General features: G+C 62.0%; 291 protein-coding genes, 1 tRNA gene and 2 pseudogenes (1 of these 294 cut by a window edge). 185 read left to right on the top strand and 109 right to left on the bottom strand.

The window, feature by feature from the left end:
* Positions 1 to 200 precede the first annotated feature (200 nt).
* Positions 201 to 761: an acyloxyacyl hydrolase gene (locus tag O3300_RS23380; protein WP_077408864.1), complete on the bottom strand. Its 561-nt coding sequence runs from the start codon at positions 759 to 761 to the stop codon at positions 201 to 203.
* 101 nt (positions 762 to 862) lie between these two features.
* On the opposite strand from O3300_RS23380, the gene O3300_RS23375 reads away from it, so the two are divergent.
* Positions 863 to 1765: an NAD(P)-dependent oxidoreductase gene (locus tag O3300_RS23375; protein WP_369812316.1), complete on the top strand. Its 903-nt coding sequence runs from the start codon at positions 863 to 865 to the stop codon at positions 1763 to 1765.
* A 1-nt stretch (position 1766) separates the two neighbouring features.
* On the opposite strand, the gene O3300_RS23370 is transcribed toward O3300_RS23375, so the two are convergent.
* The gene (locus tag O3300_RS23370) at positions 1767 to 2960 is read right to left on the bottom strand and encodes a M20 aminoacylase family protein (protein ID WP_305054252.1); all 1194 of its coding nucleotides are present in this window, start codon (positions 2958 to 2960) and stop codon (positions 1767 to 1769) included.
* A 206-nt stretch (positions 2961 to 3166) separates the two neighbouring features.
* On the opposite strand from O3300_RS23370, the gene O3300_RS23365 reads away from it, so the two are divergent.
* The 4 genes from O3300_RS23365 to O3300_RS23350 all read left to right on the top strand — a co-directional run bounded on the left by O3300_RS23365 (position 3167) and on the right by O3300_RS23350 (position 9991).
* Positions 3167 to 5242, top strand: a complete 2076-nt coding sequence (locus O3300_RS23365) for a molybdopterin-dependent oxidoreductase (RefSeq protein WP_305054251.1) — start codon at positions 3167 to 3169, stop codon at positions 5240 to 5242.
* A 2-nt stretch (positions 5243 to 5244) separates the two neighbouring features.
* A complete protein-coding gene (locus O3300_RS23360; protein WP_305054250.1) occupies positions 5245 to 6294 on the top strand; it encodes an aminopeptidase in 1050 nt (349 codons plus the stop codon).
* 276 nt (positions 6295 to 6570) lie between these two features.
* Positions 6571 to 8253, top strand: a complete 1683-nt coding sequence (locus tag O3300_RS23355) for a long-chain fatty acid--CoA ligase (protein ID WP_099666194.1) — start codon at positions 6571 to 6573, stop codon at positions 8251 to 8253.
* Positions 8254 to 8308: 55 nt separating this feature from the next.
* A complete protein-coding gene (locus O3300_RS23350) occupies positions 8309 to 9991 on the top strand; it encodes a long-chain fatty acid--CoA ligase (protein WP_305054249.1) in 1683 nt (560 codons plus the stop codon).
* On the opposite strand, the gene O3300_RS23345 is transcribed toward O3300_RS23350, so the two are convergent.
* Positions 9988 to 11160, bottom strand: a complete 1173-nt coding sequence (locus O3300_RS23345; RefSeq protein ID WP_305054248.1) for an acyltransferase family protein — start codon at positions 11158 to 11160, stop codon at positions 9988 to 9990. The two genes, O3300_RS23350 and O3300_RS23345, sit on opposite strands and share 4 nt — an antisense overlap.
* A 158-nt stretch (positions 11161 to 11318) precedes the next feature.
* Between O3300_RS23345 and O3300_RS23340 the strand changes: the two genes are divergently transcribed.
* On the top strand, positions 11319 to 12185 hold the full coding sequence (locus O3300_RS23340) for a LytTR family DNA-binding domain-containing protein (RefSeq protein WP_305054247.1): 867 nt from the start codon (positions 11319 to 11321) through the stop codon (positions 12183 to 12185).
* On the opposite strand, the gene O3300_RS23335 is transcribed toward O3300_RS23340, so the two are convergent.
* The gene (locus O3300_RS23335; RefSeq protein WP_305054246.1) at positions 12182 to 13774 is read right to left on the bottom strand and encodes an alkaline phosphatase; all 1593 of its coding nucleotides are present in this window, start codon (positions 13772 to 13774) and stop codon (positions 12182 to 12184) included. The two genes, O3300_RS23340 and O3300_RS23335, sit on opposite strands and share 4 nt — an antisense overlap.
* A 42-nt stretch (positions 13775 to 13816) precedes the next feature.
* A complete protein-coding gene (locus tag O3300_RS23330; protein ID WP_052139932.1) occupies positions 13817 to 14257 on the bottom strand; it encodes an acyl-CoA thioesterase in 441 nt (146 codons plus the stop codon).
* Positions 14258 to 14318: 61 nt separating this feature from the next.
* Here O3300_RS23330 and O3300_RS23325 point away from each other — a divergent pair, with 61 nt between their 5' ends.
* The 11 genes from O3300_RS23325 (at position 14319) to O3300_RS23275 (ending at position 25462) form a co-directional block, all read left to right on the top strand.
* Entirely contained in the window at positions 14319 to 16169 is a 1851-nt protein-coding gene (locus O3300_RS23325; RefSeq protein WP_305054245.1) for an ABC transporter ATP-binding protein/permease, read from the top strand.
* Positions 16170 to 16364: 195 nt separating this feature from the next.
* Positions 16365 to 17321 carry an amino acid ABC transporter substrate-binding protein gene (locus O3300_RS23320; RefSeq protein WP_099666199.1) on the top strand — a complete coding sequence of 319 codons (957 nt, stop codon included), beginning with the start codon at positions 16365 to 16367 and terminating at the stop codon, positions 17319 to 17321.
* A gap of 99 nt (positions 17322 to 17420) precedes the next feature.
* Complete coding sequence (locus O3300_RS23315) at positions 17421 to 18170, top strand: amino acid ABC transporter permease (protein ID WP_305054244.1); 750 nt, start codon at positions 17421 to 17423, stop codon at positions 18168 to 18170.
* A 1-nt stretch (position 18171) separates the two neighbouring features.
* Complete coding sequence (locus O3300_RS23310; RefSeq protein ID WP_099666200.1) at positions 18172 to 18864, top strand: amino acid ABC transporter permease; 693 nt, start codon at positions 18172 to 18174, stop codon at positions 18862 to 18864.
* A 19-nt stretch (positions 18865 to 18883) separates the two neighbouring features.
* Positions 18884 to 19609, top strand: a complete 726-nt coding sequence (locus O3300_RS23305) for an amino acid ABC transporter ATP-binding protein (protein WP_099666201.1) — start codon at positions 18884 to 18886, stop codon at positions 19607 to 19609.
* A 32-nt stretch (positions 19610 to 19641) separates the two neighbouring features.
* On the top strand, positions 19642 to 21090 hold the full coding sequence (locus O3300_RS23300) for an amidohydrolase family protein (RefSeq protein WP_305054243.1): 1449 nt from the start codon (positions 19642 to 19644) through the stop codon (positions 21088 to 21090).
* Between the two features lie 151 nt (positions 21091 to 21241).
* Positions 21242 to 22294: a dihydroorotase gene (pyrC, locus tag O3300_RS23295; RefSeq protein WP_099666203.1), complete on the top strand. Its 1053-nt coding sequence runs from the start codon at positions 21242 to 21244 to the stop codon at positions 22292 to 22294.
* A 7-nt stretch (positions 22295 to 22301) separates the two neighbouring features.
* Entirely contained in the window at positions 22302 to 23120 is an 819-nt protein-coding gene (locus tag O3300_RS23290; RefSeq protein ID WP_305054242.1) for a DUF3025 domain-containing protein, read from the top strand.
* Between the two features lies 1 nt (position 23121).
* Positions 23122 to 24111, top strand: a complete 990-nt coding sequence (locus tag O3300_RS23285) for a Gfo/Idh/MocA family protein (RefSeq protein ID WP_305054241.1) — start codon at positions 23122 to 23124, stop codon at positions 24109 to 24111.
* 11 nt (positions 24112 to 24122) lie between these two features.
* Positions 24123 to 25337, top strand: a complete 1215-nt coding sequence (locus O3300_RS23280; protein ID WP_305054240.1) for an MFS transporter — start codon at positions 24123 to 24125, stop codon at positions 25335 to 25337.
* The gene (locus O3300_RS23275; protein ID WP_255206293.1) at positions 25337 to 25462 is read left to right on the top strand and encodes a hypothetical protein; all 126 of its coding nucleotides are present in this window, start codon (positions 25337 to 25339) and stop codon (positions 25460 to 25462) included. Before O3300_RS23280 ends, O3300_RS23275 begins: the two co-directional genes overlap by 1 nt.
* A gap of 7 nt (positions 25463 to 25469) precedes the next feature.
* Here O3300_RS23275 and recG read toward each other — a convergent pair whose 3' ends face one another.
* Positions 25470 to 27572: an ATP-dependent DNA helicase RecG gene (gene recG, locus O3300_RS23270; RefSeq protein WP_305054239.1), complete on the bottom strand. Its 2103-nt coding sequence runs from the start codon at positions 27570 to 27572 to the stop codon at positions 25470 to 25472.
* A gap of 177 nt (positions 27573 to 27749) precedes the next feature.
* On the opposite strand from recG, the gene queA reads away from it, so the two are divergent.
* From queA to O3300_RS23210, 12 genes are all read left to right on the top strand, one after another.
* Complete coding sequence (queA, locus tag O3300_RS23265; RefSeq protein ID WP_289900595.1) at positions 27750 to 28805, top strand: tRNA preQ1(34) S-adenosylmethionine ribosyltransferase-isomerase QueA; 1056 nt, start codon at positions 27750 to 27752, stop codon at positions 28803 to 28805.
* A 1-nt stretch (position 28806) separates the two neighbouring features.
* The gene (gene tgt / locus O3300_RS23260; RefSeq protein WP_077408846.1) at positions 28807 to 29946 is read left to right on the top strand and encodes a tRNA guanosine(34) transglycosylase Tgt; all 1140 of its coding nucleotides are present in this window, start codon (positions 28807 to 28809) and stop codon (positions 29944 to 29946) included.
* 196 nt (positions 29947 to 30142) lie between these two features.
* Complete coding sequence (gene yajC, locus O3300_RS23255) at positions 30143 to 30475, top strand: preprotein translocase subunit YajC (RefSeq protein WP_077408845.1); 333 nt, start codon at positions 30143 to 30145, stop codon at positions 30473 to 30475.
* Positions 30476 to 30572: 97 nt separating this feature from the next.
* The gene (gene secD / locus O3300_RS23250; protein WP_099666209.1) at positions 30573 to 32438 is read left to right on the top strand and encodes a protein translocase subunit SecD; all 1866 of its coding nucleotides are present in this window, start codon (positions 30573 to 30575) and stop codon (positions 32436 to 32438) included.
* 90 nt (positions 32439 to 32528) lie between these two features.
* The gene (gene secF, locus O3300_RS23245; RefSeq protein WP_099666210.1) at positions 32529 to 33551 is read left to right on the top strand and encodes a protein translocase subunit SecF; all 1023 of its coding nucleotides are present in this window, start codon (positions 32529 to 32531) and stop codon (positions 33549 to 33551) included.
* A gap of 74 nt (positions 33552 to 33625) precedes the next feature.
* Positions 33626 to 34375: a hypothetical protein gene (locus O3300_RS23240; protein ID WP_305054238.1), complete on the top strand. Its 750-nt coding sequence runs from the start codon at positions 33626 to 33628 to the stop codon at positions 34373 to 34375.
* A complete protein-coding gene (locus O3300_RS23235) occupies positions 34372 to 35073 on the top strand; it encodes a YafY family protein (RefSeq protein ID WP_180278668.1) in 702 nt (233 codons plus the stop codon). The genes O3300_RS23240 and O3300_RS23235 overlap by 4 nt, the downstream gene beginning before the upstream one ends.
* 90 nt (positions 35074 to 35163) lie before the next feature.
* On the top strand, positions 35164 to 35790 hold the full coding sequence (locus tag O3300_RS23230; protein WP_305054237.1) for a glutathione S-transferase family protein: 627 nt from the start codon (positions 35164 to 35166) through the stop codon (positions 35788 to 35790).
* A 196-nt stretch (positions 35791 to 35986) separates the two neighbouring features.
* Positions 35987 to 36151, top strand: a complete 165-nt coding sequence (locus O3300_RS23225; protein ID WP_305054236.1) for a hypothetical protein — start codon at positions 35987 to 35989, stop codon at positions 36149 to 36151.
* 557 nt (positions 36152 to 36708) lie between these two features.
* On the top strand, positions 36709 to 38016 hold the full coding sequence (locus O3300_RS23220) for an HlyD family secretion protein (protein WP_305054235.1): 1308 nt from the start codon (positions 36709 to 36711) through the stop codon (positions 38014 to 38016).
* A gap of 39 nt (positions 38017 to 38055) precedes the next feature.
* Positions 38056 to 40191, top strand: a complete 2136-nt coding sequence (locus tag O3300_RS23215) for a peptidase domain-containing ABC transporter (protein ID WP_305054234.1) — start codon at positions 38056 to 38058, stop codon at positions 40189 to 40191.
* A 429-nt stretch (positions 40192 to 40620) separates the two neighbouring features.
* The gene (locus O3300_RS23210; protein WP_143451431.1) at positions 40621 to 40734 is read left to right on the top strand and encodes a class IIb bacteriocin, lactobin A/cerein 7B family; all 114 of its coding nucleotides are present in this window, start codon (positions 40621 to 40623) and stop codon (positions 40732 to 40734) included.
* Positions 40735 to 41116: 382 nt separating this feature from the next.
* Here the strand turns inward: O3300_RS23210 and O3300_RS23205 are convergent, their stop codons facing one another.
* The 3 genes from O3300_RS23205 to O3300_RS23195 form a co-directional block, all read right to left on the bottom strand.
* Positions 41117 to 41965 (bottom strand): HDOD domain-containing protein, encoded by an 849-nt coding sequence (locus O3300_RS23205; protein WP_046684532.1) that lies wholly within the window; start codon positions 41963 to 41965, stop codon positions 41117 to 41119.
* 291 nt (positions 41966 to 42256) lie between these two features.
* A complete protein-coding gene (locus O3300_RS23200) occupies positions 42257 to 42541 on the bottom strand; it encodes a hypothetical protein (RefSeq protein ID WP_070220679.1) in 285 nt (94 codons plus the stop codon).
* 45 nt (positions 42542 to 42586) lie between these two features.
* Positions 42587 to 43021 (bottom strand): MarR family transcriptional regulator, encoded by a 435-nt coding sequence (locus tag O3300_RS23195; RefSeq protein WP_180278670.1) that lies wholly within the window; start codon positions 43019 to 43021, stop codon positions 42587 to 42589.
* 131 nt (positions 43022 to 43152) lie between these two features.
* On the opposite strand from O3300_RS23195, the gene O3300_RS23190 reads away from it, so the two are divergent.
* From O3300_RS23190 to O3300_RS23145, 10 genes are all read left to right on the top strand, one after another.
* A complete protein-coding gene (locus O3300_RS23190; protein ID WP_099666215.1) occupies positions 43153 to 44097 on the top strand; it encodes a GlxA family transcriptional regulator in 945 nt (314 codons plus the stop codon).
* A gap of 141 nt (positions 44098 to 44238) precedes the next feature.
* On the top strand, positions 44239 to 45480 hold the full coding sequence (gene astC / locus O3300_RS23185) for an acetylornithine/succinylornithine family transaminase (RefSeq protein ID WP_305054233.1): 1242 nt from the start codon (positions 44239 to 44241) through the stop codon (positions 45478 to 45480).
* Between the two features lie 107 nt (positions 45481 to 45587).
* On the top strand, positions 45588 to 46619 hold the full coding sequence (locus tag O3300_RS23180; protein WP_099376231.1) for an arginine N-succinyltransferase: 1032 nt from the start codon (positions 45588 to 45590) through the stop codon (positions 46617 to 46619).
* Positions 46620 to 46632: 13 nt separating this feature from the next.
* Positions 46633 to 47685 (top strand): arginine N-succinyltransferase, encoded by a 1053-nt coding sequence (gene astA, locus O3300_RS23175; protein WP_305054232.1) that lies wholly within the window; start codon positions 46633 to 46635, stop codon positions 47683 to 47685.
* The gene (astD, locus tag O3300_RS23170; RefSeq protein ID WP_305054231.1) at positions 47678 to 49168 is read left to right on the top strand and encodes a succinylglutamate-semialdehyde dehydrogenase; all 1491 of its coding nucleotides are present in this window, start codon (positions 47678 to 47680) and stop codon (positions 49166 to 49168) included. The genes astA and astD overlap by 8 nt, the downstream gene beginning before the upstream one ends.
* Positions 49169 to 49177: 9 nt before the next feature.
* Positions 49178 to 50518 carry an N-succinylarginine dihydrolase gene (gene astB, locus O3300_RS23165; RefSeq protein ID WP_305054230.1) on the top strand — a complete coding sequence of 447 codons (1341 nt, stop codon included), beginning with the start codon at positions 49178 to 49180 and terminating at the stop codon, positions 50516 to 50518.
* 153 nt (positions 50519 to 50671) lie between these two features.
* Positions 50672 to 55399 carry an NAD-glutamate dehydrogenase domain-containing protein gene (locus tag O3300_RS23160; RefSeq protein WP_305054229.1) on the top strand — a complete coding sequence of 1576 codons (4728 nt, stop codon included), beginning with the start codon at positions 50672 to 50674 and terminating at the stop codon, positions 55397 to 55399.
* A complete protein-coding gene (locus O3300_RS23155) occupies positions 55399 to 56430 on the top strand; it encodes a succinylglutamate desuccinylase (RefSeq protein WP_305054228.1) in 1032 nt (343 codons plus the stop codon). The genes O3300_RS23160 and O3300_RS23155 overlap by 1 nt, the downstream gene beginning before the upstream one ends.
* Before the next feature lie 147 nt (positions 56431 to 56577).
* Positions 56578 to 57558 (top strand): DUF2167 domain-containing protein, encoded by a 981-nt coding sequence (locus O3300_RS23150; protein ID WP_305054227.1) that lies wholly within the window; start codon positions 56578 to 56580, stop codon positions 57556 to 57558.
* A gap of 109 nt (positions 57559 to 57667) precedes the next feature.
* Complete coding sequence (locus O3300_RS23145; protein ID WP_305054226.1) at positions 57668 to 58177, top strand: DUF1993 family protein; 510 nt, start codon at positions 57668 to 57670, stop codon at positions 58175 to 58177.
* 109 nt (positions 58178 to 58286) lie between these two features.
* Here O3300_RS23145 and O3300_RS23140 read toward each other — a convergent pair whose 3' ends face one another.
* Positions 58287 to 58859, bottom strand: coding sequence for a glycine zipper 2TM domain-containing protein (locus O3300_RS23140; RefSeq protein ID WP_305054225.1), 573 nt, complete (start codon positions 58857 to 58859; stop codon positions 58287 to 58289).
* A 163-nt stretch (positions 58860 to 59022) separates the two neighbouring features.
* Here O3300_RS23140 and O3300_RS23135 point away from each other — a divergent pair, with 163 nt between their 5' ends.
* From O3300_RS23135 to O3300_RS23110, 6 genes are all read left to right on the top strand, one after another.
* A complete protein-coding gene (locus tag O3300_RS23135; protein ID WP_305054224.1) occupies positions 59023 to 60135 on the top strand; it encodes an NADH:flavin oxidoreductase/NADH oxidase in 1113 nt (370 codons plus the stop codon).
* A 161-nt stretch (positions 60136 to 60296) separates the two neighbouring features.
* The gene (locus tag O3300_RS23130) at positions 60297 to 61880 is read left to right on the top strand and encodes an ATP-binding cassette domain-containing protein (RefSeq protein WP_305054223.1); all 1584 of its coding nucleotides are present in this window, start codon (positions 60297 to 60299) and stop codon (positions 61878 to 61880) included.
* A gap of 254 nt (positions 61881 to 62134) precedes the next feature.
* Entirely contained in the window at positions 62135 to 62593 is a 459-nt protein-coding gene (locus O3300_RS23125; RefSeq protein ID WP_305054222.1) for a RidA family protein, read from the top strand.
* Between the two features lie 116 nt (positions 62594 to 62709).
* On the top strand, positions 62710 to 64140 hold the full coding sequence (locus tag O3300_RS23120; protein ID WP_099666226.1) for an amino acid permease: 1431 nt from the start codon (positions 62710 to 62712) through the stop codon (positions 64138 to 64140).
* A gap of 454 nt (positions 64141 to 64594) precedes the next feature.
* Entirely contained in the window at positions 64595 to 66067 is a 1473-nt protein-coding gene (locus tag O3300_RS23115; RefSeq protein ID WP_099666227.1) for an amino acid permease, read from the top strand.
* A 67-nt stretch (positions 66068 to 66134) separates the two neighbouring features.
* Positions 66135 to 68084, top strand: coding sequence for a S9 family peptidase (locus O3300_RS23110; RefSeq protein ID WP_305054221.1), 1950 nt, complete (start codon positions 66135 to 66137; stop codon positions 68082 to 68084).
* Between the two features lie 11 nt (positions 68085 to 68095).
* Here the strand turns inward: O3300_RS23110 and O3300_RS23105 are convergent, their stop codons facing one another.
* Both O3300_RS23105 and O3300_RS23100 read right to left on the bottom strand, forming a co-directional pair.
* On the bottom strand, positions 68096 to 70246 hold the full coding sequence (locus O3300_RS23105) for an FUSC family membrane protein (protein ID WP_305054220.1): 2151 nt from the start codon (positions 70244 to 70246) through the stop codon (positions 68096 to 68098).
* Positions 70247 to 70336: 90 nt separating this feature from the next.
* On the bottom strand, positions 70337 to 72025 hold the full coding sequence (locus tag O3300_RS23100) for a M14 family zinc carboxypeptidase (RefSeq protein ID WP_305054219.1): 1689 nt from the start codon (positions 72023 to 72025) through the stop codon (positions 70337 to 70339).
* Between the two features lie 148 nt (positions 72026 to 72173).
* On the opposite strand from O3300_RS23100, the gene O3300_RS23095 reads away from it, so the two are divergent.
* Entirely contained in the window at positions 72174 to 72755 is a 582-nt protein-coding gene (locus O3300_RS23095) for a hypothetical protein (protein WP_305054218.1), read from the top strand.
* 68 nt (positions 72756 to 72823) lie between these two features.
* Here O3300_RS23095 and O3300_RS23090 read toward each other — a convergent pair whose 3' ends face one another.
* From O3300_RS23090 to purB, 6 genes are all read right to left on the bottom strand, one after another.
* The gene (locus O3300_RS23090; protein WP_099666231.1) at positions 72824 to 74977 is read right to left on the bottom strand and encodes a S46 family peptidase; all 2154 of its coding nucleotides are present in this window, start codon (positions 74975 to 74977) and stop codon (positions 72824 to 72826) included.
* Between the two features lie 306 nt (positions 74978 to 75283).
* Complete coding sequence (locus O3300_RS23085; protein ID WP_071075198.1) at positions 75284 to 75553, bottom strand: GlsB/YeaQ/YmgE family stress response membrane protein; 270 nt, start codon at positions 75551 to 75553, stop codon at positions 75284 to 75286.
* Positions 75554 to 75726: 173 nt separating this feature from the next.
* Positions 75727 to 76302, bottom strand: a complete 576-nt coding sequence (locus O3300_RS23080) for a YceI family protein (protein WP_077408818.1) — start codon at positions 76300 to 76302, stop codon at positions 75727 to 75729.
* Between the two features lie 142 nt (positions 76303 to 76444).
* Complete coding sequence (locus O3300_RS23075) at positions 76445 to 76999, bottom strand: YceI family protein (protein WP_034778891.1); 555 nt, start codon at positions 76997 to 76999, stop codon at positions 76445 to 76447.
* Between the two features lie 103 nt (positions 77000 to 77102).
* Positions 77103 to 77627 carry a cytochrome b gene (locus O3300_RS23070; protein ID WP_046684510.1) on the bottom strand — a complete coding sequence of 175 codons (525 nt, stop codon included), beginning with the start codon at positions 77625 to 77627 and terminating at the stop codon, positions 77103 to 77105.
* Between the two features lie 186 nt (positions 77628 to 77813).
* Positions 77814 to 79193, bottom strand: coding sequence for an adenylosuccinate lyase (gene purB / locus O3300_RS23065; protein ID WP_128141671.1), 1380 nt, complete (start codon positions 79191 to 79193; stop codon positions 77814 to 77816).
* A gap of 277 nt (positions 79194 to 79470) precedes the next feature.
* Here purB and O3300_RS23060 point away from each other — a divergent pair, with 277 nt between their 5' ends.
* Entirely contained in the window at positions 79471 to 80085 is a 615-nt protein-coding gene (locus O3300_RS23060) for a glutathione S-transferase N-terminal domain-containing protein (protein WP_099666233.1), read from the top strand.
* A 58-nt stretch (positions 80086 to 80143) separates the two neighbouring features.
* Here O3300_RS23060 and bfr read toward each other — a convergent pair whose 3' ends face one another.
* Positions 80144 to 80620: a bacterioferritin gene (gene bfr / locus O3300_RS23055; protein ID WP_034745609.1), complete on the bottom strand. Its 477-nt coding sequence runs from the start codon at positions 80618 to 80620 to the stop codon at positions 80144 to 80146.
* A 204-nt stretch (positions 80621 to 80824) separates the two neighbouring features.
* The gene (locus tag O3300_RS23050) at positions 80825 to 81040 is read right to left on the bottom strand and encodes a hypothetical protein (protein WP_305054217.1); all 216 of its coding nucleotides are present in this window, start codon (positions 81038 to 81040) and stop codon (positions 80825 to 80827) included.
* A gap of 1 nt (position 81041) precedes the next feature.
* Here O3300_RS23050 and O3300_RS23045 point away from each other — a divergent pair, with 1 nt between their 5' ends.
* Positions 81042 to 81722, top strand: a complete 681-nt coding sequence (locus O3300_RS23045; RefSeq protein WP_077408815.1) for a Fe2+-dependent dioxygenase — start codon at positions 81042 to 81044, stop codon at positions 81720 to 81722.
* Between the two features lie 154 nt (positions 81723 to 81876).
* On the opposite strand, the gene O3300_RS23040 is transcribed toward O3300_RS23045, so the two are convergent.
* Both O3300_RS23040 and O3300_RS23035 read right to left on the bottom strand, forming a co-directional pair.
* Positions 81877 to 82578 carry an energy transducer TonB gene (locus O3300_RS23040; RefSeq protein WP_077409313.1) on the bottom strand — a complete coding sequence of 234 codons (702 nt, stop codon included), beginning with the start codon at positions 82576 to 82578 and terminating at the stop codon, positions 81877 to 81879.
* A gap of 17 nt (positions 82579 to 82595) precedes the next feature.
* Complete coding sequence (locus O3300_RS23035; protein ID WP_034745611.1) at positions 82596 to 82811, bottom strand: bacterioferritin-associated ferredoxin; 216 nt, start codon at positions 82809 to 82811, stop codon at positions 82596 to 82598.
* A gap of 412 nt (positions 82812 to 83223) precedes the next feature.
* Between O3300_RS23035 and O3300_RS23030 the strand changes: the two genes are divergently transcribed.
* From O3300_RS23030 to O3300_RS23015, 4 genes are all read left to right on the top strand, one after another.
* Positions 83224 to 83508 (top strand): FeoA family protein, encoded by a 285-nt coding sequence (locus O3300_RS23030; RefSeq protein ID WP_077408814.1) that lies wholly within the window; start codon positions 83224 to 83226, stop codon positions 83506 to 83508.
* 2 nt (positions 83509 to 83510) lie between these two features.
* Complete coding sequence (locus O3300_RS23025; protein WP_251351323.1) at positions 83511 to 85412, top strand: ferrous iron transporter B; 1902 nt, start codon at positions 83511 to 83513, stop codon at positions 85410 to 85412.
* A 9-nt stretch (positions 85413 to 85421) separates the two neighbouring features.
* Positions 85422 to 85697 (top strand): hypothetical protein, encoded by a 276-nt coding sequence (locus O3300_RS23020; protein WP_305054216.1) that lies wholly within the window; start codon positions 85422 to 85424, stop codon positions 85695 to 85697.
* Positions 85698 to 85761: 64 nt separating this feature from the next.
* Entirely contained in the window at positions 85762 to 85923 is a 162-nt protein-coding gene (locus O3300_RS23015) for a hypothetical protein (protein WP_161784184.1), read from the top strand.
* Between the two features lie 35 nt (positions 85924 to 85958).
* Here O3300_RS23015 and O3300_RS23010 read toward each other — a convergent pair whose 3' ends face one another.
* Positions 85959 to 86879 (bottom strand): AraC family transcriptional regulator, encoded by a 921-nt coding sequence (locus O3300_RS23010; RefSeq protein ID WP_305054215.1) that lies wholly within the window; start codon positions 86877 to 86879, stop codon positions 85959 to 85961.
* A gap of 128 nt (positions 86880 to 87007) precedes the next feature.
* Here O3300_RS23010 and O3300_RS23005 point away from each other — a divergent pair, with 128 nt between their 5' ends.
* Positions 87008 to 87997, top strand: a complete 990-nt coding sequence (locus tag O3300_RS23005; RefSeq protein WP_305054214.1) for an oxidoreductase — start codon at positions 87008 to 87010, stop codon at positions 87995 to 87997.
* Positions 87998 to 88041: 44 nt separating this feature from the next.
* On the opposite strand, the gene nagZ is transcribed toward O3300_RS23005, so the two are convergent.
* From nagZ to O3300_RS22985, 4 genes are all read right to left on the bottom strand, one after another.
* Entirely contained in the window at positions 88042 to 89583 is a 1542-nt protein-coding gene (gene nagZ / locus O3300_RS23000) for a beta-N-acetylhexosaminidase (protein ID WP_305054213.1), read from the bottom strand.
* Between the two features lie 181 nt (positions 89584 to 89764).
* Entirely contained in the window at positions 89765 to 91375 is a 1611-nt protein-coding gene (locus O3300_RS22995; RefSeq protein ID WP_289912715.1) for an FMN-binding glutamate synthase family protein, read from the bottom strand.
* Between the two features lie 223 nt (positions 91376 to 91598).
* Positions 91599 to 92612 (bottom strand): M48 family metallopeptidase, encoded by a 1014-nt coding sequence (locus O3300_RS22990; protein WP_305054212.1) that lies wholly within the window; start codon positions 92610 to 92612, stop codon positions 91599 to 91601.
* Between the two features lies 1 nt (position 92613).
* Positions 92614 to 93666: a YjgN family protein gene (locus tag O3300_RS22985; protein ID WP_305054211.1), complete on the bottom strand. Its 1053-nt coding sequence runs from the start codon at positions 93664 to 93666 to the stop codon at positions 92614 to 92616.
* Between the two features lie 163 nt (positions 93667 to 93829).
* Here O3300_RS22985 and O3300_RS22980 point away from each other — a divergent pair, with 163 nt between their 5' ends.
* From O3300_RS22980 to O3300_RS22970, 3 genes are all read left to right on the top strand, one after another.
* Positions 93830 to 94501 (top strand): glutathione S-transferase, encoded by a 672-nt coding sequence (locus O3300_RS22980; protein WP_099666242.1) that lies wholly within the window; start codon positions 93830 to 93832, stop codon positions 94499 to 94501.
* Between the two features lie 71 nt (positions 94502 to 94572).
* Positions 94573 to 95346 (top strand): 5'-3' exonuclease H3TH domain-containing protein, encoded by a 774-nt coding sequence (locus O3300_RS22975; protein WP_305054210.1) that lies wholly within the window; start codon positions 94573 to 94575, stop codon positions 95344 to 95346.
* A 50-nt stretch (positions 95347 to 95396) separates the two neighbouring features.
* Positions 95397 to 95804, top strand: a complete 408-nt coding sequence (locus O3300_RS22970) for a response regulator (protein WP_034779039.1) — start codon at positions 95397 to 95399, stop codon at positions 95802 to 95804.
* Here O3300_RS22970 and mnmA read toward each other — a convergent pair.
* Both mnmA and O3300_RS22960 read right to left on the bottom strand, forming a co-directional pair.
* Entirely contained in the window at positions 95801 to 96922 is a 1122-nt protein-coding gene (gene mnmA / locus O3300_RS22965; protein WP_289907283.1) for a tRNA 2-thiouridine(34) synthase MnmA, read from the bottom strand. The two genes, O3300_RS22970 and mnmA, sit on opposite strands and share 4 nt — an antisense overlap.
* A gap of 41 nt (positions 96923 to 96963) precedes the next feature.
* Positions 96964 to 97443 (bottom strand): NUDIX hydrolase, encoded by a 480-nt coding sequence (locus tag O3300_RS22960; RefSeq protein WP_010401817.1) that lies wholly within the window; start codon positions 97441 to 97443, stop codon positions 96964 to 96966.
* 412 nt (positions 97444 to 97855) lie between these two features.
* Between O3300_RS22960 and O3300_RS22955 the strand changes: the two genes are divergently transcribed.
* Genes O3300_RS22955 through O3300_RS22945 form a run of 3 tightly spaced genes read left to right on the top strand, consistent with a single transcriptional unit; the run spans position 97856 to position 100784 of the window.
* A complete protein-coding gene (locus O3300_RS22955) occupies positions 97856 to 98968 on the top strand; it encodes a Re/Si-specific NAD(P)(+) transhydrogenase subunit alpha (protein WP_099389220.1) in 1113 nt (370 codons plus the stop codon).
* Positions 98969 to 99006: 38 nt separating this feature from the next.
* Positions 99007 to 99321 carry an NAD(P) transhydrogenase subunit alpha gene (locus O3300_RS22950; protein ID WP_034778841.1) on the top strand — a complete coding sequence of 105 codons (315 nt, stop codon included), beginning with the start codon at positions 99007 to 99009 and terminating at the stop codon, positions 99319 to 99321.
* Positions 99322 to 99329: 8 nt separating this feature from the next.
* Complete coding sequence (locus O3300_RS22945) at positions 99330 to 100784, top strand: NAD(P)(+) transhydrogenase (Re/Si-specific) subunit beta (protein WP_099666245.1); 1455 nt, start codon at positions 99330 to 99332, stop codon at positions 100782 to 100784.
* Positions 100785 to 100829: 45 nt separating this feature from the next.
* Here O3300_RS22945 and O3300_RS22940 read toward each other — a convergent pair whose 3' ends face one another.
* The 5 genes from O3300_RS22940 to O3300_RS22920 form a co-directional block, all read right to left on the bottom strand.
* Positions 100830 to 101783 carry a sensor domain-containing diguanylate cyclase gene (locus O3300_RS22940; RefSeq protein ID WP_305054209.1) on the bottom strand — a complete coding sequence of 318 codons (954 nt, stop codon included), beginning with the start codon at positions 101781 to 101783 and terminating at the stop codon, positions 100830 to 100832.
* Positions 101784 to 101898: 115 nt separating this feature from the next.
* A complete protein-coding gene (locus O3300_RS22935) occupies positions 101899 to 103041 on the bottom strand; it encodes an FAD-dependent monooxygenase (protein ID WP_305054208.1) in 1143 nt (380 codons plus the stop codon).
* A gap of 9 nt (positions 103042 to 103050) precedes the next feature.
* Positions 103051 to 104373 carry an aminopeptidase P N-terminal domain-containing protein gene (locus O3300_RS22930; protein ID WP_305054262.1) on the bottom strand — a complete coding sequence of 441 codons (1323 nt, stop codon included), beginning with the start codon at positions 104371 to 104373 and terminating at the stop codon, positions 103051 to 103053.
* On the bottom strand, positions 104373 to 105092 hold the full coding sequence (murU, locus tag O3300_RS22925; protein WP_289907286.1) for an N-acetylmuramate alpha-1-phosphate uridylyltransferase MurU: 720 nt from the start codon (positions 105090 to 105092) through the stop codon (positions 104373 to 104375). Before murU ends, O3300_RS22930 begins: the two co-directional genes overlap by 1 nt.
* Positions 105093 to 105154: 62 nt before the next feature.
* Entirely contained in the window at positions 105155 to 106222 is a 1068-nt protein-coding gene (locus O3300_RS22920; protein WP_289912725.1) for an aminoglycoside phosphotransferase family protein, read from the bottom strand.
* Positions 106223 to 106321: 99 nt separating this feature from the next.
* Here O3300_RS22920 and O3300_RS22915 point away from each other — a divergent pair, with 99 nt between their 5' ends.
* The 4 genes from O3300_RS22915 to rsmA all read left to right on the top strand — a co-directional run bounded on the left by O3300_RS22915 (position 106322) and on the right by rsmA (position 111961).
* The gene (locus tag O3300_RS22915) at positions 106322 to 108568 is read left to right on the top strand and encodes an LPS-assembly protein LptD (protein ID WP_251351310.1); all 2247 of its coding nucleotides are present in this window, start codon (positions 106322 to 106324) and stop codon (positions 108566 to 108568) included.
* A 103-nt stretch (positions 108569 to 108671) separates the two neighbouring features.
* On the top strand, positions 108672 to 110060 hold the full coding sequence (locus tag O3300_RS22910) for a peptidylprolyl isomerase (RefSeq protein ID WP_305054207.1): 1389 nt from the start codon (positions 108672 to 108674) through the stop codon (positions 110058 to 110060).
* Positions 110061 to 110079: 19 nt separating this feature from the next.
* Positions 110080 to 111129 carry a 4-hydroxythreonine-4-phosphate dehydrogenase PdxA gene (pdxA, locus tag O3300_RS22905; protein WP_099666254.1) on the top strand — a complete coding sequence of 350 codons (1050 nt, stop codon included), beginning with the start codon at positions 110080 to 110082 and terminating at the stop codon, positions 111127 to 111129.
* Positions 111130 to 111181: 52 nt separating this feature from the next.
* Positions 111182 to 111961: a 16S rRNA (adenine(1518)-N(6)/adenine(1519)-N(6))-dimethyltransferase RsmA gene (gene rsmA, locus O3300_RS22900; protein ID WP_076573213.1), complete on the top strand. Its 780-nt coding sequence runs from the start codon at positions 111182 to 111184 to the stop codon at positions 111959 to 111961.
* A gap of 14 nt (positions 111962 to 111975) precedes the next feature.
* Here the strand turns inward: rsmA and O3300_RS22895 are convergent, their stop codons facing one another.
* Positions 111976 to 112893, bottom strand: coding sequence for a LysR family transcriptional regulator (locus O3300_RS22895; RefSeq protein WP_070281784.1), 918 nt, complete (start codon positions 112891 to 112893; stop codon positions 111976 to 111978).
* A gap of 226 nt (positions 112894 to 113119) precedes the next feature.
* Between O3300_RS22895 and O3300_RS22890 the strand changes: the two genes are divergently transcribed.
* From O3300_RS22890 to O3300_RS22860, 7 genes are read left to right on the top strand one after another with little or no spacing between them, the layout of a single operon-like run.
* Positions 113120 to 114235: a porin gene (locus O3300_RS22890; RefSeq protein WP_305054206.1), complete on the top strand. Its 1116-nt coding sequence runs from the start codon at positions 113120 to 113122 to the stop codon at positions 114233 to 114235.
* Positions 114236 to 114292: 57 nt separating this feature from the next.
* Complete coding sequence (locus O3300_RS22885; RefSeq protein WP_251351306.1) at positions 114293 to 115315, top strand: ABC transporter substrate-binding protein; 1023 nt, start codon at positions 114293 to 114295, stop codon at positions 115313 to 115315.
* Between the two features lie 21 nt (positions 115316 to 115336).
* Complete coding sequence (locus O3300_RS22880; protein ID WP_099666257.1) at positions 115337 to 116176, top strand: ABC transporter permease; 840 nt, start codon at positions 115337 to 115339, stop codon at positions 116174 to 116176.
* Positions 116173 to 116952, top strand: a complete 780-nt coding sequence (locus O3300_RS22875) for an ABC transporter permease (RefSeq protein ID WP_035822719.1) — start codon at positions 116173 to 116175, stop codon at positions 116950 to 116952. The genes O3300_RS22880 and O3300_RS22875 overlap by 4 nt, the downstream gene beginning before the upstream one ends.
* Before the next feature lie 13 nt (positions 116953 to 116965).
* A complete protein-coding gene (locus O3300_RS22870) occupies positions 116966 to 117997 on the top strand; it encodes an ABC transporter ATP-binding protein (protein ID WP_099666258.1) in 1032 nt (343 codons plus the stop codon).
* A 19-nt stretch (positions 117998 to 118016) separates the two neighbouring features.
* Entirely contained in the window at positions 118017 to 118961 is a 945-nt protein-coding gene (locus tag O3300_RS22865) for a nucleoside hydrolase (RefSeq protein WP_305054205.1), read from the top strand.
* A gap of 28 nt (positions 118962 to 118989) precedes the next feature.
* Positions 118990 to 120060: an adenosine deaminase gene (locus O3300_RS22860; protein WP_305054204.1), complete on the top strand. Its 1071-nt coding sequence runs from the start codon at positions 118990 to 118992 to the stop codon at positions 120058 to 120060.
* A 1-nt stretch (position 120061) separates the two neighbouring features.
* Here O3300_RS22860 and O3300_RS22855 read toward each other — a convergent pair whose 3' ends face one another.
* Positions 120062 to 121444 (bottom strand): short-chain fatty acyl-CoA regulator family protein, encoded by a 1383-nt coding sequence (locus tag O3300_RS22855; protein WP_305054203.1) that lies wholly within the window; start codon positions 121442 to 121444, stop codon positions 120062 to 120064.
* 158 nt (positions 121445 to 121602) lie between these two features.
* On the opposite strand from O3300_RS22855, the gene O3300_RS22850 reads away from it, so the two are divergent.
* From O3300_RS22850 to mmsB, 5 genes and pseudogenes are all read left to right on the top strand, one after another.
* Positions 121603 to 123111 (top strand): CoA-acylating methylmalonate-semialdehyde dehydrogenase, encoded by a 1509-nt coding sequence (locus O3300_RS22850; RefSeq protein WP_251351302.1) that lies wholly within the window; start codon positions 121603 to 121605, stop codon positions 123109 to 123111.
* A gap of 9 nt (positions 123112 to 123120) precedes the next feature.
* Entirely contained in the window at positions 123121 to 124281 is a 1161-nt protein-coding gene (locus O3300_RS22845; protein WP_251351301.1) for an acyl-CoA dehydrogenase family protein, read from the top strand.
* Positions 124278 to 125063 carry an enoyl-CoA hydratase gene (locus O3300_RS22840; protein WP_305054202.1) on the top strand — a complete coding sequence of 262 codons (786 nt, stop codon included), beginning with the start codon at positions 124278 to 124280 and terminating at the stop codon, positions 125061 to 125063. Before O3300_RS22845 ends, O3300_RS22840 begins: the two co-directional genes overlap by 4 nt.
* A complete protein-coding gene (locus tag O3300_RS22835) occupies positions 125056 to 126198 on the top strand; it encodes an enoyl-CoA hydratase/isomerase family protein (RefSeq protein ID WP_305054201.1) in 1143 nt (380 codons plus the stop codon). The genes O3300_RS22840 and O3300_RS22835 overlap by 8 nt, the downstream gene beginning before the upstream one ends.
* A gap of 17 nt (positions 126199 to 126215) precedes the next feature.
* Positions 126216 to 127124 (top strand): annotated as a pseudogene (gene mmsB, locus O3300_RS22830) (3-hydroxyisobutyrate dehydrogenase); the annotation flags it as partial.
* 186 nt (positions 127125 to 127310) lie between these two features.
* On the opposite strand, the gene O3300_RS22825 reads toward mmsB, so the two are convergent.
* Both O3300_RS22825 and O3300_RS22820 read right to left on the bottom strand, forming a co-directional pair.
* A complete protein-coding gene (locus O3300_RS22825; protein ID WP_251351298.1) occupies positions 127311 to 127925 on the bottom strand; it encodes a hypothetical protein in 615 nt (204 codons plus the stop codon).
* 3 nt (positions 127926 to 127928) lie between these two features.
* Positions 127929 to 128528 carry a hypothetical protein gene (locus O3300_RS22820; RefSeq protein WP_305054200.1) on the bottom strand — a complete coding sequence of 200 codons (600 nt, stop codon included), beginning with the start codon at positions 128526 to 128528 and terminating at the stop codon, positions 127929 to 127931.
* A gap of 245 nt (positions 128529 to 128773) precedes the next feature.
* Here O3300_RS22820 and O3300_RS22815 point away from each other — a divergent pair, with 245 nt between their 5' ends.
* Entirely contained in the window at positions 128774 to 129499 is a 726-nt protein-coding gene (locus O3300_RS22815; protein WP_251351296.1) for an HAD family hydrolase, read from the top strand.
* Positions 129500 to 129601: 102 nt separating this feature from the next.
* The gene (gene hrcA / locus O3300_RS22810; protein WP_034745713.1) at positions 129602 to 130618 is read left to right on the top strand and encodes a heat-inducible transcriptional repressor HrcA; all 1017 of its coding nucleotides are present in this window, start codon (positions 129602 to 129604) and stop codon (positions 130616 to 130618) included.
* A 51-nt stretch (positions 130619 to 130669) separates the two neighbouring features.
* Here hrcA and fur read toward each other — a convergent pair whose 3' ends face one another.
* Complete coding sequence (gene fur / locus O3300_RS22805) at positions 130670 to 131101, bottom strand: ferric iron uptake transcriptional regulator (protein ID WP_034778781.1); 432 nt, start codon at positions 131099 to 131101, stop codon at positions 130670 to 130672.
* Positions 131102 to 131297: 196 nt separating this feature from the next.
* Here fur and O3300_RS22800 point away from each other — a divergent pair, with 196 nt between their 5' ends.
* From O3300_RS22800 to O3300_RS22790, 3 genes are read left to right on the top strand one after another with little or no spacing between them, the layout of a single operon-like run.
* Entirely contained in the window at positions 131298 to 131945 is a 648-nt protein-coding gene (locus O3300_RS22800; RefSeq protein WP_305054199.1) for an outer membrane protein assembly factor BamE, read from the top strand.
* A 19-nt stretch (positions 131946 to 131964) separates the two neighbouring features.
* Positions 131965 to 132774, top strand: a complete 810-nt coding sequence (gene dapB / locus O3300_RS22795; protein ID WP_099666270.1) for a 4-hydroxy-tetrahydrodipicolinate reductase — start codon at positions 131965 to 131967, stop codon at positions 132772 to 132774.
* An 8-nt stretch (positions 132775 to 132782) separates the two neighbouring features.
* A complete protein-coding gene (locus tag O3300_RS22790) occupies positions 132783 to 133109 on the top strand; it encodes a barstar family protein (protein ID WP_305054198.1) in 327 nt (108 codons plus the stop codon).
* Between the two features lie 54 nt (positions 133110 to 133163).
* Here the strand turns inward: O3300_RS22790 and O3300_RS22785 are convergent, their stop codons facing one another.
* Together O3300_RS22785 and O3300_RS22780 are read right to left on the bottom strand one after the other, a co-directional pair.
* On the bottom strand, positions 133164 to 134411 hold the full coding sequence (locus O3300_RS22785) for a CaiB/BaiF CoA-transferase family protein (protein WP_305054197.1): 1248 nt from the start codon (positions 134409 to 134411) through the stop codon (positions 133164 to 133166).
* The gene (locus O3300_RS22780) at positions 134411 to 135589 is read right to left on the bottom strand and encodes an acyl-CoA dehydrogenase (RefSeq protein WP_035822683.1); all 1179 of its coding nucleotides are present in this window, start codon (positions 135587 to 135589) and stop codon (positions 134411 to 134413) included. Before O3300_RS22780 ends, O3300_RS22785 begins: the two co-directional genes overlap by 1 nt.
* A 160-nt stretch (positions 135590 to 135749) precedes the next feature.
* On the opposite strand from O3300_RS22780, the gene O3300_RS22775 reads away from it, so the two are divergent.
* Entirely contained in the window at positions 135750 to 136655 is a 906-nt protein-coding gene (locus O3300_RS22775) for a LysR substrate-binding domain-containing protein (RefSeq protein ID WP_305054196.1), read from the top strand.
* Between the two features lie 6 nt (positions 136656 to 136661).
* Here O3300_RS22775 and O3300_RS22770 read toward each other — a convergent pair whose 3' ends face one another.
* Both O3300_RS22770 and O3300_RS22765 read right to left on the bottom strand, forming a co-directional pair.
* Complete coding sequence (locus O3300_RS22770) at positions 136662 to 137027, bottom strand: VOC family protein (RefSeq protein ID WP_305054195.1); 366 nt, start codon at positions 137025 to 137027, stop codon at positions 136662 to 136664.
* A gap of 91 nt (positions 137028 to 137118) precedes the next feature.
* Positions 137119 to 137907: a helix-turn-helix domain-containing protein gene (locus O3300_RS22765; protein WP_305054194.1), complete on the bottom strand. Its 789-nt coding sequence runs from the start codon at positions 137905 to 137907 to the stop codon at positions 137119 to 137121.
* Positions 137908 to 138052: 145 nt separating this feature from the next.
* Between O3300_RS22765 and leuS the strand changes: the two genes are divergently transcribed.
* The 28 genes and pseudogenes from leuS to O3300_RS28435 all read left to right on the top strand — a co-directional run bounded on the left by leuS (position 138053) and on the right by O3300_RS28435 (position 173456).
* Positions 138053 to 140692: a leucine--tRNA ligase gene (gene leuS / locus O3300_RS22760; RefSeq protein WP_099666274.1), complete on the top strand. Its 2640-nt coding sequence runs from the start codon at positions 138053 to 138055 to the stop codon at positions 140690 to 140692.
* Positions 140693 to 140694: 2 nt separating this feature from the next.
* On the top strand, positions 140695 to 141294 hold the full coding sequence (lptE, locus tag O3300_RS22755) for an LPS assembly lipoprotein LptE (RefSeq protein WP_305054193.1): 600 nt from the start codon (positions 140695 to 140697) through the stop codon (positions 141292 to 141294).
* Positions 141295 to 141304: 10 nt separating this feature from the next.
* Entirely contained in the window at positions 141305 to 142321 is a 1017-nt protein-coding gene (gene holA / locus O3300_RS22750) for a DNA polymerase III subunit delta (RefSeq protein WP_305054192.1), read from the top strand.
* 23 nt (positions 142322 to 142344) lie between these two features.
* Positions 142345 to 143616, top strand: a complete 1272-nt coding sequence (locus O3300_RS22745) for a glutamate-5-semialdehyde dehydrogenase (RefSeq protein WP_305054191.1) — start codon at positions 142345 to 142347, stop codon at positions 143614 to 143616.
* Positions 143617 to 143686: 70 nt separating this feature from the next.
* On the top strand, positions 143687 to 144124 hold the full coding sequence (locus tag O3300_RS22740; protein WP_099666278.1) for a CopD family protein: 438 nt from the start codon (positions 143687 to 143689) through the stop codon (positions 144122 to 144124).
* A 10-nt stretch (positions 144125 to 144134) separates the two neighbouring features.
* Positions 144135 to 144749 carry a 2-hydroxychromene-2-carboxylate isomerase gene (locus O3300_RS22735; protein ID WP_251351286.1) on the top strand — a complete coding sequence of 205 codons (615 nt, stop codon included), beginning with the start codon at positions 144135 to 144137 and terminating at the stop codon, positions 144747 to 144749.
* 119 nt (positions 144750 to 144868) lie between these two features.
* Complete coding sequence (locus O3300_RS22730) at positions 144869 to 146038, top strand: class I SAM-dependent RNA methyltransferase (RefSeq protein WP_099666280.1); 1170 nt, start codon at positions 144869 to 144871, stop codon at positions 146036 to 146038.
* Positions 146039 to 146218: 180 nt separating this feature from the next.
* Positions 146219 to 147499 (top strand): multidrug effflux MFS transporter, encoded by a 1281-nt coding sequence (locus O3300_RS22725; protein WP_218965298.1) that lies wholly within the window; start codon positions 146219 to 146221, stop codon positions 147497 to 147499.
* A gap of 202 nt (positions 147500 to 147701) precedes the next feature.
* Positions 147702 to 149855 carry an HDOD domain-containing protein gene (locus O3300_RS22720; RefSeq protein WP_305054190.1) on the top strand — a complete coding sequence of 718 codons (2154 nt, stop codon included), beginning with the start codon at positions 147702 to 147704 and terminating at the stop codon, positions 149853 to 149855.
* A 5-nt stretch (positions 149856 to 149860) separates the two neighbouring features.
* Positions 149861 to 152065, top strand: a complete 2205-nt coding sequence (locus tag O3300_RS22715) for an EAL domain-containing protein (protein WP_099666283.1) — start codon at positions 149861 to 149863, stop codon at positions 152063 to 152065.
* Between the two features lie 2 nt (positions 152066 to 152067).
* Positions 152068 to 153642, top strand: a complete 1575-nt coding sequence (locus tag O3300_RS22710; RefSeq protein ID WP_305054189.1) for an SEL1-like repeat protein — start codon at positions 152068 to 152070, stop codon at positions 153640 to 153642.
* Positions 153643 to 153984: 342 nt separating this feature from the next.
* Complete coding sequence (locus O3300_RS22705) at positions 153985 to 154689, top strand: DUF4197 domain-containing protein (protein ID WP_305054188.1); 705 nt, start codon at positions 153985 to 153987, stop codon at positions 154687 to 154689.
* A gap of 424 nt (positions 154690 to 155113) precedes the next feature.
* The gene (locus O3300_RS22700) at positions 155114 to 158005 is read left to right on the top strand and encodes a YjbH domain-containing protein (RefSeq protein WP_369812315.1); all 2892 of its coding nucleotides are present in this window, start codon (positions 155114 to 155116) and stop codon (positions 158003 to 158005) included.
* 53 nt (positions 158006 to 158058) lie between these two features.
* Positions 158059 to 159987 (top strand): SLBB domain-containing protein, encoded by a 1929-nt coding sequence (locus O3300_RS22695; RefSeq protein WP_305054186.1) that lies wholly within the window; start codon positions 158059 to 158061, stop codon positions 159985 to 159987.
* Between the two features lie 104 nt (positions 159988 to 160091).
* Positions 160092 to 161312, top strand: a complete 1221-nt coding sequence (locus O3300_RS22690; RefSeq protein ID WP_099666288.1) for a GNVR domain-containing protein — start codon at positions 160092 to 160094, stop codon at positions 161310 to 161312.
* A 57-nt stretch (positions 161313 to 161369) separates the two neighbouring features.
* Positions 161370 to 162140, top strand: a complete 771-nt coding sequence (rfbF, locus tag O3300_RS22685; RefSeq protein ID WP_099666289.1) for a glucose-1-phosphate cytidylyltransferase — start codon at positions 161370 to 161372, stop codon at positions 162138 to 162140.
* A complete protein-coding gene (rfbG, locus tag O3300_RS22680; RefSeq protein WP_099666290.1) occupies positions 162140 to 163207 on the top strand; it encodes a CDP-glucose 4,6-dehydratase in 1068 nt (355 codons plus the stop codon). The genes rfbF and rfbG overlap by 1 nt, the downstream gene beginning before the upstream one ends.
* Positions 163208 to 163237: 30 nt before the next feature.
* Positions 163238 to 164563 carry a lipopolysaccharide biosynthesis protein RfbH gene (gene rfbH, locus O3300_RS22675; protein ID WP_077408253.1) on the top strand — a complete coding sequence of 442 codons (1326 nt, stop codon included), beginning with the start codon at positions 163238 to 163240 and terminating at the stop codon, positions 164561 to 164563.
* A gap of 177 nt (positions 164564 to 164740) precedes the next feature.
* Positions 164741 to 165997: a hypothetical protein gene (locus O3300_RS22670; RefSeq protein WP_305054185.1), complete on the top strand. Its 1257-nt coding sequence runs from the start codon at positions 164741 to 164743 to the stop codon at positions 165995 to 165997.
* A gap of 9 nt (positions 165998 to 166006) precedes the next feature.
* Positions 166007 to 167023 carry a glycosyltransferase gene (locus tag O3300_RS22665; RefSeq protein ID WP_289900097.1) on the top strand — a complete coding sequence of 339 codons (1017 nt, stop codon included), beginning with the start codon at positions 166007 to 166009 and terminating at the stop codon, positions 167021 to 167023.
* A 6-nt stretch (positions 167024 to 167029) separates the two neighbouring features.
* Complete coding sequence (locus O3300_RS22660; protein WP_305054261.1) at positions 167030 to 167662, top strand: acyltransferase; 633 nt, start codon at positions 167030 to 167032, stop codon at positions 167660 to 167662.
* Positions 167659 to 168792 (top strand): NAD-dependent epimerase/dehydratase family protein, encoded by a 1134-nt coding sequence (locus O3300_RS22655; protein ID WP_099666293.1) that lies wholly within the window; start codon positions 167659 to 167661, stop codon positions 168790 to 168792. The genes O3300_RS22660 and O3300_RS22655 overlap by 4 nt, the downstream gene beginning before the upstream one ends.
* Positions 168789 to 169670 carry a glycosyltransferase family 2 protein gene (locus O3300_RS22650; protein ID WP_099666294.1) on the top strand — a complete coding sequence of 294 codons (882 nt, stop codon included), beginning with the start codon at positions 168789 to 168791 and terminating at the stop codon, positions 169668 to 169670. The genes O3300_RS22655 and O3300_RS22650 overlap by 4 nt, the downstream gene beginning before the upstream one ends.
* A gap of 190 nt (positions 169671 to 169860) precedes the next feature.
* Positions 169861 to 171204, top strand: a complete 1344-nt coding sequence (locus tag O3300_RS22645) for a hypothetical protein (RefSeq protein ID WP_305054184.1) — start codon at positions 169861 to 169863, stop codon at positions 171202 to 171204.
* A 4-nt stretch (positions 171205 to 171208) separates the two neighbouring features.
* Positions 171209 to 172195: a glycosyltransferase family 1 protein gene (locus O3300_RS22640; protein ID WP_305054183.1), complete on the top strand. Its 987-nt coding sequence runs from the start codon at positions 171209 to 171211 to the stop codon at positions 172193 to 172195.
* Positions 172196 to 172279: 84 nt separating this feature from the next.
* Complete coding sequence (locus tag O3300_RS22635; RefSeq protein ID WP_077408748.1) at positions 172280 to 172861, top strand: SIS domain-containing protein; 582 nt, start codon at positions 172280 to 172282, stop codon at positions 172859 to 172861.
* A 14-nt stretch (positions 172862 to 172875) separates the two neighbouring features.
* Positions 172876 to 173056 (top strand): annotated as a pseudogene (locus O3300_RS22630) (D-glycero-beta-D-manno-heptose-7-phosphate kinase); the annotation flags it as partial.
* A 52-nt stretch (positions 173057 to 173108) separates the two neighbouring features.
* Positions 173109 to 173456, top strand: a complete 348-nt coding sequence (locus O3300_RS28435) for an adenylyltransferase/cytidyltransferase family protein (RefSeq protein ID WP_369812314.1) — start codon at positions 173109 to 173111, stop codon at positions 173454 to 173456.
* A gap of 297 nt (positions 173457 to 173753) precedes the next feature.
* Here the strand turns inward: O3300_RS28435 and O3300_RS22625 are convergent, their stop codons facing one another.
* The 10 genes from O3300_RS22625 to O3300_RS22580 all read right to left on the bottom strand — a co-directional run bounded on the left by O3300_RS22625 (position 173754) and on the right by O3300_RS22580 (position 183998).
* Positions 173754 to 174851 carry a glycosyltransferase family 9 protein gene (locus O3300_RS22625; RefSeq protein WP_305054182.1) on the bottom strand — a complete coding sequence of 366 codons (1098 nt, stop codon included), beginning with the start codon at positions 174849 to 174851 and terminating at the stop codon, positions 173754 to 173756.
* Between the two features lie 122 nt (positions 174852 to 174973).
* Complete coding sequence (locus O3300_RS22620) at positions 174974 to 176062, bottom strand: acyltransferase (protein ID WP_305054181.1); 1089 nt, start codon at positions 176060 to 176062, stop codon at positions 174974 to 174976.
* A 360-nt stretch (positions 176063 to 176422) separates the two neighbouring features.
* Positions 176423 to 177295 (bottom strand): dTDP-4-dehydrorhamnose reductase, encoded by an 873-nt coding sequence (gene rfbD / locus O3300_RS22615; protein ID WP_305054180.1) that lies wholly within the window; start codon positions 177293 to 177295, stop codon positions 176423 to 176425.
* Between the two features lie 41 nt (positions 177296 to 177336).
* Complete coding sequence (gene rfbC / locus O3300_RS22610; RefSeq protein WP_099666301.1) at positions 177337 to 177882, bottom strand: dTDP-4-dehydrorhamnose 3,5-epimerase; 546 nt, start codon at positions 177880 to 177882, stop codon at positions 177337 to 177339.
* A 24-nt stretch (positions 177883 to 177906) separates the two neighbouring features.
* A complete protein-coding gene (rfbA, locus tag O3300_RS22605; RefSeq protein WP_251350080.1) occupies positions 177907 to 178800 on the bottom strand; it encodes a glucose-1-phosphate thymidylyltransferase RfbA in 894 nt (297 codons plus the stop codon).
* Entirely contained in the window at positions 178800 to 179879 is a 1080-nt protein-coding gene (rfbB, locus tag O3300_RS22600) for a dTDP-glucose 4,6-dehydratase (protein WP_099666303.1), read from the bottom strand. The genes rfbA and rfbB overlap by 1 nt, the downstream gene beginning before the upstream one ends.
* Positions 179880 to 179970: 91 nt before the next feature.
* A complete protein-coding gene (gene wbaP, locus O3300_RS22595; protein WP_305054179.1) occupies positions 179971 to 181434 on the bottom strand; it encodes an undecaprenyl-phosphate galactose phosphotransferase WbaP in 1464 nt (487 codons plus the stop codon).
* A gap of 77 nt (positions 181435 to 181511) precedes the next feature.
* Positions 181512 to 182930, bottom strand: a complete 1419-nt coding sequence (locus O3300_RS22590) for a mannose-1-phosphate guanylyltransferase/mannose-6-phosphate isomerase (protein ID WP_305054178.1) — start codon at positions 182928 to 182930, stop codon at positions 181512 to 181514.
* A 152-nt stretch (positions 182931 to 183082) separates the two neighbouring features.
* A complete protein-coding gene (locus tag O3300_RS22585; RefSeq protein ID WP_099668335.1) occupies positions 183083 to 183439 on the bottom strand; it encodes a diacylglycerol kinase in 357 nt (118 codons plus the stop codon).
* A gap of 301 nt (positions 183440 to 183740) precedes the next feature.
* Complete coding sequence (locus O3300_RS22580) at positions 183741 to 183998, bottom strand: hypothetical protein (RefSeq protein ID WP_305054177.1); 258 nt, start codon at positions 183996 to 183998, stop codon at positions 183741 to 183743.
* Between the two features lie 299 nt (positions 183999 to 184297).
* Here O3300_RS22580 and O3300_RS22575 point away from each other — a divergent pair.
* The 3 genes from O3300_RS22575 (at position 184298) to galE (ending at position 186310) form a co-directional block, all read left to right on the top strand.
* Positions 184298 to 184371: transfer RNA gene (locus tag O3300_RS22575), tRNA-Gly, on the top strand.
* 92 nt (positions 184372 to 184463) lie between these two features.
* A complete protein-coding gene (gene trmB / locus O3300_RS22570) occupies positions 184464 to 185144 on the top strand; it encodes a tRNA (guanosine(46)-N7)-methyltransferase TrmB (RefSeq protein ID WP_099394995.1) in 681 nt (226 codons plus the stop codon).
* Positions 185145 to 185290: 146 nt separating this feature from the next.
* Positions 185291 to 186310 carry a UDP-glucose 4-epimerase GalE gene (galE, locus tag O3300_RS22565; RefSeq protein ID WP_305054176.1) on the top strand — a complete coding sequence of 340 codons (1020 nt, stop codon included), beginning with the start codon at positions 185291 to 185293 and terminating at the stop codon, positions 186308 to 186310.
* Between the two features lie 175 nt (positions 186311 to 186485).
* Here galE and O3300_RS22560 read toward each other — a convergent pair whose 3' ends face one another.
* The 7 genes from O3300_RS22560 to O3300_RS22530 all read right to left on the bottom strand — a co-directional run bounded on the left by O3300_RS22560 (position 186486) and on the right by O3300_RS22530 (position 194245).
* Positions 186486 to 187772 carry a Glu/Leu/Phe/Val dehydrogenase gene (locus O3300_RS22560; RefSeq protein ID WP_034785857.1) on the bottom strand — a complete coding sequence of 429 codons (1287 nt, stop codon included), beginning with the start codon at positions 187770 to 187772 and terminating at the stop codon, positions 186486 to 186488.
* Positions 187773 to 187934: 162 nt separating this feature from the next.
* Complete coding sequence (locus O3300_RS22555; RefSeq protein WP_077408735.1) at positions 187935 to 188912, bottom strand: LysR family transcriptional regulator; 978 nt, start codon at positions 188910 to 188912, stop codon at positions 187935 to 187937.
* Between the two features lie 44 nt (positions 188913 to 188956).
* The gene (locus tag O3300_RS22550; protein ID WP_305054175.1) at positions 188957 to 189439 is read right to left on the bottom strand and encodes a hypothetical protein; all 483 of its coding nucleotides are present in this window, start codon (positions 189437 to 189439) and stop codon (positions 188957 to 188959) included.
* Between the two features lie 11 nt (positions 189440 to 189450).
* Positions 189451 to 191274 carry a DNA helicase RecQ gene (recQ, locus tag O3300_RS22545; protein WP_305054174.1) on the bottom strand — a complete coding sequence of 608 codons (1824 nt, stop codon included), beginning with the start codon at positions 191272 to 191274 and terminating at the stop codon, positions 189451 to 189453.
* A gap of 6 nt (positions 191275 to 191280) precedes the next feature.
* On the bottom strand, positions 191281 to 192126 hold the full coding sequence (locus O3300_RS22540) for an undecaprenyl-diphosphate phosphatase (RefSeq protein ID WP_099666310.1): 846 nt from the start codon (positions 192124 to 192126) through the stop codon (positions 191281 to 191283).
* Between the two features lie 167 nt (positions 192127 to 192293).
* Positions 192294 to 193442 carry an MFS transporter gene (locus O3300_RS22535; protein ID WP_305054173.1) on the bottom strand — a complete coding sequence of 383 codons (1149 nt, stop codon included), beginning with the start codon at positions 193440 to 193442 and terminating at the stop codon, positions 192294 to 192296.
* Positions 193443 to 193474: 32 nt separating this feature from the next.
* Complete coding sequence (locus O3300_RS22530) at positions 193475 to 194245, bottom strand: DeoR/GlpR family DNA-binding transcription regulator (RefSeq protein WP_289900110.1); 771 nt, start codon at positions 194243 to 194245, stop codon at positions 193475 to 193477.
* A gap of 145 nt (positions 194246 to 194390) precedes the next feature.
* Between O3300_RS22530 and O3300_RS22525 the strand changes: the two genes are divergently transcribed.
* Positions 194391 to 194627, top strand: coding sequence for a hypothetical protein (locus O3300_RS22525; protein WP_305054172.1), 237 nt, complete (start codon positions 194391 to 194393; stop codon positions 194625 to 194627).
* Positions 194628 to 194663: 36 nt separating this feature from the next.
* On the opposite strand, the gene O3300_RS22520 is transcribed toward O3300_RS22525, so the two are convergent.
* The 4 genes from O3300_RS22520 to O3300_RS22505 all read right to left on the bottom strand — a co-directional run bounded on the left by O3300_RS22520 (position 194664) and on the right by O3300_RS22505 (position 198638).
* Positions 194664 to 194936, bottom strand: coding sequence for a YkgJ family cysteine cluster protein (locus O3300_RS22520; RefSeq protein ID WP_289903266.1), 273 nt, complete (start codon positions 194934 to 194936; stop codon positions 194664 to 194666).
* Between the two features lie 70 nt (positions 194937 to 195006).
* Complete coding sequence (locus O3300_RS22515) at positions 195007 to 195876, bottom strand: head GIN domain-containing protein (RefSeq protein WP_305054171.1); 870 nt, start codon at positions 195874 to 195876, stop codon at positions 195007 to 195009.
* Between the two features lie 181 nt (positions 195877 to 196057).
* The gene (locus tag O3300_RS22510; RefSeq protein WP_305054170.1) at positions 196058 to 197305 is read right to left on the bottom strand and encodes a PAS domain-containing sensor histidine kinase; all 1248 of its coding nucleotides are present in this window, start codon (positions 197303 to 197305) and stop codon (positions 196058 to 196060) included.
* The gene (locus O3300_RS22505; RefSeq protein WP_305054169.1) at positions 197295 to 198638 is read right to left on the bottom strand and encodes a sigma-54 dependent transcriptional regulator; all 1344 of its coding nucleotides are present in this window, start codon (positions 198636 to 198638) and stop codon (positions 197295 to 197297) included. The genes O3300_RS22510 and O3300_RS22505 overlap by 11 nt, the downstream gene beginning before the upstream one ends.
* Positions 198639 to 198895: 257 nt before the next feature.
* On the opposite strand from O3300_RS22505, the gene O3300_RS22500 reads away from it, so the two are divergent.
* The 8 genes from O3300_RS22500 (at position 198896) to O3300_RS22465 (ending at position 209182) form a co-directional block, all read left to right on the top strand.
* Positions 198896 to 200191: an efflux RND transporter periplasmic adaptor subunit gene (locus O3300_RS22500; protein WP_305054168.1), complete on the top strand. Its 1296-nt coding sequence runs from the start codon at positions 198896 to 198898 to the stop codon at positions 200189 to 200191.
* A 32-nt stretch (positions 200192 to 200223) separates the two neighbouring features.
* Positions 200224 to 200904, top strand: a complete 681-nt coding sequence (locus O3300_RS22495) for an ABC transporter ATP-binding protein (RefSeq protein ID WP_099666317.1) — start codon at positions 200224 to 200226, stop codon at positions 200902 to 200904.
* Positions 200901 to 203294, top strand: a complete 2394-nt coding sequence (locus tag O3300_RS22490) for an ABC transporter permease (protein ID WP_305054167.1) — start codon at positions 200901 to 200903, stop codon at positions 203292 to 203294. Before O3300_RS22495 ends, O3300_RS22490 begins: the two co-directional genes overlap by 4 nt.
* 16 nt (positions 203295 to 203310) lie before the next feature.
* Entirely contained in the window at positions 203311 to 205644 is a 2334-nt protein-coding gene (locus O3300_RS22485; RefSeq protein ID WP_305054166.1) for an ABC transporter permease, read from the top strand.
* Positions 205645 to 205892: 248 nt separating this feature from the next.
* Positions 205893 to 206543, top strand: a complete 651-nt coding sequence (locus tag O3300_RS22480; protein ID WP_099666319.1) for a TetR/AcrR family transcriptional regulator — start codon at positions 205893 to 205895, stop codon at positions 206541 to 206543.
* Positions 206544 to 206712: 169 nt separating this feature from the next.
* On the top strand, positions 206713 to 207363 hold the full coding sequence (locus O3300_RS22475) for a protein-L-isoaspartate O-methyltransferase (RefSeq protein ID WP_034788761.1): 651 nt from the start codon (positions 206713 to 206715) through the stop codon (positions 207361 to 207363).
* Between the two features lie 13 nt (positions 207364 to 207376).
* On the top strand, positions 207377 to 207700 hold the full coding sequence (locus O3300_RS22470) for a rhodanese-like domain-containing protein (RefSeq protein ID WP_034745954.1): 324 nt from the start codon (positions 207377 to 207379) through the stop codon (positions 207698 to 207700).
* 141 nt (positions 207701 to 207841) lie between these two features.
* Positions 207842 to 209182 (top strand): TolC family outer membrane protein, encoded by a 1341-nt coding sequence (locus O3300_RS22465; RefSeq protein WP_305054165.1) that lies wholly within the window; start codon positions 207842 to 207844, stop codon positions 209180 to 209182.
* Between the two features lie 68 nt (positions 209183 to 209250).
* On the opposite strand, the gene O3300_RS22460 is transcribed toward O3300_RS22465, so the two are convergent.
* Positions 209251 to 209718 carry a DMT family transporter gene (locus tag O3300_RS22460; RefSeq protein ID WP_305054164.1) on the bottom strand — a complete coding sequence of 156 codons (468 nt, stop codon included), beginning with the start codon at positions 209716 to 209718 and terminating at the stop codon, positions 209251 to 209253.
* A gap of 93 nt (positions 209719 to 209811) precedes the next feature.
* Here O3300_RS22460 and O3300_RS22455 point away from each other — a divergent pair, with 93 nt between their 5' ends.
* The gene (locus O3300_RS22455) at positions 209812 to 210717 is read left to right on the top strand and encodes a LysR substrate-binding domain-containing protein (RefSeq protein ID WP_305054163.1); all 906 of its coding nucleotides are present in this window, start codon (positions 209812 to 209814) and stop codon (positions 210715 to 210717) included.
* Between the two features lie 4 nt (positions 210718 to 210721).
* Here the strand turns inward: O3300_RS22455 and gloA are convergent, their stop codons facing one another.
* The 3 genes from gloA to O3300_RS22440 all read right to left on the bottom strand — a co-directional run bounded on the left by gloA (position 210722) and on the right by O3300_RS22440 (position 212039).
* On the bottom strand, positions 210722 to 211129 hold the full coding sequence (gloA, locus tag O3300_RS22450; protein ID WP_010401713.1) for a lactoylglutathione lyase: 408 nt from the start codon (positions 211127 to 211129) through the stop codon (positions 210722 to 210724).
* A gap of 114 nt (positions 211130 to 211243) precedes the next feature.
* Positions 211244 to 211666, bottom strand: a complete 423-nt coding sequence (locus tag O3300_RS22445; RefSeq protein WP_099666323.1) for an OsmC family protein — start codon at positions 211664 to 211666, stop codon at positions 211244 to 211246.
* Positions 211667 to 211772: 106 nt separating this feature from the next.
* The gene (locus O3300_RS22440; protein ID WP_099666324.1) at positions 211773 to 212039 is read right to left on the bottom strand and encodes a hypothetical protein; all 267 of its coding nucleotides are present in this window, start codon (positions 212037 to 212039) and stop codon (positions 211773 to 211775) included.
* Between the two features lie 262 nt (positions 212040 to 212301).
* Here O3300_RS22440 and O3300_RS22435 point away from each other — a divergent pair, with 262 nt between their 5' ends.
* The 7 genes from O3300_RS22435 (at position 212302) to can (ending at position 221378) form a co-directional block, all read left to right on the top strand.
* Entirely contained in the window at positions 212302 to 213261 is a 960-nt protein-coding gene (locus tag O3300_RS22435; RefSeq protein WP_257218838.1) for an NAD kinase, read from the top strand.
* Positions 213262 to 213308: 47 nt separating this feature from the next.
* Positions 213309 to 214976, top strand: a complete 1668-nt coding sequence (recN, locus tag O3300_RS22430) for a DNA repair protein RecN (protein ID WP_305054162.1) — start codon at positions 213309 to 213311, stop codon at positions 214974 to 214976.
* Positions 214977 to 215248: 272 nt separating this feature from the next.
* Positions 215249 to 216358, top strand: a complete 1110-nt coding sequence (hemH, locus tag O3300_RS22425; RefSeq protein WP_305054161.1) for a ferrochelatase — start codon at positions 215249 to 215251, stop codon at positions 216356 to 216358.
* Positions 216359 to 216701: 343 nt separating this feature from the next.
* The gene (gene grpE / locus O3300_RS22420) at positions 216702 to 217238 is read left to right on the top strand and encodes a nucleotide exchange factor GrpE (RefSeq protein ID WP_251350097.1); all 537 of its coding nucleotides are present in this window, start codon (positions 216702 to 216704) and stop codon (positions 217236 to 217238) included.
* Between the two features lie 91 nt (positions 217239 to 217329).
* On the top strand, positions 217330 to 219273 hold the full coding sequence (gene dnaK, locus O3300_RS22415) for a molecular chaperone DnaK (RefSeq protein ID WP_070290878.1): 1944 nt from the start codon (positions 217330 to 217332) through the stop codon (positions 219271 to 219273).
* Between the two features lie 163 nt (positions 219274 to 219436).
* On the top strand, positions 219437 to 220570 hold the full coding sequence (dnaJ, locus tag O3300_RS22410) for a molecular chaperone DnaJ (RefSeq protein ID WP_034745985.1): 1134 nt from the start codon (positions 219437 to 219439) through the stop codon (positions 220568 to 220570).
* Positions 220571 to 220706: 136 nt separating this feature from the next.
* Positions 220707 to 221378 (top strand): carbonate dehydratase, encoded by a 672-nt coding sequence (can, locus tag O3300_RS22405; protein WP_099666328.1) that lies wholly within the window; start codon positions 220707 to 220709, stop codon positions 221376 to 221378.
* Between the two features lie 21 nt (positions 221379 to 221399).
* Here can and O3300_RS22400 read toward each other — a convergent pair whose 3' ends face one another.
* Positions 221400 to 221885, bottom strand: a complete 486-nt coding sequence (locus O3300_RS22400) for a tetratricopeptide repeat protein (protein WP_305054160.1) — start codon at positions 221883 to 221885, stop codon at positions 221400 to 221402.
* 212 nt (positions 221886 to 222097) lie between these two features.
* Here O3300_RS22400 and O3300_RS22395 point away from each other — a divergent pair, with 212 nt between their 5' ends.
* The 4 genes from O3300_RS22395 to O3300_RS22380 are packed head-to-tail and all read left to right on the top strand — an operon-like array spanning position 222098 to position 225744.
* Positions 222098 to 222982 (top strand): TauD/TfdA family dioxygenase, encoded by an 885-nt coding sequence (locus tag O3300_RS22395; protein WP_099666330.1) that lies wholly within the window; start codon positions 222098 to 222100, stop codon positions 222980 to 222982.
* 32 nt (positions 222983 to 223014) lie between these two features.
* The gene (locus tag O3300_RS22390) at positions 223015 to 224028 is read left to right on the top strand and encodes an ABC transporter substrate-binding protein (protein WP_369812313.1); all 1014 of its coding nucleotides are present in this window, start codon (positions 223015 to 223017) and stop codon (positions 224026 to 224028) included.
* Between the two features lies 1 nt (position 224029).
* On the top strand, positions 224030 to 224875 hold the full coding sequence (locus tag O3300_RS22385; protein ID WP_305054159.1) for an ABC transporter ATP-binding protein: 846 nt from the start codon (positions 224030 to 224032) through the stop codon (positions 224873 to 224875).
* The gene (locus O3300_RS22380) at positions 224872 to 225744 is read left to right on the top strand and encodes an ABC transporter permease (RefSeq protein WP_305054158.1); all 873 of its coding nucleotides are present in this window, start codon (positions 224872 to 224874) and stop codon (positions 225742 to 225744) included. The genes O3300_RS22385 and O3300_RS22380 overlap by 4 nt, the downstream gene beginning before the upstream one ends.
* Here O3300_RS22380 and O3300_RS22375 read toward each other — a convergent pair whose 3' ends face one another.
* Positions 225745 to 226632 carry an HTH-type transcriptional regulator ArgP gene (locus tag O3300_RS22375; protein ID WP_305054157.1) on the bottom strand — a complete coding sequence of 296 codons (888 nt, stop codon included), beginning with the start codon at positions 226630 to 226632 and terminating at the stop codon, positions 225745 to 225747.
* A gap of 144 nt (positions 226633 to 226776) precedes the next feature.
* On the opposite strand from O3300_RS22375, the gene O3300_RS22370 reads away from it, so the two are divergent.
* The 5 genes from O3300_RS22370 (at position 226777) to O3300_RS22350 (ending at position 233209) form a co-directional block, all read left to right on the top strand.
* Entirely contained in the window at positions 226777 to 229239 is a 2463-nt protein-coding gene (locus O3300_RS22370; RefSeq protein ID WP_305054156.1) for a penicillin-binding protein 1A, read from the top strand.
* Positions 229240 to 229243: 4 nt separating this feature from the next.
* Entirely contained in the window at positions 229244 to 229867 is a 624-nt protein-coding gene (locus O3300_RS22365) for a trimeric intracellular cation channel family protein (protein ID WP_099376350.1), read from the top strand.
* A 96-nt stretch (positions 229868 to 229963) separates the two neighbouring features.
* On the top strand, positions 229964 to 231844 hold the full coding sequence (locus tag O3300_RS22360; protein WP_305054155.1) for a beta-propeller domain-containing protein: 1881 nt from the start codon (positions 229964 to 229966) through the stop codon (positions 231842 to 231844).
* A 49-nt stretch (positions 231845 to 231893) separates the two neighbouring features.
* Positions 231894 to 232460 (top strand): sigma-70 family RNA polymerase sigma factor, encoded by a 567-nt coding sequence (locus tag O3300_RS22355; protein ID WP_305054154.1) that lies wholly within the window; start codon positions 231894 to 231896, stop codon positions 232458 to 232460.
* Entirely contained in the window at positions 232457 to 233209 is a 753-nt protein-coding gene (locus O3300_RS22350; protein ID WP_305054153.1) for a hypothetical protein, read from the top strand. Before O3300_RS22355 ends, O3300_RS22350 begins: the two co-directional genes overlap by 4 nt.
* A 6-nt stretch (positions 233210 to 233215) precedes the next feature.
* Here O3300_RS22350 and O3300_RS22345 read toward each other — a convergent pair whose 3' ends face one another.
* On the bottom strand, positions 233216 to 234361 hold the full coding sequence (locus tag O3300_RS22345) for an MFS transporter (RefSeq protein WP_251350105.1): 1146 nt from the start codon (positions 234359 to 234361) through the stop codon (positions 233216 to 233218).
* A 283-nt stretch (positions 234362 to 234644) separates the two neighbouring features.
* Between O3300_RS22345 and O3300_RS22340 the strand changes: the two genes are divergently transcribed.
* From O3300_RS22340 to O3300_RS22310, 7 genes are all read left to right on the top strand, one after another.
* A complete protein-coding gene (locus O3300_RS22340) occupies positions 234645 to 235412 on the top strand; it encodes a gamma-glutamyl-gamma-aminobutyrate hydrolase family protein (RefSeq protein WP_305054152.1) in 768 nt (255 codons plus the stop codon).
* An 80-nt stretch (positions 235413 to 235492) separates the two neighbouring features.
* Positions 235493 to 236863, top strand: coding sequence for a glutamine synthetase family protein (locus tag O3300_RS22335; RefSeq protein ID WP_034788700.1), 1371 nt, complete (start codon positions 235493 to 235495; stop codon positions 236861 to 236863).
* A gap of 12 nt (positions 236864 to 236875) precedes the next feature.
* Positions 236876 to 238336 (top strand): aspartate aminotransferase family protein, encoded by a 1461-nt coding sequence (locus O3300_RS22330; protein ID WP_305054151.1) that lies wholly within the window; start codon positions 236876 to 236878, stop codon positions 238334 to 238336.
* Positions 238337 to 238473: 137 nt separating this feature from the next.
* Positions 238474 to 239622, top strand: a complete 1149-nt coding sequence (locus O3300_RS22325; RefSeq protein WP_305054150.1) for an ABC transporter ATP-binding protein — start codon at positions 238474 to 238476, stop codon at positions 239620 to 239622.
* A 7-nt stretch (positions 239623 to 239629) separates the two neighbouring features.
* On the top strand, positions 239630 to 240571 hold the full coding sequence (locus tag O3300_RS22320) for an ABC transporter permease subunit (protein WP_251350108.1): 942 nt from the start codon (positions 239630 to 239632) through the stop codon (positions 240569 to 240571).
* Positions 240568 to 241413 (top strand): ABC transporter permease, encoded by an 846-nt coding sequence (locus O3300_RS22315; RefSeq protein WP_289900133.1) that lies wholly within the window; start codon positions 240568 to 240570, stop codon positions 241411 to 241413. Before O3300_RS22320 ends, O3300_RS22315 begins: the two co-directional genes overlap by 4 nt.
* Positions 241414 to 241449: 36 nt before the next feature.
* Positions 241450 to 242937, top strand: coding sequence for an aldehyde dehydrogenase (locus O3300_RS22310; RefSeq protein ID WP_305054149.1), 1488 nt, complete (start codon positions 241450 to 241452; stop codon positions 242935 to 242937).
* A 54-nt stretch (positions 242938 to 242991) separates the two neighbouring features.
* On the opposite strand, the gene panB is transcribed toward O3300_RS22310, so the two are convergent.
* The 6 genes from panB to O3300_RS22280 all read right to left on the bottom strand — a co-directional run bounded on the left by panB (position 242992) and on the right by O3300_RS22280 (position 248350).
* Complete coding sequence (panB, locus tag O3300_RS22305) at positions 242992 to 243867, bottom strand: 3-methyl-2-oxobutanoate hydroxymethyltransferase (protein WP_305054148.1); 876 nt, start codon at positions 243865 to 243867, stop codon at positions 242992 to 242994.
* A gap of 120 nt (positions 243868 to 243987) precedes the next feature.
* Positions 243988 to 244476 (bottom strand): 2-amino-4-hydroxy-6-hydroxymethyldihydropteridine diphosphokinase, encoded by a 489-nt coding sequence (gene folK, locus O3300_RS22300; protein WP_099666346.1) that lies wholly within the window; start codon positions 244474 to 244476, stop codon positions 243988 to 243990.
* A gap of 8 nt (positions 244477 to 244484) precedes the next feature.
* Entirely contained in the window at positions 244485 to 245858 is a 1374-nt protein-coding gene (pcnB, locus tag O3300_RS22295) for a polynucleotide adenylyltransferase PcnB (RefSeq protein WP_289900135.1), read from the bottom strand.
* Positions 245851 to 246522, bottom strand: a complete 672-nt coding sequence (locus tag O3300_RS22290; RefSeq protein WP_099668341.1) for an HAD family phosphatase — start codon at positions 246520 to 246522, stop codon at positions 245851 to 245853. The genes pcnB and O3300_RS22290 overlap by 8 nt, the downstream gene beginning before the upstream one ends.
* Positions 246522 to 247190, bottom strand: coding sequence for a DnaA regulatory inactivator Hda (gene hda / locus O3300_RS22285; protein ID WP_058048421.1), 669 nt, complete (start codon positions 247188 to 247190; stop codon positions 246522 to 246524). Before hda ends, O3300_RS22290 begins: the two co-directional genes overlap by 1 nt.
* Positions 247191 to 247267: 77 nt before the next feature.
* Positions 247268 to 248350 carry an AI-2E family transporter gene (locus O3300_RS22280; RefSeq protein WP_305054147.1) on the bottom strand — a complete coding sequence of 361 codons (1083 nt, stop codon included), beginning with the start codon at positions 248348 to 248350 and terminating at the stop codon, positions 247268 to 247270.
* 188 nt (positions 248351 to 248538) lie between these two features.
* Here O3300_RS22280 and purM point away from each other — a divergent pair, with 188 nt between their 5' ends.
* The gene (gene purM / locus O3300_RS22275) at positions 248539 to 249582 is read left to right on the top strand and encodes a phosphoribosylformylglycinamidine cyclo-ligase (protein ID WP_305054146.1); all 1044 of its coding nucleotides are present in this window, start codon (positions 248539 to 248541) and stop codon (positions 249580 to 249582) included.
* Positions 249583 to 249646: 64 nt separating this feature from the next.
* Here purM and O3300_RS22270 read toward each other — a convergent pair whose 3' ends face one another.
* Together O3300_RS22270 and O3300_RS22265 are read right to left on the bottom strand one after the other, a co-directional pair.
* Positions 249647 to 250978 carry an MFS transporter gene (locus O3300_RS22270; protein WP_305054145.1) on the bottom strand — a complete coding sequence of 444 codons (1332 nt, stop codon included), beginning with the start codon at positions 250976 to 250978 and terminating at the stop codon, positions 249647 to 249649.
* A 124-nt stretch (positions 250979 to 251102) separates the two neighbouring features.
* A complete protein-coding gene (locus O3300_RS22265; protein ID WP_305054144.1) occupies positions 251103 to 252719 on the bottom strand; it encodes a GMC family oxidoreductase in 1617 nt (538 codons plus the stop codon).
* A 163-nt stretch (positions 252720 to 252882) separates the two neighbouring features.
* Between O3300_RS22265 and O3300_RS22260 the strand changes: the two genes are divergently transcribed.
* A complete protein-coding gene (locus tag O3300_RS22260; protein WP_251350116.1) occupies positions 252883 to 253719 on the top strand; it encodes an IclR family transcriptional regulator in 837 nt (278 codons plus the stop codon).
* Here the strand turns inward: O3300_RS22260 and O3300_RS22255 are convergent.
* The 6 genes from O3300_RS22255 to O3300_RS22230 all read right to left on the bottom strand — a co-directional run bounded on the left by O3300_RS22255 (position 253716) and on the right by O3300_RS22230 (position 261767).
* Positions 253716 to 254942: a 6-phosphofructokinase gene (locus O3300_RS22255; protein WP_305054143.1), complete on the bottom strand. Its 1227-nt coding sequence runs from the start codon at positions 254940 to 254942 to the stop codon at positions 253716 to 253718. The two genes, O3300_RS22260 and O3300_RS22255, sit on opposite strands and share 4 nt — an antisense overlap.
* A 33-nt stretch (positions 254943 to 254975) precedes the next feature.
* Positions 254976 to 256997: a S9 family peptidase gene (locus tag O3300_RS22250; RefSeq protein WP_305054142.1), complete on the bottom strand. Its 2022-nt coding sequence runs from the start codon at positions 256995 to 256997 to the stop codon at positions 254976 to 254978.
* A 154-nt stretch (positions 256998 to 257151) separates the two neighbouring features.
* Entirely contained in the window at positions 257152 to 259200 is a 2049-nt protein-coding gene (locus tag O3300_RS22245) for a sodium:solute symporter family protein (protein ID WP_305054141.1), read from the bottom strand.
* Positions 259197 to 259511, bottom strand: a complete 315-nt coding sequence (locus O3300_RS22240) for a DUF4212 domain-containing protein (RefSeq protein WP_099666354.1) — start codon at positions 259509 to 259511, stop codon at positions 259197 to 259199. The genes O3300_RS22245 and O3300_RS22240 overlap by 4 nt, the downstream gene beginning before the upstream one ends.
* Positions 259504 to 261036, bottom strand: a complete 1533-nt coding sequence (locus O3300_RS22235) for a sensor histidine kinase (RefSeq protein ID WP_289917589.1) — start codon at positions 261034 to 261036, stop codon at positions 259504 to 259506. The genes O3300_RS22240 and O3300_RS22235 overlap by 8 nt, the downstream gene beginning before the upstream one ends.
* Positions 261033 to 261767, bottom strand: a complete 735-nt coding sequence (locus O3300_RS22230; RefSeq protein WP_034746066.1) for a response regulator transcription factor — start codon at positions 261765 to 261767, stop codon at positions 261033 to 261035. The genes O3300_RS22235 and O3300_RS22230 overlap by 4 nt, the downstream gene beginning before the upstream one ends.
* Positions 261768 to 262007: 240 nt before the next feature.
* On the opposite strand from O3300_RS22230, the gene recA reads away from it, so the two are divergent.
* The 7 genes from recA to O3300_RS22195 all read left to right on the top strand — a co-directional run bounded on the left by recA (position 262008) and on the right by O3300_RS22195 (position 269125).
* Entirely contained in the window at positions 262008 to 263114 is a 1107-nt protein-coding gene (gene recA, locus O3300_RS22225) for a recombinase RecA (protein ID WP_071321836.1), read from the top strand.
* Between the two features lie 138 nt (positions 263115 to 263252).
* Positions 263253 to 263708: a recombination regulator RecX gene (gene recX / locus O3300_RS22220; RefSeq protein ID WP_099666355.1), complete on the top strand. Its 456-nt coding sequence runs from the start codon at positions 263253 to 263255 to the stop codon at positions 263706 to 263708.
* Positions 263709 to 263937: 229 nt separating this feature from the next.
* Positions 263938 to 265476: a class I SAM-dependent methyltransferase gene (locus O3300_RS22215; RefSeq protein WP_099666356.1), complete on the top strand. Its 1539-nt coding sequence runs from the start codon at positions 263938 to 263940 to the stop codon at positions 265474 to 265476.
* A 267-nt stretch (positions 265477 to 265743) separates the two neighbouring features.
* Positions 265744 to 266304, top strand: a complete 561-nt coding sequence (locus O3300_RS22210; RefSeq protein ID WP_077408684.1) for a DUF2889 domain-containing protein — start codon at positions 265744 to 265746, stop codon at positions 266302 to 266304.
* Between the two features lie 78 nt (positions 266305 to 266382).
* A complete protein-coding gene (gene sucC / locus O3300_RS22205) occupies positions 266383 to 267552 on the top strand; it encodes an ADP-forming succinate--CoA ligase subunit beta (protein WP_034788653.1) in 1170 nt (389 codons plus the stop codon).
* A 13-nt stretch (positions 267553 to 267565) separates the two neighbouring features.
* Positions 267566 to 268447, top strand: a complete 882-nt coding sequence (gene sucD / locus O3300_RS22200) for a succinate--CoA ligase subunit alpha (protein ID WP_034746085.1) — start codon at positions 267566 to 267568, stop codon at positions 268445 to 268447.
* Positions 268448 to 268660: 213 nt separating this feature from the next.
* Positions 268661 to 269125, top strand: coding sequence for a pilin (locus O3300_RS22195; RefSeq protein ID WP_092608610.1), 465 nt, complete (start codon positions 268661 to 268663; stop codon positions 269123 to 269125).
* Between the two features lie 20 nt (positions 269126 to 269145).
* Here O3300_RS22195 and O3300_RS22190 read toward each other — a convergent pair whose 3' ends face one another.
* Complete coding sequence (locus O3300_RS22190) at positions 269146 to 269868, bottom strand: flagellar brake protein (RefSeq protein ID WP_305054140.1); 723 nt, start codon at positions 269866 to 269868, stop codon at positions 269146 to 269148.
* A 163-nt stretch (positions 269869 to 270031) separates the two neighbouring features.
* Between O3300_RS22190 and O3300_RS22185 the strand changes: the two genes are divergently transcribed.
* Positions 270032 to 270412 carry a DUF6713 family protein gene (locus O3300_RS22185; protein WP_369812312.1) on the top strand — a complete coding sequence of 127 codons (381 nt, stop codon included), beginning with the start codon at positions 270032 to 270034 and terminating at the stop codon, positions 270410 to 270412.
* Here the strand turns inward: O3300_RS22185 and moaC are convergent, their stop codons facing one another.
* A complete protein-coding gene (gene moaC / locus O3300_RS22180) occupies positions 270413 to 270919 on the bottom strand; it encodes a cyclic pyranopterin monophosphate synthase MoaC (protein WP_305054138.1) in 507 nt (168 codons plus the stop codon).
* Between the two features lie 196 nt (positions 270920 to 271115).
* Between moaC and O3300_RS22175 the strand changes: the two genes are divergently transcribed.
* On the top strand, positions 271116 to 272705 hold the full coding sequence (locus O3300_RS22175; protein ID WP_305054137.1) for a M48 family metalloprotease: 1590 nt from the start codon (positions 271116 to 271118) through the stop codon (positions 272703 to 272705).
* Between the two features lie 3 nt (positions 272706 to 272708).
* On the opposite strand, the gene O3300_RS22170 is transcribed toward O3300_RS22175, so the two are convergent.
* The 4 genes from O3300_RS22170 to O3300_RS22155 all read right to left on the bottom strand — a co-directional run bounded on the left by O3300_RS22170 (position 272709) and on the right by O3300_RS22155 (position 275013).
* Complete coding sequence (locus O3300_RS22170; protein WP_305054136.1) at positions 272709 to 273299, bottom strand: DUF2946 family protein; 591 nt, start codon at positions 273297 to 273299, stop codon at positions 272709 to 272711.
* Positions 273292 to 274317, bottom strand: coding sequence for a YheT family hydrolase (locus O3300_RS22165; RefSeq protein ID WP_305054135.1), 1026 nt, complete (start codon positions 274315 to 274317; stop codon positions 273292 to 273294). Before O3300_RS22165 ends, O3300_RS22170 begins: the two co-directional genes overlap by 8 nt.
* The gene (locus O3300_RS22160; RefSeq protein WP_034780622.1) at positions 274317 to 274742 is read right to left on the bottom strand and encodes a nuclear transport factor 2 family protein; all 426 of its coding nucleotides are present in this window, start codon (positions 274740 to 274742) and stop codon (positions 274317 to 274319) included. Before O3300_RS22160 ends, O3300_RS22165 begins: the two co-directional genes overlap by 1 nt.
* A gap of 76 nt (positions 274743 to 274818) precedes the next feature.
* On the bottom strand, positions 274819 to 275013 hold the full coding sequence (locus tag O3300_RS22155; RefSeq protein WP_034780619.1) for a zinc-finger domain-containing protein: 195 nt from the start codon (positions 275011 to 275013) through the stop codon (positions 274819 to 274821).
* A 258-nt stretch (positions 275014 to 275271) separates the two neighbouring features.
* Between O3300_RS22155 and O3300_RS22150 the strand changes: the two genes are divergently transcribed.
* From O3300_RS22150 to O3300_RS22100, 11 genes are all read left to right on the top strand, one after another.
* A complete protein-coding gene (locus O3300_RS22150; protein WP_289900146.1) occupies positions 275272 to 276006 on the top strand; it encodes an AzlC family ABC transporter permease in 735 nt (244 codons plus the stop codon).
* Positions 275999 to 276349, top strand: coding sequence for an AzlD domain-containing protein (locus tag O3300_RS22145; protein WP_305054134.1), 351 nt, complete (start codon positions 275999 to 276001; stop codon positions 276347 to 276349). Before O3300_RS22150 ends, O3300_RS22145 begins: the two co-directional genes overlap by 8 nt.
* 77 nt (positions 276350 to 276426) lie before the next feature.
* Complete coding sequence (locus tag O3300_RS22140) at positions 276427 to 277638, top strand: phosphoglycerate kinase (RefSeq protein ID WP_305054133.1); 1212 nt, start codon at positions 276427 to 276429, stop codon at positions 277636 to 277638.
* A gap of 113 nt (positions 277639 to 277751) precedes the next feature.
* On the top strand, positions 277752 to 279200 hold the full coding sequence (gene pyk, locus O3300_RS22135) for a pyruvate kinase (protein ID WP_099666366.1): 1449 nt from the start codon (positions 277752 to 277754) through the stop codon (positions 279198 to 279200).
* 171 nt (positions 279201 to 279371) lie between these two features.
* Positions 279372 to 280436 (top strand): class II fructose-bisphosphate aldolase, encoded by a 1065-nt coding sequence (fba, locus tag O3300_RS22130; RefSeq protein WP_010401625.1) that lies wholly within the window; start codon positions 279372 to 279374, stop codon positions 280434 to 280436.
* Positions 280437 to 280540: 104 nt separating this feature from the next.
* Entirely contained in the window at positions 280541 to 281434 is an 894-nt protein-coding gene (locus O3300_RS22125; RefSeq protein ID WP_099666367.1) for a phosphoribosylaminoimidazolesuccinocarboxamide synthase, read from the top strand.
* 1 nt (position 281435) lies between these two features.
* A complete protein-coding gene (purE, locus tag O3300_RS22120; RefSeq protein WP_077408673.1) occupies positions 281436 to 281933 on the top strand; it encodes a 5-(carboxyamino)imidazole ribonucleotide mutase in 498 nt (165 codons plus the stop codon).
* Positions 281934 to 281948: 15 nt separating this feature from the next.
* Positions 281949 to 283145 (top strand): 5-(carboxyamino)imidazole ribonucleotide synthase, encoded by a 1197-nt coding sequence (locus tag O3300_RS22115; protein WP_305054132.1) that lies wholly within the window; start codon positions 281949 to 281951, stop codon positions 283143 to 283145.
* On the top strand, positions 283142 to 284161 hold the full coding sequence (locus O3300_RS22110; protein ID WP_099666369.1) for an L-threonylcarbamoyladenylate synthase: 1020 nt from the start codon (positions 283142 to 283144) through the stop codon (positions 284159 to 284161). The genes O3300_RS22115 and O3300_RS22110 overlap by 4 nt, the downstream gene beginning before the upstream one ends.
* A gap of 241 nt (positions 284162 to 284402) precedes the next feature.
* On the top strand, positions 284403 to 285785 hold the full coding sequence (locus tag O3300_RS22105) for an SGNH/GDSL hydrolase family protein (RefSeq protein WP_305054131.1): 1383 nt from the start codon (positions 284403 to 284405) through the stop codon (positions 285783 to 285785).
* A gap of 99 nt (positions 285786 to 285884) precedes the next feature.
* The gene (locus O3300_RS22100) at positions 285885 to 286571 is read left to right on the top strand and encodes an OmpW family protein (protein WP_180278678.1); all 687 of its coding nucleotides are present in this window, start codon (positions 285885 to 285887) and stop codon (positions 286569 to 286571) included.
* Between the two features lie 38 nt (positions 286572 to 286609).
* Here the strand turns inward: O3300_RS22100 and O3300_RS22095 are convergent, their stop codons facing one another.
* Complete coding sequence (locus O3300_RS22095) at positions 286610 to 287116, bottom strand: flavin reductase family protein (protein ID WP_077408668.1); 507 nt, start codon at positions 287114 to 287116, stop codon at positions 286610 to 286612.
* A gap of 176 nt (positions 287117 to 287292) precedes the next feature.
* On the opposite strand from O3300_RS22095, the gene msrA reads away from it, so the two are divergent.
* A complete protein-coding gene (gene msrA / locus O3300_RS22090) occupies positions 287293 to 287826 on the top strand; it encodes a peptide-methionine (S)-S-oxide reductase MsrA (protein WP_305054130.1) in 534 nt (177 codons plus the stop codon).
* 18 nt (positions 287827 to 287844) lie between these two features.
* Here the strand turns inward: msrA and O3300_RS22085 are convergent, their stop codons facing one another.
* Positions 287845 to 289092, bottom strand: a complete 1248-nt coding sequence (locus O3300_RS22085; protein WP_305054129.1) for a cyclopropane-fatty-acyl-phospholipid synthase family protein — start codon at positions 289090 to 289092, stop codon at positions 287845 to 287847.
* A gap of 127 nt (positions 289093 to 289219) precedes the next feature.
* Positions 289220 to 290440, bottom strand: a complete 1221-nt coding sequence (gene pdxH / locus O3300_RS22080; protein ID WP_305054128.1) for a pyridoxamine 5'-phosphate oxidase — start codon at positions 290438 to 290440, stop codon at positions 289220 to 289222.
* Positions 290441 to 290552: 112 nt separating this feature from the next.
* On the opposite strand from pdxH, the gene tcdA reads away from it, so the two are divergent.
* Complete coding sequence (gene tcdA, locus O3300_RS22075; RefSeq protein WP_305054127.1) at positions 290553 to 291422, top strand: tRNA cyclic N6-threonylcarbamoyladenosine(37) synthase TcdA; 870 nt, start codon at positions 290553 to 290555, stop codon at positions 291420 to 291422.
* Positions 291423 to 291432: 10 nt separating this feature from the next.
* On the opposite strand, the gene thpR is transcribed toward tcdA, so the two are convergent.
* Complete coding sequence (gene thpR, locus O3300_RS22070) at positions 291433 to 291951, bottom strand: RNA 2',3'-cyclic phosphodiesterase (protein WP_305054126.1); 519 nt, start codon at positions 291949 to 291951, stop codon at positions 291433 to 291435.
* Between the two features lie 95 nt (positions 291952 to 292046).
* Here thpR and O3300_RS22065 point away from each other — a divergent pair, with 95 nt between their 5' ends.
* Together O3300_RS22065 and cysK are read left to right on the top strand one after the other, a co-directional pair.
* A complete protein-coding gene (locus O3300_RS22065) occupies positions 292047 to 292511 on the top strand; it encodes an FKBP-type peptidyl-prolyl cis-trans isomerase (protein WP_077408663.1) in 465 nt (154 codons plus the stop codon).
* Positions 292512 to 292700: 189 nt separating this feature from the next.
* Positions 292701 to 293633, top strand: a complete 933-nt coding sequence (gene cysK / locus O3300_RS22060; RefSeq protein ID WP_305054125.1) for a cysteine synthase A — start codon at positions 292701 to 292703, stop codon at positions 293631 to 293633.
* On the opposite strand, the gene O3300_RS22055 is transcribed toward cysK, so the two are convergent.
* Positions 293594 to 294886 (bottom strand): SGNH/GDSL hydrolase family protein, encoded by a 1293-nt coding sequence (locus O3300_RS22055; protein WP_305054124.1) that lies wholly within the window; start codon positions 294884 to 294886, stop codon positions 293594 to 293596. The genes cysK and O3300_RS22055 overlap by 40 nt on opposite strands.
* 99 nt (positions 294887 to 294985) lie before the next feature.
* Here O3300_RS22055 and O3300_RS22050 point away from each other — a divergent pair, with 99 nt between their 5' ends.
* A complete protein-coding gene (locus O3300_RS22050; protein ID WP_305054123.1) occupies positions 294986 to 295891 on the top strand; it encodes a LysR family transcriptional regulator in 906 nt (301 codons plus the stop codon).
* A 100-nt stretch (positions 295892 to 295991) separates the two neighbouring features.
* Entirely contained in the window at positions 295992 to 296393 is a 402-nt protein-coding gene (locus O3300_RS22045) for a DUF2809 domain-containing protein (protein WP_289903329.1), read from the top strand.
* A gap of 2 nt (positions 296394 to 296395) precedes the next feature.
* Here O3300_RS22045 and O3300_RS22040 read toward each other — a convergent pair whose 3' ends face one another.
* From O3300_RS22040 to O3300_RS22030, 3 genes are all read right to left on the bottom strand, one after another.
* On the bottom strand, positions 296396 to 299221 hold the full coding sequence (locus tag O3300_RS22040) for a pitrilysin family protein (protein WP_305054122.1): 2826 nt from the start codon (positions 299219 to 299221) through the stop codon (positions 296396 to 296398).
* A 78-nt stretch (positions 299222 to 299299) separates the two neighbouring features.
* The gene (locus O3300_RS22035) at positions 299300 to 299650 is read right to left on the bottom strand and encodes a hypothetical protein (protein ID WP_305054121.1); all 351 of its coding nucleotides are present in this window, start codon (positions 299648 to 299650) and stop codon (positions 299300 to 299302) included.
* On the bottom strand, positions 299651 to 300379 hold the full coding sequence (locus tag O3300_RS22030) for a hypothetical protein (RefSeq protein WP_077408658.1): 729 nt from the start codon (positions 300377 to 300379) through the stop codon (positions 299651 to 299653).
* A gap of 212 nt (positions 300380 to 300591) precedes the next feature.
* Between O3300_RS22030 and O3300_RS22025 the strand changes: the two genes are divergently transcribed.
* Positions 300592 to 302364: a diguanylate cyclase gene (locus O3300_RS22025; RefSeq protein ID WP_251350145.1), complete on the top strand. Its 1773-nt coding sequence runs from the start codon at positions 300592 to 300594 to the stop codon at positions 302362 to 302364.
* On the opposite strand, the gene O3300_RS22020 is transcribed toward O3300_RS22025, so the two are convergent.
* A complete protein-coding gene (locus O3300_RS22020; protein WP_305054120.1) occupies positions 302354 to 302836 on the bottom strand; it encodes a CinA family protein in 483 nt (160 codons plus the stop codon). The genes O3300_RS22025 and O3300_RS22020 overlap by 11 nt on opposite strands.
* Before the next feature lie 223 nt (positions 302837 to 303059).
* On the opposite strand from O3300_RS22020, the gene O3300_RS22015 reads away from it, so the two are divergent.
* From O3300_RS22015 to O3300_RS22005, 3 genes are read left to right on the top strand one after another with little or no spacing between them, the layout of a single operon-like run.
* The gene (locus O3300_RS22015) at positions 303060 to 303677 is read left to right on the top strand and encodes a YfiR family protein (RefSeq protein WP_180278680.1); all 618 of its coding nucleotides are present in this window, start codon (positions 303060 to 303062) and stop codon (positions 303675 to 303677) included.
* A complete protein-coding gene (locus tag O3300_RS22010; protein ID WP_099666382.1) occupies positions 303678 to 305708 on the top strand; it encodes an ATP-binding protein in 2031 nt (676 codons plus the stop codon).
* The gene (locus O3300_RS22005) at positions 305705 to 308281 is read left to right on the top strand and encodes an EAL domain-containing protein (protein WP_305054119.1); all 2577 of its coding nucleotides are present in this window, start codon (positions 305705 to 305707) and stop codon (positions 308279 to 308281) included. The genes O3300_RS22010 and O3300_RS22005 overlap by 4 nt, the downstream gene beginning before the upstream one ends.
* A gap of 3 nt (positions 308282 to 308284) precedes the next feature.
* On the opposite strand, the gene thiL is transcribed toward O3300_RS22005, so the two are convergent.
* Complete coding sequence (gene thiL / locus O3300_RS22000) at positions 308285 to 309265, bottom strand: thiamine-phosphate kinase (RefSeq protein ID WP_305054118.1); 981 nt, start codon at positions 309263 to 309265, stop codon at positions 308285 to 308287.
* 89 nt (positions 309266 to 309354) lie between these two features.
* Here thiL and O3300_RS21995 point away from each other — a divergent pair, with 89 nt between their 5' ends.
* Entirely contained in the window at positions 309355 to 309948 is a 594-nt protein-coding gene (locus tag O3300_RS21995; RefSeq protein ID WP_305054117.1) for a hypothetical protein, read from the top strand.
* A gap of 2 nt (positions 309949 to 309950) precedes the next feature.
* Here the strand turns inward: O3300_RS21995 and O3300_RS21990 are convergent, their stop codons facing one another.
* Positions 309951 to 310472, bottom strand: coding sequence for a MarR family winged helix-turn-helix transcriptional regulator (locus O3300_RS21990; protein WP_305054116.1), 522 nt, complete (start codon positions 310470 to 310472; stop codon positions 309951 to 309953).
* A 125-nt stretch (positions 310473 to 310597) separates the two neighbouring features.
* On the opposite strand from O3300_RS21990, the gene O3300_RS21985 reads away from it, so the two are divergent.
* The 4 genes from O3300_RS21985 (at position 310598) to O3300_RS21970 (ending at position 315282) form a co-directional block, all read left to right on the top strand.
* Positions 310598 to 311785 carry an MFS transporter gene (locus O3300_RS21985; RefSeq protein WP_305054115.1) on the top strand — a complete coding sequence of 396 codons (1188 nt, stop codon included), beginning with the start codon at positions 310598 to 310600 and terminating at the stop codon, positions 311783 to 311785.
* Positions 311786 to 311825: 40 nt separating this feature from the next.
* The gene (locus O3300_RS21980) at positions 311826 to 312419 is read left to right on the top strand and encodes an SMI1/KNR4 family protein (protein WP_305054113.1); all 594 of its coding nucleotides are present in this window, start codon (positions 311826 to 311828) and stop codon (positions 312417 to 312419) included.
* The gene (locus tag O3300_RS21975; protein ID WP_289903341.1) at positions 312403 to 312771 is read left to right on the top strand and encodes a hypothetical protein; all 369 of its coding nucleotides are present in this window, start codon (positions 312403 to 312405) and stop codon (positions 312769 to 312771) included. The genes O3300_RS21980 and O3300_RS21975 overlap by 17 nt, the downstream gene beginning before the upstream one ends.
* A 192-nt stretch (positions 312772 to 312963) precedes the next feature.
* Positions 312964 to 315282 (top strand): NADP-dependent malic enzyme, encoded by a 2319-nt coding sequence (locus O3300_RS21970; protein ID WP_099666388.1) that lies wholly within the window; start codon positions 312964 to 312966, stop codon positions 315280 to 315282.
* A 53-nt stretch (positions 315283 to 315335) separates the two neighbouring features.
* On the opposite strand, the gene O3300_RS21965 is transcribed toward O3300_RS21970, so the two are convergent.
* The 4 genes from O3300_RS21965 to O3300_RS21950 form a co-directional block, all read right to left on the bottom strand.
* On the bottom strand, positions 315336 to 316205 hold the full coding sequence (locus O3300_RS21965; RefSeq protein WP_305054112.1) for a hypothetical protein: 870 nt from the start codon (positions 316203 to 316205) through the stop codon (positions 315336 to 315338).
* A 69-nt stretch (positions 316206 to 316274) separates the two neighbouring features.
* Entirely contained in the window at positions 316275 to 317111 is an 837-nt protein-coding gene (locus O3300_RS21960) for a universal stress protein (protein WP_305054111.1), read from the bottom strand.
* Positions 317112 to 317423: 312 nt separating this feature from the next.
* On the bottom strand, positions 317424 to 318437 hold the full coding sequence (locus O3300_RS21955) for a two-component system response regulator (RefSeq protein ID WP_305054110.1): 1014 nt from the start codon (positions 318435 to 318437) through the stop codon (positions 317424 to 317426).
* The gene (locus tag O3300_RS21950) at positions 318434 to 321787 is read right to left on the bottom strand and encodes an MHYT domain-containing protein (RefSeq protein WP_305054109.1); all 3354 of its coding nucleotides are present in this window, start codon (positions 321785 to 321787) and stop codon (positions 318434 to 318436) included. Before O3300_RS21950 ends, O3300_RS21955 begins: the two co-directional genes overlap by 4 nt.
* A 297-nt stretch (positions 321788 to 322084) precedes the next feature.
* Here O3300_RS21950 and O3300_RS21945 point away from each other — a divergent pair, with 297 nt between their 5' ends.
* Positions 322085 to 322891: a class I SAM-dependent methyltransferase gene (locus O3300_RS21945; protein ID WP_305054108.1), complete on the top strand. Its 807-nt coding sequence runs from the start codon at positions 322085 to 322087 to the stop codon at positions 322889 to 322891.
* A gap of 3 nt (positions 322892 to 322894) precedes the next feature.
* Here O3300_RS21945 and O3300_RS21940 read toward each other — a convergent pair whose 3' ends face one another.
* From O3300_RS21940 to O3300_RS21930, 3 genes are all read right to left on the bottom strand, one after another.
* Positions 322895 to 323395, bottom strand: a complete 501-nt coding sequence (locus O3300_RS21940) for a hypothetical protein (RefSeq protein WP_034780522.1) — start codon at positions 323393 to 323395, stop codon at positions 322895 to 322897.
* A gap of 64 nt (positions 323396 to 323459) precedes the next feature.
* The gene (locus tag O3300_RS21935) at positions 323460 to 324206 is read right to left on the bottom strand and encodes a M56 family metallopeptidase (RefSeq protein WP_305054107.1); all 747 of its coding nucleotides are present in this window, start codon (positions 324204 to 324206) and stop codon (positions 323460 to 323462) included.
* A gap of 7 nt (positions 324207 to 324213) precedes the next feature.
* Complete coding sequence (locus O3300_RS21930; RefSeq protein ID WP_289917522.1) at positions 324214 to 324630, bottom strand: GNAT family N-acetyltransferase; 417 nt, start codon at positions 324628 to 324630, stop codon at positions 324214 to 324216.
* 147 nt (positions 324631 to 324777) lie between these two features.
* Between O3300_RS21930 and O3300_RS21925 the strand changes: the two genes are divergently transcribed.
* On the top strand, positions 324778 to 325170 hold the full coding sequence (locus O3300_RS21925) for an Imm10 family immunity protein (RefSeq protein WP_077408640.1): 393 nt from the start codon (positions 324778 to 324780) through the stop codon (positions 325168 to 325170).
* Positions 325171 to 325238: 68 nt separating this feature from the next.
* A protein-coding gene (locus tag O3300_RS21920) for an NnrU family protein (protein ID WP_305054106.1) crosses the window boundary here: on the top strand, positions 325239 to 325543 show its 5' portion. It continues 274 nt past the right edge of the window; only the first 305 of its 579 coding nucleotides appear in the window; it begins with the start codon at positions 325239 to 325241; its stop codon lies off the right edge, out of view.

Genomic DNA, 325543 nt, shown 5'->3' with positions numbered 1-325543 from the left:
AACAGGACCGTGAAACAACTTTGCGCCGATGATAGTGCTGCAACCAGTGTGAAAGTAGGTTATCGTCAGGCTTGTTATTCGAAAAAACCCCTTCCGGTGATCCGGTTGGGGTTTTTTTACGTCTGGCGGTTTGGTTTTGTCAGCAGATAGGCGTAAAAAAAGGCACCGCTACGCGGTGCCTTGTTCATTTGTCATAACCATTAAAAATGGTAAGCGACTTTGACATTCATGTAATTGACGCCGCTATTCGGTTTCTTGTAGCCGCCGTTCGAGAAATGCTGGATCTTCGCAGCGACTTCCCATTTGTTATTGAAGATATAGCCAACGCCGATATGGTCGCCGAACTGGAAGTGGGTCGACAGGCGGTTATCGTCGTTATCGTACAGCTTGGACAGCATGTGTACGCCAATGCCGCCTTCCGCATAGAAGCCCAGCTTGTTCGTGTTTTCAAAGCGGAACACGGGGGTAAAGCCCAGGTCCCACAGTTTTTGATGCTGGCCAGGGACATTGCGATAGCTCTTGCCATCCCAGCCGCCAATGCTGGCATCCCAGTAACCGCTCAGTTGTGTGCCATTCGATACGAACCAGGCCTTATCCCAGTTCGAGGTCACGCCGGCGCGTACCATTTGTACCTTCACGCCCTTGGCATATTCGCCGTAGACGGAGTCGATCAGTTTGTCGTCGGCGGCAAAGCCGGCGTTGGCTGCCATCAGCGCGGCAACGGCGGCGATGGATTTGAGGATATTCTTCTTGAAGGACATAGAGGCTTTCATCGTAAAATTGGCCGTAAGGCTCGTCTTGTTTGCGCAGACACCCAGTTTTGCACAGTGTTCCCGCCACCCGTTTGATTTCAGAGGTTCAATTGACATTCTCTACAAAAATCGCATTTCTCGGTATCGGTCTGATGGGGGATCCGATGGTCCGGTGCCTGCTGCGCGCTGGATATTTTGTCACAATTTGGAATCGCACGCACAGCAAGGCCGAAGTCCTGCGTGAGGCAGGTGCGCAGCCCGCCGTTTCCGTGGCTGAGGCGGTCAATGACGCGGACGTCGTCATTTCGATGCTGGAAGCCGGTCCCATCGTGGCGCAGGTGCTGCAAGAGGCGCTGCCAGCCTTGCGTGCAGGGGCGCTCTGGGTTGATATGAGTTCCACCAAGCAAGCAGAAGCCCAGCAATTTCATGCCGCCTTGCACGCGGCAGGCCATGCCTTTATCGATGCGCCCGTGTCGGGTGGAGTCGGCGGGGCACAGGCGGGCACCCTGGCCATCATGGCCGGCGCCAGCACCAGCGATTACGCGCGGGTTGAAGTGATTCTGTCGGCCATGGGGCGCCCGACCCTGGTGGGGCCGGCCGGCAGCGGCCAGGTTGCCAAGCTGTGCAATCAGCTGATCGTCGGCGCCACCCTGAATATCGTGGCGGAAGCGTTATTGCTGGCGCAGGCGGCCGGCGCCGATGCGAGCGCCGTACGGGCAGCGATACGCGGTGGTTTTGCCGAGAGCAAGATTCTGGAGCTGCATGGTCAGCGCATGCTGGAGCGCAATTTTGTTGCCGGTGGACAGGTGAAAAGCCAGATCAAGGACATGCACAACATCCTCGCGGCAGCCGAGGCGGCCCACGTCACCTTGCCGGTGACGCAATTGGTGACGCAGCGCTATGAAACCCTTGCCGCCAGCCACCCGACGGCAGACCACGCGGCGGCCTTGCTGGCCCTGGAAGCGTTGAATCCGGGCCAGCGCCTGGGCACCGGTCCGGATAAGCTGAGCTGATTTACGTGACGGGCAGGCTCGCTTCGGCCAGCTTGACCCAGAAACTGGCGCCGATGGGCAGCAGATTGTCGTTGAAGTCGTAGCTGCCATTGTGCAAGACGCACGGACCCAGGCCGTGGCCGCCATCGCGGTGCTCGCCATCGCCGTTGCCGATGAAGATATAGCAGCCAGCTTTTTCCTGTAGGAAAAACGCGAAGTCTTCCGCGCCCATGGTCGGTTCAACATTCGCGTTGACCTTGTCGGCGCCCACCACGCTTTTCATCACTTCGACGGCAAACGCCGTTTCCTTCGCGTGGTTGACCAGCGGCGGGTAGTTGCGCTTGAAGTGGAAATCGACTTCCGCGCCAAAGGCGGCGGCCGTGTGCACGGCGATGTCGCGCATGCGCTCTTCGATCAGGTCCAGCACGGGCGTGGTGAAGGTGCGCACGGTGCCGACCAGGCTGGCGTCATCGGGAATCACATTGGTGGCGCTGCCCGCATGGATTTGCGTGATCGACAGCACGGCCGTGTCGAGCGGACTCTTGTTGCGCGTGATGACGGTTTGCCAGCTTTGCGCGATTTGCACGGCCACCATGACGGGGTCGATGCCCTTGTGCGGCTGGGCCGCGTGCGCGCCCTTGCCTTTGACGGTGACGTGGAATTCATTGCTGGACGCCATCATTGGCCCTTCCACCACGCTCAGGGTACCCGTTTCCGCGCCTGGCCAGTTGTGCATGCCGTAGATGGCATCCATGGGAAAGCGTGTAAACAAGCCGTCTACGATCATTTCGCGCGCGCCGGCGCCGCCTTCTTCCGCCGGCTGGAAGACGAGGTAGACCGTGCCATCGAAGTTGCGATGTTGCGCCAGGTAATGGGCGGCGCCGAGCAGCATGGCCGTGTGGCCGTCGTGGCCGCAGGCGTGCATCTTGCCCGGATGGCGTGAAGCATGCTCGAAGGTATTCATTTCCTGCATCGGCAAGGCATCCATATCGGCGCGCAAGCCGATGGCGCGCTTGGACGTGCCATGCTGGATGATGCCGACCACGCCAGTGCGGCCCAGGCCGCGTACCACGGGAATGCCCCATTCCGTCAGTTTGGCGGCGACCACGTCCGAAGTGCGCTGTTCTTCGTAGCACAGCTCGGGATGCGCATGCAGGTCGCGGCGGATACCTTGCAGCTCGGATTGAAACGCCAAGATCGGATCAACTAGTTTCATGGGACTCTCCTGTGGATGCTGGCGCGCAGCAATGTATGGCGTGCCGGACCGCGCTTGTTTGATCAAAAACAGACGCGGCTAATAGTGCATTGTAGCCCTTGTCTGCCGGGTAAATCCAGCGCACGGACGTGCTTGCCACGGCGCCAACAGCAAGCGCGCGGAATGGTTTACAGTATCGCCTTCCCCCAACGTTTTTGGATTTCCCCATGACCACCACCCAAGTGCGCGCCGCCTGCCCGCTCGACTGCCCCGATACCTGCGCCTTGCTGGTCACCGTGACCGACGGGGTGGCAACAGCCGTCAAGGGCGATCCCGACCACCCGACCACGGCGGGCGTGCTGTGCACCAAGGTATCGCGCTTCACGGAGCGCACCTACCATGCGGACCGGCTGCTGCATCCGTTGCGCCGCGTGGGCAAGAAGGGGGAAGGCAAGTTCGAGCGCATCAGCTGGGAAGAAGCGCTGCAGACCATCGCGGCCCGCTTGAAACCGATCGCCGCGCGCGATCCGCAGGCGATCTTGCCGTACAGCTACTGCGGCACCATGGGCCTGGTGCAGGGCGAGTCGATGTCGTCGCGTTTCTTCAACCAGCTCGGTGCTTCCTTGCTGGACCGCACCATCTGCGCCTCGGCGGGCGCCACGGGCTACCGCTACACGGTGGGCGCCAGCATCGGCACGGACCTGGAACAGTTCCAGAACGCCAAGTTGATCATCATCTGGGGCGGCAACCCGATCGCCTCGAATTTGCACTTCTGGATGCGCGCGCAGGAAGCCAAGCGCAATGGCGCCACCCTGATCGCCATCGACCCCTACCGTTCGTTGACGGCGGAAAAGTGCCATCAGCACGTCGCCTTGCTGCCGGGGACCGATGCGGCCCTGGCGCTGGGTTTGATGCATGTCTTGATTGTGGAAGATTTGCTCGATCATGATTACATCGAGCGCTACACTGTTGGCTACGAGGCCTTGAAACAGCGGGCCCTGGAATGGCCGCCCGAGCGGGTGGCCGAAGTGTGCGGCATCACGGCCACGGAAGTGGTCGACTTGGCGCGCCTGTACGGCCAGGCCTGCCGCTCCGGCGAGGGCGCCGCCATCCGGGCCAATTACGGCGTGCAGCGCGTGCATGGCGGTGGCATGGCCGTGCGCAATATCGCCTGCCTGCCGGCCCTGACGGGCGCCTGGCGCCATCCGGCCGGCGGCATGCAGCTGTCGAGTTCGGGTTCCTTCCCCATCAACCGCAAGGCCCTGCAGCGCCCCGATTTATTGAAAGGCACGCCGCGCACCATCAATATGAGCACCATCGGCGACGATTTATTGAAAGAAAGTTCCGCCGATTTCGGCCCGCAAGTCGAAGCCGTGATCGTCTACAACTCGAATCCCCTGGCCGTGGCGCCCGATTCCTCGAAAGTGGCGCAGGGCTTTGCCCGCGAAGACTTGTTTACGGTCGTGCTCGAACATTTCCAGACCGATACCGTCGACTACGCCGACATCGTGCTGCCCGCCACCACGCAGCTGGAACACGTCGATACGCATGCCACCTATGGCCACCTGTACATGATGGCCAACAATGCGGCCGTGGCGCCGCTGGGTGAAGCGAAGGCGAATACGGAAATCTTCCGCCTGCTGGCCCAATACATGGGCTTTGATGACCCGTGCTTCCAGGAAAGCGACGATGTGCTGGCGGCCAAGGCATTCGATGCGACGGATGCGCGCGCCGTGCATTTCGACTGGGAATCGCTGAAGCGCACGGGCTGGCAAAAGCTGGCCATGCCGGAAGCGCCATTTGCCGAGGGGCGTTTCCCCACGCCATCGGGCAAGTGCGAGTTGTATTCGGAAGCCATGGCGCTGGCGGGCCTCGATCCCTTGCCCACGTATATCGCGCCGCACGAATCGCTGGCCAGCAATCCCGCGCTGGCGGCCCGCTATCCGCTGGCCATGATTTCCCCGCCGGCGCGCAATTTCCTCAATTCCACCTTTGTGAACGTGAAAAGCCTGCGCGCGGCCGAAGGCGAGCCGCACCTCGATATCCATCCCGACGATGGCGCCGCGCGCGGCATCGTGGCCGGCGACATGGTGCGCATCTTCAATGACCGCGGCAGCTTTGTGGCCAAGGCCAGGGTGACGGACAAGGCGCGACGGGGCCTGGTGGTGGGCTTGTCCGTGTGGTGGAAGAAACTCGCCAGCGACGGCAAGAACGCCAACGAAGTGACCAGCCAGCGCTTGACGGACATGGGCCGCGCGCCGACCTTCTACGATACGCTGGTTGAAGTGGAAAAGGCTGCCTGACCATGGCGCGCTGGCCGGCCCGCTTGCTTGTCGGCACGGTGTGCCTGCTGCTGGGCGGCTGCACGCAGTTGCGCTACTACACGCAAGCGGCGCAGGGGCAATATGCCCTGTGGTCCGGCGCGCGTCCCATCGGCAACTGGCTCGATGACCCCGCCACCGAGCCGCGCCTGAAAGTGCGTCTGGCCAAGGCGCAGCAGATCCGCCGCTTTGCCGTCAGCGAGCTGGACTTGCCAGACAATGGCAGCTACAAGAACTATGCGGCGTTGCGGCGCCCGTTCGTGCTGTGGAACGTGGTAGCCACGCCGGAATTGTCGCTGCAGCCGCTGCAATGGTGTTTTCCCATTGCCGGCTGCGTCAGCTATCGCGGCTATTACAGCAAGGAGGAGGCGCTCGCGTATGCCGACGAGTTGCGGGCCCAGCATTACGACGTGCAGGTGGGCGGCGTGCCCGCATATTCTACCCTGGGCTGGTTCGACGATCCCCTGCTGTCGACCTTTATCAATTACAACGATGCGGAGCTGGCGCGCCTGATCTTTCATGAACTGGCGCACCAGGTGGTGTACGTGCCTGGCGACTCGGCCTTCAACGAGTCGTTTGCCAGTGCCGTGGAAGAGGCCGGCGTGCAGCGCTGGCTGGCGCGCGAGGGCAACGACAGCATGCGCACGGCGTATGCCCAGTATGCTGCGCGGCGCCAGGATTTCCTGGCCTTGCTATTGAAATACCGGGGAGAACTGGAGTCCGTGTATGCGAGCGACGCCAGCGATGCGGACAAGCGCGCGCGCAAGGCGCAGGTATTTGCGGCATTGCAAGAAGCGTATCAGGTCCTGAAGAAAAACTGGGGTGGTTTTGCCGGTTACGACCGCTGGTTCGAGCAGCCGTTGAGCAATGCGCACCTGGCTTCCGTGTCTACCTACAATGAATTTTTGCCTGCCTTCAAAAAATTGCTGGAAGAAAAAAAGAACTTTCGTGCTTTTTATGCTGCAGTGCACACAATGGCCCAGATCAAGAAGCCTGAGCGCAGGCAGGCGCTGGAACAATTGTCCAGCCCGTGACCCGTAAAGATTGTCCCGGACGTCAAGGCGAACGATCCTGCAACAGCGTATTTATCATGTTGCAGTGCAGCACAAAATACCCCTAGAGTTGCCGCTCGAATACTGTTGAAAGCGCTTGCATGGAAGCCCGGCGCCCGATAGCATCGCATTAGTAGCATAGAGCAATTGCTCGTCAGAATGCTCAAACTGACTGCAGGACGACAGAATCCGCAGCAATGATCCGCGCCGGCAGGGTGCGCCGGCTCCCCCACGATTATTCGAGACAAGAGGCACAGGATGGAAAAAATTTGGCTGAAGTCGTATCCTCCCGGCGTCCCCGCCGACATCGATCCTGATCAATATCGTTCGCTGGTGCATTTGCTGGAAGAAGCGTTTCAGAAATATGCGGATCGCAATGCCTATGTCTGCATGGACAAATTCCTCACCTATGCCGAACTCGATACCTATTCGCGCCAGCTGGGCGCCTGGCTGCAAAGCCGCGGCCTGAAGAAGGGGGCGCGCGTCGCCCTGATGATGCCGAACGTGCTCCAGTATCCGGTGGCCATCGCCGCCGTCTTGCGCGCCGGCTACACGGTGGTCAACGTCAACCCTTTATATACGCCGCGCGAACTCGAGCATCAGCTCAATGATTCGGGCAGCGAAGCCATCATCGTGCTGGAAAACTTCGCCCATACCCTGGAACAGGTGCTGGGCAAGACGGCCGTCAAGCATGTCGTCGTCGCCAGCATGGGCGAAATGCTCGGCGGCTTGAAGGGCATGATCGTCAATTTTGTCGTGCGCAATGTCAAGAAGATGGTGCCTGCGTATTCCTTGCCGAACGCCATGCGCTTCAAGCAGGCGCTGGCGCTGGGCAGCCGCATGAAACTCACGCCCGTCGAGCTGAGCGTCCATGACGCTGCCTTCCTGCAATACACGGGCGGCACGACGGGCGTGTCGAAAGGCGCGACCTTGAGCCACCGCAATGTGATTGCCAATGTGCTGCAGAGCGAAGCGTGGTCCGGCGCGGCGCTCGACCAGAACAGCAAGGAACAGATGATCGTCGTCTGCGCCTTGCCGCTGTACCATATCTTTGCGCTGACGGCGTGCGCGATGTGGGGCACGCGCGTGGGTGCCCTGAATATCCTGATCCCGAATCCGCGCGATATTCCGGGCCTGATCAAGGAGCTGGGCAAGTACAAATTCAACCTGCTGCCAGCGGTCAATACCTTGTATAACGCGCTGGTGAACCACCCCGACTTTGCCAAGCTCGATTTCTCGGGCTTGAAGATCGCCAATGGCGGCGGCATGGCGGTGCAGCAAGCCGTCAACGACAAGTGGCTGCAAGTGACGGGCGTGTCCATCATCGAAGGCTATGGCTTGTCGGAAACATCGCCCGTCGCCACCTGCAACCGCGCCGACAGCACGGCGTTTTCCGGCACCATCGGCTTGCCCGTGCCCTCGACTGACATCGCCATCCTCGACGACGACGGCAAGGAAGTGCCGCTGGGCCAGACGGGCGAGATCGCCATCCGTGGGCCGCAAGTGATGAGCGGCTATTGGAACCGTCCCGACGAGACGGCCAAGGTCATGACACCCGATGGCTACTTCAAGTCGGGCGACGTGGGCATCATGGATGAGCGCGGCTACGTGAAGATCGTGGACCGCAAGAAAGACATGATTCTCGTCTCCGGCTTCAATGTGTATCCGAACGAAGTCGAAGCCGTCATCGCGGCCCATCCTGGCGTGCTCGAGTGCGCCTGCGTGGGCGTGCCGGACGAACACTCGGGCGAAGCCGTGAAAGTGTTTGTTGTGCGCAAAGATCCGAACCTGACTCAGGCAGTGCTGGCCGCGTACTGCAAGGAACAATTCACGGGTTATAAGCGGCCGAAATACATCGAGTTCCGCGATGAACTGCCGAAGACCAACGTCGGCAAGATTTTGCGTCGCGCCCTGCGTGACGAAACAAAGATAGCAGCATAAACAGTGTGGGATGCGCCAGGAGGCGCGTCCCTTTTACAGATAAAGATGAGGCGAGATGGACAAGATTTGGTTGAAGTCGTACCCGGACAGCGTTCCCGCAGAGATTGATTGCACGCAATACCGTTCCGTCACGCATTTGCTGGAAGAGTCGTTCCAGAAATATGCGGACCGCAACGCCTTCGTGTGCATGGATAAATTCCTCACCTACCGCGAGCTTGACCAGCTGTCGCAGCAGATGGGTGCCTGGCTGCAAAGCAAGGGCCTGCAACCGGGCGCGCGCGTGGCGATCATGTTGCCGAACGTGTTGCAGTATCCGGTGGCCATGGCGGCGATCTTGCGCGCCGGCTACACCGTGGTGAACGTGAATCCGTTGTACACGCCGCGCGAATTGCAGCACCAGCTGATCGATTCGGGCAGCGAAGCGATCATCGTGCTGGAAAACTTCGCCACCACGGTGGAGCAGGTGCTGCCGCACACCCAGGTCAAGCATGTCATCGTCGCCACCATGGGCGACTTGCTCGGTGGCTTGAAGGGCACCATCGTCAACTTCGTCGTGCGCAAGATCAAAAAAATGGTGCCCGCGTTTTCCTTGCCGGGCGCCATCAGCTTCAACAAGATGCTGGCCGAGGGCTCCCGTTTGACCCTGACGCCGGTGCAGCAGGGACATGACGATATCGTCTTCCTGCAGTACACGGGCGGCACGACGGGCGTGTCGAAAGGCGCGATGTTGTTGCACCGTAACGTGATCGCCAACGTGCTGCAAAATGAGGCGTGGATGTCGCCCGTGATGACCAAGGAAATGCGCGCCACCTCGATGGGTTTCATGTGCGCCTTGCCCCTGTATCACATCTATTCGCTGACGGTCAGTGCCCTGATGGGCATGCGCTTGGGCGGCATGAGCGTGCTGATCCCCAACCCGCGCGATATTCCCGGTTTCGTCAAGGAATTGTCCAAGCACAAGATCGTCGTCTTCCCGGCAGTTAATACTCTGTACAACGCGTTGCTGAACAATGCCGACTTCGCCAAGCTCGATTTTTCCAGCTATAAAGTGTGCAATGGCGGCGGCATGGCCTTGCAGCGCAATGTGGCCGAACGCTGGCTCAAATTGACGGGCTGTCCGCTGATCGAAGGCTATGGCATGTCGGAAACGTCGCCCGTGGTGACGGGCAACCGTGTCGACATCACGGAATTCACGGGCACCATCGGCTTGCCTTTCCCGTCGACGGAAGTGGCGATTTTGAACGACGATGGCGTGGAAGTGCCGCTGGGCGAACCGGGCGAAATCGCCGTGCGCGGCCCGCAAGTGATGGCGGGATACTGGCAGCGTCCGGACGAGACGGCCAAGTCGATGACGGCCGACGGCTATTTCAAGACGGGCGACGTGGGCGTCATGGACGAGCGCGGTTACGTGAAGATCGTGGACCGCAAGAAAGACATGATCATCGTTTCCGGCTTCAATGTGTATCCGAACGAAGTGGAAGACGTGGTTGCGTCGTGCCCGGGCGTGCTGGAATGCGCCTGCATCGGCGTGCCGGATGCCAACTCGGGCGAAGCCGTGAAAGTGTTTGTCGTGCGCAAGGATCCGAACCTGACGGTGGAACAGATCCGCGAGCATTGCAAGCATGAGTTGACGGCGTACAAGAAGCCGAAATACATCGAGTTCCGCGATGAATTGCCGAAAACCAATGTCGGCAAGATCTTGCGCCGTCAGTTGCGCGACGAAAAGAAAGCAGCTTAACTCGCCGCCAGGGCTGTGTCCGCCGCCACGGCTTGCCGTGGCCGGGCGGGCAAGCCGAAGCAGGGACGCAGCCAGCTCACCTTGCTGATCAGCAGCGAGGTGCCCAGCCAGCAGGCAGCCACCGTGCCTGCCAATATCAGCAGCGGCTCGAGCACGGGGCCCAGCTGCAACGGCACCAGCCAGTAGGCCAGCAGTACGATCGCGCTCTGGTGCAAGATGTACCAGGGAAAGACGGCCTGGCACGCCCATGGCAGCCAGGCAAACGGTTTGTTCAGCAAGGTGTGCGACCAGCCCAGGATGGCGCAGATGGCCAGCCACATGTACAGGTTGCGCATGGGCCAGGAACCAAACGAGGCCCTGGTCAGCAGGTTTTCCGAAGCCACCAGGTCAAAACCCAGATACACGGCAAACGCGCCGGGCGCCAGCAGCAGCGCCTGCCAGCGCAAGCGCGCCAGTTCCTGCCACACTCCCTTGTCATTGCCCAGCCACCAGCCATACAGATACATGGTGAAATAGATGGCGTGCGCGTACCAGTCCTTGAGCAGCGCATGGGTTTCCGGATAGCGCAGCTTCAGGAAAGCCGTTGCCGCCAGCGTTGGCAGGGCGGGCAGGACCAGCAGGCGCCAGCCGCGCAGGCCTGTAAACAGCGGTCTTGCCTTGGCCAGCAGCGGCTGCAAGGCCACCAGCACGATGGTGTACAGCAACAGATACACCAGATACCACAGATGGTTCCACGTAAAACTGGTCTTCCAGCCCGTAAATGCGCCGGCCGGCCAGGCGTGGCCGCCAAAGTAATGCAGCAGGAATGGTCCATAGCCAGGCTCGACCAGGCCGTTGCTGACGCCCTCGCAATACGGTTGCACGGGAATCACCACCAGCACGCCAAACAGCAAGGGCAGCAACAGGCGCTTGATCCGGCGCCACAGGAACGCACCGCTGGACGCCTGCGTCATCATGGCGCAGGACACGCCGGAAATAAGGAACACGATTTCCATGCGCCACCGGTTGATAAAGACCATGGGAAAGTTCAATGTTTCCGTCAAGTAAGTACTTTTCATGTGGAAGGCGGCGCCATCCAGGTACAGCATGGCCGTGTGGTAGACGATCAGCAGGCTGAAGACAAGAAAGCGCAAGGCATCGATATCGCAACGGCGGGAATCTGTGGTCATGGTCGTGGGGTCCGTCGGCAAGGGAATGCCCCAGCATAGGCAGGCCGCATGGGGTGAACCAGCGAAAAGTGATCAATTGCGGGCTGTTTGTGACGAGCGGTGGCGCTGGGACGGCTTTGGGACCTTACAATCATGCAACTTATTCACTGTCCGCCACCATGCGCCTATCTTCCACCGATTTGTTGCAACGATATCAACGCTGGCGCCAGATCGCCGAGCCAGCTTTCTGGATCGTCCTGTATCTGCTGCAAACGTCGCTCAACTGCTGGATCAGCTGGGCCGACCGTGTGCGCGCCGGGCTCGATACGCCCTTCTGGGAAGTGGCCGTGTGGGAGTGGAGCAGCAACCTGGTGCTGCTGGCGCTGGTACCGGTGGTGATCCTGGCTAACCAGTTTCGCCCCTTGCACCTGGTTTTCCAGCGCCAGAACCTGCGCTGGCACCTGGCCGCGTCGCTCGTCTACAGCCTCGTGCATGTGCTGGCCATGGTGGCCTTGCGCAAACTGGCTTACTGGAGCGCCGGCAGCGACTACGATTTCGGTAACTGGTGGCGCGAGTTGCCGTATGAATATATCAAGGATGTACGTACTTACTTCTCCATTTTATTGTTCACGGGCTTTTACCAGTTGCTGCTGATGCGCTGGCAAGGCGAGGCGACCCTGCTGGGCGAACCCGACGAAGGGCCTGCCGTGGAACCGGTGCAGCAGCCGGAACGCTTTCTGGTGCGCAAGCTGGGCAAGGATTTTCTGCTGCCGGCCTTTGAGATCGAGTGGATACAGGCGTGGGGCAATTATGTGAACCTGCATGTGCGCGGCCACGACTATCCGCTGCGCTCGACCATGGCCACCATCGAGCGCCGCCTCGACGGCAAGCGCTTCCTGCGCGTGCACCGCAGCTACATCGTCAACCTCGACTTTGTGCGGAGCATCGTGCCGCTGGAATCGGGCGATGCGCGCGCGGTGCTGTCCACGGGCGGCGAAGTGCCCGTCAGCCGGCGCTACCGCGATGCCTTGAAAAGTATAGGCTAGATGCGTTGTACGCCAGCCTTGCCGTCCTGGACGGTGAAACTGGCCAGTGTCGCGATGGCCGACGCGCTGTCGCGCACATTCTCCAGGCCCTGGAACAGGGTCGTGGTTTTCTCTGGCGTGATGTCCAGCAACATATAGCCGCGCTTGTCGCTGCGTCCGTAGCGGATGTGCGGGTTCATCGCCACGTACTGTTCCGTGCGTGCTTGCGGGCGGGAACTCGACGTGATTGAGGTACCGCAAAACTCGGTGGCCAGCACGGGATTATCCTTGCCGGTAGGGCGCATGGCGTTGCGGCTCAGTTCGGTGGCATAAAAGGTGTGCACGTCGCCCGACAGCACCAGCGGGTTGCTGGCCTTGCTGCTGCGCAAGGCGTCGAGCAAGTGCTGGCGCGCCATCGGATAGCCATCCCAGCCATCGGTCCAGATGCGTTCGTCGCCGGGCCGCAGGATGGGCACCTGGCTCGATTGCGCCATCAGGGTTTGCTGGGCCAAAATGTTCCAGCGCGCAGGCGAATTGTCGAGGCCGGCTTGCAGCCAGCGCTGCTGTTCCTCGCCCAGCATCGTGCGGTCGGGCTTGCGCAAGTCGGGACAGTTACGCGTGGTAACGGAATTCGAGCCGCCGCGGCCCGGCTTGGCGCACGCATGGTAGGCGCGGTATTGCCGGTCGTCCAGCACGTGGAAGCGCGCCAGGCGGCCCCAGTCATAGCGCTGGTAGATGCGCATGTCGACAAAACCCCGCCGGCCCAGCGGCAGCAGGCGCAGCGGCATGTGTTCATAGAATGCCTGGTAGGCGGCCGCGCGGCGCTGCAAAAAGGCAGGCGTGAGCAATTCGTCGCGGTCATTGCCGTAATCGTTGGCCACTTCATGGTCATCCCAGGTGACGATCCACGGCGCAGCCAGGTGCGCGCCCTGCAAGTCGCGGTCGCTCTTGTATTGTGCGTAGCGGGCGCGGTAGTCGTCCAGAGTGAAACTTTCATGCGTGCGCACGGCCCGGCTCGGGTGCTGCAGCTGGTATGGACCCCATTCGTAGATGTAGTCGCCAAGGAAGGCCACCAGGTCGGGCGCGGCGGCGGCGATGTGCCGGTGCGCCGCGTAGGCGCCGAATTCCCAGTGCTGGCACGAGGCGACGGCCAGTTTCATCGAGGCGGGCATGGAGCCGGGCTCGGGCGCCGTGCGCGTGCGGCCCACGGGGCTGACGGCGTCGCCCAGCATGAAGCGGTACCAGTACCAGCGTCCGGGCGCCAGGCCTGCCACGTCCACATGCACGCTGTGCCCGAGGGCGGGCGTGGCCGTGGCTTGCCCCTTGGCGGCGATGCGCCGGAACGCCTCGTCGTCCGCCACTTCCCAGCGCACGTTCAGGGCGATGGCGGGCGTGGCGCTGGCATGCAGCGGGTCGTAGCAGATGCGCGTCCACAGCACGACGGCGTCCGGCAAGGGCGAGCCGGAAGCGACGCCGAGCGCAAACGGGTAGCCGGCGCCATTCAGGCGCGTGGCGGCGCTCGCGCTGGAACCGGACAGCACGCTGCCGGCGGCGGCCAGCGCACCGATGCGGGCGGCGCTCTGCAGGAAGATGCGGCGCTGGCTATCCATGCCGTCTGAAAATAAAACGTGGGATTAATGTAGCAGCGACAATCAAGGCGACAGCAAGGTCTCGATCGGCGGCACTTTGCGCGGTTTGCGGTCGGAGTCCGTCGCCACGTAGATCAGGGTGGCTTCCGTGACTTTCACGATGCACGCCTGCAGGCGGTTGCGCTCGGCATACACCTCGACATTGACGGTGATCGAGGTATTGCCAACCTTGACGATGTCGGCGTAGAAGGAGAGTAGATCGCCGACGAAGACAGGGTTTTTGAAGACGAAGGAGTTGACGGCGATGGTGGCGACACGGCCGTTGGCGCGCCGCGTGGCCGGCAGGGAACCGGCGATATCGACCTGCGCCATGATCCAGCCGCCGAAGACGTCGCCGTACACATTGGCGTCGGACGGCGCGGGCATCATGCGCAATTCCGGCATTTTTCCGGCGGGCAGGCCGGAGGCGAGGCAGTTGTCGGGGCGGTCGGGGGAGGTGCTCATCTTTTATTCTCATGAAAGGCTACAATTGCCCCGATTGAACCATAAAAAGCCGACCTTCGCCATGCGCCGTTCCCAGACTACCCCTCCTCCCCGCTCGCCAGCTTCCGCCAGCCACAGCGATTTCGCCACCATCAAGACCTTGCTGCCGTATCTGTGGGTCTACAAATGGCGGGTGCTGCTGGCGCTGCTATGTCTGGTGGGCGCCAAGCTGGCCAACGTGGGCGTGCCCCTGATCCTGAAAAAACTCGTCGACGCCATGACGATCACGGCGGCCCATCCGCAAGCGCTGCTGGTGTTGCCGGTCGGCTTGCTGGTGGCGTATGGCTTGCTGCGCCTGTCGACCACCCTGTTTACGGAGTTGCGCGAATTCCTGTTTGCCCGCGTCACGCAGCGGGCCGTGCGCACCATCGCCCTGCAAGTGTTCCGCCACCTGCATGCCTTGTCCCTGCGCTTTCACTTGAACCGCCAGACGGGCGGCATGACGCGCGACATCGAGCGGGGCACGCGCAGCGTCGGCTCGCTCATTTCCTATACCCTGTTCAACATCCTGCCGACCCTGGTGGAAATCACCCTCGTGCTCGGCTACCTGGTCTTGCATTACGACATCTGGTTCACCGTGATCACGGCGGTGGCGCTGGTGTCCTACATCGCGTTTACCGTGCTGGTGACGAACTGGCGCACGCATTTTCGCCGCACCATGAACGACCTCGATTCCAAGGCGAATACCAAGGCCATCGATTCGCTGATCAACTATGAAACCGTCAAGTATTTCGGCAACGAGGATTACGAGGCGAAGCGCTATGACGAAGGCTTGCAGCGCTATGAATCGGCCGCCGTGAAATCGCAGACTTCCTTGTCCCTGCTCAATACGGGCCAGTCGCTGATCATCGCCACGGCTGTTACCCTGATCCTGTGGCGCGCCACCGTGGGCGTGATCGCCGGCACGATGACCCTGGGCGACCTGGTGCTGGTGAACGCCTTCATGATCCAGCTATACATTCCCCTCAATTTCCTGGGCGTCATCTACCGCGAAATCAAGCAAAGCCTGGCCGACATGGAACGCTTGTTTTCCTTGCTGAACGAGAACCGCGAAATCGCCGATACGCCGGAAGCCAAGCCGCTCGTCACGCGGGGCGCGGCCGTGCGCTTTGCGCATGTGGATTTCAGCTATGAAGCCAAGCGGCAAATCCTGTTCGACGTGGATTTCCAGATTCCCGCCGGCACCACGACGGCCGTGGTGGGGCATAGCGGCTCGGGCAAGTCGACCCTGTCGCGTTTGCTGTTCCGTTTCTATGAAGTCGATGGCGGCGGCATCACCATCGATGGCCAGGACTTGCGCGCCATCACGCAGGATTCCCTGCGCGCGGCCATCGGCATCGTGCCGCAGGATACAGTGCTGTTCAACGACACCATCGAATACAACATCGCCTACGGCAAGCCGGGCGCCAGCAAGGAAGCTATCATGGCGGCGGCGAAAGCGGCGTCGATCCATGATTTTATTGAAAGCTTGCCAGATGGATACAATTCCATGGTGGGCGAGCGAGGGCTAAAACTGTCGGGCGGCGAAAAGCAGCGCGTGGCCATTGCCCGCACCTTGCTGAAAGACCCGGCCATCCTGATCTTCGACGAAGCTACGTCGGCGCTCGATTCCAAGGCCGAGCAGGCGATCCAGTCGCAGCTGAAGGACATCGCCAAAAACCGCACCACCCTGGTCATTGCGCACCGCCTGTCGACGGTGGCGGATGCCCAGCAAATCCTGGTGCTCGATCATGGCCGCATCGTCGAGCGGGGCACGCATCCGCAATTGCTGGCGCTCGATGGCCTGTACGCGCAGATGTGGCAACGCCAGCAGGCAAATATGGACGACGAGGCGCAAGAGGACGAGTTGGCGGGGCTGGCGCCGGCAAAATAAATCGGGAAGGCGAAATCAGTAGGAAAAATGCTACAGCCGCGCCGATTCAGGCGCGCGTATAGCGCCTATTTGCGGGCAATCGCAGAAAACGGCTAGTCCAGCGCTGAAAATGAAATAAAATTAATTCCATTGGTGGCGTCTGCACCACAGTTGTTTCGTTCGGAGTCCATCCGGTTTGTCCGCCCAGGAGAATTTATGAAATTGACCAAAATCATCGCCACGCTGCTCAGCGTCGGTGTCATCAGCAGCATGTCGCCAGTCCAGGCTCAGGAATTGACCGGCACCTTGGCCAAGATCAAGAAAGCCGGTTCCGTCACCCTCGGTGTGCGCGACGGCTCCGTGCCTTTCTCCTATCTCGATGACAAGCAGCAATACCAGGGTTATTCGATCGACCTGTGCATGAAAGTCGTCACGGCCCTGCAAAAGCACCTGGGCCTGAGCGAACTGAAAGTGGTGATGAGCCCCGTCACGTCGGCCAACCGCATCCCGCTGATGGCCAACGGCACCATCGACCTCGAATGCGGCTCGACGACGAACAACCTGGAACGCCAGCAGCAGGTGGCATTCGCCCCTACCATGTTCGTCATCGGCAACCGCGTGCTGTCGAAAAAAACCTCGAATATCAAGACCCTGGAAGACTTGCGCGGCAAGACCCTGGTCGCCACGGCCGGCACGTCGACCATCAAGCAGATGACGATTTTGAACAAGGAAAAAAACCTGGGCATGACGATTGCCGTCGGCAAGGACCACCCTGAATCGTTCCTGATGCTGGAAACGGGCCGCGCGGTGGCCGAAGCCAATGACGATATCCTGCTGGCGTCGCAAGTGGCCAACTCGAAAAACCCGAACGACTACGAAATCACCAAGGAAGCGCTGTCGGTCGAGCCGTACGGCATCATGCTGCGCAAGGGCGATCCAGCCTTCAAGAAAGTGGTCGATGACGCGCTGATCCGCCTGTACAAGAGCGACGATATCAACCGCATCTACGCGAAATGGTTTACCTCGCCGATCCCGCCGAAAAACATCAACCTGAAATTCCCCATGCCGCCGCAATTGAAGGCGGTCTTCACGAATCCGACCGATTCGGGCGACCCGGCTGCGTATGCGGCCGTACCGGAAGCGCAGAAGACCTCGGACAAACGGAAAAAATAACAAGAGTGCGTAACAAATCGGGGGGCGCAAGCCTCCCGTTTTATTTACGGGACGGGTGGCGGACAAGCCGCTTTCCTTGAGCTGCATGGAAGGATGATCATGAATTACAACTGGAATTGGCGCATTTTCTGGGAGATTTCTCCCGATGGCGTGGGCACGTACATGGACACCCTGTGGTCCGGCCTCGTCTGGACCCTGGCCACGGCCGGTGCGGCGTGGATCATGGCGCTGATATTGGGCCTGGTGATCGGTACCATCCGCACCTTGCCGAACAAATGGCTGGTGGGCGTGGCCAATGCCTACGTCGAATTGTTCCGCAACGTGCCGCTGCTGGTGCAGATGTTCCTCTGGTATTTCGTCATGCCGGAGCTGCTGCCGCCTGAGCTGGGCGCCTGGGTCAAGTCGCTGCCGAATGCGCCGTTCGTCACGGCCGTGCTGTGCCTGGGATTCTTTACTTCCTCGCGCGTGGCCGTGCAGGTAACGACGGGCATCGAGGCGCTGCCGCGCGGGCAGAAACTGGCCGGCACGGCGCTGGGCCTGACGCTGCCGCAAACCTACCGCTTCATTTTGCTGCCGATGGCCGCGCGCGTCATCATGCCGCCGCTGACCAGCGAATTTTTGAACATCATCAAGAACAGTTCCGTGGCGCTGACCATCGGCCTGATCGAACTGACGGCCAGCGCGCGCGCCATCCAGGAGTTTTCCTTCCAGGTATTCGAGGCGTTTTCGGCCGCCACCATCATTTACGTCGTCGTCAACCTGCTGGTGGTGGTGCTGATGCACCTGATCGAGAAAAAGGTCGCCATCCCGGGTTTCATCGTCGCCGGCGCCAAGACGGGAGGACATTGACATGTTCGGTAATTTCGACTTCGATGTCATCTCCCGCTCGTGGGTCTACCTGTTCCAGACCGGCATGGTCTTCACCCTGAAACTGACGGCGCTGGCCATGGTCGGCGGCATCGTGCTGGGCACCCTGCTGGCGCTGATGCGCCTGTCCGGCAACCGCATCGTCTCGGGCGTGGCGTCGAGCTACGTCAACCTGATACGCTCGATCCCGCTGGTGCTGGTGATCTTCTGGTTCTACTTCCTGGTGCCGTACATCGCCGCCTGGGTCATCGGCGCGAACGAGCCCGTGAAAGTGGGCGCGTTTCCTTCCGCGCTGATCACTTTCATCATGTTCGAGGCAGCCTACTATTGCGAGATCATGCGCAGCGGCATACAGTCGATTCCGCGTGGCCAGGTGTGGGCCGGCCAGGCGCTGGGCATGAACTACCGGCAAACCATGGGCAGCATCGTGCTGCCGCAAGCGTTCCGCAACATGATCCCCGTGCTGCTGACGCAGACCATCGTGCTGTTCCAGGACGTGTCGCTCGTGTACGTGCTGTCGATTCCCGATTTTGTCGGCGCCGCCTCGAAGATCGCCCAGCGCGACGGCCGCCTGGTGGAGATGTACGTGTTTGTCGCCGTCGTATATTTCGTGCTGTGCTATGCCTTGTCGTTCCTGGTAAAACGCCTGCAGAAACGCGTCGCCATCATTCGCTAACCGAAAAAGAAAGAACAAGATGATTGAACTCAATAACGTCAGCAAATGGTATGGCCAGTTCCAGGTACTCACCGACTGCACCACCAATGTCGCCAAGGGCGACGTGATGGTCATTTGCGGCCCTTCCGGCTCCGGCAAGTCGACCCTGATCAAGACCGTCAACGGCCTTGAGCCGATCCAGCAGGGACAGATCATCGTCGACGGCATCAGCGTCAACGATCCGAAAACGAATTTGTCGAAACTGCGCGCGCGCATCGGCATGGTGTTCCAGAATTTCGAGCTGTTTCCGCATTTGTCGATCCGCGAAAACCTCACCATCGGCCAGATCAAGGTGCTGGGCCGCAGCGCCGACGAAGCCAATGCCAAGGGCTTGAAATACCTGGACCGCGTGGGCCTGCTGTCGCAGCAGGATAAATTCCCGGGCCAGCTGTCGGGCGGCCAGCAGCAGCGCGTGGCGATCGCCCGTGCGCTGTCGATGGATCCGATCGCCATGCTGTTCGACGAACCCACGTCGGCGCTCGATCCGGAAATGATCAACGAAGTGCTCGACGTGATGGTGGGCCTGGCGCAGGAAGGCATGACGATGATGGTCGTCACGCACGAAATGGGCTTTGCCAAGCGCGTGGCCAACCGCATCGTCTTCATGGATCAGGGCAAGATCATCGAAGATTGCAGCAAGGATGACTTCTTCAACACGACGCGCTCGGACCGCGCGCGCGACTTCCTCGCCAAGATCATCCATTAATATTTTTTGGAAGTTGAGTACGAATGCCTGTCATGAAACAAATAGCCGGCGCCATGCTGGCGCTGGGCCTGCTCGCCCATGCCCACGCGGCCGACAAGATCGCCGTTGACATCGCCCTGCGCGACGCCACCCTGATCGACGTTGCTGGCGGTCGCGCCGTCAACGGCAAGACCGTGCTGCTCAAGGGTGACAGCATCGTCGCCGTCGTCGACGACGCGCAGTTGCGCAGCTACGCGCCGAAGCAGACCATCCGCCTGCCCGGCAAATACCTGATGCCGGGCCTGTGGGACACGCATGTGCACTTTGGCGGCGGCCCCGAGCTGATCGACGAGAACAAGCAGTTGCTGCCCCTGTACCTGGCGCACGGCATCACCACGGTGCGCGACTGCTCGGGCGACTTGCCCGACACGGTGCTGGCATGGCGCCGGCAGATCAACGCAGGTCAGTTGCAAGGGCCGACCATCTTCACGTCGGGCGCCAAGCTCGAAGGCATCAAGCCGTTGTGGAAGGGCACCATCGAAGTGGGCACGCCGCAGGAAGTCACGCGCGCGCTCGACGGCCTGCAGGCGCAGCAAGTGGACTTCGTGAAGATCACGGAAAACACGCTGAAGCCTGAGTTGTACCTGGAAGCGCTACGCCAGGCGCGCGAACGGGGCATGCGCACCTCGGGCCATATCCCTGTGCAGCTCACATTGGAGCAGATGGCCGATGCGGGCCTGGGCACGATCGAACATCAATCGTATTTGCTGCGCGCCACCACGCCGCGCGAGCAGGAACTGACGGACAAGGTGGCCGCCGGCGCGATGACGGGCAAGGAAGCCATGCACGCAAGCGTGCGAAGCTACGACGAGCCGACGGCGCGCAAGGCCTTCAGCTACCTGGCCGCGCGCGGCACGGCCATCGTGCCTACCCTGTGGGGTTCGCGCGTGACGGCTTACCTGGACCGCGAAGACCACACGCACGATCCGGCCCTGCAATACATCGGCAAGGGCTTGCGCGCCACCTACGACTGGCGCGTGCAGCGCGCCGCCAAGGATGGCCCGGAAGCCATCGCCCAGCGCCACACGCAGTTCGAGCAATCGGCAAAGCTGCTGCCGATCTTGCAGCAGCAGGGCGTGAGCATCATCGCCGGCACGGATGCGGGCTTTTTGAATTCCTTCGACTACCCGGGCCAGGCCTTGCACGATGAAATCGGCCTGTACGTGCAGTATGGCTTGACGCCGCAGCAGGCCTTGCAGTCTGCCGTCATCAACGGTCCCCGCTTCCTGGGCAAGCTGGATCGCTATGGCAGCGTGGCGGCGGGCAAGGCGGCCGATCTGCTGGTGCTCGACGCGAATCCGCTGCAGGACATCGGCGCCACGCGCCAGATCCGCCTGGTGGTCAGTCGTGGTCGGGTGTACGACCGCGCCGCGCTGGACCGGATGCTGGCCGATATCCGCGCCTGGGTGGCGAAGCAGGAAGAGCCGCAGGCCAAATCCTGATTCGCGTGTACTCTTGATATTGAAAACGGCCGGCGCATACCGGCCGTTTTGTCGTCCGGGAGGCCGCGCATACAGGTGATCCTGGCCGGCGGGTCGGCCCCGTGGCTGGTAAAATGGCGCTATCCGCAATGACCGCCTGAGAGCAGCCGCCATGTCCACACTCGATCACACCCCCGCTTCCATCACCATCACCCGTCCGGATGACTGGCATTTGCACCTGCGCGACGGCGCAGTCATGGCCAGCGTGCTGCCGCACAGCGCGCGCCAGTTCGGCCGTGCCATCGTCATGCCGAACCTGAAGCCGCCCGTCACCACCACGGCCGATGCCGCCGCTTATCGCGAGCGCATCCTGGCCGCCGTGCCGCAAGGCGTGAACTTCGATCCGCTGATGGTGCTGTACCTGACGAACAACACCTCGCCCGACGAAATCCGCCGCGCGCAGGATAGCGGCATCGTGCAGGCTGTCAAATTGTATCCGGCCGGCGCCACGACGAATTCCGACCTGGGCGTGACGGATTTGAAAAATTGCTACAAGGTGCTCGAAGTGATGCAGGAAGTGGGCATGCCCTTCCTCGTGCACGGCGAAGTGACGGATCCGGAAATCGATATTTTCGACCGCGAAGCCGTCTTCATCGAGCGCGTGATGCGTCCGCTGCGCAGCGCCTTCCCGGCCCTGTCCGTCGTGTTCGAACACATCACCACCAAGGATGCGGCGCAGTACGTGGCCGAAGCGGAAGGTCCCATCGCCGCCACCATCACGGCGCACCATTTGCTGTACAACCGCAACGAGATTTTCAAGGGCGGCATCCGTCCCCATTACTACTGCCTGCCGATCCTCAAGCGCGAAGAGCACCGCTTGGCGCTGATGACGGCGGCCGCCAGCGGCGACGAGCGCTTCTTCCTCGGCACCGACTCGGCACCGCATGCGCAAGGCGCCAAGGAAATGGCCTGCGGCTGCGCCGGTTGCTACACGGCCCTGCACGCGATGGAAATGTATGCCGAAGCGTTCGAACGGGCCGGCGCGCTCGACAAGCTGGAAGCGTTCGCCAGCTTCCACGGCCCCGCCTTCTACGGCGTGCCGCGCAACACGGACACCATCACCCTGAAACGCGAAAGCTGGACCTTGCCGGCTTCGCTGCCACTGGGCGACAGCCATGTGATTCCGCTCAATGCGGGCGAGCAGATTAACTGGAAAATGGTGTAATTACTCCATGCTGCCATCGATAGACTGGACCCGTCCCTGGTTTGCCACGGTGCTGCCGGCGCGACGGCAGCTGGACTTGCAGCGCGACACGGTGATCGCCGCGCTGAACGGCCGGGCACGGGCGCTGGACTTGCGCAATCCCTCCGGCCTGCCGCTGGCTTTCGTGCCGCAAGCGGACCTGCCCGATGGCGTCGCCTACGAGGAGTTCATCGGCGCGACGGGCGGCGTGCCCACGCGCGACAATCTGCACGATTTTTTCAACGCGCTCGTGTGGCTCACCTTCCCGCGCATCAAGCGGCAATTGAACGCGCTGCAGGCGGCGCAGATCGCCCTGTCTGGCGTGGGAAAATCGCGTGGTCCCGCACGCGACGGCGCGACGATTTTTGACGAAAATTCCGCCTTGCTGGTGCTGCGCGACAGCGATGCGGGGCGCGCGCTGGATGCGGCGTTGCGCGGGCATGAATGGCGTAGTGCGTTCATTGCGCAGCGCGACAGGTTTGACGCGGGCGGCGACGCCGAGGTCTGGCTGTTCGGCCACGCGCTGATGGAGAAACTGGTGGCGCCGCGCAAGGCCATCACGGCGCATACGCGCGTGATCTTTGCCGGCGATGCCTACTTTGCGCTCGATGATGCGGCACGCCGCGCCTGGCTCGACGAGCGGGTGGCGCAGGACCTGGCGCAGCAAGGCCTCACCACGGCGGACTTCACGCCGCTGCCCGTGCTCGGTTTGCCCGGCTGGTGCGAGGGCCAGGACGACGATTTTTACAATGACGCGGCGGTGTTCCGCCCGAAGCGCAAGGTGGCTGGCGCAGAAAGAGAGCAATAGCATGGAAAATACCGTCCGCTGGGGCATCCTCGGCACCGGCAAGATCGCCCGCGCGATGGCCAATGGCTTGCGCGATGCACCCGGTGCGCAACTGGTGGCGGTAGCTTCGCGCAGTGCTGCCGGCGCGCAGGCCTTCGGCACCGAATTCGGCATCGAGCGTTGCCATGGTTCCTACCAGGCGCTGGCCATGGATCCGGATGTGGATGTGATCTATATCGCCACGCCGCACACCCTGCATGCTGAAAATGCCATGCTGTGCCTGGCCGCCGGCAAGCACGTCGTGTGCGAAAAACCGTTCACCATGAATGCGCGCGAAGCGCAGGCCGTGGTCGACCTGGCGCGCGACAAAAAACTGTTTTTGATGGAAGCCATGTGGAGCCGTTTTCTGCCCGCCGTGCAGGAAGCGCAGCGCATCATCGCCAGCGGCGAAATCGGTGTGCTGCAGCAGGTACAGGCCGACATCGGCTTTGTCGCCAATTTCCCGCCCGAGCACCGCATGTTCAATCCCGAACTCGGCGGCGGCGCGCTGCTCGACGTGGGCATTTATCCGCTGTCGATGGCGGCCTTCTTCCTCGGCCCCGTATCGCAGGTACAGGCGCTGGCCGAGATGGGCGCCACAGGCGTCGATGAGCAGGTCGTGTTCTCGCTGCGGCACGCGGGCGGGGGCACCTCGTCCTGCGCCTGCAGCCTGCGCGCGCAGACGCCGACGGAAATGACCATTTCCGGCTGCCTGGGCCGGATTCGGCTGCCCAACCGTTTTTACAAACCCGACCACCTGATCGTCGAAACGATGGATGGCGAGCGCCGTGTCGTCGCCGCGCCCCATCTGGGCAATGGCTACGCGCACGAGGCGATCGAAGCGATGCGATGCATCCGCGCCGGCTTGCTGGAAAGTCCCGTCATGCCGCATGCGGACAGCGTGGCGCTGATGCACAACCTTGACACCATGCGTGGCCAGATCGGCCTCGTGTACCGAGCCGACCAGGCGTGAACAGGAACCCCATGACATTGCACCCATCCCGTCCCAGCCTGAAAACCGTCCTCATCGCCAGCGGCGTCGTGCTGACCCTGGCGATGGGCGTGCGCCATGGCCTGGGTTTCTGGATGCAGCCGATCTCGCAAGCGAATGGCTGGACGCGCGAAACGTATTCGCTGGCGCTGGCCATGCAAAACCTGATGTGGGGCGTCTTCGGCCCGTTCGCCGGCATGGCGGCCGACCGTTTCGGCACCATGCGCGTCGTCATCGTCGGCGCCATCAGCTACATGGCGGGCCTGGTGTGGATGGCGCTCGTGACGCAGCCCACGCTGTTCATCGTCGGTTCCGGCAGCTTCATCGGCCTGGCGCTGGCCTGCACTGCCTTTGGCGCCATCAGCGGCATCATCGGCCGCAGCGCGCCGCCCGAGCAGCGCTCGTGGGCCTTCGGCATCTCGTCGGCGGCCGGCTCGTTCGGCCAGTTCCTGATGATGCCAGTCGAGCAGCAACTGATTTCCGCCGTGGGCTGGCAAAACGCCTTTTATGTGCTGGCCGCGCTGGTACTGCTGGCCATGATCCCGATGGCCTTCTACTTGCGCGAGCCGCCCGTGTCGCACGCCAGCGGCCCGCAGCAAAGCGTGGGCGCTGCCTTCAGCGAAGCCATCGCCAGCCGTTCGTTCTGGCTGCTGCTGGCAGGGTATTTCGTCTGCGGCTTCCAGCTGGTGTTCATCGGCGTGCACTTGCCGGCCTACCTGAAGGACCAGGGCCTGATGAATCCGAATATCGCCGTCACGGCACTGGCGCTGATCGGCCTGTTCAACATCGTCGGCTCCTACTATGCGGGCAAACTCGGTGGCAAGATCGCCAAGCGCTACCTGCTGTCGGCCATCTACGTGACGCGCGCCGTGGTCATCACCGTGTTCCTGCTGGCGCCTTTGTCGGCGTGGTCCGTGTACCTGTTCGCCGCCGGCATGGGTGTGCTGTGGCTGTCGACCGTGCCGCTGACGAACGGCATCATCGCCGGCATCTTCGGCGTGAAGCATCTGTCGATGCTGGCGGGGATGGTGTTCTTCTCGCACCAGGTGGGCAGTTTCCTTGGCGCGTGGCTGGGCGGCTATCTGTACGAGCACCAGGGCAGTTACCACATCGTGTGGATGATCACCATCGGCCTGGGCCTGCTGGCCGCGCTGATCAACCTGCCCATTGACGAGCGCGCCGTCAAGCGCGTGGCGGTGGCCGCGTAATGGCCAGCTGGCGCACCTGGCTATGGCGCCTGGCTGGCGCCGCGCTGCTGGCTCTCGTCTTCCTGGCCTATCTGCGTCCCGATTTCATGCTGGACCTGGCGAACCGCTTCTGGATGTGCATGTAGGGCGCTCCTAGACTTTCAGGAATTCCTCTTTGCCGCCCAGCCAGCGGGCTAGGTGCGCTTCCACGGTGGTCGCGGCGGCCGTCGTGGTGGCGTGCAGCAGGTCGTGCGCCACGTCGCGCGCCTGGTCGACCAGCCATTGATCCGTTTCCAGGTCGGCGAAGCGCAGCATGGCCTGGCCGGACTGGCGCGCGCCGAGGAATTCGCCGGGGCCGCGGATTTCCAGGTCGCGGCGGGCAATTTCAAAACCGTCCGTCGTTTCGCGCATGGTCATCAAGCGCTGGCGCGCCACGCCGCCCAGGGGGCCCTGGTACAGCAGCAGGCAGACGCTGGCCGCCGATCCTCGCCCCACGCGCCCGCGCAGCTGGTGCAGCTGCGACAAACCGAAGCGCTCGGCATGCTCGATCACCATCAGCGAGGCGTTCGGCACGTCGACGCCCACCTCGATGACGGTGGTGGCCACCAGCACGTGGATATGCCCGGCGATGAAGGCATCCATCACTTCCTGCTTTTCCGCCGGCTTCAGGCGGCCGTGCACGAGGCCCACCTGCAGCGCGGGCAGGGCTTCGGCCAGCATCATGTAGGTGTCGGTGGCCGTTTGCAGCTGCAGCGCTTCCGATTCCTCGATCAGCGGGCAGACCCAGTACACCTGCCGGCCTTCCAGCGCGGCCGCATACACGCGGGCGATGACTTCGTCGCGGCGGTTCTGGTCGATGGCGCGCGTGACGATGGGACTGCGGCCCGGCGGCAGCTCGTCGATCACCGACACTTCCAGGTCGGCGTAATACGTCATGGCCAGGGTGCGCGGAATCGGCGTGGCCGACATCATCAGCTGGTGCGGCACGGCTGCGCTGTCGCCCTTGTTGCGCAGGGTCAGGCGCTGGCCCACGCCGAAGCGGTGCTGCTCGTCGACGATCACCAGGCCCAGTTTGGCAAACAGCACATTGTCCTGGATCAGCGCATGCGTGCCGATCACCAGCTGCGCTTCGCCCGATTCGATCAGGGCCAGCGCCGCCGTCTTTTCTTTTTTCTTCAGGCTGCCCGTCAGCCAGGCCACCTTCACGCCCAGCGGCTCCATCCAGGCGGCGATCTTGCGGAAGTGCTGCTCCGCCAGAATCTCCGTGGGCGCCATCAGCGCGGCCTGGTAGCCGCTGTCGATGGCTTGCGTGGCCGACAGGGCGGCGACGACCGTCTTGCCGCTGCCGACGTCGCCTTGCAGCAGGCGCTGCATCGGATACGGCTGGCGCAGGTCGGCGCGGATTTCCTCGAGCACGCGCGCCTGCGCACCCGTCAGCTTGAAGGGCAGGGCGGCGCCGAAGGCCTTCGATAAAGTCCCGACGACGGGCAGCGAGGCGGCGCCTTTCGAGCGGCGCGCGCGCTGGGCGCGTTTCAGCGACAGCTGCTGCGCCAGCAGTTCATCGAACTTCATGCGCACCCAGGCCGGGTGCGAGCGGTCCATCAGCGCGCTTTCATCGATATCCTGCGGCGGATAGTGCAGCAGGTGCACGGCGGCGCGGAACGGCGACAGCTGCATGTCGCGCAGCAGCTGCTCCGGCAAGGTGTCTTGCCAGTCGATGCGGCGCATGGCGTCGGCGATTTCGCGCCGCAGCACGTGCTGCGACAGGCCTTCGCCGGACGGGTACACGGGCGTCAGGGCCGTGGGCAGCGGCGCGCCTTCGTTGACCACCTTATACGTCGGGTGCACCATCTCGGCGCCGAAAAAGCCGTGTTTGAGTTCGGCGCGCGCGCGTACCCGCGTGCCTTCGGCCAGTTGCTTGACCTGGCTGCCATAAAAATTCATGAAGCGCAGCAACAAATTGCCCGTTTCATCGGCGATCGTCACCAGCAATTGCTTGCGCGGCTTGAAATTGACTTCGCACTTGGTGACGACGCCCTCGACTTGCCACGACTCGCCGCCGCGCAGGCAGGCGTCGCGTATCGTGTAGACCTTGGTTTCGTCCTCGTAGCGCATCGGCAGGTGCAGCACCAGGTCCATATCCGTGCGCAAGCCCAGTTTGGCCAGCCGGCTTTCCGTGCTGACCACTTTTTTGGCGGCTTTCGGCTTCGCGGCGGGTTTGGCTGCGGGAGGAAGATCGGGCTTTGGATCGGACATATGCAAGGTTTTGGTGCCGCTAGCGTAAAATAGAGGGTTGTCCGGCACACCCTGTGCGTACCGCAGTCGTAGTTGTTGCGGCGGATTATTGTAATACCTGTATAGGCGCACAGTATAGTGCCAGATGTTCCATTGCGCACTCCTAATCATTTTTGACGTACTTTTGAAGCAAAACGCATGTATTCGCTTTCCGATTTCGATTTTAATTTGCCGCAAGAAAACATTGCGCAAACTCCGTTGGCCGAGCGCAGCGCCTCGCGCCTGTTGCATCTGGACGGCGACGCCCTGGTTGACCGCAGCTTTGCCGATATCGTCGGGCTGTTGCAGGCGGGCGACCTGCTGGTGATGAACGATACGCGCGTGCTCAAAGCGCGCTTCTTCGGCGTCAAGGAAAGCGGCGGCAAGATTGAGGCGCTCGTCGAGCGCGTGCTGGACGACCGCACCGTGCTGGCCCAGGTGCGCGCCTCGAAGTCGCCGCCGCCCGGCTGCCGCATCCGCCTGGCCGATGCCTTCGACGTGACCGTCGGCCAGCGCGCCGGCGAATTTTTTACGCTGCACTTCGACGCCGACGTGTTCGAGCTGATCGAGGCGCATGGCCGTTTGCCGCTGCCGCCCTATATCGAGCACGATGCGGACGAATTTGACGAAACGCGCTACCAGACCGTGTTCAACAAGGTGCCCGGCGCCGTGGCGGCACCGACGGCCGGCCTGCATTTCGACCAGGCCCTGCTCGACCAGCTGAAAGCGAAGGGCGTCAACTTTGCCTATGTGACCCTGCACGTGGGCGCCGGCACCTTCCAGCCCGTGCGCACGGAGGTGCTGGCCGAACACAAGATGCATACCGAGTGGTACACCATGCCGCAGGAAACCGTCGACGCCGTGCGCGCCGCCCAACTTGCCGGGCGCGACGTGGTGGCCGTCGGCACGACCAGCCTGCGCGCGCTGGAATCGGCCTCGCAAAGCGGCCAGCTGGTGGCGGGCAGCGCCGATACGGCCCTGTTCATCACGCCCGGCTATGCATTTAAAACGGTAACGCGCCTGATCACCAACTTCCATTTGCCGAAATCGACCCTGCTGATGCTGGTGTCGGCCTTTGCCGGTTATGAGCCGATCCGCAGCGCCTACGCGCATGCGATCGCGCAGAATTACCGTTTCTTCAGCTATGGCGACGCGATGCTGCTCACCACGCAATCGCGCGCTGCGCTGAACCTTGATACTCCCGTGAAAGACTGACATGCTGGAATTTAAACTACTCAAGACCGACACGAGCGGCCTGACCAAGGCACGCCGCGGCACCTTGAAACTCAACCATGGCATCGTGCAGACGCCGATCTTCATGCCAGTGGGCACTTACGGTTCCGTGAAGGCCATGTCGCCGCTGGAACTCAACGAGATCGACGCGCAGATCATCCTGGGTAACACGTTTCACCTGTGGTTGCGTCCAGGCAACACCGTCATGGAGAAATTCGGCGGCTTGCACGGTTTCATGGGCTGGAACAAGCCGATCCTGACGGATTCGGGCGGCTTCCAGGTGTTTTCGCTGGGCGCCATGCGCAAGATCACGGAAGAGGGCGTGCATTTCAATTCGCCCATCAATGGCGATAAATTGTTCCTCTCGCCGGAAGTGTCGATGCAGGTGCAGCGCGTCTTGAATTCCGACATCGTCATGCAGTTCGACGAATGCACGCCGTACGAAATCCAGGGCCGTCCGGCCACCATCGAGGAAGCGGCCAAGTCCATGCGCATGTCGCTGCGCTGGGCGCAGCGCTCGAAGGATGAATTCCACCGCGGCGAAAACCCGAATGCGCTGTTTGGCATCGTGCAGGGCGGCATGTTCGAAATGCTGCGCGACGAGTCGCTGGCCAAGCTGGAAGAGATCGATTTCCCCGGTATCGCCATCGGCGGCCTGTCCGTCGGCGAGCCGAAGGAAGACATGATGCGCATGCTGGCCCACGTGGGTCCGCGCTTGCCGGCCAACAAGCCGCATTATCTGATGGGCGTGGGTACGCCGGAAGACCTGGTGGCGGGCGTGTCGAACGGCATCGACATGTTCGACTGCGTCATGCCGACGCGTAACGCCCGCAATGGCTGGCTGTTTACCCGTTTTGGCGACATCAAGATCAAGAACGCCAAGTACAAGGAAGACCAGGCGCCGCTGGACGAGACCTGCAGCTGCTACGCTTGCCGCAATTTTTCGCGCGCGTACCTGCACCATTTGCACCGGTCCAAGGAAATCCTCGGCGCGCGCCTGAACACCATCCACAACCTGCATTACTACCTGGACTTGATGCGCCAGATGCGCGAGGCGCTGGACGAAGACCGTTTCCACGCGTTTACCCTGCAATTCCATGCGGAACGCGCACGCGGAACTTAAGAAAAGCTTAGCTTGAGCCCTGGCTGCGGCATGGCCGGAAGTTTTGTGTATTGGTGCTTGGACTGGGGCGATAAAGCATTGCATAATGCTTTTTTAGCCCCATTTAAAGTTGCCATGCCTGCAATTCGGGTTATGACGTATAGCCAATGCTAGAATACAGCGCTATTTTTTCAAACTGATTAGAACTGGAGTCACCGTGTTTTTCATTTCCAACGCTTATGCGCAAGCCCCAACCGAAGCCCTGGGCCTCGGCGGCAACCTGACCAGCTTCCTGCCGCTGGTATTGATGTTCGTGGTCATGTATTTCCTGATGATCCGCCCACAGCAAAAACGCGCCAAAGAACAACGGGCGATGATGGACGCGCTGGCCAAGGGTGACGAAGTCGTCACCGCCGGCGGCATGCTGGGCCGTGTTTCCAAGGTAGTGGACGCTTACGTCACCATCGAAGTGGCGGCCGGCACCGAAATCACGGTGCAAAAGAGTTCCATCACCACCTTGCTGCCTAAAGGCACCCTGAAGGCGCTGTAATTCCTCGCTGTCATTGCCTTGGCAATGATAGATCCGGGGCGGCTATCGGCCGCCCCTCGCGACGCCTCCGACGCTCAACACTGAACGCTGAATCACTATGAATCGCTATCCTGCCTGGAAATACATCATCATCGTCGTCGCCTTATTGCTGGGCGCACTCTATACGGCGCCCAACTATTTCGGTGAGTCACCGGCGCTGCAAGTAACCAGCGGCAAGTCGACCGTCAAAGTGACGGGCGAGCTGATGACGCAAGTCGAGCAAATATTGACGAAAGAGAACGTCAAGTCGGAAGGTGTCACCATGGATGGCGCCGGCAATCTCGCCTCCGTGCGCGTGCGTTTTGCCGATCCCGATACCCAGTTCAAGGCAAAACTGGTGCTGGAAAAGGATCTGAACCCCGATTCCACCGATCCCGCGTTCATCGTGACGGTCAACCTGCAAGCCAATACACCGATGTGGATGCAAAAATTGCATGCCTTGCCCATGTTCCTGGGCCTGGATTTGCGCGGTGGCGTGCACTTCCTGATGCAGGTCGATGCGAAAGCCGTGCTGAACAAGAAAGTCCAGGGCGTCCAGTCCGCCGCGCGCAGCGTGTTGCGTGACAAAAATATACGCCACGCCGGCATCGAGCGCGTGGGCGACAGCGTGCAAATCAACTTCCGTGACGCCGAGACGCGCCTGAAGGCAAAAAATGTCCTGTCCGACCAGATGACGGAACTGGCGTTCGCCGATGCGGGCGAAGGCAGCGATTTGAAACTGAACATCACCCTGAAACCGGCGGCCCTGAAGGCAACCATCGACGAAGGCGTAAAACAGAATATCTCCACCTTGTCCAAGCGCGTCAACGAGCTGGGCGTGGCCGAGCCGCTGATCCAGCAGCAAGGTCCTGACCGCATCGTGGTGCAATTGCCTGGTGTGCAGGACGTGGCCCGCGCGAAGGCCATCATCGGCCGCACGGCGACTCTGGAAGTGCGCCTGGTCGATGAAACCATCGTGCCTGGCACCGAACTGTCGAGCGCCATCCCGTTCAACTCGGAACTGTTCACCGTCGGCAAGGGCGTCCCTGTCGTGCTGGCGAAAGACGTGATCCTGACGGGCGACTATATCTCCAGCGCCACGGCCAGCTTCGACCAGAATCAGCAAGCGGCCGTGTCGATCGACCTGAATGGCGACGGCGGACGCAAGATGCGCGAAGCGACGCGCGAGCGCGTCGGCAAGCGCATGGCCATCGTGCTGTTTGAAAAAGGCAAGCCGGAAGTGCTGTCGGTTGCGACCATCCAGCAGGAACTCGGTTCGCGCTTCCAGATCACCGGCATGGGCGGCGCGGAAAACGCGAATGAACTGGCGCTGCTGTTGCGCTCGGGCGCTCTATCCGCACCGATGACCGTCATCGAAGAACGCACGATCGGACCGCAGCTGGGCGCGGAAAACATCGCTAAGGGCTTCCACTCGACCCTGTACGGCTTCATTGCCATCGCCATCTTCATGATCGCCTACTACATGCTGTTCGGCGCCTTCAGCGTACTGGCCTTGGCCACCAACCTGCTGCTGCTGGTCGGCTTGCTGTCGATGATACAGGTGACGCTGACCTTGCCAGGTATTGCCGCTATCGCGCTGGCGCTGGGCATGGCGATTGACGCCAACGTGCTGATCAATGAACGTATCCGCGAAGAGCTGCGCGCCGGCAATACGCCGCAAGCGGCGATCGCCGCCGGCTTCGACCGCGCCTGGGCCACGATTCTCGATTCGAACGTGACCACCCTGATCGTCGGCCTGGCGCTGCTGGCCTTCGGCAGCGGCCCGGTGCGCGGCTTTGCCGTCGTACATTGCCTGGGGATCCTGACCTCGATGTTCTCCTCCGTTTTCGTCTCGCGCGGCGTGGTCAACCTCTGGTATGGCCGCAAGAAAAAGCTGACGACCTTGTCGATCGGCACGGTCTGGGTACCGGGCACCAGCAAATAAGCCAGGGTTCCGACTTACCGAATAGCGTCAACAGCGATAGCGTCCTGCGGCCCAGCCGCCGGACGCACAGAATAGAACTCAGAGGATTTCATGGAATTTTTCCGGATCAAAAAAGATATTCCCTTCATGCGCCATGCGTTGATTTTCAACGTCATTTCGGCCGTGACCTTCATTGCCGCCGTCTTCTTCTTGTTCCACAAGGGCTTGCACCTGTCCGTGGAATTCAAGGGCGGCACCCTGATGGAGGTCAAATACCCGAAAGCGGCCAACCTTGAAGGCATACGCGGCACCCTGATCGGCCTCGGCTATGAAGAGCCGGGCGTGACCAGCTTCGATACGGCGCGCGACGTGATGATACGCCTGCCGGTGGAAAAGGGCGTGACTGCCGCGAATACCTCGCAGCGCGTGTTTGAAACGCTGTGCAAGGCCGAGCAAGGCACGACCAAGGGCATCGATACCGTCACCGACAAGGGCGAGCACGTCATCAAGACCGCCTGCGTGGACCCTGCCGGCAACGAAGCGCTGGTGCTGCAGAAAGTCGAATTCGTCGGCCCGCAAGTGGGCGAGGAACTGACGCAGAACGGCTTGAACGCGCTGGTGATGGTTGTCGTGTTTGTGATGATCTACCTGGCCGTGCGCTTCGAATGGAAATACGCCGTGTCGGCGATTATCGCCAACTTGCATGACGTGGTCATCATCCTGGGCTTCTTTGCCTTCTTCCAGTGGGAATTCTCGCTGACGGTGCTGGCGGCCATCCTGGCGGTGCTCGGTTATTCCGTCAACGAATCGGTGGTGATCTTTGACCGTATCCGCGAAAACTTCCGCAAGCAGCGCAAGGCTTCCGTGCATGAAGTGATCGACAACGCGATCACCAGCACCATTTCGCGTACCATCATCACCCACGGTTCGACCCAGATGATGGTGCTGTCGATGCTGGTCTTCGGCGGCCAGACCCTGCACCACTTCGCGCTGGCGCTGACCATCGGTATCTGCTTCGGTATTTACTCCTCCGTGTTCGTCGCGGCCTCGATCGCCATGTGGCTGGGCGTCAAGCGCGAAGACTTGATCAAGCCGGTCAAGGAAAAAGACGAAACCGACGGCGCCGTGGTGTAAGCGCAGGTTTTTTTGCAGGTCGAATGAAGAACGATCACCGTTTGCGGTGGTCGTTTTTTTTATGGCGGATGACGATGAAGCGTTTTTTATGGGTAGGTTTGATGGCGGGCGTGACGGCGCTGGCCGGCGCCGCCGATTTCAGCCGCACTGGCAGCGATAGCATCGCCATGCGCGGCCCGATCGCCGCGGGCGACGTGGCCAAGCTGCAAGGGTTGGCAGCGCCAGGCACCACGCTGTTGCGCGTCAATAGCGATGCAGGCGACCCGCAGGTGGCGATGCAACTGGGCCGCTATCTGCGTCAGCAGCAATGGCGTCTCACCATCGACACCGTCTGCGCGGGCAGCTGCGCCCTGTACGTCTTCCCGGCCGCGCGCCATATGCACATCCCCGCCGGCGCCGTGCTGGCGCTGCAGGAATCGGCGTTCCTGCGCGCGCAGGCCGGCCCGGAGCGCATGCGCCGCAGCCTGATCGAGGCGGGCGTGCCTGCCGATGCGCTTGACCGTGAAACGGCGGCGCTGGCGGCCCAATTGGCAGAGACGGCAGCGCTGGAAACGGCGTTTGCCGCGGAGCTGGGCATTGCGCCCGCCTTTTACCGCGATTTCCGGCAAGTGGCGGCGCAGGCCGAGAGCGTGCGCCAGCGCTTTCCCGACCAGGAGGCGGCCGTCTACTGGTGGCCAGCCGCCGCCCGGCTGCAGCGCTGCTACGGCATCGCCGGCGTGCAAGAGGGGACGCGCGCGGCGCGCCTGGCGTCCGACGGCTATCTGTACGTGCCGGCCCTGTCGGCCCTGGTCATGGGCGACCAGGCTTTGCAGGCCTGTCCATGAGCCGCAGCGGCCGCCTGTTCCTGCTGATGGACGCCATGCGCGCCAGGCGCGTGCCCGTCACGGCGGCCCAGCTGGCGCAGCAGCTGGGCGTTTCCGAGCGCACGATTTATCGCGATATCCAGACCCTGGCCGAATTGGGCGCCCCCCTGCAGGGCGAGGCCGGCATCGGTTATGTGCTGCGCCGTGGCGCCTTCTTGCCGCCGCTGATGTTTGGCGCCGATGAACTGGAGGCGCTGGTGCTGGGCGCGCGCTGGGTGCGCCGGCAGGGCGATGCCGGCCTGGCGCAGGCGGCCAGCAATGCCCTGGCCAAGATCGCGGCCGCCTCGCCGCGCGACTTGCGCGACAGCATGGCCGAGACCAGCTTGTGGGTGCCGCTGGGGCGCCCCGCCGATGGCACGCAGCCGGCCGACCGCTACGTGCAGCCCGTGCGCGAGGCCATCCGCTACGAACAGAAGCTCACCCTGGGCTACCAGGATGAGCATGGCAGCGCCACCTCGCGCACGGTGTGGCCGTTTGCCCTGGCGTTTTTCGAAGGCAAGCGCCTGCTGGCCGCGTGGTGCGAGCTGCGCGGCGATTACCGGCATTTCCGCATCGACCGCATCGCCAGCGTGCAGCAGCATGACGAACGCTATCCCACGCGGCGCCATGTGCTGCTGGATGCCTGGCGCAAGGCGCACGAGATTGATCCGGAAAGCTAGCGCCCCGGAATCCTGACATCCGCTCCTGACAAAAACTGTCAGTGACGGCGACTACGATGGTGGCTTCTTCACTCACCGGAGCCATCTGCCATGCGCCTGTACCACCACCCCATGTCCTCGAATGCCCGCCGTGCCCTGATGACGGCGATCCACCTCGGCCTGCCGCTGGAACTGGCGGAAGTCGACCTGATGAATGCGGATGACCGCCGCCGTCTGTCCGAGCTGAACCCGAACGGCAAGGTCCCCGTGCTGGCCGATGGCGCTTTCCTGCTGTGGGAATCGTGCGCCATCATGCAATACCTGGCCGAGCAGATGCCGGGCCAGACGATTTATCCGCAGGCGCCGCAAGCCCGCGCCGACGTCAACCGGTGGCTGTTCTGGGCCGTGCAGCACTTCGCGCCCGCCATCAGCGTGCTGGCCTGGGAACGCGCCTGGAAGGGCATGACGGGCAATGGTCCGGCGGATCCGCTGGAGGAGGCGCGCGGCGAGCGCGATCTGCATGAATGCGCCGTGGTGCTGGATGCGCATCTGGCGGGACGCGGCTGGCTCAGCGGAGAAGACGTGACCCTGGCCGATTTCGCCGTGGCCGCGCCGCTCATGTACAGCGAGGCCGTGCGGCTACCGCTGGCGCAGTACCAGCATATCCAGACGTGGTTTGCCCGCGTGCGGCAGCTGCGCGCCTGGCAGGAAACGGACGTGCAGCTATCGCCGGGATAATCTGCGCGCTAAGTGTGCCAGCGCACGGAGCTGGCGCGGCGCACGGCATAAGATAGGGCTGTCTCTTTCAGGACATCCCTAGCTTTGGACTTTACCCGCTTTCGAGCGGGTTTTTTTTGTCCGGTGTTTGAGGGTGGCTTGATAATTTGATACTTGCTGCACATGTGGGGCCTCTCCCACTGCCAGCAGGTACGCCATGTTCATGCCACGCCACCCGAAACCCCTGTTGAGTACCAAGGCGGTTGCCACGCAAGTCGTCCAGCAAAAGCAGGGAATGAAGGCCATGGACAAGCATGTGCTGATCGTCGACACGGTCAAGCCGGCAGCAGCACCGCCAGCGGGCAAGAAGCCTGCTGTTTGATGGACGAGCACCTTCAGCAGCGATGGCACCACATCGTCCCATTCTTGATTTTTTCCCGGACCAGGGGGATGGTCCGGGCGCAGCCATGCAGGGATGCGCAATTACCCAATTCGAAACGGAAGTCATTTTTGAACCTGGTGAAGTATTTAAAATAAAATCCTGGTGATTTTTAAATTTACCATTCTGTGATAATTCGATAGATTTCTTTGGTGGGATTAATGTAGAATTTTCTTTTGATTGTCAAATTTTCAAAGATGTTTTTCGTGACATGAAAAAGAGGTAAATTTCAAATGGCCTGAAAATCAGGATATTTTTCGCATATTTTTTTAAAAAGATATGGTTTGCTTATGCATGAGAACTTTCTTGATTTTTGGATTTCATTTTGATAAATTTTAATATTTTATGCCAATGAAAATAATCATCGTATTGCATTCTGAAAGACAGGGGCAGATGGTTTTGGAATGCGAGGTCACGGTCTGATTTGTAAAGTGCAGCACTCTTGCATAACAAGGTTCAGTTTTGGCTGATTAAAACTATTTTTCGAAAAGCAAATCATCTTGCGTGATCAACCCAGCGCCCCGGCTATCGAGACCAGCCCCGTCCAGCCAGTCCAGCAACTGTTCCGCCAGCAAGCCATCGAGCATCTGGGCAATAAACAATACGGCACCGTATTGCTGGCGCGGCCCGTCAGCCATGTATTCCTGACCTGGCTGTTCCTCGCTATCGCGCTAGCCATCGTCGCTTTCTTCATCTTCTTCAGCACCACGCGCAAGGCGCAGTCGCAGGGCGTGCTGCTGCCGACCAGCGGCGTGATCCGCGTCATGCCGGGCCAGGCGGGCGTCATCGCCGGGGTGCGCGTCAAGGAAGGGCAGGCCGTGCGCGCGGGCGAAGTGCTGTTCGTGCTGTCGGGCGAGCGCAGCAGCGCCAATGCGGGGGCGCCCCAGCAAGTTGTCTCGACCCTGCTGAAAAGCCGGCGCGACAGCTATGACGCGGAATTGCAGCAGTCGCACCTGCAATCGCGCCAGCGCATGGCGGCGGGACAGCGCCGTGCCAGCGACCTGGCGGCGGAAATCGCCCGCATGGACGACCAGATCACGCTACAGCAACGCCGCATTACCTTGGCGGAACAGTCCTACCAGCGCTACGGCGACCTGCACGCCACCCATTACATTTCGTCAGCGCAACTGCAGGATAAGCAAGCCGAGCTGCTGGACCAGCACCAGCGCCTGGCGGAATTGCAGCGCATCAAGTCGGCCAGCCAGCGCGACCTGGCCACCACGGAAGCGGACGTGCGCGACTTGCAGGTGCAAGCCCAGCGCGATACGGAAGGCTTGCAGCGCAATGTCTCCGCCATCGAGCAAGATTTGACGGAGAACGAGGCGCGCCGCGAAATCCTCGTGCGCGCGGCGCAGGATGGCATGGTCACGGCCATCACCACCGAACTGGGGCAAACCGTGGCGGCCAACAGCGTGCTCGCCTCCGTGCTGCCGCAAGGCGCCCAGCTGGAGGCGGAAATCTACGCGCCGTCGCGCTCGGTCGGCTTCATCAAGCCGGGCATGACGGTGTTGCTGCGCTACCAGGCGTATCCGTACCAGAAATTCGGCCAGTATCCGGCGCTGGTGCGCGAAGTGGCCAGCACCTCGCTGCGACCCGAAGAGCTGGCGGTGCCGGGCGCCGTCAGCGGCACGAATGGCGAACCCTTGTACCGCATCCGCTTGAGCTTGCAGCGCCAGAGCGTGCAGGCGTATGGCGAAACCCTGCCCCTGAAGTCGGGCATGCTGGTCGATGCCAGCGTGCTGCTGGAACAGCGCCGCCTGTTTGAATGGGTGCTCGAACCCCTGTTCAGCATTTCCGGGCGCCTGTAAGCCCACCCGCTCTCTTTTCACTTTTTACGTCTGCGCCGCATGCATTTTCCTGATCTCGCCCACCTGTCCTTCTGGCGCAGCCAGCGCCTGCCCGTCCTGCTGCAAACGGAAGCGGCCGAATGCGGCCTGGCCTGTTTGTCCATGGTGGCCAGCTACTGGGGCCACCAGACCGACATTTCCAGCATGCGCCGGCGCTTTTCCGTGTCATTGAAAGGCGTGACTTTAAAAGGGCTGATGGCGATGGCGCAGGGCCTAGCCCTGCATACGCGCCCCTTAAAACTCGACATGCAGCATTTGCCCGAGCTGAAACTGCCCGCCATCCTGCATTGGGATTTGAACCATTTTGTCGTGCTCAAGTCCGTCTCCGGCAGCCATGTGGTGATCCACGACCCGGCCGTGGGCGAGCGCCGCCTGCCGCTGGCGGAAGTGGCGAAACATTTTACGGGCGTGGCGCTGGAGCTGACGCCCACCGCCGAGTTCAAGAAGGCCGAGGAAAAGCAGCAGTTTTCCCTGCTCTCGCTGATGGGGCGCGTGGTGGGCCTGAAGCGCGGCTTGCTGCAATTGCTGGTGCTGGGCCTGGCCTTGCAGGTATGCGCGCTGGTGGCGCCGTTCTACATGCAATGGCTGGTCGATGAGGCCTTGCTGGCCGCCGACCGCGACCTGATCACCGTGCTCGGTTGCGGCTTCCTGTTGCTGGTGCTGGTGCAGACGGCCATCGGCGCCGTGCGTTCCTGGATCACCACGGTGCTGGCCACGAATTTGAATCTGCAATGGCTGGGGAATGCCTTTGCCCATCTGCTCAAGTTGCCGCTGCCGTATTTCGAGAAGCGCCACACGGGCGACATCGTTTCTCGCTTCAATTCCATCCAGACCATGCAGCGTAGCCTGACGACGCAATTTGTCGAGGGCGCCATCGATGGCGTGCTGGTGCTGGCCACCCTGGGCATGATGCTGGTCTACAGCCCGCTGCTGGCGGGCGTGGCCTGCATCGCCGTGCTGCTGTATGTGTTGCTGCGCTGGATCTTGTTCAAGGCCATGCGCGAAGCGACGGCCGAACAGATCATCCATGCAGCCCGGCAGCAGACGCACTTCCTGGAATCCGTGCGCGGCATCCAGAGCATCCGCCTGTTCGGCCGCGCCGCGGAGCGCCGCGCCAGCTGGACCAACGCGCTGGCCGACCAGTTCAATGCCGACCTGCGCATCGCCAAGCTGTCCGTGTCTTACCAGACGGCCAATACTTTGCTGTTCAGCGCCGAGCGGGTGATCGTCATCTGGATGGCGGCGCTGGCCGTGCTGGACAACCGCTTCTCGGTGGGCATGCTGTTCGCGTTCATCAGCTACAAGGACCAGTTCAGCCAGCGCATGGCCAGCCTGGTCGATAAATTATTTGAGCTGCGCATGCTGCGCCTGCATGGCGAGCGCGTGGCCGACATCGTCCTGACCGATGCGGAAACCGATGGCAGCGACGTCGAGGTCGACATGGACGATATCTCGCCATCGATCGAGATCCGCAACCTCACCTTCCGCTATGCCGCCAGCGAACCGAATGTCTTGAGCGGCCTCAATCTGAGCATTCCCGCCGGCCAGTGCATCGCCGTCACGGGCCCGTCCGGCTGCGGCAAGACGACGCTCATGAAGTTGTTGCTGGGTTTGCTGGAACCGACGGAAGGCGAAATCCTCATCGGCGGCATCCAGCTGGGCAGCCTGGGCTTGACGAACTACCGGCAATTGCTGGGCACGGTCATGCAGGAAGACACCTTGTTTGCCGGCTCGATCGCCGACAACATCAGCTTTTTTTCCCCGTCGCCGAACGACCAGCAAATCCAGGTCTGCGCGCACCTGGCCGCCGTGCATGCGGAAATCGCCGCCATGCCGATGGCATTCAATACCCTGGTGGGCGACATTGGCAGCGGCCTGTCCGGTGGCCAGAAACAGCGCATCCTGCTGGCGCGCGCCCTGTATAAGAATCCAAAGCTGCTGGTGCTCGACGAAGCGACCAGCCATCTGGACGTGTGGAACGAGCAAGCTGTCAATGCCGCGATCCAGAAAATCCAGCTCACGCGCGTGATCGTTGCACACCGCCCGGAAACCATCGCCATGGCGCAGCGGGTGGTGATATTACAGCAAGGAGTAATCGTTCAGGATGTGATGCAACAGGTTCAAGAAGCTGCATAGCGTACGCTGCCGGATAAAACATGGGACTGGCATTCCATTATAGTCAAGTACAGCTTACGCTATGTATTGGGATGAAACTGATGTATTTGTTGTGTGTCTTGCTTGCAACGTGAATTTTTTATTGAAAAAATAACATATTCATTGAGATTGATGGCTATTTTTCAGGATGCCAGGTGCGCAGCCACTTCAGCATGGCCTGCTGGGTGGGATCGATGAAAGTCTTGGTCAATATGTCTAATTAAAAAATTTCCAATGAGGATTGAGTGGCCAATATCCTCCAATTTTATATTCTACTTTCTAGATTATATTTAAAAAAGAAAAGTTAAATATTTTTTCATCATTGCTTAAAAATATTCTTTTTATGCTACTATTATTCTGCCTTGAGAATACTTCCATGGCATATAACCTTAGACAAAAGGAAATAGAATCATGCAAGAAATGAATATCAGTGAAGTTGAAGCTGTATCTGGTGGCTTGGGTCCTCTTGCTGCATTGGCAGTTGTTTGTGTTGTATTCGCTGTTGCAAAAATGATACTCGATTAATTGGTTTTTTCAAGGGATTCAAGTATGGATCCCTTGAATAGAGAATTTTCTATCCAATAAGTTACATGTTATCCATAGGCTATGGTTTATCTATGGTTCGGATTTTTATATTCAATATCAGATAAGCCACCAAGAATTAACGATGCCAAGAGCTGGTTTGGTAATCTTGTAAAAATGTGATGTGGTAGATGACGCATTGCCAGAGTCATGCATCCCTCATGAAGCAATGAGATGCGCCAGGCGTCGATACGTTCAATGAGCAGGCGTCTACCGTGAGCGCGAGAAATAAGGCTATGCCCGTGAGCTGCATGAGCCAAGTATGGGCAGCCAGATGGGGCAGGAACTCAGCCGGCAGGCATCCGCCATGCCCGCTGAACCATGCCTAGTGCACGAGCACCTTCAGCAGCGACTGCACTTCATCGTCCGATTCTTCCATGATGCTCGACAAGGTCGCATCGTCGCCGATCAGGCAATCGATGCTGCGCGCGGCGCGGGCGGCGCGCACGGCGATGGCGGCCGGGCTTTCGTTGAGGGGCGACGAGACGGGCGCCAGGTCATTCGCCAGCAGCAGGGTATCGCCCAGCGATTCGGGCGGGATGGCGCGCAAGCCTTCCCACAGCGCATCGATGGCGCCCATCACCGCTTCCGGCACCTTCAGTTTAGTCAGGACGCCATGGCCGATCGCTTGTTCGCCATGTTCGACCCAGTCTTCCGGTTCGCCGTCGAGGATGCCGGGGAATTCGGCCGCGCGCGACAGCAGATAAAACCCGCCCACTTCATGCATGATGCCGGCAAACAGGGCCGTATCGGGGTCCACCTTGGTGACGCGGCGGGCCAGTACCTGCGACAGGGCCGCCACGTGGGCCGTATGCTCCCACAACTGGTTGGCCTTCGCTTGCAGCACGGGATCAGTGATGGTGCTGCCCAGCTGGCGCACGATCAGCGATGCCACCACCGACTGCAGGGTACGCACGCCGAGCCGTTGCACGGCGTTGCGCACGCTGGTGATTTCATTGCCGGACCGGTTGAACGCCACGGAATTGGCGATGGCCACCGTGCGCGCGGCCAGCAGCGGGTCAGCCTGCACCAGCTTGGCGGCGGCCTCGATATGGCAGTCGGGATCGGCCAGCGCCTCTTGCAGCTTGAGCGAAGCGTCCACATTGGCAGGAAAGGTCAGCTCGCCACGAGCGGCTTGTGCGGCGATGCTTTTAAAGGCGTCGAGTCTGTTCATTGAAAAAATTATACTCGCAATATTTCCGTACGGAACTTTTTAACCGTGATCTTTTCGCAAACAGCTTGGCAAAAGGCAAGCAAATGCCCCGGAAGCGAAAAAAGGCATGCCCCTGTATCGGTGGCATGCCTTTTTTCTAACGACAGCGTTCGTCACGGCGCTGGACAGGACCATCGCGAGCGGATGGGATTTGTGGCCGAGAAGCGCAACCGTACTTTAGTACGGGGGCGCCGAGCCGGTGAGCATCGCCGGCCGCAAAGCGCACCGCGCAGCAGGTCCTGTTCAGCGCTACTACAGAGCTTCGCTGAAGATGGCGTCACAGCCTTCAACCAGCTCGTCGCTGTCTTCCAGTTCATCCGTCAGGCCCAGGTCGAACAATTCCTCGACGGCGTTCATGAAGCTGTTGTGCTTGGTGGCGCCGATCAGGCGGTAGATTTCGCCGTCTTCGTTGCGCACGCCGATGATCAGTTTTTCCTGGCGCACCAGTTCCGGCGTGCTGGCGTTGAGCAGCAGGTTGCCGATGATGTGTTTATCGAAATGAGCGGGCTTTTTGCCTTCGAGCAGTGTGGTTTTCAACTTGGTTTCCTTTGTCTTGTTTGAATGTCTGTGCTTGGTGTATGGTCAGCCGTGGCCGTTGGCGATGGCGTGCTTCAAGCCCGCCAGGGTGGTTTCCAACCGCATGAAATCGTCTTCGGTATAGCCGTCGAACAGGCGCTGCCCCTGTTTTGTCAGTTTGGGGAACACGTCATGGAACACGTGTTCGCCCTCGCAGCTCAGGCGCACGTAATAGGAACGCTTGTCGCGTGGACAACGTTCGCGGATCACCAGCCCCTTTTGTTCCAGCCGGTCCACCACGCCCGTCAAGGTACCCTTGGTGATCAGGGTTTTCTGGCCCAGTTCCTTGTAGGACATGCCACAGGTGTTGCCGAGCGTGGCGATGATGTCGAATTGCGCATGCGTCAAGCCGTACTGGCGCACGAAGTCGCCAGAAAACCGCTCGAAGCCTTGCATGCATTCGGCCAGCAGCCGGATACTTTTTAAATATCGTTCACCCATGGGGGGGATTATATCCTTCCGCCCCGCTTTTTTCCGCCGCGCCAGGATGTGCCCTTGCATGAGGGGCTCGATGGGGCGGAAGTCCGGTATCATGTGGGCAACTCAGTCCTTGCCCCTGGCCCGCCTCGCCGATGTCCTTCGCTAATCTTTCCCGTATCGGCCTCGACAAACCGCTGCGTTTGCTGCTGGTCCATGCCGGCGATGCCGAGTCGATTACCTGGGCAGGCCTGGTGCAGCCGCTGCGCCTGTGCGCGCGGGCGCTGGGACCGGAAGCCCTGCAGCTGGACGTGCGCACGCCGGAACAGGTGGCCGCGCAGGGCGGCAACTGGCATATCGCACTGCTGGTGGCCGATGAAACGGAGGCGCCGCTGCGCGTCGAGCTGTGCCGGGCCGTGATCGAACGCTGCCGCTCGGCGCCATTCTGGGGCGGCGTGGGCGCTGCCGTGCTGTGGCTGGCCGACGCGGGCGTCATGGATGGCGTGCGCATCGCCTTGCCCTGGGCCTTGTATGCCGATGCGGAAGCGAAGGCCGAAAGGGCCATTTTGACGCCGCATTTGTTCGATATCGACGGTCCGCACGTTACCTGCTGCGGCGGCGCGGCCAGCATTGACTTTTCGCTGACCCTGATCGAGACCATCTTTGGTGCCGACGTGCAGGCGCTCGTCAAGGAGGCGTTGTGCGTGGACAAGGTGCGCGGCAAGGAAGAGCGCCAGCGCGTGGCCCTGCAGGCGCGCTTCGGCGTGCTGCAGCCGAAATTGTCCGAAGCGGTGACCTTGATGGAGGCCAATATCGAAGAACCGCTGTCGACCGACGACATCGCCAGCCTGGTGGGCCTGTCGCGGCGCCAGCTCGAGCGCCTGTTCAAGCAATACCTGGGCAGCCTGCCGTCGCGCTACTACCTGGAGCTGCGCCTGCAGCGCTCGCGGCAATTATTGCTTGATACACATTATTCCATCGTGCAAGTTGGCCTGATGTGCGGCTTTTCCTCCGGTTCGCACTTTTCCACGGCTTTCGGTACCCTGTTTGGCAATACCCCCCGCGAAGAGCGGCAACGCAAGCTGATGCCGCCGGCCTAGCGCCGCGTCAAGGCAGCTGTGATGAATTGTGAAAATCCTTGTCGCAGATTCAAAAGAGTTTTAGCATCCCGCTTTTTATAATGCAGTACACACGTAGCTGTCGTAGCTGCGGAGTACCTAACATATTGATGGGGAAATGCTATGAATGCCAAGCTTGATTCGACCGTAACGGCTCGTCCAGTCACCCGGGAAACCTTTGACCAGGTCCTCGTTCCTACCTACGCCCCTGCTGCCATGGTGCCCGTGCGCGGTTCCGGCCTGGATCTGTGGGACCAGTCAGGCAAGCATTACCTCGATTTCACTTCCGGCATCGCCGTCAACAGCCTGGGTCATTGCCATCCGGCCCTGGTCGACGTGCTGACCAAGCAAATCAATAATTTGTGGCATTTGGGCAACGGCTACACCAACGAGCCTGTCCTGCGCCTGGCGCTGGCCCTGACGGAAGCGACCTTCGCCGACCGCGCCTTCTTCTGCAACTCCGGCGCGGAAGCCAACGAAGCGGCCCTGAAACTGGCGCGCAAGTATGCGCACACCAAGTTTGGCGCGCACAAGTCGCGCATCATCTCGTGCTTCAGCTCCTTCCACGGCCGCACCCTGTTTACGGTCTCCGTCGGCGGCCAGGCCAAGTACACGGAAGGCTTCGAGCCGCTGCCGCCATCGATCGACCACATCGCCTACAACGACATCGAAGCGGCGCGCGCCGCCATCGGCGATGACGTGTGCGCCGTGATCGTCGAGCCGGTACAAGGCGAAGGCGGCGTGGTGCCAGGCAATCCGGAATTCCTCAAGGAGCTGCGCGCCCTGTGCGACAAGACGGGCGCCCTGCTGATTTTCGACGAAGTCCAGAGCGGCATGGGCCGCACTGGCGCGTTGTTCGCCTACATGGGCTACGGCGTCACGCCGGACATCCTGACGGCCGCCAAGGCGCTGGGCAACGGCTACCCGATCGGCGCCATGCTGACCACGAATGAACTGGCGCAAACCCTGGCCGTCGGCACCCACGGCACCACCTACGGCGGCAACCCGCTGGCCGCCACCGTGGCCCTGACCGTGCTGGAAACGATCAACACGCCGGCGTTCCTGGCGCGCGTGAAAGAAGCGAGCGTCAACACCATCGCCATGCTGCAAGGCTTGATCACGGATTACCCGCAAGTGTTCTCCGTCGTGCGCGGCAGCGGTTTGCTGCTGGGCCTGGTAGTCAGCGATGCCTTCAAGGGCCGCGCGAAAGACATCCAGAAAGCGGCCGAAGCGCAAGGCTTGATGGTGCTGATCGCCGGCGTGGACGTGGTGCGCCTGGCACCGGCCCTGATCGTCTCGGACGAACAGATCGCCGAAGCGGGCCGTCTACTGCGCGTCGCCATCGACGGCATGCTGAAAGCCTGAGGCTAGCCTCGCTCCCTGTTTGATCACCGGCCCGCCGCTTTGCTGCGGGCCGGCTTGGTTCTACCCGGGTTTTCAGCCCATGTATCGTCAGCATTGAAGGAGTACCCATGTATGTTGTCCGTCCGGTAGAAATTGCGGATATTGCAGCCCTCGAAGCGCTGGCCGCGGTAACCATGCCGGGTGTCCATACCCTGCCGAAGACGCGCGAAAAAATCGCCGCCTCCGTCGAGCGCTCCATCGCCTCGTTTGCCGCCCATGTCGACATCCCCAGCGAAGAATCGTATCTCTTCGTGCTTGAATCCCTGCTCGACAAGAGCATCGCCGGCACGGCCGCCATCTTTGCCTCGGCCGGCTCGAACGGCACCTATTTTTCCTTTCGCAACGACGTCATCCAGCAAGTCTCGCGCGACCTGAACATCAGCCACAGCGTGCATGCGCTGACCCTGTGCTCGGAGTTGACGGCGTATTCGCAGCTGTCCGGTTTCTATGTGCGCAACATGGAGCAGGCGGGCCTGGAAGCGGCCTTGCTGTCGCGCGCGCGGCTGCTGTTTGCCGTGCTGGCGCCGCACCGTTTCGGCGACCGCTTCTTCGTGCCGCTGGCCGGCATCACGGACGCCAACGGCCAGTCGCCGTTCTGGGATGCGCTGGGCCGCAAATTCTTCCAGATGGATTTCCTCGATGCCGAAAAAGTCATCGGCGGCGCGCGTAACCGCACCCTGATCGTCGAACTGATGCCGCATTACCCCGTGTACGTGCCGCTGCTGCCCGGCGACGCGCAGGCGGCCATGGGCCAGATCCACCCGAGCGGCGAACTGGCTTTCAATTTGCTGACGGAAGAAGGCTTTGAAGCCGACGATTACATCGACATCTTCGATGGCGGCCCGATCCTGCAGGCGCACAAGCATGCGCTGCGCTCGTTTACGGGTTCGCTCACGCGCCGCGTCGTCGCAGGCGTCACGCCCAGCCGCACGGGCCTGAAAGTGCATTACGCGGTCGCATCGGGCGCGGAGCGCAACTTCCGCGCCGTCACCTTTACCTGCGATGCGCTCGAAGCGCAGGACACCGTCGGCTTGCCGCCAGAGCTGCTCGAGGCGCTGGCCGTGGCCGAAGGCGACAGCGTCATTTGCGTGCGCATTTAACCGAGAGAACATTATGCTAGTAGTACGCGCCATCAACGCTTCTGACCTGGACGCCCTGTACGGCTTGGCCAGCCAGGTCGGCACCGGCATGACCACCCTCAAGCCGGACATGAAAATGCTGGGCGACCGCCTGGCCATCGCCTGCGCCTCGTTCGCCGAAACCATCCCGCCCGAAAAGCGCGACTACATGTTCGTCATGGAGGATACGGATACAGGCCGCCTGGCCGGCGTGTGCGCCATCAAGGGCGCCGTGGGCCTGGAAGAACCGTTCTATAACTACCGCATCGGCACCCTGGTCCATTCCAGTCGCGAACTCGACGTGTTTACGCGCATGGAAACCTTGTACCTGTCGAACGACCTGACGGGCAGCACGGAACTGTGCTCGCTGTTTTTGCACCCCGATTACCGCAGCGGCAACAACGGCAAGCTGCTGTCGAAAAGCCGCTTCCTCTTCATCGCCCAGTTCCCGCACCTGTTCACGGAAAAACTGATCGCGGAGATGCGCGGCTACCAGGCGCCGGACGGCAGCTCGCCGTTCTACGAGGGCCTGGGGCGCCACTTCTTCAAGATGGATTTCCACCACGTCGACGACTTGACGAGCCTCGGTAAAAAATCCTTCATCGCCGAGCTGATGCCCCGCCAGCCCATGTACGTGGCCTACCTGCCCGACGAAGCGCAGGAAGTCATCGGCAAGGTGCATCTGAGCACGGCGCCCGCGCGCCGCCTGCTGGAGCAGGAAGGCTTGCACTTCGAAGGCTATGTCGACATTTTCGACGCCGGTCCCGTGCTGCAGGCGCGCGTGTCCGAGTTGCGCGCCATGCGCGACAGCATGCCGGCCGTGCTCGACGCCGAGGCCGCGCCTGAAGTGTGCGGCGACGCCGTCCAGGCCGAGCCTTACCTGGTATCGAACACCGACCTGAAAGATTTCCGCATGATCGTCACCAGCGCCAATCCGCACAGCGGCAAGATCGCGCTGGACAACGATGAACTGCATTTGCTGCGCTGCCATCACGGCGACACCGTGCGCACCTTGTCACTCAACCCGAGGAAGCATTCCCATGTCTAACGTATTTAATTCGTCTACCGCAGCATCGAACTTCATCAACGGCACCTGGCTGCCAGGCACGGGCCGCGAACTGCTCACCATCGACCCGTCGAACGGCAAGCAGACCTGGGCCAGCCTGGAAGCGACGGAAAACGAAGTGGAGCAGGCTTGCCAGGCCGCCCGCGCCGCCTTTGAAGCATGGGCCGATACGCCCGTCGAAGAACGCATCGCCATCTGCGTGCGCTTCCGCGAGCTGCTGAAGGAGCACGCCGAAGCGCTGGCGCTGCTGATCTCGGAAGAAGTGGGCAAACCGCTGTGGGAATCGCGCACGGAAGTGGCCACCATGGCCAACAAGATCGATATCTCGGTGCAGTCGTACAACGCGCGCACGGGCATCACGCAAAGCAAGATCGCCGACGGCGACGCCGTGCTGCGCCACCGTCCGCATGGCGTGTTCGGCGTGTTCGGCCCGTACAATTTCCCCGGCCACCTGCCGAACGGGCACATCGTGCCGGCCCTGATCGCCGGTAACACCATCGTCTTCAAGCCCAGCGAATATGCGCCGCGCACGGCCATCAAAACCGTGCAGCTGTGGCAGCAGGCGGGCTTGCCGGATGGCGTCGTCAACCTCGTCAACGGCGGGCGCGACACGGGCGTGGCCCTGGGTGCCAATGCGCACCTTGACGGTGTGCTGTTTACGGGTTCCTGCCAGACGGGCATCAGCCTGCACCGCCAGTTCGGCGGCCAGCCGGGCAAGATGCTGGCGCTGGAAATGGGCGGCAACAACGCCCTCGTCGTGTGGGACGTGAAGGACGTGGACGCGGCCGTGCACCACGCGATTTTCTCCGCCTTTGTCTCCGCCGGCCAGCGCTGCACCTGCGCGCGCCGCCTGGTGGTGCAGGACAACGCTGCCGGTGCCGCGTTTGTCACGCGCCTGGTGGAAGTGGCCGCGAAACTGGGCATCGGCGCGTCCGACGCCCAGCCGCAGCCCTTCATGGGTCCAGTGGTGTCCAGTGCCGTGGCCGCGCGCCTGGTGCAGGCGCAGGCGGATATGGTCGCCAGGGGCGGCACCACCTTGCTGCAGATGCGCCAGCTCAATCCGCAGGCGGGTTTTGTCACGGCAGGTATCGTCGACGTCACCGATGCCGCCGGCATCCCCGACGAAGAATGGTTCGGTCCACTGCTGCAGGTGATCCGCGTGGCCGATTTCGATGCGGCCCTGAAGGTGGCCAACGCCACCGAATTTGGCCTGGCCGCGGCGCTCTTGTCCGACGATCCGGCCCTGTGGCAAACTTTTCAAACGCGCGCTCGCGCCGGCATCATCAACTGGAACCGTCCCACGACGGGAGCGGCCAGCACGGCGCCGTTCGGCGGCATCGGCAAGTCGGGCAACCACCGTCCGAGCGCGTATTACGCGGCCGATTACTGCGCCTACCCGGTCGCTTCGATCGAGAACAGCGCGCTGGAAATGCCAGCCAAGCTGTCGCCCGGCCTGAATTTTTAAGGAAATCCCATGCACAGCACGCGCGAATACAACTTTGACGGCCTGGTCGGGCCATCGCATAATTATGCCGGACTATCGTTCGGCAACGTGGCCTCGTTCAGCAATGTGAAAAGCGCTTCGAATCCGAAGCAGGCTGCCTTGCAGGGCCTGGCCAAGATGCGCGCCCTTGCCGCGCGTGGCTTTGCGCAAGCCTTGCTGCCGCCGCAGGAGCGGCCGAATTTCCGCCTGTTGCGCTCCATCGGTTTCACGGGCACGGATGCCGAAGTGCTGGCGCGCGCCTACAAGGAGTCGCCCGTCATCCTGGCCTGCGCATATTCCGCCTCGCCCATGTGGACGGCGAATGCCGCCACGGTCAGTCCGTCGGCCGACACGCAGGATGGCCGCGTGCATTTCACGGCCGCCAACCTGAATAACAAGCTGCACCGCGCCTTCGAGCACGCGCAGTCGGCGCGCAGCCTGCGCGCCATTTTCAGCGATGACAAGCACTTCGCCGTGCACGAGGCGCTGCCCTCGACGCCGGCCTTTGGCGACGAGGGCGCGGCCAACCATACGCGTCTGGGCGCAAGCCACGGTGCGCCATCGGTTGAACTGTTTGTGTATGGTCGCGTGGAGTTCGACCCATCGGCGCCGTCGCCGAAGCGCTATCCGGCGCGCCAGACCTTGGAAGCGTCGCAAGCCGTGGCGCGCCTGCATGGCCTGGACACCAAACGCACCGTGTACGTGCAGCAGAATCCTGACGTGATCGACCAGGGCGTGTTCCATAACGACGTCATCGCCGTCGGCAATGGCAATGTGCTGTTCTATCACGAGCAGGCGTTTGCCGATGAAGAGGCAAGCCTGTCGCAGCTGCACCGCGCCGTCGCCGCCACGGGGGCCGATTTGCAGGCGCTGCGCGTGGACACGGGCCAGGTGCCGATCGCGGACGCCGTCAGCAGCTATCTGTTCAACAGCCAGCTATTGACGAAAGAGGGCGGCAAGATGGCGCTGGTGATACCGCAGGAGTGCCAGGAAAACTGCGCCGTGTCGCGCTACCTGGACGGCCTGGTGGCCAGCGGTGGAGCCATCGATGAACTGATACATTTCGATCTGCGCCAGAGCATGCGCAACGGCGGCGGGCCCGCCTGCCTGCGTTTGCGCGTGGCCCTGACGGAAGCCGAGGCGCGCGCCATGCACCAGGGCGTGATCATGACGGAAACGCTGTACCATCGGCTGGTGCAGTGGGTGGAAAAACACTACCGCGACCATCTGGAGCCGGGCGACCTGGCCGATCCGCAGCTGGCGCTGGAAGTGCATGCGGCGCTTGAAGAATTGACGATCATCCTCAACTTACCGGGATTGTACGACTTGTAGGCGATAGAAAATACCCAGAAAAAATCCGAGACAGACTATCCGTAGCACAGACAGAATTGGACGGGCGACCCCCGTCTCTTGACACCGCTGCCGCCCAGCCACAAGCCCGAACGACAGCGTTGGACATTCACATTACCGTAATGGAGATGCAAGATGAATCACACGCCACAAGATTTGCGTACACAAACGCTGGAGTTGATTAACGCGGCTGGCAAGGCAGGCAAGGCGGCAGCGCCTGTCGTGCAACTGGTGCAGGCATGGCTCGACTCGCTCGACGCCGAAGACCTGGCCGACATCGCGCCGGACAGTCTGGCGCCCGTGCTGGTCGACGGCTTCACGCAAGCGGCCAAACGTACCGGCAATGGCTGCCAGATCGCCACCCTGCGCTATGCGGATGGCCGTGGCGGCATGGCGAGCGCCTTGCTGATCCTGAACGAAGACATGCCCTATCTGGTCGACTCCATCGTCATGGCCATGCGCCGCCAGCACCTGGCCGTGCGCGGTGTGATGAACACCGTGCTGCCCGTGCGCCGCGCCGCCGACGGCAGCGTGGAAGCGGTGCGCCAGCCGGGCGACCCGCTCGAATCGTATGTGCTGGTGCTGCTCGACGAAGAGCTGGCGCCGGAAGCTCTGGCCGCGCTGGTCGCCGCCCTGGAGACGGTCGCGCGTGACGCCGCGGTGGTGCGCCGCGATAGCGCCGCCATGAGCGAGCGCCTGGCCGCCGTCGCCACGACTGCCGCCCAGCATGGCGAAGAAGGCGCGGAAGTGGCCGCCTTCCTGGAATGGGCACGTAGCGGCGGCTTTGAAGTGTTCGGCTACGCCTACTACCGCGTCAAGCCGGGCGTGCGCGAACTCGAACGCGACATCCCGAGCCGCGTCGGCGTGCTGCAGGATACGGCGCACCCCGTCTACGGCACCTGCCTGGCGAATATCCCGGGCGACTTCGACACCCTGGCCAAGCGCGACTCGGCGCTGTCCATCGTCAAGGCTGACGTGGCAGGCACTTTGCATCGCGACCAGCAGCTGGACTTCATCGGCGTGCGCGACATGGATGCGCAAGGCGCGATCCTGGGCGAGCATTGCTTCGTCGGCCTGTTCACCCGCGCCGGCAATTCCACTCCGCTGGCGGCACTGCCATTTGCGCGCGGCCGCGTGGCCAAGGTATTGAGCCTGGCCGGCGTGCGCCAGCAAGGCTTCCGTGCCGAGAAATTCCGCGAAATCCTCGAATCCCTGCCGCGCACGGAAGCGCTGGAAGCGGACCTCGACTGGCTGGCGCAAGTGTGCGGCGCCGTCGTCTCGCTGTACAAGCAGCCGCGCACCAAGGTCTTCGCGCGCCGCGACGTGTATGCGCGCCACCTGAACGTGCTGGTCTACCTGCCGCGTGAGCGCTACAGCGCCAGCGTGGCATCGAGCCTGGCAAAAGCCCTGCAAGCAAGTTCCGGCGCCACGCATGTGAGCACGCAGACCCTGGTGGCCGACGGCCCGCTGGCGCGCGTCTACCTGATCGCCCACGCTGCGCGCTACCCGCTGGACCTGGAAACGGATATCGAACAGCCGTTGCTGGGCGTGCTCGATGGCTGGCATAACGGCTTTGCGGCCGTGGCCGACGCCGTGCCCGACGTGGCACTGCGCACCAGCCTGCGTAAACTCTGCGCTACTTTGCCGCTCGATTACGTGGCCGCCACCGCGCCCGCCATCGCCTTCCGCGACCTCGACACCATCCTGCGCAATACCGACCCGGCGCACGTGGCCGTGCGCATCGAGACCGGTGCCGTTACCACCATTCGTTTGTACTCGGCCAACAAGGTGCCGCCGCTGTCGACCATCCTGCCGGCCCTGCATAATGCGGGCGTGGCGATCGACCGCGAACAGGCGTATTCGGTTTCGCTGTCCGACGGCACGCGCTATTTCGTCACCAGCCTGACGGTCGATGCCGCCAGCGCGGCGAAACTGGCGCAGCCATCCGTCGTCGCTGTGGCGCAGGAATTGTTTGCCGCCCTGTTCAACGACACGGCCGAAGATGGCCGCCTGAACGGCCTGGTCATCGAAGGCGGCTTGTCGACGCGTGAAGTGCAACTGGTGCGCGCCTACACCAGCTACTGGCGCCAGACGGGCAGCCGCTTCTCGGTGCGCTACATTGCCGAAAGCCTGCGCAAGCAGCCGGCCCAGGTCAAAGCCCTGGTCGACGCTTTCCTGCAGCGCTTCGATCCTGCGCTGTCCGACGCGCAGCATGCGGCCGCCCTGGAGGCCATCGCTATCATCAAGGCCGGCCTGCCCTCCGTGAACCATGCGGACACCGAGGAAATCCTCGGCGCGCTGGCCGACTTGATCAGCGCCACGCTGCGCACCAGCTACTTCCAGAACAATCAAGCCGGCGACAAGATCATCTTCAAGTTCGACACCAGCAGCCTGGCGCTGGTGCCGGAACCGCGTCCTTACCGCGAGATTTTCGTCTTCTCGCGCCGCTTCGAAGGCGTGCACCTGCGCGGCGGCCCTGTCGCCCGTGGCGGCTTGCGCTGGTCCGACCGCATGGAAGACTACCGCACCGAAGTGCTGGGCCTGGTCAAGGCGCAGATGGTGAAAAACGCCGTCATCGTGCCGGCTGGCGCGAAGGGTGGTTTTGTCTGCAAGATGATGCCGAAGGATGCCGTGCGCGAAACCATCGCGGCCGAAGGCGAAGCCGTCTACCGTCTGTTCATTTCCAGCCTGCTGGAAGTGACGGACAACCGCTCGCTGGGCAATATCGTGCCGCCAGTCGACACCGTGTGCTTCGACGACGCCGACCCGTATCTGGTGGTGGCCGCCGACAAGGGCACGGCCACGTTCTCGGACATCGCCAACGGCATCGCCGTGCAGCGCGGTTTCTGGCTGGGCGACGCGTTCGCTTCGGGCGGTTCGAACGGCTACGACCACAAGAAACTGGGCATCACGGCCAAGGGCGCATTCGAAGCCGTGAAGCGCCACTTCTATGAAATGGACCACGACCTGAATACCACCCCGATCACCATGGTCGGCGTGGGCGACATGTCGGGCGACGTGTTCGGCAATGGCGTGCTGCTGTCGCGCCAGCTGAAGCTGGTGGCCGCGTTCGACCACCGTCACATCTTCCTCGACCCGACACCGGACGTCGCCGTCTCGTTCGATGAACGCGCGCGCCTGTTCGCCTTGCCGCGCTCCTCGTGGGACGACTACAACAAGGACTTGATCTCGGCAGGCGGCGGCGTGTATCCGCGCTCCGCCCGCACGATCGAACTGTCGCCGCAAATCCGCGCCGCACTCGATATCGCCGAAACCTCGCTGCCGCCGGAAGAACTGATGCACCGCATCCTGAAGTCGCCCGTGGACCTGTTCTACAACGGCGGCATCGGTACCTACATCAAGGCTTCCACCGAGACGCACGCACAGGTGAAGGACCGCGCGAATGACCATATCCGCGTCAGCGGCAATGAGCTGCGCGTGAAAGTCGTGGCCGAAGGCGGCAACCTGGGTGCGACGCAGGCCGGCCGCATCGAATTCGCGCTGGCGGGCGGACGCATCTTTACCGATGCGATCGACAACTCGGCCGGCGTGGATTGCTCGGACCATGAAGTGAACGTGAAAATCTGGCTGGACGTGGAAGTCAATGCGGGCAAGCTGACGGAAGCCGACCGCAATCGCGAGCTGTATGCGATGACGGACGACGTCGAGCGCCTGGTCTTGCGCGACAACACGCAGCAGACGCATTTGCTGGTGCGCGAATTGCAGGCGCAAAGCGAAAGCGCCGTGCAGGATGGCTATGCCGCGCTGATCGCCAGCCTGGAAGAAGAGGGCGCCCTGTCGCGCGAACTGGAGCAACTGCCGTCGGTGGCCGAACTGGCGCGTCGCAAGGCCGACGGCCGTGGCTTGACCACGCCGGAACTGGCCGTGGTGATCGCCAACGTGAAGAACCGCTTCAAGCGCATCCTCTCAAGCCTGCCGTTGACCGGTGAAACCTGGGCCGAGCCAGTCCTGAAACCGTACTTCCCATCCTTGCTGGTGGAAACCCGTTCGGCGCTCGACCACCCGCTGGCCAATGCCATCCTGGCGACCGTGCTGGCCAATGAAGTGATCAACCGCTGCGGTCCGCTGATGATCCGCAACCTGGCGGCGGAACACGGCGTGGACGAGTCCAGCGTGATCCTGGCCTGGGGCCAGGCTTGGGTGGCGCTGAACCTGGCGCCCGTGTTCGACGCGCTCGATGCGGACGCGCTGACGATCCCACGCGACGTGTCGATCAAGGTCGACGCGCAAACGCGCGTGCTGCAGCAAACGATGATCGCCGGCGTGCTGTCGGTGCCTGCCGAACAGTTGCGCGGCGCCGGCCTGGCCGAACTCACGCGCCTGTTTGGCGCGGAATCGAAGCGCGACCTGCTGAAAGCCGTCGGCATCAAGTCGGAAGCCGCACTGGTGCCGGGCTTGACACCAGCCTTCGTGCAGGCGTGGGATGCGGTCGATGCGCTGGAAGTCGTCGCCGGCTTCCTGTTCCCGGCCCTGTCCGTGCCGCGTCCTGCCTCGATGGACCTGGCGGCCTTCCTGCAAGTGGGCCTGGCCCTGCGCAGCCAGGCGGGTATCGGCACGCTGGAGCGTGGCTTGAAGCTGGCCGCGCAAGGCAAGTCGCAGGAGCAGTTGCGCAACTACGCGCAGCAAGCCCTGCGCCGCACGCAACAGCGTCTGCTGACGCAGGTGCTGGCGCGCGCCGAGCAAGGCAATGCAGGCCAGGCCGTCGATGCCGTGACGGGCGCGCTGGGCCTGTCGGCTTATGTGGCGGCGACGGAACTGGAGCAAGCCATGCTGGACGTGTGGACCTTGTCGGAAGCCGTGAATAAAATCACGGCGAAACCCACAGCGGAAGCGGCGGTGTAATGACGCAAGCAGTAACGCAGGTAGTAACCCAGGTAGTAGCGGGCGCTGGCGGCTTGCCGCCAGCCGTGCAGGCGCTGGCGCAGGCCGATTTCAGCGGCGTGGCGCAGCTGTTCGCCAACGCCGGTTTCACGGTGGCCTTGCCGGCGCCCGGCATGCTGCAAGTCGTCAAGCCGCAGGCCGATGCGGGGCGCGCCAGCGTGGCCGTCTCGGTGGGCGTGCATGGCGACGAAACGGGGCCGATCGAAGTGCTGGCGCATCTGCTCGACGCACTGTCGCGCGATGCGTCGAAGCTGGCCGTCGACCTGCTCGTTTGCGTGGGCAATGTCGATGCGATCCGGGCCGGCAAGCGTTTCATCGACGCCGACCTGAATCGCATGTTCCGCCCCGTGCGGGGGAGTTTGGCGCAAGCGGCGGAAAGCGCGCGCGCCGATGAAATGATCGCTGCGACAGCAGCGTTCTTTGACGCGGCAGGCCCCGTGCGCTGGCACCTGGATTTGCACACGGCCATCCGGCCTTCCGTGTACCCCACGTTTGCCATCGTGCCCGACCTGGTGGCCGACGACGCCAAGGCACAGCTGATCGACTGGCTGGGCCAGGCGGCCATCGGCGCCATCATCATGAACCCGCAGTCGGCCGGCACCTACAGTTATTACTCGGCCGAGCATTTCGGCGCGGCCGCCAGCACGGTGGAGCTGGGCCGTGTGGGTACCCTGGGGCAGAACGATTTGTCCCTGTTCGACGATGTGTCGCGGGCGCTCGATGGCTTGCTGCGCGGCTTGCCTGCGCAGCCCGTCAAGGCGCAACCGCACGTGTTCAAGGTGGCGCAGGAAATCATCAAGCACAGCGATGAATTCCGCATGGCGTTTGATCGCAGCACGCAGAATTTCACCTCCCTGCCGCAGCACGCCGTGATCGCCAGCGATGGCGACCATGTCTACACGGTGCAGCATGCGGAAGAGCTGGTGGTGTTTCCGAACCCGGACGTGCGCGTGGGCTTGCGCGCGGGCTTGATGGTGGTGCGTACTTCCTGATCTTTCAGTCATGCATAGCATCAGGCGCCAGCCGGGGAAACCCGCCTGGCGCTTTTTTTGCCAAAAAGATGCCGCACAGAAATAATTATCCATTAAGCAACCAATTGGTTTAAAATATTTTCCCTTTTGCAATTTATTGGACCGTTCATGTTGAAACGCCTGCTGACAGCCCTGCTGTGCCTGACCCTCTCCGGCCTGACGGCTGCCGCCCCCGCCGATGAGAAGGCTTCTGCGCCGGAAATGACGGCCGAACAATTCCTCGCCCAGTTGCACCTGCAGCGCGGCAAGATCACCTTGCCTGGCGGCATCGCCACCCTGGACTTGCCCGCCAACTTCCGTTATCTGTCGCCGACGGACGCCGAACGCGTGCTGGTCGATGCCTGGGGCAATCCACCGGGCATGGTATCGCTGGGCATGATCGTGCCCGCCAAGACCAGCGTGCTCGAGCGCGACAGCTGGGGTGTCATCGTCACGTATGAAAAGGAAGGGCATATCAAGGATGACGATGCGGACAGCATCAAGTACGACGAATTGCTCAAGGATATGCAGGCGTCCGTGCTGGAAAACAATGTGGAGCGCAAGAAGCAGGGCTATCCCGGCATCCATTTGATGGGCTGGGCGGAAAAACCCAGCTATGCCAAGGATACGCACAAGCTGTACTGGGCCAAGGACTTGATGGTCGATGGCGGCGAGCACTCGCTCAACTACAACGTGCGCGTGCTGGGCCGCGAAGGCGTGCTGAACCTGAACGCGATCGCCAGCATGCAGCAGATCGAGGCGATCAAGAAAGAGATGCAGCAAGTGACGGCGTTCACGGAATTTACCGAGGGTAACCGCTACACGGATTTCGACAGCAAGACGGACAAGGTGGCCGAATATGGCCTGGCGGCGCTGGTGGCGGGCGGCGTGGCCAGCAAGCTGGGCCTGTTTGGCAAACTGCTGGCGCTGTTGTTGGCCTTCAAGAAAGTGCTGATCCTGGCCGTGGTGGGCGGCGGTGCGGCCATCGTCAAGTTTTTCGGCGGCAAGCGCAAGGATAAGCAGGCGCCGCAGCCGCAGCCAGTACCGCAGCCGGAAGCGGCGGAACAGCCCGGCCATGCGCCGGATGGCAAGGTGAACCTGGACAAGTAATAGCAACTGGGCCGCTTGGTGCGCTGGCGCACAGGAGTGGCGTTGCGCGCGCTGCCGGAAGACGGCGCCTCGGGTACACTGGCTCATCGTTCATTCTCAGGAGTCCGCCATGTCCGTGTCCATGTATCAGGCAACCATTCCCGTCTTCATCCGTGGCTTGCGGGTCGTCTCGGCCTTGCTGGAAAAAGCGCAAGCCCATGTGGAAGAGGATGGCATCGTGCCCGAGATTTTATTGGGCGCGCAGCTGGCGCCCGACATGCTGGATCTGACGGCGCAGGTGCAGCGCGCCAGCGATACGTCGAAGATGTCGGTCGAGCGCCTGAGCGGCGTGCCGGCGCCGAAGTTCGAGGATAACGAAGCGTCGTTCGAGCAGCTGCAGGAACGTATCGCCAACACCATCGCCTTCATCGACAGCGTGAATGCGGGCCAGATGGCGGGCAGTGCGCAAAAGGAAGTGGTGCTGAACTGGACCGACGAGGGCAAGAAATTCTCGGGCGACAATTACCTGCTCAGCTTTGCCTTGCCGAATTTTTATTTCCACGTCTCCATGGTCCACGCCATCCTCAGAAACAATGGCGTGACCGTAGGCAAGCTTGACTATCTTGGCCCTTACGATTGACAGGCCTGAAAAACCGTCGCGAGCGGCGATGATTTGTGGCCGAGAAGCGCAACTGTGCTGAAGCACAGTGAGCATCGCAGGCCGCAAAGCGCGACGCGCAGCAGGTTTTTTAACGCTGTGGCTGCTGTTGGACCTGATTCTGCACCGCATTGCCCAGCATCCCGCCGCCGATCACGCCGGCCACCGTCGCCAGCGCCTTGCCGCGGCCGCCACCGACCTGATTGCCGATCAAGCCGCCGATGACGGCGCCCGTGCCGATGCCCACGTAGTTCGGTTGTGCCGGCGCCGGTGCAGGCACTGGCTGCGGCTGGCGTACGGGTTCGCGGTAAGCCGTGTCGCGGTAGCCATCATTGTTATCGTTGTAGGCAGGACGCGCCTGCGCCACTTGCGTGTGGTGCACGACGCGCTTGTGCACGACGGGAGCCGGGGCTGGTGCCTGGGCGGCTTGCGCCACGACAGGCGCGGCGAGCGGGGCCGTCACGGGCGCTGCCAGGGCCGCGGCGCTGGCCGGCGTCATGGCGGCCACGTCGGCAGGAATGGCTGGCGTGGCAGGCACGTTCGCCCGCGAATTGGGCAGGATGCCGGCGATGGACGCCGCGCCGACCAGGCACAGGACGGTCACGGAAATGGCGGCGCCGGCCATCAAGGGGTGGATGCGGCTGGCGGTAGTCGTCGTGTTCATGTGTTCTCCTGGGTGGCAAGGTGTTGCGCTGTTGTTGATGTGTCCAGATTAACGGTCGCGTCGGCCCAAGGCTAGCCCTTGCGCTGTATCAAACGTAAGCAGGTGTAAGCCGCGCTTTCCAAAGCACAGTAGAATCGGTGCATTCCCTTCTCCGGAGTCCGCCATGAGCCAGTTATTCACGCCATATGCACTGGGGCCGCTGCTCGTGGCCAACCGTATCGCCATCGCACCCATGTGCCAGTACTCGGCCGACAACGGCAACGCCACCGACTGGCACATGATCCACCTGGGCCACCTGGCCCTGTCCGGGGCGGGCTTGCTGATGACGGAAGCGACGGCCGTCTCGCCCGAGGGACGCATCTCGGCCGAAGACCTGGGCCTGTGGTCGGACGCGAACCAGGCGGCGCTGGCCAACGTGGTGCAGGCGATCCGCCGCCACGCGCCGATTCCACTGGTGGTGCAGCTGGGCCACGCGGGACGCAAGGCGTCGAGCCGCGCGCCCTGGCAGGGCGGTGCCTGCGTGCACCTGGCCGAAGGCGGCTGGCAAACGGTGGCGCCATCCGCCATTGCCCACTCTCCCGGTGAAACCGTGCCCATCGCCCTCGATGAGATGGGTTTGTTGCAGATCAAGGGCGCGTTTGTGGCGGCTGCCCAGCGCGTGCATGCGCTCGGCATCGAAGGCATCGAACTGCATGCGGCGCACGGTTATCTGCTGCACCAGTTCCTCTCGCCCCTGTCCAATCACCGTACCGACGTGTATGGCGGCAGCCTGGAAAACCGCATGCGTTTTCCGCTGGAAGTGTATGAAGCCGTGCGCGCCGCCGTGCCCGACAGCGTGGCCGTGGGCGTGCGCCTTTCCGCCACCGACTGGGTCGATGGGGGTTGGGAAATAGAACAAAGCGTGCGCTTCGCGCAGGAACTCAAGCAGCTGGGCGCCGACTTCATCCACGTCTCCAGCGGTGGCATTTCGCCGCAGCAGCAAATTCCCGTGAGTCCCGGCTACCAGGTGGCGTTTGCCGAACGCATCAAGCGCGACAGCGGCTTGCCCACCATCAGCGTGGGCTTGATCACGGAAGCGCAGCAGGCGGAAGACATCGTTGCGCAAGGTCAATCCGACATGGTGGCGCTGGCGCGCGCCATCCTGTTCGACCCGCGCTGGCCCTGGCATGCGGCGGCCCAGCTGGGCGCGCAGGTGCAGGCGCCACCGCAGTACTGGCGCTCGCAGCCGCGCGAATTCAAGCACCTGTTCGGCGACACGACCCTGGGGCAGCGCTAACAGGCTTGCTCTGCTACACTGACGCTTCTTCCCCATTTCTCCAGGACACTTCGACATGCGCCATTGATACTGCCGTGCTGTGCACGGCCTCGCCCTTCCCGCCACAGCGCCTTTGCGCCGCGCGGGTTCGCCAGCCCTGTCTGCACGTACAAGGAGTATCCATGCCCGCATTACTACAACTCGACCGTCTTTCCTTCGTGCTGCCCGATGGCCGCACCCTGTTTTCCGATTTGCAATTCGCGTTTGCCCCGCAACGTATCGGCCTCGTCGGCGATAACGGTGTGGGCAAGAGCGTGCTGGCGCGCCTGCTGGCATGCCAGGCGCAGCCGTCTTCTGGCGCCGTGCGTTGTGACGGCGCCGTGCATTACGTGGCACAGGAACTCGATCCGCAGCGCTATCCCACCGTGGCGGCCCTCGCTGGCGTGAGCAGCTTGCTGGCGGCGCTGGCGCGCATCGCCGAAGGCAGCATCGACGAGGCCGACTACACCCTGGTGGGAGACCGCTGGGATGCCCATGCGCGCTTGCGCCAGGCGCTCGACGCGCTTGATTTATCTCATATCGATGCCGACACGCCGACGGCTGGCCTGAGCGGTGGCGAGCGCCAGCGCATCGCCCTGCAGGGCGCCTGGCTGTCGCAGGCGGACTGGCTGGTCTTCGATGAGCCGAGCAACCACCTTGATGTCCATCAACGTGCCCGCCTGGTGGCGCAGATGGCGCGCTGGCCAGGCGGCTTGCTGCTGATCAGCCATGACCGCGGCTTGCTGCAGCACGTCGATGAAATTGTCGAGCTGTCGCCGCAGGGCTTGCGCAGCTATGGCGGCAATTACGCCATGTTTGCGCAGCAGCGCGCGCTGGAACAGGCTGGCTACGCCGCCGCCCTGCAGGCGGAAAAGGCCGGCGCCAGGCGCGAACAGCGCGAGGCGCAGCAACAGGCAGAACGCCAGCAGAAACGGGTGACGCGCGGTGAGCGCGAGGGCCGCGAAGGCAATCAAAGCAAGCTGCTGCTGGACGCGAAAAAGGAGAAAAGCCAGGATAGCCAGGGCAGGCTGCGTGTGCGCGCGCAAGAGGCGCAGCAGGCGCGCCAGCAAAGGGTGATGGACGCCAGCGCCCGCTGCGCGCCCGAGGCCGAACGGCTGCTGCTGGCGCCCGAGAGTGGCGTGCCGAACGGGAAACTGATCCTGGAGCTGCGCGAATTGGTCTTGCCGCATGGCCAGGCGCACGCCATCAACCTGGTGCTGAGCGGCCCGCGCCGCCTGGCCGTGACGGGAGACAATGGCAGCGGCAAGTCGACCCTGCTGCGCGTGATCGTGGGACAGCTGGCGCCCGCCAGCGGCGCGCTGCGCTGCCATGCGCAGGTGGCGTGGCTGGACCAGCATGCTGGGCTGCAAGACGGCGAGTGGAGCGCCGTGCAACGCTTGCAGGAACGCAACAGCATTGTGCCGGAAGGCGAGCTGCGCACGCGGCTGGCGCTGCTGGGCATTGCCGGCGCGCGCGCCACCATGCCCAGCCGTTTGCTGAGCGGGGGCGAGCGCATGAAGGTGGCGCTGGCGGCCGAACTGTATGCGCAGACGCCGCCGCAATTGCTGCTGCTAGATGAACCCGACAATCATCTGGACCTGGCCAGCCTGCAGGCGCTGGAGCAGATGCTGCTGCAATATCAGGGGGCGTTACTTGTGGTTTCGCACGACCAGGCATTTTTGCAGGCGATAAACCTTGACCCGGAGGGCTTGACATTGCACAAGTGATAATTGAATGAAAAAATACACGCTCGATGCCTGGAGAGCATGCTTCATGAACCGATGCTGAATTTTGTTTGATTGTCGGTATAATCCACTGAATAACCGGGCCTATTTGTGAACTAAAACTGCTGGTTCACCAATATGATGACGTTTAATCTGGCACTGTTGTCGGTCACTGCCGCGCTGCCAGGGCGTCATCCTCCGTGCCCTGCCGTGCATGAATTTTGGTTTCGCTTATATTGTTTTCTTGGAGAAATAGCATGTCGTTTTACGAAAAACTCAAAGCCCTCAACATCGAATTGCCAGTCGTTGCCGCACCAGCTGCCGCTTACGTGATGCATGCCCGCACGGGCAACACCGTCTTCCTGTCCGGCCACCTGGCCAAGAAGGATGGCAAGGTCTGGGTGGGTCAACTAGGCAAGGACGTCACTACGGAAGAAGGCAAGATCGCTGCGCGCGGCATCGCCATCGAACTGATCGCCACATTGCAAGACGCGTGCGGCGGCGACTTGAGCAAGGTCAAGCGCATCGTCAAGGTCATGAGCCTGGTCAATTCCACCTCCACATTCACGGAACAGCACCTGGTGACCAATGGCGCCTCGGAACTGTTCGTCGAAGTCTTCGGCGACAGCGGCAAGCACGCCCGCTCCGCCTTCGGCGTGGCGCAAATCCCGCTGGGCGCTTGCGTCGAGATCGAACTGATCGCCGAACTGGCCTGATCAGCTGAGCATGCCGGCGCCTGTCGCCGGCTCGCCTTTTCCTCCTTTCCAGCAAGAGCGGAACCGCCATTGGGGTGGAGGGATCGGTGTATTCAAGAAAAAAACGGAGACACGTAATGAAAACGAGTGAACAAGGCTTGCACCGCGGCCTGGGCGAGCGGCAGATTCGCCTGATGGCGCTGGGCGCCGCGATTGGCGTGGGCCTGTTTTTGGGTTCCGGCAATGCGATCAAGATGGCCGGTCCCGGCATCATGCTGTCGTACATCATCGGTGGCGCGGTCATCTTCATGATCATGCGCGCGCTGGGCGAAATGGCCGTGCACAATCCCGTGGCAGGTTCCTTCAGCCGCTATGCCCAGGATTACCTGGGTCCCCTGCAAGGCTACCTGACGGGCTGGAACTACTGGTTCCTGTGGCTGGTCACCTGCGTGGCGGAAATTACCGCCGTCGCCATCTACATGGGCATCTGGTTCCCCGATGTGCCGCGCTGGATATGGGCCCTGGCGGCCCTCGGCTCCATGGGTGCGATCAACTTGCTGGCCGTGAAAGCCTACGGCGAATTCGAATTCTGGTTTGCCCTGATCAAGGTGGTCACCATCATCCTGATGATCGTCGGCGGCACGGGCATGATCATCTTCGGTTTCGGCAATGGCGGCGTGGCCATCGGCATTTCCAACCTGTGGACGCATGGCGGCTTCTTCCCGAATGGCGCGCAGGGCGTGCTGATGTCGCTGCAGATGGTGATGTTTGCCTACCTGGGCGTGGAAATGATCGGCCTGACGGCCGGCGAAGCGGCGAACCCGAAGAAATCGATTCCCGACGCCATCAATTCCGTGTTCTGGCGCATCCTGATTTTCTATGTCGGCGCACTGTTCGTCATCCTGTCGATTTACCCATGGAATGAAATCGGCACCACCGGCAGCCCCTTCGTCATGACGTTCGAACGCCTGGGCATCAAGACGGCCGCCGGCATCATCAACTTCGTCGTGCTGACGGCAGCCTTGTCGTCGTGCAATGGCGGTATCTTCAGCACGGGCCGCATGCTGTACAACCTGGCGCTGCAAGGCCAGGCGCCGAAGGCGTTTGCGGAAACGACGGCCAGCGGCGTGCCGCGCCGCGCCATCCTGGTATCCGTGTTTGCGCTGCTGCTGGGCGTGCTGCTGAACTACCTGGTGCCGGAAAAAGTGTTTATCTGGGTTACCTCGATTTCCACCTTCGGCGCCGTCTGGACCTGGGGCGTGATCCTCGTCACGCAAATCCAGTTCCGCAAGACCTTGACGCCGCTGGAAATCAAGAACCTGGCCTTCCGCATGCCGTTCGCGCCCTACGGTTCCTGGATTTCGCTGGCTTTCCTGGCGCTGGTGATCGGCCTGATGGCGTATTTCCCCGATACGCGCATCGCCCTGATGGTGGGACCGGCCTGGCTGATCCTGCTGACGGTGCTGTACTACGCGCTGGGTCTGGCGCCGAAAGACCGCCGCGACGACGTGCCGCAAGGCTACGAAGCGGGCTGGCCGCCGGCCGATGTGCCGCACGGCAAGAAGTAATCCAGCCTAGTTGAGCTGAATCAAAAGCGCGCCCCTGCACTTGCAGCGGCGCGCTTTTTCTTTCATATTGGCCATTTCATGCCGCACTAGCGCCAGTACGCGTTTGATGGCGCACGCCTGGCGTTGTTTCCTTGCATCAAAGTTCTGTTTAGCTGAACCGATGAAAGCCCTATAATCGCTTAGTTTTGAAAATGGACGCGATCTTTCCGGTTTTTTCCAGGTAAGTAATCGCCAGGAAATTATTGTGAATTTATAGCAAACAGAAGTGGATGCGATGCAAGGCGCCCGGCGCGACGCAGTGCGAGCACTGCTAGCGATGGGCAACGCAGCAGCGCGCCACTTATGGAAGCTAGAAAACACAAGAATTTATTGGGGGTTACTTAAGGCCGGAGCGCCGTTTTTAAGTGTTTTTACCTGTCGTGTATACGAATGCATGCCTCATAAAGGAAGTCTAGTGAGCCAAACCCTGGTCCAGAAACTTTGCCGCACCAAGCCGATCGATACCACGGTCGAATATGGTGAAGGCCTCAGCAGCAGTGGCTTGAGCCGGTCCATCGGCCTGTTTTCCCTCACCATGATCGGCGTGGGCGCCACCATCGGCACGGGCATTTTCTTTACCATGGTCGAAGCCGTCCCCAAGGCGGGCCCTTCGGTCGTCCTGTCTTTCCTGATCGCCGCCATCACGGCCGGCCTGACGGCCCTGTGCTATGCGGAGCTGTCGTTCCGCATTCCCGCCTCCGGCTCTTCGTATTCGTTTGCCTACGCCACCGTGGGCGAGTTCCTGGCCTTCATCATGGCCGCCTGTCTGCTGCTCGAATACGGCTTGGCGGGCAGTGCCGTGGCCATCGGCTGGTCGTCCTACCTGAATAATTTCCTGGAAAATGCCTTCGGCTGGCACATTCCCGAGATGCTGCGCACGCCGATGATCGTTTCCGGCCCGCATGGCATGGAGTTTCATGCCGGCCACATCAACCTGCCGCCCATCTTTTTGATCTGCATGTGCGGCTTTTTGCTGCTGCGCGGCGCCAAGGAATCGGCTCTGATGAACGCCATCATGGTCATCATCAAGCTGGCGATCCTCGTGTTTTTCATCGTCATCGCGTTTTCCGGCTTCAATGCCGACAATTTCTTCCCCTTCTTCAATGCCGACAATAGCAAGGGCTTTGCCGGCATGACGGGCGTGACGGCGGCGGCCGGCACCGTCTTCTTCTCCTTCATCGGCCTCGATACGGTGGCGACGGCCGGTGACGAAGTGAAAAATCCCACGCGCAATGTGCCGCGCGGCATTCTTGGCGCCTTGCTCATCGTCACCGTGTTTTATTTGCTGGTGGCCGTGGCCGCCCTCGGCGCGCAGCAGGCGAAATTGTTCGAAGGCCAGGAAGCGGGCCTGGCGGTGATCCTGCAAAACGTCACGGGCAAGACCTGGCCCGCGCTGGTGCTGTCGGCCGGCGCCGTTATTTCCGTCTTCAGCGTGACCCTGGTGACGATCTACGGCCAGACGCGCATCCTGTTTGCCGTCAGCCGCGACGGTCTGATCCCGAAGTCGTTCCAGAAGATCCACCCGCGCACCCTGGTGCCGGTGAGCAATACCATCATCGTTTGTCTGGTGGTGGCCGTGGTGGCCGGTTCCGTCGATGCCACGTACCTGTGGGACATGGTCAGCATCGGTACCTTGACAGCCTTCATGGTGGTGTCGATCGCCGTGCCCGTGCTGCGCCACAAGCAGGGCGCGAACCGCATCGAAGGCTTCAGCGTGCCGTTCGGGCCGTACGTGATTCCTGGCCTCAGCGTGCTCGCTTGCCTGTACATCATGCGCGATTTGCCGCATACGACGTTTGTCGTGTTCAGTGTGTGGATGGCGGTGACGGTGGCCATTTACTTCCTGTACAGCATGCGGCATTCGCATCTGGGCAAGAAGGCCCGCTAATGCAGTCTGTTCCATCCGAAACCGCCGCACTTGCCGGCGGTTTTTTTTATTTCTAACCGGAATTTACATGATGAAAATAACTGATCTGGCCGCTTGCGGCTTGCTGGCAAGCAGCCTTCTGGGCACCCTGGCACAGGCCGCTCCTGCCACCGAACCGGCCTTGCGCGATTACCGTGCCGTCGCCCTGTCGGCCAATGGCCAGCGTATCGCCGCCATCGAATCGAGCAGGGCGGGCGAACAGCCGCAGCGTCCGCACGCGGTCATCGTCGTGCGCGACGCCGCCAACGGCGCCATCGTGCAGCAATTCGATCCGTGCGCCGTGTGTTCCTACGACAAGCCCAGCTGGTCGCCCGATGGCAGGCAGCTGGCTTTTGTCGGCTACGACGCCAAGGCGGGCACGGCGCAGCTGTACCTGGCCACGATGACACAGGCGCAAGCCCAGGTATTGACGAGCATCAAAGGTGTGGCCAGTACGGCGCGCTGGTCGCCGGATGGCAAGCAGCTGGCCCTGCTCGCGACGGTGGGCGCGCGCAAGCTGGCCGGCGCCGTGGAAGCGGGTGCGCGCCAGGTGGGCGAAGTGGGCAGCGAAGACGATGCCCAGCGCATCGCCGTCGTGCCGGTCAGCGGCGGCGAGCCGCGTCTGCTGTCCCCAGGCGACACCTATGTGTATGAATACAGCTGGACGCCCGATGGCCGCGGCTTTGTCGCCACCAGCGCGCAAGGCAATGGCGACAGCAACTGGTGGGTCGCCAAGCTCAGCCATATTGATGCGGCCACGGGCGCCTTGCGCGTGATCGCGTCGCCAGCCATGCAGCTGAACCTGCCATCGGTCTCGCCGGACGGCAAGACGGTGGTCTTCATCGGCGGCCTGATGAGCGATTTCGGCTCCATTGGCGGCGATATCTACACCGTACCGCTGGCCGGCGGCACGCCGCGCAATCTCACGCCAGACTATCGCGGCACGTTCAATGGCGTCGTCTGGCGCGGCGCCGGCTTGCTGGCAACGGCCCTGATCGATTCGCAGCTGGCGCTGGTACCCGTCGATGCGCAAAGCGGCCCGGCCCGGCCTGTGCTGCTCGGTGAGCTCAGCAGCAGCGGCAGCGATGGCCGCCTGTCGTTCAGCGCCGATGGCCGTCACGCCGCTGCCGCCCAGGAAGATTTCACGCACGCCAGCTATCTGGTGGCGGGACCGGTGGGGCAGCTGAAAAAGATTACGCGCGACAATGACGGTTTTGCGCCGCAACTGACGGTGCAGAACGTGGGCTGGAACAACGAGCAATACAAGGTGCAAGGCTGGCTGCTGGGGCCGTTGAAGGCGGACGCAGGCAAGCGCTACCCGATGGTCGTCAATGTGCATGGCGGCCCGGGCGCCGCCGCTTCGCCCCGTTACGTGGGAGCGAGCACCCTGATCCACGAATTGACGCAAAAGGGTTATTTCGTCTTCCTGCCCAATCCGCGCGGCAGCTTTGGCCAGGGCCAGGCCTTTACGCGCGCCAACATGGCCGACTTCGGCGGCGGCGACTGGCGCGACATCCTGGCCGGCATTGATGCCGCGCAAAAAGTGGCGCCCATCGACGGGGAGCGCCTGGGCCTGATCGGCCATTCGTATGGCGGCTTCATGACCATGTGGGGCGTCACGCACAGCGACCGCTTCAAGGCGGCCGTGGCGGGCGCGGGCGTGTCGAACTGGATCAGCTATTACGGCCAGAACGGCATCAACCAGTGGATGATCCCGTTCTTTGGCGCCTCCGCGTATGACAATCCCGCCGTCTACCGCAAGGCTTCACCCATCGAATCGATCAAGGCGGCCAAGACGCCGACCCTGATCTACGTGGGCGAGCGCGACGTGGAGACGCCGGCCGCCCAGTCGCTGGAATTCTGGCACGGCTTGCGCGCCATGGGCGTGCCGTCCAGCCTGTTCATCTACGATGGCGAAGGCCATTCCTTCCGCAAGCCCGAGCATCAGCGCGACTTGCAGAAGCGCACCATCGGCTGGTTTGAGCAGTATCTGAAGTAAGTTGCGCCGGCTTAGCGCGGCGCTACAATATGCACGATCGCCGCGCTATGTATCACGATCTTGTCCGCATCTGCCTGTAGCAAGCGGATGCGGCGCTGCACCAGCGGCCACCCCGACCAGGCCACGTCGCTGACGGGCGGTGCGGCAGGCGCGGCCAGCGGGGCGCTGATGGCGGCCTGGTTGTCGAGCTGTTCCAGTGCGCGCGACAGGGTCAGACACACTTGCGTATGGCTGTGGCTGAGCAAGGCGTTGACGGGCGCGACGGGCAGCTGGCTGGCGTGGCGCCCGAGGATCGAGCGCAGCGCCGCCACGTGGGCGACCAGCAAGTAATTTTGCACGATGAACAGGTTGATGTCTTCCACGGCCCGCTGCTTGCTGGCCGGTTCATCGAGCATGCGCACCAGCGCCGAGCTGAGCGCAGCCAGGCTGTCCATCAATCGCTTGCGCTCGATGCGGTAGGCGAAGTCATCGAAACATTTCCCCTGCAGCAGCGCGAAGCTGGCCTGCATATAACTCACATTCACATTCAGCACCTGGCGCACCAGCCGTGGCAGGCTCTGGTATTCCCAATTTGCCAGCACGAAGCTGAACACGGTCGCCACTGCCGCGCCGATCAGGGTGTCGATCAGGCGCTCGCTGACGAGGTTCGGGTTGCTGGGTGCCACCAGGTGCATTTGCAGCAGAATCATCAGGCTCACGGCGATGGCCGTGTAGCGGTAGCGCAAATAGATGAAGGTGGGCGTGGCCACGATGGAGAGGAACAGGATGGCCATCAGCACGATATTGCTGTGCACGAAGCGGATCACGATGGCCGTGATGATGCAGCCGATGATGGTGCCGATGATGCGGTCGGCGCGGCGCTGGCGCGTCATGCTGAACGTGGGGCGCAGGATGATGACGATTGTCAATACGATCCAGTAGCTGTGCGCCGCATATGGCAGCCAGTGTCCGATCAGCAATCCCACCGAGATGGCCATCGATACGCGCAGGGCGAAGCGGAACACGGGCGAGTCCAGGCGCAGATTCGACAGCAGGGTTTTCAGTTCGTATTTCTGCTGCGACAGGAACGGCGCCATGTCCGCGCCGCTCCAGAACGGCACGTTGTCATACACTTTCTGGCTGGCCAAGTGCAATTCCGCGATCATTTTCAGAATGGCACGGATCTTGTTGCGCTGCGCGCGCAGGGTGGCCAGCGCTTCTTGCGCAGCATCGCCTTTTGCATGCAGACGGGCAATTTCCTCTTCGATATCGGTCCATTCCTTGTCGTAACTGATCTGCGCATACGAGGCGCGCTTGCGCGTGACGGCGTAGGCCACGGCTTCGATGTCGCGCGCCGCCTTGTAGGCCAGGTCGTGCAAGGATTTCAGCACGTCGGAGTCGGCCAGGTGCTGGCGCAGCAGCGCGTAATCCGTGTGCGTGGAGAGTATCAGTTCGTACAGATCCAGCATGCACACGTGCACCTGCACGACGATAGCATCCTTGCTATTCTTGTGGCTGCGCAAAATCAAGTCGCGCGATGCCTGCTGGCGGTCGGCCAGGATGCTTTGATGGCGCACAAGTTTGTTGAACTGTTCCGTCAGGTTAAAACGCGTGTCGTAGAAATCGGCCTTGATGTCGATGTAGGCCGCCAGTTCGAACAGGGCTTCGGCCAGCACTTGCTGCTTGATGCGGTGGCGCAAGACCCAGGCGATGGCCATGGCGTACGCCAGATAGATGAGGCCGCCGAGCATGAACAGGCCCGCATGGTGGAACGATTGCTGCCACGTCATCTGGTGCTCCATCGACATGGTCATGATGAACAGGGCGGCCAGCTGCAAGGGCATGGATTTCTTGCCGTACACCACCATCATGCTGGCGAGGAAACTCACGAGCACGAGCACCGTCATCAACAGCCACTGCACGGGGCCGCACAGGCTGATTAACAAAGTGACGGCGCTGCACAGCAGCACGGAAGCGAGCATCTCGTTGAACTTGTGGCGCAGCGGGCTGGGCATGTCCATCAGGGTCGTGCACAGGGCGCCGATGCACACCGTCATGGCGGTGGCGCTGTCGCTGATTTCCTGGGTCAGCAAGGCCAGGCCGACGAGACCGATGGCCACGCGCAAGCCCAGGTAAAAATAATGACTGTAAATAAAGGTGCGCAGGTTCAGTGCGTAGTGCATGGGATTACCTTGTGGGCAGGGCACAGAAAGAGGCGCCGCACCGGGGTCTCCGATGCGGCGCCAGGATGTTGCAGTCGCTACAGCCTTGATTTACATCAGGGCAATTACGGGATATCTACGCCATTCCGGCTCGGCAAAGCGCTGGCAGTGTGCAAAGATGAAGTTCAGCACGGCTTCCTGATTGCTCAGCAGGGCCGGATTCGCTGCTTTCCACTCGGCAAACTTGGCGGCCAGCGCCGGCTCGTCGCGCAGCAGTTCGGAAGCCATGTCTTCGAACACGTAATCGGAAAACGCTTCTTTCTTCTCCAGCACGCTGTTGAAGAAACCCCAGCGGAAGAAGCTGTCGTGCGCTTGCGGCTCCAGGGTTTCCACGGCGTAGCGGGCGTTGTCCTGGTCCAGGCTGACGACATAATCGCCTGCCTGCACGGTGAACTGGCCCGCGCGCGTTTCCAGTTCCACATTGTCGTGGAACATGTGGCCTTCGTAGGCCGTGGCCCGCGTGCCGACGTCGGTGATATGGTAGTAGCGCGCCGTTAGCGTCTGTTCGGTGGTGATGCGGTGCATTTCGACGCCGTTCCAGCGCAGCCGTTCGATGACTTCGCGCCACGCTTGCGGCACGATATAGGCTTTCGGCGCGGCCACGGTGACGTCCGCATCGAAGCGGTTGTAATACTTGATATCGCGTTCCCACGGCTGCGAGCGGTCATACGACAGGCGCTGGTAGTCGCCCAGCAGACTCGGCGTGTATTGTGCCGCATAGCCCTTGAAGGGGAAGGTCGACGGCTGCTCTTCATTCATGGCCCAGTGGATCGGCCATGCGGCTTGCGTGCGTCCGGCCGCCTTCGCTTGCGCGCGCAGCTGCTTGATCTGTTCGCCATGTTTGACCGTGAACGCCATGGTGATGTCGAGCAGGGCGCGCATGGAAGCGTAGCGGTCGGCAAACGGTTTCAACATGTGCGTTTCCGGCATGAAACCGATGACGTGATGCAAGGCCGCAAAGCCCGTCGAGAAACGGGGCACTTCGAGGAATTCGGCGATGCCGTGGTCGGGGCTATCCTTGACGGGATTCACATACGGGCAGGTGGGCCAGCCGGCCTGTTCCATCTGCGCAAAGATGTGCGGCAGCATGGTGTCTTGCAGGAAGGGGCCGAGGCCATTGCCCAGCTTATCCGTCTGCGTATGGATCAGGGTCATCGTGTACGGGTAGTCGGCGCCGTTCGACGTGTGCGTGTCGACCATCACGTCCGGGTCCCAGCTGGCCAGCAGGCGGTTGAACACCTGCGCATTCAGGCTGTCGCACTTGATGAAATCGCGGTTCAGGTCCAGGTGGCGGCTGTTGCCGCGGAAACCGAATTGCTCCGGGCCATCCTGGTTCACGCGCGACGTGTTGGCGCGGTTCAGGCTGCCATCGACGTTGTAGATCGGAATGAACAGCAATACCGTGCTGCCCAGCGCCGCCAGGCGTTCCGGCTGCGTGCAGAGGTCGCGCACGATGGCCATGCAGGCGTCGATGCCTTCCGGTTCGCCCGGGTGGATGCCGTTATTGTTGAAGAATACGGTGCGGCCTGCGCGCTTGATTTGCTCGCGGTCAAACACGCCATCCGCGCTGACGACGCCAGCGTGGATGGGCACGCCCGAGTCGGACAGGCCGATCTGTTCGAAGTGCAGCACCTGCGGATAGCGTGCGGCAAGATCTTGATAGAAGGTGATGCATTCCAGCCAGGTCGTGGTCTGGTTGTGGTTACCGAGTTCGTAGGTCGTGCGCAAGTCTGGTGGCATAGCGGTCTGAGTCTGGGAGGGGGAAGGCGCGCTGGGTAAGTACGCCCGCTAGGGGCCAATTGTAGCACCGGCTCCTGCCTTGAGGCGCCGCAGGGGCTTGTTGCCATACTTGTGTTATGAATACGTTTCACGCGCAAGGGGAGGCGGCATGGGCAAGGCGGCGATGGCAGCGCTGGCGGCGCTGGTATGGGGGATAGGCCTGGCGGCGCAGGCGGCGCCATTGCGCTTGCCTGCGGGCAAGGAACCGGTGGCGCAGGGCGGGTCCGTCACGGCCGTCGCGCAGGGCGCGTTGATACGCTACCGGGGCTGGCTGCTGGCCATCGATGGCGCCGTGCCGGAAGAGCGGCCTGACATCGTGCTGACGTCGGCGGATGCGCGCCACGCGCCGCTGCTGCAGATCGGCGCCACGCAGCGCACCTTGCCCCTGTGGTCGGCCTTCGAGCTCGTCAAGGGAAGCGCGCGCCTGCGCATCACGGCGCTGCCGGGGCTTGAAGCGCTTCCCACGCTGCTGCTGGACTTTGGCGAGAGCGACTACCGCATCGTGATTCCCGCCGCCCCCATCGAACGGCAAGCCCATCCACTGCTGGCGCAGCGCTTTCCCGGCGCCGACCTGGCCCTGCTGCTGCAGGATGGCCGGCGGGTCATGTTGCCGCTGGGAAGTGGCAGCGCGCAAGTGTTTGGCGCAGAACAAGCCGTACCTTACCGTTTTGCGAAAGTGAAAAAACGTTAGGCGAAAAAAAGCCACTCCCGCAGGAGTGGCTCAGGCTAAAGCGCTCGTTGCCGGGTTATTGCTTTTTGTTATTCAGCGCCCATTTCTTTCAGCAGGTTGTCTGCGTGGTCGATGTGTTTCATGTTCCACAGCATGTAGCGCAGGTCGACCTGGATCGAGCGGGTGTTGGCCTTGTTGTAGTCCCAATCGGAAATGATCGAGTCCAGCGTGCCATCGAAGGCCAGGCCGATGAATTCGCCTTTCGAGTTCAGCGCAGCCGAACCGGAATTGCCGCCGGTGATGTCCAGGGTCGCCAGGTAGTCGACCGGCACGGTTTTCAGCTTCGGATCGACGAATTTACCGAAGTCCTTGGCTTTGATCGCGGCCAGTTGATTTGCCGGTGCATTGAACTCGCCCTGGCCCGTGGCTTTGGCCACCACGCCATTGACGGTGGTGAACGCGGTCCAGGTGGTGCCGTCGGCACCATGGTCACGGCCGGCAACGCGGCCGAAGGTGACGCGCAGGGTGCTGTTGGCGTCAGGATAGACGGCTTGGCCTTTGCTCTTCATGAAGGCAATTTTTGCTTTCATGTAGTTGGCGTAGGCTTGCTGGATCTTGCCTGCCAGTTCTTCGTCTTCCGCTTCGTTTTTCAGCGAATCCGGGTACATGGCGACGGCTGCCTGGATGAAGCTGTCCTTGCTGGCCTGGAATTCGGCTGGCGTGCGTTTCAGCCATGCTGCGCGCTCGGCCTTGTCGGCCAGCTTGCTGCCCGCATACAGTTTGTCCAGGGCGGCGGACAGGTCGGCTGGCGACATGCCGTCCTTGATGCCGATGGCGGCGTCAAAGCTGGCGCGGCGCTGTGCTGCCGGTTGCGCGGCGTACTTGGCCAGGCTGTTCAGTACCAGCGCCTTGTCGACTTTTTCATCGTAGGTGCGTTCGACCGAGGTGATGCCCGCTTCCAGGCGTGGCAAGTCGCGCGACTGGTAGCCGGACTTGCGTTCCGTATCGGCCTTGGTGCTTTCGTTGGACAGGCGGTACAGGCTGCGTGCCGTGTTCAGCAGGCGTGGCTGTGCGTAGCCCAGGAAGAAATCGCGCTTGGTGTCGGCATCGCGCTCGGCGATCAGCTTTTCCACTTGCTCGATGTCGCCGGCAAATTCCGCCTTGCGGGCAGCATTCGCGTTGACCCAGGTTTTCAGGGCTTCATGTTCTGCCGTCTTGCGTGCCAGGAAGTCGCTGCCCGCGTACGAATCGAGCATGCCTTGGCGGTTCTTGTAGTAATTGTTCACGCCAGCCACCTGGCCCGCGTATTTCAGGGCAACATCCTTGTTGTCCTTGGTTTCGCGCGCGATGATGGCCAGGGTTTCGCCCGACGCTTTCACGAAGGCCGGGTAGTTCCAGTCAAACGTGAACGCCACTTCCGATGGCAGGCGGTGACGGTTGGTGCGGCCAGGGTAGCCCAGCGCCATGACGAAATCGCCTTCTTTCAAGCCATCCTTGGCCAGTTTCAGCACGTGTTTTGGCTGGTATGGCACGTTGTCCTTGCTGAAGTCGGCAGCTTTGCCGTCTTTGCTGACGTAGGCGCGGTAGAAACCGTAGTCGCCCGTGTGGCGTGGCCACATCCAGTTGTCGGTGTCGCCGCCGAACTTGCCCACGCCGGCAGGAGGCGCGTGCACCAGGCGCACGTCGCGGATTTCCAGTTGCTTGATCAGGTAGAACTCCAGGCCGCCGTAGTAGCTCGACACGGTGCAGCGGAAACCTGCTTCTTTTTCGCATTCGGCGACCAGTTTCTTCTGGTTTTTCTCGATCGCGTCGATGCGTGCCTTGCCTTGCAGCTTGGCTACGTCGGCGGTGATGATCTTGTCGCTGACATTGGTCACGGCGGAGGTGACGAAGATGCGGCTGCCTGGGGCGGCCGGCAATTCTTCAGCGAACGTCTTGGCCAGGAAGCCGTTGGCCAGCAAATCGCGCTCCTTGGTCGAATTGACCGCTACGCTGTTGTAGACGCAATGGTGGTTGGTGGCAACCAGGCCTTGCGGCGAGACGAACGAGGCTGAGCAACCGCCCAGGCTGACGATGGCGCCCATCGGGAACTCGGTCAGTTTGGTCAGGGTGGTCGGATCGAGTTTCAGTCCGGCCGCTTTCAGTTCCTTGGCTACTTGTGGCAGCTGTTGGGGCATCCACATGCCTTCGTCGGCGTGTGCGAAGTTGCTCAGGATAGCGAGCGCGATTAAAGATTTTTTCATTCGAGTTCTAGTCTTTTACATGAAGGGAAGTCGGAACCAACGTGTACCCAGTGTTTTTTCTCAGCGGGCGACCTAGAGTATCCGCACCGAACTCGCACTAGTCAATCACATTTTCCCGGCGGCATGTTTGTAGTTGCTTGTTTAAATAGCACTATTTTCGACATCACAGGGGGAGAAAGTGGCTGCCAGCGGGCATTTTCCCGTGCCGCGGCTGTGGTATTGTCCATACAATTGTCCTGGCAGCAATAAAAATGGCCGGGCGCCTGCGCGGCCCGGCCATTTGCGGATGTGCTGCTTTTGGTCTGCTTAGCGTATTTTGCCGCGGCGCAAAAGATTCACGATGCCCAGCAGGATCACGGCGCCCAGGAACGAGACGAGCAGCGAAGACAGGCTGAAATTGTCGCTGTTGATGGTACCCGTGCCGAACAGGGGCGCCAGCAGCCAGCCGCCCAGGAAGGCGCCGACGATACCGACGACGATATTGAGGAAGATGCCCTGTTGCGCATCCGTTTTCATGACCATGCTGGCCAGCCAGCCGATGACACCGCCAATAACGATCCAGATAATGAAATTCATGTAATCCTCCGCGCGATGGATGAGTGGTTGTGCCAGAGCGGTGCGGCCTGCACGTCATGGCAAATTGATACTGATGCCGCACGATAGAAAAGTCCAGCGGATTCGCATGGCGCATGCAAAAGCCCGCCTGGCTGCGGGCAGCGAGGCGGGCTTGTCATGCGGCAAGGCAGTGTTTAATCGGCCTTGATGGCTTCCACCTGGATGGCCAGCTTGACTTCCGGCGAGAACGCCGGCATGCCGTAGTTCAAGCCAAAGTCGCTGCGCTTGAATTCTGCAGTGGCATCGGCGCCGCACACTTCACGCTTGTAGCGCGGGTGCATGATGCACTTGAACTTGCTCACGTTCAACTTGACGGGCTTGGTCACGCCCAGCAGGGTCAGTTCGCCATCGACTTCCACCAGCTGCTCGCCGTTGAACTTGAGCGACTTGCTCTTGTAGGTGATTTCAGGGAACTTCTCGACGTTGAACATGTCCGCTTTCTTCGCGTGCGTGTTCATGGCGTCCAGGCCGAAGTCGATCGAATCGGCATCGATGACGAGGTCCAGGCTGCCCGCCTTGGCGGCGCGGTCCAGGGTGACCGTCCCCTTGGTCTTGTTGAACTTGCCGCGCCACACGGACATGCCCATGTGATCGGCTTCGAAGCTGGGGAAGGTGTGCGTCGGGTCGAGGTTGTAGGTGTCGGTAGCGGCCATGGCCGAACCCGCGCCGGCGGCTGCCAGCACGGCGATCATCAAGTGCTTAAGTTTCATCAATATCCTAAAAAGAATCGGTTGGTGGTGTGATTTTAATCAGTAGCGGTTGAAAAACGTTCAGGGCAAGGCGCCTTGCCGAAGGCAGTACGAATAGTACGACGAGGCAAGAGCAACGCAGCCATGGACGTTTTCTCAGGTGTTACTGCGCGGCGACGTGGAACTTGATGGTGACCTCGTCGGCAACCATGCTCGTGTCTTTCCACTCGCCTTCGCCGATGTTGTAGGTCAGGCGCTTGATCGGCAGGGCGCCGTCGAACGCATATTTGCCGCCGTCGGCTTTCACCGTCAGGGGGAAGGTCACGTCGGTGGTCTTGCCTTTGATGCTCAGCTTGCCGCTGACCGTCAGCTTGCCCGCGCCGGCGGCCTTGATGCTGCTCGAGACGAAGGTGGCTTTCGGGAACTGGGCCGCGTTAAACCATTCTTTCTTGGCCACTTCCTTGTTGTATTCCGGGTCGCCGATATCGATGCTGGCCGTCTCGATTTCCACCGATGCTTTCGACGCGTCCGGCGTGGCCGGGTTGTAATCGATGGCGATATTGAATTTCTTGAACTTCGCTTCCACGGGCACGTTCATTTGCTTGAACACGGCCGACACGCTGGTCTTGGCGGGGTCGACTTTCAGCAGGGTGGCGGCGGTGGCGGCCACGGACAGGCCCAGCAGGGAAGCGAGGACGATGCGTTGGGTGGTTTTCATCTTATTTTTCCTGGAGTTTCAGTGAGCAAAGCAGATTAAGAAGGGCTTGGAACGCCGGACAAAACCGCAAATCGCGACGCGCAGCAGGTTTGGTTCGACGTTCTTATGGCAGCATGCGTTTCAGTACGCCATCGCGGTCGATGAATTGGTGCTTCAGCGCCGCCAGCACATGGGCGGCCACGGCGGCGGCCATCGTCATGTTCAGAACATAATGAATCTCTTTTAAAAGTGGCTTAAGTTCCGGGTTTGGCGCCATGATGACGGGCAGCTGGAACAGGCCCAGGTAGACCACGGGCACGCCGGCGGCCAGGGTGTACAGGTAGCCGGAGACGGGCACGGCGAAGATCAGGATGTATAACAGCACATGCATGGCGTCGGCCGCCTTCTTTTGCCAGGCCACCATGCTGGCAGGGTGCGGCGGCGGCACGTTGGCCTTGCGCCACAACAGGCGGATGGCGGCGATGGCCAGCACGGTCACGCCCAGCCACTTATGCCACGAGAAATATTTGAGTTTGGTGGGCGTCAGGCCGGGAATATCGACCATGACCAGGCCCATGACGAAGGCGCTGATGATCAGCAGGGCGGTCAGCCAGTGCAGGATGATGGCGGTGGTGGTGTAGCGTTGCATCGACGGCTTTCTTGAAAGTAGTACGTGTTAGGACTAATTCGGCCTAATATACCAAAGAAAAGCAAATTGCGCTGCGTGCTGCAGATTCTACAAGAAAGATTGCCGGAAAAACCGCGGGGCGGGCAGCATTTGTGTGCTGGCCGCCCCGTGGGAGTGGGATCGTGAAGATCCCCATGTGGAAACTGCTTAGATGGCTTTGGCCAATTGCGCGGCGATACCGATGTAGTTAGCCGGCGTCATGGTCAGGAGCACGTCCTTGGCATCCTGCGGAATGGCCAGGCCATTGACGAAGGTTTGCAGCGCTTCTTTCGAGATGCCCTTGCCGCGCGTCAGCTCTTTCAGCTGCTCGTACGGGTTTTCGATGCCATAGCGGCGCATCACGGTTTGCACGGGCTCGGCCAGCACTTCCCACGTCGCGTCCAGGTCTTGCGCCAGGCGCGCATGGTTCACTTCCAGCTTGTTCAAGCCGCGCAGGCAGCTGTCATAGGCCAGCAGGGTGTAGCCGAGGCCCACGCCGATGTTGCGCAGCACGGTCGAATCGGTCAGGTCGCGCTGCATGCGCGAGACGGGCAGTTTTTCCGACAGGTGTTTCAGCACGGCGTTGGCCAGGCCCAGGTTGCCTTCCGAGTTTTCGAAGTCGATCGGGTTGACTTTGTGCGGCATGGTCGAGGAACCGATTTCGCCCGCTTTCAGTTTCTGCTTGAAGTAGCCCAGCGACACGTACGTCCAGATGTCGCGGTTCAGGTCCAGCAAGATCGTGTTGGCGCGCGCGAAGGCGTCGAACAGTTCGGCCATGTAGTCGTGCGGCTCGATCTGGATGGTGTACGGATTGAACACCAGGCCCAGGCGCTGTTCGATGACGGCCTTGGAGAAAGCCGGCCAGTCGAAGCCGGGGTAGGCGGACAGGTGGGCGTTGTAGTTGCCGACGGCGCCATTCATCTTGCCGAGGATTTCCACTTGCTCGATGCGTTTCACGGCGCGCTGCAAGCGGGCCACGACGTTGGCAAATTCCTTGCCCAGGGTGGTCGGGCTGGCCGTCTGGCCGTGCGTGCGCGACAGCATCGGCACGTCCGCATTGTCGTGCGCGATTTGCGTCAGCTTGGCCACCAGGCCGTTCAATGCCGGCAGCATCACGCCATCGCGGGCCGCTTTCAGCATCATGCCGTGCGAAGTGTTGTTGATGTCTTCCGAGGTGCAGGCGAAATGGATGAATTCCGACGCCGCCACCAGTTCCGGCACGTCCGCCACTTGTTCCTTCAGCCAGTACTCGACGGCCTTGACGTCATGGTTGGTGACCGCTTCGATGGCCTTGATGCGGGCCGCGTCGGCTTCCGAGAAGTCGGCTGCCATCTTGTCGAGCAGGGCGCTCGCTTCTGCCGAAAAAGGCTTGATTTCGGCGAAACCGGCTTGCGACAGCGCTTGCAGCCAGGAGATTTCCACCTTCACGCGGTGGTGCATGAAACCGGCTTCGGACAGGATCGGGCGCAGCAGATCGGTCTTGCTGGCGTAGCGGCCATCGAGCGGAGACAGGGCCGACAGCGTGGAATACGGAGTAGTAGAAGTCATGAGAGCGGACGCAAGTTAAAGAAACGGTTGGCGTGTGGCGCGCGGGGAGGGCAGGGCTATTGCAATACAGCAACACTGACGGCGCCACAGTAAAGGGCGATTTTACCACCGCTGGCCGCTGGCCAGCCGTCCGTTGGCCGCCGGCACGCCGCTTTTGGACCGAATCCGGCGCCGATGCGGCGTGCCTGCCACACCCGCCGGGCCGCCGGGCGCGTGCTGCCAAACAGCGCTGCCGCCGATGCTATACTGCTTGCTGCTCCCCTACCTTAAAGTACCTATGAAACTGATCGGTTCCCTCGCCAGCCCGTATGTCCGCAAAGCCCGCATCGTGCTGGCGGAAAAAAAGCTCGACTATGTCTTCGAGCTGGAAAACGTGTGGGTGCCGGAAACCCGCATCGCCCAGGCCAATCCCCTGGGCAAGGTGCCCTGCCTGGTGATGGAGGATGGCAGCACCTTGATCGATTCGAAAGTCATCGTCGAATACCTCGACACGCTCACGCCCGTGTGCAAGCTGCTGCCGGCGGGCGGCAATGGCCGCGAGCGGGCCGATATCAAGAACTGGGAAGCGCTGGCCGACGGCATTCTCGACGCGGGTGTGCTGGTGCGCCTGGAGCGCACGCAGCGCCCGCCCGAGCAGCAAAGCGCGGCCTGGATCGCGCGCCAGCTGGACAAAGTCACCCTGGGCCTGGCGGCGCTGGAAGCGCGCCTGGGCGAGAGCGCATATTGCGCCGGCAAGAACTACACCCTGGCCGACGTGGCCGTGGGCTGCACCCTGGGCTGGCTCAGCTTCCGCTTCCCGGAAATCGACTGGCGCGCCGATCACCCCGCGCTGGCGCGCCTGTTCGACAAACTGTCCGAACGGCCATCGTTCAAGGATACCGTGCCGCAGTAAAGGCACGGACGTAAAAAAACCGGCGATTGCCGGTTTTTTTATCTGCCTCGAAGAAAAATTACTCTTCAATCGCCATCTGGCTTTGCAGGTAGTTCTGGATGCCGACTTTGGCGATCAGGTCGATCTGCGTTTCCAGCCAGTCGATATGTTCTTCCGTATCTTCCAGGATCATCAGGAACAGGTCGCGCGAGACGTAGTCGCCCGCTTTTTCGCTGATGGCGATGCCTTCCTTGACGGTGGCGTGTGCGGCGCGTTCCAGCTTCAAGTCGCATTCCAGCATTTCCGGCGTGTTCTCGCCGATCAGCAGCTTGTGCAGCGCTTGCAGGTTCGGCAGGCCGTCGAGCATCAGGATGCGGTCGATCAGCTTGTCGGCGTGTTTCATTTCGCCGATCGATTCTTCGTATTCCTTCTTGCCCAGCTTTTCCAGGCCCCAGTGCTTGTACATGCGCGCATGCAGGAAGTACTGGTTGATGGCCGACAGTTCATTGGTGAGCTGTGCGTTGAGCATGCGGATGACTTCTTTATCGCCCTTCATGGGATTTCCTTTGTTCTGTGTCGCGTTCGATGATGAAACCGGAGGCTGCTGGCGTTCACTGCCGGGTGGCGCTGGCTGCCTGGTGGCGCGCAGGTTGCCGGTTTCGCTATGCCCGCATGATAGCGCAAAATATGGGCGATTTCGGGCGGTAAACGGCATTTTTCCGTCTTTTTAACGTAAATATCGTGCGAATAAAACCCATTCTCAAATGGATTGCCACATTTTTCCGTTTTTTATTTGCCAAGGAAAATGATGGCCATTCTCATTCGCGTTCCTGGCGCTTTTTTGCTGCTGCTGGCGCGCCTGCATGGCCGCGCTGAAAAGGCGGGAAATGTTGCTCCGTTCTTGCTTTTGTGTCTTCTTGGCCGCTGCCGGCGATGCGATAATCAGGCAGCGATATTTACTGAAAAAGGATAGCAAGATGATGCTGCATATACCCGGCGTGCTGACGCCGGAACAGGTCACGCAGTTTCGCCAGCGCCTGGCGCAGACGGACTGGGTCGACGGGCGCGCCAGCGTCGGGGCGCAAGGCGCGCAAGTCAAGCGCAACCGCCAGCTGGCGGAAGGTTCGCCGCTGGCGCTGGAACTGGGCGAGATCGTCAGCCGCGCGCTGATGGCCAATCCCCTGTTCTTTTCCGCCGTGCTGCCGCTGCGCATCCTGCCGCCGTTCTTCAACAGCTATGCGGGCGGCGAGCACTATGGCCTGCATATCGACGGCGCCATCCGCACGCCGAAAAACGGCATGCAATCGATGCGCGCCGACGTCTCGTCGACCGTGTTTTTGAGCGAGCCGGACGAGTATGAAGGCGGCGAGCTGGTGGTGGTCGACGCGTATGGCACGCATGAAGTGAAATTGCCGGCCGGCGACGTGATCGTGTATCCGTCGAGCAGCGTGCATCAGGTGCTGCCCGTCACCAGCGGCGAGCGCATCTGCTCCTTCCTGTGGACGCAAAGCATGGTGCGCGAGGATTGGAAGCGCAGCATGCTGTTTGAGCTCGATCAAAACATCCAGAGCGTGCGCGGAGAACACGGCGATTCGCCGGCGACGGTGGGCTTGACGGGGCATTATCACAACCTGCTCAGGATGTGGGCGGAGATGTAGCGCGCAAAAAAAAGTCTGCCTGGCCCGGGGATGTAGGCTGGCAGACTGAAACAAGCAGTTGCTTGACTGGTACAGAAAACAGGGCGCAAAAAAGCAAGCAGGGCACAGGGTGCGGTGCTTGCGGGCTGGCAGCGGCGCAAGGGCCGCCGGAAGGCTAGCTCAGTTGGAAGGTCAGCGGTACTAACACGTACACGGGAACAGGCTTGCCGTTTTCGATCATCGGCTTGAACAGCGCGCGCTGGGCGGCCTGGCGGCCCGCTTCGTCGAGGTTGCCGTAGCCGGTCGATTTATGGATCAGGATTTGCTCGGGCAAGCCCTTTTCATTGATCAGGATGCGCAACACCACGGTGCCGCTTTCGCCCAGGCGGCGCGACAGATTCGGGTAGATCAGTTGCGGCGCCTTGATGTATTCGACGCTGCTGACGGTGCGCGGCGTCGACGGCGCCGGAGGCGTCGGCGACGGTGTCGATGGCGCTGTCGGTGCGGCGGTGGCAACCGGTGCCGCTTCGGCGCGCGTCGGCTGCGGCGGCGTGATCGTCGGTTCGCTCGGCGCCACGGCGATCAGCGGCAGCGGCGGGATCACGGCGCGCGGCACGGGGGCGCTCAATTCCACGGTTTTCGGTACAGACGGCGCCGGCGGCTTGGGCGGCGCCGGCGGGGCGATGATGCTGATGGTGGTGATGGTCGGCATGGCCGCCGTGACCACACGGCTCAGCAGGCCGCTCTGGATGGCGTAAAAGCCGGCGATGTGCAGGACGACGATGGCCATCAGCGGCGCGAATTTGTTGCGCTTCTTGTCGAAGTCGGCAAATTGCTGCACGGCCTGCACCGTTACGGGCGGGGGCATCATCGTCATGGCGTTCATCGCTTTCTTTAGTTTGTCAGTACAGCTCGCATCAATACGGTTTCTTGCAGCGCCACGGTGGCGTTCAGGTGATCGTTCAGCACTTCCCGCGCGCAGGTGTGGCATTTGCCGCAGCAGGTGGCCACGCCCAAGTCGCGGCGCAGTTCGGCCATGCTGGACAGGCCAAGATCGACGGCTTGACGGATTTCACGATCAGATATGTTGTTGCAGACACATACAATCATTGATACACCTTCTGGCTGGAGGATGAACAGACACTAGTGCTGGAAAGCATTGTTGCTAGTGTTTTAATGAGAATCATTATCATTACGTTTCATTGTCGCGCAAAGCGGGGGACAATGCAAGTGATTTTGATCAAGTGTGCGGCAGTTGGCGGCTTGGCGCCGCAGCTTCACAGGCCATGTTTCCGAATGACGCAGCCCTTGATGGGGGCGGCTCTCCGGGCTAAATAAAAACTATTCGCATTCATGTTTATAATGCTGGTATTGTCTCGGACGGTCGCCGTCTGGACAGATTGAATGGCCGCTTGTCGGTAATGCGCAACAGTTGCGTTTTACCTCACAAACCTGGAACCGGTGCGAGGCGCCTTGCGCCGTCGCCGGTATCAGGTGTTCTTAATTTGAACGGAATTTGCTCATGACTCTAGTTCCACCCATGATGACACTCGATGCGCTGGCAGTCGGCCAGAGCGGCACGGTGTTGCATATCACGCCCCACACGGCAGGACAGACGGAGGACGGCGTCGACCTGGCCCGCCGCTTGATGGAGCTGGGGTTCGTTCCCGGCGAACGAATCCGCATGCTCAAGCGCGGCATTCCCGGCGGCGATCCGCTGGCCATCAAGGTCGGCAATGCCACGTTCGCACTGCGCCGCTTCGAAGCGGCGCTGATTACGATTCAACCGCTGCTTCAACCGGAATGACCATGGGTGCTGTCGAAACTATCGTGGATGCAGGCGTGCACAAGCCGCCGCATCAGCCACAAATTGCCTTGCTGGGCAATCCGAACTGCGGCAAGACCGCCCTGTTCAACCGTTTGACGGGCGCGCGCCAGAAAGTGGCGAACTACGCCGGCGTGACCATCGAGCGCAAGGAAGGCCATTTCACCTCGCCAGCCGGCAAGCCCGTGCGCCTGCTCGACCTGCCGGGCGCCTACAGCCTGTCGGCCACCACGCCCGATGAAGCCATCACGCGCGACGTGGTGGGCGGCTTGCGCCGCGGCGACCCGCGTCCGGACGCCATCATCTGCGTTGTCGACGCCACCAACCTGCGCCTGAATCTGCGCCTGGTGCTGGAAGTCAAGCGCCTGGGCCTGCCCATGTTGCTGGCCCTGAACATGACGGACGTGGCGCGCAAGCGCGGCATGCTGATCGACACGGTGAAACTGTCGCAGGAACTGGGCATGCCCGTGGTGGAAACCGTGGCGGTGCAGCACGATGGCGAAAAAGCCTTGCTGAACGCCATCGACGCCATGCTGCCGCTGCCGGCCGTGGAAGCGAAACCGCTGGCGGCCATCGATGCTGTCACCGTCGAAGAAACCCAGCGCGAAGTGCGCCGCATCCTGTCCGCCGTCAGCAATGACACGAGCGACAAGGGCAACCTGACGGAAAAGATCGACGACGTGGTGCTGCACCCCGTGTTCGGCCCCATCATCCTGGCCGTGCTGATGTTCCTGATCTTCCAGGCCGTGTTTGCCTGGGCCGCCACGCCGATGGAAATGATCACCGATGGCGTGGGCCACCTGGGCGCCGTGCTGACGGCGAACATGCCAGACGGTCACCTGAAAAGCCTGCTGGTGGAAGGCATCATCGGCGGCGTCGGCAGCGTGCTGGTGTTCCTGCCGCAGATCCTGATCCTGTTCTTCTTCATCCTGAGCCTGGAAGACTGCGGCTACCTGCCGCGCGCCGCCTTCCTGCTGGATCGCCTGATGGGCGGCGTGGGCCTGTCCGGCCGCGCCTTCATCCCGCTGCTGTCGAGCTTTGCCTGCGCCATTCCCGGCGTGATGGCGGCGCGCACCATCCAGAATCCGCGCGATCGCCTGGTGACCATCATGATCGCGCCGCTGATGACGTGTTCGGCGCGCCTGCCCGTGTATGCGCTGATCATCGCCGCCTTTATCCCGGAACGCCAGGTATGGGGCTATCTGAGCCTGCAAGGCCTGGTGCTGTTCGTGCTGTACTTCGCCGGCATCATCTCGGCCATGGCCGTGGCCTGGGTCATGAAGCGCGGCATGGGCGTGCGCGGCAACCAGCCGCTGATGCTGGAATTGCCCGCCTATCACTGGCCGCACCTGCGCAACCTGGCCGTCAGCCTGTGGGAGCGCGCGAAGATCTTCCTCACGCGCGTCGGTACCATCATCCTGAGCCTGATGATCATCCTGTGGTTCCTCAGCACCTTCCCCGGCGCGCCGGATAACGCCATCCACCCGCCGATCTACTACAGCCTGGCCGGCATCCTGGGCCGCGGCCTGGAAGTGATCTTCGCGCCCATCGGCTTCAATTGGCAGATCTGCATCGCGCTGGTGCCGGGCATGGCGGCGCGCGAAGTGGCCGTCGGCGCCCTGGGTACCGTGTATGCGCTGTCGCAAACGGGCGACGCGCTGGCCACCACGCTGGAGCCGCTGATCGCCCATTCGTGGTCGCTGGCGACCGCGCTGTCCTTGCTGGCCTGGTATGTGTTCGCGCCGCAGTGCCTGTCGACGCTCTCCGTGGTCAAGCGCGAGACGGGCGGCTGGCGCTATCCGCTGCTGATGGCCGGCTACATGTTCGCGCTGGCGTATGCCGCCTCGTTCATCACGTACCGTGTCGCCCTGATGCTGGGCGCTTAGGAGAAAACCATGTGGCAAACCCTCATCGTCGCCCTGATCGTCGCAGCCGCGCTGTTGCATTTTTCAACCAAGTACCTGCCGGCGGGCGTGCGCCGCGCCATCGTGCGGGGCCTCGTGCGCTGCGGCCTCGATGAAGCGAAGATGTCGACCTTCTTCAAGGTGGCGCCGGGCTGCGGCAGCGGTTGCGGTTCCTGCGGCTCGTGCGACAGCCCGTCGCCGCCGTCAAGCGCGCCGCCAGCCGATGGCAGCAGCAAGCGCGTGATACTGATGCAGGTGCAGCGCTAATTGCAGTGTAGCCACGGGCGCGCCCGTGGGCTACACTGGGCTTTCCGCATGGCAAGGAGTGGCAATGGCGATACTGTTGATCTTCATGTTTTTGTTTGCGGTCGCCACCTGGCTGCTGGCCAGCCGGCGCGGCCGCCACGGGGGACTGTGGTTCGGCATCGGCCTGTTTCTCGGACCGTTTGCCTTGCTGGCGGTGGCGGCCTTGCCGCCCGTGCCGGCGCGCTGACCTTGTATGATTAAAACCCGCAAGCGCGGGTTTTTTTACGCCTGCGTATCCGCGTGGCGCAGCCGGTACTGGCGCGGCGAGCAAGCCATGACGCGCTTGAAGGCGTGGCTGAAGGCGCTGTCGGAATCGTAGCCCAGCGCCTGCGCGATCAAGGTGACGGGTGCGCTGCCGCCCTTCAGGCGCCGCGTGGCCAGGCGCATGCGCCAGCGCAGCAGATAGTCGAGCGGCGTTACGCCCACCCGCTTCTTGAAGTGCAAGGCAAAGGCGGAGCGCGACTGCCCCGCGACGGCAGCCAGCTGCGACAAGGTCCAGCGCCGCGCCGGTTGCGCGTGCATGGCCTCGATGGCGGCGCGCAGCCGTGGATCGGCCAGCGCGAACAGCCAGCCCACCGGGTGCGAGGCCTGCGCTTCAAGATACTGGCGCAGCATTTGCAGCAGCATCATGTGGCCAAGGTGGCGCGTCATCAGCGCCGCGCCGGGCGCCGTCGCCTGCAGTTCCTGCGCCAGCCGTTGCAAGGCCCAGTGCAGCACGCTGGCCTGGTCCGTATCGCCGCGCACGTGCAGCAGCGGCGGCAGGCAGTCGAGCAGGATGGCTGCTTCGTCGCCAAAGTGGAAGCGTCCGCCGATGAGGAAGAAATCGTGCTGCGGCGCGCCGTGGCGGGCCACGCCCTGCTGCGTGTGCCGGTACACTTCCAGCGCTGGTGCGGCCGGCAAGCCGGGCGTGCTGGCCAGGGTGAACGCGCGTCCCGGCGCCAGCAGGAAGCAGTCGCCCGTCTGCAGCTGCACGGGAGCGTCGATGCCCGCGACCGTCAGCCAGCAAGCGCCTTCGATCACGGCGTTGAACTTGATGCCGTCCGGCGGCGGAAAATCGATGGCCCACTCGCCGCCCGCCTTCAGGCCGGCAAAGTAGGAGCTGCGCGTATCAAACAGCGAGAGTACATCGGAGAGCAAATCCATGGTGGCGGCAATTCTGGACGATGGCGATAGTATTGCGGATTTTACGCCATTCACCGTCCAGAACTGCTCGCGCAAAATACGCATGTCGCCAGCCATCCCGCGCTGGCCACCCACATGCAGAGGCAGACATGACATACGGCGATCACAGGCAAATTCCCCTTCATTCCGGCTTCGGCGCGGCCACGACCGCCAGCGAGGTGCTGGCCGGCCGCGACCTGTCCGGCGTGCAGGCCATCGTCACGGGCGGCGCGTCGGGCCTGGGGCTGGAAACGGTGCGCGTGCTGGCTGGCGCCGGCGCCAGGGTGCTGGTGCCGGCGCGCGACCAGCATCAGGCGCAAGCGGCCCTGTCCGGCATGGCTGGCGTGGAGGTCGCGGCGCTCGACCTGCTCGATCCGCAATCGATCGACGCATTCGCGGCCGCCTTCCTTGCCACCGGCCGCACCCTGCACCTGCTGGTGAACGGCGCAGGCATCATGGCCACGCCCTTGCTGCGCGATGCACGTGGCTACGAGGCGCAGTTCGCGACGAATCACCTGGGGCATTTCCAGTTGACGGCGCGCCTGTGGCCCGCCTTGCTGCAGGCGCAGGGCGCGCGCGTGGTGTGCGTGTCGTCGCTGGGACACCGGCAGGCGGGCGTCGACCTGGACGACCCGCATTTCCTGCGCCAGCCGTACGATAAATGGCGCGCGTACGCGCAGTCGAAAAGCGCCAATGCGCTGTTTGCCGTGGAGCTGGACCGTCGCGGCGCGGCGCACGGCGTGCGCGCCTACTCGCTGCATCCGGGGGCTATCCTGACGCCGCTGGTGCGCCACCTGGACCAGGATGATTTGCGCAGGGTGGGAGCGCTTGACGATGCGGGCCACGTGAATCCGCCGCCGCAGTCGGGTTTCAAGAATGTGGCGCAGGGAGCGGCCACCACCGTCTGGTGCGCCACCAGCGCGCAGCTTGAGGGCATTGGCGGCGTGTATTGCGAGGATGGCGATATCGCCCCCTTGGTGGAGGACGACAGCATGGGGCCGGGCGTGCGGCGCTGGGCCATCGATCCCGGGCAGGCAAGCCGGCTATGGATGCTGAGCGAACAGATGACGGGCGTGCGCTTCGATTGCGACGCGGCATAAAAAATGCCGGGCAAGGCCCGGCATGTGCAGGAGGGGGCGTGGCTTTACGCCTTGCCCGCCAGTTTTTCCACTACGGGCACCAGCGCGGCCGGACGGCAGCCGAAGGCGGCCAGGCGGCCTTGCGCCTTCGGCGCCAGGTCCAGGTCATACGGCAGGCGGCCCGCCACCAGCCACAGTTTATCCTGCGGCAGGGCGTCGACGAGGCGTCGCTGGCCGTCGACGAACATGGCGTTATACGTTTGCAGCACGATCTGCTGCGCGCCTTGCGCAAAGGCGATGGCTGCATTGACTTCGTCGTCCAGCGCCTCGGCCGACAAGGCGTACTCGCGCACGTCCAGGCCCGCTTCGAGCAGCGCCGGCAGCATCGAGCTGCGCGCTTCCTTGTTGCGGCCCAGCGCCACTTCGTCGATTTCGCTGCGCGAGCGCACTTCCACCGTCAGCAGGGTCACGGGCAGGCTGGCGTCGAGCGGGCGGTAGTCGCCCTGCACGCGCAATGCCGCTTTTTGCAGCAGCTGCGACAGGGCCATGGCGGCCGGCTGCATCAGCGCCGGCGGCGTGAGCGGGCGCGTGCGCCAGTCGCGCACGGCGCGGTTGCGCTTGAGTTCAGCCACGCGGGCACAAGCGGCGTCGATGCGGGAGAGCGCGATGTCGCCGCGCTCCACGGCGGCGATGACGGCGTCGATGGCGGCCGTCTGCTGTGCTTCGCGGTGCGAAATGAGGACGATGTCGGCGCCTGCCTGCAGGGTGGCGATGGCGCCCTGGGCGATGCCGATGCCGTCGGCAATGGCCGCCATTTCCAGGCAATCGGTAATGACGACGCCCTGGTATTTCAACTCGCCGCGCAGCAGGTCCGTCAGCACGCCTTTCGACAGGGTGGCCGGCACGCTGGTGTCGGCCTCGAAGGCGGGGAAGACCACGTGCGCCGTCATGATGGCGTCCACGCCGCCGGCAATGGCCGCGCGGAACGGCGCCAGTTCCACGGCGCGCAGGCGTTCCTTGTCGTGCGGGACCAGGGCCATGGCGTAATGCGTGTCGGTGGCCGTGTCGCCGTGGCCGGGGAAGTGCTTGGCGGTGACGGCCATGCCGCTGGCGCGCTGGCCGCGCATGGCCGCCATGCCGTAGTCGATGACGGTGGCGGCATCCTCGCCATACGCGCGCACACCGATGACGGGGTTGTTGCGGTTGTTGTTCACGTCCAGCACGGGGGCGAGCAGCAGGTTGATGCCCACCTGGCGCATTTCATCGCCGCTGATCTGGTTCATGCGTTCGCAGTCGTCGATGGAGCCGGCCGCCTGGAAAGCCATCGCCGCGGGAATCGGCGTGACGCCCTGCTCGATGCGCATCACCATGCCGCCTTCCTGGTCGATGGAGATGAGCAGCGGAATGTCGGACACTTCCGCGTTGATTTCCTGCAGTTCGCGGCACAGGGCGGACACTTGCGCGGGCGTATGCACGTTGCGGCGGAACAGGATCACGCCGCCCACCTTCTTGTCGCGTATCAAGGTCTTGATATGCTCGTCCGCCTGCAGGGCGTCGAAGCCCACCATGAATAGCTGTCCTACTTTCTCGCGCAAACCCTGCTCCATGCTGCAACTCCTCCGGTATTCATTCTGATGACGACAAGTCCGTATTGTGGCCCGCGGCGGCGCAATGGAGCGCTCACCGGAAAGCTGCCTTGGTTTTGACCTTATTTTGGTATTGTATTGGATTTGGGTTTTTGCGCAAGTGGTTATTAAGTGGTATTGCTCAACTTGCGCAAAGCCGGGTTCAATCCAGGCGCTGGAACGATGCCGATTGCGCCTTCGGCCAGTACAGGCCGAACACGGGCGGCAGCTGCGGCAGCTGGCTCGGGTCGAGCAGCTGGCCCGCTTCGAGGAAGGGCAGCAGGGCCGAGGCCAGTTTCACCTGGTTCGGCGAGATGCGCCGCACCAGGTGGTGCGGGCGCAGTTCCTGCGGATGCGCCAGGCCGGCGGCGGCGATCAGTTCGGCCAGCGCCTTCATGGTGTTCTGGTGGAAGTGCGCCACGCGCGAGATCTTGTCCGACACCACCAGCGCGCGCTGGCGCTGCGGGTCTTGCGTGGCCACGCCCGTGGGGCAGCGGTCCGTGTGGCAGCTTTGCGACTGGATGCAGCCCAGCGCGAACATGAAGCCGCGCGCCGAATTGCACCAGTCGGCGCCCAGCGCCAGCAGGCGGGCGATGTCGAAGGCCGTGATGATCTTGCCCGAGCAGCCGATCTTGATCCTGTCGCGCAGGTTGGCGCCCACCAGGGTGTTATGCACGAGCACCAGCGCTTCCTGCAGCGGCGTGCCCACGTGGTCCGTGAATTCCAGGGGCGCGGCGCCCGTGCCCCCTTCGCTGCCGTCGACGACGATGAAGTCGGGCGTGATGCCCGTTTCCAGCATGGCCTTGACGATGGCGAAGAATTCCCACGGGTGGCCGATGGCCAGCTTGAAGCCCGTCGGCTTGCCGCCGGAGAGCGTGCGCAGGCGGTCGATAAAGTGCAGCATTTCCAGCGGCGTGGAAAAGGCGCTGTGCGCCGCCGGCGAGACGCAATCCTCGCCCACCATCACGCCGCGCGTGGTGGCGATCTCGATGGTCACTTTCGGCCCCGGCAGCACGCCGCCGTGGCCCGGCTTGGCGCCCTGCGACATTTTCAGCTCGATCATTTTCACCTGCTCCGAGCTGGCGTTGGCGATGAAGCGTTCCTCGGAAAACGTGCCGTCCTGGTTGCGGCAGCCGAAGTAGCCGGAGCCGATTTCCCACACCAGGTCGCCGCCGTTTTCGCGGTGGTAGGGGCTGATGCTGCCTTCGCCCGTGTCGTGCATGAAGCCGCCGCTGCGCGCGCCGCCGTTCAGGGCCAGGATGGCGTTGGCCGACAGGGCACCAAAGCTCATCGCCGAGATGTTGAAGACGCTGGCCGAATACGGTTTTGCGCGCGGGCAGTCCGGATGGTTGCCGATGTCGATGCGGAAGTCGTGGCCCGTCACCTTGGCGGGGGCGATGGAATGGTTGATCCATTCATAGCCAGCTTCGTACACGTCGAGCTGGGTGCCGAACGGGCGCTTGTCCGTCTGCTCCTTGGCGCGCTGGTAGACGATGCTGCGCTGGCTGCGCGAGAACGGCGTCGCTTCGCTGTCGCTTTCCAGGAAATACTGGCGGATTTCAGGGCGGATGCTTTCAAAAAAGAAGCGGAAATGCGCGAGGATGGGGTAATTGCGGCGCAGGGCGCGCTTCGTTTGCAGCAGGTCGCTGATGCCGACCAGGGTCAGCGCGCCGGCCAGCACGGGCAGCCAGTAGTGATCGTAGTAAAACAGGGACAGGACAAAGATGGCTGCCGTCGCAATGAAGGTCAGGTAGCGAAATGGTACTAGGTGCATGGGCACTCCGGGGAAGTCAGGCTGATATTGCTGAGTGTACCGGTGATTTGTAGATCTTGCTGACTGGCAAAGTGTACTGTCAGAGTGACGCTATCCATACGTGCGACACCTGACAAAACCGTAGCGAGCGGTAGCAATTTGTGGCCGAGAAGCGCAACCGTACTTTAGTACGGTGAGCATCGCCGGCCGCAAAGCGCGACGCGCAGTATGTTTGGTCAGGTGTTCACCGTTGTGCGGCGCGGATGCGCTCGACCCGTTCGGTGCTGGCCGGATGGCTCGACAGGTACGGCGTGCCGTGGTCCAGCTTGCCCAGGGCGACAAACACTTGCGCCAGGTGTTCCAGCGGGATGCCGTTCTGGCGCAGCATGGCGATCGCGTAGTCGTCCGCATCGCGTTCCACGTCGCGAGAATACTTCAAGTCCAGCAGCAGCGGCGGCAGGGTCGCCACCACCGTCGACACGTCGCCGAACAGCAGCGCGGCGCCGGCGCCCACGGCCGAGGTCTGGATGATGCGCCGCGTCAGGTGGCGCTGCTGCAAATGCCCCAGCTCATGCGCCAGCACGCCCATGATGGCCTGGTCGTCCGGCAGCAGTTCGATCATTTCGTCGGTCAGCACGATGTCGCCGGACGGCAAGGCAAACGCGTTCGGGCCGATCTTGCTCTTGCGAAACACGATACGGTGCTCGGGCGTGCTGTCGCCGGGCGTGGCCAGGCGCGCGAACTGGGCGCGCAAGGCTTGCTGGCGCGCGCCATCGAGCTGGCTGGGCGCGAATACATGGCGGTCCAGCATGTCGAGCACGCCCTGGCCCAGTTGCCGTTCGACCGACTGCGGCAGGGTATACGCGATGCCCTTGGCCGCCAGCGGCAGCAGGTATTGATAGCTGAGCCACAGGGCCACGATGGTGGCCACGGTGGCCAGCAGGGCGCCGCGCCAGCTTTGCTGCAGCCGCACCACCCAGCCGTCGCGGTGGCCCGTGTCGTGCAGCAGGCTGTTGAAGGCTGCCTGGTCGGCGATTTCCAGGTAGGCGCCGTCGGCAAAGCTGACCTTGCGCACGGCGTGGCTGCTGCGTTCGGACACGTGCAGTTCGCCCAGCGGGCAGCTGCGCTCGATGTCGCCGGCCAGCACGGCCTGGCCATCGCGCACGCTGAGCGTGACGTGGTACAGGCGCGAGGTCTGGCCGTCGAAATAGCGCGCGGGCACGGGGGCCGCACCCGGCGCGTGGTGATCGAGCGTCATGCTACAGCGACAGGTCGAAGTCCAGCAGGTCGACCACGCCTTCGCCCGTGGCCGATACTTGCTGGCCCGTGGCGGCGACGAATTCGTCCAGGCTGCCGTGCACCAGCATGGACGTCGCTTCCAGGCGGTACTTCAGCCAGCGCACGTGGGCGAATGGCGTAAACAGGCCCAGGGTGACGACGATGCCCAGCAGGTTGCTCAGCATGACGAAGGTGGTGCGGCCCCACGTCAGCTGCGACTGGAACTGGTGCTGCTGCAGGCGCGTATTGTTCCAGATCAGGTTCTGGATCATGGTCAGGAACAGCGGCAGCACGGTGAACGCCCACAGGTACAGGGCGCCGATGGCAAACAGCAGGCTGCCAACCTTGGTCTTGTCATTCGCATTGGCCGCAAACGAGGCGAACACGCTGCCGAAGACGACGAAAATCAGGACCAGCAAGCCGCCCAGCAGCAGCGCGAAGAACAGCAAATAGGTCTTGTAGAAGCTGCCGACCGTGGCGTCAAAGCTGAAATGGGTGGCGCCGAAACGGCTTTGCGTGTGCTGGAAGCGCTTCAGGCGCTGGTGCAGGAAAGGCGTCATCAGGCCGCCCGTGAAGGTATTCAGGATGGGCAGCCACAGGAAGTACTTGTAGGCTTCCCTGGCGCTGCCGCCAAAGCCGAAGCGGATGCCGCGGTAGCTGGTGTTGTACAGCTTGAATTGCAGGCTTTTCCAGACCAGCCAGGGCAGGATGGCGGCCAGCAGCACGAACATCAGCAAGCCCACGATGGGCGAGACCTGGAAGGCGATGTTGTAGCCGGCGATCAGCACCACGGCGGCGATGCGGCCTTTCAGGATGGCGACGGCGTTGCCGTGGTATTCGAAGCTGCCGCCCGCCAGGTGGGTGCTCGAATAAAAGTAGCGGTTGCGGCGCACCTTGGCCCAGGCGGAATAAATGCCCAGGGTGACGATGCTCAGCAGCAGGTTGACGATCCAGATACGGAAGTATTCGCTGCCGGTGGCACTGAAGGTGATGGCTTCTTGTCGGGGAGTAGTGTTGTTTGCGTCGAAATCCACAGGGGTTTCCTTACTTATTGGAAACAAAACAAGATAAGGGATTATTGAAAAGTTATCAATTGAAAATACTGTTTTTCGCAATATTTTCGTCGATTCGCTTGCGCTGACCCGATCCGGCCATCCCCGGCTATACTGGAACTCAACCATTGTTACCGGGAAAACCATGATCGTCGTCCACCATCTGAACAATTCGCGCTCGCAGCGCGTGCTCTGGCTGCTCGAGGAACTGGGCCTCGACTACGAGGTCAAGCGCTACCAGCGCGACCCGAAGACCATGCTGGCACCCGCTTCGCTGAAGGCCGTGCATCCGCTGGGCAAGTCGCCCGTGATCACGGATGGCGCCAACACCATCGCCGAATCGGGCGCCATCATCGACTACCTGGTCGAGCGCTACGGCAATGGCCGATTGATCCCGGCGGCGGGCACGCCGGACAAGCTGCGCTGGACCTACTGGCTGCATTTCGCGGAAGGCTCGGCCATGCCGCCGTTGCTGCTGAAGCTGGTGTTCGACAAGGTCGAGTCGTCGCCGATGCCGTTTTTCGTCAAACCCATCGCGCGCGGCATCGCCAGCAAGGTCAAGAGCAGCTTCATCATGCCCAATATCAACAGCCAGCTGGCCTATATGGAAGCGGAGCTGGAAAAAACCAAATGGTTTGCCGGCAATGAGTTCACGGCGGCCGACATCCAGATGAGCTTTCCGCTGGAAGCGGCGGCCATGCGCGGCGGACTCGACGAGCGCCTGCCCAAGCTGACGGCCTTCCTGCAGCGCATCCATGCACGCCCGGCCTACCAGCGCGCGCTGGAAAAAGGCGGGCCCTACGATTTCGTCAAATAAGGGGCATTCAAGGCCGATGTGCGGGGAACCATACGGTAAAATGCCCGATTCAACCAGTATCCACTTACCGCATGGCCAGACTCCTCGCTATCGACGGCTTGAATATCGTACGCCGCGTCTACGAAGCCAGTCCTGAACCCGATTCCGACCTGAAGGCGGAGATCGCGCTGCGCCATGCGCTGTCGTCGTTCCGCACCCTCATCAACGACCACGAGCCGACGCACATCCTGCCGGCCTTCGACTTTGGCGGCCCCACCTGGCGCCACGCCCTGTATGCCGGTTACCGCGAGGGGCGCCAGCCCATGCCGCAGGTGCTGCGCGACGCCTTGCCCGGCTTTTACGCCACGCTGGCCAGCTTCGGCATGCACGTGGTCAGCATTCCCGAAGTGGAAGCCGACGACGTGATCGGCACGGCCGTCATGCGCTGGCTGCACGAGGGGCGCGGCGCGGCCGTCATCGCCACCACCGACAAGGATTTGCACGGCTTGATCGCCCACGGCGCACTCGTGTGGGACCATTTCAAGGGCGTCTGGCACGACCACGCCTGGGTCGAGAAAAAGTTCGGCGTGCCGCCGGACCTGCTGCCCGACCTGCTGGCGCTGATGGGCGACGTCACCGACAGCATCCCCGGCGTGTCGAAGATCGGCCTGAAGACGGGCGCGAAACTGTTGCGCGCCTACGGCAATATCGATGCCGTGATGGCGGGCGCGGGCATTTTGCCGGGCGCGCTGGGCGAAAGCCTGCGAAAAGAGCGGGAAATACTGTATCTTTCAAGAAAGTTAGTGGCGCTGAAAACGGATGTCACGTTAGGCGTGACCTGGAACAAGCTCGTGTGGGAAAAATAGAGCTCTTTTGGCCAGAACACGGAATAAATCAAGCAAGGAAAGTAATCATGATGTTAAAGACAGTCCTGATCGATAGCAGCGCCGTGGCGCGCGGCCTGCTGAACACGGTCCTGACCGATGGCGGCTACGATGTCTGCGGGCAGACGCATACCAGCGCGCTGGGGCTGGCGCTGCTGGTCAAGCACCACCCGCATTTCGTGTGCATCGCGCGCGAGCAGGTGGAAGACGGGAGCAATGTGGTGCAGACCATCCGCGCCCAGTATCCGAAGACGCTCATTTTCATGGTTTCGGGCGGCATCGACGCCGCCTCGCTGCAGGCGGCCCACGCCATGGGCGTGTCGGGCTTCATCGTGAAACCGTTCATGGCCGACACGGTCCTGAAAACCGTGCGCAATACGGTGATTGCCATGGTGCGCAAGCAGCAGGCACTCGCTGCCGCCGCGCAAGGCAATTCCTAGCTGCCAGCCAAACCTGTGGCGCTGGCGATGATGCCGCCGCCAAGGCAGACGTCGCCGTCATACAGCACGGCCGACTGGCCTGGCGTGACGGCCCATTGCGCCTGGTCAAACGCCAGGCTGAACAGTTCATTCCCGTCCGGCAGCAGCTGGCAAGCCACGTCGGCCTGGCGGTAGCGCGTCTTGGCGCTCAAGGCGCCCGCCTGCGGCGCGCTGCCTGCCACCCAGCTGGCCTGGTCGGCCGTCAAGGATGGCGACAGCAGCCACGGGTGGTCATGGCCCTGCACCACCCACAGGGTGTTGTTGGCGATATCCTTGCGCGCCACATACCAGGCGTCGCTGCTGCCGTCCGCGTTCTGGTACGACTTCACGCCGCCGATGCCGATGCCCTTGCGCTGGCCCAGCGTATAAAAACTCAGTCCCACGTGTTCGCCCACGGTCTTGCCGTCGGCCGTCTTCATGGGACCGGGCTTGTACGACAGGTAGCGGTTCAAGAATTCGCGGAACGGGCGTTCGCCGATGAAGCAGATGCCCGTCGAATCCTTCTTTTGCGCGTTCGGCAGGGCCAGTTTCTCGGCGATCTGGCGCACTTGCGTCTTCGGAATTTCACCGAGCGGGAACAAGGTCTTGGACAGCTGCGCCTGGTTCAAACGGTGCAGGAAGTAGCTTTGATCCTTGCTGGCGTCGACGGCTTTCAGCAGCTCGTAGCGGCCCGCATCGGTCGGCGCCTGGCGCACGCGCGCATAGTGGCCGGTGGCGATCAGGTCGGCGCCCAGGGTCATGGCGTGGTCGAGGAAGGCCTTGAACTTGATTTCGGCGTTGCACAGCACGTCCGGGTTCGGCGTGCGGCCGGCCTGGTATTCGCGCAAAAAATCGGCGAACACGCGGTCCTTGTATTCGGAGGCGAAATTGACGGCTTCGATATCGACGCCGATGACGTCGGCCACGCTGGCCGCGTCGATCCAGTCCTGGCGCGTGGAGCAGTATTCCGAATCGTCGTCATCTTCCCAGTTTTTCATGAACAGGCCGATGACTTCATAGCCTTGTTCCTTCAGCATCCATGCCGCGACCGAGGAATCGACCCCGCCCGACATGCCGATAACGACTTTCTTCTTGCTCATCTTGCTTTCCAGTTACTTTAATAATATGGCAATGCGTGTAGCTATGCGCTATTGAAAACGGACGCATGCGTGTGCAGCAGGGCCAGCGGCGCGCGCCGGCCCGCCAGGTATTCGTCCACGCACTGCAGCACCAGCGGGCTGCGGTGGCGTTCCTGGCACGCCGCCAGCTCGTCGCGCGTCATCCACAGGGTGCGGATGATGCCTTCGTCCAGCGGGCGGTCATGCTCGGCGCCGGCCGTACCGCAAAAGGTGAAGCGCAAATAGGTCACGTCCTCGCCCGTGCGCAGTGACTGATAGCGCGACATGTACATGCCGACCAGTGCCGTGGGGATGAAATCGTAGGCCGCTTCTTCCAGCGTTTCGCGGATCACCGCCTGTTCCAGCGACTCGAACGGGTCGAGGTGACCGGCCGGCTGGTTGAGCTTGATGCCTTCGCTGGTCTCTTCTTCAATCAGTAAAAACAGGCCGTCGCGCTCGACGATGGCGGCAACGGTGACAGAGGGTTTCCAGATTCTCGGCATGATTCCATCCTTGAAAGAGCCGACATTTTATCTTGTTCTGCGCGCGCGGTTTGAACCCGGCCTTCTGTTGCGCGGACATATTGATAAATGACAACGTTTTAGCAAATAGCGGTGGGAGGTACTTACGTCTTTCCCGGGGAGCGCACTAGCATGGGGGCTTAGTCGCCAAGATGGCAGGAAACGCCCGCTAATATAGGCTTTCCCTGTGGCCAAAACAAGCGCGCACGCACGCTCGACTGTGGTGAGATTGACACACCTTTCCCACAATATGGGCGCCGCGCCGCATGGTGAAACGAATCGTGGGATGCTGGTGAAATTAGTGTCGTACGACTAAAAGTTGCTGGTTCACAAACGTTTAACGCGCTGCTTTCCGTGTTAGATTCTAGTCAGTTTATCAATTAGCGGAGGCATCATGAGGATAGGCATACCGGCCGAAACACGGCCTGGTGAAACACGGGTGGCAGCAACGCCCGAGACAGTCAAGAAGCTGGCAGCCAAACATCAGATCGTCGTGCAATCGGGAGCGGGCCTGCAAGCATCGATTCCCGACGACGCGTATGCCGCCGCCGGCGCGCAGATCGGCACCGCCCAGGAAGCCTATGGCTGCGCCATCGTGCTCAAGGTGCGCGCGCCCGATGCCGATGAACGGGCCCTGATGGCCAGCGGTACGGTGCTGATCGGCATGTTGAACCCGTTTGACGCGGACAATATCGCCGCCATGGCCACGGCCGGCCTGTCCGCCTTCGCCCTGGAAGCCGTGCCGCGCATCACGCGCGCGCAGTCGATGGACGTGCTGTCGTCGCAGGCGAACATCGCCGGCTACAAGGCCGTGCTGGTGGCGGCCAACACTTACCAGCGCTTCATGCCGATGCTGATGACGGCGGCCGGCACCGTCAAGGCGGCCCGCGTGCTGATCATGGGCGTGGGCGTGGCAGGGCTGCAGGCGATCGCCACGGCCAAGCGCCTGGGCGCCGTCATCGAAGCGTCCGACGTGCGCCCGCCCGTCAAGGAACAAGTGGAGTCGCTGGGCGCCAAGTTCCTCGACGTGCCTTTCCTCACCGATGAAGAAAAAGAGATCGCCAAGGGTTCGGGCGGCTATGCGCGCGCCATGCCGGCCGACTGGATGCGCCGCCAGGCCGAACTGGTGCACGAACGGGCGAAACTGGCCGACATCATCATCACCACGGCGCTGATCCCCGGCCGCGCCGCGCCCGTGCTCATTTCCGAAGAAACGGTGAAGGCCATGAAACCCGGTTCCGTCATCGTCGACCTGGCCGTGGAGCAGGGCGGCAACTGCCCGCTCTCGGAACTGGGCAAGACGGTGCTCAAGCACGGCGTCTACATCGTGGGCGAACCGAATCTGGCGACCCTGGTGGCGGCCGACGCTTCCGCCCTGTATGCGCGCAACGTGCTGGACTTCTTGAAGCTCATCATCGACAAGGACGACCAGTTGCTGATCGACCGCGAGGATGAAATCATCAAGGCCAGCCTGGTGTGTGCGGGCAGCGAAATCTTACGTAAATAAGTTACAAAAACAACGCGGCACCGGGAGAGAACCACATCATGGAAATCAGTCACACCATCATTAACCTGATCATCTTCGTGCTGGCCATTTATGTCGGCTACCACGTCGTCTGGACCGTCACGCCGGCATTGCATACGCCGCTGATGGCCGTCACCAATGCCATTTCCGCCATCATCATCGTCGGCGCCATGCTGGCGGCCGGCCTGACGCAAGGCCCGCTGGCGCAGGCGGCCGGCACCCTGGCCGTGGCCCTGGCCGCCGTCAACGTGTTTGGCGGCTTCCTCGTCACGCAGCGCATGCTCGAGATGTTCCGTAAAAAAGAACCGAAAGCCAAGCAAGGAGCAAAAGAATGAGTCACGCCATGAGCTTCGTCACCCTGAACCTGGTGACGATGATGTACCTGATCGCCTCGGTGTGCTTCATCCAGGCCTTGAAAGGCCTGTCGTCGCCCTCGACGGCGCGCCGCGGCAATGCCTTCGGCATGAGCGGCATGGCCATTGCCGCCGTCACCACCGTGGCGCTGATCCTGAAACTGAAGGAGCAGCAAGCGGGCGGCATGGGCCTGACCCTCGTCATCATCGGCATCGTCACGGGCGGCGCCATCGGCGCCTACCTGGCGAAAACCGTGGAAATGACGAAGATGCCGGAACTGGTGGCGGCCATGCATTCGCTGATCGGCCTGGCGGCCGTGTGCATCGCCGTGGCGGCCGTCTCCGAGCCATGGGCCTTCAATATCGCCAAACAGGGCGAGGCGCTGCCCATCGGTAACCGCTTCGAGCTGTTCATCGGCACCTTTGTCGGCGCCATCACCTTCTCCGGTTCGGTGATCGCCTTCGGCAAGCTGTCGGGCAAATACAAGTTTCGCCTGTTCCAGGGCGCGCCCGTCAGCTTCAAGGGCCAGCACATGCTCAACCTGGTGCTGGCGCTGGTGATGATCGCGCTGGGCCTGGTGTTCTGCTTTGCCGACGGCGCCGAGCCGGCCTGGACGCCGTTCATCGTCATGGCCGTCATCGCCTTTGCGCTGGGCGTGCTGATCATCATCCCCATCGGCGGCGCCGACATGCCGGTGGTGGTATCCATGCTCAACAGCTACTCGGGCTGGGCCGCGGCCGGCATCGGTTTTTCGCTGAATAACTCGATGCTGATCATCGCCGGTTCGCTCGTCGGCTCGTCCGGCGCGATCCTGTCGTACATCATGTGCAAGGCCATGAACCGCTCGTTCTTCAACGTCATCCTCGGCGGCTTCGGCGGCGATGCGCCGGCCGCCGGCGTGGCGGGCGCGCAGGAACAGCGTCCCGTGAAATCCGGTTCGGCCGACGACGCCGCCTTCATCATGGGCAATGCGGAAACCGTCATCATCGTGCCCGGCTACGGCCTGGCCGTGGCGCGCGCGCAGCACTCGCTGAAAGAGCTGGTGGAAAAGCTCACGCACAAGGGCGTCACCGTCAAGTATGCGATTCACCCGGTGGCGGGGCGCATGCCGGGCCACATGAACGTGCTGCTGGCCGAGGCGGAAGTGCCGTACGACCAGGTCTTCGAGATGGAAGACATCAACGGCGAATTCGGCCAGACGGACGTGGTGCTGGTGCTGGGTGCGAACGACGTGGTCAACCCCGCGGCGAAAGACCCGAAATCGTCGATCGCCGGCATGCCGATCCTGGAAGCCTACAAGGCCAAGAGCATCATCGTCAACAAGCGCTCGATGGCATCCGGCTATGCGGGCCTGGACAACGATTTGTTCTATCAGGCGAACACGATGATGGTGTTTGGCGACGCCAAGAAGGTGATCGAGGATATGGTGAAGGCAATCGAGTAAAGTCTACCGGTGCAGGAGGAGCGGCCCGCCTTGCGCGGGCCGTTTTTATTGGCCGGCCGCTGCCGCGACGACATGGTTGCGTCCCTGGTGCTTGGCGACATACAGGGCCTTGTCGGCATCCGACATGGCCGCATCCAGGCTGGCGCCTTGCACCAGCGGCGCCACGCCGATGCTGATGGTGACGTGCAGCGGGGAACCGTCGGGCAGCACGGTGACCGCCGCCGCCACGGCTGCGCGGATGCGTTCGGCCACCTGGTGTGCCTGCTGCAGGCTGGCGTCGGGGAACAGCAGGCCGAACTCCTCGCCGCCGAGGCGCGCCGCCACATCGGTGATGCGTCCCGTGTCGCGCAGCGCCTGCGCCACCGTGCGCAGCACGGCGTCGCCCACGGCATGGCCATAGCGGTCGTTGATCTTCTTGAAGTGGTCGAGGTCGGCCACGCCCACGCTCAGGGCGGCGCCGCTGCGCGCCGCGCGCGCCATCGCCTGCTCGGCTTGCGCTTCATAGGCGCGCCGGTTCGGCAGCGACGTCAGCGCATCGTGCAGCGCCTGCTGTTCCAGCTGCGCCAGCAGGCTGGCGTTTTTCGCCGCCAGTTCGCGCCGTTCGCGCACGTCGAGCAAGAAGGCGCCGAAATAGCGCATGCCGTCGACCACGCCCAGGTCCATCGCCTTCATTTCGATGGGGATCATTTGCGTGTCGCGGTGGCGGATGGCGAATTCGCGTATCTTGCCCAGCACGCTGGAGGTGCGCGAGCTGCGGATGTAGTTGAGCACATGGTTGTCATGCTGCGCGCCGACGGCGTCGGGCAGCAGGCCGTTCAGGGTCTGGCCCAGCAATTCCCCGCTGGCATAGCCCGACAGCGTTTGCATGGCGCCATTGATATAGCGGATGCGGCAATGCTCGTCGATGATGATGACGGCGTCGAGGGCGTCTTCCAGCAGGCGGGAAAAGAGGACTTCGGGAAGAGCGGCAGGCGGTGCTGCGGGCAATGCATCTGTCATGGAACGGTCGCCAAAAGCCAGGTGACAGCCATTGTCGCATCCGCGGGCCGTTTACTCCATGCCGGATCGCCCGCCTGTTTCTTTTTCGCCCGTGCCCTTTCCTTATTGCTAAGACTCAGCGGCGGCCGTACATCATCAGCTCGGCCAGCGTCTTGCGCGCAGGGGGAAATGCGTCCAGCAGGCCCAGCGACAGGCCCAGCAAGCCTTGCGTGGGCGCGCTGCCCGTGAAGATGCGCGCCATGGTGTCGGTGACGCGCACGGTCAGCCCCCGGTCTGCCTGGCGCAGGCTGGCGTAGCGTTCCAGCCCGGCCGGGCTGCTGTCCTGCGCCAGCACGCGGGCCAGCACGGCGGCGTCGCGCAAGCCCAGGTTCAGGCCTTGTCCCGCGACCGGATGCAGGGTTTGCGCCGCATTACCGATGGCGACCGTGCGCGCCGTGCCGCCCGCCTGCGCGTTCAGACCCAGCGGATAGGCCAGGCGCGGCGTCGTGTGGGTAAACCGCCCCAGGCGGCTGCCGAAGGCGGCGCCCAGGCGCGCCAGGAAGGCTGCCTCGTCGAGCGCCAGCAACTGTTCCGCGCGCGTGGGCGGCACGCACCAGACCAGCGCGTAGCCGTCGTCCTGCGGCAGCAGGGCCAGCGGCCCTTCGTCGGTGAAGCGCTCGTACGCGCGGTGGGCGACGGGATCGCTGGTGCGCACGTGGGCAATGATGGCGCTTTGACCATAATCGCGGCTGACGGCGCGTTCCGGCTGCTGGCCGAACAGGCCGCCCTCGGCCTGCACCAGCAGGCTGGCGCGCAAGCTCGAGGCGGCGCCCTCCCGTTCCAGCTGCACGCTGACGCCATCGGCGTCTTCCACGCTGCCAGTGACCAGGGCCGGGCGCAAACTGGCCACGCCCAGGCGTTCGCACACGTCGGCCAGCGCGCTGACGACGGCGCCGTAACGGGCCACATAGCCGAGCGCCTCGACGCCATGCTCGCCGCGGTCCATCAGGCTGCGCCCGAACTTGCCGCGGCGCGAAACGTGGATCTGGTGAATCGGGGTCGCCGCCACGGGCCAGGCGCCCGCTTCCTCGAGAATCTGGCGGCTGCCGTGCGACAGGGCGATGGTGCGCGGGTCGCGCCTGGCTTGGTCGAGGGATTTGGCGTCGAGCATGGCGATGCCGGCGGCGCGGCAGCCCCGCTGCACCAGCAGGGCGGCCAGCGCCATGCCGACGGGGCCGGCGCCGCAGATGGCGAGATCGAAAGTGGACGGTGTATGCATGCGGCGGCGTTAATCCTGTGACATCAGTTGTTCGATTTCAGCGACACCCTTGGGCGCCGTGCTGAAGACTTCGTGGCCTTGCGGCGTGACCAGCACATCGTCTTCGATGCGGATGCCGGTATGCCAGAACTGCTCCGGCACGCCCGCGCCGGGACGCACATAGATGCCCGGTTCCACCGTCAGCACCATGCCCACTTCGAGCGGGCGCCATGGCTTGCCGGGCGCGTCCGTGTCGCGGTAGGCCCCCACGTCGTGCACGTCCATGCCCAGCCAGTGGCTGGTGCCGTGCATGTAGAAGGGCATATAAGCCTTGTCGGCGATGACGTCCTGCGCGCTGCCGCTTTTCTGCCGGTCCAGCAAACCCAGGTCCAGCATGCCTTGCGCCAGTACCTGCACGGCCGCCTCGTGGATGGCGCTGTGCGGCAAGCCGGGGCGCACCATGTCCAGCGACGCCTGTTGCGCGGCCAGCACCAGTTCATACAGGGCCCGCTGCGGGCCGCTGAAACGGCCGTTGACGGGCCAGGTGCGCGTGATGTCGGAGGCGTAGCCATCGAGTTCGCAGCCGGCGTCGATCAGTACCAGCTCGCCGTCCTGTAATACCGCGTTGTTGGCGCTGTAATGCAGGATGCAGGCGTTGTCGCCGCCGGCCACGATGGAGGAATACGCGGGGAATTGCGCGCCGCTGCGCCGGAATTCGTACAGCAGCTCCGCTTCCAGCGCGTATTCGTGCATGCCGGGCCGTGTGGCGCGCATGGCGCGCGCGTGGGCCGCGCTGGAAATGGCGGCCGCGCGGCGCATCAACTGCTGTTCCTGCGTGTCTTTCAGCAGGCGCATGGCGTCGAGCATGCCATGGATGTCATGCGCGATGGCGGGCGCCGTGACGCCGCTGCGGGCCTTTTGCCGCACGTTGTGCCGCCAGACCTTGACCTGCGCATCGAGGCTGCCGCCCAGCGCATAGTAAATGGCGGGGACGTCGGCCAGCAGGCGCGTCATTTCCACGTCGAGTTCCTCGATGGGGAAGGCGGCGTCGAAGCCGAAGCTGGCGCGCGCCGCCTCGGGGCCGTGGCGGAAACCGTCCCAGATTTCGCGCTCCGTATTCTTGGCGCGGCAAAACAGGATGGCGCGCGCCGGCGCCGTGGCGCTGGCGGCCACGAGTGCCACGGCGCTGTCGGGCTCCGTAAAGCCGCTCAGGTAATAGAAATAGCTGTCGTGGCGGTACGGATAATCGCAATCGCTGTTGCGCGGCACTTCGGGCGCCGTGGCGAGGATGGCCACGCTGCCCGGCAGCATCTGCGCCAGCAGCGCCGCGCGCCGTGCCGCGTAGTTGGCCATCATGTTGCGCTGGCCTTGGCCGTGACGCCGTTGAGGGCGTCGAGCTGTGCCGGCGTGCCCACATTCGTCCATTCGCCCGGATAGACTTCGCCCCCCACGCGGCCCTGGTCCGCGTACTGGCGCAGCAAATCGCCCAGTTTGGCGTGGCTGCCGGGCGCGATGCCGTCGAACATCTCGGGACGGTACACGCCGATATTGGCGAAGGTCCACTTGGTGTCGTCCGTATTGTTGATCGCGAACAAGGTCAGGCCGAAGTCGCCTGTGGGATGGAAGTCGGGATTGGGCACCAGGTACGTCCAGGCGATGTCGCGCTGGTCGGCCGGATACGGCGTGCCCAGCACGTCCTTGTCGGCCAGCACGTCGAGTACTTGCGTGAAATCAAAGTAGGGGCAATAGATGTCGCCGGAAATGGCGAGGAATGGCTCCTCGCCCAGCAGGTGGCGCGCCTGGGCGATGCCGCCCGCCGTTTCCAGCGGCGTGCTCTCGGGCGAATACGCGATGCGCGCGCCATACGCGCTGCCATCGCCCAGGGTTTCCTCGATCTGGTGGCCCAGGTGGGAATGGTTGATGACGATGTCCGTGATGCCGGCGCGCACCAGGTTCAGCACATGCCAGACGATCAGTGGACGGCCGCGCACTTTCAGCAGCGGTTTGGGACAGGTATCGGTAAGCGGACGCATCCGTTCACCGCGGCCTGCGGCAAAGATCATGGCTTTCATGGGTAGTCGTTTTCTGTATCGGTAAGTCGGCTGCGCGGGCATGCCGCGCAGCGGGAAGGTGCCTAGAATGTATAGCCGACTTGCGGGGTCTTGTTTTCCAATGCATCGAGCAGACGCACCAGCGGCTTGAGTTCCGTATAGCGGTTGGCCGTCTTGCGCACGTAATCGAGCACGGTTGGCAGGTCGCCCATGTACAGATCCTTGCCGTCGCGGTAATTCAGGCGCGCGAACAGGCCGAGGATTTTCAGGTGGCGCTGCAGGGCCGTGAATTCGAAATCGCGGTAGAAGGCGTCGATGTCGGGATTGACTGGCAAGCCCAGCTGCTTGGCGCGCTGCCAGTAGCGGATCACCCAGTCGAGCACCAGTTCTTCATCCCACTGGAGATACGCATCGCGCAGCAGCGAGGCGATGTCGTAGGTGACGGGGCCGAAGACGGCGTCCTGGAAATCGAGGATGCCGGGATTGGGAATCGAACCATCGTTGATGTGCATCAAATTGCGCGAATGGTAGTCGCGGTGCATGAACACTTGCTGCTGCGACAAGATATTCGCCGTGATGGCTTCGAAGACCTTGTCCAGCTGGGTTTGTTGCACATCCGTCAAGGTGGCGCCCAGGTGCTTGCCAATAAACCATTCCGGGAACAAATTCATTTCGCGCAGGATGAAGGCGCGGTCGAATTCGGGCAAGACGTCCGGCTGGCTGGCCAGCTGGATTTTCATCAGCGACTCGAGCGCTTCCGCGTACAGCACGCTGGCATTGTCGTGGTTCAGGGCGTCGAGGTAGGTGGTCGTGCCCAGGTCGGAGAGCAGCAGGAAGCCATTCTCCAGGTCTTGCGCGATGATCTCGGGCACGGACACGCCGGCGCCTTTCAGCAAGCCGGCCACCTTGACGAAGGCGGGCACGTTTTCGCGCTCGGGCGGCGCATCCATGGCAATCAATGTACTTCCTGGCAATGTTGTATTGCCTGGCAGCACATCGAGACGGTAGTAGCGGCGGAAGCTCGCATCGCTGGAAGCGGGGCGGGCGGAATCGGGCGCAACGAGGTTCAGCGGGGCCAACCAGGCTTTCAACAGGGTCAGGCGAGCGTCGGCGGAGGCCGGCGCGGCAGGGGAATTGGGGGAGAATGACATTAAGCGGCCTGTGGAATCGGGTTGATGGTGCAGATTCCCATATAATAAGGGATTCAAATCAAAAAATCGCCTGTCAATGGTGCTTGCCCCTTCCAATTCATGAGCTGGTTTTCGGCCTCCCCCCCTTCGCAGCGCTGGGCTTTCGCCATCAGCGCGCTTGTCGCCGCCACGACGGTGCCTGTCCACGCCCAGAAAGCGCCGCGTCCGGTTCATGTGGAAGATCCCGACGCGCCCACCGTCATGACGGCGAACAGCATGAAGGGACGCCCCGAAAGGGAGCTCAATCTCGATCAGAATGTCGTGATTGAGCGCGGAAAAACCACAAAAATGACGGCCGATACAGCTTGTTACAAACAAGTTGAAGATGAGTTCGACGCCGAGGGCCATATCAAGATGTGGCGTTTCGGCGATTACTACACGGGCGACGTCCTGAAGCTGAACATGGAGACCGGCAAGGGTTTCCTGCTCAACCCGACATACCGCTTCGAAGTGGGCGGCGGCCAGGGCAAGGCCGAGCGCGTCGACTTCATCAACCCCGATGAAGCCAATGTCATCGACGGTACCTACAGTACCTGCGAAGGGCCGAATCCGGACTGGTACCTGAAATCGAGCACCTTGAACCTCGATACGGGCCGCGACGTGGGTACCGGCAGCAAGACCATCATCTATTTCAAGGACGTGCCGATCCTGGGCACGCCGGGCATCTCGTTTTCGCTGTCGGGCGCGCGCCGCTCGGGCTGGCTGGCGCCCACGCCGGGCTTTGCCTCGAAGAACGGTTTCGAGCTGCTGATGCCGTACTACCTGAACATTGCGCCGAACCGCGACCTGACCCTGTACCCGCGCTACATCCAGCGGCGCGGCATCCAGCTCGGTGCGACGGGCCGCTACATGGGCGAGACGGATGCCGGCCTGTACCAGGGCGAAACATCGTTTGAATTCTTGCCTAACGACAAGCAAACCAAGACCAACCGCTACATGATCAAGTCCAAGCATGAGCAGGCGCTGGCCAAGGGCTGGAGTTACAGCTGGGATTTGCGCGAGGCGTCCGACAATAATTACCCGAACGATTTTTCGAAAACCGTCGCCACCGCCACCGAGCGCCAGTTGCTGCGCGAATTGCGCACCGATTACCGCACCGAGGACTGGAGCCTGACGGCGCGCGTGCAGAATTACCAGGTGCTGCAGGATCCCGATCCCACGGCGACCGTGCCGCGCCCGTATGACCGCTTGCCGGCGGTGAACTTCCACGCTGGCAAATATGACGTCTGGGGCGGCTTCGACTGGACCTTCGACGCGGAAGCGACGCGTTTCGCTCATCCGACCCAGGTGCAAGGGTCGCGCCTCGTGGCCGTGCCGCAGGTGAGTTTCCCCATCGTGCGCCCTGGCTACTTCGTCACGCCCAAGCTGATGCTCAATGCCAGCGCATATCAGCTTGATAACGATGCCAGAACCAAGGCGCTGCTGTTCAATACGACCTCGTTTACGCGCGCCGTGCCCACTTTCTCGGTCGACAGCGGCCTGGTGTTCGAACGCGACACAAATCTGTTTGGCGCCAAGGGCGGCACGCAAACTCTGGAACCGCGCCTGTTCTATGTCTATACGCCGTACCGCGACCAGTCGCAGTTCCCGAAATTCGATACGGCCGACGGCACCTTCAACCTGACGCAAATCTTCACGGAAAACCGGTTTGTCGGCAGCGACCGCATCGGCGACGCCAACCAGGTCACGGCCGCCCTGGTATCGCGCTTCCTGCAGGCGGACGGTACGGAACGCATGCGCCTGACCTTCGGCCAGCGTTTCTATTTTGCCGACCAGCGCGTGCAACTCAATTCGACCACGCCCGTCAACCAGTCGCGTTCGGACATCCTGCTGGCCGCGACGGGCCGCGTGTCCGAGACTTGGACCGCCGACAGCCTGGTGCAGTACAATCCCAGCGATCGCCAGTTGATGAACTACAACTACACCTTGCAATATCAGCCAGGTGCCAAGAAAGTATTGAATTTCAGCAATCGTTTCCAGCGTGGGGATGCCGGTTGGCGCAATGCGGAAGTATCGACGCAATGGCCGTTGACGGACCGCCTGTATGGCGTGGGCCGCATCAGTTACTCCTTGAAGAACCGCAGCATGCTGGAAAGCCTGGTCGGCCTGGAATACAAGGGCGATTGCTGGGTGTTCCGCATGGGCGCGCAGCGTTTCGTGACGACGTCCAATACCGTTTCGACGCCGATCTTCTTCCAGCTGGAATTGACGGGCTTGTCGAATGGCCTGGGTCTGGGCGCGAATGGCCTGGAAACTTTTACAAAAACCATCCCTGGTTACCAGACACTGAGCCAGCCACTCCGTTAAGATAGGCACCGTTGCCGCCGCCGGTGTTCCCGGCGCTGGCACAAACCGGTTTTTTTATTCACCTGAACTCATGAGCGCTCTACACATTATGCGTAATGCCAGTATGCACCAACTCAAAATTGCAACGGTTTTGTTGTGCGCCATTTCCGGCGCCACGACCAGTAGTGTCTGGGCGCAACAGGCTGCGTCAGCGCCTGTCGCCAAGCCCGCCGCCGCGGCACCGGCCAAGGGGTTCACACCACCGGCCTCGAGCAGTGGCCAGACCATCGACTCCATCGCCGTCGTCGTCAATGACGAGGTGATTACGCGTAATGAAGTGGCGGCCCGCATCACGAGCGTGGAGCAGCGCATGAAGGCGCAGAACGTGCCCTTGCCCGATCCTGCCGACCTGCGTCGTCAATTGCTGGAGCGCATGATTGTTGAACGCGCCCAAATGCAGCTGGCCAAGGAAATGGGCGTGCGCGTGGATGACCTGACCCTGGACCGCGCGATTAGCCGTATTGCTGAACAGCAAAAAATGACGGTACAGGAACTGCGCAACCAGATGGAAAAGGAAGGCACGCCGTTTGCGACTTTCCGCGAACAAATCCGCGATGAAATCATCATGCAGCGCCTGCGCGAGCATGAAGTCGATGCCAAGATCCAGATTTCCGATTCCGAAGTGGATAACTTCCTGGAAGCGGAAAAAGCGGCCGCCAGCGAACAGGTGGAACTGAACCTGGCGCAGATTCTCGTGCGCATCCCGGAAAATTCCAGCCCCGAACAGATCGCCGCGCGCCGCGCGCGCGCCGAAGAAGTCAGCCGCCAGCTGCGCACGGGCGCCGATTTCGCCAAGATGGCCGCCACCTATTCCGATGCCAGCGATGCGCTGAGCGGCGGCGATATCGGCTGGCGCCATAGCGACCGCGTGCCGCCCCTGTTCACGGAACAGTTGCTGAAACTGAAGCCGGGCCAGATCACGCCTATCATCAAGAGCAACACCGGTTTCCATATCCTCAAGCTGGTGGACCGCCGCAGCGCGGCCGAAGCGCAAGCCGTCGCTGCCGTGCAGCAGACGCATGCCCGCCATATCTTGCTGAAAGTAACCCCGACCATGTCGGCCGCCGAAGCCAAGCGCAAATTGCTGGAATTGAAAGAGCGTCTCGATAACAAGGCCGCCAAGTTCGAAGACCTGGCCCGCTTGTTCTCGAACGACGGTTCCGCGGCCAAGGGCGGCGACCTGGGCTGGCTGTATCCAGGCGACACCGTGCCGGAATTTGAAACGGCGATGAATGCGCTGAAACCGGGCGAAGTGAGCCAGCCGATCGAGTCGAGCTTTGGCTTCCACCTGATCGAAGTGCTGGAACGCAAGAGCGATGACGTCTCGAAAGAGAAACAGCGCGCCGCCGCACGCAATGCCTTGCGCGAACGCAAGCTGGAAGAAGCGACGGAAAACTGGGCGCGCGAAGTGCGCGACCGTGCCTACGTCGAATTCCGCGCGGACGACCAGTAATGCTGCTGATTCATTGCGCATGAGTAACTTGCCCCTTGCACGCCGCCCGGCCATCGCCATCACTTGTGGCGAACCGGCCGGTGTCGGCCCGGAAATCTCCATACGCGCGGCCTGGGCCATGCGCAATGAAGTCAACTGCATCCTGCTGGGCGACGCCGCCTTCCTGGCGCTGACGGCCAGCCTGATCGACCCGGATATCCGCCTGGCGGCGCTGTCGCTGCAAGCCGTGCGCAACAGCGGCCTGCCCCAGTTCGGACCGGGCCGCCTGGCCGTGATCGATATTCCCACCGTCAACAATGTCATCCCCGGCGTGCTGGACAAGGAAAACGGGCGCTCCGTGCTCGCCACCCTGGACGCGGCCGTGGAAGGTATCCAGGCCGGCTGGTTTGGCGCCATGGTCACGGCACCCTTGCAAAAGAGCACGATCAACGACGCCGGCGTGGCCTTTTCCGGCCATACGGAATACCTGGCAGAAAAAACCGATACGCCGCAGGTGGTGATGATGCTGGCCGGCGAACCCGGCCATGGCGAACCGACCCTGCGCGTGGCGCTGGCCACCACGCATCTGCCCTTGAAGGACGTGTCCGCCGCCATCACGCTGGACAGCCTGGCCGTCACCCTGGACATTATCCAGCGCGACCTGCAACAGAAATTCGGCATCGCCGCGCCGCGCATCCTGGTGACCGGCCTGAACCCGCACGCGGGCGAGGGCGGCTACCTGGGACGCGAGGAAATCGATGTCATCGCTCCGGCGATTGCCGCGGCGCAAGCGCGCGGCATCGATGCGCGCGGACCGTATCCGGCCGACACCTTGTTCCAGCACAAATACCTGGCCGATGCCGATTGCGTGCTGGCCATGTACCACGACCAGGGCTTGCCCGTGCTGAAATACGCGACCTTCGGTCGCGGCATCAATGTCACGCTGGGCTTGCCGCTGATCCGCACCTCGGTCGACCATGGCACGGCGCTGGACCTGGCCGCGCAGGGGCTGGGGCTGGCCGATTGCCACAGCATGGAGCAAGCCCTGCAAACGGCGCTTGCCATGCTGCGCGCCAGCACCCGCGCCTGACCGCCCACCGGTTTTACCCCGCTACACCGCCTCTAGAATAGAAAAACAGAATATGAAACACGTTGCCCGCAAACGCTTTGGCCAGAACTTCCTGCATGACCGCTTCGTCCTCGACGACATCACGGCCGCCATCGCGCCGCAGGCGGACGATGCCATGGTCGAGATCGGCCCCGGCCTGGGCGCCATGACGGAGCAGCTGCTGCGCCATTTGAAACAGATGCATGTGGTCGAGCTGGACCGCGACCTGATCGTGCGCCTGGAAAAGACCTTCAATCCGGCCAAGCTGACGATCCACTCGGGCGATGCGCTGAAGTTTGATTTCGCGCAAATTCCCGTGCCGGCCGGCCAGAAGCTGCGTATCGTGGGCAACTTGCCGTACAACATCTCCAGCCCGCTGCTGTTCCACCTGGCGGACTTCGCGCCGCTGGTGCAGGACCAGCATTTCATGCTGCAAAAGGAAGTCGTCGAGCGCATGGTGGCCGAACCGGGCAGCAAGGCGTATGGCCGTTTGTCCGTGATGCTGCAATGGCGCTATGACATGTCGCTGCTGTTCATCGTGCCGCCGACGGCGTTCGACCCGCCGCCGAAAGTGGAATCGGCCATCGTGCGCATGATTCCCGTGGCCGAGCGCCTGGCGTGCGACCAGGCGACCCTGGAAGCGGTGGTCATGAAGGCCTTCTCGCAGCGCCGCAAGGTGATCCGCAACTGCCTGGCCGGGATGTTTACGGAAGAACAGATCAAGGCGGCCGGCATCGACCCGACCCTGCGTCCGGAAACCGTGGGCCTGGAGCAATATGTTGCTTTGGCGAACTTGCTGAAGGCGCCGGCCTAAGCTCCCGGTTTAACTTAAAACCACTGGTCGACCTGTTGCAGATCTTGCCGCAACGCTGAAAAGCAATCGTCGACATGGTGGTTGCGGCTGATTTCATTGCGCCGCATCAAGGCGATCTTGCGCTTGCAGGTGGGCTGGCGCAGCGGCGCCACGTGCAAGTCCTCGTCATTGAGGAAAGTCGTGTACAGGCTGGGCATGATGCCCACGGCGATGCCGGCGCGCACCACGCCATACAGCGACTCGCTGTGGATCATCTGGTACAGGCTCGACGGGCTCAAGCCATGCTGGCGCAGGGCGCTCGAGGCGAACTCCCAGATGCTGCCCTTGGTAAACACGACGATTTCCTGGCCCGCCAACTGTTCCCAGCGCACTTCCTTGAGCGGCGCCAGCGCATGGCGTCCCGCCGTCACCAGCACCAGCTCGTCCTCGAACAGGCCCACGCTTTCCAGCGACACGGAGCCGGGCACCTCGATGCCTACGCAAAAGTCCAGCTGGCCCGAATGCAGCGCGTGCAGCAAGCCGTCGTTGGGCATGTCCGACAGGACGATTTCCACTTCATCGCCATGCTGCTCGCAGTAGCGCGCCACCACCACGGCCGTCATCGCCATGGCCGAGGGGATGGCGCCGATGCGGATGCGGTGGCGGCCGCTGCCGATGGCGCGCTGGATGTCGGCAAAGGTATTGCTCGCCGTATTCAATAAATGCGTGGCGTAATCGAGCGCCAGCTTGCCTTCGCGCGTCAGTTCCAGCTGGTGGGTTGTGCGGTTAAACAACTTTTTTCCCAGTTGATTTTCCAGCAGCTTGATCGACGCGCTGAGGGCCGGCTGGGTCACGCACAATTCCTGTGCAGCCTTGCTGAAGCTGTTTACCCGGGCTAAGGTGGAAAACGCTTGCAAATGTCGTAAGGAAATCTTCTTGCTCAACTCATGCATGATTTTGCTTATTAGAAAAAGTAATGGATTTATAAAAATAAACAAATTTTCTTATCCCGCAATTTACCATATTCTGGACTGGTCTTTACTTGTCTTGAATGCAACAATATTCGGGAGAAGAGCCTGGAATGCGGCGCCGGCACTTGCGGCGGTGCGCCAGGCAAGGGACGCATCAATAAAATAATTCCAAAAAAACTCAGGGTTTATTCTTTTTAGGGCGGCGGCGATGAACAAATGGATGACTGGAACGATGGTAGTTGGGGGCTTGCTGGCGGCGCAGGGCGCGGCGCAGGCGCAAAGCAGCGTGCAAGTGTATGGCTTGCTGTCGGCCGGTATCGGCTATGTATCGGATGAGGGTAACGGCAGCCGCACGCATGCGCTGAGCGGCACGAATCAGAATCCCCGCATCGGTTTCCGTGGCCAGGAAGACCTGGGCAACGGCACCAAGGCCATCTTCGCGCTGGAAAACGGTTTTAACGTCATGACGGGCACGGCCTCGCAAAGCGGCCGTCTGTTCGGTCGCCAGTCGTATGTGGGCCTGTCGAGCAACGACAAGGGCACCCTGACCCTGGGCCGCCAGTACGAAGCCGTCAAGGACTTGCTGGGTCCTGTGGTCATCGCCAGTAACGGCGTGCACATCGGCGACAACGACAATGGCTACAACAACCTGCGCGTGCAAAATGCCGTCAAGTACGTCAGCCCGAACATCAGCAACCTGTCGTTTACGGGTTTGTACGGTTTCAGCGAAAATCCGGCAGATTCCAACCGCAACCGCGTCTACAGCATGGGCGCCGGCTACAAGGTCGATGCCTTCAGCTGGGCCGTCGCCTACACCAAGATGGATCGCCCGAACAGCCCGGACGCGCCGAATGGCGCCATCGGCAACGACTACGGCAGTTCCCTGTTGATCTTCAACAAGAGCGCCGTCAAGGGCGCGGGCGTGGACAGCCAGGCCATCGCCGGCACGGGAGGCTTTTATAATGTGGGCAGGACCAAGTTCGGCGCGCTGTACACCAACGTGCGCTACCACTACCTGGATCAAAGCAACCTGACCCTGCAAAACGTGGACTTGAACGTGAACCACAAGCTGACGGAAGCGTTGAACCTGGGCGCGTCGTATTTCTTTACCACCGGAAAATATGACGTGATCAACAAGACGCCGAAATGGCATCAGGTCAACTTCCAGGCCGATTACTTCCTGTCCAAGCGCACCGATGTCGCCATCACCTGGAGCTACCAGAAAGCGGCCGGCGATGCGACGTTCGCGCGCGTGTTCGGCTTCGGCGCCTCGGGCGGCAAGACGCAAAGCGTGCTGATCGTCGGCATGCGACATTATTTCTGAGTCTGATTCATCTTTACAGGCGCTGTCCCGCAGCGCCGTCCCCTGAAAGGAAGCATCTTGAAAAAGCACCTCATGTTGGCGTTGAGCCTAGGCTTGCTGGCCAACGCCGCCCACGCGGAAAAACGCGAGCTGGTCATTTCGGCCTACCCGATTGCCCAGCCCTTGTTCATGAAGTATGTGTACGAGCCGTTCAAGGCCAAATGCGGTTGCGATATCAAGGTGGAAACGGGGAATAATGCGGACCGCATCGCCAAGCTGGTGGTGCACGCCAAGAATCCGGTGATCGACCTGGTGCTGCTGTCCGATTCCGGCATGCTGGAAGCGGCGCAAAAGGGCGTGATCCAGCCCATGGATTACTCCAAGCTGAGCAATTACAAAGCCCTGTACGACGTGGCGAAAAACCCCGTCGGCGGCAATTTCGCCGTCGGCTACACCCTGTATTCGGTCGGCCTGGTGTACCGCAGCGACAAGATCGCCCCGCTGACGTCCTGGAAGGACCTGTGGCGCCCCGAACTGAAGGGCCGCGTGGCCTTCCCCGACGTGAGCACCACGCAGGGCCCGTTGATGCTGCGCATGGCCGATGCGGCCTGGGGCGGCAAGACGGACGATTACGCCACCGGCTTTGCCAAGATCGTCGGCATGAAGGGCAACGTCGTCACGTTCTCGAAAAACAGCGCGCAGCTGGCCGCCCTGTTTGCCCAGGATGAAATCTGGGCCGCGCCCGTGGCGCGCTTCACCTGGTCGCAAATGCTCAAGACTGGCCTGCCCCTGAAATGGAGCATCCCGACCGAAGGCCAGGCGGCCGGCATGAACGTGATGGGCATCGTTGCTGGCTCGAAGAATGCGGACCTGGCGTACCAGCTGATGGATTTCTGGCTGTCCAAGGAAGTGCAGACGCAGCTGGCGACCAACCTGGTCGACTCGCCCGTCAACAAGGACGTGCGCCTGTCCGTGGCTGCCGCGCAATTCAACACCTATGGCGCCGACCAGATCAATTCGCTGAAATTCGTCAAACCGGAAACCATCATCAAGCAGCGCAGCAACTGGATGACGCAGTGGAACAAGGCCATGAGCAAATAGTGGTGACGAGGAGAAAACACCATGTTTGCTGATCCAAAAAAGCGCCTGGGATTGCTGCTGGTCCTGCCGGCGCTGATCTTTATCGTTGTCTGCTTCCTGTTGCCCGTGCTGGCCTTGCTGGTCGACGCCTTCCGCGTCGGCGACGGCATGCAGTGGGGCGTGGACCGCTTCGTCGAATTCTTTTCGCAAGAGTTCAACCGCACCATCTTCTGGCGCACGCTGCGCATCGCCGCGCTGGTGACGCTCGCTTCCATCATCCTCGGCTACCCGGCCGCGCAAGCCGTGGCGCGCGTGTCGCCGAAGTGGCGCGGCCTGGTGGTGGGCATGATGATCCTGCCGCTGATGGTCTCGCCGATTGCGCGTACCTACGCCTGGATCGTGCTGCTGGGCCGCAATGGCGCCGTCAACGCGGCGCTGGTCAACATGGGCTTGACGGAAGAGCCCCTGCGCCTGCTGTTCAGCGAGTTCGCCGTGTTTGTCGGCCTGCTGCAACTGCTGCTGCCGCTGATGCTGATGTCGCTGGCGGGCGCGCTGGAAAACCTGCCGCGCGACGTGGAACCGGCTGCCGCCACCCTGGGCGCCAATCCATGGCAAGTGTTTTGCAAGGTCACCCTGCCGCTGACGCAGGAAGGCCTGGTCGTCGGCGGCACCCTGGTGTTTACGGGCTGCGTGACGGCCTATGTGACGCCGGCCCTGCTGGGCGGCACCAAGGTGCTGATGCTGGAAACCCTGCTGTACCAAAAGGTCAGCGTGGAGAGCGATTTCGGCGCGGCGAATGTCATCGCCGTCATCCTCGTCTGCATGACCTTGCTGGTGAATGCCGGCCTTAAACGTATTTCCTCTAGCCGGAGTTCCGTATGAAAGAAAGCCTGTTTTCACGTGCCGTTTTATGGCTGGTATTCCTGTTCCTGCTGGGGCCCTTCGCCATCGTCGTGCTGGCCGGTTTTTCCGGCGGCGAAACCCTGGCGTTCCCGCCCGAGTCGTATTCGCTGCGCTGGATTCTGGAAGTGTGGTCGGCGCCCGAGTTCCGCCGCGCCTTCCAGACCAGCCTGGAAATCGGCCTGATTGCCACCGTCATCGCGCTGTTGCTGGGCATTCCCGTCGCGTATGCGTTTTCGCGCATGCCGCCGCCGGGCATCGGCGCCATCCGGCAGATACTGACGTCGCCGCTGATCATTCCCGCCATCCTCGTGGGCCTGGGCTTGCTGCACCACCTGGTGCTGACCATCAATGCGCCCGTCTACGTGGGACTCTTGATCGGCCATATCGCGCTGCTGATTCCGTACTCGGTGCGCGTCGTGTACGCCAGCCTGGTGAACTTGCGCGTCGATATCGAGGATGCCGCCATCACGCTGGGCGCGTCGCGTTTGCGCGCGTTCTTCATGATCGTGCTGCCGAATATCCGCAACGCCGTGATCGCCGCCTTCTTCCTCGCCTTCGTCACCTCGTTCAACCAGGTGCCCGTCTCGCTGTTCTTGACGGGCCCGGGTATCAGCACCTTGCCGATCGAGATGCTGGGACATATGGAAAACAGTTTCGATCCGTCGATCGCTGCCCTGTCGACCTTGCTGGTCTTGTTCACCATGGCCTTCGTGATGGTGACCGAGAAGGTGCTGGGCATTTCTAAATACATGTAAGAGGCAACACACCATGAGTTATCTGGAACTGCACAAGCTGAACCTCGGCTACGCCAAGAACACGACGTCCGTGAAAGACCTGGACCTGCACGTCGAGCAGGGCGAACTGATTTCCCTGCTGGGCCCCAGCGGCTGCGGCAAGACCACCACCATGCGCGCCATCGCCGGCCTGATGCCGCTGCAGTCGGGCCGCATCGTGCTCGACGGCCGCGAAATCGGCAAGCTGGCGCCGAACAAGCGCAATATCGGCATGGTCTTCCAGTCGTACGCGCTGTTCCCGCACTTGAATGTATACGACAACATCGCTTTCGGTTTGCGCTTGCGCAAGGTCGCGCCAGCTTTGCTGAAAACGAAGGTGGAAGCGGTGATCGCCGCCGTCGGCCTGACGGGTTTTGAAACGCGCCTGCCGGCGCAGATGTCCGGCGGCCAGCAGCAGCGCGTGGCGCTGGCGCGCGCCATCGTCGTCGAACCGGCCCTGCTGCTGCTCGACGAGCCGCTGTCGAACCTGGACGCCAAGCTGCGCGTGCAGATGCGCGCCGAACTGCGCCGCATCCAGCGCGAGCTGGGCATCACCATGCTGTATGTCACGCATGACCAGGAAGAAGCGCTGGCGCTGTCCGACCGCATCGTCGTCATGAATGGCGGGCGCATCGAGCAATTGGCCGCGCCGGAAGCCGTCTTCAATACGCCGTCGACGCGCTTCGTGGCCAACTTCATGGGCTTCGAGAACCTGTTCGACTACCGCGACGGCGCGCTGCACCATGCGGGCGCCAGCCTGCCGTACACATCGCCCGTCGCGGCCGGCACCACGGTGCTGGGCTGGCGTCCGGACAAGGTGCGCGTCTGCGCGCCCGACGACGCGGCCGGTCAATACCCGGGTACCGTGCTGGCGCGGGGCTTCCTCGGCGACACCGTCGAATACCTGCTGCAAACGCCGCTGGGCCAGGTCAAGGGCATTTGCGCGGCCGGCGGCGCCGCCTGGCGCGAAGGCACGGCCGTCTCCTTCGTGCTGCCGTCCGACAGCGCCCTGTGGCTGGGCGCGTAATTTCTTACTGGAAAGCATCATGACCCAATCCTTGAAAAAGATCTGGCTCGATACCGATCCCGGTTTCGACGACTGGCTGACGATGTTGCTCTTGGGCAGCAATCCCGATATCGAGTGGCTGGGCGTGAGCGTGGTGGCGGGCAATGCGCCCGTCGACATCACCTACGACAACGCCTTGCGCATCAAGGCCCATGATGGCTTGACGGTGCCGATCTACCGCGGCTGCGAAGAGCCGCTGGCCGGCGTCATCGAAACGGCGCAGCGCATCCTCGGCGACAGCGGCATGCCGACGACGGGCGAGATCCTGCCGCCCGGCGCCGCCAGCGACGCTGCCGGCCACGCCGTCGACGCGCTGATCGCCGCCGTGCGCAAGTATCCTGGCCAGATCACCATCATGGCGATCGCGCCGATGACGAACTTGGCGACAGCCTTGACCCGCGCGCCGGACATCGCGGAAAAAATCGTCGAAATCATCCTGATGGGCGGCTCGACCGACCAGGGCAACCACACGGCGGCGGCGGAATTCAATATCTATGCGGATCCGGAAGCGGCCGCCCAGGTCTTCCAGGCCGGCATCCCGCTGCGCATGTTCGGCTTGAACCTGTGCCGCCAGCTGCTGGTGACGAACGTGGAAGTGGAGCAGCTGCGCGCCATCGGCACGCCGCGCGCGCAGCGTCTGGCCGGCTACCTGGAAGCGTATGTACGCATCCGCAGTGCCGACGGTTCCGTGCCCATGCCGATGTACGACCCCGTGGTGGCCCTGTACCTGGAAGCGCCGCAGCTGTTCCAGTTCCAGAGCGCCCACGTGGCCATCGAATTGACGGGCGAACTGACGCGCGGCATGACGGTGTGCGAGTTCCGCGTGCCGCGCCGCGCACCCATCAACACGCAAGTGGCGATGCTGGCCGACGGCCCGGCCGCCATCGAGCGCCTGATGCGCCGCCTGGCCGCCATTCTCGTCTGACCCTTTTTCCACTAACGAAGCGAGCTTCATGAGTCATCCTGCCGACACCCTGCCTGCCCTGAGCATCGAACAGTTTTTACGCGCCATGCCGAAAGTGGAGCTGCATTGCCACCTGTTCGGCACGGTGCGGCAAGCCACTTTCCGTGCGCTGGCCGCCAAGACGGGCAATGTCGTCACTCCCGAGGAAATCGACGCGTTTTACACGCGCGGCGACAAGCCTGTCGGCGTGCTGCGCGTGCTGCGCGCGCTCGACGCGCACCTGATCGTCTCGCCGACAGACCTGTATTGCCTTGCCTACGAATACCTGGAAGACGTGCATGGCCACGGCGTGCGCTACGCGGAATTCTTTTGGAACCCCACCGGCACCGTGCGCGTGTCGGGCATCCGCTATGACGCGGCGCAAGACGCCATCGTGGCCGCCATCCGCGACGCGCAGCGCGATTTCGGCGTGATCGGCCGCCTGATCCCCAGCATCGACCGCGAAGCGAGTCCCGCCGAAGCCGTGCAGATGGTGGAATGGATGAAGGCTTACCGCGCGCCGGAAGTCATCGGCATCGGCATCGATTACCGCGAAAACGACCGCCCGCCAGAACTCTTCATCGAAGCCTACCGCGCCGCGCGCGAGGCCGGCTTCAAGTGCACGGCGCACGCGGGCGAATTCGGCATGCCGTGGATGAACGTGGAGACGGCCATCGAGCAGTTGCAGGTGGACCGGGTCGACCATGGCTACACGATTGTTGATAATCCTCAATTGGCGCAGCGCTGCGTGGAGCGGGGCCTCGTATTTACGGTCGTGCCGACCAATTCCTACTATCTGCGCACCCTGGCGCCCGAGCGCTGGGCATTGGACCACCCGATCCGCGCCATGGCCAAGCTGGGCCTGAAACTGCATCCGAATACGGACGACCCGACCCTGCACCACGTGACGCCGACGGGCGCCTGGATGATGATGCGCGAATTCGGCTTCGGCCTGAACGACATGCGCGGCTTCATGCTCAATGGCCTGGACGCGGCCTGGATAGCCGAATCCACGCGGCGCGACTGGCGCGCGCAATTTGCGCGTGAATTCGACGCGCTGCGCGCCCGGGTCGTCGAGTAAGTCAGGCGGACGCTGGCGGCGGTGCCAGCAGCGATGGAAATGCCCGCTGCGGGCAGCTTTGCCGCTCGCACACCTTGCAGCCCGTGCCGATGGGCGTGGCGCTGGTGGGGTCGTGCAAATCGAGTCCCTTCGAATAGATCAGCCGGTGCGCCTGCGAGATGTCGCAGCCCAGCGCCACGGCAAAGGTCTTGCCCGGTGCCCGGAAGCCGGGTGAGGCCGTGCTGACCTGGCGCGCAATCCACAGATAGGTGCAGCCGTCCGGCATGCTGGCCACCTGCGTCAGTACCTGGCCCGGATGGCTGAAGGCGTCGTAGACGATCCACAGCGGGCACGTGCCGCCCACCCTGGAAAAATGGAAGTCCGTGGCCGACTGGCGCTTCGAGACATTGCCGGCGCGGTCGACGCGCACGAAGAAAAACGGCAGTCCCGCCGCCTCGGGACGCTGCATGGTGCTCAGGCGGTGGCATACGGCTTCGAAACCCACGCCGAACTGGTGCGCCAGCCGCTCGATATCGTAGGCGCGCGTTTCCGCCGCCTGCAGGAAGCGCTGGTAAGGCATCAGCAGGGCGCCGGCGAAATAATTGGAAAAGGCCAGGCGCGCGCTCGTTTGCGCGGCCGCGCCGGAGAATCCCGCCGTCAGCACGAGGGCGTCGATCAGCTCGCTGTGCTCGAGCAGGCTGATCTGCGCCGCCATCTGGAAGGCGCGCTGGCCGCCCGTCAGGGTGTCGGGCAGCCATAATATGTGTTGCTGGGCGTCATAGCGATGCTTGCGCACCATGCCCGCGTCGCCATCGGACAGTTGCACTCGGATGCCGTGGCGATCCAGCAAGCGGCCTTGCAGTGCATCGAGCGTGCGCAGCTGCGGGTCAAGTTCTCCCGCCACCCGCTCCGCCGCCCGGTCCAGCTCATCGATGTAATTTTGCCGCCGGTTCAGGTATTCGCGCACTTCCTCGTCCGTGGACGGCGCCGCCGAGCTGGCGCCGCGGCTGCCATCGTCGAGGCGCGCGGCCAGCGTGTCGGCCCGTTCCGCCATCACCCGGTAGCGCCGCTGCAAGAGCAAAATCGAGCGGGCCAGTTCCGGCATGTTTTCCACCAGCATTTTGAGTTCCGCCATCGAGGTGGGCGGCGCGTCGGGCAATTCGCCGAACACGTCGCGCACGTCGGCCACCAGGCTGGCGCTGTCGTGTTCGGAAAAGATTTGCGGATCGACCCCCAGCACGCTGCCGATGCGCAGCAAAATGGGCACCGTCAGCGGGCGCTGGTTGCGCTCCATCTGGTTCAGGTAGCTGGGCGAAATGCCCAGGGACTTGGCCAGCGCCACCTGCGTCATGCGCCGTTCCTCGCGCAGGCGTTGCAGGCGCACGCCCATGAAAACCTTTGCCATCGCGCTTCTCCTTCCCCGGTTTGTGGAGTCTGCAAATTTACAATCTTTGCAGATTAACAGATTCAGCTTTGCATTATCTCGCATTTTCACGCCTTGTTTGCTGCCCGTATTGTGCGAATAATGCAAACAGACCTATACCCCCAATGAGGAGACACCGAGTGACCACGCAAACTTCCATCCCTACCGTTCCACTGCTGATCAACGGCGAGTGGGTCGAATCGACCACCACCGTCTGGCGCGACGTCGTCAACCCTGCCACGCAGGAAGTATTGGCCCGTGTGCCGTTCGCCACGCCGGAGGAAGTCAACGCCGCCATCGCCTCTGCCCAGCGCGCCTTCAAGACCTGGCGCAAGACGCCGATCGGCGCGCGCGCCCGCATTTTCCTCAAATTGCAGCAATTGATCCGTGAAAACATGGCCGACCTGGCCGCCACCCTGACGATGGAACAGGGCAAGACCCTGCTCGACGCGGAAGGCGACGTCTTCCGCGGCCTGGAAGTGGTGGAACATGCGGCCAATATCGGCACCCTGCAAATGGGCGAATACGCGCAAAACGTGGCCGGCGGCGTCGATACCTACAGCGTGATGCAGCCGCTGGGCGTGTGCGCGGGCATTACCCCGTTCAATTTCCCCGCCATGATCCCCCTGTGGATGTTCCCGATGGCAATTGCCTGCGGCAATACTTTCGTGCTGAAACCATCGGAGCAAGATCCGCTGGTGACGGAAAAACTCGTGCGCCTGGCCTTGCAGGCGGGCATCCCGGCCGGCGTGCTGAACGTGATTCACGGCGGCGAAGACGTGGTCAATGCCCTGTGCGACCATCCGGACATCAAGGCGATTTCGTTCGTGGGTTCGAGCAAGGTGGGCACGCACGTGTACCAGCGCGCCAGCCTGAACGGCAAGCGCGCGCAATGCATGATGGGCGCCAAGAACCACGCCGTCGTCTTGCCGGATGCAAATAAAGAACAAACCCTGAACCAGTTGCTGGGCGCAGGCTTCGGCGCCGCCGGCCAGCGCTGTATGGCGGCGTCCGTCGCCGTGCTTGTGGGCGAAGCGCGCGACTGGCTGCCGGAACTGGCGGCCAAGGCGCAAACCCTGACGGTGGGCGCGGGCAAGGACAATCCGGACCTGGGTCCTGTCATTTCCTGCGCAGCCAAGGATCGCGTGCACAGCCTCGTCGCCAAGGGCATCGAGCAGGGCGCCGTGCTGACGCTTGATGGCCGCGACGTGAAGGTCGATGGCTATCCGAACGGCAACTTCGTCGGACCGACGATTCTGTCTGGCGTCAAACCCGGCATGGTCGTATATGACCAGGAAATCTTTGGCCCCGTCCTGATCGTCGTCGAAGTCGATACCCTGGATGAAGCGATTGCCCTGGTGAATGCGAATCCGAACGGCAATGGCACTGCCCTGTTCACGCAAAGCGGCGCGGCCGCCCGTTATTTCCAGGAAGAAATCGACGTGGGCCAGGTGGGCATCAACGTGCCCATCCCCGTGCCCGTTCCCCTGTTCAGCTTTACGGGTTCGCGCGGCTCGAAACTGGGCGACCTGGGCCCGTTCGGCAAGCAAGTCGTGCTGTTCTATACGCAGACGCAGACGATTACCCAGCGCTGGTTCACGGACGCGGCCTCGGTGGGCAAGGTCAACACCACCATCAGCCTCAAATAAGGAGCCGGCATGGACTTTGAACTGAGCGACGAGCAGCGCGAGTTCCAGCAGGCGGCGCGCGCGTTTGCCGAAGGCGAACTGGCGCCGCACGCGGCGCATTGGGATGCGGAATCGATTTTCCCGGTGGAAACCATCGCCAAGGCGGGCGAGATGGGCTTTTGCGGCCTGTACACGCCGCAGCGCTGGGGCGGCCTGGGCCTGTCCCGCCAGGATGCGGCCATCGTCTTCGAGGAGCTGGCCGGCGGCTGCACCTCGACCACGGCCTACATCACGATCCACAACATGGCCACCTGGATGCTGTCGCGCTGGGGGCAGGAAGCCCTGTGCGACGAGTGGGTGCCGGCCCTGGCGGCCGGCCAGAAGCTGGCCAGCTATTGCCTGACGGAACCGCAATCAGGCTCCGACGCGGCCTCCCTGCGCACCAAGGCAGTGAAAGAGGGCGATTTTTATGTTCTCGACGGCACGAAGGCCTTCATTTCCGGCGCGGGCCAGACGGATATGCTGATCGTCATGGCGCGCACGGGCGGCGAGGGCGCGGCCGGCATTTCCGCGTTTGCCGTGCCGGCGAATTTGCCCGGCATCGTGTATGGCAAGAAAGAAGAAAAGATGGGCTGGAACAGCCAGCCCACGCGCATCATCAGCTTCGACCAGGTGAAAGTGCCTGTTGGCAACTTGCTGGGCGCGGAAGGCGAAGGCTTTGCCATCGCCATGAAGGGCATCGATGGCGGACGCATCAATATCGCCGTGTGCTCGGTGGGCACGGCGCAGGCGGCCCTCACACGGGCGCAGGCGTACATGAAGGAGCGCACGCAGTTCGGCCGCGAGCTGGCCCAGTTCCAGGCCCTGCAATTCAAGCTGGCCGACATGCTGACGGAACTGGTGGCGGCGCGCCAGATGGTGCGCCTGGCTGCCTGGAAACTGGACCAGGAAAGCCCGGACGCCACGGCATATTGCGCTATGGCAAAACGTTTCGCCACGGATGTGGGTTTCAATGTGGCCAACGATGCGTTGCAATTGCATGGCGGCTACGGCTATATCCGCGAGTATCCGCTCGAGCGCCACGTGCGCGACACGCGGGTGCACCAGATCCTGGAAGGGACGAATGAAATCATGCGCCTGATCGTCGCGCGAGCGATCTTGAAAGACGGCGCCACGGAGACCTTACGATGACCAAAGTGTATACCAATCTGCTGCTGGAACGCCGTGGCCATACGGCCCTGGTGACCCTCGACAACCCGCCCGCCCACACGTGGACCCTGGCCAGCCTGAATGCGCTGAGAGACCTGGTGGCCGACCTGAATGCCGACCCGGACGTGTATGCGCTCGTGATCACGGGCGGCGGCGCCAAGTTCTTCTCGGCCGGCGCCGATCTGAAAGTGTTTGCTGACGGCAACAAGGACACGGCGTTCGCCATGGCCGCCGCGTTTGGCGAGGCGTTCGAGGCGCTGTCCGCGTTTCGCGGCGTCAGCATCGCCGCCATCAATGGCTATGCCATGGGCGGCGGGCTTGAGTGTGCGCTGGCGTGCGATATCCGCATTGCCGAGGAACACGCGCAGATGGCCTTGCCGGAAGCGTCCGTCGGCCTGCTGCCGTGCGCGGGCGGCACGCAGCATTTGCCGTGGCTGGTGGGCGAAGGCTGGGCCAAGCGCATGATTCTGTGCGGCGAGCGGGTCGATGCGGCCAAGGCCCTGGCCATCGGCCTCGTCGAGGAAGTCGTGCCAACCGGCAAGGCTGCCGCCACGGCGCTGGCCTTGGCCGCCAAGGTGGCCCGTCAAAGCCCCAGCAGCGTGACGGCGTGCAAGACCCTGATCCAGGGCGCGCGCAGCCATCCGCTCGTCGCGTCCCTGCCCGATGAACGCACCCTGTTCCTCGGCCTGTTCGATACGCAAGACCAGAAAGAAGGCGTGCAAGCGTTCCTGGAAAAACGTCCGGCGGAGTGGAAGAATGGCTGAAAATACTGTGGCTGAAACCTTGGTTGAGACCGTCAAGATAGAAGAGCGCGACTGTCCCGGCGGCATGAAGCTGGGCGTCATCACCCTCGATGCGCCAAAGTCCTTGCACGCGCTGACCCTGGACATGATACGCGCCATCGATGGCGCCCTCGTGCGCTGGGCCGGTGACGAGGCCATCGCCTGCGTGGTGCTGCAATCGTCGACCGACAAGGCCTTCTGCGCGGGCGGCGACGTGCGCAGCCTGCGTTCGGCCGTCGTCGAGCAAGCGGGTGTCGTGCCGAACCCGCAGGCGCTGGCCTTCTTTGCCGAGGAATACCGGCTCGACCACCGCATCCACACGTATGCGAAGCCGCTGCTGGTGTGGGGCGGCGGCATCGTCATGGGCGGCGGCCTGGGGCTGATGGCGGGCGCCAGCCACCGCGTCGTGACGGAAGGCACGCGCATCGCCATGCCGGAAATCACGATCGGCTTGTTCCCGGACGTGGGCGGCAGCTGGTTCCTGGGCCGCATGCCGGGCCGCAGCGGCCTGTTCCTGGGGCTGACGGGGGCACCGATGAACGCGGCTGACGCCCTGTTTGCGGGGCTGGGCGACTATTTCCTGCGCCAGGAAGAGCGGAACATGGTGCTGGACGCGCTGGCGCTGGCGCAATGGCAAGCCAGCCCGCAGGCGAACAGCGAGCAGCTGGACCGCTTGCTGCGCGGCTTCTCGGCTCCCGCGTCCTTGCTGCCCGTGTCCGAAGTGCGCGCCAACTTCGACGCCATCGCCGCGCTGACGCAAGCGCCCACCTTGCCCGAAGTGGTGGCCGCCATCGCCGCGTATGACGGCGATTCGGCCTGGCTGCAAAAGGCGGCCCACTCGCTGCACAAGGGCGCGCCCAGTTCCGCCGCCCTGGTCTGGGCCATGCGTGTACGCACGCGCCATATGAGTTTGGCGCAAGTGTTCCAGCTGGAATTGATCGTTGCCGTGCAGTGCTGCGCCCATGCGGACTTCAGCGAAGGCGTGCGCGCCTTGCTGATCGACAAGGACAACGCGCCGCAGTGGCAGCCGGCCAGCCTGGCCGGCGTCGGCGACGCGTATCTCAATGGATATTTCACGGCGCCGTGGGATAGCCATCCTTTGCGCGACCTACATTAAAAGAACAACAGGAGACTTTAAAAATGCAACATATCGCTTTCATCGGCTTGGGCAACATGGGCGCGCCGATGGCCCGCAACCTGGTGGCCGCCGGCTTCCACGTATCCGTATTCGACCTGACGCCGGCGGCCGTGGCGTCGCTCGTCGAGGCGGGCGCCACGGCGGCCGCGTCCGCCAGCGCGGCCGTGCAGACGGCTGACGCCGTCATCACCATGTTGCCAGCCAACAAGCACGTGCAGGAGCTGTACCTGGCGGCGGGCGGCGTGCTGGACTCGGCCAAGCCGGGCGCCCTGTTCATCGATTGCAGCACCATCGCCGCCGATGTGGCGCGGCAAGTGGCGCAGGCGGCCAGCGAGCGGGGCTTTACCATGATCGATGCGCCCGTCTCGGGCGGCACGGCGGGCGCGGCGGCCGGCACCCTGACCTTTATCGTCGGCGGCAGCGAAGCGGCCTTGCAGCAGGCGCGTCCCCTGCTGGAAAAGATGGGCAAGAACATCTTTCATGCGGGCGAGGCGGGCGCGGGCCAGGTGGCGAAGATTTGCAACAACATGCTGCTGGGCATCTTGATGGCGGGGACGGCCGAAGCGTTGAACCTGGGCGTGGCGCATGGCCTGGACCCGAAAGTGTTGTCCGACATCATGGCCAAGAGTTCGGGCCGCAACTGGACCCTGGAAGTGTACAACCCGTGGCCCGGCGTCATGGACGGTACGCCCGCGTCGCGCAATTACACGGGCGGCTTTGGCACGGCGCTGATGCTGAAAGACCTGGGCCTGGCGCAGCAGTCGGCCCTGTCGGCGAACGCGCCCACGCCCTTGGGCGGCCTGGTGCGTCAGATGTACCAGATGCATGCGCAAGCCGGTTATGCGCAGCAGGATTTTTCCAGCATCGTGCAGATGTTGCAGCCGGGCTTGAATAAACCCGCGTGAGAAATTCTGGGCAAAAAAAAGCCCGCTGGTAAAAGCGGGCTAAATCCAATTCTTGGAAGAGTTGGAGGAGACAGATGCATTATGCTGCATCGCCACATATAACTCCAATTTATCTTTGGAATATCAACTATAGATTTCCATGATATCTCTTCCCGGTAGCCGCCTGGCGGCTACCGTTGCCGCAACTCAGACGGGTTTGCAGGCTATCTTCACCGCCGTTACATTCCCTTCGCCCATGGTGCCTTTTTCGGTACCTGGGGCCAGGTCGCACTGCAGACCCTTCGGCTGAACGGAGACGCTGACGGCATAGGTGTCGCCATAGTCGACTGGGCCGGCCATGGTAAACGTCGTGGTGTCCTTGGCCACCGTTGTTATTGTACTACCGTTAATCAGCACCAGGCCATCCACGGTCAGGCCGGAAATCGTGCCGCCCACGGTATATTTGTTTTGCAAGCAAGTAACAGCGGCGCTGATATTGATGTAATGACCAGCCGAGCCGGAACCGCCGCTGATGCTGCAAGTCATGTGGGCCGGTTGTTTGTTGAAGGTGATGTTGTAGTCGGTGCCATAGTCGATGCGCTTGATAAAAGTGAACGACGTTTTGCCCGCAGGAACCGGGAGGGTGTCGCTGCCATTTGCCAGGATCAGCCCTTCATTGGTCAAGCCAAAGATCGTTCCGCCGACCTCATACGAGGCCTTGCCGCCGCAAGCGGCCAGTCCCAGGGTCAGCAGCAGCGCGGCGAGTGGGCGCAAGCAGGATAACTTCATGTATTTCTCCAAAAAATAGGTGACGGATCGCAAGGATTACTGCGGCGTGCAGTCAAGTGTGGCCGCGGTCGTGGCGGCAGAGCCCATCGTGCCGACCGTATCGCTGGCGTCGGTACTCTTTGAACCCTGGAAGCGGCACGTCAGGCCCGTTGGCTGAGTCAGTATGGAAATACCGTACGGGGCGCCGTCAGCTACCGAAGTGAATGTGTAGGCGGTGGCGCCAGCCGACAGGGTGATGCCTTTGGGGCCCATCACCAGGCGCAAGCCATCGGCGGTCAGGCCTGTGATCGTGCCATTCAGCGGGTAGCTGTTGGTTGTGCAGCTCACCAAGGCCGTGTTCACGGAATAGCTCGATGCCTTGCCGGCGCCATTGGCGATGGTGCAAACGGCGCCCTTGGGCTGTTCCGCGATGGTAATATTGTAGCGGTCATCGTTCTTGACCAGCTTGGTGAAGACGACGGTGCCCTGGCCCACAGGAACCGGCAAGCGTTCCCCGTCATTCAGGAGAATCAGGCCATCCTTGGCCAGGCCGCTGACTGAGACTTGCAGATACAGGTTGCCGCCGCTGCCGCCGCAGGCTGCCAGGGTGACGGCGCAAGCCGCCGCCAGCATCGAGCGCAGGTACAAATTTTTCATACATTCTCCAAAACGAATTAAGTTGGGTAGCGCAACGCGGACGCTGGCGCCGCATTGGAATGGCGCCTATTTTAGTCTATCTGGCAAGCTGGATGACCTTGCCTTGTATCACCCTGTAACAATTTTTCGCCGGGAAGCGCTGGCCCGGCCCCATTTCACGGGGGCGCAGCCATGCCGGCGGCGTCGATCGGTGCGACAATAGACGCATCCTGCGCAGCGTGACGCAGCATCCCATTGTGAGTCCCATGTCCCTTGCCCCCGTAAAACCCGCCGTGCCGCCCAAGGCCATCCTGTTCGACCTCGACGATACCTTGTGGCCCATCGCGCCCGTGATCGCCGCCGCGGAAACCCTGCTGCACGACTGGCTGGCCACGCATGCGCCCAAGGTGGCGCGGCAGTTTTCCATCGAGGTGCTGCGCCAGCACCGCCTGGCCATGCTCAAGGAACAACCGCATTTCCATGGCAACCTGATCGAGTTGCGCCGCGCGGGCTTGCTGGCCGCCTTCGAGGCTGCCGGCGAGGATCCCGCCCTGGTCGACGGCGCTATCCTGCAATTCCTGGCCGCGCGCAACCGCGTCCAGCCCTATGACGACGTCTTGCCGGGCCTGGCCTGGATGCGCCAGCGCATGCTGGTCGGTTCGATCTCGAATGGCAATGCGGACCTTGACATTATCGGCCTGGCGCAGCATTTCAAGGTATCGATCGCCGCCAGCGATTTTGGCGTGGCCAAGCCCGACGCCAGCATCTTCCTGGCAGCTTGCGCCGCGCTGGACGTCGCGCCCCATGAAGCCGTGTATGTGGGCGACGACCTGTATTTCGACGTGACGGGAGCGCAGGGGGCGGGCATGCGCGCCGTCTGGATGAACCGCAAGGGCAGCGATGCGCACCTGGCCGCCGGCGTGCAGCCCGACGCCATCTGCGCCAACTTTGATGAATTGTTGCTGTGGTTGCAAGGGCAACTGGAAGATTGATCGCCGCAGGCCGGGCGAACGTGCATAATAGGCGCTGTTGACGCACGTTCGGCCGCTTTCGTTGCCGCTTGCTTAACAAAATACTTGCCTAAATAAAACACCATGCAACTCGATACACGTGCCCAAACACTGCTGAAAGCCCTGGTCGAGCGATATATCGCCGACGGCCTGCCGGTCGGTTCGCGCGCCTTGTCGAAAATTTCCGGCCTGGACCTGTCGCCGGCCACGATCCGCAACATCATGGCCGACCTGGAAGAGCTCGGTTATGTGTCCAGTCCGCACACCTCGGCCGGACGCATCCCCACGCCGCGCGGCTACCGCATCTTTGTCGACACCTTGCTGACCGTGCGGCACCTGGACGAGCACCTGGTGGAATCGCGCATGCGCCTGCAGACGCCGCAACCGCAAAAAACCATCGCCAACGCGGCGCAGATGCTGTCGTCGCTGTCGCAATTTGCCGGCGTCGTGCTCAGTCCGCGCCGCGAATCCGTGTTCCAGCAAATCGAATTCCTGCGCCTGTCGGAAAAACGCATCCTGCTCGTCATCGTTGCGCCCGGCGGCGACGTGCAGAACCGTTTATTGCTGACGGAGGCCGACTATACGCCGGCGCAACTGGTGCAATCGGCCAATTACATCAACCAGAATTATGGCGGCCTGTCCTTCGATGCCGTGCGCGTGCGCCTGCAGGGCGAATTGCGCCAGTTGCGCGACGATATGGGCAGTTTGATGCAGGCGGCCGTGGAAGCGGGCAGCGAAGCGATGGCGGACCATAGCGATGACATGGTGATTTCCGGCGAGCGCAACTTGCTCAGCGTGAGCGATCTGTCGTCGAACATGCATTCGCTGCGCCAGATGTTCGACATGTTCGAGCAAAAAACGGGCTTGATGCAGTTGCTCGACGTGTCGAGCAAGGCGACGGGCGTACAGATTTTTATCGGCGGCGAATCGAACCTGGTGCCGATGGATGAGATGAGCGTGGTGACGGCGCCGTATGAAGTCAACGGCAAGATCGTGGGAACGTTGGGAGTGATCGGGCCGACGCGCATGGCTTACGAGCGCGTCATCCCGATCGTCGATATCACGGCCAAGCTGCTGTCAAGCGCACTGAGCCATCATTGATCGTACTGCCTGGCGCGCCGGCCGTTCCCTTGCGGAAACGGCCGGCTTGGGTCAGGCTGTTTTGTGCGGGCAAGCCGTCTTGATGCAGTTGCCGTAGATGGCCAAAGCGTGTTCGGCGATCTTGAAGCCGCGCTCTTCGGCCACTTTTTGCTGGCGCACTTCGATGTCTTCGTCGAAGAATTCTTCGACCCGGCCACAGTCGAGGCACACCAGATGGTCGTGGTGGGAACCTTCGTTGAGCTCGAAAATCGCCTTGCCGGTTTCAAAATGGTTGCGATTGAGCAAGCCGGCCTGTTCGAATTGCGTGAGGACGCGGTAGACAGTTGCCAAACCGACATCCATATTGTCGGCCAGCAGAATCTTGTAGACGTCTTCCGCGGTCAGGTGGCGTACCGGGCTACTCTGGAAGATATCGAGTATCTTCAGCCGTGGCAGGGTGGCTTTCAGGCCGCTTGCCTTGAGATCACTAGGATTGTTACTCATGTTTGTTGCTCGTATGTGGGTCAGGTGCTTTATCATATAGCGTTTTGTCGGGGAGTGCCAAAATATGCTTTTTTTTGGCGGGCCGGTCACTCCTGGCGTTTTGTTCATCCAATTGAGGTCATTTATGCGCGTAACACCGGCTGTATTGCCATCTCTCTGGCACCGTATTCCATTTCGAGCACCAGTCTTGGCAGGCATGGTCTGTGTCGCGCTGGCCATGTCCGGCTGCGCCAACCGTGGCATCCTGGGCGAAAAGCCGGCAGCTGCTCAAAAAGAAGGCAAGGAACTGGTTCCCGAACAGGGCGCACAAACGACCACCATTACGCCGCTGCAGAAATTCATGTGGTTTTTCTCGCCCTACCGTCCTGACATTCAACAAGGCAACTTTGTCTCTGAAGAGATGCTGGCCCAGTTGAAAGTGGGCATGACGCGCGATCAGGTGCGTTTCGTCCTCGGCACCTCGCTGCTGACCGATATCTTCCATGCCGACCGCTGGGATTATCCATTCCGCCTGGCACGGGGCAGTGGCGAAACCACCAGCAGCCGCGTGGTCGTGTACTTCGGCAAGGATGGCAAGGTTGAACGTTTCGAAGGCGGTAACTTGCCGACGGAGAAAGAATACATCGACCGTATCGCCGGCCCGTCGCCGTTCGCCAAGGTCGCCAAGGCCGACGCGCCAGCCGCCGCCGTGCCGTCGCCCGTGGCGCCGAGCGCCGTGCCCGTGCCGGCCGATGCCGCCCCTGCCATTCCTGTGAGCAAGCCGGAAGTGACGCCTGCACCTGCCGCCGAGCCTGCACCTGCACCTGCACCTGCACCTGCACCTGCTGCCGAACCCACCAAATAAGTTGCTGTAAGAGAATAAAATGACTGAACTGAAAATTGCCATCGCTGGCGCCAGCGGCCGCATGGGCCATATCCTGATCGAAGCGGTCAGCAATGCGCCCGACGCCGTGCTGGCCGGCGCGCTCGACCGTGCCGGTTCGCCATCGATCGGACAGGATGCGGCCGCCTTCCTCGGCAAGCCGGCCGGCGTGCTGACGCAGTCCGACCTGGCGAAGGGCCTGGCGAACGCCGACTTCCTGATCGATTTCACGCGTCCGGAAGGCACTTTGCAGCACCTGGCGTATTGCGCCGAGCACGGCATCAAGATGATCATCGGCACCACCGGTTTCGACGACGCTGGCAAGGCCGCCATTGCCGCCGCCGCCGAAAAGACGGCCATCATGTTCGCGCCGAACATGAGCGTGGGCGTGAATGTCACCATGAAATTGCTGGAACTGGCCGCGAAAAGCTTGTCCGAAGGCTACGACATTGAAATTATCGAAGCCCATCACCGCTTCAAGGTCGATGCGCCATCGGGCACGGCCCTGCAAATGGGTGAAGTGGTGGCCGGTGCCTTGGGACGCGACTTGAAGGAATGCGCCGTGTACGGCCGCGAAGGCGTGACGGGCGAACGCGACCCGTCGACCATCGGCTTTGCCACCATCCGCGGCGGCGATATCGTGGGCGACCATACGGTGTTGTTTGCCGGCATCGGCGAGCGCATCGAGATCAGCCACAAGTCGAGCAGCCGCGTCACCTATGCCCACGGTGCCCTGCGCGCCGCGCGTTTCCTGGCCGACAAGCCCACCGGCCTGTTCGACATGCAGGATGTGCTGTCGCTGAAGAACTGAGGAAGACCATGGCCATTGCCATCCTGAATGGAAAAGACATCACCGACGCAGCGAGCTTTCACGCGCAATGCGTGCAAGCCTTCGGTTTCCCCGAGTTTTACGGCAACAGCATGGATGCCTGGGTCGATTGCCTCAGCTATCTGCGCGACGACGAAAACATGACGCAGTTCCGTTTGAAACCGAACGAAGTGCTCGACATCGTGGTGCAGGACGCCGAAAGCATGAAGGCGCAAGTGCCTGATTTACTGGAAGAAATCACGTTCTGTATCGCCGGCATCAATGAGCGCTATGAAGATTACGGTGAAAAACCGGCGCTGAAACTGGTGCTGAAATAAGGCTGAATCGATAAAAAAACGCCGGACAGTGTTGCCACTGGCCGGCGTTTTTCTTTAGACGACTTTGCGTTCGCGCAAACCGTCGATCTGGCCGCCATCGAGGCCCAGCCATTGCTGCAGCACCTCCTGGGTATGCTGCCCCAGCAATGGCGGCGGCAAGCGGTATTGCACCGGTGAAGCCGACAGGCGCACGGGATTGGCCACCAGCGCCACCGTGCCCGCCGTCGGATGCGGCATCTCCACTTTCAAGCCGCGCGCCACCACTTGCGGGTCGGCAAAGACCTGGTCGATGCGGTTGACGGGGCCGCACGGCACGGCTTGCGCCTCGAAGGCGCTGATCCACTCGGCCGTCGTGCGCATGACCGTGGCCTGGCGCATCAGCGGAATCAGGATCGCCCGGTGCGCCACGCGCTGCGGATTGGTGGCGAAACGTTCGTCCTGCGCCCATTCCGGATGGCCGGCGACGGCGCAAAAGCGCGAGAATTGTCCATCGTTGCCGATCGCCAGAATCATGTCGCCGTCGGCCGTGGGGAAGTCTTGATATGGAACAATGTTTGGATGCGCATTGCCCATGCGCTGGGGCACTTTGCCGCCGCACAGGTAATTGGCGGCCTGGTTGCCCAGCGCGGCCACTTGCACGTCGAGCAAGGCCAGGTCGATATGCTGGCCCAGGCCCGAGCGTTCCCGTTCGGCCAGCGCCGCCTGCACGGCGATGGTGGCGTACAAGCCCGTCAGGATGTCCGTCTGCGCCACACCCACTTTTTGCGGTCCGGCGCCCGGCTGGCCATCGGGCACGCCCGTGATGCTCATCAAGCCGCCCATGCCCTGGATCAAAAAGTCATAGCCGGCGCGCGCCGCGTACGGCCCATCCTGGCCGAAGCCGGTAATCGAGCAATACACGAGGCGCGGGTTGAGTTCCAGCAAGCTGGCCGCATCGAGGCCGTATTGCTTCAAGCCATCCAGTTTGAAATTTTCCAGCAGCACGTCCGCCTCGGCGGCCAGCCGGCGCACCAGGGCTTGCCCTTCCGGGGCGGCCAGGTCGATGCACAGGGAACGCTTGTTGCGGTTGGCGCACTGGAAGTAGGCGGCCTCGGCGGTGTCGCGGCCATCCTCGTCTTTCAGATACGGCGGCCCCCAGGAGCGCGTGTCGTCGCCGCGGCCCGGCTGTTCAACCTTGACGACGTCGGCGCCCAGGTCGGCCAGCATTTGCCCGGCCCACGGGCCGGCCAGCACGCGCGACAGGTCGAGCACGCGCAAGCCGGTCAGCGGTGCGGGCCGCAGGGTGGAAGCCAAGGCGTCCATTAGTTGAACGCGGCGATGCCGGTGATGGCGCGGCCGATGATCAGCGCGTGCACATCGTGCGTGCCTTCGTAGGTGTTGACCACTTCCAGGTTGACCAGGTGGCGGATGACGCCGAACTCGTCGGAAATGCCGTTGCCGCCCATCATGTCGCGCGCCACGCGGGCAATGTCCAGCGCCTTGCCGCAGCTGTTGCGTTTCATGATGGACGTGATTTCCACGGCCGGCGAGCCTTCATCCTTCATGCGGCCGAGGCGCAAGCAGCCTTGCAAGCCCATGGTGATTTCCGTCAACATGTCGGCCAGTTTCTTTTGCACCAGTTGATTTGCAGCAAGAGGGCGGCCGAATTGCTGGCGGTCCATCGTGTACTGGCGTGCTTTCAGGTAGCAGTCTTCTGCCGCGCCCAGTGCGCCCCAGGCGATGCCGTAGCGGGCGCTGTTCAGGCAAGTGAACGGGCCTTTCAAGCCGCGCACGTCCGGGAAGGCGTTTTCTTCCGGGCAAAATACTTCATCCATGACGATTTCGCCGGTGATGCTGGTGCGCAAGCCGACCTTGCCGTGGATTTCCGGCGCCGACAGGCCTTTCCAGCCTTTTTCCAGCACGAAGCCGCGGATCGCGCCTTCATCATCCTTGGCCCAGACGACGAACACGTCGGCAATCGGGCTGTTGGTGATCCACATCTTGGCGCCGGAGAGACTATAGCCGCCCGGTACCTTGCGCGCGCGCGTGACCATGCTGCCAGGGTCGGAGCCGTGGTTCGGTTCCGTCAGGCCGAAGCAGCCGATGAATTCGCCCGTCGCCAGTTTCGGCAGGTATTTCTGTTTGGTTTCCTCGTTGCCGAAGGCGTTGATCGGCACCATCACCAGCGACGATTGCACGCTCATCATCGAGCGGTAGCCCGAATCGACGCGCTCGACTTCGCGCGCGGCCAGGCCGTAGCAAACATAGTTCAGGCCGGCGCCGCCGTATTCCTCGGGAATGGTCGTGCCCAGCAAGCCCAGTTCTCCCATTTCGCGGAAGATGGCGGCGTCCGTGCGGCCATGGCGGAACGATTCGAGGACCCTTGGCACCAGGCTGCCCTGGCAATAGTCGCGGGCCGCTTCCAGCACGGCGCGTTCGTCGCCCGTCAGTTGTTCTTCCAGCAGCAGGGGGGAATTCCAGTCGAATACGGTTTTGCTCATCACAGGCCTCGCAGGTGAGCGCCGGTGATCGGCGCAAGATTGAATATGGCTCATGGTAGGTTTTTGCCTAGCCTTGCGCAAACGATTTTTTCGCACCCAGACATGCGTGCTACGCATATCTTGCGGCATACTGGCGTTCTTTTACCGGCCGGATATTCCCATGTCACGCAAAATCCCCATGCTGCAAGCGCTGAACTGCTTCGAGGCGGCCGCGCGCCACCAGAGCTACACGCATGCGGCGCGCGAACTGTCGCTGACGCAAAGCGCCGTGTCGCGCCAGATTTCGTCCCTGGAAACTTTTCTTGGGGTGCAACTGTTTCAGCGCACGCGCCATGGCGTGCTGCTGACCAGTGCCGGCGCCGCGTATGCACGGCAGATCGCCGCCCGCCTCGATGGCTTGGAGCGCGACACGCTCGACACCATGGCGCGCCAGGGCGGCGGCGGGGCCTTGCAGCTCGCTTCCGTGCCCACGTTTGCCACGCGCTGGCTGATGCCGCGGCTGTCTTCGCTGGCGGACTTGCATCCGGACATCGTCGTGCATATCGACGCCTATACAAAACCGTTCATGTTTGCCGATACGGAATACGACGGCGCCCTGTACGCGGGCACGCCCGAGCAGCTGGCGCGCTGGCCCGGCACGCGCGCCACCTTGCTCATGCACGAAGAAATCGTGCCCGTCGCCAGCCCCCGCCTGCTGGCGGCGCGCAGTCAGTGGCAGCCGCAGGATTTATTGGAATTGACCTTGTTGCAACAAAGTACGCGCCCGGGCGCCTGGCGCCAGTGGTTTGACGCCATGCAGGTCGAGGGCGAGGGGCGCGACGGGGCGCACTACGGCGCCCGCTACGAACTGTTTTCCATGCTGGCCATGGCGGCCGTGCAAGGGCAGGGCGTGGTCTTACTGCCACGCATGCTGGTCGAAGCGGAACTGGCGCGTGGCGAATTGCAGATCGCATGCGAGCGCCCACTGCGCGGTCAGCGCGCGTATTACCTGATCACGCCTGAAACGGCGCATGAAAAGACGGCCTTGCAGCAGTTCCGGCTATGGCTGCAGGGCGAAGCGGCCTGAGGCAATTCAAACCACCTTGGCCGTATCGAAATGGGGATTGTCGATCAGGCCGATCTGGTTGCCGAACGGGTCGAGCAATTCCACCGTGCGGATGCCGTCGCCCACGTCCGTGATCGGGTGGTGCAGGGTGCCGCCCAGCGCAACGATGCGCTCGACTTCCTGTTCGATGCCGTCCACGCCCCAATACGTCACGCTGCCCTGCGTGCCCGCTTCGCCGCCCGGCAGCAAGCCCAGCTCGAAGCCGCCGATGGCAAAGCCGACATAGAACGGCTGGTCGAAATACGGCGCCGTGCCAAATACCTGGCTGTACCAGGCCTTGGCTTTGTCCAGGTCGGGGACGGGATAGGTGACGGTGCGCAAGCCCTTGATCATGTTCTGCTCCTGTTGGTTGAAATAGTCGGCGAAGTACCTTGCGCCATGATGCCACCGGCGCGCGCCGCGCGATTGGAAAAATGGAAGGTGGTCATGCACGCCGGCCCGTCAGCCACGCCTCGGGCGAGCTGCGGGTGAAATCCTGGAAGTCGTGGATCAGGTGCGACTGGTCGAAATAACCATATTGCAAGGCCACTTGCGCCCAGTCCGGCTGTCCCGCCAGGCTTGTCAGGCCCTGGCTGGCGGCGCGAAAACGGCAGATGCGGGCAAACAGCTTCGGGCTGATGCCGACTTGCTGGCGAAATTGCAGCGCCAGGTGCTGGCGCGATACGCCCAGTTGCTGCGCCAGGCCCTCCACGCGCACCTGGCCGGATGCGCGCTCGATGGCCGCGATGGCATGTTCGGCCGCGCCGGCCTGGCGCCGTGGCGGCGCGGTGCGCAGGCGCAGCAGCAGATAATCTTGCAAAATAGAAATTCTTTGCGCATTGGACAAGGACTCGCTCCACAGGGCGTCAGCCAGGCGCGCCGCCAGCTCGCGGCCCCACAGTTGCTGCAAGCCCGTGCGGCCATCGCTGAGTTCGCACAACGGCAGCTGGAAAAAGTGTGCCGCCGCGCCCGGCTTGAAGCGGGCCGCCACCGTTTGCACGAGACCCTGGCTGAGGACGGCAATCGGCGCCGTCATCATGCCCACGGCAAAGCTGGCATCCTGCTGGTCCTGGCACAGGATGTCGATGCAATTGTCGGGCAAGACCTGGTGCGTCAGGGGCGTGGCGCCCGTTTGCACGCGACACGTCCAGACGCAGTCCAGCCACGGCCGCAGGGCGGGGATGGGCGGATATTCCTGGTAGACGATCATGGTCGGCGTTGATGCAAAGAACAAGATTGTGGCATATGTATTGTTGCATACGACATAGCATAATTGTGCGCCGGCCGAAATATGCGAGACCGGGCCGCCGGCGCGCCGCGCTATCGGGCGGCGACAACCAGTATAATGCTCGGTTCATATCCACTATTGGCCGCACATCATGCAAGATAAATATAGTCCCGCCGACGTCGAACAAGCCGCCCAATCGCACTGGAAGGCGATCGACGCCTATAAAGCCGTCGAACACGACCCGCGTTTCCCAAAAGGCAAGTATTTTGCCTGTTCGATGCTGCCTTACCCTTCGGGCAAGCTGCACATGGGTCACGTGCGCAACTATACGATCAATGATGTGATGTACCGCTACTTGCGCATGAATGGCTACAACGTGCTCATGCCGATGGGCTGGGATGCGTTCGGCATGCCGGCGGAAAACGCGGCCATGGCCAACAATGTGCCGCCCGCGCAATGGACGTATTCGAACATCGCCCACATGAAGCAGCAGATGGAATCGATGGGCCTGGCCATCGACTGGTCGCGCGAAATGACCGCCTGCAAGCCTGAATACTACAAATGGAACCAGTGGATGTTCCTGAAGATGCTGGAAAAAGGCATCATCTACAAGAAAACCGGTACCGTGAACTGGGACCCGATCGACCAGACCGTGCTGGCCAACGAACAAGTCGTCGACGGCCGCGGCTGGCGTTCGGGCGCGCTGATCGAAAAGCGCGAAATCCCCATGTACTACGCGCGCATCACCGATTACGCGGAAGAGTTGCTGGCATATGTGGATGACAAGCTGCCGGGCTGGCCCGAGCGCGTGCGCACCATGCAGACCAACTGGATCGGCAAGTCGACGGGCGTGCGCTTCGCCTTCCCGCATGACATCAAGGACGCGAATGGCGCCCTGATCGGCGACGGCAAGCTGTATGTGTTTACCACCCGTCCGGACACCGTCATGGGCGTGACCTTCTGCGCCGTGGCCGCCGAGCACCCGCTGGCCATCCACGCCGCGCAAAGCAATCCTGCGCTGGCCGCCTTCAACGCCGAATGCAAGCTCGGTTCCGTGATCGAAGCGGACATGGCAACGATGGAGAAGAAGGGCATGCCGACCGGCCTGTTCGTCACCCATCCGCTGACGGGCGCGCAAGTGGAAGTCTGGGTCGGCAACTACGTGCTGATCACCTACGGCGATGGCGCCGTGATGGGTGTGCCGGCGCACGACGAACGCGATTTCGGCTTTGCCAAGAAATACGACCTGCCGATCAAGCAAGTCATCGAAGTCAAGGGCCAGGAATTCTCGACGGACGCCTGGCAGGAATCGTATGGCAGCAAGGACGGCGTCTGCGTCGCTTCCGGCAAATACGACGGCCTGCATTTCGCGTCCGCCGTCGATGCGGTGGCCGCCGACCTGGCCGAACTGGGCCTGGGTGAAAAGAAAACCACGTTCCGCCTGCGCGACTGGGGCATTTCGCGTCAGCGCTACTGGGGTACGCCGATCCCGATGATCCATTGCGCCGATTGCGGCGTGGTGCCGGTGCCGGAAAAAGACTTGCCGGTGGTGCTGCCGGAAGACTGCGTGCCGGACGGCACGGGCAATCCGCTGAACAAATACGAAGCCTTCCTGCAGTGCGACTGCCCGCAGTGCGGCAAGCCGGCGCGCCGCGAGACGGACACCATGGATACCTTCGTCGATTCGTCGTGGTATTACATGCGCTATACCTCGCCAGGCTCGAACGACGCCATGGTCGACGCGCGCAACGATTACTGGATGCCGATGGACCAGTACATCGGCGGCATCGAACACGCCGTCATGCACTTGCTGTACGCGCGCTTCTGGACCAAGATCATGCGCGACTTCGGCCTGGTCAAGTTCGACGAGCCATTCGTCAACCTGCTGACGCAAGGCATGGTGCTCAACGAAACATATTATCGCAAGGACGCGGTGGGCAAGACCACCTGGTTCAACCCGGACGACGTGCGCCTGTCGCTTGATGACAAGGGCCGTCCGCAAAGCGCCGTCCTGGTGGCCGACGGCCAGCCGGTGGAAATCGGCGGCACGGAAAAAATGTCGAAGTCGAAGAACAACGGCATCGACCCGCAAGCGCAGATCGAGCAGTATGGCGCCGACACGGCCCGCCTGTTCACCATGTTCGCTTCGCCGCCGGAACAGACGCTGGAATGGTCGGGCAGCGGCGTCGAAGGCGCGAACCGCTTCCTGCGCCGCGTGTGGAACTTCGGCTACGCCCAGTCGGCGACGATTCAAGCCGCGCTGGCCGGCGGCGCCGCACCGGCCACGGGCGACGCGCAGAAAAACCTGCGCCGCGAATTGCACAAGCTGCTGCAGCAAGCCGATTACGACTTGAAGCGCATCCAGTACAACACCGTGGTGTCTGCCTGCATGAAGATGCTCAACACGCTGGAATCGGCCAAGCTGGACGATAGCGCGCAGTCGAAGGCGCTGATCGCCGAAGGCTTCTCCATCTTCCTGCGCCTGCTCAACCCCGTCGCGCCGCACATCACTCACGTGCTGTGGCAGGAACTGGGCTACGCGGGCGTGCACGGCGACCTGCTCAACGTCGCCTGGCCGCAAGTCGACCCGGCTGCATTGGAGCAGTCCGAGATCGAGATGATGATCCAGGTGAACGGCAAGCTGCGCGGCTCGATCACCGTGTCCAAGGATGCGGACAAGGCCAGCATCGAAGCGGCTGCGCTGGCGTGCGAAAGTGTGCAGAAGTACGTCGAGACCACGCCGAAGAAGATCATCGTCGTGCCAGGCAAGTTAATCAGCATCGTGGTGTAATCATGACGACTTCCTCTTCCGTATCGCTGTTGGGCCGCCGCGCCGTGCTGGCCTTGGGCCTGACTGTTTTGCTGTCGGCCTGCGGCTTCCATTTGCGCGGTTCGAACGGCAGTTTCATGCTGCCGTTCGCGACGATGTACATCGGCTTGCCCGACACGTCGCCGCTGGCGATCGGCCTGAAGCGCTATATCCGCGCCATTGGCAGCACGGAAGTGGTGAATACCAGGGATGGCGCCGACGCCGTCCTTGAAGTGCTCAGCGACCCGGAGAGGAATCAGACCAAGACCATTTTGTCGCTGAACAAAAATGGCCGGGTACAAGAGTATCAACTCGGCTATTCGATCAATTTCCGCGTGGTGGACAAGGCCGGCAACCAGTTGCTGGCGCCGACGACCATCAGCCTGGTGCGTCCGATCACCTTCGACGACTCGCAGGTACTGGCCAAGGAAACGGAAGAAGCGGCGCTGTACCGCGACATGCGCAACGACCTGGTGCAGCAGATCATGCGCCGCCTGGCCGCCATCAAGCCGGTGCTGCCGGCCATGTCGGTGGCGCCAGTGGCGCCCGTGACGCCGGTCGCGCCGGCAGTCCCGCAGCAGTAACGGGGACGCCATGCAATTGCGGATAGACGCGCTCGATGGGCATGTGGCCAAGCCGCTGGCGCAGCTGTATGTGATCACCAGCGACGAACACCTGCTGGCGCTGGAAGCGGCCGACAAGATCCGCCGCGCGGCGCGTGCGCAGGGATACTCCGAGCGCGACGTGCTGACGGTGGAGCGCAGCTTCAAGTGGGGCGAGCTGCTGGCGGCGAACCAGGAGCTGTCGCTGTTCGGTGACAAGAAAATGATCGAGTTGCGCATCCCCACCGGCAAGCCGGGCAAGGATGGCGGCGCGGCGCTGCAAAGCTACGCGAAAAACCTCAGTCCCGACAACCTGACCCTGATCACCTTGCCCAAGCTGGATTGGGCCACGCAGAAGGCGGCCTGGGTCGCCAGCCTGCAGCAGGCGGCCGTATATATCGAGATTCCGAACGTGGAGCGGGCGCAGTTGCCGGCGTGGATAGGCCAGCGCCTGGCCGCGCAGGGACAAAGCGCCGAACGGGCCAGCATCGACTTCATCGCCGAACGGGTGGAAGGTAACTTGCTGGCGGCGCACCAGGAAATCCAGAAACTGGGCTTGCTGCATGCCGTGGGTAAGCTGACGTATGAACAAGTGCAGGACGCGGTGTTGAACGTGGCCCGCTATGATGTCTTCAAGCTGTCCGAAGCCATGCTGGCCGGCGATCCGGCGCGCCTGGTGCGCATGCTCGAGGGCTTGAAAGGCGAGGGCGAGGCGCTGCCGCTGGTCTTGTGGGCCGTCTCCGAAGAAATCCGCACGCTGTTAAAATTGAAGGCGGGCATGGCGCAAGGGCGTCCATTGGGCGCGCTGCTGAAGGAATACCGCATCTGGGGGCCGCGCGAGCGGATGATGGAACCGGCCCTGCGGCGCATTTCGCTACCCGTGCTGGAAGCGGCGCTGCAGCAGGCGGCGCAGGTGGACAAGATGATCAAGGGCTTGCGCGCCAAGGGCTACGCGGGCGATGCCTGGGATGCCATGCTGCAGTTGGGCCTGAAGATCGCCCGAGGCTAGTTTTTTACTATATGGATACGAGCATGGACATCACAGAATATATGCAGGACGTGGGCACGCGCGCGCGCGCCGCCTCGCGCGCCATGGCGCGTGCCGACAGCGCCACGCGTAACCGCGCCTTGAGCCTGATTGCCGCCGCCATCGTGCGCGATGCCGACCTGCTGCGCGCGGCGAACCAGCGCGACCTCGATGCGGCCGCCGCCGCCGGCCTGGCGCCGGCCATGCTCGACCGCCTGACCCTGTCCGACGCTGCCATTGCCACCATGGTCGAAGGCTTGACGCAGATCGTGTCGCTGGCCGATCCGATCGGCGAAATCTCGAACATGAAGTTCCGCCCGACGGGCATCCAGGTGGGCCAGATGCGCGTGCCGCTGGGCGTCATCGGCATCATCTATGAAGCGCGTCCGAACGTGACGGTGGATGCCGCCGGCCTGTGCATCAAGAGCGGCAACGCGACGATCTTGCGCGGCGGCTCGGAAGCGATTCACTGCAACCGCGCGCTGGCCAAGCTGGTGGCCGAGGGCTTGCAGGGAGCCGGCTTGCCGGCCGATGCCGTGCAAGTCATCGACACCACCGACCGCGCTGCCGTCGGCGCCTTGATCACCATGCCGCAGTACGTGGACGTCATCGTGCCGCGCGGCGGCAAGGGCCTGATTGCGCGCCTGATGGACGAGGCCACCGTGCCGATGATCAAGCACCTCGATGGCATTTGTCACGTCTATATCGACGCCAAGGCCGATATCAGGAAGGCGATCGATATCGGCTTCAACGCGAAGTGCCACCGCTACGGCACCTGCAACACCATGGAAACGCTGCTGGTGTCGCGCGCCGTCGCCGCGACCGTGCTGCCGCAGCTGGCCGAACTGTACCTGACCAAGCAGGTGGAACTGCGCGCCGATCCGGAAAGCCATGCGATCCTGACCGCCGCTGCCTATCCGCACCTGGTGCCCGCCACCGAGGAAGACTGGCGCACCGAATACCTGGCGGCGATCCTGTCGGTGAAGGTCGTCGACGGCATCGACGAAGCGATGGACCACATCAACCAGTATTCATCGAAGCACACGGAATCGATCATCACGGAAGACTACAGCGATGCGCTGCGCTTCCTGCGCGAAGTCGATTCCGCCTCGGTGATGGTGAACGCGTCGACGCGTTTTGCCGACGGCTTCGAATATGGCCTGGGCGCCGAGATCGGCATCTCGAACGACAAGCTGCATGCACGCGGCCCGGTGGGACTGGAAGGCCTGACCTCGCTCAAGTACGTGGTCTTTGGCCACGGCGAAGTACGCAAATAGTCTCTTTCGCGGGCGGCCCACAAGGCGGCCCGTGCTCTCGTTTCTCTCCACTTCTGACACTGGGAACCCCATGCTCTTTCTCTGGACCAAAGCCTTCCACATCATCTTCGTCATGTCCTGGTTTGCCGGCCTGTTTTATTTGCCGCGCATCTTCGTGAACCTGGCGATGGAGACGGAAACGGTGGCTACCGAGCGCCTGCTGCTGATGGCGCGCAAGCTGTACCGCTTCATGTCCCTGCTGGCGCTGCCGGCCATGGTGCTGGGGTTGGCGTTGATGTGGATGCTGTACGGCGGGGGCGAAGGCCGCATGAAGATGCCGGGCTGGATGCACGCCAAGCTGACGTTCGTGGTGCTGCTGCTCGGTTATCACCATGCCTGCGGCGCCATCCTGCGCAAGTTTGAAAAAGGTCTCAACAAGCGCAGCCACACCTGGTTCCGCTGGTTTAATGAAGTGCCGGTGGTGATGCTGCTGGCCGTCGTCGTGCTGGTCGTGGTCAAGCCTTTCTAAGGGAGTCGAGATGAGTGCAAGTCAGAGCAAAGTCGTGCAGTATTTCTTCGCGCCCCACTCTCCATGGACTTACCTGGGGCACGCACGCCTGATGGCCATCGCCGCGAAGACGGGCGCACAGATCGACGTGCGACCCTTCGACCTGGGCAAGGTTTTCAGCGTCTCGGGCGGCCTGCCGCTGGCCAAGCGCGCACCGCAGCGCCAGGCGTATCGCCTGGCCGAACTGGCACGCTGGTCGGCCTTTTTGCAAGTTCCCCTGACCTTGCAGCCCAAGTTTTTTCCCGTGTCGCCAGAAGCGTCGGCCAAGCTGATCATCGCCACGCGCCTGGCGCACGGCGTGGAGGCATCGCTGAACCTGGCGCACGCCATCATGCGCGGCTTGTGGGCGGAAGAGCGCAACATCGGCGACGAGGAAACCCTGGTGCAGATCGCGCTCGACGCCGGTTTCGATGGCCGCCAGTTGCTGAAAACGTCGGAAACGGCCAGCGTGCAGGCCGAATACGACGCCAACACGGAGGCAGCGACCGCCGCTTCCGTGTTCGGCTCGCCGTGGTACATCGTCGATGGCGAAGGGTACTGGGGCCAGGACCGCCTCGATTTTGTCGAACGGGCGCTGGCAGGGTAGTCAAGCAAAAGCAGTTTTTTAAACGTAGTAAGCAGCGCCTGTAATTTAGCGGGCGTTCAACACAATGGAATAAGGGTACACCAACCATGGCTTCATATTTTTGCCCATGCCCGCGCGGCATGGAAGCGGCGCTGGCCGAGGAACTGGGCGAGATTGCCCACGATAGTTCGACCATGAAGGTCCACAATCAGGTGCCGGGCGGCGTACATTGCTCGGGCGACCTGCTGGACTCCTACCGCATCAACCTGCATTCGCGCATCGCTTCGCGCGTGCTGATGCGCATGGCCCATTCCGGCTACAAGACGGAAAACGATATTTATGACCTGACCCTGGCGCAATCCTGGGAAGACTGGTTCGGCGTGCACCACACGATCCGCGTCGACGTCACGGCCGTCAAATCGCCGCTGCGCAGCCTGGAGTTCACGACCCTGAAAATCAAGGATGCGATCTGCGACCGCTTCCGCGACCAGTTCAACGAGCGTCCGTCGGTCAACACCAAGACGCCGGACATGCGCATCGTCGGCTTCCTCGACGCGCATACGTTTACCGTGTACCTCGATACCTCGGGCGAAGCCCTGTTCAAGCGCGGCTGGCGCGAAGAGACGGGCGACGCGCCGCTGCGCGAAAACCTGGCCGCCGGCCTGCTGCGCGTGTCGGGCTGGAAGCCTGGCATGGTGCTGTTCGACCCGATGTGCGGTTCCGGCACCATCCTGGCCGAAGCGGCGCAGATGCTGCAGGGGATTCCGCCGGGCGCCTCGCGCCAGTTCGCGTTTGAAAACTTCCACGACTTCGATCCCGCGCCGTGGAATGCCATGAAAAACGCCATCAAGGTCAATCCGCTGCCCGCCGAACCGACCATTTTCGGCAGCGACATCTCGGGCGACATGGTCGCCATGACGCGCCACAACCTGCGTTGCGCAGGTGTGCGCTTCGACGTGCCCTTGAAACAGATCGAGGCGCAGGAAGTCAAACCGCCAAGCGACGTGCCGGGCATCATGCTGACCAACCCGCCGTACGGCGAGCGTATCGGTGTGCGCGGCGACAGCACCATCCCGGAAGACGAACTGTCGACGTCCTTCTATTCGGCCATGGGCACGACCCTGAAGCAGCGTTTCGCCGGCTGGACCGTGTTCCTGTTCACGGCCGACCTGGGCCTGCCCAAGCTGCTGCGTTTGAAGGAAGCACGCAAGACGCCATTCTTCAACGGCGCGCTGGAATGCCGTCTGTTCCGCTTTGATATGGTCGCCGGCTACAACCGTAGAGAAGAAGCCAAACCGAAAAACATCTGATTAAACCTACTGCGCGTTGCCACTTGCGGCTTGCGATGCTCACCGTACTTTTGTACGGTTGCGCTTCTCGGCCACAATTGGCGGCCGCTCGCTACGGTTTTCTCAGGTGTTTTACGCGCTAAAAAATGCAGTATCACGCGCGCGGACCGTAACCGGTCCGCGCGCCACTTTGGATCCGCCATGTTTCCCACCCCTCCGGCCGATGTGCCGCCCGACCCGGTTACCCCCGTTCCTCCTCCCACGCCGAGCCATATGGCGCCGCTGAGCCGCGGTGCGCTGGCGATGATGCTGGCCGGGCTGTCGATGCTGGGGCCCCTGTCGATCGATACGTATCTGCCTGCGTTTGGCGCGATCCAGGGTTCGCTGCAAGCGTCGCCGCTGGAAGTGCAGCAGTCGCTGACGTTCTACATGCTGGCTTTTGCCGGCATGGTGCTGTGGCATGGTGCGATCTCGGATACTTTTGGCAGGCGCAACGTCATTCTCGTTTCGCTGCTGATGTTTGCCATCGGTTCGCTCGGCTGCGCTTCGGCGCACACGGTGCACTACCTGTGGTTCTTCCGCATCATGCAGGGCGTCTCGGCCGGCGCCGGCGTGGTGATCAGCCGCGCCATCATCCGCGACCTGTATGCCGATGCGGCAGCGGCGCGGCTGCTGTCGCTGGTGACGATGATCTTTTCCATCGCCCCGGCGGTGGCGCCGATTCTCGGTGGCTGGATCGTCATCTGGTTCGACTGGCGCTCGATCTTCCTGTTCCTCGCCTTTTACACGCTGGTGCTGCTGGCGTTCTGCTACTGGCGCCTGCCCGAAACCCTGCCGATGGAAAAGCGCCAGCCGTTCAATCCGCGCTTTCTCGCCTCGAGCTATGGCCAGATCCTGCGCTCGCCCCTGTTCCACATCAAGGCTGGCATCGTCGCCCTCAATTTCGCTGGCCTGTTCCTGTTCATCACGGCCGCGCCGGAAATGCTGCCCAAGCAGCTGGGCCTGGGGCCATCGCAATTCGGCTGGCTGTTCATTCCCTGCGTGAGCGGCATCTTCATGGGCGCCGCGGCGGCCAACCGCATCGCCGGCAAGGTCACGTTCGCGCGCCAGATCGGCATCGGCTTTGCTTTCCTGCTGTGCGCCGCCAGCGTCAATGTCGTGTATCACCTGTTCCTGCCGCCCTCCTTGCCCTGGTCGGTGCTGCCCCTGTTCTTCTACACTTTCGGTATGTCGCTGGTGGGGCCGGGAGCGACCTTGCTGGCGCTCGACCTGTTCCCGCATATCCGCGGCACGGTGGCCTCGTGCCAGTCGTTTGCCAGCACCTTGCTGGGCGCCGTGGTGGCTGGCGTGATCTCGCCGCTGCTGTCCGGGTCCGTGCTGTGGCTGGCGTCGGGCCAACTGGCGTTTACGGGCCTGGCGCTGGCGCTGTGGCTGATCTCGCGGCGCTTTCGTCACCGTTTGCTGGGTTCCTTCAAGGCATAAGTTTCCACTGCAGAACGCTAGATTTATTTCAACTTAATTTTCTATATTGCAAGTAATATTCGGCGCTTATGATAAGATGACTTCTTTTCCAGGCATCCTCTCAGGCGACATTTTTTGGGTTACAGGAGTAGAGGATTTCTCTGACGTGGCCGCGCTTCGCTGCTAAGCGCTCATCCTTTTCGAACCGGCAATGCCTGATACGATGCATCAATCTGATCAAGATATTCGCAATCGCCTGCTGATTGCCCGCCTGCCGGCCATGCCGCAGATACTCATCAAGCTGATCGCCCACCTGCAGGCCGACGATGCCGGCATGCCGGAGCTGGCCGCCCTGATCGCCAAGGATGCGGGCATGACCAGCAAGATTCTCGGCGTGGCCAACAGCTCGGCCTACCATCGCCAGGGCAAGGTCGTCAGCCTGGAGCAATCGCTCGTGTCGCTGGGCACGGACATGATCAAGACCTTGGTCATCAGCGAATCCGTCTTCCAGACCTTCAACAGCTTTCCCCATTCCGGCAGCACGGATTTGCGCGCCTTCTGGAAAAGTTCGCTGTCGGCCGCCGTCATGGCGCGCGCGCTGGCCAAGGCCATGGCCTATCCGCATGTCGAGGAAGCGTATCTGGCCGGCTTGCTGCACAACGTGGGCCGCCTGGCCTTGCTGGCCACGGCGCCGAAGGAATACGCGTTCAATTTCACGGCGCGCGACGATGCCGCCCTGTGCGCGGTGGAGCAGCGCACCTTGCAGATCACGCATGCTGAAGCGGGCGCCTGGCTGATCGAGCGCTGGCATCTCGATTCCTTCCTGGCCGACAGCGTGCTGTATCACCACGAACCGCTGGCGCGCCTGGAAGCGAGCCATCCCCTGATTCGCATCGTGCGCCTGGCGCACCTGCTGTGCTGCCATGCCGACGATGCGGAATCGATCACGCAGGCGGCAAGCCTGTGCGCGCTGGATGTCGACGTACTGCAAGACCTGGCCGGCAGCGTCGTGCGCCAGGTGGCGCAGGCGGCGCAGCACCTGGGCATCGACCTGGCCGGCGCGGACGACATCGTCACGCCGCCCGCGTATGCGCCGCCATCCGTCGATCCGGTGCAACTGCGCCTGTCCGATGAAGTGCGCAATATGGTGCTGGTGTCCGAAGTGGGCCAGACCTTCTCCCGCCAGCAGGGAGAAAGCAGCCTGCTGGAAGCCATCACGCGCTCGGCGCGCATCCTGTTCGATTTCGACACCGCCGTCATCCTGCTGCAAAACCCCACCGGCCATGCGCTCGTCGGCGTGGAGGCGGGCGAACATCAGCAGCGTCTGGCCGGCTTCTCGATCCCGCTGGCCAAGGGCGGGCCCCTGGCCGCTTCGGCGCTGGAGTGCCAACTGGCGTTCCTGAAGCGCGACATGCCGGCGCTGGGCATCGTCGAAGAGCAGTTGTTCCGCATTCTCGGTACCGACAGCCTGGTTTGCGTGCCGCTAGTGGCGGGCCAGCGCAGCCTGGGCGTGTTGATTGGCGGCGTGGCGGCGTGGCAGATTCCCGCGTGCCAGAAGCGCGAGGGTTTCCTGCGCGCCTATGCCAACCAGGCCGCCACGGCGCTGGAAACGGCCATCAGCGCGCGCGGCCTGGCACGGCGCCAGCTCGATCACGTGGCCGAGGAATACCGCGCCGCGTCGCGTCGCGTCGTGCATGAAGTGAATAACCCGCTGTCCATCATCAAGAACTACCTGAGCGTGCTCGATCACAAGCTGGAGAAGCAGGAGCCGGTCACGGGCGAGATGTCGATCCTGAACGAGGAAATCGACAGGGTCGGCCAGTTGATCAGCGGCCTGGCCGACCTGCAGCCGGTGGCGGCCAGCGGCGTGACCGATTGCGCGCGCGTGGTCGACGATGTGCTGCGGCTGTTCCGCGCCACCGACTTCCTGCCGCCGAAGATCGAGGTGGTCACGCGCATGCAGGATGCACCATGCGAAGTGGAGGCCGATGCCGACATGCTCAAGCAAATCCTGCTCAACCTGCTGAAAAACGCCGTCGAAGCCTTGCCCGATGGCGGGCGCATCGAAGTGGCGAACCGTGGCCACGTCAACCGCGACCGTCGCCTGTACCTGGAATTGTGCGTCAGCGACAATGGCGCCGGCCTGGCGCCGGAAGTGCTGGCCAATCTGTTTTCCCCTGTGCGCAGCAGCAAGGAAGGGGCGCATCACGGCCTGGGCCTGTCCATCGTGCATGACCTGGTCACCCGCCTGCATGGCGTGATCGGCTGCCGCAGCAGCAAGTCCGGCACCTCGTTTGAAATTCTGCTGCCCATTCCCTTGCCAGCGAGTGCTGCAGCCGCGCTGCCCGCGCCCGGCAATACCGCTTTGTCTTCGTAACGTCCATGAACTCCTCCGCCATTCCGTTTGACCTGGAAAACAGCCCGCGCATCCTGCTGGTCGACGACGAGCCCCGTTTGCTCGCCTCTCTTCACGAATTGCTGAAGGACCGCGGCTACCAGCTGTACACGGCCACCTGCGGCAGCGAGGCGCTGGCGCAGTTGTCGAAACTGCGCTTCGACCTGATCCTGCTCGACTTGCGCCTGCCCGACATGAGCGGCCATGAAATCATGGACCACATCAACCGGCGCGGCATCGAGGGCGACGTGATCGTCATGAGCGGCGACGTCGGCATCGAGGCGGCCATCGGCGCCCTGAAACGCGGCGCTTACGATTATCTGCGCAAGCCCTACAGCCGCGAAGAGCTACTCAAGACGGTGGAGAATGCGCTGCAGAAGCGCAAGCTGGCGCTGGAAAACGAGCGCATCGCGCTGCAGCTGGAAAATTCGGAAAAGATGTACCGCTACCTGGTCGACAGCTCGCCCGACATCATCTACACCCTGAACCACGAAGGCCGCATCACCTTCATCAACGATCGGGTGCACCAGTTGCTGGGCTTTAGCCGCGAAGAGCTGATCGGCAGCCATTATTCGATCCTCGTGCACGATGAAGACCAGGAGCGGGCGCGCTATGCCTTCAATGAGCGCCGCATCGACGAGCGCGCGTCGCGCAATGTGGAACTGCGCCTGAAGTGCCATAGCGGCAGCGGCAGTGACCGTACCTTCAACAACACCCTGATGACGGTTCCGCTCAATTCGATCGGCATGCACAGCCACGATCACGAAGCCCGGAAGCAGGAATACTTCGGCACCTACGGCGTGGCGCGCGACATCACCGACCGCAAGCGCGCCGAAGAAGTCATTTCCTACCAGGCCTATCACGACATCCTGACGGACCTGCCGAATCGCATGCTGTTCAAGGACCGCCTGGGGCTGGCCGTGATCCAGGCGCGGCGCAAGCTGACGGAGCTGGCCGTGATGTTCATCGACCTCGATCGCTTCAAGCTGGTCAACGATACCCTGGGCCACGTGAAGGGCGACGAGCTGCTGCAGCAGGTGGCGCTGCGCCTGAAGGATTGCCTGCGCCGCGGCGATACCCTGGCGCGCCAGGGCGGCGATGAATTCACCATCGTGCTGCCGGAACTGCGCGACCGCCAGGATGCGCGCCTGATTGCCGACAAGTTCCTCGAATGCCTGCACCAACCCTTCGACCTCGATGGCAACCAGGTGCATATTTCGGCTTCCATCGGCATCGCCATCTATCCGGGCGACGGCGAGACCATCGACGAACTGCTGCGCCATGCCGACATCGCCATGTACCAGGTCAAGGCGCTGGGCAAGAACGGCCACAGTTTTTATCACGAGTCCATGCTCGACGTGTCGCACCAGAAGATCGCGCTCGAACAAAGCCTGCGCAAGGCGCTGGAGCTGAACCAGCTGGAGATGTATTACCAGCCGCAGGTGGACGTGATGACGGGCCGCATCGTCGGCGCCGAAGGCCTGATGCGCTGGAACCATCCGCAACGGGGCTTGCTGACGGCCGGCGAATTTTTGCCGTTCGCCGAGGAAAACGGCTTGATGCTGCCGATCTCGGACTGGATGCTGGGCGCCCTGTGCCGTGACCTGGTGCAGTGGAACGCGGCCGGCGGCGAAGCCGTGCGCCTGTCGCTCAATCTGTCGCCACAATACCTGGACCGGGGCGACTTTTTCGAGAAGATGCGCGGCGCGCTGACGCGCTATGGCATCGCGCCGGAAAAGATCGAAGTGGAGATCACGGAAAACATCTGCATCCGCAATCCGCAGTATGCGATCGAGCAGTTGAACAAGCTGTGCCAGCTGGGCGTGTCGGTGGCCATCGACGATTTCGGCACCGGTTATTCCTCGCTGTCGTACCTGCACCGCTTCCCCATCCACACCATCAAGATCGACCAGTCGTTTGTGAAGGAAATCCACGACGAGCATGGACACTATCCCGTCATCCTGGCCATCATCTCGATCGCGCGCGGCCTGGGCCTGCACCTGATCGCCGAGGGCGTGGAAACGGAAGGCCAGGCGCGCTATCTGCAGGACAAGGGCTGCACCACGATGCAGGGCTATCTGTATCACCGGCCCATCTCGCTGGGCAGCTTCATCGGCGTGCTGCAGGAGCAGAACCGCCTGATCGCCGATGCCGCTCCCGCGCTATCGCAGACGCTGGCCATCGAAGCTTGACCATGCCGCTTGCCGCCCCCCGCTACACGGCTGCTCATTACACGGCTGACTACCTGCGCCTGAAAGGGCTGGCCGAGAAGGGCAATGCGAACGCCCAGCACAGCCTGGGCTTCATGCATTTCAATGGCCAGGGCATTGAGCAAAGCTATGCGCTGGCGCTGCACTGGTACGGCCTGGCCGCCGCGCAGGGCCTGGAGCATGCGCAATACAACCTGGGTGTGATGTGCCAGAAGGGACAGGGCGTGGCGCAGGATTTTGCGCAGGCGGCGCACTGGTACCAGCAGGCGGCCGAGCAGGGGTACGCTGCGGCCCAGTACAACCTGGGCTGGCTGTATGCAAAGGGCCAGGGACTCGCGCAAGATAGCGGGCAAGCCATGCTGTGGTTCAGCCGCGCGGCGGAACAGGGCGACGCGGGTGCGCAAAACAATCTGGGCATGATGTATGACAATGGTAAGGGCGTGCCGCAGGACTTCGTGCAAGCCATCGCCTGGTACCGCAAGGCGGCCGAACAGGGCTATGCACGGGCGCAGTTCAACCTGGGTCTGCGCTACGATAATGGCCAAGGCGTGCGCCAGGACCGCCAGCAGGCGACGGCCTGGATGCGCAAGGCGGCCGAACAGGGCTATGCGCCTGCCCAGTTCAACCTGGCGCTGCGCTATGAAAATGGCGACGTGCTGCCGCAGGACAGCGGGCAGGCGATCACTTGGTACCGGCGCGCGGCCGAGCAGGGCCACGCCAGTTCGCAATTCAACCTGGGCTTGATCTACGATAATGGCCAGGGCGTGCCCTGCGATAAGCAGGCGGCACTCGCGTGGTACGTGAAGGCAGCGGGCCAGGGGCACGCGGCGGCCCAGCATAACCTGGGCCTGCACCATGAGCATGGCGCGCAGGACTATACCCAGGCACAAGTGTTCTACCGCCAGGCGGCCGGGCAGGGTTTTCCCGCAGCCCAGTATCAGCTGGGACTCCTGTATGAGCATGGGCAGGGCGTGCCTGCCGATGCGCAGGAAGCCATCTTCTGGTACCGCAAGGCGGCCGACCAGGGACATGTGCGGGCGCAGTTCGACCTGGGTCTGCGCTATGAACATGGCCAGGGCGTGCCGCAGGATCTGTCGCTGGCGCTGGAGTGGTACCGCCGCGCCGCCGAGCAGGATTACGCGCCGGCGCAATACATGCAGGGCGTGCTGCACGACCGCGACGATAGTCCGGCGCCCGATAGCCAGCTGGCCTGCGCCTGTTACTGCCGCGCGGCCGCGCAGGGCCACAGCCTGGCCCAGTTTGCGCTGGGCCTGAGGCATGACAATGGCCAGGATGTGCCGCAGGATTATGCCGCGGCCTGGGACTGGTATGCGCTGGCCGCGCGTCAGGGCCATGCGCGGGCGCAAATGAATCTGGGCTTGATGGCGGCCAGCGGCCAGGGTGGCCCGCTCGATTTGCAGCAGGCGTATATCTGGCTGTCGATGGCGGCGGCGGCCGGCGTGGCGGGCGCGGAAAAATCCCTGCGCCAGACGGCGGCGCGCATGCGCGAGACGGATCTGGCGCGGGTGCGCGAACAGCTGGCGGCGATAGCAGGCTGAACCTATCCCGGTAGGGAGCGTCTTCTGCTGGCAGCGTATTCGGGAGCGCGGACAAGGCGTGAGGAGGATGCGTGGCGAGCCACGCGACGACGATCAACGCAGTCCCCGCTTCCGAGGTGCGCCAGCAGGAGATGTATTCATCTGCTGGGATAGGTTCTAAACTATGCCGCCGGCGTTAGCGTGCGCGGATACAACAGCCGGTGTTGTATAGTCCCTTCCCTTCGCCATCTGTGGCACCCCTTGTTTCCCCCAACACGCAAAAAATTGCTGCAGTATTTGCAGTTTTGATGTGCTAAGGTTCCAGCAGAAGGTAGTCTGTCTATTCTTTAGAAAAGGAAAACTATGCGCCTGAACCCTTTCCTTGGCCGTTCGGCCGTCCTCCTGTGCGCGTTGGTGTTGCTGTCGTCCGGCGCAGGCGCCGCCGGTCCCCTGGATGCCCTCAGTAACCAGGATGCGAGCAATGGCTTGAAGGCGGCGCTGGAAGCCGGATCGGCCGCCGCCGTTGCCAAGTTGGGCATCGAAAATGGTTTTCTCAATAACGACAAGGTGAAGATCAAGTTGCCCGGCATCCTGGAACAAGCCAAGCCCTTGCTGAAAATGACGGGCCGCGGCCAGCAACTGGACGATCTGGTGGTGTCGATGAACCGTGCCGCCGAGTCGGCCGTGCCCATGGCCAAGCCCTTGTTGCTCGACGCTGTCAAATCGATGAGCGTGAGCGATGCAAAAAATATCCTGTCCGGTGGCGATACCTCCGTCACGGATTTCTTCCGCCAGAAGACATCGGCACCCCTGGCCGTCAAATTCCTGCCCATCGTGAAATCCGTTACCGACCGCTCCGGCCTGGCCAGCAAGTACAACAGCACCATGAGCCAGATCGGCAAGACGGGACTGGTGCCGCAGCAGCAATCGACGGTGGAAGGCTATGTCACGGACCGTGCGCTTGACGGCCTGTACCTGATGATCGGCGAGGAAGAAAAAGCCATCCGCAGCAATCCGCTCGCATATGGCAGCAAGATTATCGGCAAAGTATTTGGCAGTTTGAAGTGACCTTTCCCGCCTGCCGCAGCGCCGCAGGCGGCGTTTGCGGTGCAGGGGGAGGTGTGGCGCTAGGGAAACAAGTTAAGCATTTGCTACAAGAAAACAATGTTAAAATTCTGCGACATATATTCCTGAGGCATGATTAAGCAACGATCTGTTGCCCGGGAGTGCCTAGTTTTAGTGGCGAACTGATACGTGGCATTGCAAGATGCCCGTGGGTTGGCCTTTTTTCGTTTCATTCACTTTTCCCCAAGCTCATTGATTTTCTGAAGACATTGTCAGGAATTCCAGGTGCAGGATCTTTAGGTAGCCGGATTTGTTAAGCGTACTCAGAAAATCAATCAAATATACCTGGTGTGGCTGTCTGGTGCTTGGCGCGCCTTCGGTGATGGCCGCGACCCCGAATCATGGTGGCCAGTCCGGGTATATCAATATGCCCAGCGCCGTGGTGGAAACGGATGGTACCTTCAGCGTCGGCTACAGCTACGACAGCCCGTATGGCCAGTTATGGGCGACGGCGAATATCCTGCCTTTCCTGCAAATGACGGGACGTTATGTGTCGATCACGGGCATACCCGGTTTTACCAATGTGCCCGGTGAATATGGCAGTGGCTATGGCCGCTACAAGGATAAAGTCGTCGACGGCAAATTGCGCCTGTGGACAGAAACGGAGTGGATGCCGTCCGTTGCCGTCGGCATGACGGATTTGTTCGGTACCGAGCTGTTCAAGGGCCAATATGTGGTTGCCACCAAGACATTTGGCGTCAGCAAGAATATCGAAGCGAGCCTCGGCTATGCTCATAAACGCCCGGACGGGGTGTTCGCCGGCGCGCGCTGGACGCCGGCCGCGCTGCCACGCTGGTCGGTGGTGGCCGAATACGATACAACGAATTACTTGCGCGACTTCCGTGCCAGCGAAACGGACGCCGGCAAGCGCCGCAAAGGCGCGTCCGTGGGCCTGGAGTACCGCTGGGGCTGGCTTGCCTTGCAAGCGGCCCGTAACCGCGACCAGTTCAGCCTGAACGCCTATATCAGCATTCCGTTTGGCGAACGCGAGTTTGTCCCCAAGGTGTACGAACCGCCGTATTTCGTGGATGACAAGAATCCGCCACCGCTGCCAAGCAAGGAAGAATGGCACCGCGACGCCGTGTATGGCGCCGACCTGGTCAATGCCCTGGTGAAGCAGGACTACAAGAACATCCGTGTCGAGCAGGAAGGCAATGTCCTGAGCCTGAGTCTGACCAACAGCCGGATTTCGAACATGGGTCGCGCCGTTGGCCGTGCCGCGCGCACGGCTGTCGCCTTCGCGCCAAAGGGCGTGACGACCTTGCGCATCACGTATACCAAGCTGGACCAGCCAATCGCCACCTACGAATTCTTTGATTTGCCAAAACTGAATGACTATTTGGCAGGCAAGATCGACCGCAAGGCCTTCCTCGACGTCGTGCTGCTGCGCTACCCTGAAAAAAGCGATGTCATCCGCGATGATCAGCAAAGCTGGCTGCAGGAATTCCTCGACAAGCCAGCGCCCGTCGTGGCCGCCGCACCTGCACCGGCACCGGTACTTGCTGCGGTTCCTGCCAGCGCGCCTGCTGGCGTTGCGCCAGCGGCAGCTACCGCTGCCGTTTCCGCGCCGGCTCCCGCCAAGGCTGCCAATGTCCTCAAGGACGATGGCAAGCTGGCCGTCGGTGTCGGCGTCGATGGCGACGTGGTGCAGATCAAATCGCTGGACCGGGAAGCGAACCGTTTCAAGGTCGCTCCCAAGGTGGGCTTCTTCTTCAATGACCCGAGCGGTGCCTTCCGTTATTCGATCTCGGCCGTGGCCAACTACGACCGCCGCCTCGGCGACGGCCTGTACCTGAATAGCGCCGCCAGTCTGCAGTTGCTGGAAACCGTATCGGGCGTCAAGCAGCCATCGAACAGCAATTTGCCGCACGTGCGTACCGATATCGCGGAGTATTTGCGCGGCGGGCGGTTCTCGCTGAGCCGCGTCTTGCTGAACAAATACAACAATCCCGCCGAGCGCGTGTATACCCGCATGTCGGCCGGCCTGTATGAAGACATGTTCCGCGGCGTGGGCGGCCAGGTGCTGTACCTGCCGAAGGATAGCCGCTGGGCGGCCGACGTGGCTGTCGATGCCTTGCAGCAGCGTGGCTACAAGGGCTTGCTCGATTCGCGCGACTACAAGACGGTGACGGCGATCGGTTCCCTGCATTACCGCTTGCCGCACGATATTACCGTGACGGCGCGCGCCGGCCGCTTCCTGGCCAAAGACACGGGCGTGCGCGTGGAGTTCAAGCGCCGCTTCCAGTCCGGCATCGAAGTCGGCGCGTGGTACACGCATACGAACGGCAACGACATCACTAGCCCTGGTACGCCGTCGAAGCCGTATCAGGACCGTGGCATCTTCCTGTCCGTGCCGCTGAACAGTATGTTGCCGATGGATACGCAATCAACGGCCGGCTTTGCCATTGCGCCATGGACGCGCGACGTGGGGCAGATGGTGGCCTCGCCTGGCGACCTGTACGACATGTTCGAGCGCCCGCGTGCCGACATGCACAGCTACGATGGCCTGGGCAACTTTGCCGAGCGCCCGGACGAACAGCACCTGCCTGCCGTCAATCCGCCAGACCGGCCGTTTGTCAGTCCATGGCCCGCCATGCGCGCGCGCCTGGAGCAATCCGCATCTGCGACGCCCAGCGCCCCTGAGTGGCTCAAGGCGACGGCGGTGGTCGGGGGCGTGGTGCTGGCATCAGCCCTCAGCGACAAGCCCGTCGACCGTTTCGTCAAGAAGCACGAGGATTCCAAGGTCTACCGCAACTGGGACAAGCTGGGCAAGGCCATGCCATACGCGGCAGTGGGCGCCGCTGCCGCCGCCTTCGCCTTGGGCGATGAGCGCATGCAAAATACGGGACTCATTTCCCTGCAATCGGTTGCCGCGGCAACGGGCGTGGCAGTGGCCGGAAAATATGCGTTTGGCCGCGCCCGACCAGAGGAAGACCTCGGAGCGTGGAGCCGCGTCGGCAGCGGCAGTTCCCGTTCAAACTCGTCGTTCCCTTCCGCGCATGCCGCGATCGGCTTTGCTGCCGTGACGCCATTTGCCAAGGAGTACGATGCGCCCTGGCTGTACAGCGTGGCCGCCGTGGGTTCCGCCGGCCGCGTGTTCGGCCGCAAGCACTGGGTGTCCGACACGGTCGCCGGCGGCATCCTGGGCTACGCCATGGGCAGTTGGCTGTGGCACGCGCAGCGCGACCAGAGCAAATCGGGTTTGTCGATCAATCCCGGCCCGAAAGAAATCAGCGTGACCTGGCAGGGCAAGTATTAAGCGCGCATGGCGCTCCCTTTACTCATACAACATTCATCCAGACAAAGACCAGCATGAAAAAGCAATTTCGTACTCCCCCGCCTTTCGTGAAACACATGATTTTCTCGGCTTTCCTGCTGGGTGCAACTTCGGCCTATGCCGTCGAACAGGAACTTGGCGTAACTGACATGCCCCGCACGGATATTTCTCGTGCACAGGCGAATGAAATGGGCGGCAGCAGTTTGCCCAGTATTCGCAGCGGACGTGGTGAGCAGCGTCAGGCAAAAAAAGTCCCCGTCAACAGTAACGGCAAACGGAGCATTGTGGGTACTGGTACTGATGTTGATGCGCCAGTCGGGGCTTTCGAAGAGTATGTCGATGGCGTGACCGGTAAGAAATTGAGGATCTTTGGCCAGGATCTGTTCGGCGACGTGCCGTCCACCTTTGCGCCGCTCGATGGTGTCCAGGTGAACCAGGAATACGTGATTGGCACGGGTGACGAGTTGCAGGTACGCGGCTGGGGCATGGTTGACATTGACGTCAGCGCCACGGTTGACCGCAGCGGTGCGATTTTCATCCCACGCGTCGGCTCCATCAAGGTCAGCGGCGTGCAGTACAAGGATTTGCAGGGCTATTTGAAAAAGGCTATCGGCAAGATATACACCAATTTCGACTTGACTGCGAGCATTGCGCAAACGCGTGCCGTGCAGGTCTACGTGGTTGGCCATGCCGTTCGTCCCGGTACGTATACCCTCAATTCCATGAGCACCCTGCTCAACGCCCTGTTTACCTCGGGCGGTCCGGACGCTACCGGCAGCATGCGCAGTATTCAGCTCAAGCGCGGCAAGGATACCGTCACCACGTTCGACCTGTATGACATGCTGGTCAACGGCGACAAGAGCCGTGACGTCACCTTGCGCGACGGCGACGTGATCTATATTCCTGAGGTGGGCCCGCTGGTGGCCTTGACGGGCAGCGTGAAGCAACCGGCCATCTTCGAGTTGAAAGGCAACGCGACACTGGCTGATGTACTGAGCTGGGCCGGCGGTTTTGATTCGGCGGCGGAAACCAAGCAGATCGTGGTCGAAAAGAACATCGACAATCAATATAAAACCGTGCTGGAACTGGTAGCCGACAAAGGCGTTTCCAGCAGCCAGTTGGCCGGCATTGCCGTCAAGCCTACCGATATTCTGCGCGTGTTCGCACCAGGCGCTGTACCCGTCCAGGCACAAATCCAGAATGAATACGTGCGCGTGGCTGGCGAAGCAAAGCAGAGCGGTATTTTCTTGCTGAAAAAAGGTGAAACCTTGCGCGAACTGATCGCCCGTGTCGGTGGTGCCAATGAAAACGGCTACCTGTACGCCACCCAATTGAACCGCGAATCCGTACGCCGCGCCCAGCAAATCAAATTGAACCAGGTGGCCGACCGCTTTGAGCGCGACCTGGAATCGAATGCCACCCAGCGCATCTCCTCGAGTGGCGACAAGGAGAATGCGGCAAAAACGGCTGCTGAAGTCGAGCAGCAGCGCCGCATCGTGCAAAAACTGCGCACCGTCAAGGCCGAAGGCCGTATTGTGCTCGATTTGCCTGGCGTCGATACGCAAGTGAAAAACCTGCCCGATTTGCCCTTGCAGGACGGCGACTCGATCCTGATCCCGCGCCGCCCCGGCACCGTGGATGTGCTGGGTTCTGTCTTCCAGCAAAACGCGTTCGTTTATCGCTCACAGCGCACGGTCAACGACTATGTACAGCAAGCTGGTGGCATCACCGCGAATGCGGATAAATCCGAAATGTACGTGATTCGTGCGGATGGCACGGCGAAAAGCGGCCAAGGCACCGGCTGGTTCGGTGGCCTCGGCGGCACGGCGTTGAATCCGGGTGATACCGTCGTGGTGCCTGAAAAAATCGAACGCAGCACGTTCATGCAGAGCTTGAAGGAATGGACAGCTATTTTTTATCAGTTTGGTTTGGGTGCGGCTGGTTTGAAAGTGCTGAAAGACTAATGTCAAGTAGATGCCAGGGTATCTTGATAGTTATGCGATATGCGTAAGACAAACGAACCTTGGTGACGCTGAAAATATGACGGGTTATCAACCGAGAGAAAAAGATGTCTGAGCAATTAAAAAATAGAGAGCAGAGCGTACCGATGAATGAAAATAATGATGAAATTCACTTATTGGATATATTGACTGCACTTGCCCGGCAAAAAAAAATATTGTTTATGGTGCCGTTGGTAACGGGAGTATTGGCAATCGCTGTTGCATTCCTGATTAAGCCGACTTTTTTATCGACAGCAGTCATTTTACCTCCTCAGCAGCAAAGCTCGGGAGTCTCTGCCATGTTGGGACAGCTTGGCGGGCTGGCTGGAGCCGCCGGCGGCATTGCAGGGTTGAAAAATCCTAATGATTTGTATGTTGCCATGTTGCAAAGTCGAACCATCGCAGACAAACTGATAAGTCAATTTGATTTGAAAACACGCTTTGATGTGGAAACATTAGACGAGGCGCGCAAGAAATTGGACGGCATGGCGACTGTCGTTAATGATAAAGCCGGAACTATTTCTGTGCTTGTCGAAGATAAAGATCCGAAATTTGCGGCCCAAATAGCCAATGCCTTTGTCATTGAGCTGTCGAATTTGACCAAGGGCCTTGCGATAACCGATGCTGCGCAGCGCCGCCTGTTTTTTGAAAAACAGTTAGTCGCGGTTAAAGACGACTTGGCGAATGCCGAAATTGCTTTGCGCAAGACACAGGAAAGTACTGGCATGCTGCAATTGGATGGACAAGTCGAGGGCATTATCCGTAACGTTGCCCAGTTGGAAGGAACGATTGCAGCCAAAGAAGTGCAACTGAATGCAATGCGGAGCTTTGCAACAAATAACAATCCAGATCTTATGCGTTTGCAGGGGGAAATACAAGGATATCAAGCTCAACTTGGTAGATTGAAAACAGGGAAATCATCCAAGGACGGCGATTTGATGGTGCCAACCGGAAAGATTCCTGAGGTGGGGGTTGAATATATACGAAGCTTGCGTAATGTTAAATATCAGGAAACCATATTTGAATTGCTGTCAAAACAGTATGAGTTGGCAAAAATAGACGAGGCCAAAGAATCGTCGAACATACAAATTCTCGATAGTGCAGTACCGGCAGAAAAAAAATCAAAACCGAAAAAAATGATTATTATTATTTTGGGATTTGTCGGTGGTGGATTCTTGGCATTGTTTTTGGCATTGATGCGTGATGCATATTTGCGGTCTGCTCATGATGAGGGCAGCAAATATCGTTGGAGCGCTCTGAAAAATGCTTGGGCGGGAAAAAATAATTGAATAGCGGGTATGCCTGGGCCTGCCTGCGGGTAGTAAATTGAAGAGTAAGGGAATTAAATGAAAGCTGTTATTCTGGCGGGAGGATTGGGAACCCGTATTAGTGAGGAAACATCAACAAAGCCCAAGCCGATGGTGGAAATTGGTGGCAAACCGATCCTCTGGCATATCATGAAGTCCTATTCTGCACATGGTGTTAATGATTTCATCATCTGTTGCGGTTACAAGGGCTATGTCATCAAGGAATATTTCGCGAATTATTTCCTGCACACGTCGGACGTGACGTTCGATATGCAGAATAATCAGATGGAAGTGCATGCGCGCAATGCCGAGCCGTGGAAAGTGACACTGGTCGACACGGGCGACGAGACCATGACCGGCGGGCGTCTGAAGCGTGTCCAGCCCTACCTGGAAGGCGAAGAGGCATTCTGTTTCACCTACGGCGATGGCGTGAGCGATGTCAACATTACTGAATCGATCGCCTTCCACAAGGCGCACGGCAAGCTCGCCACCCTGACCGCGACCCAGCCGCCCGGCCGCTTTGGCGCGCTGAATCTGGATGGCAACAAGATCAACAGTTTCCAGGAAAAACCGCAAGGCGATGGCGCCTGGATCAACGGCGGCTATTTCGTGCTGTCGCCGCAAGTCATCGACTATATCGCGGAAGACAGTACCGTGTGGGAAAAGGCGCCGATGGAGCGCCTGGCGCGGGAAGGCGAAATGCATGCCTTCTTCCATCATGGCTTCTGGCAACCGATGGATACCCTGCGCGACAAGGTACATCTGGAAGAACTGTGGCAATCGGGCAAGGCCCCCTGGAAGGCGGCTTGATGAATCCCGCATTCTGGCAAGGAAAACGTGTGTTCCTCACCGGCCATACCGGCTTCAAGGGTGGCTGGCTGAGCCTGTGGCTGCAGCAGCTTGGCGCCGACGTGACCGGCTATGCGCTGGCGGCACCGACCACCCCCAGCCTGTTTGAGGTCGCCGACGTGGCCAGTGGCATGCAGTCGATCATCGGCGACGTGCGCGATGGCGACGCAGTCAAGCGCGCCATGGCCGCCGCGCGCCCGGACATCGTCATTCACATGGCCGCCCAGCCGCTGGTGCGCTACTCATACGCCAATCCGGTGGAAACGTATTCCACCAACGTCATGGGCGTGGTGCATGTGCTCGAAGCCGTGCGCGCCACGCCTGGCGTGCGTGCGGTGGTGAACGTTACCAGCGACAAGTGTTATGAAAACCGCGAATGGCCGTGGGGCTACCGCGAAAACGAGGCCATGGGCGGCTACGATCCCTACAGCAACAGCAAGGGCTGTGCGGAACTGGTGACAGCCGGCTACCGCAGTTCCTTCTTCCATGCCGACAAATACGCCGAACACGGCGTGGCTCTGGGCAGCGGCCGCGCCGGCAACGTCATCGGCGGCGGCGACTGGGCGCTGGATCGCCTGATCCCGGATATGTTGCGCGCGATCGGCGCCGGCGAGCCGGTAATGATCCGCAATCCCCATGCAATCCGCCCGTGGCAGCACGTGCTCGAGCCGCTCAGCGGCTATCTGACCCTGGCGGAAAAGCTGTATACGGCAGGCCCCGTGCATGCCGAAGGCTGGAACTTCGGCCCGCACGATACCGACGCCAAGCCCGTCGAATGGATCATCGAGCGCATGACGCAAGAATGGGGCGCGGGTGCCTCCTGGTCGCTCGATGGCCAGGACCATCCGCATGAGGCGACCTATCTGAAGCTCGATTGTTCCAAGGCACGCGGCCAGCTGGGCTGGCATCCGCGCTGGGACATCGGCCAGACCATCGCCAAGATCGTCGAATGGCATAAGGCCTGCGACCAGGGCGCGGACATGCGGGCAATGACGCTGGCGCAAATCGCCACCTATCAAAATACCTGATTAATTACCTAATAAATTGAAGGCTGTATCATGAGCGAACAACTGACCCAACAACAAATCCGCGAGCAGATCGCTGCCCTGGTGGCGCAATACGGCGCACTGGCCAGCGTGCCGAAACCCTTCGAGCCGGGCGTGACGGTGATTCCACCGGCCGGCAAAGTCGTCGGCGCCCCCGAGATGGGCCTGATGGTCGAAGCCTCGCTGGACGCCTGGCTGACCACGGGGCGTTTCAATGACGAATTCGAACAGCGTCTGGCCAAGTTCATCGGCGTCGAATTCCTGATCACGGTGAACTCCGGCTCGTCGGCCAACCTGGTGGCCTTCTCGGCGCTGACGTCGCCGAAACTCGGCGCGCGCGCCATCCAGCCCGGTGACGAAGTCATCGGCGTGGCGGCCGGTTTCCCGACCACCGTCAATCCGATTTTGCAATATGGTGCGGTACCCGTCTTCGTCGACGTGGAACTGGGCACCTACAATATTGACGCCAGCAAAATCGAAGCGGCCATCACGGACAAGACCAAGGCCATCATGCTGGCCCATACCCTGGGCAATCCGTTCAACCTGGAAGTCATCGTCGCGCTGTGCAAAAAGTACAATCTGTGGCTGGTGGAAGATTGCTGCGACGCCCTGGGCGCCACGTACAACGGCCAGATGTGCGGCACCTTCGGCGATATCGGCACCATGAGTTTCTACCCTGCGCACCACATCACCATGGGTGAAGGCGGCGCGGTGTTCACCAACAATCCGGAACTGAAAGCGATTGCCGAATCGTTCCGCGACTGGGGCCGCGACTGCTATTGCGCGCCAGGCAAGGACAACACCTGCGGCCAGCGCTTCTGCTGCAAGCTGGGCACGCTGCCGGACGGCTATGACCACAAGTACACCTACAGCCACCTGGGCTACAACCTGAAGATTACCGACATGCAGGCCGCCTGCGGCCTGGCGCAGATGGACCGCGCAGCCGGTTTCGTGCAGGCGCGCAAGGACAATTTCAACTACATGAAAAATGGCCTGCAGAGCTGTGCGGAGTTCCTGATCCTGCCGGAAGCGACGCCGAACTCGGATCCCTCGTGGTTCGGTTTCCCGATCACCCTGCGTCCGGAAGCGAATGTGGACCGTGTCAGCCTGCTGACCTTCCTGGACCAGCACAAGATCGGTACGCGTCTGCTGTTCGCCGGCAACCTGACGCGCCAGCCGTACATGATCGGGCGTAACTACCGTGTTTCGGGCGAGCTGACGAATACCGACCGCATCATGCACGACACGCTGTGGATCGGCGTCTTCCCAGGCTTGACCCGCGAAATGATGGATTTCTCGATCAGCAAGATCGAAGAATTCTTTGGCGTGAATTTCTGATACATCTGAGTATGCATATCGTCGCTGAACTTTTGCAGAGCACTCTTTTTTTGCAACCAGATCGCTTCGATGAGATGCGGAGCTTTTTTGTCAAAACCTGCAATGAAAAATTATTGCCCGCGCTCGATATCGATTTTGAGTTGAAAGACGACGTTTAGTATGCTTCTCAAGTACAACATGCTCGCGGTTCTCGGCGCCGGAATTGGCCTGATGAACTCGGTGCTGGTATGGAAACTGTTTGGTACGGATATTAACTCTGATATCTGGTTATTGAATGTTGGAGTTATAGCGATACTAAGCTTGTTGGTACTGATTGGAGTAGAGCAGTTCCAGGTATTTTATACCGAGATATATCTAAGAAATAAAGAGGATGCTGCTGATTTCTTGGGAGGTGCATTTGTATGGGCAATAGTCAGTGGCTTAGTATTTAGCGCAGTTTGCTTTGTAATTGTTGATGCAATAATGGATGGATTTGCAGGAGGATTTGGAAGGCAAGCCAAGGAACTTGCCATCCCCGTATTTTTAATATTACTAATCCAGGTAGCTTTTTCGCCGCTGCTTCATGTAGTGCGCTGCACCTTGAATGTGCATCACTATTATGGTGCATCTTATTGCCTATCCTTGATATTGCCTTTAGGTCAATTATTAAGTTTGCTTGTTTTTATTTTTATTGATGAGCATGATGTTGTTGAACTTGCTAAATGGAGCAGTTTTTCGATATTGGTGCAGTTGGTGTTGTATCCATTAATTTTGATCAAATGGGCAAGTTTACCCAAAAATATAGATGCAAAATTTTTCATTTCGTTCATAAAAAATAGTTTTACGATGCGTATTGGACATTCCTTTCATAATTTCTTTGTCGGAATGATATTAAACAATGCGCTTTCATATCTGGCGCCAGGAATGATATCCATTTTCCAATATGCCAAGAAGTTTTCGGACGGTTTGGCGGGCGTTGCAATAGGACCGCAAGCCAATATATATCATGCCAGGCAGGCCAAAGCATGGGTTGAGCGTGATAAAAAACTATTTTATGTCAATGTAAAAGTTTATTTGAAAAATACCCTCCCGATTTATATGGTGGGAGTATTTTTAGTTTGGTTTATTATGCCATGGCTTCTGGAGATTCTATCTCAAGGACGTGATGCCGACAGCGTTATCGGGATTAAATTTGTATTTCTTGCTTTGGCTGCATGGCAAGGAATTATTTCGATAGAAACAATATTCGCGGGAGTCGTCGTTATCGCAAAGCGCAGCATGATTCTATGGATGGTCAATGGATTATTTATTATCAGCTTTTTTGTTACGGTAAAATTTATTCCAAATAATTTTTCTGTATGGTGGCTTGCCATTGCTGGACTGCTAACCCAGTGCATAAACTTTATTTTTTACGCTGCCTTTGCATGGCGATTAACCAATAAACATTTTCCATAAAGATAAATTATGCATTTGCCAAAAATTAGTGTGGTTATCCCTACTTATAATCGTGCTAAATATCTTGATCAAACAATAGGTAGTGTAATCTGCCAAAAGAATGCCGATTTCGAAATAATAATTTCCGATAATTGCTCAATTGATAATACTTCTGAGGTGGTCGAGAAATATTTAATGAATCCACGTGTTAAGTATTTTAAAAATACAACAAATATTGGGATGGTAAATAATTGGAAAGAGGCAGTGTTTAATCGCTCTAGCGCGGAGTGGTTTATTATTTTATCGGATGATGATTATTTTGTTAATGATGATTACTTGAGAAGCGTACTAAGCTGCATAGAGAAAAACGAAAACATTGTACTTGTGTACGGTGAAGGTACTATTTTTGATGAAACAAAGAAAGAAAGTACATTTCTTTCCTTGCCATTTCCCGATGTTGTCTCAGGTATAGATATTTTTATGTCGCGGGGTACAGTGAAACCCCAAGATGCAACTTTATGTAATATGGCATTCAATCGAAGATTAGCGATGGAGTTGAATGCATTCTCCAATCCGGATAATTTATCCTGCGACTCTGAATTGTATCTAAAATGTGCATTGCTTGGAAATGTTGGTATTGTCAAGGGAAACAATTCTGTCTATCGGTTTCATTCAAGCAACTTAGTTAATACAATTTCATCTTCTCCATCATTAAGATTGGGAAATCTTGATTTTATTTTTAATGTGCATGATTTTGCAAAAGATAAATTAAGTGCAAGTCAGATTAATAAATTTCTTGAGAATGTGAATGCAAAAAATGGAGTCCAATCATGCTTGTTGAAATCTGCAGCTATTGGTTTGGATCAATACATCCTGTGCAAAAAATATTTGCTTGAAAAAAATCATGGTTTGACAAATTTATTTATTGAAGAGCCGGCTTTCAAAATAAAATTATTTTTATGTCGTTATTTTGGAAGGGCATTGCCTTTTTATCTTGGTTTAAAAATGAAATTTTTACGGATGAAAATATCCAATTCCATTGGATGATAAGTGATGATTTTGAAAATTGTTAAATTTCTCCATTTGCCATTCCATGAGAAAGTTAATAGATGCTTTCTAATATTGGCTATTTTAAAAACAAAAATTTATTATAATTTTGTTTTTAAGAAAATTGGCAAGCGATCTTTATTATTTAAGCCACTTTACATCGGAAATCCTCAATGTATAGAAATTGGGAATAATACGATGATACGTTCGGGGGCTCGACTGGAAGTTGTTGGAGAGAATAATGCATGGGAGCCAGAATTGTTAATTGGCGATAATGTAAATATAGAGCAAAATGTACACATTGTTTGTGGTTCGAGAATATCGATAGGGAATAATGTTTCGATAACGGGGCATGTTGCTATTGTTGATGTGAATCATCCTTATAATGATATTTATAATTCAATAAAGGTTGGAGACAGAGTTCAATGTGAAGGTAATTATGTTGAAATCGGCGATGGTGTTTTTATCGGCTATGGTTCGATAATTCTACCAAATACCAGGATCGGAAAAAATTCTATCATTGGTGCTCATACGGTAGTTAATTCTGACGTACCAAGTTACTGCATAGTTGGTGGGAATCCGATGCGGATTATAAAAAAATATAATTTTGAGTTAAACGAGTGGGTAAAGATGCAATGAATATATTGATAACAGGTGGTGCAGGTTTTATCGGATCAAATCTTGCTTTGCAATTAATAAAAGCAGGACATGTAGTTACGATTCTGGATAATTTATCCCCACAAATTCATGGCCCGAATCCAGCCGTAACATCAATGCTGTATCGCAGTATCAAAGACAAAACAAATTTTGTACTTGGGTCTGTTACGGACCGCGCCGCTTGGGAATCTGTTTTACCTGGTCAAGATGCGATTGTGCATCTTGCTGCGGAAACTGGTACTGGGCAATCCATGTATGAAATACGCCGTTACGTAGATGTTAATATTGGTGGTACGGGTTTGATGCTGGATTTATTGGCAAATGGTTCATATCAAATCAAAAAAATTGTAATAGCGTCGTCGCGCTCGATTTATGGCGAAGGGAAGTATCATTCTTCTGCATTGGGCATTATCTATCCCGGTGCACGCAAGGATGAAGATATGCAAGCAGGTCGATTCGAACCTTTATGTCCAAAGACGGGAGAACCGTTGATGCTGCTTGCTACCGATGAAGACTCAAAAATTCATCCATCGTCAGTTTATGGTATTACCAAACAAAATCAGGAACAGATGGTAATGACGGTCTGCGCTTCAATCGGAATTGGCGCCACAGCTTTGCGCTATCAGAATGTCTATGGCCCTGGCCAGTCCCTGAGTAATCCTTATACCGGTATTTTGTCGATTTTTTCAACCCGGATTAAAAATGGAAATGGTCTGAGTATTTTTGAAGATGGTAAGGAGAGCCGTGATTTTGTATTCATTGAAGATGTCGTTGCTGCAACGACCCTTGCATTGACGAGTGACGCGGCGAATGGAGAAGTATTTGGTATCGGAGCTGGCGTTGCGACGGATGTACTCACTGTTGCCAAGTCATTGGTTGGTCTGTTTGGCAAGGAAGTACCCATCGAGGTGACCGGTGCTTATCGTCTCGGTGACATTCGTCACAATTATGCTGATATAGCCAAAGCGAAACGTTTACTTGGATTTCAACCTAAAGTGCCGTTTAGCGAAGGCATTGCTAGTTTCACAGCTTGGGTAAACGAACAGGAAGTACAGACGGATAACTACGAGTCAAGCATCGAAGAAATGAAAAAACGGGGATTGTATAAATGACCCCTCAAGTTGGTTTGGTAACTGTTTTATTCAACAGTGCTGATGTGTTGCCTGGTTTTTTTGAAAGTTTAACACGTCAAAAATTCTTGGATTATTGGCTATTCATCATTGATAATAGTTTAGATGATCTATCTTTTTTAAAGTCGCAAGAGTTGATAAAAAAGACTGGCATGCAGAATGTTACGTTGATAAAAAATGATCAGAATGTCGGTGTAGCAAAAGCGAATAATCAAGGTATTGCACTTTCACTGAAAATGCAGTGTGAATATGTCTTGCTTCTTAACAACGATATTGAGTTTAAAGATGCCGATTTATTGAGTCGCATGCTTGCATTGGCGAAAAAACGTGATGAGAAAATAGTTGTTCCAAAAATCTACTTTCACGACTCTGGATTGATCTGGTGTGCGGGTGGAGAGATTAAGAAGTGGCGCGGCAGCACGATTCATCGAGGCGAAGGTGATGCTGATATTGGGCAATATGATATGGCCGAATATACAGCTTATGCTCCAACATGTTTCATGTTGATCCACGCATCGGTATTTGAAAAGGTAGGAATCATGGATGAGCGGTATTTCGTATACTACGATGATACCGATTTTGTACTGCGTTGTAACCAGAATAATATTCATGTTTATTATTGGCCCGAAGGCCAGGTATGGCACAAAGTAAGTAGCAGTACCGGAGGGGATATGACACCTTTTTCGGTATATTTCGGATCGAGAAATCGTATATATTTTATAAAGAAAAATTACCCTGCATTCGTAGCGTTAGTTGCTTTGACTTTTTTTATTTTGACAAGGTTTTTGAAATTTAAGCTATATAGGTTGGATTTACGTAAGAAGTTAATCTCAGGTATTTTTGATGGTTTCAAGATGTAATATCTTCCACTGCGTGGTAGAAGCAGTGCCATTTAAAGATATGCTGTATTGCAATATGCCACTACTGAAGAATTCACTGAGAGCATTGTCATGCCAAAATGACTGTGATGTATCTCATGATAGTCGGCGACGTTGTCAACAGCACTTCTTTCAGATTTATTTTTAGTTGTATTAGCATTTGGCAAAATAGATGAAAAATTATTTTTTGCTTGAGAAAAATAATCAAATGGGGTTGATGCAGGGTCTGTTTATTGCAGCAGCTTTTACATCCTCATTCGATATTTTTTTAATTATAAATCTTGGTCTAAATTTCAGAATTTCACAAATATTTTTGCTATTTCCTATTTGTATAGTGATGGCGAGCATGCTTGAAAAGAAATTTACTGTGCCATTGGGACTGAAGTGGCTGTGTTTATGGGCAGTATTTATTTTATTGTTTATTCCCAATGGAAGTTTCCCTGAGCGGAGTATTGGATATTTTGCCTGGCTAATTATCAATATTGCCACTATTTTCGCATGCGTCCAGATTTTTTCCAGTAAGGAAAAGGTGAGGCTGCTGATGAGATGGTATATTTATTCTTTTGTTGCCATTGCATTATATGGGGTGCTGCAGTTTATTTCTCCATTGATTGGCCTTGGTAGTTTTTTACTGGTTCAACAATGGTGGATTCCTGGTGTTTTGGCCAGGATCAATGGATTCTCATATGAACCATCTTTCTATGCCACTTATCTGTTAATGGGCTGGGTTGTTTGCGCATATTTTATGGAAGTTAAGAATACATTATTTTCCAGAAGAGTTTTGAAATTTTGCTTCTTAACAATTACCCTTTCAATAGTCCTAAGTTCTTCGCGAATGGGACTGCTGATGATAATTCTTTGGTATTTACAGCACCCTGTACGTTTCTTCGTGAAACTCGCATGCGGAAAAGTGGATCGAAAACTGGCGAAAATCGTATTATTCATGAGCGCCCTATTGATTTGCCTGGTGTCAGCTATCGTATATGTGATTGGCATCGACAATATTGCTTTTTTGTTTCAAGGTGTTGGGTTATTTGGCGGGTCTTCTCACTCGGTCAATGATCGTGAGAATGGATTGCGTGATACTTTAACGCTGTTTCTTAATAATCCGATTATTGGCACAAGTTTGGGAGGGATTGCTCCTGGAATTGCCAAGTTACACGGAGTAACCAGTCTCGATTTTGAAACTGTCAAATTATACGAGGGTAATGCAGTATTTGCAGAAGTTTTAGCTGCCAGCGGATTTTTTGGATTCATTCCCTTCATGATTTATATCTTCATGATCGTTGTCGAACCCATGCGCCTAGCCAGAAAATTGCCGCCTGAGCAGGCACAGATTTTGAAAGGTCTGGGTCTGGCACTGCTGTTTGAGTTTTTGATATTGCAATTTAATCAAAACATTTTACGTCAATATTTATGGATACATATCTCAGTAATGGCAGCCGTTTATGCAGTATTCAAACGCCAAAACTTGTCTGTAATAATTCTTGATAACCAAAATTCTTTGAAGGTATAGTATTTTGAAATTTTTCTATGACGCCCGCTGGATTGGGGATCATGGCATTGGCCGGGTTGCTCGCGTATTGGACAATGCGCTGAAATTTCCCCATCTGGAGGTGGAGGGCTCGCCCTCAGCACCGTTTGACGCGTTGCGTTTGTGGTTGGCAACATTGAAGCGTATTCCAAAAGGGAGCGGTTTATTCAGTCCAGGTTATAACGCACCGCTGTTTTTTTCGCGCCGCTTTGTGTTCACGATTCATGACCTAAATCATATTGATCGCACAGAAAATAGCAGTTGGCTGAAGACATTGTATTACACCATAATTATGCGTCGCGCTTGCCATAATGCTTCGGCAGTATTAACCGTCTCTGATTTTTCCCGGCAGCGAATTATCGATTGGTCGGGCATTAACCCTTCCAGGGTAATTAATGTCGGCAATGGAGTCGATCCATCATACAACGTTAATGTTGCACCGTATAGTCCTGGTTTTTCTTATCTGTTGAGTGTAAGCAATCGAAAACCACATAAGAATGAGCCACGCATATTACAGGCATTTGCATTGTCCAATATTGATCCAGAAATTCGTCTGGTACTTACGGGGAAGCCGACTGAGGAGTTACTGCTTCAGGCGAAGACGCTGGGAATTTCTGAACGACTGGTATTTGCCGGACGGGTTGAGGAAAGCGAATTGCCTGGACTTTATCGCGGAGCGCTAGGACTGGTTTTCCCGTCTCTCTACGAAGGATTTGGTTTGCCCGTGATTGAGGCGATGTCATGTGGTATTCCGGTATTGACGTCGAATACCACTTCATTACCGGAGGTAGCGGGCGATGCCGCATTGCTGGTAGATCCGGATTCGGCCGAGTCTATCGCCAAAGGTATTTATACCTTGTGTAATGATACCGACATGCGTGGATTCCTGCGCACCAAGGGCTTGCTCCAGGCCAGAAAATTTTCTTGGGACGAAACAATCCGCAAGGTACAGGCAGCCTTGGCTAGCGTATGAAAAACTTTGGCTGTTAATGATTGCATGTCAATAATTAGAGCAGGTTAATGGTTTATTTGAAATTTCTTTATTTGAAGGTGTTTAATGAGTATTGCCCTGATCAGAAATTCCTTGCTGGAAGCACAGTCAGCTCTCAGTGACTTGCTCAACAATGAAGTGGTGCTTGCAAATGTAGACCGGGCGGCGAATCTGATCGTTGAATCGTTGCGCAATGACGGTAAGGTGCTTTCCTGTGGTAACGGTGGATCGATGTGCGATGCAATTCACTTTGCTGAAGAACTATCCGGCCGCTACAGGAAAAACCGCAAGGCGCTGGCGGCCATGTCCATCAGTGATCCAGCCCACATTACTTGTGTGGCGAATGATTATGGCTATGACTACGTGTTCTCGCGTTTTATCGAAGGTCATGGTCGTAAAGGAGACGTCGTGTTGGCAATCAGTACCAGCGGTACCAGCCCGAGCATTTTGAACGCGGTCAAAGCCGCCCAAGACAAGGGCATGATCGTGGTTGGCCTGACAGGGCGTGCTGGTAGCGCTCTTGACGTCATGGCAGACGTCAGTATTTGCACGAAGGCCGGCCAGTTTGCAGATCGTGTTCAAGAACTGCATATTAAAATGTTACATATCATTATTGAACTTATTGAGGAAAAGCTGGGTTTGTCCTGATTGTTAGGGAATTTATGTCGAATGATGGGAATGCTTGTTTACAATTGAATGGTGCGCGGGTGCTGGTAAAGGGGCGATTTAATGCTGGATCGTTACTGGTTTGGCAGTACGGGCCGTATATCATCAGAGGCGCCAGTGCCACTGGTTAATATTGCCAAGGACGACTTGCGTCCGGGCGGTGCAGCCAATGTTGCAGTGAGGTAAGTTCGGTACCGCGACTGTGACGTCACTGGAACTTGAGCGTGTCATGCATCTATCTGGTGGTGAGCCCTCGTTGGTGTTGCGGGAAGGGGACTTATTACAACGGGTACTCGAAGCAAAGGCGGCGGGAAAACGCATTGTATTTACCAATGGCTGCTTCGATATTCTGCATGTTGGGCATGTCCGCTATCTGGTCGCTGCAAAGTTGTTGGGCGACTTGTTAGTAGTGGCTGTCAATGAAGTTGCATCGGTTAAACTAATCATTGCTCTGACCGGATGCAAGTCTTGGCGGGGGGGGGGGGGAAAGCGTCGACTGGGTGGTCCAATTTTCGGAGAGTACACCCGAGCGTTTGATCAATCTGTTTGTGCCCGACATCTTGGTCGAGGGCGGTGATTATGTTCCTGAAAAAATCGTTGGCTATGATGCGGTTAAAAATGCAGGTGGCAGAGTTATCGCGCTGGAATTCCATAATGGATATTCGACGACAAAGATACTTGACCGTTCCAAATTGACGTGAGTCTGGTAATTCTCCGCTATTGACGCACCTTCCTTGAATTCTAGGGGCAGGCTGCAGCGCTACTGGCTGCTATTCTTACGGCAGCAAGCCTGACCTATGTGTTCAAGACAGGAAGTGAAGTGTTGCTACCTGTGCTTCACTTCACATCGCTGGCATGCACATGGTTGACCTGATCAGTTGCTTGCTGTCCAGCAAAGCAGTTCACGGCTGGCATTTATGACGTCACTGTCGTCGATGCCGCTCATGTAATCGGTTTCAAGAGTGTATTCAAAGCCCAGATTCAAGGTCCCTGCACCTTTGCTTTTGCTGACGACTGAGCGAGTACGTGGTCCGACAGGCCCCCAACGTCTCGGGTCCGTCGGGCCGTGCAGGCCAACAGTTGGCACTCCCATTGCCGCCCCCACATGCATGATGCCTGTATTGACGCTGACCAACAGCGCAGCTTGCTGTAACAACGATAGTGTGTTGCTGAAAGATGTCCCCGCGTGACTGATAAATCGCGGGCGCAGTGACGCCGGCAGGGTTGCTAGAAAAGCTTCGCAGCCGGAAATGTCTTCTCGTCCCCCAGTCAATACGAACGAGTAATTTCCCAGTAATAGCAATTCGTTCGCAAGAGTGTGCCATTTTTCGGCCGACCATTCTTTCAGATGACTCTGGGTGCCACTTGGCCACATATGGAAGACGATGGTGTTTCCACCTTCTTTCCAAGAGTGCTGTAATTGCTGCGGCAAATTTGCAGCATTCAGGCCAATCACTCCAAGCAGGTCGCGATAGTTCTCCAGTTCATGCTGGTCATTACGGTGAAGTACGGGGATGTCTTGCATGAAGTGGCGATATTGCTGCGATGTGTTGAAGCCAATCCGTATTTTTGCACGCGACAGTGCTGCGAGTAGAGCACTGATACGTGGCCACGAGTCGAAGTCAATAAAAATGTCGATTTGATGGGAGCGTATGATTTTGACGCAGGCGAAAGGATTGGTCAGCGGTAGCTTGACAATCTGGTCGGCACCCGATAACAGCTTGGCAAACTCAAAATTTGAGGCGCCGGTGAACAGAACAATTTTCATATCTGGATTGGCGACACGTAGATCGGTGATGGCTGCGGATAGCAACACGGTATCGCCAATGGCTGCTGTTTTCAGCAATGCAACCGAATTAATTAACTTTGGCACTTGCCTGGTGCGAAATAAACGCAAGGGGGTGAGAGCGAGTAATAGGACAGGCCCAAGATATTTGTCAAAAAATTTCAGTTTTGTATTTCCGCGTTCCATGAGAATTCAATATAGTAAACGTAAGATTAAAAGAGTGAGGGGCTGTTGCAATGAATATAGGAGAGTTAAGAATTATATTGTTGCAGTGCCGTTTGTATCGTCTATTTTTGAATGATGATTAATTACCTGCCGCCAGTAGTTGCGGCAGTAAATTTCGGGAATGTTTTTATTAGTATTTTATGTAGAACTATGGATGTGATGATGGTAATGATTGCCGAGAAAAAATAGATAAAAATAATTGATAAGTTATGTTCTGGCTGGATTAATTTATACGATATTTTTTTGAATACAGTAAGTGTCGGTTCATGCATGGCATATAAAAAGAAACTGGTGGATCCAAGAGCAATAAGCATTTTTTTCAGACGGGGAAGGGCCAACGCCGGTCGCGTCAAATACAAGATGATTGGTATCCCGAGAATAATGCCAGTCTTATGCATGTATTGATAACTTGGTGCTTCCGGGAATAATGCATTGGCGATGATCAGAAGAGTATAAATTATTAGTGTTGGCGTTAGAAATTTTGAGAGTGGCTGGTCAAGCAAAAAGATGCTTTGTGAATAGATGCCGAAATAACAGCCAAGTACGAAAAAAAATGCTGATTCAGAACTGTTTTCGCCAATATTCAAAAACCACAGAACAAATAGTGCTCCAAGCACAGTTTTTGGTAGCCATTTGAGGGAGAAATGTATCAATGGTGTCAATAGGGCCAATATCATCAAATCTCGGATGAACCAAAATTGATAGGAAATAGGATATCTGGTAAGCCCGAAGATTGCATTGAGGTAGTCGAAGAAACTATAATTGGCAATTAATATTTTATTGCCGGAGAAGTATGACAGTGTTGCCGGAACTGACTGTGCGAGAAAAAAAATCAGTAACGTCAAAATGTTCCAGAAAAGAAATGGAAACAATAGTGTGCGGGTGCGGGAGATGATTTTCTTGACGTAGCTTTCGGTTGACCATTGTGTGTCATGAAAGAATAGATAGCCAGAGATGAGAAAAAACAGGGGGACGGCGCAACGTGCAATTTCCTGTGAAATAAGAGATTGAATGAAATCGCTAATATGATTCTTCTCACTTGCTCCAGTGGCGATCCCGGAAAACATCAATGTGGCGCCATACACATGAATGAAAACGACACCAACAATCAAAGGGAAACGCAATAGTTGTAGTCTCAAAGATTGTTCATTGCTTAGGGATTTTTTTATCATGGAAAATGAAGTTAATTATTGATTTTTGAGACGAAAAAATCACGAGAGGGAGACGATAAAAAAATGAATGGGCCAATACGGGGGAGATAGCAACTTCACGGTCCTCTGTATTGGCTGACCTGGCGATTACGCCCATGTATCGCCAGATCGTTGCTGCCGACGCGCGTTCTGGCGCAAACTCATTTGAGTCATGCACTACGCCGTGGTGCTCGTTAGCATTGCTCAATGTGAAAAGATTGCTGTCAGCGCGTGTTAAGACACATCCCGAGCACGTGGCTCCGAGATGTCGTCGCTGCTTGAGCTACCTCCGTGGGCCGCGCGGACTTTGCACTGAGTATGCAAAACGGAGTTGGCTCGAGCTCAATCCTGGCACAGTTTCAGCGCATCTTGCCACTGCGGCAAACTACAGAAGGTATTGATAAGACGCTGCGACGATAGTACTGAATTGTTCGGCCGCTTTGCCGGTACCGGATAGTCGCGCGCCAGAATCGGTTTCACGCGGGGTTTTTTCTGAACCGACGTATGTGCCATGATCGCTTCGGTAAAGCCAAACCAGCTTGTCTTTCCTTGGGCCGTCAAATGGTACAGGCCCGAACGTTCTTCCCACCATCCTTGTCGGTCAGCCGTGGCCAGGCTTTGCGCCACGATATGCGCCGTGGTATCGGCAATGGTGCGGCTCCATGTCGGCGCGCCGAACTGGTCGGAAACGATACTCAGTTCGTCACGTTCCTGGGCCAGACGGAGCATGGTCAGCAGAAAGTTCTTGCCGTGCGTACTGTAAACCCAGCTGGTGCGCAGGATCAGATGCGGGATGCCGGTCGCCTGGATCGCCTTTTCGCCGGCCAGCTTGCTGCTGCCATACACATTCACGGGGCAGGTCGGATCGGTTTCGACGTAGGCACCGTCTTTCGACCCGTCAAAGACGTAATCGGTGCTGTAATGGATCATCGCAGCGCCCAGTTTCTTTGCTTCTTCCGCCATGACACCCGGCGCTTCGCCATTGATTCGCAGCGCCAGTTCCGGTTCACTTTCAGCCTTGTCGACCGCCGTATAGGCTGCCGGGTTGACGATCAGCGTCGGTTTGATGCGGCAGATGACGTCGCGCACCTGGTCCAGGTCAGCCAGGTCCATCTGGCTGCGGTCCACCGCGATGATCTCGCCCAGGCCCTGCAGGCTGCGTTCTAGTTCGTAACCGACCTGGCCGGTTTTTCCTGTGATTAAAATACGGCTCATGAAATAGTTTTGTTCCAGTGTGTCAGATTGGTCGGTAACGGTCAGGCAAAAACGTCGGCATTGGCCAGCAAGGTACCGACTTTATCTTTGCCAGACAGCAGTGGTTCGCCATCGAGCGGCCAGTCGATACCGATGGCTGGATCGTTCCACAGGAGGCTGCGTTCGAACTCCGGTGCCCAGTAGTCGGTCGTCTTGTACAGGAACTCGGCGCTGTCGCTGGTGACCACAAAACCGTGGGCAAAGCCTTCTGGTATCCACAACTGGCGTTTATTGGCCGCTGATAAGGTCACGCCTATCCAGTGGCCAAACGTCGGCGAGCTTTTGCGCAGGTCGACGGCGACGTCGAAGACTTCGCCAGCGGTCACACGCACCAGCTTGCCTTGCGGTTGCTGGATCTGGTAGTGCAGGCCGCGCAACACGCCCTTGGCCGACTTGGAATGATTGTCTTGCACGAAATCGCGCGTGACGCCGGTCAGTTCGGCAAAGCGCTTCTGATTGAAGCTTTCGTAGAAAAAGCCCCGGTCATCGCCGAACACGGTGGGTTCAAGGATCAGGACGTCCGGTATGGCGGTGGTTTGAATTTGCATGGTGTGAAATGAGCCGTTCAGGCTTTAGTATATTTTTTCTTCGAGCAAGCGCAGCAGGTATTGACCGTAAGCGTTCTTTTTCAAGGGTTGTGCCAATGCTTCGAGCGTGGCTGCATCGATGTAGCCACGGCGGTAGGCGATTTCTTCAGGGCAAGCAACTTTCAAGCCCTGACGGTTCTCGATGGTGGCGATGAATTGGCCCGCTTCGAGCAGGGATTCATGCGTGCCGGTGTCGAGCCAGGCCATGCCACGGCCCATCAGTTCTACGTTCAACTGCCCGCGCTCCAGATAAGTACGGTTGACATCCGTGATTTCCAACTCGCCACGTGGTGACGGGGCGATGCCGGCGGCGATATCGCACACCTGGCTGTCGTAGAAATACAGGCCGGTGACGGCGTAGTTCGATTTTGGCTTGAGCGGCTTTTCTTCAATGCTGATGGCCCGGCGTTGTGCATCGAAATCGACGACGCCATAGCGTTCCGGATCGGTGACATGATAGGCAAACACGGTCGAGCCGCTGGTGCGCGCCGAGGCCTCGCGCAACTGCGATTCAAAGTCGTGACCGTAATAGATGTTGTCACCCAGAATCAGCGCCGATGGTGCATCGCCGACAAACTCTTTGCCGATGATGAACGCCTGTGCCAGGCCATCCGGGCTGGGCTGCACGGCATAGGTCAGGCTGATACCCCACTGGCTGCCATCGCCCAGCAACTCCTGGAAGCGCGGCGTATCTTGTGGCGTGGAAATGATCAGGATATCGCGTATGCCGGCCAGCATCAGGGTGGTCAGCGGATAGTAGATCATCGGCTTGTCGTATACGGGCAGCAGTTGCTTCGAGACGGCCATGGTGACAGGGTACAGGCGCGTGCCGGAACCGCCAGCCAGGATGATGCCCTTGCGTTCGATGGGGGTTGCCATTATTGCTGCTCCTTGGCCGTGTCGCGTGCCGCGTAGTTTTTCTCTACCCACTTGAGGTAGTCACCCGACTGGACATCGCGTACCCAGGCCTGGTTGTCCAGGTACCATTGAACGGTCTTGCGGATGCCGGTGGCGAAGGTTTCGGCCGGCTTCCAGCCCAGTTCGCGCTCGATCTTGCGTGCGTCGATGGCATAGCGGCGGTCGTGGCCAGGGCGATCCTGTACATAGGTGATTTGTTCGCGATAGCTGCCGGACGCCTTGGGATCGAGCGTATCGAGGATGTCGCACAAGGTATGCACGACTTCCAGATTGGCCATTTCATTCCAGCCGCCCACGTTGTACACCTCGCCCAGACGACCTGCTTCCAGGACGCGGCGAATCGCCGAGCAGTGGTCGCCCACGTACAGCCAGTCGCGCACTTGCATGCCATCGCCATAGATAGGCAAGGCCTTGCCGGCGCGGGCGTTGCTGATGATGAGCGGAATCAGTTTTTCCGGGAAATGGAAGGAGCCATAGTTGTTCGAACAGTTGGTCGTCAGCACGGGCATGCCATACGTATGGAAATACGCACGCACCAGATGATCGGACGCCGCTTTCGATGCCGAGTAGGGGCTGTTTGGCGCATACGGCGTCGTTTCCGTGAATGGCGGATCATTCGGTCCCAGGGTGCCATACACTTCGTCGGTCGAGACGTGCAGGAAGCGGAATCCATCCTTGGCTTCGCCCGTCAAGCCGCTCCAATAGGCGCGTGCCGCTTCCAGCAGGCTGAAAGTACCGTTGACGTTGGTCGAAATGAATTCGCCGGGGCTATGGATCGAGCGATCGACATGGCTCTCTGCGGCAAAATGCACGATGGCGCGTGGCTGATGTTCTGCCAGCAGGCGCGAGATGTGAGCGGTATCGCAAATATCGCCACGCACAAAGATATGCCGCGGGTCTTGCTCCAGGCTGGCCAGATTGCTGAGATTGCCAGCATAGGTCAGTTTATCAAAATTGATCACGGGCTCATCGTTGAGCGCCAGCCAGTCGCGTACAAAGTTGGAGCCGATGAAGCCGGCGCCGCCAGTCACTAAAATCATGTTGTTATCCTTTTTTACTTGAACATCGTCACGATGCTTCACTCTTCTATTTCCGAAATGAAATTATTTGAAATTTTATTTGATCATGTAGTTAATACGCGCCATCTTTCTTGAAAATGACTTTAACCGTTTTCAGTAGAATAACAATGTCATTGAATAAAGACCAGTTCTTGACATACCATGCATCCAGATAAACGCGCGTATCATAGCTGACGTCGTTCCTGCCGCTGACTTGCCATAGACCCGTGACGCCGGGTTTCGCTTCCAGGTAATAGTCTACTTGGGGGCCATAACGCTCCAGTTCCGCATCAACAACCGGGCGCGGCCCGACCAGGCTCATTTCGCCTTTCAGTACGTTCCATAGCTGCGGCAATTCATCAAGACTGGTCCGGCGCAGGAAGTGGCCGATCGAGGTGATGCGAGGGTCGTTCTTCAGTTTGAAATCACGGTCCCACTCGGCACGGGCTTCAGGGTCGCGCTCCAGCAATTCTTTCAGCAAGACGTCTGCATTGACGGCCATGGTACGGAATTTGTAGCAGAGAAAATGCTTGCCATTCTGCCCCACACGTTTGTGGCCGTAGAAGATGGGGCGGCCAGAGGCCATGACCTTGGCGGCGATCCACAGCAGGATGGGCGCCCCGACGACCATCACGGCGATCGCCGTCGTCAGATCAAAGCAGCGCTTGATCATTTGTAAACCTGGCCGTGCCAGGTTGTTGCGCATGGTCAGCAGCAGCACCTCATGTGTAAAGAAATGGTTGACCTCCATGCCATACAGGGGCAGGCCGCGTACGGCAGGTACCACTTGCATATTGGCAACGCAACGGCTGACTTGCTGGATCATGCCCTGATAGGCATCGATGCCGCCTTGCTCCAGAGCGACAACTGCATGCGGATCACCCAGCAGCTTGAGCGTTTCTTCAGGATTGACACCAAGCGGAATGCACGGCACCGCCTGTTTGCTGCGGTTCACGTAGTGTTGCTCCAGGCGGCCTTGGCCTTCGGGGATCAGGAAGGCAATCAGGCGATAGCCCATCAATGCTTCCTCATCGAAGGCCCGCGCTGTTTGCAAGGCATTGTCACCCCATCCGATGATGACCATGGGGCGTATCCAGCCGCCAGCTTTCATCAGCAGGTATTTGACCATGCCGCGCAGCAGCAGGACACAGCATGGCACCAGCAGCCAGGTGGCCAACAGTGCCTCGCGCGAAGAGTCGCGCTTGTCGAGGAAGACCAGGGCCGCGTCGATCAGGCCCATGACCATGGCGATCTTCAGCAGTTCCTTGATTTCATTCGAGTACGGGCGGCGTTTGGCATGATGGCCCTTCAGCTTGAAGATCGCCACAGTGACCACGGATAGCAGGCCGTAACTGAGCAGGCGTGAGCTATCCAAGCCCCAGTTGTTCAAATCGCCGCCATCGAGGGTCCATGTGCCGGCGAGCCAGAATGCCGTGAACATGGCTAACGCATCGGCAAAGGTGAGGAAATATTTTTCTACCCTGCTGCTGCAATACCATTTTATTTCCTGTACAAAGATGCCTTCGATTGGTTTCATGATGACTTGCTAAACCTTATAAACTTCAGTGTAAATTCTTGTGGTGCCGTATGCATGGTGCTTACGTATCTGCTCGGTCAAGTGCGGCCGTAGCGGTCTTCAAAGCGGACAATATCGTCTTCCCCAAGGTAGCTACCCGATTGAATTTCAATCAATTCCAGCGGCAGCTTGCCCGGGTTGGCCAGGGAGTGGACGACGCCGAGGGGGATATAGGTGGACTGGTTTTCGGTCAGCAAATATTCCTTGTCGCCATTCGTGATCTGCGCCGTGCCGGATACCACGATCCAGTGCTCGGCGCGGTGATGATGCATTTGCAATGACAGCTTGGCGCCAGGCTTGACAGTGATGCGCTTGACCTGGAAGCGCTCGCCAGTGCCTATGGAATCATAGGAGCCCCATGGGCGGAAGACTTCGCGGTGCATGGTGGCCTCGGGACGCTCCCTGGCGACCAGCTGCGCGACCATTGTTTTCGTTTGTTGTGCCTGATCCGCATCCATGACCAGCACGGCATCGGCGGTTTCCACGATGACGGTATTGCGCATGCCAATGGCGGTGACCAGGCGGCTAGTGCTGTGTACCAGGCAATCGTTGCAATCCTGGATCACTACATCGCCCTGGGTGCTATTCTGGCTGGCATCCTTTTCCGCCACGTCGAGTACGGCTTTCCAGGAACCGATATCATTCCAGCCTGCATCGAGGGCGACGGTCGAAGCATGGCTGGTGCGCTCCATGACGGCGTAGTCCACGGCGATATCGGGACTGGCGGCGTAGGCATCCTTGTCCAGGCGAATGAAGTCGAGGTCGTTTTTCGCGGCGCTGATGGCAGCGCGGCAAGCTGCCAGAACAGCGGGTTGGAAGCACGCCAAGTCTTCCAGGTAGCGGCTGGCGCGGAACAGGAACATACCGCTGTTCCAGAAGTAGTCGCCGCTGGCGACATATTGTTCCGCGAGCGTCAGGGCCGGCTTTTCCACGAATTCAAGCACGCGTTGGACTTGCCCGCTTGCAGCGCCCTCGACGCGAATATAGCCGTATCCTGTCTCTGGTCCCGTTGGCGTGATGCCGAACGTCAGCAACTGACCTGCCTCTGCTGCAGTACGCGCCAGCGCGACGGCGCGATGGAAGGCCGGGGCGTCCAGAATGACGTGGTCCGAAGGCAGCACCAGCAGGAGCGGATCCTCACCACTCTCCATCGCATGCAAGGCTGCCGAGGCGATTGCTGGAGCCGTATTGCGGCGCATGGGTTCAAGCAGCATGCGGCTATTTTCCAGACCGATCTCACGCACTTGCTCTGCGACAACAAAACGCGAGGATTCGTTGCATACCAGCAGTGCTGGCGACACGGTGTCTATGCCTGCCAGGCGCTGCAGCGTTTGTTGCAGCATGCTGCCCTGAGTGGACAAGCGCAGAAACTGTTTCGGGAATACCTCGCGCGAAAGCGGCCATAAACGTGTGCCGGAACCACCACAAAGAATTACCGGTACGAGGGGAATAGTCATTTATGCTTCAATGTAAATGTAATTATTGCCAATGGGAGCAATATTTTTAATAAATTACAGGAATCTTTGTATTTTCTCCGGACTCCGTGGAGCCTGAGAGACACGCACTTTGGCGCGTCCTGTATTGTAGTTTGCTGCCCCGGTATTTCTGCTTAGCACGCAACGTTTTCAAGCAAAAAAGCAACAAACACGCATAGGGCACTGATACTGAGAATAAGCACGGCTCCTGCGGCGCAGTCCTTGACGATCTTGATACTGGGATGGAGGGCCGGATGAAGGTGATCAATCAGATTTTCGAGAGCGGTGTTGAAGAGCTCCGCCGCGAGGACCATGCCACAGTTGAGCAATAACAAAGCCCACCAGATCATCGCTGGCCGGTACCAGGCAAGTACAAGCAATACCAGGAGGGCGGCAAGGCATTGCAGCCGAAAGCTCGATTCCATGCGGAAGGCGGCACCCAAGCCTTGCAGGGCAAATCCCATGCGTTTATGGAGAGGCTGGTTCTTCATGGCAACTGAAGCGATGGTGCGCAATATTTTACTGACATGAAGGCGGATCTCTCAATGAATAGATGAGGAACGCAGGCATGGCCATACGATATGACATCATTTGTCCACAGCAGAAAGACTGGTGCCAATCTTTTTGATGTTTGATAAAAAGTAAAAAAGCCCGTTTTCAAATGAAAAGGGCTCTTATTGCAATAGTTGGCATATTAAAGTATGTGAACTATTGCGGTGTCAGGCCTTCACCTTTCGGCTTTACATCAAGCTGCAGGATGGGCCTACCTGTCGCTGCCTGAGCAGCCAGGTATTAATGGTGGGTTGGGGTCGTGTGCGCGGTGGTCGAGTCCGAGCTAGCTGCACCGGCCACAACGGCAACTGCTGCGCCGATAGCGATCAGGGTGCTAACGCTCAGGCCGGCAACAGTGGCGCCGGCAGCGGCGCCAGCAGCAGCAGCACCACCAGCAGCTGGTGCCGCTGCGACTGGTACAGGAGCTGGAGCCGATTGAGCCATGGCTTGTGCGGAAGCGAAGCACAGGATTGCCGAAGCGATCAGAATTTTCTTCATGGGATATCCTTTTAGGTTGAACAGCGGGAATGCTAAACTGTCACATGATTGTAGCAACATTTCTCTTGCTAGTCTGCGCCGTACAGTCCGTGGCAACGATAATTTATTCTATTTTAGCTACATACCGGACTATTCTGCGTGTCTGGCGGCCTGAAGATGTTGTTCTCTATCAACAAAAACGGCACCATGCCGAGGCTGCGGTCCATGTTTTTGTCAAATATCGCGGGAATTGCTGATGCATTCGAAAGCGATCCACAAGTTTGCCAAGTCCTCGTCATCCCGCGTAAAATGCAGGCTTCGCGGGTGTAGCTCAATGGTAGAGCAGAAGCTTCCCAAGCTTACGACGAGGGTTCGATTCCCTTCACCCGCTCCATTTTTCGCTGGCGCCTGGCTTGATGCGGCGCAGCCACTTATTTCTCCATTCCCATGTCTTCTGATACCCCAGCAAACGGCCCGGCGCGGCCGATGATGTACGATCCGACCGAACACCGCATCCGCAGTTTCGTGACCCGCGCGGGACGGCTTTCCGTGGCGCAGGCGCGCGCGCTCGAGACCCTGGGCCCGCAGTTTCTATTGCCTTTCGCCAAAGAACCGATGGATTTCGAGCAGGTGTTCGGCCGCAAGGCGCCCGTCATCCTGGAAATCGGCTTCGGCATGGGCGCGACGACCGCGCATATCGCCAAAGCCATGCCGGAGAAGGATTTCATCGGCGTCGAAGTGCATACGCCCGGTGTCGGCAGTCTGTTGAAGCTGATCGGTGAAGAGTCGCTGACGAATCTGCGTCTGCTGCAGCACGATGCCGTGGAAGTGCTCACGCACATGATTCCCGCCAATTCGCTGGCCGGTATCCACGTTTTCTTCCCCGATCCATGGCACAAGGCGCGCCACAACAAACGCCGCCTGATCCAGTCGCCGTTCGTCAAGCAATTGACCGATCGCTTGGCGCCGGGCGGCTATCTGCATTGCGCCACCGATTGGGAAGATTACGCGGTGCAAATGCTGGAAGTACTGGGCGCCGAGCCGCAGCTGCACAATAGCGCCGATGGCTATGCGCCGCAGCCGGCGTATCGTCCTCTGACCAAGTTTGAAAACCGTGGCTTGAAGCTGGGCCATGGCGTGTGGGATCTGGTGTTCATCAAGAAATAACCTGGCGGTTTGCCCACCCGTGCCGTTTGCACGAGAACAAGCCTGCCGCGGCGACGCCGCAGGCTTTTTTTAATGCGCGCTAGTGCGCTGGCTAGGCAAGGCGGGGGAATTACGGTAGTCTTATCTTTTTTGCATTGATTGATATTATGTCCAAGAAAATACTCGTGACGGGCGCATCCGGTTTCATCGGCTCGCATACCTGTGTCGAATTGCTGGCTGCCGGCTTTGAGGTCGTCGCGGTGGATAACCTGTGTAATAGCGCGCGCGAAGCGATGGCGCGCGTGGAGCGCATCTCCGGCAAAAGCGTACCCTTCTATGCAGCGGACGTGCGCGACCGCACGGCCATGGCCGCCGTCCTGCGCGAGCACGCCATCGATGCCGTGATCCATTTCGCAGGCTTGAAGGCGGTGGGCGAATCCGTGGCGCAGCCACTGATGTATATGGACAACAATGTCACGGGCACCGTGGCCTTGCTGGAAGTGCTGGCGGCGGCGAATGTGAAACGTTTTGTGTTCAGCTCGTCGGCCACCGTGTATGGCGACCCGGAGGCCTTGCCGATTCTGGAATCGTCGCGCCTGTCCGTGACCAACCCGTATGGCCGCTCGAAGCTCATGGTCGAGCAGATCCTGGCTGATCTCGTGCATGCCGATGCCCAGTGGCAAGTCGGCGTGTTGCGCTACTTCAATCCGGTCGGTGCGCATGCCAGCGGCTTGATCGGCGAAGATCCGGCCGGCATCCCGAACAACCTGATGCCGTTCATTGCCCAGGTGGCGGTGGGTCGCCGCGAACGCCTGGCCGTCTTCGGCAACGACTACGCCACGCCGGATGGCACGGGCGTACGCGACTATATCCACGTGGTCGACCTGGCGCTGGGCCACGTGGCCGCGTTGAACCGCCTGTTTGCCACCGACGGCGGCTTTACCGTCAACCTGGGCACGGGCCATGGCTACAGCGTGCTCGATACCGTACGCGCCTTCGAAGCCGCCAGCGGCCGCCGGGTACCGTACGACATCGTGCCGCGCCGCCCCGGCGACATCGCCAGCTGCTACGCCTCGGCCGACAAGGCAAAGGAACTGCTGGGCTGGCAAGCGCAGAAAAACATCGACGACATGTGCCGCGACCACTGGCGCTGGCAGCACCAGAACCCGCAAGGCTACGCAGCGTAAACAAGTCCGCAGATACAAAAAATCCCGCTCACACGCAAGTGTGGCGGGATTTTTTTAGAGCGCCATCAACCCAATGGCGCCTGAAAAATGTCTGGGGCTAGGCGCAAAGCCGAAGACAGTACGCAAGTACGGCGAGGCGAAGCAACAACGCCCCAGGCATTTTCTCAGGTAGCCATTAAGGGTACAGGCCGCGCACTTCGCGAGCCTGGAGAACACGGGTGCACGCCAGGATGAAGGTCGCGGTACGCATCGACACTTTCTTCTCTTGCGACACTTGCCATACGGCGTCGAACGCTTCGCGCATGATGCGGGTCAGGCGGCTGTTGATTTCTTCTTCCGTCCAGAAGAAGCTCGAGAAGTTCTGTGCCCACTCGAAGTAGCTGACGGTCACGCCGCCGGCGTTGGCCAGCACGTCCGGCACGATCAGCACGCCGCGGTCCGTCAGGATGTCGTCCGCTGCCGGCAGGGTCGGACCATTGGCGCCTTCCAGGATGATCTTGGCGCGGATGACTTGTGCGCGTTCAGCCGTGATTTGCTGTTCCAGCGCGGCCGGGATCAGGATGTCGCAATCGATGCCCCAGAAATCTTCGCGCGGCACGAATGCCTCGGCGCCCGGGAAGCCTTCGACGCTGCCCACTTCGGCCACGTGTGCCAGCAGTTGCGGGATGTTCAAGCCGCCAGCGTGCACGACGGTGGTCTTGTGGTCTTGTACCGCCACCACTTTCGAGCCGGCTTCAGCGAACATGCGTGCAGCGACGCCGCCCACGTTGCCGAAACCTTGCACGATGACTTTCGCGCCTTCGAGCGACATGCCGACCTTGGCGGCCGCATCGCAACCGACGACGAACACGCCGCGGCCCGTCGCATCGCGGCGGCCCAGGCTGCCGCCCAGCGAGATTGGCTTGCCCGTCACCACGCCGGTCGACATATTGCCGCCGATCATGGCGTAGCTGTCCATCATCCACGCCATGACTTGTTCATTCGTGTTGACGTCCGGCGCCGGGATATCCTTGTTCGGTCCGATGATCATGCTGATCTCGCTCGTGTAGCGACGGGTCAGGCGTTGCAGTTCGTTGCGCGACAGGGTCTTCGGATCGACACGGATACCGCCCTTGGCGCCGCCGTATGGCACGTTGACGGCGGCATTCTTGACCGTCATCCAGGCCGACAGGGCCATCACTTCCGACAACGTCACGTCCTGGTGGAAGCGCACGCCACCCTTGCCCGGGCCGCGCGACAGATTGTGCTGCACGCGGTAGCCTTCGTAGTGGGCAATGGTGCCGTCATCGCGCTCGATAGGCACGTCGACCGTCAGGATGCGCTTTGGACGCTTCAGCGTTTCCACCCAGCGCGACAGGTTGCCCAGGTACGGCGTAACGCGGTCGATCTGCTCGAGGTAGACGCCCCATGGGCCAAGGTCTTCAGGATTCAGGTAGGAAGGAAGTGCGTGCTTGCTGGTCATGCTTGATAAGCTCCTGGACAATACGAATACGTTAGAGGCACAGCCGATATGCAGCTGCGCGCAGCGGAACCGCATCGTAGGCGATAGCCTCATGCCCCGGCCAATGCTTTGTGCGCATCCGGTTATGCATTTATTGCATAGTTGTGTTGCCAGGATTGCCAGTCAGGACTGGGGGGCCTCGGTGGCGCGTTTGCGGCGCTTGCCCATGCGTGCCTTGCCATCCTGCGACTGCACCAGGTATTGCCACAGGCTTTCGACGATCTGCTTGCCGGGACGCAGGCTCGATGGACGTTCGCGGTACAAACGGATTTCCAGCTCGATTTCCCAGCCTGGCGCGCCGCCATCGGCGCGCGCCAGGTGTTTGTATTTGACGTCGCGCATGACGGCCGATTCGGGCAGGAAGGCGATGCCGCGGCCTTCCAGCGCCATCATCTTCAAGCCTTCGGCCATGTCCGTTTCATAGCAGGTTTCCAGGAACAGCGGCGCCTTGGCGTCGGCCACCAGCAATTCCACCATGCGCCCCAGGTAGGCGTTGCTGGTGTAGGAAAGGAAGGGCAGCGGCTCCTTGGCGCTGCCGGGCAGGACGAAGTCCGGCACCTTGTCCTGGCCGCAGCGCGCATAGGCGCGCAGGGTTTCGCGGCCCATCACCAGCATGTCGTAGCGGCCCGGGTCCAGCTGCACCGGCTGGCGCGGATGGTGATAGCACAGCAGCAGGTCGCAGCCGCCGTCGACCAGCTGCAGCACGGCGTCGTGCACGTTCAGCGCCATCAAACGGCTGTTGATCGGCGCAAAACCTTCTTCCAGCGCCGTCAGCCATTTCGGCATGAAGGTCAGCGACAGGGTATGCGGCACGGCGAAATCGACGCTCGTCTGCGTGGCGGCCCGCTTGCCGCGCAACAGGGCGCGCACGCCGTTGATCTGTCCCAGCATTTCCAGCGCCTGCTCGTAGAACACGGCGCCGGCCGGCGTCAGTCGCGTCGGGTAGGACGTGCGGTCGACCAGGTCGATACCGAGCCAGTTTTCCAGCGACTGGATGCGCCGCGAGAATGCTGGCTGAGTGACGTGGCGCAGGGCCGCGGAACGGCTGAAGTTATGCGTTTCAGCGAGCGAGATGAAGTCTTCCAGCCATTTGGTTTCCATCGCGGCAGCATTCCGTTATCAAGGGCAGAGGCAAGGTAAAGTGGTCAGGGCGTCTCGGGCGATGCCGCCGGCTGGTACAGGGCGGCGGGCAGGCCAAAGAAGGATGGCGGGCCCAGGGTCGTGCCATCGAGCGAGCCGCCCGCATTCAATCCCTTGTTGATGGCCGACAGCAAGGAGCTGCGGTTGGCCAGGTTTTGTATCAACGCGCGCGGGCCGTTGTGGAAGGTGTGCTGGGCGATATCCGCGGCGACGACAAAGATCGGTTCGCGGCGCATGGGGAACTCCACCCATTCGCCGTCCTCGTCCTGGGCGCAGAAGGTATGGGGCAGGGTCATGTTTTCGGCGCCGGGCAGGTGCGACGCCAGCACCAGGCCGAAGGCTTCCGGCACCACGTCGGCCAGGCGGCGCACGGTGAGATCGTCCTGCACCAGTAACCGTACTTGCGCTTCCACCTCGTCTTCGGCGTCGGGCTGGGCGCCGAGAATTTTCACGGCCTGATAGATCAGGTCGGACGAGAGTGCTTCCATCAAATCTTCCATCAAATCATCTCCAGGATCATGGCGACGATTTCGTCGCCGTACGAGGCCAGTTTTTTCTCGCCCACGCCGCTCACGCCGCGCATCTGCTCGAGCGAGGTGGGCTTGGCCTTGGCGATTTCGCGCAGGGTGGCGTCGACAAAAATCACGTAGGCCGGCACGTTGTGTGTGCGTGCCGTCTCCACGCGCCACCAGCGCAGCTTGTCGAAAATCGCCTGCTCGCTGGTGGACAGATCCGTCTCGACATAGCCCTTCGCCACGCTGGTGCTGCGCTTGCTGGTTTTCACCGGCTTCTGGTACTGGCGCAGCTGCACTTTCTGGCCGCCCTTGAGCACGGGGCGCGAGGCATCCGTCAGTTTCAGCGAGCTGTATTGTTCATGGTCGACCGAGACGAGGCCCAGCGCGATGGCCTGGCGCAGAATCGATTTCCATTCCGCTTCGCCCAGGTCCGAGCCGATGCCGAAGACGGACAGCGAGTCGTGGTGCCAGGTCTTGATGCGCTCCGATTCCACGCCGCGCAGCACGTCGATCACGTGGCCGCCGGCGAAGCGCTGGTCGACGCGGTAGATGGCCGACAGCAGTTTTTGCACGGGCACGGTGCCGTCGAACGAGATTGGCGGCACTAGGCAGGTGTCGCAATTGCCGCACGGCGAAGCCGGTTCGCCGAAGTATTCGAGCAATCGCATGCGGCGGCAGCTGAGCGTTTCGCACAGGCCCAGCATGGCGTCGAGTTTGACGCCCAGCACGCGCTTGAAGGTGTCGTCCGCCTCCGATTCGTCGATCATGCGCCGCTGCAGCACCACGTCCTGCAAGCCGTACGCCATCCACGCGTTGGCGGCCATGCCGTCGCGGCCCGCGCGCCCCGTTTCCTGGTAATAGCCCTCGATGCTTTTCGGCAGATCCAGATGCGCGACGAAGCGCACGTCGGGCTTGTCGATGCCCATGCCGAAGGCGATGGTGGCGACCATGACGATATTTTCTTCGCGCAGGAAGCGCGCCTGGTTGGCGCTGCGTTTCGCGTATTCCATGCCGGCGTGGTAGGGCAGGGCGCGGATGCCGCTCTGGTTCAGGAATTCTGCCGTCTCTTCGACTTTCTTGCGCGACAGGCAGTAGACGATGCCGCAGTCGCCCGCGTGTTCCGTGTTGATGAAGTCGAGCAGCTGCTTGCGGCCATTCGCCTTTTCCACGATCTGGTAGCGGATGTTCGGGCGGTCGAAGGACGAGACGAACTGGCGCGCATCTTCCAGCTGTAGGCGCAGGGCGATTTCGGCGCGCGTCTGCGGATCGGCCGTGGCTGTGAGCGCAATGCGCGGCACGTCCGGGAACTGCTCGTGCAGCACCGACAGCTTGATGTATTCGGGGCGGAAGTCATGGCCCCACTGGGCCACGCAGTGCGCCTCGTCGATGGCGAACAGGGAGATCTTCGAGGCCTGGAACAGGTCCAGGCAACGCTGCGTCATCAGGCGTTCTGGCGCCACGTAGACGACGTCGATGCCGCCCGTGCGCACCAGGCGCTCGATGCGGCTCGCTTCTTCGTAGGTTTGCGTGGAATTGAGGAAGGCGGCGCGCACGCCGACTTCCTCCAGCGCGTCCACCTGGTCCTGCATCAGCGCGATCAATGGCGAGACGACGACGCCGACGCCGTCGCGCAGCAGGGCGGGAATCTGGTAGCACAGCGATTTGCCGCCGCCCGTGGGCATCAGCACCAGCGCGTCGCCGCCATGGCTGACGTGGTCGACGATGTCGGCTTGCTGGCCGCGGAAGGCCGGGTAGCCGAAAACCGTTTGCAGCAGGTGCAGCGCGCGCTGGTTAATATCTTGATTCATAGTGCCTTATTCTGCCCAAACAACCCAGCCGTAGTGGGCGCTGGCCAACACCAGCAAGCCGAACACGATGCGGTACCAGGCAAAAAACGTGAAGTCGTGCGAGCTGATGTAGCGCAGCAGCCAGCGCACGCACAGGAAGGCGGAAATGAAGGCGGCCACGGTGCCCAGGCCGAACAGGGGCACGTCGGTGGCCGACAGGATGTCGCGCGCTTTGTACAGCGAGTAGAAGGTGGCCGCGAACAAGGTCGGGATGGCCAGGAAGAACGAGAATTCGGTGGCTGTCTTGCGCGACAGGCCCAGCAGCATGCCGCCGATGATGGTCGAGCCGGAACGGCTGGTGCCCGGAATCAGCGCGAATGCCTGCGCGCAGCCCACCTTCAGGGCGTCGAACGGCGTCATTTCATCGACCGAGTTGACGCGCACGGTGACGGGGTTGGTGCGCGCGCGGCGCTCCACCAGCAAGATGATGATGCCGCCGATGATGAAGGCCATGGCGACCGGTACTGGCTTGAATAGCGCATGCTTGATCATCTTGCCGATGGCCAGGCCGATGACGGCCAGCGGAATGAAGGCGATGGCCACGTTCAGCACAAATTTGCGCGACTTGACTTCGGTGCTGAAGGTGGACAGCACGCTGCCGATGCGCTGGCGGTATTCCCAGCACACGGCCAGGATGGCACCGGCCTGGATGGCGATCTCGAAGACGTCCATGACTTCTTTCGAGACATCCTTGGTAAAGTCGAGCAGGCTGCCGGCCAGGATCAGATGTCCCGTGGACGAAATCGGCAAGAATTCGGTAAAACCTTCGACCAGCCCCATGATGATGGCTTTTAACGCAAGAATGAGATCCATAGATGTATAAAAGGGTATAAGTACGGGTATAAGTGACAGGATGGGGTGACCGCGTGGCGCCAGCAATGTGCGCGGGGTCGAAGCTTACCATGCCGCAGGCCCGTCGAGCCGATTTGGGCGCTGGCGGACAGCGGTTTTTTGCCGCTGCCCGCCAGGCGAGGGAGGCTTCAGGAAGCCTGTTTTGCCGGCGCCACCAGGCGCGCGCTGGCCGCCACCAGCAGCAGGGCGGCGCCCAGCATGGCAAAGGCGATGTTCAGGCTGGTGGCGTGGGCGACGAAGCCGATCACGGCCGGGCCGGCCAGGATGCCCGCGTAGCCGATGGTGGTGATGGCCGCCACGGCCAGGCTGGCCGGCATGGCATGCTGGTTGCCTGCCGCCGTAAACAGGATGGGCACGATATTTGCCGCGCCCAGGCCGATCAGCACGAAGCCTAGCATGGCCAGGCTGGCGTGCGGCGCCAGTACGGCCAGGAAGAAGCCTGCCGCTGCGCACAAGCCGCCAAAAGTGAGCACGCGCTTACCGCCAAAGCGGCTGACAACCTTGTCACCGGTGAAACGGCCCACCGTCATGGCGATGGCGAAGGCGGCGTAGCCGAGGCCACCCTTGGCTTCTTCCACGCCGCGTGTGGTGGTGAGGAACAGGGCGCTCCAGTCGAGGATGGCGCCTTCGGCCAGGAAGACGATAAAGCACAACAGGCCAATGAAAATGACGGCGCCATGCGGCATGACGAACAGCGGCGTCTTTTCGCCGGAGGCGGACGCCGTCGGCAGCAGATGGCCTTGCGCCGCGCCCAGCACGCCGCACAGCAGCAGCATCACCACCACGCAGGACCAGGCCGGCGTCAGGCCCAGCCACAACAGCAGGGCCATGCAGGCCGCACCGGCGAAGCCGCCCACGCTGAACAGCGCATGAAAGCCCGACATCATGGCGCCGCCGTTGGCTTTTTCGATGATCACGGCCTGGATATTGATGGCCACGTCAAACGTGCCCATGGCCGCGCCGAACACCAGCAGCACCAGGCCCAGTTGCAGCGGCGTGGCGGCCAGCGCCAGGCCGGGCAGGATGGCGGTCAGCAGCAGGCCGGCGCCGACGATGACCTTGCGGCAGCCGAAGCGTGCCGTGAGCATGCCCGTAAACGGCATCGCGCACAGCGAGCCAGCGCCCAGGCACAGCAGCAAAATGCCGAGGGTGGCTTCATCGAGGCCCAGGCGCGACTTGGCGTAGGGAACCAAGGGCGCCCAGGCGGCCATGCCGAGGCCGGCGGCGAAGAAGACCAGGCGCGTGGCGCGTTGTTGCAGGGTGCCGGTGAGATGCATGGGGGAGCTTTTCAAAGTCGGGGTGGATAAAATCAGGCGCGGGCGCGCAACACTTGTACGCCCAGCCGTTCAAAGGCGGCCACGTGGGCAGCGTCGGCATCGGCTTCCAGCACCAGGTGCTGCAGCAAGCCCGTGGCCAATACGCCAAAGGGTGCGGCGGTGCCCAGCTTGTCGCTGGTGACGGCCACGACCACCGCCTTGCTGGCGCCGGCGATGCTGCGCTTGAATTCCGCCTCGTCGTAATTGAACGCTGTCACGCCTGCGTCCGCATCGGCGCCGCAAGCGCCGAGGAAGCACAGGTCGGGATGCATGCGCTCGACGGTGCGCAGCGCCTGCGGTCCCAGGCTGGCGCCGGCGCGGCGGTCGACCCTGCCGCCAGCCATGATCAACTCGATTTCCGGGCGTTCCATCAGGGCCATGGCAATGGCTGGCGCGTTGGTGATGACAGTGAGCGCTAACTCTGGCAGGGCGCTGGCGATGGCCAGGTTGGTCGAGCCCGCATCGAGAAACAGCACCTGGCCCGCGCGCACGAGGGAGACGGCGGCCTGCGCCAGGCGCGCCTTGCGTTCCGGCGCTTCCTGCTTGCGCTGGCTCAAGGTGCCGCCGTCCGGCGCCAGCGGCAGGGCGCCGCCATACACGCGCTGGCACAGGCCGGCCGCCGCCATCTCGCGCAGATCGCGCCGTATCGTATCTTCGGATACGTCGAGCTGGCGCGCCAGGTCCAGCGCCAGCACGCGACCGTCGGCATGCAATTGTTGCTGGATCAGCGCGTGGCGTTGTTTGAGGAGCAGGGTGGCGGACATGGTGAACCTATAAACGTGCAGGAATGTGCATGAATATACGCAAACGTGCAAACAGAGTCAAGCGTACGCAGGTTTCCGTCAAATATTGCCGAAAAGATATAAGTTCTGTTAGTGTTGTAAAAAATGGAATAAAATAAGGGCAGCCATGTTTTCAAGTATCTCTTTCAAGGCAAGCTTGCCGGGCCGCGCCCTGCGCCGCAGTGGATGGTTGATCCTGGGCATGATGATCGTGTTGAATGCGCTGCATTGGATGCGTCATGACACGCTGGGCTGGAGCGATGCACGCGATTCCGTGTGCCTGCTGCTGATCTATCTGGGGATTGCCACCTTGCTGGAATACAAGCGGCAGCGCGACGCCGAGGAAGCGGAAGACGCGCGCTAAGCGCGACGCAAGCAGGGACGCCGTGCGCGTCGCCGCTCAGGGTGCCGTCAGCCGTTCCAGCTCGGCCAGCCAGTGCACCGCGTGTTCGCGGCTGTCGCCGCACATCTCCTCGGATGGCTGCAAGCCGCCGCAAAACGCGGGCCGTTCCGGCTGGCCAAAGATCTTGCAACGGTTGTCATCGGCCAGCTGCACGCAGCGCACGCCCGCCGGTTTTCCCTCCGGCATGCCGGGAATCGGGCTGGTGATGGACGGTGCGGTGCAGCAGGCGCCGCACGAGGGACGGCATGCCAGGGTGGCAGATGGTGACATGGGAGTTCAGACGGGCGGGTGAGGAGCCGACAGTATAGCAAGCCGGCTCCCATGTGTTGCCCGGGCGCGTTCAGCGCACGATGCTGACGCGCTTGCCCGATAAAGTGCGACGCGCCGGATCGCCATGCACGGTGATCCGGCCGGAACCGCTGGCGCGGGCGTTGACTTCATTCTGGACGCTGACGTCGATGTCGCCGGAGCCGTTGCTCGCCAGATAGGCAACGTCGCTGCGCAGCGACGCCAGGTTGACATCGCCCGAGCCATTCACGTTGGCGTCCAGGCGCTGCACGGCGCCGTTGGCGCTGATGCTGCCCGAGCCGTTGACGGCCACGTTGATGCGTTCGCCGTGCACGCTGCCCAGCTGGATGCTGCCGGAACCGTTCTGCACCGCGTCCGTGTTGCCGCTGGCGAGGGCCGCCGCGTTGATGCTGCCCGAGCCATTGTTGGCCACGTCGAAGCGTCCCGTCGTGCCCGACAATTCGCTCTTCATCGACCCGCGCTGTTCCAGGCTGAAATCGTCGCCATTCAGGCCGCTGACTACCAGGCGGCCCGAGCCGGAGATGTTGATCTTCCTCAATTGCGGCGTCGTATAGATGACGTGGATGCCATTGCTGCTGCGAATTTTCGTGTCGCTCCACAGGCGCAGCGTATTGCCGCTCACGTCGCTATGGATCAGCGGTTGCAAGTTGCTGTCCGCTTCGATCACCAGCGATGCCGTCGGGCCGACGCGCACGTCGATCTTGATGTCGATGCGCTTCATGTTGTCGATGTCGAGCGCGCTGATGGTGCTGACCTGGCGCACGTCGCGGCTCACTTGCCCATTGCCCTGGATGACATTGCTGCTGGAATCGGCATAGCGTACTTCGCCATCGTTGGGGTTGATGACGATGGCGCAACCGCCAAGGGCAACGGCACAGCACAGGGCCAGCAAGGTACGCATGGTGTTTCCTTTATGATTGTTTTAGTTCGGGACAAGAAAAGAGCCGGCTGCCGCGCCGCGGCTGCCGTGCTGTCGATGAGAAGATAGCAAAGCGGTGCGCTGGCTGGCAGGGAAATGCGACGAACTGCGTAAAACGCGGGGTGAACTGCAGGCGCGTGCGCCTGACGCGGTGCCGTCCGCCTTAAAAGCTGAGCAGGAAACAGGCGCCGGCGCCGACGGGCCGCGCATGGCGCAAGGTGCCGCCGTTGGCATGGGCCAGGTGGCGCACCAGGGCCAGGCCGATGCCGCGCCCCTGCTTCCTGGTCGAGAAAAATGGCATGAAGATGTGCGCGGCCAGCGTATCGGGCACGCCATGGCCATTGTCGCGCACTTCGATGCGCAGGCGCGCGCCCCGGCTCAGGCGGGCGCTGACCGTGACGCGCGGCGCGGCAATCCCCTGCGTGGCTTCGGCAGCGTTCTTGAGCAGATTGATCAGCGCCTGTTCCAGCTGGCCTGCATCGATCCGCACTTCCAGCGATGCCGGTTCGACGGAAAATTCCGCCCTGCCGCCGCGCGCCTGCCAGGCCGGCGCCAGCAGCGCTTCCAGGCGCTGGAACAGCTGCTCCAGGCATACCGCTTCGGGTTGCGGCGCGGGCACGCTGGACAGGCTGCGGTAGCTGGCCACGAAGTCGGCCAGGCTGGCGGCGCGGCGGGCGATGGCGTCGAGCGCCGTCGCCAGGTCGGCATGGGTGTCGTGCGGCAGCAGGGGGCGCACGTCCGCCAGCAGGTCGCAGGCCGTGCGCGACAGCGAGGCGACGGGCGTCAGCGAATTCATGATTTCATGCGTCAGCACTTGCACCAGGTCGCGCCAGGCGTTGAGCGCCTCGGCTTCCAGTTCGCTCTCCACCGGCATCAGCGCGGCCAGGTGCTGCGGTGCGCCTTGCAAGGTCAGCGCCGCCACGGCCACCAGCGCCCGCTCCACGCCCCGCTCCGTGTCAAAACTGAGCAGGCGGCGCTGGCCGGGCGGCTGCGCCGCCAGCAGTTGCTGCCACCGTTGCGGTTCGCTCGCATGTCCGGGCGCCAGCTGGCGCCGGGCGCTTGCATTGAGGGGCGTTACCTTGCGTTCCTCGGCGCCGTTCCGGATGCGGAACAGGGCGATGGGCGCGTGTTCGAGACAGGCTTCGAGCGCCCTCAGCGATTCTTCATCGGGCGTAGGCGACGGCGCCGCCGTCATTGCCGTTGCCATCGTCGACTCCTGGCGTGACAGGCGCGGCGCGAGGCGTGTCAGGCAGCGGGACAGCAGCCACGCCGGCGCTATCGACAGCAGCAGGCACAATACGCTCAGGCGCGGCGACGCCAGCGCGACAAAATACCCGGCGCCGCCGGCCAGCGCCAGCATGGCGGCGATGCTGGCGCTGGCCGTCGTCTTGAGGCTGCGCTCAGATGCCATGTTTGTTCAGCTTGCGGTACAGGGCGGCGCGGCTGATGCCCAGCGCCTTGGCCGCATGGCTGATATTGCCGTCGACCTGCTCCAGCGTGCGGTGGATGGCATCGCGTTCCAGCGCGCCCAGCGTCTGGCGTGCGTGGGCGGGCGCCGTTGGCGCCTGGCCGGCGCCGTCGAACAGGCCGAAATCGCCGCGCGTGTAGTGCGCTTCGTTCCCCAGGATGACGGCCCGTTCGCAGGCATGGCGCAGCGCGCGCACATTGCCAGGCCAGTCATGCTGTTGCAGGTAGTCGAGCGCCTCCGCCGCGGGCGCGCGCGCGGGGCGCTGGTACTGGCTTTCGTAGTGCGCCAGGTAGTGCCGCAGCAGCATGGCGATATCCTCGCGGCGCGCCCGCAGCGGCGGCACGCGCAGCACGATGGTATTGAGGCGGAACAGCAGGTCGGGCCGGAACACGGCCGGATCGAACAGCCGCGCTTCATCGACATTGGTGGCGCTGAGGATGCGCACGTCGATCGCTTCCGGACGGTCGGCGCCGAGCGGCGTCACTTCGCGCCGTTCCAGCGCCGTCAACAGCTTCGCTTGCGCCGCCAGCGGCAGGTTGCCGATTTCATCGAGAAAGAGCGAGCCGCCGCGCGCCGCCTGGAAGCGTCCTGCGCGTTCATGCCTGGCATCGGTGAACGCGCCCTTGCGGTGGCCGAACAATTCGCTTTCGAAGGTTGTCTCCGGCACGGCGCCCATGTCCACCGGCAGCAGGGGACCGGCGGCGCGGCGCGAGGCCTGGTGCAGGGCGCGCGCCACCAGTTCCTTGCCGACGCCGTTTTCACCGAGCACCATCACGTTTGCCTCGGTGGGGCCGACGCTGGCGACCATCACGCGCAGCGCGCGCATGGCCGGGGAGTCGCCCATCAGGTCCGGCGCGGCCGTGCCTGGCGATGCCATGCCGGCGCGGCGCGCCAGCGCCTGTTCCACGGCGGCGGCCAGGCGCGCGTTGTCCCAGGGCTTGGTGATGAAATCGCCGGCGCCGCGCTGCAGCGCCGCCACGGCCAGCGGCACGTCGGCATACGCCGTCATGGCGATCACGCAAGGCGGCCGTGGCAGCGCGCGCAGCAGGTCGAGCAAGGCCAGGCCTTGTGCCCCATCGGTCTGGCCGGGCTGGAAATTGAGGTCGAGCAGCACCACGTCGGGCACGGCCCGGGCCAGCAGCGCGGGCAGCCCCGCCGGGTCGCACAGCGTATCGACTTGGCCATCGCGGTAGCGCCGCCGCAGCAGCAGCTGTGCGGCGCAGGCGACATCGATATCGTCGTCGAGGATCAGGACGTGGGCTGCGGTGTGGGCCATGGAGAGCATAGTGAGCGTCGGTCGGTGGCGCATTCTAGCAGCCGCGCAGGGGGCGTGGCGGCTGCTGCGGGCATGCCCGTTTGCCGGCGCTGTGCGCTTGCGAACAGCCGCTGTCCGGAAATGGACACTGCGGGACACCGCGCCGCGCCGCCCGTGCCGACGCGCGGCTGCAGGGCGCATGTCCGCGTGGCGCCTGCCGCTGGCACGCTGCTTGCTGATGCAGGGACAAGACCAGTGCGAAAGACGTGAAAATAAATATGCATGCTCCCCGATCTTCGATCCCCCCTTTGCCGGCCAGCGGCGCCGCCATGGATACGCGCGTGCCGCGCAGCCGGCGCAAGCTGGTCGCCGCCGGCCTGGCGGGCGTGTTGCTGCTGGCCGCGCTGGCCGCCGCGGGGTGGTGGGCCATGCCGCGCGGCTTGCAGGTGCCTGCCGCCGAATTGCGCATCGGTATCGCAGAGCGCGGCATTTTTCTCGATGAAGTGGTGGTACGCGCCAGCGCCGAGCCGCTGCATTCCGTGCTCCTCGATTCGGTCGAGTCGGGCCGCATCGACGAGGTGCTTGCCAGTGACGGCGCGCTGGTCAGGAAGGGCCAGCTGCTGTTCCGCATCTCCAATCCGCAGCGCAACCTGGAACTGCTGGCCCGCAAGGCCGAACATGCGCAGCAGATTTTCAACTTGTCCAACTTGCGCGTGGCGCAGCAGGCCGGCGCCAGCGAGCACCAGCGCCGCCTGGACGACCTGGCGTTCGCGCTGCAGCAGGGAAGCAAGCAGCATGCGCGCCATGTCAGGCTGGCGGCGCAGGGCTTCATTTCCAGCGTGGCGCTGGAGGAGTCGGCCGACAGCCTGCTGCAGCAGCAGCGCGCGCTGGCGCAGGAACAGCAGGCGGCGCAGGCCGAGGCGCGGGTGCGCCGCGATGCGGCCGCCCAGCTTGAGGCGTCCATCGCGGGCCTCAGTTCGGGCCTGCTGCTGGTCGGCGCCACGGTCGATGCCCTGGCCGTGCGCGCGCCGTCCGCCGGCCGGCTGACGGACTTCCGGCTGCAGGTGGGCGAGTCGATTGCGACGGGCAAGAATGTGGGCCGCATCGACGACCCAGTGCGCTACAAGCTGTCGGCCAGGGTGGACGAGTTTTACCTGAACCGCATGGCGGCGGGACGGCAAGCCAGCATCGTCCAGGATGGCCGCGCTTATGCGCTGAGCGTGCAGACGATTTATCCGCAGATCAAGGAGGGCCGCTTCACGGTGGAACTGGTGTTCACGCACGGCCAGCCGCCCGTGCTCAATCCGGGACAAAGCCTCGATGCGCAGATCACCCTGGGCGAGCCGGCCGCCGCGCTGCTGCTGCCGAACGGCGCTTTCGTCAACGACAGCGGCGGCGCCTGGGTCTACGTGCTCGATGCGTCCGGCGGCCAGGCGCAGCGGCGCGCGGTGCGTATCGGCCGGCGCAACAACAGCCAGCTCGAAGTGCTGCAAGGGCTGCAGGCAGGCGAACGCGTGATCCTGTCCGCCTACGCCGCCTATGGAAATTCCCCCAGATTGCACATAAGCCGGTAAATTCCCTCTCATCTTCCATAAAGGTTCCACCCATGCTCAAACTAGTCGGCGTCAGCAAGCTGCATCAGTCAGGCGATATCCAGACCAAGGCCCTGGACCGCATCGACCTCGAAATCGAGGCGGGCGAATATGTGGCCATCACGGGCCCGTCGGGCTGCGGCAAATCGACCCTGCTGGGTCTGCTGGGCTTGCTCGATATTCCCAGCCAGGGCGAATACTGGTTCGAGGGCCAGAACGTGGCAGGCTGGAGCGAGGCGAAGCTCAATGTGCTGCGCCGCGGGCGCATCGGCTTCATCTTCCAGAGCTTCAACCTGATCGAGGAACTGAGCGTGTTCGAGAACGTGGAGCTGGCGCTCGAATACAACGGCACGCCGGCACGCGAACGGCGCCAGCGCGTGGCCGCCATGCTCGACAAGCTGGGCGTGGCCCACCGCGCGGGACACCGGCCGTCGCAGCTGTCCGGCGGCCAGCAGCAGCGCGTGGCGATCGCGCGCGCGCTGGTGGCCGGGCCGGCCGTCTTGCTGGCCGATGAACCGACGGGCAACCTCGATACGGCGCACGGCAATGAAGTCATGCGCCTGCTGCGCAGCATCAATGCGGAGGGCACGACGGTGGTGATGGTGACCCACTCGCCCGACCATGCGGCGCAGGCGTCGCGCACCCTGCATTTGCTGGACGGCCGCGTCGTGGTCGACGCCTTGCAAGCCGCATGAAGGCGGCCGATTTCCGCATCGGCTGGCGCCTGCTGGCGCAGCAGCGTGGCGCCTCGGCGGCCGTCATCCTGGGCCTGGCGGTGGGTTTCGCGGCCTGCTTTCTGCTGCTGGGCTTTGTCGGCTACAGCCTGGGCTACGATAGCCACGTACCGCAGCGCGAGCGCGTGCAGCTGGTCAAGCAGCGCATCAATCTGTTCATCCGCCCCGAGTGGCAGAACTACGCCTATCTGTCGCTGCGCGACGTGGCGCAGCGCAGCGGTGCGGTGGAGATGGCGAGCATCGTCAGGCAACTGGCTTTGCCCGTGCAGCGCGGCGAGCGCCCGTATGCACTGAACGTGCAAGCGGTCGATGCGGATTTTGCCAGCCTGTTCGGCGTGACGGCGCTGCAGGGCGACTTGCGGTCCACGCTGGCGCAGCCCGATGCCGTGGCGCTGACGCAGACGGCGGCGCGCAAGCTGTTTGCCGACGGGCCCGCGCTGGGCCAGTTGCTGCGGGTCGGCGGCGTCACGCTGCAGGTGCGCGCCATCCTGCCCGACCATCAGCGCAACACCACCGTGCCGTATGAAGTGCTGGTGGGTACGCTCAGCAGCGCCTGGCCGGCGGCGCAGCGCGAGGCCGCTTTTTCCGGCACGGGGCGCGGCGCCATTTACCTGCGGATGCGCCCCGGCGCAGACCCCGATGCGCTGGCGGCGCTGCTGCAGCGGGCCGTCAACGATTCGCCGCAAGACCGGCAGGTGCGCGGCGCCTCGATGGGTCGCGCACTCGAGGGGCGCAACGTCACCGACATCGCGCTGCTGCCGCTGGCGCAGGCTTACTTCGATGCGGACCTGTACAACAGCCGCGCGGCGGCGCGGCATGGGCAGCGCGCCAGCGTGGCGGGACTGGCCGTGCTGGCGCTGCTGATACTGGCCCTGGCCGTCATCAATTACGTCAACCTTGCCACCGTGCGCACCTTGCGCCGCCAGCGGGAAATCGGCGTGCGCAAGCTGCTCGGCGCCAGTGCGGGGCGCCTGGTGCGGCAGTTCCTGGCCGAGTCGGTGCTCACAGCGCTGCTGGCGGCCGCCGCCGGTTTGCTGCTGGCCTGGCTGGCGCTGCCGCTCTTCGCCGAGCTGGTCCAGCGGCCGCTGGACGATATGTTCACTGCCTGGCGCTGCGCCGGCGCCTTGCTGTCCGGCGTGCTCACGGGCTTGTGCGCGGGCGCCTATCCCGCCTGGTGCGCGCTGCGCGTGCGGCCCGGTCCCGCGCTGGCTGGCCGCGGCAACAGCGAAACGGTGGCTGGCCTGTGGCTGCGCCGCGTGCTGACGGTATTGCAGTTCGGCGCCGCCATGGCGCTGTGCGCCGCGACCCTGGCCGTCGGCTGGCAAGCCTGGTATGGCAGCCATGCCTCGCCGGGCTTTGCGCCGGATGGCTTGCTGGTGCTGGACTTGCCGCCCGGGAGCGAGGACAGTCCGCAGGCGCGCGCCTTCGAAGAGGCGCTGGCGCGCCTGCCCGGCATTGCCGGCGTGGCGGGCATCCTGGAAGCGGTCGGGCGCGATGGCAGCAAGGTCGTCGGCAGCGTCAGGACGCGCGGCGGGCGCGACGTGCGCCTCGAATACAAACCCATGACGCCGGGCTGGTTCGACCTGCACCGCATCGTGCCTCTGCACGGGCGATTGTTCGACGCGGCGCGGGACAGGGTCGGCAGCCAGGTGGTGGTGCTCAATGCGGCGGCGGCGCTGGCGCTGGGCTACCCCACGCCGCAGGCCGCCGTGGGGCAGGCGATGCCGGACGGGCAGGTGATCATTGGCATTGCGCCGCCGATCCGCTTCCAGGACATGCGTCAGGCGGCCCAGCCGATGCTGTTCGATTTGCGCCATGGCGGCACGCTGTCCTTGCGCAGCGCGGACGCCGTGGCAGTGGCCCATGCGCGCATCGAACCGCTGTGGCGGCGCTATTTTCCGGAGCGGATGCTGGAGCTGCGCACGGCGCAAAGCCTGCTGACGGGGATGTATGCCGAAGATCTGCGCCTGGCGCGCATGCTCGGCCTGGCCAGCCTGATCGCCCTGCTGCTTGCCGCCTTCGGCATCTATGTGCTGTCGGCCTACAGCGTGCAGCGCCGCAGCCGTGAAATTGTGCTGCGCAAGTTGCATGGCGCCGGCCGCGCCGCCATCGCGCGCCTGGTGGGACGCGAGTTCATGCTGCTGCTTGCCGCCGGCGCCGTATTGGGCCTGCCGCTGGCGGCCCTGGGCATCGCGCACTACCTGGCCGGCTTTGTCGAGCGCGCGCCGCTGGGCGCCTGGCCCCTGGCGGCGGCATTGCTGCTGGCCCTGCTGGTGGCCCTGCTGGCCACCGTGCGGCACACCTGGTCGGCCATGCGCATGGCGCCGGCGCTGGCCTTGCGCGCTGACTGATACTTCAAGGGATAGCATGATGTCTGCACGAGATTTTCGCATCGGCTGGCGCTTGCTGGCGCAGCAACCGGCGTATTCCGCCGCCGCGCTGGGCGGGCTGGCGACGGGTTTTGCACTGTGCCTGTTGCTGCTTTGCCTGGTCCGCTATTCCTTCAGCTTCGATGCCGCCGTGCCGCAAGCCGAGCGCGTCTATGTGCTGAAGCACCGGCTCAACTTCATTCCGCAGCCGCAGTGGCTGGAATACACGCCATTTGCCCTGCGCGACGTGGCGCTGCGCAGCGGTTTCCCCTTGCAAGCGAGCGTGTTCTGGCCGCGCAAGGCGACCTTCGAGCAGGATGGTCGTCAGCAGGAACTCGAGATCACGGCCGTCGATCCCGCTTTTGCCGCCATCTTCCAGCCGCGCGTGCTGGCCGGCGACCTGTCGGCGGCGCTGAGCCGGCCCGATGGTCTGGCCGTGACGGAGTCGATGGCGCGCCGCCTGTTCGGCCACGCCGACGTGCCGGAGCGCGTGCTGGGGCGCGATATCGCGCTGGACCGGCAACGTCTGCGCGTGCGCGCCGTGCTGGCCGATCCGCCGCTGGCCAGCACGGTGTCCTATGCGCTGCTGGCGGGGACGGGCAGCGTGCTGTGGCCGGCGCCCCAGCGCGACGCGGCGCTGGCCAACTGGATGGGCATCGCCGGCAAGATTTATGTCAAGGCGGGAGCGGGCGTGAGCGCCGAAGCCTTGCGCGGCGCGCTGCAGACTGCCACTGACCAGGGGCCATGGAACAGCCTCGTGCCGCCGCAGCAGCGCGCCGCGCTGGGCGAGCGCAAGCCCGTCGAAATCGCGCTGGGGCCCCTGCGCGACGCCTATTTCGACACCACGGTGGCCAACACCATCGGCAGCGGTCCGCGCGCCGACCGGCGGCTGGTGCTGGGACTGGGCGCCGTCGGCCTGCTGATCCTGCTGCTGGCCGTGTCCAACTACATCAGCCTGGCGGCCGTGCGCACCTTGCAGCGCCAGCGTGAAATCGCCGTGCGGCGCGTGCTGGGCGCTTCCTCGGGGCAGTTGCTGGCCCAGTTCCTGGCCGAATCGCTGTTGCTGTCGCTGGGGGCCACGGCGCTGGGCGTGCTGCTGGCCTGGTTGCTGCTACCCCTGTTCGCCGCGCTTGTGGCGCGGCCGCTGGATGACATCTTTGCACCGCTGCCGCTGGTGCTGTGCGTGCTGGCCGGCACGGCGGCGGGCGCCTATCCGGGTTGGCTGGCCTGTCGTGTCGACATGCGCCAGGCGCTGGCGCAGCGTAGCGGCGACACCCGCGGCAGCGCCGGCCTGCGCCGCGTGCTGACGGTGTCGCAGCTGGCCCTGGCGATGGGCCTGGGCAGCGTGGCGCTGGCGGTAGCCTGGCAGACGCGCTATGCCAGCGAGGCTGCGCGCGGCTTCGATGCGGCGCCGCTGCTGGTGCTGGAATTGCCGAAGGGGCAGGATATGCGCCAGCCGGCCAGCGTGGCCTTCCGCGACGCCGTGCTGCGCCTGCCCGGCGTGGCGGCGGTGGCGGACAGCCGCGACGTGCCTGGCCGCGACGGGGGCGGCGGCACGCGTTCCAGCGATATCGTGCAGCGCGGCGACGGCGGCAGCATCTCGCTGGAGATCCGTGAAGTCAGCGCCAGCTTTTTCGACGCGTACGGGGTGGCCGCGCTGGCGGGGCGCGCGTTCGATCCCGCCATCGAGCGTGCGCCGGAGGCGAGCGCCGTCGTCATCAACATGGCGGCTGTGCGCGCGCTGGGCATGGCCACGGCGCAGCAGGCGCCGGGACGCTGGCTCAATGGCCAGGCCTTGCAGATCGTCGGCGTCGTGCCGGACATCCGCTGGCAAAGCTTGCGCGAGCCGCTGCTGCCCGTGATGTACCGACTCGACCCTGCCAATGCGATGCTGACCGTGCGCCTGGCGGCGGGGGAGGACGGCGCCAGCGTGACGGAAGCCGTCGCCCCGCTGTGGCAGCGCTATTTTCCGGGGCAAGTGTATGCGCCCAAGCCGCTGACGGCATATGCCGCCAGCGCCTATGCCGACGATCGCCGCATGGCCAGCCTGCTGGCCTGGGCCAGCGCCGCCATCTTCGTGCTGGCGGCCTTTGGCGTATATGTGCTGGTGGCGCACAATGTGCAGCGGCGCGCGCGCGAGATCGTGTTGCGCAAGCTGCATGGCGCCGGGCGCCTGGCCATCGGGACGCTGGTGGTGCGCGAGTTCCTGTGGCTGCTCGCCATCGCCGGCGTGGCAGCCTTGCCGCCGGCCGCGTTCGTGGTGGCCCTGGCGACTGCGCGCCACGCCTGGCTGGCCATGCGCATGGCGCCGGCGCAAGCCTTGCGCGATTGAGACGGGCTTGCCGCTTGGTGTCAGCGTCGGACGCTCCCAGCCGATGGGCGCCATGCCACAGCGACGCGTTACAATGGCGAGCGTGCGGATCGGCCAGCCGGCGAGGTGCGGCTGCCTATATGTATACGCATCAGTGTACTTCTGCGCCCTTTTCGTGCGATCAGGATGGGTCTGGCAACCGGCGCTTGACCTTGACGGTAGACCGGTCTACCATTAATGACTCAAAAGTAAGTTACTTGGAAAGACACATGCAAGCCCCGATTGATACCAAGCCCCGCTGGGAGCGGCGCAAGGATGCCCGCCCGCAGGAATTGCTCGCCGCCGCCCTCGACCTGTTTGTCGAACGGGGCTTCGCATCGACGCGCCTGGAGGATGTGGCCAAGCGGGCCGGCGTGTCGAAAGGCACCCTGTACCTGTACTTTGAGAACAAGCAAGAGCTGTTCAAGGCCGTGGTGCGCGACAATATCGTGCATTCCATCGGCGAGGCGGAAGACAGCATGGCCGCCTCGGACAGCACCAGCGCCGAGTTGTTACGCAGCATGATGATGCAATGGTGGGAAGAATTCGGCGCCACCAAGCTGGCCGGTTTGACCAAGCTGATGTTGGCCGAAGCGAACAATTTCCCGGAACTGGCGCAGTTTTACAACGAAGAGGTGGTCACGCGCGGCAATGCGCTGATCGCCACCTTGCTGGAACGGGGCATGCAGCGCGGCGAATTCCGCCAGGTCGATCCCGTGCTGGTCAGCACCATCCTCAGCGCGCCCGTCACCATGCTGATGATGTGGACGCACTCCTTCCTGCCGTGCGAGGTCAAGAACATCGATCCCGTCGCCTACATGGATGCTTTTATCGATATGAGCTTGCGCAGCTTGCAGGTGGAGGCGCCCGGGAAAAGTTGATAAGCGGAGCTAGCCTCTACCGTTCAGTTGCCCCTTTTCCAAGGTTCGCCCCCCCAAATCTGCAGATCGTCGCAAATTTCCTCCATTCCCCGCCTTTATGGTTAACATGTGCTTTCAGCCAGTTCAACGATAAAATGGCGGATTATTACTTCACTTACCGAGTCCAAAGATGAATATCGAACAAGCCCGCTTCAATATGATCGAACAGCAGATCCGTCCATGGGACGTACTGGATATCGACGTATTGGAGCTGTTGAACGTGGTCAAGCGTGAAGATTTCGTGCCGGCCGCCTATAAGAACCTGGCCTTCGTCGATACCGAAATTCCACTGGGCGGTGGCGAATGCATGTTGACGCCGAAGCTGGAAGCGCGCATTTTGCAAGACGTAGCCGTCAAGAAGCATGAAAATGTGCTGGAAATCGGCACCGGCAGCGGCTATATGGCCGCGTTGCTGGCGCACAAGGCACGTCATGTGACGAGCGTGGAAATCGTTCCCCAATTGAAAACCCTGGCCGAGCAGACCCTGGCCGCCAACGGCGTGACGAATGTCACCGTGGAACTGGGCGACGGCGCCCAGGGCTGGAGCAAGGGCGCACCGTATGACGTGATCGTCGTGTCCGGCGCCCTGGCCGTGTTGCCGGAAGCACTGTTGCAACAAGTGAAAGTCGGCGGCCGCATCCTAGCCATCATCGGCGAAGCGCCGATCATGTCGGCGCACTTGATCACGCGCAGCTCGGACAAGGCCTACGACACGCGCAAGCTGTTTGAAACCAATGTCACGCCGCTGCAAGCCGTGGCACCGTCGCATTTCCAGTTCTGAGGCGACCGATTCGATGGAGCATTTGAGTGCACCGCAGCTGGCCGCCTGGCTGGCTGACCCTTCCCGCCCGCGCCCCTTGTTGCTGGACGTGCGGGAACAGTGGGAGTTCGACCTGTGCCACCTCGACGGTGCCACCCTGATGCAGATGAATTCGATTCCTGCGCGCATCGATGATCTCGATGAAGACGCCGAGATCGTCTGCATCTGCCATCACGGCATGCGCAGCATGCAAGTGGCAGCCTTCCTGGAGCGCAATGGTTTTGGCAAGATCAGTAATTTGACGGGCGGCGTGCATGCCTGGGCGCTGCAAGTCGACAGCGCGATGCCTAAATACTAAGTTATTTTGCAGTAGATGCACCCAGGCATGTTTTCCTGCATGCCTGCGGAGGCCTGTACCCCGCTCACCCGGCGGGCGCAAGGCAAGCGGTAGCAGATTTTTGATTCCATCAACTTTTGACGACTCCAACGGAGAAATGCAATGCGGAAACCCCTTATCGCCGTGCTGATGACCAGCGCCTTTGTCTCGATGACATACTCGCTGCAAGCGCAGGCGGCCGATCTCATCCAGGTGTACCAGCAGGCGCTGGCCAATGACGCGCAGTACGCCAGCGCGCGCGCGGCCCTGTCGGCCGGGATGGAGCGGGTTCCGCAGGGATTGGCAGGCTTGCTGCCGCAAATCTCCGCGTCGGGCAGCAATACGCGTGGCAATCAGGAACAGATCGTCCAGAACAATGGCGGCAACAAGATCACCTCGCCGTCCGTGAATGTACGCACGAATGCCTACAATTTGACACTGGCGCAACCGCTGTTCCGCTGGGATCGCTGGGAAACCTATCAGCAAAGCAAGCTGGCGCAGGCGATTGCCGAAGCGCAATTTGCACAAGTGCAGCAAGACCTGATCACCCGCGTGGCGCAGGCGTATTTCGATGTGCTGAGCGCGCAGGACAACCTGGGCGCCACGCAGGCGCAAAAGGTCGCCACGACGGAACAACTGGCATCGGCCAAGCGCAACTTCGAAGTCGGCACGCAAACGATTACCGACACGCACGAAGCGCAAGCGGCCTACGATCTGGTGGTGGCGCAGGAGTTTGCCGCCATCAATGACCTGGCCAACAAGCGCAGCGCCTTGCAAACCATCATCGGCGAAGCGCCGACCACCCTGGCGCCGATGCGCACGGGCGTCGTCATCAGCGCGCCAGAGCCGGCTGCCGTCGAGCCGTGGGTGTCGTCCGCCGAAGAGCAGAACTATGGCGTCGTCACGGCCCAGTTCAATGTGGAATCGGCCAAGCGCGACATCGGCCGCAACCGCGCCGGCCACTACCCGACCGTGGACCTGATCGCCAACGCTGGCCATACCTATTCCTCGGGCGGCGGCAATGGCAGCGGCAATAACAATAATGCCATCGGCGTGCAGTGGAGCATCCCGATCTTCAGCGGCTTTGCCGTCACCAGCAAGGTGCGCGAATCGATCGCGCTGGAAAACAAGGCCCGCAACGACCTGGAAACGGCACGCCGCACGGCCTCGCAAGGCGCGCGCCAGGCTTTCCTGGGCGTCAATAGCGGCCTGGCGCAAGTCAAGGCGCTGGAAGCGGCGGAAGTGTCGAGCAAATCGGCGCTGGAGTCGAACCAGCTCGGCTATCAAGTGGGCGTGCGCATCAATATCGACGTGTTGAATGCGCAGAAACAATTGTTCTCGACGCAGAAAGACCTGTCGAAAGCCCGCTACGACACCATCATGAACGGCTTGCGCCTGAAGGCGGCGGCCGGCACCCTGAAGGAAACGGACTTGATGCCGGTCAATGCCTTGCTGGACAAATAATCCAGTATTGCGCACGATCAAAACCAGCCCCGGCGACGGCGCTGGTTTTTTTTCGTCTTGCCGTGTTATCACACGGCGCGGCTGTTGGCCACTTGCGTCAGGATCACGCCCGCCACCACCAAGCCCGCACCGGCCCAGTGCAGCGGAGAAATATGCTTCACGGCAAAGCCCAGCAAGCCGTAGCGGTCGATGGCCAGCGCGGCCAGCATTTGCCCGCCGATGACGGCCGCCATGAAGGGGCCGGACCCCATGCGCGGCGCCAGCATCAGCGCGGCGGTAATATAAAACACGCCGGCCGCGCCGCCCAGCCAGGACCAGCCCGGCCCGCGCATGGCGAGCTGGACATCGGGCACCGGCACCCGCCAGAGCAGCAGCACGAGGGACGCGAGCACGGCGCTGACGGCCAGCGAGGCGAGGGTGGCCCACAGCGGGTGGCCCAGGTTGCGGCCCAGCGCGGCATTCGCGCCCGCCTGGAAGGGAACGACGGCGCCGGCCAGCATGGCCAGCGGGGCAAATACGGTGATCCATCCATACATGGGCGACTCCATCTTTGTTGAGTTGATGCGATCATCGTATTATGCTGTCATGATTAAATCCAATTCGTAGTTTGTCATCCAACTATGCATGAAATGAATAATCTGCGCGCCGTCGATTTGAACTTGCTGGTGATCCTGGATGCGCTGCTCAGCGAGCGCCATTTGTCGCGCGCGGCCGAACGGTTACATATGAGCCAGCCTGCCGTCAGCCATGCGCTGGCCCGCTTGCGCCACCTGCTCGGCGACCCGCTGCTATTGCGCGGCAAGGGCGGCTTCCAGCCGACGGCGCGCGCGCTGGAGTTGGCGCGGCCCTTGGCCGAAGCCCTGCAAAGCGTGCGTTCCGTGCTGGGCGGCGCCGTCTTCGAGGCGGCCACGGCGCAGCGCGTGTTTCGCCTGGCCATGTCGGATTACGGCGCGGCCTTGCTCTTGCCCGCTTTGCTGCGGCGCTTGCGCGTGGACGCGCCCGGCATCGACCTGGCCGTCAGCTATGCCAGCCGCCCGGCCGTGATCGCTGGCGTGCAGGATGGCGAGATCGACCTGGCGCTCGGTGTATTCCCGCAACTGCCCGAGCAGCTACACAGAGAAACTTTATTCGAGGAAACGTTCGCGTGCGCGCTCGATCCGGCCAGCCTGGCGGCCGGTGAAGTGTTGACCCTGGACACCTATCTGGCGCGCCCCCATGTGCTGGTGGCGTCCAGCGAAGGCGGCATGGCGGCCGAAGTCGACGCGGCCCTGGCCCAGCTGGGACAGACGCGCCGCATCGCCGTGCGCGTGCCGTACTGGACGGTCGCACCGGATGTCGTGAGGGGGACGGACTTGATCCTGACGGTGGCGCGGCGCGCCTTGCAGGGCAGCGCGGCGCAAGGGCTGGCACAGTACGCTGCGCCGTTTGCCATCGCGCCGTTTGCGTTTGAAGTGATACGGCACCGCCGCACGGAGGGCGATGCGGGCATCGCCTGGCTGCGCGCGGCCATTGCACAGGCCGCCGAGCCAGGCTGAGGTATTACAGGCCGCCGCCCTGGCCGTCGAACTTGCGCTCGATCAATTCGATCTTGTAGCCGTCCGGGTCGGTGATGAAGGCGATGACCGTGTTGCCGCCTTTCACGGGGCCCGGTTCGCGCGTGACGTTGCCGCCATTCGCGCGTGCCGCGTCGCAAGCGGCGACGATGTCGTCGGCCGAGATGGCGATGTGGCCATATGCCGTGCCCAGCTCGTAGCTGGTGGTGCCATAGTTATACGTCAGTTCCAGTTCCGCATGGTCGGGATTCGATCCATAGCCGACGAAGGCCAGCGTGTATTGGTATTCCGGGTTGTCGCTGGTGCGCAGCAATTTCATGCCCAGGACCTTGGTGTAAAAATCGATGGAGCGCTGCAGGTCGCCGACCCGTAACATGGTGTGCAAAATACGCATCGTAAATCCTTGAGGGTGATAGGGGAATGGCAGGATTTTATGCGTTTTACGGCTTTCTTGCCGAGGCCGCCCCTGCCGTCCGGTGAGGGGACGGCAGCGGACGGCAGGCCGGCATTACTCCAGATGGGCGTCCAGGGTGATTTCCGTGGCCAGCAATTTGGACACGGGGCAGCCGAGCTTGGCGCGCAGGGCCGCGTCCTGGAACGCTTCGTCGGTGGCGCCGGGGATGCTGGCCACGAGGGTCAGGTGCACGGCCGTGATGGCATAGCTGCCATCGATTTTTTCCAGGCTGACGTCGGCCGTGGTTTTCAGGGCCGTGGCGCGCAAGCCCGCCTCGCCCAGCTGGCCGGACAGGGCCATGGTGAAGCAGGCCGCATGGGCGGCGCCGATGAGTTCTTCCGGATTGCTGCCTGGACCGTCTTCGAAGCGGGTGTTGAAGCCATAGGCTACGTTGTCGAGCGCGCCGCTTTGGGTGGAAATAAACCCTTTGCCATCTTTAAGGCCGCCACTCCAGACGGCTGATCCTGTTTTTTTCATGATGTACTCCTTGCGTGGTTCGAGCGTTCATCATGCGCGCCGGGGCTTGCCGCTTCCGTTCGTTGCGTCACACTGTGGGAGCATGCGCGGCCCACGACAGTTCGACTCAGCGCGCCTTCTTTGGTTCCAGTTCTGCGTCGGGACGCGCCTGTTTCGGTTCGGCCGGCTTGACCTTTTCCACGCCGGGCTGGGCACGCCGGTCCGTATCGACCAGGCCTTGCTCCAGGTCACTGGCTGCCTGCTGCATGATCTTGCGCGGGCGCACGTTTTGCGCATCGGGCGATTCGTCGCGCTCGTGCGGCAGGCGGTCGACGCCGTCATTGCTGACTTTTTCCTCGGTATTGATCTTGCGCTCGCTTGGCTGGGTAGCCATATGGCCTCCTGACAGTAAAAATGACGTGCCATCAGTGTCCCGCCGCGACAGGCCGCCCGCAAGCGGATTTGTCCAGGCAGGGAGCGCTGGCGCACGCATGGACGATTCTTTTTCTGCGCTACACTGCGTGCAACACCAAGAACGCCTCTTGCAGGCACGCGGCAGCCGCACTATACTGTGCATATATACAGTATTATGCGATGCCGGCGTGCGATGCGACAGCCTGGGGCGGTTTGCCACCGAATTCACTACCGAGACTCTTATGCCCGTCGATACACACGCCGAACAGCCAGCCGCGACCTTGCCAGCCCCGGGAGAGCGCTTCAACCTGGGCGCCAAGACCATCGCCCTGGTCGTGCGCCAGAATACGGATGGCATTGCCGAGCCCGTGAAAAGCATCGTCGATTTCCTGCAAGTGCTGGGCCACACGGTGGTCTTCGAGGCGGAGACGGCCGCGCACCTGAACCTGGCGTTTCCCGGCGTGCGCGCCATGTCGCCGGCTGAGATCGGCGCCGCCGCCGATTGCGCCATCGTCATGGGCGGCGACGGCACCATGCTGGGCATTGCGCGCCAGCTGGCGCCATTCGACGTACCTTTGATCGGTATCAATCAGGGGCGTTTGGGTTTCATGACGGATATTCCGCTCGAGCGCATGCTGCCCGTGCTGGCGCAAATTCTCGGCGGCCGCTTCAAGGCCGAACGACGCACCTTGCTTGAAGGCAGCGTGCTGCGTGACGGCGAGTCGATACACGTGGGCATGGCCGTCAACGATGTCGTCGTCTCGCGCGGCGGCGGCGCCGGCATGGCCGAATTGCGCGTCGAGGTCGACGGCCACTTCATGTACAACCAGCGCTCGGATGGCTTGATCATTTCCACGCCCACGGGCTCGACCGCGTACTCACTGTCGGCCGGCGGCCCCCTGCTGCATCCGACCCTGGGCGGCATCGTGCTCGTGCCGATCGCCCCGCATGCGCTGTCGAACCGCCCCATCGTCTTGCCCGATTCCAGCCAGATCGTCGTGGAAATCGTGCGCGGGCGCGATATCAGCGTCAATTTCGACATGCAGACCTTTGCCAGCCTGGTGCAGCAAGACCGCATCCTCATCCGCCGTTCGCCGCATGCGATTACCTTCCTGCATCCGGAAGGGTGGAGTTACTACAACACCCTGCGTGAAAAATTGCACTGGAATGAGTACCCGTCGGGCGAGGGCAAGCTCAGCTAACATTTTCTCTACGTCAACCCGCGGTGCGCCGCCCAACCACAGAAACCATGCTCCATACACTGTCCATTCGCGATTTTGTCATTGTCGATACCATTGAACTGGAATTTTCCGCCGGCTTCAGCGTGCTGACGGGGGAGACGGGCGCCGGCAAGTCCATCCTCATCGATGCGCTGACCCTGGCGCTGGGCGGGCGCGGCGACGCCAGCGTGGTGCGCGAAGGCGCGGCCAAGGCCGACATCACGGCCGATTTTTCCGTCAGCGAGGTGGCGCAAGCGTGGCTGGCCGCCAATGAGTTCGCCAACGACGAGGGCGGCGCCCTGTTGCGCCGCGTAATCGACAACGCGGGCCGCTCGAAAGCGTATATCAACGGCATCCCCGCCACGGCCGCGCAGTTGCGCGAGCTGGGCGACATGCTGGTCGACATCCACGGCCAGCATGCGCACCAGTCCTTGCTGAAAAGCGAGGCGCAGCGCGCCTTGCTCGACGGCCAGGCGACGGCGCGCGAAGCGGGTGCGGAGCAGGATGCGCGGCAAGTGGCGGCCCTGCACAAGCGCTGGCGCGCCCTCGTGCGCCAGCGCGAAGAATTCGAAACCAACGCCGCCAACGTGCTGTACGAGCGCGAACGCCTGGAATGGCAAGTGGGAGAACTGGAAAAACTGGCCGCCAAGCCCGGCGAATGGACGGAGATCACGAACGAGCACAGCCGCCTGTCGCACGCGGCCAGCCTGCTGGAAGGGGCGCAGGAAGCCTTGTCCATCATTTCTGAGCAGGAAGACCATCCGATCGTGTCGCAACTGTCGGCCCTGAACCAGAAGCTGGGCAAGCTGGTGTCCGTCGATGCGGAATTGCAACCGATTGTCGACCTGATCGAATCGTCGCGCATTCAATTACAGGAATCCGTGTACGCGCTGAACAATTACCTGGACCGGGTCGAACTGGACCCGGAGCGCTTGCACCAGCTCGACGCGCGCATGGAAGCCATGCACAGCACGGCGCGCAAATTCCGCGTCACGCCGGAAGAATTGCCCGAGGAACACGCGAAGTTGTCGGAAAAGCTGCAGCACCTGGCCTACGCCTCCGACATCGAGGGCTTGCTGCGCCAGGAAGCGAAGATCGAGGCGGAATATCGCGGCGTGGCCGAACGGTTATCAAACACGCGGCGCGCCGCCGCCCTGGAACTGGGCCATGCCGTCACGCGCGCCATGCAGGAGCTGAGCATGACGGGCGGCAGCTTTGAAATCGCCCTGCACCCGTGCGAACCGGCCGCGCATGGCCTGGAGCAAGTGGAATTCCTCGTCGCCGGCCATGCGGGCACGGCGCCCCGCTCGCTGGCGAAAGTCGCGTCCGGCGGCGAACTGGCGCGCATCGCGCTGGCCATTTCCGTCATCACCTCGCACGCCACCACCACGCCGACCCTGATCTTCGACGAGGTCGACAGCGGCATCGGCGGCGCCGTCGCCGAAGTGGTGGGCCGCCTGTTGAAACGCCTGGGGCAGGGACGGCAAGTGCTGTGCGTAACCCACTTGCCGCAAGTGGCCAGCCAGGCAAATCAGCATTTCCAGGTGGCAAAAAGCACCCTGGACAATGGCAAGACGGCGTCGCGCATCGATATGCTCGATGCCAAGGCCAGGGTGGAAGAAGTGGCGCGCATGCTGGGCGGCCTGGAAATCACGGCCACCACGCGCAAGCATGCGCGCGAATTGCTGGCTATCTAGTACACCTAACCAAACCTACTGCGCGTCGCGGGTCGCGGCCTGCGATGCTCACTGCCTCGGCGGCCCCATGCTTCGCACAGCTGCGCTGCTCGGGCCAACGGGGGCGCCGAGCCTCGCTGCCGCTCGCTACGGTTTTGTTAGGCGTTGTTAGCGTAAACCGGTCTGGTGAGAATGGCAGTTAGCCTTATGCCGTTCCTTTCCATCTTTCCCAATGTTGACGCAATGTAACTATAATGGTCGGCTAATCCATCCAACGCCTTCGAAGAGCTTTCATGTCATTTCAAACAGAACCGCCGTACACGCATGGCAGTATCGACCGCAGCGCCGTGGTGCTGGTCAACCTGGGCACGCCCGATGCGCCGACCTCGTCGGCCGTGCGGCGCTACCTGAAGCAATTTTTGTCCGACCCGCGCGTGGTGGAGATTCCCCGTCTCGTCTGGTGGTTCATTTTGAACCTGATCATTTTGCCTTTCCGCTCCGGCCAGTCGGCCAAGAAATATGCGTCGATCTGGACGCGTGACGGTTCGCCCCTGAAAGTGCACACGCAAAAGCAGGCGAAATTGCTGGCCGGCGCCCTGGCCGAGCGGGGTCACGATGGCGTCACCGTCGCCATGGCCATGCGCTACGGTTCGCCTTCCCTGCCCGAGGTGCTGGCCAGGCTGAAAAGCGAAGGCTGCGAGCGCATCGCCATCCTGCCGGCCTATCCGCAATACTCGGGCACGACGACGGGTTCCATCTACGACGCCGTGTTTGCCCATTACGCCACGGTGCGCAATGTGCCGGAATTGCGCTTTATCAAGCAGTATCACGAGCACGACACGTATATCGACGCCTTGCGCGATTCCGTGCTGAACCATTGGGAAGCGCATGGCCGTCCCGAAAAACTGGTGATGAGTTTTCATGGCGTGCCCAAGCGTACCTTGCTGCTCGGCGATCCCTACCACTGCCAATGCCTGAAAACGGCGCGCTTGCTGGCGGAAAAATTGAAGTTGAGCAAAGATCAATACGTGGTGACCTTCCAGTCGCGCTTTGGCAAGGCCGAATGGCTGCAGCCGTACACGGCGCCCACCCTCGTGGCGCTGGCGCAACAGGGTGTCAAGCGCGTCGACCTGCTGTGTCCGGGCTTTACCAGCGATTGCCTGGAAACCCTGGAAGAGATCGCCATGGAAGCCAAGCATGACTTCGAAGCGGTCGGCGGCCAGCAATTTCATTACATCGCTTGCCTGAACGAAACGCCAGCCTGGATCGCGGGCCTGGCGGAAATTGCGGAACAGCACATGATTGGCTGGCCGACGATGAAGACGGCGGCGCAGCGCGAAGCGGACAAGAAGGCGGGCGAGCAGGCGCGCACGGCGGCCCTGGCCCTGGGCGCGCCGAATTAAAGGCAATTATTTTTGACAATAAAAAGCCGCGCTTGCGCGGCTTTGTCATGTCTGGCGCAGCCAAGGGGTTTTCTGAATAGCAACATCGCCTGTGGCGATGGCTGCGGCGGGGCTGGTAGAATGCCCGCTTTGCCGTGGGAAGCCTGGAAAATCAAGGGGGGCGCGCACGGATCGCTGCCCGAAATGGGAAGTGCTTTGTAATAAGCTGTAACATGGATCGCTGTAATTCCGGTTTTGCCATGCATACCCCTTGAAACAATAGGATATAGCCCCATCTGCCCGTTAGTGTTGTAAAGATAGTTAGACTAACTCATTTAAGTCATTGATTGTAGGAGCTTTTCAGATGCAAGATCAGGAAAACCAAGCTGTACCTAATCCGCAAGCGGACGCCGCGGCGACTGCCCCATCGACTCCCGCAGAGCCTACTTTGGAAGAGCAGCTGGCGAGTACCGAAGCGCGTCTTGCAGAGATGCACGATGCCTTCATGCGCGCCAAGGCCGATGGCGAAAATATCCGCCGCCGCGCGCAGGAAGATGTTGCTAAAGCGCATAAATTCGCAGTGGAAAGCTTTGCCGAAGCCATGGTGCCGGTGAAAGACAGCCTGGAAACGGCGCTGACGGTGGAAACACCGACCATCGACTCGCTGAAAGAAGGCGTCGAGATGACCCTGAAGCAACTGAACGCCGCGTTCGAGCGCAACCGCCTGGTGGAAGTGTTGCCGGTGCAGGGCGAGAAGCTCGATCCGATGAAACACCAGGCTGTTGCCGTGGTGCCAGCGGACCAGGAAGCCAATACCATCGTGTCAGTCCTGCAAAAGGGCTATATGATTGCGGACCGCCTGCTGCGTCCAGCCATTGTAACGACCGCGCAAGCAAAATAATCAGAGGGCGGCATCAAGCAAGCCTTGAAACCATGCCGCTTTGCCACATATAAGAACCATCTGAAATCTAGCAAATAAAAGGAAAAAAATCATGGGTAGAATTATCGGTATCGATCTGGGAACCACGAATTCCTGCGTTTCCATCATGGAAAACGGTCAACCAAAGGTAATCGAAAACGCTGAAGGCGCACGCACGACGCCGTCGATTATTGCTTATCAAGAAGATGGCGAAATTCTCGTCGGCGCGCCAGCGAAACGCCAGGCCGTGACCAATCCGAAAAACACGCTGTACGCAGTCAAGCGTTTGATCGGTCGCAAGTTCGACGAAAAAGAAGTGCAAAAAGACATCGCGCTGATGCCGTACCAAATCATGAAAGCCGACAACGGCGATGCATGGATCGGCGTACGCGACAAAAAACTGGCGCCGCCGCAAATTTCGGCTGAAGTCCTGCGCAAGATGAAGAAAACGGCAGAAGACTACCTCGGTGAAGAAGTCACCGAAGCCGTCATCACCGTGCCTGCTTACTTCAACGACTCGCAGCGTCAAGCTACCAAGGATGCCGGCCGTATCGCTGGCCTGGACGTCAAGCGCATCATCAACGAGCCAACCGCGGCAGCGCTGGCGTTCGGCCTGGACAAGACCGAAAAAGGCGACCGTAAAATCGCCGTGTATGACTTGGGTGGCGGTACGTTCGACGTGTCGATCATCGAAATCGCAGATGTTGATGGTGAGAAACAATTTGAAGTGCTGTCGACCAACGGCGACACCTTCCTGGGCGGCGAAGACTTCGACCAGCGCGTCATCGATTACATCATCGACGAGTTCAAGAAGATCAACGGCATCGACCTGAAAAAAGATCCGATCGCCCTGCAGCGCATCAAGGCTTCGGCCGAGCGCGCGAAGATCGAATTGTCGTCGTCGCAACAAACCGAGATCAACGAGCCGTACATCGCCATGGCGAACGGCGCACCGGTCCACTTGAACCTGAAGATGACCCGCGCCAAGCTGGAGTCCTTGGTGGAAGAGCTGATCACGGCCACGATGGAACCATGCCGTACCGCCATCAAAGATGCTGGCGTGAAAGTGTCGGACATCGATGACATCATCCTGGTCGGCGGTATGACGCGTATGCCGAAGGTGCAGGAAAAAGTGAAGGAATTCTTCGGCAAGGATCCACGCAAGGACGTGAACCCGGACGAAGCCGTCGCCGTGGGCGCAGCGATTCAAGGTTCGGTCCTGTCGGGCGAACGCAAGGACTTGCTGTTGCTGGACGTCACCCCTCTGTCCCTGGGTATCGAAACCCTGGGCGGCGTGATGACCAAGATGATCCACAAAAACACGACGATTCCGACCAAGTTCAGCCAGGTCTTCTCGACGGCCGACGACAACCAGCCTGCGGTGACCATCAAGGTCTTCCAGGGTGAGCGCGAAATCGCCGCCGGCAACAAGGGTTTGGGCGAATTCAATCTGGAAGGCATCCCGCCAGCATCGCGCGGCACGCCACAGATCGAAGTGACCTTCGACATCGACGCCAACGGCATCTTGCATGTCGGCGCGAAAGACAAGGCCACCGGCAAGGAAAACAAGATCACGATCAAGGCCAATTCCGGCTTGACCGAGGCTGAAATCCAGAAGATGGTGAAAGACGCCGAGTTGAACGCGGAAGAAGACAAGAAGGTCAAAGAATTGGCCGAGTCGCGCAACCAGGCCGATGCTCTGGTACACTCGACCCGGAAATCCTTGACCGAATACGGCGACAAGCTGGATGCGGGCGAGAAAGAGAAGATCGAAGCGGCGATCACCGACCTGGAAGCAAGCATCAAGGCGGGCGACAAGGCTGAGATCGACGCCAAGGTGGAAGCACTGTCGAGCGCATCGCAGAAACTGGGCGAAAAAATGTATGCCGACATGCAAGCGCAGCAAGCTGCCGGCGGCGCGGAAGGTGCACAGCAAGCTGCTGGCGCATCGGACGCAGGCGCCAAGCAAGACGACGTTGTTGACGCTGACTTCAAAGAAGTCAAAGACAGCAAGTAATTGTCTTGCGCTCCCATGAACTGGGGGTAGCCGGGCTGAACGCTACATCGCGGGATTAGCCGCGAAGACCGGCCGAGCCGAGTCGCTGCGCCTAGCGCAGCACTCGACTCGGCTTTTTCGTGTAATTTTTACATCAGTAGATAGACTGCAAGGTGCCGACAACATGGCAAAGCGTGATTTTTACGAGACACTCGGTGTCGCAAAAAATGCTTCGGAAGAAGAGATCAAAAAGTCTTACCGTAAACTGGCGATGAAATACCATCCGGACCGCAATCCGGATAGCAAGGAATCGGAAGAAAAGTTTAAGGAAGTCAAAGAAGCCTACGAGATGCTGACCAATCCGGAAAAGCGCGATGCGTATGACCGTTATGGTCACGCTGGCGTGGACCCGAACATGGGCGGCGGTGGCGGCTTCGGCGGCGGTGCTGGCGGCTTTGCCGACAGCTTCGGCGATATCTTCGGCGACATCTTTGGCGGTGGCGGTGGACGCAGCCGCAATGCGGGTCCACAGGTGTACCGTGGCGCCGACTTGCGCTACAACCTGGAAATTACACTGGAGCAAGCTGCTCACGGCTTCGACACGACCATCCGCGTGCCGAGCTGGGACAAGTGCGACACTTGCCACGGCAGCGGCGCCAAGCCGGGCACCTCGCCCACCACCTGCGGTACGTGCGGTGGCCACGGCCAGGTTCGCATGCAGCAAGGTTTCTTCAGCATTCAGCAAACCTGCCCGAAATGCCATGGCAGCGGCAAGGTCATCACTGACCCGTGCACGCCATGCGGCGGCGCCGGTCGCATCAAGCGCAACAAGACCCTGGAAGTGAAAATTCCAGTCGGTATCGACAACGGCATGCGTATCCGTTCGTCCGGCAACGGCGAACCGGGCACGAATGGCGGTCCGTCGGGCGACCTGTATGTGGAAATCCACATCAAGCCGCACGCCGTGTTCCAGCGCGAAGGCGACGACCTGCATTGCGAAATGCCGATCTCGTTCACCAAGGCGGCCCTGGGCGGCGAAATCGAAGTGCCTACCCTGAACGGCAAAGTGTCGTTCACGATTCCAGAAGGTACCCAGTCGGGTAAAACTTTCCGCCTGAAAGGCAAGGGCATCAAGGGCGTGCGCTCCGGTTACGCGGGCGACCTGTTCTGCCACGTGGCCATCGAAACACCGGTGAAACTGACGGAAAAACAGAAAGACCTGCTGCGCGACTTTGAAAAGTCGACGACCGAGGGCGGTGCCAAGCACAGTCCGCAAAGCAAGACCTGGAAAGACAAGGTCAAGGATTTTTTTGAGTAAGCACACGTAATACCATGCGCCGGGATGCTGAAACATCCCGGCGTTTTTTTCACCACGACTGAGAAATGTGCGCGCATCGCCGGCCTATGGGCGCGATCTGCCGCCAACTCAGTCGTACGCACACAATGGGAGCGATATGACCGAACCGAAAAATGGCCTGGCCCTGGCGGAACTGCTGCAGCGTAACCGCCGCTGGGCCGACTCGATGGTGGCGAAAGACCCGAACTTCTTCAAGAATCTGGAAGCGCAAACGTCGCCCGAATACCTGTGGATCGGATGTTCCGACAGCCGCGTGCCCGCCAACGAACTGCTGGGCATGGCGCCTGGCGACGTGTTTGTGCACCGGAATATTGCCAACGTGGTCGTGCATTCCGACCTTAATTGCCTGTCCGTCCTGCAATTTGCCGTGGACGTGCTGAAAGTCAAACATGTCATCATCGTCGGCCATTACGGCTGCAAGGGCGTGCATGCTGCCATGACGGGCACGCGCATCGGCCTGGTCGACAACTGGCTGCGCCACGTCCAGGACGTGGGCCAGAAGCACGAGCGCTACCTGGGCGACGTGCTGACCAGCCGCCAGCGCGGCGACCGCCTGTGCGAACTGAACGTGGTGGAACAAGTCTTGAACGTGTGCCAGACCACCATCGTGCAAGATGCGTGGGAACGCGGCCAGGAACTCAGCGTCCATGGCTGGGTCTATGGCTTGAAGGATGGCTTGCTGAACGACCTGGAAGTGACCGTCAAGGCCGGCCACGAGCTGGCGCCGCGCATGGCGGCCCGCCTGGCCCGCTATGAAGCAACGGCGTAAGCCAGCAATGCTGGCGCGGCGCTAAGGTGCCGCGCCTTCCAGGCGGCCCAGGTAGTCGGCCGCCTCCCGCACGCCCTCTTGCGCCGCCTGGCGCAGCCAGGTCTTGGCCTGGGGAATGTCCTGCGGCGTGCCCCGGCCTTCGGCCAGCGCCACGCCATAGTGGTAGCGCGCCAGCCGTGCATAGGCGGCGTCATCATTCGTATGCGCGCCGCGCCGCATCAGCGCCGTCGCCTGCGCCAGGTCCTTGGTCACACCGATGCCCGTTTCATACAGCTGGGCCAGCCAAATCATCGAATACACATCGTTCCAGCGCCGGATGCAATCTTCAAAGATGGCGACGGCGGCCGCATGGTCGCCCGTCTTGTCGGCTGCATAGCCGTACAAGCACTTGATGCGCTTGTCGCTGTGCACATAGGCTTTGTAGCTGAGATCACTTTCACCCTGGCTATCCTGGGCATGGACGGGAACGGTAAACAGCAAGGCGAGCAGCAGGGCGTAGATGGGCATGGCTTTCCCGGGGCTAGGGTTAAAGCTTGGTAGATAAGCAAGTTTCGTGCTAGCGCCATTCCCGGGCAAGGCCGGTACTGCTGTGCCAATTCGTGACAGCCGCTGTGGCAGCGTGGCGCAACGCGCCGCGCATATCCATATAGTAAATGCTTCGTTTGCAAGCAAGGCTGGCCGGCATACAGTGGACTTCCCCTGACTCTAGTCGAGTTCCCATGTCGGCCGTCCTGAAACCCGCGTTTTCTTCCAGCCCGTTCCGTATCGAGACTTTCGATGCGCCGCTCGGCGCGCAAGTGCTGGGGCTGGACCTGGCGCAGCCGCTGTCGCTGGGCGACTTCCAGCGCCTGCACCATGCCCACCTCGACCATCACGTGCTGGTGTTCCGCGACCAGCGCATCACGCCGCAACAGCAAGTCGATTTCAGCCGCCGCTTCGGCCCCCTGCAAATCCACGTGCTGCGCCAGTTCCAGCTGCCCACGCAGCCGGAAGTGCTGATCATCTCGAACATCGTCGAGGATGGCCAGCCCATCGGCCTGGGCGACGCGGGTCATTTCTGGCATTCCGACCTGTCGTACAAGGAAGTGCCCAGCCTCGGTTCCATGCTGCACGCGCAAGAGTTGCCGCAGGACGGAGGCGATACCGTGTTTGCCAACATGCACCTGGCGTGGGAAAGCTTGCCGGCCGCGCTGCGCCACGCCGTGCGGGGCGCCCGTGCCGAGCACAGCTATCTGAGCCAGTACGAGGAATTGCGCCGCCGCAACCCATGGCGGCCCGCGCTGACGCAGGCGCAGGTCGATGAAGTCAAACCCGTGACGCACCCCGTCGTGCGCGTGCACCCGGAAACGGGCCGCCGCGCCCTGTTTGTCAGCGAACACTTCACCACGCGTATCGTCGGCTTGCCCGACGATGAAAGCCGCGCCCTGCTCGATGAACTGTTTGCCCACAGCGTGCGCCCGGAGCACCTGTACGTGCACCGCTGGCAGCCGCACGACCTGGTGTTCTGGGACAACCGTTCGCTGATGCACCTGGCGACGGGCTGTCCGCCCGACCAGCGCCGCAAGCTCTACCGCACTACCATCGAAGGCGATGCGCCGTACTGACTTTGACCGTTGATTTAACCCAAGGAGTGTCCATGTTGCCGATCTTTAGCTTTGCCCGCCGCCTGCTCGCCACCATCGCCCTGCTGTGCATGGCCATGCCCATGGCCCGGGCCGAAGGGCAGATCCGCATTGCGGGGCAGCATGGCATCACCTTCTTGCTGCTCAATATTGCGCAGGAACAAAAGCTGATCGAAAAGCATGGCAAGCAGCAGGGCGTCGATGTCAAAGTCGATTGGATCACCCTGTCCGGCGGGCCGGCGATCAATGATGCTTTGTTGTCGGGCAACATCGATATCGCTGGGGCCGGGCTGGGGCCGCTGCTGACCATCTGGGACCGCACCAAGGGAAGGCAGAACGTGCGCGGCGTGGCTTCGCTCGGTAATTTTCCCTACTATTTGATCAGCAACAACCCCAAGGTGAAAACCCTGGCGGACTTGACGGACAAGGACCGCATCGCCTTGCCCGCCGTGTCCGTTTCCGTGCAGGCGCGCATCCTGCAGATGGCGGTGGCGAAGCAGTGGGGCGACAAGGAATTTGCCCGCCTCGATAAAATCACGCAAACCCTGCCGCACCCGGACGCGGCCGCCGCCATCATCGCCGGCGGCACGGAGCTGACCGGTCACTTCGGCAATTCGCCGTTCCAGGAACAGGAACTGGCGCAAAACCCGAACGCCCACATCATCCTGAACTCGTACGACGTGCAAGGCGGGCCCAGCTCGTCGACCCTGTTGTATGCGACGGAAAAGTACCGCAAGGACAATCCGAAGACTTACCGCGCCTTCATCGCCGCCTTGGCGGAAGCGGCGCAGTACGCGAGCAGCAATCCGCAGGGCGCGGCCGACATCTATATCAAGGTCAACAAGAGCAAGGTAGACCGCAACCTGCTGCTGAAAATCTTTGCGAATCCGCAAGTGCAATTCAAGATCGCGCCGCAAAACACCCATGGCCTGGCGCAATTTTTGCACCGCGTGAACGCCATCCGCAACCTGCCTGACAGCTGGCGCGATTACTTCTTTGACGACCCTGCCATCACGCAAGGTGGCTGACATGAACGCACCCGCTTTTCACCTGGTACGTCCGCCAGTCGCCTTACAGCCTTTGCTCAGCGTCAAGAATGTCAGCCTGGAATATCGGACCGAACAGCGCACCGTGCGCGCCACGCATGACGTCAGTTTCGACGTGTTCCGCGGCGACCGTTTTGTGCTGCTGGGGCCATCCGGCTGCGGCAAATCGTCCTTGCTGAAAGCCGTGGCCGGCTTCATCGCGCCGCGCGCGGGCAGCATCGCCATGCAGGGCCAGGCCATCCAGAAACCGGGGCCGGACCGTGTCGTCGTATTCCAGGAATTCGACCAGTTGCCGCCATGGAAGACTGTGCTGGAAAACGTCATGTTCCCCTTGCTTGCCAGCAAGCGGCTGGACAAGGTGGCGGCCCGCGAGCGCGCCCATCACTGGATCGCCAAGGTGGGCCTGGCTGGCTTCGAGGATGCCCATCCGCATACCTTGTCGGGCGGCATGAAACAGCGGGTGGCCATCGCCCGCGCCCTGGCCATGCAGCCGGAAGTGCTGCTGATGGACGAGCCGTTTGCCGCCCTCGACGCCTTGACGCGGCGCAAGATGCAGGAAGAGCTGAGCCGCTTGTGGGAAGAGCTGCGTTTTACGCTCGTGTTCGTCACGCATTCGATCGAGGAAGCCTTGGTCGTGGGCAACCGTATCCTGCTGCTGTCGCCCCATCCGGGCCGGGTGCGCGCCGAACTCAACAGTCACCAGTTCGGCCTGCACAGCGCCGGCAGCGCGGAATTCCAGGCCGCCAGCAGCCGCATCCATGGTTTGCTGTTCGATGAGGAAACCGTTGCCGTCCCACCAGCACAGACTGCGCACAGGGAGGCCGTATGAGCGCGCTGCTGGAACCGCCGATCCGCCAGGAATTCGTCTATGCGGCGCCGCCGCCGGCCGGCGTCACCGTCGAGCGGCCGCTGTCGCGCTGGCAGCGCCTGGGCCAGCATGCGCTATGGCGCAAGGCCTTGATTTTGCTCAGCCTGGCCCTGCTGTGGGAAGGCGCGGCGCGCTGGACGCACAATGATTTATTGTTGCCCAGTTTTCTGCAGACGGCGCAGGCATTCATCGGCGGCATCGCCAGCGGTGAGTTGCTCACGCGTACGGCCGCGTCCCTCGTCGTCTTGCTGCAGGGCTATGCCGTGGGCGTGCTGGCCGCCTTCGTGCTGACCTTGCTGGCCGTGTCCAGCCGCATCGGGCGTGACGTGCTGGAAACCCTGACGGCCATGTTGAACCCGCTGCCCGCCATTGCCCTGTTGCCGCTGGCTTTATTATGGTTTGGCCTGGGGCGCGCCAGTTTGATCTTTGTCATCGTCCATTCCGTGATGTGGCCGCTGGCGCTCAATACCTACGCGGGCTTCCAGAGCGTGCCCGAGACCTTGCGCATGGCAGGGCGCAACTATGGGCTGAGTGGCTTGCGCCTGGTGCTGCACATCCTCGTGCCCGGCGCCTTGCCCTCCATCGTCTCGGGCCTCAAGATCGGCTGGGCGTTTGCCTGGCGCACCCTGATCGCGGCCGAGCTGGTATTCGGCACCACGTCGGGACAGGGCGGCCTGGGCTGGTACATCTTCCAGAACCGCAACGAGCTGTACACGGACAAGGTGTTCGCGGGCCTGGCCGCCGTCATCGTCATCGGTCTGCTGGTGGAAAACATCGGCTTTCGCAGCCTGGAGCGTGTGACTCTCAAGCGCTGGGGCATGCAGCGGTAGCTATTTCAGCATGCTGCGCGCCGCCGCGACGATTTGCCGCGACAGCTGCTCCAGGCGCGGCGACTGCACCTTCCACGTGTGCCAGTACAGGGCCACGTCGGCCGGGGTCTTGGGCGTGAGCATTTCGACCAGCTCGCCATCCGTATTCGCTTTCAGCAGCAGCTCGGGCACCATGCCGTAGCCGAGGCCGTAGCGGATGGCGTTGAAGTGCGAGGTGGCGCCCGGCACGTAATGGCAGGGATAGGCTCCTTCGGGCAGCCCCAGCGCCTCTTGCAGGAACGACGATTGCAGTGTGTCCTTGCGCGTGTAGGCGACGACGGGCGCCGTGCGCGCCGCCTTGCGCGTCAGCCCGTGCGCGAACCACTGCTGGCGGAACGCGGGCGTGGCCACCAGCCAGTAGCGCATCACGCCCAGCGGCTCGGCCGTGCAGCCGCGCATGGGCTTGGGCTCCGTGCTGATGCAGCCGATCGCCATGCCCGTTTCCAGCAAGGTGTAGGTGTGGTCCTGGTCTTCCACGGTCAGGTCCAGCAGCACGCGCTCGCGTATCAGCACTTCGGACAGGGCAGGGAAGAACCAGGTGCCCATCGAGTCCGCGTTCAGCGCCAGCACCAGGGTCAGCGGGGCATCCTGCTGCACCGCCAGTTCCGCCTGCAAGTCCGCTTCCAGCAGCTTGGCCCGCTTCAGATACTGCATCAGCCGCTGGCCCACGCGCGTGGCGCGCGCGGGACGGCTGCGCACGATCAGCGCGTTGCCCAGCTGGCTTTCCAGCGCCCGCACCCGCTGCGAAATGGCGGGCGACGTCAGGTGCAGCCGCAGCGCCGCCTGCTCGAAGCTGCCCGTTTCGACGACGGCGCGGAACGCTTCCGTGTGCTTGGGATTGAGGTCCATGGTGCGCGCCTAACATAAGAAAAATTTATCAATACTAAATAATACTTACTTTTTATAAGGATATGTGTGTTGCGGTGCACAATGCTTCTTTGATGGAGTGCCGCGCGCCTGCGCGGGGCCTCCTGGCAGCAAAGGAATGACAATATGGAAACGCAAGATACGGCGCAAGACAGCTCGCAAGACAGCGGCAAAGACGGCGCCACGGCGCGCAAGCCGCCATCCAAGCTGGCGCGCAAGCTGAAATTCGGCCTGGGACTGACCCTGGGCCTGGGCTTGTCCGCAGCCCTGGCGGGCGGCTGGTGGCTGCGCCAGGCGTGGCAGGATTTGCCCGCCGTCGAGCACCTGGCGCAGTACAAGCCTGCCCTGCCGCTGCGCATTTTCTCCAGCGAAGGCGAGCTGCTGGCCGAGTACGGTGAAGAGCGCCGTGAATTCCTGCCGTTGAAAGACATCCCGCTGCGCATGCGCCAGGCCTTGCTGGCCATCGAGGATGCGCGTTTCTACGAGCATGGCGCCGTCGATTTCTATGGTCTGACGCGCGCCACGCTCGCCAACGTCGTCACGGGCCACCACGCGCAGGGCGCCAGTACCATCACCATGCAGGTGGCGCGCGACTTCTTCCTGTCGCGTGAAAAAACCGTGCAGCGCAAGCTGACGGAGATGCTGCTGGCCTACAAGCTGGAACAGCACTACGGCAAGGACAAGCTGCTGGAGCTGTATATGAACCAGATTTACCTGGGCGAGCGCTCCTACGGCTTTTCCGCCGCCTCGAACATTTACTTTGACAAGCCCCTGGCCGACGTCAGCATCGCCGAAGCAGCCATGTTGGCCGGCTTGCCGAAGGCTCCATCGGCCTACAACCCCGTCGCCAATCCGCAGCGCGCGACCGTGCGCCAGCACTATATCCTGCAGCGCATGCGCGAACTCGGTTACATCACGCCGGCCGAATACACGGCCGCCGTGGCGGAAAAACTGGCGCTGAACAAGGACCGCAACAGCTCCGTGCATGCGGCCGCGTATGCGGTCGAAGAAGCGCGCCAATTGATCCTGCAAAGCTATCCCGAGGGCGCCTACAGCATGGGCCTGGACGTGACGACGACCATCCGCATGGCGCCGCAGCGGGCTGCCGACAAGTCGCTGCGCGATGGTTTGCTGAATGCGCAGGCACGGCGCGGCTACCGTGGTCCGGAAGCGCGCCTGGCCGCCTCCGAAGACAGCGTGGCGCGCCAGTTGGCCGCCTATCCGGACAGCGGCGAATTGCGCGCCGCGCTGGTGCGCAAGGTGGAGACGAGCGGCACGCGCCAGGTCAAGGCGCAGCTGCGCAATGGCGACGAGATCGTGCTGACGGCATCGGACGCGCGCCTGGGCGGCAAGCTGCAGTGGGATGGCAAGCGCGCCATCGTCGAAGGCAGCGTGATCCGCGTGGTGCTCGACGCGGCCAAGAACCGCTGGCTGGTGAGCCAGCTGCCCGAGATGGAAGGCGCGCTCATTTCCGTCGAGGCGCACAGCGGTGAAATCGTCGCCATGGCGGGCGGCTTCGATTTCTACCGCAACCACTACAACCACGCCATGCAGGCTTACCGCCAGCCCGGTTCCAGCTTCAAGCCCTTCGTGTACTCGGCGGCGCTGGAAAAGGGATACTTCCCTGGCACGGCCGTGGACGATACGCAGCGCCTGCTGCTGCCGCAGGAAACGGGCGCGCAGCCGTGGCGTCCGCGCAATTACGGCAATAACTATGAAGGCTTCATCAGCGTGCGGCGGGGCCTCGTGCGCTCGAAAAACCTCGTGGCCGTCAGCCTGATGCAGGCGGCCGGTCCAGGCTACGTGCAGCACTACGCCACGCGCTTCGGTTTCGAGAGCGCGCGCAATCCCGTTTCCTTGCCGCTGGCGCTGGGCGCGGGCGCCGTCACGCCGCTGCAGCTGGCGCAATCGTATGCCGTGTTTGCCAATGGCGGCATGCAGATGCCGCCGAAATTGATCAAGGAAGTGCGCAGCCGCAGCGGAGAAGTGCTGTTCAGCGATGCGGCGCCACGCGCCAAGGGAGAACCGGCGCCGGGCACGCAAGTCATATCCACACGCAACGCCTACGTCATGGACAGCATGCTGCGCGACGTCGTCAAGAGCGGCACGGGTCGCGGCGCGCTGGCGCTGGGACGCGGCGACGCGGCCGGCAAGACGGGAACATCCAATAACGCGTACGACGCCTGGTTCGCCGGCTATTCCTCGGGCCTCGTGTCCGTCGTCTGGCTCGGCTACGACCAGCCTAAGAGCCTGGGCAACGCCACCGGCGGCACCCTGGCGCTGCCCGTCTGGCGTGATTACATGCAGGTGGCCGTGCAGGGCCGGCGCGAACAGGTGCTGGCCGAACCGGCAGGCCTGGCCCTGCTCGACGGCGATTACGTGTATGCCGAATACCTGGCCGGCGACTGCCTGAAGGATAACTTTGCCTTTATCCACAGCAGCGTCAGTTGCGGCAGCCTGGGGGCGGATACGCGCATGGCGCACGGCGATGCTGGCAACGGCGGCTCCAGCACGGGCACGAACGAGGCGCGCACCCTGAGCGAAGCGCGCGAACGCGAACAAATTCTCAAATCATTTTCGGAAGAGTAAGAGCATGCTGTTATATACGATTTACCTGGTGGCGATTGTCGCCGAAGCGATGTCCGGCGCCATCATGGGCATGCGGCGCGGCATGGATTTGTTCGGCATCTGCATGATCGGCACCGTCACGGCGCTCGGCGGCGGCACGGTGCGCGACGTGCTGCTGGGGCACTATCCTCTGGGCTGGATCGCGCATCCCGAGTACCTGCTGTTTACCATCGGCGCGGCCGTCGTTACGGCCTTTGTCGCGCGCTACCTGCACCATCTGCGCGCCGTCTTCCTGCTGGTCGATGGCTTGGGCCTGGTGGCGTTTTGCGTGATCGGCTGCGACATCGCCATGTCGGCCAAGATGCATCCGGCCATCGTCGTGCTGGCGGGGATGATCACGGGCGTTTTCGGCGGCCTGCTGCGCGACATCCTGTGCAACCAGATTCCCCTCGTGCTGCAGCGCGAAGTGTATGCCACCGTGGCCCTGTTTACGGGCAGCCTGTATGTCGGTCTGCTGTACTTCAAGGTCGACAGCTCCGTGGCGCAGCTGGCATCCATCGGCGCCGGTTTCCTGTTCCGCTTCCTGGCTTTGCACTTCGAGTGGCGCCTGCCGAATTTCAATGGCGACCGGATTCGGGGATTTGAATAGGGCGCTGGCTTCCTGAATATTTTTACGCGCATTTAACCCCTTTTTCTCCGCCGCTGCGTTTCATGTTGGACACCCCAGCCAACCGGAGAAGAAGCGATGTCCAGCGCCCTCAAAATCACATTGATACTGTCCCTGCTGCTGTCGGCGGGCTGCCACGCCGCCGGCACGGCGCCGCGCAAGACCCTGGCGCCGTTTGCCAGCGAGCAGGCCTTGAGCAGCTACCTGCAACAGTTGCAGGCGCGCCAGGCGGCACAGCAAAGGGAACAGCAGAAGTTGCAGGGCGCCACGGCGCAGTACATGTCGGCGCCACCGCCTGCGCCGATGGTGGCGAAAGCCGCGCCGGCAGCGTCGGCAGAAGCGGCGGAATCCGTCACCAATGTGCAGACGGCGGGCGTGGACGAAGGCGGCATCGTCAAGCTGCATGGCAAGCACCTGGTGATGCTGCGGCGCGGCAAGTTGTTCACCGTGCAGGTGGGGGGCAAGGCCCTGCAGCCCGTCGCCTCGCTCGACGCGTTCGCGCCGGGCAGCGACCCTTCCGGCAGCTGGTATGACGAAATGCTGATCGATCGCGACACGGTGGTGGTGATCGGCTACAGCTACAGCCGGGGCGGCACGGAGATCGGCCTGTTCGACATCGATGCGGACGGCAAGCTGGCCTACCGTGCCACCTACCACTTGCGCTCCAACGACTATTACTCGTCGCGCAACTACGCGAGCCGTTTGATCGGCAGCAAGCTGGTGTTTTACTCGCCCTTGTCGCTGAACTTGCGCCGTGGCGACCCGTTTGGCGGCTTTCCCGCGCTGCGCCGCTGGCGTCCCGACGCCATACCATCGGACTTCAAGCGCATCGCCCCAGCCACGCGCATCTACCGCACCGACGAAGACCCCGAGATGGGCGCCGGCCTGACCCTGCATACGGTCACCGTGTGCGACCTGGCGCAGCGCGACATGCGCTGTGAAGCTACCGCCGTGATGGGACCGCAGGGGCGCGTGTTCTATGTGTCGGGCGAATCCGTCTTTGTCTGGACCACGCGGCGCGGCAGCGACTCGGGCGTGTTCCGCATCCCCCTCGATGGCACGGCGCCCAGCGCCCTGAAGGTGGCCGGCGCACCCGTCGACCAGTTCTCGTTCCTGGAAAGCGCGGATGGCCACCTGAACGTCCTGCTGCGCGCAGAAGGCCAGGGCGACGCCATGTGGGATGGCACGCGTGGCCGAGGCGACATGGCGCTGCTGCGCGTGCCATTGGCGTCGTTTTCCGATGGCCGCGACAGTGCGCCAGCCAGCAGCTACAAGGCGCTGCCCGGTGGCGGCGGCTACGGGCTGCAGAACCGTTATGTGGGACCGTATCTGTTGTACGGCAATCCGGGCAATCCCGGACGCCGCAAGGCGGATCAGGCTTGGCCGCGCCAGCCCCTGTATGCCGTGCGCTGGGCCGATGGGGGCAGCGTGCAAGCCTTGTCCCTGCCGCACGGCGTGGAACGCATCGAAGCGCTGGGCGATGACGCCGTAGTGATCGGCGCGCAGGGCAAGGATCTGCATTTCAGCAGCATCCGCCTGGGGGCGCAGGCGGCGATTGCCGCGCGCTACATCCGCGCCGACGCGGCGCAGGGCGAATCGCGCAGCCACGGCTTTTTCTACAAGCCGCAAGCGGCGGGGGAGGGCATGATCGGACTGCCCATCCTGGGCGCGGAGGAGCGGCCAGGCCTCAACAAGTCAGCCGCATCCGTCCTCTATCTGCGCAACAGCGGCTTGCAGTTGACGGAGCTCGGTGCACTGGCCGCACGGCCGGGCCAAACGCCGGACGACGGTTGCCGCGCATCCTGCGTGGACTGGTACGGCAATGCGCGGCCTCTGTTCCTGCAGGGGCGGGTCTTCGCCCTGCTCGGCTATGAATTGGTGGAAGGAGCGCTCAAGGAAGGACAGATCCGCGAAGTGCGCCGCATCAGCTATGCGCCCATTGCGTCCACTTTACGCTGAAGGAGCAGGGAAATTGCCGCTGCCGCGCAGTTCGGCTACACTGTTTCGCATGCCCGACACCCTCATTACCGCGACTGATGAAGACCTGATGCTGCGCTACAGCGCCGGCGACCTGCCGTCGTTTCGCGAATTGTACCGGCGCCATAGCCAGGGACTGTACCGATTCGTGGCCTGGCGCGCGCCGCGCCGCGCGTGGGTGGACGAGATCGTGCAGGATGCGTGGGCCAGCCTGCATGCGGCGCGCGCCGGCTACCAGCCGCAGGCCGCGTTTCGCACCTATCTGTACCAGATCGCGCGCAACCGCCTGATCGACCTCCTGCGCCAGCGGGAAGGACAGGAACACGATGACGCGGGCGAACTGGCGGACGAGGGCGCATCGCCGCCGCAATCGCTGGAGCAGAAACAGCAGCACGCGCTGCTGCATGCGGCCATCGCCGCGCTGCCGGCCGAGCAAAAGGAAGCGCTGGTGCTGCAGCAGTTCAGCGGCATGAGCATCCTCGACATCGCCGTGGTGACGGGGGCGGAAGCGGAAACCGTCAAGAGTCGGCTGCGCTACGCCATGCAGAAATTGCGCGCGGGCTTGGACAGCGCCGCTGGCGTGGGAGGACAGGCATGAATACGTACAATCAAGATAACGACGAACGGCACGACGAGGAATTGAACGCGCTGCTGGCCAGCCTGCCGCAGCCCGCGCCGTCCAGCACGCTTGATGCGGCCATTCTGGCGGACGCGGAAAAAGCCTTGCAGCAGCTGGCGGCCGCGAACGACAGCGCCGATGGCGTGCTGCGCACCTTGCCCGCCAAGCAAGCACCGGACTACCTGCAGCGCTGGCGCGTTCCGCTGGGACTGGCCGCGGCCGTGCTGTTGACGGTCAACCTGATCGGCGTGGACTGGTTCGGCTCGAAGCCGGCGCAATTTCCCGTGGTCGGGGAGCCGGTCACGCAGGAGGTGATGCCTGCCGCGGCGCCGGTGCCGCAGGCTGTCGTCTCCAGTGCACCCATGCACGCACCGGCGTCAGCGCCGCGCGCCATGGCGGTAGCCAAGTTAGCGCCGACGGCTGAACTGGCAGCATCGCCGCCACCGCCGCCACCCACGGACATGCATCAGGCGATGGAGCCGCAAGCCGCCATGCAGGCCGAGGCCAGCACGCAGCGCGCGCTGGCCAAGCCCGCGCCCGTCGCGGCCCGCTCCGCGCCGATGCCGCCGCCCGCAAAGCTTGACGCTTCCGTGTGGCTGGTGAAGATCGACGCCTTGCTCAAGGCGGGCGAAGGGGCGCTGGCGCACGAGGAGTGGACGGCGTTCCGGCAGGCGTATCCCGATTATCCCGTGGCCGAGGAATTGCAGCGGCGCCTGGAAAAGAAGTAGCGGAAGTTAAACGATCCCCTTCCTGCGTTCCCACACGGCGCTGCCCACGAAAATGGCGGCGCACACCCACATCACGGCCGGCAGCGCGTTGACGCCCACCGATTGCATCAGGACGCCCGTCAGCAGGGGGCCGCCACCGCTGGTCACGCCCCAGGTGGCGTTGACGATGGCGCTGGCGCTGGTCAGCGACAGTCCCGTGAAACGTTCGCCGCAGGCCACCAGCGCCAGCATGTAGATGCCGCCCGCCGCCGCGCCCAGCAACAGCAGCAAGGTCCACCACAGCCACGGCGTGCCGACGGCGAACGGCAGCAGCGGCAGCAGCAGGCAGACGGCCACGCCGCAGCCCGCGTGCACTTTGGCGCGGCCGAAGCGGTCGGCCATCCATCCGAGTACGAATTGCAGGCCCGTGTCGCCCACCAGCACCACGGTGGCTGACAGCAGGGCCAGGTCCGTGCCGATGCCGTGCTCCATCGCGTACAGGGGCAGCAAGCTCAATGCCAGCGTGTCGAACAGGGCGAAGAAGGCGGCGCCCAGCACGATCATCGGCATGCGCGGCAGGATCAGGGTCCACTTCACGCCATGTTCTTCCGGTTCGCGTTCCGGGCCGCTGTTCGAGATCAGCATCAGGCCCGGCACGGCCAGCAAAAACAGCAGGCCGCAGGCGGCGAAGCTCCAGCTGATCTTGTCGTTGAACAGCGCCACGAGGGCAGGGCCGATCAGCTGAAAGAAAGTAAAACTGGTGGTGTACATGGCCACCACGCGGCCGCGCGAATTATCGGGCGCCAGGCGGTTCACCCACGCCTCGCCGATGGTAAACAGCACGCCCATGGCGCCGCCGAACAGGAAGCGCAGTACGCTCCACGCCAGCAGGTGGTCGGTGAACTGCATCGCGATCGTCGCCAGCGACGCCACCCAGACGGCGCCCAGCATGGTGGCGCGCGCGCCGAAGCGTCCCACCCAGCGCGAGACGAATGGCGAGGCGGCCAGGATGCCGAGGGCGCTGACGGCCGTGATCATGCCGATGATGTCCGTGCCCACGCCGCGCTGGTGCAGGGTCAGCGCGGTGAGCGGCATGGTGGCGCCCAGGCCCAGGCCCACCACGCCGATGCTCACCACGAGAGCGAAGAAGTCGCGCCATGGCATGTGCTTCATGGCTGCTCCCGCAGGGGGGAACAGGTATTTGGAAAGGCTGGGAAACGGTGTGGATGCATGGGAAAGTAGGGGACTTTGCCGGTGGCGCTGGTATTTGGCGCCGGACGGGCATATGATGATTTTAACAAAGGCAATATTGCAAAGCCGTAGTGTAGGCGATGTGTGCCGCCGCTGGCCACGGCCATCGGTGTGGCCGCCCCTGCCGGCTCTGCTGTACAGTGAAGCGAGCGGCAGCGCCGTCATGGGCTGTCATTGGATCGTCACGCCAGCGAGGTAGCACTCTATGCGCCGTCCCATCGTTCTCGTCCCCGCCTGCCAGCGCCAGCTTGGCAGCCACGCCTGGCACATGGCGCAGGACAAATACCTGCACGCCGTGTTGCACGGCGCCGGCTGCATGCCGCTGCTGCTGCCCGCCCTGGGCGCAGCTGCGGACCTGGAAGCGGCGCTGCACATCGCCGACGGCGTCATGCTGACAGGTTCCGCCTCGAACGTCGACGCGCGCCTGTATGGCGAAGACATCCTGCATCCCGACCTGCCGCAAGACCCCGCGCGCGACGCCACCACCTTGCCCTTGATCCGCGCCGCGCTGGCGCGCCAGCTACCCTTGCTGGCCATCTGCCGCGGCTTCCAGGAAGTCAATGTGGCCCTTGGCGGCAGCCTGCACCAGGCCGTGCACGCCGTGCCGGGCATGCAGGACCACCGGGAGAACGTGCTCGATCCCCTGGCGCGCCAGTATGCGCCCGCGCACCGCATCAAGTTGATGCCCGACGGCCTGCTGTCGCGCCTGCTGGGCGGCGAGAGCGAGATGATGGTCAATTCCCTGCATGGCCAGGGCGTCGCCCGGCTGGCCGATGGCTTGCTGGTGGAAGCCCTGGCCGACGACGGCCTGGTGGAAGCGTATAGCGTGGCCAGCGCCGCCGGTTTTACCCTGGCCGTGCAATGGCACCCGGAATGGCAGGTGGAAGACAATCCGCAGTCCATGCGCCTGTTCGATGCCTTTGGCCAGGCTTGCCGCGATTACCAGGAACAGCAGCACAGAAAGGAAAGATAACAGGCAAGGATGACAGGTGCGCCGCACCAGCACCATGCGGCGCTTAATCAGGAAAAGCGCAAGACCAACGAGAGGGAAACATGGCAATACGCGAAAATTTCACCTATACGGATATGGATTTGTGGCTCAATGAAAAGCGCGTCACGGAAATCGAATGCCTGGTGCCCGATTTGACGGGCGTGGCGCGGGGGAAGATCCTGCCGCGCGGAAAATTCACCCAGGAGCGCGGCATGCGCATCCCGGAAGCGGTGCTGGGCATGACGGTGACGGGCAATTACCCGGTCGACGACGGCGGCTACGACCGCGCTATTTCCAGCACCGACCGCGACATGATCTTGAAGGCCGATCCCACCACCATCACCATGGTGCCGTGGGCTACCGATCCTACTGCGCAAGTCATCCACGACTGCTATTTCGCCGACGGCATGCTGGTTGATTTCGCCCCGCGCTCCGTGCTGCGCCGCGTACTGAAGCTGTATGCGGACAAGGGCTGGAAACCTGTGGTGGCGCCGGAGCTGGAGTTCTACCTGACGGCGAAAAACACGGACCCGGACCTGCCCTTGAAGCCGCCGATTGGCCGCAGCGGCAGGGCCGAGACGAGCCGCCAGGTGTACAGCATCGACGCCGTCAACGAGTTCGACCCGCTGTTCGAGGATATCTACGATTACTGCGAACTGATGAACCTCGACGTCGACACCTTAATCCACGAGATCGGCGCAGGGCAGATGGAAATCAACTTCCTGCACGGCGATCCGCTGGGCCTGGCCGACAAGGTGTTTTTCTTCAAGCGCACCCTGCGCGAAGCGGCCCTGAAACACGATATGTACGCCACCTTCATGGCCAAGCCCATGGCGGGCGAACCGGGTTCCGCCATGCACGTGCACCAGAGTGTCGTCGATGCGAAGACGGGCCTGAACATCTTCAGCAACGAGGACGGTTCGGCTGCGCCTATCTTCAAGCATTACATCGCGGGCCTGCAGCGCTACATGCCGTCGGCCATGGCCATCGTCGCGCCCTACGTGAATTCATATCGCCGCATCGTGCGCCACACGGCCGCGCCCATCAACATCCAGTGGGGCCTGGATAACCGCACGGTGGGCTTCCGCGTGCCCGAGTCGGGCGTGCAGGACCGGCGCGTGGAAAACCGCATCATCGGCGCCGATGCGAATCCCTACCTGGCCCTGGCCGTTACCCTGGCCTGCGGCTACCTGGGCATGACGGAACAGCTGGAAGCGACGCCGATGATGGTGGGCAGCGCCTACGACATGAAGTTCGAACTGCCGCAAGGCTTGCCCGAAGCCCTGCAGCTGCTGCGCGCGGAAGACAAGCTGCGCACGGTGCTGGGCGAGCGCTTCATCGACGTGTATGCGGCCATCAAGGACCTGGAGCACCAGGAGTTCATGACGGTGATCAGCCCGTGGGAGCGCGAACATCTTCTGCTCCACGTTTAAGAAAGGATCGCAATGAGCACAACCAACCATCCGCTGGCGCCGAGCGCCGCTTTTGTATCCTCCGTGGCGCAGAAAAACGCGGCGCCGCAGGTGTACGACACGGCCGCCATCCAGCAGATGGACTCGGCCCACTACCTGCACCCGTTCACCGATTTCCAGGACCTCGCCAGCAAGGGGGCGCGCGTGATCGTGCGCGGCGACGGTGTCTACCTGTGGGATAGCCAGGGCAAGAAAATCGTCGATGGCATGTCGGGCCTGTGGTGCGTGAACGTGGGTTATGGCCGCACGTCGATCTCGCAAGCCGTGTACCGGCAAATGGAGACGCTGCCCTTCTATAACAGCTTCTTTGGCACGACGAACGTGCCGGCCGCGCAGCTGGCGGCCAAGCTGGCGCAGATATCGCCGCCGCAGTTCGGCCACGTGTTCTTCACCAGCTCCGGCTCCGAGGGCAACGACACGAATTTGCGCATGGTGCGCCGCTACTGGGATATCCTCGGTTACAAGGAGCGCCACACTATCATCAGCCGCCATAACGCGTATCACGGCAGCACGGTGGCGGGAGCGTCGCTGGGCGGCATGGATGGCATGCATGCGCAGGGCGGTATGCCGATACCCGGCATCGCGCACATCGGCCAGCCCAATTACCTGGAATCGGGTCGCGGCTTGAGTCCCGAGGAATTCGGTATCAAGGCGGCTGGCTGGCTGGAAGACAAAATCCTGGAAATCGGCGTCGACAAGGTGGCCGCCTTCATCGGCGAACCGGTACAGGGCGCCGGCGGCGTCATCATCCCGCCATCGACCTACTGGCCCGAGATTCAGCGTATCTGCGACAAGTACGGCATTTTGCTCATCGCCGATGAAGTCATCTGCGGATTCGGCCGCCTGGGGCGCTGGTTCGGCTCCGAACTGTTCGGCATCAAGCCCGACCTGATCACCTTTGCCAAGGGTGTCACCTCGGGCTACGTGCCGCTGGGCGGCGTGCTGGTGGGCGACAGGGTCGCCAAGGTGCTGATCGAGCAGGGCGGCGAATTCACGCACGGTTTCACGTATTCCGGCCACCCCGTGGCCTGCGCGGCCGCGCTGGAAAATATCCGTATCATCGAGGAAGAGCAACTGGTGGCCAAGGTGGCCGAGGATACGGGGCCGTACCTGAAACAGTGCTTCGCCAGCCTGGGCGAACACCCGCTGGTCGGTTATGCGGACAGCTGCGGCCTCGTCGCGGGCCTGAACCTGGTGCGTAAAAAGGGCGCCACCGTGCACGACAACGAGCTGTTCGACGAGGGCCAGGGCGTGGGCATGATCTGCCGCGGCCATATGTTCGACAACGGCGTCATCATGCGCGCCGTGGGCGAGCGCATGATCGTCGCGCCGCCCCTGGTCATGACGCGCGCGCAGATCGACGAGATGGTGGGCTTGATACGGGTGTGCCTCGACAAGACCTATGCGGACGTGAAAGCAAAGGGCTGGGTGTAGGTTTTTGCCCCATTTTGCCGCCATCTGCGCATTTTTTGGACCAGAATCGCGGCAGTTCCGCTAAACTTCCATCCTGGCCGCTCTTTGTAGCGGCCAGTTTTTCATTTTGACACCCTCTTACCCAGAAGCTACCCACAATGACGATAGCAACACCAGCCGCGTCGGCCAGCGACGCCCCAGCGCCTTTTTTGCTGATTGATCAACTGGTCAAGGAATTCGATGGCGTGCGCGCCGTCAATGACATTTCCGTGACGATCAACAAGGGCGAGATCTTCGCCCTGCTGGGCAGTTCAGGTTGCGGCAAGTCGACCCTGCTGCGCATGCTGGCCGGCTTCGAGACGCCGACGTCGGGCCGCATCGCCCTGGCGGGCAACAGCATCGTCGACATGCCGCCGCACCAGCGTCCCATCAACATGATGTTCCAGTCGTATGCGCTGTTCCCCCATTTGTCCGTGTGGGACAACATCGCCTTCGGCCTGCGCCGCGACGGCTTGCCGAAAGCGGAAGTGGCGGCGCGCGTCGAACAGATGCTGGCGCTGGTGCAGTTGGACCAATACGCGAAGCGCAAGCCGCACCAGCTGTCGGGCGGCCAGCAGCAGCGTGTGGCGCTGGCGCGCAGCCTGGCCAAGCGGCCGCAATTGCTGCTGCTCGACGAGCCGTTGGGCGCGCTGGATAAAAAACTGCGCGAACGCACGCAGATGGAACTGGTGAACATCATCGAGCAGGTGGGCGTCACCTGCGTGATGGTCACGCACGACCAGGACGAGGCCATGAGCATGGCGACGCGCATCGCCGTCATGAGCGAAGGGCGCATCCTGCAGGTGGGCGCGCCCGGCGAAATCTACGAAACGCCGAACTGCCGTTTCGTGGCCGACTTCATCGGCAGCGTGAACCTGTTCGATGGCCGCATCACGGAAGACGAACCGGATCACGTGATCATCGATACGCCCGACGGCCGCCAGTATGTCGCGCATGGCATCACGGGCAACCTGGGCATGGATGTCTCGGTGGCCGTGCGCCCCGAAAAAATCGGCATCCAGATCGAGCCTCCCGCCATGGAGGAGCGCGCGTCGCCGGCGGAGCATGGCTACAACTGTGCCCAAGGCGTGATCGTCGCCATGGCGTACTTTGGCAATGAAACCAGTTACCACGTGCGCCTCGACAGCGGCACGGTGGTGAAAGTCTCGCGCACCAACGCGGCCCGCCACGAGGCCGCACGCCTCGAGCGCGAGCAGCGCGTGTGGGTATGGTGGGATGGCGCCGACATCGTCGTGCTGACCAGCTGAGGCCATCATGACGCCTATTTTGCAATTGCTGCGCAATCTCGTCACCCTGCGCTGGATAACGGGGAAAAATGCGGGCCGCAACGTCGTCATCGCCGTGCCGTCGCTGTTCCTGGCGGCAGCCTTCCTCGTGCCTTTCCTGATCGTGCTGCGTATCAGCCTGTCCGACATGGACACGGCGGGCAGCCCGTTCGGCGGCTTGCTGTCGTATGTCGACGGCATCGTCGTGCTGAAGGTGAAAATCGCCAACTACCTGTTCATCGCCGCCGATGAACTGTACCTGCTCACCTACCTCAGCTCCATCAAGTACGCGGCCATTACCACGGCCATCTGCCTGTTTATCGGCTACCCGTTCGCCTACTTCATGGCGCGCGCCAAACCGTCGATCCGCCCCGTGCTGATGATGCTGGTGATGCTGCCGTTCTGGACTTCCTTCCTGCTGCGCGTGTATGCGTGGAAGGGCATCCTGGCCAATCACGGCTTGCTCAACGACCTGCTGATCGCGCTGGGCGTGGTGAGCGAACCGCTGCACATGATGAACACCTCGTTTTCCCTGGTGGTCGGCATGGTGTACGCCTATCTGCCCTTCATGATTTTGCCCCTGTACGCCAATCTGGTGAAAATGGACATGCGCTACCTGGAAGCGGCGGCCGACCTGGGAGCCACGCCATTGCAGGCGTTCTGGCGCATCACGGTGCCGCTGTCGAAGTCGGGCATCATCGCCGGCGCCATGCTGGTGTTCATTCCGTCCGTGGGCGAATACGTGATTCCCGAGCTGCTGGGCGGCCCGGAAACCCTGATGATCGGCAGGGTGCTGTGGGATGAGTACTTCACCAATAACGACTGGGCCATGGCTTCATCGGTAACGGTGCTGGTGATCCTGCTGATCCTCGTGCCGATGGCCATTTTTAACAAATACAAGACGGACCAGGACGCGGAGGAGCGCACATGAACGGACGTAATTTCCTGCAGCGCTGGTTCGGGCGCGGCTGGCTCTCGCTCGGCTATTTGTTCCTGTACTTGCCCATCATCGTGCTGATCGTCTTTTCGTTCAACAGTTCGCGCCAGGACATGGTGTGGAGCGGCTTCTCGCTGCGCTGGTACCAGGAGCTGATGAGCGACACGGAAATCATCGCGGGTTTCGGTTTGTCCTTGAAGATCGCCTTCATGTCGGCGACATCTTCCGTCATCCTCGGCACGTTCGCCGCCTTCGCCTTGACCAGCTACCAGCGCTTCCGTGGCCGCACCTTGTTCTCGTCCATGGTCAGCGCGCCGCTGGTGATGCCGGAAGTGATCATCGGTTTATCCCTGCTGCTGATGCTGGTGTCCATGCAAAAGGTCTTCGGTTTCCCCGAGCGGGGCGTGCTGACCATCTGGCTGGGGCACACCCTGCTGGGCATGGCGTATGCGGCCGTGGTGGTGCAGTCGCGCCTGCAGGAAATGAGCAAGTCGCTGGCCGAGGCGGCCATGGACCTGGGCTGCCGCGCGCACCAGGTGTTCTTCCTCGTGACCCTGCCGAACATCACGCAAGCCCTGGCATCGGCCTGGCTGCTGACGTTTACCCTGTCGCTCGATGACGTGGTGCTGTCGGCCTTTTTGTCCGGCCCCGGCTCGACGACGATGCCGCTGGTGATCTTCTCGCGCGCGCGCCTGGGACTCGATCCGCGCGTGAACGCCATCGCCGCGCTGACCATCCTCGTCGTGACACTTGCCGTGATCGCGTATGCCGTGATGCTGGCGCGCGCCGACCGACGCCGCCGCAAGCAACTGTCTGCGGCGTATTTGGCGGACTAGGAGTAAGCTGGCGTTTTCATCTTGCAGGAGACGACCATGACGGAAAACACCAGCTGGCACGCACGTGCCGCAGAGATCAAGATCGATGGACGCGCCTTCATCAATGGCGAGCGGGTCGTGGCCAGGTCCGGCCAGACCTTCGACAATCTGTCGCCTATCGATGGGCGTTTGCTGGGGCAGGTGGCGCGCTGCGATGGCGCGGACGTGGATACGGCCGTGCAGGCCGCGCGTGCCGCCTTTGACGACCGCCGCTGGGCAGGAAAATCGCCCGCGCAGCGCAAGCGCGTGCTGATCAAGTTCGCCGACCTGGTGCAAAAATACAGTCCCGAGCTGGCCCTGCTGGAAACCCTGGACATGGGTAAACCGATCAAATACAGCCAGAGCGTGGACGTGGGCGCCACGGCCAACTGCCTGCGCTGGTATGGCGAGGCGATCGACAAGGTCTACGATGAAATCGCCCCCACCCCTGCCAACAGTCTGGCCCTGATCACGCGCGAACCGGTGGGTGTCGTCGCCGCCATCGTGCCGTGGAATTACCCGATGATCATGGCGGCCTGGAAGATCGCGCCCGCCCTCGCCGCCGGCAACAGCGTGATCTTGAAACCATCCGAAAAATCGCCGCTGACGGCCCTGCGCCTGGCCGACATCGCGCTCGAAGCCGGCGTGCCGGCAGGCGTCTTCAATGTGCTGCCCGGCTATGGCCACGAGGCGGGCGCCGCGCTGGCACTGCACGTGGATGTCGATTGCATCGGTTTTACGGGTTCCACGCGCACGGGAAAATTAATCGTGCAGATGGCGGGCCAGTCGAATCTGAAACGGGCGTGGACGGAACTGGGCGGCAAGTCCGCCAACATCGTTTGCGCCGATTGTCCTGACCTGGACAAGGCCGTGGCGGCCGCCGTCGGCTCCATCTTTTTCAACCAGGGCGAAAGCTGCAATGCGCCCTCGCGTTTGTTCGTGGAAGAATCGATCAAGGACGAATTCATGGCCAAGGCATTGGCCATGCTGCCCCGTTTTCAGCCGGGCGACCCGCTCGATGAAGCCACCGTCATGGGGGCCATCGTCGACGCCACGCAGATGAAGACCGTGATGGACTATATCGCTTCCGGCAAGCAGGAAGGCGCGCAGCTGCTGGGCGGCGGCGAGGCCGTGCGCCTTGATACGGGGGGCTACTATGTGCAGCCCACCGTCTTCGGCGTGGACGCCGGCATGACGATCGCGCGCGAAGAGATATTCGGGCCCGTCTTGTCCGTGCTGGGCTTTACGGATATTGCCGAGGCGGTGAAACAGGCCAACGCCACGCCGTACGGCTTGCAGGCGGCCGTGTGGACGTCGGACATCACCAAGGCCATCCAGACGGCGCGCGCCCTGCGCGCGGGCACCGTGCACGTCAACCAGTACGACGGCGACGATATCACCGTGCCGTTCGGCGGCTACAAGCAGTCGGGCAACGGGCGCGACAAATCATTGCACGCGCTGGACAAGTACACGGAGTTGAAGACGACGTGGATACAGGTGGGGTAAAGCGAAGCGCTGTCGGCCTGGCGCGCAGCGCGCAGGCCGACAGGCGGAATGACATCAGAAGCAGTGTTCCAGCGCCGGGAAGCTGCCATTCTTGACGGCTTTGACATAGCCGATGACGGCGTCGTCGATGCTGGCCGCGCCTTCCATGAAGTTGCGCACGAAGCGTGCCTTGCGGCCTGGGAAGACGCCCAGCATGTCGTGCATGACGAGGACCTGGCCCGAGCAATCGGGACCGGCGCCGATGCCGATCGTGGGGATCGTCAGCATCTCGGTCACTTCCTTGCCCAGTTGCGACGGCATCGCTTCCATCAGCACGATGGCGGCGCCCGCGTTTTGCAGCGTCAGCGCGTCGTTCTTCAGCTCCGTGGCGCTTTCCGTGCTCTTGCCCTGCACTTTATAGCCGCCCAGTTGGTGCACGAATTGCGGCGTCAGGCCGATGTGGGCGCAGACGGGGATGCCGCGCTCGGTGAGGAAACGGACGATCTCGGCCAGCCAGGCGCCGCCCTCGATCTTGATCATGTGCGCGCCAGCCTGCATCAGGATGACGGCGTTGGCATAGGCTGTCTCGGGCGTGCCATAGGCGCCGAACGGCAGGTCGGCGAGGATCATGGCCGACTTGCTGCCGCGCGCCACGGATGCCGTGTGGTAGGCCAGTTCGGCCACGGTGACGGGCAGGGTGGAGCTGTGGCCATTGCAGACCATGCCGAGCGAATCGCCGATCAGCAGGATTTCCACGCCGCAGCGGTCCATCAGGGACGCGAAGCTGGCGTCATAGCAGGTCAGCATGGTGATCTTCTCGCCGGCGGCGCGCAGCGTGGCCAGCGTATGGATGGTCACGGCCTTGTTGGCGACAGGCTTGGATGGCGCCGGTGCCGGTGCGGCGGCCTTGTCTTTGGCTGCCAGATCTGTTCCTTGCAAATAAGCGGACATAGGTATTCTCTAGAGTGAAAGGGGGTGATGCGATTGCGACGCCGCTAGTGTAGTACTTTATGCGGCGCGCTGCAGGAGCGGCATTGTAGAGGATGGGAGCGAGATGGCGCAGAGGCGGGGTCAGAGCTGGCTGATGGCCTGGTCGGCCACGCTTGCCAGGTAGTCCTGCGCCGGCCCCAGGCCGGGCACGGCGATGGCTGGCGCCAGGGCCAGCAGCGGCACCAGCACGAAGGCGCGCTCGGTGAGGCGCGGATGCGGCACCGTCAGGGTGGCGCTGGCGATCTGCTCGTCGCCGTACAGCAGCAAGTCCAGGTCCAGCGTGCGCGGGGCGTTGCGGTAGGGCCGTTCGCGCCCGTGCGCCGCTTCGATGGCGTGCAGGGCCAGCAGCAGTTCCTCTGCCGGCACGGTGGTGCTGATGCGCGCCACGGCGTTGATGTAGTCGTCGCCGCTCGAATCGATGGGCGCCGTGCGGTAGCTGGCCGAGGCGTCCAGCAAGCTGGCGCCGGGCAGGCGCGCCAGGCGCGCAAGCGCATCCTGCACGTTGGCGCGCGCGTCGCCCAGGTTCGCCCCGATGCCGATATAAGCGATAACTGCCGTTGCTGTCTGCATGGCTGCGTTTACTCGCCGCTGGTGCTGCCGCTGGTCGAGCCGCCGGTGCCCGTCTTGCTGCGCGTGCTGCGGCGTGGCGGACGCTTCTTCTTGACGGCGCCCGGCGCGGCATTGGCGCTGACGAGCAGCGCTTCGCGCGTTTCCTCGTCGCCTTCGTAGAAGGCCGTCCACCATTCGCCGATGTCCATGTCGATCTCGCCCGAGGCGCAGCGCAGCAGCAGGAAGTCGTAGCCGGCGCGGAAGCGCAGGTGCTCCAGCAATTTATACGGCGCCTTGCCGACGCGGCGCTCGAAGCGCGGCTGCATCGACCAGATGTCGCGCATGTCGGAGCCGATCTTGCGCTGCAAGGCCAGTTTTTCCGTTTGCGAATCGAGCACGTCGTCGGCCGCCAGGTGCAGCGCGGGGATCGTCGATTCGCCGGCGGCGCGGTAGGCCGTCCATTTTTCCAGCACCTGGTGCCACAGCAGCGAGGCAAACAGGAAGCCTGGCGAGACGGTCTTGCCGGCGGCGATGCGGGCATCGGTGGCGTCCAGCGCCAGGGTGACGAATTTCGCGCCCAGCGGCTGCTCCAGCACCACGTCGAGCAGCGGCAGCAAGCCGTGATGCAAGCCTTCCTTGCGCAGCTGCTGCAGGCAGGCCAGCGCATGGCCGCTCATCAGCAGTTTCAGCATCTCGTCGAACACGCGCGGCGCGGGCACATTGTTGATCAGCGGCGCCATGACGGGGATCGGCGCGGCCGTATGCGGCTCGATGGTGAATTTCAGCTTGGCGGCGAAGCGCACCACGCGCAGCATGCGCACGGGGTCTTCGCGGTAGCGCTCTTCCGGCTTGCCGATCATGCGCAAGGTCTTGGCGCGGATGTCTTCCACGCCGCCGTGGTAGTCCAGCACTTCCTGCGTGGCCGGGTTGTAGTACATGGCGTTGATGGTGAAGTCGCGGCGCAGCGCGTCTTCGTGCTGCAGGCCGAAGGTATTGTCGCGCAGGACGCGGCCATGTTCATCCTTGGGCGCGGAATCGGCGCCCGCGCCGCGGAAGGTCGTCACTTCCAGCAAATCCTGGCCGAACATCACGTGTACGATCTGGAAGCGCTTGCCGATGATGAAGGCGCGGCGGAACAATCGCTTGACCTGTTCCGGCGTGGCGTTGGTGGCGATGTCGAAGTCCTTGGGTTTGACGCCCAGCAGCAGGTCGCGCACGGCGCCGCCGACGACAAAGGCCTCAAAACCCGCTTCCTGCAGGCTGCTGGTGACGCGGATGGCATTCGACGACACCAGTTTCGGGTCGATTCCGTGTTGCGCAGGACCGAGCACGATGGGGGCCGTGGTGTCGCGCGCTGCCTCTTTTTTAACGCCGAGGATCTTGCGGATGAATTTTTTAATCATTGAATAAGTGGAGTGATGGCCAGCCGTGGAGGGATGCGTGTGCGCTCAAAGCGGTATTGGGATTGGTCGCGACAGGGTGGGTCACGACCGACAGCAAGGGAATGTCGTTGTGCGAATCGCTGTAAAAATAGCTGCGCTCGAACTGCCCCAGTTCCTTGCCCATTTTTTCCAGCCAGGCATGGGTGTGGGTCAGCTTGCCCGCGCCCAGGGTCGGCGTGCCCACCAGCTTGCCCGTGACATTGCCTTTGTCGTCATACTCGGGCATGGCGGCCAGCAGGTGTTCGACGCCCAGCGCATCGGCGATGGGTTTGGTGATGAAATGGTTGGTGGCCGTGACGATGGCCAGCAGGTCGCCCGCGTCCTGGTGCTGTTTCAGCAAGGCTACGACTTCGGGGCGGATGGCCGGCATGACCACTTCGGCCATGAATTGCTTGTGCAGCGCTTCCAGGCGTTCGCGCGGAAACTGCGCCAGGGTGCCGAGCGAAAATTCCAGGTATTCCACCGGATCGAGCGTACCGGCCTGGTATTGCGCGAAAAATTCGTCGTTGCGACGGGTGAATTCGGCGGCGTCCACGGCACCGATGCGTACCAGGAATTCGCCCCACTCGTGATCCGAGTCGATGGGCAGCAGGGTGTGGTCGAGGTCAAACAGGGCCAGATTCATCATTCTTTCGCTTCCGCCTGCAGCAACTCGCGCAACAATGGCAAGGTGATCGGGCGTTGGGTTTCAAGGGAGTAGAGGTCGAGAGAGTCCAGCATCGTCGACAGCGAACGCATGTCGCGCCGGAAATGGGACAGCAGATAGGGTAACACGCCGGGCGACAAGGTCAAGCCGCGGGTGGTGGCCGCCTGGGTCAGGGCGGCGATTTTTTCATCGTCGGTCAAGCCGTGGATTTGATAGATCAAGCCCCAACCCATGCGTGTGCGCAAGTCTTCGCGCACGGGCAGCACGGCTGGCGGCACGGCGCCGCTGCACACCATGAAGGCCTTGTTGGCGCGGATTTCATTGAACAGGGCAAAGGCATCGATCTGCGCCAGCGGCGACAGCTTTTCGCAGTCGTCGAGCAGGTACAGGTCGACGTCGGGCGAATACACGAATTCGGACTCGATCGAGAATGGCGAAATGTAGCGCGCGCGCTCGGTGCTGGCCAGGGCCTTGAGCAGATGGCTCTTGCCGGCGGCCAGTTCGCCCCACAGGTAGGCAAAATGTTCGCGCGAAGTGCGCGCGGCGAACTGGCGCATCAGCTGCGCCACTTCGGCATTCTGTCCCACCTCGAAGGTATCGAGGCTGTGCGCCTGGTCTGTGCCTAAATCGAGCACCAGTTGTTTCATGGCGTACGCCTTGTCCTGTTTTTCATTACTGCTTGTGCATCATTGGTATTGCCAGGTTGATATGATATCCGCTTTTATTATGCATTATAGAAGGTGCTGGACAGGTAGTGGCGTCTTAGATGCTTAAAAGCGACCATCAACACGGCAGAAGCGGGTAAAGCGAGCAGTACGCCGACGAAACCAAACAGTTGCCCGAAAGCCAATAAGGCGAAGATCACGGCCAGCGGGTTCAGGCCGATGCGCTCGCCCACCAGGCGCGGCGTGAGGAAAAAGCCTTCGATGACCTGGCCGCAGCCGTAGATGACGGCCACGGCGATCACGCCGCTCCAGTCGGCGAACTGCAGCAGGGCAGCGATCAGCGCCAGCATCAGCCCCAGGCCGAAGCCCAGGTAGGGGATGAACACCAGCAAGCCCGTGATGATGCCCACAGGCAATGCCACTTCGAAACCGGCGATGGCCAGCGCCGCCGAGTAATACGTGGCCAGCACCAGCATGACGAGCAGCTGGCCGCGCAGGTATTGCGCCAGCAGGGTATCGACTTCCTGCGCCATGCCTACCGTGCGGCCCACCCAGCGGCGCGGCACGGCGCCGGCGATGCGCGCCAGCATGGGATGCCAGTCCAGCAACAAGTAAAACAGCACGACGGGAATCAGCACCACGGTGGCCAGCCAGCCCAGCACGGCCGTGCCGCCGATGCGGGCCGAGGCCAATACCGTGCTCCAGATTTCATCGCCGCTGGTGGCCATCTGCTGGCTCAGCATGCGTTTGATGCCCGTGCCATCCAGGCGCACGCGGATGCCCAGGTCGCGCAGTTTCGGCGCCAGGAACTCGTTGGCCTTGCTGAGAAATTGGGGAATCTGCGCCTGCAGCAAGGGAATTTCCTTCTGCAGCACGGGCACGACGATCAGCACCAGCGCCGTAATGGCGAGGAAAAACAACACTACGACGACCAGCACGGCCAGCGGACGGGGCAGGTAAAAGCGCTTGTAATGCAGGCGTTGCAATCGGTCCACGCCGGGATTGAGCACGTAGGCGAGGATGGCGGCGGCCAGGAAGGGCGTCAGGATGGGGCCCAGGCTGACGAGCAGCAGCAGGAATGCCAGCCAGACCGCGATCCAAAATGCTGTTTGCTTCTGTTCGGCGGTGATGGCGAATGGCATGGAGTTTGTACTGTTGCGTTAAAAAAAGGCAGTTAATTACGAAATGACGGGGCAGTTTGATAAAATAGCGACTTGATCGACCGAATTCACCCGCTGGCGTCCTGCCGCACGATGTTGAAAAACATGCTTGCGCGCGCGTGCCGGCGGGTATCCGCCTTCTATTTTACCGCCTCCGCTGCCACCACACCATGAACCAGACCTCTAATGTTTCCCTTTCCTACCGTGACGCTGGCGTCGATATCGACGCAGGCGACGCTTTAGTCGAAGCAATCAAGCCGTTTGCCAAGCGCACCCTGCGCGAAGGCGTGATGGGCGGCCTGGGCGGTTTTGGCGCCATGTTTGAAATCAGCAAGAAGTACAAGGAACCGGTGCTCGTCTCGGGCACCGACGGCGTGGGCACGAAATTGCGCCTGGCGTTCGAACTGAACCGCCATGATACGGTCGGCATCGACCTGGTCGCCATGAGCGTCAACGACATCCTGGTGCAAGGTGCCGAACCGCTGTTCTTCCTCGACTACTTCGCTTGCGGCAAGCTGGACGTGGCCATCGCCACCGACGTCATCAAGGGCATCGCCCAGGGTTGCGAACAAGCGGGCTGCGCACTGATCGGCGGCGAAACGGCGGAAATGCCGAGCATGTACCCGGCCGGCGAATACGACTTGGCAGGTTTTGCCGTCGGCGCCGTGGAAAAATCGAAAATCATCGACGGCACCAAGATCGCCCCGGGCGACGTGGTGCTGGGTCTGGCTTCGTCGGGCGTGCACTCGAACGGTTACTCGCTGGTGCGCAAGATTATCGAAGTGGCAAAACCGGACCTGGAAGGCGACTTCCACGGCCGCAAGCTGGCCGACGTGCTGATGCAACCGACGCGCATCTACGTCAAGCCATTGCTGGCGCTGATGGACGCCATGGAAGTCAAGGGCATGGTGCACATCACCGGCGGCGGCCTGGTGGAAAACATCCCGCGCGTGCTGCAGCCTGGCCTAGTGGCCGAACTGGACTCGAAATCGTGGACCATGCCGCCGCTGTTCACGTGGCTGCAACAGCACGGCGGCGTGGCTGACGCCGAAATGCACCGCGTCTTCAACTGCGGCATCGGCATGACCGTCATCGTCTCGCAGGAAAACGCGGACGCCGCCATCGTCCAGCTGCAAGCTGCCGGCGAAACCGTCTCGCGCATCGGCACCATCCGTGCGCGTAACGGCGACGAGCACCAGACCATCGTCATCTAAGCTGTCGCACGCATAGAAAAGGCAGGCACTCGCAAGAGGCCTGCCTTTTTTTACGTGCCTGCGCCTACCTTGCGTGCGCCGGCTTCATGCGCCCATCCGGCTGCGAGCCGCCCCTGCCGATCATGGCCACGCTGACGGCCGAGACGAGGGACGCGAACAGGATGTAGCCGACGATGTGCCACGGTTCGCCATTGCCCGTTTTCAGCAGGTAGGTGGCGATGATGGGAGTCAGGCCGCTGGCGAAGATGCCGGAGAACTGGTAGACGAAGGAGATGCCCGTGTAGCGCACCTTGGCATCGAACAGGTCGCAGAACAGGGCCGCTTCCGGGCCGTACACGGCCGAATACAGCACGCCCAGCGGAATGATCACGGAACACCACAGCAGCAGCGGATTGTCGGCGTGGTTCAGCATGATCCAGAAGGCAGGGATGGACGACACGCCCGTGATCAGCGAACCCCAGAAAAACACCTTGGTGCGGCCGATGCGGTCCGACAGGCGGCCGAAGAACGGGATGCAGAAGCACATCACGACGGCGGACGCCATCACGCCCATCAGCGCTTCGGTGCGGGCGATCTTGATGGTATTGGTCAGATAGGTGATGGAAAACACGCCGAAGATATTGAAGAACACGCCATCGATATAGCGCGCGCCCATGCCCTTCAAGACATTGCCCGGATAGCGTTTCAGCAGGTCGAAAAACGGAATCTGCGTCTCCGCGTTCTTTTCCTTGACGGCCTGGAATTCCGGCGTTTCCATCACGTTCAAACGTATCCACATGCCGATGAAGACGAGGGCGGCCGACAGGATGAAGGCCACGCGCCAGCCCCAGGACAGGAATTGCGCATCCGTCAGGCTGTACGACAGAACCGCCACCACGCCGGAAGCGAGGCACAGGCCGATGGCCAGGCCGATCTGCGGCAGGCTGGCATAGAAGCCGCGCTCCTTCGGCGGCGCATATTCATACGCCATCAGCACGGCGCCGCCCCACTCGCCGCCGAGGCCGATGCCCTGCAGCACGCGCAGGAACAGCAGCAGGCCGGGCGCCCAGTAGCCGATGTGGTCATACGTGGGCAGTACGCCGATCAGGAAGGTGGAGATTCCCATGATCATCAGGGTCATCACCAGCATGCTCTTGCGGCCGATCTTGTCGCCGAAGTGGCCGAAGATCACGCCGCCGATGGGGCGCGACAAAAAGCCCACGGCGAAGGTGCCGTAGGCCAGCATGGTCGAAACGAGCGGATCGCCGCCCGGGAAATACAGCTTGCTGAACACGATGCCGGCGACGACGCCGTATAAGAAAAAGTCATACCACTCGATGGTGGCGCCGATCACGCTGGCCATCACGACTTTCCGTAGCTCTTTGGCCTTTTTCGGATTGTTCGGATTGTTATCCATAATATCTAGTCTCCAATCGATATCGATTATGTGTTTTTTGATGCTGGGCTGCTTGCCGAGTCATTGGGGGCGGGCCGGTCTGTCCGCCGTTGGCATCCTCCTTGCTGGGAATGGAACGGGTGGGTCAGGCCGCCTGCGGCAGCCGCACGGCGTCCGCCAGGATCATGTCGGCCGCTTTTTCGGCGATCATGATGGTGGGCGCGTTCGTGTTGCCCGAGACGATTTCCGGCATGATCGACGCGTCGACCACGCGCAAGCCCTGCAAGCCGTGCACGCGCAGGCGGTCGTCGACGACCGCCATGGCGTCATGTCCCATCTTGCAGGTGCCACTCGGGTGGTAGATCGACTGGCTGAAGCGCCGCGCCGCGTCCAGCAATTCCGCGTCCGTCTCGAACTGCGGGCCGGGCACGAACTCGGAAATGATGTGCGGCGCCAGCGACGGCGCGGCGGCGATCCTGCGGGCCACGCGCAGGGCGGCGATCGCCGTGCGCTGGTCGCGCGGGTCGGACAGGTAGTTCGGGTAGATGCCCGGATAAGCGAGGGGATCGGCGGACTTGATCGACACGTGGCCACGGCTGTGCGGGCGCAGCTGGCACACGGACGACGTAAAGGCGGAAAACGGATGCGCGCCTTCGCCCGGCTTGTCGGCGCTTAGCGGCTGCATGTGGAACTGGATGTCGGGCCGCTCCACCTCGGGCGAGGACCTGGTAAACACCGTCACCTGGCTCGCTGCCAACGTGAGGGGGCCGGAGCGGGAAAACACATATTGCATGCCCACCCACAGCTTGCCCCACAGGCTGTTGACTTCATCGTTCAGGGTTTTCAGGCGCGTCTTGAAGACCAGGCGGATTTGCAGGTGGTCTTGCAGGTTCTGCCCCACGCCGGGCAAGTCGTGCACGAGCGGCACGCCCACGTCCGCCAGCAGGGCGCGCGGGCCCACGCCCGAGCATTGCAGGATCTGCGGCGAGCCGATGGCGCCCGCGCATAAAATCACTTCGCCGCCGGCACGCGCCTGGCGCAGCTGGCCATCCTGCCTGTACTCGATGCCGACGGCGCGCTTGCCCTCGAACAGCACGCGCGTGATCTGCGCGCGCACTTCCACGCGCAGGTTGGCGCGCTTGCGGGCCGGACGCAGGAAGGCTTTCGCAGTGCTCCAGCGCAAGCCCTTGCTGGCCGTCTGCTGGAAGTAGCCGACGCCTTCCTGCGTGGCGCCGTTGTAATCGGCATTGAAGGGGATGCCGCTTTCCGTGGCGCCCGCAATAAAATGTTCGGCGATGGGACGGCGCAGGCGCAGGTCCGACACTTTCAAGGGACCGCCCACGCCGTGGTAATCGCTGGCGCCCCGTTCCTGGTCTTCCGATTTCTTGAAATAGGGCAGCACCTCGGCATAGCTCCAGCCGGCATTGCCCAGCTCTGCCCAGCGGTCGTAATCCTCTTTCTGGCCCCGCACGTACAGCAAGCCGTTGAGCGAGCTGGAGCCGCCCAACACTTTGCCGCGCGGCCATTGCAGCTGGCGTCCGGCGATGCCGGCGTCCGCCTCCGTGCGGTAGCACCAGTCCAGGTTCGGGTCGTGCATGGTCTTGAAATAGCCGACCGGCACGTGTATCCAGGGATTGTTGTCCTTGCCGCCCGCTTCCAGCAGCAGCACCTGGTTGCCGCTGTCGTGCGACAGGCGGTTGGCCAGCACGCAGCCGGCCGAACCGGCACCGACGACGATGTAATCATAGTGTGTTTGCAACATTGCTCTTGTCTCCTGCGTTGCGGTATCGCGCCGCCTCGGCGGGCGTTTTTTGCGATACACTGGTCTTTATTGATTATTTTTGGAACGTCTTGTTCCATTTATAAAAGACGTGCAGCACCGGGACAAGCGGAAACAGCCGCATACGCGAGAGGTGAAACAGAACATGCATGATGCGTTTCAAAAACGGCCGGCCGAGGCCGAAGAGGGTAGCCAGGCTGCGCCCAGCACGGCGGCCAGCCATGGCGACGAGGCGCGGGGCTTGCGCGTGCTGCGCCTGATCGAGCACCTGGCCAGCGCCAGCCAGCCCTTGACCCTGTCGCAGCTGGCCGCGCGCATGCAGGTGCCCAAGGCCAGCATGATGCGCTTGCTCGATACCTTGGAGCAACATGGCTATGTGCTGCGCACGCCCGTGGGACGCGGCTACGTGCCCGGTGCCGCGTCCACCAACTTGGCGCTGGCCACCCTGCGCAATAATGCCCTGATCCGCGTGAGCCGCAGCATCCTGGGGAGCCTGGTGGCGGCCACGGGCGAGACGTGCAACTTGGCCATTCCCGAGGGCAATGCGATCGTCTACGTGGACCGCGTGGAAACGCAGGAACCGTTGCGCCTGCACTTGGTGCTGGGCACGCGCGCGCCCATGCATTGCACGGCGAGCGGAAAATTATTCCTGGCGCACATGAATTTGCTGGAGCGGCGCGAATTGCTGGCCATGCTGACCCTGCAGGCGCGCACGCCGAAAAGCATCACGGATCCTGTCCTGCTGGAACGCGAGATCGTGCGCATCGCCCGCCTGGGCATCGGCATCGACGACGAGGAATTCGTGCATGGCATGGTGGCCGTGGCCGTGCCCATCTGCGCGGCCGACGGACGCATCGTGGCGGCCGTGGCCTGCCACGCGCCTGTGGCGCGCAAGTCCGTGGAGCAGTTGCTGCAGCACGTACCGCAGCTCAAGGAGGCGGCCGTCAAGCTGCGGCCGCTGCTGCTGGCGGAAAACAGCTAGGGTTTCAAGACCTTCGCCACCTTGGCCGCGCGCAGGCGGAAGGCGTCCGGCATGCCCGAGCCTAGCAGCGGGCGCAGGTACAGCCGGAAAGCATCCGTCACGTCCGTGCCGCTGGAGCTGATGAATTCGTCTTCCATGGTGCGCGTCTTGCCCGCCACATCGGAAAGTGGCAGCAACTCGTAATCGACGGAATAAAAGCCCGTGCGCTTGATGGCGACGGAACCGTCGCGCTCGCCCCACATGGCGAATTGCACGGCCTTTTCGCCCACTTCGCGGGCTTCGCGTTGATCTACATCAGAGACGCAGCCGATGAAGGAGCGCTGCAGATAGCCGAAGGTATCGCCGCGCACGCGCTTGATGCCCAGTTTCGCCTTGATCTCGTCGCACAACAGGTCGGCCAGCGCGCCCGTGCCGGACAGTTGCACGTTGCCGTGCGCATCGCGCTCGACCGCATTGCCCGCCTGTGTGGCCAGCAGGCTGGCGATCGGCTCGCCCGAGGCATCGTGGATGCCTTCCGAGACGGCAATGACGCAGCGGCCATGTTTTTCATACATGGCCTTCACGTCGGCGAGGAATTGATCCAGCGCAAAGACGCGCTCGGGCAGGTAGATCAGGTGCGGGCCATCGTCGGGGAACTTCTTGCCCAGCGCCGAGGCGGCCGTCAAAAAGCCCGCGTGGCGGCCCATCACCACGCCCACGTACACGCCGGGCAAGGCCGCGTTGTCGAGGTTGGCGCCGGCGAACGCTTGCGCGACGAAGCGCGCGGCCGAGGGAAAGCCAGGCGTGTGGTCGCTGCCCACCAGGTCGTTGTCGATGGTTTTCGGGATGTGGATGCAGCGCAGCGGATAGCCGGCCTTATGCGCTTCCTCGCTGACGATGCGCACCGTGTCGGACGAGTCATTGCCGCCGATGTAAAAGAAGTGTTCGATCTCGTGCGCGCGCAGCACTTCGAAGATTTGCTGGCAGTAGGCAATATCGGGCTTGTCGCGCGTGGAGCCGAGCGCGGACGAGGGCGTGGCGGCCACCAGTTCCAGGTTATGGCTGGTCTCCTGCGTCAGATCGACGAATTCTTCATTGATGATGCCGCGCACGCCGTGCAGCGCGCCATACACGCGCGTGACGTGTTGAAAGCGCCGCGATTCGAGCACCACGCCCACCAGCGACTGGTTGATGACGGCGGTGGGGCCGCCTCCCTGGGCAACAAGAATTTTTCCAGACGGCATGGGATTTCCTCGTAAGTGGAACGGCCCTCCAGCCTACTCCTTTTTTGCCGGGGCGCTGTCTTTTCCAATATTTCTGTCGAGGAATTGTTCCACGCGCTGCCAGAAATCAACGCGCGTGGCCGCCAAGTCCCAACGGTCGCCTTCGTTGGCGTACAACTGCCAGTCGACGCGGGGATTGTTCTGCTTGAGCTTGTCGCGCAATTGCATGCCCTGATAGACGGGTACCTTGCTGCCGGCCCCCCCGTAGGCCAACAGCAGGGGCTGCGTCAACTTTTCGGCCTGATACATGGGGGAGTTGGCCTTGAGCAGGGTGGCATCGTGCACGGGATCGCCGATGCGTTGCGGCATGGTGTATTGTCTTGCTTCCTCGCCCATCCGGTGATCGACGCTCCAGTGCTGTGTAAACATTTTCGGCAAGTCGGTGATGCCGGCCCAGCTTACGCCGCAACGGAACAGGTCGCCATCCTTGATCAAGCCCATCAGGGCGGCATACCCGCCATAGGCGCCGCCGCCGATGATGCAGATGCGCTGAGGATCGGCAATGCCTTGTGCGATGGCCCAGCGTGCGCCGTCGGCCAGGTCATCCTGCATGGCCAGACCCCATTGTTTCCAGCCTGCTCGCAAATACTGGTCGCCACGGCCGCCGCTGCCGCGAAATTCGACTTGCAGCACGGCATAGCCGCGCGAAGCGAGAAATTGCCGCTCGCTCATCCAGTACCACAGGCTGCCACGTAATGCTGGCGCACTGCGCACGAGTAGCAGCATCGGCAGTTTCTTGCCGCCCCCCTTGGGCAAGGTCAGCCAGGCAGGAATCTCCATGCCGTCGCGCGCTCGATATTGCATCAGATCGGTTTGCGCCATGTGCTCAGCATCGATGGCGGGACGGGCGCTGCCGATCTTTTGCAATTGCCGGGTTTGCTTGTTGTAGAGCAGGAAGGCGCTGGGCTGGCGGTCCGAATATGCCGTCACGATGAGCTGTCGGCTGTCTGCCCTGGAGCTGCGTGAGATCAGGTTAATGGTCGCAGGCAATTGCGCGTCGATGTCTTGCTGCACCGCCTTCCAGTCGGCGCTGAACCATTCGGTGGTGGTGGCATCATTGGTGTAGTAGACACCCAGCAAGCGTTTCTGGTCCGTGAGGATGCCGCCATCGAAATCATAGCCAGCCAGCGTCACCAGCGGCTTGCCCGTGACGCGGCCAGCCGCCAGGTCATAGGCATACAGGGCGCGCGTGTCGGCGCCGTTGCGGCTGCTGACATACAAGATGCCATCGGGACCGAATTCCAGCGGCGTAATGGCGTGAGGTTCGCTGTCGTAGGCATCCTGGCTGGCGATGGCACGCCAGCGTTGCTCGCCCTGTTCAAGGTAGTAGAACGTCTTGCGCCGGCCCTCGACAGCCGTAGCCAGGCGTGGTTTGCCGTGCTGGTCGAGCAGCCAGTGAAGCACGCCTTTGGCGGGGGGCGCCACTTTTTCCCATTGCTGGGTAGTGGTATCGAGGCGCAGCAAGTCGAATTGTCCGACCCTCGCCGTATTCTCATTGCGCTCCTTGAACACGACGGCTTTCTGGACATAAATGACATCGGAATCCTGGGTACCGGACTGGTCCAGCAGATACACGGAGGACGGTAACTTCCTGGACGCAAAGCGCGGGTCATCCGGGATATCATCCATGGAAGCCAATTGGCGGTAATTACTGCCATCGCGGTCGACGACGAACATGCCCGGCGCATATTTGCGCTGGCCATCGGCCACCTGCGAGTCCCTGGTATCGAATACCAGCCGCTTGGCATTGACCCATGCCACGTTGCCGATGTCGCGGTCGCTGAAGCTGGCAACGACCTTGACTTCCTGGCTGGCTACATCGAGCACGGTCAGGCGCCGGCGCCGGTTGTCGCCCATCAGCAAGATGGCGACCGCGTTGCCGTCAGGCGACAGCGTGACACTGCTGATCTGATCTTCGTCAAAGAAGGCGGTGGCGCCGATGCCTGACGGGACGATAGCTTTGGTGCTGGCGGCTGCCGTTTGGGCGAGTGCCGGCGGCGATACGATCGCCAGCAACAGGCAGGCCATTGCGGCGCGGGTGAGTGTTGCACCGCTTGCCAAAGTAATGTTGCTGGGTGTCATTCCGCCTCCAAAAAATAGTAAATAAGATATCTATTTATGCACTATTTCTTGAAGGTATCATTGTTTGTACGTTTCAACCAGCAAGGTGCTATTCCGGCGCCCGGATGTGTTCGACCAGCCCCGTGCTGCGGCGTCCTGGCGCCGGCGTCAGCCAGCTGACCAGCACGGCGGCGGCCAGGCCGGCCGGCACGCCGAAGATGCCGGCGGAAATGGGAGCGATATGAAACCATTGACCGCTGGCATTACCTCCCAGCATGGTGCTCGTGTGCAGCATGTAATACAGGCACACGCCAAAGCCCGCCAGCATGCCGGCCAGCGCGCCCTGGTGGTTGGCGCGTTTCCAGAACACGCCCAGCACCAGCGGCGGAAACAGGGTGGAGGCGGCCAGGGAAAAGGCCACGCCCACGAGCGACAAAATGTCCGCCGGCTTTTGCGAGGCCGCATAGGCGGCGATGAAGGCCACGGCCAGCAGCAGCAATTTCGAGATCGTCACGCGCTTTTGCGTCGAGGCGGTGGGATCGACCACCTTGTAATAAATGTCGTGCGACAGGGCGTTCGAAATGGCCAGCAGCAAGCCATCGGCCGTCGACAGGGCGGCAGCCAGGCCGCCGGCCGCCACCAGGCCGGAAATCACATAGGGCAGGCCGGCGATCTCGGGCGTGGCCAGCACCAGCACGTCGGCGTCGATGGAAATTTCCGCCAATTGCACGATGCCGTCGCGGTTGACGTCGACGATGCTGATCAGGGGGCTGAGCTTATCCACGTTGGCCCAGTAGGACACCCAGGTGGGCAGGTTCGTGTATTGCGTGCCCACCAGCGCCGAGTAAATATCGTATTTGACCAGCACGGCCAGCGCTGGAATCGTGAGGTAGATCAACAAGATGAAGAACAGGGTCCAAAAGACGGAGACGCGTGTTTCGTGCACGGACGGCGTGGTGTAGGATCGCATCAGGATGTGGGGCAGGGCGGCCGTGCCCAGCATCATGCAGAACACGAGGGCCAGGAAATTGTTGCGCTTGATGTCGGATTGTTCCCGGTCGGCGGCGGGAAACGGCTGCGCGTGCGGAATGATCGGCTCGGCGCGTTTCTGGTTCTGCGCCTGCGCCGTCTGCCACAGCACGCGTGCCTCGTCCGGACTTTTCGGATAGGCGATCAGGTAGCGCTCCGCGTTGCGGATGTCGAACAGCGAAGCATTGCGCTGGCGCAAACTATCGAGCTGGCGCTGGGCCGTCAGATGGCCTTGTTCCCAGGAAGCGGGCAAGCCATCGATGCGCGCCTGGTAGCTTTGCGCGCGCTGGCGGAAGATGGCGCGCACTTCGTTTTCTTTCGGGTCCGTTTCCAGCACGTGTTCGCGCGCGCTCAGTTGCGGCAGCACCTTGCCGTAGGCGATCTGCGGCACGGGATTGTCCGCATGCTTGACCGACAGCCACATGGCGGGAATCAGAAAGGCGACGAGGATGATGATGTACTGCGCCACCTGCGTCCAGGTGATGGCGCGCATGCCGCCCAGAAAGGAGCAGACGAGGATGCTGGCCAGGCCCAGGAAGATGCCGACGGAAAAATCCACGCCCGTGAAGCGCGAGGCGATCAGGCCGACGGCATAGATCTGCGCCACCACATACGTAAACGACACGATGATGGTGGCGGCCACGGCCACCACGCGCACGCTGGCGCCCCGTTTGTCGGTGCCGCTGCCGTAGCGGGCGGCGAGGAAATCGGGAATCGTGTACTGGCTGAACTTGCGCAGATAGGGCGCGATCAGCAGGGCCACCAGGCAATAGCCGCCCGTCCAGCCCATGATGAAGGCCAGGCCGTCGAAGCCGTTCAGGTACAGGCCGCCGGCCAGACTGATGAAGCTGGCCGCCGAAATCCAGTCGGCGGCCGTGGCCATGCCGTTGAACATGGCCGGCACCCGGCGCCCCGCCACATAGTATTCGGTGACGTTCGAGGTGCGGCTGATGACGCCGATGGTGGCGTACAGGGTGATGGTGACGAGCATGAACAGGTAGCCGATCCACGCGCGCGGCATGCCTTCCTGTTCCAGTACCGACAGGGCCAGCAGGAAGGCGGCGAAACCGGCGGTAAACAGCAGGTAGTAGCGGCACAGGCGCGCAAAGAAGCTGCGTTGGCCGCTCATGCTTGCTCCTCGGCATGAAACGCCCGGTCGAGGCGCCGCATGCGCCAGGCATACAAGGCGATGATGGCCAGGTACACGAGCGAGGCGCCCTGGGCCGCCATATAGAAGGGCAGCGGCCAGCCGAACAGATTCAAATGTAACAGTTCGCGCGCATAGAACACGGTCAGGAAGCCCGTCAGCAGCCAGACCAGCAGCAGGATGGCCGTCAGGCGCCGCGTCTTGCGCCAGTGCACATCGAGGCGCGCCTGCAGCTCGGGGCTGGGCGTGCGCGCCGGCCGCGCGGGGGGAGCGGGTGGGCTCGGCTTATCCATACGTGATGTCATCCTCTTCTGGCGCGTCCGGCAACAGCAGGGCGATGCTCAGGCGCAGCAGGGTGCCCGGCAGTTTCGGCGACTGCGCGCGCGGATTGTTAAAAATATCGACTTCGGCGCCATGCTGCTGGGCAATTTCGCGCACGATGGCCAGGCCCAGGCCGCTACCGTCGACATTGCTGCCGAGAATGCGGTAAAAGCGTTCGAACACGTGCGCCCGCTCCGCCTGCGGTATGCCGGGGCCCGTATCTTCCACTTCCAGGATGGCCAGTTCCAGGGTGCTGCGCACGCGCACCGTGACGCTGCCGCCAGCCGGCGTGTAGCGCAAGGCATTGTCGATCAGGTTGCTCAGCAGCTCGCGCAGCATCATGGCATTGCCGGAAATCAAGATCGAATACGCGGGCTGTTCGAAGCCCAGGTCGATATGCTGGGCAAACGAGGCTTGCACCCAGTCTTGCACCACGCCGCGCGCCAGTTCGCTCAACTCGATCGGTTCGAACGCCGTGCCCGCCTGCGGCTGGTTTTCCGCGCGCGCCAGGGCCAGCAACTGGTTGACCAGGCGCGTGGCCGCTTCCGAACTTTTCGCCAGTTGCAGCAGCGAGCGGTGGATTTCGTCGTGGTCGGTCTGGCGCAGGGCCAGCTCCGATTGCATGCGCATGCCGGCCAGCGGCGTTTTCATCTGGTGCGCGGCATCGGCGATGAAGCGCTTCTGCATGTCGATCGACAGCGACAGCCGCGCCAGCATCTCGTTGAGCGAACCGACCAGCGGCGTGATTTCTTCGGGCACCTGGCCCGATTCGATGGGCGATAGATCGTCGGGCGGGCGGGCGCGTATGCGTTCCTGCAATTGCGCCAGCGGCGACAGGCCGCGCGCCAGGGCAAACCAGACCAGGGCCAGGATCACGGGCAGGATGATGAACTGCGGCAAAATCACGCCCTTGATGATTTCATTGGCCAGCTGGGCGCGCTTTTCCAGGGTTTCCGCCACTTGCACCAGCGCGCGGCTGGGTTCATCGTCGTTGCCGGAAGGAATGTCGAGATAGCTGAACGCCACACGCACGGGCGTGCCGTGGATGGTGTCGTTGCGAAACAGCACCATGCCGCTGCGGTATTTGTCGGGGTCTTGCGGCGGCGGCAGATCGCGGTCGCCGTTCAGGTATTCGCCGCGCGGGCCCACCACCAGGTAATACAGGGTGTCGACATCGTCGCCGCGCAGGAAGTCGCGGCCCTTGCCGTTTTTGTCCGGCACGTGGCGCAGCATCGCGCCATCGGCTTGCTTGACCTGTTGCGTCAGCACCGTCACGCTGTCTTCCAGCGCATGGTCGAACGGTTGATTGGCGATGCTCTTGGCCACCAGATAGGTGATGGCGATGCTCATCGGCCACAGCAGCAGCAAGGGCGCCAGCATCCAGTCGAGGATTTCGCCGAACAGCGAATGCTCGATGGTGTCATCCTGCTCCGTGGTGGGCGGCTCGAACCAGTCGTCGTCGTCCGCCTCGTCCGCTGGCGCCTCGCGCGCCTTCACTTGCTGGCGGGTCCGCTGGCCGGGCTTGCCGACTCGCCCGCTTCGGCGTTCAGGCGCGCCGCTTCCGAGTATTTTTCCAGGCAATAGCCGAGGCCGCGCACGGTGGCGATGCGCACGCCGCCCACTTCGATCTTCTTGCGCAAGCGGTGGACATACACTTCGATGGCGTTGTTCGACACTTCTTCGCCCCATTCGCACAGGTGGTCGACCAGTTGCTCTTTTGAAACGAGGCGGCCCGTGCGGCCCAGCAGGATTTCCAGCAAGCCCAGTTCGCGCGCCGACAGGTCGAGCATCTGGTCGTTGATGTAGGCGCTGCGCCCCACCTGGTCGTAGCTGAGGGGGCCGTGCTTGATGATGGTGGCGCCGCCGCCGGCGCCGCGGCGCGTCAGGGCGCGCACTCTTGCCTCCAGTTCCGACAAGGCGAACGGCTTGGCCATATAATCGTCGGCACCGAGGTCGAGGCCATTCACGCGTTGCTCGATGGAATCGGCGGCCGTCAGGATCAGCACGGGCAGCAGCGAGGCGCGCGCGCGCAGGCGGCGCAGCACTTCCAGCCCGGACATCTTGGGCAAGCCCAGGTCGAGGATCAGCAAGTCGAATTCCTGGGTGGACAGGGCCGTATCGGCCTCTTGCCCGGTCTTGACGTAGTCGATCGCATAACCGGACTGGCGCAGCGAGCGGGTCAGGCCATCGGCCAGCACGCTGTCATCTTCGGCAAGTAAAATACGCATGGTGCACTTCCTATGCTTGCGACGGTAGAAGCTTGTATTGTGTTTCATTTTCCGCAAGGTGGCGAATTTTTGTGAAAAACAGGGTTGTATTGATCTGTTTCAAAACAAATCCACGTTCCGCTTGCATTGATCACTGTTTTTTTATACAGTACTGTCTGTGTAAAGAATTTAACCCACTGGCGCTATCGCAGGCCGACCGATTCACGTGAATCGTCGACTGTAGAACGGCTGAAAGAACATATGGACGATAAAAAAGCTGTAGTACCCGCATCGGAAAAAGCCAAGGCGCTCGCCGCCGCACTGGCGCAGATCGAGAAGCAGTTTGGCAAAGGTTCGGTCATGCGCATGGATGCCAGCGCACCGATCGAAGAAGTGCAAGTCGTGTCGACCGGTTCGCTCGGCCTCGATATCGCGCTGGGCGTGGGCGGCTTGCCGCGCGGCCGCGTGGTGGAGATCTACGGTCCTGAATCGTCGGGTAAAACCACCCTGACCCTGCAAACCATTGCTGAAATGCAAAAACTGGGCGGCACCTGCGCCTTTATCGATGCCGAGCACGCGCTCGACGTCGGTTACGCGCAAAAGCTGGGCGTGAACCTGCATGAACTGCTGATCTCGCAACCGGATACGGGCGAGCAGGCGCTGGAAATCTGCGACGCCCTCGTGCGTTCGGGCAGCGTCGACCTCGTCGTCATCGACTCCGTGGCCGCACTGACGCCACGCGCCGAGATCGAAGGCGACATGGGCGATTCCCTGCCGGGCTTGCAAGCCCGTTTGATGTCGCAAGCCCTGCGCAAGCTGACCGGCTCCATCAACCGCACGAATACCCTGGTCATCTTCATCAACCAGATCCGCATGAAGATCGGCGTGATGTTCGGCAGCCCGGAAACGACCACCGGCGGCAATGCGCTGAAATTCTACGCCTCCGTGCGCCTGGATATCCGCCGCACCGGCTCGATCAAGTCCGGCGATGAAGTGATCGGCAACGAAACCAAGGTCAAGGTCGTCAAGAACAAGATCGCGCCACCGTTCAAGGAAGCGCACTTCGACATCCTGTACGGCGCCGGCACCTCGCGCGAAGGCGAAATCCTGGATCTGGGTTCGGATGCCAAGATCGTGGAAAAATCCGGTTCGTGGTACAGCTACAACGGCGAACGCATCGGCCAGGGCAAGGACAACGCCCGCGCCTTCCTGCAAGAGCGTCCGGCGCTGGCCCGCGAGATCGAAAACAAGGTCCGCGCTTCGCTGGGCGTGCGCGAACTGCCGCCGCTGGCTGCTGAAAAGCCGGAAAAAGCGGATAAGGCTGCCGACAAGGCTGCCAAGGCTGCGGAAGCCAAGGCCGCCGAGTAAGCGACAGTGGCGGGGCCCGCCTGGCTCGCCGGCGGCAGCTTGCCGCACAAAAAAGTTCTACAATGATTGCCGCCCTGCGCCTGTGCGCCTGGCGGCAATTGTGTTTTCAGTCCGGTGTGGTAAAGATGGGATACGGGTATGGCAGCGGTACAACTGAGCCTGAAGGGCAGGGCGCTACGCTTTCTGTCGATGCGCGAACACAGCCGCATGGAATTGCGGCGCAAGCTGCAGCGCCATGCGCAGGAGAGCGACGATGTGGAAGCCTTGCTCGACAGCCTGGAGCAAGCCAACTGGCTGTCGCAGGAGCGTTTTTCCGAGTCGCTGATCCACCGCCGCTCGGCCCGTTTCGGCAATAGCCGCATCATGGCGGAATTGCAAAGCCATGGCATTGGGGGCGAGGCGCTGCAGGAACTCAAGGCGGGCCTGGCCGAAGGGGAAGTGGCGCGCGCCTGCGAAGTGTGGCGCCGCAAATTTGGTGCAGTGGCGCAGGATGCCGAGCAGCGCAACAAGCAGATGCGCTTTCTGATGCAGCGCGGCTTTTCCCAGCGCGCTGTGCAGGTGGCGTTGAAGGGACTCGAGCCCGACGAGGACTAAGGCCGTCGTGCGCGCACTGGCGCTCCCGTATGCCGCCAGACAAGGTCGCTTTGCCGCTCCTGCCGTCTGCTTTGCGCCCTGGCCATGACGCGGCCGTCGCGCCGCGCGGCCGTGAACTGCGCTTTCAAATGCCCTCTGTTCGCGCTACTGGGCGCCCGCGATATCGGGTATTCTGGCGCTCGAACCCGGTGCGCTGCGTGCACCGCCACTGATCGAGACAGGAAGCGCAATGAGCAACTGGAATGCCGGCTATATGGCCGAGGTCGCCTATACCTATGGCTATTACGAAGAATTGAATCCCCTGCGCCTGCGCCTGCCCCTGCTGGCCGCCGGCCTGGTCCTGCCTGCCAATGGCACGGCTTGCGAACTGGGCTTCGGCCAGGGCGTCAGTGCCAACTTCCATGCTGCGGCGTCCGCCACGCGCTGGTATGGCAATGATTTCAATCCGGCCCAGGCGGCCTATGCCCAGGAACTGGCCAGCGCCGCTGGCGCCGGGGCGCAGTTCACGGACGAATCGTTCGAACAGTTTTGCCGCCGCGATGATTTGCCCGATTTCGATTTCATTTGCCTGCACGGCATCTGGAGCTGGATTTCGGCGGAAAACCGTGTATTGATCGTGGACTTCCTGCAGCGCAAGCTGAAAGTGGGCGGCGTCGCCTACCTCAGCTACAACACCCAGCCTGGCTGGGCCGCCATGATGCCGATGCGCGACTTGCTGACGGAGCATAGCCGTGTCATGGGGGCGCCGGGGCAAGGCGTGCTGGCGCGTATCGACGGCGCCATCGATTTCGTCGACAGGATGATCGCCACGAAGCCGCGCTATCTCGAGGCCAATCCCCTGCTGGCCGACCGCTTCGAGAAGCTGAAATCGTTTGAACGTCATTATGTTGCACACGAGTATTTCAATGCGGACTGGCAGCCGATGGCTTTTTCCCAGGTGGCTGCCATGTTGAGTGAAGCCAAGCTGGAGTTCGCCGCTTCCGCCACCTACACCGAGCATGTCGACATGCTCAATCTGACGGCCGAGCACCAGCAATTCCTGGCCGAGATTCCTGATCCCATCTTCCGCGAAACGACGCGGGCTTTTCTGATCAACCAGCAATTTCGCAGGGATTACTGGATCAAGGGTGCACGCACGCTGACGCCGTTCGCCCAGGCCACGGCCTTGCGGGCCGTGCGCGTGATGCTGGCGGTGCCGCGCGATACGGTGGTGTTGAGCGTGCATGGCGTGCTGGGCGATGCCGATATGGATGAGCGCGTGTATGGGCCCGTGCTCGATGCGCTTGCCGATCACCGTGTGCGCACGATCGGGGAACTGGAGCAGCAATTGGCTGGCACGGAAGCCAGCCTGGCCGCCTTGTTGCAGATCATGCTGATTCTGATCAGCAAGGGCAGTGTCTACGCCGTCCAGGACGATGCCGACATTGCCGTGGCAAGGCCGCAGACGGCGCGCCTGAATGCGTATTTGCTGGAGCAGGCGCTGGCAAGGTCCGACCTGTACAGCCTTGCCAGCCCGATGACGGGCGGCGGCGTGTTTGTACCGCATTTACAACAGCTGTTCCTGTGGGCGAAAATGCAAGGATGGCAAGAGCCGCAGGACTGGGTGCGCGAGACATGGCCCGTGCTGATACGCCTGAAGCAGTTGCTGTCGAAGGATGGGCAGCCCTTGCTGACGGAGGAAGAGAACCTGGCCGAGCTGTGGGAGCATGCCCGCCATTTTGCCGAGCGTACCTTGCCGGTTTTGCGCGCGCTGGGCGTGACCGACTGAGGCACGGTGTTGGCGTGTCCGCGCCATGCCGCAAGTTATGCGAATCGCGAATGATCGTCATTGATCTTGCGATTTGCATCAATAATCGCAGGCAGGCGAGCAGACCGGTGAAAAATTATGTTGCGGCGCAACCAGCGCCCAGTGTGCTACACTTTTAGGGTTTTTGCGGCGCCGCAGGTGCGGTTGCTGTTCGTAGAAGCTGCGAACAGAGTGCTTTAGGCACATGGCTGCTTACTAAATTATGGCCGCGCAAGCGGCATCGGTCTTATGCCCCTGTCAACTCCCGTATCCCGGCGCGCCCTCCGGCACTCCCGCGTTATCGACGTCCAAGCGTATGTGCGCGACGACGGCCTGTGGGATATTGACGCCCGTATCACCGATATCAAAAGCTATGACGCGACCCTGGCCTCCGGCCCCCGTCCCGCCGGCTCCCCCCTGCATGACCTCCACTTACGCATTACCGTCGATCGCGAACTGACCATCGTCGAGGCCGAAGCCGCCTCCGATGCCGTGCCCTATCCCGGTTTTTGCGATACCATCGGCCCCGCTTACAGAGCGCTGATCGGTCTGAATTTATTGAAGAATTTCCGCCGCGACTTGAAACAGCGCCTGGCGGGAATCGCCGGCTGTACCCATTTGACCGAACTGGCGCAAGTCTTGCCGACTGCGACGGTTCAGGCATTTGCCGGCGATGTCTGGTCGACCCGTGACGGTGCGAATGCTGACTTGTCGCATGAAAAGCCGTTTCAACTCGACAAATGCCACGCCCTGCGCACCGATGGCGGGGCGGTTGCACAGTATTACCCGCGCTGGGTAGCCAAAGCGTGACCCCGGCGCTCTGTTTTTCCTGTTTTTTTTGCACCACTAACCGTATTTTTACACATCAGTATCAGAAGGGAAGCCAGCATGAAAATCCATGAGTATCAAGCCAAAGAAATCCTCCGGCAATTCGGAGTGACGGTACCACGCGGTATTCCGTGCATGTCCGTCGAAGAAGCCGTCAAGGCTGCGGAAACCCTGGGCGGCCCGGTGTGGGTTGTCAAGGCGCAGATCCACGCAGGTGGCCGCGGCAAGGGCGGCGGCGTGAAAGTGGCAAAATCGATGGAACAGGTCAAGGAATACGCTGACCAGATCATGGGCATGCAGCTGATCACGCATCAGACCAGCGCCGAAGGCCAGAAAGTCAACCGCCTGCTGGTGGAAGAAGGCGCCGACATCAAGCAAGAACTGTACGTTTCGCTGGTCACCGACCGCGTCACCCAGAAAATCGTCCTGATGGCATCGTCCGAAGGCGGCATGGACATCGAAGAAGTGGCCGAGAGCCACCCAGAGAAGATCCACCACGTCACCATCGAGCCGAGCGTTGGCCTGACCGATGCCCAGGCAGACGACATCGCGACCAAAATCGGCGTGCCTGCCGGTTCCATCGTCGACGCCCGCGTCAACCTGCAAGGCCTGTACAAAGCATACTGGGAAACCGATTGCTCGCTGGCCGAAATCAACCCGCTGATCGTCACCGGCAGCGGCAAAGTCATCGCCCTGGACGCCAAGTTCAACTTTGACCCGAACGCCCTGTTCCGTCATCCGGAAATCATCGCCCTGCGCGACCTGGACGAAGAAGATCCAGCTGAAATCGAAGCGTCGAAATTCGACCTGGCCTACATCTCGCTCGATGGCAACATCGGTTGCCTGGTGAACGGCGCCGGCCTGGCCATGGCCACCATGGACACGATCAAACTGTTCGGCGGCGAGCCAGCCAACTTCCTGGACGTCGGCGGTGGCGCCACGGCAGAAAAAGTGACCGAAGCGTTCAAGATCATGCTGAAAAACCCAGGCCTGAAAGCCATCCTGGTGAACATTTTCGGCGGCATCATGCGTTGCGACGTGATCGCCGAAGGCGTTATCGCCGCGGTGAAAGCCGTTTCGCTGAACGTACCGCTGGTGGTGCGCATGAAGGGCACCAACGAAGATCTGGGCAAAAAGATGCTGGCCGATTCCGGTCTGCCTATCATCGCAGCCGACACCATGGAAGATGCAGCCAAGAGCGTCGTTGCCGCCGCTGCCGGTCAAGCTTAATTAAGGAATCAACATGTCCATTCTGATCAATAAAGATACCAAAGTTGTTACCCAAGGGATCACCGGCAAGACCGGCCAGTTCCACACCCGCGGTTGCCGCGACTACGCGAACGGCAAAGCTGCCTTCGTGGCAGGCGTGAACCCGAAGAAAGCCGGCGAAGATTTCGAAGGCATTCCTATTTTCGCTAACGTTACCGAAGCGAAAAAAGAAACCGGCGCCAACGTTTCCGTCATCTACGTGCCGCCAGCAGGCGCGGCAGCGGCGATCTGGGAAGCTGTCGAAGCTGAAATGGATCTGGCCATTTGCATCACCGAAGGCATTCCTGTCCGCGACATGATGGCTTTGAAAGACCGCATGGCCAAAGCCAACAGCAAAACCCTGCTGCTGGGCCCTAACTGCCCAGGCTTGATCACGCCAGACGAAATCAAGATCGGCATCATGCCAGGTCACATCCACAAGAAGGGCCGTATCGGCGTCGTTTCGCGTTCGGGTACCCTGACCTATGAAGCAGTGGGTCAGCTGACCGCACTGGGCCTGGGCCAATCGTCGGCAGTCGGCATCGGCGGCGACCCGATCAACGGTCTGAAGCACATCGACATCATGAAGATGTTCAATGACGATCCAGATACCGACGCGGTCATCATGATCGGCGAAATCGGTGGTCCGGACGAAGCCAACGCGGCTTATTGGATCAAAGACAACATGAAAAAACCGGTCGTCGGCTTCATCGCTGGCGTAACGGCTCCTCCAGGAAAGCGCATGGGCCACGCCGGCGCGCTGATCTCGGGCGGTGCCGATACGGCACAAGCCAAGCTGGAAATCATGGAAGCTTGCGGCATCACCGTCACCAAAAACCCGTCGGAAATGGCGCGTCTGCTGAAAGCCATGCTGTAATCTCAGCCGGCTTACCGTAGTACAAAAAAGGAGCTTCGGCTCCTTTTTTTTGTCCGCAAGACAGGCCGCATCCCGGCCCGGGACGACGGCGCTGGTCCGAACCGGCCCAAATGTGTCGCTTTTCTTTCCACGTGTGCCGCCACTGCCCGGGCACGCCGCTGGCATGGCGCTTGCACCATGCACGGCGTGAGCAATGCACAATGGGAGGATACGATGCGCGCGCAAAGCGGATTTACCCTGATAGAACTGATGATCGTGGTGGCCATCGCCGGCATCCTGGCGGCCGTGGCCATTCCCCAGTATGGCGACTACACGATGCGGGCCAAGGTCAGCAATGTGCTGGCGGCCGCCGCGCCACTGAAGACTGCCGTGGCCCTGTGCGTGCAGGAAAACGGCGGGCTGGCTACCGCCTGCAGCACGCCTACCCAGGCCGTGCCCAGCGCCATCCCCGTGTTCAGTGCCACGCGCGAAGTGGCCAGCGCCACAGTGGACAAGGGCGATATCGTGCTGACCCTGGCGGCCGACCTGGGCACGGGTATCGGTGGACAAACCGTGACGATGACCATGAAGCCGGGCACGAGCAGCCTGACCTGGTTCAACAGCACCACCGTGACGAATGCGGCAGCGAAGGAAGCGATTACCAAAAACAACATTCCCGACGTGACGCCGACGCTGTAAGTGGCCCTGCCGCGCCAGCGTCAGACGATTTTTTGCCGGTCCGCGATCAGCGCTTCATAGGTGAGGTTTTGCAGCAAGGTGTAGTGGGTCGGTTCCAGGTCGATGAATTGCACGCCATACGTATAGATTTCCGTCACCTCGGCGGCGTGGCCATTCGACGGCTTGCCCACGCTGACGTTCTGGATGCGCGCGCGCGTGTTGACGCGCATCTGATGCTTGTTCGGCTGCACCAGCAGGGTAAAGCTGAGGGCCACGCCGTCGTCGTCCGGCGTGAGCATGCTGGGCGCCTCGATCAGCGCGCCGGAAACGCTGAGGTTGACGATGAACACGGGCACGGCCGCCACGTCGCGGTAGCTGAGCTGCGCCGGAATGTCCACTTTGACGCGCATGGCCGTGCGCAGGCTGGTGCCCTGGATGGCGTCGGGAAAGCTCAGGTGGACATAATTGAGCGGACGGCCAAAGATGCGCAGCACGCTGCAGGAAAACGAACACACGGTGACGCCGGAAAACACGCGGATGGTCAGCTTGTCGCCCTCGTTGAGCATGATGGCGGCGCCGTTTTCCATGGGAATCTTGACGATCAGGTATTCGTCTTTCACATAGCCGATCAGGGTCGAGAAATGCTGGATGGGTTTGATAGTGCGGTGCGTGATGAACTGGATGCGTCCACCCACCTGCAGATTCATGGCCTCGAATTCGAAGTCCTGGAGCTTGCTTTCCGCGGCGGGCTTGTTGCTAGTCATGCGATGCTCATCTGGATATGGTCGACTCGCAGTATGCATGATTTCTTAATGAAAAAGCATTTATATCAATGAAATTCATATTGGCATCGAAAAATGCCATGCGCGCGTGCCGGGGCAGGATTCAGGCTTTACAATTGCGTCAATATTGACGAATGTAAATTTTATGCCGCGCAGCTACTTCTGGACCATGTTGTTTCTGATCCTGCATCAAATTGACGCTGCCTACTGGAAAGAGTGGGAGATGTTTCATGTGCCGGGCGGCGTGCAGGGTTTTCTGGTGTTTAACCTGGCGGCGATTGTCCTGGTGCTGGCCGGTTACCGGCATGTGCTGCTGAACACCAGACAGGCGCCCCGCTATGCGGGTATCTGCGCCGCACTGGGCGCAGGCACCTTCCTGATCCACGCCGGCTTCGCGCTGGCGGGACTAGCGCAATTCCACTTGCCCCTGTCGATCGCCATCATCGTGCTGTGCCTGGCATGCGCCGTGTGGCTGTTGTGCGATCTGCGCCGACTCAAGGGCCAGCTGGCGCGCCAGGCAGCATGATTACACCTCGGCGTGCCAGTCGCCCGACTTGCCGCCATGTTTTTCCAGCACGCGCACGTTCGTCATGACCATGCCCCGGTCGACGGCCTTGCACATGTCGTAGATCGTCAGCAAGCCGATCTGCACGGAAGTGAGCGCTTCCATTTCCACGCCCGTCTTGCCCGTCGTGTCGACTTGGGCGCGGCAGTGCACGCTGTTGGACGCTTCGTCCACTTCAAAATCGACGGTGACGCGCGTCAGGGCCAGCGGGTGGCACAGGGGAATCAGGTCGCTGGTGCGCTTGGCGCCCATGATGGCGGCGATGCGGGCGATGCCCAGTACGTCGCCCTTCTTGGCGTTGCCCGAAATAATCAATGCCAAGGTGGCGGGCTGCATGCGGATGGTGCCGGCGGCCACGGCGCTGCGGCGCGTGTCTTCCTTGCTGCCCACGTCGACCATATGGGCCTGGCCCGTGGCGTCGAAATGGGTCAGTTCCCCGGCGGGGGCTTGCTTGTCTGCTGTTGTCATGGCGTCAAAATAGGTGAGGAGTGGGGGCGCGGCAGGCCTGACCACGACGCCATGCTACTGGCATGGCGCATGCTTGTTGCGTGGGAATGGGCGCCGCGAACAAGGTATGATAGCACCCGTGAATTCAAAAACTCTTCTTCCGATCGTCCTTGAAAACGCCGGCGCGGCATGGCTGCGCAGCTCCCGGCGCGCGTCGGTGCTGGCTGCATTGTGGCTGGCGGCACCCTGTACGCTGGCGCAAACCTATACGTCCGCGCCCGCGGCGCCGGTTGCCAGCGTGGCGGCCAAGCCGGCCGGCAGCTGGACGCCGCTGGCCGTGCCGCCGGCGCCGAATCTGCCGAACCTGGGCGACACCTCGCGCGAAGACCTGTCGCCGGCGATGGAGCGCAAGATTGGTGAGGAAATCATGCGCGGCATCCGCGGCGACCGCGACTACCTCGACGACGCGCCCTTGCTGGAATACCTGAACACCTTCGGCAACGCCCTCGTGGCGGCGCGCCCCAGCGTGCGGGGCGAAACGAATTACGACTATTTTTTCTTTGCCGTGCGCGATCCCCAGTTGAACGCGTTTGCCTTGCCGGGCGGCTTCATCGGCGTGCACTCGGCCCTGGTGCTGGCGGCGCAAACGGAGGCGGAACTGGCTTCCGTGCTGTCGCACGAGATCGGCCATGTGGCGCAGCGCCATATCGCGCGCATGCTGGGTCAGCAGCGCCAGGATGCCCTGATGCCGCTGGCCGCCATGTTGCTGGCGGCGCTCGCTTCGCGCGCGGGCGGCGACGTGGCCATGGGCGTGTTTGCCGCCGGCCAGGGCCTGGCCATCCAGCGCCAGCTCAATTTCGGCCGCGACGCCGAGCGCGAGGCGGACCGCATCGGTTTCCAGATCATGGGCGAAGCCGGTTTCGACACCACCGGCATGGTGGCCTTTTTCGGCCGTATGCAGGCGGCCAGCCGTTCGTACAGCGACCTGATGCCCGCCTATCTGCAGACCCACCCGCTGACGACGGAACGCATCGCCGACATCCAGGCGCGCATCCGCGAGCAGCCGTACAAGCAGCGTGCCGACAGCCTGAGTTTCCACCTGGCCCGGGCCCGCGCCCGCGTGCTGCAGGATGAAAGCGTGCAAGGCTTGTTGAACGCCAAGGCTCTCTTCAAGACGCAGCTGGAACAGCAAAGCCGTTTCCAGGTGACGGCTGCCCATTACGGCCTGTCTTTCGTCGCCGTCAAGCAGGGCAAGCCTGCGGAAGCGCAAAAGGAACTCGATGCGGCCAATGCGGCCCTGCACCAGCCGGCCGGGCCGAATGTGCTGACGTCGGGCGGCACGCAGGGCCCCAATTCGCTGCTGGCGGCGATGGGGCTGGAAGTGCTGTTGATGCCGGCGCAAAAGAAGGAAGTGGCGCAGCAGGCCCTGAAGGCGGCGGACGCTGCGCGCCAGCAGTTTCCCCTGTCGCGCGGCATCGCCCACCAGTATGCGGAAGCGCTGATGGCTGCCGGCAAGCTGGAGCAATCCACGCTGTATCTGCGCGAGCAGGTGCAGCTCTACAAGGAAGAGCCGGAACTGTATGATTTACTGGCGAAAGCCTATGCGGACCAGGGCAAGATGACCTTGCAGCACATGGCGCTGGCTGAATCCTACGTGCTGCAGGGCGCCACCATGGCCGCGCTGGACCAGCTGACGATTGCCCGCAAATCGACGGACGCGACTTTTTATGACCAGGCCGTGATCGATGCGCGCGAGCGCGAGTTGCAGGAAAAACGCCGCGAACAGATCAAGGACCAGAAGGGTTAGCGCTTACCCGGCTTGCGGCGCCTGCTGGAAGCCGAAGGTCTGCGCTACGCTGGCATAGGCCAGCGGCTGCACGGCAATCTCCTTGCCTGCATGCAATACGGTCAGCTTGCCCCGCTGTTCTTCCAGCCACGCCAGCAAGGCGTCGTCGCTGGCTTGCCGGCCGTCGATGCGCAGCGCGGGCAGCACCTGGGCCATGTCGCGGTCATCCACCTGCGCGACGATGTCGCCGTGGCGCAAGATCAGCGCACCGTTATCGCACCAATACGCTTGCTCGATCTGTTCCAGCGGGGCACCCGTCTGCAAGACAAAACCGTGCTGCGGGTCGCTGCGGGCGATGTAGGGCGTCGCTTCCAGATTCACATACACGCGCTGCGGGCCATTCTGGAAAAACCAGCAACCGCGTTCGTCCTGGGCGTAATTGCGGTTGATAAAGCTCAACAGGGCGGCATGGGCGATCTTGTCGCCCGGCAGTTGTTGCTGTTGCGCCTGCTGGTCGCGCATGCGCCAGTGGCCGCGCGCGTCCAGGCCCAGCCAGCCGTAGCAGTGGGGCACGTTCGGCCATTTGGCCAGGGCCTGTTTGACGAGTTCATCCATGTGTAGCGTTTTCCGTGTGAGTGCGCGCATCGCCAGCGTGACAGCTTTGCGGCGCCGATGGCGCCGTGTTGCCGCCTTCAAAAAAGTGGATCAGGCGCTGCGGCAACCAGCGTGTGCTTCCCGGCAATTTGCCTGCCGCAAAGCCGACGTGGCCGCCGTGGCGCGGATACTCGAGGGTGACCGTCGGCGCGGCGCTGCGCGGTAAGAAGCGTCCGGGCAGGAAAGGATCATTTTGCGCATTCAGTACCAGGGTCGGCACGGTGATGTCCGGCAAGACGTGCTTGGCGCTGGCGCGGTGCCAGTAATCGTCGGCGTCGCGGTAGCCGTGCAGGGGTGCCGTGACGACGTCGTCGAAGGCGTGCAGGTCGCGCGCGGCCAGCATGGCGTCGCGCGCAAACAGGCCGGGAAACTGTTCCAGCTTGGCCAGGCATTTCGGTTTCAAGGTGTTCAGGAACATGCGCGTGTAGAGCCGGTTGGCGCCGGAAGACAGGGCCTTGCCCCCTTGCGCCAGATCAAGGGGGGCGGACACGGCCGCTGCCGCATCGACGAAATCGGCCTGGTGCTGCGACTGGCCCAGCCAGCACAGCAGGGCATTGCCGCCCAGCGAGACGCCGGCCGCGTAAAACTTGCCCGTGGCGCGCGGGCGCAATGTGCGCACGACCCAGTCCACTTCCTGCGCATCGCCCGAATGGTAGAAGCGCGGCGCCAGGTTGGCTTCGCCCGAGCAGCCGCGAAAATGCGGCACGGCGCCCGACCAGCCGCGCGCGGCCACTTCGGCCATCAGGGCGCGCGCGTAATGGCTGTTCGACGAGCCTTCCAGGCCGTGGAACAGCACCACGAAGGGCTGGCCTGGCTGACCGTCGACCAGGTCGACGTCGACGAAGTCGCCATCGGGCGCTTGCCAGCGTTCGCGGCGGAAAGCCACTGCCGGTTTGGCGAGGCACACGGCCGGATAAATCGTCTGCGCGTGGCCGCCAGGCAGCCAGAGCGGGGCAGTATAGGAAAGAGACAAAGACATCAGTGCAGGATCTGCGCCCCTGTGGCGTCGGCCGGCGCGCCGCCCGGCGCGATGGAGGCATGGTGCAGCACGATGCGCCAGCCGCGCGGCGTTTTCACGTACACATTCGTCGCCAGCAGATGCGCCGGACCGCCTTCTTCCTGGGTGACGCCTTCGATCACCGTGTGCACCGAACTCATCAGATTGTGCGTTTCATGCAGCTGCGCCGGCACGATGTGCAGGCCGCCGCCCGCCAGGATGGTTTCCCACGAGGCGCGGATGGCGGCATGGCCGATCAGGCGCGCGCCGCCCGGATGGATGCAGACGATCTCTTCATCGTCGGCCCACAGCGCCATCAGCGCTTCGAGGTCGGCGCGGTGCAAGGCATCGTAGAACGCCGCTTCGACTTCCGCGGCGCTGCCATTGAGTTCTTTCAGACGTTTCATGACGACTCCGGGCTGGTCGGTATAACTTGATACAAATAAAAACGGCGCGCTGGTGGCGCGCCGCTGGGCAGTTTTTTTAATGGTGGCCGGCGCTGGCGCCTTCCTTCAGGGTATAGGCCGTGCCGCAGTACGGGCACTTGGCGATACCGTCCTTGTTGAATTCCAGGAACACACGCGGATGCGACGACCACAGCGGCATGGCCGGGTTAGGGCAGTGGGCTGGCAGGTCTTTACTGTCGAGTTCGACCGCTGGCTGGGTGGTTTTTGTCATCTTGTCATGCTCCGTGAGGCTGTATGGAAGGAAGTCGGCTGCTGCCAAAACCACGATTTTAACGGATTCAGGCAGACAGCAAAAATCATGGCTAAAATGGCGGCTCGATCATCTTCGGCTGCGGCGCGGGTTTTTACGGAAATATGGCAGCTGCAGCGCCACACTGACTGGATTTGCCTTGCCGGTATCGCCGTTGTCACCCTTGTCGCCACGCACCATTGTTGTGCAGTTACCACAGTACGCCTGCCGGAGCGCCGCGTGAACGCCGTCCTGGCCGCCAAGGACGACGCCCTGCTGAAAGATGCCTGGCGTGCCGGCCTGAACCTGGGGGCGCCCACCCTGCTGGGCATCGCCGCCTGGGGCATGGTGGTGGGCGTGGCCATGGTGAAAAGCGGCTTGACGGTGGCGCAGGCGGGGGCCATGACCCTGTTTGTCTTTGCCGGCTCGGCCCAGCTCGCGTCCTTGCCGCTGCTGGCCGCGCATGCGCCCGTGTGGGTGATCTTCGCCACGGCCCTCGTCGTCAATTTGCGTTTTGTCATCTTTTCCGTGCTGCTGGCCCCCCATTTTTCCCATCTGCCGTGGCGCCAGCGCTTTGGGCTCGGCTATGTGGCGGGCGACATCACGGTGGGCCTGTTCCTGCAGCGCTATCCGCACGAAACGCCGGACCCGGCCAAGCTGCCTTTCCTGAAAGGCTTGATCTACCCCAACTGGCTGGCCTGGCAAATCGGTTCCTTCATCGGTATCGTGCTGGGCGCCGTCGTGCCGGCCGAATGGGGGCTGGGTTTTGCCGGGACCCTGGCGATCCTGTGCGTGACGGTGCCGCTGATCCTCAGCCGCGCCGCCCTGTGCGGCGTGCTGGTGGCGGGTGCGGTGGCCGTGCTGGCCTACGGCCTGCCGTATAAATTGGGCTTGCTGGTGGCCGTCTTGGTGGGCATGGTCAGCGCCATGGCCGTGGAAGAATTGACAGAAAAATGGACAAAACGCCATGTTTGACGGCATAGACTGGGGCAGGGGCGACGTGTGGATCGCCATCGCCGTGCTGGTGGTGGCGACGGCCGCCACGCGCAGCACCTTTTGGCTGATCGGCCATCACATCACCATTCCGCGCCGCGTGGGCGAGATGCTGCGCTATGCGCCGGCCTGCGCGCTGGCGGCCATCATCGCGCCCGACATGCTGATGGAGGGGCAGCAAGTGCACTTCGAATTGTCGAATTTGAAACTCTTGTCCGGTATTGCCGCCACGCTCTTTTTTGTGATCCGCCGCAATATGCTGCAAACCATCGTGTTTGGCATGCTGGTTTTCACGGGCTTGCGACTGTTGCACGTTTTTCAGTAAAGCAGGACAAATCGGGGATTTGCTCTGGTCATTGCGGTAAAATAGCGCACTTCCTTCCACTCGTCATCTGGATCGCCATGTCAGCTGTTCTCAACTTCATCCGTCTGCAAGATTTGATCGCCCAAAATGCACTGCAAGGCAAGCGCGTGTTTATCCGCGCCGACCTGAACGTCCCGCAAGATGACAGTGGCAAGATCACCGAAGATACGCGCATCCGCGCCTCGGTGCCGGCCATCCGCGCCGCGCTGGACGCTGGCGCCGCCGTCATGGTGACGTCGCACCTGGGCCGCCCGACGGAAGGCGAGTTCAAGCCTGCCGACAGCCTGGCGCCCGTGGCGGCACGCCTGTCCGAGCTGCTGGGCCAAGAAGTTGCATTGAAACAAAACTGGGTCGATGGCGCCGGCCTGGAAAACCTGGCTGCCGGCCAGGTCGTCCTGCTGGAAAACGTGCGCGTCAACAAGGGCGAAAAGAAAAACAGCGATGAGCTGGCGCAAAAAATGGCCAAATTGTGCGATATCTACGTCAATGACGCGTTCGGTACGGCCCACCGCGCCGAAGCGTCCACGCACGGCATCGCCAAGTTCGCGCCCGTCGCCTGCGCCGGCCCGCTGCTGGCCGCCGAACTCGATGCATTGGGCAAGGCGCTGCACGCGCCAGCCCGCCCGCTGCTGGCCATTGTTGCTGGTTCGAAAGTATCGAGCAAGCTGACCATCTTGAAAGCCCTGTCCGACAAGGTCGATAACCTGATCGTCGGCGGCGGCATCGCCAACACCTTCATGAAAGCTGTCGGCTTGAACGTCGGCAAGTCGCTGGTGGAAGCGGAACTCGTCGAGGAAGCGAAAGCCATCATCGACATCATGGCCAAGCGCGGCGCGCAAGTGCCGATTCCCGTCGATGTCGTGTGCGCCAAGGAATTCTCGCCCACGGCCGTTGCCACCGTCAAGGACGTGGCCGACGTGGCGGACGACGACATGATCCTCGATATCGGCCCGAAGACGGCGGCCCTGCTGGCGCAGCAAATCGCCGCCGCCGGCACCATCGTGTGGAACGGCCCCGTCGGCGTGTTCGAATTCGACCAGTTCGGCAACGGCACCAAGACCCTGGCCCTGGCCATTGCCGATTCGAAAGCATTCTCCATCGCTGGCGGTGGCGACACCCTGGCGGCGATTGCCAAATACGACATTACCGATCAAATCAGCTATATCTCGACGGGCGGCGGCGCTTTCCTGGAGTTCCTGGAAGGCAAGACTTTACCCGCCGTTGAAATCCTGATGCAGCGCGCCGCTTAAGGCGCTGCCGTCAGCAATTCAGTACCAAGCGCAGCCTGACCGCTGCGCTTTTACCTTGCCGGGCGGTTCAGCCGCCAGGTCTTGCTCACCTTCGCTCGCGCACAAGGACTCCTATGCCACGCGGTACAAAAATCGTAGCAACAATCGGCCCCGCTTCCACCGACTTCGATATCCTGGTGAAGATGATACGTGCGGGCGTCGACGTGGTGCGCTTGAATTTTTCCCACGGCAAGGCGCAAGACCATATCGACCGCGCGGCGCTGGTGCGCCTGGCGGCGGCCGAGTGCGGGCGCGAAGTGGCCATCATGGCCGACATGCAAGGGCCGAAGATTCGCGTCGGCAAGTTTGAAAATTCCCGCATCCAGCTGGAAGCGGGCGACAAGTTCATCCTCGACGCCAAGTGGGGCGAAAACGGCGAACTGGGCAACCAGGAGCGTGTCGGCCTCGACTACAAGGCCCTGCCGCGCGACTTGCACAAGGGCGACGTGCTGCTGCTGAACGACGGGCTTATCGTGCTGATCGTCGAGCGCATCCACGGCAGCGAAATCCACACCACCGTCAAGATTGGCGGCGAGTTGTCGAATAACAAGGGTATCAACCGCCAGGGCGGCGGCCTGTCCGCGCCCGCGTTGACGGCCAAGGATATGGAAGATATCAAGACGGCCATGAGTTTCCAGGCCGACTATCTGGCTATTTCCTTCCCGAAATGTGCGACCGACATGGAAATGGCGCGCCAGCTGGCCAATATCGCCGGCGAACCGTACCACCACAAGCCGATGATGATCGCCAAGATCGAGCGCGCGGAAGCCATTCCTGCCCTGCAAGAGATTCTCGACGCGTCCGACGGCATCATGGTGGCCCGCGGCGACCTGGCGGTCGAGGTGGGCAACGCGGCCGTGCCGGCCTTGCAGAAACGCATGATCAAGATGGCGCGCGCGTCGAACAAGATTGCTATTACGGCAACACAGATGATGGAATCGATGATCGTCAACGCCGTGCCGACCCGCGCGGAAGTGTCCGACGTGGCCAATGCCGTGCTCGATGGCACGGACGCCGTCATGACGTCGGCCGAAACGGCCTCGGGCAAGTACCCGATCGAGACGGTGGAAATGATGGCCGCCATCTGCGTGGAAGCGGAACAGTCCGAATACAACAAGCTCGATGCCGATTTCCTCAACGTCACTTTTACCCGCATCGACCAGTCGATCGCCTACGGCGCGCTGTTCACCGCCCATCACCTGCGCGTCAAAGCCATCGTGGCGCTGACGGAGTCCGGTTCCACCGCCTTGTGGATGAGCCGCCACAGTATCGACACGCCGATCTACGCGCTCACGCCCAGTGTCACCACTTTGCGCAAAGCCGCGCTGTACCGCAATGTTCGGGCGTATCATCTGATGCAGAACGCCCCCAGCGCGCAAGTGCTGAAGCAGGCGGAAGAGCTGCTGGTGGCGCAGGGCATCGTCCGCAAGGGCGACATGATCGTCGTCACCTGGGGCGAGCCGATGGGGCAGGTGGGCGGCACGAATGCCTTGAAGATTGTGAAGGTAGGCGAATTCGAGTAAAAACTGCCCAGGGCGTTGTTGCCTTGCCTAGTTGTACTGCCTTCGGCAACGCGCCTAGCCCTGAGCAGCTTGTTGGACGTTCTAATTTAGTTGAAAGAATTCAGGCGCCGCCGCGGTTATTGACCACCGCGAAGCGCCGCAACGGTTTCTATTGTTATCTGGAGTATTACCATGTCTCTCGTATCCATGCGTCAACTGCTGGACCATGCCGCCGAAAACGGTTATGGCATTCCTGCTTTCAACGTCAATAACCTGGAGCAAGTGCAAGCCATCATGGCTGCCGCCGATGCGCTGAACAGCCCGGTGATCATGCAAGCGTCCGCTGGCGCGCGCAAGTACGCCGGTGAAGCGTTCCTGCGCCACCTGATCGACGCGGCTGTCGAAGCGTATCCGCACATTCCTGTCGTCATGCACCAGGATCACGGCCAGTCGCCGGCCGTCTGCATGGCCGCCATCCGTTCGGGTTTTACTTCCGTGATGATGGACGGTTCGCTGGAAGCGGACGGCAAGTCGGTCGCTTCCTACGAATACAACGTGGAAGTGTCGCGTGAAGTGGTGAAATTCTCGCACGCCATCGGCGTGACGGTGGAAGCGGAACTGGGCGTGCTCGGTTCGCTGGAAACCATGAAGGGCGACAAGGAAGACGGCCACGGCGCCGACGGCACCATGACCCGCGAGCAACTGCTGACGGACGTGGCGCAAGCGGCCGACTTCGTACAGCGCACCCAGTGCGACGCCCTGGCGATCGCCATCGGCACCTCGCACGGCGCGTACAAGTTTACCCGCAAGCCGACGGGCGACATTCTGGCCATCGACCGCATCAAGGAAATCCACGCGCGCATCCCGAACACCCACCTGGTGATGCACGGTTCGTCGTCGGTGCCGCAGGAATTGCTGGCCATCATCCGCGAATTCGGCGGCGACATGAAGGAAACCTACGGCGTGCCAGTCGAGGAAATTCAGGAAGGCATCCGTCACGGCGTGCGCAAGATCAACATCGATACCGACATCCGCCTGGCGATGACGGCCGCGATCCGCAAGTACCTGTTCGAGAACCCGTCGAAATTCGACCCGCGCGACTTCCTGAAGCCAGCCCGCACCGCCGCCGAGCAAATCGTGCGCGCGCGCATGCAGGCGTTCGGCTGCGAAGGCCAGGCGTCGAAAATCAAGGTCATCACGATGGAAAAAATGGCCGAGCGCTACAAGGCCGGCGAGCTGTCGCAAATTGTGAAGTAAAATTCTGTCTGGAACGGGCCGGAAGCAATGCTCCGTGCCCGATTTTCTCGACCGGCGGGCACCCCCTGCCTGCCGGTTTCGTTTCATCCAACTATTCCCCCGCTATGAACAGCCTCTATCAGACTTCCATCCACTCCCTGCCATTGCTGGGCCACGGCAAGGTCCGCGACAACTACGCCGTTGGCGACGACAAGATCCTGATCGTCACCACGGACCGCCTGTCGGCCTTCGATGTCGTCATGAACGAGCCTATCCCCGGCAAGGGCAAGGTCCTCAACCAGATGAGCGATTTCTGGTTCGAGAAACTGGGCCACATCGTGCCGAACCACCTGACCGGCGTGGCGCCGGAATCCGTGGTGGCGCCAGAGGAAGTGGAGCAAGTGCAAGGCCGCGCCGTGGTGGCCAAGCGCTTGAAACCGATCATGGTGGAGGCAGTCGTGCGCGGCTACATCATCGGTTCGGGCTGGAAAGATTACCAGGATACGGGCAGCATCTGCGGCATCGCCTTGCCAGCGGGCTTGCAACAGGCGGAAAAACTGCCGGAGCCGATCTTCACCCCGGCAGCCAAGGCCGAACTGGGCGAGCATGATGAAAACATCAGCTTTGCTGAAATGGAAGAGCGCATCGGTGCCGAGCTGGCCGCCAAGATGCGCGACGTCGCCATTGCCCTGTACAAGACGGCTGCCGAATATGCGGCCACGCGCGGCATCATCATCGCCGACACCAAGTTCGAATTCGGCCTGGACGACAATGGCGTCATGCATCTGATGGATGAAGTGTTGACGGCCGACTCGTCGCGCTTCTGGCCTGCCGATTCCTACCAGCCAGGCATCTCGCCGCCGTCGTTCGACAAGCAATTCGTGCGCGACTACCTGGAAACGTTGACCTGGGGCAAGACCGCGCCGGCGCCGGCGCTGCCGGCCGACGTCATCGAAAAAACCCAGGCCAAGTACTTCGAAGCCATCGAACGCCTGACGGGCGAGAAGCTGAAGGCCTGAGATGAGCGAGCAGAATAAGCCGCTGGTCGGCGTCATCATGGGGTCGTCCTCGGACTGGGACGTGATGCAAAATGCAGTTGCCATCCTGAAACAGTTTGGCGTGCCGTACGAAGCGCAAGTCATTTCCGCGCACCGCATGCCCGACGAGATGTATGCGTACGCGAAAAGCGCGCGCGCGCGCGGTTTGCGCGCCATCATCGCCGGCGCCGGCGGCGCGGCCCACCTGCCTGGCATGGTGGCAGCGATGACCATCGTGCCCGTGCTGGGCGTGCCCGTGCCATCGAAATACTTGCGTGGCGAAGACTCCATGCTGTCCATCCTGCAAATGCCCAAGGGCGTGCCGGTCGCCACTTTCGCCATCGGCGAAGCGGGCGCGGCGAATGCAGCGCTGACGGCCGTGGCGATGCTGGCCGCCAACGACGATGTCCTGGCCGAAAAGCTGGAAGCGTTCCGTACCACGCAAACGGCCGCCGCCAAGGCCATGGTCTTGCCTGATTAATATGTTTGAAAAATAATGAATAGTAAATCGACTTCCCCATTGCTGCCTGCCGCCCATCCACCGGCATGGCTGGGCGTGATGGGCGGCGGCCAGCTCGGCCGCATGTTTGCCCAGGCCGCACAAGGCATGGGTTATCAGGTGGCCGTACTGGAGCCATCCGACGCCTGCCCTGCGGGGCAGGTGGCGCAGCGCCTGATCCATGCCGCATATGATGATGTCGCCGGCCTCGACGCCCTGGCGGCGCAATGCCTGGCCGTCACCACCGAGTTCGAGAACGTGCCGGCCGACAGCCTGTCGCGCCTGGCCGAACGGGTATTCGTGGCGCCGGATGCGCACGGCGTGTCGGTGGCGCAAGACCGCATCGCGGAAAAACGTTTCTTTGTCGACTGCGCCGCGAAATCGGGCGTGTTGCCGGCGCCGCATAGGGTCATCGCCACGCAGGACGATATCGACGCCATCGGCGACGACTTGCTGCCGGGCATCTTGAAAACCGTGCGCATGGGCTATGACGGCAAGGGCCAGTTCCGCGTGCGCACGCGCGACGACGTGCGCGCCGCCTTTGCGGAAATGGGCGAGGTAACTTGCCTGTTGGAAAAAATGTTGCCGCTGGCGTATGAAGTGTCCGTGCTGACGGCGCGCGGCGTGGATGGCGAATCGGTCGTGTATCCGATCGCCGAAAACGTGCACCGCGACGGCGTGCTTTTTACCACCACGGTGCCGGGCCCGAACGTGTCGGACGACTGCGCCGCCAGGGCGCAGCGGGCGGCGCAAGCCATGGTCGCTGAACTCGGTTATGTCGGCGTGCTGTGCATCGAATTTTTCGTGCTGGACGACGGCAGCCTGGTGGTCAATGAAATGGCGCCCCGTCCCCACAACAGCGGCCACTACACGATGGATGCCTGCGTCACCAGCCAGTTCGCGCAGCAGGTGCGGGCCATGGCGCGTCTGCCGCTGGGCGACGTGCGCCAGCATTCGCCGGCCGTGATGCTCAACATCCTGGGCGACGCCTGGTTTGCCGGCGACAGCGATGTTGCCTGCGAACCGGCGTGGGACCAGGTGCTGGCGCTGCCGGGCGCGTGCCTGCACCTGTATGGCAAGGACGACCCGCGCCGTGGCCGCAAGATGGGCCACCTGACTTTCATCGCTGCCACCTTGCAAGAGGCGCAGCAGCGCCTGCGCGACGCTTGCCTGATCCTGGGAATCGCGCCGTGAGCGTACTTGCACACGATCTGGCGGCGGCCGCTGCCGTGCTGGAAGGGGGCGGCCTCGTCGCTTTCCCGACGGAAACGGTGTATGGCCTGGGCGCCGATGCGGAAAACCCGGCCGCCGTGGCGCGCATCTACGAAGCCAAGGGCCGGCCTTCGGACCATCCCGTGATCGTGCACGTGGCGCCTGGCGCCGACTTGGCGCACTGGTCCGACGATATTCCGCCCGAAGCGCAGCAACTGGTGGCTGCCTTCTGGCCCGGTCCGCTGACCCTGATCGTCAGGCGCGCCGCGCATATTCCCGACGCCGTCTCCGGCGGCCAGGATACGGTGGGCTTGCGCTGCCCGTCGCATCCGGTGGCTATCGCATTGCTACGCACCTTCAAAGGCGGCAAGGGCGGCCTGGCGGCGCCGTCGGCGAACAAATTCGGCAATGTCAGCCCCACCACGGCGCAGCACGTGCGCGATGAATTCGCGGCGGAACTCGCCAGCGGCTTGCTGGGCCAAGTCCTCGACGGCGGACAGAGCGATGTCGGCATCGAGTCGACCATCGTCGATTTGTCGCGCCTGGCCACGCACGGTCCCGTGCTGTTGCGTCCCGGCCATATCAGCAGCGAGCAGATCGCTGCCGTCATCGGTCGCGCACCGGCTGTGGCGGACGCGGCCGCGCCGCGCGCCTCGGGCACCCTGGAATCGCATTACGCACCGCACACGCCTGTTGCGATGCAGCACAGCGACGACGTGCGCGCCACCTTGAACCGTCTGCTCAATGACGGGCGCCGCGTGGCCCTGATCCACTACTCGGATCTGCCGCCGGCCAGCGCCAGCGTGCGCCTGGCAGCGACCCCGGAAAATTATGCACATGCGCTGTATGCCTCGCTGCGCACGATGGACCAGGTCGGCGCCGAGCTGATACTCGTCGAAGCACCGCCCACCGGCCCCGCGTGGCTGGGCGTGAATGACCGTCTGCGGCGTGCCGCCTTCGGTTCAAGTGGTATCTTGCAGCAATTTCTGTCCGCATAATAAAAGCCCCGCAAGGGGCTTTTTCTTGATGCAGCGCAATAGAGATGCTTGCCACGAAACATCTTAAATCCTCCATAATTCAGCGGATCGCCCGGTCGTGACGGGGCGCTGGCGGTGTTGTTATTTCGTTGATTTTTAAAACATATTTTCTATACAAGCCTGAGGAACGATGGCATATTAGTTGGGTAGCGAATAGCACGCCCGTTCGTTTAGAAACCAGAAAAAAGACCGAGGAGACAAAATGCATCAAACAAAATTCGCGCTGGCCGTGCTGGCTGCGGCTGTCCTGGCAGGTTGCGGCGGCGCCAGTGGCGGTGATCAAGCCTTGAAAGTCAAATACACGGCGCAGGTGTCGTTCGGCGACAGCCTGTCCGATGTCGGTTCGTATGCCGTCGCCGGCGTGGCGGCGAGCGGTGGCGGCAAATTCACCATCAATGGCGACAATACCAAGATCAATCCTGAACTGACGGGCAAGAACTGGACCGAGCACCTGGCCGCGCAATTCGGCTTGCCGGCGCCATGCGCCGCCGAAACGGGCCTGGAAGGCAGCATTCCCTCCCTGCAGGCTCCGCGCGTCAAGCATGCGGGCTGCTTCGGCTACGCCATGGGCGGTTCGCGCGTCACCAACCCGGTCGGCCCGAACAACAAATTGGCGGGCGGTGCGCTGGGCGCCCTGACCGTGCCCGTGGTGACGCAGATTGCGAACCACCTGGCCGTTTCCGGCGGCAAGTTCAGCGGCACGGAAGCCGTCTTCGTGATGGCCGGCGGTAACGACGTGCTGTATCTGCTGGGTGCATTGCAAACGGGCGCGATGGACGCTGGCGCGAAGGCCGGTGCGGCTGCGGGCGCCCAGGCTTTCGCCACCAACCTGGCGATGGCCCTGGCGGCCGGCGCCACCAATCCAAACACGGCAGTGGTTGCCATTGGCACCGCCATCAAAACAGCCAGTGCGGCGCCTGGCGCCACGTCGGCAACCATCGTCGGTGCCGCCGTGCAAGCCGCCGTGATTGCGGGCAATGCGAATGCCCAGGCGCAGGCCCCGGCCCTGGCCGCCAAGGCACAAGCAGACGCGACGGTGACGGGCAACGCCGCCGGCGCCAAGGCTGGTGCCGATTACGCTGCGGCCCAGGGGCCGTTGCTGGTCACCGCCATGGGACAGGCCGGCAAAGAGCTGGTGGTGCTGGTCAAGGACCAGATCATCGCCAAGGGCGCCAACTATGTCATCGTCAACAACCTGCCGGACGTGGCCGGCACGCCATCGGGCCTGAGCAAGGATGCCAGCACCAAGGCGCTGATCAATGCCATGGTCAGCGCCTTCAACGGCGAGCTGAGCGCGGGCTTGAACGGCAATGCGAAAGTCTTGCTGGTCGACGTGTTTGCCGTCAGCCATGACCAGGGCGTCAATCCTGGCCCGTATGGCTTGACCAACGTCAGCGAGACGGCGTGCGACCTGAGCACGGCGAAGAATTTCCTGAACAGCTCGCTCGTGTGCAATGGCACGAACCTGAAAGCGGGCGACGTCAGCCACTACTCGTATGCCGACGAAGTGCATCCTACGCCGTTCAACAACCTGTTGCTGGCCCGCTATGTGGCCAAGGACATGGTCGTGCGGGGCTGGCTGTAAGGGAGGGCCGCGCCAGCTGCATCCCCGCGATGTGGCTGGCGCTGGCAGCGACAAGACTGGAAAGCGGAACACTCCGCACATAATGAATCAGGAGACAAGATGAAGAATCGTTTGAATACCGCTGTACGCGTGCTGGCCGCGGCCGCCGCGATGGCCATGGCGACGGGCGCTTCGGCGCAAAGCGCAGGCACCTGGATGGCCAAGGCTGGCCTCAACAAGATCACGCCGCACGTGGAAAGTGGCGACATTTCCGCACCGGCATTGCCGGGCACGAAAGCCGACGTCAAGTCGGATACCAAGCCCATCCTGACCTTTGCCTACATGATCACGGACAATGTTTCCGCTGAAATGATTTTGGGCGTGCCGTACAAGCATGACCTGATCGGCGCCGGTTCCATCAAGGGCACGGGCAAACTGGGGACGGCGGAAGCCTTGCCGCCGACGGCCTTCATCCAGTACCGTTTCTTCCAGCCCAATGCGATGATCCGCCCATACGTGGGCGCGGGCTTGACGTATGCCTATTTCCAGAAGGAAAAAGGCTCGGGCCAGATGACGGCCTTGCTGGATCCGGGTGGAAAACCCGTGACTTACCGCATGGACAACAAGCTGACAGGCAGCCTGGTGGTCGGCAGCACCCTGGCCTTCAACGAGCGCTGGTTTGCCGATGTGGCCGTGGTCAAGACTTACCTGAAAACCAAGGCGAAATTCTCCACGGGGCAGACGCAGGACATCAAGCTCGACCCGGTCGCCGTGAGTATCAGCATCGGGTATAACTTTACCCTGTAAAACAAAAAATCCGCCTCGGCGGATTTTTTTTGTCCCGCTCAGGCTGGCGGTGTATTGAACTTACCATTGTGGAAGATCAAGGGCGGCTGCGCGGCAAACGCGCATTGTTCCACTTCGCCCACGAAAATGACGTGGTCGCCTTCCGGATAGCGGCTGCGGTTGTGGCATTCGAACCAGGCCGATGCGCCTTTCAGGATGGGCTGGCCCGTGCGCGACAGTTCGTATTCCACGTCGTCGAAGGGATTCGGCGTGCGGCGTGAAAAGCGCGTGGCCAGTTCCGCCTGGTCGGCGCCCAGCACATTGATGACGTAATGCGAGTTGCCGCTGAAAATGGGCATGCTGTTCGCCACGGAACCGAGGCTCCACAGCACCAGGGGCGGCGACAGCGAGACGGAATTGAAGGAACTGGCCGTCAAGCCGCGGAAACTGCCGTCGGCCAGGCGCGTCGTAATGACCGTCACGCCGGTGGCAAACTGCGACAGTGCCTGGCGGAAATGTGTCGTATCGAATTCTTGCGCGGGCGCGCGGGGAGAGCGTGTGTTCATGGGTGACCTGTCTATTTGCTGACATTATGCCAAAAATCGGCCATGCCAGCGCAATCGTGGCCGGCATGCCCGTATGTGCGGTGTCCCACGCGCCGTTTCAAGCGACGCTGCAAGCCATGGCGCTTTGCGTTACAGTGGTGAAATGATAAGTCGCAGCAGCGTTGCGGGAGGACATCATGAATCAACAGACGGAAGTGGCGGTATTCGGCGGTGGCTGTTTCTGGTGCCTCGCCGCCGTGTATGGGGAAGTGCGCGGCGTGACGCGCGTCGAGTGCGGCTACACGGGCGGCGGCGTGCCCCATCCCAGCTACGAACAGGTGTGCACGGGCGAGACGGGCCACGCGGAAGTGGTGCGCCTGGAATTCGACCCTGCCATCATTGCTTACCACGACTTGCTGGAAATCTTTTTTACGCTGCACGACCCCACCACCCTGAATCGCCAGGGAAATGATGTCGGCACGCAATTTCGCTCCGTCATCTGTTACCAGTCGGCCGCGCAGGAAAGCGTGGCGCGCAAGGTGCTCGCCGAAATGGCCGGCGTGTGGGATGCGCCCATCGTCACGCAGCTGGCGCCGGCCGCCACTTTTTATCCGGCCGAGGATTACCACCAGAATTATGTCGAGCGGCATCCCTTGCAGGGCTATTGCGCCCTCGTCGTCGCGCCCAAGGTGGAGAAATTCCGCGCCATGTATGCGGGCCGCCTGAAGTAAGACGGCCCCGCGCGCCTGTCAGGGCGCGAGCACGGGCGCCGGCCTTGTTTCCTGCGTATTCTCCTGCGCATACATGTAGTTGCGCGACCAGGGCAGGGTGGACGAGCGCCGGCCTGCCTTCACGCAGACGATCTGGTACAAGCTGATCAGGTCTTGCTCGAAGGCATAGGCGCAGCCGGCCAGGTAGACGTGCCAGATGCGGAAGCGCCGTTCGCCCGCCAGCGGACGGATCTGCTCGGCATGGGCTTCGAAATTCTCCGTCCACAGGGCGCAGGTGCGCGCATAGTGGCGGCGCAGGTTTTCCACGTCCAGCACTTCCAGTCCCCCCTGCTGCATGGTTTTCAGGACATTGCCGATGTGCGCCAGCTCGCCGTGCGGAAATACATATTTTTCGATGAATTCCCCGCCGCCATACGGCGTTTCGCCATTGTCCGGGTCGGTCGAGGTGATGCCGTGGTTCATCGCCATGCCATCGGGCGCGAGCAGCTTGTGGATGATGGAAAAGTAGTCGGGCAAGTGTTTCAGGCCCACGTGCTCGAACATGCCCACGCTGGTGATGCGGTCGAACTGGCCCGTGACGTCGCGGTAATCTTGCAGGCGGATATCGATCAAATTGGCCAGGCCGGCCGCCGCCACGCGCTCGCGCGCCAGCGCGTACTGGTTTTCCGACAGGGTCACGCCCACGCAGCGGGCGCCATATTGCTGCGCGGCACGAATCACGAGCGCGCCCCAGCCGCAGCCGATGTCGAGCAGGGTCTGGCCCGGCTGCAGCTGGATTTTCTTCAGGATATGGTCGATCTTCTTGACTTGCGCCTGCGCCAGGGTTTCATCGCCGTGTTCGAAATACGCGCAGGAATACACGAGGGCGGGGTCGAGAAATTGTTCATAGAACGCGTTCGACACGTCGTAGTGGTAGCGGATGGCTTCGGCATCCTTGCTCTTGTCATGCTTAAAGCTGCGCACGATGCGGGCCAGCTTGCCTTCCGGCTTCAAGGTCGTGCGCGCCAGGGCATTGCAGATGGAAATCATGTCCATCGCCGTGCCCTTGACCTCGATATTGCCTTCCACATAGGCCGAGCCCAGGTTGGCCAGCGACGGGTTCAGCAGGTAGCGGGCCGAGGCGACGGTCGGCAGGCGGATGGTGACTCTGGGCGCTTCGCTGGACAGGTCGACATGCTGGCCATTCCACAATTCTATGCGCAGCGGCAAGGCGGTCTTGCTGCGGATGCTGGCGATCCAGGACTTGAGTTGGTTTTGTACAAACAAAATGGCCTCCAATGAAGCGGCCACCATGGCAGCCGCAAATTGAGAAACAATGTCATTTAGTAACTTCTACCCTCATAGCCTACACCTATATTGACCAGCTTGCTTTGCGCCGCCTTGCTTATCCTGCTCAGGGTTGCAGGCGCTGCATGCTCCATTGCCCGTCAGCATCGCGGGTAAACACGATGCGGTCGTGGAAGCGCGAGCGGCGTCCCTGCCAGAATTCGATGCGTTCCGGCTGCAAACGGTAGCCGCCCCAGTGGGCGGGGCGCGGCGGCTGCGCATCGCCGATGGCGGCGGCCACGGCCTCGTAATGGCTTTCCAGCTCGGCGCGGCTGGCGATCGGTGTACTTTGCTGCGAGGCAATCGCTGACAGCCGGCTTTGCAGGGGGCGCACATTGAAATACTCGTCGCTCTCGGCCGCCGTGGTCTTCACCACCGTGCCCTCGATGCGCACTTGCCGCTCCAGCTCGCGCCAGAAGAACAGCAGGGCCGCGTGCGGGTTGTGTTCCAGCTGCTGGCCCTTGTCGCTGTTGTAATTCGTGTACCAGGTGAAACCCCGTTCATCGAACTGCTTGATCAGCACGATGCGCGAGCTGGGCTTGCCGTCGGGACTGACGGTGGACAAGCTCATGGCGTTCGGCTCGCTGACCTGGGACTTGAGCGCTTCGTCGAACCACTTTTCAAATTGCGCAATCGGGTCGCGCTGCACGTCTTCCTCGGATAACAGTCTTTGCACATAATCGATGCGCATGGCGGCCAGGGTGGCTGCATCGTGCACGGGCACGGTGGCCGCTGCCGGGGCGGCGGTCTCTTCCGGCGCGATGCCGCGGCGGCGCTGCATGGCCGTGCCCAGCTGTTCCATCTGCTGCGCGCTGAACAGGCGCTTGGCCATGGGCGCCAGCTGGCCTTCTTCCTTGGCCATGTGGGCCTGGTAAGCGGCAACATAATCGCGCACGCCGTCGGCGGACAGCTGTGTGCCCGTGCCGACAGCGATGGCGTCCAGTTCCGGGCGCAGGGTCAGCCAGGCCTGATCCATGCGCTGGTGGTCGGCGAGGATTTCCGGCACCAGCGTGGTCAGCAGGGCGGCATCGTCGCCCGTGGCGGTGGCCTGCAGCATGGGCATCAAGTCCTGTTCTTCATCGTCATGGTGCAGATGGGCCGCTTTATTGAAATACTGCAACACCGCCTTGGCCGCCTGCTGCGCGTCCGCCGTGTTGCCGTGCTGCGCCAGATGGCCCAGCAGGTTTTGCAGGGTCGTCAGCTGCTTGCGGATCTTGTCGTGGCAATGCTTGAGCACGGCGATGGGCTGGTCAAAGCCGGGAACGGAGTCGAACAGGGGAGAGGTCATGGCGAGTTCTCGTGGTGAGCGGTGTGGGGGCGCGGCGACAATTGCTCTTGTCGCTGTGTCAATTCGGCTATTTTAGAATATCCGCCAGCGCAGTGTCCGTTAAAATGGCGCCATGCATACCTCCACCAATGAACTAATTTCCATGGACTTGACCGAGATCGATTTTGAGCGGCGTTTTGGCGGCATTGCCCGCCTGTACGGCGCGCCCGCGCTGGCGCGCTTCCGCGCCGCGCATGTGTGTGTGATCGGCGTGGGCGGCGTCGGTTCCTGGATCGTCGAAGCGCTGGCGCGCAGCGCCGTCGGCCGCCTGACCCTGATCGACCTCGATAATGTGGCCGAATCGAACATCAACCGCCAGATCCAGGCCATGAGCGACACCATCGGCAAGGCCAAGATCACGGCCCTGGCCGAACGCATCGAATTGATCAACCCGTTTTGCCAGGTCACGCAGATCGAGGATTTCATTACCCCCGATAATCTGGAGCAATTGCTGGGCGGGCGCGATTTCGATTACCTGGTCGACGCCATCGACAATGCCAAGGCGAAAGCGGCCGTGATTGCGTATTGTCGCGCGCGCAACATTCCCATGCTGACCATCGGCAGCGCGGGCGGGCAGACGGACCCGACATTGATCGCCGTGCGCGACTTGTCGAAGACGGAACAGGAACCGCTGCTCAAGCGCGTGCGCAAATTGTTGCGCACGGAATATGGTTTCCCCCGTGGCGTGAAAAACAAATTCAATGTCGACGCCGTGTTTTCCATGGAGCCGCTGAGCACGCCCGAGAGCGCGGAAGCGTGCGCCATCGATGGCAGCACGCCCGCCGGCGTCACCGGCCTCAATTGCGCCGGCTTCGGTTCCAGCGTGGTGGTGACGGCCAGCTTCGGCATGGTGGCGGCCGCCCATGCGCTGAAAAGCTTGCGCCAGGACAAAGTTGCTGAAGTGCCAGCGCCAGCGCCAATGCCAGTGCCGGACGCCGCCTGAGTCACGCTGCTTAAATCAGCTTCCTGCTGGCCAGGATGCGGTAATCGCCGCTGCTTTTCAGCGATTCCACCAGCACCAGTTCGTCCGCCTGCCAGGCGATGGGCGCGAAATCCTCGATGGCCGGCGGCGGCGCATGGCGCGCCAGGGTCACGTGCGGCGTGAAGCGGTCGTGCTCGAAGCGCGGCGCCAGTCCCTGTTCCGCCAGACGCTGCATGCAGGCCGCGCGCAAGTCGAGCAAGGCGGGCGAGGACCGCGCCAGGGCGGCCCAGGCCAGCGCCAGCTGCGTAAAATGGCTGGCGTGATCGAACAGCAGGGGCATGGCATGCGCCGGCATGTCTTCCAGAATACCCAGCAGGGCGGGCAGCTCGCTGGCAGGGCGCTGGCCCAGGAAGGCCAGGGTCAGGTGCAGCTTGTCCGCGCGCACGGGCTTGCCTTCCAGACGCGCCTGCCAGGCGGCCAGGGCCGCGCGCGTGGCCGCATCGGGCCACAGGGCGTAAAACAGGCGGGGGCAATGGGCATCGGGCGACAAGTTTTTCCTATCGTTGCGGCGGTTTGCTATTATTGACGTTCCCTGCCGGTTCGCTGGCGCAGGGATCTCACCGAAACTCACTGAAAGAATACATCATGACGCGTAGCTCCGTTTTGTTTGCCCTGATCTGCTCCGTCGCCGCGTCGCTGGCGCAGGCACAGGCGCCAGCGCCTGTTCCCGCCTCCGCCGTCTCGCTGAGCCCCGGCCCTGTCGCCGATAAATTGATCTTGATCGACAACAAGGTCGGCACGGGCAAGGAAGCGTCCGCAGGCAACAACGTCACGGTGCATTACACGGGCTGGCTGTACCGTCCGCTGGCGAAAGATTCGCGCGGCAAGAAGTTCGACAGCTCCGTGGGCCGTGGCCCGTTTGACTTCCCGCTCGGCAAGGGCATGGTCATCAAGGGCTGGGACCAGGGCGTGGCCGGCATGAAAGTGGGCGGCAAGCGCACCCTGATCATTCCAGGCGAACTGGCCTACGGCCCGCGCGGCGCCGGCAATGGCGACATTCCGCCGAACTCGGCACTGATCTTCGATGTGGAATTGCTGGACGTGAAGTAATTGTTCAGTTTGGCGGCGGCGCATGCTCGCGCCGCCGCCATCGGCACGTAACAAAATGTTCAGGGCTAGGCGCATTGCCGAAGACAGTACGAAAGTACGGCAAGGCATTGCAACAACGCCATGAACTTTTTGTTCAGTGTCTTGAAACGCGGTAGACTGGGGTTTCTTGAAATAGCGGAGCTTCCTTCCATGAACATCGCCAACGACGTCACTGAACTGATCGGCAACACCCCCCTGGTGCGCATCAACCGCATCGCCGCCGGCAGTGTGGCCACCATCCTGGCCAAACTCGAATTCTACAATCCCGCGCACAGCGTCAAGGACCGCATCGGCCTGTCCATGATCGTTGCGGCCGAAGCCGCCAGCAAGATCCATGCCGACACCGTCATCGTCGAGCCCACCAGCGGCAACACGGGCATCGCGCTGGCCATGGTGTGCGCCGCGCGCGGCTACCGCTGCACCCTCGTCATGCCCGACACCATGAGCCGCGAACGGCGCATCCTGCTGCGCGCCTACGGCGCCGAGCTGGTGCTCACGCCCGGCAGCGAAGGCATGCTGGGCGCCATCCGCAAGGCCGAGGAACTGGTGGCGGCCGACCCCCGCTACCTGATGTTGCAGCAATTCAATAACCCCGCCAATCCCGCCATCCACCGCGCCACGACGGCCGAGGAAATCTGGCGCGACACGGATGGGCAAGTGGACATCGTCGTCGCCGGCGTGGGCACGGGCGGCACGATCACGGGCATCGGCGAAGTCTTGAAGGAACGCAAGCCGGGCCTGCAAATGATCGCTGTGGAACCTGAAGCGTCGCCGATGCTGTCGAAGGGGACGAAGGGACCGCACCCGATCCAGGGTATCGGCGCCGGCTTCGTGCCGCAAATCCTGAATACGGCTATCTACGACGAAATCATTTGCGTCAAGAACGACGACGCGTTCGCCACGGCGCGCCTGGCCGCCAGCGATGAAGGCTTGCTGGTCGGCATCTCGTCGGGCGCCGCCCTGTGGGCCGCTCTGCAAGTGGCGCGCCGTCCGGAAAACGCGGGCAAGACCATCGTTACCATCATCCCGTCGTTTGGCGAGCGCTACTTGAGCACGGCCTTGTACGCGGGACTGGGCGATTGATTCAATAGCAGCGGCAGGGCTATCCCTTCCGCCAGCGCCCGGTTGCCCGCGTCGCCCAGGTGCAGGTGGTCGCCCGAGTCGTAGGCGGGCAGCAGGCGCAGCGGGTGCGTGGGGTCGCGTGCCCACGCGTCGAAGTCGAGCACGGCGTCAAAATGGCCGCTGGCGCGTATCCACGCATTGAGTTGCTGGCGCAGCGCATCTTTATCAGGCTGATAATAGTCGCTCAACGGCGTGCCGGGCAGGGCGCCTGCGAATGGCGTCAGGGTGGCGCCGACCACGCGCACGCCGCGGCTGCGGGCCTGGGCCACCAGCCGGGCGTAGCCGCTGCTCAGTTCCTCCAATGTCGGCCGTTGCTCCCGTGGCGCAAACGCCGTGCCGGGCCAGCTGATGTCATTGATCCCCAGCAAGACGACGACCGTGCGCACGCCCGGCTGCGCCAGCACGTCGCGCTCGAAGCGGGCCAGGGCATTGCTTCCCATGCCGTCGGACAACAGCCTCGCACCGGAAATGCCCGCATTGATCACGGCCACGCCCTGCGGCGCCAGGCGTTCGGCCAGGAAATCGGGCCAGCGCGCATCCATCCCCAGGCTGGCGCTGGCGCCATCGGTGATCGAATCTCCCAGGATGGCCACGGCTTGCGCGGCTGGCGCCGCTTCCACCTGGATGGCGCTGAGTAAAAGGCGCGCCGTGGTGGTGTGCACGCCGGCTTGTGCATCATCGATGCGCGCGGCCCGCGTCTGGTCCTGCGGGGCGATCCACGCCGTCTCGCGGCCATCCCAGTGAAACGTGGAAGTCGGGCTGGCTTGCGGCAGGTGGACGCTCACCGTCAGCCGGGCCAGGTCCGGCACGGGCAGGTCGACGGGGTCGCTGACGAGCGGCGCGCCCGGCGCCACGCTGGCCGAGGGTTGGCCGGAAAACGTGAGCGTGCGCAGGCTGCCCGTGTCGATGGCCGAACCGGAAGCGGCCAGGGCCACGGTGGCCGCGCCGATGCGCAGCGGCACCTTGCCATACGCATTCGACAGCACGATGCGCACGCGGGGGCCGCCCACGCTGAGGCGCGCTACCTGGCGCACGGTGTGCCCGTGCAGCACGGCGGGCACGTTGCTGGGGAACAGAAAGTCGCTGCTCCATACGGCTTGCGGGCTGGCCGTCCAGCTGGCCAGCCAGGCGGTGTCCGCATTGGCGGCCTGGACAGGGCTTGTGCCGAGTGCCAGGCTCAGCAGGGCGGCGGGGAGGATGGAAAATCGTTGCATGGCGGCTCGCTTCATCAAGGGGAATGTGCGCATGATGCGAGCAACGCCATTTATGCACTAGACTATCTTATCGAAGAACATTTATGAGTTGAATTCACAATGGCCAGACTGGAAGTGAATCGTTCCGGCGAGCTGGAAGTGTTTGTGCGCGTGGTCGAACTGGGCGGCTTTTCCGCCGCCGCGCGCGTTTGCGGCATGACGCCGTCGGCCGTCAGCAAGCTCGTCTCGCGGCTGGAAGAGCGCCTGGGTGCGCGCCTGCTGAACCGCTCCACGCGCCAGCTGCAGCTGACGGCCGAGGGCTGCGGCCTGTACGAACGGGGCATGCAGGTGCTGGCGGCCCTGGACGAAGCCGAGCGCTGCGCCGGCGTGCAGGATGTGCCGCGCGGCCAAATACGCGTGAATGCGAACGTGCCGTTCGGCCAGCATTTTTTGTTGCCGCTGGCGCCGCTGTTCCTCGAACGCTATCCGCAGGTGACGCTCGACATCGTGCTCACGGATGCCGTGGTCGATATCCTCGAACAGCGCACGGACGTGGCCGTGCGGGCCGGTCCCCTGAAAAGTTCCAGCTTGCTGGCGCGCAAGCTGGGCCAGACGCGCATGGTCATCGTGGCATCGCCAGGCTACCTGGCGCGGCGCGGCACGCCGCTGCTGGCGGCCGAGCTGGCGTCGCATAATTTGCTCGACGCCAATTACGCGCGCGCCCGCTCGGGTTGGCCGCTGCGCTTGCCCGAAGGGGACGTCGTCGTGCCGGTCACCGGCAATGCGCAGGCCAGCGATGGCGAAGCCTTGCGGCAACTGGCGCTGGCGGGACTGGGATTGGCGCGCCTGACCGCCTTCCAGGTGCGCGGCGATATCGCGGCGGGCCGTTTGCAGGCCGTGCTGGAAGCGTTCAACCCGGGCGACAGCGAGGACGTGCATGCCGTCTTCGTGGGGCAAGGCGGGCATGTGCCGCTGCGCGTGCGCGCTTTGCTCGATTTCCTGGCGCAGAACGTCGACCTGGACTGAGGGTATCCCGGCGCATTAGGCTACAGGCGGACACGGCCGCGCAGTACAATATCGGACGGGCCGCAATGGTTCGGCCCGTATCGTGCCTTTGAATGGAAATATGTTCCTGGTAAAACCTGAACGCCGCCGCCTGCTGCAGGTGGGCGCAACCGTGGCTGTCATCGCGCTGGGCCTGGCCTCGCGCGCCTATCCCCAATTCCTTCCCGCTGCATTGGGAAAATATCCGGGCGACGCCCTGTGGGCCATGATGATCGTCTTTGCGCTGGGCGTCCTCGCCACGCGCATGCGCACGTGGCAACTGGCCTTGTGGTCTTTGCTGATCTGCTTTGCCGTGGAATTCGGCCAGCTTTACCAGGCGCCGTGGATCGTCGAGCTGCGCGCGCATCCGCTGGGACACCTGGCGCTGGGTTCCACCTTCGGCTGGGGTGATTTGATCGCCTACACGGCCGGCGTGGCCGTGGCGGCGATCATCGACAAGCTGGCGCTGTTCAAGCGCCGCTAGTCTTATTTCACGTTACCTTCAGCATCGCGCAGTTCCACGGGCGCCAGTTTGAGCTTGCTCAATTGCGGGGCGATCTTCGCCTTGTCGCCCACGCCGATGACGATCAGCTTTTCCGGCGGCAGGTATTTTTTCGCCACCTGCTGCACCTGCTTGTCCGTCACGCTGGCAAAGCGCTGCGGCAAGGTCGTGTAATAGTCGAGTCCCAGGCCGTAGATATACGCGTTCGCCATGCTGGCGCTGATGCTGGCGTTCGTGTCGAACTGGCCCGGCAGCGACAGCACTTGCGAGTTGCGCGCATTCGCCAATTCCTTGCTGCTCAGGGGCTTGGCGATCATGGCGCGCAATTCCTTGACGGTTTCCGATACGGCCGGGCCTGTCACATCGGTGCGCACGCTGGCGGCAATCGAGAACGGTCCAGGCTGATTGCGGTACTGGAATTGCGAGCGCACGCCATAGGTATATCCCTTTTCTTCGCGCAAGTTGGTGTTCAGGCGGCTGGTAAACAAGCCGCCCAGCGCCGCGTTCATCACTTGCAGCGGCGCGTAATCGGGCGTGGCGCGCGGCACGGCGATGGCGGACAGGCGCACGGCCGTTTGCGGCGCGCCCGGCTTGTCGACCAAAATCAGTTTTGCCTTCGTCGTCTGCGGCGTTGCGGCCACGGACTGCGCCACGGTGCCTGCCTTCCAGCTGCCGAACTTCGCTTCGGCCAGCGCCTTCAATTCCGCTTCGCCGATATCGCCCGAGACAATCAGCGCCGCATTGTTCGGCAGGTAATGCTGCTGCCAGAACGCTTGCAGGTCGGCGCGGCTGGCCGCCTTCAGCGCCGCTTCCGTGCCCAGCTGGATGTAGCCGTACGGATGTTGCGGGCCATACAGGGCCGCCGCTTCCACGCGGGCCGCCACGGCACCCGCGTTTTCGCGCTGCTGCGCCAGCTGTCCGATGCGGCTGGCGCGCTGGCGCTCCACCTCTTCTTGCGGGAATTGCGGGTGCAGCACCACGTCGGCCAGCACGTCGAGCGCTTGCGGGAACGTGGCTTTGAGCGATGTCAACTGGGCAAACGAGGCATCCGTGCCGGAACCGGTGCTCAGCAGGGCGCCCAGTTGCGCCACATCGTCGGCGATCTGCGGCGCGCTGCGCGTGGCAGTGCCTTCCTGCAGCAATTGCGCCGTAAAGCTCGACAAGCCCGGCTGCGCCGGCGGATTGGCGCCCGAGCCGCTCTTGATCACCAGCTGGCTGGAAACGAGCGGCACAGCCGGATTGTAGTGGTGGATCACGGTCAGGCCGTTCGCCAGGGTGAACGATTTTCCTTGCGGTAGCACAATCTTCGGTGCGGGACCTGCTTTCGGCACGGCATTGCGCCATGGCTCGTCCGCATTGATGGCCGTGCCTGGCGCAGGCTTGACCTTGCCCGGCGCCGGCGTCGGCACTTCCGCGCCAAGGTCTGGCTTGCCCGGCACGCCGTAGACGACGACGCGCGACTGGTTTTTCAGGTAGGTATCCACGGCGCGCTGCACGCCGGCCGCCGTCACCTGGCGGTAGCGCTCGATATCCTTGGCCAGGTAGCCGGGGTCGCCCAGGTACTGGTTGTATTCGTTGAGCAAGTTGGCCACGCCGCGCCCGCCCATTTTTTCCACCTGGCTCAGCATGGTGGTCTCGATGCTGTTGCGCGCCCGTTCCAGCTCCTTCCCGGTGGGGCCCTTGGCGCGCAATTGCTCCAGCTCCACTTGCAGGGCTTGCTCGATTTCCTCTGGCTGGTGGCCGGGGCGCGCCGTCGCGTCGATGGTGAAGATGGACGTCAGGGCGTTCGAACCCTGGCTGGCGCCCACGTCCTGGGCGATCTGCTTGTCGTACACGAGGGATTTGTACAGGCGGCTGGACTTGCCGCCGGCCAGGATGTGCGCGGCCATCGACAGTTCCGCGTCATCCTTGGTGTAGGCGGACGGCGTCAGCCAGGCCATGAAGACGCGCGGCAATTCGACCCGGTCCTGCACCACGATGCGGCGTTCCTGCGTGATGGGCGGCGTCACGACAGCGGGTTTCGGCACGGCCGGGCCGCTCTTGAAGCTGCCGAAGTATTTGTTGACCAGTTCCTTGGTCTTCGCCTTGTCGATATCGCCGGCGATCACCAGACTGGCATTGTTGGGGCCATAGTATTTGGTGAAGAAATCCTTGATGTCGGCCAGTTTCGCGTTCTGGATGTCCGCGTGCGAACCGATGACGCTGGCGTAATACGGATGGGTCTTGGGAAACAGCTGGTGGTACAGGGCTTCCTGCACGATGCCGTACGGCGCATTTTCCACGCTCTGGCGGCGCTCGTTGCGCACCACGTCCTGCTGGTTCGTCAGCGCCGTCTGGTCGAGCACGTCCAGCAGGTAGCCCATGCGGTCGGAATGCGTCCACAGGGCCAGTTCCAGCTGGTTCGACGGCACCGTGTCGAAATAATTGGTGCGGTCGAAATCCGTGCTGCCGTTCGAATCCGTGGCGCCCGCGCCTTCGAGCAACTGGTCGGCCATGCCGCGCGGCACGTGCTTGGTGGCGGCAAACATCATGTGCTCGAACAAATGCGCAAAGCCCGTCAAGCCCGGCGCTTCATTGGCCGGTCCCACGTGGTACCAGATATTGACGGCCGTGACGGGCAATTTATGGTCTTCCACGAGAATGACGTCCAGGCCGTTCGGCAAGGTGTATTTTTCGTAGGCGATGTGCGGCACGGCCGTCGCGCCCATGGGGGCCGCCGCAGCCGCATCGGCGGCGTGGGTCAGGCTCAGGGGAGCGCCGTACAGCGACAGCAGCAGGGCGGGGAGGGCCAGCAATTTGATCGGTTTCATGCATGCTTCCAGGGATAGGTGGAGAAGACGCTGCGGCTCGCTCGTGGCTGGCGCAGCGCGACGGTGCTACGGTCGGTGCTACAGTTTATACAACAGGGCCGCGCCGCCCAGCACCAGCAGCGCGCTGGCGATGGAGACGATGGCCGCGGCGCCCAGCAAACGCCATTCGCGCGGCGTGAAGCCTGCGGCTGGCGTCGCCTTGTCGGCAAGGCTGGCCAGGGACGCCGGCGGCAGCTCAGGCAAGCCGCCCGCCGCGCGCGCCTGGGCCGCCAGCGCCTGCGTGGCGGCATCCAGCAGGGTCAGCTGGCGCTCGACGGTTTCCGCCAGCACGGCTTCGTTCAGCGCCACGAGGGCGAATATCGGGTCATCGACGTCGATCTTGATGCCCGTCTTGTCGAATACGTGGCTGCGCAGTTTGTGCTGGTCCATCTACCACTGCACCTTGTCGAGCTGTTCGAAGATGTCGCGGTAGACGACCTTGATGCGCTGCTTTTCCATGATGTTGAACTTGTCGTTCTGCAACACTTCCTGCATCGTCAGGCGCGCCGTGTTCATTTTCTTGACGTCCGCGCCAAAGGTGTCGGGATTGCGCTGGCTCAAGGTGATGCTGCCTTTGACGCGCGCGCGGTTGTCGCTGTACGACTGCGATTCGACGAATTGCTTGCCGGACGCCGATTGCAGCAGGCCGAAGTGTTCGTTTTGCCACAGCACCAGCGGCACGGTCGTCGCTTGCGCCGTGGCCACAAAACCCGTGGCCGTGTCGTGCAGGGTATCGCCGCCGCCGACGATGGTGTGGATGTAGACCTTGCGGCCCGATTCCTGCAGCAGCGAAAAACAATCGTTTTCCAGCAGGTAGCCCATCAGCGGCGAAAATGTGTTCGCGCCATTGTCGACCACGCAGTTGCCGTCTTCTTCGAGGATGTCGATCATCAGCGCGTCGAAGCGTTTCGGGTCGATGTTGCGCGCATCCGTCATCACGGGCACATGCTTGACGTTCATCGCCTTGTAGCGCGAGAACGTGGCGTTTTCCTGATCGGTGTCATAGCAGCGCAAAGGCGTGCCGTCCTTGCCGCCTATCCACTGGGCCAGCAGGGTCGAGACGAGGGTCTTGCCGATGCCGCCCTTGCCCTGCAGGATGAAATGTACCGTGTTTTGCATTGCGACTACTCCAAGTTGTTGCGTCAGTGACAATCAAAGATCCGTGACAGCGGCGCAGGCGCCCGGCCAGGCCACGACTGGCATTTTTACCACAATCCTTTGCAAATATGCCATGCGGAACAGCGAATCTGGTTATGATGTTAATCAGGATACCATTGATACAGAGCAAGTTTTGTGTGAAAAATCCACCCCAGAGTGTGAACGAGGACGCAGTGCCGATCTCCAGTCTCGATAAAGCCGACATTGACCGTCTGAATCAGCAAGCCCTGTCTTGCCTGGTCGGCAACCGCCGCCAGGCGCGCCGGCTGGCGCAGATGGCGCTGGCGGCGGCGCAACGGCAACAGTATGCGCGCGGCGGCGCGTATGCGGAACTCAATCATTGCTGGCTGGCGTATTACGCGGGCGAGGCCGAACCGTCGTGCGAACGCCTGGACGCGTATTTCCAGCACAGCGGCGACCTGGAAGGGGGCATGGAAGTGGCCGCCCTGCAGGGCGCGTATGCGAGCCGGCGCGGCGATTTTGCCGATGCCGAGCAGCATTTCCTGCAGGCGCGCAGCCAGGCCGCGCAGATACCCGACTCGCTGCACAAGTTCATGCTGTACGCGCGCCTGGGCGTCGATGCCCTGAACCGTGGCGATACGCAGGACGGTCCGCGCAATTTTCTGCTGGCACTGGACATCGCCGAGCGTTTCGGCAGCCCCGCGCACCGGGTCAACAGCCTGTCGAACCTGGCCTCGTCGCAGCATGACCTGGGCAACGATGAAGACGCCATTCCCCTGCTGGTCGAGGCGCTCGACATCATCGGCGCGCAAAAGCTCAAATACCAGCAAACCATCGTTTCGGCCAACCTGGCCATGTGTTTATTAGCCACGGGCAAGCCGGCCGAGGCGCTGGCGCTGGTGGAGCCGTTTTACGAGTGGCCGGAAGAAGACCTGGCCGTGCGCGCCTTTTTGTTCTGCATCGCCGCCCACGCCGCCATCCTGCTGCAACAGCCGGCCAGCGCCCTGCAATTGCTGTTGCGGGCGGAAGAATATGCGCGCCGCGGCCAGGACCTGGAAGAGCAGATGCATGCGTGGCTGGTGCGCGGCAAGCTGGACTTGCACGCGGGCCAGACGGCGCAGGCGCTGGCGTCGCTGACGCAGGCGCACAGCCTGCTGAGCTGGACGCGCAACCCGTTTCACCAGCAGCAGATCTTGCGCGGTTTGTCCGATATCAATGCCCAGCTGGGCGAGTGGCAAGCCGCGTATGGTTTCCTGCAGCAATACCAGGCCGCGTACGAGGCCAGCAGCAAGTCGGCGCGCGCCTCGCGCAGCCTGATGCGCAACCTGGAAAAGGAAATGCACAGCCTGAAAGCGGAGCGCGACAAGGCGCTGGAGCTGCAGGCGGCGCGCGAGACGGAAAACGCCAAGCTCGAGCACCTGAACCGCGAACTGGCGCACCAGATCCTGCACGTCAATTCCCTGCAGGACAGCCTGAAGGAGCAGGCCATGCGCGACCACCTGACGGGCCTGTACAACCGCCGCCATTTTGAAACTTGCCTCAATGCCATCCTGCACGAAGCCGATGCGGATGCGCCCGTGGCCATCGCCATCATCGACCTGGATTTTTTCAAGCGCGTCAACGACACCTACGGGCATAACTTTGGCGATGAAGTGCTGATCCAGTTCGCGCGCCTGGTGGAAGGCCAGTTGCGCGGCAGCGACATGCTGTGCCGCTATGGCGGCGAGGAATTCTGCCTGCTGTTGCGCGAAGCCGACAGCCTCATCGCGGCGCACAAGATCGACGATATCGCCGCGCGCTACCGCCAGCTGCTGATCCAGCAGGCGCCGCACAGCTTGTCCGGCTGCACCTTTTCGGCCGGCATCGCCGAATATCCGCGCCACGGCGCCGGCCGCCACGAATTGCTGATGCGCGCCGACAGCGCCCTGTACGCGGCCAAGCAGGCGGGCCGCGACCGCGCCTGCATCGCCGATGCTACTGGATAAAGCGCAGCAGTTCCCGCAGGGCGTGCGCCACGGCCTGCTCGCGCACGGCCTGGCGGTCGCCGGCGAAGACCCGGCGCTCTGTCTGCACGCGCCCGGACATGGCCCAGCCGAAGCAGACGGTGCCGACGGGCTTGCCCGGTACGCCGCCCGTGGGGCCGGCGATGCCCGTGGTCGAGACGGCCACCTGGGCTTCGCTGTGGCGCAGGGTGCCTTGCGCCATGGCGGCGGCCACTTCCTCGCTGACGGCGCCGTGTGCGGCGATCAGCGCGGCGGGCACGCCCAGCATGCCGGTCTTGGCCCCGTTGGAATAGGTGACGAAGCCCCGTTCGAACCAGGCGCTCGAGCCGGAGATATCGGTGACGGCTTGCGCCACGCCGCCGCCCGTGCACGATTCGGCCGTGGCCAGCAGCAAGCCCTTCGCTTGCAAGGCCTGGCCGAGCGCGGTGGAGAGGGGGACGAGTTCGTTGCTCATGGATGGCTCCTGCAGGCGGTGAAAATGGTGGCAAGACTGTAGCATGGCCAACGGTAAAAGAAACTTTCCCCGGTCACAGCGAAAATGCGTACACTCTTTTATACATTTGCTACCACTTCGGGCCGGCAGGCGCTCTGTCGCTGCGCCACCCTGGTGCGCATCGCTCGAACAGGCCAGCGGCATGGTGCCGCGCCTTCGTATGCATTATCTTTACTCGGTTGTCATGGCAATTCTGAACTGGACCTGGTGGCGTCATCCTGGCCCCCTGCGCCACCCCGCGCGCGGCGCCGGCCGCCGCGCTCACCGCTGGGGCTGGCTATTGCTGCTGTTGGGCGTGCTGTGCGCGGAGACGCGGGCACAGGTGCCGGGGGAGCTGGAGCGCCAGGTCAAGGCCGCGTATCTGTACAAGTTTGCCGGTTTTGTCGAATGGCCCGACGGCAGCTTTGCCCGGCCCGACGCGCCGCTGGTGATCGGTGTGGCGGGCGCCGATGCGCTGGCCGAGCAGCTCGAGCAGAGCGTGGCCGGGCATAGCGTCAACGGCCGCGCCGTGCAGGTGAAAAAAGTGCGCCGCGGCGAAACGCTGGCCGGGCTGCACGTGCTGTACCTGGGCGCGCTGGAGAAGGCGGCGCTGCAGGAGATGCTGGCCGCCAGCCGTGGCCTGGCGTTGTTGACGGTGTCCGATTCGGATGAGGTCTACGCGATGGGCAGCATGATCAATTTTGTGATGGCCGAGGACAAGGTGCGCTTCGACGTGGCCCTGAAACCCGTGGCGCAGGCGCATATCCGCATCAGCGCGCGCATGCTGCTGGCCGCTTACCGCGTGCAGACGGGAGGCGCCTAGATGATACGACTGCGCTCCATCCGCCACAAGCTGATGTCGGTGGTCTTGCTGACCACCCTGGTGGCCCTCGTCATTTCGCTGGGCACCATCGTCGTCTACGACTTGCGCGCCTACCACCGCAACCTGGTGGCCGATATCAGTACCCAGGCCGAGCTGCTGGGGCACATGAGCTCGGCTGCGCTGGCCTTCGACGACGAACGCCTGGCGCTGGAAAACCTCAACCTGATGCGCATCCGCCCGCGCGTGACGGCCGGCGCCCTGTACAAGGCCGACGGCAGCCTGTTCGCCAGCTACCGCGCGAACCAGAATGTGGGCGAGCTGCCGGCGAAGGTGGGCAAGGAAGGCGAAAGCATCCAGGGCACCTCGGTGGAGCTGTTCAAGCCCATCGTCGACAATGGCGAACTGCTGGGCACCGTGTATTTGCGCGCCGACTACGAGCTGGCCGGCCGCACGGCCGATTACCTGGCCATCGCGCTGGGCGTGACGGTGCTGGCGCTGCTGGTGGCCTTGCTGTTGCTGCGCCGCCTCGATTTCGTCATCACGCAACCGATCCTCGATATCGCCGACGTGGCGCGCGAAGTGATCGAGACGGGCGACTATTCGCGCCGCGCGCGCAAGCTCAGCGTCGACGAAGTGGCGCAGCTGGTCGATTCCTTCAACAAGATGCTGGCCGAGATCGAGCTGCGCACGCAGGCGCTGGAGCGCTCGAACGGCGAGCTGGCGCGCGAAGGCGAGCAGCGCACCCAGGCGCAGCAGGAAGTCATGCGCCTGAACCAGGAGCTCGAAGTGCGCGTGCACGAGCGCACGGTGCAGCTGGAAATGACGAATGGCGAACTGGCCATGGCGATGGAAGAGGCACGCAGCGCCAACTATGCGAAATCGGCGTTTTTGTCGTCGATGAGCCATGAATTGCGCACGCCGCTCAACGCCATCCTTGGCTTCGCGCAAATCCTCAGTTCCGACCGCCTGCCGTCGACCCTGGAGCAAAAGAAGGAGTTCGCCGGCCATATCCTGAAATCGGGGCGCCACCTGTTGACCTTGATCAATGAAATCCTCGACCTGGCGAAGGTGGAATCGGGCACGGTCAGCCTGTCGCTCGAACCGGTGGGCCTGGACGCCATCTTGCAGGAATGCCGCGACATGATCGCGCCGCTGGCCAGCCAGCGCGGCATCGGCATGGCTTTCCCCGACGCCTGCCCCCTGAACGTGCTGGCCGACCGCACGCGCCTCAAGCAGATCTTGTTGAACTTGCTGTCGAATGCGCTCAAGTACAACCGCGAGCAGGGTGAGGTGAGCATCGCTTGCGCGCCGCAGGCGGGCGGGCGGGTGCGCATCAGCGTGCGCGACACGGGCGTGGGCCTCGACGGCGAACAGGTGGCGCTGCTGTTCCAGCCCTTCAACCGGCTGGGACAGGAGGGCGGCACGGAAGAGGGCAGCGGCATCGGCCTGGTGGTCACCAAGCGCCTGGTGGAACTGATGGATGGCAGCATCGGCGTGACCAGCGCGCCCGGCGAGGGCAGCACGTTCTGGATCGAGCTGCGCGTGGTCGATGCCTTGCCCGCGCCCGCCACCCTGGCCTTGCCGCGGCCGGACCTGGCCGGCGCGCTGCTCGAGCACAGCGCCCCCGTGACCTTGCTGTACGTGGAAGACAATCCCGCCAACCTGACCCTGGTCGAGGAAATCGTGCGCTATTGCCCGCAATTGCAGCTGCTGACGGCCACGGATGGCCGCCTGGGCGTGGAAATGGCGCGCACGCACCTGCCGCAGCTGATTTTGATGGATATCAACCTGCCGCACGTGAACGGCACGGACGCGCTGAAACTGCTGCGCGCCGATCCCCGCACGGCGCACATTCCCGTCATCGCCCTGACGGCCAACGCCATGCCGGGCGACGTGGAGCGCAGCCTGGCGCTGGGCTTTTACCGCTATCTGACCAAGCCGATCAACCTCGATGAATTTACCGAGGCGATCAACAGCACCCTGGCTTACGTGGCGCAGCAGCGCCGGCAGAAGGGAACAGGCGCGCCATGATCAGCCAGGCCGATATCTACGCGGCGAAAATTCTCATCGTCGACGACCAGGAAGTCAATCTGCGCCTGCTCGAGCATTTGCTGCAAAGCGGCGGCTACACGGCCGTCAGCAGCACCCTCGACGCGCGCGCCGTGGCCGGCCTGCACCAGCGCCAGCAGTTCGACCTGATCATCCTCGACCTGGCGATGCCCGGCATGAGCGGCTACGAGGTGATGGATGCCTTGCGCCCGCTGGAACTGGAAGGCTATCTGCCCGTGCTGGTGATCGCCGCCGACCCGGACGCCAAGCTGGCGGCGCTGGAAGCGGGGGCGCGCGACTTCATCAGCAAGCCGTTCGACGCGCTCGAGGTGCTCACGCGCATCCGCAACATGCTCGAAGTGCGGCTGCTGCACCGCGCCGCGCGCCACTACAACACCTTGCTCGAACGCACGGTGGGCCAGCGCACGGCCGAACTGCAGCGCTTTCGCGGCGCCATGGACGCCACCACCGACGCCATCTTCCTCGTCGACGTGCTGGGCATGACCCTGGTCGACGTCAACGATGGCGCGTGCCGCCTGCTTGGCTATGCGCGCGCCGAACTGCTGGCGCTGGCGCCCGGCACCTTGCTGCCGTCGCCGCCGGCCCCGCCGCTGGCCGGGCTGCCGGGCGGCCCGGCGCACCTGGCCACGGAAGTGACGGAGTGCGAACTGGTGCGGCGCGATCTGAGCCTGATACCCGTGGAACTGGGCTGGCACTGGTATGCGCAGGCGCCCGTGGCGGGCGGGCAGGGCGCGGGCGGCCTGCTGCTGATCGCCGTGGCGCGCGATATCAGCGAACGGCGCCAGGCGCAGGAGCGCCTGAAGCACCTGGCCCATTACGATGGCTTGACGGGGCTGCCGAACCGCAGCCTGTTTTACCAGACCCTGGCCCAGGCCGTCGAACTGGCGCAGGAAAAAAGCTGGCGCATCGTGGTGCTGTTCATCGCGCTGGACCGCTTCAAAAGCATCAACGACACCCTGGGCGCGGCGCTGGGCGACGAACTGCTGCGCCAGTTCAGCAACCGCCTGGTCGAATGCGTGCGCCTGCGCGACACGGTGGGCCGCCTGGGCAACGACGAATTCGCGCTCATATTGACCATGAGCCGCAACCAGCAGGAAGCCGTGGCCGTGGCGAACCAGGTGCGCGAAGCCTTGCGCGCGCCATTCGACTTGCGCGGCCATGCGGCCACCCTGACGGCCAGCATCGGCATCGCCATGTATCCGGACGACGCCACCGACCCGGAAACCCTGATCAAATACGCGAATACGGCCATGGGCGGCGCCAAGCAGGCGGGCCGCGACGGCTACCGCTTTTTCACTGCCGGCATGAACGTGCAGGTGCTGGCGCGGCTGGACCTGGAACTGGCGCTGCGCCATGCGCTCGAACACGAGCAGTTCATCCTGTACTACCAGCCCAAGGTGGATTTGCGCACGGGCCGCATCAGCGGCGTGGAAGCGCTGCTGCGCTGGCGCCGTCCCGGCTACGGCCTGGTGGCGCCGGCCGAATTCGTGCCGGTGCTGGAAGACACGGGCCTGATCGTGCGCGTGGGCGCCTGGGTGATCCAGGCCGCCTGCCGCCAGATCGCCGAGTGGCGCGACAGCGAGGTGGGGCCCGTGCACGTGGCCGTGAACGTGTCGAGCCGCCAGTTTGCCGAAGGCGACCTGGAAGGTGAGGTGACGCGGGCGCTGGCGCTGCACGGCGTCGCGCCGGAATTGCTGGAGCTGGAATTGACGGAAACGGCGCTGATGTCGAACGCCGAGCGCACCATCGTCGTGCTGGGCAAACTGAAGAAAATCGGCGTGAAGGTGGCCATCGACGATTTCGGCACCGGTTACTCGAGCCTGGCGTATCTGCAGCGCTTCCCCATCGACAAGCTGAAGATCGACATCGCCTTCGTGCGCAACATCACCAGCAACCCGAACGACGCGGCCATCGCGCTGGCCATCGTCAGCATGGCGCACAGCCTGAAACTGAGCGTGGTGGCCGAAGGCGTGGAATCGCGCCCGCAGCTGGAATACCTGCGGCGCAACCGCTGCGACGAAATCCAGGGCTTCTATTTCAGCCGCGCCCTGCCGGCGCTGGAACTGGGGCAGATGATCGTCGCCGGCGCCGGCCTGCCGCCCGGCCACGACCCGGCCGCGCAGCCGGCGCAAACCCTGCTCATCGTCGACGACGACGTCAACGTGCTGTCATCGCTGCACCGCCTGTTCCGTCCCGAGGGCTATCACATCCTCACGGCCAGCACGCCGGCCGAAGGTTTCGAGATGCTGGCGCTGCACCGCGTGCACGTCATCGTCTGCGACCAGCGCATGCCCAGCATGAGCGGCACGGAATTCCTCAGCAAGGTCAAGGAGCTGTACCCGGAAACCATCCGCATCATCCTCTCCGGTTACACGGGCCTGGAAGCCGTGCTCGATTCGATCAACCGCGGCGCCATCTACCGTTTTTATACGAAGCCGTGGGACGACACTCAGCTGCGCGACAACATCCGCCTGGCCTTCCAGCACTACTGGATGGTGAACCAGCCGGGGCTGGCGCGGGTGGCGGTGCGGTAGAACTTAGTCGCTGAAGTGGTCGAAAGACGATAAGTGCAGGTCGAGCGGCTGCCCCCTTGCATCCACCAGCCGCAGGCCTGCCTGCGCCTCGATGTTGCCCACGCGCGTGACGGGCGTGCCGCAGCTTGCCGCCAGGGCGGCGATGGCGTCGCGCGACGATGTCGGCGCCGTGAAGCACAGTTCATAGTCGTCGCCGCCGGCGGCCGTGTAGCGGCGGCGCACGCTGGCCGCTTGCCGCGCCAGCACGGGGCCGGCCGGCAGGGCGTCGACGTCGAGAGTGGCGCCCACTTGCGACGCTTTCAAGATATGGCCCAGGTCTCCCACCAGGCCGTCCGAGATGTCGATGGCCGCATGCGCCAGGCCCGCCTCGGCCAGGGCGCAGCCCAGCGCCACGCGGGGCGTGGGCGTGTGCATGCGCGCGGCCGCTGTCAGCAGGTCGGCGGGCGCCAGCTCCTGTTCCATGCGGTAGCCGGCCAGCGCCAGGCGCGCGTCGCCGATCGTGCCGCTGACCCAGATATCGTCGCCCGCCACGGCCGCGCTGCGGCGCAGGGCCTGGCCCGGCGTCAGTTCGCCAAACACGGTGATGCAGATATTTAAGGGGCCCTTGGTGGTGTCGCCGCCGATGAGTTCGCAATCAAAGGCGTCGGCCAGCGCGAACAGACCGTCGGCAAAGCCGGCCAGCCAGGCGCGTTCCGCCTGCGGCAGGGCCAGGGCCAAAGTAAATGCGACGGGACGCGCGCCCATGGCGGCCAGGTCGGACAAATTCACGGCCAGGCTTTTGTGGCCCAGCATGCGGGCGTCGGCGCCGGCAAAGAAGTGCCGGTCCTCGACCAGCATGTCCGAGGAGATGGCGATCTGCTTGCCCGCGCCGGGCGTGAGCAGCGCGCAATCGTCGCCGATGCCCAGGGTGGCGCGGCCGGGGCGCTGGCGCACGAAATATTGTTTGATCAGGTCGAATTCGGAAAGCGCGTCGTGTGGGGCCATGGCGTGGTCTGTTCGTTGAATGATGGTGTGGCCCGGCTATTATAGGCTGGCCTACAATACAGGCCTTTGCCACCGCCGATCATGCCCCTATGCCCTTCCACGATATCCACGCCCTGATGCAATCCTATCTTGACGACGGCTGGCTGCGCGAACCGCAGGCCGTCGGCCTGGACACGTTTACGGCGCCGGAACTGCTGGCGCGCGGGTTTTACGAGCTGTGCGACGGCGGCCAGCTGTGCCTGTATGAGGACGAACGCTGGTTCCGCCGTGCCGGCCGCGCCGTGCAGGCCTCGTTCAAGGTGTATCTGCAGCAGGGCCGCTTGCACGCGAACGGGCTGGAGCTCGGCTATCAAGTGCGCCTGGCCAGCGTGCTGCGCGCGGCGCGGCGCCCCCTGCCGCCGTTCCGGCTGCTGCTGGAAAGTGGCGCCCACAGCGGGGCGCTGCTGTTCGACAGCGGCCTGGTGCTGCAGTTCGCGACCAACCTGCATGGCGCGCCCCGCCATTATTTCCTGACCCTGGTCGAGGGGCAGTTGCCCGATCCCGGTGCGGGCGAACTCGACCTGCGCGCCGCCAGCGAGGGCCACGTCCAGGCCCTGTATGGACACTGCGCGCCGGAAGAATTGCAGCGCCAAGCCCGGCGCGGCCATGCGGCCCTGCGCGAGCTGGCGCGCCTGCTTTCCTAAACTTAGACTTTCTTCACCTGCGCCATGCCGTGCAGCAGCTTGGCCAGCAACTGGTCGAGCTGGCGCTGCTCGTCCGAGTTCAAAGCCGAGAGCATCGCGCGCTCGTTGTCCACGTGCAACAGCACCAGCCTTTCAATCAATTCCAATCCCCTTTGCGTCAGGGCCACCAGCACGCCGCGCCGGTCCGTCGGATGCTTCCGGCGTTCGATCAGGCCGGCCGCTTCCAGGCGGTCGATGCGGTTGGTCATGCCGCCCGAGGACAGCATGGCCGCCTCGTACAGGGCCGTCGGCGTCAGCGCATATGGCGCGCCCGAGCGGCGCAGGGTGGCCAGCACGTCGAATTCGCCCGGCTGCAAGCCGTGTTCCGCAAACAGGGGGTTGAGCCAGTCGCGCGCCATCAGCTGGGCCACCGTGCCCAGCTGGCCCACCAGCTGCATGGCGTTCGTATCCATCTGCGGCAGTTCGCGCTGCCATTGTGCGGCGGCAAATTGCGCGCGCGTGTGTTCTTGCGGGGTATCTGTCATGGTGCCATCCATTTATCTCGACATCAAGATACATTTCTATCTTTATGTTAAGATACTTTTCATCGAGTTATTTTATATGACGCATTAAACCATGTGCCTCCCAGCGAGGCAAGGACTACTCTCCCATGCCATCCGAACGCCCCGTCTCTTCCCCGCTTCCCTCGTCCGCCCTGGTGGTGGCCGCCATCATCCTGCTGGGCCTGAACCTGCGGCCCATCCTGGCCGCCATCGGCCCCTTGCTGGACAGCATCCAGGCCGGCACGGGCCTCAGCAATGCTGACGCGGGCTTGCTCACCACCGTGCCCGTGTTCGCCATGGGCGTGTGCGCCTTGCTGGGCGCGCAGCTGCAGCGGCGCCTGGGCGTGGCGCGCGGCATCGGCATCGGCATCGCCATCATCGCTTGTGCCTGCGCGCTGCGCTGGCCCCTGCACGGCAGCGGCGGCCTGATCGCCACGGCGGCCTTGGGCGGCCTGGGCATCGCGCTGGTGCAGGCGCTGCTACCCGCCTTCATCAAGCGCCATTTCCCCGCGCGGGCAGGGCAGCTGATGGGGTTTTATACGACGGGCATCATGGGCGGCGCGGCCATTGCAGCCGCGTCCGCCTCACCGCTGGCGCAGTCGCTGGGGTGGCAGGCGCTGCTGGCCCTGTGGGCGCTGCCCGCCGTGGCGGCCGCGCTGCTGTGGCGCCGCGCATCGGCTTCGCGCGTGGACGTGGCCGGCGGCGCCGGCGCCAGCCTGCCCGTGGGCAGTGGCCGCGCCTGGCTGCTGATGGTGTTTTTCGGCATCGGCACGGGCGCCTACACGCTGGTGCTGGCCTGGCTGCCGCCGTTTTATACGGAACTGGGCTGGAGCGCGGCCGACAGCGGCTTGCTGCTGGGCGGCCTGACCCTGGTGGAAGTGCTGGCGGGACTGGTGCTTTCCAGCGTCATCCACCGCTTTCCCGACCGCCGCATCCTGCTGCTGTCCGTCCTGCTGGCCGTGCTGGCCGGCCTGGCTTGCCTGATCGTGGCGCCCGCGCAACTGGCGCTGCCCGCCGTGATATTCCTGGGCTGCGGCATCGGCTCTTTGTTTCCCCTGTCGCTGATCGTCAGCATGGACCATGTGACGGACCCGGCCGGCGCCGGCGCGCTGCTGGGCTTTGTGCAGGGCGGCGGCTACATCATCGCCAGCAGCATGCCCTTCATCGCCGGCCTGATCCGCCAGCATTCGTCCAGCCTGGCCCAGGCATGGATGGTGATGGCCGCCGGCGTCGTGGTCTTGTTGCTGATCGCCGTGCGCTTCGCGCCCGGCGCTCATCTGGCACCGTCGCGTTAGCGTGCGCTTGCCGGGTGCCGGCAGCTGCTATATTTCGCCCATGAACATCGTCGACGATTATTTGGCAGGCTTGCGCCAGGCCATGCCGCCCGAGCCGCTGGCGGAGCTGGCGCTGGCCAGCGGCGCCAGCGCGGCGCAACTGGCCAGCCTGCGCCAAACGTATCCGCTGTGCCCGGATAGCCTGCTGCGCTTGCTGGGCCTGTACAACGGCACCTATTATCAGAAGTATGCGGGCGGCACGGTGCTGGTATACATGCTGGGCTCGGACGTGTTCGAGTATCCGTATTACCTGAGCTCCGTCGAGCAGATCCTCAAGGATGGGCAGGCGAACCAGCGCAGCATCGCCGACATCTACGGCCATTATCTGGACGACGATCCCGGCATCGTCGACGCCCGCATCGACGCCGGCATCAAGCAGGGCCAGCGCCTGTGTTTTTCGCATTGCATGAACAATGGCGGCTCGTCGCGGCTGTATATCGATTTCACGCCCACGGCGTCGGGCAATGTGGGGCAGGTGGTGCGCTTCCTGCACGATCCCGACAGCTACCTGGTCATCGCCGACAGCTTCGACTCGTATCTGCAGATGCTGATCGATGACGAGTATGCCTTCTTGACCGATGAAAATTTTGAATAACCGGGCCGCGCCGCCGTCCCTGCTGCCCGCCAACCGCCGCATCGTGCTGTCCGGCGAGGATGCGCTGCGCATCCTGCGCGAGATCGAATTCCTGCTGCAGTCGCTGCAGCACATCGGCCGCCATTATTATCCCGACGGCGACGATGACGGCGCCGATGCCCTGCGCCGCGCGCAGTATTGCGCGGAGACGACGCGCTTCATCGACGCGCAGCAAGCGACGACGCGCCTGGCGCTGATGCGCCGCATTTTGTCCGCGCCGTTCGACGGCACCCTGGGCGCGGACGACATGGACGATATCGAGCGCGCCGTCGCCGCGCTGCCGCTGTGGCGCGCCGCCGACATTCCATCATAAAAACTAATTGAAATCTAAAATTCGATAGTTTTTCCTGTTCAGGACGTTTGTGCCGCCGCACGGCCTTACAATGCTAGGTTATGCGTTTTCGTGATATCAGACTGTGGCTAGCGGAAAATACCTAGCTAATTGAAAGAATCGGTCTGATAAAATCCGGAACACCCGATCGACCAAACAGGAAGGCAGCACAGCATGGATTCGTCATCTGATAAAAAAGAAGAATTGCGTCAACAATTGCGCTTGGCCGCACTCGAGTATCACGAGTGCCCGCGCCCCGGCAAAATCAGCGTGACGCCGACCAAACAACTGACCAACCAGCGCGACCTGGCGCTGGCCTACTCGCCAGGCGTGGCCGCTCCCTGCGAAGAAATCGTCATCGATCCGGCGAATGCCTATAAATATACGGCGCGCGGCAACCTGGTGGCCGTCATCACCAACGGCACGGCCGTGCTGGGCCTGGGCAATATCGGTCCGCTGGCCGCCAAGCCGGTGATGGAAGGCAAGGGCGTGCTGTTCAAGAAGTTCGCCGGCATCGACGTCTTCGACATCGAAATCAACGAGATGGACCCGGACAAGCTGGTCGATATCATCGCTTCGCTGGAACCGACCTTCGGCGGCGTGAACCTGGAAGACATCAAGGCGCCCGAGTGCTTCTACATCGAGCGCCAGCTGCGCGACCGTATGAAGATTCCCGTCTTCCATGACGACCAGCACGGCACCGCCATCATCGTCGGCGCGGCCATCCTGAACGGCTTGAAAGCCGTCGGCAAGAAAATCGAGGATTGCAAGCTGGTCGTGTCGGGCGCGGGCGCTGCGGCGCTGGCCTGCCTGGACCTGATCGTCGACCTGGGCTTCCCCCTGAAAAACATCTACGTCACCGACCTGGCCGGCGTCGTCTACAAGGGCCGCACAGAACTGATGGACCCGGACAAGGAACGCTTCGCGCAAGACACGCCGCTGCGCACCCTGGCCGAGATCATCCCGGACGCCGACATCTTCCTCGGCGTCTCCGCTGGCGGCGTGCTGAAGCAAGACATGGTGCGGAAGATGGCGCCGAACCCGCTGATCCTGGCGCTGGCCAACCCGAATCCGGAAATCCTGCCGGAAGAAGTCAAGGCCGTGCGCAGCGACGCCATCATCGCCACGGGCCGTTCGGACTATCCGAACCAGGTCAACAACGTGCTGTGCTTCCCGTACATCTTCCGCGGCGCCCTCGATTGCGGCGCCACGACGATCACGCGCGAAATGGAAATCGCCGTCGTGCACGCGATCGCCGACCTGGCGCATGCCGAGCAGTCGGACATCGTCGCTACCACCTACGGCATCAGCAACCTGTCGTTCGGTCCTGAATACCTGATCCCGATGCCGTTCGATCCCCGTTTGCTGATCAAGATCGCGCCAGCGGTGGCCAAGGCGGCCGAGGATTCCGGCGTCGCCACGCGTCCGATCAAGGACTTGCAAGCGTACGCGGACAGCCTGCAGCAATTCGTCTACCGCAGCGGCACCTTCATGAAGCCGCTGTTCCTGATGGCCAAATCCACGCCGGCCGAACTCAAACGCATCGTCTACGCCGAAGGCGAAGAAGAGCGCGTGCTGCGCGCCGTGCAAGTGGTGGTCGATGAAAAACTGGCGCGTCCCATCCTGGTCGGCCGCCCACCGGTACTCGAAGCGCGCATCCAGAAGTTCGGCCTGCGCCTCAAGCAAGGCGTCGACTTCGACGTCATCAACCCGGACTTCGACGAGCGCTATCGCGATTACTGGAATACGTACTACGCCATGACGAGCCGCAAAGGCGTCACCGAGGAATACGCTAAACTGGAAATGCGCCGCCGTCACACCCTGATCGGTTCGATGATGATCCACAAGGGCGACGCCGACGGCATGATCTGCGGCACCTTCGGCACCACCCAGCTGCACCTGAAATACATCGACCAGGTGCTGGGCAAGCGCGCCGGCAGCAATGTCTACGCTGCCATGAACGTGCTGATCATGCCGGAACGCCAGCTGGTGATGGTCGACACGCACGTCAATGAAAACCCGGACGCGGACCAGTTGGCCGAGATCACCATCATGGCCGCCGAAGAGATGACCCGTTTCGGCCTGTCGCCGCGCGCGGCCCTGCTGTCGCACTCGAACTTCGGTTCCAGCGACAGCGCCTCGGCGCAAAAGATGCGCGCCGCGCTGGCCATCATCAAGGAACGCGCGCCGGACCTGGAAATCGACGGCGAAATGCACGGCGATACGGCCCTCGACAGCAAGCTGCGTCAAAAAATCATGCCGAATTCGGCACTGAAGAACGACGCCAACCTGCTCGTCATGCCGAACATCGAATCGGCCAACATCGCCTACAACCTGGTGAAGACGGCCGCCGGCAACGGCATCGCCGTCGGTCCGATCCTGCTCGGTTGCGCCAAGCCCGTGCACATCCTGACGCCATCGGCCACCGTGCGCCGCATCGTCAACATGACGGCCCTGTGCGTCGTCGACGCCGTGGCGCAGCGCAAAGCCTAAGGGTTTAGCTGCCGCCTGAAAGCCGCGCCATCCGCAAGGAGGCGCGGCTTTTTTTACATGGGCGACACGGGCAGGGCCGCGGCGGGCGGATGGCGGCGCAGGTAGTAATGGCGGTACAGCATGATCTCGCCCCATACCAGCAGCAGCGCCGCCAGCGCGAACAGGCCCAGCGTGATCTTGAGCGAATTGAAATAGGCGCCGGCTTGCCGTTTGATGGCGTCGATGAAAATCATCGGCACTGACTTGTCGAGTTTGCTGAAGTCGGCATGGCGCGCCACGTCGGTGGTCAGGCGCACGGCCAGGTCGGTGCCCAGCGCGGCCAGCTCGCCAGTCGCCTGGCCACGGAAGTTGGCGCCCTTGAGCGCTTCGCCGAGCAGGCCGACCCTGGCGATCAGCTGTTCCTGCAGCACCTGCGTCAGCAGCACGCTGCCGCGGCGCAGAATGAATTCATTGATCCAGCGCGCCTTGCTGCGTTCCCAGTAGCTGCTCGATGTGGGCTGGTAATACATGCCTTGCACGAACGGTTCGAGCAGGCTGCGCACGCTGATGGGCTGGCCCGGGGCGATCAGCTTGACCTGCTGTTCCAGGTAGACGCGCAGCGCCGGCATCTGTGCCTCGACCACGGGCTGCAAGTCGCGCTCGAGGGCCTGGTTGACCACGCGGTGCACGCTGTGCACGGCGCCAAACCCGGCACCGAGGAGCGGCAGCGCGAGCAGGATCAGTACATAGCTGAGCTTGGCGGCCACATGCCAGGCGCGGGGACGGCGCACCAGCAGGCATTTTCTGGCCAGCTGGTAGCAGATGCCGAGCGCCAGCACGAAGCCGGCCGCGCTGCACAGCAGCATCCACGGCAGGGCGGTCCACAGCAGTTCGCCGCCGAACGGCACCAGGCTATTGCCCCAATTGAGGAGTTGTTGGTTCATGTACATTGCTTTGATATGGATAAACAGGCAAGTATACCCATTGTGCAACGACATGGAGCGCGCTTGGTGTCAGTGCGCCATCAGCACCGGCAAGGTCATCTGGCGCAGCACGGTTTCCGTCACGCCGCCCAGCAGGATTTCGCGGAAGCGCGCGTGGCCGTAGCCGCCCATCACCAGCAAGTCCGCATGCACTTCGGCGGCCATGGCCAGCAGCGCCGCGCCGATGTCGCCCGTGGCGACGGCCGGGCGCACTTCCACGGGCACGCCATGGCGGCTCAGGTAGGCGGCGATGTCGGCGCCCGGATGGCGCGCCGGCTGCGCGTGGCCGACCGGCGGGTGCAGCAGGGCCAGCACCACCAGGCGCGCCGCGCGCAAGAGGGGCAGGGCGTGGCCGATGGCGCGCGTCGCTTCCATGCTGCCATCCCAGGCCACCACGACCGTGTTGTCCACCTGTGCGAACTGGCCGCTGCGCGGCACGATCAGCACGGGACGGGCCGCGTTCAGCATCACGTAGGGCACCAGGTCGCTCATGGCGCCGGGCAAGGCTTCGCCGGCGTCGTGCTGGCTCAGCACGGTCAGATCGCTGTAGCGGGCGCTGACGGCCATGCCGCCATCCTCATCGTCTTCGATCAGGCGGCGCTCGAGCGAGGCGGCGCCGGCCTGGCGCGCCAGCGTCTCGAACTGGTCCAGCGCCTGTTCCGCCTGCCCATGCAAGGCTGAAATCTGCGCCGCCACGGCGCCGCCGCGCATGCCGCGGTTGTTTTCCAGGGTAAAGCGCGACATGCCCGTCATGGCGGCGCCGATCAGGTGCGCCTGGTGCGCGTGCGCCAGCCGCGCCGCGATGGCGATGCGCTGCGGCGCATGGCGCGACAGGTCGGCGTGGACGAGGATGGATTTGTAAGCCATGTTGTCACTCGGTAGTCAGGATGGCAACAAGGCTAGAACGGCAACACGGGCAAGTCCAGCATTGCCGTGCTGGCCGGGGCTTTTCTTATGCTGGGCTTGATGTAAGTCAAAAAAAGAGAGGCCAGGGCCATCTGCAAGTGCGCAGCCAGGAAAGTGCAAGCTGTTTGATGTGCATCAAAATGCCTGCCCCGCCGCCAGCCATAATGGCATTGAACTCCTGGCCCCTCCAGTGGTCTGCATCGGCGCCGGCGCCATCTGTCCGGCACTTGCTTGTGTGACGCAACAACGCTGGCCGTGGCGGGAGTTCACTCTTCAAGCGGGCGCGTGGTGTTCCGCTTTCTCTGCCCAGCGCAGCCGGATGGCGTCGATGGCGGGCAATTCCCCGACAAACAGGTCGACCAGCCGCGCATCGAAATGGCTGCCTTGTTGCGCTTGCAGATAGCCCACGGCGTCCGTCACCGACCACGCGCGCTTGTACGGGCGCACCGAGGTCAGCGCGTCGAACACGTCCGCCACGGCGACGATGCGCCCCGCCAGCGGGATCGCTTCGCCTGCCAAGCCGTTCGGGTAACCGCTGCCATCCCATTTTTCATGGTGCGACACGGCGATGGCGCGCGCCAGCGCCAGCATGCCGCCTTCCGCATGTTCGCCGATGATGTCGCCGCCGATGCGCGCGTGCGTCTGCATGATGCTCCACTCGTCCGCGTCGAGCTTGCCCGGCTTTTGCAGGATGCGGTCGGGGATGCCGATCTTGCCCACGTCGTGCATGGGCGCCGCGTGCAGCAGGTCGTCCGCGGCGGCCTCGTCCATGCCGGCGGCCACGCCCAGCAGGCGCGCGTAATGGCTCATGCGGATCACGTGCAAGCCTGTTTCATTGTCCTTGTATTCGGCCGCCAGGCCCAGGCGCTGGACGATCTGCAGCCGCGTTTCCTTCAATTCATCGATGCGCACCAGCGACAGGTGCGTGCGCACGCGGGCGCGCACGATGGCGGGGCTGAGCGGCTTGGTGATGTAATCGACGGCACCCGCCTCAAAACCGCTCAGTTCGTCGCGCATGTCGTTCAGGGCCGTGACGAAAATGACGGGGATGGCGGCCGTCAGCGGCGCGGCCTTCAGCTGGCGGCAGGCGTCGTGGCCGCTCATGCCGGGCATCATCACGTCGAGCAGGATCAGGGCCGGGCGCTCCTGCTGCGCCAGTGCCAGCGCCCGCGCGCCATCCTTGGCGAACAGCAGCGCATAGTCGTTCTGCAAGATCTGGCGCAGCAATTGCAAATTGGCCGCCTCATCGTCGACGATGAGAATCACGGGCCTGGCTGGTGCATTCATGGGGACTCCGGGGCGTAGGTGTGCAGCAAGTCGTGCAGCAGCGACTGTGCCAGGGGGAAATCAAAGTCGTCGATGGCATGCAGCAGCGGCGTCAGCTCGTCCGCTTGCGCGCCCATGGCGTGCTGCAACTGTGCTTGCGCCGCGTCATCGAGTTCGCCGCGCCGCAAGGCGCTTAACAGGGCACTGGCCGCTTGCCGGACGGCGGGCACGTCGATGGCCGCCGCCGCCGTTGCCGCCGGCAAGGCAGGCGGCGCCAGCCGGGCGATGGCAGCCAAGGCCGCCGGCCATTGCGTCAGCAGGGCGCCCAGGATTTCGTCGAGCTGCTGCGCCGTGGCGGGACCGGGACCGGCGCAGCATTGCTCCAGCGCCGCCAGGCTGGCGGCCAGTTGCTCCAGTCCCAGGTTGGCGGCCACGCCGCGCAGTTGGTGGCTGTGCGACAAGAGCGCCGCGTGGTCGCGCGCTTCGATGGCGGCCAGCAGGGCGGGCGGCAGGCGCGGATGCTCGCGTCCGAAACGGGCCAGCGCCGCGCGGTAGGCGCTGTCGTTGCCGGCCCAGCGCTGCAGGGCGCCCGCATGGTGCAGCACCCGTCCGCCAGCGGGCGGCGGTGCGAGGCTATCGTCGGCCGGGTCCGCCGCCAGGCCCAGCACGCGCGCGATTTCCAGCGCCAGCGCCTGCCATTCGACGGGCTTGGTGGCAAAACCGTCCATGCCGGCCGCCCGCGCCGCCTTGCGGTGCGCTTCGAGCACGCTGGCCGTCATGGCGATCACGGGCACGCGCGGGCGTCCGTCGCGCAGGGCGGCGGCACGGATGGCTTGCGTGGCGGCCAGGCCATCCATGTGTGGCATTTGCAAGTCCAGCAGCAGCACGTCGAAGTCATCCTGCTGCGCCAGTTGCAAGGCTTGCGCGCCATCGCCGGCCGTGACCACCGTGTGGCCACGCTTGCCCAGCAGTAAGCTCAGCAGTTCCAGGTTTTGCGGCACGTCGTCGGCGGCCAGCACGCGCAGGGGCGGCAGGCGCACGCTGCGCCGTTCGCTGGCGGGCAGCGCCGCCTGGCGCGCCGGCAGCAAGGGCAGCATGACGTGGAACACGCTGCCGTGCGGCAAGGCGGCATCGGCCCAGATGCGCCCCTGCATCAGGGTCACCAGCTGCCGGCTGATGGTGGTGCCCAGGCCCGTGCCGCCGAAGCGCCGCGTGGTCGAGGCGTCCGCTTGCACGAAGGGATCAAAAATGGCGTCGCGCCGTTCCGCGGGGATGCCGATGCCGCTGTCCTGCACCAGCAGGTGCAGCTGGCCATCGTCGCGGCGCGCCGCCAGGCTGACGACGCCGCCGGGCGTGAACTTGATGGCGTTGTCGAGCAGGTTGCCCAGCACTTGCCGCATGCGCAATTCGTCGCCATGCAGCATGGCCGGCAGTTGCGGGTCGTACTGCACCTCCATGCGCAAACCCTTGGCGCGCGCATGGATGCCATACGTGGACGCCAGTTCGTCGACCAGCGCCAGCAGGCTGTAGTCGCGCAATTCCAGCGCCACGGCGCCCTTGTCCAGCTTGGCAGTATCGAGCACTTCGTTGAGCAGGCGCAACAGCGAGCGGCCGGACTGGCGTACGGTATCGAGGTGGCGCCGCTGCTCGGGCGCCAGCGGCGAGTCGAGCAGCACATCGGTAAAGCCGAGGATGGAATTCATCGGCGTGCGGATTTCATGGCTCATGTTGGCGACGAAGCTGGCCCGCGTGGCGGCCGCCAGCTCCGCTTTTTCCTTGGCCATGCGCAAGTCTTCCTCCATTTGCCGCCGTTCGCTGATGTCGAGGATGACGCCGTCGACCCAGCGCACGGCGCCTGCCGCGTCGTGCACGACGGTGCCCCGCTCCCACAGCCAGCGCGCCGTGCCGTCCGCATGCAGCAGCCGGTATTCGAGCAGGTAGGGCTCGCCGCTGGCGACGCTGCGGTTGAAGACGTCGATGACGTAGGCGCGCTCTTCGCTGGCGATCAGGCCCGTGATGGTGCGGCGCGGAGCGGCGCCGAGAAAGTCGGCGGGCGGATAGCCGGTGACCCCTTCCACGCCATCGCTGATGAACAGCATGGGCTGGTTTTCCGCCGTGGTGCAGCGAAAGGCGATGCCGGGCAGATTGCCGATCAGCGAGCGCAACTGCTGCTCGCTTTCGCGCAGGGCGGCCAGCATGGCGCGCCGTTCGCTGATGTCCGTAATGAACAGCACATATAAATCCTGGTCGGCCAGGCGCGCGCTGGCCATCGAGCGCTGCACGGCGACCGGCACCCCATCCTTGCGCAGGTAGACGATTTCCTCGCTGGTGTGGACCGCCTCGCCTTCGCCCGTGCGCAGGTAGTGCAGCAGGCCCTGCTGTTCCGACTGGCGCACGTCGCTGACCAGCAGGCTGACGTGGCGGCCGACAATTTCCGCCGCCCGCCAGCCGAGGATGCGCTCGGCGGCGCCGTTGAAGTCGACGATGCCGCCATGCCGGTCGATGGTGATGACGCCGTCGACCGTGCTCGTCAACAGCGAGCGCGTCCAGTGTTCGCTCTGGTTCAGGTGGCGAAACAGTTCGCGGTAGCGCAAGATGCCCACGGCCGAAGCGACGAGGATCGTCAGGGCGATGGTCAGCAGGGTCACGCTGATCACCAGCATGGGCCGGTTGGCATCGGCATCATTGCCTGGGGGAATCGTCCCCACGAAGCGGGCGGCTTGCATGCCCATGTAATGCATCCCGGCAATCGCGCAACCCATGACGCCGGCGCTGATCAAGGTGCGCCGCGAGGCAGACACGCGGCCGCTCCAGCCGCGCAGGCCGAAGCGTATCCACAGGGCCACGGTGGCCAGCGCCACGGCAACGACGAGCGACAGCGCGAACAGCAGCGGCTCGTAGCGCAGCGACAGGCCCATGCGCATGGCGTGCATGCCCGTGTAATGCATGGCGCCGATGCCCAGGCCCACCAGCAAGCCGCTCCTGAGCAGCAGCGGCGCCGTGACGGCGCGCCGGCTGATGGTGGCCAGGGCCACGAACGAGGCCGCCACGCTGGGCACGATGGACAGCAAGGTCAGGCCCGGATCGTAGGCGACGCTGGTGCCCAGCTCGAAGGCCAGCATGCCGATGAAATGCATGGCCCACACGCCGCAGCCCAGCGCCAGGCTGCCGGCCAGCAGGCACAGCAAGTGCAAGCGGCGGCTGATGCTCGCCTGCGCGCGGCTGTACGCCGTCATCTGGAAGGCCATCCACGACGTGAAAATGGCGATCACGAGCGACAGCAGCACCAGGCCCGGCGCATGCTGGCCGTGGTGCAGCTGGGCCGGATCGGCGGGCAGGTGGAAAAGGTGCTGGACGCTGGCAGGTATCATCGTGGGCAGGCAAATAGAGCGTCGTGGCGCTGAAAACAGGATCGGGGCCGGCCATCGCTGCGGGTGGCCGATGCAAATGACCTTACCAGATTTCTGGAAACAAATATCTTATTTGTAATTATTTTCTCTGTCGTGCAAGCCGTGCGCAGGCGGAAAAGCGGGGCGCAGGCCTCGCCGCACCAAGGGAATGGCGGTGCGGGCGAAGAAGTTTCCATCAGGAATTGTGTGGTTTTTTTGCAAAGTGCGACGCCTTGCCTTGTGTCATGCTACATTCGCGTCCTGCTTTTTTCTGAAAGGATGACGATGCCTTTAGGTAACAACTTCTTGCGGCATAATCAGCAAGCCTGGGATGCCCAGGCGGCCCGGAACAGTCCGTGGTCGCAGCCCGTCGACAGCGCCACCATCGCGGCGGCGCGCGCCGGACAGTGGCTCATCCACCTGACGCCCGGCCCCTTGCCGGCCGGTTGGCTGGATGACGTGCGTGGCAAGCGCATCCTGTGCCTGGCCGGCGCCGGCGGGCAACAGGCGCCCGTGCTGGCGGCCGCCGGCGCGCATGTGACCGTCTTTGATCTGTCTGAGCAGCAACTGGCGCAAGACCGCATGGTGGCCGAGCGCGACGGCTTGCAACTGGCCACCGTGCAGGGCGACATGCGCGACCTGGCCTGCTTCGCCGACGCCAGCTTCGATGTCATCGTCCATCCCGTGTCGAACCAGTACGTGCCCGATATCGCCTCCGTGTGGCGCGAATGCGCGCGCGTGCTGGCGGACGCTGGCGTGCTGTTGAGCAGTTTCTTCAACCCGGCCGTGTTCATCGGCGACCGCGACCCGCAATGGGCAAAACAGGGCTTGATACGGCCGCGTTTCGTGCTGCCGTATTCGGACGTGGCGGATATGGATGCCGATGCGCTGGCGGCGCGCATGGAAAGGGGCGAGGCACTGATCTTCGGCCACGGCCTGGACAGCCAGATCGGCGGCCAGCTGGCGGCGGGCTTCGTGCTGGCGGGTTACCACGAGGAAATGCATCCCCACCCGCGCTTTGAAATTGAAAAATACCTGCCCAGCTTTATCGCCACGCGCGCCGTCAGGCTGGCGCGCGCGGGATAGCGTTTAGTTGTAGGGCTGCAAGTCCAGCCAGACGGCGTATGACAGGCGCTTGCCATTCCACAGTCCGCCGCCGCGGATGACGGCGTCGCACGAGGTCAGCTGGCCCACCAGGTCCATGCGGCCCAGGTTGCGGCGCAGGCGCAGCGCGTCGTTGTGCGACAGGTAGCCGACCAGCTGGCCATCGATGAAGACGGCGATGGCCTTGTCCTGGAACGGGTTGGCATCGTCGCAGACGAGCAGGGCCAGGCATTTCTCTTCCGCATTGCCGGGACCATGCTCGCCGGCCAGTTTGGCGATGGCGGGCTGGTACATCGATTCGTTTTCCACTTCCGACGCAAAGCGCCCCTCATCGGTCCAGTGATGCGCGGGTGCGCCCGCAGGAATCGCCGGCACGTACTGGCGCACCGACATGAGCGGCTTGTGCAGCGGTTTGGCGGGCGTGCGGCCGCTGAAGACGTAGTACAGCAGGGCGATGACGATCACGATGGCAAGCAGGTAAAGCATGGTATCTCTCTGATTTCTGAAGGGGAAGCCGGTGGCGCGGGCGCATTGCGCGGCGTTGCCGCTACTATAGCAAGTTCGCCGCCCGGTTCCGGGTAAATCTGGCCATCAGGCGGCGGCGCCGGCGCAGTGCGCGCGGGTCGTTCAGCACGATGGGCGAGGCGCCCGTCAGCCCCGAATAATACTGGCCGTGCTGGCGCAGCACGATGGCATAGTCGCGCAGCGCGTGGCCCTGCGCCAGCATGCGCGCGTCGCAATCGACTTCGATGGCAAAGCGCAGCCGGTGCAGCTGCCACCACAGGGGCACATTCCACGGCATGAGAATAATCAAGGCGTACGCCAGGGCCAGCAGCTGCGGGTCGCGCGCGGCCAGCCGGCATTGGGCGTGCGCCAGCAGCAGCGCCTGTTGCTGGGACGAAATCAGTCGCAGCCAGACGGGCATCACGATGCGCGGCCGCAGCAGTCCCGCCACGCAGGGACCGATGCCGCCACTCAAGTATACGGGCGTGCCCAGCAACGATGTTTTCTGCCAGCGGCGCTGGTGCGACAGCAGCCAGACGCTGCGCAGCGCCAGCAGCAGCAACATGCCGCTCGATAGCATGAACCAGCCCAGTTTCAGCTGCGCCTGTTCCGCCGGCATGGCCGCCAGCACGCCGGGCAGCCATGCCAGGGGCACGATGGCGGACGCGGCGATGGCCGCCAGCCACAACCAGCGCGTCGTGCGCCCGCGCCTTTGCTGCGTGCGCTCGGCGCGCCAGGCGGCGGCGCTCAACAGCAGCGCCAGCGTCATGGTGCACAGCAGCCAGGCCGGCATCGGGCGCCTAGCGCTTCAGCGCCATGCCGACGGAGGCGGGCGCCGTGTGCTTGAAACCGAACTGCGCGTACAGGTCTTGCGCCTGGCCATCGGCGATCAGGCTGACATACGCGCTTTCCGGCACGTCGCGATCGATGAACTGGCGGATTTCGCGCATGATCAGCTTGCCCAATCCCTTGCCCTGGTGGGCCGGCAGCACGGCGATATCGACGACCTGGAAGAAGCAGCCGCCATCGCCGATGATGCGGCCCATGCCCACCACCTCGTCGCCATGCAGCACTTGCACGGCAAACAGGGAATTCGGCAAGCCCCTGGCCGCGGCATCCGTGGTTTTCGCGCTCAGGCCGGCGGCGACGCGCAGGTGCTGGTAGGTGGCGATGGAAGGGATGGCCAAGCGGGTGGTGTAGGGCGATGCTGCGGTCAAGGCGGTCTCCTGTAGAAATAGTTTGGAGCGGCAATTATAGGCGGCGATGGATTTCCGTGACGGCAGGCTTTATTCATCGCGCGCTATGTCGTCCGTGCCGCTTTTGCGCTATGGTGGCGCCATCCCCATATTTGTTGAAAGCACGCCATGTCCGCAGGATTTACCGCCACCGAGTTGTCCGTCATCAATGAAGACGATGCCCTGATCACCACCCTGGCCGCGCCAGCCGGCAAAGGCGAGCCCGTCTACCTGATGCTGCAGCGCGCCGACGAGTATGACGAGCAGGACGTGGCCATGGGCATGGACGAGCCCTACATCGAATATGGCGGCCAGGAATTTGCCTGGTACGGCCACATGCACGCCGTGATTCTGCATCCGAACCGTTTGTCCGTGCAGATGGATGCCGAGGCCGCCATGCAGATGGACGACGACGGCCAGATCGACGTGCGTTTCAACTTGACGCCCGAGCGCTACGCCCAGCTGCAGCAGGCGCTGCGCACCACGTTCGAGGGCTGCGACTACTATCGCGAAGAACGTTGATCTGCGCGGACGCCGCCGGCCATGATGTCGGGTATGCTGGATAGAGGATATGGACTGGGGAGTGGACGATGACGGTGCTGATACTCGGTTTGCTGCTGTTCCTGGGCTTGCACTCGGTGCGCATCGTCGCTGACGGCTGGCGCAGCGCCCAGCTGGCGCGCCTCTGCGAAAAGCGCTGGAAGGGCCTGTATTCGCTCGTGGCGTTCGTCGGGCTGGGCCTGATCATCTGGGGCTACGCCCTGGCGCGCCAGCAGCCGCAAGTGCTGTGGTCGCCGCCCATGGGCTTGCGCCACATCAGTGCCCTGCTGATGCTGTTCTCGCTGATTTTATTGGCGGCGGCCAATGTGCCGCGCAACCATATCAAGACCCTGGT

This window comes from Janthinobacterium sp. SUN206, from assembly GCF_030587305.1.
GTDB lineage: Bacteria > Pseudomonadota > Gammaproteobacteria > Burkholderiales > Burkholderiaceae_D > Janthinobacterium > Janthinobacterium kumbetense.
This window is presented reverse-complemented; position numbering and strand designations above follow the sequence as displayed.

Bases quoted from the DNA above. Each gene is read 5' to 3' on its own strand.
- O3300_RS22445 (WP_099666323.1), bottom strand. From the start codon at position 211,666: ATGAAAAAAACAGGATCAGCCGTCTGGAGTGGCGGCCTTAAAGATGGC.
- O3300_RS22315 (WP_289900133.1), top strand. From the start codon at position 240,568: ATGAACGGACGTAATTTCCTGCAGCGCTGGTTCGGGCGCGGCTGGCTC.
- fba (WP_010401625.1), top strand. From the start codon at position 279,372: ATGTCTCTCGTATCCATGCGTCAACTGCTGGACCATGCCGCCGAAAAC.
- dapB (WP_099666270.1), top strand. From the start codon at position 131,965: ATGACTGAACTGAAAATTGCCATCGCTGGCGCCAGCGGCCGCATGGGC.
- O3300_RS22775 (WP_305054196.1), top strand. From the start codon at position 135,750: ATGTCACGCAAAATCCCCATGCTGCAAGCGCTGAACTGCTTCGAGGCG.
- O3300_RS22880 (WP_099666257.1), top strand. From the start codon at position 115,337: ATGTTTGCTGATCCAAAAAAGCGCCTGGGATTGCTGCTGGTCCTGCCG.
- O3300_RS23310 (WP_099666200.1), top strand. From the start codon at position 18,172: ATGTTCGGTAATTTCGACTTCGATGTCATCTCCCGCTCGTGGGTCTAC.
- astD (WP_305054231.1), top strand. From the start codon at position 47,678: ATGTCTAACGTATTTAATTCGTCTACCGCAGCATCGAACTTCATCAAC.
- rfbH (WP_077408253.1), top strand. From the start codon at position 163,238: ATGAGCGAACAACTGACCCAACAACAAATCCGCGAGCAGATCGCTGCC.
- O3300_RS22330 (WP_305054151.1), top strand. From the start codon at position 236,876: ATGAGCACAACCAACCATCCGCTGGCGCCGAGCGCCGCTTTTGTATCC.
- recN (WP_305054162.1), top strand. From the start codon at position 213,309: ATGCTCCATACACTGTCCATTCGCGATTTTGTCATTGTCGATACCATT.
- O3300_RS21985 (WP_305054115.1), top strand. From the start codon at position 310,598: ATGCCATCCGAACGCCCCGTCTCTTCCCCGCTTCCCTCGTCCGCCCTG.
- O3300_RS22975 (WP_305054210.1), top strand. From the start codon at position 94,573: ATGGCCAGACTCCTCGCTATCGACGGCTTGAATATCGTACGCCGCGTC.
- recX (WP_099666355.1), top strand. From the start codon at position 263,253: ATGGCAGCGGTACAACTGAGCCTGAAGGGCAGGGCGCTACGCTTTCTG.
- O3300_RS22660 (WP_305054261.1), top strand. From the start codon at position 167,030: ATGATTTTGAAAATTGTTAAATTTCTCCATTTGCCATTCCATGAGAAA.
- O3300_RS23180 (WP_099376231.1), top strand. From the start codon at position 45,588: ATGTATGTTGTCCGTCCGGTAGAAATTGCGGATATTGCAGCCCTCGAA.
- O3300_RS22440 (WP_099666324.1), bottom strand. From the start codon at position 212,039: ATGGCTACCCAGCCAAGCGAGCGCAAGATCAATACCGAGGAAAAAGTC.
- purB (WP_128141671.1), bottom strand. From the start codon at position 79,193: ATGACTTCTACTACTCCGTATTCCACGCTGTCGGCCCTGTCTCCGCTC.
- O3300_RS22940 (WP_305054209.1), bottom strand. From the start codon at position 101,783: ATGACAGATGCATTGCCCGCAGCACCGCCTGCCGCTCTTCCCGAAGTC.
- grpE (WP_251350097.1), top strand. From the start codon at position 216,702: ATGCAAGATCAGGAAAACCAAGCTGTACCTAATCCGCAAGCGGACGCC.
- O3300_RS22585 (WP_099668335.1), bottom strand. From the start codon at position 183,439: ATGAAGAACCAGCCTCTCCATAAACGCATGGGATTTGCCCTGCAAGGC.
- rsmA (WP_076573213.1), top strand. From the start codon at position 111,182: ATGAAACACGTTGCCCGCAAACGCTTTGGCCAGAACTTCCTGCATGAC.
- hrcA (WP_034745713.1), top strand. From the start codon at position 129,602: ATGCAACTCGATACACGTGCCCAAACACTGCTGAAAGCCCTGGTCGAG.
- can (WP_099666328.1), top strand. From the start codon at position 220,707: ATGACCGAACCGAAAAATGGCCTGGCCCTGGCGGAACTGCTGCAGCGT.
- O3300_RS21940 (WP_034780522.1), bottom strand. From the start codon at position 323,395: ATGCTTTACCTGCTTGCCATCGTGATCGTCATCGCCCTGCTGTACTAC.
- O3300_RS21945 (WP_305054108.1), top strand. From the start codon at position 322,085: ATGACGATGCCTTTAGGTAACAACTTCTTGCGGCATAATCAGCAAGCC.
- O3300_RS23105 (WP_305054220.1), bottom strand. From the start codon at position 70,246: ATGCACTACGCACTGAACCTGCGCACCTTTATTTACAGTCATTATTTT.
- astB (WP_305054230.1), top strand. From the start codon at position 49,178: ATGCACAGCACGCGCGAATACAACTTTGACGGCCTGGTCGGGCCATCG.
- secF (WP_099666210.1), top strand. From the start codon at position 32,529: ATGGAATTTTTCCGGATCAAAAAAGATATTCCCTTCATGCGCCATGCG.
- purE (WP_077408673.1), top strand. From the start codon at position 281,436: ATGAGCGAGCAGAATAAGCCGCTGGTCGGCGTCATCATGGGGTCGTCC.
- O3300_RS22260 (WP_251350116.1), top strand. From the start codon at position 252,883: ATGCATGATGCGTTTCAAAAACGGCCGGCCGAGGCCGAAGAGGGTAGC.
- O3300_RS22485 (WP_305054166.1), top strand. From the start codon at position 203,311: ATGATGTCTGCACGAGATTTTCGCATCGGCTGGCGCTTGCTGGCGCAG.
- holA (WP_305054192.1), top strand. From the start codon at position 141,305: ATGCAATTGCGGATAGACGCGCTCGATGGGCATGTGGCCAAGCCGCTG.
- O3300_RS22215 (WP_099666356.1), top strand. From the start codon at position 263,938: ATGAGCAACTGGAATGCCGGCTATATGGCCGAGGTCGCCTATACCTAT.
- O3300_RS23240 (WP_305054238.1), top strand. From the start codon at position 33,626: ATGAAGCGTTTTTTATGGGTAGGTTTGATGGCGGGCGTGACGGCGCTG.
- bfr (WP_034745609.1), bottom strand. From the start codon at position 80,620: ATGAAGGGCGATAAAGAAGTCATCCGCATGCTCAACGCACAGCTCACC.
- O3300_RS23225 (WP_305054236.1), top strand. From the start codon at position 35,987: ATGTTCATGCCACGCCACCCGAAACCCCTGTTGAGTACCAAGGCGGTT.
- sucC (WP_034788653.1), top strand. From the start codon at position 266,383: ATGAAAATCCATGAGTATCAAGCCAAAGAAATCCTCCGGCAATTCGGA.
- O3300_RS22560 (WP_034785857.1), bottom strand. From the start codon at position 187,772: ATGACCAGCAAGCACGCACTTCCTTCCTACCTGAATCCTGAAGACCTT.
- O3300_RS22770 (WP_305054195.1), bottom strand. From the start codon at position 137,027: ATGATCAAGGGCTTGCGCACCGTCACCTATCCCGTCCCCGACCTGGAC.
- O3300_RS22230 (WP_034746066.1), bottom strand. From the start codon at position 261,767: ATGCGTATTTTACTTGCCGAAGATGACAGCGTGCTGGCCGATGGCCTG.
- O3300_RS22915 (WP_251351310.1), top strand. From the start codon at position 106,322: ATGAGCTGGTTTTCGGCCTCCCCCCCTTCGCAGCGCTGGGCTTTCGCC.
- O3300_RS23340 (WP_305054247.1), top strand. From the start codon at position 11,319: ATGCGCCTATCTTCCACCGATTTGTTGCAACGATATCAACGCTGGCGC.
- O3300_RS22655 (WP_099666293.1), top strand. From the start codon at position 167,659: ATGAATATATTGATAACAGGTGGTGCAGGTTTTATCGGATCAAATCTT.
- O3300_RS22705 (WP_305054188.1), top strand. From the start codon at position 153,985: ATGCGCCTGAACCCTTTCCTTGGCCGTTCGGCCGTCCTCCTGTGCGCG.
- recQ (WP_305054174.1), bottom strand. From the start codon at position 191,274: ATGAATCAAGATATTAACCAGCGCGCGCTGCACCTGCTGCAAACGGTT.
- O3300_RS23335 (WP_305054246.1), bottom strand. From the start codon at position 13,774: ATGGATAGCCAGCGCCGCATCTTCCTGCAGAGCGCCGCCCGCATCGGT.
- thiL (WP_305054118.1), bottom strand. From the start codon at position 309,265: ATGGCCCCACACGACGCGCTTTCCGAATTCGACCTGATCAAACAATAT.
- O3300_RS22980 (WP_099666242.1), top strand. From the start codon at position 93,830: ATGATCGTCGTCCACCATCTGAACAATTCGCGCTCGCAGCGCGTGCTC.
- O3300_RS23030 (WP_077408814.1), top strand. From the start codon at position 83,224: ATGACTCTAGTTCCACCCATGATGACACTCGATGCGCTGGCAGTCGGC.
- O3300_RS21965 (WP_305054112.1), bottom strand. From the start codon at position 316,205: ATGAACCAACAACTCCTCAATTGGGGCAATAGCCTGGTGCCGTTCGGC.
- O3300_RS23280 (WP_305054240.1), top strand. From the start codon at position 24,123: ATGACATTGCACCCATCCCGTCCCAGCCTGAAAACCGTCCTCATCGCC.
- O3300_RS22735 (WP_251351286.1), top strand. From the start codon at position 144,135: ATGAGTGCAAGTCAGAGCAAAGTCGTGCAGTATTTCTTCGCGCCCCAC.
- O3300_RS23365 (WP_305054251.1), top strand. From the start codon at position 3,167: ATGACCACCACCCAAGTGCGCGCCGCCTGCCCGCTCGACTGCCCCGAT.
- O3300_RS22555 (WP_077408735.1), bottom strand. From the start codon at position 188,912: ATGGAAACCAAATGGCTGGAAGACTTCATCTCGCTCGCTGAAACGCAT.
- O3300_RS23120 (WP_099666226.1), top strand. From the start codon at position 62,710: ATGAAAACGAGTGAACAAGGCTTGCACCGCGGCCTGGGCGAGCGGCAG.
- O3300_RS23130 (WP_305054223.1), top strand. From the start codon at position 60,297: ATGCCCGCATTACTACAACTCGACCGTCTTTCCTTCGTGCTGCCCGAT.
- moaC (WP_305054138.1), bottom strand. From the start codon at position 270,919: ATGACAACAGCAGACAAGCAAGCCCCCGCCGGGGAACTGACCCATTTC.
- O3300_RS23145 (WP_305054226.1), top strand. From the start codon at position 57,668: ATGTCCGTGTCCATGTATCAGGCAACCATTCCCGTCTTCATCCGTGGC.
- O3300_RS23350 (WP_305054249.1), top strand. From the start codon at position 8,309: ATGGACAAGATTTGGTTGAAGTCGTACCCGGACAGCGTTCCCGCAGAG.
- O3300_RS22455 (WP_305054163.1), top strand. From the start codon at position 209,812: ATGAATAATCTGCGCGCCGTCGATTTGAACTTGCTGGTGATCCTGGAT.
- O3300_RS22385 (WP_305054159.1), top strand. From the start codon at position 224,030: ATGAACGCACCCGCTTTTCACCTGGTACGTCCGCCAGTCGCCTTACAG.
- O3300_RS23315 (WP_305054244.1), top strand. From the start codon at position 17,421: ATGAATTACAACTGGAATTGGCGCATTTTCTGGGAGATTTCTCCCGAT.
- O3300_RS28435 (WP_369812314.1), top strand. From the start codon at position 173,109: ATGCATCTATCTGGTGGTGAGCCCTCGTTGGTGTTGCGGGAAGGGGAC.
- O3300_RS22490 (WP_305054167.1), top strand. From the start codon at position 200,901: ATGAAGGCGGCCGATTTCCGCATCGGCTGGCGCCTGCTGGCGCAGCAG.
- O3300_RS22870 (WP_099666258.1), top strand. From the start codon at position 116,966: ATGAGTTATCTGGAACTGCACAAGCTGAACCTCGGCTACGCCAAGAAC.
- O3300_RS22255 (WP_305054143.1), bottom strand. From the start codon at position 254,942: ATGCCGTCTGGAAAAATTCTTGTTGCCCAGGGAGGCGGCCCCACCGCC.
- O3300_RS23380 (WP_077408864.1), bottom strand. From the start codon at position 761: ATGTCCTTCAAGAAGAATATCCTCAAATCCATCGCCGCCGTTGCCGCG.
- O3300_RS23330 (WP_052139932.1), bottom strand. From the start codon at position 14,257: ATGAGCACCTCCCCCGACCGCCCCGACAACTGCCTCGCCTCCGGCCTG.
- O3300_RS21925 (WP_077408640.1), top strand. From the start codon at position 324,778: ATGTCCGCAGGATTTACCGCCACCGAGTTGTCCGTCATCAATGAAGAC.
- O3300_RS22345 (WP_251350105.1), bottom strand. From the start codon at position 234,361: ATGAAGCACATGCCATGGCGCGACTTCTTCGCTCTCGTGGTGAGCATC.
- O3300_RS23100 (WP_305054219.1), bottom strand. From the start codon at position 72,025: ATGCCACCAGACTTGCGCACGACCTACGAACTCGGTAACCACAACCAG.
- O3300_RS22515 (WP_305054171.1), bottom strand. From the start codon at position 195,876: ATGCGTACCTTGCTGGCCCTGTGCTGTGCCGTTGCCCTTGGCGGTTGC.
- O3300_RS23095 (WP_305054218.1), top strand. From the start codon at position 72,174: ATGGGCAAGGCGGCGATGGCAGCGCTGGCGGCGCTGGTATGGGGGATA.
- O3300_RS22865 (WP_305054205.1), top strand. From the start codon at position 118,017: ATGACCCAATCCTTGAAAAAGATCTGGCTCGATACCGATCCCGGTTTC.
- O3300_RS22030 (WP_077408658.1), bottom strand. From the start codon at position 300,379: ATGCAAAACACGGTACATTTCATCCTGCAGGGCAAGGGCGGCATCGGC.
- O3300_RS23070 (WP_046684510.1), bottom strand. From the start codon at position 77,627: ATGCAACGCTACACCACCACCGCCATCATCCTGCACTGGCTGACCGCC.
- pyrC (WP_099666203.1), top strand. From the start codon at position 21,242: ATGTCCACACTCGATCACACCCCCGCTTCCATCACCATCACCCGTCCG.
- murU (WP_289907286.1), bottom strand. From the start codon at position 105,092: ATGAAAGCCATGATCTTTGCCGCAGGCCGCGGTGAACGGATGCGTCCG.
- O3300_RS22665 (WP_289900097.1), top strand. From the start codon at position 166,007: ATGCATTTGCCAAAAATTAGTGTGGTTATCCCTACTTATAATCGTGCT.
- O3300_RS23160 (WP_305054229.1), top strand. From the start codon at position 50,672: ATGAATCACACGCCACAAGATTTGCGTACACAAACGCTGGAGTTGATT.
- O3300_RS21960 (WP_305054111.1), bottom strand. From the start codon at position 317,111: ATGGCTTACAAATCCATCCTCGTCCACGCCGACCTGTCGCGCCATGCG.
- O3300_RS22505 (WP_305054169.1), bottom strand. From the start codon at position 198,638: ATGGCCCACACCGCAGCCCACGTCCTGATCCTCGACGACGATATCGAT.
- O3300_RS23210 (WP_143451431.1), top strand. From the start codon at position 40,621: ATGCAAGAAATGAATATCAGTGAAGTTGAAGCTGTATCTGGTGGCTTG.
- queA (WP_289900595.1), top strand. From the start codon at position 27,750: ATGTATTCGCTTTCCGATTTCGATTTTAATTTGCCGCAAGAAAACATT.
- O3300_RS23150 (WP_305054227.1), top strand. From the start codon at position 56,578: ATGTTGAAACGCCTGCTGACAGCCCTGCTGTGCCTGACCCTCTCCGGC.
- O3300_RS22950 (WP_034778841.1), top strand. From the start codon at position 99,007: ATGGAAATCAGTCACACCATCATTAACCTGATCATCTTCGTGCTGGCC.
- O3300_RS21980 (WP_305054113.1), top strand. From the start codon at position 311,826: ATGAACATCGTCGACGATTATTTGGCAGGCTTGCGCCAGGCCATGCCG.
- panB (WP_305054148.1), bottom strand. From the start codon at position 243,867: ATGTCCGCTTATTTGCAAGGAACAGATCTGGCAGCCAAAGACAAGGCC.
- hda (WP_058048421.1), bottom strand. From the start codon at position 247,190: ATGAAACAACTGGTGCTCGATTTAGGCACAGACCAGGCGCACAGCCTC.
- O3300_RS23215 (WP_305054234.1), top strand. From the start codon at position 38,056: ATGCATTTTCCTGATCTCGCCCACCTGTCCTTCTGGCGCAGCCAGCGC.
- O3300_RS22375 (WP_305054157.1), bottom strand. From the start codon at position 226,632: ATGGACCTCAATCCCAAGCACACGGAAGCGTTCCGCGCCGTCGTCGAA.
- O3300_RS22780 (WP_035822683.1), bottom strand. From the start codon at position 135,589: ATGAGCAAAACCGTATTCGACTGGAATTCCCCCCTGCTGCTGGAAGAA.
- O3300_RS23005 (WP_305054214.1), top strand. From the start codon at position 87,008: ATGACATACGGCGATCACAGGCAAATTCCCCTTCATTCCGGCTTCGGC.
- recG (WP_305054239.1), bottom strand. From the start codon at position 27,572: ATGTCCGATCCAAAGCCCGATCTTCCTCCCGCAGCCAAACCCGCCGCG.
- O3300_RS22325 (WP_305054150.1), top strand. From the start codon at position 238,474: ATGACGATAGCAACACCAGCCGCGTCGGCCAGCGACGCCCCAGCGCCT.
- O3300_RS22240 (WP_099666354.1), bottom strand. From the start codon at position 259,511: ATGGATAAGCCGAGCCCACCCGCTCCCCCCGCGCGGCCGGCGCGCACG.
- O3300_RS21970 (WP_099666388.1), top strand. From the start codon at position 312,964: ATGGATTCGTCATCTGATAAAAAAGAAGAATTGCGTCAACAATTGCGC.
- O3300_RS22835 (WP_305054201.1), top strand. From the start codon at position 125,056: ATGGCTGAAAATACTGTGGCTGAAACCTTGGTTGAGACCGTCAAGATA.
- O3300_RS22400 (WP_305054160.1), bottom strand. From the start codon at position 221,885: ATGCCCATCTACGCCCTGCTGCTCGCCTTGCTGTTTACCGTTCCCGTC.
- tgt (WP_077408846.1), top strand. From the start codon at position 28,807: ATGCTGGAATTTAAACTACTCAAGACCGACACGAGCGGCCTGACCAAG.
- O3300_RS23230 (WP_305054237.1), top strand. From the start codon at position 35,164: ATGCGCCTGTACCACCACCCCATGTCCTCGAATGCCCGCCGTGCCCTG.
- O3300_RS22715 (WP_099666283.1), top strand. From the start codon at position 149,861: ATGAACTCCTCCGCCATTCCGTTTGACCTGGAAAACAGCCCGCGCATC.
- dnaJ (WP_034745985.1), top strand. From the start codon at position 219,437: ATGGCAAAGCGTGATTTTTACGAGACACTCGGTGTCGCAAAAAATGCT.
- O3300_RS22355 (WP_305054154.1), top strand. From the start codon at position 231,894: ATGCCCGACACCCTCATTACCGCGACTGATGAAGACCTGATGCTGCGC.
- O3300_RS22930 (WP_305054262.1), bottom strand. From the start codon at position 104,373: ATGGCCAACTACGCGGCACGGCGCGCGGCGCTGCTGGCGCAGATGCTG.
- O3300_RS22370 (WP_305054156.1), top strand. From the start codon at position 226,777: ATGGAAACGCAAGATACGGCGCAAGACAGCTCGCAAGACAGCGGCAAA.
- O3300_RS23305 (WP_099666201.1), top strand. From the start codon at position 18,884: ATGATTGAACTCAATAACGTCAGCAAATGGTATGGCCAGTTCCAGGTA.
- O3300_RS21995 (WP_305054117.1), top strand. From the start codon at position 309,355: ATGCCCTTCCACGATATCCACGCCCTGATGCAATCCTATCTTGACGAC.
- O3300_RS22645 (WP_305054184.1), top strand. From the start codon at position 169,861: ATGAAAAATTATTTTTTGCTTGAGAAAAATAATCAAATGGGGTTGATG.
- galE (WP_305054176.1), top strand. From the start codon at position 185,291: ATGTCCAAGAAAATACTCGTGACGGGCGCATCCGGTTTCATCGGCTCG.
- O3300_RS22475 (WP_034788761.1), top strand. From the start codon at position 206,713: ATGAATATCGAACAAGCCCGCTTCAATATGATCGAACAGCAGATCCGT.
- O3300_RS22625 (WP_305054182.1), bottom strand. From the start codon at position 174,851: ATGGAACGCGGAAATACAAAACTGAAATTTTTTGACAAATATCTTGGG.
- O3300_RS23045 (WP_077408815.1), top strand. From the start codon at position 81,042: ATGATGCTGCATATACCCGGCGTGCTGACGCCGGAACAGGTCACGCAG.
- O3300_RS22580 (WP_305054177.1), bottom strand. From the start codon at position 183,998: ATGAAGAAAATTCTGATCGCTTCGGCAATCCTGTGCTTCGCTTCCGCA.
- O3300_RS23080 (WP_077408818.1), bottom strand. From the start codon at position 76,302: ATGAAACTTAAGCACTTGATGATCGCCGTGCTGGCAGCCGCCGGCGCG.
- O3300_RS22480 (WP_099666319.1), top strand. From the start codon at position 205,893: ATGCAAGCCCCGATTGATACCAAGCCCCGCTGGGAGCGGCGCAAGGAT.
- O3300_RS22320 (WP_251350108.1), top strand. From the start codon at position 239,630: ATGACGCCTATTTTGCAATTGCTGCGCAATCTCGTCACCCTGCGCTGG.
- O3300_RS22695 (WP_305054186.1), top strand. From the start codon at position 158,059: ATGAAAAAGCAATTTCGTACTCCCCCGCCTTTCGTGAAACACATGATT.
- O3300_RS22815 (WP_251351296.1), top strand. From the start codon at position 128,774: ATGTCCCTTGCCCCCGTAAAACCCGCCGTGCCGCCCAAGGCCATCCTG.
- O3300_RS22010 (WP_099666382.1), top strand. From the start codon at position 303,678: ATGATACGACTGCGCTCCATCCGCCACAAGCTGATGTCGGTGGTCTTG.
- O3300_RS22895 (WP_070281784.1), bottom strand. From the start codon at position 112,893: ATGCATGAGTTGAGCAAGAAGATTTCCTTACGACATTTGCAAGCGTTT.
- O3300_RS22790 (WP_305054198.1), top strand. From the start codon at position 132,783: ATGGCCATTGCCATCCTGAATGGAAAAGACATCACCGACGCAGCGAGC.
- O3300_RS22920 (WP_289912725.1), bottom strand. From the start codon at position 106,222: ATGTCATTCTCCCCCAATTCCCCTGCCGCGCCGGCCTCCGCCGACGCT.
- O3300_RS22100 (WP_180278678.1), top strand. From the start codon at position 285,885: ATGAAGAATCGTTTGAATACCGCTGTACGCGTGCTGGCCGCGGCCGCC.
- O3300_RS22115 (WP_305054132.1), top strand. From the start codon at position 281,949: ATGAATAGTAAATCGACTTCCCCATTGCTGCCTGCCGCCCATCCACCG.
- O3300_RS23090 (WP_099666231.1), bottom strand. From the start codon at position 74,977: ATGAAAAAATCTTTAATCGCGCTCGCTATCCTGAGCAACTTCGCACAC.
- O3300_RS22495 (WP_099666317.1), top strand. From the start codon at position 200,224: ATGCTCAAACTAGTCGGCGTCAGCAAGCTGCATCAGTCAGGCGATATC.
- O3300_RS22690 (WP_099666288.1), top strand. From the start codon at position 160,092: ATGTCTGAGCAATTAAAAAATAGAGAGCAGAGCGTACCGATGAATGAA.
- O3300_RS22020 (WP_305054120.1), bottom strand. From the start codon at position 302,836: ATGAGCAACGAACTCGTCCCCCTCTCCACCGCGCTCGGCCAGGCCTTG.
- rfbB (WP_099666303.1), bottom strand. From the start codon at position 179,879: ATGATTTTAGTGACTGGCGGCGCCGGCTTCATCGGCTCCAACTTTGTA.
- O3300_RS23035 (WP_034745611.1), bottom strand. From the start codon at position 82,811: ATGATTGTATGTGTCTGCAACAACATATCTGATCGTGAAATCCGTCAA.
- lptE (WP_305054193.1), top strand. From the start codon at position 140,695: ATGACGACTTCCTCTTCCGTATCGCTGTTGGGCCGCCGCGCCGTGCTG.
- sucD (WP_034746085.1), top strand. From the start codon at position 267,566: ATGTCCATTCTGATCAATAAAGATACCAAAGTTGTTACCCAAGGGATC.
- O3300_RS22360 (WP_305054155.1), top strand. From the start codon at position 229,964: ATGTCCAGCGCCCTCAAAATCACATTGATACTGTCCCTGCTGCTGTCG.
- O3300_RS22045 (WP_289903329.1), top strand. From the start codon at position 295,992: ATGTTCCTGGTAAAACCTGAACGCCGCCGCCTGCTGCAGGTGGGCGCA.
- O3300_RS22065 (WP_077408663.1), top strand. From the start codon at position 292,047: ATGACGCGTAGCTCCGTTTTGTTTGCCCTGATCTGCTCCGTCGCCGCG.
- O3300_RS22185 (WP_369812312.1), top strand. From the start codon at position 270,032: ATGCCGCGCAGCTACTTCTGGACCATGTTGTTTCTGATCCTGCATCAA.
- rfbG (WP_099666290.1), top strand. From the start codon at position 162,140: ATGAATCCCGCATTCTGGCAAGGAAAACGTGTGTTCCTCACCGGCCAT.
- tcdA (WP_305054127.1), top strand. From the start codon at position 290,553: ATGCATACCTCCACCAATGAACTAATTTCCATGGACTTGACCGAGATC.
- O3300_RS22845 (WP_251351301.1), top strand. From the start codon at position 123,121: ATGGACTTTGAACTGAGCGACGAGCAGCGCGAGTTCCAGCAGGCGGCG.
- O3300_RS22840 (WP_305054202.1), top strand. From the start codon at position 124,278: ATGACCAAAGTGTATACCAATCTGCTGCTGGAACGCCGTGGCCATACG.
- O3300_RS22170 (WP_305054136.1), bottom strand. From the start codon at position 273,299: ATGGATGAACTCGTCAAACAGGCCCTGGCCAAATGGCCGAACGTGCCC.
- O3300_RS23125 (WP_305054222.1), top strand. From the start codon at position 62,135: ATGTCGTTTTACGAAAAACTCAAAGCCCTCAACATCGAATTGCCAGTC.
- leuS (WP_099666274.1), top strand. From the start codon at position 138,053: ATGCAAGATAAATATAGTCCCGCCGACGTCGAACAAGCCGCCCAATCG.
- O3300_RS22540 (WP_099666310.1), bottom strand. From the start codon at position 192,126: ATGGATCTCATTCTTGCGTTAAAAGCCATCATCATGGGGCTGGTCGAA.
- O3300_RS23195 (WP_180278670.1), bottom strand. From the start codon at position 43,021: ATGGGTGAACGATATTTAAAAAGTATCCGGCTGCTGGCCGAATGCATG.
- pyk (WP_099666366.1), top strand. From the start codon at position 277,752: ATGCCACGCGGTACAAAAATCGTAGCAACAATCGGCCCCGCTTCCACC.
- O3300_RS22310 (WP_305054149.1), top strand. From the start codon at position 241,450: ATGACGGAAAACACCAGCTGGCACGCACGTGCCGCAGAGATCAAGATC.
- O3300_RS22210 (WP_077408684.1), top strand. From the start codon at position 265,744: ATGCCCCTGTCAACTCCCGTATCCCGGCGCGCCCTCCGGCACTCCCGC.
- O3300_RS22590 (WP_305054178.1), bottom strand. From the start codon at position 182,930: ATGACTATTCCCCTCGTACCGGTAATTCTTTGTGGTGGTTCCGGCACA.
- rfbA (WP_251350080.1), bottom strand. From the start codon at position 178,800: ATGGCAACCCCCATCGAACGCAAGGGCATCATCCTGGCTGGCGGTTCC.
- fur (WP_034778781.1), bottom strand. From the start codon at position 131,101: ATGAGTAACAATCCTAGTGATCTCAAGGCAAGCGGCCTGAAAGCCACC.
- O3300_RS22095 (WP_077408668.1), bottom strand. From the start codon at position 287,116: ATGAACACACGCTCTCCCCGCGCGCCCGCGCAAGAATTCGATACGACA.
- O3300_RS23235 (WP_180278668.1), top strand. From the start codon at position 34,372: ATGAGCCGCAGCGGCCGCCTGTTCCTGCTGATGGACGCCATGCGCGCC.
- O3300_RS22265 (WP_305054144.1), bottom strand. From the start codon at position 252,719: ATGTTGCAAACACACTATGATTACATCGTCGTCGGTGCCGGTTCGGCC.
- O3300_RS22670 (WP_305054185.1), top strand. From the start codon at position 164,741: ATGCTCGCGGTTCTCGGCGCCGGAATTGGCCTGATGAACTCGGTGCTG.
- O3300_RS23010 (WP_305054215.1), bottom strand. From the start codon at position 86,879: ATGGATTTGCTCTCCGATGTACTCTCGCTGTTTGATACGCGCAGCTCC.
- O3300_RS23190 (WP_099666215.1), top strand. From the start codon at position 43,153: ATGTCCTTCGCTAATCTTTCCCGTATCGGCCTCGACAAACCGCTGCGT.
- O3300_RS22955 (WP_099389220.1), top strand. From the start codon at position 97,856: ATGAGGATAGGCATACCGGCCGAAACACGGCCTGGTGAAACACGGGTG.
- O3300_RS23355 (WP_099666194.1), top strand. From the start codon at position 6,571: ATGGAAAAAATTTGGCTGAAGTCGTATCCTCCCGGCGTCCCCGCCGAC.
- nagZ (WP_305054213.1), bottom strand. From the start codon at position 89,583: ATGGAGCAGGGTTTGCGCGAGAAAGTAGGACAGCTATTCATGGTGGGC.
- O3300_RS22520 (WP_289903266.1), bottom strand. From the start codon at position 194,936: ATGTCACCATCTGCCACCCTGGCATGCCGTCCCTCGTGCGGCGCCTGC.
- O3300_RS22435 (WP_257218838.1), top strand. From the start codon at position 212,302: ATGCCCGTCGATACACACGCCGAACAGCCAGCCGCGACCTTGCCAGCC.
- rfbC (WP_099666301.1), bottom strand. From the start codon at position 177,882: ATGCAAATTCAAACCACCGCCATACCGGACGTCCTGATCCTTGAACCC.
- O3300_RS23360 (WP_305054250.1), top strand. From the start codon at position 5,245: ATGGCGCGCTGGCCGGCCCGCTTGCTTGTCGGCACGGTGTGCCTGCTG.
- dnaK (WP_070290878.1), top strand. From the start codon at position 217,330: ATGGGTAGAATTATCGGTATCGATCTGGGAACCACGAATTCCTGCGTT.
- rfbF (WP_099666289.1), top strand. From the start codon at position 161,370: ATGAAAGCTGTTATTCTGGCGGGAGGATTGGGAACCCGTATTAGTGAG.
- mnmA (WP_289907283.1), bottom strand. From the start codon at position 96,922: ATGAGCAAGAAGAAAGTCGTTATCGGCATGTCGGGCGGGGTCGATTCC.
- O3300_RS22890 (WP_305054206.1), top strand. From the start codon at position 113,120: ATGAACAAATGGATGACTGGAACGATGGTAGTTGGGGGCTTGCTGGCG.
- O3300_RS22380 (WP_305054158.1), top strand. From the start codon at position 224,872: ATGAGCGCGCTGCTGGAACCGCCGATCCGCCAGGAATTCGTCTATGCG.
- O3300_RS22530 (WP_289900110.1), bottom strand. From the start codon at position 194,245: ATGTCCGCCACCCTGCTCCTCAAACAACGCCACGCGCTGATCCAGCAA.
- O3300_RS23110 (WP_305054221.1), top strand. From the start codon at position 66,135: ATGATGAAAATAACTGATCTGGCCGCTTGCGGCTTGCTGGCAAGCAGC.
- astA (WP_305054232.1), top strand. From the start codon at position 46,633: ATGCTAGTAGTACGCGCCATCAACGCTTCTGACCTGGACGCCCTGTAC.
- wbaP (WP_305054179.1), bottom strand. From the start codon at position 181,434: ATGAAACCAATCGAAGGCATCTTTGTACAGGAAATAAAATGGTATTGC.
- O3300_RS23155 (WP_305054228.1), top strand. From the start codon at position 55,399: ATGACGCAAGCAGTAACGCAGGTAGTAACCCAGGTAGTAGCGGGCGCT.
- O3300_RS22165 (WP_305054135.1), bottom strand. From the start codon at position 274,317: ATGTCTTTGTCTCTTTCCTATACTGCCCCGCTCTGGCTGCCTGGCGGC.
- O3300_RS22710 (WP_305054189.1), top strand. From the start codon at position 152,068: ATGCCGCTTGCCGCCCCCCGCTACACGGCTGCTCATTACACGGCTGAC.
- O3300_RS22365 (WP_099376350.1), top strand. From the start codon at position 229,244: ATGCTGTTATATACGATTTACCTGGTGGCGATTGTCGCCGAAGCGATG.
- O3300_RS23300 (WP_305054243.1), top strand. From the start codon at position 19,642: ATGAAACAAATAGCCGGCGCCATGCTGGCGCTGGGCCTGCTCGCCCAT.
- folK (WP_099666346.1), bottom strand. From the start codon at position 244,476: ATGCAGACAGCAACGGCAGTTATCGCTTATATCGGCATCGGGGCGAAC.
- O3300_RS23205 (WP_046684532.1), bottom strand. From the start codon at position 41,965: ATGAACAGACTCGACGCCTTTAAAAGCATCGCCGCACAAGCCGCTCGT.
- O3300_RS22725 (WP_218965298.1), top strand. From the start codon at position 146,219: ATGTTTCCCACCCCTCCGGCCGATGTGCCGCCCGACCCGGTTACCCCC.
- O3300_RS22935 (WP_305054208.1), bottom strand. From the start codon at position 103,041: ATGCATACACCGTCCACTTTCGATCTCGCCATCTGCGGCGCCGGCCCC.
- O3300_RS22290 (WP_099668341.1), bottom strand. From the start codon at position 246,522: ATGAATCTGGCCCTGTTTGACCTCGACCACACCCTGCTGCCCATCGAC.
- O3300_RS22395 (WP_099666330.1), top strand. From the start codon at position 222,098: ATGTCGGCCGTCCTGAAACCCGCGTTTTCTTCCAGCCCGTTCCGTATC.
- gloA (WP_010401713.1), bottom strand. From the start codon at position 211,129: ATGCGTATTTTGCACACCATGTTACGGGTCGGCGACCTGCAGCGCTCC.
- O3300_RS23040 (WP_077409313.1), bottom strand. From the start codon at position 82,578: ATGACGATGATGCCCCCGCCCGTAACGGTGCAGGCCGTGCAGCAATTT.
- O3300_RS21955 (WP_305054110.1), bottom strand. From the start codon at position 318,437: ATGAATGCACCAGCCAGGCCCGTGATTCTCATCGTCGACGATGAGGCG.
- O3300_RS23370 (WP_305054252.1), bottom strand. From the start codon at position 2,960: ATGAAACTAGTTGATCCGATCTTGGCGTTTCAATCCGAGCTGCAAGGT.
- rfbD (WP_305054180.1), bottom strand. From the start codon at position 177,295: ATGAGCCGTATTTTAATCACAGGAAAAACCGGCCAGGTCGGTTACGAA.
- O3300_RS22280 (WP_305054147.1), bottom strand. From the start codon at position 248,350: ATGCCATTCGCCATCACCGCCGAACAGAAGCAAACAGCATTTTGGATC.
- O3300_RS22155 (WP_034780619.1), bottom strand. From the start codon at position 275,013: ATGACAAAAACCACCCAGCCAGCGGTCGAACTCGACAGTAAAGACCTG.
- O3300_RS23085 (WP_071075198.1), bottom strand. From the start codon at position 75,553: ATGAATTTCATTATCTGGATCGTTATTGGCGGTGTCATCGGCTGGCTG.
- O3300_RS23015 (WP_161784184.1), top strand. From the start codon at position 85,762: ATGGCGATACTGTTGATCTTCATGTTTTTGTTTGCGGTCGCCACCTGG.
- pcnB (WP_289900135.1), bottom strand. From the start codon at position 245,858: ATGATTAAAAAATTCATCCGCAAGATCCTCGGCGTTAAAAAAGAGGCA.
- O3300_RS22465 (WP_305054165.1), top strand. From the start codon at position 207,842: ATGCGGAAACCCCTTATCGCCGTGCTGATGACCAGCGCCTTTGTCTCG.
- trmB (WP_099394995.1), top strand. From the start codon at position 184,464: ATGATGTACGATCCGACCGAACACCGCATCCGCAGTTTCGTGACCCGC.
- O3300_RS22990 (WP_305054212.1), bottom strand. From the start codon at position 92,612: ATGACGCTCGATCACCACGCGCCGGGTGCGGCCCCCGTGCCCGCGCGC.
- O3300_RS22535 (WP_305054173.1), bottom strand. From the start codon at position 193,442: ATGCATCTCACCGGCACCCTGCAACAACGCGCCACGCGCCTGGTCTTC.
- O3300_RS22745 (WP_305054191.1), top strand. From the start codon at position 142,345: ATGGACATCACAGAATATATGCAGGACGTGGGCACGCGCGCGCGCGCC.
- O3300_RS22500 (WP_305054168.1), top strand. From the start codon at position 198,896: ATGCATGCTCCCCGATCTTCGATCCCCCCTTTGCCGGCCAGCGGCGCC.
- O3300_RS22190 (WP_305054140.1), bottom strand. From the start codon at position 269,868: ATGACTAGCAACAAGCCCGCCGCGGAAAGCAAGCTCCAGGACTTCGAA.
- O3300_RS23345 (WP_305054248.1), bottom strand. From the start codon at position 11,160: ATGACCACAGATTCCCGCCGTTGCGATATCGATGCCTTGCGCTTTCTT.
- O3300_RS22460 (WP_305054164.1), bottom strand. From the start codon at position 209,718: ATGTATGGATGGATCACCGTATTTGCCCCGCTGGCCATGCTGGCCGGC.
- O3300_RS22140 (WP_305054133.1), top strand. From the start codon at position 276,427: ATGTCAGCTGTTCTCAACTTCATCCGTCTGCAAGATTTGATCGCCCAA.
- O3300_RS22245 (WP_305054141.1), bottom strand. From the start codon at position 259,200: ATGAGCGGCCAACGCAGCTTCTTTGCGCGCCTGTGCCGCTACTACCTG.
- O3300_RS22050 (WP_305054123.1), top strand. From the start codon at position 294,986: ATGGCCAGACTGGAAGTGAATCGTTCCGGCGAGCTGGAAGTGTTTGTG.
- O3300_RS22635 (WP_077408748.1), top strand. From the start codon at position 172,280: ATGAGTATTGCCCTGATCAGAAATTCCTTGCTGGAAGCACAGTCAGCT.
- O3300_RS22350 (WP_305054153.1), top strand. From the start codon at position 232,457: ATGAATACGTACAATCAAGATAACGACGAACGGCACGACGAGGAATTG.
- O3300_RS23075 (WP_034778891.1), bottom strand. From the start codon at position 76,999: ATGAAAACCACCCAACGCATCGTCCTCGCTTCCCTGCTGGGCCTGTCC.
- O3300_RS23320 (WP_099666199.1), top strand. From the start codon at position 16,365: ATGAAATTGACCAAAATCATCGCCACGCTGCTCAGCGTCGGTGTCATC.
- O3300_RS22145 (WP_305054134.1), top strand. From the start codon at position 275,999: ATGTTTGACGGCATAGACTGGGGCAGGGGCGACGTGTGGATCGCCATC.
- hemH (WP_305054161.1), top strand. From the start codon at position 215,249: ATGTCATTTCAAACAGAACCGCCGTACACGCATGGCAGTATCGACCGC.
- pdxH (WP_305054128.1), bottom strand. From the start codon at position 290,440: ATGACCTCTCCCCTGTTCGACTCCGTTCCCGGCTTTGACCAGCCCATC.
- O3300_RS22800 (WP_305054199.1), top strand. From the start codon at position 131,298: ATGGTCTGTGTCGCGCTGGCCATGTCCGGCTGCGCCAACCGTGGCATC.
- O3300_RS22960 (WP_010401817.1), bottom strand. From the start codon at position 97,443: ATGCCGAGAATCTGGAAACCCTCTGTCACCGTTGCCGCCATCGTCGAG.
- purM (WP_305054146.1), top strand. From the start codon at position 248,539: ATGAACCAGACCTCTAATGTTTCCCTTTCCTACCGTGACGCTGGCGTC.
- O3300_RS23290 (WP_305054242.1), top strand. From the start codon at position 22,302: ATGCTGCCATCGATAGACTGGACCCGTCCCTGGTTTGCCACGGTGCTG.
- pdxA (WP_099666254.1), top strand. From the start codon at position 110,080: ATGAGTAACTTGCCCCTTGCACGCCGCCCGGCCATCGCCATCACTTGT.
- recA (WP_071321836.1), top strand. From the start codon at position 262,008: ATGGACGATAAAAAAGCTGTAGTACCCGCATCGGAAAAAGCCAAGGCG.
- O3300_RS22730 (WP_099666280.1), top strand. From the start codon at position 144,869: ATGGAAGCGGCGCTGGCCGAGGAACTGGGCGAGATTGCCCACGATAGT.
- O3300_RS22470 (WP_034745954.1), top strand. From the start codon at position 207,377: ATGGAGCATTTGAGTGCACCGCAGCTGGCCGCCTGGCTGGCTGACCCT.
- O3300_RS23025 (WP_251351323.1), top strand. From the start codon at position 83,511: ATGGGTGCTGTCGAAACTATCGTGGATGCAGGCGTGCACAAGCCGCCG.
- O3300_RS21975 (WP_289903341.1), top strand. From the start codon at position 312,403: ATGAAAATTTTGAATAACCGGGCCGCGCCGCCGTCCCTGCTGCCCGCC.
- O3300_RS22525 (WP_305054172.1), top strand. From the start codon at position 194,391: ATGTTTTCAAGTATCTCTTTCAAGGCAAGCTTGCCGGGCCGCGCCCTG.
- O3300_RS23060 (WP_099666233.1), top strand. From the start codon at position 79,471: ATGAAACTGATCGGTTCCCTCGCCAGCCCGTATGTCCGCAAAGCCCGC.
- O3300_RS23140 (WP_305054225.1), bottom strand. From the start codon at position 58,859: ATGAACACGACGACTACCGCCAGCCGCATCCACCCCTTGATGGCCGGC.
- O3300_RS21935 (WP_305054107.1), bottom strand. From the start codon at position 324,206: ATGCCGGCCTGGCTGCTGTGCACCATGACGCTGGCGCTGCTGTTGAGC.
- O3300_RS22740 (WP_099666278.1), top strand. From the start codon at position 143,687: ATGCTCTTTCTCTGGACCAAAGCCTTCCACATCATCTTCGTCATGTCC.
- O3300_RS21950 (WP_305054109.1), bottom strand. From the start codon at position 321,787: ATGATACCTGCCAGCGTCCAGCACCTTTTCCACCTGCCCGCCGATCCG.
- O3300_RS22125 (WP_099666367.1), top strand. From the start codon at position 280,541: ATGAACAGCCTCTATCAGACTTCCATCCACTCCCTGCCATTGCTGGGC.
- O3300_RS22860 (WP_305054204.1), top strand. From the start codon at position 118,990: ATGAGTCATCCTGCCGACACCCTGCCTGCCCTGAGCATCGAACAGTTT.
- O3300_RS22945 (WP_099666245.1), top strand. From the start codon at position 99,330: ATGAGCTTCGTCACCCTGAACCTGGTGACGATGATGTACCTGATCGCC.
- O3300_RS22700 (WP_369812315.1), top strand. From the start codon at position 155,114: ATGCCCAGCGCCGTGGTGGAAACGGATGGTACCTTCAGCGTCGGCTAC.
- O3300_RS22040 (WP_305054122.1), bottom strand. From the start codon at position 299,221: ATGAAACCGATCAAATTGCTGGCCCTCCCCGCCCTGCTGCTGTCGCTG.
- O3300_RS22270 (WP_305054145.1), bottom strand. From the start codon at position 250,978: ATGGATAACAATCCGAACAATCCGAAAAAGGCCAAAGAGCTACGGAAA.
- secD (WP_099666209.1), top strand. From the start codon at position 30,573: ATGAATCGCTATCCTGCCTGGAAATACATCATCATCGTCGTCGCCTTA.
- O3300_RS22160 (WP_034780622.1), bottom strand. From the start codon at position 274,742: ATGAAACGTCTGAAAGAACTCAATGGCAGCGCCGCGGAAGTCGAAGCG.
- O3300_RS23325 (WP_305054245.1), top strand. From the start codon at position 14,319: ATGCGCCGTTCCCAGACTACCCCTCCTCCCCGCTCGCCAGCTTCCGCC.
- O3300_RS22550 (WP_305054175.1), bottom strand. From the start codon at position 189,439: ATGGAAGCACTCTCGTCCGACCTGATCTATCAGGCCGTGAAAATTCTC.
- O3300_RS22970 (WP_034779039.1), top strand. From the start codon at position 95,397: ATGTTAAAGACAGTCCTGATCGATAGCAGCGCCGTGGCGCGCGGCCTG.
- O3300_RS22195 (WP_092608610.1), top strand. From the start codon at position 268,661: ATGCGCGCGCAAAGCGGATTTACCCTGATAGAACTGATGATCGTGGTG.
- O3300_RS22820 (WP_305054200.1), bottom strand. From the start codon at position 128,528: ATGAAAAATTTGTACCTGCGCTCGATGCTGGCGGCGGCTTGCGCCGTC.
- O3300_RS22055 (WP_305054124.1), bottom strand. From the start codon at position 294,886: ATGCAACGATTTTCCATCCTCCCCGCCGCCCTGCTGAGCCTGGCACTC.
- O3300_RS22035 (WP_305054121.1), bottom strand. From the start codon at position 299,650: ATGGACCAGCACAAACTGCGCAGCCACGTATTCGACAAGACGGGCATC.
- O3300_RS23275 (WP_255206293.1), top strand. From the start codon at position 25,337: ATGGCCAGCTGGCGCACCTGGCTATGGCGCCTGGCTGGCGCCGCGCTG.
- O3300_RS22620 (WP_305054181.1), bottom strand. From the start codon at position 176,062: ATGATAAAAAAATCCCTAAGCAATGAACAATCTTTGAGACTACAACTA.
- O3300_RS22105 (WP_305054131.1), top strand. From the start codon at position 284,403: ATGCATCAAACAAAATTCGCGCTGGCCGTGCTGGCTGCGGCTGTCCTG.
- O3300_RS22855 (WP_305054203.1), bottom strand. From the start codon at position 121,444: ATGGCAAAGGTTTTCATGGGCGTGCGCCTGCAACGCCTGCGCGAGGAA.
- O3300_RS23135 (WP_305054224.1), top strand. From the start codon at position 59,023: ATGAGCCAGTTATTCACGCCATATGCACTGGGGCCGCTGCTCGTGGCC.
- O3300_RS22995 (WP_289912715.1), bottom strand. From the start codon at position 91,375: ATGCACCTAGTACCATTTCGCTACCTGACCTTCATTGCGACGGCAGCC.
- O3300_RS22720 (WP_305054190.1), top strand. From the start codon at position 147,702: ATGCATCAATCTGATCAAGATATTCGCAATCGCCTGCTGATTGCCCGC.
- O3300_RS22910 (WP_305054207.1), top strand. From the start codon at position 108,672: ATGCACCAACTCAAAATTGCAACGGTTTTGTTGTGCGCCATTTCCGGC.
- O3300_RS23020 (WP_305054216.1), top strand. From the start codon at position 85,422: ATGTGGCAAACCCTCATCGTCGCCCTGATCGTCGCAGCCGCGCTGTTG.
- O3300_RS22390 (WP_369812313.1), top strand. From the start codon at position 223,015: ATGTTGCCGATCTTTAGCTTTGCCCGCCGCCTGCTCGCCACCATCGCC.
- O3300_RS22015 (WP_180278680.1), top strand. From the start codon at position 303,060: ATGGCAATTCTGAACTGGACCTGGTGGCGTCATCCTGGCCCCCTGCGC.
- O3300_RS22875 (WP_035822719.1), top strand. From the start codon at position 116,173: ATGAAAGAAAGCCTGTTTTCACGTGCCGTTTTATGGCTGGTATTCCTG.
- O3300_RS22510 (WP_305054170.1), bottom strand. From the start codon at position 197,305: ATGGCATCTGAGCGCAGCCTCAAGACGACGGCCAGCGCCAGCATCGCC.
- O3300_RS22785 (WP_305054197.1), bottom strand. From the start codon at position 134,411: ATGGACGCCTTGGCTTCCACCCTGCGGCCCGCACCGCTGACCGGCTTG.
- cysK (WP_305054125.1), top strand. From the start codon at position 292,701: ATGAACATCGCCAACGACGTCACTGAACTGATCGGCAACACCCCCCTG.
- O3300_RS22005 (WP_305054119.1), top strand. From the start codon at position 305,705: ATGATCAGCCAGGCCGATATCTACGCGGCGAAAATTCTCATCGTCGAC.
- msrA (WP_305054130.1), top strand. From the start codon at position 287,293: ATGAATCAACAGACGGAAGTGGCGGTATTCGGCGGTGGCTGTTTCTGG.
- O3300_RS22340 (WP_305054152.1), top strand. From the start codon at position 234,645: ATGCGCCGTCCCATCGTTCTCGTCCCCGCCTGCCAGCGCCAGCTTGGC.
- O3300_RS22650 (WP_099666294.1), top strand. From the start codon at position 168,789: ATGACCCCTCAAGTTGGTTTGGTAACTGTTTTATTCAACAGTGCTGAT.
- O3300_RS23285 (WP_305054241.1), top strand. From the start codon at position 23,122: ATGGAAAATACCGTCCGCTGGGGCATCCTCGGCACCGGCAAGATCGCC.
- O3300_RS21990 (WP_305054116.1), bottom strand. From the start codon at position 310,472: ATGACAGATACCCCGCAAGAACACACGCGCGCGCAATTTGCCGCCGCA.
- astC (WP_305054233.1), top strand. From the start codon at position 44,239: ATGAATGCCAAGCTTGATTCGACCGTAACGGCTCGTCCAGTCACCCGG.
- O3300_RS22335 (WP_034788700.1), top strand. From the start codon at position 235,493: ATGGCAATACGCGAAAATTTCACCTATACGGATATGGATTTGTGGCTC.